Annotated in this window: 314 protein-coding genes, 4 tRNA genes and 5 pseudogenes (1 of these 323 running past the window's edge); 140 read left to right on the forward strand and 183 right to left on the reverse strand. The window is 70.1% G+C overall.

All coding sequences use genetic code 11. The features are described 5' to 3' along the window. From ACPEH0_RS06955 to xylA, 28 genes and pseudogenes are all read right to left on the reverse strand, one after another. Positions 1 to 751, reverse strand: a pseudogene (locus ACPEH0_RS06955) (peptidoglycan DD-metalloendopeptidase family protein); it reaches 680 nt to the left of the window's first position. Next, on the reverse strand, positions 748 to 1,689 hold the full coding sequence (locus ACPEH0_RS06960) for a cytochrome c oxidase assembly protein (protein ID WP_423719433.1): 942 nt from the start codon (positions 1,687 to 1,689) through the stop codon (positions 748 to 750). The pseudogene ACPEH0_RS06955 and the gene ACPEH0_RS06960 overlap by 4 nt, the downstream one beginning before the upstream one ends. A gap of 106 nt (positions 1,690 to 1,795) precedes the next feature. Further along, the gene (locus ACPEH0_RS06965) at positions 1,796 to 2,131 is read right to left on the reverse strand and encodes a DUF6804 family protein (RefSeq protein WP_217529591.1); all 336 of its coding nucleotides are present in this window, start codon (positions 2,129 to 2,131) and stop codon (positions 1,796 to 1,798) included. Next, positions 2,128 to 2,661, reverse strand: a complete 534-nt coding sequence (locus tag ACPEH0_RS06970) for a signal peptidase II (protein ID WP_217529593.1) — start codon at positions 2,659 to 2,661, stop codon at positions 2,128 to 2,130. The genes ACPEH0_RS06965 and ACPEH0_RS06970 overlap by 4 nt, the downstream gene beginning before the upstream one ends. 338 nt (positions 2,662 to 2,999) lie before the next feature. Beyond that, on the reverse strand, positions 3,000 to 3,911 hold the full coding sequence (locus tag ACPEH0_RS06975; RefSeq protein ID WP_217529597.1) for a cation diffusion facilitator family transporter: 912 nt from the start codon (positions 3,909 to 3,911) through the stop codon (positions 3,000 to 3,002). 206 nt (positions 3,912 to 4,117) lie between these two features. Continuing rightward, positions 4,118 to 4,537: a hypothetical protein gene (locus ACPEH0_RS06980; RefSeq protein ID WP_366213680.1), complete on the reverse strand. Its 420-nt coding sequence runs from the start codon at positions 4,535 to 4,537 to the stop codon at positions 4,118 to 4,120. 10 nt (positions 4,538 to 4,547) lie between these two features. Continuing rightward, positions 4,548 to 6,554, reverse strand: a complete 2,007-nt coding sequence (locus ACPEH0_RS06985; RefSeq protein WP_423719445.1) for a heavy metal translocating P-type ATPase — start codon at positions 6,552 to 6,554, stop codon at positions 4,548 to 4,550. Positions 6,555 to 6,640: 86 nt separating this feature from the next. Further along, positions 6,641 to 7,003 carry a Cd(II)/Pb(II)-sensing metalloregulatory transcriptional regulator CmtR gene (gene cmtR / locus ACPEH0_RS06990; protein ID WP_217529602.1) on the reverse strand — a complete coding sequence of 121 codons (363 nt, stop codon included), beginning with the start codon at positions 7,001 to 7,003 and terminating at the stop codon, positions 6,641 to 6,643. A gap of 135 nt (positions 7,004 to 7,138) precedes the next feature. Then, positions 7,139 to 8,140 (reverse strand): apolipoprotein N-acyltransferase, encoded by a 1,002-nt coding sequence (gene lnt, locus ACPEH0_RS06995; protein ID WP_366213678.1) that lies wholly within the window; start codon positions 8,138 to 8,140, stop codon positions 7,139 to 7,141. A 71-nt stretch (positions 8,141 to 8,211) separates the two neighbouring features. Further along, positions 8,212 to 8,736 (reverse strand): annotated as a pseudogene (locus ACPEH0_RS07000) (apolipoprotein N-acyltransferase); the annotation flags it as partial. Continuing rightward, positions 8,733 to 8,978, reverse strand: a complete 246-nt coding sequence (locus ACPEH0_RS07005) for a hypothetical protein (protein WP_217529604.1) — start codon at positions 8,976 to 8,978, stop codon at positions 8,733 to 8,735. The pseudogene ACPEH0_RS07000 and the gene ACPEH0_RS07005, both read right to left, overlap by 4 nt. 63 nt (positions 8,979 to 9,041) lie before the next feature. After that, positions 9,042 to 10,070: an NAD(P)-binding domain-containing protein gene (locus ACPEH0_RS07010; protein WP_217529606.1), complete on the reverse strand. Its 1,029-nt coding sequence runs from the start codon at positions 10,068 to 10,070 to the stop codon at positions 9,042 to 9,044. Between the two features lie 277 nt (positions 10,071 to 10,347). Beyond that, positions 10,348 to 10,731 (reverse strand): hypothetical protein, encoded by a 384-nt coding sequence (locus tag ACPEH0_RS07015; protein ID WP_366213677.1) that lies wholly within the window; start codon positions 10,729 to 10,731, stop codon positions 10,348 to 10,350. Between the two features lie 532 nt (positions 10,732 to 11,263). Further along, positions 11,264 to 12,697 (reverse strand): peptidoglycan DD-metalloendopeptidase family protein, encoded by a 1,434-nt coding sequence (locus tag ACPEH0_RS07020; protein WP_217529610.1) that lies wholly within the window; start codon positions 12,695 to 12,697, stop codon positions 11,264 to 11,266. Then, complete coding sequence (locus tag ACPEH0_RS07025; RefSeq protein WP_359920896.1) at positions 12,694 to 13,425, reverse strand: WD40/YVTN/BNR-like repeat-containing protein; 732 nt, start codon at positions 13,423 to 13,425, stop codon at positions 12,694 to 12,696. The genes ACPEH0_RS07020 and ACPEH0_RS07025 overlap by 4 nt, the downstream gene beginning before the upstream one ends. Positions 13,426 to 13,656: 231 nt before the next feature. Further along, positions 13,657 to 14,259, reverse strand: coding sequence for a DUF305 domain-containing protein (locus ACPEH0_RS07030; protein WP_217529612.1), 603 nt, complete (start codon positions 14,257 to 14,259; stop codon positions 13,657 to 13,659). Between the two features lie 91 nt (positions 14,260 to 14,350). After that, on the reverse strand, positions 14,351 to 14,794 hold the full coding sequence (locus ACPEH0_RS07035) for a DUF6153 family protein (protein ID WP_359920899.1): 444 nt from the start codon (positions 14,792 to 14,794) through the stop codon (positions 14,351 to 14,353). A 43-nt stretch (positions 14,795 to 14,837) separates the two neighbouring features. Then, complete coding sequence (locus ACPEH0_RS07040) at positions 14,838 to 17,024, reverse strand: heavy metal translocating P-type ATPase (protein WP_423719434.1); 2,187 nt, start codon at positions 17,022 to 17,024, stop codon at positions 14,838 to 14,840. Positions 17,025 to 17,064: 40 nt separating this feature from the next. Beyond that, entirely contained in the window at positions 17,065 to 19,338 is a 2,274-nt protein-coding gene (locus ACPEH0_RS07045; RefSeq protein WP_366213676.1) for a heavy metal translocating P-type ATPase, read from the reverse strand. Next, positions 19,335 to 19,664, reverse strand: a complete 330-nt coding sequence (locus tag ACPEH0_RS07050) for a heavy-metal-associated domain-containing protein (RefSeq protein ID WP_366213675.1) — start codon at positions 19,662 to 19,664, stop codon at positions 19,335 to 19,337. Before ACPEH0_RS07050 ends, ACPEH0_RS07045 begins: the two co-directional genes overlap by 4 nt. A gap of 29 nt (positions 19,665 to 19,693) precedes the next feature. Further along, positions 19,694 to 19,975: a metal-sensitive transcriptional regulator gene (locus tag ACPEH0_RS07055; protein ID WP_366213674.1), complete on the reverse strand. Its 282-nt coding sequence runs from the start codon at positions 19,973 to 19,975 to the stop codon at positions 19,694 to 19,696. Between the two features lie 237 nt (positions 19,976 to 20,212). Next, positions 20,213 to 21,964 (reverse strand): ABC transporter substrate-binding protein, encoded by a 1,752-nt coding sequence (locus tag ACPEH0_RS07060; RefSeq protein WP_366213673.1) that lies wholly within the window; start codon positions 21,962 to 21,964, stop codon positions 20,213 to 20,215. A 37-nt stretch (positions 21,965 to 22,001) separates the two neighbouring features. Then, entirely contained in the window at positions 22,002 to 22,934 is a 933-nt protein-coding gene (locus tag ACPEH0_RS07065; RefSeq protein WP_217529630.1) for a carbohydrate ABC transporter permease, read from the reverse strand. A gap of 17 nt (positions 22,935 to 22,951) precedes the next feature. Beyond that, complete coding sequence (locus tag ACPEH0_RS07070; RefSeq protein WP_217529632.1) at positions 22,952 to 23,935, reverse strand: ABC transporter permease; 984 nt, start codon at positions 23,933 to 23,935, stop codon at positions 22,952 to 22,954. A 225-nt stretch (positions 23,936 to 24,160) separates the two neighbouring features. Further along, positions 24,161 to 25,255, reverse strand: coding sequence for a Gfo/Idh/MocA family protein (locus ACPEH0_RS07075; RefSeq protein WP_217529634.1), 1,095 nt, complete (start codon positions 25,253 to 25,255; stop codon positions 24,161 to 24,163). Continuing rightward, complete coding sequence (locus tag ACPEH0_RS07080) at positions 25,234 to 25,935, reverse strand: ThuA domain-containing protein (RefSeq protein ID WP_366213672.1); 702 nt, start codon at positions 25,933 to 25,935, stop codon at positions 25,234 to 25,236. Before ACPEH0_RS07080 ends, ACPEH0_RS07075 begins: the two co-directional genes overlap by 22 nt. Further along, entirely contained in the window at positions 25,932 to 27,332 is a 1,401-nt protein-coding gene (gene xylB / locus ACPEH0_RS07085) for a xylulokinase (protein WP_366213671.1), read from the reverse strand. The genes ACPEH0_RS07080 and xylB overlap by 4 nt, the downstream gene beginning before the upstream one ends. Before the next feature lies 1 nt (position 27,333). After that, on the reverse strand, positions 27,334 to 28,521 hold the full coding sequence (gene xylA, locus ACPEH0_RS07090; RefSeq protein ID WP_366213670.1) for a xylose isomerase: 1,188 nt from the start codon (positions 28,519 to 28,521) through the stop codon (positions 27,334 to 27,336). Between the two features lie 93 nt (positions 28,522 to 28,614). Between xylA and ACPEH0_RS07095 the strand changes: the two genes are divergently transcribed. Next, positions 28,615 to 29,784: an ROK family transcriptional regulator gene (locus ACPEH0_RS07095; protein ID WP_366213669.1), complete on the forward strand. Its 1,170-nt coding sequence runs from the start codon at positions 28,615 to 28,617 to the stop codon at positions 29,782 to 29,784. Between the two features lie 203 nt (positions 29,785 to 29,987). Here the strand turns inward: ACPEH0_RS07095 and ACPEH0_RS07100 are convergent, their stop codons facing one another. The 8 genes from ACPEH0_RS07100 to ACPEH0_RS07135 all read right to left on the reverse strand — a co-directional run bounded on the left by ACPEH0_RS07100 (position 29,988) and on the right by ACPEH0_RS07135 (position 36,978). Next, positions 29,988 to 30,296 (reverse strand): hypothetical protein, encoded by a 309-nt coding sequence (locus ACPEH0_RS07100; RefSeq protein WP_366213668.1) that lies wholly within the window; start codon positions 30,294 to 30,296, stop codon positions 29,988 to 29,990. 2 nt (positions 30,297 to 30,298) lie between these two features. After that, on the reverse strand, positions 30,299 to 30,994 hold the full coding sequence (locus ACPEH0_RS07105) for an SDR family oxidoreductase (protein ID WP_217529642.1): 696 nt from the start codon (positions 30,992 to 30,994) through the stop codon (positions 30,299 to 30,301). A gap of 130 nt (positions 30,995 to 31,124) precedes the next feature. Then, positions 31,125 to 31,700, reverse strand: coding sequence for a TetR/AcrR family transcriptional regulator (locus tag ACPEH0_RS07110; RefSeq protein WP_311860458.1), 576 nt, complete (start codon positions 31,698 to 31,700; stop codon positions 31,125 to 31,127). Then, the gene (locus tag ACPEH0_RS07115; RefSeq protein WP_366213667.1) at positions 31,697 to 32,488 is read right to left on the reverse strand and encodes an HpcH/HpaI aldolase/citrate lyase family protein; all 792 of its coding nucleotides are present in this window, start codon (positions 32,486 to 32,488) and stop codon (positions 31,697 to 31,699) included. Before ACPEH0_RS07115 ends, ACPEH0_RS07110 begins: the two co-directional genes overlap by 4 nt. Further along, positions 32,485 to 32,976 (reverse strand): MaoC family dehydratase, encoded by a 492-nt coding sequence (locus ACPEH0_RS07120; RefSeq protein ID WP_366213666.1) that lies wholly within the window; start codon positions 32,974 to 32,976, stop codon positions 32,485 to 32,487. The genes ACPEH0_RS07115 and ACPEH0_RS07120 overlap by 4 nt, the downstream gene beginning before the upstream one ends. Then, positions 32,973 to 34,937, reverse strand: a complete 1,965-nt coding sequence (locus ACPEH0_RS07125) for an acetyl-CoA carboxylase biotin carboxylase subunit (RefSeq protein WP_366213665.1) — start codon at positions 34,935 to 34,937, stop codon at positions 32,973 to 32,975. Before ACPEH0_RS07125 ends, ACPEH0_RS07120 begins: the two co-directional genes overlap by 4 nt. Further along, positions 34,937 to 36,496, reverse strand: coding sequence for a carboxyl transferase domain-containing protein (locus ACPEH0_RS07130; protein WP_366213664.1), 1,560 nt, complete (start codon positions 36,494 to 36,496; stop codon positions 34,937 to 34,939). The genes ACPEH0_RS07125 and ACPEH0_RS07130 overlap by 1 nt, the downstream gene beginning before the upstream one ends. Before the next feature lie 86 nt (positions 36,497 to 36,582). Continuing rightward, entirely contained in the window at positions 36,583 to 36,978 is a 396-nt protein-coding gene (locus ACPEH0_RS07135) for an SRPBCC family protein (RefSeq protein ID WP_366213663.1), read from the reverse strand. 57 nt (positions 36,979 to 37,035) lie between these two features. Between ACPEH0_RS07135 and ACPEH0_RS07140 the strand changes: the two genes are divergently transcribed. Next, entirely contained in the window at positions 37,036 to 37,611 is a 576-nt protein-coding gene (locus tag ACPEH0_RS07140; protein WP_366213662.1) for a nitroreductase family protein, read from the forward strand. A 9-nt stretch (positions 37,612 to 37,620) separates the two neighbouring features. Here the strand turns inward: ACPEH0_RS07140 and ACPEH0_RS07145 are convergent, their stop codons facing one another. From ACPEH0_RS07145 to ACPEH0_RS07160, 4 genes are all read right to left on the reverse strand, one after another. Next, entirely contained in the window at positions 37,621 to 38,727 is a 1,107-nt protein-coding gene (locus tag ACPEH0_RS07145; protein ID WP_366213959.1) for a fatty acid desaturase family protein, read from the reverse strand. A gap of 158 nt (positions 38,728 to 38,885) precedes the next feature. Continuing rightward, positions 38,886 to 39,866 carry a cation transporter gene (locus ACPEH0_RS07150; RefSeq protein WP_366213661.1) on the reverse strand — a complete coding sequence of 327 codons (981 nt, stop codon included), beginning with the start codon at positions 39,864 to 39,866 and terminating at the stop codon, positions 38,886 to 38,888. Continuing rightward, complete coding sequence (locus tag ACPEH0_RS07155; protein ID WP_366213660.1) at positions 39,863 to 40,342, reverse strand: transporter substrate-binding domain-containing protein; 480 nt, start codon at positions 40,340 to 40,342, stop codon at positions 39,863 to 39,865. Before ACPEH0_RS07155 ends, ACPEH0_RS07150 begins: the two co-directional genes overlap by 4 nt. Before the next feature lie 90 nt (positions 40,343 to 40,432). Further along, on the reverse strand, positions 40,433 to 40,972 hold the full coding sequence (locus tag ACPEH0_RS07160; protein ID WP_359920938.1) for a YaeQ family protein: 540 nt from the start codon (positions 40,970 to 40,972) through the stop codon (positions 40,433 to 40,435). 91 nt (positions 40,973 to 41,063) lie between these two features. Here ACPEH0_RS07160 and ACPEH0_RS07165 point away from each other — a divergent pair, with 91 nt between their 5' ends. Both ACPEH0_RS07165 and ACPEH0_RS07170 read left to right on the forward strand, forming a co-directional pair. Further along, positions 41,064 to 41,435 carry a hypothetical protein gene (locus ACPEH0_RS07165; RefSeq protein WP_064003690.1) on the forward strand — a complete coding sequence of 124 codons (372 nt, stop codon included), beginning with the start codon at positions 41,064 to 41,066 and terminating at the stop codon, positions 41,433 to 41,435. Beyond that, positions 41,435 to 42,244 (forward strand): hypothetical protein, encoded by an 810-nt coding sequence (locus tag ACPEH0_RS07170; RefSeq protein ID WP_366213659.1) that lies wholly within the window; start codon positions 41,435 to 41,437, stop codon positions 42,242 to 42,244. The genes ACPEH0_RS07165 and ACPEH0_RS07170 overlap by 1 nt, the downstream gene beginning before the upstream one ends. A gap of 22 nt (positions 42,245 to 42,266) precedes the next feature. Here the strand turns inward: ACPEH0_RS07170 and ACPEH0_RS07175 are convergent, their stop codons facing one another. After that, positions 42,267 to 42,569 carry a DUF1540 domain-containing protein gene (locus ACPEH0_RS07175; RefSeq protein ID WP_366213658.1) on the reverse strand — a complete coding sequence of 101 codons (303 nt, stop codon included), beginning with the start codon at positions 42,567 to 42,569 and terminating at the stop codon, positions 42,267 to 42,269. A gap of 341 nt (positions 42,570 to 42,910) precedes the next feature. Between ACPEH0_RS07175 and ACPEH0_RS07180 the strand changes: the two genes are divergently transcribed. After that, positions 42,911 to 45,370, forward strand: a complete 2,460-nt coding sequence (locus ACPEH0_RS07180; RefSeq protein ID WP_366213657.1) for a helix-turn-helix transcriptional regulator — start codon at positions 42,911 to 42,913, stop codon at positions 45,368 to 45,370. A gap of 232 nt (positions 45,371 to 45,602) precedes the next feature. On the opposite strand, the gene ACPEH0_RS07185 is transcribed toward ACPEH0_RS07180, so the two are convergent. Both ACPEH0_RS07185 and ACPEH0_RS07190 read right to left on the reverse strand, forming a co-directional pair. Continuing rightward, positions 45,603 to 47,351 (reverse strand): DUF4012 domain-containing protein, encoded by a 1,749-nt coding sequence (locus tag ACPEH0_RS07185; RefSeq protein ID WP_366213656.1) that lies wholly within the window; start codon positions 47,349 to 47,351, stop codon positions 45,603 to 45,605. Continuing rightward, on the reverse strand, positions 47,348 to 48,001 hold the full coding sequence (locus ACPEH0_RS07190; RefSeq protein ID WP_366213654.1) for an LPXTG cell wall anchor domain-containing protein: 654 nt from the start codon (positions 47,999 to 48,001) through the stop codon (positions 47,348 to 47,350). The genes ACPEH0_RS07185 and ACPEH0_RS07190 overlap by 4 nt, the downstream gene beginning before the upstream one ends. Positions 48,002 to 48,716: 715 nt before the next feature. Here ACPEH0_RS07190 and ACPEH0_RS07195 point away from each other — a divergent pair. Next, a complete protein-coding gene (locus ACPEH0_RS07195; RefSeq protein WP_366213652.1) occupies positions 48,717 to 49,331 on the forward strand; it encodes a WecB/TagA/CpsF family glycosyltransferase in 615 nt (204 codons plus the stop codon). A gap of 228 nt (positions 49,332 to 49,559) precedes the next feature. Here the strand turns inward: ACPEH0_RS07195 and ACPEH0_RS07200 are convergent, their stop codons facing one another. The 4 genes from ACPEH0_RS07200 to ACPEH0_RS07215 all read right to left on the reverse strand — a co-directional run bounded on the left by ACPEH0_RS07200 (position 49,560) and on the right by ACPEH0_RS07215 (position 54,655). Beyond that, positions 49,560 to 50,741, reverse strand: a complete 1,182-nt coding sequence (locus tag ACPEH0_RS07200) for a DegT/DnrJ/EryC1/StrS family aminotransferase (RefSeq protein WP_366213650.1) — start codon at positions 50,739 to 50,741, stop codon at positions 49,560 to 49,562. A 30-nt stretch (positions 50,742 to 50,771) separates the two neighbouring features. After that, complete coding sequence (locus tag ACPEH0_RS07205) at positions 50,772 to 51,839, reverse strand: Gfo/Idh/MocA family protein (protein ID WP_217529683.1); 1,068 nt, start codon at positions 51,837 to 51,839, stop codon at positions 50,772 to 50,774. Between the two features lie 534 nt (positions 51,840 to 52,373). Beyond that, positions 52,374 to 53,621: a glycosyltransferase family 2 protein gene (locus ACPEH0_RS07210; RefSeq protein WP_366213647.1), complete on the reverse strand. Its 1,248-nt coding sequence runs from the start codon at positions 53,619 to 53,621 to the stop codon at positions 52,374 to 52,376. Continuing rightward, on the reverse strand, positions 53,621 to 54,655 hold the full coding sequence (locus tag ACPEH0_RS07215; RefSeq protein ID WP_366213646.1) for a hypothetical protein: 1,035 nt from the start codon (positions 54,653 to 54,655) through the stop codon (positions 53,621 to 53,623). The genes ACPEH0_RS07210 and ACPEH0_RS07215 overlap by 1 nt, the downstream gene beginning before the upstream one ends. 126 nt (positions 54,656 to 54,781) lie before the next feature. On the opposite strand from ACPEH0_RS07215, the gene ACPEH0_RS07220 reads away from it, so the two are divergent. From ACPEH0_RS07220 to ACPEH0_RS07235, 4 genes are read left to right on the forward strand one after another with little or no spacing between them, the layout of a single operon-like run. Then, a complete protein-coding gene (locus tag ACPEH0_RS07220; protein WP_217529688.1) occupies positions 54,782 to 55,903 on the forward strand; it encodes a hypothetical protein in 1,122 nt (373 codons plus the stop codon). Next, positions 55,900 to 57,006, forward strand: a complete 1,107-nt coding sequence (locus ACPEH0_RS07225) for a glycosyltransferase (protein WP_366213644.1) — start codon at positions 55,900 to 55,902, stop codon at positions 57,004 to 57,006. Before ACPEH0_RS07220 ends, ACPEH0_RS07225 begins: the two co-directional genes overlap by 4 nt. Beyond that, the gene (locus ACPEH0_RS07230) at positions 57,003 to 57,992 is read left to right on the forward strand and encodes a hypothetical protein (protein ID WP_359920968.1); all 990 of its coding nucleotides are present in this window, start codon (positions 57,003 to 57,005) and stop codon (positions 57,990 to 57,992) included. Before ACPEH0_RS07225 ends, ACPEH0_RS07230 begins: the two co-directional genes overlap by 4 nt. Further along, the gene (locus ACPEH0_RS07235) at positions 57,989 to 58,786 is read left to right on the forward strand and encodes a glycosyltransferase family 2 protein (RefSeq protein WP_366213643.1); all 798 of its coding nucleotides are present in this window, start codon (positions 57,989 to 57,991) and stop codon (positions 58,784 to 58,786) included. The genes ACPEH0_RS07230 and ACPEH0_RS07235 overlap by 4 nt, the downstream gene beginning before the upstream one ends. Positions 58,787 to 58,805: 19 nt before the next feature. Here the strand turns inward: ACPEH0_RS07235 and ACPEH0_RS07240 are convergent, their stop codons facing one another. From ACPEH0_RS07240 to ACPEH0_RS07255, 4 genes are all read right to left on the reverse strand, one after another. Next, complete coding sequence (locus ACPEH0_RS07240) at positions 58,806 to 61,040, reverse strand: beta-galactosidase (RefSeq protein WP_366213641.1); 2,235 nt, start codon at positions 61,038 to 61,040, stop codon at positions 58,806 to 58,808. A gap of 216 nt (positions 61,041 to 61,256) precedes the next feature. Continuing rightward, positions 61,257 to 62,456: a glycosyltransferase family 4 protein gene (locus tag ACPEH0_RS07245; protein ID WP_366213640.1), complete on the reverse strand. Its 1,200-nt coding sequence runs from the start codon at positions 62,454 to 62,456 to the stop codon at positions 61,257 to 61,259. Then, positions 62,453 to 63,286 carry an ATP-grasp fold amidoligase family protein gene (locus ACPEH0_RS07250; protein WP_366213639.1) on the reverse strand — a complete coding sequence of 278 codons (834 nt, stop codon included), beginning with the start codon at positions 63,284 to 63,286 and terminating at the stop codon, positions 62,453 to 62,455. The genes ACPEH0_RS07245 and ACPEH0_RS07250 overlap by 4 nt, the downstream gene beginning before the upstream one ends. 47 nt (positions 63,287 to 63,333) lie before the next feature. After that, on the reverse strand, positions 63,334 to 63,669 hold the full coding sequence (locus ACPEH0_RS07255; protein WP_253034544.1) for a hypothetical protein: 336 nt from the start codon (positions 63,667 to 63,669) through the stop codon (positions 63,334 to 63,336). 157 nt (positions 63,670 to 63,826) lie between these two features. On the opposite strand from ACPEH0_RS07255, the gene ACPEH0_RS07260 reads away from it, so the two are divergent. Then, positions 63,827 to 64,030, forward strand: a complete 204-nt coding sequence (locus ACPEH0_RS07260) for a hypothetical protein (protein WP_366213638.1) — start codon at positions 63,827 to 63,829, stop codon at positions 64,028 to 64,030. 59 nt (positions 64,031 to 64,089) lie between these two features. Here ACPEH0_RS07260 and ACPEH0_RS07265 read toward each other — a convergent pair whose 3' ends face one another. Both ACPEH0_RS07265 and ACPEH0_RS07270 read right to left on the reverse strand, forming a co-directional pair. Next, entirely contained in the window at positions 64,090 to 65,154 is a 1,065-nt protein-coding gene (locus ACPEH0_RS07265; protein WP_366213637.1) for a YihY/virulence factor BrkB family protein, read from the reverse strand. Positions 65,155 to 65,241: 87 nt separating this feature from the next. Continuing rightward, complete coding sequence (locus tag ACPEH0_RS07270; protein ID WP_366213635.1) at positions 65,242 to 66,624, reverse strand: cytochrome P450; 1,383 nt, start codon at positions 66,622 to 66,624, stop codon at positions 65,242 to 65,244. Positions 66,625 to 66,851: 227 nt separating this feature from the next. Here ACPEH0_RS07270 and ACPEH0_RS07275 point away from each other — a divergent pair, with 227 nt between their 5' ends. The 8 genes from ACPEH0_RS07275 (at position 66,852) to ACPEH0_RS07310 (ending at position 75,721) form a co-directional block, all read left to right on the forward strand. Further along, on the forward strand, positions 66,852 to 67,802 hold the full coding sequence (locus ACPEH0_RS07275) for a phosphodiester glycosidase family protein (RefSeq protein ID WP_366213633.1): 951 nt from the start codon (positions 66,852 to 66,854) through the stop codon (positions 67,800 to 67,802). A gap of 3 nt (positions 67,803 to 67,805) precedes the next feature. Beyond that, on the forward strand, positions 67,806 to 68,945 hold the full coding sequence (locus ACPEH0_RS07280; RefSeq protein WP_366213632.1) for a GtrA family protein: 1,140 nt from the start codon (positions 67,806 to 67,808) through the stop codon (positions 68,943 to 68,945). Next, on the forward strand, positions 68,942 to 69,562 hold the full coding sequence (locus ACPEH0_RS07285) for a DUF4956 domain-containing protein (protein ID WP_359920990.1): 621 nt from the start codon (positions 68,942 to 68,944) through the stop codon (positions 69,560 to 69,562). The genes ACPEH0_RS07280 and ACPEH0_RS07285 overlap by 4 nt, the downstream gene beginning before the upstream one ends. Continuing rightward, on the forward strand, positions 69,559 to 70,362 hold the full coding sequence (locus ACPEH0_RS07290; protein ID WP_366213630.1) for a polyphosphate polymerase domain-containing protein: 804 nt from the start codon (positions 69,559 to 69,561) through the stop codon (positions 70,360 to 70,362). The genes ACPEH0_RS07285 and ACPEH0_RS07290 overlap by 4 nt, the downstream gene beginning before the upstream one ends. Next, on the forward strand, positions 70,347 to 72,134 hold the full coding sequence (locus ACPEH0_RS07295; RefSeq protein WP_366213629.1) for a carbohydrate-binding domain-containing protein: 1,788 nt from the start codon (positions 70,347 to 70,349) through the stop codon (positions 72,132 to 72,134). Before ACPEH0_RS07290 ends, ACPEH0_RS07295 begins: the two co-directional genes overlap by 16 nt. Positions 72,135 to 72,212: 78 nt before the next feature. Beyond that, positions 72,213 to 72,941, forward strand: coding sequence for a response regulator transcription factor (locus ACPEH0_RS07300; RefSeq protein ID WP_366213628.1), 729 nt, complete (start codon positions 72,213 to 72,215; stop codon positions 72,939 to 72,941). Continuing rightward, the gene (locus ACPEH0_RS07305) at positions 72,938 to 74,404 is read left to right on the forward strand and encodes a sensor histidine kinase (protein WP_366213627.1); all 1,467 of its coding nucleotides are present in this window, start codon (positions 72,938 to 72,940) and stop codon (positions 74,402 to 74,404) included. The genes ACPEH0_RS07300 and ACPEH0_RS07305 overlap by 4 nt, the downstream gene beginning before the upstream one ends. A gap of 75 nt (positions 74,405 to 74,479) precedes the next feature. Beyond that, the gene (locus ACPEH0_RS07310; protein WP_366213626.1) at positions 74,480 to 75,721 is read left to right on the forward strand and encodes a maltokinase N-terminal cap-like domain-containing protein; all 1,242 of its coding nucleotides are present in this window, start codon (positions 74,480 to 74,482) and stop codon (positions 75,719 to 75,721) included. A gap of 24 nt (positions 75,722 to 75,745) precedes the next feature. Here ACPEH0_RS07310 and ACPEH0_RS07315 read toward each other — a convergent pair whose 3' ends face one another. The 4 genes from ACPEH0_RS07315 to ACPEH0_RS07330 form a co-directional block, all read right to left on the reverse strand. Next, positions 75,746 to 76,045 carry a DUF3072 domain-containing protein gene (locus tag ACPEH0_RS07315; RefSeq protein ID WP_423719435.1) on the reverse strand — a complete coding sequence of 100 codons (300 nt, stop codon included), beginning with the start codon at positions 76,043 to 76,045 and terminating at the stop codon, positions 75,746 to 75,748. A 62-nt stretch (positions 76,046 to 76,107) separates the two neighbouring features. Further along, the gene (treS, locus tag ACPEH0_RS07320; protein ID WP_366213625.1) at positions 76,108 to 78,393 is read right to left on the reverse strand and encodes a maltose alpha-D-glucosyltransferase; all 2,286 of its coding nucleotides are present in this window, start codon (positions 78,391 to 78,393) and stop codon (positions 76,108 to 76,110) included. Positions 78,394 to 78,783: 390 nt separating this feature from the next. Next, positions 78,784 to 80,658, reverse strand: coding sequence for an FAD-dependent monooxygenase (locus ACPEH0_RS07325; protein ID WP_366213957.1), 1,875 nt, complete (start codon positions 80,656 to 80,658; stop codon positions 78,784 to 78,786). Between the two features lie 44 nt (positions 80,659 to 80,702). Continuing rightward, positions 80,703 to 82,085: an MFS transporter gene (locus ACPEH0_RS07330; RefSeq protein WP_366213624.1), complete on the reverse strand. Its 1,383-nt coding sequence runs from the start codon at positions 82,083 to 82,085 to the stop codon at positions 80,703 to 80,705. Positions 82,086 to 82,198: 113 nt separating this feature from the next. Between ACPEH0_RS07330 and ACPEH0_RS07335 the strand changes: the two genes are divergently transcribed. Genes ACPEH0_RS07335 through ACPEH0_RS07360 form a run of 6 tightly spaced genes read left to right on the forward strand, consistent with a single transcriptional unit; the run spans position 82,199 to position 88,666 of the window. Next, positions 82,199 to 83,689 (forward strand): fumarylacetoacetate hydrolase family protein, encoded by a 1,491-nt coding sequence (locus tag ACPEH0_RS07335; RefSeq protein WP_366213623.1) that lies wholly within the window; start codon positions 82,199 to 82,201, stop codon positions 83,687 to 83,689. Next, complete coding sequence (locus ACPEH0_RS07340; protein WP_366213622.1) at positions 83,671 to 84,369, forward strand: GntR family transcriptional regulator; 699 nt, start codon at positions 83,671 to 83,673, stop codon at positions 84,367 to 84,369. Before ACPEH0_RS07335 ends, ACPEH0_RS07340 begins: the two co-directional genes overlap by 19 nt. A 22-nt stretch (positions 84,370 to 84,391) precedes the next feature. Beyond that, positions 84,392 to 85,903: a 5-carboxymethyl-2-hydroxymuconate semialdehyde dehydrogenase gene (gene hpaE / locus ACPEH0_RS07345; RefSeq protein WP_311285156.1), complete on the forward strand. Its 1,512-nt coding sequence runs from the start codon at positions 84,392 to 84,394 to the stop codon at positions 85,901 to 85,903. 28 nt (positions 85,904 to 85,931) lie between these two features. Next, positions 85,932 to 87,083, forward strand: coding sequence for a 3,4-dihydroxyphenylacetate 2,3-dioxygenase (gene hpaD, locus ACPEH0_RS07350; RefSeq protein WP_366213620.1), 1,152 nt, complete (start codon positions 85,932 to 85,934; stop codon positions 87,081 to 87,083). A 12-nt stretch (positions 87,084 to 87,095) separates the two neighbouring features. Then, positions 87,096 to 87,881, forward strand: coding sequence for a 2-keto-4-pentenoate hydratase (locus ACPEH0_RS07355; RefSeq protein ID WP_366213619.1), 786 nt, complete (start codon positions 87,096 to 87,098; stop codon positions 87,879 to 87,881). Beyond that, a complete protein-coding gene (locus ACPEH0_RS07360; RefSeq protein WP_366213618.1) occupies positions 87,866 to 88,666 on the forward strand; it encodes an HpcH/HpaI aldolase family protein in 801 nt (266 codons plus the stop codon). Before ACPEH0_RS07355 ends, ACPEH0_RS07360 begins: the two co-directional genes overlap by 16 nt. A 227-nt stretch (positions 88,667 to 88,893) precedes the next feature. Here the strand turns inward: ACPEH0_RS07360 and ACPEH0_RS07365 are convergent, their stop codons facing one another. Next, positions 88,894 to 89,499, reverse strand: a complete 606-nt coding sequence (locus ACPEH0_RS07365) for a GIY-YIG nuclease family protein (RefSeq protein WP_366213616.1) — start codon at positions 89,497 to 89,499, stop codon at positions 88,894 to 88,896. A 72-nt stretch (positions 89,500 to 89,571) separates the two neighbouring features. On the opposite strand from ACPEH0_RS07365, the gene ACPEH0_RS07370 reads away from it, so the two are divergent. Then, complete coding sequence (locus ACPEH0_RS07370; protein ID WP_366213614.1) at positions 89,572 to 91,290, forward strand: hypothetical protein; 1,719 nt, start codon at positions 89,572 to 89,574, stop codon at positions 91,288 to 91,290. 66 nt (positions 91,291 to 91,356) lie between these two features. On the opposite strand, the gene ACPEH0_RS07375 is transcribed toward ACPEH0_RS07370, so the two are convergent. Beyond that, a complete protein-coding gene (locus ACPEH0_RS07375) occupies positions 91,357 to 92,196 on the reverse strand; it encodes a hypothetical protein (RefSeq protein WP_366213612.1) in 840 nt (279 codons plus the stop codon). A 97-nt stretch (positions 92,197 to 92,293) separates the two neighbouring features. On the opposite strand from ACPEH0_RS07375, the gene ACPEH0_RS07380 reads away from it, so the two are divergent. Further along, positions 92,294 to 94,114, forward strand: a complete 1,821-nt coding sequence (locus ACPEH0_RS07380) for a DUF262 domain-containing protein (protein ID WP_366213611.1) — start codon at positions 92,294 to 92,296, stop codon at positions 94,112 to 94,114. 117 nt (positions 94,115 to 94,231) lie between these two features. Here ACPEH0_RS07380 and ACPEH0_RS07385 read toward each other — a convergent pair whose 3' ends face one another. Together ACPEH0_RS07385 and ACPEH0_RS07390 are read right to left on the reverse strand one after the other, a co-directional pair. Beyond that, the gene (locus ACPEH0_RS07385; RefSeq protein WP_366213610.1) at positions 94,232 to 94,549 is read right to left on the reverse strand and encodes a hypothetical protein; all 318 of its coding nucleotides are present in this window, start codon (positions 94,547 to 94,549) and stop codon (positions 94,232 to 94,234) included. 136 nt (positions 94,550 to 94,685) lie between these two features. Beyond that, positions 94,686 to 95,168: a tyrosine-type recombinase/integrase gene (locus ACPEH0_RS07390; RefSeq protein ID WP_366213609.1), complete on the reverse strand. Its 483-nt coding sequence runs from the start codon at positions 95,166 to 95,168 to the stop codon at positions 94,686 to 94,688. Between ACPEH0_RS07390 and ACPEH0_RS07395 the strand changes: the two genes are divergently transcribed. From ACPEH0_RS07395 to ACPEH0_RS07415, 5 genes are all read left to right on the forward strand, one after another. Next, positions 95,157 to 95,876, forward strand: coding sequence for a hypothetical protein (locus ACPEH0_RS07395; RefSeq protein ID WP_366213607.1), 720 nt, complete (start codon positions 95,157 to 95,159; stop codon positions 95,874 to 95,876). The genes ACPEH0_RS07390 and ACPEH0_RS07395 overlap by 12 nt on opposite strands. Before the next feature lie 83 nt (positions 95,877 to 95,959). Further along, positions 95,960 to 98,737, forward strand: a complete 2,778-nt coding sequence (locus ACPEH0_RS07400) for a DEAD/DEAH box helicase family protein (RefSeq protein WP_366213606.1) — start codon at positions 95,960 to 95,962, stop codon at positions 98,735 to 98,737. Positions 98,738 to 98,853: 116 nt separating this feature from the next. Beyond that, positions 98,854 to 100,014 carry a restriction endonuclease subunit S gene (locus tag ACPEH0_RS07405; RefSeq protein WP_366213605.1) on the forward strand — a complete coding sequence of 387 codons (1,161 nt, stop codon included), beginning with the start codon at positions 98,854 to 98,856 and terminating at the stop codon, positions 100,012 to 100,014. After that, positions 100,007 to 101,503, forward strand: coding sequence for a class I SAM-dependent DNA methyltransferase (locus ACPEH0_RS07410; RefSeq protein ID WP_366213604.1), 1,497 nt, complete (start codon positions 100,007 to 100,009; stop codon positions 101,501 to 101,503). The genes ACPEH0_RS07405 and ACPEH0_RS07410 overlap by 8 nt, the downstream gene beginning before the upstream one ends. A 394-nt stretch (positions 101,504 to 101,897) precedes the next feature. Further along, positions 101,898 to 102,515 (forward strand): hypothetical protein, encoded by a 618-nt coding sequence (locus ACPEH0_RS07415; RefSeq protein WP_366213603.1) that lies wholly within the window; start codon positions 101,898 to 101,900, stop codon positions 102,513 to 102,515. Positions 102,516 to 103,074: 559 nt separating this feature from the next. On the opposite strand, the gene ACPEH0_RS07420 is transcribed toward ACPEH0_RS07415, so the two are convergent. Then, positions 103,075 to 103,165 (reverse strand) — tRNA-Ser (locus tag ACPEH0_RS07420). A 145-nt stretch (positions 103,166 to 103,310) separates the two neighbouring features. On the opposite strand from ACPEH0_RS07420, the gene ACPEH0_RS07425 reads away from it, so the two are divergent. Genes ACPEH0_RS07425 through radA form a run of 4 tightly spaced genes read left to right on the forward strand, consistent with a single transcriptional unit; the run spans position 103,311 to position 107,521 of the window. Further along, the gene (locus ACPEH0_RS07425) at positions 103,311 to 103,679 is read left to right on the forward strand and encodes a hypothetical protein (protein ID WP_366213602.1); all 369 of its coding nucleotides are present in this window, start codon (positions 103,311 to 103,313) and stop codon (positions 103,677 to 103,679) included. A gap of 49 nt (positions 103,680 to 103,728) precedes the next feature. Then, the gene (locus tag ACPEH0_RS07430; protein ID WP_366213601.1) at positions 103,729 to 105,105 is read left to right on the forward strand and encodes an MFS transporter; all 1,377 of its coding nucleotides are present in this window, start codon (positions 103,729 to 103,731) and stop codon (positions 105,103 to 105,105) included. Positions 105,106 to 105,158: 53 nt separating this feature from the next. Continuing rightward, positions 105,159 to 106,112 carry an L-lactate dehydrogenase gene (locus tag ACPEH0_RS07435; RefSeq protein ID WP_366213600.1) on the forward strand — a complete coding sequence of 318 codons (954 nt, stop codon included), beginning with the start codon at positions 105,159 to 105,161 and terminating at the stop codon, positions 106,110 to 106,112. A gap of 50 nt (positions 106,113 to 106,162) precedes the next feature. After that, entirely contained in the window at positions 106,163 to 107,521 is a 1,359-nt protein-coding gene (radA, locus tag ACPEH0_RS07440) for a DNA repair protein RadA (protein WP_366213599.1), read from the forward strand. A 26-nt stretch (positions 107,522 to 107,547) separates the two neighbouring features. Here radA and ACPEH0_RS07445 read toward each other — a convergent pair whose 3' ends face one another. The 3 genes from ACPEH0_RS07445 to ACPEH0_RS07455 form a co-directional block, all read right to left on the reverse strand. Continuing rightward, a complete protein-coding gene (locus ACPEH0_RS07445; protein ID WP_366213598.1) occupies positions 107,548 to 107,949 on the reverse strand; it encodes a dehydrogenase in 402 nt (133 codons plus the stop codon). Positions 107,950 to 108,241: 292 nt separating this feature from the next. Continuing rightward, the gene (locus ACPEH0_RS07450; RefSeq protein WP_366213597.1) at positions 108,242 to 108,961 is read right to left on the reverse strand and encodes a hypothetical protein; all 720 of its coding nucleotides are present in this window, start codon (positions 108,959 to 108,961) and stop codon (positions 108,242 to 108,244) included. Between the two features lie 45 nt (positions 108,962 to 109,006). Next, positions 109,007 to 109,519, reverse strand: coding sequence for an amino-acid N-acetyltransferase (locus ACPEH0_RS07455; RefSeq protein WP_311285146.1), 513 nt, complete (start codon positions 109,517 to 109,519; stop codon positions 109,007 to 109,009). Between the two features lie 88 nt (positions 109,520 to 109,607). On the opposite strand from ACPEH0_RS07455, the gene ACPEH0_RS07460 reads away from it, so the two are divergent. Both ACPEH0_RS07460 and ACPEH0_RS07465 read left to right on the forward strand, forming a co-directional pair. Then, on the forward strand, positions 109,608 to 112,118 hold the full coding sequence (locus ACPEH0_RS07460) for a circularly permuted type 2 ATP-grasp protein (protein WP_366213596.1): 2,511 nt from the start codon (positions 109,608 to 109,610) through the stop codon (positions 112,116 to 112,118). After that, positions 112,115 to 112,996 (forward strand): transglutaminase family protein, encoded by an 882-nt coding sequence (locus tag ACPEH0_RS07465; protein ID WP_366213595.1) that lies wholly within the window; start codon positions 112,115 to 112,117, stop codon positions 112,994 to 112,996. Before ACPEH0_RS07460 ends, ACPEH0_RS07465 begins: the two co-directional genes overlap by 4 nt. A 125-nt stretch (positions 112,997 to 113,121) precedes the next feature. On the opposite strand, the gene ACPEH0_RS07470 is transcribed toward ACPEH0_RS07465, so the two are convergent. From ACPEH0_RS07470 to ACPEH0_RS07490, 5 genes are read right to left on the reverse strand one after another with little or no spacing between them, the layout of a single operon-like run. Continuing rightward, complete coding sequence (locus tag ACPEH0_RS07470) at positions 113,122 to 113,835, reverse strand: FadR/GntR family transcriptional regulator (RefSeq protein WP_366213594.1); 714 nt, start codon at positions 113,833 to 113,835, stop codon at positions 113,122 to 113,124. Continuing rightward, complete coding sequence (locus ACPEH0_RS07475; protein WP_253034516.1) at positions 113,832 to 114,605, reverse strand: 3-oxoacyl-ACP reductase; 774 nt, start codon at positions 114,603 to 114,605, stop codon at positions 113,832 to 113,834. Before ACPEH0_RS07475 ends, ACPEH0_RS07470 begins: the two co-directional genes overlap by 4 nt. 19 nt (positions 114,606 to 114,624) lie before the next feature. Continuing rightward, positions 114,625 to 115,980 (reverse strand): aldehyde dehydrogenase family protein, encoded by a 1,356-nt coding sequence (locus ACPEH0_RS07480; protein ID WP_366213593.1) that lies wholly within the window; start codon positions 115,978 to 115,980, stop codon positions 114,625 to 114,627. Next, positions 115,977 to 116,747 (reverse strand): gamma-glutamyl-gamma-aminobutyrate hydrolase family protein, encoded by a 771-nt coding sequence (locus tag ACPEH0_RS07485; RefSeq protein ID WP_366213592.1) that lies wholly within the window; start codon positions 116,745 to 116,747, stop codon positions 115,977 to 115,979. Before ACPEH0_RS07485 ends, ACPEH0_RS07480 begins: the two co-directional genes overlap by 4 nt. Beyond that, a complete protein-coding gene (locus ACPEH0_RS07490) occupies positions 116,728 to 118,083 on the reverse strand; it encodes a glutamine synthetase family protein (RefSeq protein WP_366213590.1) in 1,356 nt (451 codons plus the stop codon). Before ACPEH0_RS07490 ends, ACPEH0_RS07485 begins: the two co-directional genes overlap by 20 nt. 159 nt (positions 118,084 to 118,242) lie before the next feature. Between ACPEH0_RS07490 and ACPEH0_RS07495 the strand changes: the two genes are divergently transcribed. The 7 genes from ACPEH0_RS07495 to ACPEH0_RS07525 all read left to right on the forward strand — a co-directional run bounded on the left by ACPEH0_RS07495 (position 118,243) and on the right by ACPEH0_RS07525 (position 124,941). Beyond that, positions 118,243 to 119,787: an amino acid permease gene (locus ACPEH0_RS07495; protein WP_366213589.1), complete on the forward strand. Its 1,545-nt coding sequence runs from the start codon at positions 118,243 to 118,245 to the stop codon at positions 119,785 to 119,787. Between the two features lie 211 nt (positions 119,788 to 119,998). Further along, entirely contained in the window at positions 119,999 to 121,588 is a 1,590-nt protein-coding gene (locus ACPEH0_RS07500; protein WP_366213588.1) for a radical SAM protein, read from the forward strand. Then, a complete protein-coding gene (locus tag ACPEH0_RS07505) occupies positions 121,585 to 121,902 on the forward strand; it encodes a hypothetical protein (RefSeq protein ID WP_253034510.1) in 318 nt (105 codons plus the stop codon). Before ACPEH0_RS07500 ends, ACPEH0_RS07505 begins: the two co-directional genes overlap by 4 nt. 3 nt (positions 121,903 to 121,905) lie before the next feature. Then, complete coding sequence (locus ACPEH0_RS07510) at positions 121,906 to 122,724, forward strand: prolipoprotein diacylglyceryl transferase (protein ID WP_359920629.1); 819 nt, start codon at positions 121,906 to 121,908, stop codon at positions 122,722 to 122,724. Beyond that, positions 122,708 to 123,205, forward strand: a complete 498-nt coding sequence (locus ACPEH0_RS07515) for a hypothetical protein (protein ID WP_366213587.1) — start codon at positions 122,708 to 122,710, stop codon at positions 123,203 to 123,205. The genes ACPEH0_RS07510 and ACPEH0_RS07515 overlap by 17 nt, the downstream gene beginning before the upstream one ends. Positions 123,206 to 123,270: 65 nt before the next feature. After that, positions 123,271 to 124,047 carry a hypothetical protein gene (locus ACPEH0_RS07520; protein ID WP_366213586.1) on the forward strand — a complete coding sequence of 259 codons (777 nt, stop codon included), beginning with the start codon at positions 123,271 to 123,273 and terminating at the stop codon, positions 124,045 to 124,047. Positions 124,048 to 124,572: 525 nt separating this feature from the next. Further along, on the forward strand, positions 124,573 to 124,941 hold the full coding sequence (locus tag ACPEH0_RS07525) for a hypothetical protein (RefSeq protein ID WP_366213585.1): 369 nt from the start codon (positions 124,573 to 124,575) through the stop codon (positions 124,939 to 124,941). Positions 124,942 to 125,347: 406 nt separating this feature from the next. Here ACPEH0_RS07525 and ACPEH0_RS07530 read toward each other — a convergent pair whose 3' ends face one another. Together ACPEH0_RS07530 and ACPEH0_RS07535 are read right to left on the reverse strand one after the other, a co-directional pair. Beyond that, positions 125,348 to 125,587, reverse strand: a complete 240-nt coding sequence (locus ACPEH0_RS07530; RefSeq protein ID WP_366213584.1) for a hypothetical protein — start codon at positions 125,585 to 125,587, stop codon at positions 125,348 to 125,350. After that, on the reverse strand, positions 125,584 to 126,114 hold the full coding sequence (locus tag ACPEH0_RS07535; protein ID WP_366213582.1) for a GNAT family N-acetyltransferase: 531 nt from the start codon (positions 126,112 to 126,114) through the stop codon (positions 125,584 to 125,586). Before ACPEH0_RS07535 ends, ACPEH0_RS07530 begins: the two co-directional genes overlap by 4 nt. Positions 126,115 to 126,155: 41 nt before the next feature. On the opposite strand from ACPEH0_RS07535, the gene ACPEH0_RS07540 reads away from it, so the two are divergent. After that, positions 126,156 to 126,584 carry a GNAT family N-acetyltransferase gene (locus tag ACPEH0_RS07540; RefSeq protein ID WP_366213581.1) on the forward strand — a complete coding sequence of 143 codons (429 nt, stop codon included), beginning with the start codon at positions 126,156 to 126,158 and terminating at the stop codon, positions 126,582 to 126,584. Between the two features lie 53 nt (positions 126,585 to 126,637). Here ACPEH0_RS07540 and ACPEH0_RS07545 read toward each other — a convergent pair whose 3' ends face one another. Next, positions 126,638 to 129,163 carry an ATP-dependent Clp protease ATP-binding subunit gene (locus ACPEH0_RS07545; protein WP_217529799.1) on the reverse strand — a complete coding sequence of 842 codons (2,526 nt, stop codon included), beginning with the start codon at positions 129,161 to 129,163 and terminating at the stop codon, positions 126,638 to 126,640. A 166-nt stretch (positions 129,164 to 129,329) separates the two neighbouring features. Here ACPEH0_RS07545 and ACPEH0_RS07550 point away from each other — a divergent pair, with 166 nt between their 5' ends. Genes ACPEH0_RS07550 through ACPEH0_RS07565 form a run of 4 tightly spaced genes read left to right on the forward strand, consistent with a single transcriptional unit; the run spans position 129,330 to position 131,643 of the window. Then, positions 129,330 to 130,070 carry a hypothetical protein gene (locus tag ACPEH0_RS07550; RefSeq protein ID WP_254631862.1) on the forward strand — a complete coding sequence of 247 codons (741 nt, stop codon included), beginning with the start codon at positions 129,330 to 129,332 and terminating at the stop codon, positions 130,068 to 130,070. 12 nt (positions 130,071 to 130,082) lie between these two features. Beyond that, entirely contained in the window at positions 130,083 to 130,832 is a 750-nt protein-coding gene (locus ACPEH0_RS07555; RefSeq protein ID WP_366213580.1) for a hypothetical protein, read from the forward strand. Continuing rightward, a complete protein-coding gene (locus ACPEH0_RS07560; protein WP_366213579.1) occupies positions 130,832 to 131,416 on the forward strand; it encodes a hypothetical protein in 585 nt (194 codons plus the stop codon). Before ACPEH0_RS07555 ends, ACPEH0_RS07560 begins: the two co-directional genes overlap by 1 nt. Next, positions 131,413 to 131,643, forward strand: a complete 231-nt coding sequence (locus tag ACPEH0_RS07565) for a helix-turn-helix domain-containing protein (protein ID WP_217529804.1) — start codon at positions 131,413 to 131,415, stop codon at positions 131,641 to 131,643. The genes ACPEH0_RS07560 and ACPEH0_RS07565 overlap by 4 nt, the downstream gene beginning before the upstream one ends. 7 nt (positions 131,644 to 131,650) lie before the next feature. Here ACPEH0_RS07565 and ACPEH0_RS07570 read toward each other — a convergent pair whose 3' ends face one another. The 3 genes from ACPEH0_RS07570 to ACPEH0_RS07580 are packed head-to-tail and all read right to left on the reverse strand — an operon-like array spanning position 131,651 to position 134,098. Next, positions 131,651 to 132,343 carry a hypothetical protein gene (locus tag ACPEH0_RS07570; protein ID WP_366213578.1) on the reverse strand — a complete coding sequence of 231 codons (693 nt, stop codon included), beginning with the start codon at positions 132,341 to 132,343 and terminating at the stop codon, positions 131,651 to 131,653. Between the two features lie 57 nt (positions 132,344 to 132,400). After that, positions 132,401 to 133,870, reverse strand: a complete 1,470-nt coding sequence (gene cls, locus ACPEH0_RS07575) for a cardiolipin synthase (protein WP_217529808.1) — start codon at positions 133,868 to 133,870, stop codon at positions 132,401 to 132,403. 42 nt (positions 133,871 to 133,912) lie between these two features. After that, positions 133,913 to 134,098 (reverse strand): hypothetical protein, encoded by a 186-nt coding sequence (locus ACPEH0_RS07580; protein ID WP_064003630.1) that lies wholly within the window; start codon positions 134,096 to 134,098, stop codon positions 133,913 to 133,915. A 129-nt stretch (positions 134,099 to 134,227) separates the two neighbouring features. Here ACPEH0_RS07580 and ACPEH0_RS07585 point away from each other — a divergent pair, with 129 nt between their 5' ends. Then, complete coding sequence (locus tag ACPEH0_RS07585; protein WP_366213577.1) at positions 134,228 to 135,316, forward strand: DUF4192 family protein; 1,089 nt, start codon at positions 134,228 to 134,230, stop codon at positions 135,314 to 135,316. Between the two features lie 7 nt (positions 135,317 to 135,323). Here the strand turns inward: ACPEH0_RS07585 and ACPEH0_RS07590 are convergent, their stop codons facing one another. The 7 genes from ACPEH0_RS07590 to ACPEH0_RS07620 form a co-directional block, all read right to left on the reverse strand. Next, positions 135,324 to 137,324 carry a hypothetical protein gene (locus ACPEH0_RS07590; protein ID WP_366213576.1) on the reverse strand — a complete coding sequence of 667 codons (2,001 nt, stop codon included), beginning with the start codon at positions 137,322 to 137,324 and terminating at the stop codon, positions 135,324 to 135,326. A gap of 102 nt (positions 137,325 to 137,426) precedes the next feature. Next, entirely contained in the window at positions 137,427 to 138,494 is a 1,068-nt protein-coding gene (locus ACPEH0_RS07595) for a glycoside hydrolase family 130 protein (RefSeq protein ID WP_366213575.1), read from the reverse strand. A gap of 2 nt (positions 138,495 to 138,496) precedes the next feature. Next, positions 138,497 to 139,336, reverse strand: coding sequence for a carbohydrate ABC transporter permease (locus ACPEH0_RS07600; protein ID WP_366213574.1), 840 nt, complete (start codon positions 139,334 to 139,336; stop codon positions 138,497 to 138,499). Further along, a complete protein-coding gene (locus ACPEH0_RS07605) occupies positions 139,333 to 140,283 on the reverse strand; it encodes a carbohydrate ABC transporter permease (protein ID WP_366213573.1) in 951 nt (316 codons plus the stop codon). The genes ACPEH0_RS07600 and ACPEH0_RS07605 overlap by 4 nt, the downstream gene beginning before the upstream one ends. 1 nt (position 140,284) lies before the next feature. After that, positions 140,285 to 141,574, reverse strand: coding sequence for an extracellular solute-binding protein (locus ACPEH0_RS07610; RefSeq protein ID WP_366213572.1), 1,290 nt, complete (start codon positions 141,572 to 141,574; stop codon positions 140,285 to 140,287). A gap of 59 nt (positions 141,575 to 141,633) precedes the next feature. Continuing rightward, entirely contained in the window at positions 141,634 to 142,659 is a 1,026-nt protein-coding gene (locus tag ACPEH0_RS07615; RefSeq protein WP_366213571.1) for a LacI family DNA-binding transcriptional regulator, read from the reverse strand. Between the two features lie 97 nt (positions 142,660 to 142,756). Then, positions 142,757 to 143,920 carry a sensor histidine kinase gene (locus ACPEH0_RS07620; RefSeq protein WP_366213570.1) on the reverse strand — a complete coding sequence of 388 codons (1,164 nt, stop codon included), beginning with the start codon at positions 143,918 to 143,920 and terminating at the stop codon, positions 142,757 to 142,759. 236 nt (positions 143,921 to 144,156) lie between these two features. Between ACPEH0_RS07620 and ACPEH0_RS07625 the strand changes: the two genes are divergently transcribed. Next, positions 144,157 to 144,816 carry a response regulator gene (locus ACPEH0_RS07625; protein WP_064003621.1) on the forward strand — a complete coding sequence of 220 codons (660 nt, stop codon included), beginning with the start codon at positions 144,157 to 144,159 and terminating at the stop codon, positions 144,814 to 144,816. 15 nt (positions 144,817 to 144,831) lie between these two features. Here ACPEH0_RS07625 and ACPEH0_RS07630 read toward each other — a convergent pair whose 3' ends face one another. Further along, positions 144,832 to 145,032: a hypothetical protein gene (locus tag ACPEH0_RS07630; RefSeq protein WP_018185746.1), complete on the reverse strand. Its 201-nt coding sequence runs from the start codon at positions 145,030 to 145,032 to the stop codon at positions 144,832 to 144,834. Positions 145,033 to 145,344: 312 nt separating this feature from the next. Here ACPEH0_RS07630 and ACPEH0_RS07635 point away from each other — a divergent pair, with 312 nt between their 5' ends. The 5 genes from ACPEH0_RS07635 to ACPEH0_RS07655 all read left to right on the forward strand — a co-directional run bounded on the left by ACPEH0_RS07635 (position 145,345) and on the right by ACPEH0_RS07655 (position 149,479). Next, the gene (locus ACPEH0_RS07635; RefSeq protein WP_018185747.1) at positions 145,345 to 145,539 is read left to right on the forward strand and encodes an aureocin A53 family class IId bacteriocin; all 195 of its coding nucleotides are present in this window, start codon (positions 145,345 to 145,347) and stop codon (positions 145,537 to 145,539) included. Between the two features lie 84 nt (positions 145,540 to 145,623). After that, on the forward strand, positions 145,624 to 146,556 hold the full coding sequence (locus ACPEH0_RS07640; RefSeq protein ID WP_366213569.1) for an ATP-binding cassette domain-containing protein: 933 nt from the start codon (positions 145,624 to 145,626) through the stop codon (positions 146,554 to 146,556). Further along, positions 146,534 to 147,298: an ABC transporter permease gene (locus ACPEH0_RS07645; RefSeq protein ID WP_366213568.1), complete on the forward strand. Its 765-nt coding sequence runs from the start codon at positions 146,534 to 146,536 to the stop codon at positions 147,296 to 147,298. Before ACPEH0_RS07640 ends, ACPEH0_RS07645 begins: the two co-directional genes overlap by 23 nt. Before the next feature lie 178 nt (positions 147,299 to 147,476). Further along, positions 147,477 to 147,995 (forward strand): PH domain-containing protein, encoded by a 519-nt coding sequence (locus tag ACPEH0_RS07650; protein ID WP_366213567.1) that lies wholly within the window; start codon positions 147,477 to 147,479, stop codon positions 147,993 to 147,995. Further along, entirely contained in the window at positions 147,992 to 149,479 is a 1,488-nt protein-coding gene (locus ACPEH0_RS07655; RefSeq protein WP_366213566.1) for a hypothetical protein, read from the forward strand. Before ACPEH0_RS07650 ends, ACPEH0_RS07655 begins: the two co-directional genes overlap by 4 nt. On the opposite strand, the gene lysS is transcribed toward ACPEH0_RS07655, so the two are convergent. The 13 genes from lysS to tilS all read right to left on the reverse strand — a co-directional run bounded on the left by lysS (position 149,472) and on the right by tilS (position 161,148). Then, positions 149,472 to 150,995 (reverse strand): lysine--tRNA ligase, encoded by a 1,524-nt coding sequence (gene lysS / locus ACPEH0_RS07660; protein ID WP_359920660.1) that lies wholly within the window; start codon positions 150,993 to 150,995, stop codon positions 149,472 to 149,474. The two genes, ACPEH0_RS07655 and lysS, sit on opposite strands and share 8 nt — an antisense overlap. A gap of 120 nt (positions 150,996 to 151,115) precedes the next feature. After that, positions 151,116 to 151,859: a formylglycine-generating enzyme family protein gene (locus ACPEH0_RS07665; protein WP_366213564.1), complete on the reverse strand. Its 744-nt coding sequence runs from the start codon at positions 151,857 to 151,859 to the stop codon at positions 151,116 to 151,118. Then, on the reverse strand, positions 151,856 to 152,563 hold the full coding sequence (locus ACPEH0_RS07670; protein ID WP_253035026.1) for a DUF2520 domain-containing protein: 708 nt from the start codon (positions 152,561 to 152,563) through the stop codon (positions 151,856 to 151,858). The genes ACPEH0_RS07665 and ACPEH0_RS07670 overlap by 4 nt, the downstream gene beginning before the upstream one ends. Continuing rightward, complete coding sequence (locus ACPEH0_RS07675) at positions 152,560 to 154,179, reverse strand: PH domain-containing protein (RefSeq protein WP_366213563.1); 1,620 nt, start codon at positions 154,177 to 154,179, stop codon at positions 152,560 to 152,562. The genes ACPEH0_RS07670 and ACPEH0_RS07675 overlap by 4 nt, the downstream gene beginning before the upstream one ends. Beyond that, positions 154,176 to 154,751: a PH domain-containing protein gene (locus tag ACPEH0_RS07680; protein WP_217529832.1), complete on the reverse strand. Its 576-nt coding sequence runs from the start codon at positions 154,749 to 154,751 to the stop codon at positions 154,176 to 154,178. The genes ACPEH0_RS07675 and ACPEH0_RS07680 overlap by 4 nt, the downstream gene beginning before the upstream one ends. After that, positions 154,696 to 155,187 carry a DUF3180 domain-containing protein gene (locus ACPEH0_RS07685; protein ID WP_363380825.1) on the reverse strand — a complete coding sequence of 164 codons (492 nt, stop codon included), beginning with the start codon at positions 155,185 to 155,187 and terminating at the stop codon, positions 154,696 to 154,698. Before ACPEH0_RS07685 ends, ACPEH0_RS07680 begins: the two co-directional genes overlap by 56 nt. Further along, a complete protein-coding gene (gene folK / locus ACPEH0_RS07690; protein WP_217529836.1) occupies positions 155,184 to 155,720 on the reverse strand; it encodes a 2-amino-4-hydroxy-6-hydroxymethyldihydropteridine diphosphokinase in 537 nt (178 codons plus the stop codon). Before folK ends, ACPEH0_RS07685 begins: the two co-directional genes overlap by 4 nt. Further along, positions 155,717 to 156,082 (reverse strand): dihydroneopterin aldolase, encoded by a 366-nt coding sequence (gene folB, locus ACPEH0_RS07695; RefSeq protein WP_217529838.1) that lies wholly within the window; start codon positions 156,080 to 156,082, stop codon positions 155,717 to 155,719. The genes folK and folB overlap by 4 nt, the downstream gene beginning before the upstream one ends. After that, complete coding sequence (gene folP, locus ACPEH0_RS07700) at positions 156,079 to 156,888, reverse strand: dihydropteroate synthase (RefSeq protein ID WP_366213562.1); 810 nt, start codon at positions 156,886 to 156,888, stop codon at positions 156,079 to 156,081. Before folP ends, folB begins: the two co-directional genes overlap by 4 nt. Beyond that, positions 156,885 to 157,475: a GTP cyclohydrolase I gene (gene folE, locus ACPEH0_RS07705; protein ID WP_253035019.1), complete on the reverse strand. Its 591-nt coding sequence runs from the start codon at positions 157,473 to 157,475 to the stop codon at positions 156,885 to 156,887. Before folE ends, folP begins: the two co-directional genes overlap by 4 nt. 10 nt (positions 157,476 to 157,485) lie before the next feature. Then, entirely contained in the window at positions 157,486 to 159,489 is a 2,004-nt protein-coding gene (gene ftsH, locus ACPEH0_RS07710; RefSeq protein WP_217529844.1) for an ATP-dependent zinc metalloprotease FtsH, read from the reverse strand. Between the two features lie 69 nt (positions 159,490 to 159,558). Further along, positions 159,559 to 160,110: a hypoxanthine phosphoribosyltransferase gene (gene hpt, locus ACPEH0_RS07715; protein ID WP_366213561.1), complete on the reverse strand. Its 552-nt coding sequence runs from the start codon at positions 160,108 to 160,110 to the stop codon at positions 159,559 to 159,561. A gap of 9 nt (positions 160,111 to 160,119) precedes the next feature. Then, positions 160,120 to 161,148 carry a tRNA lysidine(34) synthetase TilS gene (tilS, locus tag ACPEH0_RS07720; RefSeq protein ID WP_366213560.1) on the reverse strand — a complete coding sequence of 343 codons (1,029 nt, stop codon included), beginning with the start codon at positions 161,146 to 161,148 and terminating at the stop codon, positions 160,120 to 160,122. A 265-nt stretch (positions 161,149 to 161,413) separates the two neighbouring features. On the opposite strand from tilS, the gene ACPEH0_RS07725 reads away from it, so the two are divergent. Further along, positions 161,414 to 161,947 carry an inorganic diphosphatase gene (locus ACPEH0_RS07725; RefSeq protein ID WP_217529849.1) on the forward strand — a complete coding sequence of 178 codons (534 nt, stop codon included), beginning with the start codon at positions 161,414 to 161,416 and terminating at the stop codon, positions 161,945 to 161,947. A 63-nt stretch (positions 161,948 to 162,010) separates the two neighbouring features. On the opposite strand, the gene ACPEH0_RS07730 is transcribed toward ACPEH0_RS07725, so the two are convergent. Further along, positions 162,011 to 163,474 carry a M23 family metallopeptidase gene (locus tag ACPEH0_RS07730; protein WP_366213559.1) on the reverse strand — a complete coding sequence of 488 codons (1,464 nt, stop codon included), beginning with the start codon at positions 163,472 to 163,474 and terminating at the stop codon, positions 162,011 to 162,013. Positions 163,475 to 163,684: 210 nt separating this feature from the next. On the opposite strand from ACPEH0_RS07730, the gene ACPEH0_RS07735 reads away from it, so the two are divergent. The 3 genes from ACPEH0_RS07735 to ACPEH0_RS07745 all read left to right on the forward strand — a co-directional run bounded on the left by ACPEH0_RS07735 (position 163,685) and on the right by ACPEH0_RS07745 (position 163,993). Next, a tRNA-Glu gene (locus ACPEH0_RS07735) sits at positions 163,685 to 163,757 on the forward strand. Positions 163,758 to 163,778: 21 nt separating this feature from the next. Further along, positions 163,779 to 163,852 (forward strand) — tRNA-Asp (locus ACPEH0_RS07740). A gap of 68 nt (positions 163,853 to 163,920) precedes the next feature. Further along, positions 163,921 to 163,993, forward strand: a tRNA-Phe gene (locus ACPEH0_RS07745). Between the two features lie 86 nt (positions 163,994 to 164,079). Here ACPEH0_RS07745 and ACPEH0_RS07750 read toward each other — a convergent pair. The 3 genes from ACPEH0_RS07750 to ACPEH0_RS07760 all read right to left on the reverse strand — a co-directional run bounded on the left by ACPEH0_RS07750 (position 164,080) and on the right by ACPEH0_RS07760 (position 165,928). Continuing rightward, the gene (locus ACPEH0_RS07750) at positions 164,080 to 164,727 is read right to left on the reverse strand and encodes a hypothetical protein (RefSeq protein ID WP_311860585.1); all 648 of its coding nucleotides are present in this window, start codon (positions 164,725 to 164,727) and stop codon (positions 164,080 to 164,082) included. Then, on the reverse strand, positions 164,727 to 165,404 hold the full coding sequence (locus tag ACPEH0_RS07755; protein WP_359920689.1) for a hypothetical protein: 678 nt from the start codon (positions 165,402 to 165,404) through the stop codon (positions 164,727 to 164,729). Before ACPEH0_RS07755 ends, ACPEH0_RS07750 begins: the two co-directional genes overlap by 1 nt. Before the next feature lie 389 nt (positions 165,405 to 165,793). After that, positions 165,794 to 165,928: a hypothetical protein gene (locus ACPEH0_RS07760; RefSeq protein ID WP_311860590.1), complete on the reverse strand. Its 135-nt coding sequence runs from the start codon at positions 165,926 to 165,928 to the stop codon at positions 165,794 to 165,796. Between the two features lie 51 nt (positions 165,929 to 165,979). Between ACPEH0_RS07760 and ACPEH0_RS07765 the strand changes: the two genes are divergently transcribed. From ACPEH0_RS07765 to ACPEH0_RS07790, 6 genes are all read left to right on the forward strand, one after another. Beyond that, entirely contained in the window at positions 165,980 to 166,732 is a 753-nt protein-coding gene (locus ACPEH0_RS07765; RefSeq protein ID WP_359920692.1) for a DeoR/GlpR family DNA-binding transcription regulator, read from the forward strand. 61 nt (positions 166,733 to 166,793) lie between these two features. Beyond that, complete coding sequence (locus ACPEH0_RS07770) at positions 166,794 to 168,836, forward strand: bifunctional aldolase/short-chain dehydrogenase (protein WP_366213558.1); 2,043 nt, start codon at positions 166,794 to 166,796, stop codon at positions 168,834 to 168,836. A gap of 42 nt (positions 168,837 to 168,878) precedes the next feature. Further along, positions 168,879 to 170,123, forward strand: coding sequence for an alpha-hydroxy acid oxidase (locus tag ACPEH0_RS07775; protein ID WP_366213557.1), 1,245 nt, complete (start codon positions 168,879 to 168,881; stop codon positions 170,121 to 170,123). Positions 170,124 to 170,145: 22 nt separating this feature from the next. Continuing rightward, positions 170,146 to 170,553: an NAD(+)--rifampin ADP-ribosyltransferase gene (gene arr / locus ACPEH0_RS07780; RefSeq protein WP_366213555.1), complete on the forward strand. Its 408-nt coding sequence runs from the start codon at positions 170,146 to 170,148 to the stop codon at positions 170,551 to 170,553. Beyond that, positions 170,553 to 170,882 carry a hypothetical protein gene (locus tag ACPEH0_RS07785; protein ID WP_366213553.1) on the forward strand — a complete coding sequence of 110 codons (330 nt, stop codon included), beginning with the start codon at positions 170,553 to 170,555 and terminating at the stop codon, positions 170,880 to 170,882. The genes arr and ACPEH0_RS07785 overlap by 1 nt, the downstream gene beginning before the upstream one ends. Before the next feature lie 37 nt (positions 170,883 to 170,919). Next, positions 170,920 to 171,768, forward strand: a complete 849-nt coding sequence (locus ACPEH0_RS07790; RefSeq protein ID WP_366213552.1) for an NAD-dependent epimerase/dehydratase family protein — start codon at positions 170,920 to 170,922, stop codon at positions 171,766 to 171,768. A gap of 4 nt (positions 171,769 to 171,772) precedes the next feature. Here ACPEH0_RS07790 and ACPEH0_RS07795 read toward each other — a convergent pair whose 3' ends face one another. Together ACPEH0_RS07795 and ACPEH0_RS07800 are read right to left on the reverse strand one after the other, a co-directional pair. Further along, on the reverse strand, positions 171,773 to 172,624 hold the full coding sequence (locus ACPEH0_RS07795) for a hypothetical protein (protein WP_366213551.1): 852 nt from the start codon (positions 172,622 to 172,624) through the stop codon (positions 171,773 to 171,775). 21 nt (positions 172,625 to 172,645) lie between these two features. Beyond that, positions 172,646 to 173,197, reverse strand: a complete 552-nt coding sequence (locus tag ACPEH0_RS07800; protein WP_366213550.1) for an HdeD family acid-resistance protein — start codon at positions 173,195 to 173,197, stop codon at positions 172,646 to 172,648. Between the two features lie 169 nt (positions 173,198 to 173,366). Between ACPEH0_RS07800 and ACPEH0_RS07805 the strand changes: the two genes are divergently transcribed. From ACPEH0_RS07805 to ACPEH0_RS07855, 11 genes are all read left to right on the forward strand, one after another. After that, complete coding sequence (locus ACPEH0_RS07805) at positions 173,367 to 174,500, forward strand: glycosyltransferase (protein ID WP_359920706.1); 1,134 nt, start codon at positions 173,367 to 173,369, stop codon at positions 174,498 to 174,500. Then, entirely contained in the window at positions 174,500 to 174,760 is a 261-nt protein-coding gene (locus ACPEH0_RS07810) for a glutaredoxin family protein (RefSeq protein WP_366213548.1), read from the forward strand. Before ACPEH0_RS07805 ends, ACPEH0_RS07810 begins: the two co-directional genes overlap by 1 nt. 19 nt (positions 174,761 to 174,779) lie before the next feature. Beyond that, positions 174,780 to 176,474, forward strand: a complete 1,695-nt coding sequence (locus ACPEH0_RS07815) for an aldehyde dehydrogenase family protein (protein WP_366213547.1) — start codon at positions 174,780 to 174,782, stop codon at positions 176,472 to 176,474. Positions 176,475 to 176,744: 270 nt separating this feature from the next. Beyond that, the gene (locus tag ACPEH0_RS07820; protein ID WP_366213546.1) at positions 176,745 to 178,271 is read left to right on the forward strand and encodes a sugar transferase; all 1,527 of its coding nucleotides are present in this window, start codon (positions 176,745 to 176,747) and stop codon (positions 178,269 to 178,271) included. Next, positions 178,271 to 179,506 (forward strand): DUF1972 domain-containing protein, encoded by a 1,236-nt coding sequence (locus ACPEH0_RS07825; RefSeq protein ID WP_366213545.1) that lies wholly within the window; start codon positions 178,271 to 178,273, stop codon positions 179,504 to 179,506. Before ACPEH0_RS07820 ends, ACPEH0_RS07825 begins: the two co-directional genes overlap by 1 nt. 10 nt (positions 179,507 to 179,516) lie before the next feature. Further along, entirely contained in the window at positions 179,517 to 180,596 is a 1,080-nt protein-coding gene (locus ACPEH0_RS07830; RefSeq protein WP_366213544.1) for an acyltransferase, read from the forward strand. Continuing rightward, entirely contained in the window at positions 180,593 to 182,032 is a 1,440-nt protein-coding gene (locus tag ACPEH0_RS07835; RefSeq protein ID WP_366213542.1) for a lipopolysaccharide biosynthesis protein, read from the forward strand. The genes ACPEH0_RS07830 and ACPEH0_RS07835 overlap by 4 nt, the downstream gene beginning before the upstream one ends. A gap of 100 nt (positions 182,033 to 182,132) precedes the next feature. Further along, positions 182,133 to 183,182, forward strand: a complete 1,050-nt coding sequence (locus ACPEH0_RS07840; RefSeq protein ID WP_366213540.1) for a hypothetical protein — start codon at positions 182,133 to 182,135, stop codon at positions 183,180 to 183,182. An 8-nt stretch (positions 183,183 to 183,190) separates the two neighbouring features. Then, complete coding sequence (locus tag ACPEH0_RS07845) at positions 183,191 to 184,327, forward strand: glycosyltransferase (protein ID WP_366213539.1); 1,137 nt, start codon at positions 183,191 to 183,193, stop codon at positions 184,325 to 184,327. A 184-nt stretch (positions 184,328 to 184,511) separates the two neighbouring features. After that, entirely contained in the window at positions 184,512 to 185,906 is a 1,395-nt protein-coding gene (locus ACPEH0_RS07850) for a polysaccharide biosynthesis tyrosine autokinase (protein WP_366213537.1), read from the forward strand. Then, positions 185,903 to 187,195: a hypothetical protein gene (locus ACPEH0_RS07855; protein WP_366213536.1), complete on the forward strand. Its 1,293-nt coding sequence runs from the start codon at positions 185,903 to 185,905 to the stop codon at positions 187,193 to 187,195. The genes ACPEH0_RS07850 and ACPEH0_RS07855 overlap by 4 nt, the downstream gene beginning before the upstream one ends. On the opposite strand, the gene ACPEH0_RS07860 is transcribed toward ACPEH0_RS07855, so the two are convergent. Next, positions 187,122 to 188,201: an acyltransferase family protein gene (locus ACPEH0_RS07860; RefSeq protein WP_366213535.1), complete on the reverse strand. Its 1,080-nt coding sequence runs from the start codon at positions 188,199 to 188,201 to the stop codon at positions 187,122 to 187,124. The genes ACPEH0_RS07855 and ACPEH0_RS07860 overlap by 74 nt on opposite strands. Positions 188,202 to 188,344: 143 nt before the next feature. Between ACPEH0_RS07860 and ACPEH0_RS07865 the strand changes: the two genes are divergently transcribed. Both ACPEH0_RS07865 and ACPEH0_RS07870 read left to right on the forward strand, forming a co-directional pair. Continuing rightward, the gene (locus tag ACPEH0_RS07865; RefSeq protein WP_366213534.1) at positions 188,345 to 190,789 is read left to right on the forward strand and encodes a right-handed parallel beta-helix repeat-containing protein; all 2,445 of its coding nucleotides are present in this window, start codon (positions 188,345 to 188,347) and stop codon (positions 190,787 to 190,789) included. A 76-nt stretch (positions 190,790 to 190,865) separates the two neighbouring features. Beyond that, the gene (locus ACPEH0_RS07870) at positions 190,866 to 191,867 is read left to right on the forward strand and encodes a glycosyltransferase family 4 protein (protein ID WP_423719436.1); all 1,002 of its coding nucleotides are present in this window, start codon (positions 190,866 to 190,868) and stop codon (positions 191,865 to 191,867) included. Here the strand turns inward: ACPEH0_RS07870 and ACPEH0_RS07875 are convergent. The 7 genes from ACPEH0_RS07875 to ACPEH0_RS07905 all read right to left on the reverse strand — a co-directional run bounded on the left by ACPEH0_RS07875 (position 191,864) and on the right by ACPEH0_RS07905 (position 203,107). Continuing rightward, a complete protein-coding gene (locus ACPEH0_RS07875) occupies positions 191,864 to 192,964 on the reverse strand; it encodes a glycosyltransferase (RefSeq protein WP_366213532.1) in 1,101 nt (366 codons plus the stop codon). The two genes, ACPEH0_RS07870 and ACPEH0_RS07875, sit on opposite strands and share 4 nt — an antisense overlap. A 22-nt stretch (positions 192,965 to 192,986) precedes the next feature. Further along, positions 192,987 to 198,587, reverse strand: a complete 5,601-nt coding sequence (locus ACPEH0_RS07880) for a PKD domain-containing protein (protein ID WP_366213531.1) — start codon at positions 198,585 to 198,587, stop codon at positions 192,987 to 192,989. Positions 198,588 to 198,736: 149 nt separating this feature from the next. Then, the gene (locus tag ACPEH0_RS07885) at positions 198,737 to 199,462 is read right to left on the reverse strand and encodes a DUF4352 domain-containing protein (protein WP_366213529.1); all 726 of its coding nucleotides are present in this window, start codon (positions 199,460 to 199,462) and stop codon (positions 198,737 to 198,739) included. A gap of 67 nt (positions 199,463 to 199,529) precedes the next feature. After that, positions 199,530 to 200,480 carry a glycosyltransferase family 2 protein gene (locus ACPEH0_RS07890; protein WP_366213528.1) on the reverse strand — a complete coding sequence of 317 codons (951 nt, stop codon included), beginning with the start codon at positions 200,478 to 200,480 and terminating at the stop codon, positions 199,530 to 199,532. Further along, a complete protein-coding gene (locus ACPEH0_RS07895; RefSeq protein ID WP_366213526.1) occupies positions 200,470 to 201,207 on the reverse strand; it encodes a CDP-alcohol phosphatidyltransferase family protein in 738 nt (245 codons plus the stop codon). The genes ACPEH0_RS07890 and ACPEH0_RS07895 overlap by 11 nt, the downstream gene beginning before the upstream one ends. Further along, the gene (locus tag ACPEH0_RS07900) at positions 201,204 to 202,151 is read right to left on the reverse strand and encodes a glycosyltransferase family 2 protein (protein WP_366213525.1); all 948 of its coding nucleotides are present in this window, start codon (positions 202,149 to 202,151) and stop codon (positions 201,204 to 201,206) included. The genes ACPEH0_RS07895 and ACPEH0_RS07900 overlap by 4 nt, the downstream gene beginning before the upstream one ends. Before the next feature lie 35 nt (positions 202,152 to 202,186). Next, positions 202,187 to 203,107 (reverse strand): glycosyltransferase family 2 protein, encoded by a 921-nt coding sequence (locus tag ACPEH0_RS07905; protein ID WP_366213524.1) that lies wholly within the window; start codon positions 203,105 to 203,107, stop codon positions 202,187 to 202,189. A gap of 326 nt (positions 203,108 to 203,433) precedes the next feature. Here ACPEH0_RS07905 and ACPEH0_RS07910 point away from each other — a divergent pair, with 326 nt between their 5' ends. The 3 genes from ACPEH0_RS07910 (at position 203,434) to ACPEH0_RS07920 (ending at position 206,488) form a co-directional block, all read left to right on the forward strand. Continuing rightward, complete coding sequence (locus ACPEH0_RS07910; RefSeq protein ID WP_366213523.1) at positions 203,434 to 205,539, forward strand: glycosyltransferase family 4 protein; 2,106 nt, start codon at positions 203,434 to 203,436, stop codon at positions 205,537 to 205,539. A gap of 95 nt (positions 205,540 to 205,634) precedes the next feature. Continuing rightward, a complete protein-coding gene (locus ACPEH0_RS07915) occupies positions 205,635 to 206,087 on the forward strand; it encodes an adenylyltransferase/cytidyltransferase family protein (protein WP_311860634.1) in 453 nt (150 codons plus the stop codon). 2 nt (positions 206,088 to 206,089) lie between these two features. Beyond that, positions 206,090 to 206,488, forward strand: coding sequence for a hypothetical protein (locus tag ACPEH0_RS07920; RefSeq protein WP_366213522.1), 399 nt, complete (start codon positions 206,090 to 206,092; stop codon positions 206,486 to 206,488). A 76-nt stretch (positions 206,489 to 206,564) separates the two neighbouring features. Here the strand turns inward: ACPEH0_RS07920 and ACPEH0_RS07925 are convergent, their stop codons facing one another. Next, positions 206,565 to 208,106, reverse strand: a complete 1,542-nt coding sequence (locus ACPEH0_RS07925; RefSeq protein ID WP_366213521.1) for a DEAD/DEAH box helicase — start codon at positions 208,104 to 208,106, stop codon at positions 206,565 to 206,567. Positions 208,107 to 208,298: 192 nt separating this feature from the next. Further along, positions 208,299 to 209,168, reverse strand: a complete 870-nt coding sequence (gene ypfJ, locus ACPEH0_RS07930) for a KPN_02809 family neutral zinc metallopeptidase (RefSeq protein ID WP_366213520.1) — start codon at positions 209,166 to 209,168, stop codon at positions 208,299 to 208,301. 120 nt (positions 209,169 to 209,288) lie between these two features. On the opposite strand from ypfJ, the gene ACPEH0_RS07935 reads away from it, so the two are divergent. Next, entirely contained in the window at positions 209,289 to 209,723 is a 435-nt protein-coding gene (locus ACPEH0_RS07935) for a recombinase family protein (RefSeq protein ID WP_217529910.1), read from the forward strand. A 9-nt stretch (positions 209,724 to 209,732) separates the two neighbouring features. On the opposite strand, the gene ACPEH0_RS07940 is transcribed toward ACPEH0_RS07935, so the two are convergent. From ACPEH0_RS07940 to ACPEH0_RS07990, 11 genes and pseudogenes are all read right to left on the reverse strand, one after another. Next, entirely contained in the window at positions 209,733 to 211,409 is a 1,677-nt protein-coding gene (locus tag ACPEH0_RS07940; protein WP_366213519.1) for a serine/threonine-protein kinase, read from the reverse strand. After that, a complete protein-coding gene (locus tag ACPEH0_RS07945; RefSeq protein ID WP_366213518.1) occupies positions 211,406 to 212,908 on the reverse strand; it encodes an FHA domain-containing protein in 1,503 nt (500 codons plus the stop codon). The genes ACPEH0_RS07940 and ACPEH0_RS07945 overlap by 4 nt, the downstream gene beginning before the upstream one ends. Continuing rightward, positions 212,908 to 213,723: pseudogene (locus tag ACPEH0_RS07950) on the reverse strand (PP2C family protein-serine/threonine phosphatase). The gene ACPEH0_RS07945 and the pseudogene ACPEH0_RS07950 overlap by 1 nt, the downstream one beginning before the upstream one ends. Further along, positions 213,720 to 214,772, reverse strand: coding sequence for an RDD family protein (locus ACPEH0_RS07955; RefSeq protein ID WP_366213516.1), 1,053 nt, complete (start codon positions 214,770 to 214,772; stop codon positions 213,720 to 213,722). The pseudogene ACPEH0_RS07950 and the gene ACPEH0_RS07955 overlap by 4 nt, the downstream one beginning before the upstream one ends. Then, positions 214,769 to 217,081, reverse strand: a complete 2,313-nt coding sequence (locus tag ACPEH0_RS07960) for a transglutaminase TgpA family protein (protein ID WP_366213515.1) — start codon at positions 217,079 to 217,081, stop codon at positions 214,769 to 214,771. The genes ACPEH0_RS07955 and ACPEH0_RS07960 overlap by 4 nt, the downstream gene beginning before the upstream one ends. After that, positions 217,078 to 218,418: a DUF58 domain-containing protein gene (locus ACPEH0_RS07965; RefSeq protein WP_366213514.1), complete on the reverse strand. Its 1,341-nt coding sequence runs from the start codon at positions 218,416 to 218,418 to the stop codon at positions 217,078 to 217,080. Before ACPEH0_RS07965 ends, ACPEH0_RS07960 begins: the two co-directional genes overlap by 4 nt. Then, a complete protein-coding gene (locus tag ACPEH0_RS07970) occupies positions 218,418 to 219,389 on the reverse strand; it encodes an AAA family ATPase (protein WP_064003569.1) in 972 nt (323 codons plus the stop codon). Before ACPEH0_RS07970 ends, ACPEH0_RS07965 begins: the two co-directional genes overlap by 1 nt. Positions 219,390 to 219,422: 33 nt before the next feature. Further along, positions 219,423 to 225,536 (reverse strand): Ig-like domain-containing protein, encoded by a 6,114-nt coding sequence (locus ACPEH0_RS07975; RefSeq protein ID WP_366213513.1) that lies wholly within the window; start codon positions 225,534 to 225,536, stop codon positions 219,423 to 219,425. A gap of 169 nt (positions 225,537 to 225,705) precedes the next feature. Continuing rightward, positions 225,706 to 228,036, reverse strand: a complete 2,331-nt coding sequence (locus ACPEH0_RS07980) for an excinuclease ABC subunit UvrA (protein ID WP_366213512.1) — start codon at positions 228,034 to 228,036, stop codon at positions 225,706 to 225,708. Positions 228,037 to 228,096: 60 nt separating this feature from the next. Continuing rightward, a complete protein-coding gene (locus ACPEH0_RS07985) occupies positions 228,097 to 228,666 on the reverse strand; it encodes a DNA-3-methyladenine glycosylase I (RefSeq protein WP_217529921.1) in 570 nt (189 codons plus the stop codon). A gap of 30 nt (positions 228,667 to 228,696) precedes the next feature. Beyond that, entirely contained in the window at positions 228,697 to 230,802 is a 2,106-nt protein-coding gene (locus ACPEH0_RS07990; protein ID WP_363379324.1) for an acyl-CoA dehydrogenase, read from the reverse strand. A gap of 196 nt (positions 230,803 to 230,998) precedes the next feature. On the opposite strand from ACPEH0_RS07990, the gene ACPEH0_RS07995 reads away from it, so the two are divergent. Further along, positions 230,999 to 232,258 carry a GNAT family N-acetyltransferase gene (locus ACPEH0_RS07995; RefSeq protein ID WP_366213511.1) on the forward strand — a complete coding sequence of 420 codons (1,260 nt, stop codon included), beginning with the start codon at positions 230,999 to 231,001 and terminating at the stop codon, positions 232,256 to 232,258. 12 nt (positions 232,259 to 232,270) lie between these two features. Continuing rightward, the gene (locus ACPEH0_RS08000) at positions 232,271 to 234,409 is read left to right on the forward strand and encodes an alpha-galactosidase (protein WP_366213510.1); all 2,139 of its coding nucleotides are present in this window, start codon (positions 232,271 to 232,273) and stop codon (positions 234,407 to 234,409) included. Positions 234,410 to 234,500: 91 nt separating this feature from the next. Here ACPEH0_RS08000 and ACPEH0_RS08005 read toward each other — a convergent pair. Then, positions 234,501 to 235,232, reverse strand: a pseudogene (locus ACPEH0_RS08005) (ABC transporter substrate-binding protein); the annotation flags it as partial. A 109-nt stretch (positions 235,233 to 235,341) separates the two neighbouring features. Next, complete coding sequence (locus tag ACPEH0_RS08010; RefSeq protein WP_217529929.1) at positions 235,342 to 235,710, reverse strand: VOC family protein; 369 nt, start codon at positions 235,708 to 235,710, stop codon at positions 235,342 to 235,344. Between the two features lie 60 nt (positions 235,711 to 235,770). On the opposite strand from ACPEH0_RS08010, the gene ACPEH0_RS08015 reads away from it, so the two are divergent. Continuing rightward, positions 235,771 to 236,214, forward strand: a complete 444-nt coding sequence (locus ACPEH0_RS08015) for a MarR family winged helix-turn-helix transcriptional regulator (protein ID WP_217529932.1) — start codon at positions 235,771 to 235,773, stop codon at positions 236,212 to 236,214. A gap of 15 nt (positions 236,215 to 236,229) precedes the next feature. Here ACPEH0_RS08015 and recQ read toward each other — a convergent pair whose 3' ends face one another. After that, a complete protein-coding gene (recQ, locus tag ACPEH0_RS08020; RefSeq protein WP_366213509.1) occupies positions 236,230 to 238,287 on the reverse strand; it encodes a DNA helicase RecQ in 2,058 nt (685 codons plus the stop codon). Between the two features lie 190 nt (positions 238,288 to 238,477). On the opposite strand from recQ, the gene ACPEH0_RS08025 reads away from it, so the two are divergent. Continuing rightward, a complete protein-coding gene (locus ACPEH0_RS08025; RefSeq protein ID WP_366213508.1) occupies positions 238,478 to 238,936 on the forward strand; it encodes a GNAT family N-acetyltransferase in 459 nt (152 codons plus the stop codon). A 143-nt stretch (positions 238,937 to 239,079) separates the two neighbouring features. Beyond that, positions 239,080 to 240,321 (forward strand): HNH endonuclease signature motif containing protein, encoded by a 1,242-nt coding sequence (locus ACPEH0_RS08030; RefSeq protein WP_366213506.1) that lies wholly within the window; start codon positions 239,080 to 239,082, stop codon positions 240,319 to 240,321. Between the two features lie 7 nt (positions 240,322 to 240,328). Here ACPEH0_RS08030 and ACPEH0_RS08035 read toward each other — a convergent pair whose 3' ends face one another. Next, positions 240,329 to 240,568 carry a hypothetical protein gene (locus tag ACPEH0_RS08035; protein ID WP_366213505.1) on the reverse strand — a complete coding sequence of 80 codons (240 nt, stop codon included), beginning with the start codon at positions 240,566 to 240,568 and terminating at the stop codon, positions 240,329 to 240,331. Beyond that, the gene (locus ACPEH0_RS08040) at positions 240,565 to 241,107 is read right to left on the reverse strand and encodes a DUF1697 domain-containing protein (protein WP_366213504.1); all 543 of its coding nucleotides are present in this window, start codon (positions 241,105 to 241,107) and stop codon (positions 240,565 to 240,567) included. The genes ACPEH0_RS08035 and ACPEH0_RS08040 overlap by 4 nt, the downstream gene beginning before the upstream one ends. 56 nt (positions 241,108 to 241,163) lie before the next feature. Here ACPEH0_RS08040 and ACPEH0_RS08045 point away from each other — a divergent pair, with 56 nt between their 5' ends. After that, positions 241,164 to 241,706, forward strand: a complete 543-nt coding sequence (locus ACPEH0_RS08045; protein ID WP_366213503.1) for a pyridoxine/pyridoxamine 5'-phosphate oxidase — start codon at positions 241,164 to 241,166, stop codon at positions 241,704 to 241,706. Here ACPEH0_RS08045 and ACPEH0_RS08050 read toward each other — a convergent pair. The 8 genes from ACPEH0_RS08050 to ACPEH0_RS08085 all read right to left on the reverse strand — a co-directional run bounded on the left by ACPEH0_RS08050 (position 241,703) and on the right by ACPEH0_RS08085 (position 251,992). Beyond that, positions 241,703 to 244,201 (reverse strand): DEAD/DEAH box helicase, encoded by a 2,499-nt coding sequence (locus tag ACPEH0_RS08050; RefSeq protein ID WP_366213502.1) that lies wholly within the window; start codon positions 244,199 to 244,201, stop codon positions 241,703 to 241,705. The two genes, ACPEH0_RS08045 and ACPEH0_RS08050, sit on opposite strands and share 4 nt — an antisense overlap. Positions 244,202 to 244,318: 117 nt before the next feature. Continuing rightward, positions 244,319 to 245,497 (reverse strand): glycoside hydrolase family 3 N-terminal domain-containing protein, encoded by a 1,179-nt coding sequence (locus ACPEH0_RS08055; protein WP_366213501.1) that lies wholly within the window; start codon positions 245,495 to 245,497, stop codon positions 244,319 to 244,321. Between the two features lie 240 nt (positions 245,498 to 245,737). Then, positions 245,738 to 247,195, reverse strand: coding sequence for a cation acetate symporter (locus ACPEH0_RS08060; RefSeq protein ID WP_366213500.1), 1,458 nt, complete (start codon positions 247,193 to 247,195; stop codon positions 245,738 to 245,740). Further along, positions 247,192 to 247,557: a hypothetical protein gene (locus ACPEH0_RS08065; RefSeq protein WP_064003543.1), complete on the reverse strand. Its 366-nt coding sequence runs from the start codon at positions 247,555 to 247,557 to the stop codon at positions 247,192 to 247,194. Before ACPEH0_RS08065 ends, ACPEH0_RS08060 begins: the two co-directional genes overlap by 4 nt. After that, complete coding sequence (locus ACPEH0_RS08070; RefSeq protein WP_217529948.1) at positions 247,554 to 248,273, reverse strand: LytR/AlgR family response regulator transcription factor; 720 nt, start codon at positions 248,271 to 248,273, stop codon at positions 247,554 to 247,556. Before ACPEH0_RS08070 ends, ACPEH0_RS08065 begins: the two co-directional genes overlap by 4 nt. Then, entirely contained in the window at positions 248,270 to 249,457 is a 1,188-nt protein-coding gene (locus tag ACPEH0_RS08075) for a sensor histidine kinase (RefSeq protein ID WP_366213498.1), read from the reverse strand. The genes ACPEH0_RS08070 and ACPEH0_RS08075 overlap by 4 nt, the downstream gene beginning before the upstream one ends. 23 nt (positions 249,458 to 249,480) lie before the next feature. Further along, entirely contained in the window at positions 249,481 to 249,717 is a 237-nt protein-coding gene (locus ACPEH0_RS08080) for a YbdD/YjiX family protein (RefSeq protein WP_254631873.1), read from the reverse strand. A gap of 13 nt (positions 249,718 to 249,730) precedes the next feature. Continuing rightward, positions 249,731 to 251,992: a carbon starvation CstA family protein gene (locus ACPEH0_RS08085; RefSeq protein WP_366213497.1), complete on the reverse strand. Its 2,262-nt coding sequence runs from the start codon at positions 251,990 to 251,992 to the stop codon at positions 249,731 to 249,733. Between the two features lie 195 nt (positions 251,993 to 252,187). Here ACPEH0_RS08085 and ACPEH0_RS08090 point away from each other — a divergent pair, with 195 nt between their 5' ends. From ACPEH0_RS08090 to ACPEH0_RS08135, 10 genes are all read left to right on the forward strand, one after another. Beyond that, on the forward strand, positions 252,188 to 252,496 hold the full coding sequence (locus ACPEH0_RS08090; RefSeq protein WP_217529952.1) for a GNAT family N-acetyltransferase: 309 nt from the start codon (positions 252,188 to 252,190) through the stop codon (positions 252,494 to 252,496). A gap of 4 nt (positions 252,497 to 252,500) precedes the next feature. After that, complete coding sequence (locus ACPEH0_RS08095) at positions 252,501 to 253,472, forward strand: pirin family protein (RefSeq protein ID WP_366213495.1); 972 nt, start codon at positions 252,501 to 252,503, stop codon at positions 253,470 to 253,472. 45 nt (positions 253,473 to 253,517) lie between these two features. Further along, the gene (locus tag ACPEH0_RS08100; RefSeq protein ID WP_217529954.1) at positions 253,518 to 254,069 is read left to right on the forward strand and encodes an ECF transporter S component; all 552 of its coding nucleotides are present in this window, start codon (positions 253,518 to 253,520) and stop codon (positions 254,067 to 254,069) included. A gap of 36 nt (positions 254,070 to 254,105) precedes the next feature. After that, complete coding sequence (locus ACPEH0_RS08105; RefSeq protein WP_423719437.1) at positions 254,106 to 255,893, forward strand: ABC transporter ATP-binding protein; 1,788 nt, start codon at positions 254,106 to 254,108, stop codon at positions 255,891 to 255,893. Beyond that, entirely contained in the window at positions 255,890 to 256,693 is an 804-nt protein-coding gene (locus tag ACPEH0_RS08110; protein WP_366213493.1) for an energy-coupling factor transporter transmembrane component T family protein, read from the forward strand. Before ACPEH0_RS08105 ends, ACPEH0_RS08110 begins: the two co-directional genes overlap by 4 nt. 21 nt (positions 256,694 to 256,714) lie before the next feature. Continuing rightward, positions 256,715 to 257,551: a siderophore-interacting protein gene (locus ACPEH0_RS08115; protein ID WP_366213492.1), complete on the forward strand. Its 837-nt coding sequence runs from the start codon at positions 256,715 to 256,717 to the stop codon at positions 257,549 to 257,551. Between the two features lies 1 nt (position 257,552). Continuing rightward, positions 257,553 to 257,855, forward strand: coding sequence for an ECF transporter S component (locus ACPEH0_RS08120; protein WP_366213491.1), 303 nt, complete (start codon positions 257,553 to 257,555; stop codon positions 257,853 to 257,855). Beyond that, the gene (locus ACPEH0_RS08125; protein WP_366213490.1) at positions 257,852 to 258,103 is read left to right on the forward strand and encodes a hypothetical protein; all 252 of its coding nucleotides are present in this window, start codon (positions 257,852 to 257,854) and stop codon (positions 258,101 to 258,103) included. Before ACPEH0_RS08120 ends, ACPEH0_RS08125 begins: the two co-directional genes overlap by 4 nt. 125 nt (positions 258,104 to 258,228) lie before the next feature. After that, positions 258,229 to 259,773: an APC family permease gene (locus ACPEH0_RS08130; RefSeq protein WP_366213489.1), complete on the forward strand. Its 1,545-nt coding sequence runs from the start codon at positions 258,229 to 258,231 to the stop codon at positions 259,771 to 259,773. A 19-nt stretch (positions 259,774 to 259,792) separates the two neighbouring features. Continuing rightward, positions 259,793 to 261,037 (forward strand): saccharopine dehydrogenase family protein, encoded by a 1,245-nt coding sequence (locus ACPEH0_RS08135; protein ID WP_366213488.1) that lies wholly within the window; start codon positions 259,793 to 259,795, stop codon positions 261,035 to 261,037. An 83-nt stretch (positions 261,038 to 261,120) separates the two neighbouring features. Here the strand turns inward: ACPEH0_RS08135 and ACPEH0_RS08140 are convergent, their stop codons facing one another. The 3 genes from ACPEH0_RS08140 to ACPEH0_RS08150 form a co-directional block, all read right to left on the reverse strand. Further along, the gene (locus tag ACPEH0_RS08140) at positions 261,121 to 261,984 is read right to left on the reverse strand and encodes an ATP-binding cassette domain-containing protein (protein ID WP_366213486.1); all 864 of its coding nucleotides are present in this window, start codon (positions 261,982 to 261,984) and stop codon (positions 261,121 to 261,123) included. Beyond that, complete coding sequence (locus ACPEH0_RS08145) at positions 261,981 to 263,024, reverse strand: ABC transporter permease (protein WP_366213485.1); 1,044 nt, start codon at positions 263,022 to 263,024, stop codon at positions 261,981 to 261,983. Before ACPEH0_RS08145 ends, ACPEH0_RS08140 begins: the two co-directional genes overlap by 4 nt. Before the next feature lie 70 nt (positions 263,025 to 263,094). Beyond that, positions 263,095 to 264,063 carry a sugar ABC transporter substrate-binding protein gene (locus ACPEH0_RS08150; RefSeq protein ID WP_366213484.1) on the reverse strand — a complete coding sequence of 323 codons (969 nt, stop codon included), beginning with the start codon at positions 264,061 to 264,063 and terminating at the stop codon, positions 263,095 to 263,097. Between the two features lie 279 nt (positions 264,064 to 264,342). On the opposite strand from ACPEH0_RS08150, the gene ACPEH0_RS08155 reads away from it, so the two are divergent. Continuing rightward, complete coding sequence (locus ACPEH0_RS08155; protein WP_366213483.1) at positions 264,343 to 265,512, forward strand: Gfo/Idh/MocA family protein; 1,170 nt, start codon at positions 264,343 to 264,345, stop codon at positions 265,510 to 265,512. A gap of 70 nt (positions 265,513 to 265,582) precedes the next feature. Here the strand turns inward: ACPEH0_RS08155 and ACPEH0_RS08160 are convergent, their stop codons facing one another. The 8 genes from ACPEH0_RS08160 to iolC form a co-directional block, all read right to left on the reverse strand. After that, on the reverse strand, positions 265,583 to 266,356 hold the full coding sequence (locus ACPEH0_RS08160; protein ID WP_366213482.1) for a TIM barrel protein: 774 nt from the start codon (positions 266,354 to 266,356) through the stop codon (positions 265,583 to 265,585). 6 nt (positions 266,357 to 266,362) lie between these two features. Then, positions 266,363 to 267,373: an inositol 2-dehydrogenase gene (gene iolG / locus ACPEH0_RS08165; protein ID WP_217529129.1), complete on the reverse strand. Its 1,011-nt coding sequence runs from the start codon at positions 267,371 to 267,373 to the stop codon at positions 266,363 to 266,365. Positions 267,374 to 267,408: 35 nt separating this feature from the next. Then, positions 267,409 to 268,326: a sugar phosphate isomerase/epimerase family protein gene (locus ACPEH0_RS08170; protein WP_217529127.1), complete on the reverse strand. Its 918-nt coding sequence runs from the start codon at positions 268,324 to 268,326 to the stop codon at positions 267,409 to 267,411. Continuing rightward, positions 268,323 to 270,248, reverse strand: coding sequence for a 3D-(3,5/4)-trihydroxycyclohexane-1,2-dione acylhydrolase (decyclizing) (iolD, locus tag ACPEH0_RS08175; RefSeq protein WP_217529125.1), 1,926 nt, complete (start codon positions 270,246 to 270,248; stop codon positions 268,323 to 268,325). The genes ACPEH0_RS08170 and iolD overlap by 4 nt, the downstream gene beginning before the upstream one ends. After that, on the reverse strand, positions 270,248 to 271,159 hold the full coding sequence (gene iolB / locus ACPEH0_RS08180; RefSeq protein ID WP_217529246.1) for a 5-deoxy-glucuronate isomerase: 912 nt from the start codon (positions 271,157 to 271,159) through the stop codon (positions 270,248 to 270,250). Before iolB ends, iolD begins: the two co-directional genes overlap by 1 nt. A 69-nt stretch (positions 271,160 to 271,228) precedes the next feature. Then, positions 271,229 to 272,782: a CoA-acylating methylmalonate-semialdehyde dehydrogenase gene (locus tag ACPEH0_RS08185; RefSeq protein ID WP_217529123.1), complete on the reverse strand. Its 1,554-nt coding sequence runs from the start codon at positions 272,780 to 272,782 to the stop codon at positions 271,229 to 271,231. Further along, on the reverse strand, positions 272,779 to 273,696 hold the full coding sequence (locus tag ACPEH0_RS08190; RefSeq protein WP_366213480.1) for a class I fructose-bisphosphate aldolase: 918 nt from the start codon (positions 273,694 to 273,696) through the stop codon (positions 272,779 to 272,781). The genes ACPEH0_RS08185 and ACPEH0_RS08190 overlap by 4 nt, the downstream gene beginning before the upstream one ends. After that, positions 273,693 to 274,655, reverse strand: coding sequence for a 5-dehydro-2-deoxygluconokinase (gene iolC, locus ACPEH0_RS08195; protein WP_217529120.1), 963 nt, complete (start codon positions 274,653 to 274,655; stop codon positions 273,693 to 273,695). The genes ACPEH0_RS08190 and iolC overlap by 4 nt, the downstream gene beginning before the upstream one ends. A 171-nt stretch (positions 274,656 to 274,826) precedes the next feature. Here iolC and ACPEH0_RS08200 point away from each other — a divergent pair, with 171 nt between their 5' ends. Beyond that, complete coding sequence (locus ACPEH0_RS08200) at positions 274,827 to 275,588, forward strand: GntR family transcriptional regulator (RefSeq protein WP_217529118.1); 762 nt, start codon at positions 274,827 to 274,829, stop codon at positions 275,586 to 275,588. A gap of 6 nt (positions 275,589 to 275,594) precedes the next feature. Here the strand turns inward: ACPEH0_RS08200 and ACPEH0_RS08205 are convergent, their stop codons facing one another. From ACPEH0_RS08205 to ACPEH0_RS08220, 4 genes are all read right to left on the reverse strand, one after another. Then, a complete protein-coding gene (locus ACPEH0_RS08205; RefSeq protein WP_366213479.1) occupies positions 275,595 to 276,008 on the reverse strand; it encodes an acyl-CoA thioesterase in 414 nt (137 codons plus the stop codon). Positions 276,009 to 276,015: 7 nt separating this feature from the next. Next, positions 276,016 to 276,582: a PfkB family carbohydrate kinase gene (locus ACPEH0_RS08210; protein WP_217529115.1), complete on the reverse strand. Its 567-nt coding sequence runs from the start codon at positions 276,580 to 276,582 to the stop codon at positions 276,016 to 276,018. 144 nt (positions 276,583 to 276,726) lie between these two features. Beyond that, the gene (locus ACPEH0_RS08215; RefSeq protein WP_366213478.1) at positions 276,727 to 277,890 is read right to left on the reverse strand and encodes an acyl-CoA dehydrogenase family protein; all 1,164 of its coding nucleotides are present in this window, start codon (positions 277,888 to 277,890) and stop codon (positions 276,727 to 276,729) included. 120 nt (positions 277,891 to 278,010) lie between these two features. Beyond that, the gene (locus ACPEH0_RS08220; RefSeq protein WP_366213477.1) at positions 278,011 to 278,928 is read right to left on the reverse strand and encodes a M15 family metallopeptidase; all 918 of its coding nucleotides are present in this window, start codon (positions 278,926 to 278,928) and stop codon (positions 278,011 to 278,013) included. Between the two features lie 129 nt (positions 278,929 to 279,057). On the opposite strand from ACPEH0_RS08220, the gene ACPEH0_RS08225 reads away from it, so the two are divergent. Next, a complete protein-coding gene (locus ACPEH0_RS08225) occupies positions 279,058 to 281,154 on the forward strand; it encodes an intein-containing Rv2578c family radical SAM protein (RefSeq protein ID WP_366213476.1) in 2,097 nt (698 codons plus the stop codon). Between the two features lies 1 nt (position 281,155). On the opposite strand, the gene ACPEH0_RS08230 is transcribed toward ACPEH0_RS08225, so the two are convergent. Together ACPEH0_RS08230 and ACPEH0_RS08235 are read right to left on the reverse strand one after the other, a co-directional pair. After that, positions 281,156 to 281,581: a GNAT family acetyltransferase gene (locus ACPEH0_RS08230; RefSeq protein ID WP_253035873.1), complete on the reverse strand. Its 426-nt coding sequence runs from the start codon at positions 281,579 to 281,581 to the stop codon at positions 281,156 to 281,158. A gap of 22 nt (positions 281,582 to 281,603) precedes the next feature. Then, the gene (locus tag ACPEH0_RS08235) at positions 281,604 to 283,646 is read right to left on the reverse strand and encodes a DEAD/DEAH box helicase (RefSeq protein WP_366213475.1); all 2,043 of its coding nucleotides are present in this window, start codon (positions 283,644 to 283,646) and stop codon (positions 281,604 to 281,606) included. Positions 283,647 to 283,879: 233 nt separating this feature from the next. Here ACPEH0_RS08235 and ACPEH0_RS08240 point away from each other — a divergent pair, with 233 nt between their 5' ends. Further along, the gene (locus ACPEH0_RS08240; RefSeq protein WP_359918960.1) at positions 283,880 to 284,782 is read left to right on the forward strand and encodes an aldose 1-epimerase family protein; all 903 of its coding nucleotides are present in this window, start codon (positions 283,880 to 283,882) and stop codon (positions 284,780 to 284,782) included. A 3-nt stretch (positions 284,783 to 284,785) separates the two neighbouring features. Here ACPEH0_RS08240 and ACPEH0_RS08245 read toward each other — a convergent pair whose 3' ends face one another. The 3 genes from ACPEH0_RS08245 to ACPEH0_RS08255 all read right to left on the reverse strand — a co-directional run bounded on the left by ACPEH0_RS08245 (position 284,786) and on the right by ACPEH0_RS08255 (position 289,399). Beyond that, positions 284,786 to 288,079, reverse strand: a complete 3,294-nt coding sequence (locus tag ACPEH0_RS08245; RefSeq protein ID WP_366213473.1) for an efflux RND transporter permease subunit — start codon at positions 288,077 to 288,079, stop codon at positions 284,786 to 284,788. An 86-nt stretch (positions 288,080 to 288,165) separates the two neighbouring features. Further along, positions 288,166 to 289,128 carry a DNA topoisomerase IB gene (locus ACPEH0_RS08250; protein ID WP_217529103.1) on the reverse strand — a complete coding sequence of 321 codons (963 nt, stop codon included), beginning with the start codon at positions 289,126 to 289,128 and terminating at the stop codon, positions 288,166 to 288,168. Between the two features lies 1 nt (position 289,129). Then, positions 289,130 to 289,399, reverse strand: a complete 270-nt coding sequence (locus ACPEH0_RS08255) for a DUF7218 family protein (protein WP_366213472.1) — start codon at positions 289,397 to 289,399, stop codon at positions 289,130 to 289,132. A 185-nt stretch (positions 289,400 to 289,584) separates the two neighbouring features. On the opposite strand from ACPEH0_RS08255, the gene ACPEH0_RS08260 reads away from it, so the two are divergent. Beyond that, positions 289,585 to 289,743 carry a hypothetical protein gene (locus ACPEH0_RS08260; RefSeq protein WP_164499361.1) on the forward strand — a complete coding sequence of 53 codons (159 nt, stop codon included), beginning with the start codon at positions 289,585 to 289,587 and terminating at the stop codon, positions 289,741 to 289,743. 100 nt (positions 289,744 to 289,843) lie between these two features. Here ACPEH0_RS08260 and ACPEH0_RS08265 read toward each other — a convergent pair whose 3' ends face one another. Continuing rightward, positions 289,844 to 290,602: a MerR family transcriptional regulator gene (locus tag ACPEH0_RS08265; protein ID WP_366213471.1), complete on the reverse strand. Its 759-nt coding sequence runs from the start codon at positions 290,600 to 290,602 to the stop codon at positions 289,844 to 289,846. A gap of 136 nt (positions 290,603 to 290,738) precedes the next feature. On the opposite strand from ACPEH0_RS08265, the gene ACPEH0_RS08270 reads away from it, so the two are divergent. After that, positions 290,739 to 291,590, forward strand: coding sequence for a DUF4097 family beta strand repeat-containing protein (locus ACPEH0_RS08270; protein ID WP_366213470.1), 852 nt, complete (start codon positions 290,739 to 290,741; stop codon positions 291,588 to 291,590). A 1-nt stretch (position 291,591) separates the two neighbouring features. After that, positions 291,592 to 292,194 carry a PadR family transcriptional regulator gene (locus tag ACPEH0_RS08275; RefSeq protein ID WP_366213469.1) on the forward strand — a complete coding sequence of 201 codons (603 nt, stop codon included), beginning with the start codon at positions 291,592 to 291,594 and terminating at the stop codon, positions 292,192 to 292,194. 1 nt (position 292,195) lies between these two features. Here ACPEH0_RS08275 and ACPEH0_RS08280 read toward each other — a convergent pair whose 3' ends face one another. Beyond that, a complete protein-coding gene (locus ACPEH0_RS08280) occupies positions 292,196 to 292,756 on the reverse strand; it encodes a universal stress protein (protein ID WP_217529093.1) in 561 nt (186 codons plus the stop codon). A 146-nt stretch (positions 292,757 to 292,902) separates the two neighbouring features. On the opposite strand from ACPEH0_RS08280, the gene ACPEH0_RS08285 reads away from it, so the two are divergent. Next, positions 292,903 to 293,112 carry a DUF3073 family protein gene (locus ACPEH0_RS08285; RefSeq protein ID WP_064003512.1) on the forward strand — a complete coding sequence of 70 codons (210 nt, stop codon included), beginning with the start codon at positions 292,903 to 292,905 and terminating at the stop codon, positions 293,110 to 293,112. A gap of 16 nt (positions 293,113 to 293,128) precedes the next feature. Here the strand turns inward: ACPEH0_RS08285 and ACPEH0_RS08290 are convergent, their stop codons facing one another. The 3 genes from ACPEH0_RS08290 to purM are packed head-to-tail and all read right to left on the reverse strand — an operon-like array spanning position 293,129 to position 296,971. After that, the gene (locus ACPEH0_RS08290; RefSeq protein ID WP_366213467.1) at positions 293,129 to 294,361 is read right to left on the reverse strand and encodes an MFS transporter; all 1,233 of its coding nucleotides are present in this window, start codon (positions 294,359 to 294,361) and stop codon (positions 293,129 to 293,131) included. 18 nt (positions 294,362 to 294,379) lie between these two features. Next, entirely contained in the window at positions 294,380 to 295,843 is a 1,464-nt protein-coding gene (purF, locus tag ACPEH0_RS08295) for an amidophosphoribosyltransferase (protein WP_253034849.1), read from the reverse strand. 9 nt (positions 295,844 to 295,852) lie between these two features. Then, positions 295,853 to 296,971: a phosphoribosylformylglycinamidine cyclo-ligase gene (purM, locus tag ACPEH0_RS08300; protein ID WP_308210392.1), complete on the reverse strand. Its 1,119-nt coding sequence runs from the start codon at positions 296,969 to 296,971 to the stop codon at positions 295,853 to 295,855. Positions 296,972 to 297,059: 88 nt separating this feature from the next. On the opposite strand from purM, the gene ACPEH0_RS08305 reads away from it, so the two are divergent. Next, the gene (locus ACPEH0_RS08305; RefSeq protein ID WP_366213465.1) at positions 297,060 to 297,671 is read left to right on the forward strand and encodes a zinc-binding alcohol dehydrogenase; all 612 of its coding nucleotides are present in this window, start codon (positions 297,060 to 297,062) and stop codon (positions 297,669 to 297,671) included. A 7-nt stretch (positions 297,672 to 297,678) separates the two neighbouring features. On the opposite strand, the gene ACPEH0_RS08310 is transcribed toward ACPEH0_RS08305, so the two are convergent. The 3 genes from ACPEH0_RS08310 to ACPEH0_RS08320 are packed head-to-tail and all read right to left on the reverse strand — an operon-like array spanning position 297,679 to position 299,164. After that, positions 297,679 to 297,999, reverse strand: coding sequence for a hypothetical protein (locus ACPEH0_RS08310; RefSeq protein WP_064003507.1), 321 nt, complete (start codon positions 297,997 to 297,999; stop codon positions 297,679 to 297,681). A 22-nt stretch (positions 298,000 to 298,021) separates the two neighbouring features. Continuing rightward, a complete protein-coding gene (locus ACPEH0_RS08315) occupies positions 298,022 to 298,774 on the reverse strand; it encodes an HtaA domain-containing protein (protein WP_366213464.1) in 753 nt (250 codons plus the stop codon). Between the two features lie 36 nt (positions 298,775 to 298,810). Next, positions 298,811 to 299,164, reverse strand: coding sequence for a sterol carrier family protein (locus ACPEH0_RS08320; RefSeq protein ID WP_366213462.1), 354 nt, complete (start codon positions 299,162 to 299,164; stop codon positions 298,811 to 298,813). A gap of 44 nt (positions 299,165 to 299,208) precedes the next feature. On the opposite strand from ACPEH0_RS08320, the gene purD reads away from it, so the two are divergent. Continuing rightward, entirely contained in the window at positions 299,209 to 300,480 is a 1,272-nt protein-coding gene (purD, locus tag ACPEH0_RS08325) for a phosphoribosylamine--glycine ligase (protein WP_366213460.1), read from the forward strand. Positions 300,481 to 300,508: 28 nt separating this feature from the next. Here the strand turns inward: purD and ACPEH0_RS08330 are convergent, their stop codons facing one another. From ACPEH0_RS08330 to ACPEH0_RS08340, 3 genes are read right to left on the reverse strand one after another with little or no spacing between them, the layout of a single operon-like run. Beyond that, positions 300,509 to 301,999 (reverse strand): DHA2 family efflux MFS transporter permease subunit, encoded by a 1,491-nt coding sequence (locus ACPEH0_RS08330; RefSeq protein ID WP_217529065.1) that lies wholly within the window; start codon positions 301,997 to 301,999, stop codon positions 300,509 to 300,511. Further along, positions 301,996 to 302,619 carry a PadR family transcriptional regulator gene (locus ACPEH0_RS08335; protein ID WP_366213458.1) on the reverse strand — a complete coding sequence of 208 codons (624 nt, stop codon included), beginning with the start codon at positions 302,617 to 302,619 and terminating at the stop codon, positions 301,996 to 301,998. Before ACPEH0_RS08335 ends, ACPEH0_RS08330 begins: the two co-directional genes overlap by 4 nt. Before the next feature lie 57 nt (positions 302,620 to 302,676). After that, positions 302,677 to 303,219 (reverse strand): hypothetical protein, encoded by a 543-nt coding sequence (locus tag ACPEH0_RS08340; RefSeq protein ID WP_366213457.1) that lies wholly within the window; start codon positions 303,217 to 303,219, stop codon positions 302,677 to 302,679. A 42-nt stretch (positions 303,220 to 303,261) separates the two neighbouring features. On the opposite strand from ACPEH0_RS08340, the gene ACPEH0_RS08345 reads away from it, so the two are divergent. From ACPEH0_RS08345 to ACPEH0_RS08355, 3 genes are all read left to right on the forward strand, one after another. Then, positions 303,262 to 304,212, forward strand: coding sequence for a phosphoribosylaminoimidazolesuccinocarboxamide synthase (locus ACPEH0_RS08345; protein ID WP_366213455.1), 951 nt, complete (start codon positions 303,262 to 303,264; stop codon positions 304,210 to 304,212). Between the two features lie 79 nt (positions 304,213 to 304,291). Continuing rightward, a complete protein-coding gene (locus ACPEH0_RS08350) occupies positions 304,292 to 305,650 on the forward strand; it encodes a uracil-xanthine permease family protein (protein ID WP_217529057.1) in 1,359 nt (452 codons plus the stop codon). Positions 305,651 to 305,747: 97 nt separating this feature from the next. Continuing rightward, positions 305,748 to 306,581 carry a VOC family protein gene (locus tag ACPEH0_RS08355; protein WP_366213955.1) on the forward strand — a complete coding sequence of 278 codons (834 nt, stop codon included), beginning with the start codon at positions 305,748 to 305,750 and terminating at the stop codon, positions 306,579 to 306,581. 6 nt (positions 306,582 to 306,587) lie between these two features. Here the strand turns inward: ACPEH0_RS08355 and ACPEH0_RS08360 are convergent, their stop codons facing one another. The 5 genes from ACPEH0_RS08360 to ACPEH0_RS08380 all read right to left on the reverse strand — a co-directional run bounded on the left by ACPEH0_RS08360 (position 306,588) and on the right by ACPEH0_RS08380 (position 312,469). Then, positions 306,588 to 307,622 (reverse strand): LacI family DNA-binding transcriptional regulator, encoded by a 1,035-nt coding sequence (locus ACPEH0_RS08360; RefSeq protein ID WP_366213453.1) that lies wholly within the window; start codon positions 307,620 to 307,622, stop codon positions 306,588 to 306,590. Next, positions 307,619 to 309,064, reverse strand: coding sequence for a GH1 family beta-glucosidase (locus tag ACPEH0_RS08365; protein WP_423719438.1), 1,446 nt, complete (start codon positions 309,062 to 309,064; stop codon positions 307,619 to 307,621). Before ACPEH0_RS08365 ends, ACPEH0_RS08360 begins: the two co-directional genes overlap by 4 nt. Positions 309,065 to 309,107: 43 nt before the next feature. Further along, complete coding sequence (locus ACPEH0_RS08370; RefSeq protein ID WP_064003494.1) at positions 309,108 to 310,034, reverse strand: carbohydrate ABC transporter permease; 927 nt, start codon at positions 310,032 to 310,034, stop codon at positions 309,108 to 309,110. Beyond that, complete coding sequence (locus ACPEH0_RS08375; protein WP_217529053.1) at positions 310,031 to 311,077, reverse strand: carbohydrate ABC transporter permease; 1,047 nt, start codon at positions 311,075 to 311,077, stop codon at positions 310,031 to 310,033. Before ACPEH0_RS08375 ends, ACPEH0_RS08370 begins: the two co-directional genes overlap by 4 nt. 69 nt (positions 311,078 to 311,146) lie before the next feature. Next, positions 311,147 to 312,469, reverse strand: coding sequence for an ABC transporter substrate-binding protein (locus ACPEH0_RS08380; RefSeq protein WP_366213450.1), 1,323 nt, complete (start codon positions 312,467 to 312,469; stop codon positions 311,147 to 311,149). Between the two features lie 231 nt (positions 312,470 to 312,700). Here ACPEH0_RS08380 and purS point away from each other — a divergent pair, with 231 nt between their 5' ends. Both purS and purQ read left to right on the forward strand, forming a co-directional pair. Then, a complete protein-coding gene (purS, locus tag ACPEH0_RS08385) occupies positions 312,701 to 312,946 on the forward strand; it encodes a phosphoribosylformylglycinamidine synthase subunit PurS (RefSeq protein WP_064003491.1) in 246 nt (81 codons plus the stop codon). Then, complete coding sequence (gene purQ / locus ACPEH0_RS08390) at positions 312,943 to 313,650, forward strand: phosphoribosylformylglycinamidine synthase subunit PurQ (RefSeq protein ID WP_064003490.1); 708 nt, start codon at positions 312,943 to 312,945, stop codon at positions 313,648 to 313,650. Before purS ends, purQ begins: the two co-directional genes overlap by 4 nt. 4 nt (positions 313,651 to 313,654) lie before the next feature. On the opposite strand, the pseudogene ACPEH0_RS08395 reads toward purQ, so the two are convergent. Then, positions 313,655 to 314,085, reverse strand: a pseudogene (locus ACPEH0_RS08395) (DUF1761 domain-containing protein). Between the two features lie 112 nt (positions 314,086 to 314,197). Here ACPEH0_RS08395 and ACPEH0_RS08400 point away from each other — a divergent pair. Beyond that, positions 314,198 to 315,115, forward strand: coding sequence for a 2-hydroxyacid dehydrogenase (locus ACPEH0_RS08400; RefSeq protein ID WP_366213449.1), 918 nt, complete (start codon positions 314,198 to 314,200; stop codon positions 315,113 to 315,115). A 9-nt stretch (positions 315,116 to 315,124) separates the two neighbouring features. On the opposite strand, the gene ACPEH0_RS08405 is transcribed toward ACPEH0_RS08400, so the two are convergent. Further along, complete coding sequence (locus ACPEH0_RS08405) at positions 315,125 to 315,643, reverse strand: adenine phosphoribosyltransferase (RefSeq protein ID WP_366213447.1); 519 nt, start codon at positions 315,641 to 315,643, stop codon at positions 315,125 to 315,127. A gap of 74 nt (positions 315,644 to 315,717) precedes the next feature. Here ACPEH0_RS08405 and ACPEH0_RS08410 point away from each other — a divergent pair, with 74 nt between their 5' ends. From ACPEH0_RS08410 to sufU, 8 genes are all read left to right on the forward strand, one after another. Continuing rightward, on the forward strand, positions 315,718 to 317,391 hold the full coding sequence (locus ACPEH0_RS08410) for an alpha-amylase family glycosyl hydrolase (protein ID WP_423719439.1): 1,674 nt from the start codon (positions 315,718 to 315,720) through the stop codon (positions 317,389 to 317,391). A 1-nt stretch (position 317,392) separates the two neighbouring features. Continuing rightward, positions 317,393 to 318,418, forward strand: a complete 1,026-nt coding sequence (locus ACPEH0_RS08415) for a LacI family DNA-binding transcriptional regulator (RefSeq protein ID WP_366213445.1) — start codon at positions 317,393 to 317,395, stop codon at positions 318,416 to 318,418. A gap of 10 nt (positions 318,419 to 318,428) precedes the next feature. Beyond that, entirely contained in the window at positions 318,429 to 319,643 is a 1,215-nt protein-coding gene (locus ACPEH0_RS08420; RefSeq protein ID WP_217529042.1) for an amidohydrolase, read from the forward strand. After that, positions 319,640 to 320,455: a hypothetical protein gene (locus ACPEH0_RS08425; RefSeq protein WP_366213443.1), complete on the forward strand. Its 816-nt coding sequence runs from the start codon at positions 319,640 to 319,642 to the stop codon at positions 320,453 to 320,455. Before ACPEH0_RS08420 ends, ACPEH0_RS08425 begins: the two co-directional genes overlap by 4 nt. A gap of 106 nt (positions 320,456 to 320,561) precedes the next feature. Next, positions 320,562 to 322,616: an APC family permease gene (locus ACPEH0_RS08430; protein WP_217529039.1), complete on the forward strand. Its 2,055-nt coding sequence runs from the start codon at positions 320,562 to 320,564 to the stop codon at positions 322,614 to 322,616. A gap of 34 nt (positions 322,617 to 322,650) precedes the next feature. Continuing rightward, positions 322,651 to 323,406: a hypothetical protein gene (locus ACPEH0_RS08435; RefSeq protein ID WP_366213442.1), complete on the forward strand. Its 756-nt coding sequence runs from the start codon at positions 322,651 to 322,653 to the stop codon at positions 323,404 to 323,406. A 47-nt stretch (positions 323,407 to 323,453) separates the two neighbouring features. Beyond that, the gene (locus ACPEH0_RS08440; protein WP_366213441.1) at positions 323,454 to 324,749 is read left to right on the forward strand and encodes an aminotransferase class V-fold PLP-dependent enzyme; all 1,296 of its coding nucleotides are present in this window, start codon (positions 323,454 to 323,456) and stop codon (positions 324,747 to 324,749) included. Further along, on the forward strand, positions 324,746 to 325,207 hold the full coding sequence (sufU, locus tag ACPEH0_RS08445) for a Fe-S cluster assembly sulfur transfer protein SufU (protein ID WP_217529033.1): 462 nt from the start codon (positions 324,746 to 324,748) through the stop codon (positions 325,205 to 325,207). Before ACPEH0_RS08440 ends, sufU begins: the two co-directional genes overlap by 4 nt. A gap of 39 nt (positions 325,208 to 325,246) precedes the next feature. Here sufU and ACPEH0_RS08450 read toward each other — a convergent pair whose 3' ends face one another. Both ACPEH0_RS08450 and ACPEH0_RS08455 read right to left on the reverse strand, forming a co-directional pair. After that, the gene (locus ACPEH0_RS08450; protein WP_366213438.1) at positions 325,247 to 326,215 is read right to left on the reverse strand and encodes an SRPBCC family protein; all 969 of its coding nucleotides are present in this window, start codon (positions 326,213 to 326,215) and stop codon (positions 325,247 to 325,249) included. Positions 326,216 to 326,241: 26 nt separating this feature from the next. Next, positions 326,242 to 326,583, reverse strand: coding sequence for an ArsR/SmtB family transcription factor (locus ACPEH0_RS08455; RefSeq protein ID WP_311860790.1), 342 nt, complete (start codon positions 326,581 to 326,583; stop codon positions 326,242 to 326,244). A gap of 313 nt (positions 326,584 to 326,896) precedes the next feature. Here ACPEH0_RS08455 and ACPEH0_RS08460 point away from each other — a divergent pair, with 313 nt between their 5' ends. The 3 genes from ACPEH0_RS08460 (at position 326,897) to ACPEH0_RS08470 (ending at position 332,528) form a co-directional block, all read left to right on the forward strand. Then, positions 326,897 to 327,772, forward strand: a complete 876-nt coding sequence (locus ACPEH0_RS08460; protein ID WP_366213437.1) for a DNA methyltransferase — start codon at positions 326,897 to 326,899, stop codon at positions 327,770 to 327,772. 3 nt (positions 327,773 to 327,775) lie between these two features. Continuing rightward, entirely contained in the window at positions 327,776 to 330,340 is a 2,565-nt protein-coding gene (locus tag ACPEH0_RS08465) for a DEAD/DEAH box helicase (protein WP_366213436.1), read from the forward strand. Positions 330,341 to 330,908: 568 nt separating this feature from the next. Then, positions 330,909 to 332,528, forward strand: a complete 1,620-nt coding sequence (locus ACPEH0_RS08470) for a hypothetical protein (protein ID WP_366213435.1) — start codon at positions 330,909 to 330,911, stop codon at positions 332,526 to 332,528. 195 nt (positions 332,529 to 332,723) lie between these two features. Here the strand turns inward: ACPEH0_RS08470 and ACPEH0_RS08475 are convergent, their stop codons facing one another. Next, on the reverse strand, positions 332,724 to 334,046 hold the full coding sequence (locus tag ACPEH0_RS08475) for a phospholipase D family protein (RefSeq protein WP_366213433.1): 1,323 nt from the start codon (positions 334,044 to 334,046) through the stop codon (positions 332,724 to 332,726). Positions 334,047 to 334,161: 115 nt separating this feature from the next. On the opposite strand from ACPEH0_RS08475, the gene ACPEH0_RS08480 reads away from it, so the two are divergent. Next, a complete protein-coding gene (locus ACPEH0_RS08480; RefSeq protein WP_366213432.1) occupies positions 334,162 to 334,749 on the forward strand; it encodes a hypothetical protein in 588 nt (195 codons plus the stop codon). 287 nt (positions 334,750 to 335,036) lie between these two features. After that, positions 335,037 to 336,434: an HNH endonuclease signature motif containing protein gene (locus ACPEH0_RS08485; RefSeq protein WP_366213431.1), complete on the forward strand. Its 1,398-nt coding sequence runs from the start codon at positions 335,037 to 335,039 to the stop codon at positions 336,432 to 336,434. A 203-nt stretch (positions 336,435 to 336,637) separates the two neighbouring features. Here the strand turns inward: ACPEH0_RS08485 and ACPEH0_RS08490 are convergent, their stop codons facing one another. Next, positions 336,638 to 336,976: a TraR/DksA family transcriptional regulator gene (locus ACPEH0_RS08490; RefSeq protein WP_363379397.1), complete on the reverse strand. Its 339-nt coding sequence runs from the start codon at positions 336,974 to 336,976 to the stop codon at positions 336,638 to 336,640. Positions 336,977 to 337,073: 97 nt separating this feature from the next. Between ACPEH0_RS08490 and ACPEH0_RS08495 the strand changes: the two genes are divergently transcribed. From ACPEH0_RS08495 to ACPEH0_RS08520, 6 genes are all read left to right on the forward strand, one after another. Further along, the gene (locus tag ACPEH0_RS08495; protein WP_366213430.1) at positions 337,074 to 337,310 is read left to right on the forward strand and encodes a hypothetical protein; all 237 of its coding nucleotides are present in this window, start codon (positions 337,074 to 337,076) and stop codon (positions 337,308 to 337,310) included. Positions 337,311 to 337,475: 165 nt separating this feature from the next. Beyond that, on the forward strand, positions 337,476 to 339,797 hold the full coding sequence (purL, locus tag ACPEH0_RS08500; protein WP_366213429.1) for a phosphoribosylformylglycinamidine synthase subunit PurL: 2,322 nt from the start codon (positions 337,476 to 337,478) through the stop codon (positions 339,795 to 339,797). Next, on the forward strand, positions 339,794 to 339,928 hold the full coding sequence (locus ACPEH0_RS08505) for a hypothetical protein (protein ID WP_308210393.1): 135 nt from the start codon (positions 339,794 to 339,796) through the stop codon (positions 339,926 to 339,928). The genes purL and ACPEH0_RS08505 overlap by 4 nt, the downstream gene beginning before the upstream one ends. 8 nt (positions 339,929 to 339,936) lie before the next feature. Further along, complete coding sequence (locus ACPEH0_RS08510) at positions 339,937 to 340,668, forward strand: YqjF family protein (RefSeq protein ID WP_217529018.1); 732 nt, start codon at positions 339,937 to 339,939, stop codon at positions 340,666 to 340,668. Positions 340,669 to 340,713: 45 nt separating this feature from the next. Beyond that, positions 340,714 to 341,577, forward strand: a complete 864-nt coding sequence (locus ACPEH0_RS08515) for a hypothetical protein (protein ID WP_217529016.1) — start codon at positions 340,714 to 340,716, stop codon at positions 341,575 to 341,577. A 10-nt stretch (positions 341,578 to 341,587) separates the two neighbouring features. Further along, positions 341,588 to 342,340 carry a hypothetical protein gene (locus ACPEH0_RS08520; protein WP_366213428.1) on the forward strand — a complete coding sequence of 251 codons (753 nt, stop codon included), beginning with the start codon at positions 341,588 to 341,590 and terminating at the stop codon, positions 342,338 to 342,340. A gap of 12 nt (positions 342,341 to 342,352) precedes the next feature. Here the strand turns inward: ACPEH0_RS08520 and ACPEH0_RS08525 are convergent, their stop codons facing one another. The 3 genes from ACPEH0_RS08525 to ACPEH0_RS08535 form a co-directional block, all read right to left on the reverse strand. Next, positions 342,353 to 343,267: a glycine betaine ABC transporter substrate-binding protein gene (locus ACPEH0_RS08525; protein WP_253035073.1), complete on the reverse strand. Its 915-nt coding sequence runs from the start codon at positions 343,265 to 343,267 to the stop codon at positions 342,353 to 342,355. 88 nt (positions 343,268 to 343,355) lie between these two features. Next, positions 343,356 to 344,336, reverse strand: coding sequence for an ABC transporter permease (locus ACPEH0_RS08530; RefSeq protein WP_366213427.1), 981 nt, complete (start codon positions 344,334 to 344,336; stop codon positions 343,356 to 343,358). After that, entirely contained in the window at positions 344,336 to 345,634 is a 1,299-nt protein-coding gene (locus ACPEH0_RS08535; protein WP_366213426.1) for a quaternary amine ABC transporter ATP-binding protein, read from the reverse strand. Before ACPEH0_RS08535 ends, ACPEH0_RS08530 begins: the two co-directional genes overlap by 1 nt. Positions 345,635 to 345,998: 364 nt before the next feature. On the opposite strand from ACPEH0_RS08535, the gene ACPEH0_RS08540 reads away from it, so the two are divergent. The 5 genes from ACPEH0_RS08540 to ACPEH0_RS08560 all read left to right on the forward strand — a co-directional run bounded on the left by ACPEH0_RS08540 (position 345,999) and on the right by ACPEH0_RS08560 (position 351,206). Continuing rightward, positions 345,999 to 347,168, forward strand: coding sequence for a MalY/PatB family protein (locus tag ACPEH0_RS08540; RefSeq protein ID WP_366213425.1), 1,170 nt, complete (start codon positions 345,999 to 346,001; stop codon positions 347,166 to 347,168). Between the two features lie 85 nt (positions 347,169 to 347,253). After that, positions 347,254 to 347,637 (forward strand): GntR family transcriptional regulator, encoded by a 384-nt coding sequence (locus ACPEH0_RS08545; protein ID WP_064002872.1) that lies wholly within the window; start codon positions 347,254 to 347,256, stop codon positions 347,635 to 347,637. Beyond that, entirely contained in the window at positions 347,634 to 348,530 is an 897-nt protein-coding gene (locus ACPEH0_RS08550) for an ABC transporter ATP-binding protein (RefSeq protein WP_064002871.1), read from the forward strand. The genes ACPEH0_RS08545 and ACPEH0_RS08550 overlap by 4 nt, the downstream gene beginning before the upstream one ends. Continuing rightward, the gene (locus ACPEH0_RS08555; protein ID WP_366213424.1) at positions 348,527 to 349,222 is read left to right on the forward strand and encodes a hypothetical protein; all 696 of its coding nucleotides are present in this window, start codon (positions 348,527 to 348,529) and stop codon (positions 349,220 to 349,222) included. The genes ACPEH0_RS08550 and ACPEH0_RS08555 overlap by 4 nt, the downstream gene beginning before the upstream one ends. A 91-nt stretch (positions 349,223 to 349,313) precedes the next feature. Beyond that, a complete protein-coding gene (locus ACPEH0_RS08560; RefSeq protein ID WP_366213423.1) occupies positions 349,314 to 351,206 on the forward strand; it encodes an amylosucrase in 1,893 nt (630 codons plus the stop codon). Positions 351,207 to 351,548: 342 nt separating this feature from the next. Here the strand turns inward: ACPEH0_RS08560 and ACPEH0_RS08565 are convergent, their stop codons facing one another. Next, positions 351,549 to 351,779, reverse strand: a complete 231-nt coding sequence (locus ACPEH0_RS08565; RefSeq protein WP_366213422.1) for an integrase core domain-containing protein — start codon at positions 351,777 to 351,779, stop codon at positions 351,549 to 351,551. Positions 351,780 to 351,939: the final 160 nt, after the last annotated feature.

The raw sequence follows: 351,939 nt of genomic DNA on the forward strand, positions 1-351,939 counted from the left end.
GGTGCTCATTCTGCGCGAGGAGTGCTGCCTGCGCGGCCTGCGCGGCCTGTCGCGCCGCGTCCATGCGCTCCTCAGCTTGCAGCTTCAGACGGTCTCGCTCATCGCGCGCGACCTTGGCCTGGTCGGTGAGGCTCTGGGCGCTGTTACGTGCGCCAACGGCGTCCGCGTACACGTCACGATTCGCGTCGACGAGCTTGTCGACGGCGCCGAGACGGGCCAGTAGATCGTCGGCATCCGCCCCGGATCCCGAGAAGAACAGTTCGAGGGTAGGATCACTTTTCCCGTTGCGGTACTGCAACGCGGCGAGGTCGCCGAGCTTCGCCGCTGCTTCACGAGCACGAGCAGTCTCGGCGTCGGCCTGGTCCTGGAGGGTCTGCGCCCGGTCGACGGCATCCTCGAACGCTTCAAGAGCGAGCAGATACTCCTGCCCGAGCCGTTCCGCCTCGGCTTGTTTCGCGTCGACGTCGCGTTCGAGGCCGCGGATGAGGCCTTCGATACGGGCAATCTCAGTGCTCTTTGCGGCCTGATTGGCACGCGCTTTCTCCACGTCGTCCCACGTGGGATACTTCGCCGCGAACGCCGGTACCGCTACGCCCAGCCCCACCGATCCGACCACGACTCCTATCGCGGCCAAGCCGACGACGCCACGGCGGGAAATGGTGCGGAGCGATCGCAGCTCGTCGGCTGTGGGGGCGCACCCGCAGTCAACGTCAGGCACATGCAGGGGTCCCTCCGGGTTGCGGCGTCTCATTGGGCGTCCTTTCGGGCGAGGGCGGTGAGGTATTCGTTGTACGCGTCGAGGTCGGCGTGCCCGTACGCGTCAGCGTGCCGGTCGGCTTCGACGGCGCGTCGTGTGTCGTCGCGGAACCACCGATGCACGACGTAGATCAGCATGAGAAGCGTGGGACCTTCGCCGTAGGACCATGCGAGTGCACCTGCCAGCCACTGATCATCGAGAGGGTCGATGCCCCACGCGGCGGGCGGAGCGGCGAAGCGGTCGACCAGGAGGGTGGTGCTCATCATGAGAAACACCCCGAAGAACGCGTGGAGCGCCGCCTCGGCAAACAGATCGAGAGCCCTGCCCGGGTAGGACATCCGCGAGGGCAGCGGATCGTTGGAAAGAATCGGTACCGTGAACAGGACCCCGACCGTCAAGAATGCGACATCGAGGAGCTGATGTCCGCCGGGCACGGTGAGGATCGGGTCGGCAAGTTTGGCGAGGTACAACCCGTAGAACGCCAACAGGTGTAGGGGCACCGCGACGGCGGGGCTCAGCGCCCATCGAGCGGCTCTGCTGCGCAGGCCCGCATGCGCCAGTCGAAGGAGGATGAGGCCCAGGCCGTGGTGTGGTGTCGAGCGCAGAAGCAACGTTCCGGGAGACCCCAGGATCAGCAGCGGCGGGATGGTGAACATCAAGGTCAGCTGCTGGAACATCGAAACGGAGAACAGTGCGTAGCTGTAGTTCTCGACACCCAGACCGGTGATGACGAACAGGATCACACACCCCAACAGGAACGACCCCGCCCGCATCATCGACCAGCGTCTCCGCTGGCGCCGCAATCGGACCACTCCCGCCACATACGCGGCCGCCAGCACGATCGCCATCACCGGAAGTACCGGAAACGGCTGCGGGTTGGGGGTGAGGAACGCGAGGAACGAAGGCGGCGCGTCGGGAATCCAGCCACTCACCGGATAGCTCCCCACCCCGGCAGCCACAGCTCCGCAATCGTCCTCACTGGGGCGAGCGGCGGCGGTGTTCGGGGGCGCTGTGCCGTGCCTCTGCGTGTGCGTGATCTCACGGTCGACGCACCTTGATGAGTGAACCGGCAATGAGGAACGCAACCGCGGCGACCGGTTGCGCCGCCGACCACACGGGCCCTGAGAAGGGGAACGGGAGGATGGGATTCCAGAGCACGACGATCGTCGCGAGCACTGGGATCCACCACCACTGTCGGGCTTGGAACGCGAACCATGCGGCGATCGCCGCGAGAATGGCAACCACGAACCGCACGATCGCAAACCAATCGCTGTCCTGCAGCGTCGGGGCCAGGAAGAGCACCGCCGCTGCGATGAGTGCCGGCGCCAGAGCGTTGCGCTGGTAGGTGGAGGGGGTGCGCTGCTTCTTGGTCATAGCGCACGCTCATCCGGCACCCGTGCGTGGGAGTCGTGTTTTGCCGTCGCCCGGCGGTGCCGACGTTGCCGCCAAAGGGTGAGAAGCAAGACGCCTCCACCGACACCGAGTGCGACATCAGCAAGATTTCCGATGAAGAGGTTCCCGTACGCCAAGAAGTCGATGACGTAGCCGCGACCGAACGCGGGGTAGAAGAAGAGCCTGTCAATGAGGTTCCCGATCGCACCGCCAAGGACGAGCCCCATTCCGACGGCCCACCCCGGCGTTCGCGAGCGCCACGCGGCAATACCGAGAAGCGCGGTCGCGACCACGCCGAGCGTCGTCAGCACCCAGGTCATGTTCGAACCCAAGGAGAGGAATGCTCCCGGGTTGAAAGCCAGCTGCAAGCCGAGGAGATCCCCGAGGAGGGGGATGCGCTCGCTTGGGCTCAACCCGCTCAGTGCGTTGGCTTTGGTGCCCTGGTCGACGAGGACGGTAAGTCCGGCAGTGATACCTGCGAGAGCGACGAGGCGCAGCCTGTTAGCGCTCATCTGATCCCTTCCCACGGCCCAGTTCGGCGAGATCGCGACGGCGCCGTTCCCGGCCCATCATGACCACGACGATCAAACAGCCGCCGATGAGTGCGATCCCACCGACAAGTCCCACCACCGGCAGGGCTTGGCTGGTTGAACTGGGTTCGTTGTGTACATCTTCAGCGGGCGCGGACGGGAGTGACGGGCTGGGTGTTGGCTCCGGGGTGCTCGTCGAGGTGGGGCCCGAGGGGACTGTGGTGAGCTCGCGGGAGTCGGCTACGGCAGCTGGTGCGAGGATCGCCGATCCGGCGACGATCATGGCGAGCATCGTGGCGGTGAACCACTGGCAGTGTGCATTACGCATGGGCGCGGTGCTCCCCGAAGTGGGATTGGGGTTCGATCTGGAAGGTGGAGTGCTCGATGCTGATCGGGAAGTGGTCACTTACACACACCTGCAGTGACCGCAGCAACTGCGCGGATTCCTCCCCGTTGAGCCCGTCATCCACCACCACATGCGCGGTCAGGGTCGGCAAGTCTGTCGACACCTGCGACGCATGAAGGTCGTGGACGGCGATGACATGGGGTAGCTCGAGCAGGTGCCGACGCACGTCCTGGAGGTCCAGGCCCGGCGGGGTGGACTCAAGCAGCACGCTCCCCGCAGTGCGGAGCAAGAGCAACGTGCGAGGAATGATGAGCAACGCGATCAGAATTCCTGCGACCGCGTCAGCCTGATACCACCCGAATGCCGTGATCGCGATCGCGCTGGCGATCACGCCGACTGACCCCAACGCGTCATTGAGAACCTCCAAGAACGCGGCGCGCATGTTGAGGTTCTGCTTGCGGCCACTCAGCAGCACGAGCAATGAAGCGATATTCGCGACCAGGCCGACGACGCCGAAGAAGAGGAGCGCGCCGGAGGAGATCTCAGGAGGTTCAAACAGGCGCCGAATCCCCTCGACGAGAGCGAACAACCCAACCCCCAACAGCAAGGCTGCCTGAGTCAGAGCGCCCAGTACCTCGGCGCGACGGAGCCCCCACGTGTGGCGGTCAGTCGGAGCACGATTCATCAGGTGGGCGGCGGTGACCGCGAGGCCCAACCCGATCACATCGGTGAGCATGTGTGCTGCGTCGATGAGCAGGGCCAAGCTGCCAGTAATCACTGAGCCCACGACCTCAACCACAAAGACCGAGGTCGTGATTGCGAAAGCGATCAGCAGGCGCTTTCTCGGGGTTCCCTCGCCCGTTCCGTGGCTGTGAGCTGATCCCATGCGTTCGTTCCTCTCACGGGGATGAATGATTGGTGGCCGTGCGTCACTCACCGCCCTCGGCGGCGTCAGCGAGCACGGTGAGTGGTTGCACACGGCAAGCTGCGGTGACTTCGCGGGCAGCATCAGAAGCTGTGGCGACTAGGCAGGTACCGGCTGATCGGGTTATGGAGGCTGAGCGCCGGCCGATCAGGTGATGGAGACTGGGCTCAAACCCGGGCGATGCAGAGGAGGACGGTCGTCGGCCTTGGAACGCGTGTGCGGCGTGGCCTGAGCGCCCCCCGTACACGTCTGGTCACAGCAATGAGTCGACGCCGTCCAAGCAGTACGAAAGCTCGACGCAGCCACGCGAACGCGATCAGGGAGCAAACCACGCCGAAAACGCAAACCCCCACCGCCGCGGCGACGATGTCGTCGGACGTGGTTGTGGAAGATGCGGTCGCTTCCAAAGAGGGCAAAGCGGCACTGCTCGCCACGGTCACCGGCGCGACCGCGACATCATCCATATGGGACACCGTCAGAATGCCGGCCACCAGCAGAAGGGCCGCAATTCCGATCGAAATGAGTTTCGTTATCGGTCGGGCGGTGCTGGTAACTGATGTCGCGTGCGTCAGCGGCATCTCAACCATGGCGGGAAAACTATACCAACCGGGAAATATCATCAGCTGTCACCCGAGGCGGTGTCGGTGCACTCGCCAGCCGGGGACTTGCCCTGCGGGCGGCGCGGACACCGTTTAGGATGATGACGACCTCCGCGATCTCGTGCACTAGGACGACGCCGGCCAGCCCGAGCAGGCCGGATAGGGCGAGCGGGAACAGCACGATGATGACCGCGAGTGCGAGGCCAATGTTGGTGGTCATGATGCGATGGCCGCGCCGGGCATGGGCCAGAGCGCCGGGAATCAGGCGGAGGTCGTGGCCGGAGAAGGCGATGTCGGCGGATTCCACGGCCGCCGCCGATCCCTTCACTCCCATCGCGATGCCCACTGTGGCAGTTGCAAGGCCCGGTGCATCGTTAATGCCATCGCCTACCATCGCGGTCGGCCGGGAGGCGATCAGTTCGCTGATCGCGGCAGCCTTATCGGCTGGGAGTTGCTCTGCCCGAATGTCGGTAATTCCGGCGTCGCGGGCGAGAGCAGCAGCGGTACGGGCGTTGTCCCCCGTGAGCATGACCGTGGAAATGCCTTGCTCATGGAGAAGTCGAATAGTTTCTGCCGACTCGGGGCGCAGCTCGTCGCGAACCCCGATGAGACCTGCAACAACGCCGTCGGTTTCTACAACAACGACCGTCATGCCCTGCGCGGCCATGTCATCGGCACAGAGCACCCAGTCGCCGAGGTTGAGCCACCGGACGTTGCCAACGCGAACACGCCGCCCACCGACGAGGCCGGTGATCCCTAGCCCGGCGTACTCGACGACGTCGGTAGCCGGCGCGGCGGCCGATGACGCGGACGAGATGGCCGCGGCGAGGGGGTGGGTGCTAGAGCTCTCGACCGCGGCCGCCCAGGCCAGGACGTCCTCGCGCGAGTACCCGGGTGCAGGGTGCACGTCGACAACGGTGGGTTCGTTCCGGGTGAGGGTGCCTGTCTTATCGAAGGCGATGGTACGGATTGTGCCGAGCTGCTCGAACGCCTCCCCGGACTTGATCACGACACCGAACTTCGATGCCGATCCGATCGCGCTGATTATCGTTACCGGGACTGCAATCGCGAGCGCGCACGGTGACGCTGCGACGAGGACGACCAATGCCCGCTCTACCCATGTCCACGGGTCACCAATGAGCAGCCCGAACAAGGCCACCAACGTCGCGGCGAGCAGAACCGCGGGGACAAGAGGCCGAGCAATCCGATCGGCGAGGCGAGCCCGCTCTCCCTTCCGGGTATGAGCCTGCTCCACTAAGCCAACGATTTGAGTGAGCGAGTTGTCATGACCGTCCGCAGTGGCCTCGATCCGGAGAGTGGCTGCCCCATTGATCGACCCAGCCGTGACAACGGCGCCTGGACCAACTTCTACCGGAATCGACTCCCCGGTGACCGCGGACGTGTCCAGGCTCGATCTGCCCTCGATGACCACACCATCGGTCCCAACACGTTCACCCGCGCGGACGATGAGCACATCGAGTTGGCGCACGTCTGAGGCTGAGATGGTCTCGACGCCGGACAAGCGCGATACCCGCACGGTGTCGGGGATCAAAGACAACAGGGCCCGCAGTCCCTCCTTCGCCCGATCCATCGCCCGGTCCTCGAGCGCCTCGGCCAAAGAGAACAAGAACGCCAGCGTCGCAGCTTCGCCGACATGTCCAAGGGCGACAGCGCCAACAGCAGCGATCGTCATCAGCAGCCCCACGCCCAGACGACCGTGCATCAGCCGACGCGCCGCGCCAGGAACGAACGTTGATGCCCCCACAAGAAGCGATGCCCACAGCAGCACCACTGCCGGAAGTTCTGCCCCTGACCACTCTGAGACGTACCCCGCAAGCAAGAGCACACCCGCCACGACCGAAGGAAGCAACCCGGCATCCCGCCACCACACCGGACGGCCCCCAGGCTCCTCCCCCACGACGGCCCGCTCATCGGCGCCGCAGCACGCGTCTGCGTCGGCGTGAGGTTCAGGCCTTAGGGCTGCTTGCGCTGGAGCGCAGCACAAGTCGTCCACGCTCTCCCTCTGCGGGTTTGCCAGCGTAATCCGGCGGATCTGCTTCGGCCGCTCCGCCTGCCCGCAGCACTCCTCGCTCACCGTCCTACCTCCAGCGTCGTACTGGTGGAGCAGCACTCACATCCGTCGTCCACACACGCGACACCTTCATCCACCGCAACGACGGCTTTCAGTAGCTGTCGCAGCCCGAATGCCAGATGCGGGTCGGCGACCTCGTACCGCGTCCGCCTCCCCTCAGGAGACGCAACCACCAGCCCGCACCCACGCAGACACGCAAGATGATTCGACACGTTCGTCCGAGACAGACCCAATTCGCGGGCCAGCTCAGCCGGATAACCGGGACCTTCCAAGAGGGACAACAAGATGCGGGAACGAGTTGGGTCCGCCATTGCGCGGCCGAGTCGGTTCATTACGTCCACCCGCGAGGCACGAGTCAGCATGCGGTGACTATACACCGGATGATGACCTGTTTACGAACCTGAGCAGGTGGTGGGGTGCCGGGCCGACATAAGAGCGATTATCGGTCTGCTCGCAGGTTGCTGTGGTGACGGTCGCCGCCATTAGGTCTTACCCCGCTAGGCGGGCGACATCTCGCCTCGTAGCCGAGCTCTTCGATGGGCGATCCAGCCAGCAATCATCAGGACCGCGAGTCCGCCCCATGCTGCCCCTATCGACACGGAAGTGCCCACGATGATTCCAGGTGTCGCCCCGGTCCGCAGTTCGACCTGTTCAACGAGTACGCCAGCTTCACCGGCGTTCAGTGAGGCTTGTGTAGAACCGTCTGGCCGAATGATTTGACTGGTGCCGACTGTAGATACATTCACAACGGCCCGCCCGGTCTCGATTGCTCGCATGCGCGCGAAGGCGAGCTGCTGCAGGTTCTCATCTGTTCCGCGGAAGTCGGCGTTGTTTGTCTGGAACACGAGCACTTCTGCGCCGCTGGTGATGCTTTCTGCGATGACGTTGTCGTAGATCACGTCGAAGCAGATCGCGAGACCGACGGTAATCCCGGCGACTGACACGACGGGGCTGTCGGTACCGGGGGAATACTCGCGCTGGATGAGCCCGACGAGGTCCGGCGCGAGCATGGCGTAGAACGCGCGATCGGGCACGTACTCACCGAACGGCACGGGATTGCGTTTCGCATGGGTCTGCACCTGTTCCCGGGTAGGGGCAGGGCTGATGCTCGGGTCCCACAGGAACGAAGTATTGAACAGCTTGTTGCCTGAGCTGGTGGCAGCATTAGCTAGCACGGGGGCGCCCAGTTGCGTGCTGATTTGCGTCAGGTTTGAGGCGAGATAGCCGTCTTGGAAGGGGTCCGCGTCCAATCCCTCTGGCCACACAACGAGGTCGAGATCGGCTCCGCGGAGCGCAGCGGAAGCTCTGCTCTGAGCGGATGCGATCGCCCCGGGCGCGCGCTCATCGAAATAGCCCGACGGCCGTTCCCTTGCACAGCACCGAGACGCATGGTGCCAGCCGGTGTCGTGGAGAAGGCGGGAGTGAGAACGAGTACGCCGACCGTGAGGAGCGGAGCAACGTAACGCGCGGGAAAGCGCCACGCGCGCGTCCGGACCCATTCGATGAAGACTGCAACAGCAAACACCATCGCAAAGCTCAGTCCGCTCACACCTACCCAGGAGGCGAGGGAGGCGGCTGGTGCTTCCGACTGCGTCATACCCAGCCGCGCCCACGGGAACCCACCGTACGGCCAGGCACCCAGCATCACCTCCCGGCCCGTCCACAGCGATGCAACGACGACGGGCAGCAGGATCAGCCGGGCCCCGTCAGAGCGGATCAGCTGGGATAGCCATCGATACGCCAACGTCAGCGGTATCAACCACACGGCCGTTAGCACGCCCTCCACGATCGTGAGCACGGCCCATGGGAGGGGGCCGAGGTAACGAGACGTCCAGGACACGACCAGGGAGAAGAACACGATCCCGAAGACCAACCCGACGGCGAGCGAGCCCATCACACTGCGCCCGACCGCTGCTATCAGCAGGACACCGGTGGCAACGAAGGCTGCCGGCCACCAACCCACATCCGGGTACGCCACATCCATCAGGATGCCGGCGACGGCTGCCGCCGGCAGCGCCGCCCACAGCGGCAGCAACGGGGGGCGTATCCTTTGCTGAGGTTCGCGCGGGCCGGCCGCCAATGGACGCAGGGTCATGCCGGTTTGTGTCCTGCAGCGATCGCTCCCGCCAAGAGCAGCAGCGCACCCATCGGGTACCCGGCGACGAGATCCACCCAGCCCTCCGGTTGGCCTGGACCAAACGCTTCAAGATGCGTCAGCCAGTGCACGACCAGGACGATGACACCAGCGAGCATGGTGATCTGCCCGAGCCGCAGCCAGCGTTGACGGTGCCGGTATCGACGCACAGGGTCGTCCTGTCGTCGCGGTTTATCAGTCATCTGTTTCTCCTTTTCACGCGACTGCCGCTACATCGCTGCGGTCGCGGGACGCATGCGGTGTGGTCAAGGCCGATCGACGATCTGCCGGGCGATCGTGGCGGCGTCGCGCCACACCCCGGCGAGCGTGTCGGCCCGACGCCAGCTGTAAGCCGGTACACCTGCAACGAACAGGCCCGGCATTGAGGTGCGCGTACGGCGGGTCGTGTCGGAACGCGTTGCTTCCGGTAGCCATTGATCCGCCGGCTCATAACCGGTCGCGAGAATCAACGATTCGATTCCTCGCAGCCGCTCCCCCGTTGTCAGCTGAACGGAAGTGCGGTCGGCCACGTCCGCGACGGCAGCAGTCACCTTGACCCGCGAGCCGCCACGTTCGGAAAGGGTCTCTGCAGAGTCCGGCTCCGGTCCTTTGGACCAGGGAACCCACGCAGTAGGGGCACCTGCGGCGGTCCGTTGGCGGCTGATCCAACGAAGTCGTCGAGGCGAGCGAGTCGACAGGGTCACCGTGTGGGATCCCGCGAGCTCGCGGGCGATCTGCACGCCGCTGTGACCCCCGCCCACGACCAGTACCGGGCCGGGAGGGATCTGCCGGGGGTAGTGATAGTCGCTGCTGTGGAGGAGGGCCCCTGGCAACTGCAACCGGGCCGCCCATCCGGGAACCAAGGGACGCGCGGCTGCGCCGGTCGCGCACACGACGTTGCGTGTCTGGACCTCACCAGCCGTGGTGGTGAGGGTGAGCGCCGTACCTTCCCCGCGGCGCTCCAATTTCAACGCTCGAACCCCCCAAACTGGGGCGACGCCGAGCTCTCCCTCCACGGTGTGCAGGTAGTCAGCGATCTCGTCAGCTCGCGGGTGGCGGTCGGGATCGCCCGGTAGTGGCCGGACAGCGAGTCCGCTGTGGCGAGCGGAGCTGAGCAGCTCCATCGAGTGCCACCGCGTCCTCCAACTACGGTGACCTGGCGGAGCAGAGTCGATCATCACGAAATCCTGCTGAGGGCGGAAACCTCGACTGATCAGTTCAGCGGCGACGGCGAGACCCGTCTGCCCGGCCCCGACGATGATGGCTCGTCGATGGGACAGCCCGACCGAGGTCACCAGCCCCTCCCGCGCTTCCGGGCAGCATGAGGGCCCGTTCCCAGGGGGCGGGAGGCCCGCAGATTCAGCGTCGCAGGGTGTGAGCGGTCTGTTCCCTGGGGCCCCGGGGTCTCGGGCCGGGAACGAAGGCGCCGGTGGTATTGGCCGCGTGGCGCGGCGGCGATCGGCGGGATTGCCGCCAAGAGAACAGACATAGGGACTCTCCAGAACAAGAAACGGCAGGTCACGGTTCTCCGCCGGGACAGCGGGGAACCCCTGAGAAGGACAGGGACCCGGTTCAGGTTCGGGAGATGGACGGCTGATGAAGCGATAGCGGCATCGGTGGCACGAGGACGCGTGCAAGCGATGCCTGCGTCGAGCGGGGAGCCATCGCTGCCGATCTGGCGGTACCGCGGTGCAGCAGATACTCGCGAAGAAGAGCCACGAGCAGCAAAGTGCACAGCACACCGATGAGGCATGCCGCTGCACCAGTGACTCCGTGAGAGGTGTCGATCGCTGCGTCAACAGACGTGAAACCTTCGGTCACGCTTGGGACGCCGGTGGAAGCGGATTCGACCATAGAGGAGGTGGTTGCGGTGTCAGAGTTCTCCGCGTGCGTTGTGGAAAACACCCCGGCGCACACCAGTAGCGCGAGCACGAGTCCGGCGAGGATGCGCACCATCGACCACCGGTTTCCGCCTGGGCGGTGACCTGAAGAGCGCAGTCCTGACAACATGGTGACGAAAACGTAGCAACCGCTGTTATGAGCTCGCCGTGCTCCCTTCGTAGCGACTTCCGGTGCGGTTCTCTGCCTCAGGAGGGCGCGGTGGCGTGTGCGTCGATGGGGCCTTGGAGCGGTATCCAGAGCTCGATGCGAGCCCACCAGCGGCATGCCCCGGGACGGATCACGCATGGACTGATCTGCTCTTCTCGAATCTTCGCGCGAACGGACTAGAAAAGGGCGAGCAATCTGGTGCATGTGTGCTGACATCGCCGACAGGACCGCTGAGCGTCCTCCAGCGCAACACGCATGATCATGCTGTCCAAACTCACTTCCCGGCCGAGGAGGACCGCGATGCGTGCACACGCTACGTCGTCAGTGCTCTTCTTCGTCGCCGCGCAGGCGAGGAACGATTCGACGTAAGACGCTCGCTCCGCGACGGTGAGTCGCCCATCGAGGGGGCGCATCCGAATCAGCTGTTGAATACGGGGGGTCATACGGCGATCCCGCGGGCACGGAGGAACGGGACGGGGTCGACGCGGACGCCGCTGAGGTAGACCTCGAAATGGAGGTGGCATCCGGTTGAGGCGCCGGTGCTACCGATGAAGGCGATGACTTGGCCTGCGCGGACGGTTTGGCCGTAACGGACGTTGTAGCCACCGTCGATGATGTGGGCGTACCCGGTGACGGTGCCGTCGCGGTGCTGCACCTTGATGTAGTTGCCCCAAGCGCCGCTGTAGCCGGCGAAGATGACGGTGCCGGCCGCGGCGGCGTAGATGGGGGATCCGCAACTGCTCGCAAAGTCTGTCCCGCGGTGCCCGCGATTCGTGCAGTACCCGTTGCGGCAGATCGACCCTCGGGTCCCGAATCCTGAGCTGATCCAGCCGTGAGCTGGTCGCACCCATCCCGACGATTGGACCTGGCCACCGCTTCCGCCCGTGTTGCCGCTCGCGCCGGAGGCCCCGCTGGGTTTACCGCCTGTTACTCGTCGCCGCCGTTCCTCCTCGCGACGTCGTTGTTCTTCCTCTCTGGCCTGCCGCGCGGCTGCTTCCCGTGCTTTACGACGGGCTTCTTCTCGGCGTTTGCGTTCGGCTTCAACACCTGCCTGGTAGCCGGCGAGTGTCGATGCTGTCGTATCGCGGAGTGCGTCGAGTTGGGCTTCCAGGGTGAGCCGGTGCTCGGTTTGCGCGTCGAGCGCCGCTTGCGCGGCTTGCGCGGCTGCTTGCGCGGTTCGCATCTTCTGTTCCGCTTCGCCCTTGCGGCGATCGCGCTCATCGCGAGCGACGACGGCCTGATTGCTCAGGTTCCGGGCGTTGTCGCGGGCACCGGCAGCGTCCGCGTATCGGGCTCGGTTGGCGTCAGCGATCTTGTCGATCGCCCCCAAGCGGCCCAGAAGCTCGTCCGCGTCGGCTGCGGTGTCGGAGAAGAACAGTTCCAAGGTCGGGTCGCTTCGCCCGGTGCGGTACTGCTCCGCGGCCAGCGCCCCCAGCTTCGCCGCTGCTTCTGCTGCGCGCGCAGTTTCGGCATCGGCCTCAGCCTGCACAGCGTCGGCGCGTTCGACTGCGTCTTCATATGCCTCTTGAGCGAGCACGTACTCCTGCCCGAGGCGGTCGGCTTCGGCCTGTTTGGTGTCGACGTCGTTCGTGAGAGAGCGGATCAGTGTTTCGATGCGGCCGATCTCCGCATTCTTGCTGGCTTGGTTGCGGCGCGCTTTCTCGACGTCGTCCCACGTGGGGTATTTCGCCGCGAACGCGGGTGCCGCTAGTCCCAGACCCGTCGCGCTGAGAACTATTCCCAGTGCAGCAGCACCCACCAGGCTGCGCCGGCTGACACTGGACCCCAGCCGGCGTGCCTCAGCCGGGGTCGGGCCGCAGCCGCAATCGACGTCATCGATGCGGGCGGGTGGGGTCTGGTCGGGGCTGTTCATTGCTCGGAGCCTGTCGACGCCGGTGGGGCGGGAGGAGATATCCCCGTCTGGTCGACGGTCAGCACGTCTCCCGCGTTGGTGATCGCGACTGCCTGCACGCTCAGGCTGGTAGTGCCGGCTTCGACCCATTCCGACTCGCCGGCGCCAGTGACCCAGACGGTGCCGGCTGTGTCGACACCAACGATGCGCTGGTGGTCGGGTGAGGTGTTCAGCAGCGCGATGGTGGGAGCGTCCGTCCAACCGGTGAAGGTGGCTCCCGCGTCGGTGCTCACTTGCAGCCCGTCTGGGGTGGACGCGATGAGCCGTTCGGTGGCGTCCACGACGAGGTTGCGTGCGGGGACCTCCGCTCCGGTGGGTTGCCAGGTGACTCCCCCGTCGGTGCTGGTGAGCAGTTCAGGGTTGTCGGTGGCGATGCCATAGACCACGTTCCAGGTGGTGCCGGCGAGCACGTGGAAGTCCTTCTCGCCTGAGAAGACCACGGGAGACCAGGTCATGGCCCGGTCAGTGCTTCGGATGATGCCCAGGTGAGGGGTGCCAAGTTCCGCGGGGGTGTCGGGGCCAGGGTGCCCGGAGGCGAGAAGAGCGTCCCCGGCGGCGGTAAGCCCCATCGCATCAAACCCTGGACCGATCCGGGCACCGGTGTCGCCGTCTGCGGTGGTGGGGTAGATGCCCGCGTGTGTGCCGATAAGGAAACCCTCACCGGCGGGGTCGGCGACGATCCCGTGCACATGTGTGAGAGGTGTCTCCGCCCCAGAGGATTGCCCTGGGTTCGCTGCGCAGCCGGTGACTACTAGGACTGCGGCGGCGAAGACGCCGAGCGCGGGAAGTGCGCGGCGGGTGGCGAATGAGCGGGGGGTGCGTGGGCGCATGGGTGCGCCGAGGAAGAAGCGGTGTTGCATGTCGGACCTGCAGGCCACTGACCGCGGTGTGGGGCGCGACCGCGCCCCACACCGTGTGGGTCAGAGTGCCGCGAGGATGTTCTCCATCTCCGCGATCTCCGCCGTCTGGGTGTCGACGATGTTCTGCGCCATCTCGATCGCATCGGGGTTTTGACCGTTGTCGATCTCGTCCTGCGCCATGTCGATCGCGCCCTCATGGTGGACAGTCATCTGTTCCAGGAACAGTCGGGACGCGTCGTCTCCGCTGGCGCTCTCGAGCGCTTGCATGTCGTCCTCGGTCATCATCCCGCCACCCTGGTCCATGTCGCCCATGCCGTCCATGGACGAGTCCGCGCCCCACTGATCCAGCCACTGTTCAAGCTGATCGATCTCGGGCTGCTGGGCGGCTTTGATCTCTTCGGCCAACGCGGTGACACGCTCATCGACACCGTCCTTCCCGAGGAGCATGTCCGACATCTCCACAGCCTGCGTGTGGTGCGGGATCATCATCTGCGCGAACATCACGTCCGCGTCGTTGAAGTTCGCAGCCTCGGCGGGAGCTGACGAAGAGCTTCCGCCGTCCATCCCGGGCATAGACGTCGAGTTACCACCGCCCGCGCAACCGGCGAGGGTGAGAGCGGTGGCGAGGGTGAGCGCGACCGTGGCCGCTGTACGAATTTTCATCTGGGGTCTCCAAGCATCGATACGTGAAGCCAGCGGCGAGCTGGCGAAAAGGCGGAGGCGAGCAGGTACCGGGTACCCACTCCCCCGCCGTTCACGTACGGCTAACGCAGAGGACAGATAACGACGGGGCCGCGAGAGTAGGTCGACGACCCGGCGCCAAGGGGGCGACGGTCGGTGCTCGGTCACGGACGAAGCGCAGCAGCGCCGCGCTGCGAGGGGCCAGCAGCATCACCAGAGCGAGAATCGCCAGTACGCAGGCCATGATCAGCAACTCCGCATGCCCTCCGCCACAGTCCACACACTCCGTCGACGCTGTGGCGCCGTCGCTCGTGCTGGCCGCTGCCGCGTGGGTCTCGCCCATCGAGGCAGCATGAGACATGGGCGCGGCGTCGTGGCCCTGTCCGGAGCCGAGCGAGTGCATCGCCAATAGACCGACGATCACGGCGGTCGTGACGGCGAGGAGGGTGACCAGTGTGCGGGTGCGGGCGCGCGCATGAGAACGGTCCACGCTGTTAGCGATGTTCATCAGCGACATGTTCCACCTCCCGCGGTCCTAGAGTACGACGTGAATCTACGGATCAGCCGCGCCCGGCGACCGCGTCGGGTGACAGATCCAGTCGGCGGAGCAGTTGCGCGTTGAGGGCCACCACGATTGTTGACAAGGACATCAGGATCGCCCCGACCGACATTGGTAGCACGAACCCGACCGGGGCGAGGATGCCGGCCGCGAGGGGGACGGACAGGAGGTTGTAGCCGGCCGCCCACCACAGGTTCTGCTTCATCTTCCGGTAGCTCGCGCGAGACAGTTCGTTCACTGACAGCACGGAACGAGGGTCGTCGCTGGCGAGGATCACCCCGGCGGAGGCAATCGCGACATCCGTGCCGGCACCGATCGCGATACCAACGTCCGCTTGCGCGAGAGCGGGCGCGTCGTTGACTCCGTCACCGACCATCGCGACCTTGCGGCCCTCGCCCTGCAGCCCCTTCACCTTCGAGGCTTTGTCTTCGGGTCGGACGCCCGCGAAGTACCGGTCGATGCCGAGCTCGGTCGCGACCGAGGCTGCGACCGCTTCCGCGTCACCGGTGATCATGACCACCTGCACGTTCCGCTCATGCAGCGCGGCCACGGCCGCGCGGGACTCGGGCCGGATCTCATCAGCCAACCGGAGCGCTCCGGCTACCTGCCCGTCGATGAGGACGTGGAGAATGATCGCGCCTTCCTCTCGCCACTGATCCGCGACGGGCAGCTCGCTGCCGCCTTCTTGCTCGAGCAGGTACGGGCCACCAACCTTCACTTGCGTCCCGTCGACCCGTGCGCTGACTCCTACCGCTGGGGACGAGGTGAAATCCGCTGCCGCGGGCACGGTGAGCTGCTGGGCTTTCGCGGCGTTCACGATCGCGCGGGCCAGTGGATGCTCCGAGTCCGTCTCGGCCGCGGCGGCCAGGGCGAGCAGCGTGTCGGGGGCGATGCTACCGGCAGGTTCGACTGCGGTGACGGCGGGGGTGCCCTTGGTGAGGGTGCCTGTCTTGTCGAACAGCACGGTGTCGACGGTGCGCATGCTCTCCAGGGCCAGACGATCTTTGATCAGCACCCCGCCGCGGGCGGCGCGCTCTGTGGCGATGGACACCACCAGTGGGATTGCCAGGCCCAGAGCGTGCGGGCAGGCGATCACCAGCACCGTGATGGTGCGGATCACCGCATCATCAGGCAACCCGACGATGGTCCACACAACGGCGGTGATTACCGCGGCGACCAACGCGAACCAGAACAGCCACCCGGCGGCACGGTCGGCGAGGCGCTGCGCCTTCGAGGAGGAATTCTGGGCCTCGGTGACCAGGCGTTGGATGCCGGCGAGAGCAGTGTCCTCTCCGACGGCGCTGATCTCAACACGGATGCCGGAGTCGGTGGCGACGGTTCCGGCCACGACCGCGTCCCCGTCGCCGCGGCGTACAGGCTTGGATTCGCCGGTGATCATCGACTCGTCCATGCTCGCCGAGCCCTGCACCACCCGACCGTCAGCCGGAACCCGTCCGCCAGGGCGAACCACGACAACGTCGCCGACCTGCAGGTCAGCGGGCGCGACGGTGACCGTGGTGTCCCCGTCCACCTTCTCCGCCTCGTCCGGGAGGAGCGCGACAAGGGAGTCCAGTGCGGAGGTGGTCTGTGCGAGCGACCGCATTTCGATCCAGTGCCCGAGGAGCATGATGACGATCAGCAGCGCCAGCTCCCACCAGAAGTCCAGTTCGTGATCCAGCAGCCCGAGACTCGCCCCCCACGACGCGATGAACGCGACGGTGATCGCCAGCCCGATCAGCAGCATCATGCCGGGTTTACGGGCACGCAGTTCGCTGACCGCGCCGGTCAGGAACGGGGAACCACCCCACACGTACATGACGGTGCCGAGAACCGGGGAGATCCAACCCACCCAGGCTGTGTCGGGCAGCGGGTAGCCGAGCAACATCGAGAACATGCCCGAGAAGGCCACCACCGGAACAGCGAGGATCAGGTTGATCCAGAACAATCGACGGAACCGTGCGACATGGTCTGCGCCGTGCCCGGCGTGACCACCATGGCCACCGTGCTGCATCCCCGCGTGCCCGCCAGCATGCCCCTCATGAGGACTGTTCCGCGCGGTGTGGTGGGCGTGCGGGTCATCGACCGCGTCAGGCTCAACAGCGGTTTCGCGCAGTCCCTGCGCGGTGTCATCCCCGCCCTCGCCGCTCGCCGTGGGGTGGTGATGTGCGTGGTGGTCGTGCTGGCTCATGTTGAGCGTCCTTCCACTGTTCGCATCGGACAGATGCAGGTCAGGCCCGAACGGAAACGCGGGCCGGTTCGGAGGTAGCGGGCCTCGAGCTTGCCGGGAGGGTGCGGAACCCGCGCAGGCGCAGACTGTTGGTGACAACGAACACCGAAGACAATGCCATCGCGGCCGCGGCGACTAGCGGGTTAAGCAACCCGGCCATCGCGACCGGGATCGCGGCGACGTTGTACGCGAACGCCCAAAACAGGTTGCCTTTGATGGTGCCCAGGGTGCGGCGTGCCAGCCGGATCGCGTCAGCGACCACCAACAGGTCACCGGAGACAACAGTGATGTCGCTCGCAGCGATCGCGGCATCCGTGCCGCCACCCATCGCGAGGCCGAGGTCGGCGGCAGCGAGAGCGGCGGCGTCGTTGACACCGTCACCAACCATCGCCACCACACGCCCGTCGCTTTGTAGCTGGCGGACCACGTCGAGCTTCCCAGCGGGGGTGACGCCGGCGTGCACCTGTTCGATGCCGACCTGTCGAGCAATCTCCCGAGCAGCACCATCGTTGTCGCCGGTGAGCAGCACCGGTGTCATACCCAACGCCCGGAACCGGGCGATCGCCTCCGCGCTGGTGGGTTTGACTGTGTCGGCGACCGCGACGATCCCCAGGTGTGTCCCGTCACGGCCGATGGCGACGACGGTTGCTCCCGCGGTTTGCAGCGCGTCTGCGTCGTGCTGTAGTTGCGTGGCGGGGCGGATGCCCCACTGCTCCTGCAGCCAGGACGGACGGCCGGCGACGACGAGAGAGCCTGCGACGATGCCCTGCACCCCAAACCCGGCGTGAGAGTCGAACGTCTCCGCCGGCGTGACAGTGACGCTTTCAGCGACGATCGCGCGGGCGACAGGATGCTCCGACCCGGACTCCACCGCCGCAGCCGCGGCCAGCAGCTCCTCCCGAGTGATCCCGGGAGCGGGGTGCACGGCGGTCACGGCCATGGTGCCGGTGGTGACGGTGCCGGTCTTATCCAGCACGATCGTGTCGACCTTGCGGGTCTGCTCCAGCACCTGCGGTCCCCGAATCAGGATCCCCATCTGAGAGCCCCGACCGGTGCCTACTAACAATGCGGTCGGTGTGGCCAGGCCGAGCGCGCACGGGCACGCGATGATGAGCGTCGCGACCGCGGCGGTGAACGCCAACTCCACGGACCCGCCGCCCAGCAGCCAGCCCGCGAACGCGGCGATAGCCAGCACGATCACGATGGGGACAAAGATCCCGGACACCCGGTCGGCGAGGCGCTGCACCCGGGCTTTGCCGGTCTGCGCCTCCTCCATCAACCGCCGCATCCGCGACAGTTCGGTGTCTGCGCCCACGCGGGTGATCTCCACCGTGAGCCGGCCACCGACGTTGACCGTCGCACCCACCACACGGGAACCCACACCGACCTCAACCGGGGCGGATTCGCCCGTGAGCATGCTCGCATCGATCGCCGAGGACCCGTCGACGACGAGCCCATCGGAGGGGATCTTCTCCCCAGGCCGGACCAGAACGACATCCCCCACAATCAGCTGGCTGACCGGGACTCGCTGTTCCACACCGTCAACGAGCTTGACGGCGTCTTTCGCTCCCAGCTCGAGCAAAGCGCGCAGCGCTTCGGACGATGACTTGCGGGCGCGAGCCTCGGCGTACCGGCCGGCCAAGATGAACACCGTCACCAACGCGGCGACCTCGAGGTAGATCTCATGCCCGCCCGCCTGCGGGGTGCCGATGAGCGTGAACGTCATCGTCATGCCCGCCATGCCGGCGCCACCGAAAAACAGGGCATACAACGACCAACCGAACGCGGCGATCACCCCGACGCTAATGAGCGTATCCATCGTGGCGGCACCGTGACGGGCGTTGACCGCCGCAGCACGGTGGAACGGCCACGCGCCCCACACCGCCACTGGGGCGGTGAGGGTGAGCGCGAGCCACTGCCAGTATTCGAACTGCAGCACCGGAATCATCGACAGCACCGCAACGGGCACCGACAGAGCAGTGCTGATCAGCAGCCGGTGCCGCAGCGACACCAGATCACGATCCACTGGCGCACCCGGTTCATCCGAGGTCTCGGCAACCGGCGGCGCCGGAATCGCAGCTTGGTAGCCGGCGGATTCGACTGCGGCGATCAGTGTGGCCGAGTCGACGTCCGCACCGCGCACGCGAGCCTTCTCGGTGGCGTAGTTGACGGTCGCTTCCACACCCGGCAGCTTGTTGAGCTTTCGCTCGATCCGGGTCGCACATGACGCGCAGGTCATCCCGGTGATGTCGAGTTCGACATCGACTGCGCTCATGACGTGCTGCCGGCCACGGCGTAGCCAGCCTCCTCCACCGCCGCCTCCACAGCAGCGGCAGGGATCGGCGTCGAGCTGCGGATCGTCACCCGCGACGTGCCGCCCGCATTCAGGTCCACCGACACACCCTCCACCCCGTCGATCGCGGACAACTCCTCCGTGACGCTCGACACGCAGTGTGAGCAGGTCATCCCCGTCACCAGCACGTCAGACGTCACCGCGGCCGTCACCGCATCCGCGCTCTCGGGAACCGATGCGGTCGCGCAGCAGGCACAGCCAGCCCCGGTGTCTTTCAAGCCCAGATCGTTGCGGTTCTCGGTGTTCATCATCGTCTCCTCAGAGGTGGGTTGGTGGGTTAGGAACGGACCAGACGGGCGATCGCCTCGTTGGCTTCGCGGACTTTTTCTTCCGCAAACGCGCCACCCTCGGCGCTGGCCTCAGCAACGCAATGCGACAGGTGGTCGGCCAACAGCGACAGAGCGACCGACTCAAGGGCCTTCGTGGCCGCGGAGACCTGCGTGAGGACGTCGATGCAGTACTTGTCCTCCTCGACCATCCGCGCGATTCCACGAACCTGACCCTCCGCGCGGCGCAGCCGCTTCAGCAGATCGTCCTTGTGTGTCGTGTACCCGTTCATAACGGGTACGGTACCCCCCTACCGTATATGGGGCAACTCGGTCACAAAATTCCCGTGGCCATGCCTGAAAGGCACTGAGCAACAGCCTCGTTCGAGTATCCGACTCAGATCTGTCGTGACATAAGGCCGAGTATCGGCGCTCAATGAGATCGTGCCCTCGGGAGAGGTCTAGATTCGCCAGACGAAAAGCCCCGCCGGATCATCCGACGGGGCCCTTCGTCACTGCGGTGGCTGAGCTCAGCCGCCGAACTCCGCCGCGACGGCCTTGCGCGCGGCATCCTGCTCTTCAGCCCGGCTCATGTCGACCTCGAGGACCTTGTCGTAACCGAGGCCCGTGGCCGTCTCCTGCAGCGAGGCGAACAGCGAGTCGAACTGCGCGTCGTTCTCGGCGAACACCATCTGCCACGAGGTCTGCACGATCGCCGCCTTGGCCTGGTTGCGCAGCGTCTCGATCTCGGACGAGTCGGCCTCCGGGGTGTAGCTCGCGCCGGGCCCGACCAACAGCTGGTCGTTCTCGCGCAGGTAGTCCATCGTCGTCGTCGCGCCCATCTTGGCCGACCAGTCGTCCGTGACCGGGTTGCTCGTCTCGGCCTGATACGTCGGCCACAGCTTGTAGCTGTACGGGAAGCCGGTGTTCGGGTCGGTGTCGATCGGCAGGACCGCGCTGATGTTCAGCTGCGACGCGCCGTCGATGTAGCTGCCGCCGCCCCACTCGGCCGGGACCTCGGCATCACCTTCGAAGAACACCTTGTGACCCAGCTCGTTGAGCTCGGGCTCACCGTCGGCGTTGATCTCCCACGTGAGGCCCTGCGGTCCCGCGGCGCCCTGCGTCTGGCTGTTGTTGGCCAGCGCACCCTCGGGCGAGAACAGCCAGTCGATGAACGCGGCGATGCGCTCGGGGTCCTCGGCCTTCGAGCCGATCGCGAACACCTGCTTGCCGCCGTACGCCTCAGCCCCGTACGAGAAGATGTTCATGTCGTCCATCGGCGCCATCATGAAGCCGCGGCCCTCGTTGACGTTGGCGTCCGTGTTGTAGGCCGCCTGACCGAGCCAGGGCCAGAACGAGTACAGGACCTGCCCGTTCTGATACTTCGTCCACAGGGTGTCGTAGTTCTGGGTCGTCGAGTCGGGGTCGAGGATGCCGAGCTGGTTCGCCTCGTAGAAGAAGCGCAGCGCACGGACGTACTGGCCGTCGTCGTCGAGGATGCCCTGGTACTCCGAGCCGTCGCCCTTCGCGAGGGCGAAGCCGACCTCGTCGAAGCCGTAGTAGGTGGTGGGCTGCTTCGCGTTGTTCAGCATGTTGCCGTCCCAGTCCTTGAACAGCGAGACCGCGTAGGTCTTCTGTCCGTTCGGAGCGGTGGGCTCGGCATCCTGCATCTTCTTGAGCACCGGCAGGAGGTCCTCGAGCGTGCCGATCTCGGGGTAGCCGACCTCTTTGTAAAGGTCCCAGCGCAGGTAGGGGCCGAAGGTCGGGTCGAGCCCCTCGGAGGGCTCGGTCGGCTTGAGCGAGGACACCTGCGAGGGGAAGGCGTACGTGGCACCCAGGTCCTCGTTGATGCGGTCGACGGCGGCGTCGAAGCGGCCGACGTTCTTCATCGCCGGGTAGAAGCTCTCGGAGTCCAGCAGCAGACCGCCTTCGGCGAGCTCCTCGAGGCGCTGGCCCTTGTCGGTGATGATCAGGTCGCCGAGGTCACCCGCCGTCACACGCGTGTTGAAGAGCGTGTCACCGCCGCCCGCGACGTTCGGGGCGATGATGTTGAGCTTCATGTTGAACTTGTCCTCGACGAGCTTGCCGAACCAGCCCTCCTGCATGCCCATGTAGTTGGCGAGCCCGTCGAACACGTCGATCGTGATCGGCTTGTCCCATTTGTCGGGGAACTCGGAGATGGCCTCGCGCTCCTGATTCGCGGCGGGGCCGGTGCAGGCGCTCAGCAGCCCGACCGTCGCCAGAGCGGCGACGGGGCCGATGGCCTTGCGTGATAGCTTCATTGCTTTCCTCTCGGTGGTGTGACCGGGATCGGTCGATTCAGCCCTTGACCGCGCCGAGCATGATGCCCTTGACGAAGAAGCGCTGGAACAGCGGGTAGACGAAGATGATCGGCAGGATGACGATCACCGAGATCGTCATCCGGATCGACGTCGGGGTCTGGCTCGTGGCCGCGTCGACGATCGAGGTGAGGTTGCCGCCGTTCTGCATGGCGAGGGCCAGGCTGTTCGCCTGGTTGATGAACATGTAGAGCAGGTACTGCAGGGTGTAGAGACTCTGGTCGGTGATGTAGATGAGGGTGTCCTGGAAGCTGTTCCACTGCGCCACCGCCGAGAAGATCGCCACGGTCGCGAGGATCGGCGTCATGTTGGGCAGGTAGACCCGGAAGAAGATCTGCAGGATGTTCGCTCCGTCCATCTCGGCCGCCTCCTGCAGTTCGCTCGGCATCGCCTCGACGTAGGTCTTCACGAGGATGATGAAGAACGGCTGCACGACGAACGGCAGGACGTAGACCCAGAAGTTGTTCGTCAGTCCGAGGTTGCGGACGATGATGAACACCGGGATGAGGCCGGCGCTGAAGTACATCGTGATGATGACGAAGCGGTACCAGAACTTGCGACCCCACATGCGGGTCTGCGTGAACATGAAGCCGAGGAACGCCGAGGCGAGCACCGCCGCGACGGTGCCGATGACGGTTCGACCGACCGAGACGATCGCGGCCTGCGTGAGCCCGCCGAGCTGGAACACCTGCTCGTAGTTGGAAAAGTGGATGCCGCTGGGCAGCCACCGGATCTGTCCGAGAGCGGCGAGGTCGTTCGAGCTGATCGAGTTGATGATCAGGTAGTAGAACGGGTATGCGCAGACGAAGGCGAGCGCGAGGAAGACGCCGTAGTTGACGATCGCGAAGACGAAGCGGCCCGACATGTCGGTGCCCCGTCGGATCTCGCGGCGGGTGGGAGTCGTGGTGACCATGACGGTGCGCTCCTGACTCAGACGATGGATTCGCCGCGCACGCGCTTGGCGATCCCGTTGACGGTGAACAGGAGGATGACGGAGATGAGGCTCTTCAACATGCCGATCGCCGTCGCCATCGACAGGTTGTTGCCCGTCATGCCGATGTTGTAGACGTACAGGTCGAGCACCTGGATGTAGTCCTTGTTGAAGGCGTTCTGGAACACGAAGTACTGCTCCATCCCGTTGTTGAGCAGGTTCGCGATCGACAGCAGCAGGAGCACGAGGTAGGTCGGCATGAGCTGCGGGACGGTGATGTACCACATCTTCTGGAAGCGCCCCGCGCCGTCGATCTCGGCCGACTCGTACAGCGACTGGTCGATGCCGGCGATCGCGGCGAGGTAGATGATCGCGCCCCAGCCGAGCCCCTTCCAGATCGACCAGAGCGTCATCGTGATCCACACGTTCTGGTCGGTGTCGAGGAACTTCACCGGCGTCGTGATGAGGCCCGCGTCCGAGAGGATGCCGTTCACGAGGCCCGAGCTCGAGAAGAGCGAGAAGGCGATCATGTAGACGAGCACCCACGAGATGAAGTTGGGGAGCGTCGTCAGCGTCTGCACCGAGTTGCGGAACCACGGCGCCTTGATCTCGTTGAGGAAGATCGCGAAGGCCAGCGGCAGGATCGACGTCGCGATCCCGAGGAAGCTGATCGCCAGCGTGTTGATGACGACCTGCCCGACCTGGGCGACCTGGGTCGGGGATCCCACGAGCAGCTGGAACCACTGCAGGCCGACGAAGTCGCTGCCCGCGAGCCCGAGGGCCGGTCGGTAGTCGTACAGCGAGTAGATCCACCCGTAGAGGGGGAAGTAGGAGAACAGGAAGACGAGGACGAGAAACGGGACGATGCACAGGAACATCCGGAACGATCGCCGGTTCTTCGAGACCCGCTGCTCGGGCCGGTGCGGTGCCTTCTCCTCGATCGTCGCGGCCGCAGCCTCGGTGACGATCGCCTGTTGCGTCATCGGTCGCGCCGAATCGCACGCTCGGACATGTGGCGGAACATCTCACTCCTTCGTGATCGAAGCGCTTCCCTCGTTCGCCGTCGAAGACCCGTCGAACCGCTTCGATATGAAGATAACGCCCGATCGGGGCAGCGTCAAACATCACGTTTCGGTCACGCGAAAACGCCGCCCCGTCCGGTCGGCGGGGCGGCGTTCAGTTCACGCGGAAAGTGCAGGTTGGCGCGGCTATCGCGACCACTGTGCGGCGGGTGTCAACGGCACGAGCGGCGGCCTCTCGACGGCCGTGTCGAGGGTCACTCGACGTCCCTCGGCCGACGACCGCAGCAGGCTCTCCATCGCATCGAGCACGTGCAGGGCCAGCGCTCCGCTCGCGCGGCCGGGCCCGCCCGCCGCGACGGCGTCGATGAGCCCGATACCGCGGCCCGAGCCCTCGTACCCGGCCGAGGCGGGGACCGCACGCCACCCGTCGTCGCCCAGCTCGTTCAGCCGGACCTCGCCGTCGAACATGTTCGGGTCGGGCACGACGAGCGATCCCCGGTCGCCGTGCACCTCGATCGGCGGGGATGTCGTCGCGACCGCGTCGAAGCTCGTCACGATCGTCGACACCGCGCCGCCAGCATGCTCGAGGAGCCCGCTCACGTGCGTGTCGACCTCGACCTCGATCCGCTCACCGGCCCGAGGACCCGTCGCGATGGTGCGTTCCGCGCGTGCGCGCCGCGCGGCACCCGTGACGGCCACGATCGGTCCGAGCAGGTGCACGAGGCTCGTGAGGTAGTACGGTCCCATGTCGAAGAGGGGTCCTCCCCCGGGCGCGTAGTAGAACCCGGGCGCGGGGTGCCACAGCTCGTGACCCGGCGATACCCACGTCGCACTGGCCGCCATGGGCCGACCGATGACACCGTCGTCGACGAGCCGACGCGCCGTCTGGATGCCGGTGCCGAGCACCGTGTCGGGGGCCGAGGTGACCCGCACGCCGGCGGCGGACGCGGCATCCAGGATCGCCCGTCCATCGGCGACATGCAGGGCCAACGGCTTCTCGCCGTGCACGGACTTGCCGGCCGCGATCGCCGCGTGGGCGATGTCGGCGTGTGCGGCGGGCACCGTCAGGTTCAGCACCGTCTCGACCTCGGGATCGGCCATGAGCTCATCGACGCTGAGCGCCCGGGCACCGGGGACGGCAGCCGCCACCTGGGCCGCGCGCTCGCTGTCGAGATCCGCCACCGCGGCGACCCGCGCCGACGAGCTCGCCGCGAACAGGTCGAGGTATTGACGGGAGATGACGCCGAGACCGACGATCCCTACGGAGTGCGGGCCGCCCACAGCAGTCCCCTTTCGACGATGGTCCGCACGTGCGGATCGGCCAGCACCTCGGGGGTGTGGCCCGGGGTGGCGACGAAGACGCGACCGGCGCCCCAGAGGCGGGTCCAGACCGCCGGGCTCACGATCGGGCGATGCCACGGGTGGTAGTCCTGCGTCGGATGCGTCGTCGTGGCGAGGACGTCGATGAGGTCGTCGTGCAGCACCCAGTACTGCTCTGAGTGCAACACGAAGTCGTCGACGCCGGCGGTGATCTCGTGACGTCGGCCGAGGTCGGTGATCTCGATGGTGTGGTCGAGGTAGTTGTCGCGCTCGTCGCCCGGCCGTTCGTCGGGATGCCGGCCCGGGTGGGTCGCGAACTGGCCGCCGACGAGCTGCAGGTAGTCCGAGCTGCCGCGGTACGAGTCGGCGATCCCGCCGTGCCAGCCGGCGAGACCGGTGCCGGCCTCGACGGCGGCGCGGAGCCCTTTCACCGCGGCATCCGAGATCGACGACATCGTGACCGCCTGGACGATGAGATCGGTCTCGGCCATCACGGCGGCGTCGGCGTAGACCTCGTTCGACTCCTCGACGCGTACCTCGAAGCCGTTCTCGGTGAGGAACGGGCGGAACATGTCCGTCGCCGCGACGGGATGGTGCCCGTCCCAGCCGCCGCGGACGATGAGCGCGCGCCGGCCCGTCACCGCAGCTCCGCCGCTCGTCGCGCGGCGACGCGGTCGTAGCGCTCCCGCACTTCGGGACGGGGGTCGGATGCCGCATCCCGGTCCATCTCGACCGGCCACTCCGGCCACGACCCGGCGAGCACGGCCGCCGCCTGGCGGGCCGCGCCCTGGGCCACGTACTCCCCCGGCGACGGCACGGCCACGGGCACGTCGAACACCTGCGCCGCGACGGCGGCGACCCCGGGGTTGCGCGCCGCGCCGCCCACGAGCAGCACCCGCTCGGTGGCGACACCGAGGCTCCGGATCGCCTCGAGCCCCGTCGCGAGGCCTGCGAGCATGCCCTCGACGGCGGCGCGGGCGAGGTTCTCCCGCGTCGTGTTCTCGAGCGACAGACCGTCGAGCGACGCGCGCGCCGTGGGCAGGTTGGGCGTGCGCTCCCCCTCGAACCAGGGCACGAGCACGACACCGCCCGCTCCGGGCTCGGCGGCGGCCGCCAGCTCGGTGAGACCGTCGTGGTCGACGCCGAGCAGGCGAGCGATCGCGTCGAGAACCCGGGCCGCGTTGAGCGTCGCGACGAGCGGCAGGAACCGCCCCGTCGCATCGGCGAAGCCCGCGGCCGTCCCGGTCGGGTCGATCGTCCGGGTGTCGCTGACGGCGAAGACCGTGCCCGACGTACCGATCGACACGACGACGTCGCCCGCCGTCGCACCGACGCCGAGGGCGGCGCCGGCGTTGTCGCCCGCACCCGGCCCGACGCGGCGGCCGGCGGCATCCGTCACCCACTCGAGCGGGCCGAGCACGCGGGGCAGCACCGCGTCGTGACCGAGCGCCGCCGCGAGCAGGTCGCGGTCGTAGCCGTCCGACGCGGGGTCCCAGTAACCGGTGCCCGAGGCATCCGAGCGATCGGTGACGAGCTCGTCGAGCTGCGGATTCCCGGGACCGAACCCGCGCAGGCGCCACGTCAGCCAGTCGTGCGGCAGGGCGACCGCGGCCACCCGCGCCGCATTCTCGGGCTCGGCGTCGCGCAGCCAGCGGAGCTTCGTGATCGTGAACGAGGCGACCGGCACCAGACCCGTGCGCTGCGCGAGCGTCTCGGCGCCGAACTCGGCCGTGAGATCGGATGCCGCCTGCCCCGAGCGCGTGTCGTTCCACAGCAGCGCGTCGCGCACCACCGTGCCCGCCGCGTCGAGCGCGACCATGCCGTGCTGCTGGCCCCCGATCGACCACGCCTCGACGTCGTCGATGCCTCCGGCATCCGCGATCGCGCTCTGCAGCGCGGTCCACCAGGCCTCGGGATCGACCGACGTGCCCTCGGGGTGCGACGCGCGACCGGAGCGGACGACCGCCCCGGTCGCGGCGTCGACGATGACGACCTTGCAGGACTGCGTCGACGAGTCGACGCCCATGACGAGCGTCACGTCAGCGTGCGCCCAGCAGGTGCTCGGTCGCCAGCTGCTGCAGCCGCACGAAGCCGCCGCCCTTGCCGCCGAGGTAGACGCTCGGGTCGAAGTCCTCATACGCGGAGCGGTCCGCGAGGAAGTCCTCGTACGTCTCGCCCGGGTTCAGGGTCGGCGTCGCGAGCTCGTCGACCTTGGCGGCCGCGAGGGCCTCCTGCACCTCGGGGTCGGCGCGGAACGCCTGCGCCCGCTCCTTGAGAAGCAGGTAGGTGCGCATGTTGGCGGCCGCGGACTCCCACACGCCGGTCTCGTCCTCGGTGCGGCTCGGCTTGTAGTCGAAGTGACGCGGGCCCTCGTAGGCGGGGACGCCGCCGGGGCCGCCGTTCTCGAGCAGGTCGACGAGCGCGAACGCGTTGTGCAGGTCGCCGTGGCCGAACACGAGGTCCTGGTCGTACTTGATGCCGCGCTGCCCGTTGAGGTCGATGTGGAAGAGCTTGCGGTGGTAGAGCGCCTGGGCGATGCCGGCGGCGAAGTTCAGACCCGCCATCTGCTCGTGACCGACCTCGGGGTTGAGGCCGACGAGCTCGGGCCGCTCGAGCGAGTCGATGAAGGCGATCGCGTGACCGAGCGTCGGCAGCAGGATGTCGCCGCGCGGCTCGTTCGGCTTCGGCTCGATCGCGAAGCGGATGTCGTAGCCCTTGTCGGTGACGTAGTCGCCGAGCAGGTTGACGGCCTCGCGGTACCGCTCGAGCGCCTGGCGGATGTCCTTCGCGGAGTCGTACTCGGCGCCCTCGCGGCCGCCCCACATGACGAAGGTCTTGGCGCCGAGCTCGGCCCCGAGGTCGAGCTGACGGAACACCTTGCGGAGGGCGAAGCGGCGGACGTCGCGGTCGTTGGCGGTGAAGCCGCCGTCCTTGAAGACGGGCGCGCTGAAGAGGTTGGTCGTGACCATCGGGACGATCATCCCGGTCGCGTCGAGTGCGCCCTTGAGGCGGTCGATCTCGCGCTGGCGCTCGGCGTCGCTCGACCCGAAGGCGAACAGGTCGTCGTCGTGGAAGGTGAGGCCGTAGGCGCCGAGCTCGGCGAGCTTCTCGACGGCGTGGACGGTGTCGAGCGGGGGTCGCGTCGGTCCGCCGAAGGGGTCGGTGCCGTTGTAGCCGACGGTCCACAGGCCGAAGCTGAACTTGTCTGCGGGGGTGGGGGTGACCATGTCGCTCCTTCGCGAACCATTAATTGTTGTTAGCAGCAACGTATACCAGGCGCGCCGCCGCCACAAACCCCACGTGATGGCTATGGTGGGTCCGTGACCGAGCAAGGGCGAACCGTCGAATCCGTCCGGCGCGCCAACCTTGGCAGCATCCTGGGGATCGTCCACCGCGAGGGCCCGCAGTCCCGCGCCGCGCTCACCGAGTCGACCGGGCTCAACCGGTCGACCGTCGCCGACCTCGTCGCGACCCTCGTCTCGTTCGGCCTCGTCGTCGAGCGCGCACCCGACCCCTCGCACCGCGTCGGCCGCCCCTCCCCCGTCGTCTGCGTCGACCCCGCCGTCGTCGCCATCGCCGTCAACCCCGAGGTCGACGCGCTCGAGATCGCCGCCGTCGGCCTCGACCGCGGCATCCGCGCCGTCGTCGACCTGCCGCAGGAGCACCTCCTCACCCCCGAGGCGACCGCCGACCTCGTCGCCGCGCAGATCGCGACCTGGCGCCGGGCCGAGCTGGCGGACGCCCGCATCCTCGGCGTCGGACTCGCCGTGCCCGGGCTCGTCCGGGTCGAGGACGGTCTCGTCCGGGACGCGCCGCACCTCGGCTGGGTCGACGTGCCCCTGCGCGACGTCGTCGCGGCGGCCACCGGCATCCCCGTCGTCGTCGGCAACGACGCCACCCTCGGCACCGTCGCCGAGCACCTCTTCGGCGCCGCGAGCGGCATCGACAACGCGGTCTACCTCAACGGCGGCGCGAGCGGCATCGGCGGCGGCATCATCGTGAACGGGATGCCGGTGGTCGGCGCCGGCGGCTATGCCGGGGAGTTCGGGCAGAACCGCCCCGGCATCGCCACCCTCGCCGACCGGCGGGCCCGCGACGGCGTCCTGGAGGACGAGGTCAGCCGCGCCCGACTGCTGTCGGTCGTGGGACTGGGCCGCGGCGACGACCGCGAGCTCGGCGACGCGCTCGCGGCGCAGATCGACACCCCGTCGGTCGCGGGAGAGGTCGAGCGGCAGCGCCGCATCCTGGCCACCGCACTCGCGAACGCCGTGAACGTGCTGAACCCCTCCGCCGTCGTGCTCGGCGGCTTCCTCGCGGTGCTCGCGGGACTCGACGTCGCAGCCCTCGAGCAGGCCGTGCGCGCGCAGGCGATGCCCGCCTGCGGCGAGGACCTGCGGATCCTGCCCGCCGGCCTGGCGGATCACCGCCTGCTCATCGGCGCCGCCGAAGCCGTCTTCGAACGCGTGCTGGCGAACCCGCAGCCCGTCTGAGCGGCGCGCGGCCCTCGCCGCGTGTGCCGGATGCAGGGTGAGATGCCGCCGGGGCGCGTCGACACCCCCGTATGCAGCGCTGAACCTGCGCTCGGCACACCAACGGCGAACCGTTCTCCGGAGGGATGCGAGGAACGTGCCCCGCAATGCCTCCCTCGAGGCGATCCATCCGGAGAACGGCCCGGGATCCGCCGCCGACGGCGTCAGTCGCCGAGACGCCAGGTGACGAACGGGATGCCGGCGACGCCGTCGCGCGTGCGGTCCGTCGCCCGCCGACCGCGCGCGCGTTCGGCCGGACGATCGCCGCGTATCTCGTCGAACCGCTCGTGGAGGGCCGACCCGATCCCCCGATCGAAAAGGTCGGGCAGGACGTACAGGCTCAGCAGCTCGACGGTCTCCCCCAGCCGCACGTGCAGGAACCCCGTCGGTCTCTCGTCCTCGGTGACGAGCCGCCGCCACATCGGCTCGCGGTCGCGCGCCGCGGCATCCTCGACGGTCGCCGTCCGGAGCATCGTCAGCGGGGGCCGGGTCTGACCGACAGGTCGGTGATGGCGGCGTCGCGCGGCAGGTCGAGGGCGGTGAGCACGGCGGTGACGACGGATGCCGGCTGGATCCACGCATCCGCGTCGTAGTCCTTCCCCTCCTGCGCGTGGACCTGGGCCTGCATCGGCGTCGCAGTGCGACCCGGGTAGACCGTCGTGACGCGGACGCCGTGGGCGGCCTCTTCGCCGCGCAGCGCATCGGCGAGCGCCTTGAGCCCGTGCTTCGACGCGGCGTACGCGGCCCACTGCGGGTGGGCGGTGAGGCCGGCACCGGAGTTCACGAACAGCACCTGTCCCCGCGCGGCGCGCACGCGCGGCAGCAGCAGGCGCGTGAGTTCGGCGGGCGAGACGAGGTTGACCGCGAGCTGGTCCTGCCACGAGTCGACCGTGAGGTCCTCGACGTGCCCGAGGTCGACGATCCCCGCCGCGTGCACGACCGCGTCGATCCCATCGGGAAGATCGGATGCCGCAACGGCCGCGGCGAGCGATGCGGGCTGCGCGAGGTCGGCGACGATCATCGCGGCCCCGGGGTGCTCGGCCGCGAGGTCCTCCGCCCGGTCGGCGTCGCGCGCCACGAGGACGAGGCGGTCGCCCCGCTCGGTCAGGCGCTCGGCGAGGAGCTGCCCGATGCCCGATCCGGCACCGGTGAGGACGATGGTGTGCGGCATCCCCTCATCCTGTCATCGGACGTTCCCGAGGAGATGCGGCTTCCCGAGGACCGATCGGGCCGAAAACCTCCTCGACAACCGTCATCTCCTCGCGAACCGACACGGCGAACCGACGAACCGGCGCGCCGCCTCAGTCGCCCAGCAGCGCGCGCCGGGCCATGCCGGCCAGGATGCCGCCCGCCCGGTCTGCGCTCGGCGCGGCCGAGTGCGGGGTCGAGTTCAGCAGGCCGAAGGCGGCGAGCAGCCGCGTCTCGCGCTCGGCGTCGGCGAGGTCGGGGCGGAGCGCCGCGAACGGCCTGTCCCACTCCCGCACGTACTCGCGCTGCAGCCGCCGCACCTGCTGGTTGACGTCCGCCGGCAGGTTGGCGAGCTCCCGGTCCTGCACCCGGATGACGTCCGCGTCGCTCGTGGCGAACTCGAGGTGGAACGCGATGAGCGCCTCGAACACCTGCCGCGGGTCCCCGCCCGAGGCCGTCAGCGCGCGCCCACCCTCGAGCAGCCGCTCGCTCGCGTCGAGCAGCAGGTCGCAGAGCAGCGCCTCCTTGCTCGCGAAGTGCCGATACAGCGCCGGACCGCTCATGCCGACGGCGTCGCCGAGGTCGGCGGTCGAGACGGCGGCGAAGCCGCGCTCGGCGAACAGCCGCGCGGCCGACGCCATCAGCTCGGCCCGCCGGTTCGCCTTCTGCGTCGCCCGCCAGGTCGTCATCGCGACAGGGTCCGCCGCGCCTGTCTCAGCACGGGCTCGTCGATCATCCGTCCGCGGAACCGGAACACCCCGGGCTGCCGCGTCGCCTCGTCGAGCACCGCCTCGGCCCACTCGACCTCGTCGGGGGTCGCCGCGTAGGCACGGCGGATGACCTCGACCTGGGAGGGATGGATGCAGGCGGTCGCCGCGAACCCCGAGGCCGCGGCATCCCGCGCCTCGTCCTCGAGCCCGGCGGTGTCGGCGATGTCGAGGTGCACGGCGTCGATCGCGTCGATCCCCGCCGCCGCGGCGGCGATCAGCACCCGCGAGCGCGCGTGCCGAGCGACGTCGCGGTAGCGCCCATCGTCGAATCGGCTCGAGCGTCCCCCGATGCCGGCGACCAGGTCCTCGGCGCCCCACATGAGTGCGTCGACGAGCGGATGCCGCGCCAGCGCGCCCGCGTTCTCGACGCCGCGCGGCGTCTCGCACAGCGCGATGACCCGGTACCCCTCGAGCGCGTCGACCTCGGGTGTTTCCTCGGCCTTCGCGAGCATCAGCCGACGGAACGGCGTGCCCTGCAGAGCCGCGAGATCGTGCGCGAGTTCGGGAGTGGATGCCGGGTTCACCCGCACGATCACGCGTGAGGCGTCGACGTCCGCCGCCGCGAGCGCCGTCCGCGCGCCCGCTTTGCCCTCCGGCGCGACGGCGTCCTCGAGGTCGAGGATCACGGTGTCGGCGGCGGCGAGCGCCTTCGCGTACCGCTCGGGACGGTCGGCGGGACAGAACAGGAGCGCGGGGCCGAGGCTCATGCCGCGGCCTCCGGCGACATCCGCATGAGCGTCGACCGACGTGCGGTCGCGACGACCTGGTCGTGCTGGTTGCGCATCGTGTGCACGAACTCGACGATCCCCTGCCCGGGGCGCGACGTCGACGCGCGCTTCGACGCGACGACGGTCTCAGCGTAGAGCGTGTCGCCGTGCCGCACGGCGGCGGGGAAGGTGACCTCCGAGAAGCCGAGGTTCGCGACGATCGTCCCCTGCGTGAGCTGCGCGACCGACAGGCCGACGAGCGTCGACAGGGTGAACATGCTGTTGACCAGCCGCTCGCCGAACTCGGTCTGCTCGGCCCACGCGGCATCCAGGTGCAACGACTGCGTGTTCATCGTCAGCGTGGTGAACAGCACGTTGTCGGCCTCGGTCACGGTGCGGCCCGGGCTGTGCACGTAGACGGCGCCCTCCTCCAGCTCGTCGAAGTACAGCCCGCGCTGCACGATGCGCCGGGGCACGTCCTCACTCATGCGTCCTCCTCCTGCGTCGGGATCACGACGGCGAGCGTCTGCCCGCGGCCCACGCTGTCGCCCGTCGCGACCCGCAGCGCCACCGTACCGGCGACCTCGGCCCGGACGACATGCTCCATCTTCATCGCCTCGACGACGACCACGGCGTCACCGGCCGACACCACCGCGCCGTCGGCGACCGACGTCATCACGACGACGCCCGGCATGGGCGAGACGAGCTCGGGCACGGCCGACGCATGCGCGTCGCGGCGGTGGTCGAGGCTCACCCGGCGCACCTCGCGCGCGCGGCCGCCGCGCGAGAGCCACACGCGGTCGCCGTGGACGGCCGCGACGACCGTGGCGCTGCGATCGCCGACCCGCACCGCGAACCGGTCGCCGAGGTCCCGGACGGATGCCGCGACCTCCGTCCCGCCGACGATCACCCGGTCGCCGACGAGCTCGACCGCGCGCTCCTCGCCGCCGGCCGCCAGCCGGTACCGCCGCGGCGCGGGTGGACCCAGACGCCACCCGTCCGCCCGGTGCCACGGATCGTCCCCGCGGGGGACGGCGGCGTCGAGCAGCAGCGCCGCCTCGACGAACACGTCGTCCGGATCGCCCGTCGCGACGAGCCCGTCGAGCTCGCGGGCGATGAGCCCCGTGTCGAGCTCGCCCGCCGCCACCGCCGGCAGCTCGAGCAGCGCGCGCAGGAACGAGAGGTTCGTCTCGAACCCGAGCACCGCGGTGTCGCCGAGGGCGGCGACGAGCCGGCGTCGCGCCTCGTCGCGGGTCCGGCCCGTGGCGATGACCTTCGCGAGCATGGGGTCGTAGTCGACCGACACGTCGAGCCCGTCGGCGAGGGCGCTGTCGACCCGGATGCCGGGGCCCACCGGGTGCACGACCCGCACGACGCGCCCGCCGGTCGGCAGGAAGCCCGCCGCGGGATCCTCCGCGTACACCCGCGCCTCGATGCTGTGCCCCGTGAGCACGACGTCGTCCTGCCCGAACCCGAGCGGCTCCCCCGCGGCGATCCGCAGCTGCGCCGCGACGAGGTCGATGCCGGTGACCTCCTCGGTGACGGGGTGCTCGACCTGCAGGCGGGTGTTCATCTCCATGAAGAAGAACTCGTCGGGGCGGTCCGCCGCCACGATGAACTCGACCGTCCCCGCACCTCGGTAGTCGACGCTCCGCGCGGTCTCGCACGCGGCCTGCCCGATGCGCGCGCGGGTCGCCTCGTCGAGCAGCGGCGACGGCGCCTCTTCGATGACTTTCTGGTGCCGACGCTGCAGCGAGCACTCCCGCTCGCCCAGGTGCACGACGTTGCCGTGCGCATCGGCGAGCACCTGCACCTCGATGTGCCGCGGGGTGTCGACGTAGCGCTCGAGGAACAGGGTGTCGTCGCCGAAGCTCGCGCCCGCTTCACGGCGGGCGGCGGCGAGCGCGGCCGGGAGGGCCGCGGCATCCGTCACGACGTGCATCCCCTTGCCCCCGCCGCCCGCGGACGGCTTGATGAGCAGCGGATAGCCGACCTCGGGCGCCGCGGCGATGAGTTCGTCGTCGGCCATACCGGCTCGCGCGACGCCGGGCACCGTGGGTACGCCGCGCGCTTCGACGGCGTGCTTCGCGGCGATCTTGTCGCCCATCGTGCGGATCGCGTCGGCGCTCGGCCCGATGAACACGATCCCGGCCCGCTCGCACGCCGCCGCGAAGGCGGTGTTCTCGGATAGGAACCCGTAACCGGGGTGGATCGCCTCGGCCCCCGTCGCTCGGGCCGCGGCGATCACCGCGTCGATGTCGAGGTAGCTCTGCGCGGCGGGCGCGGGCCCGAGCCGCACGGCCTCGTCGGCGAGCGCGACGTGGCGGGCCCCGGCATCCGCGTCGCTGTAGACGGCGACCGAGCGGATGCCGAGCTCCCGCAGTGTGCGGATGACGCGGCAGGCGATCTCGCCGCGGTTCGCGACCAGGACGGTGGAGAACATGCGCATCACATCCGGAAGACGCCGTAGCCCGGCGCGTCGAAGGGGGCCCGCAGGCAGACGTTCAGGGCGAGGCCGAGGGCGTCGCGCGTCTCGGCGGGGCCGAGGATGCCGTCGTCCCAGAGGCGCGCCGTCGAGTAGTACGGGCTGCCCTGCACCTCGTACTGCGCACGGATCGGCGCCTGGAACGCCGCCTCGTCGTCCGCCGACCACTCCTCACCGCGCGCTTCGATCTGCTCGCGGCGGACGGTGGAGAGGACGGATGCCGCCTGCGGACCGCCCATGACCGACACCCGCGCCCCGGGCCACAGCCACAGGAACCGCGGTGAATAGGCCCGCCCGCACATCGAGTAGGTCCCGGCGCCGAACGATCCGCCGACGACGACAGTGAGTTTGGGCACCGACGCGCAGGCGACGGCGTTGACCATCTTCGCGCCGTGCTTGGCGATGCCGGCCGACTCGTACTCGCGGCCGACCATGAAGCCCGTGATGTTCTGCAGGAAGACGAGCGGGATGCCGCGCTGGTCGCACAGCTCGATGAAATGCGCGCCCTTCAGCGCCGACTCCCCGAACAGGACACCGTTGTTCGCGAGCACGCCCACCCGGTGCCCGTGCAGGCGCGCGAACCCGGTCACGAGCGTCTCGCCGTACTCGCGTTTGAACTCGTGCCACGAGCCGCCGTCGACGATCCGGTCGACGATCTCGCGGGCGTCGTAGGGCGTCGTGAGTTCGACGGGGACGACGTCCGCGAGCGTGGCCGGATCGGCCGCGGGTGGGGTGACCGGCTCGGGCTGCTCGCGCAGGGGTGCCGGGGCGGGGAGGGTCGCGACGATGTCGCGGACGATCTGCAGCGCGTGCTCGTCATTCTCGGCGAGGTGGTCGGTGACGCCCGAGACCTTCGTGTGCAGGTCGCCGCCGCCGAGGTCCTCGGCCGAGACCACCTCGCCGGTCGCCGCCTTCACGAGCGGCGGTCCGCCGAGGAAGATCGTCCCCTGGTTGCGCACGATGACGGTCTCGTCGCTCATCGCGGGCACGTACGCGCCGCCGGCGGTCGACGAGCCGAGCACGGCGGCGATCTGAGGGATGCCGTTGCGCGACATCCGGGCCTGGTTGTAGAAGATGCGCCCGAAGTGGTCGCGGTCGGGGAAGACCTCGTCCTGCATCGGCAGGAACGCGCCGCCCGAGTCGACGAGATAGATGCACGGCAGCCGGTTCTCGGCCGCGATCTCCTGCGCGCGCAGGTGCTTCTTGACGGTGATCGGGTAGTAGGTGCCGCCCTTCACCGTCGCGTCGTTCGCGACGACCATGACGTGGCGACCGTGGACGAGCCCCACCCCCGCGACGACACCACCGGCGGGACACTCGTCGTCGTACAGGTCGAGCCCCGCGAGCGCCCCGACCTCGAGGAACGGGCTGCCCGGATCGAGCACCGTGTCGACGCGGTCGCGGGCGAGGAGTTTGCCGCGCGCCGTGTGGCGCTCCCGGGCCCGCTCGGGGCCACCGCGCGCGGCGTCCGCGCGGCGACGCTCGAGCTCGGCGATCAGGTCGGGATACGTGGGGGCTGTCATCGTCGACGGCACCTCCGAAGAGAATGCTTCAGTTAACGTTCGCTAACCGAAGGAACGATAACACCGCGATCGCCGCTTCGGAAGGGTCAGGCCTCGAGGATCGCCCGCAGCGACTCGAGGTCGGCCTCGATGGCCGCGGCATCCTCCGCGAACTCCGCGTCGGTCACCCCGTCGCGGCGGTAGAGCGTGAAGACGACCTCGCTGCCGTCGTCGTTGCGCAGGACGCGCATCGGATTGTGGACGACGGTGCCGTCCGGCAGGGTGACGTCGTGATCGAGGATGCCCGCCTCGACCGGCCCCGGGAACGCGACCCCGATGTCGCCCATCGGCGAGTCGGCGAGCCAGCGTCCGCCCTCGTGACGGATGCCGGTGCTCAGCCCCGCCGCCCAGCGCGGCAGGTTCGCGGGGTCGCCGACGAAGGCGATCACCTCGCGCGGGGAGCGCTCGATCGAGCGGGAGAGATGGAGCGCGGGCCAGGTCATGCCCGGAGGTTATCGCGCGCCAGCGACACCGGCATCGGGAGCGGCGAGGATGGACGGATGACGACATTCGACGACCCCGTGCTGCAGGCGATGGCGATGCGGCGGTCGCTCGCGAAGGTCGGGCCGGGCGCGCCCACCGACGACGACCTGCGCGACCTGCTCGCCGCCGTCACCCCCGTCGCCGACCACAAGGCGCTGCGACCCTGGCGTCTCATCACCCTCCGCGGCGACGACCGCGCACGCCTGGGCGAGGCGCTCGACGCCGCCGCCGGAGTGGAACGCGAACCGGGTGACCGCAACGGCAAGCCCTTCCGCGCCGACCTCCTCATCGCCGTCGTCGCGAGCCCGAAGCCGCACCCCGCCGTCCCCGTCTGGGAGCAGCAGGCGACCGCCGCAGGCGCAGCGCACCTGCTCGAGCTCGCGCTCTGGCGCGCGGGGTGGGGCGTCATGTGGCGGACGGGGCTGCTCGTGAACTCCCCCGAGGTCCGCGCGCTGCACGGACTCGCGGACGACGAACTGCTCATGGGGTGGCTCTACGTCGGCAGCATCGACCCCGACCTGCGCGCCCGGATCGACGAAGCGCCGAGGAAACCGCTCGATCCCGAGCCGTTCCTCGGCGCTCTGCCGCGCTGACGTGCGGCGTCAGCCGCGACGCATCGTCGCGGCTGCGGGGCAGTCGAACGGGTCGCGCGCGGCCAGACCCACCCGGTTGAGGTAATCGATGACGATCGCGTACGACCGGCCGAGGCTCGTCTCGGTGTAGGGCACACCCAGCGTCGCGCAGTGCTCGCGAACGATCTCGCGCGCCTTCGACAGAGCGGGGCGGGGCATGTTCGGGAAGAGGTGGTGCTCGACCTGGTAGTTCAGACCGCCCATGAGCCACGTCGCCCACCAGCCGCCGCGGATGTTGCGCGACGTGCGCACCTGCTTGCTGAAGAAGTCGAGCTTGGCGTCGGGGGCGATCACCGGCATCCCCTTGTGGTTCGGGGCGAAGGACGCCCCCATGTAGACGCCGAACACGGCGAGCTGGACGCCGAGGAAGGCGAACGCCATGCCGAGCGGCAGCAGCAGGAACACCGGGACGATCACGACGGCCAGGCGGAGGGCGATCATGCCGATCTCGAGCCAGCGCCCCTTGACGTCCTTCTCGGTGAACAGGTACTTCAGTCCGAGGTAGTGGAGGTTCAGCCCCTCGAGCGTGAGCAGCGGGAAGAAGAGCCACCCCTGACGCTTCGTGATCGCGCGGCGCAGACCGCGGGCCGATGCGGCATCCGTCTCGATGAACGAGATCGTGTCGATCTCGATGTCGGGGTCCTTGCCGACACGGTTCGGGTTGGCGTGGTGACGCGTGTGCTTGCCGGTCCACCAGGCGTAGCTGATGCCGACGACGCCCGCGGCGAGGATGCGGGCGAGACGGTCGTTGCCGGGGCCGGAGCTCAGGATCTGACGGTGCGCGGCCTCGTGGGCGAGGAACGCGACCTGCGTGAAGATGATGCCGAGCGCCCCCGCGATGAGCAGCTGGAACCAGCTGTCGCCGAGAAGGATGAAACCGGTGACGGCTCCGCCGAAGGCGAGAGCCAGCGCGGCGCCGACCATGAGGTAGAAGATCGGCGTGCGGCGCAGCAGCCCCGTCTCGCGGACGATGCGCGAGACGTCGGTGAACGCCTTCGCCATCGGAGGGAACTGCGCTGTTCCGGAATAGGTCTGACGGACGGGACCGAGACGTGACTCGGCGACGGATGAAGCGATGGGGGCACCTGCTCGGAATCGGGTGTCCGCTGCGGCGGAGAGGAAGCAACTGACGGATGCCGATCACTTGAGGGCCACGCTACGGGGAAGGGCATCGCGGTTGCGGCATGCATCGGCGATACCCACGCGACTGCCAGGGGGCGCCCAGGTCCAGCCGCTCAGCTCTCGCCGGAGCGGGCCGACGCCGTCTCGGGGAATCCACGCACCGGCACGATGACGACGTCGTGCATCTTCCAGTCCAGTTCACGGCACTCGGCCTGCGCCTGCTCGATCTCCGCGAGCCGCGGCATCCGCCCCTTCCGCGGCCGGACGAAGGCCTCGACGTGGAAGAACTGACCCTGATCGCGGGTGCGGGTGCGTACCTCGTCGACCCAGCGCAGCGACGACAGGTGGTCATGGATCCGGTCGATGTCGGGATGCGGCTTCGCGTCGTCGAAGGTGGTCGCCCGTGTGTCCATGAGGTCGGTGATCGCGCCCTTCGTGTTCTTCACGCCGTCCCAGAGGATGCTGCCCGAGATGAAGATCGCCGCCGCCGCATCCGCCCACCAGATCCCGAGACCGATGCCACCGACCCCGACGATCGAGCCGACCGCCGTCATCCAGTCCGCCTTGTTCATGTCGGCGTCGGCATAGAGCACCTTGTTGTGCAGCTGCCGCGCGAGCCGCATCTTGACCCGCCCGAACCAGATGGGGAGCGGGATCGTCGCCGCCATGACGGCCATCATGAACCAGCCGAGCCACACAGACTGGCCGACCACCTCGACCGAGCCGATGGGCGGGCGCTCGCCGCGGACGAGGGTCAGCGCGGAGTCGACCAGGAGGAACGATCCCATGGCGAACAACGCCACTCCGGCCACGAGGTGGGCGACCCCGACTGAGCGGAAGTAGCCGTAGGGGTAGCGCGGGTTCGCGGCGCGCGCCATCACCCGCACGGCGATGAGGAAGGCGAGGGGCGGGGCGAGCGAGAGCATGTCCTCGACCCACGCGGCGCTCATCGCCTGCGAACTGCCGGTCACGACGCCGACGACGGGGATCGCGACGGCGAGGAAGGCGATCGTCGCCCACTCCATGCGCACAGCGCTGCGCAGTGCGCGTCGACCGTCGTCGTCCAGGCCGTCCCGGAGCGCGTCGCGCCTCATCCGCGGGCCTCCTCGCGTAGGAACACCTCGAGCTCCATCAGGAACCCGTTCTCGCCCGCTCGCGTCAGCATGACATGTTTCTCGACCTCGCCCGAGGGACTCGTCGTCTCGCGATACACATCCGTGACTGCCGCGTCATCCTTCCACGGCGTCGCGTCGGTGAGTCCGCCCACGACGACATCGAGGCTCCCGGCGTGGAGCGCGTCGACGAGGACCTCTTCGGTGCCCGCGCGCCACTCGACGGCGGCGCCGTGCCGCGCCGCGAACCGCTCGAGGAGCGCGACCTCGCTTCCGGACGCCCGGCCGTCGCCGGTTGAGGTCCACGGCGGGTTCTCGGTCACCCCCGCCCGCAGCACGCCGCTCTCGGCCACACGATCCAGCGTGCCGTCGGTGTCCGCGGGTCGGACCCCGCAGCCCACGAGCCCCAGGGCGACGATGAGGGATGCGGCGACGACCGCCTGCGCTCGACGTGACATCCGAACCTCCTCTGCGTCACCCTAGGAGAGGCGCCCGAACCGCCCTCACCGGGGTTGACAGCCGCGCGGTCGGCAGCACCGGGGAGGAGGTCAGCCGACCGACTGCTCGGCGATCGCCGACGACGACGAGCGGCCGTTGACGTCGAGGTAGAGCTGCCGCTCAGTGACGGACACCGTCACGGCGTTGCGTCGCTCGAGAGCGGATGCCGCATCCTCAAAGAAGTCCTTCTCGAAGCTGTAGAGCGGGATGTCGGCGCCGCGGTGGATGGTCTTGCCCGCCCACGCCTGGGCCAGGCGATTCGGCTCGCGGTGCGTGTACACGGCCACGCGGCCGGCCGCCTTGCTGCCGGTGTGGAGTCGCGCGGCATCCGGAGCCCCCACCTCGATCCACGCCGTCAGGCGTCCCGTCGCGTCGCGGACGAGGACGGCCGGTTCATCCGTCGCGGCGATGCCCTCGCTGAACGCGATGCCCTCCTCGTATTCGAGGGAGTACGCGAGCACACGCAGGAGGACGTTCGCCGCCGTCTCGGACGGGTGCCGCGCGAGGCGGAGCGAGAGTTCCTCGTAGACGCCGCGGTCGACGTCGGCGAGCTGCACGGTGAAGGTGTGCATCGTGGATCCGATGGCCATCCGACGAGCCTAGGCCGGGATGCCCCGCGACGCGGTCACGGGACATAATGGTCGCATCCCGACCGGCGATCCAGAGCGAGGAGCCACGCGCATGCCGTTCCACAGCCAGGAGATGCTCGAGCAGTGGCTCGAGGAGTTCGCCGCGCTGGGTTACTCGATCAGCGAGCGCGTGAAGGTCATTCCCCAGGACGGCGCCGACGGCCGCGACACGGGCCTCATCGCCCTCAACCTGCTCGACTCGATGACCCTGACCTATCTCCAGCCCGAGCCGCTGGGGTCCATTCACTGGGGCATCACGTTCGAGGCGCGCGAGACCGACCTGAAGATGGATGCCGGGCGCACCCTCGAGCTGTCCGCCGAGCTCGCGATGGTGTCCATCCTCTGCACGTTCCTGCAGACGAAGTCGCTCGCAGAGGTCGAGGTCGAAGCCGGCTCGGTCGATCCCGAAGCGCTCGGTCTCTGATGGACGAGAGCCTGCAGTCCGAGCTCCGCGCGCTGCAGGCACGGGCCTACGGCCCGGGCGACGGCCTGGCCGGCGACGACGCCGCGCGCCGGCGGCTGGAAGAGCTCGAAGGCCGTGCGCGGCGGGAGCGGGATCACCCGCCCGTCGTCGACCAAGTGCCCGCATCCGTTCGTGCGACGACGCCGCACCCCGAGGTTCCCCCGCTGCCGCCGGTCTCCCCCGCGGACGCCGCGCGCGCCTTCGTGGCGCCCCCGCGCAAGCCCGAGGGCGCAGCCGACGAGCGTCGGCGTCGACGCCTGAGGGGTCTCACCTGGGTCGGGTCGCTCGCGATGGCGTCGACCCTGGCGGTCGGAGTGACGGCGGCCGTGACGAGCCGTCCGGTGTGGACGGCGGCATCCGTCCCGCCCGGGACCGACATCCGGCACGTCGCGACCCTGACGGAGGATCAGGACCGCGGATGGCCGGACGGATACCTCGGCGGCACCGCCGACGGCGTCGTGTTCGAGCCGATCGGCGAGATCACCCCCGTCGTCGGATCCATGCCGACCGGTACGGGTGTGACCCGGTGCATTCAGTTGCTCCCACCCCAGGCCTGGGAGCCCGCGGGCGAGGAGGGCAGCATCTGGGGCGGATACGGCGGATGCAGCGTCGAGCCGTTCTCCGTCACCGCCACCTTCGTCGTCGGGCCCGAGGCGCCGTCGGCGCTGCGGGAGAGGTTCGCCGAGGGGACGCGCCTGCAGTTCGTGGCCGGCGACGGTGTCATCGAGGTGTTCTCCGCGGACGCGCCGACGGCCGAGGCGACGAGCTGACCGCCTCGGCCGTCCGACGTCGTCAGGCCGCCTGGTAGGTGAGGCAGTCGGCGGACTCGGCTCCGGGTCCGACGCGGACAGCGGATGCCGTGCACTCGAGCGACGAGTTGAAGACGCACTCCGAGCCCTGACAGGCGCCGACGTGGCTGACGACCTTGTCGAGTCCGCCCTTCGTGCCGAGCGGGATGAAGGTCGCGCACTCGGCATCACCGGGGGCGCCGCCGATCGTCACCGCCGCGGCGTGGCAGTGCGAGTGGTCGTTGTAGGAGCAGCCGAGGGCGTTGCACTCGGACACGCGGGGCAGGTCGTCGAGGGTCATGCTCATGGAGGCCTCCAGGGTCGTGGTGGTTCGAGGGTATTCCGCGACCCCCGGAGGTTGGACAGCCTTAGTCGCGAGAAATCTGCCCGATCAGTCGCCCTTTCGAAGTTAGGTGAGCCTCGCCTCTCGGGGTCGTGACTCACGGTCCGCCGAGGCCTACCACAGGCTGTCGACTTCCACATCCGGCACCGCCGAGGAGCGCGGAAATGGTAGATTCCCTGCATTCCGCAGCGCGCGGAAAGCCCGGATCGGACGCGAAACCCGACGCGGGCGACGGGGAACATCGGCGCGAGGTGGTCGGCGCGAGAAAGCGGCGTGCTCGTCCCGACGGAGGGAGAAGGGTACGCATGGCTCTCGCTGCGTTGTCCGCCGACCTTCCGCCCACCCTTCCGCTGTGGCCTCAGCTCGCGCTCAGCCACGTCGAGAGGGCCCTCTCGGAGCCGGACCGACCGCTGCGCCTGGTCCTGATCGGTCCTGCGGGGTCCGACAAGTCGCCGCTGCTCGCGCAGATCGCCGATCGCCTCCCCACCCTCCCCCACACGCGGATCATCGACGACGGCCATCTCCTCGCCGACGACGAGCTGCACGCGCTGACCGCCTCGCTCGACGACCCGCGTACCGGGCTCATCCTCGCCTGTCGGCCGTCGCCGTGGCCGCCGACCCTGACGGCGCTGATCCGACGGATCGAACAGTCGCACCCCGCCCTCGCCCTCGGTCAGGTGGACACCGAGGACGTCCTCCGCGCGCTGTCCGCAGCCGGACGCACGATCGACACCGGCTGCGTCGGCGCGATCGTGCAGATGGCGGCATCCGTCACCTGGCTCGTGAAGGAGGCCCTCTCCGCGCACGGCGACGGCTTCTGCCACGACCACTCCCACGAACGGGTCGCCCGCGCCGTCGGCGAAGTCATCGCCCTGCGGCTGGACACCCTCGACCCCGAGACAGCGCGCATCGTGCGTCTGGCCAGCCTCGCAGGCGACGACCTGCCCCCCACCATCGACGGCGCGGCCACGGAGTCGCTCTCCCGCGGCCACGCCGAGGGACTGTTGCTGCGCGGCGGGCGCCCCGTGCCGATCGTCCGGACGACCGTCGCCCGGACGACCCCCGTCGCCGAGCTCATCGACCTGCTCGACACCGCCCCGCTCTCGCCCCTCGACCCCGAGATCGCCACCTCTCTCGGTGGTCATCTGGACCCGCGATTGGCTCTCGCCCTCCGCGGCCAGGCCGACGAGGCGGCCGGCTACGATCCGCTGCGCGCCACGGAGCTCTACGACGCCGCGCTCGCGGCCGGCGACGACGCGCCGCTCATCGCGATCCGCAAGGCTCGGATGGCCTGGCATCGCGGGGATGTCGACGAGGCCGCATCCCTCGTCGACTCCGTCGTCCGGGGGGCCACCGGGGACGAGGGCGACGAGGCCCTGCGGATCCTCGGCTCGGCGTGGAGCGCCCGCGGTCTGCTCCGCGCCAGCGCCGCGACCTACCGCGCCCAACCGACCACGGACTTCGTCCTGCGCGCGCAGGGGGCGCTCTCGGCCTTCGGCACCGGCGACGCGAAGCCGATGCACGACACGCTCGGCATCGTCGACAGCGGAGTGAGCGGCATCCCGACCACCCTCCACGTCGCCTACGTGAAGCTGCTGCGGGGGCTCGCGGCATCCCTCGCCGCCGCGACGGGCACCGCCTTCAACGAGCTCATCCGGGCCAGCGCGACGTACGGCGATTCGAACGAGCACGGGCCTGTGCCCGAGCTGCCCGCCGTCATCGCGGCGATCGGCGCGATCAACATCGGCGAGCTCGATACGGCCGGCAACCTCCTCGCCGATGCGCTGATGGAGGAGCACGGCGGCCCCTGGGCCCGCTCGCGACTGCTTCTGTGGGCCGCGTGGGTCGCGGTGCACCGGCAGCATCCGGAGGAATCCGCGGCGCGACTCGCCGACGTCGACGCCTCGGCCCTGCCGTTGAGCAGCCGCGAAGTGCTGGTCCGCGACTCGGTCATGCTCGCGCACGTGCGGCGCTACGGGTCGCTCGACGAACTGCGTGCGCTGTGGGAGCGGGTGCGGGACGACGTCCGCCATGTCGAACCCGACCTCTACCTGCTGCACCCGCTGCGCGAGTTCATCGAGACCGCCCCGCTGTTCGACGACTCGGAGCGTGTCCTGCCCGCGATCGAGGCGCTGACGGACATCCTGCGCGGTCTCGGCGACCCGTCGATGTGGTCGACGCCGTTCCACTGGTCGACCTACCATCGGGCGCTGCTCGCACGGGATGCGCACGGACAGGCGCACGCGGCGCGCGCGCTGTCAGCCGCGGCACGCGGCTCCCGTTTCGCCGCCACCCTGTCGGTGGCGGTCGGCGAGTGGTCGCGCAGCGGCGTCGACGACGGCGACATCGATCGCATCGAGCAGGTCGCCTCGCGCCTGGCCGAGGTGGGGCTCGCCTGGGAGGGCGCACGGTTGGCGATCTCGCTCTCCGAGCGTTCCCGCGATCGCCGCGCCGGCACGCGCCTCGCCACCTTCGCCCGCGCGCTGCACCCGAATGCCGGACCGGGGGTCTCGGGCAACGACGTGGCCCTCGGCGACAGCGGGCTGTTGAGCGCCCGGGAGCGCGAGGTCGCCGGCCTGGTGCTCAGCGGCATGACGTATGCCGAGATCGGCGAGGCGATCTTCATCTCACCTCGGACGGCCGAGCACCACATCGCGCGCATTCGCCGCCGACTGGGCGCGACCTCGCGCACCGACCTCATCGCCAAGCTGCAGGCGATCGTCGGCACCGACGACGGCGCAACCGACGCGGGCGGCAGCCGCTGACGAGGACCGCTCGAGAAGAGCGGACCCCCTCCGGCCAGTTCAGTGGGGACTGCGGCGGGAGAGGGTCCGCGAAACCATCCAGGTCGCCGGAGACGCGCAAGTTTGGGGACAGTACGCGTCGAGACCGCTTGGGGAACGGTTCGGCAACCGATGGGGGATGGCTCTCACATGCTAAAGGAAAGCGCACCGCCGGGCCAGGCATGACGCCGGATCTTGAGGTGAACGACGTGGATCAGGCGGCCGGACAACCGATCCGACCCGAGCGCACATCGACGGGAGCGAGAAGCGGCGTGTGCAGAAGCCGTGGCTCCGCGCCGTCCGTCTTCACGTCGGAACCGGCCACGAATCGGAAGGTCAGCACGTCGGATCCTCCCGGCGACAGCTCGACACGATGGGTGACCGAGAGACGACCGTCGTCCTGCGCATCGACGGATGCGACGGGCGCGCCGTCGAGCGTCACACCGCCGGCGAACCAGCCGCGCGGCGTCACCACCGTCACCGTGGGCGCGATGTTTCCCGCCTTCACGCCGTAGGCCCCGCCGCCGGTGACGCTGAGGGGCAGCGACGACGCATCCGCCGCCGCCAGGGTGTTCCCCAGGTCGACCGCCACCTCGACCTCCCGCAGGCCGTCGGCGCGACAGACACCAGAGCGGGTCTCCAGCCCGACGGTCAGGTAGGGCGTGAGCTTGCCTCCGGTGGCATCGTTGAAGTACACGGCGAACGCATCCGGACCGGCCGCGTCGAGGCGGGCGCGCGGACCGGCGAACGCCGTGCCGGCGAGAACCGCCTGCTGCTTCGCGTCGCGGCTCCAGATCGAGATGCGCCCCTCCTCGACGACGCCGGCGAGCGCGGTGACCAGCGTCAGCGGGCGTGCGCGCTCGGTCACCGCCGCGAAGACGGCCCCCGCGGCATCCGCGAAGTACCGGCTCTGCGCGTCCTGATCGAGGGTGCGGTACGGCTCGACGAGCAGCCGGTCGATCGCGTTCGACTGATCGAGCGCACCCGATCGCGTCTCGACGGGGCCGACCGCCTTCAGGATCGCTGCGAGGACGACGGGGTCCATCGACACCACGACATCCGGGGCCGACCCGCCCGACTTCTGCCACCACGCGGCGGCGAGGTTCGCCGTGACACGGAAGTCAGCGGTCATCGACGTGTTCTGCACGTACCGACCGATGCCGTCCCCGAGCGCTCGGACCTCGGCGGCAGGCACGGTGCCGAGCGGCTTGTCGGACGGCGAGAAGTCCGACGAGTCGCGCTGGGCTTCGAGCGAGAGAATGCCGTCCCTCGCCCGGAGCTCGAGGAACGTCCCGGTGATGCCGCCGCCGGTACGCAGTTCGGCGGTGTTCTGGAGGACGATGAGGATGCGACGGTCGCCGTCGGCCCCGAGCATCGCCGGGACCAGCTCGGCAGCCTGCGCGGCTCCGTCCATCGCCGTCCGGAGATCGTCGACGGCATCGGTCACGCGCTCGACGCCGTCGGCGAGCCGGGGGATCAGGGCGGTACGGTCGATGCCCGCCAGATCGCGCGCGATGTCGTCCTGCGTGGCGGCCGCCCGACTCAGCGCCGGGGCGGCCTCGCGCAGGGCTCGGACCGCGGCGGGGGCGTCGGCATCCGTCAGTCGCCGCGCCGTCTCGAACATCGTCGGGGCGACCTCCTCGCCCGTTCGGACGATCGCGGTCGCCGCGCGACGCGCCGCCGAGAGATTCGCACCCACCCCCGGGATCGCCTCGGCGGCGGACCAGACCGGATCGTCGGGGATCGCCGGCGCGATCTCGGCGACGAGTCGGGATGCCGCGCGTTCAGCTCCGTCGATGTCGCCCTCCGCGACGGCCGTCGTGGCGACGGCGGCATCCTCCGTCGCAGCCGTCAGGGCCCGCTGCAGGTCCCAGGCGGATCGCCCGACATGGACGACGGCGACCACGGTGCCGAGGAGGAGGAGAGCGCCGGCGACCCAGAGGAGTCGACGGCGCCTCGTCACGACTCGACCCGGCGGCGGCGCGCGATCAGGAAGAGCCCTCCGGCGACGGCGGCGGCGCCACCGACGGCGGCCGCGATGGGCCACTGCCCGCCCGTGAACGCCAGCGTTCCGGGAGTGCCGTTCGAGGCGACCCCCGTCGGCGTGGCGCACGTGTCGGAGTAGCCCGGGTAGGCCAGCGGCACGGCGATGCTCTCGTCGCCGACGCGCAGCTCGGCAGTCACGGCCCCCGTGGTCCACGCGGCTGCGTCGTCGCGCGGGGTCCACTGATCGCCGGAGCGCACCCAGCCGGGAAGGGCCTCGACGGTGCCGTCGCCGTCGACCTCGACGCCCGGCCAGAGCACGGTGCCGTGCCCTTCACCGGCGTCGTCCACCGTGAGCGGCACCGAGAGCTGGTGACCGTCCCCGGAGATGACGAGCTCGGCGGACGGCGCCGACGCGGTACGTGCAGCCGCCGATGCATCCACACGGACGATCGAGTAGTCGATCGCCGGTGCCTGGTGGACGCACAGCGACTGCACGACCGACCCGTTCAGTCCCGACTCGTCGGGAGTGTTCGGGACGTACGACCCGTCGGCCGCGAATGCCGGTGCCGAGCCGGCACCGACGATGACGGCGCCCACGATCGCGGCACGCCAAAGTTCCCCCCACATGTCTGCCTCCCCAAAGGCGACGAGGCGGCGCCTCGGATGGGCGCTCGCTCGTTCTTCAGTCGCCACGTTACCGCCGGTGCCGCCGGCGGACCTCCCGTGTTCTGCCCCGCAACCCCCTAATCCTCCTCCCTACTTGTCCCCCATCTGGGGGACAGGAGATTAGGTTCGTCCCCCTATTGGTGGACACCGTCGTCACCTGTAGCGTCTCCGATATCGCCGCCGCAGAGGCTTTGGGGAGTCGACACGGCACATGGCGGCCGCAGAAGGAGTGGGGGCGAGCTTGGGGGCCGTACCCATATCTGCCTGGGCTCTTCGTACGTCTTCGTTCGCGCATCGAACTCGTGCGAAGAGCCCTTACTCCGCACACCGTATGGGGCGGTGGGCGGGGTTTTCTGGGGGAAGAGAAAGAGGGTGCGCCGAGGGGTCGGTGCATCGAGCGGTGTCGCTGGGGGGCGGCGCCGCACACGGGGAATCGCGGATCGGATCCGCACATCGGGGGACGCGAGCCACACTTGCGTCGATGTTTTTCGGGGGATGGAACGTTCATGGGGACAGAACGGAACAGGGGTGCGCGTCTGCGTGACGCGCTCGTCGATCCGACGAGACCATCGGTGCGCGAGGCACTCCGGGGCCCGCGTGATCGCCGCCGGAGCCGTGGCCGCACCACGGTCTCCGGCGGCATCACCCCGACCGCGAGGGCGGTCCGCTGATGCACATGCGCCTTGTTGCGCCCACGCCGCACTCCGCAGCCGTCGCTGAGCGCCGCACCCCGTCGCCGGCATCGCCCGTCGCCCCGTACCCTGCTGAGGGTCTGCGCGAGCGCTCGACGCCCGGCGGTCTGACGCCCGGCGCCATCCTGGAGCATGCCGACGCGGCACACTGGCGCGTCGCCGTCGTCGGCGGCTCACCCGCCCAGCGCGAGGAGCTCCACCGGCGCATGGTCGCCGACCGACCCGGCGTGGCCCTCATCGGCCACTGGACGCCGGTGCACCCCGCGATCCGGTCGCGGGAGACCTCCCTCGACATCGCCGAACAGATCCGGCACGCCGAGGCCGACCTCGTGGTCGTCTGCCTGCAGACGCACCGGCAGACGGACTGGATCGGCACCTACGGCGAACTGACGGGCGCACGCGCCCTGATTGCTGTGGACGCACTCGGCGATCTTCTGACCGATCGAGTCCCGCGCATCCTCGCCGACGGCGCGCGCGGACGACTCGACAAAGTGTGGCGGCTCGCGCTCGAGCCGAAGCGATGGGCGAAGCGGTACCTCGTCGAGGGACCCCCGGCCTCCCAGGCCGTCCGCCGATCCTCGGCTCCTCATGATGCGTGAACCGTCACCCGCACGCGGGCACGGCCGGACCTCCCCCCCGTCCGTCCGTGCCCGCCTGGTGGATCAGCCGGCGCGGCCCGAGCGCCGGCTCTTCCACGACCGCTCTGCCGCCTGGGCGCGCCACGGACCGTCAGCCCGCGACGCACCGCGGCGCCCGGCGCTGAGCGGGATGCCCCAGCTCAGCGACCGCAGCGCGCAGCGCCTCGCTCAGCGACGGCAGCGCCTCGCTCAGCGACCCGAGCGCGTCACCGTCTGCGCGTTCGCGAGCGCGGGTGCGCCCGGGTCGCGCAGGATCGCCACGATCTGATCCTGTTGCGCCGCCGTGAGCGTGCGCGAGACGGGCAGGGCGAGCGTGCGATCGGCGAACCGCTCCGACCCGGGAAGCCCGTCGGGAGGTGTCAGCGCACGGTACGGCGCGTGGCGGTGGATCGCCGAGCCGCCCCGTCGCACGGCGATGCCGGCGGCGGCGAGCGCGGCGAGCAGTCCGTCGCGGTCGACCGGATACGCGTCCTCGACCTCGACCCAGAACGATCCGACGTTGCCCGTTCCCCACGCGGGGTCCGCCGCGAGATGCAGCCCCCGCACGTCCCGGAGGCCGTCGCGGTACCGGTCGGCGATCTGCCGACGGCGGCGCACGATCTCGGGTAGGCGACCGAGCTGGACGATCCCCACGGCGGCCTGCAGGTCGGTCAGGCGCGAGTCCCCACCCACCTCCCGGTACTCCTCCGCGGGCGGCACCGAGCCGGGACGCGGATCGGCGGACGGGGTGATCATGCCGTGCTCGCGCAGCCGCCGCGCCCGCGCCGCCCAGGCAGCGTGCGTCGTGGTGAGCATGCCGCCGTCACCCGTCGTCAGGATCGCGCGGCCGTCGAACGACCAGGTGGCGATCTCGGCCGCGGCACCGACGGGGCGGCCGTGACAGGTCGAGCCCACACCGCCGGCGGTGTCCTCGATGACGACGATCCCGAGCGGGTCCGTGACGTCGCGGATGCTCTGCAGGTCGACGGGAGAGCCCCCGTGGTCCGCGACGATGACCGCGGTCGTCGTCGGGGTGAGGGCACGCTCGACCGTGGCAGCGGTCGCGGTCCCGGTGACCGGATCGACGTCGGCGAACACCGGTGTCGCCCCCACCGAGCGCACGGCGTTCGCGGTGGCGATGAATGCCAACGACGGGACGACGACGTCCTCGCCGGGCCGCACCCCTGCGACGAGCAGGGCGAGATGCAGGGCGTCGGTGCCGTTGGCGGTCGCAACGGCGTAGTTCGCGTCGACGAGACCGGCGAAGTCCTGCTCGAAGCGCGCCACCCTCGGGCCCTGCCCCACCCAGCCGCTCGCGATGACCTCGGCGACCGCGTTCAGCTCGGCCTGGCCCAGCCAGGGGGCGTCGACGCCGATCTCCCACTCAGCCATGGTGGGCCCGCCCGTGGCGGCGCGACCGGCTCATGCCGCCACCACGGCAGAGGAGCGGGCGTGCGGGATCGGATGCGGCGCACCGAAGGCCGCCAGGCTGCCCGCGGCGGCGTCGAGGATCGACAGCACCCGAAGCCCGGACGCGCCACTCGTGCGCGAGGCGCGCTTCTCACGGATCGCGGCGGCGAACTCGCTCACGACGAGCGTGAGCGCCTCCCGCTCCTCGAGCGCCGGCGCGCGGGTCGCGCCCGCCCGGTACGGGATGCTGACCTCCCGTCGCTCCTTCGCGGTCGCGCGCGAGATCGATGCGACGTCCGCGCCGCGGTCGTACATGGTGAGCCGCTGCTGCGTGTTCAGGCCGTCCCACACCAGGGTGTGGCGGGTGCCCCCGATCACCATGCGGCGCGTACGGGTCGGGCTCAGCCAATTGACGTGCACGTGCGCCATCGCCCCGCCCGCGAGCGGCATCGCGAGGTGGCCGATGCACGACTTGCCGGTGTTCAACGGGTCGGATCCGTGCGCCGACACCGAGGTCGCCCGCAGGCCACCCGGCAGCACGAAGTCCATGATCGACAGGTCGTGCGGAGCGAGGTCGCGGAAGACGTCCACGTCGGGCTGGACCAGACCGAAGTTGATGCGCACGCTGTCGATGAACAGGATGTCGCCGAGCTCGCCGCTCGCGATCAGCTCACGCATCTTCATCACCGCGGGCGTGTAGCAGGACGTGTGGTCGGCCATCAGCACGAGGCCGCGTTCGGATGCCCGCCCGACCATCTCCTCGCCGCGCTGCTGGGTGTCGGCGAGCGGCTTCTCGACCAGCACGTGCTTGCCGGCCTCGAGCGCGGCCATCGCGATCTCGTGATGGGTCGATGCGGGCGTCGCGATCGCGATGGCGTCGATCTGCGGGTCGGCCAGCACGGAATCGAGCTCGGGGACGACCCGGGCACCGCCCACGGCGTCCGCGGCGCGGCGCGCTCGGTCGATGTCGATGTCGCAGATGGCGGCGAGGCTCCACTCACGGCTGGCACGCAGCGTGCGCGCCAGGGTCGGCCCCCAATATCCCGCGCCGATCACGGCGACATTCAGTCGTCTCTTCACTTCGTCCCCCGGATTCCCCCCACGGATCACGCTCCCCACGAGCGCCCCCCGACGGCTGTCGCCGCCCACCGGTGGGGGCGATCGCCGCCGCACCGGTGTCGTCTCGCGGCGACCCTCCGAGGGCCGTCCGCGATGTCATGTACCCGCACTGCGGTCGCCGAGCGAGCGCAGAGCTGCGGAAGTGTTTCGGAGCGCTCCGTCAGTCGGATGGCGACGCGCGGCGCTCGCAGGACCGGGGCGGCGTACGGCGTCCGGACGGCCGTGGCGCGGCGCGGTCGCGCGGTGGTCGCACGCGCGTCGATGCGCGTCGGACCCGTCCGGTGTACGCCGAGTGTCCCCGCAGTCCCCATGCTCTCCCCCACAACGCCCACACCCCGAGCAAGAGGTGCGGACGGTAGACCGGCGCCGTCGACGATCCCACTCGTCGCCGTTGTGCTCGCCTCCCCAGGCGGGCACGACCGGTGTCCCCGCGGCTATGAAACCAGACGGGGGCGGCGGGCACAAGGCGACCCGCTCTGTGAATCCCGTGGGTGTTCAGCCCCACCCGCCGAGGTAGGCGGCGACATCGGGCTCGCCGACCAGCGCGCGCACCGCGTCCGTGGTCTCCGTCGTGCGGGGGAACAGGTCGTCCCGCTGCCAGCGTGCCTCGCGCGCCGCGGCCCGGAGGGAACGGATGCGGAGGAGCACCGCGCCGTCCTCACCGGTGAGGCTCGCGACGCCGAGGCCCTCCTGGGCGACCCGCTCCACGACCGCGTGAAGGCCCGCGCCCGCGCGGACCGGTCGCACGATCTCGAGGTGCAGCCGCACCCGATCGAGCACGCCGCGCCCTGCGGCCAGGTCCGCGGCGTCGACGGCGGCGGATCCGGGCACCGCCGCCACGACGGAGTCGACGCTCACGAACGCGGCGGCTTCCGAGGCGCCCTCCGGCGCGGTCACGGCGATGTCGACCCGCGTGGTCGGCAGCCCGCGGGGTCGCGAGCCCGGCACCGGGATCAGCTCCGACAGCAGCATCGCCTCGGCGTTCCGGTCCGCCTGGCCCGCCCCCTCGCGCGCACCCGCATCCGGACCGTCGTGCCACGCCACCGCGGACGGCACGTGCGCGAGCACCGCTCCCCGCAGCCACGCGCGGTATGTCCACTCCCAGTCCTCCCCGCCGTAGGCCCGGAATGACTCGTCGAAGCCGCCGGCGGCCGCGAACATCGTCCGCGAGCACGCGAGCACGGCGCCGATCGTATGCCGGTAGCTGCGGTCGTCGGCGTCGAGCAGATCGCGCGACCACCGGTAGGCGTCGGCGAGCCATGCGGGCTCGGGGAGCTCCCGCCCCGCGACGACCCCGCGCACGTCGGCGACGGCGGGAGCGTTCGCGAGGTCGGCGTGGCGCCGTCGCCCGACCGCGACGACGTCCGGGGCGAGCCCCGGCATCCGCGTCAGCTCACGGATGAAGCCCGGCTCGGGGACCGTGTCGGCGTCGAGGAAGACGAGCACCTCCCCCGTCGCGTGCGCCGCGCCGAGGTTGCGCACCGCGGCGAGGCGGAATCCCTCGTCGGCCTGCCGGACGAGCCGGACGCCCGCCGGCACCCGCGGCGGCACGGCCGAGCCGTCGTCCGCGACGATCACCTCGAGGCGGTCGCGGGGGTGGTCCTGGCCGGCGAGGGCTGCGAGGCACCGCGCCAGCTGCGCGGGCTGCTCGTAGTGCGCGACGACGACCGAGACGGTGGGTGTCGCCTCCCGTCCGTCCAGCAGGTCCCAGCGGTTGCCCGGCAGGCCGATGCCCTCCGGCATCAGGCCGCCCACCAGGCGAGGTACGACGCGGCGACGTCGTCGAGCGTCGGCGCGAGCGAGGCACCGGGAGCCAGCCGCGTCGACGTCGGATCGAGCCAGGCGTCCACGACGCGGGCGGCGAGCTCGTCGGGGGCGTAGCGGGCGAGCGTGCCGGGGCGGAGCGCATCCATCTCGGCGGCGTAGCGCGAGTCGACGACCAGCGGGCGGCGGCCCGCCTCGACCCAGTCCAGCATCGACCGCGAGGCCGACACGTGCTCGTGCGCCGCGAGGGGGATGCCGGGGGCGAGCAGCTCGGCGGCGAAGGCGTCGTCGCCCAGGAATCCGGTGACCTCGAACGCGACGCCGAGCTCGGCGGCATCCGCCCGCAACCGGACGACGTCCTCCTCGTGGCCGCGCGACGGCGCGCCGATCGCGCGCACCGCGACGTCGCTGACCTCCTCGCCCCGGCGGCGGAGCTCGTCGGCGGCCCGGGCCGCCGCGACCACGGCGGGACGGTGGCCCTTTCCGGGGTAGACGAAGCCGGCGATGAGGACGCGCAGGTCGCGCGTCGCCTCGCCGGGGTGCGACGGCGGGATGCCGGTGCGCGCCCCGAGCGCGATCGCCTCGGCACGGGCGGCGCCGGGCAGGAACTCGTCCATGAGCAGTTGCTCGTGACGACTGTTGACGGCGACCCGGGCGGACGCGGCGACCATCCGCGCGTAGGCGGCGCGGCGGCGCTCGAACATCGTGCCGTCGGAGGGCTGCGGCACGTCGTGGAGCGTGAGGGTCAGCCGCACCCGCTCGGCCCAGCGTTCGACGACGTCGGCGGCGTCCTCGGGTGTCCTGCCGAAGAGGCGGTCGGTGGCGTGGAGATGCACGCGCGCACCCGCGTCGAGCACGGCGAGCGCCCGGTCGCCGGCGGCGACGTCCGCGACGCGCACCGTCCGCGCGCCGGGACGGAGGGCCCCGACGGCGCGGGCGACATCGTCGCCGTACCGCGTGACACCGTGCCCCTCCGGACCGAGGACGAGCAGGAGCGGAGGCGCGGAGATCACCCGGCATGGTTATCCGCCCGGGGGAGCGAGGTCAAGCCCTCTCGATCCGACGCCTGACGCGCCTACGGTCGGGGCGTTCCCGCGCACCCACTTCTCGGTCGGCGCGACGCCGTCAAAAGGAGAACAGTGGACACGAGCACGCCGATCGTCGCCCCCGCGGGTGCGGAGAGGACCGGAGCGATCACGATCGTCTCGGTCCCCGCCGGCCACCCGTACGTCCGGCAGACGACGGCGGATCCGCGTGTGAGCGTGCTCCCCGACCCCGTCGCCCCCGGAGCGGACCCCGCGGTGTGGTGGCCGCCCGCCGCCCTCGACCCGACCTGGATCCGTGCGCACGCCGATGCCGCATCGCTCCTCCACATCCACTTCGGCACCGAGTCGTTCCCGCCCGGACACCTGACCGCGTGCCTCGAGGCCGCCCACGCCGTCGGCTGGCCCGTCGTCTACACGCTGCACGACCTCGAGCACCCGCAGCTGACCGACGACTCCGGCTACCTCGCCCAGCTCGACGAGCTCGTGACGGGCGCCGACGCGGTCACGACCCTCACGGTCGGCGCCGCCCGCGCGGTGCGCGAGCGCTGGGGTGGGCACGCGACCGTCATCCCGCATCCGTCGGTCCTGCCGCGATCCGCCGCGATCGAACCGGCGCTCGGTGCGGGCCGCGTCGTCGGCGTGCATCTGAAGGACCTCCGGCCGAGCGTCGACGGACCGGGCACGGTCCGGGCGCTGGAGGCCGCGCTCACCGCCCTGCGCGACGCGGGCCACGACGTCCGCGGCGAGGTGCGTCTGCACCGTCGGGTGCGGGATGCGGATGCCGCAGCCGAGGTGCGCGCGCTGTGCGCGGCATCCGCTGTCCTCGACCTCGTCGAGCACGAGCGTCTCGCCGACGACGAGCTGTTCGCGGCCCTCGCGAGCCTCGACGCGTGCGTGCTGCCCTACCGGCACGGCACGCACTCGGGATGGCTCGAGCTGTGCTGGGACCTGGGCGTCCCGGTCGCCGCCCCGCGAATCGGGTTCTTCGCCGAGCAGCACGCCGACGACACGGTCGCCTCGTTCGCGCCCGGCGACGCCGCGAAGCTCGCGCAGGCCCTCGCCGGCCTGTGGATCGCCCCGTCGGCGCGTCCGGCGAGCGCCGCGCGCGACGCCCTCGTCGACGAGCGCCGGGCGCTGCGCGCCGTGACGGATGCCGCGATCGCCGAGCGTCACGCGGAGCTCTACCGGCACCTGCTCGAGAGCCGCACCGCGTGAGCGCCCGTCCGCTCCGCATCGTCGTGATCGCCCCGCTGCGCTTCCCGATCCGGCGCCCGCACGCGGGCGGTCTGGAGTCCGCCGTCTGGGCCGAGGTCGACGCGCTCCGCCGCCGCGGGCACGAGGTGACCTTCATCGCCCCCGAGGGGTCGGACTTCCTGCCCGACGAGGCGGCTTTCCGGCTGCCGCCGGTGGTGTGGCCGGGCGATGCCGCACCGACCGACAAGACGTGGCCCGAGAGCTACCACCGCGAGAGCGCCCCGGCGCTCGACCGTGCCCTCAGCGGGATCGCCCGCCATCCCGGGCGGTACGACGTCGTCTCGAACCACTGCCTCGACCCCCTGCCGCTGCGCCGCGCGAACACCCTCGGCGTGCCGATGGTGACGACCCTGCACACGCCGGTCGACGCCGCAGCCGTGGCCGCCCACGTCGCCGCGGGAGGGGCGGGGTCACGGTTCCTCGCGGTGAGTTCGCACACGAAAGGGCAGTGGGATGCCGCGGGTGTGCCCTCGCAGCTGTTGCCGAACGGCGTCGACCCGGCCGCGTGGCCGCTCGGCCCCGGGGGCGACGACCTCGTGTGGTTCGGCCGGATCGTCCCCGAGAAGGCTCCCCACGTCGCCGTCGAGGTCGCGCGCCGGCTCGGTCGCCGCCTCGTGATCGCCGGCCGGATCGGCGACGAGTCGTACGCGCGCGAGGTGCTCCTGCCGAGCATCCACGCCGCGGTCGAGTACGCCGGCGAGCTCGCGCCCGGACCGCTCGCGGAGCTCGTCGGGCGGAGCGGGCTCGCCCTGGCGACCCCCGCCTGGGCCGAGCCGTTCGGGCTGGTCGGACCCGAGGCGCTCATGTGCGGCACGCCGGTGGTGGGGTTCGCGGTCGGCGGCGTTCCCGAGATCGCGGCCGCGACGATGGGGATGCAGCTCGTGGCGCCCGGCGACGTCCTCGCGATGACCGAGCGGGCCGCGGCCGTGCTGCCGAGCGGGAAGGATGCCGCGTTCCGTGCCGTCGTGCGCGAGACGGCGGAGCGCCGATTCTCGCTCGACGCGCGCATCGACGCGCTCGAGGCGACGTTCGCCCGGATGCTCGCGACGGAGACCGCCGCGTGACCGGGCGGACGCCCCGGCTCGGCTGGTACGTGCATCACCACGGCCGCGGGCACCTGACCCGGCTGCTCGCGATCGCGCCGCACTTGGATGCCGAGGTCGACGCCGTCAGCAGCCTCGCGGCGCCCGCGGGCCTGCCGTCCGGCTGGACCTGGACCGTGCTCGACCGCGACGACGACGGCGGCGCGCCGATCGACCCGACGGTGGACGGGATGCTGCACTGGGCCCCGATCGGGCACGTCGGGCACCGCACCCGACTCTCGGTCATCGCCGCCGCGGCGGCGGAACGGCACTGGGACGGGATGGTCGTCGACACCTCGGTCGAGGTGACCCTGCTCGCGCGCCTGCTGGGGCTGCGGACCGTCGTCGTCACGCAGCCGGGGCATCGCATCGACCGGCCGCACCTGCTGGGATTCGCCGCCGCCGACACCGTGATCGCACCGTGGGCCCGCGGCATCCTCTCGCCCCCGCACCTCGAGGCGCTCGGCGACAAGGTCGTGCACACGGGCGGGATCAGCCGTTTCGCCGCGCGCGTCGCGAACGGGCCGCGCTCGGACGAGGTGGTGCTGCTCGCGAGCGGGGGGACCGTCAGACCGGCCGCGATCCGGGATGCCGAGAAGGCCACCGGCCGGCCGTGGCGGGCGCTCGGGGGCGGCGCGTGGGCCGACGATCCGTGGCCGGTGCTGGCGACCGCGGGCGTCGTCGTGTCGTGGGCCGGCCAGAACGCGGTCGCCGATCTGGCGGCGGCCCGGGCGTCGGCGATCGTGATCCCGCAGGACAGGCCGTTCGACGAGCAGCGCGAGACGGGGCGCGCGCTCCGGCGGGCGAACCTCGCGCAGGTCGAGGACTCGTGGCCGACCGCGGCGCAGTGGCCCGACCTGATCGAGCGGGCGGCGACCGCGCGGCCGGAGTGGGAGCGCTGGGAGGTCGCGGGGGCGCCGCAGCGCGCCGCCGCCGCGATCACCGACACGATGCGCGGTCGGCGATGAGCGTCGCCGTCGTGAGCCTGTGCTCGAGCCCCCGGCTCGCGCACCTGCGGGTGCAGTTGCGGGCCCTCGCCGGGGCACCCGACGTGCGTCGTGTCGTGGTGTGGATCGGGGACGAGGATCCGCCCGTCCTGGACGCCGAGACCGTGCTCCGGGTCCCGCCCGGCGCGGACGGACTGCGCCTCGCCGCCGCCCGGAACGCGGGAGCGGCCGCCGCCGACGGCGCCGACCTGCTCGTCTTCCTCGACGCGGACTGCGTGCCCGGCCCGGATCTCGTGCGGCGCTATCGGGAGGCCGCCGTCCGCCACCCGGACGCCGTGCTGTGCGGGCCGGTGACGTACCTCGCCGAGGGGGTGTCGGCATCCGACTCGACGCAGCTCGCCGCGCTCACCTCCCCCCACCCGGCGCGGCCGATGCCGCCGGACGAGACGGAACGGACCGCGACAGCCGGCGAGTACCCGCTGTTCTGGTCGCTGTCGTTCGCGCTCTCCCCCGCGACGTGGCGACGGATCGGGGGCTTCGACGAGGCGTACGAGGGGTACGGCGGCGAGGACACCGACTTCGCGTTCCGGATGCGCGAGCACGAGGTGCCCCTCGTGTGGACGGGTGGCGCCCACGCGTACCACCAGTACCACCCGACGACCTCGCCGCCCTGGCAGCACCTCGACGACATCCTCCGCAACGGGGCGCTGTTCGCCGCGCGCTGGGGCGAGTGGCCCATGACCGGCTGGCTCGACGCGTTCGAGCGGGGCGGCGCGGTGACGCGGGATGCCGCGGGCTGGCGCCGCGTGCCCTAGAAGCTCCCGATCGGCGCCGTCACCGGCGGAATCGACGTCGCTGGTCGGCCGGCTGCGCCGTCACCGACCGGACGCCCTGCGCACCGCCGGCGGCGAGGCGATCGCGCGCGGCGGGGCGCAGCCACACGGGCGCGTCGGGGTGCATCCCGAGAACGTGGAAGGTCAGGCGGGCCGTGCCGGCGGGGATGCGGAGGATCCACGGCGTCCCGTCCCAGAACCGGTCGCTCAGGATCGCCCCGTCGGCCCGGACCACCGCCACGTCGCCGATCCAGTCGACGGTCGCCTCGAGCGGATGCACCCGGAGGTCCGCCGGGATGTCGACGGTCCACGTGTCGCCGTCGCGCACGACGCGTGCCGCGCCCGGGGCCGCCGCACGGCCGTTCCGCTCGCCGTAGCCGGCGGCGGGTCCCGCGCCCGTCGCTCCCGGCGTGACCTGCAGCGCGCGAGCCGGGACGACGTCGGGGCCCTCGGGCGGCAGGGTGCGCAACTCCAGGGCGACCGGATCGAGCCACTGCACGGCAGCGCCGGTGCGCGCCCAGGCCGACACCCCGGTGTCGTCGACGTCGATCTCGTCGTCGCTCACGTACACCTCGTCGCCCATCACCCACACGTCGGCCGCGTGCGCAGCGCTCAGCACGACGACGGCGTCGTCGCCGACGGCCCAGGACCACACGTCGCCCTCCGCCTGGCGGACCTCGCCCGCGACCTGCACCCGCGGGGCGATGCCCTCCGACGCGAGGAGGACGAGGACGGTGCCGCCCCCGGGCCGGGTGAGCCGCGAGAGCGGACTCGAGGTGGCCCAGTCGACGGTGAGTCCGCCCGCGGCGACACCGAAGGGGAAGCGCGCGACGGTGCCTCGCGGGATGGCGATCGGCTCATCCGGGAAGACGAGGGTGCGATCCGGCAGCGAGAGGTGGAAGCGCGCGGCGGGCAAGTCTTCCAGGGCGTCGTGCGGCTGCTGCCAGGTGACGAAGACGACGCCGGAGCGGCCGTCCGAGCGCACGGCCCACCGCGGCGTCGACACGTCGTGGACGCCCCACGGGACGACGTCGGGAAGGGTGGAGGGCATGTCCGCGAGCTGCTCTCCGAAGAAGCGGAGGAACGCGTGCTGCGTGCGCAGCAGCGCGTGGGTGCGGGTGGGGACACCGGCGGCGCCGATGGGCGCGTGGAAGTCGTAGTCGAACTCCGGCAGGTCGTTGGGGTACCCCGTGGCCTGCGACTCCTGCAGGTCGGGCGCGGGGTTGAGGCCCCCGGCGTACATGTAGTACCCCTGCCAGGCCGAGCCGTTGCCGATCTTGACATTCGCCACCGCGGCGATGTCCTCGGCGTCGAGGACCGGCCGGCGGTGGTACGCCGTCGCCATGCCCCCGCCCAACTCGCAGGTCACGGCCGGGAACCCGTCCGGGAGCGAGCCCCGCGAGGCTGCGGCCTCGTCGCCCTGCGCTTCGCGGACGTCGGCACCGATGCCCGGGTCGTCCCACACGTGGCGGAAGAAGAAGTGCTCGCGGAACGTGTCGTCCCAGGGCGCGTCGGCATCCACCCAGAAACCGTCGGCGTACCCGCCGAACATCGGCAGCACCTCGTCCGCGGGCAACTGCGCCCCGCCCCACGCGGTCGCCATGTACAGCGGCGCGGCGAGACCGGCCTCGATCGCCATCGTCTTCAGCGTCGCGATGTGGTCGGGCTGGTCGTAGATCTCGTTCTCGATCTGGACGCCGATCACCCGGCTCGTGCCCCCGAGACGACCCTCGAGCTGAGCGCCCAGGGCCTCGAACCACGGGCGGACGAGCGCGAGGTAGGCGGGGTCGTCCGTCCGGTGGGCGACGTCCGCGTCCTGCACCCAATCCGGGAAGCCGCCGTTCCTGACCTCGCCGTGGCACCACGGGCCGATCCGCAGGATCACGTCGAGGTCGGCGCGCACGCAGGCGTCGACGAAGGCGGCGACATCGCGCCCGTCGTCGAAGGCGGGCAGCGCGTCCGGCCGGGGCTGGTGATGGTTCCAGAAGACGTACGCCGCGACGGCGGTGAGTCCGCCGGCGCGCATGAGTCGCAGACGTCGATCCCACTGGGAGCGGGGCACGCGCGTGAAGTGGAACTCGCCGGACACCGGGATATGCGGCCGGCCGTGCCGCAGCAGGTGCCGATCGGTGAGGACGAGGGGGCCCTGCGGGTCCGGGGTCATCGGATGCACGCGCCGCGGCGCGTCCCACCCCCGGATCTCGGCGGTGAGCATCGTCGCGTCGGTCGTCTTCACGGGCACCCTCTCGTGCGGCGGCAGGCCGGGCGTTCCAGCCTAGGGCGGGTCCGCGCCGCCGCCGCGCGTCACCGCCGTGGCACGTAGGTCTCCGCCACCACTCCGGACGCGAACGTGTACTCGTCGATCAGTCCCCACCCGGCGAGCGTCGTCGCGAGGGTGACCCCGGCGGTGTACAGCCCCTTTGGAGTACCGGAGGGGGCGCACAGCGCGACCCTACGCCGGGATGGCCGCGCGCGACAGCATCCGATCGACGGCCGCCCGGAGGTCGGCCGCCACCGGCGCGGGGGCGAAGCGGTCGACTCCTGCGGCAGCGCGCGTCGCCCGTCGGCGGGCGGCGCCCGGGTCGTCGAGCACGGTGGCGAGCGCGGCCGCGAGGGCCTCCGGATCGGCGGGCGGCACCATGAGGCAGTCGGCGCCATCGGTGCAGAAGTCGTCGAATCCGCTGCCGGAGGTGACGACCAGCGGCGCCCCGGCGGCCATCACCTCGACGGCCACGTTTCCGAAGCCCTCCCACCGAGAGGGACACATCACCACGTCGGCGGCCGCGATCGCGCCGTACAGCTCGTCGCCCGACACATGGCCGAGGAACGTCACCCGATCGCGCGCCGCGGACGGCACCCGGTCGAGGAGGGCCGCCCGCGACGGTTCGAAGCGGTCGTCTCCCCAGGCACCGGCCAGCACGAGGCGGGCGGTGGGATGCCGCTGCGCGACCCGCGCGAAGGCGTCGACGCCGTCGACCACGCCCTTCCGCCGCTCGGCGCGGCCGAGGAAGAAGACCATCGGGCCGTCCGGACCCGGCCAGCCCGCCGGCGGCCTGCGCGTCGCCGCCGCGTGCCGCACCGCCGCGACGTCGATGCAGTTGCGGACGACCTCGACTCGCGGCATCCGTCCCCAGATGCGCTCCGCCCGGTCGGCCATCGCGTGCGAGATCGCGACGATCCCGGCCGAGCGGCGCACCTGCCGCGCCTCGAGGCGGCTCTGCACCACGACAGCCGGGCGACTCGGCGCCGGGAGGTCGGCGAGCCGCAGGCCCGAGATCTCGTGCGCGAGGTCCACGCCTGTTGCGAGGTTCGTCACGAGCGGGGCGTCGCGCGGCAGCAGCGCACCGAGCCCCATCCACTCCGGCACGAAGACGCGGGCGTAGGTGTCGGCCAGGTACGCCCGCCGCAGGGCACGGGGGCGATCCAGGAGCGCTGCGAGCCGCGGCATCCCCCCGGTCCGGTGGACGACGAGCCGACGGATGCCGGGGGCACCCGCTGCTTCTTCGGGACCGTCCGTGAACACCACGAGGTCGATCTCGGCCCCCTGCGCGGCGAGGGCCGGCAGCAGGGCGGCGTAGTGCCTGCCGATGCCGCCGGTGTACGACGTCACGCCGGCGTACTCGGTCGTGGCGACGAGCCAGCGCTCGGTCATCGGTATCGCCTCGACACCGTCCAGTGTCGACCGAACTCCGTGTTGAAGGACTCCGGGTGGAACGGGCTGTCGCCACGGGCGGGGAAGCTCGTCAGTTCGCCCAACACGATGCGGCCGTCGACGTCGTACAGGTCGACGCGCACGAAGTCGGTGTCCGCGCCGAGCGCCTCGGCGACGCGGATCATCTCGTCGAGGCCCGCCGGCCGCGGCGGTGTCGGATCGGCCCACGGCGGACCGCCGCTCAGCGGCAGATGGGTCCAGTCGCGGTCGAAGAAGTCCTGCGTGCGACCGGCGAAGCGCCCGGCATCCACTTGCACGTACTGCACCCGGCCGTGGAACACGAAGAGCTTGAGGTCGTCGGGGATGCGGTCCGTCACGCCGCCGAGCATCTCCTCGACGATGATCCGCCGCGGCACCCGGCCGTACACCCACTCCCGGTTCGGCCCCTGCCCGTAGAGCTGCGACAGCCAGTCCGTCGCGAGGCGCACGAGATGCTCCGGCGGGGCGTGCTCGGGCCGGACGTGACGATAGACCCAGCTGCCGTCCTCGGGCAGACGCGCGTCCACCGGCGCGGACGGCGAGACGATGATCGCCGCCCCGCTGCCATGCGTCGGTTTCAGGACGAACGCGTCGGGCAGCTCCGCCGTCAGCAGCTCGGTCGGCGAATCGAACACGGCGGCATCGGGCAGATACCGCACGCCGACACGGTCGGCCACGTGATCGCGCACCGCCGCCTTGTCCGCGAAGGTGACGACGAGGGGCCGATGGTCGCGGAGCATCTTGTAGCGGACCTTGTCGCGGAAGGTGACCGGATGCCGCGTCCGCCACAATCGCCAGGCGCGGACGAGGCGGCTGCGCTCCCGCAGGCGTGCGCGTCTCAGAACGACTCCTCGTACCAGGGGTCGTCCTCCTCGTACGGGTACTCGCCGACCGTCTCGGGCGGGTGCACGAGACGGTCGTTGCGACTGAGGAGGTCCATGACGGCGGCTTCGTCGTCGAGGTCCGCCGCAGCACCGGAGTGCGGCGTCGTGTAGAGCTGGCTCGCGGGACCGATGAGCATCGACGAGACAGCGGGGCCCTCCGGAGTCGCGATGGGCACCGTGATGAGGTCGGAGGCCTTCTGCTCGGCGAGGGTCTTGGCGTAACGCAGCACCGCGTCGGCGATCGCGCCCGTCGTGACGACGTAGCCGTCGGAATAGTGCAGCTCGAGCATTGCTCGATGGTGCCCGCCGTCGGTCGAGATTCGAGGGGGGTCGCGCCCCCGGCATCCGTCTCTTACACTGCGGCGTCGCGAGGTGATTCGTCCATCACAGTCGCCGGCCGCTCGCAACCCCCTGCCGCGGCCGTCCTTCGCGGCGGAGCGTGTGGGCATGAGCGAATCCGACGACATCCGACAGCCACTCGACCACCTGCCGAAGAAGGAGGACCGCGACCGCGCGGTCGAGATCGAGGAGCCGTCCTACCCGGGAACGGACTCCTCCCACGGTGGTTCCGCCGCGTCGCCCGCGACGGCCGCCGAACCGGACGAGCCGAATCGGCACGGCGTGGCGAAGCTCCCGCCCACCGGCCGTTGACGCCGGCCTCAGCGGACCGGTGATGCCCCGCTTCAGGCGGGTGGGGGTCTCGGCGCCGGTCATCGGTTCTCGTCCTCACCGTGGGCGAGGCGGATGCGGCGACCCTCGTCGATGTCCTTCTGCTCCTTCGCGGCCTGCTTGTCGGACTTCCGCGTGTCGCGGGCCGGCAGCTGGATGTCCTCCTCGGCGGCGATGCCGCCCTGCAGTTGGCGGCCCCGTTCGAGCTCGGCGTCGAACTCCGCGCCGAACAGCAGCACGTTGTTCGCGATCCACAGCCACAGCAGGAACACGATGACGCCGGCGAGTGAGCCGTAGGTCCGGTCGTAGTTCGAGAAGTTCACGACGTAGAAGGCGAACCCGGCGGTGGCGATGATCATCACGACGATCGCGATGAGCGCGCCGATGCTGATCCAGCGGAACTTCGGCTGCTTCGCGTTGGGTGTCGCGTAGTACAGGACCGCGACGAGGAACACGACGACGAAGAGCATGACGGGCCACTTCGCGATGTTCCACGCGAGCAGCACGCCGTCGCCGAGGCCCACCGTCTCCCCGATCGCTCGGGCGACGTCGCCCGAGAGGACGAGGCCGAGCGCGACGAGGGCGAGCGAGACCACCGCGACGAGCGTCACGAGCAGCTGCATCGGGCGCAGCTTCCAGAACGGGCGCCCCTCCTCGATCTCGTAGATCCGGTTCATCGCCCGGGAGAAGGCCCCGACGTACCCCGAAGCCGACCACAGCGCCACGACGATGCCGAGCACGAGGGCGAGTCCCGCACCGGGCGACGACGCGATCTGCTGGATCGGACCCTCAAGCGCGCTCGCCGTGTCGGAGGGCGCGACGTCGCGCACGATGCCGAGCACCGCGTCGGCGGCCGCCTGCCCCTGTCCCACGACGCCGAGCAGCGAGAAGATCGCGATGAGGGCCGGGAAGAGCGCGAGCACCCCGTAGTAGGTGAGGCCCGCTGCGGCATCCGTGCACTGGTCCGCGCTGAACTCGCGGATCGTCTTGCCCAGGACGTACTTCCACGACCGCTTCTTCACGTCGCCGACGGAGTCGGGCTTGCGCGACGCCTCGGGGTCGGGCGCGTCGGTGCGTGTCGTCTGCGTGGTGTTCTGCTCGGCCATGGTGGTCCTCCCGGTCGGAGGTCACCCTGCGGCCGACACGGTCCGGTTCAGAGGGGGTTGCACGCGGCCCCGGTTCGTGGCATCGCGTCAGCGGTGGAACGGGCAGCGCGCGCCGCCCGTCGATCCCGCGGTCCGGACGCGGCCGCCCGAGCGGGGTTTCGTCGGCATCCGTCGCTCGTTCACCTCGAGTCCTGCGGGCAGGATCGCCAGGCGGGGGTCGCTCAGAGCGCTGATGGATGCCGCGAGCCCCGCGATCGCGAGCTTCTCGCCCGGGCAGCGGTGCCCTGTCGCGACGTCCGCACCCCCGTGCGGCACGAACGCGGTGATCGCCTCGTAGTCGTCGACACCGACGAAGCGCTCGGGATCGAAGACGTCGGCGCGCTCCCACGACCCCTCGTCGGTGTCGGTGCCGAGGATGTCGAGCACGATGCGCCCGCCGGCGCGGACCGTACGACCGTCGACCTCGATGTCCTGCGTCGCGAAGGCCGGCAGCATCGGGACGAACGGCGACGTGCGCCGGATCTCCTGTGCGAACGCGGTCGCGAGCGGGCCGTCGACGAGCGATCCCCGCGCGGCGACCTCCGCGGCGATGCGCTCGCGCCATTCCGGGTGCTCCTGCAGCCGCTTCGCGGCGAAGGCGGTGAACCGGGCGACGGCGATCATCGGGCGGAAGCTGTTCTGCAGTTCCACCCCCGCGAGGCGAGCGGGCAGCAGCTCACCGGCGCTGTCGCGGTGCCCTGCCCAGGCGGCCAGCGCGGTTCCCGGGTGCGCGTCGAGGCGGCCTGCGCGCACGGCGCGGATGAGACGCTCGGCGTGGCGGTCGGACCACCGCCGGTTCAGAGCGGCGAGCAGGTACTCCGGGGAGTACGGCACACCGAATCCGTCGACGATCTGCGCCTGCCGGCGGGCCCATCGCGTCTTCGCCTCGCCGGTGCCGGGGAGCCCCGCCCACCGCATGATCGCGCGGCCCAGCGCATCGACGGCGGCGTCGTACGCCGACCGCGTTCCGCCGGCGATCCACGCGTCGACCTCGTGCCGCCACTCCCGCTCGAGGTGCGGGCGCAGCCGGGCGACCTGCTCGTCCTCGTACAGCGCGGAGACGAACGTCGCCTTGCGGTGCCGGTGCTCGTCGCCGTCGAGGCTGTGCACCGAGTCGTGCCCGAAGAGGGTCTCCTGGATGAACGGCGGCATGGCGCCGTGCCGTGAGACCCGGGCGTCGTCGTAGAACGCTGCGACCCCCTCCGTTCCGCGCACCAGCAGGGCGTCCGAGAACAGCAGCCGCATCGGCGCCGAGCGCGCGCCGCGCGGCACGCGCCGCCAGATACCCTCGCCGAAGCGGTAGCCGCGGGTCAGGAGGGAAGCGGAGTCGTCGCGCCATGCGGGCCGCGACACGACCCCGAGCGTGGGATCCGCTGCCTGCCCAGCGCGGGTCTGCGGGGCGTCGGTCGTGGACTCAGGAGTGGTCGGCATGCTCCGACGCTCGCAGCGCGCAGCCGTGCCGGCCAGGGGCGTGCGCCCGCGGGACCCATGTGATACCCCGCGTCACTCGCAGTCGCTGCGAGGGCCGTCGTCGTACCAGACGTCGAAATCCTCCGGGGAAGCGACCGCCTGACCGTGCCCTATCGGGAGGGCGTCGTTAATCCCGTTCTCAGGATCGGTCAACATCCGCCCGACCTCGCGTCCGTACTCCTGGAGGCATGCCTCACACCACGAAACCGCACCACCTTCGGGCCGCCCTCATCGCCGGCGGCCTCACCGTCGCCCTCGCCGTCGGAGGGGCCACGGCGTGGGCCGCAGACCGCTTCCTCATCGAGCACGTCGAGATCTCCGACGTCTCGGCGTACGAGGCCGAGAATTCGGCCATCGAGCCGACGACGTCGGCGACGAACCCGGCGGGTGTCGTCGAGGGCGACACCTATTCGGACGGCGAGACCACCGTCACCGTGTCGCAGGTCGTCACCGGTTCGGGCGACGACACCCTCACGTACTACGTCGCCGATGTGGTCCTCTCGGATGCGACCCGGTTGCGCTCCGCGTTCGCGAAGGATCAGTTCGGCGAGAACATCACCGAGACCACGAGCGGGATCGCCGAGGACAACGGCGCCGTGTTCGCGATCAACGGCGACTACTACGGATTCCGCGACACCGGCATCGTCATCCGCAACGGGGTCGTCTACCGCGATTCCCCCGCCCGCGCCGGGCTGGCCTTCTACACCGACGGAACGGTGCAGGTCTACGACGAGACGGCCGCGAGCGCCGACCAGCTGCTCGCCGACGGGGTCTGGAACACCCTCAGCTTCGGCCCCGCACTCGTCGATGACGGCGCTGTCGTGGCCGGGATCGAGGACGTCGAGGTCGACACCAACGTCGGCAACCATTCGATCCAGGGCGAGCAGCCCCGCACCGCCGTCGGCGTGATCGACGACAACCATCTCGTCTTCGTCGTCGTCGACGGCCGCAGCGAGGGCTACAGCCGCGGAGCGACCCTCACCGAGCTCGCCCAGATCATGATCGACCTCGGCGCCGAGACCGCGTACAACCTCGACGGCGGCGGGTCGTCGACGATGTTCTTCGACGGCGAGGTCGTGAACCAGCCCTCCAACGGCGGCGAGCGCGGCACGAGCGACATCCTCTACATCGCGGAGTGAGCCGTGATCATCCTCATCCCGGCCTACGAACCCGACGTCGCCCTGACCGACCTGGTCGGCGCGCTGACGATCTCCGCCCCCGGCATCCCGATCGTCGTCGTCGACGACGGCAGCGGACCCCGCCATGCCGCCGTCTTCGACGACGTCGCGTCGCTCGGGGCGACGGTCCTCGGACACGTGCGGAACCAGGGGAAGGGCGCAGCGCTGCGCACAGGGTTCCGGCACGCGATGAGCGCCTTCCCCGGACATTCCGTGGTCACGGCCGATGCCGACGGCCAGCACACGGTCGCCGACATCCTGAACGTCGGCGCCGCCACCGTCGCCGCGGTCGACTCCGGCGCGCCGGTGATGGTGCTCGGATGCCGCGACACCGGCCGACGCGGCAATCCGATGCGCAGCAGGCTCGGCAACGCGGCGGCGCGGGCGACGTTCCGTCTCGCGGCGGGATGGACCCTCTCCGACACCCAGACCGGGCTGCGCGGCATCCCGCCCGTCATGCTGCCCTGGCTGCTCGCGCAGCGCGGCGACCGCTTCGAGTACGAGCAGAACGTGCTCCTGCGCTGTCACCGCGACGGGTGGGAGACGTGCGAGGTCCCGATCGAGACCGTCTACGTGGCGGGGAACGCGTCGAGCCACTTCCGCCCCCTGGTCGACACCCTGCGCGTAGGGGTGCCGCTGCTGCTGTTCGCGGCCTCGTCGCTGTTCGCGTTCGCCGTCGACACCCTGCTGCTCCTCGTCCTGACCGCGGTGACGGGAGCCTTGATCCCGTCCATCGTCGTCGCCCGGGTCGTCAGCGCGACCGTGAACTTCGTCGTCAATCGGCACGTCGTCTTCCGTCGCGACGGTACCGGTGCGCTGCGCCGCCAGGCGACACGGTACGCGCTCCTCGCCGGCGCACTGCTGGCCTCGAACGTCGCCTGGATGACGATGCTCACCGCGGCCGGGATGCCGCTGCTCGCCGCCAAGCTCGTCACCGAGGCGGCGCTGTTCGCGCTCGGCTACCTCATCCAGCGGAGCGTGGTGTTCGGCCGGAAGCCGCGCGTTTCCCGCCTCGAATCGGCGGTCAATGCGCCTCTTAGGAACGGTGAAGGTGCCGCCACTCGAATGGAGATCGTCACCACATCCCCACGGAGGAACCCATGACCATCGTCTCGATCTCGCTCATCGCGATCGACCTCGCCGCCGCCCTCATCCTCAGCCTGGGGCTCTACTACCGACGCCACCGCCGCCGCGACCTGGTCGTCGCCTTCCTCGGGGTCAACGTCGGGGTGATGGCCGTCGCGACCGTCCTCGGCACCGCCGAGGTCGCGCTCGGACTCGGCCTCGGGCTGTTCGGTGTGCTCTCGATCATCCGGCTCCGGTCGTCGGAGATCTCGCAGCGCGAGGTGGCCTACTACTTCGCCGCACTGGCCACAGGCCTCATGGCCGGCCTCCCGACCACCGACATCCTGCCCGTCACCGGACTCATCGCGCTGATCCTCGTCGTGATGTGGGCGGCCGACCACCCGCGTCTGCTTTCCCGCAGCCGCCACCAAGTGGTGCGCCTCGACCGTGCCGAGGCCGACGAGACCGCGCTCCGCGCCCTCGTCGGGCAGCGGCTCGGCGGAGAGGTCACCTCGCTGACCGTGCAGGAGCTGGACCTCGTGAACGACACGACCACCGTCGACGTGCGCTACCGCATCGCGGACAACGATCGTCCCGCGCCCGACTCGGCGGGGTCGCAGGTGGACGGCCGCCTCGCAGCCGGAGCGGTCCGATGAGCCCCGACGCCCTCGCCCGCTTCGACGGGGTGAGCCTCGAGGACATGGTGGCCGAGGCGGCACTCCTGGCCCGCGTCGACCGCAAGTACGTCGTGCCCCAGTCCGCACTGGGCGGCCTGCTCTCGCGGGTCGACGAGCGCACCCGCGTCCTCGACATCGGCGGCGCCCGCCGATTCGCCTACGAGTCCGTCTACTTCGACACCCCCGACCTGCTGAGCTTCCATATGGCCGCGCAGCCGCGCCGTCGTCGGTTCAAGCTCCGTACCCGCACCTACGTCGACACCCACGCCGCCTACCTCGAGATCAAGACGCGCGGCGCTCGTGGGACGACGGTCAAGGAACGGTCGGAGTACGACGTCGCCCAGCGCGCCATCCTCACCCCCGAAGCCCAAGAAGAGGTCGCCGCCGCCTTCGCCACGATCGGCGTCGACAGCGGTCGCGTCGACGAGCTGGATGCCACGCTCGTCACCCGGTACGCGCGTGCCACACTCCTCGCCCCCGACCAGTCGTCGCGGGCGACCATCGACACCGACCTGCGCTGGGACCGCCCCGACGGCTCCGGCTTCGCCCTCCCCGATCTGGCGATCGTCGAGACGAAGTCGCCGTCGTCGGCATCCGCCCTCGACCGACTGCTGTGGCGTGCCGGGCACCGTCCCGTCTCGGTCAGCAAATACGCGACCGGACTCGCCGCGATGAGCCCCGAACTCCCCCGCAACCGCTGGGGACGCCTCCTGCGCGGCCCCTTCTCCCCCGCATCCACCACCATCCACACCGAGGAGCTGCCATGCGCCGCCGCCTGATCCTTCCTGCCGTCCCCCTCGCCCTCGCGGGGCTCGTCCTCGCGGGGTGCGCCGTCACCGGCGTCGCCTCGACCGGCACGAGCGGAACCACATCCACGACGGACGACTCCGCCACCGTCGCGGTCGCCGACATCGACTCCGACCTCGACCCCGCGGCCGTGCTCGCCGCCAACGAGGACGCCACGGTCGTGGACGACGACGAGTGGTCGGCGGGCGACGCGATCGACGTCACTCTCGAGGGATCGACCGCGACGACGTCCGGCGACGGCGTGAGCGTCGACGGCGGCACGGTCACCATCTCGGCCGCCGGCGTCTACCGGCTCAGCGGCGACCTCGCCGGATCTGTCGTCGTCGCCGCACCCGACGACGCGCCGGTCGTCCTCATCCTCGACGGCGTCGACATCACGAACGACGACGGCGCCGCCATCTCGGTCACGACGGCCGACGACGTCGCCATCTCCCTCGCCGACGGCAGCGAGAACTCGGTCTCGGACGCCACGAGCTACGACGACAGCGCCGCAGCGAACGCGGCGATCTATGCCGATGCCGACCTGACCATCGGTGGAACCGGTTCGCTCGTCATCTCGGGGAACGGCAACGACGGCATCGCCAGCACGGACGACCTCGCGATCATCGGCGGGACGATCACGGTGGATGCCGCCGACGACGCCCTCCGCGGCAAGGACGCCCTCGTCATCTCGGGCGGAACGCTCGACGTCACTGCCGGCGGCGATGCACTCAAGAGCGACGACGACGAAGACGCCACCCGTGGGTACGTCTGGATCTCCGGCGGTGACATCACCGCCACCAGTGGCGACGACGGCATCGCCGCAACCACCGATGCCGTGATCACGGGCGGGACGGTGTCGATCAGCGCCGAGGGGGCGGCGGACGCCGGCTCGAAGGGCATCAGCGCGGGGGTCGTCGTCGCGATCGGCGACGGCTCGGTCGACGTGTCCGCCACGGACGATGGCCTGCACTCCGACGGCTCGATCGGGATCCTCGGCGGAGCGGTCACGATCAGCGCGGGAGACGACGGTGCGCACGCCGAGGCGGCGCTCGAGATCGGTGGCGGCACGGTGACCGTCGGACAGTCGAACGAGGGACTCGAGGCGACCGACATCACCATCAGCGGTGGTGACGTCGCGGTCACCTCCTCCGACGACGGGCTGAACGGCAGCGGCGACGCCGGCTCGGAGACCGCCTCCGGAGACTCCGCCCAGGGCGGCATGGGCGGCGGCATGGCCGACACCGGTGAGACCATCACGATCTCGGGAGGCACCCTGACGGTGGATGCCGGCGGCGACGGCATCGACTCGAACGGCTCCGTGACCGTGACCGGCGGCGACATCGTCGTCTGGGGCCCGACCTCGGCGGGCAACGGCGCGCTCGACAGCAACGGCGGCTTCGACGTCTCCGGCGGCACCCTCCTCGCCGTGGGAAGCTCCGGCATGGCCGAGTCGCCCGACAGCGGCAGCGCGCAGGCATGGATCGCCGCGACGGTCAGCGGATCCGCCGGCGATGAGATCGAGATCACGGATGCCGACGGCACGGTCGTCTCCTCCACCACGGCGGAGAAGGAGTTCCAGACCGTGGTGTTCTCCTCGTCCGACATCGACGCCGACGGGACCTACACGGTGTCGGCGGGCGCGACGTCGGTCACGGTGACGGCGGGAGAAGCCGTCACCGGCGGGATGGGGGGCGGAATGGGCGGCGGCCCCCGCGGCGGCACCGCCCCCGACGGTGCCGCCGGCGCCGGCGAACGCTCCTGATCCCGCGCGACCGTGCGGCGTGCCTTTCCGGGCCGTCGCACGGTCGCATTCCCCCTTCGAACACGGAAAGCTGATGCCATGAACGCCACCCGCCCGACCCCGATGACCCACATCGACGGCTCCCCGATCCGCGTGCTGGTCGTCGACGACGAGGCGAACCTCAGCGATCTGCTCCGCATGGCGCTGCAGAACGAGGGGTGGGACGCCCGCACCGCCGCGAACGGCCAGGAGGCCCTCACCCTGGTGCGCGAATTCGGCCCCGACATCCTCGTGCTCGACATCATGATGCCGGGCATCGATGGCATGGAGGTGCTGCGCCGCCTGCGCTCCGCCGGCAACGATGTTCCCGTCCTCTTCCTGACGGCGAAGGATGCGGTCGAGGATCGCATCGCCGGCATCAGCGCCGGCGGCGACGATTACCTGACGAAGCCCTTCAACCTCGAGGAGGTCGTCGTCCGACTGCGCGCGATGGCGCGTCGTCACGTGGCCGCGGCCGCCGCGGCCGAGACCCGTCTCCGGGTCGGAGACCTGACGCTCGACGAGGAGACGTACGAGGTGGAGCGCGGCGGCATCCCGATCAAGCTGACGGCGAAGGAGTTCGAGCTGCTCCGCTACCTCATGCAGAACCCCCGACGGGTGCTCTCCCGTGCGCAGATCCTCGACCAGGTGTGGAGCTACGACTTCGGCGGCACGTCGAGCGTCGTCGAGATCTACATCTCCTACCTCCGGAAGAAGATCGACACCCTCGGCGAACCGCTGATCCACACGGTGCGGGGCGTCGGGTACACGATCAAGTCCGCCTCATGAGGGGAACGGGTCGGAGCGGACGGAGACGCTGGACACTCCGGCGCACCCTCGTCGTCGGCACCGGTGCGCTCGTCGCGATCGCCCTGCTCGTCACGGGCCTGGCGACCTCGCTTGCTCTGCGGACCTTCGTCTACGACCGGCTCGACGGCCAGGTGCTGGAAACCCTGCAGATCGTCCGCGTCGGCGGAGGGATGCCGGGGGGCTCGTTCCCGTCCGGCGGCGCCTCCGGTGACCGCGAAGGTCCCGCACCGCGCATCGGGTCGCTGCACGCCGTGTTCGCCTCGGACGGTTCGGTGGTGTCGTCGAGCTACACGGGCGACGACGGCCAGGAGACGACGCTCGACGAGAGTCAGCTCGAGGCGATCACGCGCGCGGAGCTCCCCTCGCGCACACCCGAGACGGTCGACCTCGGCGGGAGCCTCGGCGAGTTCCGCCTCGCGGCTCAGGAGGAGAACGGGATGCGGGTGGTCGCCGGCATCTCGCTCGACGAGGTGACCGCGACTACATCCGCCCTCACCGTCATCCAGGTCGCCGTGGCCGGCACGGCACTGCTGCTCGTGCTCATCGGGCTGTCGCTCGTCGTGCGCCGGACGCTGCGCCCTCTCGACCGTGTCGCCGCGGTGGCCGACCGCGTCGCGGCGCGCCCGCTCGCCATCGGCGAGGTCGAGATCCCCGAACGCGTGCCCGACCGCGACACCGATCCCGCGACCGAGGTCGGTCGGGTGGGTCATTCCCTGAACGTCCTGCTGGCCCACATCGAGTCGGCGCTGACCTCGCGCCAGCACAGCGAGGATCAGCTCCGGCGCTTCATCGCCGATGCCAGTCACGAGCTGCGCACGCCTCTCGCGTCGATCCGCGGGTACGCGCAACTCTCCCTCGGCGAGAACGCGCCGATGACACCCACCCAGCAACGCGCCTTCGACCGGATCGCCTCGGAGTCCACCCGCATGGCCGACCTCGTCGAGGACCTGCTGCTGCTCGCGCGGCTCGACGCCGGTCAGCGGCTGCGCCGCGAGAGCATGGACCTCACGATGCTCGCGATCGACGCGGTCAGCGACGCCCATGCCGCCGACCCCACGCGGACGTGGCTGCTCGACCTCGGCGACGACGACACGATCGAGGTGACCGGCGACGAGAATCGGCTCCGGCAGGTGGTGGCGAACCTCCTGCGCAACGCGCGCACCCACACCCCACCCGGTACCCGCGTGGTCCTCGCCCTCCGGCTGGACGGCGAGGATGCGGTGCTCGAGGTGACCGACGACGGACCCGGGATCGCGCCCGACATCCGCGACAGGTTGTTCGAACGGTTCGCGCGGGGCGACGTTTCGCGCAACCGGGATGCCGGGAGTACCGGGCTCGGCCTGTCGATCGCCGAAGCGATCGTGGCCGCCCACGACGGCTCGATCGGGGTCGAGAGCACCCCTGGACACACCGCGTTCACCCTCCGCCTGCCGCTGGCGTGACCGCCGTCCCATAACGTCTCGACGATTCCTCGTCCACCCCTTCCCCGGGGCGGCTGCTCAGGCCAGGCTAGACGTGTGGGATTCGACGACGACCTCGGTGCCTGGGTGGCGCGGCAGCGCTGGTATGCGGGCAAGAGCCACGATCCGCAGTTCCGCATGCTCGACACGCAGTCCATGACGGGGGCGACCCGGTACCTCCTCATGGACGACGCCGGCGCGGTGCCCACGCTCTACAACGTGCCGCTCGCCGAGGTGAGCGACCCCGGCGACCTGGAGGTCGTCACCACGACCGCGGGAGGGCGTGCGATGGTGGATGCCACCCGGCATCCCGCCTTCACCGTCGGCCTCCTCGCGGACATGGGTGTCGACACGAGCCGCGTGACGGGCTCGCGTGTGCTCACCGGCGAGCAGTCGAACACCTCGATCGTCTACGACGTCGACGGCGCACCCGCCATCATCCTCAAACTCTTCCGGACGCTGCACCACGGCGAGAACCCCGACGTCACGGTGCAGCGCGTGCTGAGCGAAGCCGGCTCGCCGTACGTGCCGCGCTTCTACGGCAGCGCGGATGCCGAATGGCCCGACGTCGGCCGCGACTCCGGCGCGGCACGCGGGACCCTCGGGTTCGCGCAGGAGTTCCTGCCCGGCGTGCGCGACGGGTGGGCGATCGCACTCGACGCCGCCCGCGAGGGCCGCGACTTCACCGACGCCGCCCACGACCTCGGGGTCGCCGTCGCCGGGGTGCACGGCGCGCTCAGCGACGCCCTCGAATCGATGGATGCCTCGCCCGACCAGCTCGCCGCGGTGGGCCGCGCCTGGCGTCGACGCCTGGCGATCGCCTCCGCCGAAGTCCCCGCCGTCGCCGACCGGCTCGCGGCGATCGACGCCGTGTACGCCGCCGCGCTCGACCGCCCCTGGCCGCGACTGCAGCGCATCCACGGCGACCTGCACCTCGGACAGGTGCTCGCCGTGCCGCACGGCGGCTGGCGGATCGTCGACTTCGAGGGCGAACCCCTGCGCCCCATGGCCGAGCGGGCGATCCCCGACCTCCCGCCGCGCGACGTGGCCGGAATGCTGCGTTCCTTCGACTACGCCGGCGCCGTCGGCGCGGGACCGGATGCCGCGGCCTGGGCGGCCGCATGCCGGGAGGCGTTCCTCACCGCCTACGCCGACGCGCCGGGAGCGATCGCCCTCGACCCGGTGCTGCTGCGTGCGCTCGTGCTCGACAAGGCGGTGTACGAGTCGATCTACGAGGCGCGCAACCGGCCCGACTGGCTGGCCGTGCCGCTCGCCGGCATCGACGTCGCGCTCGCCTGAGAGGCGGGCGCGACGCCGTCACGGTCAGTCCGAAGCGCCGCGCCCGGTCGCCTGCTGCAGACGGTCGATGTGCTCGGAGGCCTGCGCCTTCGTGAGGTCGGCGGGGATCTGCTCGCCCGCCTCCCGCGCCAGGGTGTCGAGGTAGCTGCGCTGCGCGCCGGTCATCGGCTCGTCACCGGTGACCCCCTCCTCGGGGTCCTTGACGGCGGTGTCGCCGCTCGGGCCGCCGAGCATTTCGCCCGACTGCCCGGTCTCGGGCGGAAGCGCGTGACCCTCGGCGGGGTCGGTGGTGTCGTTCTCGATGGGGGTGGTCTCGTCGCTCATGGGACGACGCTACGCAGGGCGCCGGACATCGCCGGGGGGCTTGCGCCCCGGCATCCGCTCCGTCAGTCCTCCTCGGCCTGCGGCTCGAGCAGCAGGAACCGGGCGCCGTAGGCGGGCAGCGACACCGAGAAGCTCTGCAGGTCGTCGACGCGACCGATGACCTCGTCGGCGGCCGCGTCACGGACATCGCTCTGCGGCGTCAGGTGCTCCGACCGCACGGTGCCCTCGATGGGCTCGGCCGAGAAGTTCAGGACCGTCACCTGTATGGGAGCGTCGGCCTCCGGCATCCCCTCGTCCAGGCGGTGGACCAGGACGAGCATGCCGGCGTGCGCGACCTCGGGGATGTCGACCTGCGTCGCCGTCGCCACCCCGTGCGCGCGGCGCAGGTCGATGATCGCCGACAGGCGCGACGCGAACGAGTCGGGGTCCTCGAGCTGCGCGGGCAGCGGACCGTAGAGCGCCCGGCCGCGCGGCATGCCCGAGGTCGAACGGGTCGCGCCCGGGTCGACGTCGAGCAGGTCGTGCGCACCGCGCTCGATCCACCGGGTGTCGCCAGCGCCGATCAGGTCGGCCACCTCGTCGGCGGGCAGCGTCAGCATGCCGACGAGGTCCCAGCCCGAGAGCCCGAACACGCCCGGCTGCCACGCGTTGTACGCGCACAGCAGGAGGTGCGCGTCGCGGATCGCGGGGACGTCGTCGTCGGTGATGTCGTCGAGGGACGGGATGCCGCGGGTCGCCGCGATGAGCGACGTCGTCGTGCAGGCGATGCCGTTCTGCGTGAACACGCGGTTGTAATCACCGGCATCCACCAGGTTCTCGGTCAGCTCCGCGCGGACGACCTCGGCGAGCTCTCCGCCCGTGATCGTCTCGCCGCGGAAGCCGTACTCCTCGTCGGCGTGACGGGTCGCCCAGTGGACCAGCTCGTAGGTGAGCTCGTCGTGGTTCTGCAACCCGTGCACGAGCTGTACCGGCGCGACGCCGAGCGCGAGCGATGAGGTGAGCGCGAGTCGCAGGAACTCGGTCTGCCCGGTGGCGAGGGCGTGGTGGTAGCCCGGACGTCCGATGAAGTCGTACGACAGGTCGGCGCCGACGGCGCCCGTGTCGCGGATGTCCTCCATCGTGAGATTCAGCTCCTGGAACGTGAAGCCGCCGACCTTGCGCACCATGCCCGCGATGATGTGGTTCGCGGCGTGCGAGAGCGGATGCCCCTCCGACCACGCGGGCAGACCCTCGGCGCTCTTCTCCACCCCGAGGAAGCCGTTCGCGTCGAGGCGCAGCGCGCTCGTGCCGAGCTCGCCAAGCGAATGCAGGGCGTCGCCGATCACGAGGCGCATGCCGGCGAAGGTCGGGTCGAGCCAGTTGATCGAGGGCTGTCCCTGCTTGAAGTAGTGCAGGTACACCCAGCGGCGCGTGACCCCGTCGGGACCGATGGCGGGAGCGGTCGCGCTCCAGTTCGTCTCCTTCACCCCGGGCGTGTAGAAGATGACGCGCTGCAGGGCGCCGATGATGTACCCGTGCTCGGCGAGGGTGTGCTCGGTCGCCGGATCGAGGTTGACGCTGTCGTAGCCCTCGGGGACGTCGGGCAGCAGGTGCCAGTCCTCCGGCGGGATCGCGACCATGTGGTAGATCCCGGGGTAGTCCTTGAACCCCATCTCGGCGAGGCGGAAGTCCGCCCCCTTGCCGGTGTGGCCGGGGACGATGTCGTCGATGATGCTGCCGCCGTGCGAGTCGGCCACGTCGCACAGCGTGCGGAACTCGTCCTCCGTGCCGAACGCGGGGTCGATCGCCGTGCTGATGCGGTCGAAGTGCCCGTCGACGCTGGGGGTTTCACCCCACCCCTCGATGCCGCCGGCGCGCTTGACGGGCCCCGTGTGGATGGCGGTGATGCCGATCCGCTCGAACACCGACCAGAGCTCGTCGTCACCGAGGGCCGACAGGAACGACTGGCCCGGGCGCGTGATGAGCGAGATCGGGTACGCGGTGAACCACACGTCGCTCGTCGCGATCGCCCGGCGGGCGTCGGGGCGCGCATAGGCGTTGCGCCACATCGTGGGTTGCCCCGACAGCTGGCGCGCCAGGACGTCGGCATCCTTCAGCATCGACTGACGCACCAGCCACTCGACGTACGACGGGTTCGTCCCGTTCGCCGTACGCGGGTCGGTGCGGATCCGGCGCACGCTGCTGCCGCGCAGGTTGTCGCGCGGGCGGAGCCGGCGCGGGCGCGCGGGGTACCGCTGCTCGTCGTAGCTGATCTCGGGCATCTCGAGATCGCCGTCCTCCGCGGCGAGCGCCGACAGGTCGATGGGTCCGGTGTAGAGGTCCTCGGGTCGGTCGTCGTCACGCGCCATGGCTCCACGCTACGAACTCCGCCCCGTCGCCCGGAAGGGGTGGTGCCGAGTTTCTCGCCGCGATATGGATGCCGCGCTCGGCCCGCCCGAACGCCGAGGCGTCGCAGCTGGTCGCTTCCCGGCATCCTGCCCGACCATCTGCGACGTCTCGACGCCGCGAGCCGACGGGAAGTACGGCTTCGGGGCCGGAATGGGCGCACGTCGCGTCGGGTCGGCGGGGAAGCCCGGGCGTGGCGCGAGCGCGACGAGACGTCGCGGATGGTCGCTTCCCGGCATCCTGCCCGACCATCTGCGACCCCTCGCGGCCGCGACCCGACGCGAAGTGCGGTCTCGCACGCGGGATGGGCGCCGATCGGGTCGGGTCGACGCCCACCCGCCCGTGGCGTGAGGTCAGCCCGCGAACGCGCGCGACAGGAAGGCGTCGAGCTCAGCGGTGGCCTCGAGCGGCAGGACGGCGGCGACGTACTGGTCGGGGCGCACCACCACGACGGCGCCGCGGGGGTCGATGCCGCGCTCCGCGAAGATGTCCACGGAGTTCCAGGCACCGGGCCCGGCCGCGTAGACCTTCTCCCAGTCCATGAGGCCGAGCGGTCCCGTCCGCGGGCGGAAGACCTCCGGCACCGCGAGCAGATCCACCTCGTCGTACGACTGCGGGTACACGACCTTCACGTCGAACACCGCGTCGTCGTCGGCGCCGGCGGGCGTGAACCGCACCAGCGGTGAATCGGCGGATGCCGCCCACTCCGCCCACGTGCCCAGGGCCGCGGCATCCGGGTCGGCGAAGGCGTAGACCCGCCACCGTCCGTCGGCGCGGGCATGGTGGCCGAGGTGCACGACGTTGCCGTCGCCCACCCGGGTCACCGGGGCCGACGCGAAACGCTTGCCGACGGGGTAGCCCTCCGCGAGCGCCTGGTGCCGGTCGTCCGCGACGATCGCCGACGGCTCGTAGCGCGTCATGAACCCCGAGGGGAACTCGGCGGTCGCGAGGTAGTAGTTCGCGAGGTCGTCGGGGTCCGAGATCTCGTGGGGCTTGCGGGCCATGAGCGAGGACCACTCGCGGTCGAAGTCGATGAGCTGCTGCGCGACCGGCTGACGCTCGCCCGAGTAGGTCGACAGGAGGGATGCCGGTGCCAGCCCGGTGAGGACGTGGCCGAGCTTCCAGCCGAGGTTGAACCCGTCCTGCATCGACACGTTCATGCCCTGCCCCGCCTTCGCGCTGTGCGTGTGGCAGGCGTCGCCGGTGAGGAACACCCGGGGCGTGCGACCGTCGCCGTCCTCGACGTCGTCGAACCGGTCGGTGACGCGGTGCCCGACCTCGTACACGCTGTGCCAGGCGACCTGCTTCACGTCGATCGAGTACGGGTGCAGGATCTCATTCGCGCGGCGGATGATCTCCTCGATGGGGGTGCTGCGCACCGCCCGGTTGTCGGTGTCGGGCACCTCGCCGAGGTCGATGTACATGCGCGAGAGGTACCCGCCCTCGCGCGGGATGTGCAGGATGTTGCCCGCCTCGGAGGTGATCGCGCACTTGATCCGCCAGTCGGGGAAGTCCGTGTTCACGAGCACATCCATGACGCCCCACGCGTGCGCCGCGAACCGCCCGACGTGCCGTCGGCCGATCGCCTCGCGCACGCCGCTGCGCGCCCCGTCGCACCCGACGACGAACTTCGCGCGGATCGTGCGCTCCTCGCCGGCCCGCGCACCTTCGACGTGGCGCACCCGCACCGCGAGCGGGTACTCGTCCGCGTCGTCCCGGGTGAGTCCGACGAACTCGACGCCGTAGTCGGGGCGGATGCGGCCGGGGCCGAGCGCCGCCGCCTCGGCGAAGTAGTCGAGCACGCGCGCCTGGTTGACGATCAGGTGCGGGAACTCGCTGATCTTCAGCCCGTAGTCCTCCGTGCGGCTGGTGCGGCGGATGCGCGACGGGTCCTCCGTGTCCGGGCCCCAGAAGTTCATGTACCCGATGTTGTAGGCCTCGGCGGTGATCCGCTCGGCGAACCCGAACGCCTGGAACGTCTCGACGCTGCGCGGCTGGATGCCGTCGGCCTGCCCGAGGGGCAGCCGCCCGCCGCGCCGCTCGATGATGCGCGTCGAGACCGCCGGGAACTGCGACATCTGGGCGGCCAGCAGCATCCCGGCCGGTCCCGACCCGACGATCAGGACGTCGGTCTCATCGGGAAGCTCCTCGGGTCGGTCGATCCCCGTGCCGGCGGCGTTCTCGACGCGAGGGTCCCCGGAGACGTAGCCGTGGTGGTGGAACTGCATGGTGCTCGCTTTCGGGAGGACGGTCGGATGCGGCATCCGGGATCTCAGGCCCGGGACACCCCGTAGATCGGGCTCTTCGCCTGCTCCTCCTCGTGATCGGGCCCGAGGGGGATGCCGGTGCGATCACGCAGCAGCAGCGTCGCCAGCAGGCCGAGCACCGTCATCCCGGCGAGGTAGAACGCGACCGACCAGGTCGACCCCGTCGCCTGGACGAGCGCGGTCGCGATGGTGGGGGCGAACGCGCCGCCGAGGATCGCGCCGATCGCGTACGAGATCGAGACGCCCGAGAACCGGATCGAGGCGGGGAAGAGCTCGGCGTAGTACGCGGACTGCTGCCCGTAGGTGAAGCCGAGGCCGATCGCGAGGATCGCGAGGGCCGTGAACAGGAGGCCGAGGTCCCCGGTGTTCACGAGCGGGAAGAGGGTGAACACGCCGATCAGCTGCAGGATCCAGCCGCCGATGTAGGTGGAGCGCCGGCCGATGCGGTCGCTGATCCAGCCGGCGGTCCAGGTCGAGGCGAGCCAGAACAGCGCCGAGCCGGTGACGGCCAGGAGCACACCGCTGCGGTCCATCGCGAGCGGCCCCTCGGGGTTTGTGGCGTAGTTCTGGATGTAGCCGCCGGTGGTCATGTAGCCGGCGGCGTTGTTGCCGGCGAAGACGAGCGCCGCGATGACAACGAGAAGGGCGTGCTTGCGGAACAGCTGCACGATCGGGGTGCGCGTGCGCTCCTTGCGCTCGGCGAGCTCGAGGAACACGGGGCTCTCCTCGACGCGACGGCGGATGTAGTACCCGACGAGGATCAGCACGATCGAGAAGAGGAACGGCACGCGCCAGCCCCACGCGAGGAACGCGTCGCCCGGGGCGAGCACCGACATGAGTGCCATCATCCCCGAGGCCAGCAGCAGACCGATCGGCACACCGATCTGCGGCGAGGCGCCGAACAGTCCGCGCTTCTGCTTGGGGGCGTGCTCCACGGCCATGAGCACCGCGCCGCCCCACTCGCCGCCGGCCGAGATGCCCTGCAGGATGCGCAGGAAGATCAGCAGGATCGGGGCGGCGAGGCCGATGACGGTCCAGGTCGGCAGCAGGCCGACGAGCGTCGTCGCGACACCCATGAGGATGAGCGTCACCACCAGCACCACGCGGCGGCCGTACTTGTCGCCGAAGTGTCCGGCCAGGAACGCTCCGAGCGGGCGGAACAGGAAGCTGATGCCGACGGTGAGGAACGACAGGATCGTCGCCGTGCTCTCGCCGAGCGGCGCGAAGAACAGCTGCGCGAAGACGAGCCCCGCCGCCTGGGCGTAGATGAAGAAGTCGTACCACTCGACGGTGGTGCCGACGACGGTTGCGAACACGACGCGGCGACGGTCGGTGGGGCTGCTGATCGTTCCGGTGGGGGTGAACCCCGTGCGCGAGGATTCGCTCATCTTCATTGACTCCTGGTGACGACGTTGTCGGGGCCGCGGCTCCCGGTGGGGTGTTGCCTGCGGTCGGTTAGATAATATACGATTTGGGATATGCCGCAAGAGCGAGGGAGCTCATGACCCACGACATCGAACCGACGACCCCCATCGATCCGCGTTTCGCCGCCCTTCCTCAGCGCCCGGGCAAGATCGTCGCGGTCCACCTCAGCTACGCCTCGCGCGCCGACCAGCGCGGACGCCGCCCCGCCGCGCCTTCTTATTTCCTGAAGCCGTCGAGCTCGCTCGCCGCGTCGGGAGACGAGATCGAGCGCCCCGCCGGGACCGAACTCCTCGCCTTCGAGGCCGAGGTCGCACTCATCATCGGCACCGATGCGCGCCACGTGGGCGCGGCGGAGGCGTGGGCGCACGTCGGGTGGGTCACGGCATCCGACGACTTCGGTCTCTACGACCTGCGCGCGAACGACCGCGGCTCGAACGTCCGCTCCAAGGGCCGCGACGGGTACACCCCGATCGGGCCCCACCTCATCGACGCCCGCCAAGTCGACCCCGGGGCGCTGCGCGTGCGCGCCTGGGTGAACGGCGAGCTCGCGCAGGACGACACGACCGCCGACCTGATCTTCCCCCTCGCGCAGATCGTCGCCGACCTCTCGCAGCACATGACCCTCGAGCGCGGCGACGTCATCCTCACCGGCACCCCCGCCGGCTCGTCGGTGATCGTCCCCGGCGACGTCGTCGAGGTGGAGGTGGATGCCCCGGATGCCGCCGGTGCCCCCTCGTCCGGCCGCTTGCGCACGACGGTGGTGCAGGGCGAGCGGGCGTTCGACCCCGCCCTGGGTTCCCTCCCCGCCGCCGACGACCTGCAGCGCGCCGAGGCGTGGGGCTCGCGCGAGGCCGCGGGCCTGCCCGCGCCGGGGCTCGACCCGGAGCTCCGCGCGAAGCTCGAGCGGGCACCCGTCGCCGGGCTGTCGCAGCAGCTGCGCAAGCGCGGTCTGAACAACGTCACGATCGACGGCGTCCGACCCCTCCACCCGGGCGCGAAGCTCGTCGGGCTCGCCCGCACCCTGCGTTTCGTCCCGAACCGCGAGGACCTCTTCGACTCCCACGGCGGCGGCTACAACGCGCAGAAGCGCGCGTTCGACGCCGTCGGCGAGGGCGAGGTCATCGTGATCGAGGCCCGCGGCGAGTCCGGCTCGGGCACGCTCGGCGACATCCTCGCGATCCGCGCGCACGCGCGCGGGGCTGCGGGCATCGTCACCGACGGCGGTGTCCGCGACGTCGACGCCGTCTCGGCCGTCGGTATCCCGGTGTACACCGCCGGTGCGCACCCGGCGGTCCTCGGCCGCCGTCACGTGCCGTGGGATGCCGACGTGACGATCGCGTGCGGCGGCACGACGGTGCAGCCCGGCGACATCCTCGTCGGCGACGTGGACGGTGTCATCGTGATCCCGCCCGGGCTCGCCGCCGAGGTCGTCGACGCGGCCCTGGAGCAGGAGATCGAGGACGGCTGGATCGCCGACCGCGTCGCCGAGGGCCACGCGGTCGACGGACTGTTCCCGCTCGCGGGCGAGTGGAAGGACCGGTACCGCGCATGGCGGGCGACGAACTGACGGCGCCGGCGGACCTCAGCAAGTCGCAGCGCGCCTATCACTGGGTGAAGGAGCGCATCGCCTCGCAGGAGTTCACGCCGGGCTACCGCCTCGTGCTCGGCGCGATCGCGGGCGAGCTCGGCATGAGCGTCGTACCCGTCCGCGAGGCGATCCGCCAACTCGAGGCCGAGGGGCTCGTCACGTTCGAACGCAACGTCGGCGCCCGCGTCTCGATGGTCGACGACACGCAGTACCGCTTCAGCATGCAGGCACTGTCGATCCTCGAGGGCACCGCGACCGCCCTCGCCGCGCGCCGCCTCACCGCCGACGACCTCCGGCTCGCCCGCGAGACCAACGAGCGGATGATCCAGTCGCTGAGCGACTTCGACCCGCACTCGTTCACGCGGCTCAACCAGGTGTTCCACGCGACGCTCTACGCCAAGTGCGCGAACCCGCGGATGCTGGAGCTCGTCGAGTCCGAGTGGGCGCGTCTCGGGCACCTTCGCGACTCGACGTTCAGCTTCGTGCCGGGCCGCGCGCAGGAGTCGGTGCGCGAGCACGAGCAGATCGTTGCGCTCATCGAGCGCGGCGCGCCGCTCGGCGAGGTCGAGCAGGCGGCCCGGCGACACCGCTCCGCGACGCTCGACGCCTACATGATCCACGAACACCCGGGCGAAGCGCTCGGCCTCCCCAACTTCTGACCCTCGAGCAAGGACGCACGACATGACGGATCCCACCCTCGCGGCCCCGCACACGCCCGCGGACCTCCCCACCCGCATCCAGCACTACATCGACGGCGCCTTCGTCGACTCGCAGGACGGCGACACCTTCGACGTGCTCGACCCCGTCACGAACCGGGTGTACCTGCAGGCCGCGGCGGGCAAGAAGGCCGATGTGGATGCCGCCGTCGCCGCCGCGCGTCGCGCGTTCACCGACGGCCCGTGGCCGCGGATGCTGCCGCGCGAGCGCTCGCGCGTGCTGCACCGGATCGCCGACCTCGTCGAGGCGCGCGACGAGCGCCTCGCGGAGTTGGAGTCCTTCGACTCGGGCCTGCCGATCACGCAGGCGCTCGGGCAGGCCCGCCGAGCGGCCGAGAACTTCCGCTTCTTCGCCGACCTGATCGTCGCCCAGTCCGACGACACGTTCAAGGTGCCGGGCCGGCAGATCAACTACGTCAACCGCAAGCCGATCGGCGTCGCAGGGCTCATCACCCCCTGGAACACGCCGTTCATGCTCGAGTCGTGGAAGCTCGGCCCCGCGCTCGCCACGGGCAACACCGTCGTGCTGAAGCCCGCGGAGTTCACGCCGTTGTCGGCATCCCTCTGGGCGGGCATCTTCGAAGAGGCGGGACTGCCGCAGGGCGTCTTCAACCTCGTCAACGGTCTCGGCGAAGAGGCCGGCGACGCGCTCGTGAAGCACCCCGACGTGCCGCTCATCTCGTTCACGGGCGAGAGCTCGACGGGACAGCTGATCTTCGCGAACGCCGCGCCCTGGCTGAAGGGCCTGTCGATGGAGCTGGGCGGCAAGAGCCCTGCGGTCGTCTTCGCCGACGCGGACCTGGAGGCCGCGATCGACGCGACGATCTTCGGGGTGTTCTCGCTCAACGGCGAGCGCTGCACGGCGGGCAGCCGCATCCTGGTGCAGCGCGAGGTGTACGACGAGTTCGTCGAGCGCTACGCGGCGCAGGCCGCGCGGGTGAAGGTCGGATTCCCGCACGATCCGGCCACCGAGGTCGGCGCGCTCGTGCACCCCGAGCACTACGCCAAGGTGATGTCGTACGTCGAGCTCGGCAAGACCGAGGGTCGGCTCGTCGCCGGCGGCGGCCGGCCCGACGGCTTCGACGACGGCAACTTCGTCGCGCCGACCGTGTTCGCCGACGTGCCGCCGACGGCGCGGATCTTCCAGGAGGAGATCTTCGGCCCCGTCGTGGCGATCACGCCGTTCGACACCGACGACGAGGCCCTCGCACTCGCGAACGACACGAAGTACGGCCTCGCCGCCTACATCTGGACCAACGACCTCAAGCGGGCGCACAACTTCTCGCAGGCCGTCGAGGCCGGCATGGTCTGGCTGAACTCCAACAACGTGCGCGACCTCCGCACCCCGTTCGGCGGCGTCAAGGCCTCGGGCCTCGGGCACGAGGGCGGGTACCGCTCGATCGACTTCTACACCGATCAGCAGGCCGTGCACATCACCCTCGGCAAGGTGCACAACCCGACCTTCGGCAAGAACTGACCTCCCTCACTCACGCAAGGACGCTGACATGAGCCACCGCGACGACATGACCCTCACCTCCTCCGGCTTCTGGGTGAGCCAGGAGTCCCCCATCCGCTCCGACAACCCGATCCCGACCCCCTCCTCGCCCGCCCCCGACGTGCTGCGCTGCGCGTACATGGAACTGGTCGTCACCGACCTCGCGGCATCCCGCGTCTTCTACGTCGACGTCCTGGGGCTCCACGTCACCGAGGAGGACGACGAGGCGATCTACCTGCGCTCGACCGAGGAGTTCATCCACCACAACCTCGTCCTGCGGCAGGGTCCGATCGCGGCCGTCGCGGCGTTCTCGTACCGGGTGCGCTCCGCCGAGGACCTCGACAGGGCGGTCGCGTTCTACTCCGAGCTGGGGTGCGACGTGCGGCGCGAGCCGAACGGGTTCACGAAGGGCATCGGCGACTCGGTTCGCGTGGTCGACCCGCTCGGCTTTCCGTACGAGTTCTTCTTCGCGACCGAGCACGTCGAGCGGCTGTCGTGGCGGTACGACCTCTACAGCCCCGGCGAGCTCGTCCGGCTGGATCACTTCAACCAGGTGACGCCCGACGTGCCGCGCGCCGTCAACTTCATGCAGTCCCTCGGCTTCCGCGTGACGGAGGACATCCAGGACGAGGAGGGCACGGTGTACGCGGCGTGGATGCGGCGCAAGCCCACCGTGCACGACACAGCGATGACCGGCGGCGACGGTCCCCGCATGCACCACGTCTGCTTCGCGACGCACGAGAAGCACAACATCCTCGCGATCTGCGACAAGCTCGGCGCGCTGCGGCGATCGGACGCGATCGAGCGCGGCCCCGGCCGTCACGGCGTCTCGAACGCGTTCTACCTGTACCTGCGCGACCCCGACGGGCACCGCGTCGAGGTCTACACGCAGGACTACTACACCGGCGACCCCGACAACCCCGTCGTCACGTGGGACGTGCACGACAACCAGCGCCGCGACTGGTGGGGCAACCCCGTCGTGCCGAGCTGGTACACGGATGCCTCGCTCGTGCTCGACCTCGACGGCAACCCGCAGCCCGTCGTCGCCCGCACGGACTCGTCCGAGATGGCGGTGACGATCGGGGCCGACGGCTTCTCGTACACGCGCGCCCCGGAATCGGCGGGCGACGGCGGCGAGTTCAAGCTCGGCAACCAGCTCTGAGGAGGAGATCGGATGCTGCCCCCCGAGACCATCGCCGCCATCGCCGCCGAGCTGGCCGAGGCCGAGCGCACGCGCGGGGTGATCCCCCGCATCACGGCCCGGTACCCCGACGCGACCGTCGAGGACTCGTACGCGATCCAGGGCGTCTGGCGCGACCGCAACATCGCCGCCGGGCGCCGGCTCGTGGGGCGCAAGATCGGCCTCACGAGCAAAGCGATGCAGCAGGCGACCGGCATCACCGAGCCCGACTACGGCGTCATGTTCGACGACACGGTGTACCGCTCGGGCGACGAGATCGAGGCGGCCCGGTTCTCGAACGTGCGGATCGAGGTCGAGCTCGCGTTCGTCCTGCGCGCGCCGCTCGAGGGCCCCGACTGCACGCTCGAGGACGCCCTCGCCGCGATCGACTACGCCGTCCCGGCGCTCGAGGTGCTGAACTCGCACATCGAGCTCGAGGGCCGCACGATCGTCGACACGATCTCCGACAACGCGGCGTACGGCGCGATGGTGCTGGGCGACGTGCACAAGCGTCCCGACGAGATCGACCTGCGCTGGGTGCCCGGTGTGCTCTCGCGCAACGGCGAGATCGAGGAGACCGGCGTCGCCGCGGGCGTCCTCGGCCACCCCGCCACCGGCGTCGCCTGGCTCGCCAACAAGTTCGCCCAGCACGGCGCGCGGCTGGAGGCCGGCGAGATCATCCTCGCCGGCTCGTTCACCCGGCCGATGTGGGTGTCGGCGGGCGACGAGGTACGGTGCGAGTACGGCCCGATGGGGGAGATCACATGCCGCTTCGTCTGACCCCGACCTTCCGCGCCGCGCTGGCGCAGGCTGACCGTCCGCTGGCCGGCATGTGGGTGTGCTCGGGTTCGCCTCTCGTGGCCGAGATCTGCGCGGGCGCCGGCCTCGACTGGGTGCTCATCGACATGGAGCACGCCCCGAACGGGCTCGAATCCGTCCTCGCCCAGTTGCAGGCCGTCGCCGCCTACCCGGTCACCCCGGTCGTGCGGGTGCCCTCCGACGATGCGGTCGTGATCAAGCAGGTCCTCGATCTCGGCGCGCAGAACCTGCTCGTGCCGATGGTGTCGTCCGCCCCGCAGGCCGAGGCGGTCGTCGAGGCGGTGCGATATCCCCCGCGCGGTCGGCGCGGCGTCGGGTCGGCGCTCGGGCGGTCGGCCCGGTGGAACCGGGTCGAGGGATACCTCGCCGACGCCGACGAGCACGTATCGCTGTTCGTCCAGGTAGAGACGGCCGAGGGCGTCGAGGCCGCCGGAGCGATCGCCGCGGTGGACGGCGTGGACGGTGTCTTCGTGGGACCGAGCGACCTCGCGGCATCCCTCGGTCTGCTCGGCCAGCAGACGCATCCCGACGTGACCGCCGCAGTGCTCCGCGCCTTCGCCGCGGTGACGGATGCCGGCGTTCCCGTCGGCGTCAACGCGTTCGACCCCGAGGTCGCACAGTCCTACGTCGACGCCGGTGCCGACTTCGTGCTCGTGGGGGCCGACGTCGCCATGCTCGCCCGAGGGTCCGAGGCGCTGGCGGCGCGCTGGTCGCAGGCCGGCGACGAGGAGCGCGCGGGCTACTGAAACCGTCTCCGGAAAGGGAAAAACCCCCGACTCGCGGGGGTTTTTCTGGCGGTGACGGTGGGATTTGAACCCTGATCGGGGGCGTCGCGGTCGGTCATCAGGGTCGGAAACGGCGTGTTTCCGCGGAAGTTGCGAACATCCCGGGACAGCTCCAAACAGGTACGCACAGGTGTTCTGTTACCAGGATGTTCCCACAATGCCCGCAGTCGCGGAGCCGCCATCGGGCGTCAGGCCGGTCGCCAGCGCGAAGCTTCGGCTGCCATCTCGGCGCGTGCACGGCTGAGGCGTGCCAGCCGCCCAGGGTTCTTGTCGATGTTGAGCGGCGGTGTGAAGTGCTCGATCACCAGGGTCTCGACATCCTTCAACCGGATCGGCGTTTCGGCGGGTGCCGGCCAAACGGCCAGGGTCAATCTCGAGTGCATCCAGGCGTTCAACCGCTCGTCGCCGCCGGGCGCGAGCGCGTAGTTCGCGAACCGCTCCGGATTGGCGAGATTGCGAGGGACGGCCTCCAGCTGAAGGGATTCGCGGAGTAGTGCCGCGAACGAGCGCCGCACGGTGGAGCTTCCGGTTCGCGGCTTCGACCGCGGATTCGTCGCGAAGTGGCTGTTCAGGTCTCGAGACACGAGGCTGTCTTCTGCCTTGCCGACGTAGAGAGGCTGCGTGGGAGACGGCTCGAGCAGCAACTCAGTCCACGCCGGTTCATCACCGTAGATCGCATACAGGCCAGGGCGCGCCGGCACATGCTCGACGGCGTCGGTGATCGCCCAGCGATCTCCGCTGAGCGCTTCGATCGCGGCTCCGACAAGGTGGCCCGGCGATACCAATGTGGTCATGCTCGTGACTGTACAAGCGCGGGTCGGCCAATGTCTCACCCGGATGTCGGCGGCACCCACCATAGTGATCCTGTGCGACACATCGACTCTCCTGGGGCTGCCCGCGAGCTCGGTGCAGAGATTCTGAGCCCGAGGCGCCGTCCCCTCATCCTGATCAGCTCGGACGAGTCCGGGGCATTCCTGTACGACCCGGAGCACGTCGAGCGCGAGATCGGTACTGACGTCGACGTCGTCACGATTTCCACCGGAGATACGACGTACGCCCTGCAGTCCGTGCTCCCTGAGAAGGCGAACGTGTACGGCGGCGCCGCGCGCTCTTACCCGCCGGACTTCCACAGCGCTCCCGACTGGTGGCGATCCGCCCTACGTTTCCCCAAGCACCACAGCGTCGAGGAACTGATCGAGGATGCACTCGCACAGGTGGTGACTACGATCGCTGCGCCCGTCGAACGCGCCCGATGGGCACGGGCGACAGTGGAGCGAGTCTCCGGCGCCACGGGTAACGTCGCCCGCCTCGATGACGGCGAGCGGGTGATGATCGTCGCGGACCGCCTTACCTCGCAGGCCGCCCTCGCCGAAGGACTCGAGGTCGGCAGCAGCGTTGAAGGCTGGCTCCTCGGCAAGGACCTCTCTCCCGAAGCAGAGCGGTTCAATCCCGACCGGCTCGTTGACGGATCCGTGACTCTCGCACGCGTGGTCAAGGTCACCGATCGCCGCGTGAACCTCATGCTGCATCCGCTTTCGCCGGAATATCCGCTGCGCCGGCGGGATGTGATCCCTGGGGTCGATGACGGTGAGAACGAGGACGTGTCGTGTGCCGACGTCGTCCGCGAGGGTGAGACTGTGCGGACCCGCGTGACGCGGAGTGCGCAAGGGCTCGCCCTCTCGTTGGTCAACGTCGACCCTGAGGCGGTGATCGTCGAGCCGCAGTCGTTACTGAAGGGCGGCCCTGCGTGGCTACAAGAGGGTCTTCACCAGGAGCCGAAGGCGCTTTCTGCCCCGGCCGCCGTGCAGGCGCCTTCCGAGCCGGTCGTGACAGTCACCTCGCCGTCGGACAATCCTGCGGGCCCACCGCTCTCGGGTCTGCCTTTCGTAGGCGCCGTGAGCGCGCGCGACCTGCAAGAGGTACGTGACGAGCTCGCCGGCCTTCGCGGCACGATCGGGCGCCTGGGGCATGAGCTGCGCGAGGGTACGGACCTCGAGACGCTCGACCGTTTGCGTGATGAGATCACCACCCTCTCAGCGCAGCTGCGCGAGGAGCGGGAGAAGAGCGCCGAGAGATCGCTCATGATCGTCCGGCTGACTCGCGAGGTTCGCGACGCGAGGAGTGTCAAGACACAGGTGACACACGACAGCGATACTCCTCGAGCGCGGCAGTCGCTCTGGCCGGATCGGGAGTCTTGGATCCGCGAAGAAATCCGGCGTGCGTGGGTTCAGCGGGTCTTGGCCGGCGAGAAGCACCGGTATCCCCTGCAGGAGGGCTTTCTCGTCGGTCCGAGCTTCGTCAGCTCCCTCGAGATCCTGGACGATGGCCAACTGGACAAGATGCTCCGCGCCGCGGTGTACGTGTTGATCAGGCGAGCGCACGAGGTGCCGAGCCTCGACCTCCACGAGCTCCGTAGCGGCATGGGCGGCGAGGATGCCCCCGTCGTCCGCGCAGACGGAGCCAAGAGCTGGCGAGTGGCGATCGAGCAGAAGACGGCATCGGCCAGGCGTCTGCACTATTGGGTGCTGCCGGGCGGGAAGATCGAGCTCAGCCGCGTCGGGATCCACGACGACTACACGCCGTGAGACGAAATCGCTCATCTCGCAATGAATCCATACTCCGTCCCGGATTCGTGCATCGAGCGGTGACTCCTACTCAGCGGCTGGGGTCGCGGAGTAGGAGTTACCTGCGACTTCGGGCAGGAGCAGTGCTTCGGCGATGCGCTCGCGGGTGACAGGCACATAGACACCGTCGATGGGGGCTCCTCCCCCGAGAAGAGCGATGAGTGCCTGCCGCTTGGACTCATCCAACTCGAACTCGCCAGGCTCGAGGGCACGGTTGGCGAGTGCGGCGACCTCCTCGGTAGTGAGTTGCGACATTGCCGCTTCGAGCCCCGCCCGATCCTCATCATCAACGATCCTGTGACTCTGCAGCGTGCGCAGCTCGTCGGCGACGACGGCAGCGGCAAGGAGCATAGTGATGAACCGGCCGCGCGCCTCCTCGCTGCTCATCGTGGCGCGCATGTCTCCGACCGCCTCCGCGATTTCGGTGGAGAACGACTCGACGGTGATCGCCGTCACAGGGACCTGCTCCACTTCAGGCGCCGCGTCATCGTGGCGCCTGCTCGAGAGGCGCAACCTTGTCGCGACGGTCGGGATGACGCGGTCCATCCACCAGGCCTTGAGCGTTGAGCGCTTGTTGTACACGACGACAGCGGTGGCGGCGACAGCAATACCGATGACTACACCGAGGGTGATCCCGAGCGCGAGCTTGGAATCGACCCCGTCAGTCTTGCCAACCTCGATGCGGTCCGCGACGTCCTCGACGAGTTTCTCGGGATCAATCTTCCGCAAGATCGCTGCGCCATCGACGACATTGGTGGCGTCGTTGAGGAGCACCGCAGCCTTGTCGCCGACCGAGATCGCGGAGTCTGCGAGATGTGTACCGTCTTTGATCAACACCTCGAAAACGCCGGCACTGTTGTAGGTCACGGTTGCCGCCTTTCGTTTCCCGCAGTCTAGAGATCGCAGCCGACATCGGTGACCCTGACTCCGTCGGCGTCTGAGCCACCCTGTACGGTCAGGTGCCATGGGTCACTTGCCTCCGAAGACGATCGCCGAAACGCTACGCGGGATTCAAGCGAACGAGCTGGTCCTCCCCGCGATCCAACGCGAGTACGTGTGGAAGCCGTCGCAGGTCCTCAGGCTCTTCGACTCGATCCTGCGGGGATATCCGATCGGCAGCTTCCTCGCCTGGCGAATCGATCCGGAGACGGTCGAGCGGTTCAAGTTCTACGGGTTCCTGAAGGACTACTCGCAGTTCGACAAGCGGCACAATCCTGACCTCGACCTGATCAGCCGGCAGGTGATCGCCGTGTTGGACGGCCAGCAGCGGCTGACCTCGCTGAACATCGGTCTCCGAGGCTCGTACGCCGTGCGTGAGAAGTACGCGCGCTACAACTCTGCGCGCGGCTACCCGACGCGGCGCCTGTACCTGAACGTCCTGAGCGAGGCCGCCCCGAATGACGCGGGCCTCCGGTACGACTTCCGCCTGCTCACCGACGAACAGGTACGCGACTCCGCCGAGGATCGCGCGTACCACTGGTTCCCGGTGACCAAAGTCTTCGAGGCGCCGAGCGCAATCCAGCTCATGCGCGACCTCGCGCAGGCAGAGCTGGGCAACAACGACTTCGCGATCGACGTGCTGGGGCAGCTGCACCACGAGGTGCACTCGAACCAGAGTCTGCACATGTACGAGGAGAGCGATCAGGACGTGGAACGCGTTCTCGACATCTTCATCCGAGTGAACTCCGGTGGGACGGTCCTCTCCTACAGTGACCTGCTGCTGTCGATCGCGACAGCGCAGTGGAAGGAGCGCGACGCGCGTGACGCGATCCACGGTCTCGTCGATGCTCTCAACCAGACCGGAGCCGGGTTCAGCTTCAGCCAGGACGTCGTCCTCAAGGCCGGGCTCATGCTGGCCGGTATCAACGACATCGCGTTCAAGGTGAAGAACTTCAACTCCGAGAACATGGCCACGCTCGATCGGGAGTGGGACAGCATCGGAGACTCCCTGAAGCTCGCCGTCGCCCTGCTGAGCGACTTCGGATTGTCCGACGCGACCCTTTCCGCGAAGAGTGTGATCATCCCGGTCGCCTACTACCTCCACTCCCGCGGGGTGGATGACTCGTACCGCACCGCGGTCGTCCACGCCCCGGATCGTGCGTTGCTGCGATCGTGGGTGTTGCGTTCGCTGATCGTCCGCGGCGTCTGGGGATCGGGGTTGGACACCCTTCTGCGCGACCTTCGCACGGTGATCGACACGCACGGCGGCACGGCGTTCCCCATGGTCGAGCTCGAGCGGACCATGGCGCTGCGTGGAAAGTCGCTGGCGGTGACGGACGAGCTCATCGACGACGTCCTGGAGTTGTCGTACGGCGGCGCACGCACCTTCGCCGTTCTGGCGATGCTCTTCGACCACGTCGACACGCGGAATCAGTTCCACGTCGATCACGTATTCCCCCAGGCCCTCCTCGACCCGAAGCGGCTCCGGACACAGGGATTCACGCGAGACGACATCGACGAGCTCGCGCGCCTACGGGATCGCCTGGCGAACTTGCAACTCCTTCCAGGTCCCGAGAACATCGACAAGTCAGCGACCGCGCCGCACGAGTGGGCCGCGAAGGCGTATGCGACCTCGGACGCGATGCGCAGCTACCTCACGCTCAACGAACTGACCGCCCTCCCGCGCGATGCCCACGATTTCGCCGATTTCTTCGAAGCGCGTCGGGCGGCGCTCGCCGATCGGATCCGTCGCATGCTGTCCTCGACGATCGGCGAGACGCAGCCAATCAAGGCGGAAGAAGACGAGTATGACGGCACGGAGCTCGACGCCGCTCTCGAGGACTGAGCCCATCCGCCACGCATCTCCCCCCTTCACCATCGGCGCCGTCGGCCATGTAGACCGACGGCGCCGAGTTTCACGAGGAGCGGGTTCCCACTCGTCGTGGATCTGATCTCTCGCCGCTCAGCGTGTTCTTCTGAGCGGGGTGATGTTGGGGATCCTGCGTTCGGCGGCCTTGCGCTGCTGGTGGTCCCGCTTCGCCTGGTAGATCTCCTCGAGAATCGCATCGTCACAGATGTGAGCCTCGCGCATGCGCTCGATGTGAGCGAGAACGCCTTCGTTGAGCCCTTCCGACGCCGCGAGGTCGGCGAGAGCCTCCGCAGGTGTTGAGCCTGATCCGAATCGACTGCAGGCGACCGACTGGGCGACCCATGTGTCACCGTCGGGGACGAGGCGGATGGGGATGTTGGGATTGAAGGGTTCGATTCCTGGTGGGCGCATTGCTTTCCTTCCGGTGGTTACACAATCTGACTTTGGGTGAAAGCGCTGTGCGGCATTCGCGCCGACGCAGCGCGGCGGTGCTCGGTGGAGGCCATAGAACTGCTCAATGCGAGCCTCGCCGGAGCGCGAACCGGCCTCAGGACCAATCACTTCTTCCCAGGGCGGCCGCCCGCGTCCTGTCGAGCGCCTCGGCAACCTCGTGGAGGTCGTCCTCGAACAGGTCCGTGTAGACGTCGAGGGTCATGCTCGCCGAGGCGTGGCCGAGCATGCGCTGCACGACCTTCACGTTGGCGCCGGCACTGACCGCGAGCGACGCGGCGGTATGCCGGAGGTCGTGCGGGGTGACGCGCGGCATCACCGACGAGGTCTCTTCGCCGCGCTCCTCAGCGGCCGCGTTGGCCTCGATCTCCTCACGCCGCACCCGCTTGACGGCGCTGGCGAACCAGCCCGACACCGCGTTGCCCTGAGAGAGATAGCCACCGAGCTCGGCCGGCCACAGCAGACCGTCCGTTGTCTTGCCTTTGCATGCACGAGCGAGCGCGGCGTCCAGGAAGGCGGGGTACGGAACGGAGCGGTTCTCGTGGGGCTTCGGGCTGCCAACCTGGACGTGGCCGTTCACCTTGACGGCGTTCTCCTCGATCCACAGTCGGCGCCGCTTGCGATCACCTTCCTCGCGTACCGCGACCAGCTCAGCACCCAACTCGCGCAAGCCGAGACGGCAGCCGCGCATCAAGCTCAGGGAGTCCGGCTCTGGGAGCGCGTGGCGCAGGCAGATAACGAGAGCGCGCTGCGCGTGGGCCAGCTAGCCCAGCTCCGGAAGGAACGGAAGGAACAGGCCAACCGTCCCGACCGGGACAGCGTCGTTCGCGCCATCTCGGATCGGTTCGTCAGGGTTCTCCGCGACTTCGATTACCCAAAGCTCAGCGATGCCTGGCTCGACGCCAAGCTGATACCGACCGTGCGCGGCAGCAGCTATACGAAGGCCAGCAGCGGAGGTCTGACGCTGATCACCCTCGCTTGGGTGTTCGCTCTATGGGAGGTCGCGTACGAGCTGGGCGCGCTTACTTCCGGCCTGCTCATCATCGACAGCCCTCAGAAGAACCTCGGCCACGCTGCTCGCCCCGGCGATAGCGAGTTCGCGGACGCGCGGCTCGTGAACAACATCTATGAACATGTCGAGCAGTGGCTTACTGCGTCCGGAGCCGGAGCGCAAATCACCTTCGTAGACAACAGCCCCCCTGTCACCGTGGACGAGCACGTAGTTATCCGATTCTCTGGGCGCGCGGAACAACCGCCATTCGGCCTGATCGACGATGCGACCACATAGTCAAGGGTTGGAACACGCGGCGCTGCCGGTGACCGCTGTCCCGTTGAACTCTGCTGTCCCCCGCCGCAGATAGGATTCGGGCGATGTCACCGAACGAACACGAGCGCCTGGCGGCGGAGCAGCGGGCACGCGTGCTGATCGACCGCCAGCTCGAAGCCGCGGGCTGGAAGGTGCAGGACCGAAAAGCGCTCAACCTGTTCGCCGCTGCCGGGGTCGCGGTTCGCGAGGTCATCATGAAGCCCGGACACGGCCGGGTCGACTACCTCCTGTACGTCGACAAAGCGGTCGTCGGCGTCATCGAAGCAAAGCCGGTTGGCACGCCTCTCTCGGGCGTCGAGTGGCAGTCCGCGATGTACGCGGTCGGACTTCCCGACGATGTACGCAAGCGGGCTCTCGACCCGGAAGGACGGCTGCCGTTCGTCTTCGAGGCGTCCGGCACCGAGACGCACTTTACCAACGGCTTCGACCCGGCCCCGCGCGCGCGGCGTATCTTCCACTTCCCGAAGCCTGAGACTCTCAGTCGCACGATCCGCGCGGCCAGCGAACACCCCGACGAAGCACCCACCTGGCGCGGCCGGGTGAACAGTCTGCCGGCACTCGACGAGACACACCTGCGCCCCGCGCAGATCGACGCCGTCAAGGGGGTCGAGCGCAGCCTGCGCGAGCAGCGCTTCGGTCGTTCGCTCGTGCAGATGGCGACCGGCGCCGGCAAGACGTACACGGCGGTCACCGAGGCATACCGGCTGCTGAAGTGGGGCGGGTTCAGCCGAGTGCTGTTCCTCGTCGACCGCAACAACCTCGCGGATCAGACCCTCGGCGAGTTCCAGAACTACCGCACGCCTGACGACGGTCGCCGATTCACCGAGCTCTACAACGTGGCCAAGCTCACACGCGGCGGGATGCCCGACTCGACGAAGGTCGCGATTTCGACGATTCAGCGGGTCTTCAAGGCGATCAAGAACGAGGACGTTCCAGAGGGCGATGATCCGGGCCTCGACGACTTCACTCCAGAGACACCGGTCGAGGTCGCGTACAACCCCGACCTCCCGCCGGAGGCCTTCGATCTCGTGATCGTTGATGAGGCGCATCGGAGCATCTACGGCGTGTGGCGGGGCGTGCTCGAGTACTTCGACGCCCACGTCGTCGGTCTCACCGCGACGCCCGGCAAGCAGACGTTCGGGTTCTTCCAGCAGAACCTTGTCTCGGAGTACACGTACGCCGAGTCGGTGGCCGATGGTGTGAACGTCGACTTCGACATCTACCGGATCAAGACCGAGATCACCGAGAACGGCTCGACGATCGAGGCGGGCACGTTCGTGCCGAAGGTCAATCGCGATACGCGTGAGGTGAAGATCGAGAAGCTCGACGCCGACCTCGACTACACGAAGAGCCAACTCGACCGTGCGGTGACGGCGAAGCACCAGATCCGCCTCGTGCTCGAGACCTTCCGTGATCGGCTGTTCACGGAGATCTTCCCCAGCCGTCGCACCGTGCCGAAGACCCTGATCTTCGCGAAGGACGACAACCACGCCGAAGAGATCGTGCAGACGGTGCGCGAGGTCTTCGGCAAGGGCAACGACTTCGCCGCGAAGATCACCTACAGCGCGAAGGATCCGAAGGGGCACCTGAAGGCGTTCCGCACCAGCCCCAGCCTGCGCATCGCTGTCACCGTCGACATGATCGCCACCGGCACCGACGTGAAGCCGCTCGAGTGCGTGCTGTTCATGCGAGACGTGCGGTCGGCCCAGTACTTCGAGCAGATGAAGGGTCGCGGCGCGCGCACGATCGATCCGGCGACGTTCCGAGCCGTCACCGACGACGCCGAGGCGAAGACCCGCTTTGTATTGGTGGATGCGATTGGTGTCACCGAGCATGACTTCGTCGAGCCGCCGCTCAACCGCGACCGCTCCATCAGCCTCAAGAAGTTGCTCGACAAGGCCGCGACGCTCAACCTCACTGAGGACGAGACTGCCACGCTGGCGAACCGTCTCGCGGCACTCGAGCAGCAGGTGACTCCGGCCGAACGCGCCGAACTGGATGCCGTCGCCGGACAGTCGCTCCGCGCCGTTGTCCGGGCCCTCGTTGACGCGGTGAACCCCGACACGCAGGCCGCGGCGATCGCCGCCGAGCCGACACGAGAGCCGGCCGACGTGATCCAAGATCTGCTCGATGCGGCGATCGAGCCGCTCGCCGCGAACCCCGAGCTGCGCACGCGCATCATCGAGTTGCGCCGCGCACACGATCAGGTGATCGACGAGGTCAGCCGCGACTCGCTCGTCGACGCGTACGGTGTCGTCGACCCGGGTGCGGCACGAGAGACCATCGAGTCGTGGAAGGCCTACCTCGCCGAACACCGCGACGAGATCAGCGCGATCCAGTTGATGTTCGACGCCAAGGGACGCGGCATCGCGTTCGGGGATGTGAAGGAACTCGCCGAACGGATCAAGCGCCCACCGCACAACTGGACAGTCGACTACATCTGGAGCGCATACCTCTCGCTGGGCGTCGAGTATCGCGGCCGTGCCGAGACGCGCGACCGGCACACCGCGACCGACCTGATCTCGCTGCTGCGCTATGAGACCGGCATCGACGACGCCTTGGTCCCTTACGCCGACCTTGTCGAGTCGCGCTACGCGAACTGGCTCGCCCGGCAGGAACAGTCAGGAGCCTCATTCAGTGAGCGTCAGCGCTGGTGGCTGGACAAGATGATGCAGATCATCGCGGCGTCGGCGGGCATCACCGCCGACGACCTCGACAACGCACCGTTCGACGAACGAGGCGGCGTTGACGGCGCGCTCCGCGACCTCGGCGACGCCGCGGGCGACCTGCTGGAAGAGCTGAACCGGGAGCTGACCGCGTGAGCTGGGAGCGACACCCTATCGGAGACCTCCTGCAGCGCCAGTCGAACAAGCGCGTCATCCAGCAAGGCTGGAGCCCTAAGTGCCATGCGCATCCGGCAGCGCCTGGGGAGTGGGGCGTGTTGAAGACCACCGCCATCCAGGCGGGAAGGTTCGAGCCTGAGCACAACAAGGCGCTGCCGGACACGCTTGGTCCGAGATCGAACATCGAGGTGAAAGCCGGCGATCTGCTCATCACCTGCGCCGGCCCACGCTCGCGCTGCGGAATTCCGGCGCTCGTTCGGCACACACCCGAGCGCCTGATGATGTCCGGGAAGATGTATCGCCTCCGTCCCGAGGAGCGCATCGACGCCCGCTTTCTCGAGATGTATCTGTTGAGCCCGGACGCGCAGAAGCGTATCGACGAGATGAAAACCGGAATCTCCGATAGCGGCCTCAATCTGACTCATGACCGTTTCGTGCAGCTCCCGGTCCCGGTCCCGCCACTCGAGGAGCAGCTCAGCATTGTCGCCATCCTCGAGGACCACCTGTCCAGGCTCGACGCCGCAGACGCCTATCTCGGCGCCGCTGAGCGCCGGGTCGCGGCGTGGCAGTCTGCTGCCAGCGCGGATGAACTCTGGCATGGTGACCCGCCGATGGTGGCCGTCGGACGTCTGCTCCGCGAGCCGATGCGAAACGGGCGCTCGGACCGGGCAGCTAAAGGCGCCGCGGGCGGCACTCGAACATTGACCCTAACCGCGGTCACGCGGAACAGCTTCACGGACCAGTTCACCAAGGAGACGGTCACGCCTGCATCGGTCGCTCAGGGGCTATGGCTCGAGCCCGGCGACATATTCGTGCAGCGGGCGAATACGCCCGAACTCGTTGGGACGGCGGCGCGCTTTGACGGCCCTCGGAACTGGGCGATCTTCCCGGACCTGCTGATCAGAGTGCGCCCAGACGAATCGCTCGTCGACGGACGCTATCTGGTTGCCGCCCTTCGTGCTGAGCGAGTACACCGCGCGCTTCGCACGCGCGCAAAGGGGCTGGCGGGCTCGATGCCCAAGATCGATCAGCGCGCTGTCGCCGAAACGATGGTGCCCGTCCCGGATGCCGCCCGCCAGCGCGAGGCTGTCGGTCGTCTCGTCGAGATCGATGCGGCAGCTGCCGCCGCGATTGATCAGCTCCGCATCCAGCGACGCCGATCGGCTGCGCTCCGTAACTCGCTTCTGAACGCTGCGTTCGCGGGCGAGCTCACTGGTTCGACGACCCGTCCTGGTCGAGGAGGCCTCAATGACTGACGCACGCCGTCTCGTCGACAAGCTCGATTCGTTCCGCAACCTTCTCCGTGATGACGGCGTCGGAGTGCTCGACTACATCGAGCAACTCACATACCTGCTGTTCTTGAAAATGGCGCATGAGCGGGCCATGCGGAAGCTCCGTCCTCAGCAGATCGTGCCCGACGAGTATTCGTGGCAGCAGCTGCTCGACGCCGAAGGCGCTCAGCTCGAGTTCGAGTACACACGGATCCTCGTCGGCCTCGCGCAGCAGCCCGGCACACTCGGCGTGATCTTCCGGAAGGCACAGAACCGCATCCAGGACCCCGCGAAGCTCAAACGACTCATCGTCGACCTGATCGACCGCGAGCAGTGGTCCGCGTCGGGCACTGACCTCAAAGGCGACGCCTACGAGCAGCTGCTGGCCAAGGGTGCGTCCGACAAGGGATCCGGCGCCGGCCAGTACTTCACGCCGCGCGACCTGATCCAGGCGATCGTCGACGTGATCCAGCCCTCGCCGGATGACACCGTGCTCGACCCGGCCTGCGGTACCGCAGGATTCCTGCTAGTCGCTCACGACTACGCCTCGCGCGCGGCCGAGCACCTCACGCCGACCCAGCGCGATCATCTGCGCGACGGGTTCGCGCACGGGACGGAACTCGTAGACGGGACAGCGCGCCTCGCCGCGATGAACCTGCTGCTGCACGGCATCGGCACGCCACAGGGCGATTCGCTGATCGACGTGCGCGATGCGCTGATCGCCGACACGGGCGAGCGGTACTCGGTCGTGCTCTCCAACCCGCCTTTCGGCAGGAAGTCGTCGCTGACCATGGTCGGCGCGGACGGGCGCGAAGCGCGCGAGGACACGGAGATCGAGCGCGCCGACTTCGTTGCGACGACGTCGAACAAGCAACTCAACTTCGTGCAGCACATCATGACCGTTCTCGACATCAACGGCCGCGCGGCCGTCGTGCTGCCCGACAACGTGCTGTTCGAGGGTGGCGCAGGCGAGGTGCTGCGCCGCAAGCTGCTCGACGACTTCGACCTGCACACGATGCTCCGACTGCCCACCGGCATCTTCTACGCCCAGGGCGTGAAGGCCAACGTGCTGTTCTTCGACAAAAAGCCCGCCAGCGAGACACCGTGGACGCGCAAGCTCTGGGTCTACGACCTGCGCACAAACATGCACTTCACGCTCAAGCAGAACCCGCTCCGCCGTGCGCACCTCGAGGAGTTCGTCGCAACGTTCCGCCCCGGCGCACCCCGGAGCGAGCGCGTCGAGGCGGCCGAGGGTGGCCGCTGGAAGTCGTTCACGTACGAGGAATTGATCGCACGCGACAAGGTGAACCTCGACATCACCTGGTTGCGCGACGACTCGCTTGATGACCTCGACAGCCTGCCGGCGCCCGAGGTTATCGCCCGCGAGATCGTGGAGGATCTCGCCGCAGCTCTCGCGGAGTTCGAAGCCGTCGCGATGGCGCTCGAAGGGACAGCTGCGGGCAACGAGGCCTGAACTCGCGGTACGCCGCGTTCGGGCTAGCTATCCCGCCAGGAGCACCGGCGCGGGACCCCACTCGTAGGAGGTCCGGTTATGCCAACGCTCCACGTTGTGGATAGCTTGTGGGCGAGTCTGTGGATAACTACACCCATGTAATTCAGCTTCACTGCACAAGTTGCCCAATACCGGCTCTAAACGGCCACAGGAGGCGCACAGGCGCGCGTTTCGGCGCCGAAATAGGTCCGAACACCCGGATGGGACTCTGATTCCTGTATGCCCGTTTGTCGGGCTCCAGCGATAGACTGCCCAGAGACCAGAGAGCCCCGATCGGCAGCCAGTCGAGTCGGAACTCTCAGTCAGCAGATCGGGGCCGTGTGTCTTGGTAGGACAACTCGACTCTAGAGGCTACGTGGCCTCTCACCAAGATTGGCTGAACGCCAATCTTGGGCGGATCTGCTTCATCCTGCATCGGAATGGAGCGCATCATGGCGAAGTCGTCGTCACGGTCGTCCACGCCCTCGAAGGCAGCCCTCAGCAAGGCGGGACGCGTCCTCGCGTCCTCGTCTTCGAGCAAGGTCGCCAAGTCGAAGGCTGGCTCGACGCTCGGCAAGGGCTGAGTAGCACGAGGGTCGCCGGCGATTCGTCGGCGACCCTCGTTGCCAGTACTTCGCGTGAAGACGGCGAGCCCTTGGGCGCGTTTCGTCCGCTGCATGATCGCTCCACGTGGGCGAGAAAGCAGTTTCCCACCATGGCAAGTTCGTTCAAGTTCAATGAGCACGAGTTCAAGCGCCTCATCGAGACGCAGGTTCAAGCCGGCATCGACAAGATCGCTCAGGACTACACCCGGGCGTTCGATCGTCTCCGGCAGACGCACGCCGGCCGCCCCATCGCTGAGATCAAGCTCGAGCTGCAGCGCATCGTGCGCGGCAACGATGGCAGCATCGCCGATCCTGAGCTGACCGAGTGGGCTCAGGCCATCGCGGACGGCACGAAGATCACCTTCAAGACGGACAAGATCCGCCTGTAGGCCGACCGCACTGACGGGCGGTTCCCGCGGGGAACCGCTGGCGGATGAGGTCCTGCCGTGCGTAGCGGTCAGCGTGTTGCGCCGCAAACAGGTGTGTCGCGTCAGAGCTTCCACTCACGGGATGATTCGCCCGACACCCGCTCGGAAGCTGGACGGCTTACCTCGACGCGCGTATGTGGCGATCTCCCGCGCGCGAATCGCACTGTCACGCTTCTCACGCCACCGCGGATCCGCTCCTGCCGGCGCCGTCAGCGCCGGAGTCGTTACCGGTGACTCTTCGTGCTTGCCCATGAGAAACCTCCCAGTCCTGTCACGCAAATTACAGCCTGTACCACCGACACGGAACCCGATCGTGCACGAGCGGCCCGCAAGCCCGGGAATCAACACCGCCCGCGCGATGCCGAGCACCGAGCACCGAGCACCGAGCACCGAGCACCGAGCACCGAGCACCGAGCACCGAGCACGAAGTGTTACCAGGATGTTCCCACCACCCCGTCGCGCAGACATGACGAAACCCCCGCGATCCCTGTGTTTCCAAGGGTTCTGCGGGGGTTTCGGATGGCGGTGACGGTGGGATTTGAACCCACGGTAGGGGGTTACCCTACACAACTTTTCGAGAGTTGCACCTTCGGCCGCTCGGACACGTCACCGTCGTCCAGTTTACGACACGAGAGCGGATGCCGCGAACCGGCGCCTCCTCGCGCTTCGCCGAGGCGTCGCAGATGGTCGCTTCCCGTCCGCGATGGCGACCATCTGGGACGTCTCGGCGCTCCGGCGGACGGGTAGCGTCGGCGTGTGATCACCACGGGAGTCGACCTCGCGGCGCAGCCCGCGCGCACCGCCGTCGCGGTCGTCACCTGGCGCGTCGACGTGACCGGGTACAAGACGGATGCCGCGGCCCGCCTCACCGCGACGGCGAACCTCCTCGACGCGGCGCCGTGGCTCACCCTCTCCCCCGCGCAGCGCGCGCTGATGGAGGCCTCCGACGACGCGTTCGACGCCGTGGTCGCTGCGCTCATCTCCCGCGCACACGCGCTGCGCGCGACGCATCCCGTCCCACCCGCCCACACCGCCCAGGCCCGCCGCGAAGGCTGGATCGCCCTACCCGCGACCCCCCTCACCGACCTCGACCCGACGCGAACCGTCGCTTCGACCCCCGGGTGACGACCGTTCGCGTCGGCTCGGCAGCGGCGCGCGGGTCTACGGTGAGCCTGTGAGCGCATCGACGACCCCGCGGTTCGGCCTCATCGTCGCGATCGCCGCGCTCGCGTCCGCCGTCGCCTTCCTCGACGGCACGATCGTGAACGTCGCCCTGCCCGCGATCGGCGAGGAGCTCGGCGGCGGCCTGTCGACGCAGCAGTGGACGGTGGATGCCTACCTCCTCACCCTGAGCTCGCTCATCCTGTTCGCCGGTTCGGTGAGCGATGCGTTCGGCCGCGTGCTCGTCCTGCGCATCGGACTCATCGGGTTCGGCATCGCTTCGATCGGCGTCGGGCTCGCCCCCGACCCGATCGTCCTGATCATCGCGCGGGCGCTGCAGGGCGCGGCGGGGGCGTTCCTCGTGCCGAGTTCGCTCGCACTCATCACCTCCCTCTTGAACGGTCCCGCGCAGGCGCGGGCGATCGGTCAGTGGACGGCGTGGACGACCGCCGCGAACCTCGGGGGCCCCCTTCTGGGCGGACTCTTCGTCGACCTGCTGTCGTGGCGGTTCGCGTTCCTCGTGCAGATCATCCCGATCGCGATCACCTTCGTCCTGCTCGCCCGCCTCGGCCACATCGACCACCGCCGCGACGACGCACACCTCGACCTCGTGAGCGCGACCCTCTGCACCCTCGGACTCGGCGGGGTGGTCTTCGCCCTCATCGAACAGCCGAACCTCGGGTGGGGTCATCCGGCGATCTGGATGCCGCTGGTCGCCGGCATCGTCATGTTCGCCGCGTTCCTGCTGCGGCAGCGGACGGTGCGCTCGCCGATCCTCCCGCTCGACATCTTCCGCGTGCGGAACTTCTGGACCGGCAACCTGGCCACCCTCTTCATCTACGCCGCGCTCACGCTCAACGGGTTCGTCGTCGGCGTCTACCTGCAGCAGGGCGCGGGGCTCAGCGCCACCCTCGTCGGGCTCGCCAGCCTCCCCGTGACCGTCGCGCTCATCGCGCTGAGCTCGGTCGTCGGCGGCTGGACCAACCGTTTCGGGTCACGCCTGTTCATGGCCGTCGGCCCGCTCGTGATGGCGGTCGGCTCGCTGATGCTGCTCGCCGTCCGCGAGGACTTCGACTACGGGACGCAGGTGCTCCCCGGGCTCGTCGTGTTCGGCCTAGGGCTCGGCGTCACGGTGTCGCCGCTGACCTCGACGATCCTCGGCGCGATCGGGGGCGAGCGCTCGGGCATCGCCTCGGCGACGAACAACGCCGTCTCCCGCATCGCGGGACTCGTCGTCATCGCGATCCTCGCCGTGATCATCGGCGGATCGCTCGACCTCGACGGGTTCCACCGGGCGGCGTGGGTCACCGCGGTCCTCATGGCCGCGGGTGCGGCGGTCTCGTTCCTCGGCATCCGCCGGCCTGCGGCGACCGAGGCGCAGCCCGCCTGATTTCTCCGGCCCGATCCGAGACGCCGGCATCCGCCGGCTGCCACACTGGCGGTATGAGCGTCATCGAGAACTCGAAACTCACCGTCGTCGGCGCGGGAGCCGTGGGGTCGAGCGTCGCCTACGCGGCCCTCATCCGCGGGTCGGCCCGCCACGTCGCCCTGTACGACATCGCCGCCGAGAAGGTCGAGGCCGAGGTGCTCGACCTCGCCCACGGCGCGCAGTTCACCGGCTCGAGCGACATCTCCGGCGGGGCCGACATCTCGGTCGCCGCGGGTTCCCACGTCGTCGTCATCACCGCCGGCGCCAAGCAGAACCCCGGGCAGACCCGCATTGAGCTCGCCGGTGTCAACGCCGGCATCCTGCGACGGATGCTGCCGCAGCTGCTGGAGGTCGCGCCGAACGCCGTCTACGTCATCGTCACCAACCCGTGCGACGTGCTCACCGTCATCGGTCAGGAGGTCACGGGCCTTCCGCCCGAGCGGATCTTCGCCTCGGGCACCGTCCTCGACACGTCGCGCCTGCGGTGGAAGCTCGCGCAGCGCGCGGGGGTGTCGACCTCCAGCGTGCACGCCTACATCGTCGGTGAGCACGGCGACACCGAGTTCCCGCACTGGTCGCGGGCGACGATCGGCACCGTCCCGATCCTCGACTGGCAGCCGCCCGACGGCCAGCCCGCGTTCACGACCGAGGAGCTGGACGCCATCGCGGTCGACGTGCGCGACGCCGCCTACAAGGTCATCCAGGGCAAGGGAGCGACCAACTACGCGATCGGTCTGTCGAGCGCGCGGATCGTGGAGGCCATCCTCGGCGACCAGCACGTGGTGATGCCGGTCTCGACGGTGCTGAGCGACTTCCAGGGGGTCGACGGCGTCGCGCTCTCGGTGCCATCGGTCGTCAGCAGCGCGGGCGCCCGGCCCATCCTCGAGACCTCGTTCTCGGCCGATGAGCTGGCGCTGTTCCACCGCTCGGCGGAGGCGCTGCGGACCGTCGCGACGTCGCTGCGCTGAGCGGGGTCACGCCTGCCGGCGATGTCGGATGCCGCGGCTAGCCTGTCGTCATGGCTTCACGACGTCCCGCCCCGACCGCCGCCTTCCGGTGCACGGAGTGCGGATGGACCACCGCGAAGTGGGTCGGCCGGTGCGGCGAGTGCCAGCAGTGGGGCACGGTCGTCGAGGCCGCCACGCAGACCGGGATCACGGCATCCGTCACCCCCGTGATGCCCACGCGCAGCGCGCGGCCGATCACGCAGATCGACACGCGGGAGACCCCCCGCCGCACCAGCGGCGTCGGCGAGTTCGACCGGGTGCTCGGCGGCGGCATCGTCCCCGGCGCCGCGATCCTGCTCTCGGGCGAGCCGGGTGTCGGCAAGTCGACCCTGCTGCTCGAGGTCGCCGCCCAGAGCGCCCGCGCCGGCCGTCGCGTCCTCTACGTCAGCGCCGAGGAGTCGCTCAGCCAGGTGCGCCTGCGCGCCGAGCGCACCGGAGCGCTGCACGACGAGCTGTACCTCGCGAGCGAGACCGACCTCGCCACGACGCTCGGGCACGTCGACGACGTCCGTCCCGACCTGCTCATCGTCGACTCCGTGCAGACGGTGTCGTCGGGCCTCATCGACGGCGCCGCCGGGCAGCCGAGCCAGGTGCGCGAAGTGGCATCCACCCTCATCCGCGTCGCGAAGGAGCGCGACCTGCCCGTCGTGCTGGTCGGCCACGTGACCAAGGACGGTCAGGTCGCGGGACCCCGCATCCTCGAGCACCTCGTCGACGTCGTCTGCCACTTCGAGGGTGACCGGCAGACGTCGCTGCGGTTCGTGCGGGCGCTCAAGAACCGCTTCGGCGCCACCGACGAGGTGGGCTGTTTCGACATGGCGGGCGACGGCATCGCCGAGGTGCCCGATCCCAGCGCACTCTTCCTCAGCAACCGCCCCAGCGAACCCGGCACATGCGTGACCGTCGCCCTCGAAGGGCGCCGCGCGCTGCCGGTCGAGGTGCAGGCGCTCACGCTCCACACGTCGGCACCCAACCCGCGCCGCATCGTGAGCGGCGTCGACGGCGCGCGGGTCGCGATGGTGCTCGCCGTCCTCGAGAAGCGGGCCGGCATCAAGCTGTCCGACCAGGACGTCTACGTCTCGACCGTGGGCGGGGTGCGGTTGACCGAGCCCGCCGCCGATCTCGCCATCGCGCTCGCGATCGCGAGCGCCGCCACCGAGCGCCCGAACCCCGAGAAGTTCGCGGCGATCGGCGAGCTCAGCCTGTCGGGCGAGATCCGCCGCGTCACGCAGCACGACCAGCGCCGGTCCGAGGCCACCCGCCTCGGGTACCGGGCGGTCATCGACGCCGGCGCGGGCACGCTGCGCGACGCCCTGGCTCAGCGGGCGCGCCACCACCGCCCACGATCGGACGACCGCCCCGACTTCTGACGTCGGTCAGGCCTCGAGCGCGGCGGTCAGGCCTCGAGCGCGGCGATCACGTCCGCGGGAGCGGCCTGCATGGGGTGCGGCCCGGCGATGTCGAAGAACACCGTCGTGATCTGCTCGCCGTGGGTGCCGAGGAACGCGCGCAGCCACGCCGGGGACTGCAGCCCGACCTCCGGCGGCAGGGATGCCGGCTTGTTCGCCGCGTCACTGAACAGCAGCAGCGCGACGTCGCCCGTGGCGGGGTCGCGGTAGGTCCAGACCTCCCCCGCGTCGCGGGGATCGTCGCGCGCACCGGGGCGCAGGAGCGGCACGACCGTCGGTCCGTGCCGCAGTGCGAACGCCAGCGCCGCCATGTCCTGCGTCTGGAGCGCATCGGCGAGCTGCGTGTTGCGGAACTCGAGCGGCTTCTTCTCGCGCTTCTTCCCGGCCATCCCCCCAGCCTACGGCGGCGCGGGCCGGCCCGGCGAGACGTCAAAGGGCCCCCTCGAACTCCCCATTGGGGACTGGAGAAGTCGAGAGGGCCCAGCACTCACCGGCGGCGGGGGGGGATCCGATCGCCACACCCCTGGGGGGTCGGTGTGGCTCCGTTGCTGGGGACAACGGGGAAAGCCGCCGGGAGCTGCCCCCAGGGTACGCGGCGAGCGCGAGGCGGCGACAGGGTCCCACCCCGCGAGATCATGAGAATCCTCTCAGAATCTCCTCCGCGCGCGGGGCCGGAGCGGGTCAGCGGATCGTGAACGAGGCGGGTTCGACAGAGCCGATCCCGCCGATCGAGACCGCGAGGTTGTACCACCCGGGCAGCGCCTTCTGCCGGTCGCCGTCGCAGGTGTCGACGGACGAACGGGTGCGGTCCCACACGATCGGCGCCGCGCTCGTGACGGTCTGACCGGCATCCAAGGTGACGACCTGGTCGCTCGGCTCGGTCTGGCAGTCCGTCGACCGCCACCAGGTGTCGCTGCCGCTCGTGATCTCGAACGTCTGCGCCGCGGTCCCCACGTTGATCAGGCACGGCAGGGCGGTGTCGTTGACGAGGCGGATCGACAGCTGCGGCAGCTCCCCCGTCCCGTAGGAGCTCTTGTCGACGACGGCGCTGACCGTGACGTCGCCGGTCGTGCACGGGGCGGCCGCGGGTTCGCCGTCGGGCTTCGCCCCGGTGTCACCGTCCGCCGACGAGGTGACGCGCGGCGTCGGCGTCCCTGACGCGGCGGCGGAACCGCTCGGCGTCGGCGGGGAGCCGGCGACCGGAGAAGTGGAGGTCGGGGAAGCGGATGCCGGGGCCCCGGCCGTCGGCTGCGGCGCGGCATCCGCCCACGCCCGCCAGGGCTGCCACGCGACCACCGCGACGATGCCGCCCACGATCACGAGGGCCAGCAGCACGACGGCGAGCCGACGACGCCGGTACACGGCGGGTGTCGGCTTGCGGCGGCGGGTCGGGCTGGTCACGGATCCAGGGTACGCACGGGTCCCCGGCCCGCCCGCCCGGCGCGCCTACAACTGCTTGAGCATGCGGGTGTTGCCCAGGGTGTTGGGCTTGACGTGCGCGAGGTCGAGGAACTCGGCGACACCCTCGTCGGGGCTGCGCAGCAGCTGCGAATAGACGTCGGGGTCGACCACCTGTTCACCGATCTCGGCGAAGCCGCGCCGCGAGAAGAACGGCACCTCGAAGGTGAGGCAGAACAGCCGGCTGAGTCCCAGCGCGCGGGCGTTGTCTTCGAGCAGGTCGACGACCGCACCGCCGACGCCCCGATGCAGCCAGTCGTCGGCGACGATCAGCGTGCGGATCTCGCCGAGGTCCTCCCACATGACGTGCAGGGCGCCGCAGCCGACGAGCCGGTCGCCGGCCTCGGCGACGACGAACTCCTGCACGGTCTCGTACAGCGTGACCCGCTCTTTGCCCAGCAGGATGCGGCGCTGCACCCACGGCTCGAGCAGTTCCTGGATGCGGGGGACGTCCGACGTCCGCGCGGGTCGCACGGTGAAGGTGGCGTCCGATCCCGTCATGCCTTCCACTGTATTCGCCCGGCACCGGCGGGAACGCGCGGATCGACCGCGCCGCGTGCCCCTACGCTGGACCCGGAAGGGGACCTGCGTGAGTGTGCTCCGTGATTACGCCGCGGCCGTGTCGCAGCCGACGCTGCCGTTCGCCTCGGCAGCGCCGCGGTTCGACGAGGTCGTCGACGCCGACGGCACGCTGCGCCCCGCCTGGCAGGGTCTCGCCACCCTCGCCCTCGGTCTGACCCGCGAAGAGCTCGACCGCGTCGACGGCGAGATCGCCCGCTTCCTCGCCGACGACGGCGTCTCGTACGCGCGTGCCGGCGCCGAGCTGCAGCCGTGGCAGCTCGACCCGATGCCGTTCGTCATGGATGCCGCCGGCTGGGCGCGCCTGGACGTCGGACTCGCGCAGCGCGCCGAGCTGTTGAACGCGCTGCTCGCGGACCTGTACGGGCCGCAGGTCGTGCTGCGCGAGCGGATCGTGCCGGCCGCGGTCATCCTCGGCCACGCCGGTTTCGTACGGGCCATGGCCCGCGCCGGCGACGACGCCCCGCCGCCGGATCTGCTGCTGTCGGCGACCGACCTCGGGCGGGATGCGGCGGGCGACTGGCATGTGCTCGCCGATCGTGTGCAGGCTCCGTCGGGGCTCGGCTACGCGGCCGAGAACCGGCGCGTGATCTCGCAGGTGCTGCCCGGCCTGCTCGACGAGGGCGCGCTGCACCGGATGGACCCGTACTTCGCGGCCCTGCGCGCGGCGCTCATCGCCGCTGCGCCCGAGGGCGTCAGCGCGCCGCGGATCGTCGTCCTCTCCCCCGGCCCGCTGTCCGAGACGGCGTTCGACCAGGCGTTCCTCGCGAACGCGCTCGGTTTTCCGCTCGTGCAGGGCAGCGACCTCGTCGTGCGGGACGGCGCGGTCTGGATGAAGCCCGCCCAGTGGCCGTCGCGGACGCCGCGCGAACGCGTCGACGTCATCCTGCGACGCGTCGATGCGGAGTGGTGCGATCCGCTCGAACTCCGCGCCGGGTCGCGGCTCGGTGTCGCGGGCCTCGCCGAAGCGGTGCGCCGCGGACGGGTGCGCGTCGTCAACGGGCTGGGCGCCGGCGTGCTCGAGAACCCGGCACTCCTCCCCTATCTGCCGGCAGTGTGCGAGCGGCTGCTCGGCGAGCAGCTGCGGCTCCCGTCGGTGCCGGCGTGGTGGCTCGGCGACGACGACGCGCGCGCCGAGGCGCTGCCCCGGCTGGATGCCGCCGACCCGGCGCTCGAGGTGTTCGACATCGACGACCCCCGCCGGCCCCTCGCCGCGACCGACCCCGCCGTCCGCGGCCGGATCGACCGCGGGCCGCACCGCTTCGCGGCCGTCGAGCGGCTGCACCTGTCGCAGGTTCCGGTGTGGGATGCCGGGGGCGCGGCATCCGCTCGACCCGTCACCCTGCGGGGTTTCGCGATCCGCTTCGGCTCGACCTACCGGCCGCTGGTCGGCGGGCTCGCGACGGTGCGCACCGCACCCGAGGCGGCGCCGCGCACGAAGGACGTGTGGGTCCTGAAGTCGGACGAGGCCGATCCCGACCAGGGGATCGCGGAGGTGGCGTCCCTCCCGACGACGCGCAGCGACCCGACCCTCGCGCCGCGCGCACTGTCGGACCTGTTCTGGACCGGGCGGTACGCCGAGCGCGCCGAGGATCTGCTGCGCCTCATCATCGCGACGCAGGCGGCGCTCGACCAGCCCGGCGCGCACACGGCCGCGCGGGCGGCCGAGAGCGTCCGCGTGCTGCTCGCCGCGCTCGACCGCCTCGCCGGGACGCGCTGGACCGACCCCGAGGCGGAGTTCCGGTCGCTGCTGCTCGACGCCTCCCGCCCCGGCTCGGCGGCGCACTCGATCGCGCGACTGCGCGATGCGATGGAGGGGGTCCGCGATCAGCTCTCGGGCGACACGTGGCGGGTCTTCTCGAACATCGACCGCGCCGTGCGGGCGCTGCGGAGCGCCCCGCATCCGCACCGCACCGCGGAGTCCGCCGGACGCATGCTCGCGTCGATGCTGTCGCTGTACGGCGTGACGGCGAACATGATCCGCGACCCCGGCTGGCACATGATGGAGGCCGGTCGCTACCTCGAGCGCGGGCTGCAGCTGACGACTCTGCTGTCGTCGGCGCTGTCGGCCAGCCGCGGTCCGCGCACCGACCGCGAGGTGCTCGAGTCGCTGCTGCTGTCGGCCGAGAGCGTCGTGACGCACCGTCGCCGCTATCGCGGGGCGATGCGGGCGGCCGACGTCGCCGAGCTACTGCTGCTCGACCGCGGCAATCCGCGCTCGCTCGCGTTCTCGCTGCAGACGCTGCGGGAGCACCTCGCCGCCCTGCCGGCGTCGACCGGGTCGTCGCGCGCCGAGCGCCTGCTCGATCAGCTCGAGACGGGTCTCGCCGAGGTGGAGGTGCTCGAGATGACCGCCGTCGTCGGCGGGCGCCGGGAGCGCCTCGTCGAGGGACTCGAGAGCATCCGCGCGCAGCTCGAGCAGCTGTCGGATGCGATCGCCGACCTGCACTTCGAGGCGGGTCCCCCGGCCGTGTCGATGACCGAGCTGTCGCTCGTCGAACTGATGGGCCCGCGCGCATGACCCGCTACCGCGTGTGGCACCGGACGGCGTACACCTACAGCGATGCCGTGCAGGACAGCATCGGCCAGTTCCATCTGCGCCCGCGCGAGCTGCCCTGGCAGAGCGTGGCGCAGGCCGAGGTCATCGTTGAGCCGGTGCCCGGCGACGTGTCGCCGCGCACGGACTGGTTCGGCAACTCGTCGACCTACTTCCACGTGACCGATCCGCACGAGGCGCTGACGATCGAGGCGGCGAGCGAGGTGACGATCGCCGTGCCCGAGTACGACGCCGAGGCGCTCGCGCAGCCGTGGGAGCTCGCGCGGCCGCTGCGGCATCCGGACCTCCCCGGTGCGGTCGAGGCCACCGAGTACGCGCTCGAGTCGGCGCGGGTCGCGCACGATTCCGCGGCGCACGCGTACGGGGCGGAGTCGCTGATGCCGGGACGTCCGATCGGCGAGGCGGCGACGGACCTGATGCAGCGGATCTTCCGCGACTTCGACTACGACAAGACCGCGACCACCGTGACGAGCACGGTCGCCGACGCGATGACGAAGCGGGCGGGCGTCTGCCAGGACTTCGCGCACGTCGCGCTCGCGTGCCTGCGCAGTCACGGCGTGGCCGCACGGTACGTGTCGGGATACCTCGCGACGCAGCCGCCGCCCGGCAAGGAGCGCGTGTTCGGTGCGGACGCCTCGCACGCCTGGCTCGCCGTCTGGCTGCCCGGCACCGACCAGTGGCTCGCAATCGACCCGACGAACAACCAGTGGGCGAACGACCGCTACGTCACCGTCGCCTGGGGACGCGACTACGGCGACGTCTCGCCCGTGACCGGCATCATCTTCACCGAGGCCAAGACCTCGACCCTGCGCGTGCAGGTCGACGTCGCCCCGCTCGACTGAGGGTCGTTGCCGTTCACGGATGCGACAGATCCGACCCGACACGCCGTCGCGGGACCGGCGGATGCCGCGTGTCGGCCGGCATCCATTGCATCCGTGAACGCTAACCGAGCCCCGGCACGCGCACCTCAGCCCAAGAACCCCCGCAGCAGCGCCTCGGATCCGGCGAGGTGATCGAGCACGGCCGCCTCGGCGGCATCGGGCTTGCCGGCGAGGATCGAGGCCACGATCCTCTCGTGCTGCGCGTCGGAGTGCTCGATGTTGCGCGGCAGCAGGGGGAACGTGTCGAGCCACGCGTTCACGCGCGCCCGGTTCTCGACGATCAGAGGGAGCAGTGACGGGATGCCGCTGGCCTCCGCGATCGCGAGGTGCAGCAGCGAGTCGAGCCGGCGGTACTCCCCCTCGTCGGCTCCCACGGTCGCGTGATGCCGCTGCTCGAGCGCGGTGCGCGCGGCATCCGTCAGCTCCCGCGAGGCCGCCGCCCGCGCGGCCCCCGCTTCGAGCACACGCCGCAGGCCCAGGACGTCGTCGAGCTCGCCGGTGTCGACGGGTCCGGTCGGCACGGGGAGCGGGTCGGCGACGAACGTGCCGCCGTATCGGCCGCGCCGGCGCACGACGTACCCGGCGTCGGCGAGCTCGCCGATCGCCTGACGCACGGTGTCGCGGCTCACGCCGTACCGGTCGGCGAGGTCGCGTTCGGAGGGCAGCGACTCCCCCGGCGCGACCACGCCGAGCCGCACGGTCTGCACGAGCCGGGCGACGGTGTCTTCGAGCGCGTTGCCGCCGCGCACCGGTCGGTAGACGGTGCGGCCGAGATCCGGCGACGACGCGGCGGGGGTCACAGCGGTGTCACGTAGGCGTTGGTGATGCCGCCGTCGACGACGAAGGCGTTGGCGGTGATGAACGAGGCGTCGTCCGAGGCGAGGAACGCGACGGCGGCCGCCATCTCCTCGGGTTCGGCGAAGCGGCCCATCGGCACGTGCACGAGGCGGCGCTGCGCGCGCTCGGGGTCCTTCGCGAACAGTTCGCGCAGCAGCGGCGTGTTCACCGGCCCCGGGCAGAGCGCGTTCACGCGGATGCCCTGCCGCGCGAACTGCACCCCCAGCTCGCGGGTCATCGCGAGCACGCCGCCCTTCGAGGCGGTGTACGAGATCTGCGACGTGGCCGAACCGAGCAGCGCGACGAATGACGCCGTGTTGATGATCGAGCCTTTGCCGGCCGGCACCATGTGCCGCAGCGCCGCGCGCGAGCAGAGGTAGACGCTCTTGAGGTTGACGTCCTGCACCTTGTCCCACGCGGGCAGTTCGGTCGTCTCGATCGAGTCGTCGTCGGCGGGCGAGATGCCGGCGTTGTTGAAGGCGATGTCGACCGAGCCGAGGTCGGCGGCGACGCCGTCGAAGAGCGCGTCGACGGATGCCTGGTCGGCGACGTTCACCTGGCGGAAGACACCGCCCACCTCGTCGGCGGCCTTCTGCCCGGTCTCGGGGTCGAGGTCGGCGATGACGACGCGGGCGCCCTCGGCGGCGAACCGGCGAGCGGTCGCGAGGCCGATGCCGCTGGCACCGCCGGTGATGATGGCGACGCGGTCGTGCAGGCGCTGGGTGAGGTCCATTCGGGGAGGTCCTTCCGGGTCAGGAGGTGGCGTAGAAGACGTTCTTGGTCTGGGTGAAGTGCTCGGCCGCGTCGGGTCCGAGCTCGCGCCCGAGGCCCGAGGCCTTCATGCCGCCGAACGGGGTCGCGTAACGGACCGAGGAGTGCGAGTTGACCGACAGCACGCCGCTGCGCACGCCCCGGGAGACTCGGATGCCGCGCCCCAGGTCGCGCGTCCAGATCGAGCCCGCGAGCCCGTAGACGGTGTCGTTGGCGAGGGCGATCGCGTCGGCTTCGTCGTCGAAGGGCAGCACGGCGACGACGGGTCCGAAGACCTCTTCCTTCGCGATGCGGTCGCCCCGCCCGGCGAGCACGACGGTCGGCGCGAACCAGAATCCGTCGCCCTCCGGCGCGGTCCCGCGGAAGGCGACATCGGCCCCGTCGACGTACCCGGCGACCCGGTCGCGCTGCGCGGCGGAGATGAGCGGTCCCATCTCGGTCGACTCGTCGTTCGGATCGCCCACGCGCCAGGCGGCGACGGCGGGTTCGACGAGCTCGAGGAACCGGTCGTACACCGACCGCTCGACGAGCAGCCGGCTGCGGGCGCAGCAGTCCTGCCCCGCGTTGTCGAACACCGAGCCGGGGACGGCTGCGGCAGCGGCCTCGAGGTCGGCGTCGGCGAAGACGATGTTCGCGCTCTTGCCGCCGAGCTCGAGCGTCACGGGCTTCAGCTCGCGCGCGCAGCCCGCGGCGACCTGGGTGCCCACCCGCGTCGAACCGGTGAAGACGACCTTGTGGACATCGGGATGCGTCACGAACCGTTCGCCGACGACGGGACCCGCACCGGGGATGACGGTGAACACCCCCTCGGGCAGGCCCGCCTCGACCGCGAGGTCGCCGAGGCGCATCGCGGTGAGCGGGGTGAGCTCGGCGGGCTTCAGGACGACCGCGTTGCCGGCGGCGAGCGCGGGCGCGAACCCCCACGACGCGATCGTCATCGGGAAGTTCCACGGCACGATGATCCCCACCACGCCGTACGGCTCGTGGTAGGTCACGTCGAGCCCGCCGGCGACGGGGATCTGGCTGCCGATCAGGCGTTCCGGTGCTCCCGCGTAGTAGTTCAGGACCTGCGCGACGTGGGACGCCTCCCACCGTGCGGACGAGATCGGATGCCCCGCCTCGAGCACCTCGAGCTGCGCGAGCTCCTCGACGTGGGCCTCGACGACGCGCGCGAAGTTCCGCAGCACGTCGGCACGGGCGACGGGCGCGAGCTCGGCCCACGCGCGCTGCGCACGGACGGCGCGGGCGACCGCGGCATCCGTCTCCTCCACCGAGGCGAGGTCGACGTCGCGCACCGCGGCGCCGGTGGCGGGGTTCAGGACGGTGAAGGCGCTCACGCGGCAACCCCCCGGTGCGCGGCGGCGTAGGCGTCGGCCGCGGCGACGAGACCGAGGAACAGGCGCCGATCGGCGGAGTTCTCCTCGGGGTGCCACTGCACCGCGACGAGGTAGTCGTCGCCAGGCGCCTCGAAGGCCTGCACGAGTCCGTCGTCCGTCCGGGCGGTGGCGACGAGTCCGTCGCCGAGACGGTCGATGCCCTGGTGGTGGTAGCTGTGCACCGTGTACGGACCGGCGCCGATGAGGCCGGCGAGTGTCGTCTCGGCATCCACCTCGACGGTGTTCTCGGCGAAGACGCCGCCGCCGATCTTGTACCGCTCGGTGCCGAGGGCTTCGGGCAGGTGCTGGTGCAGCGTGCCGCCGTAGGCGACATTGATCAGCTGCAGTCCTCGGCAGATGCCGAACACGGGCATGCCGCGCTCACGCGCGCCGGCGAGCAGGGCGAGCTCCCACTCGTCGCGGTCGGCGCGGGCAGGATCGGTGAGCGGATGCCGCTCCGCGCCGTACAGCTCGGGTTGCACATCGAGCCCGCCGGTGAGGATCAGCCCGTCGAGGCCGTCGAGCACGACGTCGGCGGCCGCCTTCGCGGACGGCTGCGGCGGCAGCAGCACCGCGACGCCGCCCGACGCGGTCACGGCGTCGAAGTACTGCTGCGGCAGGAAGCTGGCGCGGACGTCCCACACCCCCTGCACCGCGCGCTCGAGGTAGGTGGTGAGTCCGATGACGGGGCGGCGGCCGCCCGCGGGATCAGAGACGTTCGAAGCCACGGATGCGCTCCCAGTCGGTCACGGCGGCGTCGTAGGCGAGGACCTCGACACGCGCCTGGTGCAGGTAGTGGGCGACGACGTCCTCGCCGAACGCCGCGCGCGCGATCTCGGACTTCTCGAAGAGGTCCGCCGCTTCGCGGAGCGTCGTCGGCAGGTGCTCGACGTCGGAGTCGTAGGCGTTGCCGGTGAGCGGCGCCGGCAGCGGAAGCTCGTTCTCGATGCCGTGGAGGCCGCCGGCGATGATCGCCGAGATGGCGAGGTACGGGTTCACGTCGCCGCCGGGCACGCGGTTCTCGACGCGCAGCGACGAGCCCTTTCCCACGACGCGCAGCGCGCAGGTGCGGTTGTCGACGCCCCAGGCGATGCCCGTCGGCGCGAACGAGCCTTTCGCGAACCGCTTGTACGAGTTGATCGTGGGTGCGTAGAGCAGCGTGAACTCGCGGAGGGTCGCGAGAATGCCGGCGATCCAGTGCTCCATGAGCGGGCTGAACCCGTGCTCGCCGTCGCCGGCCATGACGGCCGCGCCGTCCTCGCCACGCACGGAGAGGTGGATGTGGCAACTGTTGCCCTCGCGCTGGTCGAACTTCGCCATGAACGTCAGCGACTTGCCGTGGGCGTCGGCTATCTCCTTCGCCCCGTTCTTGTAGATCGTGTGCTGGTCGGCGGTCTCGAGCACCTCGGCGAAGCGGAACGCGATCTCCTGCTGCCCGTCGTGGCACTCGCCCTTGACGCCCTCGCAGTAGAGACCCGCGCCCTCCATGCCGCGGCGGATGTCGCGCAGCAACGGCTCGAGGCGGGTCGTGGCGAGCAGGTTGTAGTCGACGTTGTAGTCGGTGGATGCCTGCAGTCCCGCGTAGCGCTTCGCCCAGGCATCCCGGAACGAGTCGTCGAAGACGATGAACTCGAGTTCCGTACCCGAGTAGGCGACGAGGCCGCGGTCGGCGAGGCGCTCACGCTGCGCGTTGAGGATGCCCCGGGGCGACTGGATCACCGCGCCGCCGCGCACGTACTCGAGGTCCGCCATGACGAGCGCTGTGGCGGCCTGCCACGGGATGCGGCGGAGGGTGGACATGTCGGGGCGGAGCACGAGATCGCCGTACCCCTTGTCCCAGCTCGACATCGCATAGCCGTCGATCGTGTTGAGGTCGACGTCGACCGAGAGTAGGTAGTCGCAGACCTCGGCCCCGTGCCCGGCGACCTCGTCGAGCCAGAACCGGCCCGCGACGCGCTTGCCGACGAGGCGCCCCTGGGCGTCAGGGAAGGCGACGATCACCGTGTCGATCTCGTCCTTCGCGATCGCGTCGGCGAGCTCGTCCGCCGTCAGATTTCCGGGCATCCGTCATCCTTCCGTCGTGCGCTGGTCGGGTCTGTAACGAGAACGCTACATGCCAAAGGTAGACACGGCATACCAATAGACGCCACACTCATCCGCAAGGCGCGAGCCAGCGCGCCGACCCGACGGCGCGCTGCGCGCCGACCGCAGCCAGGAGGTCTCATGACGAATCCGAGCACCACTCCGACCACGACGGGCGGCGTCCGTTACGCCCGAGCCGAGGACGGCTACTTCGAGAAACGCACGCTGAAGCGCTCCGCGGGAGTCTGGGGACTTTGGGGTCTCGCGGTCGCCGCCGTCATCTCGGGCGACTTCTCGGGCTGGAACTTCGGCATCGGTTTCGCCGGGTTCGGCGGCATGCTCATCGCCTTCGCGATCCTCGTGCTCATGTACTACGGCTTGACCTTCTCGATCGGCGAGATGGCCGCGGCGATGCCGCACACCGGCGGTGCGTACTCGTTCTCCCGCTCGGCCATGGGGCCCTGGGGAGGGCTCGCGACAGGCCTCGCCGAGACCATCGAGTACGTCGCGACGACGGCGGTGGTCGTCTACTTCTCGGGCTCGTACGCGAATCAGGCGCTCGAGCTGCTGACCGGGATCAGCCTGCCGGCGTGGCTGTGGTGGGTCGTCCTCTACGTCCTGTTCATCGGCCTGAACGCCGCGGGCGCGGCGGTCTCGTTCCGATTCGCGATCATCGTGTCGATCATCTCGATCGGCATCATCGTCGTCTTCGGCGTCATGGCCCTCGTCTCGGGCGCCTTCTCCTGGGCGTCGCTGTGGGACATGGCCCCGAACCCCGAGGCGTTCGGCGCCTCGACGTTCCTACCCGAGGGCATCGGGGCGATCCTGTTCGCGCTGCCGTTCGCCATGTGGTTCTTCCTCGGCATCGAGGAGCTGCCCCTGGCTGCGGAGGAGTCGCACCACCCGGCCCGCGACATCCCGCGCGCCGGCCTGTGGGCGCGCGGCACCCTCATCGTCACCGGCCTGATCGTGCTGTTCCTCAACACCGGAGTCCTCGGCGCGGAGGCGACCGGCACGTCGGTCGAGCCGCTCCTCGACGGCTTCAAGGCGTTCCTGCCGCCGCAGGCCGCCGCGATCCTCTCGCTGCTCGCGCTCATCGGTCTGCTCGCCTCGCTCATGGGCATCATGTTCGCCTACGGGCGCAACATGTACTCGCTGTCGCGGGCGGGCTACTACCCCCGGTGGCTCTCGCTCACGGGCAAGCGCCAGACGCCGTGGGTGGCGCTCACCTTCGGTGCCGTGCTCGGCTTCATCGCGCTCGTCATCCTCCAGGCGGCGGGCGGCGATACGAGCCCGGCAGGCGCGATCGTGCTGAACATCGCCGTGTGGGGCGCGGTGCTCGCGTACTTCCTGCAGATGGTGTCGTTCATCATCCTGCGTCGGAAGTTCCCGAACGCCGAACGTCCGTACAAGAGCCCGTGGGGACTGTTCGGGGCCTATTCGGCCGCGATCATCGCGGCGATCGTGTTCGTCGGTCTGCTGTTCAACCCGACGTTCCTCCTCGCGATCGTCGCGATCATCGTCGTCTACGTCGTGATCTTCATCGGCTTCGCCGTCTATGGCCGCAAGCGCCTCATCCTCTCGCCCGAGGAGGAGTACGCGCTCTCCGGCGGCCTGCACCGCGACCCGCAGCGCGAGGGCTACGACGCCATGGAGAAGGACGTCTTCGGAGACCGCCGCTCCTGAAAGACCGGACGGGCCGGGTGCTGCTGAGGGCGCACCCGGTCCGTTCGCACGTCCGGCCGCGTCCACGGATGCAACAGATCCGACGCGACGCGCCGACGATGGGCCCACGGATGCCGGGTGTCGCCCGGCATCCGTTGCATCCGCTGACGCGGGTCGCCGTTGTACGCGGGCCACCGCTGGACCCGGTCGACCCCGGGGCTAGGGTGTGGGCATGAGCCACGCCGGAGCGGGGATGCCCCTGCGCGACTATCGGGTCCACCGCTACGTCAACGCGTTCTGCCCGACGTGCCACGAGGAGGACCCGGACCGTCCGCTGAGCGAGGTGCGCCGGCTGTCGGGGTGGCTCGCCGACCGAGACGGCACGGTCTGGCTGGAACGCGGATGCCCCGACCACGGCCTCGTGCGTACGCTCTACGACGAGTCGGCCGAGATCCTCACCTATCTCGAGCAGTGGACCGCGCCGACGAAGGTGCACGGTCCCGACACGACCGGCAACTTCAAGCCGGTGCCCTCGGCCTACGAGGACGGTCTGCCGCAGATGCAGACCCAGCACACCTGCATCCTCCTCGAGGATCTACTCGACCACTGCAACCTCAAGTGCCCCACCTGCTTCGCGGAATCGAGCCCCGCGGCCTCTGCCGTTGCGCCGCTGGCCGAGGTGCTCGCGTCGGTCGACGCGCGGCTCGCGAAGGAGAACAATCGCATCGACGTGCTGATGCTGTCGGGCGGTGAGCCGACCCTCTATCCGTGGCTCGAACAGCTCCTCGAGCATCTCGTCGCCCGGCCGATCGTCCGCATCCTACTGAACTCGAACGGTCTCCGCATCGCGCAGGACGACGCTTTCGTCGAGGTGCTCAAGAAGCACCGTGAGCGGGTCGAGGTCTACCTGCAGTACGACGGCGAGTCGGCCGCGGCATCCGCCTTCCACCGCGGCGCCGACATCCGCCGGTTCAAGGAACGCGCGATCGAACGGCTGTCGGATGCCGGGGTGTTCACCACCCTCACGATGACGGCGACCCTCGGGGTCAACGACGGCGAGATCGGCGCGGTGATCCGCCGCGCGATGGCGACGCCGTTCGTCGGCGGCGTGACGATCCAGCCGGTGTTCGGCTCGGGGCGCTCGTCGGGCATCGACCCGAACGACCGTCTCACGCACACGGGTGTGCTGAACCGGCTCGGCCCGCAGACGGACGGCGAGGTCACGTGGCGCGACCTCACGGCGCTGCCGTGCAGCCACCCGCACTGCTGCTCGGTCGGCTACCTCCTCAAGGACGATGCTGGCGACTGGAAGTCGCTCGTCGGGCTCATCGGGCACGAGCGGTTGAAGGACTTCCTCGACCTGCAGCCCGACATGATCGCCAACCGCATCGCCGACAGCAACGTCAACAAGGCGATCCGCAAGGTGGTGAAGGGGTCGCTTCTCGACCTGCTGAGCGAGCAGTCGTCGCTGTCGCATCCGTCCATGAGCTCGATCTGGCGCGACATCTGCCAGAACTGCGACCTCGGGATCGGCACCCTCGCCACCCTCGCCGCATCGAAGCTGCCGGGGCAGCACGCGCGTCTGCGAAAGATGATGGGCGAGCGGGTGCTGCGGATCACCGTGAAGCCGTTCATGGACATCAACACGATGATCGAGGAACGTCTCACGCAGTGCTGCGTGCACGTGGCGACCGTCAACGAGTCGACCGATGCGCACCAGTGCGCTCCGTTCTGCGCTGTGCAGGCGTGGGCGCCCCTGGGCCGCGCTCGCCTGTCGACCGCGATGGGCGGTCGACAGCAGATCCCGGTGAGCGTCTCGTGAGCGCGGCGGGGTTCGGGCACCTCAACCAGCGCGACGAGAGCGTCGCCGATCCGGTCGCGCCGTTCGACCCCCTGAGGCTGTGCGTCTTCGCGACGATCGCCGTGATCGCTGCCGTCACGGGGCCTCTCGCGGTCGCTTTCTTCGCCGGTGTCGCGATTGCCGGGTACATGCGCGCCCGGCGCGCAGGGCTGCTCCGCTCGCGCTGCAAGCTCGGCGACACCCGGCTCGTCCTGGCCTACCTGTGCGTGCTCGAGGTGCTCGCCCTGGCGGCGATCCCGCTGTGGGTCATGCTCTGGATGCGGCTGCTGGGCTGACCCGTGTTCCCACTGCTGAGCGACCTCGCACCCTGGCTGCCGCCGATCGACACGCACGCCGTGTTCGTGGGCCTCGGGCTGCTCGCCGCGGGGGTCGTCTTCCTCATCGAGAAGCGCCGACGCGGCGTCAGCGACCCGCGGATCGCCTATCTCGTGCTCGGCGCGCTCGTCGGCGCCGCCGTGCTCTCGCGGCTCGGAACATGGGCGCAGCACCTCGATCCATCGAAGAACCTGTCCCTCATCGATCAGCTCGCCTACGGCAACGCGTCGATGCTGTCGGCGCTCGTCGGCGCGTGGCTCGGTGTGCACGTCGCCAAGCGGATCGCGCGCTACGCCGACCGGTCCGGCGACCTCTTCGCCCCCGCCGTGGCGCTGGCCATGGCGATCGGACGCATCGGATGCCTCCTCACCGAGCAACCCGGGACCCCGACCGGCGCCGGGTGGGGCATCGTCCTCGACCCGGCCGCGGCCGCGCGCGTCGGGGCGCCCGCGGGCGTGCCGCTGCACCCGAGCTTCGTGTACGAGATCGTCTTCCATGCGGCCGCCTTCGCGGTGCTCTGGTTCTGGCTGCGGCACCGCCCCATCGCGCCGGGCGAGACCCTGACGCTGTACATCGCGGCGTACGCCCTGTTCCGTTTCGCCGTCGAGTTCGTCCGCGGCAATGAGGTCGCGTGGCTCGGGCTCACGAGGCCGCAGCTGTTCCTCGCCGTGACGATCCCCCTGCTGTTCGCCCGCCTCGCCTGGATGGTCGCGCGCGGACGACTCACCCTGCACGACACCCCACCGATCGGAAGGATGGCCGCCGATGTCCCCCGAACCTGATCGTCCCGACGACGCCGACCCGACGCCGCCTACCGACCCGCCAGCGGGTCCGCCCGCGGGCGCGCCGCAGGGTCCGCCGGCCGGCGAGCCCACCGCCGGCCCGCCCTCCCCGACGCCACCGCAGGGGCCGCCCTATCCGACCCCGCCCTACCCCGGCGCACCGGGCATCTCGCCGGAACCACCGGGCTATGCGCAGGCCGCGGGACCACGACCCCGGAGCTTCGGCGCCGGTGTGGGGATCGGCACGGGCATCGGATGCGGCGCCTACGTCCTCGGCGGCCTGCTCGCGATCGCGCTGATCTCGACGGGACTGGTCGGTTTCCTCATCCCGTTCGTGATCATCGCCATCGTGGGCGCGGCGCTGATGTTCTCCGCGCGCACCCGCCCGATCGGCACCGGAATCCTCATCGTCACCGCCGCCGCGTGGATCCTCGTCCTCGGCCCGTGCATCGCGCTGATCGCACCCGGCGGCTTCACCTGACCCCGCCCGCTCGCGGATGCAACAGATCCGCCGCGACACCCCGGCCATCGGACCGCGGATGCCGGGTGTCGCCCGGCATCCGTTGCATCCGCGGACGGCCGCTCAGAGCGGACGGCGTAAGCACACGAGTCGCTCGCGCGACTCCTGATCGCTCGGGCGCGAGCGGGAGCATCGGTGGCATTGCCACCGCGACGAACGAAGACGCGGCCGCACTCAACGCGCTCATCCAGCAGGCCCACGCCCAAGCGGGCCACACGACGGCGCCGGCCACGGAGATCTCGGGCAGTGACCTCCTGAGCATCCGCAACGGTGACCGGCTCATGACGCGCAAGAACGACCGCGAGTTGGGCGTGGCCAACCGCGACGTGTGGACCGTTGATCATGTGACCTCGGACCGGCCCGTCGTCGTCAGCGACGGTAAACGCACCGTGCAGATGCCCGCGGAGTACGTGAACGAGCACACGCACCTCGCCTACGCCGCAACAGAGTTCGGCGTGCAGGGAGCGACGGTGCAAGCCGGCCACGGCATCGTCACCGACACCTCGAACGCTTCCGCGCTCTACGTGTCTGCAACCCGCGGCCTCGAAGCGAACACCCTGCACATGCTTGCAGAGACCCCCTTGCAGGCGCGCGAGCTATTCGTGAACGCGATGACACGAGAGTCCGGCGACCGGGGCGTCGAGGTCCAGCGGGAGGCCGCACGGCGGGATTTCGACGGCACCGTGGGAACACGGACGCTCACAGAGACCCAGAGGGAGCAGGCGGCATGGTGGGGGGCGACATCGACCGGCCCGCCGAGCGTGCGCCGGCCGATGCAACGACCAGCCCGGATAGCGCCGTGATGCGAGAGACCGGGGCCGTGCGCAGCCCCGAGGCCGCAGCGCGAACCGCGAACGACACCGAAGCAACCCGCATCACTAGGGACTCGGCCGCGGCGCAGCAGAGGATCGCTGCGTCTGGGCAGGAGCGGTGACGCAGCCCACTGTTAGCGCTCCTGGCCTCAAGACCACGCGCGGGCGCGCAAGCACTCACCACTGGTGAGAGCGCCTATTGACGGCATTAGTCAGCGCCTGTAGTTTCCGACCAAATCGTAGAGGCTGGGGCCCGATGAAGATTCATTCTCGATGGCTAGGACGAGTGGGGCTGGCAGCTGCCATGTTGATGACCTGCCAGGCCCGATTCGTGCGGGTCGCGGCGGACCAAGCAGGCGGAGACAGCGGTGGGCCATGGCTTTGGACGAATGGGACCGGAACCAATCGGGCCTACGGCATACATAAGGGCGGCGCGTCTACGTGGAGCGTGTTCTCCAAGCTCTCGTCCGCACCCGCCAGCACCCGGCTGCGCTACAACTACTAGGGGAGCCGACAGTGAAGCACACCACATCGGTGATCCTTCCCGGATTGATCACCCTGCTCCTGACGGGATGCACCAGCGTGGATGAACTGACGGTAGCGACCTACACACCCACAGGGGAAGGTGGGTTCGGCGCCCAGCTTGTTGGCTCTCTCACGCAAAGCGACGCTGGCTGTCTCACAGTTACCTCAGATGATTCTGCCGCGGTGCCCGTCTTTCCCGAGGACGCGATCGCCGTCGATGGTGAGAGCATCGTCTACAACGGTCAGACGTTCAAACTTGGAGACACGATCAGTCTCACCGGCGGGATAGCAACCAATCAGGACCTGCCCGAGGAGTGCTCAAGCGGAGGCGACATCTTCCTCGTCTCAGCCGACGCCTGAATCGCAAGAAAGGCCGGAGCCTCGGGGCTCCGGCCTTTCTGTTCGGTCTTACGCGGCGCTCGTGGTGCGGCTTCGCCGCTGCGGGCGTCCATCCGGCCGTCATCCGCGCCATGGAAGAGTCCACCGCGAAACTCGATCAGCCGGCTCGGCGCGCAGCGCGCTAGCCGAGCACGTACCGAGCGACAGCCTCATCGATTGCATCGAACTCGGGGCATCCGTCACTCGGGGTGGTCGACTGGCTCGCTATGCGGTGCACGAACGTCCGAGACAGGCCGAGGATCTTCTCGGCCTGGCCCATCGTGTACCCCGCCTCGAGAAGGTCTCTCAGCGCGGCCGCGTGCAGCCGCGAGAGCGGTGCGGAAGAGGGACCGGAACCTATGGCTCCGGTTCCTCTTCCGTGGGTAGGTCAGACGGCGGCCACGCGTTTGCGGCGTCCAACGATGAGGGCAAACACTGTGCCAATCACGCCGACGATCATCAGCGCGGGTGCAAGGTAAGCCGCCACCAAGACGAACGGCGCTCGCGGCCCGTCTCCGTTGAGCCCCGCTGCCTCCTGCGCCTGATAATCGGCTACCGCCCACAGACCGCCCACCACCTCGAGGACAACCCCGAGCGTCAGAGCTGCCAGCGAGACGATCAAGATCACGACGGGACCTCGACGAAACCCTGCCGCGCGTGAAGGGCGAGCGCGTCGGCACGCCAGTCCCACACGGACAGCCGCAAGGCGGTCGCGCCGGCGAGATGGGCGCGATGCGCGGTATCCGCCATCAGTGCAGACCCCGCGCCGGGTCGACGCCCTGCGGGCGCGACCCAGAGTTGCTTGAGCTCGACATCGGCGCCCGCGCGGTGCAGTACCCCCATGCCGATCACGTCGCCGTCACGATCCGCGACGATGACTTCTGCGCCGGCGAAGCACGATGCGGGCTCGCGCACCTCAACCGCGTACCGCTCGGGCAGCTCGCCGGGCTCGGTGACCCCGTGCGCGACCTTCTCGCCCTCGGTCTGCAGGTGATAGTCCGCCAGCATCCTCGAGATCGCCCCGCGATCGTCACCGTCGAGGTGGGCGGAGCGGATGGAGACGGTCACCCGACCATCCTTGCCTGTTCGCGGACGCGATGGATCGCGCCCGACACGCCGACGATCGGACCACGGATGCCGCGTGTCGCCCGGCATCCGTTGCATCCGACGTCGCGCGCCCGCGGTTGAATGGACGGATGCGCTGGACCCTCCGCCCCTCGACGCCCGACGACGCGACGTGGATCGCCGAGCTCCGAGCCGTGGTCATGCGCCCGGACCTCGACCGCCTGGGCCGGTACGACGAGCATCGCGTGCGGCAGCGGTTCCTTGACGCCTTCGATCCGACCCTCACTCGCGTGATCGTCGTCGACGGAGCGGATGCCGGGTCGGTCGCCGTCCGCCCGGCCCCTGACGGCACCTGGCTCGAGCACTTCTACCTCGCCGCGCACCTCCAGGGCGCCGGGATCGGCACGGAGGTCCTGCACGCAACGCTCGCCGAGACCCACCCGCTCCCCTGGCGCCTGAATGTGCTGCAGGGCAGCCCCGCCCGCCGCCTGTACGAGCGGCACGGCTTCGTGCTCGACACCGAGGACGAGGTCGACGTCTTCCTGGTGCGCCAAGACTGAACGACGAAGGGGTCGGATCCCTCTCGGCATCCGACCCCTGTCAGTCGTGTCGCTTACGACCCGGCGATGATGTCCGGGCTCGCAGTGATCTCGCCCGCGGCACCCACGCCGACCGCTTCGCGGCCTTCCTGGCGGGTCGTCGCGAAGACGAAGCGGCCGTTCTCGGTGTCGACCTTCACGTGGTCGCCGGCGTTGAGCTCGCCGCGCAGGATCCGCTCGGAGAGCTGGTCCTCGACCTCGCGCTGCATGGCGCGGCGCAGCGGCCGGGCACCCAGCGTCGGGTCGAACCCGATCTCGATGAGGCGGTCCTTCGCGTCGTCGGTCAGCTCCACCGTCATGTCACGGTCGAGCAGACGCTCGCTGAGGCGCTTGGTGAACAGCGTCACGATCTGGCGCAGCTCGGCCTTGTTGAGCTGCGGGAAGACGATGACGTCGTCGACGCGGTTGAGGAACTCGGGCTTGAAGTGGCGCTTCAGCTCCTCGTCGACCTTGCCCTTCATCCGCTCGTAGGTCGTCTGCGAGTTGCCCTCGACCTGGAAGCCGACGGGACCACCGGCGATCGCCGACGAACCGAGGTTCGTCGTCATGATGATCACGGTGTTCTTGAAGTCGACCACGCGGCCCTGACCGTCGGTCAGGCGACCCTCTTCGAGGATCTGCAGCAGCGAGTTGAAGATGTCCGGGTGGGCCTTCTCGATCTCGTCGAAGAGGACCACGGAGAACGGCTTGCGGCGCACCTTCTCGGTGAGCTGGCCGCCCTCTTCGAAGCCGACGAATCCGGGAGGGGCACCGAACAGTCGCGAGACCGTGTGCTTCTCGCCGAACTCCGACATGTCGAGGGAGATCAGCGCGCCCTCGTCGTCGAAGAGGAACTCGGCGAGCGCCTTGGCGAGCTCGGTCTTACCGACACCCGTGGGGCCGGCGAAGATGAATGAGCCCGACGGACGGTTCGGGTCCTTGAGGCCGGCGCGCTGGCGGCGGATCGTGCGGGAGAGAGCCGCGATGGCCTCCTCCTGACCGATGACGCGCTGGTGCAGGGCCTTCTCCATGAAGACGAGACGGCTCGTCTCCTCCTCGGTGAGCTTGAAGACCGGGATGCCGGTGGCCTGAGCGAGGACCTCGGCGATCAGACCCTCGTCGACGACCGCGTGCGACGCGACGTCACCCGAGCGCCACTGCTTCTCGAGGCGCAGACGCTCGGCCAGGAGCGACTTCTCCTCGTCGCGCAGGGCGGCGGCCTTCTCGAAGTCCTGCTCCTCGCTGGCGGCTTCCTTGTCCTCGCGGACCTTGGCGATCTTCTCGTCGAACTCGCGCAGCTCGGGCGGGCTGGACAGGATCGACAGGCGCAGGCGGGCGCCGGCCTCGTCGATCAGGTCGATGGCCTTGTCGGGCAGGAAGCGGTCGGAGACGTACCGGTCGGAGAGGTTCGCCGCAGCGACGATGGCGCCGTCGGTGATCTGCACCTTGTGGTGCGCCTCGTAGCGGTCGCGCAGCCCCTTCAGGATGTTGATCGCGTGGGGCAGGCTCGGCTCGGCCACCTGGATCGGCTGGAAGCGGCGCTCGAGCGCGGCATCCTTCTCGAAGTGCTTGCGGTACTCGTCGAGCGTCGTCGCACCGATCGTCTGCAGCTCACCACGGGCGAGCAGCGGCTTGAGGATGCTGGCGGCGTCGATCGCACCCTCGGCGGCACCCGCACCCACGAGGGTGTGGATCTCGTCGATGAAGACGATGATGTCGCCGCGCGTGCGGATCTCCTTGGTGACCTTCTTCAGGCGCTCTTCGAAGTCGCCGCGGTAGCGGGAACCGGCGATGAGCGAGCCGAGGTCGAGCGAGTAGACCTGCTTGTCCTTGAGCGTCTCGGGCACCTCGCCCTTGACGATGGCCTGGGCGAGACCCTCGACGACGGCGGTCTTGCCGACGCCGGGCTCACCGATGAGGACGGGGTTGTTCTTCGAGCGGCGCGACAGGATCTGCATCACGCGCTCGATCTCCTTCTCGCGCCCGATGACGGGGTCGAGCTTGTTGTCGCGCGCGGCCTGCGTCAGGTTGCGGCCGAACTGGTCGAGCACGGCCGAGCCGCCCTGAGCGGTGGCCTGGGCCTGCTCGCCGGCGCCGGTCGCGACGCCCGCGGGCTCCTTGCCCTGGTAGCCGCTGAGCAGCTGGATGACCTGCTGGCGCACCTTGTTCAGGTCGGCGCCGAGCTTCACGAGAACCTGCGCGGCGACACCCTCACCCTCGCGGATGAGCCCGAGCAGGATGTGCTCGGTGCCGATGTAGTTGTGGCCCAGCTGCAGCGCTTCGCGCAGCGACAGCTCGAGCACCTTCTTGGCGCGCGGCGTGAACGGGATGTGACCCGTCGGCTGCTGCTGCCCCTGTCCGATGATGTCCTGGACCTGCTCGCGCACGGCGTCGAGCGAGATGCCGAGGCTCTCGAGGGCCTTGGCGGCGACGCCTTCGCCCTCGTGGATCAGGCCGAGGAGGATGTGCTCCGTGCCGATGTAGTTGTGGTTCAGCATCTTCGCCTCTTCCTGGGCGAGCACCACCACACGACGTGCACGGTCTGTGAATCTCTCGAACATCGTCCACCTCCACTCGACGCACTGGCGGCGTCTTACGTAGAGGCTAACGACGGCGGGATGCCGGTATGCCCGTGTTCGCCGTGGGCATACCGAAGCCGGGGCTTGCGGCCGCGGCATCCGCGGGCATAACGTTTCTCGATAACAACGAATCTCGTTATGGGGGGAAATGGTCTCTGGAACCGATCTGCCAGCGGTGCTGCTGTCGACGGGCATCGGGGTCGCGATCATCGGCGCGCTCGTCGGGCTCCTCGTCTGGGACGCACGCCGCCGGAAGTCGCCGTCTGTTCTCCTGGACGTGATTGCGGCGATGGCTCGGATCTGGGTGGCGATCGTGCTCGTCGGAGCCGTGTTCCTGATCGTCCGCGGCGTGTCGAGCGCCACGTACGACATCGCTGCGATGCCCATCGAGACGGTGTGGCCGACGAACCTGCCCTGCCAGACGGGTGACTACGAGCCCACCGGCGCAACCGAGCTGTACTGCGCGGGAACGGACTCCGCGCGCGCCACCGTCGGTGGGCTCGATGGCGGGCTGCGCGCACTCCTCAGCGCCGGCGACGTCCTCTCGCTGCTCGTGATCGGAGTTCCGGGGCTCGTGATCGCCGTGCTCAGCCAGCGCGCCATCGACGGGCCCGCGTTCGCCGCGCGGACGTCTCGGTGGCTGCTCATCAGCGCGATCATCGTGCTCGTCGCTGGGACGCTCGGCGCACTGTTCACCGACGTCGGTTCCACCCTTGTCGCACAGCAGGTGCTCCCCGCACCGGGGACGGATGCGGCGGTGGCCGCGGGACGAACTTTCAGCATCGTCCCGCCCGCCTGGCCACTGGGGGTCGCGCTCGGGATGGGCGCACTGAGCGTGATCTTCCGACAGGGCGCAAGGTTGCAGCGCGAGACCGAAGGGTTGGTGTGACATGGCGCGATCATGATCGTCATCGCGGCGGTACTCGTCGTCGTACTCCTCATCGGGACCATCGTGGCGTTCGCCGTCGCAACTGCTCGCCGCGCACGGGCGGGCGACGACGCCGGGTCGCTCGTGCGGGTCACCCGGGTGATCGGACTCCTGTGGGTGGTTTTCGCCGCCGTCGGTGCGATCGCGAACCTGCTGATCCCGCTGCTGACGCCGGCAGTCTCGATCACGATGCCGATTCAGGAGTTCTGGCCGCAGCTCCCGAGCACGGTCGACTTGCAAACCGAGGCCACCCGGGTCACCGGCGGGTTCACGAGCGTCACGCTGGCCGTAGACGGACTGAGCCCAGTCGCGCGTGTCCTCTGGGGAATCAGCCAGATGATCGTCTGGACGATCCCCGGGGTCATCGCCCTCTTCGTGGTCATCGCATGCTCGCGCCTGTTGGAGGGCGCCGCGTTCGCGCCCGTCGTGGCGAAGATGGCGACCACGACCGGAGCCGTCGTCGCTTTCGGCGGAGTCGCTGCACAGGTGATGGGCGACATCGCGGGGAGTATCGCCTCGACGCAGCTGTTCGGGACGAAGGGCGGCGGTTGGGAGGGCGACTTCCCCGGGATCGACAACGTCTTCGACGCGTGGGTTCCGGCATCCACCGTCCAGATCTCCTTCCCGTTCTGGCCGATCGCGGTCGGCCTCGCATTCGCGGTCCTGGGAGCGATCCTGCGCTCCGGCTCTCGGCTGCAGAACGACGTGAAGGGGCTGGTGTGATGGCGGCGCCATCCCGGACCGCCGGCGCACTCGACCTCATCGTCTACGGCGTCGCCGCCTCCCTCACGGCACTGGCCGTCGCGGTCTATCGGATCACCGAGATCGTGAGCCCGGCGGGCCCCGCTGTGACGGTCGGGGCGGATGAGGCATCCGCTGTCCTCCGACTCCCGGCCGGCGCAGCGGTCGATGCCGTCGTCGTGCGCGCGCCGGAACTCGGTGCGGGCGGTCGGGCCTGGATGATCGCCGCGGTGCTGATCGCCGCCGTCGCCGCGATCATCGTGGCCGCAGCGCTCATGCGCGTCGCCTTCGCCGTGCGCCGGGGTCGTGTCTTCGCGGGCGGCGCGACACGTGCGCTCACGGTGATCGCCGCGACCCTGACGGTCGCGGTGTTCGCCTGGCCGATCGTCGACGGGATGGGTCGACAGCACGCCGTGCAATCTCTCGGCATCCAATTCGAGACACTGTCGATGCTCGATCTGCTGCCCCTGCTGCCGATCCTGCTCGCCGCCGTCGCCGCGGCGGTGCTGGCCGGCGCCTTCACTCAGGGCGAGCGTCTGCAGCGCGACACCGAGGGACTCGTGTGACACCCGCCGAAGAGGACGAGCTCACCGGCATTCACTGTCGACTCGACGAGCTGCTCGCGGAGCGGAACATGACGCTGACACGGCTGTCCGAGATCGTCGGGGTCTCGGTGGTGAACCTGTCGATTCTCAAGAACGACCGCGCCCGCGCGATCAGGTACTCGACCCTGTCGGCGATCTGCCGCGCCCTCGACTGCGAGGTCGGCGAACTGCTCGTGCGCGCGGACTGAAGCCGCGTCAGCGGATCGGCACCGTCTCGGCCGCGTCGAGCACACCGAAGCTCAGCGTCGCATCGCGGTCGACCACCGCGTCGGGATCGAGCTGCACGAGCGTGAGCTGTGGCGCCATGTCCATCGTGCAGACCTGATCAGCGGGCGGGGTCTCGAAGCGAACGACGACGGATGCCGGTGACGCGACCCGCGTGTCCTCGACGACGGGCAGGCACGACGACGACCCCCACGTCCGGAGCGCGATCACGCGGTCGCCGATCCACGAGGCGGACGGCGCGTACGCCTCGACGGGGCCGCCGGCGTACGCGGGCAGGTCGATGTCGGTGCGGACGTCCTCGAGTTCGACGCGGACCCGCTGGTCGGTACTCGCATCGACACCCTCGGGCACGGGCACCTCGAGGGCGCGCGCCACCAGGTCGTCCGTGCACGCATCCGCAGCGGGCTCACGCAGGGCGACGACGATCACCCCGTTTTCCTCCGTCACCTGCGAGACCTCGGGCCGGCAGGACGAATTGCCGTACGTCACGACCCCGATGGTCGCTCCCCCATCGAGCCACCCGGCGTCCACGCGGGGCGCCGGCGCCACCGCATCCGCTCCTCCTCCGGGGGCCGCATCACCCGCCGCGGGTGTGGCGCACGCGGCGAGCGCGGCGGTGACGGTGAGTGCTCCGACCAAAGCGACCATCGAACGGATGCGCATCTGGGTATCCTCCTCCGTTGTGGACACCCGAGAAGTGTCCACAGCCGACGGAACGTCTCACTGCAGCGCGGAGGTCAACCGCGCCAGGTTGTCGAGGATCACCGAGCGGATGGGGCGCTTCTCCCACTCCTCGATCGTCAGTTCGCGGGACATGCCGCGGTATAGGTCCTCGACCGTGCGCAACTGCTGGACGAACTCGGCACCGCGCACGAGCATCGTCACCTCGAGGTTGAGGCCGAACGAACGCATGTCCATGTTGCTCGACCCGACGACGGCAACCTCGTCGTCGATCGACATCGACTTGGAGTGCAGGATGTAGGGCTTCTTGTACATCCAGATCTTCACGCCGGTCGCCAGCAGCTGCTCGTAATAGCTGCGCTGCGCGTGATAGACCATGGCCTGGTCGCCCTCTTCCGAGACGAACAGTTCGACCTCGACGCCGCGGTGGCACGCCGTCTGGATCGCGAGCAGCAGTCCCTCGTCGGGGACGAAGTACGGGCTGACCATGACGATCTTGCGGGTGGCGCCGAAGATCAGGCTCAGGAACAGCTTCAGGTTGTTCTCGTACTCGAAGCCGGGCCCGCTCGGGACGATCTGGCAGTCGAGGTCGCCGGTCCCGGCATCCGTGGAGAAGTCGGATTCGACCGCGAACACCTCACCGGTCTCGCCGTACCAGTCCGACACGAAGACCGCGGAGAGGGATGCCACGACCGGGCCGTCGACGCGGACCATCATGTCCACCCACTGCAGGCCGCGACGCAGGTTCGTCTTCAGGTTGTAACTGCGATCGGTGACGTTCTGCGACCCGATGAAGCCGACGACACCGTCGATCACGACGAGCTTGCGGTGGTTGCGCAGGTCGGGGCGCTGGTACTTGCCCTTCAACGGCTGCACCGGCAGCATGAGCCGCCACTGCGCGCCCATCCGCTCGAGGCGCGAGATCGTCGCCTTGTAGTTCGGCTTCCAGCGGTTCGCCCAGTGATCGAGCAGCACGCGAACCGTGACCCCGCGAGCGGTCGCCCGCTCGAGAGCCGAGAAGAACTCGTCGGTCGCCCCGTCGGACTGCAGGATGTAGAACTCGACGTGCACGTATCGGCTCGCACGATCGATCTCCGCCGCCATCGTGTCGAGGCTGCCCTGATAGTCCGAGATGATCTGCGCGCCGTTGTCGCCCGCCATCGGCAAGGCGCCGAGCTTGCGGTTGAGGCCCACGAGCTGCTCGAACCAGACCGGCGCGTCGGGACGCAGCGTGCCGAAGTCGAGGTCCTCGCTCGCTTCGCGGAAAGCCCGGTTGATCGCCTCCTGCTCCTTGCGGCGCTTGCGCGGCAGGCGCGGGTTGCCGATGAGCAGGAACAGCAGGATGCCGATGACCGGGATGAAGTAGATCGCCAGCAGCCACGCCATCGCCGCTGTGGGGCGCCGGTTCCTCGGGATGATGAAGACCGCGAGGATGCGCACGGAGATGTCGAACGCGAGGACGAGGACGATCCACCACGTCCACGTCCAGTCGACGCTGATGCTGATCACGCGGCCCCCCGGAACTGTGGGCTCAGCCTATCGTTCGGCCCGTCAACCGGCGTTTTCGTCGGGTCGCGGCAGGCCGCGACGGCGGCGCTCCTCGGCCTCGACCTTGGCATAGACCTTGCGCTCGGTGCGATCCATCCGAAGGATGCTGCGCAGCACGAAGACGAGCAGGCCCGCGACGACGATCGTGGGGATCAGACCCCAGACCACCGCACCCCAGTACTCGTCCACCCCTCCATCGTAATGCCGCGGGCGGGGGCAGGGCGCACGGCCTTCTCCCCAGGCGGCCGGATCCGCGGTCCGTCCCGAATCCGCGCGGGCGGCGGCCACCGGCATCCGCTCGGGTCCGACGCTGGGCCCATGTCCACGATCGTCGCCGCGGCCGATGCCGCACACCTGCTCCGCCTCGTTCCGCGCCTGCTCGACTACACGCCCACGCAGAGCCTCGTCGTGATCCCCCTGCACTCCGGGCGCAGTCTCGGCGTGATGCGCGTCGACCTTCCCCCGGACGACGCGGACCTCGATGCGGTCGCCTCGACCGTCGTCGGGCTCGCCTGCCGCGTCGCCGGCGTGGAGGGCTTCGTCGCCGTCGTCTACACGGATGAGTCCGCCGACCCCGCGCTGCCCGGCGCGGATCTCATCGGAGCGCTGCGGCGGACCGCCCGCGCCTGCGGCCTCGACGTCGTCGATGCGCTCACCGTCGCCGCCGACGGCTGGGGGTCGCACCTCGAACCGACGCTGCCGCGCGGCGGTCATCCGCTCGCGCTGATCGAGCACCGGGCGCTCGCGTCCGACCAGTCGTCGGGTGCCGACCTGCCGCTCGTCGACGCGTCCGAAGTCGCCGGTACGGCGGCCGCGCTGGCATCGCTCGAGTCGGCGCTCACGGTGCTGTGCGGCATCCCGTCGACCCTCGGTGCCGAGACGCGGGTCGATCCGGCCGCTCTGCAGGCCGCCTGCGCGCTCGACGATCTGCCCGCGCTCTACGAGGAGATGCTCGAGTGGGATGCCGCGGCCCTCGACCCGATGCGCGTCGCCGTCCTGGGGTGGTGCCTGTCGCGGCCGTCGCTGCGCGACGTCGCCATCGTGCAATGGTCGGGCGATCAGGACCGCGGCGACGACGCCCTCGACGCGCAACGGCGGTGGGAGGACGGCGACGAGTACCCCGTCGACCTCGCGGAGGTCCTGTGGGGCGAGGGTCCGCGCCCCGACCCGGAGCGCCTGTTGCGAGCGCTCGAGCTCGTGCGCCAGGTCGCCGCGCGGCTTCCGGCCGACGAGCGCGCGGGCGCCTGCGCGACGGCCGGGTGGCTCGCGTGGGCACTCGGCCGCTCGACGCACGCGGGCAGGTACGCGGCTGCAGCTCTCGAGGTGGATCCCCGATTGGGGCTCGCCGAGATCCTCATGAGCTTCGTGCAGTCCTCGCACCTGCCCGACTGGGCGTTCCGCCGCTGAGCGGTCGTCAGCGTTCCACGATCGCGAACCCTCCGGCCGGAAGCGTGACGGTGCCGCCGCCCGGGCGCACCCGCACCTCGCGGCCCCGCGCGTCGTAGACCGACACGTCGCCCGTGCCGACCGAGACCCGCTGCGGCGTACGCGCGGCGGAGTGTACGAGCAGCATGCCCTCGCCGTCGCCGCCGAGTTCGAGGCGCGAGACGATCGGGCGCACGAGCAGCCCGTCGAGCTGCAGGTCGCCCCGCGACACGTCGACGCGCAGCCGGTCCTCGCCCTTCGGGAGCGCGCGGGTGAGCGTGTGCGGGTGCATCGCGCCCGCCGTCGGCGAGATGCCCTGCGCCGGTCCGGTGAGCTGCAGCGAGCCGAGCGGCAGCCGCCCGGCGCGCCACGTCGACGCGGTGCGCTCGCGCACCTCCGACCACACGACCGGTTCGACCCACCGGTTGCCGCCGGTCCCGGCGAGGTCGAAGACCGCCGAGTCACCTCGCGACAGCGTCAGCCGATCGCCCGACCAGCTGGACTCGCCGCTCCACGACTCCGGGGTGTCGATCTCGCCCGTGGTCGAGACCGCATCCTCGGCCTCGACGAACGACAGACCCTCGCGGTCGGTCACCTCGGTGAGGGCGACGGCGCGCTCGCGCACGTCGGGATGGGCGTCGAGCGCGATCGCCGTCAGCAGACCGTGGATCGTCGACTCCGCGCCGCTGTTGCGGTTGACCGTCCCGTCGGGCTGCAGCCCGTCGTAGGTGACCCCCGTCGCGGGGTCGTACATGCGCTGCCCGGCGTGATTGGCGCCGAAGAACCACGCCGCCTGCATCGCGGCGAGCTGCGTGAAACCGTCCGATCCGGTCGCCTCGGCGACGGCGAGCAGCGACTGCACACGCGAGTCCGCGCCGTACGCGATCTGCACCGGGTCGACGGGGCTCGGGTTCCAGCCGTTGTCGGGACCGCCCGCCGTCAGCAGCGTAGGCGTGAAGGTCGCCGCGTCGGCGACGGCGGGACGCACGAGCGACCGATCGCGCAGGACGACGGATGCCTCGGCCAGCGCCGCGGGCATCTGCGATCCCCACGCGTGCCAGATCGCCGGCGACTCCACCCACGGCAGCACGGCACTGTACGGCCACTCCCGCACCCCGCCGTCGGCCATCGCGGCGATGCCCTTGGCGAGCTGGCGCAGCGCCGTCGCGGACTTACCGTCGGGGCCGGCCTCGACGCGGGCGGCGAGTCCGAGCGCCGCCTCCGCCGAGGCATCCGCCCCGTTCGCGATGAGCCAGGCGGGCACCCGCTTGCCGTCCGACATCGTCCACCGGCCGTAGTTCGAGAGCACCTGACGGTTCAGGGCGTCGAGCGAGAGGTCGAGCCGCTCGTCGAGGAAGTCGGCGAACTCGGGATCCTCGTCCTCGAACGCCGCATACCCCTCGCCGAGCGCCCACAGGGTGCGCGCGAGCCAGTAGCTGGGGCCGCTGTCGGACGGATCGGGCAGTTCGACGGGTTCCGCCGACGGGTTCAGGGTGCCGTCGGGCTGCATCCAGAGGACGACGTTGCCGGCATCCGATCCCTCCGTCGTCTGGAAGTAGGCGACCGACCGGAGCAGCTCGTAGGCCTTCTCGCGGCTGTCGTCGTCGCCGGTGAGCTCCCAGTGACGCGTGTAGACAACGGCGGCGCGGGTCACGTCGTCGGCGTTGTAGGCGCCTTGGCCCCAGTAGCCGGTCTCGGGGTCGACCGGACCGCCGCCGACCCGCTCGAACGTGCCGCCGTCCCGGGCGTCGGCATAGGTCCACGGCAGGACGAGGGTCGGCTCCTCGTCCTGGCGGTAGGTGCTGTGACCCTCGACGTCCGCGGGCGGGGTGGCCTCGTCGAGCAGGAAGTCGAGGTGGTCGAGGTTCGTCACGGCGGCGGATGCCGGGGCCGCGACGGCGGAGGTGGCACCGAGCGGGACGATCAGCGCGGCGGCGGCCAGCGCGATGAGTCCGAGGGTGCGCGCACGTCGTTGTGCGGAGGTGTTCACGGGGGGTGTTCCTTTCGGGTGCGGTGCCGAGTGCAGGTCAGGAGCCGTGCGGGCCGCCGTCACGACGACCGATGAGCAGCTGAACCTGCACTCGGCACACGATCAGTCGGTGCGTTCGAGCAGGGCGACGCCGATCTTCGAATCGGCCATGCCGTAGAACACGAACAGGCGACCGTCGACCTCTTCGATCGCGGTCGGGAAGACGACGTTCGGCACGATCCCGCTGCGCTCGTCGTCGGTCTCCGGGGCCAACAGGGGCTCCGGAGTGCGGGCGACGACCCTCGACGGGTCGTTCGCGTCGAGGATGATGGCGCCTGCGGCGTAGTTGACCTTCTGCTGCTGCGAGAAGGCGCTGTCGATCGTCCCGGTGACCCCGTGGTGCAGGACGAGCCATCCTTCGGGGATGCGGCGGGGCGGCGGTCCCCCGCCGATCTTCAGCGCCTCGAACGGGAACTCCGGCCCCGCGACGAAGCGGTGCTGCTCCCAGAGGGTGAGCGCTGAGAGGTCCTCGCGGACGGCGTCGAGGGGGATGTAGCTGATCCAGATCGACTGCCGCTCGTCCTCGACCCCGGCCGGGACGCGCACGCCCTGACCGGGCTTGGTCTCGCCGAGGTCCCACATCGGCCGGTGCAGCACGGCGAGAGCCTCGCGTCCGTCCGGCGCCGTGACCGGCTCGGGGAAGAACACCGTGTCCTTGTTGTGGAACAGGTTGAGGTCCATGTCGAGGTCGTCCTGGTAGCGGAACAGCGCCGGCCCCAGCCGCCGCCACTCCCGCAGGTCGCTCGACACCGCGACGGCGGTGCGCGGACCGAGCGGCCCGTAGGCGACGTAGGTCATGACGTGCAGTCCGAGCGTCTCGACCCAGGTGACACGGGGGTCCTCGACGCCGGCGTTGCCGACCCCGCGCTCCCAGCCGCGGTCGGGTTCGAGCACGACGCCCTGTCGCTCGACCGCGACGGGCACGCCGTCCTCGATCACGACACGGGCGAGGCCCACCCGCGAGACGTTGCCGTCGGCGACCAGCCGGGGCAGGAGGTAGAGCTCGCCGTCGGGGCCCCTGCCCGAGGCGGGGTTGAGCACCCCCTCGACCTCGTTCGGATCGCCGTCTGCGGGGGTCATGACGACCCCCATTCGGGTGAGGCGGTAGGGGACGTGGGTCTGGGCGGGCATGGTCATCCTTTCACTCCGGATCCGAGGTCGTTGGAGGTGAAGTAGCGCTGGAACACGAGGAACAGCGCCACTGCGGGGGCGGCCAGCACGACGGCGCCGGCCATCATCGCCCCGAACGGGTTGGCGGTGGATGCCGCGATGTTCGAGATGAAGTTCGCCAGCGAGACCGCGAGCGGCTGCATCGCGGCATCCTTCGTGATGAGGAACGGCCACAGGAACTCGTTCCACGGTCCGATGAACGTCAGCAGCACGACCGTCAGCAGCGCCGGGCGGACGAGGGGCAGCGCCACGCTCCACAGCAGACGGAACTCGCCCGCACCGTCGATGCGCGCCGCGTCGAAGAGCTCCTTCGGCAGCTGCAGGAAGTACTGCCGGAAGATGATCACCGCCGTCGAGTTGATGAAGAACGGGAGGATCATGCCGAGGTAGCTGTCGGCGAGACCGTAGTCGCGCGCGATCATGACGTACAGCGGGATCATCAGCAGCTGGAACGGCACGACCTGCACGAGCAGAGCGAGCGCGAACGTCGCCCCGCGCCCCCTCCAGCGCAGCACCGCGAGCGCGTAGCCGGCGAGGACACCGAACACGATCGTGCCGAGGATGACGCCGCCGGTGAAGATGCCCGAGTTCGCGAGCCCCTGCAGCAGATCGATGCGCCCGTTGATGGCGGCGTAGTTGTCGAGGGTGAGGTTCGCCGGATTCGGGAACGCGCCCGCCGGCGTCGGGTCGACGTTCGTCTGCAGCGACCCGACGATCATGTAGAAGAAGGGGAACAGGAACGCGAGCGCGCCGAGCGACAGCGCGACGTACATCGCGATCTTCGAGCCGAGCGCCCGCTTCATCGCTCCTCACCTCCCACGAACCTGCGCTGCAGCGCCGCGATGGCCAGCACGAACACGATGAGGACGACGCCGATCGCGGCGGCGACATCGGGGTTCTGCTGCTCGATGCCGCGCTGGTACATGAGCAGCACGGGTGACGTCGAGGCGCCGTTCGGCCCACCGCCGCCGGTCAGCAGATAGGGCTCGGTGAAGAGGTTCGCACCGGTGATGGTGGCGAGGAGCACGACGAGCAGGGTCGCCGGCCGCACGCTCGGCACGGTCACCGAGAAGAACTGGCGGAGCTTTCCGCCGCCGTCCATCGACACCGACTCGTAGAGCTCGCGCGGCACGTTCTGCAGCGCCGCGAGGTAGAGCAGGATGTAGAACCCGAGGCCCTTCCACGTGACGAAGAACGCGATCGTCGGCATCGCGAGCGCAGAGTTCACGAGCCACGACGGGTCGGGCGCGAGCGGTCCGAGCACGTTGTTGACGAGTCCGCCGCGGGCGAAGAGGAAGAGCCAGACCGCGACGACGGCGACGGATGCCGTGACGTAGGGCACGTAGTAGCTCACCCGGAAGAAGGTCCGCGCCTTCGTGACGCGGTCGAGCGCCGTCGCCAGCAGGATCGACAGGATCACCGTCAGCGGCACGTTGATGATCAGGAAGATCCCGACGTTGCCGAACGACCGCCAGACCTCGGGGTCGGTGAGGGCCGTGACGTAGTTGTCGAACCCCACGAACGGACGGTCGACCTCCGCGCCGGGAGCCGCGAAGAAGTAGTCCTGGAACGACATCCACACCGCGAAGACCACCGGGTACGCGAAGACGACCAGGACGAAGGCGATGTACGGCGCAGAGAAGAGCAGACCGTGCGGTTGCGCGCCGAAGATCCGGAGCAGGATGCCGCGGCGGCCCGCGGCATCCTGCCCGTCCTTCTGTGGCGGAGCACCGCGGGTCGCGGCGGTCATCTCAGCCCGCCGCCAGCTCGTCGACCTCGGCGGCCGTGTCGGAGAGGAACTGGTCGACCGGGGTCTCACCGAAGATGACCGACTTCGAGTACCCGTCGCGGAACGCCTGCCAGATCTCGACGGAGCCGACGACGTTCGGGACCTCGACCGTGCGGGCCGCCTGGTCGCCGAACTGCTGGTACGCGGGGTTGTCGGCGAAGTAGTCCGGGTAGGTGCCCGTCAGGTCCTGACGCAGCGGCATCTGTCCGGTGGCCTCGAGCCAGGCGCCGTCCTGCTCCTCGCTCGTGGCGAACTTCAGGACGTCCCATGCGGTGCCCTTGTTGTCGCACGCCGTGAACATGCCGACGTTCTTGGCGTCGCTGAAGGTCCAGGTGTCCTCGGGAGCGGTTCCGTCCTGCGTGGGGACGGGGACGGAGCCCCAGTTGATCGCGTCGCCGTAGACGCTGATGGCCCACGGGCCGACGATCGCCATCGCGGCGTACCCGTCGGCGAACGCGTCGCCCTGGTACTGCTCGTTGCCGGCCAGCTGCTCCTCGTAGAGCGTGCGCCAGAAATCGGCGACGGCCTTGCCGTTCTCGTCGTCGAACGTGGCCTTGCCGTCTTCGAGCAGTTGGGTGCCGCCGGTCTGTGCGGCGTACAGCGGGTAGAAGTCGAACCACGACTGGAAGAACTCGCTCGTGGGAGCCGGGTTGATCGCGTACTCCGAGACGCCCTTCTCCTTGAGGGTGCGGGCCGTGTCGAGGAACTCGTCGTAGGTCGACAGCTTCGGGTTCTCGGGGTCGAGGCCCGCCTTCTCGAAGAGGTCCTTGTTGTAGAAGATCATGACCGGGTTCGACTTCCACGGCATCTGGTAGAAGTCGCCGTCGTCGGAGCGGTACTGCTCGGCGAGGTCGCCGCTTCGCGCGGTGATGTAGTCGTCGCCGTCCTCGAACTCGGAGAGGTTGACGAGTCCGCCCTGCCGCTGGAACCCGGGGACCGCCGCGGGCGAGGTGTTGAACACGAGGCACGGGGCGTTGCCCGCCGTGATGGCGGCGCCGATGACCTCTTCGCTCGAGGCGCCGGCGGGGATCTCCTGGGCCTTGATCTGCTCGTCGGGGTGGTCGGCGTTCCAGGCCTCGACCATCGCCTTGCCCCAGCCGATCTCGGCCTCGTTGTTCGAGTACCAGATGGTGATGTCGCCTCGGGATTCGAGGTCGTCACCACCGCCCCCGCCGCCTCCGCCGCTGCAGGCGCTGAGGGCGAGCACACCGGATGCGGCTGCTGCTGCCGTGATGAGGATGCGTCGTCGCATGTCTCTCTCCTTCGTGTCGTGTCTGTCTGTCGTGCTCTCTTGCTGTCGTGCGACGCCGATCAGGCGCCGGCGGGAGGTGCCGTCGAACCCCTGACGGCGAGGGTGGGATCGGGCAGGTCGATGTGTGCGGGCGGGTCGCCGGCGATCGCGGCGAGGAGGGTGCGGGCGGCGGTCACGCCCCAGCCGCGGGCGTCGGTCGCCACGCTCGTGAGGGCCGGGTGCACCCAACGGCCGATCTCGGTGTCGTCGAATCCGGTGATCGAGAGGTCGTCGGGCACGCTCAGCCCGCGCTGGTGGGCGATCCCCATGCCGGCGACCGCCATGCTGTCGTTCGCGTAGATGATGGCTGTCGGCGGGGTCGCCTCCTCGAGGAGGGATGCCGTGGCGCGCGCGCCGTCGGCGGCGCTGAAGTCGGTCTCCACGACGGCGACGTCGAGGCCGGCGGCATCCGCGGCATCGAGGAAGGCATCGCGGCGGCGGTGGGCGTGGAGCATGCCGGAGGGTCCTGCGACGTGCCCGACGCGGCGGTGGCCGAGGCCGGCGAGGTGCTCGACGGCGAGACGGATGCCGGCGCCGTCGTCCGTCGAGACCGAGGCGAACGGCGAGGCGACGTCGGGGACGCCGAGGGTGACGGCGGGGATCCCGACCTCGGCGAGGAGCGCGATGCGCGGGTCCGCGACGCGGATGTCGGTGAGGATGACGCCGTCCACGCGCCGGTCCGAGGCGAGCGCCCGGTAGGTGGCCTCCTCCTGACGGCCCGGGTTCGCGACGGCGAGGACGAGCGCCTGGCCGGTGACGGAGAATTCGTCCTCGAGCCCGGCGATGAACGAGGGGAAGAAGGGGTCGGCCGCGATGACGTCGGGGCTCCGCCCGATCACCAGTCCGCACGCGAAGGCACGCCCGACGCTGAGCGACCGGGCGCTCAGGCTCGGCGTCCAGCCGAGTTCGGCGGCGGTGTCCATGATGCGCTGCCGCGTCTCGGCGGCGACGCCGGGACGACCGTTCAGTGCGAAGGAGACGAGGCCCTTGCTGACGCCCGCCGCGCGCGCGACATCCGCGATCGTGGGACGGGTCTCGGGGGGCATCGGTCACTCCTTCGTGGCGGACCTGATCTACTAAACCGGTTCAGGCGACGAAAAAGCAAGACCTTGACACGCGCATCGGCGTGGGCGCAAACGCTGGTCAGCGCGTGGGCAGCTCGACGCGGACGCGCCATCGACCCTCGTCAGGTCCGGCGGCGAACGTGCCGCTCAGCACCTCGACGCGCTCGCGGAGACGCGCCAGTCCGAACGCGGGGCCGGGGCGCTGACTCGACACGGGGCGATGCGGATCGTTGATCACCGACAGCACGACGGTGTGCGGTGTCACCACGAGCGACAGCTCGATCGTCATGGCCGGCGCGCCGTGCTTCACGATGTTCGTGACCGCCTCCCGCGCGGCGCGGGTGAGGGTCGTCTCGATGATGCCTGCGAGCGCCGCGTCACCGGTCACCTCCGTCCGCACCGTGTGCCCGAGGTCGCGGAGCTTCTGGGCGAGGGAGTCGATCTCTCGGCGGATGCCGGGGGCACCGGCATCCGTCACGCCGTCCGTCCCCGTCCTGCCGTGGATGAGCTGCAGCACGCGACGCGTGTCGGTCAGCGCCTGAGCGGATGCCGCGACGATCGCGCGCTGCGAGCTGGAGCGGATCTCGGGGTCGTCCGTGCGCTCCAGAACGCGGGCGTGCATGACCGTGATGGAGATCTCGTGCGCGATGACGTCGTGGAGCTCGTCGGCGATGCGGGTGCGCTCCGCCAGCAGCGCCGCGTCGAGCTGCGCCTCGTGCGCGTCGACCTGTGAGGCGAGGACGACGTTCCGGCGGACGACGCGACGCAGGCCCCGTCCGACCGTCGCCGACAGGAGCCCGACGACGAAGACGGCCACCACTCCGCCGACGTTGAGACCCGGCGGCACCGTGGCGATCGCCGCCACCCAGGCGACGGCCGCGACCCCGTACGCGGTCGAGAACACGGCGCTGCAGCAGTAGAAGACGACCCCGATGCTCATGGCGACCGCGGTCAGATACTCACCGCTCTGGCCCGCGACGACGGCGACGAATCCGGCGAGCACGAGGACGATGGCTCCCCACGTGGGCCGCCAGGCCATCGCGATGATCGAGCCGTTGGTGAGCACGGAGGCGGCGATCGTCGGCCACGAGATCGACGGCCCCGATGTCAGCTGCGCCCACGCGACGTCGACCGCCGCGAGCAGGGGCAGCAGAGCCAGGATGGCGCGGGCGACCTTCGGGGGGAGGACGTAGTCGCGCAGCTCGCGCTGCACGGCACGGGCTGCTCCGCCCGCGCCGTGCATGCCGCGGGTTAGTTGCAGATGCGCAGCACCCGGCACAGGTGCGTCCACAGATTTGTCGGCTGACTCGCGAACGGGATCCATCGGAACATTCTTTCTCTCCCCATCTCGACTTCGTGCCGGAAGGAGCTCCCGGCACGCCCTGCGCCCATCCTGACCCGAGGAGCGCCGGCGGACGCTCCTGCTCAAGACGCAATCCCGTCACCGCAAGACGCAAAACCGGCACCTATGCTGATCGCATGGACCCCATCCGAGTTCTCATCGCCGACGATGAGGCTCTCGTCCGACGGGCTCTCCAGGTGTTCTTGAACGCAGAACCGGGGATGACGGTCGTAGGAGAGGCGAGCGACGGACCGAGCGCTGTCCGCCTGAGCCTCGAGCTGAAGCCCGATGTGATCCTGATGGACATCCGGATGCCGGGAGGCGACGGCATCCGCGCGATCGAGCAGTTGTCGGTCGACCTGCCGTCCGCACGGACCATCGCGATCACGACCTACGGATCCGACGAGACGGTGGCCGGCGCCCTCCGGGTCGGCGCCGTCGGCTTCCTCGTGAAGGATTCCGAACCCGAGCACATCACGGCGGCCGTCCGCAGCGCGCACCACGGCGGCTTCGTCCTGTCGTCGGTCGCCGGCCGAGATCTCGTCCGGCGGATCGGCGCGCCGGCGGGTCAGCCGACCGTCACACTGAGTCCCGCAGAACAGGTCTCCCGTCGTGAGCTCGACGTCCTCGAACTGCTCGCCAAGGGGATGTCGAACGCCGAGATCGGGCGGGACCTCTTCCTGTCCGAGGCGACGGTCAAGTCGCACCTGCGCCGGATCATGACGAAGTGGGGCGTGCGCGATCGGGTGCAGGTCCTCCTCTACGCCGCGACCACCGGCGTCATCCGACTCCCCTGAGCGGGGCGGCTTCCCTCAGCTGCGCGAACGGCTCCTGCGCGACACGATCGCGTAGGCCGTCGCCGCGGCGGCGATGCCAGCCACGGCGGTGATCCCCCAGCGCAGGATCACCTCGACGTCGGTGAAGACGGCCAGGCAGATGTTGACCGTCAGCGCGACGATGAAGAGTGCGGCGAATGCCGCGCCGTCCGCGGCGGTCCGCTTCTTGTCAGCCATGGGATTCCTTACGTCGCGGACGAACGGGCACCGTGTGTCTGCCGCGCGTCGATGTGGGTGGGAACGCCTCGGAGCCTAGCCGCGGCCTGCGCGCCTCGATACGGCGCGAGAGCGCATTCCATCCGGGGGCGGCACCCCGGGCGGTCCCGTTGCGTCTAAAGGCGGATGCGGATTGCGTCCCCTGCACGAACGCTGGGGCCTTTCGACTCAAGAGCGGCGACCCGAGCCGTCGGTAGCGTCACTTCCGGCGCTGCGATCGCGGTCACGAACGCAGCGTCACTGACAAACACCAACGGATCGAGAGGAAACATCATGGGGGCAGTTCTGAGGTTCATCGCGTGGGTCATCGCGAACATCGGCCGCTGGGGCCGTGCCGTCGCCGGCCAGGTCGGACGCATCACCGCGTGGGCACGCAACAACTGGCGTCGCGTGCTCGAGTGGATCAACGCGGGCATCTCGTTCGCGACGATCGTCGACTACATCCTGCGGATCCTCGGCATCGGCTGAGATCTGTCCCGATGGGACGGCACCACGTGCGTGCCGTCCCATCGGGACACCACGACCACGTGAGAAGAGAAGGAGAGCCGACCCATGCCGCAGACACCGGACACCGGCATCCGCGTGAGGGGCGTCTCGAAGACGTACGGCGTCAAGCGCGTCCTCGACGACGTCTCCTTCGACATCCCCGCGGGCACCGTCACGGGCCTGCTGGGTCCCAACGGCTCCGGCAAGTCGACCGCGATGCGCACGATGCTCGGGTTGACGATCGCCGACGCCGGATCGACCACGTTCGACGGCGCCCTCTTCCGCGATCTCGCGCAGCCGGGCCGTACCGTCGGAGCCCTTCTCGACCCGGGCGCCCACCACCCCGGGCGCAGCGTCGAAGACACCCTCGCGACGGCCGCCATCCTGACCGACTCACCGCGTGAGCGGGTCGGCGAACTCATCGCCACGCTCGGCCTGGCCTCTGCCGCACGTCGCCGCTTCGGCGCGCTCTCCCTCGGGATGAAGCAGCGGGTCGCCCTCGCCGTCGCTCTCGTCGGTCGGCCTCGACACCTCATCCTCGACGAGCCCATGAACGGTCTCGACATCGAGACCGGCGACTGGCTGCGATCGACTCTGGTCCATCACGCGCACACGACGGGCGGCTGCGTCCTCGTCTCGACGCATCTCCTGCAGGAACTCCAGACCTTCGCCGACCGCATCGTCGTCCTCAGCGAGGGCGCCATCCGCTACTCCGGCGAGGTCGGCGACCTCACCGCCGACAAGAACGCGACGGCGATCGCTGTGGACACCGACCTGCTGCGACGCGCGCTCACGACCCGAGGCATCCCGTTCAGCGTGCGTCCCGAGGAAGGGCGGTTCTCGGTCGGCATCGACCCCCGCTCCCTCAGCGAGATCTGCATCGCCGACCGCATCGTGCTCGACGAGCTCGCCGAGGACCGCGAGTCGATCAGCGACCTCTACCGTCGCCTGACGCGCGGCCAGTACCGAGTGGAAGGTGACGTCTTTGATTCTCGCTGACAGCCCCCCGCAGACGGCCGGCCGCTTCGGCCGCAGCCTGCGGGCCGAACTGCGGAACGTCCGCACGACACGGGGGACGCGGTGGGCGCTGGGCCTCACCGCCGCGCTCTGGGTCGTCGTCGGCGCCGGTGTCGCCGCGATCGCGCTGCTCGTCGACGCGGAATCGGTGAGCATCTCCGGCGCGCTCCTCGGCATGGGAGCGGCCGTCACCGTGTTCGTCCCCATCCTGGCGATCTTCATCACGGCCGCCGACTGGCAGTCGCGAGACGTGCTGACGACGTTCGCCCTCGAACCGCGCCGGCACATCGTCTTCCTCGCCAAGGCGCTGACGGCGGTCATCGTGTGCACCGTCCTCGTCGCCGTCGCCGCCGTCCTGGCCGTCGTGTTCACCGCCGGCCTCGGCCTCGCCGCCGGTGCGACCATCGTGTGGAACGCGGATGCCGAGAGCATCGCGGTCCTGCTCTGGAGCGCCGGCGTCGGCACCGTGTCGGGTATCGCCTACGGCGCGGCGACGCAGCGCGTCGCGATCGCCATCGTGTTCTCGCTCGTGCAGGGATTCGTGATCGACCCGCTGCTCATGCTCGTCCCGCACGGCATCGGCTCGTGGTTCCGACTGACCGCCATCACGGAGGCCGGCAGCGGCACCGGCGAGCTCGGCCCGGCGCTGACGGCCGGACTGCTGTGGCTGGTCGTCCCGCTCGCCATCGGATTCGCCCGCAATCAGCGGGCCGACATGCAATGACCGGCGCCCCCTCCGGAAAGGGGTCTGGCTGGCGTCTCGGTCAAGACGCCAGCCAGGGGTGCTTCGAATCGGATCGAGATGAAGCGGGATCAGTTTACGCGCACCGAGGTTTCGATCTCCCGAGAATCCACGTCGGACGGATGCCCGCCGACGCCGCGGGTGCGGGAGTATCGGGATCATGACCGTCCCCGCGAGCACCCCGTCCTCGGGATACCCGCCTGCGCACGGCACCCGCGGTGACGCGGTGCTGGCACCCCGCGCGCTGACCTACCTCAACGTCCGCGAGGGCGCGACCACGGTCCTCGTCACCACGGCGCTCGCCGTCGCCATCGCCTTCCTCCCCGATCCCGGGTGGCGCACGGCCCTCTGGGTGATCGTCAGCATCCTCGCCGTCGTCTCCCTGCTGATCGAACTGCCCTGGCTCAACCGCAAGCAGGTCGAGAACACGAGCTACACCGCGACGGCGGACTACGTCTACATCACGCGCGGCTGGCTCTGGCGGCGGACCACCGTCATCGCGACGGCCCAGATCCTGAACGTCGAAGTCGTGCAGGGGCCGCTGCTGCGCGCGTTCGACGCCGTGAGCGTGCGATTCACGTGCATCTCCGAGGTCGAGGGCCTCGGCCCGCTCGAGCCGCGCGCGGCGGAGCGCATCCGTGCGACCGTGCTCCACGCGCAGGCGGAGCCGGCGCGGTGACCGTCCCCGCCGACGCGGCCCCTCGGCGTCTTCCGCTGCGCTACCTTCCGGCGTCGTACCTGGAGTCCTCTCCCAAACTCGTCGGCAGTGTCATCGCCGGCGCCGTCTATCTCTTCGGACCGGCCGTGTGGCCGGGCGCCTGGGCGTGGCTGGCGCTCGGCCCCCTGATCGCCGTTCTCCTGTGCGAACCGATCTGGCGGTGGACCTTCACCCGGGTGGCGCTCACCCCGGAGCACCTGGTGGTGACGACCGGTGCGTTCACGCGCCGCCAGCAGTCCCTCGCCTGGGCCGACATCGGAACGGTCGACAGCAGGCAGTCCTGGGCTTTCGCCCGGTGGGACCTGCGGGTCCTCACGCTGTCCCAGGCCGGCGACGAGCGGACCAAGGTCCACCTGTGGGCGGTCGACGAGGACCTCCATCGCGAGGTGACGGCGCGCGCCGGGCACGCGATCGGGACGGCTGAGGCTGTTTCGGCCGCCGAGCAGCCTGCCGAGCAGGCGCGGCCGGCGCCCGGCATCCTGCTCTACCGGGTGCGGCTGACGCACCTGCTGCTCGCGAGCGTCGTCTACGGCCAGTTCGCCCTCATCGGCGGTGGCGCGGCGTTGGGGGTGTCCGAGACGCTGGGCATGTTCGGCGCCGACACGGCGCTCACCCGGTGGCTGCCGCTGCCCCCGGTCGTCTGGGCGGTGGCGATCGCCGTCGGCATCGTCGCGCTCGGCCTCGTGCTGACGGTGGTGCGCTACGCCTCGTTCGAGGTGCGACGGATGCCGGGCGACCGGATCGTGATCTCCTACGGCCTGTTCTCCACCCACACCCGGAGCGTCTCGCGGGCGACGACGATCGGCGTCGTGCTGCAGCGCAACCTCGTCGAGACGCTGCTCGGACGCGTCCGGCTGTCGCTTCTGACGACGGACTCGGCCGCGCAGCTCGGCACGAACCTCCTGCTCCCGTCGCTCCCCCGCCGGGTCGTGGAACGCCTGCTGCACGAGGCGTTCGACGAGGACCCGTCGACGCGCCTGCTCACCGGCGATCGGGGTGCCCGAGCCACCGGTACGGGTGTCGTCCTCCTCGCCGGGCTGATCGCTGCCGCCGTCCTCGCCGGCTGGGTCGCCGCGGGGCTGGGGTGGCCGGCGCTGCTCGTCCTCGCGACCGGTGCGGTCGTCTTCGCGATCGCCTGGCCCCTCACGGTCGTCCTCTGTTCACGACTGCGGGTCGACACAGGTTCCGACCGGGTCGTCCTCCTCGTCAGTCACGTCGTGCAACGGCAGACGGTGTTGTCCGCCGCGGCCGTGCACATCGTGGGCACGAGCCGGCTCGCGGGGCATCCGCTCGTCGCCGACGTGTGCTTCTACGCAGGGATGCCGCGCACCTTCCGGGCACTCCGGTTCCGCCCCGCGGAGGTCGACGCGCTGTCGGCTCGGATCGCCGAGACGGTTCCGCTGGCGAGGACGCATCGTCGTGCGCCCGCGCCAGCGCTCACTTGACGAGCGGGAAGAGGATCGTCTCGCGGATGCCGAGGCCGGTGATCGCCATCAGCAGGCGGTCGATGCCCATGCCCATTCCTCCGGTCGGCGGCATGCCGTGCTCGAGCGCCCGCAGGAACTCCTCGTCGACGCGCATCGCCTCGTCGTCGCCGCGCGCGGCGAGCTTCGCCTGCTCGACGAAGCGCTCACGCTGGATGACGGGGTCGACGAGCTCGGAGTAGCCCGTTGCGAGCTCGAAGCCGCGGACGTAGAGGTCCCACTTCTCGACGACACCGGGGATGCTGCGGTGCTCGCGCACGAGCGGAGACGTGTCGAGCGGGAAGTCCATGACGAACGTCGGACGCTCGAGGCCGCCCTTCACGAAGTGCTCCCACAGCTCCTCGACGAGCTTGCCGTGGGTCGCGATCTTTTCGGGCACCTCGACACCCGCCTCGGACGCGAGGGCCTGCAGCTCCTCGAACGACGTCTCGGGAGTGACGCGGCGACCGGCGGCATCCGACAGCGACTCGTACATCGAGATGCGGTCCCACTGACCGCCGAGGTCGTACTCGGTGCCGTCGGCCCAGGTCACCGTCGTCGATCCGGCCACGGCGATCGCCGCGTTCTGGATGAGCTCCTGCGTCAGGTCGGCGATGCCGTTGTAGTCGCTGTACGACTGGTACGCCTCGAGCATGGCGAACTCGGGGCTGTGGGTGGAATCGGCGCCCTCGTTGCGGAAGTTGCGGTTGATCTCGAAGACGCGGTCGATGCCACCGACGACGGCGCGCTTGAGGAAGAGCTCCGGCGCGATGCGCAGGTACAGCTCGGTGTCGAACGCGTTGGAGTGCGTGACGAACGGACGGGCCGCAGCGCCGCCGTGCTGCACCTGCAGCATGGGAGTCTCGACCTCGAGGAATCCGTGCGCCTCGAAGGTGCGACGAAGCGACGCGTTGACCTTCGCTCGGGCGACGACCGTCTCGCGCGCAGTGTCGCGAACGATGAGGTCGAGGAAGCGCGAGCGCACCCGACTCTCCTCGCTCAGCTCGGAGTGCAGGTTCGGCAGCGGCAGCAGCGCCTTGGCCGCGATCGCCCACTCGGTGACCATGATCGACAGTTCGCCGCGCCGGCTCGAGATGACCTGGCCGGTCACCGAGACGTGATCGCCGAGGTCGACGAGCTCCTTCCACGCCTGCAGCGACTCCTCGCCCACCTCCGCGAGGGAGACCATCGCCTGGATGCGGCTGCCGTCGCCCGACTGCAGCGCCGCGAAGCAGAGCTTGCCGGTGTTGCGGCTGAAGACGATGCGGCCGGCGACCGAGGCGGTCTCGCCGGTCTCCTCTCCCGCCTCGAGCGATGCGAAGCGGTCCCGCAGCGCGGGGATCGTCGTACTGACGGGGACCGCGACGGGGTAGGCGCCACCGGCGGCATCCGTCCGCTCCGCCAACAGGCGCTCGCGCTTGGCGAGGCGGACCGCCTTCTGCTCGAAGATGTCCTCGTCGGTCGTCTCGGCGGGCGTGGGCGCGGACGCGTCGGTCATGGCAGAAGGCTCCTCGGGGATTCGACCCTTCAGTCTATCGGCGAGGCCCTGTGCGGTTTCCGCGGCGAGAGCGGATGCCGGTGGCCGCCGTCCGTGAACAGCCGAGCGGGTCGACCGGGCTCAGCGGCGAGGGGTCCAGCCGGGCGGGCGCGGGTCGCCGCCCGCGGCGCGCTCGGCGTCGGCCGCGGCCGACCACCCCTGCGCGGCGTCGACGGCGTCGAAACCGCCCCGCGCGACGCGGAACCCGACGTCGTCGTGCGTCATCCGCGGTCCCCCGCCGCGGCGGGTGCCGGCCCGCACGCTCCACGCGTCGTCGGCGAACCCGCCGCCGCGGAACACGCGGTAGTCGTCGTAGCGCTCCGTGTCGAGGAAGTCCCAGCACCACTCCCAGACGTTGCCGAGCGTGTCGAACAGCCCGTTGAGGTTCGGCAGCTTGCCGCCGACCGGCTGCGGCGCGCTCACCCCGTCGGCCGCCGTCCACGCGATCTCGGCCAGCGGGCCGTAGTGCGGCCCCGTCGACCCGGCGCGGCAGGCGTACTCCCACTCGGCCTCGGTCGGCAGCCGCAACCCGTCGCTGTCGACGTGCCACCGCACCTCTTCGCCGTCGACGGCGTACGCGGGGTCGAGGCCCTCCCACTCCGACAGCGCGTTGCAGAACCGCACGGCGCGCAGCCAGCTGACCTCGACGGCGGGACGCCGCGGATGGGATGCCGCGATCCCCAGCACCTCGGAGAGCTGCTCCTCCGTGACGGGGTAGACCCCGATCTCGAACGGTTCGAGCTCGACGGTCCAGCGTGTGCGACGGCGCGCGTCGTGGAGCTCCACCCGCCCGGCGGGGATGCGGGCGAGCTCGACGTCGCTCACGGCAGCGCCGTCGGACCGTCGCCGATCGAGGGGGCGGTCTCGGTGAGCGCGCGGTCGATCGTCGTGTGGACGAGGGCGGAGAGGTAGCGCGACGGATCCTCGACACCCGCGGCGCGGAGCAGGTCGGCGGACTGCCGCACGATCGACGAGGAGAACGTCGTGGCGGTGGCGATCGCCTCGCCGTAGGCGGCGCGCTCGGCGTCCGTGACCACGACGGGCTCGCAACCCATCTCGACGGCGAGCGCCTGCGCGATCGGCATCACGGCGGCCGGTGCGGTCACCGCCGCGTAGGCGTCCTTCAGAGCGCGGAGGTCCGTCGACGTGCCGGTGAAGGCGATGGCGGGGTGGATGGCGACGGGGATCGCGCCGCGCGACGCGGCGGGACCGAGCACCTGTATGCCGTGAGCGGCATCGGTGTGCATCACGATCTGCCCGACCTGCCAGGCCCCGACCTCGGCAAGGCCCGCGACGAGGGCGGGCAGCTCGTCGTGCGGGACGGCGAGGACGACGAGTTCGCTGCGGCGGACGACCTCCTCCGCGCTCAGCCGGGGGAGGTCGGGGAGGATCGCGTCGACGCGATCGTCGTCCGAACCCGACGTGATGCCGGTGAGGGCATGCCCGGCGCCCGCGAGGGCGGCACCGACCACGGGACCGACGCGTCCCGCGCCGATCACCCCCACGCCGAGGCGGCCGTCCCGTGTCACGGTTGCTCGTCCTCCGGTCGGGCGGGTGCGACGACGGGCGCGGCGGTGTCGGGCGCGGACACGGGCGATTCCGCGGATGCCGCAGCCACGGCCGCCGCGGTGATGTGGTTCCAGAGCGCGTACGCCTCTTCGTGGTCGAGCGAGGCGACGGTGCCCGACACCGGGCCGAGCACGGTGTGGCCAGTGAGCCCGGCGAGGCCCAGCCGGCGGTCGAGGGGACCCTGCGAGATGCGCACGGACTGCAGGCGCGCGAGCGGCAGGATGGTGAGCTTCGGCCAGAGGCGCCCGGTGCGCACGAGCACGGCCTGCGGCAGGACGAGGATGCCGTTGCGTCGCCACGTGAGCGGGTCGATCACGCGCGCGCGAGCCGGCGACGTCGTGTACCCGTCGCCCGCGGCAGGGCCGTGGAGGCCTGCATCGAGCAGCGCCGCATCGATCGGGACCGACGGGAGCAGCAGGCGCAGGACGCGCTCGACGTCCGCCTGCGTCCCGATGGGCAGAACGTCGCCCATCTGCGCCGCCGACGTGTCGCTCGCCGAGCGTCCCGAGATCTGGTTGATGCGGATGCGGTACCACCCGCCCCAACGCCACAGCAGCGGCTGACGGACGTCGACGGCGTGGATGCGGCCGGGCGGCAGCGTCTCGGTCACCGTCGTGAGCAGCCCGAAGGTCACCCGGACGCCCGAGGCCGACGGGGCGATCGAGTAACGGACCGTCCGGACGAAGCGACGCACGGCGTACGCGCCGAAGGCGATGGCGGTGGGGATCGAGGCGCCGAGCGCCGGGACGATCCACACCGGCTGCAGCACAAGCCCGACGATGACGGCGACCACCACGAGGACGAAGCTGATCGTCGATCCCGACAGCAGCCCCGCCAGGATGAGGCGCGACATCGGCACGCGGACGATGGATTCCGGTTCGGTGCCGTCGTCCTCGACGCCGTCGATGATCTCGGAGATCCCGGCCGTCACCCGCGAGGTGAGTGGGCCGCCGGCCGCGGTGCGGGCCGCGGCATCCTTCGTCCGGTGTCCGGAGGCGAGGCGCAGGATGTCACCGCGCACCGTCTCGGCGTTCGCCGTCGACAGGTACTCGAGCTTGACGTTCGCGTCGAGACCCGCGCCGACGACCTCGAGCTTGGCCAGTCCGACGAGCCGGGCGAGGGCGGGCCGCGTGAGGTTCACGCCCTGGACCCGGTCGAGGGGCGCGCGCCGGTGCGTGCGGAACAGCACACCGCTGCGCACCTCGACCTCGTCGCCCGTGATGCGGAAGGTGTGGAAGCGCCACGCCATCCAGAACAGGGCGACCAGCACGATCAGCCCGACGACCACGGCGACGATCGCCTGGACGGCGATACCGTTCTGCAGCACGAAGTCGACCGGGTCCTCCTCGTCCCATCGGACGCCCTCGGGGAGGAAGAACGAGATGAGCCGGTCGCGCAGGTTCGCGATCAGGATGCCGATGATGACGAGGAGCGTCAGTCCGCCGCGCAGCAGCGGCGAGAGCGGATGCAGCCGGTGCCATTCGCCGTCGCTCATCTCGGACCGCACCGCGGCCGGCGGCGGCGCGGGCACGCCGACGTCCGCCGGAGCGGCCGGCTGCGGGTCGAGGTCGCTCACAGGCCGGTCCGCCGGGTCTCGGCCACCTCGATGAGGGTGTCGCGCAGCGCCTCAGCGTCCTTCTGCGGCAGCCCGGGGATCGTCACACCGGTGGATGCCGCGGCGGTGACGAGCTTCAGCTGGGCGATGCCCAGCATCCGGTCCAGCGGGCCGTGCGTGATGTCGACGAGCTGCAGCCGACCGTAGGGCACCGACACCATGCGCTGCCACAGGATGCCGCGGCGGAAGACGAGGTCGTCCTCGCGCAACTGGTACCCGATCGAGCGCGCCTGACGCGGCGTGACGATCAACGTCACGAGGACGATGACGAAGAGGATCGAGCCGGGAATGAGAGGCCAGGTCGCCTGGAACATGAGCCAGAGGGTGAGGACCGCCGCGGCGATCAGCACCAGCAGCACCAGGTTGCCGATGACCTGCCCGAGGACGTACTTGCGCGACAGTTGCCGCCACGTGCCGTCGCCGAGCGGCAGGCGGTTCGCACCGCGCGGCTCGAGGATCCGCGAGAAGGTCGCGTCGTCAGTCGGAGTGGGAGAGTCCGTAATCGGGTTCGTCGGGTCCGGGCTGGTCGTCATCATCGTCCTTCCGGATGGTGCACAGGTGTTCGGCGACGAGGGCGCCGGCGACGAGGAGCAACCCGCCCCCCAGTGCGGCGATCACCGCACCCGTCGAGCCTAACGAGGGTGACACCGGTCGTGTGAGGACGAAGACGAGGAGGCCGCCCGCGAATCCCGCGACGAGGGCGCCGACGATGCTCGACGCCTTCGCCATCATCGCGATCCGCAGCGCCCGGAACGGATCGACCGGTGCCGCCGCCCCGACGGTCGCACGGCGCACCGGGATCGCCGCGGCGACGACCGCCACCGCGAGCGCGATGAGGAGGATCGGCAGCAGGGGCGACGGGGTGAAACTGGGATGCCCCATCCCCGTCAGCACCTGGTCGACGAAGAAACCGGCGACACCCGACACGACGGCGATGGCCGCGAGCAGGAGGGGGTTCGTGCGCGTCACGACGCACCTCCGGGGAGGGCGGCGCGCAGGTCGGCCACCCGGCCGACACCGGGGAGCACCGCGTCGGGATCGATGCGGAGCCAGGGGTCGAGGACGAAGTCCCGCTCCGCCGCCCGCGGGTGCGGCAGGACGAGCGCAGGGTCGTCGGAGCGCACGTCGCCGTACGTGATGAGGTCGAGGTCGAGGGTGCGGCTCCCCCACCGCTCCCGCCGTTCGCGTCCGTGCCGCCCCTCGATGGCGTGCAGATAGCCGAGGAGCATCGTCGGCGCGAGACGGGTGTCGACGATCGCCACCGTGTTGAGGTAGCGGGGAGCGTCGGCATCCGGTCCGCCCAGCGTGATGGCGACGGACTCGATCGGCTCGGCCGCGGCGACCAGTTCGGTCAGCGGCAGTCGGCCGAGGTCGGCGATGGCCTCGGCGATCGTGGCGGCGCGCTCCCCCAGGTTCGCGCCGAGGGCGATGACCGCGCGATGGGCGGGGCCGGCGGCACGCGGCTCGCGCGGCGGTGTCCCCTCGGCCAACCGACGGCTCATGCGCGCGACCGCCGGACGGTCACGGCGACGTCGCCGAACGGGACGGGGATGGGAGCTGCCGGCTTGTGCACGGTGACGGCGACAGTCTGGACGAGCGGCCAGCCGGCGAGCACGGCGGTCGCGATGCGCTCGGCGAGCGTCTCGATGAGGTTGACCGGGTCGCCTGCGAGCAGCGCCGCCACTCGTTCGGCGACCTCGCCGTAGTGCACGGTGTCGACGACGTCGTCGCTGGCCGCGGCCGGCGCGAGCGACAGAGACAGCACGAGGTCGGCGACGAACTCCTGACCGTCGCGGCGTTCGTGGTCGTAGACACCGTGATACCCCGTGGCACGGATGCCGGTGATTGCGATCTCGTCGGTCATCGCTCCCCCTCCCATGCCTCTCGCACCGTGAACGCGAGACGCGTGGCGGCGACGTCGTGCACGCGCACCGCCCACACCCCCGCCTGCGCGGCGAGGACGCTCGTGACGGCGGTCGCGAGGTCCAAGTCGTCCTCGCCCGCGAGCTCGATGCCCGCGCCCGAGGCGGCGACCGCCAGCATCCGCTTGCGACTCGTCCCGACGAGCACCCGGTGACCCTCGCCGATCAGGCTGGCGAGGCCGCGCACGACCAGCCAGTTCTGCTCGGGCGTCTTGCCGAACCCGAAGCCCGGGTCGACGACGATCCGCTGATCCGGGATGCCGGCCGCCCGGGCGGCGGCGACGCGCTCACCGAGTTCGCCGACCACCTCGGCGACGATGTCGTCGTACACGGCGGTGCGGTACATGTCGGCCGAGTGCCCGCGCCAGTGCTGCAGGACCACGTCGGCCTCGGTGGCTGCGACGGCGGGGAGCATGTCGGGATCGGCGAGGCCGCCCGAGACGTCGTTGACGATCCGCGCGCCCGCGGCCACCGCGGCGATCGCGGTGCTCGCGTTCATCGTGTCGACGCTGATCGTCGCACCGCCTTCGGCGAGGGCCTCGACGACGGGCAGGATGCGGCCCTGCTCGTCCGCGGGCGCGACGCGTTCGGCGCCCGGCCGCGTCGACTCCCCGCCGACGTCGAGCAGGTCGGCGCCGTCGAGACGCAGCGCGCGACCGTGCACGATCGCCGCGTCGTGCGAAGCGTAGCGTCCGCCGTCGCTGAACGAGTCCGGCGTGACGTTCACGACCCCCATGACGAGGGTCATGTGCGGCCACCCGTGAGCAGGGCGATCGCCTCGGCCCGCGCCGCGGCCTCGGTGAACGCGCCGCGGGCCGCCACGGTGACGGTGGATGCCGCCGTCTGACGCCCGCCCCGCATCGTCACGCACTCGTGCACCGCGTCGAGCACGACGAGCACCCCGCGGGTGTCGATCGAGCCGGCGATCGCGTCGGCGATCTGCTCGCCCAGGCGCTCCTGCACCTGCGGCCGAGCGGCGAGGATGTCGATCACTCGGGGCAGCGCCCCGAGGCCGACCACCTGCTCGCCCGGCAGGTACGCGACGTGCGCGCGTCCCGCGAACGGCAGCAGATGGTGCTCGCACATCGACTGGAAGCGGATGTCGCGCAGCATGACCGCGCCCGAGGGCAGCGTGTCGGGGGCCGGCCCCCGCGTCACCGAGATCGTGTGCGCGAGGGGGGCCGCGGCATCCTCCCCCACTCCGGAGAAGAACTCCGCGTACGCGTCGGCGACGCGCTGCGGGGTGAGCTTCAGGCCCGGGCGCTCCGGATCCTCACCGATGGCCACGAGCAGTTCTCGGACCAGCTCGGCGACGCGCTCGCGGTCGACCGCCATGCGGGCCGCCTCAGGCCGTCGCGGGTCGAGCCTGCCCCGTCGCGTGGCGCGCGGGAGAGGTCTCGGCGGCCGGCTGCGCGGCCTCGGTGTTCGCCGCGACCGGCGCCTCGGCGCGGCGCGGGACCTCGACGGGAGGCAGCGTCGAGACGGGACGCTCGCTGCTCGAGAGCCACTGCGGGCGCGGCGGGAGCTTCTTGACGTCCTTGAAGATCTCGGCGAGCTCGAGGTGGTCGAGGGTCTCCTTCTCGAGGAGCGCGAGCGCGAGCCGGTCGAGGATCTCGCGGTTGTCGTTGATGACCTGGTAGGCCTCGTTGTGCGCCTGCTCGATGAGTCCGCGCACCTGGGCGTCGACGCGCTCGGCGATCCGCTCGCTGAAGTCGCGGCCGTGGCCCATGTCGCGGCCCATGAAGACCTCACCCGACGACGAGCCGAGCTTGACCGGTCCGACGTCGGTGGTCATGCCGTACTCGGTGACCATCTTCCGGGCGATGCCGGTGGCCTTCTCGATGTCGTTCGAGGCACCGGTGGTCGGGTCGTGGAAGACGATCTCCTCGGCGACACGTCCGCCCATCGCGTAGGTGAGCTGGTCCTGCAGCTCGTTGCGGGTCACGGAGTACTTGTCGTCGAGCGGCAGCACCATCGTGTAGCCGAGCGCCTTGCCGCGGGGCAGGATCGTGACCTTCGTGACAGGGTCGGTGTTGTTCATCGCGGCGGCAGCGAGGGCGTGGCCGCCCTCGTGGTACGCCGTGATGAGCTTCTCCTTGTCCTTCATGACGCGGGTGCGGCGCTGCGGACCGGCGATCACGCGGTCGATGGCCTCGTCGAGGGCACGCATGTCGATGAGCTGCGCGTTCGAGCGGGCCGTCAGCAGGGCTGCCTCGTTGAGGACGTTGGCGAGGTCGGCACCCGTGAAGCCGGGGGTCTTGCGCGCCACGACCGACAGGTCGACCGAGGGCGACAGCGGCTTGCCGCGACCGTGCACCTCGAGGATCTTCTGGCGCCCCTTCAGATCGGGGGCGTCGACACCGATCTGGCGGTCGAAACGGCCCGGACGCAGCAGAGCCGGGTCGAGGATGTCGGGTCGGTTCGTCGCGGCGATGACGAGCACCGACACCTTCGGGTCGAAGCCATCCATCTCGACGAGCATCTGGTTGAGCGTCTGCTCGCGCTCGTCGTGACCGCCGCCCATGCCGGCGCCGCGGTGGCGGCCGACGGCGTCGATCTCGTCGATGAAGATGATGGCGGGCGCGTTCTCCTTCGCCTCCTTGAAGAGGTCGCGGACGCGGCTCGCACCGACACCCACGAACATCTCGACGAAGTCCGAACCCGAGATGGAGTAGAACGGCACCCCGGCCTCGCCGGCGACGGCGCGCGCGAGGAGGGTCTTACCCGTTCCGGGAGGGCCGTACAGCAGGACGCCCTTGGGGATGCGGGCACCGACGGCCTGGAACTTGGCCGGGTCCTTCAGGAAGTCCTTGATCTCCTGCATCTCCTCGATCGCCTCGTCGGACCCGGCGACGTCGGCGAAGGTGACCGTCGGGGTCTCCTTCGTCACGAGCTTGGCGCGCGACTTGCCGAACTGCATGACCTTGCTGCCGCCGCCCTGGGCGCTCGAGAGCAGCCACCAGAAGAGTAGACCGAGGATGAGGATGGGGAGGAGGATCGAGATGAGGCTGCCGAACCAGCTCGTCTGCGGCACGACGTCGTTGTAGCCGTCCTTCGGAGCAGCCGAGTCCACCGCCTGCACGACCGCGTCGGCGCGCTCGGCCACGTAGTAGAACTGCACGTTCGTCGCGCCCTCGAACGGCTCGCTGAGGGTGAGGTCGACCCGCTGGTCACCGTCGGTCAGGGTCGCCTGCGTCACGGTGTCGCCGCCGAGGAGCTTCAGGCCCTCCTGCGTCGTGACGCTGCGGGCACCCGTCAGGTTGGTGATGAGGGTCATACCGACGATCAAGAGCACGCCGATGAGCACCACGTAGACGAACGGGTTGCGGGAGAGCTTCTTGACGTTCATGGTGCGTTCAGGCTACCCCTGCCGCGCTATGCGAGGTCTGTGCGTTCGTTTTGGGCGTACCGCGCGGAATCACGCGTAGACGTGGGGCGCGAGGACCGCCACATCGCGCAGGTTCCGGTACTTCTCCGCGAAGTCCAGACCGTAGCCGACGACGAACTCGACCGGGATGTCGAAACCGACGTAGCGGCAGTCGATCTCGACCTTCGCCGCCTCGGGTTTGCGGAGCAGTGCGAGCACCTCGATGGACGCCGCGCCGCGCGACGTGAAGTTCTCCAGCAGCCAGCTGAGCGTCAGCCCCGAGTCGATGATGTCCTCGACGATGAGCACGTGCTTGCCCGAGATGTCGGTGTCGAGGTCCTTCCGGATCTGCACGACACCGCTGGACTTCGTGCTGGCGCCGTACGACGAGACCGCCATCCAGTCCATCTCGATCGGGCGCTTGAGCGAGCGCGCGAAGTCGGCCATGACCATGACCGCGCCCTTCAGCACGCCCACGAGCAGCAGATCCTTGCCCTCGTAGTCGGCCTCCACCTGCCGCGCGAGCTGTTCGAGTTTGGCCTGGATCTCCTCCTCGGTGACGAGGACATCGGTGAGCTGGTCGGCGATCTCGGCTGCGCGCATTGCAGAAGTCTAAAGTTCGCGATCGGATGCCGGGAATCGGGCGCCCGTCCCGGCCTCGGCTCCCGTGAACTCGATCATCGCGCCGATGCGGCGGGCGCGGCATCCGGGCAGGTCGATCGGACCCTGCCCCGCCCAGTCCGTCACCAGCCGCGCCACCTCGAGGGTCTGCGTGCGCGTCAGCGAGGCGTGGAACTCGCTCGCGACGACGTGCCGGATGATTCGGTGGCGCAACGCCGGCGGGTTGGCGGCGAGCGCGGCGACCGAGACGGCGATGCCGGCCTCGGCGTGCTCGACGATGTCCTCGATGGTCTCGTCGATCATCTCGTCGAAGGCCTCGGCGTCCTCCCGCAGCTGCGCGGCCGTCCGGGCGAGCGCCTCCGCGATACCCGGGCCGAGCTCGGCCTCGAGCACGGGCAGCACCCGCTCGCGGACGCGCACACGGGTGTAGAGGGGGTCGATGTTGTGCGGGTCGTCCCACGGTTCGAGACCCTGCGCGGTGCACGCGGCGCGCGTCGTGCTGCGGCGGACGTCCAGCAGCGGGCGGAGCAGCGGGACGCCGTCGAGATCGGATGCCGCCGCCATCCCCTGCAGGCTGCCCGCCCCCGATCCGCGCGCCAGCCCCAGGAGGACGGTCTCGGCCTGGTCGTCGAGGGTGTGCGCCACGAGCACCGCGGCGGCGCGGGCGTCGCGCGCGGCATCCCGGAGCACGCGGTACCGCGCATCGCGTGCGGCGGCCTCGGGTCCGCCGTCGGCACCGACCTCGACGCGCACGACGAGCGGGTCGAGGTCGAGGCGTGCGGCCGCGCGCGCGGCGCGGGCGGCGACCTCGGCCGAGTCGGCCTGCAGACCGTGGTCGACGGTGACCGAGGCGGCCCGCAGTCCGAGCTTGGGTGCCTCGAACGCGACGGCCGCGGCCAGAGCCAGCGAATCGGCGCCGCCCGACAGCCCGACGATGACGACGGCGCCCTCCGGAAGCCCGGTCAGGGCAGCGCGGACGGCGCGACGGACCTCGGCGACGGCGGGGTTCAGGGACGGCACGGCTCCACGCTATCCGGCCGGTGTCCCGTATTCAGTCTGCGGCGCCGAGGCCTGTCGGGGCTCGCGCGTGATTCCGCAGCCGCTGGTCCCCCGCCATGACCGCGGGGACCGAAGACGGTGCGCGGCGGCGTACCGAATGCAGGCGAAACGGCGGCAACAGGGGCCGAAGACGGCTGTTCGCGGCGTTTCTTCCGGAGTTCGGCACACGCAGCGGCGCCAGTAGGCTGGTCGGCGCATCCCACCGGACATTCAAAGGAGCACAGGCATGGGCGCGTACGACGCCGTCATCGAGATCCCGCGCGGCAGCCGCGTGAAGTACGAGGTCGACCACGGCACGGGCCGCGTCTTCCTCGACCGCGTTCTGTTCACCCCGATGGGGTACCCCGCGAACTACGGCTTCTTCGAGAACACGCTCGGCGAGGACGGCGACCCGCTCGACGTGCTGGTCCTGCTCGACCGTGAGATCTACCCGGGCGTGCTGGCCAAGGTCCGCCCCGTCGCCGTCCTGAAGATGAGCGACGAGGCCGGCGGCGACGACAAGGTCGTCGCGGTCCTGGCGAAGGACCCGCGCTGGGCGCACATCCAGGACGTCGACGACATCGACGAGTGGACCAAGGGTGAGATCGGCCACTTCTTCGAGCGCTACAAGGACCTCGAGCCGGGCAAGTGGGTCAAGGTCGACGAGTGGGCGAACGCCGCTGAGGCCGAGCGCCTGGTCGGCGAGGCGTTCGAGCGCTTCGAGCAGCACGAGGGCGAGACCCGCACGCAGGGTGAGGGCGAGTCACCGAACACGCTCTGACGTGAAACGAAGAGGGTCGGATGCCGCGCGGCATCCGACCCTCTGTCGTCTCGGCGGCGGGCGTCAGACGCTGATGCCGCGGGCGCGCAGGAAGGGCGCCGGATCGATGCGGACGCCGCCGCGGTAAACCTCGAAGTGCACGTGGCAGCCGGTGGAGGCGCCGGTGCTGCCGATGTAGGCGATGGTCTGACCGGCGCGGACGCGGTCGCCGTAGCCGACGTTGTATCCGCCGTTGATGATGTGCGCGTACCCGGTGACGGTGCCGTCGCTGTGGCGGACCTGGATGTAGTTGCCCCAGGCTCCGCTGTAGCCGGCGAAGACCACGGTGCCGGATGCCGCGGCGTAGATCGGCGAGCCGCAGGAGCTGGCGAAGTCGATGCCGCGGTGGCCGCTGGCCGTGCAGCCGCCGGAACCGCAGATGCTGCCGCGCGTGCCGAACCAGGAGCTGATCCAGCCGTGGGCGGGACGCACCCACCCGGAGGACTGGACGACTCCGCCACTGCCGCCGCTGCTGCTTCCGCCGCCGGACGAGCCGCCGCCGGAGGATCCACCCGTGCTCGGCTTGGGCTTGTTGGCCGCGGCGGCCGCTGCTTCTTCCCGGCGACGCTTCTCCTCGGCGATGCGCCGCGCTTCTTCTTCGCGAGCCTTGCGGGCGGCCTCTTCACGCGCCTTGCGGGCTGCCTCTTCGCGCGCCTTGCGGGCGGCTTCGACGCCGGCCTTGTACCCGGCGACGGTCTTGGCCGTCGTGTCACGGAGGGCGTCGAGCTGCGCTTCGAGGACTTCGCGGTGTTCGTTCTGGGCGGCGAGGGCGGCCTGCGCGGCTTGCGCGGCATCCTGCGCAGCCTGCATCTTCTGCTCGGCCTCGACCTTGCGCTTGTCACGCTCGTCGCGGGCGACCTGGGCCTGGGCGGCGAGGCTCTTCGCGCTGTCGCGGGCGCCGACGGCCTCGGCGTAGACGTCGCGGTTGGCGTCGACGAGGCGACCCATGGTGCCGAGGCGTCCGAGCAGGTCGTCGGCGCTGGCGGACGAGTCGGAGAAGAAGAGCTCGAGGGTTGCGTCGCCCTTGCCGGAGCGGTACTGCTGCGCGGCGAGGACGCCGAGCTTCGCGGCGGACTCCTTGGCGCGGGCCTCCTCGGCGTCGGCCTTGGCCTGCAGCGCGTCGGCGCGGGCGGCGGCGTCCTCGAACGCGATGAGGGCGTCCTGATACTCGACGCCGAGGCGCTCGGCTTCGGCCTGCTTGGCGGCGACGTCGTTCTCGAGCGACGAGATGAGGTTCTGGATGCGGGTGATCTCAGAGCCCTTGGCGGCTTCGTTGTTGCGGGCCTTCTCGACGTCGTCCCAGCTCGGGTACGAGGTGGCGGCGAAGGCGGGAAGGGCGAAGCCCAGACCGGTGGATGCCGCGGCCACACCGAGGATGCCGAGTCCCAGGGCGTTGCGTCGGCTGATGCGCGACGAGAACGATCGCATCTCGTCGGCGGTGGGCGCGCAGCCGCAATCGACGTCCGGCGCCTCGGAAAGATCGGTCACTGCACACACCCTCCCCTCGGCCAGATGGCGTGCTGATCCGCCCATCACAGTAGCAACACTGTTCACATTCGTCACAGGAAAAGTGCGGACGGACACCGCCATCGTGCCTCGGTCTGAGACCTGGGAGAGGTCGGCGCGCCCTCGATTCGCACATTCGTCGGGGATCGCATATGCTTGACCCTCGGTAAGCGTGAGCCCCCGGGTTCGCTCGGCCCCATCGTTTAGCGGCCTAGGACGCCGCCCTTTCACGGCGGTAGCACGGGTTCGAATCCCGTTGGGGTCACTCCCACAATTTAATAAGCATGGCCCTGTAGCGCAGTTGGTTAGCGTGCCGCCCTGTCACGGCGGAGGTCGCGGGTTCAAGTCCCGTCAGGGTCGCTCCGAGCGACGAGCCCTTTGTTTTCAGAGGGCTCTTCGTCTAGGACATGGCTCTTCTGCAGCCATGAGGCTCTGTAGCTCAGTTGGTAGAGCGCACGACTGAAAATCGTGAGGTCACGGGATCGACGCCCGTCGGAGCCACACGGACCGTCGTTACAACGGTCCCAGAAACCCTCGCCTAGCTTCTACATGGCGGGGGTTTTGCTTTGCCCTGGCGTCGGTCCGCGTCATCCGGCCAGTTCGTCGAGCCAGTTCGACCTCAGCCGCAGTGCCCGTTCGGTGCTTGCCGCTGCCAGAACGAGCGTCACGGCGATGTTCGCCTCCGCGGAGAGCCGGATGGGCGACGTGAAGGTGCCGAGGTGCTGCGCGAACAGTTCGATGTGCGAGATCGTCTCGACCAACTGGGGCACGGCGATGCCGACTCCGGCGACGACGAGGACCGATGCGACGACGCCGATCACATGGCTGAGGAACGGATGCCGCCGGTGCAGCGCCGCGCGCCGTCCTTCTGCGGACCGCGGGTGCGGCGTCAACTGTCGTTCCTCCCCTTCCGTCGAGACGAAATGGCATCGTCGGAGCCCGAAGGAGTTCGCGGCGACCTCGATGTGGCCGCCGGGGACGGCGAATCGTGCCGGCAGCCGGGAGACGGCATCCAGCGCGCCGTCTCGGTAGAGCCGCGCCCGCACCTCGCCGTCATCCCGGTCCCCCCACTGGCGAACGTCGACCGTGAAGACGGACGTGGATCCGTTCGCACCGGGGAGCGTGATGGCGAACGTCGACCTGCCGAGCGCCTGCCACCACCGGTAGGGATCGAGGGGACGGCCGTCCCCCGCGCGGACCCGCCGTTCGGCGATGCGCTGCCGCCAGGTCGCCATCAGGCAGCACCACCGAGCAGCCACTGGCTGAGCGGATGGACCAGGTACAGCAGGGAGTACGCCTCCCAGATCGCTCCGACGACCAGGAGGATCAGCGCCGGCACTGCCAAGAGGCCGATGCTCTCGAGTCCCCGGACATACCCGTCCCGGTGCCGCTGCACCCCGACACTTCGCGGACGCAGCCAGCTGCGGCCCAGGATCCACGCGCCGAGCAGGAAGAGGACGTAGGCCTGCAGTTCGATCAGGACGGTGAGCGCGTGAGGGATGAGCGCGACCCAGCCGACGGCCGTGGTCTGCACGAGCGTGACCCCCGTCTCCACCGCCCACCACCCGAACAGCGCGAGACCCGCGAAGGGCACCAGCAGCGATGGCAGCACGATGGTGGCGAGGCTGAGGCGGAACAGGTTCACCGCGAAGATCAGCAGGGCGAAGAGGGGAGCCGAGGAGACCACCGACCTCACCAGGTCGGCCGTGCCGTCGGATTCGAGCGCGTCCGCGCGGGCGGTGTTCAGCTCGGGGAAAAGCAGCCCGAGCGCGAAACCGACGAGGACGAGGCCGTATGCGGCGACGTTGAGGAGCACGTAGGCGCGCGCGTTCGTCCGGATGAGGTGGCCCGGCCGGCGCCAGAACGGCAGGGCGGACGAGGCTACGGGGACCATGGATGTGCGAAAAGGCATGCATCCATCCCACGCCGCCGGCGACTTTCGCGGCAGTGCCGACGCATCACCGATGAGCGTGACATTTGTCAGTCGGAGCCGGGAGATCCACCGCCCGCAAGGAGCGTGCGCACGAACGCCGGACGGAGACGACTATTCTCGGCCATCTGATCGGCCGCGAGTCCGGACACGGCGAGTTCGCGGACGATCGCCGACGCCCTGATCTCCAGCTCGGACGCCTCGAGCGGTCCCCTCGGGAGTTTGCCAGCTCGCGCACGAGTCGATCCAGAAGTGCCTGTTGCCTCTCGGTGAAGCGCCGCCCCTCGGAGCCGGGAATGCGGATCGTCCAGTCGGGCTCGTCGTTGCTCATGCCCGCGCATCCTGACACGTCGGTGTCACTGCGCTGACCCTCACCGCGGCTCCGTCACCCGCACCAGCCCGCAGTTCAGGCACGACCACGCGACCGTGAACCGCTCGTCGTCGAGGATCTCGAAGCGCAGCGGATCGCCGCAGGTGGGGCACCTGACCGCCGGACGCTCGCTCACGGATCGAGCCTAAGCGCGGGGCGACAAGACCAGCCCGGCTACCCTGATCGCATGCCGCCCCTCCTCAGTGCTCAACGGCGGTCGCGCCTGGTCGAGATGCTGGCCGAGTCCGGCAGCATCCGCCTCGAACCCGCCGCCGACGCGCTCGGGGTCTCGGTCATGACGGTGCGCCGCGACCTCGACGACCTCGTGCGCGACGGCCTCGCGAGGCGCGTGCGCGGCGGCGCCGTCGCCGCCATCGTGCCGCAGGGCTTCGGCGAGCGCATCGCCACCCGCGGCGGCGCGAAGGCCGAGATCGCCCGCAAGGCGCACGACCTGCTCCCCCGCGGCGGTGCCGCCGCGATGGATGCCTCCTCCACCGTCGGCGCGCTCCTGGCGAACCTCGACGAGAGCCACGAGCTGCTCGTCGTCACCAACTCGTACGACAACCTCCGCACCGCCCAGGTCCGGCCCGGCATCGACGCGATCCTCCTCGGCGGGCGCCTCGAACCGCGCACCGGCAGCTTCGTCGGCGCACAGGCGTGCGAGAGCGCCGCCCGCTTCCACTACGACCGCTTCTTCACGAGCGCCGCCGCCCTCGACCCGTCCTTCGGCACCAGCGAGACGACCCTCGAGGAAGCCGAGGTCAAGCGCGTCCTCTCGGCGAACGCCGACGAGACCGTCGTGCTCGCCGACTCGTCCAAGCTCGAACGCCTCGCCGTCGCGCGCGCCCTCGAATGGAGCGACGTCGACCTGCTCGTCACCGAGCTGGACCCTGCCGACGACCGGCTGTCGCCGTTCCGGGATCTGGTCGACATCCGCTGACTCTGTTAGATTGTGAAAGGTTTCACAACATCTTTCACGTCTGAGCCTCGCAGGAGAGTCGATGTCTTCCACGCCCACGGCCGCCGCCGGACTCATCGCGCGCAGCAACCGCCTCGGATCCGACCCCAAAGTCACCAACTACGCCGGCGGCAACACCTCCGCCAAGAGCACCGACACCGACCCCGTCACCGGCGAGCCCGTCGAGCTCCTCTGGGTCAAAGGCTCCGGCGGCGACCTCGGCACCCTGAAGCCCGAGGGACTCGCCGTCCTCCGTCTCGACCGGATGCGCGCGCTCGTCGACGTCTACCCGGGCGTCGAGCGCGAAGACGAGATGGTCGCCGCCTTCGATTACTGCCTGCACGGCAAGGGCGGCGCCGCCCCCTCGATCGACACCGCCATGCACGGACTAGTGGATGCCGCCCACGTCGACCACCTGCATCCCGACGCCGGCATCGCCATCGCGACCGCCGCCGACGGCGAGAAGCTCACCCGCGAGATCTTCGGCGAGAAGGTCGCGTGGGTCCCGTGGCGCCGCCCCGGCTTCCAGCTCGGCCTCGACATCGCCGCGATCAAGGCGGAGAACCCCGACGCGATCGGCTGCATCCTCGGCGGCCACGGCATCACCGCCTGGGGCGACACCTCCGAGGAGTCCGAGCGCAACAGCCTCTGGATCATCGAGACCGCGCAGGCCTACATCGACGCCCACGGCGCACCGCAGCCCTTCGGCGGCATCCGCTCCGGCTTCGAGGCCCTGGCGGACGCCGAGCGCCGCGCGAAGGCCGCCGCCCTCGCGCCCACGATCCGCGGGCTCGCCTCGACCGACAAGCCCATGGTCGGCCACTTCACCGACAGCGACGTCGTGCTCGACTTCCTCGCCTCCGAGAAGGCTCCGGCTCTCGCGGAGCTCGGCACGAGCTGCCCCGACCACTTCCTGCGCACGAAGGTCAAGCCGCTCATCCTCGACCTGCCGGCATCCGCGTCCGTCGAGGACGCGATCGCGCGCCTTCGCGAACTGCACGAGGCGTACCGCGCCGACTACCAGGCGTACTACGACGCCCACGCGACCGCGGACTCTCCCGCGATCCGCGGAGCCGACCCGCTCATCGTGCTCGTCCCGGGCGTCGGCATGTTCAGCTACGGCGCGAACAAGCAGACCGCCCGCGTCGCCGGCGAGTTCTACGTCAACGCGATCAACGTCATGCGCGGCGCCGAGGCGCTCTCGACCTACTCCCCGATCTCGGACGCCGAGAAGTTCCGCATCGAGTACTGGGCCCTCGAAGAGGCGAAGCTGCAGCGGATGCCGAGGCCCAAGACGCATCAGGGGCGCATCGCGTTCGTCACGGGCGCGGCATCAGGCATCGGCAAGGCGATCGCCACGCGGCTCGCCGCTGAGGGCGCGTGCGTCGTCGTCGCCGACCTCGACCTCGAGAAGGCGCAGGCCGCCGCTGCCGAGCTCGGCGGCACGGACGTCGCGATCGGCGTCGCCGCGAACGTGGCGGATGCCGCGGGCGTGCAGGCCGCGATCGACGCGACCGTCCTCGCCTTCGGCGGCATCGACCTCGTCGTCAACAACGCCGGACTGTCGCTGTCGAAGCCGCTGCTCGAGACCACCGAGAAGGACTGGGACCTGCAGCACGACGTCATGGCCAAGGGGTCGTTCCTCGTCGCGAAGGCGGCGGCGAAGGCGCTCATCGAGCAGAAGATGGGCGGCGATGTCATCTACATCTCGTCGAAGAACTCGGTCTTCGCCGGCCCGAACAACATCGCGTACTCGGCGACGAAGGCCGACCAGGCCCACCAGGTGCGCCTGCTGGCCGTCGAGCTCGGCGAGCACGGCGTGCGCGTGAACGGCATCAACCCCGACGGCGTCGTCCGCGGATCGGGCATCTTCGCCGCCGGTTGGGGCGCCAACCGCGCCGCGACCTACGGGGTGAAGGAGGAGGACCTCGGTCAGTTCTACGCGAACCGCACGATCCTCAAGCGCGAGGTCGTGCCCGAGAACGTCGCCGACGCGGTGTACGTCCTCACCGGCCCCGAACTCTCGCGCACGACCGGTCTGCACATCCCGGTGGACTCCGGCGTCGCCGCCGCGTTCCTGCGTTAAACACGGCCCGCGGTCGAATCACTCCAGAGGAAGATGGTCTCCATGGTGCAGCGTCAATTCCCGAAGCCCGTCGAGCTGCTCGAGCTGATGCAGTTCAAGAAGCCGGAGCTCAACGGCACGAAGCGCCGACTGGATGCCGCGTACACGATCGCCGACCTGCGGAAGATCGCGAAGCGCCGCACCCCGAAGGCCGCGTTCGACTACACCGACGGCGCCGCCGAGGGCGAGACCTCGCTCGCTCGGGCGCGGCAGGCGTTCGAGGACGTCGAGTTCCACCCCGACGTGCTGCGGCCGGCGGAGAACGTCGACACCTCCGTCGAGATCCTCGGCGGACCGTCCGCGCTGCCGTTCGGCATCGCCCCGACCGGTTTCACCCGCCTCATGCAGACCGAGGGCGAGGTCGCGGGCGCGGGAGCGGCGGGGGCCGCCGGCATCCCGTTCACCCTCTCGACCCTCGGGACCACCTCGATCGAGGGCGTGAAGGCCGCCAACCCGAACGGGCGCAACTGGTTCCAGCTGTACGTCATGCGCGATCGCGAGATCTCGTACGGGCTCGCGAAGCGCGCCGCCGAGGCCGGGTTCGACACGCTGCAGTTCACCGTCGACACCCCCGTCGCCGGCGCGCGCCTGCGCGACAAGCGCAACGGCTTCTCGATCCCGCCGCAGCTCACCCTCGGCACGATCGTCAACGCGATCCCGCGGCCGTGGTGGTGGATCGACTTCCTCACGACCCCCAAGCTCGAGTTCGCCTCGCTGTCGGCGACCGGCGGCACGGTCGGCGACCTGCTCAACGCCGCGATGGACCCGACGATCAGCTACGAGGACCTGAAGGTCATCCGCGAGATCTGGCCCGGCAAGATCGTCATCAAGGGCGTGCAGAACGTCGAGGACTCGAAGCGTCTCATCGATCACGGCGTCGACGGCATCATCCTCTCGAACCACGGCGGGCGCCAGCTCGATCGGGCTCCAATCCCCTTCCACCTGCTGCCCACCGTGGTGCGCGAGGTCGGCAAGGACGCGACGATCATGGTCGACACCGGCATCATGAACGGCGCCGACATCGTCGCCGCGATGGCGCTCGGCGCGAAGTTCACGCTCATCGGCCGCGCGTACCTCTACGGCCTCATGGCCGGCGGGCGTCCGGGCGTCGACAAGACGATCGAGATCCTCCGCAGCGAGATCGAGCGCACGATGAAGCTGCTCGGCGTCGCCTCGATCGCCGAGCTCGAGCCGCGGCATGTCACGCAGCTCACGCGCCTCGCGCCGATGCCCCGTACCGACGTCTGAGCCCGCGCGCTAGCCTGGCGCGGTGAGCGCAGCGGACGAGACGGGACCCTTCTTCCACGGCACGAAGGCCGATCTGCGGATCGGTGATCTGCTGGTCGCGGGGCGACGCTCGAACTACCGGCCGTCGATCGTGATGAACCACATCTACTTCACGGCGCAGCGCGACGGCGCGGGCCTCGCGGCCGAGCTCGCCGCCGGCGACGGCGAGCCGCGCGTCTACATCGTCGAGCCGACCGGGCCGTTCGAGGACGACCCGAACGTCACCGACAAGAAGTTCCCCGGCAACCCGACCCGCTCGTATCGCAGCACCGATCCGCTGCGCATCGTCGGTGAGGTCACCGACTTCCCGCGCCTGACGCCCGACGCCCTCGCGGACTGGAAGCGCCGGATCGCCGCGATCGAGGAGTCCGGCGGCGAGATCATCAACTGATGGCCGGCGTCATCCGCTTCTGCCGCAGCCGCAACGCCGGGCGTCGGTGCACGCGGCCGCTCGACCACCCCGGCCTGCACCGGCACCGCACGATCATGTGGACGGATGCCGCGGCCGACCCCGCCGGATGCCCCGGCTCCGGCGAACCCGGCGAGCCCGCCGCAGCGCTCGCGGACGGCTGGCCCTCCGGGCGCGCCCTCTGCCCCGTGTGCCACCGCTTCGTCCCCCTCGAAGACGGCAGGCTCACCGCGCACGAGACGTCGGATCCGCACGAGACGGATGCCGAGACCGCCCACCGCCGGGAGTGGCTCAACACCCACGGCTGGTGACGGCCCCCGTGTCCCGGCTGCGTGACATGCTGGCGGGATGCGCATCGCCGTCACAGGGTCCTCCGGCAAGCTCGGCACGGTCGTCGTCCGCGAACTCCGGGCCGCCGGTCACGAGGTCATCGGCTTCGACGTCCACGGCCGGCGCGGACCCGGCTTCGTCCAGGTCGACCTGATCGACTACGGCCAGGTCATCGACGCGCTGACCGGGGTCGGCGACCAGCACGACGGCGTCGACGCGCTCGTGCACCTCGCGGCGATCCCGGCCCCCGGCATCCGCTCGGACGTCGCGACCTTCCACAACAACATCGCGAGCACGTTCAACGTGTTCTGGGCGGCGCTGCGGATCGGCATCACGAAGATCGTCTACGCCTCGAGCGAGACCGTGCAGGGGCTGCCGTTCGACGTCCCGCCGCCCTACATCCCCGTCGACGAGGACTACCCCGCGCGCCCCGAGTCGGTGTACTCGCTCGTGAAGCACCTCGAGGAGCAGATGGCGATCCAGCTGACGCGCTGGTACCCGGCGGCATCCATCACCGCCCTGCGGTTCTCGAACGTGATGGTGCCGGAGGACTACGCGGAATTCCCCTCCTTCGACGCCGACGCCCGCGGCCGCAAGTGGAACCTATGGAGCTACATCGACGCGCGCGACGGTGCGCAGGCGGTCGCGCAGGCCCTCGAGGTCGCGCCCGCCGGGTTCGACCACTTCCTCATCGCCGCCGCCGACACCGTCATGAGCCGCCCGAACGACGAGCTGGTCGCCGAGGTGTTCCCGGATGCCGAGACGCGCGGCGACCTCGGCACGCACGACTCGCTGTTCTCGACCGCGAAGGCGCAGCGCCTGCTCGGCTACCGGCCGCAGCACTCCTGGCGCGACCACGTGAGCTGAGAGGTCAGCCGCCGAACTCGGCGTAGACCGCGATCTCGGTGTGGTTCCACGCGCAGGTCTCGGCGATCGGCCGGTGCACCTCCCAGAACTCCTGCACCTCCGTCATCCCGCCCGGGATCGGCGAGCGCTCCGCGAGCACGTCGCGCATGGCGGCGAGGCCGTCGGCGAGCGACGTGTCCGACGCGTCGGCGAGCGCGGCCGCCGCCCGTGCCGCGGCATCCATCCGCGTGTTCCATTCGTCGGCCCCGAACGCCGCATAGAAGCCGTAGCCGTCGTCGGCGTTCGAGACCTGGCTGTACACCTGCGAGTACGCCTCGCACTCCTCGACCAGGTCGGCATCCTGCACGAACGGCTCGGACGAGTAGGTGACGGCGAGGGTCCACCCGACCTCCGGCCCGATCGACAGCCACAGCATCCCCGACGATCCGTACGTCCAGGGCCAGGCCAGGGTGCGGGAACCGTCGCACTCGCCCGACAGCTGCGCCTGGCCGAGCATCATCGCGTCGCCCAGCTCGGCGATGAAGTGCGACGGGGCGTCGCAGGAGAGGTCGACGAGTACGGACCGCGCGGCCGCGGGCACGGCCAGCGGCACCCGCTCCTCGGTCCGAGGGCCGACGCCCGACACGATCTGCTCGCCGACGATGATCGGCCCGTCGCCGGGGATCACCACGGGGGTCGCCACCGGGGTCGGGTCGGGGCTCGCCTCGGGGGTCGGCTCGATCGCCGCCTCCGCGACGCTCCGGGCCTCCGTCGCGGTCGCGACGCACCCCGTCGTCAGGACCAGCGCCGCGACGGTGAGGACGAGACCGCTCCGCACCCGGCGCGCTCGGGTGTCACCGGCATCCCCCCAGATCATCCCCCCTGTCTAGCAGAGGGGTCAGATCGTGCGCAGCCGCGAGGCCCGGACGATCTGGATGACGCCGAGCAGGATGAGCGAGACGCCCATCCACAGCCAGAGCACGAGCGCGCCCCAGACGGGCGCGAAGAGGATGGCCACCCCCGCGACGAGGCTGAGAACCGCGAACGCGATCGTCCAGCCGCGCGACCGGGCGCCGCGGAGGGTCGTCAACGCGACGACACCCTCGACGATCCACAAAATGCCGACCAACGCACCCAGGAACGTCGCGAGCGTCTCGGCCGCGAGCCCGAGGTTCGAGAAGGCGACGACACCGCCGATCACGAAGATCAGGCCCAGGGCGATGTGGCCCACGCGCGCCCAGGAACCCACCGTGCGCGACAGCAGCCCGATGGCGACGTTCACGATGCCGGCGACGACCGCCCACGCCGCGATGATCCCGGCGACGACCATCGCGGTCTTGCCCGGCCAGACGAGGATCAGGATCCCGACGACGACCGCCAGCACACCCCCGATCAGGAGGGCACCGCGAATGCCGCTCACCACCGCCCGTGCCGATCCCTGCGTGCTCATCGCGCGCTCCCCTCGCCGGATGCGGCCAGGCTATCGGCCGCACCCGTCAGTCGGAAGACGCCCGCCCCCAGCCCTCACAGGAGGTTCGCCGGGGACATCCTCAGTCCCGCCCGGGCAGGCGCCATTAGGCTGAGACGTCCCGTGCCCGCCGAGCATCGCGAGCCCCGCCATGGATCTGTCGATCATCGTTCCGACCTTCAACGAGGGTCCGAACGTCGTCGAGCTGCTGCGGCGCATCGGTGACACGCTCGACGGCCGCGTCTTCGAGGTCGTCTTCGTCGACGACTCGACCGACGACACGGCCGACATCATCGCGGCAGCGGCCCGCACGTCGCGCTTCCCCGTCCGCCTCCTCCACCGCGAGCAGCCGGTCGCCGGCCTCGGCGGCGCCGTCGTCGCCGGGTTCCAGGCGGCGAGCTCCCGCTGGTGCCTCGTCATGGACGGCGACCTGCAGCATCCCCCCGAGGACATCCCCCGCCTCATCGAGCGCGCCGAACGCGGCGACGTGGACGTCGTCGTCGCTTCGCGGTACGCGTCGGGCGGCACCTCGAAGGGACTCGCCGACGCGACCCGCACCGCCGTCTCGCGCGCCTCGACCGCGCTGACAAAGGCGATGTTCCCGCGCAAGCTCGCGAACTGCACCGACCCGATGACGGGGTTCTTCCTGCTCGACACGCACGCCGTCGACGTCGACGCGCTGCGCCCGCGCGGCTTCAAGATCCTGCTCGAGGTGCTCGCCCGTCGTCAGCTGCGCGTCGACGAGGTGCCCTTCGACTTCGCGCAGCGCCACGCCGGCACCTCGAAGGCGACGTTCACGCAGGGCGTCCGCTTCCTCACTCAGCTCGCGATGCTGCGCTTCGGCCGGATGTCGGCGTTCGCGCTCGTCGGCGGGTTCGGGGCCATCGCGAACCTCGTGATCATGTGGGGCCTCATCCGCCTCGGGATGGACTACGTCCCCGCCGCCGTCGTGGCGAGCGTCGTGACGATCATCACGAACTTCCTGCTGCTCGAGTACCTCGTCTTCGCCGACATGCGCTCCGAATCCGGGCGCATGCTCACCCGGTTCCTGAAGTCGTTCAGCTTCAACGGGCTCGAGGCGATCGTCCGCATCCCGGTGCTCTCGATCCTCGTCGAGGGAGCGCACATCCCGGCGGTCCTCGCCGCGGCCCTCACCCTCGTCGCCGCCTTCGTGCTGCGCTTCGTCTTCCACGCCCTCGTCGTCTACGCCCCCCGCAGATCCGGGCGCCGCGCGGCGCAACCCGACGCCGCGCCCACGGCGGTGGGCGGGCGTACGCTGGAGTGATGACCGACACGTCCGCACAGATCACGATGTTCGGCGCCGACTGGTGCCGCGACTGCCGCCGCACGAAGGCGCAGCTCGACGGCCTCGGAGTCGACTACCGCTACATCGACCTCGAGGCCGAGCCCGACGCCGCCGATCTCGCCCGCGAGATCTCCGGTCGCACCAACATCCCCGTCGTGGTCTACCCCGACGCGACGCACCACGTCGAGCCGAGCAACGACGACGTCGCCGCGAAGCTCCGCGAACTCTCGCTCATCTGAGCCCACCCGCGCCGCGACGATGACGACGACGTCACCGGCCGCGCCCCGGGACCGCTCCCTCGACGCCGACACCCGCGCCGCCCTCGACGCGGCGCTCGCGCGCCTGCGCACCGGCTCCGCGGACTGGCGCGCGCTCCCCGCCGCCGCCCGGCGCGACCTGCTCCGCGAGGTGCGCGCGGCCGTCGGCGCGGTCGCGGAGGAGTGGGCGCGCGTCGCCGCTGAGAGCAAGGGACTCGACCCACGGCATCCGCTCGCCGGTGAGGAGTGGCTCGCCGGTCCCTACGCGGCGCTCGTCGCGCTCGACGCGTACGCCGCTAGCCTCGACGCCCTCGCGCGCGGTCGCAGCCCGCTCGCCGGCGTCCGCCTCGGCACCGGCCCCGGCGGACGCACCGTCGTGCACTCCTCGCCCTTGAACGCCTCGGACCGCCTGCTGCTGTCGGGGTACACCACCGAGGTGTGGCTGCAGCCCGGCGTCACCCCGCACGAGGCGAGGGATGCCGCGGGCCTCGCGTCGCGGCATCCGCACCGCGCCGGCGGCGTCGGCCTCGTCCTCGGGGCCGGCAACGTCACCTCGATCCCGTTCCTCGACGTGCTGTACGAACTGCTGGCCGAAGGGCGCGTCGCACTCCTGAAGGTGAACCCCACGCAGGACGCGCTGGTGCCCGTGTTCGAGCGGGCGTTCGCACCGCTGATCCGCGCGGGCCTCGTCGCCGTGGCGAGCGGCGGCGGCGACGTCGGGGCGTACCTCACGCGGCATCCCGGGATCGACCACGTCCACATCACGGGATCCGAGACCACCTTCCGCGCCATCGTCGGAACGGGCGAGGACCGGCTGCGGGTGCCGATCACCGCCGAGCTCGGCGGGGTGTCGCCGATCATCGTCGTGCCGGGGCGCTGGTCGAAGGCCGATTTGCGGTTCCAGGCGGAGCACGTCGCGACGATGCGGCTGCACAACAGCGGCCACAACTGCATCGCCGGGCAGGTCGTGCTGCTCAGCCGCGACTGGGACCAGCGCGAGGAGTTCGTGCGCGAGCTGCACCGGGCGTTCGGGCGGACGCCGCAGCGTCCCGTCTGGTACCCGAACGCCGCCGACCGACTGCAGCGCGTGAGGGACGTGTACCCGGATGCCGCGTGGTTCGCCGGCGACACCCGCGCCATCGCGGCGGGCGGCGGCGAGATCGAGACGACGGAGTACTTCGCGCCCGTGCTCGGCGTCATCGACCTCCCGGGCACCGGGGCCGCGTTCCTCGACGCGGCGGTCGCCCACGCGAACGACCGGCTCACCGGCACCCTCGGCGCCAATGTCCTCATCGACCCGGCGACCCTGCGGGATCTCGGCGCCGGCTTCGAGGACGCCCTCGCGCGCCTGCGCTACGGCACCGTGGCCGTGAACGCGTGGACCGCCTTCGGATTCCTCACCCCCACCGCCACCTGGGGCGCGTACCCGGGCGGCACGATCGACGACGCGCCCAGCGGGATCGGCGTCGTGCACAACGCGCTGCTGCTGGACGGGGTCGAGCGGACGGTCGTCCGCGGACCGTTCCGGCCCTTCCCGCGCTCGCTCGGACGCGGCCGGTTCTCGGTCCTGCCGACACCGCCGTGGTTCGTCACCTCACGCACCGGACGGGCCGTGTCGGAGGGGTTCGCGCGCTTCCGCATGGACGGCCGGGTCGGGCCGCTGCTCCTCACCCTCGTGCGGGCGTTCGGCGCCTGACCCCCGCCGCGTGACCGGCCGCGGCGGGCGGCGACGGCGGGGCGGATGAACATCGGCTGACGCCGAGTTTACGAATCGCACTCGCACGGTCGCCCGGTGCGCGCTACAGTTGCCTCCGAGTGGATCGCGCGGCCGGGGGGTCGCGCGGAGGTCTTTGGGGGACCGCGAAGCTCGCTTGGGGAACATGCAGCCGCCTTGGGGGCGGATGCAGTGACGCACATTGCTTGGGGGCATGATGCGGCAGCTGACCGATGTGTATGGGGACGCTCGGTGACCGCGGTCGACGGCATCGCGCCGGGTCTCACGCTGCCCGGGCTCGGCCCGAAGACGGCGCCGCGCACCTCGACCGCTGAGGCGCCCCGCGCCTCGGCGGCGCTCGTCGGCCGCCTGCAGTGGGAGCGCCGGTTCCGCACGCGGCTCCGCGTGAACGACGCCGTCGTCGTGGCGGTGTCCTGCACCTTCGCGACCATCGTCTCGCTCACCGCCGCTGCGCCCTCCGACATCGCCGTCCGGAACCGGGTCATCATCGCGGTCGCGACCGCGATGATCTGGCTCATCTCGCTCGGCCTCTTCAACACCCGGTCGACGACGGTCGTCGGGACCGGGCCCACGGAGTACGCGCGCGTCGCCCACGCGACCGGGCTCGCGTTCGGCCTGCTCGCGATCGTCTTCGTGGTGTTCGAGTGGCACGGCATCCGTGCGCAGCTGTTCACCGCGCTGCCGCTCGGCACCCTGGCGCTCCTCGCCTCGCGGTGGGCATGGCGACGATGGCTCATCGCCCAGCGCGCCGAGGGCCGGTACGCCTCGCGCACCGTCGTCGTCGGCTCGCGGGACGACGTGGAGTACGCGATCCGGTCGCTCGGACCGGCCGGCCAGCTGGGATACCTCATCGTCGGTGTGGCCCTGCTCGACGACGACCGGGACTCGCTCACCGTCGACGACGTCGTGTACCCGGTCACGCGCGGCGACGACGCCGTCCTGCGTGCCGCTGCGATCCACGAGAGCGACACGATCGTGGTCGCGAGCCAGCCCGCCGGCGACCCGGCGTACGTGAAGCGGCTCGCGTGGGCGCTGGAGGGCACCGCCGCTGAGCTCGTGATCTCGAGCCGCCTCACCGACGTCGCCGGGCCGCGCATGTCGCTGCGGCCCGTCGAGGGGATGCCGCTCATCCACGTCAAGATCCCGAGCTTCGAGGGAGCCGCCTACTACGTGAAGCGGGCGCTCGACATCCTCGTGTCGCTCGCCGCCCTCGTCCTGTTCGCACCGATCGCGCTCGTGATCGCGATCACGATCACGGCCGACGACGGCGGTCCCGTCTTCTTCCGCCAGGCGCGCGTCGGGCGCGACGGACGCGAGTTCGCGATGCTGAAGTTCCGCACGATGCGGGTGGATGCCGAGGCCGAGCTCGCGGCGCTCCTCGCCCACAACGAGGGCTCGGGGCCCCTCTTCAAGCTCCGGCGCGACCCACGGGTGACGCGGGTCGGCCGGATCCTGCGGTCGTTCTCGCTCGACGAGGTGCCGCAGTTCTGGAACGTGCTGCGCGGCGACATGAGCGTCGTCGGTCCGCGGCCGCCGCTGCCGTCCGAGGTCATCGCCTACGACGGCACCGTGTCGCGCCGCCTCTACATCAAGCCGGGCATCACCGGCCCCTGGCAGGTTGGCGGACGCAGCGACCTCTCCTGGGAGGAGAGCGTCCGGCTCGATCTCCGCTACGTCGAGAACTGGACCGTCATGACGGACCTGGTCCTGATGTGGCGGACAGCCAAGGTCATGGTCACCACCGAGGGAGCGTACTGATGGTCATCGAAATCCCGCGGCGGCTCGACAGCGAGCCGGTCCGCCTCACCCAGGACGAGCGGCCCCGCGCCACGCGGACGCTCGAGATCGCGATGATCGGCACCCGCGGGGTCCCGGCCTCGTACGGCGGCTTCGAGACCGCGGTCGAGGAGATCGGTCGTCGGCTCGTCGAGCGCGGACACGGCGTCACCGTGTACACGCGGGGCTCCGAGAGCCGCGCCCGCGAGTACCTCGGCATGAAGGTCGTCCACCTGCCCGCCCTCCGGGTGAAGCAGCTCGAGACGCTGAGCCACACCGGGCTCTCGGCCGTGCACGCCGTGTTGGGCCGCCGACCGGATGCCGCCTTCGTCTTCAACGCGGCGAACTCGCCGTTCCTGCCGGCGCTCCGCGCCCGCGGCATCCCGACCGCCCTGCACATGGACGGCCTGGAATGGAAACGGTCGAAGTGGGGCCGGCGCGGCAAGGCGTACTACCGCTGGGCGGAGGAGTTCGGCGTCCGCACCGCCGACGCGCTCATCGCCGACGCCCCCGGCATCCGCGACTACTACGACCGCGAGTTCGGCGTACCGACCGAGCTCATCCGCTACGGCGCCCCGATCCTCGAGGACGCCCCGGCCGACGGCATCCGGTCCCGCGGCCTGACACCGGGCGGATACCACCTCGTGGTCGCCCGGTTCGAACCCGAGAACCACGTGCTCGAGATCGTCGAGGGCTACCGCAGGAGCTCCGCGACCCGGCCCCTCGTCGTCGTCGGCTCCGCGCCCTACGCCGCCGAGTACACGCAGCAGATACGTGCCGCCGCGGGCGGCGATCCCCGCATCCACTTTCTCGGCGGGGTCTTCGACCAGGACCTGCTGGACGCGCTCTACTTCCACGCTCTCACCTACGTGCACGGGCACTCCGTGGGCGGGACCAACCCGTCGCTCCTGCGGGCGATGGGGGCCGGCACGGCCGTCCTCGCGTACGACGTCGGCTTCAACCACGAGACGCTGGCCGAGCAGGGCCTGTTCTTCGCGGATGCCGCCGAAGCCGGCCGGCACTTCGCGACCCTCGAGGGCGACCCCGCCGGCGCGACCGTGATGGGGCGGATCGTCCGCGAGCGCGCCCGCGAGGCGTTCCGTTGGGACGACATCGCGACCGACTACGAGGACCTCGCCGTCCGACTCGCCCGCGGCGAGTCGATGCACCTGCTCGGGCGACGGGCTCGGCGGCGACCGGACTCCACCCACTCGTGAGGGGCCAACGATGATGGCTCGCGACGATCGGTTCACGGGCCTAGGCGGGAATGCATTCGCGGCGGGGGTGGAGCAGCAGTCGCGTGCTCCCGAGGCGACCCGCATCACCTGGATGGACACGCTTCGTGGGGCAGCCATTTGCCTGTTGATCCTCTGGCGCGCCAGATCCATTCCGAGGCGGTTCGGATTCGAGATGCCGATGTGGCTCTTCCTTTTGAATGAGACCTTTCTCCCCTGGCGGATGCCCACCCTGATGTTCCTCTCAGGGCTGTTGCTCGCCGGCTCCCTGCGGAAGTCCCGCTCCGTCTATTACGTCGGCAAGATCCGGAACCTGCTGTGGCCCTACCTTCTCTGGGCTGCTCTGTACCTCGCCCTCTACCCCGGTGCGGGTGAGTCGATCAGCAGTCCCGCCGCCTGGTTCGGAGCCGGTTACCTGTGGTTCATCCTCTACCTCTTCCTCTATTACGTCGTGGTGCGCGCGCCGTGGTGGGTCGTACTCCCTTTCTTCACCATCGCCGCTATGTTCATTCCCCATCCCTCTCCGCAGAAGATCTGCTACTTCGCGGTGTTCCTCTTCGCCGGGCACTACGGCCGTACAGCGCTCCCGAGACTCCTCGGTGCATCGCGAACCTCCCTCGCCGTCCTCTGCGTCATCGCGGTCGGCTTCACCGCGACCTCGCTGGCGTTGTCCGCAACGGCGGGTCGGCACGCTTTCGAGTTCGCGCCCTTGTCCATTCCGTTCGTGCTGGCGTTGATCGCGGTCAGCATCCGCCTCACCCACGCCGTGCAAGTGCGAGCTTCGGACACCCCACCCATGCGATGGCTCTCCTGGGTCGGTCGCAACTCGGTGGTCTTCTATCTCAGTCACGTCCCCGTGATGCTCGTGGTCTGTGCAGCCTCCGAGCGCGCCTCGAGCGATCTCGGCATCTGGGTCGTCGTGCTGTGCGGTGTCGCCGCGCTGCTCGGCGGCATTCCTCTGGCGCTCACACAGCGTCACGCCGTCGTCTCGTGGTTGTTCCGCGCGCCGCACCTGCCACGGCTTGAGACGCGTCGCTCCCGCGTGCGGGCCGTGGCCGGGGGATCCTCATGACCGCGACGGAGACGGCGCGGACGGAGGACGCCCGCGCGGCCGAGCGTCAGCTGCTTGAAGACGAGGTCGATGTCGGGGTCGCACGGCGACTCGGCACCCGTCGGGGCATGCTCGCCTCAGTCGGCGGCAGCGCCATCGCGCGGCTGGCGGTGATGCCGGTCAGCGCACTTCTGGGGATCGTCGTCACGAGGCTCATCCTCGACAACTACGGCGAGGCGACGTTCGCGCAGTACAGCCTCTTGGTCGGTATCGCCGCCATGCTCCCCTTCGCCGATCTCGGGATATCGGCGGCCATCCTCAATGCCGCATCCGCGGCACGCAACCCCCGCACCGACGTCAAGCTGCGTGGCGTGCTCGTGTCCTGCATGCGGCTCCTCGTGTGCTGTGCTCTCGTGCTCCTGGGCGTCGCCGTCGCGATCTATGCATTGGGTTACTGGGATGTCCTCCTCGGCGACGGATTGACCCTGGACTCAGGGGCGCTCGCCGCCACCCTCTGCCTCGCGATCCTCGCTCTGAACCTGCTCGTGTCGTTCAGTCAGCGGATCCTGATCGCGCTGGGACTGAACACTCTGGTGGTCCTGTTGGGCGCCCTGCAGACACCCATCGTGCTTCTCGTCCTCTGGCTGACGATCTCTGCGGGCGCGGGCGGCGGCTACATCGCCGTCGCGTCGTACGCCGGCACATTTCTCATGAGCGTCATCGCCTTCGTCATCGCCGTCCGCAGGATCTCGCCGACCATCGGTGTCGCGTTGCGGCAGAGCCTCAACCCGCGTGTCCGCGGTGAGCGAGTCTTCGATGTCGCATGGCCGCTTCTTGTGCAGATGATCGCTCTACCCCTCGCAATGTCGTCGGACCGCTTGATACTCAGCCACCTCGGTTCCCTCGATGATCTGACCGAGTACAGCCTCACCATGCAGATGTTCGGCCCAGCGCTCGGCGTCCTCACGACAGCGGGGATGTCCTTGTGGCCCGTGTTCGCGCGGGCGCGCGCCTCGGGTGAGGCCACGCCGTTCTCGCCCCACGCGATGGCAGGCACCTTCGCAGGGCTCGCCCTCATCGGTGGTGCTCTCATCTTCGCGCTCTCGGGGTGGCTGGCCGATCTCGCTTCGGGTGGCCGGATCGAACTGGGATGGCCCATGCTCACCGCGGCTGCCGTCTTCATCATCGTGCAGGCCGTGAAGCAGCCCTACGGCATGGCCCTCACTGATGCCCGAGGGCTCGTGTTCCAGGCGGTCTGCGCAATCGTTCTCCTGCCCGTCAATCTCGGCCTGACCGTCGCATTGACGCCGACCCTGGGGGCTCCCGGACCTCTCGTGGGCTCGATCGTCGCCGTCATCCTTTGCCAGCTCGTCCCCAACGTCCTTCTCGTTCGCCGCCGTCTGCGCAATCAGATGCCCGTCAGCGGCGGCCCGGGGTCGGGAGACGACCATCAGTGAGCCGCTCACGCAGACACCCCTGCGGTCCGTGTCACCGGTGAAGCTGGCGCACGTAGGGGACCACTCGGCGTCCGCTTGGGGCGACCAGCTGTACCCGGGCGTGATCGCTCGTCTGGTGCAACGCATCGGGTTGCCCGCGGACATCACGCACTTCGCACCCATCACCGGCACCACGGTCGCCGGCGAGCCGATCCGCCCCCTCCGTGCGCTCAGGCACTCGAACGCCGACGCTGTGCTCGTCGGCGGTGGCGACCTCCTACGACTCGACACGACGACCGTCGCCCTCGATCACATGGCGGTTCCCGAGGCGGAGCGTCACGGCTTCTGGGTCCGCCTGCGAGTCGAGGCATTCCGGCGCCGGCACTACCTTCGTGGTCCGGGCGTGTGGCTGCCGCAGGACGACTGGATCACCGGGGTACCCACAGCCCTCGTCTCGGTCGGGGCTCGTCGGCTCGCACCGGACACGCGCGTGCAAGCCGCGGTCAGTCGGCTCAAGGGCGTATGGGCGCGCACCCCATACGCCGCCCATCAGATCGGGGCCTTGGGGCTGGATGTCGACCGCATCGTCGTCGCCCCCGACATGATCTTCGCCCATCCTGCCCTGTCCGCTCAGCGAGCCGCGGCGAAACGCGGTCGACAGATCGTGCGAGATCTCCTCGATGTGGAGGAGCCGCTCGTCGTCTTCCAGGCGGCGAGAGCTCACGGCTGGCCGGAGGCGCGTGTGGAGGCGGTACTCAATTCACTACACGGCCTCCCCGTCGCCGTACTCTCGCTCGGTGCCCGACCCGACGAGGAGCGCGCCCTCACTGCCGCAGCTCAGCGCACGGGGGCTGATACCCTCTTCGGTCTAAACGCTGATGAGATCGTGTGCGTCCTCGCGGCCGCTGGGATCGTCTTCACGACCAACGCCCACGCCGCTCTCGTCGCAGGCTCGTTCGGCACCCCGGTGCTCGTGCCGAGCGCCGCGAAGACCTCTGTGACCTTCGCCACCTGCCCGCACCCGCCGCATATCGAAGGGGTCAACGATGCAGACCTCGCAGCCACGGTGCGCGCCCGACACGATGATCGGCGACTGCACGATCCGGCCCCGAATGCCTCAGCAGCCGAGGCTGCGATGAGCGCCATCCTCGACCTGGCCGGTGTGGTGTGACAGCGCGGATGACCATCGTGGTCGCGCACCCCGGCGCAGAGCTGTTCGGATCCGACCGGATGCTGCTCGAGTCGGTCGCGGGGTTCCGCGAGGGCGGCGCGCGAGTCGTGGTCGTCATTCCCACCAGCGGCCCACTCGTCAGTGGACTCCGCTCCCTCGGAGCGACCGTCGTGATCGCGCCGGGTCTGGTGCTGCGCAAAGCGTTGCTCCGCCCCTCGGCCTGGGGGCGCCTGATCGGAGAGACGTCTCGCGGACTGGTTTCCGCCTGGCGCATCCTCCGACGCGTCCGTCCTGACGCCGTGTACGTGAGCACCATCACCCTCCCCCTGTGGCCGTTGGTCGCGCGCCTTCGACGCATCCCCGTCATCAGTCACGTGCACGAAGCGGAGGCGTCGGGGAGCACTCTGATGAACAGGGTCCTCTACGCCCCACACCTCTTGGCACGCGAAGTCCTCGTCAACAGCCGATTCAGCAGGGCGACGATCCGACGTGCGCTTCCCGGACTCGCCGCCCGGTCGCACATCGTCCTGAACGGTGTGAACAGCCCTGCCGAACCGCTGCCACCCCGTCCTGCACCGGAGGGATCGCTCCGAGTGCTGTACATGGGGCGCTTATCGCCCCGCAAGGGGCCCGATGTGGCGATGACAGCGGCGTCACTGCACGCCGAGACCGGTGCACGGGTCGAGCTCACCCTCCTCGGGGACGTCTTCCCCGGATACGAGTGGTTCGGCGAGGAACTGCGCGCCCGGGCCGCGGCCGCACCCGACCTCCTGTCGGTCCATTTCGCGGGCTTCCACTCCGATGTCTGGAGTTTCGTCGCCGCCTCGGACGTCGTCGTCGTCCCTTCGCGGATCGACGAGCCCTTCGGCAACACCGCCGTCGAAGCCGTGCTGGGTCTCCGGCCCGTCATCGTCTCCGACACGAGTGGCCTCCGAGAGGCGGCAGACGGATACACGACGGCGCGTATGGTGCCGGTCGACGATCCTGCGGCGATCTCCGCACGACTGCGGGAGATCACTGATTCGTGGCCGGCCGTGACGTCCGATGTCGAGGCCAGCCGCGCCGAGGCGTTGCGCCGCCACGCTCCCGCAGCGTACCGGGCCGCCGTGCGCGGTCATGTCGAACGAGCGATCCGGTCGCAGTGACGCGATCAGTGCGTCCGGCGCCACGGCAGCGGGCGGTCGGCGATGCGGGCCACCCCGTACAATGCGGGCAAGGGAAGTCTCCGCCGCGGCCGTCGGAGCGGACGGGAATCTTGGGGGTACCTATCGTGGTGGATGACATCGACCCTCCGAAGCGATCAGGCTCACCGGGGGCGGAGGTCGATCGATGAGCCTGAATGACTACTTCCTCGCGCTGCGGAAGCAGTGGTTCGTCATCGTCGTACTTGTACTCCTCGGCTCCGGCATCGGTTACGGCTACGCCGAGACGCAACCCAATGTCTACCGCGCCCAGGCGTCTGTGGTCGTCCTCCCCGCCCGGGGTGACAGCACCGCCGAACTCGTGCAGGGCTCGAACTACGTGCAGAGTCTCGTTCAGACGTACGCCCTGGTCGCCACCTCCCCCGTCGTTCTGCAGCCTGTGATCGATCGACTGGACCTCGCGATCACACCGCGGGCGCTGTCGCGTCAAGTCGTCGTCGATACACCGTTGGATTCCGCGGTGCTCGATATCTCCGTGACCGGCGGCACCCCGTCCGGCCCGGTCGCCATCGCCAACGCGATCGCCTTTGAGCTGGCCGACGCCGTCGAGAGCCTCTCGCCCCAGACGAGTGACTCCGCGTCCGCGGTTCGGATCGAGACGATCAGCCCCGCCACCGAGTCCCGTATTCCCATCGCGCCCAACTCTCGACTGCTCATCCTGACCGGAGCCCTCGCGGGTCTCGCCCTCGGCATGGTGTACGCGTGGCTGCGCCGACTGCTCGCGACGCGACTGCAGTCCCGCGAGGACGTCGCCTCGGTGACCGAGACGCCGGTGCTGGGCGAGGTGACCGGCGTGACCCACGGGTCCACACTGCCCGACGCGGTACGGAGGTCCGAGACGGGCTTGGCGGCCGAGTCGATTCGCGGTGTGGCCGCCGGCCTCCGATTCGCCAACGTCGACGGCGACACCAGCGTGATCCTGATCACCTCCGCGACATCCAGCGAAGGGAAGTCCTCGGTCGCCCTGTCGACTGCCCTCATCCTCGCCGAGCAGGGGCAGCGAGTACTTCTCATCGACGCCGACCTGAGACGTGGCTCCATCGCGAAGATGACCGGTCTCGAAGGAGGGGTCGGGGTGACGACGATCCTGGTGGGCGACATCGAGTTCGCCGATGCGGTCCAGCACTGGGCCACGAGCAATCTGAGCGTGCTCGCCAGCGGCGCGATCCCGCCGAACCCCGGCCAGTTGCTCACGTCGGATCACCTCAGACAGCTTGTCGACGACGCTCGAGTGCGGTTCGACGTGGTGGTGATCGACAGCCCGCCGGTTCTCGCGGTGAGCGATCCGCTCTGGCTCGCCCCGGTGGTGGACGGCATCCTGGTCGTCGCGCGCTACCGCTACACGAAGCGACAAGCGCTGCGACGGACGCTCGACGAGCTGGAATCGACGCGGACGCGTATCCTCGGCGTCGTTCTCAACGGCGTCCGGCGAGTCGACTCCAGCCCCTACTACGACAACGAACACTCGAGCTCGCAGCCGTGGCGCTGGCGGAGGGGTGAGAAATCGAAACCGCGGGCGTGACTCGGGCCGCCGAGGCATCGACGCGGGTCCGGTTCCTCGACAGGCAATGGACCGCGGAACCGGTGATCGCCGTCGGGTTGTGCCTCATCGTCGGACTGCGGCTCACACTCCCCTACAACGCCCCGATCGGGGGGGTGCTGGGCCTGATGCTTCTGCCTCTCTGGTTGCCCCTCCTGCGTCAGGCCCGCCTGTTCGTCACTTTGGCCGTCCTCCTCGTGGCTGCGGCGGGAGCGGGGTTGCTGCTGACGTGGTGGATGGCGGCGGAGCGGGTGGTCTCACCGTCCGCCATGGTCGAACGAAGCGCACTGGCGCTGTGCCTCCTCGGCGCCGTCGGCGGGTTGCTGTGGGCCCGTAGCGTCGTCGGCTCGTCGACCGTTTCGATCGCCTTCGGCTTCGGGATGACGCTGGGCATAGCCGCCGACCTGGGTGGTCCTGTCAGCTGGAGGTTCACATTCTCCATACCGCTGACCATCCTCCTGATGGCTCTCGCAGCACGACACGGCCGCATCATGCCGCAGCTCGTCGTCGTCTTCGGCCTCGCAGTCGTCGGTGCGCTGAACGACTCCCGGTCGAACACTGCGATGCTCTTCCTCGCGGCCGTGGTCCTGGTCTGGCAGAGGATCGGAACGGCGACGGGTGCCACGCGGCGGCGTGTGGGGAACATCGTCGGCGTGGCTCTCTTCGGCGTCGCTGTCTTCCAGATCGCGCAGGCCGCCATCCTCGATGGATTCTTCGGCGAGGCGACGAAAGACCGGACTCAGGCCCAGATCGACGAATCGGGATCCCTCCTGCTCGGTGGCAGACCCGAGATCGCGGCGTCGGATGCGCTGATCCGCCTCCACCCGCTCGGGATGGGTTCGGGCACCATCGCCTCCCCTGCCGACATCACCGCCGCGAAATCCTCGATGGCCGCCATCGGTTACGACCCGCACAACAACTATGTCGACAGATTCATGTTCGGCGGCGGCATCGAGGTCCATTCCATGCTGGGCGACTTCTGGCTCTGGTTCGGCCTCGGGGGGCTAGCGGTGTGCGCGCTGATGGCGATCATCGCGGGGGTGGGATTGGAGCGCGCGCTGCGAGACGGCACCTGCACGGCGTTGGGCATCTACCTGGCAGTCAGGCTCGGGTGGGACCTGGCGTTCAGCCCTGCCATCTCGGCGATGAAGACGCTGCCGTTAGCCCTCGTCGTCCTCGCCGTCCCCGTCGCTGCCGTCATCGCGGAGCGGTCGTCGGACCGGCGCGACCCGAGACGAGCAGTCGCGGCGGCGGCGCGAAGAGATACCTGAAAGGCGCCCGCACCGACAGCCGGTGAAGCCCGAGCGACAAAACGATCGCGACGATGGCTGCGGCCGGCGGCAACAACGGAGCCGCAGTGCGGACGAGGGGGTTCTGCGCCACGAGCGCGAGCGGAGCGATCACCAGGATGACGATCGGCGTGTGCGCGAGGTAGACGGGCAGTGTGCGCGAGCCGAGCCGGACAAGAGCCGTGGATCGCTGCAGAACCTGACTGAGCGCGATCCCGGCGAGCACCCCCACGCATGCGAGGGCGGGGTACACGCCCGGGATACTGCCGAGGTCGAAGACGGTGATGGTGAGCGCGAGTGCCAGCCACGACGCGACGATGAGCGTGCGCAGGGCCCAGCCACTGCGAGCCGCATAGGCGAACAGCATCCGCCTGCCGAACATGCCGACGAGGAAGAACACGTAGTACTTGCAAACGCCCGTCCAACTCGGGGAGGGGAGGGGGAGCACGTCGGTGAAGGCCACGATCGAGAGGATCGCAGCGCCGCACACCGAGAACGCGGCGGGGACTGCGCGCAGCGCCCTGTTCAGGAGGAAGAACAGCGCGAGCGCCCAGATGAACCACAACTCGAAGCGGGGGACGATCGGCGAGATCGCCGTGTCGAACAGTTCACGGCGCAGGTTGATGTCCACCCCGTGCACGGCCTGTCCCAGCAGATACGGAGCGAGCCCGAGCACCTCCCAGATCAGGAACACCCACACGAACAATCGCAGCTTGACGTCCCAGAGCTGAGCAAGCGGCGCCGTCGCCCACTTGGCTGCGAACAGACCGGCCAGCGTGAAGAACAGCGGCATCCGCATCGTCGCGAGCACGTCGTTGACCCAGATCCACCCGGAGACGTCTCCCACGACACCGGCGAGCCATCGCGCCGAGTGGAACAGGACGACAAGGGCGATCGCGAGACCTTTGCCCGCATCGACCCAGTCGACGCGTCCCTGACCCAGCGGCAGCGGCGGCCGCCAAAAAAATCCGGAAACGATGACCCCCAACGTCGATGCGGCTCTATCAGTCCGCCCGCTCCCCTGCCACCCCTCGACAGATGAAAAGTGTCTCATATCCTCAGTCCATCTGGCCTCCCCATGTTCAGATGAGCACTCCCCACTCACACCCCTCCCCCCAAGGGTTATCGACGATGACACGCTCCTCTGCGCCCCGCCGCGGTCGACTCCGGCTCCTCGCCACGTTCGCCGCGTTCCTTCTGATCTCGATCGGCTCCTCCACCGCGGCCACCGCCGCCGCCCCGATACGGGTCAGCGACGCCTTCACGCGGACCGTCGCCTCCGGATGGGGTGACTCGTGGGCCGTCTCTTCACCCCGCTCCACGAGTGTGAAGGACGGCGCGGCTGTCATCGCCCTCACGCCCGGAAGAGGCACCGCTCAGTCCTTGCGCAAGATCTCCACGAGGGACGCAGTATTCAGCGCCACGATCTGGCCGCAGAAGGCGACGTCGAAGGGCAATGGCTCGACGACCTCGCTGACGCTTCGTTCCGACGGCAAGTCCTCCTACCAGGCGCGCGTCCGGTTCGGCGTGACCGGCGTCAGCCTGTGGGTGAGCCGTTATGACGGCAGCACCGGCCGGGAAGTCGTGCTGCGATCGTCGAAGACGGTCAGAGGCCTTCCCGCGAACACCCGCATCCGAGCGGAGTTCGCCCTCTCGGGCTCTTCGCCCGTCACGCTCCGCGCCCGGATGTGGGCGGAAGGTGCGAAGAAGCCCGATTGGCAGATCAGAGTCGACGACACCGGCAAGAATCGGATCACACGCGCAGGTCACCCGGCCATCGCGTCCTACCTCTCTGCGAGTTCTTCCGCGAACACGGTTCGGATCGACGACGTCAGCCTGACGGATGCGGTTCCTCCGGTGGCACCGCCGAAGCCGACCGAGCCCACGACACCGACCAAGCCGACGACACCCACGAAGCCGCCGACGCCGGGCACCGACTCGACCGTCGGCAGTATGCCGGTCGGCACCGCAACGTACCCCGTGCCCGCGCGGGCGATCTACGTCGAACCAAAGGGCACACCGACGGGATCGGGCACCAAGGAGGATCCGTACGGCAGCGCCGCCTATGCGGCATCGAAGGCACCGACGGGGTCCACGATCGTCCTGCGCGGTGGGACCTATCGCGAGTACGTCTATGTGGGGTTCAAGAAGGCGCTGACCATCCAGGCCTACCCGGGCGAGGCCGTCTGGTTCGACGGAAGCTCGCGGGTCACCGGGTGGAAGAAGTCCGGCAAGACCTGGGTCACGTCGGGATGGAACCACATATTCGACCACCGAGTGTCCTTCAATCGGGATCAGGACGACACTCGCCGCTTCGTCGACGACACCAACCCGCTTGCGGGGCATCCGGACCAGGTATGGGTGAACGACAAGCCGCTCCGCCAGGTCGGGTCCGCGGGCGCCGTCACAACAGGCACGTTCTACGTCGACGAAGTCGGCAAGCGACTCGTGATCGGGTCGGACCCGACCGGCAAGGATGTCGAGGCGAGCACGATCGCGCGCGCCTTCAAGATTCAGGGCATGAACACGACGCTCCGTGGTTTCGGCATCCAGCGGTACGCCACCACCGTTTCGATGATGGGTACCGTCACGGCCGAAGTGGACGACATCACCCTCGAGAACCTGGTCGTCCGCGACAACGCCACCATCGGTGTCTACGGCTGGAACGACGACAAGCACTTCCGGCGGGTAACGCTGACGGGCAACGGCCTCATGGGGCTGGGGCTCGACAAATCGACGAACGTCACCCTCGTCGATTCGATCGTGTCGGGCAACAACACCCAGCAGTTCAAGCCGGCACCGGCGTCCGGGGGCGTGAAGATCACGAATGCGAACGGGGTCCGCATCGAGCGGAACATCGTCGCCGACAACTCCAGCGCGGGGGTGTGGTTCGACGTGAACTCCCGGGACATCCGTGTCACGGGCAACACGGTCACCGGGAACACGACAACCGGTGTGCAGATCGAACTCAGCGAGAAGGCGGTCATCGCGGACAACCACCTCGCGGGCAACCGCATCGGAATCAACGTGATCAACAGCGGCGACGTCGAGGTGTGGAACAACACCATCTCTTCGTCCTGGCGCGCCGTCTCCTTCAGTCAGGACGCACGCCGGCAGCCGTCCGCAGCCCTCGCCTCGACAGTGCCGTGGGTTCTCGACGATGTCGCCTTCCGCAACAACGTCGTGTCGTTCGGGGCGGAGTCGAGCGGATGCCCCATCCTGGCGCAGGACGAGGAACGCAAGCTCCGCGGCGCGGCCGTCGGGATCTCGATGGACAACAACGTCTACCACCGCCCCGCCGACACGACTCCGGCCAACTTCGCCTGTTGGGCGAACGGGGCGTCGGGGACGGAGGGCTTGAACGACCTGACCGAGCTTCGAGTCTTCACGGGCAACGACAAGCAGTCGGCGCTATGGGTCGGACAACCCATCGTCACGTCGACGCTGACCGTGCGAAGCGACGTGGTCAGCGCGCCTCGCGCGACGCTCGCCGGCCTGCCGGGGAGCATTGCGTCCTCCATTGGCGTCGCTGCGGGCACGAAGCATCCCGGTGCGCTCTCGATACCGTTGAACTGACGGGCCCCCATCACCGGGCACGGCCCTCGGAGCTTACGATGTGATCGTGAGTTCTGAGGGCGGTGAGAGCACGGTCGTGTTCTACCCTGCCGCCCGTGATCTCGGGGCGTGGGCTGATCGTCACGCCAGTGGCACCGCGCCGGATCGCTGGCCCTACGGCCTCGACAGATTGGACGCACACCTCCCGCGGGTTATCGCACGCAACTTCGCACCGGCAACGACCCTCACCCGGGCCGCGCGTCGGATCATCCTCGCGATGCCGCCTTCGCGTCGGCCCTCGCGACCGGTAGGAGTGACGTGGGATGAGAACGCCGGCGCGCTGCTGTCGGCCTCGGTGGGCCTCAGCGCGCGGTACTCCGGCGTCGTCTGGCTCACCGACAGCGTTGCGCGCCGCGGCGAGGCGGCGTTCCGTGGCATGCGTCGTGCACTGCGCCGTATGGACGGGCTGTGGGTGCTGTCTCAGGCGCAGATGGCCCCGCTCGTCGAATTCCTCGGACCGGATGGTCCCCCCGTGCATTACGTCCGATTCGGTGTCGACCACGAGTTCTTCAGACGAGCGCCCTACCCTGAGCGTCCGCTGGTCGTCAGCGTCGGCGGGGACCGCGACCGGGACCCGGAGACCCTGCTGCGAGCGATGGCGATACTCCGCCGACACCGCCCCGATGTGGAGATCGTGGTGCAGAGCAGGACCACACTCTCACCGCCCGAGGGCGTCACCGTCATCCCCTACCTCACGCATGTCGAATTGCGCGACCTCTACGCGCGGGCTTCCGTTGTCTCCCTCGCGACGCGACCCAACCTGCACGTCTCAGGCATGACCGTCGGACTCGAGGCGATGGCAACCGGGCGCCCCCTGGTCATCACGCGGACACCGGGCATGGACGATTACTTCGGCGGGACCTCAGCGGCCCGCATGGTGGAGGTGGGTGATGCGGACGCCGTTGCTCGCGAAACGCTCGCGGCGCTGGACGATCCCGCATCCGCCTCGGTGGTGGCCAGCGCCCGAGCCCACGTCGAGGGCGGCTTCACGACCGCACATCTGGCGGAACGGATCGCGAGGATCGTCACGGAGAGCTAGGCATCGGGTGGCCTGTGCAGCCACCGTTGCGCTGCCTCCCTGCCATCGACGAGGGGCAGCGCGGCCTGGACGTCACCGGCAGAGCGAGAGCTCGTCACCGCGGCGACCAGCGCCTCGACGAGTCGCCCGCCGACGGCAGGCTCGGGCAGGACCCAGTGCTCGTGCTGCTGAAGCCAAGCCGCGATGCCCGTTTCCGTGGTGGTCACGACCAGGCAACCGTTCGCCAGCCCCTCCGCGATCGGCAGTCCGACCTGCTCTCGCCAGAGCGGACGCCGGCGGGACGGGAGGACGAGCACTTTCGCCGAACGCAGTCGGCGGGCTATCTCAGCCCGCGGGGGATCGATCAGGGCCGTGACCCTGTAATCCGCGCCGGCGAGAGCCAGAGCCCTTTCGACCCCCTCCCCGCGCCCGATCACCAGCAGGCGCGCGTCGGGAACCGCGCGGCGCACCTCGGGCCACGCCGCCAGCACCTCAGGGAACCCCTTCCGTTCGGACAGGTCTCCGAGAAAGACGATCTCCCGCTCGCGCGGCGCGTCGACGCCGTCGATCGCCGCCGGGAGGGCTTCGATCAACCTGCTCAGCGGCCGATGCGCCGACCGCGCGAACGCCGTCGCGTAGACGCTCTGGGCGCCCGCGGTGCCGTAGACGATACGGTCCAGCCACCGCCAGAGGAGCGGCGTGGTGAGGTGACGCAGCCGGTGCCGCCATCGGGCCTTGACGGGAAGGTTCCGAATCAGTGTCGCCGGCTCGAGATTCTCGATCGCGTACGAGACGACGAGCGGACGCGTCCGGCCCCGTGCAGCCGCCCGCAGTCGCGCCCCGGCGGCGAAGGCGACGCTCGGCAGCGACGAATCCCCCGCCAGCGGCTCATTCACCTCGATCACGTCGATGTCCGTCGTCAGCGCGAAGACAACCATCCCCCACAGGCTGCGTCGTTGCGCGTCGACGGCATGGGCGAGAGCGGGGTCGAAGTCATACCGGGTGCGACGGTAAAGGATGACGGGCCGCGGCATCATCGCCGCGGCCCGCTCCAGATGCGCAGTCCGCACTACCTCGTAGAGCTGGACGACGCGCATCGTCTCGGCGGTCGGGGTCATTCTCCTCGCACACACCCCGTGGTCACGGTGCCGTCACGATCTTGACGTCGTCGAACGACAGCGCGACCGGGACGTTCGCCGCGGCGTTGGGAAGGTACCCGAAGACGCCCAATGAACCGGCACTCTGGAGACCAGCCGTCGAATCGCTGCGTTCGATCTGCCACGCGGAGGGTTCCGCGTCGGAGGCCTTCCAGATCTTGGCGGAGATGGCCGTCGCGGTCGTGGTCTTCGTATCGACCACGAACCGATAGGTCTGCCCTGCAGCGATCGTCAGGCCCGCGGGCGCGACCGCGGCACCCACCGAGACGCTCTCGCCGCGGAGGACGTTCAGCTTGACGGTGCCGTTGGCGGCGATCCGGGCTCGGACCATCCACTGCGTCGTTCCGACCCGTCGAGCGACGAATCCGACGTACATTCCTTCGTTCACTTTGTCGATCGTGAACGATCCGCTCAGCCTCGTGGAGGTGCTGTCGATGACCGGCGTGTCTGCGTACAGCGATGTGCCCGCACCCACGGACATCGCGCCCACCCCCTGGGCGACGGAGAATCGGCTCGCCGTACCTCGTGTCGTCCACGCCCCACCACTATCGGACGTCCCCCAGGCAGCATTCGCGGTCCGTTCGAAGGAGTCGGCGAACAGGGCGTCTCCGGCCGTCGGTGCTGTCACCGTGACGTCGTGGGTCTTCGTCGCAGTGTCACCGTCGTCATCGGTGACGGTGAGGGTGATCGTGTAGGTCCCGGCTGACGCGTAGGTGTAAGACGCCGTTGCGCCGGTCGCCGTCCCACCGGCCTGGTCGCCGAATTTCCAGGAGTACGAACTGATCGTGCCGTCCGAGTCGGTGGAGGCCCTGCCGTCGACGGCGACCGCCAGACCTGTCGGCGTCGAGCTGAACTCCGCCTTGGGCGCCGCGTTGGCCGCAGGCGCCGCCACGGTCACATCGTGGGTGACGGTGGCGCTCGCGCCGTCATCGTCGGTCACCGTCAGACGGACGGTGTAGGTCCCCGGTGAGGAATACGTGTGCGAAGCGGTGGCCCCCGTGCCGGTGCTGGCGGCCGGGTCACCGAACTGCCACGCGTACGACACGATCCGACCGTCCCCATCCGTCGAGCCCGAGCCGTCCACGTCGACCTTGAGTCCGGCCTCGGTGTGCACGAACTTGGCCGTCGGTGCGACGTTGTCCGTTGTCGGGATGGCTGCATCCGGGTCCATGGCGACGATGCGGTCGAAAGACACCATCACGGGATCGTTCGTCACCGCGGACGGAAGGAATCCGAAGACGCCGATCCGACCCGATGCCTGAAGCGCTGCCGTTCCGTCGGTCACCTCGCGCTGCCACGCCGGTTCCGATCCGCTCGCGGCCCAGACCTTTGCCTTGAGCGCAGTGGGCGATGTCCCGGCGACCACGAACGAGACGTTGTACTTCTGCCCCGCCTGCACCGTGAACGGCAGCAACAACGACGAACCGATGGCCACCGAGTTGTTGCGGAGCACGTACATGCGCGCCGACCCGTCAGCGCCGATCCGCACACGGAGGACGTAGGAGTCCGCCCCGATCTGGCGTCCGACGACACCGACGTAGGTGCCCTCGGCGAGCTTGTCGACCGAGAACGTCGCGTCCACCCTCACCCGATCGATGCTGACCGACGTGGCGTCGGCATAGAGAGTCGTGGCCTTCGGCACGATCAGGTTGCCGCTGCCGCCCGCCACCGAGTAGCGGCTCGCCGTCGAGCGGAGCGACCACGGCCCTCCGATGTCCGGGGTGCCCCAACCCGTGGCCGCGGTTCGCGAGAACTCGTCGCGGAACAAAGGCGTCGCGGTCGCGGGTGCGGTCACGGTCACGCTGGCCGTCTTCGTATCGGTCGCCCCGTCGTCGTCTGTGACCTTCAGGGTGATCGTGTAATCGCCCGACTGCTCGTAGGCGTGAGAGGCGGTGACACCCGTGGCCGTGCCCCCGTCACCGAAGGACCACTCATACGAGGCGATCGTGCCGTCGCTGTCGGCGGATGCTGCGCCGGTCACCGAGACGGATAGACCATCGACGGTGGGCGTGAACGCCGCGGTGGGAGGGACGTTCGCCGGCTCGGCAACGACGACGTCGAGCGAAACCGTATCGGTCGCGCCGTCGTCGTCGGTCACCGTCAGGACGACCGTGTAGGAGCCCGCCTGGGCGTACGTGTGGCTCGGCGACGGAGTCGTGTCGGTCTTGCCATCGCCGAAGTCCCAGTTGAACCCGGCGATGGAACCGTCGGAGTCTCCCGAACCCGACGACGAGAACGTCGCGTCCAGCCCGGTCGCGCTCCACGCAGCCTGCGCAGTCGGCGGGACATTGGCGACGACCGTGATCGGCATCTGCGTCGTGTTCGTGGCGCCGTCGTCATCCGTCACCGTCAACTTCACCGTGTAGTCGCCACCGGATGCGTACGTGTGGGTAGGGTCGGCTGACGTCGACGTCTTGCCGTCGCCGAAGTCCCACGCGTAGGACGCGATCGTCCCGTCCGCGTCCGAGGACGTGGAGCCCTGGAACGACGCCTTCAGGTGGTCGAGCGAGTAGGTGAACTGGGCGGTCGGCGCGATGTTCGGCGTCTGACCTGTCGAGCCGGCGCTGTAGTGCTGCGCCGCATCCGATGCCGTCAGCGCTCGGCTGTACACCGCTGTCTCGTCGTAGCTGCCGGCGAGGAACGGGGAGGACGAGCCCCACGTCGTGTCACCGCCGACCCGCCAGTATCCGTTGTAGGCCTGAGCGGAGGTCTGCGGGTTGGTGCCCACCAGGACACCGTCCACGTACATGGCCATGCCGCCTGCCCCCTGGGTGGCCATGAGGTGGTGCCATTGGCCGTTGTTGTAGGAGCGCTCCGACGTGATCGTATTCGCCTGCCCCGTCCACGTGCCGAACACGAGCCGCCCGTTGTCCTCCATGTAAACGTGACGGTCGTAGTTCGACGATGTCCCGGACTGCGTGTCACCGAAGCCGATGACCTTGCCTCCCTGGGTGGACGTCGTCTTGAACCACGTCTCGAGCGAGAACGCACCTGGGGTGCCGAACTGGGTCATTGAGTAGACGTTCGACCATCCGGACAGCGTGATGGCGGGATCCGTCGTCCCGGCAATGGCGCCTGGGACGTTGCGGGTCACGGTGCCGGCGATCGCGCCCGGCTGGCTCTGGATGCCACTGTCGGCGACATTCATCCCCGAGGTCTCGCCGTAACGCCAATAGAGGTCCGGATCTGCGTTGTAGACGAGTGCGCCGTACGCATCCGTCGGCGCCTCCGGCACGTCGAGCGTGCGACCCGATGCACGGTAGTGCGACTGGACCTCACGGAGCGTGAGGGCGTCACCGTACACCGCGACGTCGTCGATCGTGCCGTTCAGGCGGCTCGAGGACGGCTGGTTCGGCCAACCGCCAATGTTGTCGCCGCCGACCTTCCAGTACCCGGAGTAGCCCTGGCCCGTGGTTGTGTCCGCACGCTGGGCGACACGCTTGCCGTCGATGTAGAGCTTCATCCCCTCGGAGCTCATGCTCGCCACGATCTGGTGCCACTGCCCGTCGTTGTATCCGGCGCTGGAGTTCAGGGTGCGCACGCCTCCGGGGTAGACACCGAACCAGATGCGACCGTCGTTGTCCATGTAGACATGGCGGTCGTAGCTGCCCGAATCACCGGTCGCGTTGCTGCCGAAACCGACAATCTTGCCGCCTGACCTCGACGAGGTCTTCACCCAGCTCTCGATCGTGAACGTGTCGGGACCCGTGACGGGGGTCGCCGTCGCCGCGAAAGTGTTCCCGTCGAATGTCTTGGCAGTGTCGGCATCCGGCAGGATCGCGCCGGCGGATGCAGTCACGGCGCCGTTGACGGTCAGATCGGACGTGCCCGCCCAGTCGGCCGCAGTCGCGGTGTCACTGTCGGAGAATCGCCAGAAGTGTGCCGCGTCGTCCGTGAGCACCTCGCTCGCGTAGTCGCTGAGCGCAGCGTCCGACACAGTCACCGTGATCCAGCTGGACCTCGCCACGTTGCCGTTCGGGTCGGAGGCGACCACGCGATACCTGTGCGAGCTGCCCGGTTCGAGGCCCTTATCGGTGAAGGTCTCGGACAGCGGCTTCCAGAACACCGTCGAGATGGTCTTCTCAGCGATGGGCGTCGAGGATTCGGAGTCGCGGTAGACGCGGTACGTCAGCGAGGTGTCATCGCGATCCCAGTTGGTCTGGTACTTCACACGGACTTCGCCGGAACTGAAGGACTTCGCCGAGAAGTTCCACGCGCTGCCCGAGAGGCGAGGTCCCTGCTGGTTCGGCGCGATGGTACGAACGGCGTAGCGGACGATGCCCTGCTGACGGGCTCCGTTGACGCTGGGGAATTCACCGCCGTAGATGACGTACTTCGAGTTACCCGTCACGGTCCAGACCGCCTGGCTCGTTCCGGTGAACGTGCCGGGAGTGGTCTGCGGGAACCAGTTCAGCAGCTCGGGACGCGGGGTTCCCGGGTGGTCGGGGTATCCGTAGATGTCGCCGGTGTTGGTGCCACGGGCATCCGTTGTCCACGCCGTCGAGTGGTAGAAGGTCCACGGGTCGGTCTGCGGGAATCCGCCGCTGTTGCCGCAGTAGTGTTTGTGGCTCGCGGAGTAGGCGATGTCGCCGACGATCGCGATGTCGTAGGTGTCGCCGTGGCAGTCCTCGATCCAGACGATCGAGCCGTCCGCCCAGCTGACGGCGAAGGTGCCTTCGACGTTGCCGGTGCCGCCGTAGTGCCAGCCGGAACCGTAGAACTTCGTCCCGTCGCTCGCGAGGCTCATGAATCCCGCCGCGTCTCCGCCGTTGCGTACCTGGGTGTTGGCCGGAAGCGGCAAGCCCGCGCCGGTCGTCGCGTCCGCCAGGTAGAGACCGAAGCCCGGGTTGTCGCTGCCACCCACCGAGGTGAAGTTGCCGGAGATCGCCACACGGTCACCCGCGGTGACGACGCTCTGAACCTGCCCGTTGTCGACGGGGACCTCGAACGGCTGCACGGTGGTGCCGGCGGCGTTCAGCTTGACGATGCGTTGCTTCGCCTTGCCCGCGACCGACGTGAAGTACCCGCCGACGAAAACCCCGTCCGCCGTGGCGGCGAGGGACTTGCCGATGCTGTTCAGCCCCGCCGTGCCGCTGACGAGCGTGCCGGTCGGGATGTTGAGAACCGCGAAACGGGCCCGGCTTTGACCGTTCACCTGAGTGAAGGAGCCGGTGACGTAGAGCTTCGTGCCGTCGGGCGATGCAGCGATCTCATTGATGCGGTTGTTGAAGCTCGGCGCGAAGGACGTGATGAGTGCCCCGGTGGTCAGGCTGTACGCGAGGATGTTCCCGCGCGGCGTGAGGCTGTTTCCCGGCGCAGCACCGGCGGGCCGAGCGTTCGAGAACTGACCTGCGGCATAGACGGTGTCCCCCACGATGACCTGAGACCAGACGACGCCGCTGTCGATCTGCACCGTCGGCAGCGAGTCTGCGGACACCGTCTCGGGCAACGTGTCCGCCGCCGCGGCAGCCGGCGGGTCAGCCGCTGCGGCGGCCGTCGGCGCGAGCCCCAAGGCCAGCCCGACCGTGACCACGATCGCGATCATCATCGACAGGGCCGTCCGGCCCACAGAAATCGTCCCCACGATTTGCATCCCCTAATGTGCGTCCGTGCATACGCGCGCCGCGCGTCGTACGGACGGATCCCCAGAAATCCCCCCAAAGGATTTCAGGCACAACATACGCTATGACGGTCGCCTAGCGCGAACTTTATTTCGCAACCGGCCCCGAAGGGTCAGCGGATGTCGCCCTCGAAGGCGATCAGCGGGTCCGAAACGGAGAGATCAACCTCGACCCGCACGTCGGACCGCTGATCCATCGGGAGCTCGAAGACGAACGCCCCCTCCGCGCTCTTCCCGGGCGCCACTTCGTCCGGGAACGCCTTGCCCGCCGGCTTCGAGACCGGATTCGCCTGAAGGCCCGAGTCGCCCTCGTAAAGGGTCACCACAGCGGTGGTCAGGTCGATGGGATCGTCGGAATCGTTCTCGATCTCGACCGTGATGCGAACCGCCGGCCCGCTCACCTCGCCGGGCACGACTGCCTCACCGTCGACGTCGTCGATGGAACTCACGGATACCTCCGGGCCGCCCTGCACCGCCACGGCGTCGTCGAGCTCAGCCGGCGGCAGAGTCTCGCGATCACCGGGATCCGCCTCCTGCTCACCACCGGCGTCCGGGCTCGGTGTCGTCGCAGACTCATCCACGGTCGCAGATGGGCTCGGTACTGGACTGGGCGGCCGACCGGTCGGACTGGGCGAGACGGTGGTCGCCGCGGCTCCGCCCGGGGCCGCATCGGTCTCGGTGCGGCCAGCGCCGATGGCGACGGCGACTCCGATGGCGGCGACGATCGCCGCTGCAGCGACGATCGCGATGATGACACGACCGGGCCCGCGTCGAGGCTCCTCGTTGAGCACCCGCTCCAGGTCCTCGCGGTCCCGCGCGAACGCTTCGTCATCTTTCATTCTGGTCACTCCCCCCACAGAACGTGCCGTCCTCCCCAGTGGACGCGTCGCACGAATCGGACCGAGCCTAGTGGCTCCCAGCTGAGGTCACATCACGGTTCTGCCGCAGGGCCGCATCAGCGATCCTGCGCGCATCTCGCACACCCCTCACGTAGGCGCGCCACGGCGCCGGAGACCGCAGGAGTTGAGCGCGTCCTCCACGCAGTATGACCTCCCAAGCGGATGCCCCCACCGCGGAACGCCAGCGCTCGATCCCCTCCCTCGGGAGGAACCGCGTGCCGAAGAGCATCCGATTGCGGATGTTGAAGTAGTAATAGGTCTCCGACTTGCTGCGCTCACTCTGACCGGCTTCACGATGGGTCGCACCCTCGTCATGCACCGCCACCGCGTTCTCGGCAACGACCAACGACCCGCCGGCGAGCACGACTCGGCGAGAGAGGTCCACGTCCTCCCAGTAGAGGAAGTAGTCCTCGTCGAAGCCCCCCGTCTGACGCCACAGCGCGGCGGTCATCCACAGGCACGCCCCGGTCAGCCACTCCCAGACATCGTCATCCGGATACTGGGATCGTTTCGTCCGCGCGCGCGTGCGACCGTCACTGAGGGCGACGTCGGCGCCGGCGAACCAGGTCATCCCGGCGGGGGTGATGACCCGCGGGGCGCACAGGGCGAGCGGGTCGCGGTCCGTCTCGGCGCGCAGCATCCGCACGGATGCGGCGTCGATGCGTGCATCGGGATTGAGCAGCAGCAGTCCCGTCGCGCCGTGTTCGAGGGCGGCGGCCACGCCCATGTTGATGCCCCCGCCGAATCCGGTGTTGGCGGCAGGCTCGACGAGCATCCAGCCTTCGCGCGCCGAAAGCGCGCGCACCCGGTCGCGCTCCTCGGCGGTGGTGGGGTTGTCCACGAGGACGACGATGTCCGGCCGGGCATCCGCCACCGTGGCGACCAGATTCGTCTCGAGGAGCGCGCTGGAGCCGTAGTTGACGACGATGACGGCCCACGCCTGCGCCTCAGCCGACACGGCGCATCTCGCTGAACCATTTGACGGCCGCGGCGACGAGGAACAACGCGTTCACGACGAACAGCACCCCGTACACGAACAGGAAGAGCGGCGGCACACCCCACAGCAGGAACGCCAGGCACAGGACACCGAAGTCCGTCGGGAGCAGCAGCATGGACCTTCCGAAGGTGCCACCGGCGCGCACATGGGTGGACGCGACCCCGCGTGCCCCCTTGAGGAGGTCGTTCAAGATCATCCCGAAGAAGGTCGCGGTGGCGACGACGGAGAAGCCGATCGGCACCAGCATCACGCGGTCGTCGAAGCCACCGAAGCGATAGAGCCCGATCAGCACCGCGAGGTGCAGGCTGGCGATCTTGAACGCGTCGACGAAATGATCCAGCCATTCCCCCGCGATCGATCCACCGCCCCGCAATCGCGCGACCTGCCCGTCGGCCGAGTCCCACGCGTAGCCGAGGACGAGCAGGACCCCGATCAGGATGCCGGACCACCAGGTCGGCGGCAGCGTGGCGATCAGGGCGATCCCCACGAACGTGTGAGCCGCACTGACCAGGGTGACCTGATTGGGCGTGAGGCCGATGCGGTAGGCGACGGCCGCCAGAAGCCGTCCAATCCTTCGGTTGACGTAAACGGAGTAGGCCGGAGCACCCCGCGCGTGCCCCTTCTGAGCCCCGCGGAGCCGGCTCATCGTCTCCGCCAGGGAGGCCGGCGCCAGAGGGGTGGTCGTCATGTCGTCGCTCCTTGAGCCCGTTCGCCGTAGTGAGTGAGGATGCGGCCGGCGGCGCCCTCGAGGGCGCCGACTCCCCTCATGAGGTCTCGGCGGCCGACGGCGTCGAGCCGCTGGGAGCGCACGACGGCGCCCGTAGCGCACTTCGCGACACCAGCGCCGATGCGGGCACCGCCCGCGAGCACCGCGCGCACCCGGACCGCGGCACGACGGCTCCGCGTTGGAGCGAGCACGAGCCCCACCCGTATCCCGGCAGCGGCCATGCCGCGCATCCGTCGGAGCGCGTGCGCCCTGCTGCGACGCGCCTCGGGCAGATGGTCGTACACGAGCGCCTCCGCGCACCACACCATGCGCGCGCCGGCGCGGTGGAGTTGGCTGGTGAACAGCGAGTCCTCGCCACCGGAGCGCCCGAATCGATCGTCGAACCGGACTCCGCTGCCGCGCACGAAATCGAGGTCCAGGAGGAGGTTGTTGGTGGCCGCCCGTTCGACGGCGGCTCCGGTCGACAGGTGTGCGCGGTGCCCTCTCGCGAAGAAGCCACCCGCTTCGACCCACGGATCGAGGCCACCGTCGACCACGGTGGACACGGGACCGGCGACGGCGTCGGCGCTCAGAGCTCTGGCCGTCTCGAGCAAGCGCGTCAGCCAGTCCTCCGCAGCCGGTGACTCGTCATCGTCGATGAACACCAGGACGTCGTGGGCGCGACTCTCGTCGAGGGCTCGGTTCCGCGCGGCGGCGACGCCGGGGATGGCCTCGTGGACCGCCCTGACGCCGGAACGTCCGTCGACGACGGCCGCCGCCGATCCGTCGGGGTCGTTGTCGACCACGAGCACGTCCACCCGGGCGGCGGCACCGCTCGCCGTCGCGTGGGTCGACACCGCCTCGAGGGCGCCCAAGAGGCGCCGCAGGTCATCGGGGCGACGGAAGGTGGGCACTGCGACCACCACGGAAGGTGCCGACGGGACATCGAAGGGTGCCTCGCTCATCGGCCGCGCGCCACCCGGAGCTTCATGAGCACCCACCGCGGATGCAGCACGGAGGCTGCGACCATGTTGCCCACGAAAGCCAGTGGCCGCCGATTGAGCCACGCGAGCCCGGCCTGGCGGTATCGCAGCGCGCCCGTGTCCTTTCGGTACCAGCGCCATCGGGTGCGCCGATCGGGCTGGTTCGCCCGCTGCCAGTCGCCGAACGAGATGACGTCCTCGCCGTCGAGCTGCGCTCGGTTCCGATAGACGATGTACCGGGTCATCATGCGCTGCGCGGAGATGTGGGAGAACGACATCGACGAGTCGTGGATCCGATACAGCACGTGCGGCTGCGTGAGTATGCGCACCTGCCACCCGGCGGCGTAGACCAGTCGATTCACGATCTCCAGATCCTGGGCGGCGTCGAAATCGGCGTCGTACAGCCCGGCATCCGTGACGGCGTCCCGCCGATACATGATCGCCGGATGCGGAATGAGGATCTCGCGACCCGCTTCGCGCATCTCATGGAACTCCTCGAGCGATCGCGGTCCCACGGACACACGTCCGGCGATGCGCCCCGTCGGACCGAGGTAGCGACCTTCACCCGAGACGGCGCCCAGCGAGTTCTCAGCCCGCAACGTGTCCAGTTGGGCGGCGAAACGACCGGGCAGGACGAGGTCGTCGTGTTCGGCGACCGCGACGAACTCGGGGCACTCGCCGAAGGTGATCCCCCGGTTCAGTGCCCGCGACACCCCGGTGGGCTCGGCGTTGCGCAGCACCGTGACCCGGTCGTCGCGGGCGGCGACCGCGTCGACCAATGCGCCGCTGCCGTCCGTGGACCCGTCGTCGACGACGACGACCTCGCCGTCGACCGGCAAATCGTCCAAGACGCTCTCCAGCGCCGCGGCGACGTACCTCGCCGCATTGTGCACAGGCATGACGACCCTCACGGCCTTCGTCGCCGACTGCGCAGAACTCGTTTCCCCCACGAGCGAAGTCATTCGTGCCACCCCCAAGTAGCCGGATGTTCGCGGACGCCCCAAGCGCCCTTCCCCAGGGACAGTATGACCTGAAAAACCTGCGGTGTCGCTAGTCTGTCCTTCATCGCACCTCGCTGGGGAGAAGAGATGCGGGGTTCATCCACGGTGACGGGGGGCTTGTGGAACAGTCGACAGGGCGCGCGCGCGGCGGAAGAGCCCGCATTCTGATCAGTGCCTATGCCTGCGGTCCGGTTCCGGAGCCGGAGGCCAGCGCGGGCTGGCAGATGGCGACCGCCGCTGCCCGCACGCATGACGTCTGGGTGATCACCCGGCCGCGGTTCCGTCAGGCCATCGAGGGCGCATTGTCGACGGATGCGGCACTGCGGAGCCATCTCCATGTCGCCTACCTCGACCTGCCCCCCGGCATCGTGAGGCTGAAACGTCGCGGAGTCGACCTCTACTGGTACTACGCCCTCTGGCAGCAGGCGCTCGGGCGTCGCGCTCGCGCGTTGCACGCCAACGTCGGCTTCGACGTCGCGCACCACGTCACCTTCGCCAACGACTGGATGCCGTGCGGGCTGACCGCGCTGCGCGACGTGCCTCTCGTCTGGGGACCCGTCGGAGGTTCCAGCACGCTCCCGATCCGTCGCCTCCGCCCGTGGCTCGGCGCGCGCGGGACGCTCACGGAACTCGTCAGAGCGCTCTCGACCGGCCTGTTCCGGCGCCTCTGGGGCGCGCCCGCAGCGCGCCGCGCGGCGCTGGTCGTCGCGCAGAACCCGGACGTCGCCGGCGTGTTCCGGCGCACGTCCAGCGCGGTCGTCGTCGAACCCAATGCCTGCCTCGACGACCTGCCCACCCGCGCAGCCGCGGAGGTCCGCCCCCGCCACGCCGTCTTCGCGGGGCGACTGCTCGCCTGGAAGGGCGCGGCGCTGGCGATCGAGGCACTGGCGCGACCGGAGGCGGCCGACTGGACGCTCACGATCTTCGGCGACGGCTACGAGCGTGCGCGACTCGAGGGGCTGACTCGGCGACTCGGCCTGGGCGCGCGGGTGGAGTTCGCGGGTCACCGGCCACGGCCGGAAGTCCTCGAGGCGATCGCCCGCGCAGAGGTCTTCCTCTTCCCTTCGATGCACGACCAGGCCGGCTGGGTGGTGGCCGAGGCGAGCACCATGGGATGCCCCGTGGTGTGCCTGCCCCTGGGAGGCCCTCCGACCCTCGCCGAGCGCAACGCCCATGTCGCATCCCTGGACGGCGACATCCCCGCATCCCTCGCCCGTCGGCTCGTCGAGGCCGCCGCCCGGGGAGGCGAGCCTCACGACCGATGGTCGGCCCGGCGCCTCCCCGACCTCGTTGCGGGGTGGTACCACGACGCCCTGCGCCCCGGGCGGGGAAGGGCGCCGATCCGCGTGCTGGAGACCTTCGGGGTGCCGAAGCCCACCACCAACCCGTACATCAGCCAGCTCCACACCAGTCTGCGTGCGACGGACGACCTCGAGGTCCTGACCTTCGACTACCGGACTGCGCTGCTCGGCCGGTACGACGTCGTCCACGCGCACTGGCCCGAACTGATGGTCGACGGGCACCGAGCCATCGGACGGTGGAGCCGACGCGCACTCGCGGCGCTGACGGTCCTCAGATGGCGGATCACCCGCACGCCTGTGGTCCGAACCGTCCACAACCTCGAGCGGCCGCAGGGGATCTCGCGATTCGACCACGCCGTCCTCTCGGGGATCGACGCGGCGACCACGCTCGACATCGCGCTCAACGACCGCACTCCGCTGCGCGAGGGCGTGCCGCAGACCGTCATCCCGCACGGCCACTACCGCGACTGGTTCGCGGCACACCCCGACCCGGCGGCGGTGCCGGGTCGGGTCGCCTACGTGGGCCTGATCAGACGCTACAAGGGCGTCGAAGACCTGATAGACGCCTTCACTCAGTGGGACGAGCCGTCGGTGAGCCTGCACATCGCCGGACGCCCGACGTCGCCCGACCTGGCAGCCGCGCTGCAGACCGCGGCGGCATCCGATGGTCGGATCTCGATCGATCCTCGGTTCCTCGACGACGCGGACTTCGTGTCGTCGATCCGCTCCGCGGAGCTGATCGTGCTGCCGTACCGCCACATGCACAACAGCGGGACGGCACTCGCCGCCCTCTCGCTGGACCGCCCCGTGCTCGTCCCCGACAACGCTGTCAATCGTGCGCTCGCGAAGGAATGCGGTCCGCGATGGGTCCACCTGTTCCAGGACTCGATCACCGCTGCCGACATCGAACGAGCATGGAAGGAGTCCCGGAGCGTCAGCGGAGCACCGGATCTCTCCCGGCGGGAATGGGCGGCGGCCGGCGTGCATCACCTCGAAGCGTTCCGACGAGTGGTTCCTGGGCGGTCGTGACGCCCCACCCCGCCGTGGTGTAGTCTCCCCCCATCGGGCTTTGGGGGCCCGGTTCGAGTTGGGGCTCGATCTGTCTGCTTGCTGGGGAGCTTGCGATGACTGTGCGTATCGGTTACGCCGCGGGGGCGTTCGACCTGTTCCACGTGGGACATCTGAACATCCTTCGGCATGCCAGGGACAACTGCGATCTGCTCATCGCCGGGGTGGTCAGCGACGAGATGCTGCACCAGGTGAAGGGTGTCGATCCATTCATCCCGACGTCGGAGCGCGCCGACATCGTGCGCGGCATCCGCTTCGTCGACCACGTCCACATCGAGACGGTACCGAACAAGCTCGACGTGTGGCGGGAGGTCGGGTTCACTCACTTCTTCAAGGGTGACGACTGGCGCGGCACCGAGAAGGGCGACCGTCTCGAGCGCGAGTTCGCGAAGGTCGGCGTCGAGGTCGTCTACTTCCCGTACACCGTCCACACCTCGAGCACGCAGCTGCGTCGCGCGCTCGAGGTCGCCTCTTCCGATCGCGAGCTCGTCCGTTCCGAGTCGGCGTGAGCGTGGCAGCGTCTGACGACGCTGCATCCTCGACGGGTCCCGACGACATGATCGAGCTCTTCGTCGGACAGGTGATCGCTCTGTTCCCGCTCCGGATGAAGAGCGGGCAGATCCCGGGTCGGCCGCAGCCGACCGTGCGGCGGATCTTCCCGCGCTCCCCCGAGCCCGGCACCCCCGTGGACGGCGGTCCGCCGATGCGGGCGCGCACGTACTCGCTGTTCGTCGATGCGCCCGGTCACGGCATCCTGACCGTCGCCGACCATCGCGTCGAGGTCGTCATCCTGCCGCTCGACGTCTCGACGCCGCGCCAGGCGACGGTGTTCCGCATCTCCGCGATCGCCGGTCGGACGATCGACGTCACCGGCGTCGTGATCCAGCCGCCGACGGATGCCGCGGGCTGAGGGACGCCGACCCGAACGGACGACGAGAGCCGCACCCCGGTGGACGGGATGCGGCTCTCGGCCTAAATCCTGCGTGTCAGCGACCGCCGCGGCGGCCGGCGCCGTTCTGACGGACGACCGAGCCGACGGTGAGCGACCCGCCCCCGATGGCGCGACGGCCGGTGCGGCGCGCGCCGCCGGTCGGAGCGGCCTTCGGGGCGCCGTGCGAAGCGGCCTGGCCGTGACCGGCCGCGCGAGCGGGCTGAGCATCGCGACGCGGCGCGTCGGAGGTGCGACGCGACGCCTCCGCGCTGCGACCCTGACCGCGCCCGCGCCCCCCGCCCTGGCCCTGGCGACCGCGGTCGCCCTGGCCCTCGCGGGCGGCGCGCTTGCGCTGCGCGTTGGCGCCCTGGCTCTGCCCACCACCACGGACCTGCGGCTGCTCGGGGGCCGGCGTGACGTGCGGGGCGACCTCGCCGACGAGCTCGACGACCGACGCGGATGCCGCGGTCACGGTCTCGGGCGTGACTGAGATCGACGCCTTGCGCAGCAGCTGGTCGACGTCGCGACGCTGCTCGGGGAGGACGATCGTGACGACGGCGCCCTCGGCGCCGGCGCGCGCGGTGCGACCCGAACGGTGCAGGTACGCCTTGTGCTCCATGGGCGGGTCGACGTGGACGACGAGCTCGACGTTGTCGACGTGCACACCACGCGCGGCGACGTCGGTCGCGACGAGCACGCGGGCGGTGCCGGCCGAGAAGGCGGCGAGGTTGCGGTCGCGCTGCGGCTGCGAGAGGTTGCCGTGCAGGTCGACCGAGGGGATCCCCTGCGACGTCAGCTGCTTGGCGAGCTTCTTCGCGGCGTGCTTGGTGCGCAGGAACAGGATGCGGCGGCCCGTGCCCGAGGCGAGGAAGCGCACGAGCTCCTTCTTCTCGTCGGAGCCGGGCACGTGGAAGACGTGGTGGGTCATCGCGGCGACGGGCGAGTGCGCCTCGTCGACGGAGTGCAGCACCTCGTTCTGCAGGAAGCGGTTCACGAGCTTGTCGACGCCGTTGTCCAGCGTGGCGCTGAACAGCATGCGCTGCGCACCCTGCGGAGTCGCGTTCAGGATGCGGGTGACGCCCGGCAGGAAGCCGAGGTCGGCCATGTGGTCGGCCTCGTCGATGACGGTGATCTCGACGGCGTCCAGGCTCACGAGCTTCTGCTGCATGAGGTCCTCGAGGCGGCCGGGGCAGGCCACGACGATGTCAGCGCCGGCGCGGATGGCCTCGACCTGGCGGTTCTGGTTCACGCCACCGAAGACCGTGGCGGTCTTCATGCCGTAGGCCGCGGCGAGCGGCGCGAGGGTGCGGTCGATCTGGGTCGCGAGCTCGCGCGTCGGAGCGAGGACGAGACCGAGGATGCGGCCGCGGCGGCGGGTGCCGCCGGCGAGACCCTGGCCGAGGCGCGCGACCATCGGGATCGAGAACGCGAGCGTCTTGCCCGAGCCGGTGCGGCCGCGGCCGAGCACGTCGCGCCCGGCGAGCGTGTCGGGCAGGGTGTCGACCTGGATCGGGAAGGGGCTGGTCTTGCCCTCCGCGGCGAGCGCGGCGATGAGGGGAGCGGGCACGCCGAGCGTGCCGAACGTGGGTTCAGTCATGAGAGAGCTAACTCGGGCGTGATCGCCCGGATCGGTGTCCCGGGTGCGAGTGCGCAGACGGGTTCGCCGTGAGAAGGAGTCGCCGGCGACGATCGATGGATCGGCAGCGGATGATGCGTTCTACGACGCGAGGGGCACCAGGGAAGGATGCCGCAACCCACCCAGTCTAGCAGTCGGGGCCTCCGGCGGCCCTCAGAGCTCCCCCGCCGGCACCGCGAACGTGTCGCACGCGGTGCTGCCGCCCTCGTACCCGGCCATGAACCATCGCTGCCGCTGCGCGCTCGATCCGTGCGTCCAGCTCTCGGGATTCACCTGACCGGACTGCTGCTGGATGTGGTCGTCGCCGACGGCGGCGGCCGCGTTCAGCGCATCGTCGATCTGCGCCTGCGTGGGTTCGAGGAGGAACGGCCGACCCTCGGCATCCTTCTGGTCGGGAGCGGCGGCGGTCCAGGCGCCCGCGAAGCAGTCGGCCTGGAGCTCGGTGCGGACGGCGTTGCTGTCCTCGCCGGTGCCGTCGCGCGGGTACTCCTCGAAGACGCCGAGGAGGTTCTGCACGTGGTGCCCGTACTCGTGGGCGAGCACGTACAGCTGGGCGAGGTCGCCGCCCTCGGCGCCGAGCTGTCCGCGCAGGATGCTCCAGAACGTGGGATCGATGTAGACGGTGCGATCGGTCGGGCAGTAGAACGGACCGGTCTGATTGGATGCCGTGCCGCACGGCGTCTGCGCCTGCTGCTCCACGAGCACGAGCTGCGGCTTCTCGTAGCCGTCGAGCTCGCTCTGCCAGTACGTGTTGATGACCTCTTCGCCGGCGTCGAGGCGGCAGTCGTCGTTCGCGTTGGCGTCCGCCCCGCTGTCGCAGTTCTCCACGACGCCCTGGTCGGGGGACGTGCCACCCCCGCCGCCTCCGCCGAGGAAGCCGCTGAAGTCCTGCCCCGTGAACATGAACAGCAGCAGCACGACGACGGCTCCCGCGCCGCCGGCACCGCCGGCGATCACGGCGCCCCGGCCGCCGCGGCGGGTCGCGCGCGAGCCCCGTACGTCCGCATCCGGGTTGAAGGTCATGCCGGAACGGTACGCCCGCCGATCCCGCGCGCGGAACGGGTTGCGGCGACGGCCTCGACCGTGCTCGGATTCGCGGCACCGCCGTCATCGGACACAATGGGAGCGAGCGAGGAGATCACCGTGGACGCACACGCCGACCAGCCGACACCCGGCGACTACGCCGAGTCGCGCACCATCGCGATCCCCGACGACCCGATGACGGATGCCCCGGGGTTCGCCGCAGTCGATCCGAGCCCCGAGTGGTGGCTCGCCCTGCCCGCCGGATCCCGGCTCGTCGGTCTCGTCGTCTCGCGCCCCGACATGCCGAGCATCGTCGCGCAGCGCGAGGCGCTCGCGAAGTTCGGGGTGCCGATCGCCGGGTTCCGGCATCCCGCCCCCGAGACCGGCGAGACGTGGGAGGACCGGCTCACGCGACTGTTCGGCCGCCTCGGCGCCGGGGACGTCCTCGTCGTCACGGACGTGAAGGCGCTCGGGCGCGACGCGCACGAGGAGACCCGGACGATCGCGGAGCTGCGCCGCCGGTCGGTGATCGTGAAGGTCCTCGACCGGGGCTGATCCGCCCCCTCAGGACGAGGCGCAGAGGCGCGTCGCGTCGCTCGTCGCGCCGTTCTCGCGCCGTACGCTGACGTCGATGCAGACCTGCGTGTCGCCGTCGAGCGGGACGACGACGCTCGTCTCCGCGACGTTCTCGGCGGCCGCCTCGCCGCCGTCGAGCCGCACCCGCTGCCAGACGTAGGTGTCGCCCTCCTGCGGATCGGGGTTGACCCAGCGGAAGATCACCTCGCCGCCTCGGATCGTGTGGTCGCTCTTCTCCGGCGCGGCGATGAAGTCCGCCACCGGGTCCTGCGGCTCGGGGGCGGTCGTCGCCGTCTCCTGCGGGCCCGCCACCTCGGCGGACGGCGCCAGTGCCGAGGCGACGAGGACCGCACCTACCACGACGACCGCGACGACGGCCGCCGCGATGAGGCCGATCCACAGCCCCTTGCGCGAGCGCGCCGGCGGCGCGGTCGTGGCAGTGGCGGGCGCAGGTCCCGTCGCCGCGGGGGTCGCCGCGGGGGTGGCCGCTGTGCGCTGGGGGGCACGCAGCATCGTGCCCTCGTCGACCTCGCTCGTCACCGGCGCGGCCGGCGGGATGGCAGTCGGCGGGCGCAGCACGGTGGCGTCCGCTCCCGTGTCGGCGGGCGCGCCACCGGGCGCCCAACCCGAGGTGTCGCGCTGGACCGTCGCGTCGGGGCCCGTCCCGAAACCGGCGGCGAGAGCCGAACGCTCCCACGTGGGCCCTGCGGCGGGTGCGGTGTGCGGATCGATGCTGACGATGCCCCGCACGCGCGTGAGCTCGCCGTCCTCCTCCTGCTCCTCGACGGGCGGCGCATCGTCGAGGATGTCGATCGGGGTGACCGAGTGCGCGAGCTCGATCTGCACCTTCTGCAGCGCGCGGGCGAAGGCGACGGCCGACTCGAACCGGTCCACCGGGCGCTTGGCCATCGCCCGCTCGAGCACCTGGAAGAGGGATGCGGGAGCGTCGGGTCGCTCCGGACGCGCGAGCGGCTCGGAGTCGATGCGGCGGATCAGGTCGGCGCCGCCGTTGCGACCGCCGGGCACCTCGAAGGGCGAGCGGCCGGCGAGCAGGTTGTAGACCGTTGCGCCCAGCGCCCACACGTCGGACTGCACCGTGAACTCGGGGTTGTCGGCGAAGGATTCCGGAGGCGACCACGGGATCGACATCCCCGCGGAAGGATCGCGGCCATCGGCGGTCGTCGCGATGCCGAAGTCGGTCAGCGCGGGACGGTTGTACTCGGTGACCAGGATGTTCGCGGGCTTGATGTCGCGGTGCAGGATGCCGGCGCGGTGGGCCGTCTCGACCGCGGCGGCGACCTGGATGCCGACACGGAGCGCCTCGGCGACCGAGATGGGCGCCGAGCGGGCGCGCACCTGCAGGTTCGGCTTGGAGCAGTACTCCATGACGAGGTACGACCGGCCGTCCTCGGCCACCCCGGCCTGGTAGATCGTGACGATGGCGGGATGCGTCGAGAGCATCGCCATGACGTTCGCCTCGGCCTGGAACTGCTCGACGGCGCCGCTGGTCATCTTCTCGGCGAGGAGCACCTTCACCGCCACGCGGCGGCGCGGCAGGGCCTGCTCGTACAGGTACACGTCGGCGAAGCCGCCGGAGCCGAGGACCTGGACGTACGAGAAACCGGGGAGCTGCGGCGGCGCGGCGGGAGCGCGCTTCGCACTCACGGCAGGTCCTCGAAGGTCAGCGTGACACCGTCGCCCAGGTCGAGCACGTCCGCGTCGATGACCATGGTCGGCTCGTTGGGGTGCAACCGCACGGGGTCGTGTCCGCCGCGCAGCAGGACGGTGCCGTTGGTGCTCGCCAGGTCGACGGCGAGCACGTGCTCACCCTCGGCGCGGATCTCGACGTGGTTGCGCGAGATGTCGTGCTGCGGTCCGTCGACCGCGACGAGCGTGGGCAGCTCGTTCTCGGCGGGGCGGGTCGAGCGCGGGCGTCGACCGACGATGACCGTGCGCTCGAGCTCGATGACCCGCCCGTCGGCGAGGCGGATGCGCCCGCGCGACGGACTGCGCGGCGGGACGTCCTCGATCGAGTCGAAGGCGGATGCCGCGCGCATCGCGCGGGCTTCGGCGACCGACACCGTCGCGCCGTCGTGATCGCCGAGCTCGGCGGTGCCGGGCAGCGGCGGGGCGGGCAGGTGGGGCGGCACGAACGGCGGCAGCGCGGGCACCGGCGCGGTCCCCTGCGCGGCGGTGCGCGGGCTCGCGATGGTCGCCCCGAGCACGGGGTCCTCGTCGATCCCGGCGATGGTCTCGCCCCCGTCGGGCGCGCGGGTCGCCTCGGGGATGCCGGGGGTCGACACCGGCGATTCGCCGAGCGTGTGCACGGGAGGCACCCCGATCACCAGCCCGGGGACTGCCGGCGGCGCGGGCGGGGAGTCCTTCGCGAGCGTGCGCGAGGAGGCGATCGTCTCGCCGATGTCCTCCGCCACGGCGTCGTGGTCCGGCTCCGCGGGGCCCGGCTTCGCGGGCTCCGGCGCTGCGGCGTGCGGTTCGGGCGCGGCCGATTCTGTGGGCTCCGATTCGGCGGCGGTCGGGTCGGGCTCCGGCTCCTGCTCGGCCGAATCCGACTCCGGCGCTGCGGCCTCCGGCTCCGCGGCATCCGACTCCGCGACATCGTTCTCGGGCACATCTGCCGACGGCGCCTTCTCCGCAGAATCGGCCACGGGTGACGCGGGGGCCTCGACAGGCGCGGCTGCCCGTGCGGCGTCGCGCGCGACGAGGTCGAAGACGATCTGGGCCGCGGGCACGACCCCCGACTCGATGGGCAGCAGATCGGCATCCGATCCCGCACCGATGTCGACGCTCACCCGGACGGCGCGCGGCAGGAATCGCTCGGTCCAGGTCGCGACACCCGCTCCCGACACCTCCTCGACGCCGTCCGCCGTCTCGACGACGAGCGAGACGGGGCCGCGCACCGCGACGCGGACGCCGTCACCCTCGGCGACCGCGAGGCCGAACGGCGGGATCGCGGCGAGCGAGGTGCCGAACGCGCCGGTGAGCGAGTCGAGCACGGCGCCGATGCCGCCGCCCTCGAGACGGCGCCACACGCCCTCGACGGCGTGCGGCGTGACCGCGGGGGGCAGCACGGCCAGCGCCGACCCGGTCACCGCCGCACGCCACGCCTCGGCATTGCCGTCGGGCCGATACCGCACTGCGCGCATCAGGCGTCTCCTCCTGCCGCTGCACGCGGCCGTGTGTCCTCATCGGCGTCCGACGACCCGAGGCCGGGCGTCGTGTCCCCCTCATCCTGCCCCGCGACGCGCACGGCATCGACCACGACGGCCGTGATGTTGTCGCGTCCGCCGTGCAGCATCGCCTCGTGGACGAGGCGGGTCGCGGCACCCTGCGGATCGACGACGTCGCGCAGGATGCCGGTGATGCGCTCCTCGGGCACCTCGCCCGAGAGCCCGTCCGAGCAGACCAGGATGCGATCCCCCGCCTCGGCCGCGAGCAGCCAGAAGTCCGCCTCGCCGCCGCTGCCGCCGCCGATCGCGCGCGTGATCTCGTTGCGGCGGGAATCACGACCGGCGGCGTCGCCGGTCAGTTCGCCCGCGTCGATGAGCTCCTGCACGACGGAGTGGTCCACGCTGATCTGCTCGAGCTCGCCGTCCGCGAAGCGGTACGTGCGCGAATCGCCCACGTTGACCGCGAGTCAGTAGCCGTGCCCGCCGACCTCGGTGACCGCGACGCCGCTGAGGGTCGTGCCCGCCGCGCGCCCCGCATACCCGATGCGCTCGACGGCGACGCGGGCACGCGACAGGGCGGCCCGCATCCCCTCGATGCCGACGGAGTCCCGCCCGACGAGGGCGCGAAACGCGGCGACGACCGCCCCGCTCGCGGCGGCGCCGGCGTCGTGGCCGCCCATGCCGTCGGCGACGAGGAACAGGGGGTACTCCGCGAGGTACGAGTCCTCGTTGACGCGGCGACGCAGCCCCGGGTGGGTCGCCGCTCCGACGCGGACGTCGATCGCCGTCACCGGGCGCTCTCCACCGTGAGCCGCCGGTCGCCGAGTTCGAGGACGTCGCCCGACCACACGCGCGCCCGTCGCCCGGGCAGGAGGCGCTGCGGCTGGCCGGCCCGCACGATGACAACCCCGTTGAGGGAATGCCGGTCGACGACCCACGTGCCCTCGTCGTCGGCGCCGATCTCGAAATGCGTCTTCGACAGCGAGAGCGTCTCGTCGCGCACCGCGGTGCTGCGCCGTCCCGGCTGCTGACCGGGGCCGCGACCGAACAGGGTGGGCTCGTAGACGGTGTGCCGGGTGCCGTCATCCCACCCGAGGATCGCGATCACCGGGGGCGCGACCCGCGCGGCCGTCGCGGGCAGGCCGTCTCGGTGCGGCGCGCCGGGAACCGTGGAGATCACGTCGACGGGGAGGGTGCGCGGGATGCGACGGTTCGCGGGGACGGATGCCGGGGCCCACGAGGGCGGGGGCAGAGGGCCCGATGCCGGCGCGCCGACGGGCCGGACGGCGCCCGAGGGGGCGGGCGGCACCGTGGCCGCGAGCACCGCCGGAGCGGGAGCGGGAGCGGGATCGGGCGCCGGGAGCGGCGCGAGCTGCACGTCCGCCGGGGACTGCTCGACGGGGGCCGATGGGCGCGGGGCGGGTGCCACGTCGACGACCGCGCCCGAGGCGAGGTCGTGCCACCCTCGCCGCCAGCGCGAGGAGTCGAACAGCGGCGAGAAGAACCCGACGACGACGCTCGCCGTGAGGCCCCAGAGGAGGTTGCGACCGAGCGCGCGCCCGAATCCGAGTTCGGCGTCGTCGGAGGCGTGGGCCAACCGTACCCCCATGAAGCGCATGCCGAGAGAGCCGCGACCGCCCTGCATCGCGGTGTAAACGAGGAACCAGGCCGTGCTGACGACGGCGAGCACGGGCAGCAGCCAGAGGATCGGGACCGCGGTCACCATCGACAGGGCGACCACGATGCCGACGGCGACCCCGTTCACGGCGGCCGCGATCGCGGAGTCGATGACGACGGCGAGGATACGGTGGCGCATCGTCGCGGGCACGCGGGCGGTCATGGCCGTCGCACCGTTCGCCGGATCCCACCCCGTCGCAGCGACCGCAGACTCAGGCGGGCGCGCAGCCGCTGCCAGAACGTGGCACCGCCCGCCATGCCCGCGACGATCTCGTCGACCTCGCGCCAGAACGCGTCGACGTCCTCCGGCGTGGGGTCGCCGGGGCCGTACACCTCGGCGTCGGCGCGCTGGGCGAGGGTCGCGACGCGGGGACCGTCGAAGGTCTCCCCCACGGCGCGGGCGCTCTCGGCGCGCGTGGACCCCGGCGGCACCGCGACGCGGTAGTCCACGGCGCGGTCGACGAGCTCATCCCACCCGCCCGACACCCGGTCGGCGGTGCGCTCGGCGCGCAGGCGGCGGGTGCGGCGGGCGGCCTTCACCCCGCCGATCACGAGGAACGGCGAGAGGAGGAGCAGGAGGGTGCCGAGACCGATCCCGGTCCACAGAAGCACCGGTCCGAGCCAGTCGAGCCCCGGAGGCTCCTCCTCGTCCTGGTCGCGCTCCTCGGCGAGCGCCGGCGGCAACTCCGCCGGCTCCTGCGCGGGCGGCGGCGGCTGCAGGACCTGCGGCTTCGGGTTGGCGCGCGGCTTCGTGTTCTGCTGGCTCGGCTCGTTGTCCTCGTCGGGGGTCGGATCGAAGGTCACCCATCCGGCATCCTCGAACGCGATCTCGACCCAGGCGTGCATGTTGTCGCCGGTGGCGGTGAAGACCCCGCTCCCGTCCTGCTCGCCCTCGTCGGGGTACCAGCCCATGACCACCCGCGCGGGCATCCCGAGCTGCAGGGCCATGAGCGCCATCGTGACCGCGTACTGCTCGTCGTCGCCGACCATCTGCTCGTTCGAGACGAGCATCGTGATCCGTGCGGCGCCGTGACCGGAGGGCGAGTAGACGTCGTCGGCCAGACCGTGGCTGAAGTAGCCCTCGCTCTGCAGATAGCTCTCGAGCGCGCGCGCCCGCTCGATCGGGGTCTCGGCTTCTTCCGTGGCGTCCGAGGCGAGTTCACTGAGGGACCGGGGGATGCCGGTCTGCCGCGGCATCTTCAGCGGGGCGAACTGCTGGTCGGCGAGTTGCTCGTCCGTCGGCTCCACAGGCACGGTCGTGTCGATCGTGTACTGGTCGCCGGAGCGGACCCCGGAGGTGACGACGGCGGTGCCGGTGCCGTCGTTGAAGTGCGCGCCGCGGCGCAGGTCGTTCGCCCGATCACCGGCGAAGGTGATCTCGTGGGCGGAACCGACCGACGGCAGCCAGACGCCGTCGAGGTTCTCGATGTCGACGCGCACGGTCGATTCGTCGCCCTTCGCCTGCGGCGACATGTTGGACCGGACGGGGGTGAAGGCGCTCGACGAGCCCGCGCCGTCCTCGGCGACGTTGTAGACGATGCCGTCGTAGGCGTCCATCGTCGCAAGCCGAACCCGAGCGTCCTCAGGCAGGCCGCTCACCGTGAACAGGGGTTCGCTCTCGAAGTCGCGGACGTAGCCGCGCCAGGACTGCAGGGGGCTCGCGTAGTCGTGGATGTCGAAGGGCGGCACGACGAAGTCGCGCAGGATGTAGCGCTGCGTAGGCGGGGCGGCGGTCGCCGCGACGGCCGCCCCCGCTCCGGTCGCGAGGGCGACGACGACCCCGCCCGAGACGAGGCGGCGCAGGCGTGCGGCACGCGAGGCATCCGCCCCGGGGGTCGCGGCCTCGACCGCGGTGCGCTCCGGGCTCCACAGGGTGCGCAGCGCCAACCAGATGACGGCGACGATGACGAACAGGGCACCCTGCACGATCGGGGCGACGGTCTGCGCCGTGCCGAGCAGGATCTCGCCGGCGATGAAGGCGGATGCCGGGATCAGCGCCCACGCGGGCCGACGCAGCCGCAGCGCGAGCGATGCGGTCAGCACCGACGCCACGAGCGTCATGAGGAACGGGACGATCAGGTGGCCGTCGTCGGACGCGACGGGGGGCACCGTGGTCAGCAGATCCTTCCACGCCGTCACGATGCCGAAGGCGAGCTGACGCCACGTCTCGAGGGTCGGGATGGCGCCGAGGAACGTCGTGGCGGGCAGGGCCAGCGCGCCGCCGAGCAGGAAGTACACGGCGACGGTCGCACCCGCGAGGGTCAGCACCCCCCAGCGCCACCTCGCGCCGACCCACGCGAGGGCGATGCCGACGACGAGGGCGCCGACGGCGGCGACGAGGTAGGTCGCGCCCTCGAACGTCGCCGCGAAGCCGACGATGCCGACGGCGAGGAGGAGGACGACTGCGCCGACGTCGGCGACGAGGCGACGCCACGTCGACCCGGGGAGCAGGAGGAAGCGCAGCCGGTTCACGACAGGACCTTGCGGATCGCGTTCGGGAGCTGGTCGAGCTCGCCCAGGGCCACGACGTCCGCGTCGCCCACGCGGCGCAGGGCCGGGGCGTCGAGGCGGCTGTCCGCGATGATCGCGAGCGTGCGCACACCGAACGGCACGCGCGAGCAGGCGAGCCGGAGCTGCCCCGCGTCGACCGTGGACCCGCAGATGAGGACGGCCACGGCGGCATCCGGGGAATGCGCGGCCAGGATGCCGGCGAGCGCGACGATCCCGCCCTCGCGGGGCTTGCTGGGCTCGATGGCCGCGAGGGAGTCGAGGTAGCGGCGTCCGGTCTCGGCGCGGATCTTGCCCGCCGAGGTGCGGACGTCGAGGGTGCGGGAGTCGCGCAGCGCGCGCAGGCCGATCGAGCCGGCGACCGAGATCGCGGTCTCGAACTCCTCCGGGTCGCGGTACTCGCCGGGGTGGGTGGAGAGGGCGACGACGAAGTGGGAGCGCCGGGTCTGCTCGTACTCGCGGACCATCAGCGTGCCGGTGCGCGCCGTCGACTTCCAGTGCACGTGGCGCAGGTCGTCGCCAGGCTGGTAGTCGCGCAGCGCGTGGAACGACACGTCGTCGCGCGCGAGGTGCTGGTCGGGCAGGCCCTCGAGGTCGCGCATCTGGCCGAGCGACAGGCCGTCGAGCGGCAGCGTGCGGGGGTGGACGAACAGGTCGACGGCCTGCCGGCGATCGTGGGTTCGTTCGAACAGGCCCAACGGGTCGCCGCGGAGCACGCTGACGGGGCCGACCGCGAGCACGCCGCGGGCGGTCGTCGGGATGGCGAAGAGCTCCTCGTGCTCTGCTCCCGCGGCCAGGCGCGGGACCTGGAACAGACCGCGGCCGGCGCCGACGGGCAGGACGACCTCCGAGGGGAGCAGCGACCGCGAGGTGCGGTTCGCGAGGGTCAGCGCGCCGACCGCACGCTCCCCCACGACGACGCGGGTGCGGGTCAGGTCGAGGTCGACGTCGTAGGCGGTGCGGCCGAAGAGGAAGACAGCGCAGAGCAGCGCGAGGATCGTGGCCACCACCGCGGCGACGAACGCTTCCTGCCATCCGAGGGCGAACGCGGTGATCCACAGGACGATCGCGGCCGCGATGACCACCCAGCCGGTGACCTGGATCACATCCGCGATGACCGCGAAGCGTGCCCCGGCGCGGCGCGCCCACACCCCGGCATCCTCCCGGACCTTCTCCCCCCGCGTCGCCTGACGCGGGGCGAGCTGAGGCGCGTCGGTGGTCTCGTCCGGGGCGTCTGCGGGCACGCCGGAGGGGCCGGGCGCGTCGGGCGCCGCGGCCACCGTCGCCGGCGTCATCGTCATCAGGCCGACGCCCTCGCGAGGGGTGCCTCGACCTGGCCCAGCGCGCGCTCGATGACCGACTCCGAGGTCGTGCCGGCGAACTCGGCCTCGGGGTCGAGGACGAGACGGTGGGTCCAGACCGGTGCGGCGAGCGCCTTCACGTCGTCGGGGATGACGTAGTGACGTCCCTGGGATGCCGCGACGACGCGCGCGATCCGCATCATCGAGATCGCGCCGCGCACCGAGACGCCGAGCTTCGTGGCATCCGACTCGCGGGTCGCCTCGACGAGCTGGGCGGCGTACCGCGCGACGGCGGGGTCGACGTGGACGGATGCGGCCAGGTCGGCCATGTCGGCGACGGCCTTGGTCGTGATGACGGGACTCAGCTTGCCGGACGGGTTGCGGTCGACCTCGCCGGCGAGGATACGCTCGGCGACGGCGAGCGACGGGTAGCCGATCGAGGTCTTGATCATGAAGCGGTCGAGCTGCGCCTCGGGCAGCTTGTAGGTGCCCGCCTGCTCGATGGGGTTCTGCGTCGCGATGACGAGGAACGGACGGCCCACCTCGTGCGGCACACCGTCGACCGTGACCCGCGACTCCTCCATCACCTCGAGGAGCGCCGACTGCGTCTTCGGCGAGGCGCGGTTGATCTCGTCCGCAAGCACGATCGATGCGAAGACGGGTCCCTTGTGGAACTCGAACTTGTGGTTCTGCTGGTCGTAGATCGTGACACCCGTCACGTCGGAGGGCAGCAGGTCGGGCGTGAACTGGATGCGGGTCGACGTGCCCTGCACGCTGGCGGCGAGCGCCTTCGCGAGGCTGGTCTTGCCGGTACCGGGCGCGTCCTCGAGGAGCACGTGTCCCTCGGCGAGCATCGCCGCGAGGACGAGGCCGACGACCTCACGCTTGCCCATCAGCGCCTGGTCGACGTTGTCGACGAGACGCGTGAACGTGTCGCGGAACCAGGCCGCCTGTTCGGGGGTCATGCTCATTCGTAGTCCTTGCTCTCGAAATTCTTCAACGACTCATCCACGCGGCCACCACTGCTTTTCCGTGTCAACGGCACCACCCCAGCCCTGGATGTCCACCCAGACGTCGTAGCCGTCGGCGCCGAGCCAGCACTCGATCTGCTTCGAGCCGTTGGCGGGGAGGTCGTAGGCGAAGGCATTAGGGCTGACGTTGCCGCTGCCGCCGCTGTACTTGCACGCGACGTTGTATCGGCCCGCCGGGAAGTCCCGGGTGTTGACGACAAACTTGTAGCAACCGTTGTTGCAGCTCTGTGGAGCGCGGTCTCCTCGCGTGACCCATACGCGAGGCTGAGGTGGCGGCGGGGCATCCACGCTGCGCGCACTCGCCTGGGCCGTCGTGGTCTTGCTTCCGTCCGCACTGGTACGGACCTCGATGGTGCGCGTGGTGCTGTAGTCCACGCGGTAGTCCTCGGAGCCGGAAGCGGCGACCTTGCGCCACCCGTTGCCGTCGCCGGTGCGGATCTCCGTCGTGACGGGCCGACCGTTCGCGGCAGGCGAGGACCAGCTCATCCTGATGGTCCTGCCGTCATCGATGGTCGACGCGCTCGCGGTCGGTTTGCCGATCTGGCCGTACGGCCGCACCTGGTTGGATGCCGCCGAGGCAGGCCCCTCGTACGTCGTGCCGTCGGCGGTGGCCACCGCACGGATCCGGATCGTGTAGGCACCGTTGTTGTTGACCGCCCCGTTGCCGATCGTCCCCGACGTCCCCGAGCCGCCGCCGGCGACCCAGTCAGCCCGCCAGCCGTTGCCGTTCACGCTGTACTGGTACTGGATCTCGTTCGTGTTCGCGCCGTTGGACGCGCCGGGCTCCCACTGCACGACGACCTGGTTGTCACCCTCGCGCGCCGCGACGTTCGACGGCGCGCCGGGCGGCGTGAAGGCGCGGCGCGGCGCCGACTGCGGGCTTCGATCGCCCCATCCCGCCTTGTTCTGCGCACGGACGTCGTAGGTGTAGTCGGACTGCGACGTGTCGACGACGACCGCCTGGCTGGTCTGTCCGGCGGGTACGGCGATCGTGTCGACGACGTTGCCGCCGCGGATCACGCGGAGCTCGTACCCGCCGATCGCGTCGCCGTTCTCAGCGGGCCGGTTCCAGGACACGCGCATCTGCGCGCGGTTCCCCACCGGCTCGAGGCGAGCCACTGTGGGAGCGCCCGAGGCCGACGGAGGGGCGGCCGGGATCTCACCGGCGGACCACTGAGAGAAGTCCGATGGCTCCGGAGCACGGTTGTGAGCGCGCACCCGCACCTGGTACTCGGTGCCGTTCTGCAGCCCCTCCCAGCGGTGCGTGGTGCCCGTGAGGCCCGTCTTCTGGGCGACGCCGGACGGCGGCGCCGGCGAGATCTCGAGGGTGTAGCTCTCCACCGGAGAACCCTCGGTGCGCGGCGTCTTCCACGCGACGTCGAGGCTACGGTCGCCGAAGGTCAGTGTCGGCGGGGCCGGCTGGTCGGGCCGCACGTCCGGGCGAGCAGTCTCCGACGGGACCGACGGATCGGACTCACCGACACTGTTCGTCGCGGTCACGACGAAGTTGTACTCGACGTTGTTCGTCAGGCCGTCCAGCGTGCAGGTCGTGGACGGGCACTCGCGGGTGTAACCGCCCGCCGTCGACGTGACGGTGTAGCCCTCGATGCGGCGACCGTTGTCGACCGGCGGCGTCCAGCTGAGGACGACCGTACGGCTCTCCACGGCGGTCACCGTCGGCCTGCCGGGCGCATCGGGACGGCCCTGTACCGTGATGCGGATCCGGCCGTCGACCCGGCGGTCGGCATCCTGCGTCGCGTCCTGCACCGTGTAGCGGACGACGACGTTGCCGACGAATTCACTGCCCGTCGTCACTCGGACCGTGCCACCCGAGACATCGACGCTGGTCACCTCACCCGTCTCGATCTGCGTGTTCACGATCTCGAGCGGTGCGTCAGGGAAGGGATTGACATCGTTCTCGAGGACGTTGAGGGACACGGTCTCGCCCTGGTCGGCCTGCAGGACGACATCGTCGTTCACCGAGGGCAGCTCGCGCGTCGACGCGGTCACCGTCACCTGGATGTTGGCCTCCACGGGCTCGGTCTCGTTGTCGGTCACGCGGACGGTGAGCGAGAAGCGCGTGCCCTTCGCGACGTCGGGCTGGGCGGACACCTGCAACGACTGACCGTCGACCGAGGCGCTCACACCAGCCGGCGGGTCGGAGGCGAGCGCGAACGTGAGGTTGTCCATGTCGCCCGGATCGGGGTCAGTGACGAGCTCCCGCAGACCGAGCGTGGCCGGGTCCTCGCCCGGCGCAACCGAGACGGACGCACCGATCATGGTCGGGGGCTCGTTGTCGGGTGGGGTCACCGTGATCGGGATGGTGAGCGTGGCCTTGCGGCCGTCCGCGTCATCGGGTCCATTGCCGTCGGTGACTTCGAAGGTCAACGCGTCCGCGCCGAAGTAGCGGTCCGCCGAGGTGTAGATGAGCGTCGACTCATCTTTGACGAGTCCCGCACCGTTGCTGTGTGCGGCAGTCACCTTCTCGGTCTCCGTGATGACCACGTCGCGCCCCCCGGACGCACGGACGTAGTCCGACAGCGGAAGCTCGATCGTCTCGCCGCTCTTGACGGTGACGCCCTCCGCCGAGATCAGCGTCGGCGGAAGATCGGCGAGTGCCGGGACGTGGATGAAGGCTGCGGCGACCTGGTCGTCCTCGTCCGTCACGAGGTAGGTGATGAGCTGACGCTCGTCACCTACGGAGAGACTCACCCGACCGCCTGAGAGGACACGCGCGTTCTCTCCGCCCTCGCCGAGCGCGACCTCCAGCGCCGAACGGGTGCCGTCGGGGTCGTCGTCGTTCTCGAGCACGTCGACGACGACGGTACCGTCCTCGGCCACGTCCTCCGCCCGCACCCGATCGTCGCGAGCGATCGGCCGGGCCAACGGCACGTCCGGGTCGACGGTGATCTGCACCGAGGTCGTCGCGCGGAGTCCGCGTTCGTCGGCGATCGTGTACAGCACGCTGGTCTGCATCGGCTCGTCGGGCGCCGTGATGAGGAGCTGTTGTCCTGACACCTCCGCGCTCAGTCCCGGGACGTCCGCGACCTTCACCGCATTCTCCGCGAATCCGAACTTGTCACCGTCAGGGTCGGAGTCGTTCTGGAGCGCGTCGACGGCGACGGTGCGGCCGGGCCGCATCGTGATGGTGTCGCGCACGGCGTACGGCGCCTGATTGGTCGACTCGGCCGGCGCGATGCCGACCTCGATGATCGCCGTCGCCTCCTTACCGAGGTTGTCACGGACGCGGTACTGGAAGCGGTCGACACCGACCGAGTCCTCGAATGCGGTGTAGGTGAACGAGTCGGCGTCGATGGCCGACACACGGCCCTTCTTCGGAGAAGATGCGAGACCGACGAGCTCCACCGAGTCGCCATCGGCGTCGATCCCGTTGAGATCGATCGCCACTTGCACACCCGAGCCGCTGAGGGTGCGGACCGTCACGTCGCGGGGGCGCGGCGCGGCGTTCGCGTCGTCGTCACGCGGGAGGATGCGGATGGTGACGTAACCGGCATCCCGCTGGCCCGTCGAATCCTCGACCTCGTAGGTCGCGTTGACCGTCTTGGGCTCGGGACCCGCGCGGAAGCGGAGAGTGTCCTCGGAGACGAAGAGGTCGCCGTCGGCCTCATCGATGAGCGGCGGCACGAGCTCGGGCGAGATGTGGATCTCGTCGCCGTTCGGGTGGAAGTCGTTCTCCATCACGGGGATGGTCACGACATCGCCGACGCGGACGACGACCTCGTCGTCGACGGCGATCGGCGGGCGTAGTTTCTCGGGGGCGGGCACCGGGATCACGATGACCTCGCCCGTGGCGGACTGCGATCCGTTGGAGATGGTGTAGGTCAGCCGCACCTGCTTGTCCAGGGACGCCTGGTCGCTGACGCGGATCGTCTCGTGTCCCAGCACCGCCGCGGCGATTCCGCTGTCCTCGTCGACGGTGACCGACTGGACCACGAGGATGCCGCCGGCCGGGTCCGTGTCGTTGCCCAGCACGTTGACGAGCACATCGCCGCCTGCGGGGAGGAGTGCGACATCACGCACCGCAATCGGCGCGACGTCGGCATCCTCGTCCGGAAGGACGTCGATGCGCACGATGCCGGGAGCGGAGTTCGCGCCCGCAGAGGCGAGGTACGTGGCGTAGTAGGTGCCGGTGTTCGGAGCCTCGAACGTGAACGACTTGTCGGGATAATCACGGGTCACCGTTCCGCCGTCGACGTCGTCCACGCGCGTCAGCCGGAGCTGCTCGCTTCCGGTACTGGTGTCGTTGGTCAGCGGTCGCACCGTGACGGGACGGTCGGGTCGCGTCACGACGTGGTCCGCGTTGGTCACGGGGATCGTTGTTCCGAGGGGTCGGATGTCGATCCTCGCCACCCCCGTGGTGGTGTCACTGCCGTCGGACACGACCACGGGCACGTCCTTGCGCCCTTGCATGCCCCCGATCGCCCGGTAGGTGATCTGCCCGTCGGAGGTGAACTCGGCCTCATCCCCGCCGTCCGGGGTGACATCGAGCAGGAAGATGTCGTCGCCGTCGGGGTCGATCCAGTCGCTGAGGACGTTGAAGGACACGACACCGCTCTGCTCGACGGTGATCGCGGTCTTGCGCTTCTGCGTGGGCGCCGAGTTCTCGCTCAGCGGCCGGACCTCGAGGTCGACACGCGCCGTGTCCTTGCCGCCGCGACCGTCCGACACCTCGTACCGGAACGAGGTCGTGCCCGCGGCATCCTCGGGCAGCGCGATCTGAAGAGCCGTGCCATTGTAGATGGGCGTGATCTCGCCGATCGACGGGTCGCCCGTGACCTTCGCGACGAGCACGTCGCCGTCCGCGTCGAGGTCGTTCTCCAGCACGGGGAGCACCGTGGTGCGGCCCGGACGTACCCCGTAGCGGTCGTTCTCCGCGACCGGCGGGGTGTTCTTCTCGGCGCGTTCGGGGAGCGTCGACTGGACCGTCTCCTCGGTCGTCTCCTCCTCTTCCTCACCCTCGCCCTCGGGCGGCGTGAGGTCCTCCCAGTTGTCGACCTGCTGGAGCGCGTCGCTGGCCATCCAGGCGGAACCGCCGAAGATGTCGTTGAGGACCACGACGTCGCGGTTCACGCGGAAGCGGAGTTGGCTCGAGCGGTCGATCCCCTCGACCGTCTTGGTCAGGTCGTCCTCGTCGCCGACGCAGTCGCGGACGAAGGAGCCGGAGCCCGACCAGGCCCCGTACGCGCACCCCGCGACGTAGACCGGCTGCGCGGGAGCGCCGCCGTCACCGGCATCCGTCGTGACCGGATCGCCGCCCGCGAGCGGGACGCGCACCAGCTGGGTGGGAGTCGCGAGCGTGACGGTGTCGGTCACGTTCGAGGGCTGCTGCAGGATCGCCTCGTCGGGAACCTGGGTCACGAGCCCGTCGCTCGTGTAGAGCGTCGAGGACGTGCGGTCGAGGACGACGCTCACGCCGCCGATGGACGTGATCGCCAGCTCGTCGTTCTTCTCGATGCCCTCGAGCTCGCGCTCGGCGGTCTGGACGAACACGCCCTGCGCGTCGGGCGCATAGGCGTACAGCACACCCTTCTCGGCGGAGACGGCGTAGACGAGGCCGGCCGTGCTGACCGTGACCGCGGCGCCCCGGCCGAGCTCGGCGATCGGATCGCCGGCTTCCTTGCCGACGGCGGCGAGCGAGGTGAACGGCGCGGCACGCAGCGCTCCACCCTCGTCCATCGTCGCGACGGTCGGGCCGCCCAACACGACCTGGGCGTTCGACGGCAGGTCGGCCTTGTCGGAGAGCACGACACGAGCCGGGTCGATCGCCGTGGCGGTGTTCTCGGTCTGGTCCGTGACCAGGACGCGGTTGCCCGCCTGCTGGATGTCGTACTCCTGCGACAGCGTGCGGAGGCCGCCGTCGAGGAGGCGCGACTCGTTGTTGAAGTGCCCGACCAGCAGGCTCGTCTGCTTCGTCAGCCAGACGCCGCCGTCGTTCAGTTCGACCTCGGTCGTCGGCTCGCCGTCGTAGGTGAGCGCGAGCACGCCGATGGCGACCACGGCGGCGGTCACGGCGCCGATCGATGCCATCGTGCGGGGCCGCGAACGGAGCCAGGCGAAGGGCTTCATGAGCGTTCTGACTCCCCCCGGGCAGACGAGTTCGCAGGACCGTGCGCGCCCGATGGATGGACCGGACGACACGGCGTGTGGACGCGGTAAAGCCTAAGCGAGGGACCAATTTCGGGCGAGCGCGTGACGTGGGGAGTTCTCCCCACTTATGCTCTTCGGTTCGGTCGACTCAGACCGCGCCGACGTAGCGGGCCAGGTGCTCGCCCGTCAGCGTGCTGCGGTCGGCAACGAGCGCCGCCGGTGTCCCCTCGAACACGATGCGACCGCCGTCGCGACCGGCGCCGGGACCCAGGTCGATGATGTGGTCGGCGTGCGTCATGACGGCCTGGTGGTGCTCGATGACGATGACGGAGTTGCCGGCATCCACCAATCGGTCGAGCAGGGCGAGCAGGTTGTCGACGTCCGCGAGGTGAAGCCCCGTCGTCGGCTCGTCGAGGACGTAGACCGCCCCCTTCTTCGCCATGGCGATCGCGAGCTTCAACCGCTGCCGCTCACCGCCCGAGAGCGTGTTGAGCGCTTGACCGAGGGTGATGTAGCCGAGACCGACGTCGATCATGCGACCGAGCGTCGTCTTGGCCGGTCCGGTCGTGAACCCGTGCGCCTCCTCGGCGGACATCGCGAGCACCTCGGCGATGTTCCTGCCGTCGAGCGTGTACTCGAGCACCGCTTCGCTGAAGCCGGACCCTTCGCAGACCTCGCATCGCGTCTCGACGCTCTGCGTGTAGCCGAGGTTCGTGATGATGACCCCGAGCCCCTTGCAGGCCGGGCACGCGCCCTCGGAGTTCGCGCTGAACAGCGAGGCCTTCACCCCGTTCGCCTTCGCGAACGCCGTGCGGATCGCATCGAGCACGCCCGTGTACGTCGCCGGGCTGGAGCGGCGCGACCCCTTGATCGGCGACTGGTCGACGACGACGACGTCGTCGAACGACGGGACGTTGCCGTGGATGAGGGAGGACTTGCCCGACCCGGCCACGCCGGTCACGACCGTCAAGACCTCAAGCGGGATGTCGACGTCCACCCCTATGAGGTTGTGCTGGGTGGCGCCGCGGATCTGCAGCGCACCGGTCGCCGGGCGAGTCGAGGTCTTCAGCGCTGCCCGGTGATCGAGGTGCCGTCCCGTGAGGGTGTCGGATGCCCGGAGCCCGGCGACGTCCCCCTCATACATGATCCGCCCGCCGCGCGATCCCGCATGCGGGCCGAGGTCGACGACGTGGTCGGCGATCGCGATGACCTCGGGCTTGTGCTCGACGACGAGGACGGTGTTGCCCTTGTCGCGCAGCAGCAGGAGCAGGTCGTTCATGCGCTGGATGTCGTGGGGATGGAGTCCTGCGGTGGGCTCGTCGAACACGTAGGTGACATCGGTCAGCGCGGAGCCGAGGTGACGGATCATCTTCGTCCGCTGCGCCTCGCCGCCGGACAGGGTCCCCGACGAGCGGTCGAGCGACAGGTACCCGAGGCCGATGTCGACGAACGACGCGATGACCTTGCGCAGCCCCGACAGGAGCGGCCCGACGGTCGTCGCATCGATCGTGTCGAGCCACGCGGCGAGGTCGGTGATCTGCATCGCGGCGGCGTCGGCGATGTTCACGCCGTCGATGCGGCAGGCACGGGCGCCTTCGTTCAGTCGGCTGCCGCCGCACTCGGGGCAGGGGAGGAACTTGACGGCGCGATCCACGAACGCACGGATGTGGGGTTGCAGCGCCTCCCGATCCTTCTGCAGGAACGACTTCGTGATCTTCGGGACCAGACCCTCGTAGGTCATGTTCATGTTCTGGAGCTTGACCTTGGTCGGCTCCTTGTACAGGAAGTCGGCGCGCTCCTGCTCGGTGTACTGCGCGATGGGCTTGGCCGCGTCGAGGAACCCCGACTCGGTGAAGATCCGCACCATCCAGCCGTCCACGTTGTAGCCGGGGACGGTGATCGCGCCCTCGGCGAGCGCCTTCGAGCTGTCGAAGAGCTCGTCGAGGTCGACGTCGCTGACCTCGCCGAGCCCCTCGCACCGGGGGCACATGCCGCCGGTGACGATGTCGGACCCGGGCACGGTCGGGATGTTGAACGAGAACGCCTGCGGCGACCCCACCCGCGGCTCGCCGAGGCGGCTGAAGAGCAGCCGGAGCATCGAGTACGCGTCGGTCGCGGTGCCGACGGTCGAGCGCGCGTTGGCCCCCATCCGCTCCTGGTCGACGATGATCGCGGGGCTGATGTTCTCGAGGCCGTCGACCTCGGGACGGGACAGCTGCGCCATGAACTGCTGGACGAACGTCGGGTACGTCTCGTTGATGAGGCGCTGCGACTCGGTCGCGATGGTGCCGAACACGAGCGAGGACTTGCCCGATCCGCTCACCCCCGTGAAGACGGTGAGGCGGCGCTTGGGGATCTCGACGTCGACGCCCTTGAGGTTGTTCTCCCGCGCCCCGATGACGCGGATGACGTCGTGAGCGTCGGCGATGGGAGGATCGGATGCCGGCCCGTCGACGTCGGTGATCTCGTGCTCCGCCATGTCCGCCTCTCCGCCCGCCGTCCCCACATGATCCTCGCGCACACCCCCGGGGGCAAGCGGTCAGCCGCCGGCCCGGTGACACCCGCTCACGTGGTCGTCGACCATGCCCGTCGACTGCATGAGGGCGTACATCGTCGTCGACCCCACGAAGCGGAACCCCCGCTTCCGCAGCGCCTTCGACATCGCGTCGGACTCCGCCGTCGTGGCGGGGACCTCGGCGAAGGTCTCCGGTCGCCGATGGGATGCCGGGGCAAACGACCACATGAACGCGTCGAGTTCGCCCGGGGCCATCTCTGTGACGAGCCGCGCGTTGCCGATCGTTGCGAGGATCTTCGCGCGATTGCGGATGATGCCCGCGTCGGCCATGAGCCGGTCGACGTCGGCCTCGTCGAACGCGGCGACGGTCACCGGGTCGAACTCCGCGAACACCTCGCGGAACCTCGGGCGCTTGCGGAGGATCGTGATCCACGAGAGCCCCGCCTGGAACCCCTCGAGGCTCATCTTCTCGAAGAGGGCCCGGTCGCCATGGAGTGGCCGCCCCCACTCCTCGTCGTGGTAGCGGCGGTACTCGGCGTCGTCGCCGACCCAGCCGCAACGAAGGAGGCCGTCGGGCCCGACACGCAGTTCCACGCGTGCCAGGCTACCGACGGCCTCCGACGCTCACTTCTTCTTGAGCGACTTCTCCGGCACGGGCGCCTCACCGCGAGCCGCGAGGTCGGCGTAGTGCGCCCGCGCCTCGTCCTGCCGCTGCCGCTCGATGCCGGAGGCGATCGGTGCGCGCACGTGCTCGGGGGCGAATCCGAACGCGTCGACGAGGTCCTGCGCGTGCGGACGCAGCCGCGCGCAGAGGCGGTCGATGTACTTCGACACCGCGGCGGCGCGCTGCGTCGACAGACGTCCGTTGATGAGGTGCCAGGCCAGGTGCTTCTCGATGAGGTGCAGACCGAAGAGGTCGCGCAACCAGGTGAGGACCTGCCGCGTGCCGTCATCCTCGGTGGCCTTCACCGCATCCGAGAACGCCTCCCACTGCAGCAGCTCGCCGTGCGCCCGCGCGGCTTCGATGAGCTCCGCCTGGTGCGTGTTGAACAGCGCCGCCGCCTCGGCCGCGGGGAGCTTGGATGCCGGGCGCAGCGCGCCGGCGATGTCGGCGACCATCTGCTCGACGCGTCCCGCGAGCAGTTCGTGCTGTTGCTCGGCCCGGAGCCCCAGCTCGACCGAGCGTGCAGTCGAGCCGAAGTCGGCGACCGTCTGCCCGAGGCTGCGGAGCCCTGCGCCGTGGAAGACCTTGCCCGCCGTCTGGCCGACGGCGAACTTCGCGAGGGTCGCGGCATCCGCCCCCTTGAACTGCTTCGCGAAGTCCGCGAGCAGGCGCTTGCCGACCAGCTGGAGCAGCACGTTGTTGTCACCCTCGAAGGTCACGTAGACGTCGAGGTCGGAGCGCAGCCCCACGAGACGGTTCTCGGCCATGAAGCCCGACCCGCCGCAGGCCTCGCGCGCCTCCTGGATGGTCTGCAGCGCGTTCCAGGTGCTGAGCGGCTTGAGCGCGGCCGCCAGGGTCTCGAGGTTCTCGCGCTCGGCGGGGGTGTCGGACGTGCCGCCGAAGACGCCGTCGAAGGTGCGCAGCAGTTCGTCGTGCGCGAAGTACTGGGCGACGTTCTGCGCGAGGAGCGGGAGGAGGCGGCGCTGGTGCTTGCCGTAGTCGAGGAGGACGACCTCGTCGGTGCCGGCGCCGGAGTCGAACTGCCGGCGCTGGTTGCCGTAGGTGACGGCGATGTAGAGCGCGAGCGACGAGGCGATCGTGGCGGCGCCGTCGAGGGAGACGCGGCCTTGGACGAGGGCGCCGAGCATCGTGAAGAAGCGGCGGCCCGTGCTCTCGATGGGGCTCGAGTAGGTGCCGTCGGGAGCGACGTCGCCGTAGCGGTTGAGGAGGTTCGTCCGCGGCACGCGGACGTGGTCGAACGCGAGCCGGCCGTTGTCGATGCCGTTGAGCCCGCCCTTGACCCCGTCGTCCTCGCTCTGGACGCCCGGGAGCAGTTCGCCGTCGGGCGTGCGGATCGGCACGAAGAAGCAGTGCACGCCGTGGTTCACGCCCTTCGTGATGAGCTGTGCGAAGACGGTCGCCGCCTGTCCGTGCTTCGCGGCGTTGCCCAGGTAGTCCTTCCACGCCGCGCGGAACGGCGTGTGGATGACGAACTCCTCGGTCTCGGGGTCGTAGGTCGCCGTCGTTCCGATCGCGGCGACATCCGATCCGTGGCCGATCTCGGTCATGGCGAAGGCGCCGGGGAGCTCCGCGTCGCGGATCGCCGGAATCCAGGTGTCGTGGTGCTCCTTCGTGCCGAGCTGCAGCACGGCCGAACCGAACAGCCCCCACTGCACGCCGGACTTGATCTGCATGCTCGGGTCCGCGAGCACCAGTTCCTCGAACCCGGCCAGGTTGGCACCGTTGTCCTCCTCGCCGCCGTACTCCTTCGGCAGGGCGCGGGTCGAGCCGCCGTTCTTCGCCAGCAGTCGCACCTGATCCATGACCCGCTCGCGGTGCTCGGCGACGCTCTGGCCGTCGATGCGCCAGTAGGCCGGGTCCTTGATGAGCTCGCGCACCGTGAGGCGTGTGTCTCCCCAGGTGCCGCGGAGCATCGCGCCCACGGCGTCGATGTCGATGCGGGGCTCGTGCGCTTCGTCGGCGGTGTGGGGCGCGGTGGGAGCGCCGCCAGCGGGGGTGCGCTTGTCGGCGGCGGGGGTGGAGGAGCGGACGACGGTGTCGGTCATCACTGGCCTTTCTGAGGACGCCGGATCGGCGACGGGACAGGGAAGTTCGACGACAACGGTAGGAGTCCTCTAACAGCGAACCAAAGGCGTTGTCCGGTTGAGACAAGATGCAGGAGGGACGTCGTCGGCCTGACTTGTGCTTCGCCTACACCGGTCGATGTCGGGGCGCCCTGGCAGACTCGCCCCGGAGGCTTCGATGATCGCACTCGCCCGATGGGATGCCGCCGACCGCGGCCTGCTGACGCTCTTGAACACACCCGCCATGACGTCATATCTGGGCGGCCCCGAGACCGAGGAGCAGCTTGACGACCGGCACGACCGGTACGTGCGCACGTGGTCCGATCGATCGGGAGCGATGTACCGCATCGACGTCGACGGCGAGCCCGCCGGTGCGATCGGATTCTGGCCCGTCGACGAGGAGGGCACGCCCGCCTTCGAGACCGGGTGGAGCGTCCTCCCCGGCTTCCAGGGGCGCGGCGTTGCCACCGCGGCGCTGCGCCTGCTGATCGCCGAGGTGCGTCGTGACGGCACCCGAACGCTCCTCACCGCGTATCCCGGCGTCGACAACGCCCCCTCGAACGCGCTGTGCGCCCGAGCCGGCTTCGAGGAATGCGGCATCGGATCGGAGCCGTGGCGCGGCGGCATCCTCACCTTCCGGAGGTGGGTGCTCGACATGTCGCCGCTGGATCTGACCGGACGTACCCCCGATGTCGACGAGCGCTTCACAGGTGACGCTCTCGACGCGGAGCGGTGGTGGCCGCATTACCTGCCGCATTGGTCGTCGCGCTCGCGGACGGCGGCCCGGTACCGGGTCGACGGCGGCCTCGAGCTGCGCATCGACGCGGACACCGAACCGTGGGCGCCGGAGTGGGACGGTGACGTCCGCGTCTCGCACCTGCAGACCGGGCAGGCCACCGCCGAGGTCGGATCGGATGCCGGTCAGCACCGCTTCCGCGACGGGCTCGTCGTCCGCGAGTCCCAGGTGGAGCGGCGCCTGTGGCTACCCCGCTTCGGGGTGATCGCGGCACGCCTCGCCGCGGTGCGGCATCCGGACGCGATGGTCGCGTTCTGGCCGATCGGGTTCGAGGACTCGCCCCAGGAATCCGGGGAGATCTGCATCGCCGAGATCTTCGGATCGGAGGTGGACGACACCGGCGGATGGGTCGGGGTCGGCGTCAAGGCCCACCATGACCCGCGGCTGCGCGACGACGTCGAGAGGATCCGCATCGACGGCGACCTCACCACGCTGCACGAGTACGCCGTCGACTGGTCTCCCGATCGGCTGCGGTTCTTCGTCGACGGTCAGTGGGTGAAGACGGTCGCCCAGCGGATCGACTACCCGGTGCAGCTCATGCTCGACCTCTACGAGCTGCCGCGACGGGACGGACCGCGCGATGGCGGAGCTCTTCCGCACGTGATGCGCATCGAACGTGTGTGCACGTTCCCAGAGTCCTGACACACTGGGAGCATGCGCGTCCTTTCCGTTGACGAGACCGTCGTCCACCTCCGCTCCGGCGGCACCAGCGTCGTCGTCGACCTGCAGCCCGGAGCGGTCCCCGCGATCGTCCACTGGGGCGATGACCTGGGCGATGCGCCGCGCGAGACGCTCGTCTCGCTGGCCACCGCATCCCGCCTGCAGCGCATCTCGGGCGGGCTCGACCACACGGTGCGGCTCGGTGTCGTCGCGACCGCGGCGTCGGGGTGGGCGGGCACGCCCGCTCTCGAAGGCCACCGCGACGGCGCGGGCGTCAGCGCGCTGTTCACCGTCGTCGAGACGCGCACCTCGGGCGACGCGCTCGAGGTGGAACTCGCCGACAGCGAGGCCGTCCTGTCGGCGCGCTACGAACTGCGTGTGACGCCCTCGGGCCTCGTGCGCGCCCGGACGACCCTGCGGAACGACGGCGACGGCCACTACACGGTGCAGGCCCTGCACGTGACGCTCCCGCTGCCGTGGGAGGCGACGGAGATCCTCGACACGACGGGTCGTCACCTGCGCGAGCGGTCCGCCCAACGTCACGAGCTGACCTTCGGGACGCACCTGCGCGAGTCCCGGCGCGGCCGCCCCGGTGCCGACGCCACCCTGCTGCTCGCGGCCGGTGTCGCCGGGTTCGGTTTCGAACGCGGACGCGCCCACGGGGTGCATCTGGCGTGGAGCGGGAACTCCCGCATGTTCGCCGAGCGGACGCCCACGGGAGAGTCGTTCCTCGGTGCCGGTGAGCTGTATCTGCCGGGTGAGATCCGTCTCGCGCCGGGTGAGGAGATCTCCTCGCCCGAACTGCTCGGGTCGTGGGGCGACGGCCTCGACGAGCTCGCCGCGCGGTTCCACGACGAGTGGCGTGCCCGGCCGCAGCATCCGACCCGCCCCCGTCCCATCACGCTCAACACGTGGGAGGCGGTGTACTTCGACCACCGGCTGCCGAAGCTGATCGCCCTCGCCGACGCGGCGGCGGAGCTGGGTGTGGAGCGGTACGTGCTCGACGACGGCTGGTTCCGGCACCGCCGCGACGACACGGCGGGGCTCGGCGACTGGTACGTGGACGAGACGGTGTGGCCCGACGGGCTGCACCCGATCGCCGATCACGTGGTCGCGAAGGGGATGGAGTTCGGGCTGTGGTTCGAACCCGAGATGGTCAACCCCGACAGCGACCTCGCCCGCTCCCACCCCGACTGGATCCTCCGCGGCCGCACCGACCTGCCCCCGTCGGCGCGGCAGCAGCAGGTGCTGAACCTGGCCCACCCCGACGCGTACGCGTACATGTTCCGGGTGATCAGCGACATCCTCACCGCGTACCCGATCGCGTACGTGAAGTGGGATCACAACCGCGACCTCGTCGACGCGGCCGCCGGGCCCGGCGGAGCCGCGAAGGTGCATGCACAGACCCTCGCCGTGTACCGCCTCATCGACGAACTCAAAGCCGCCCACCCGGGCCTGGAGATCGAGAGCTGCGCCTCCGGCGGCGCCCGCGTCGACCTCGGCATCCTCGACCGCACCGACCGGATCTGGACCAGCGACTGCCTCGACCCGATCGAACGCCTCGAGAACCAGCGGTACACGGCCCTCGTCGTCCCGCCCGAGATGATGGGAATGCACCTGACCACCCCGCACGTGCACTCCACCGGCCGCACCGTCTCCCTCACCCTCAGCGGAGCAGTCGCCCTGTTCGGCCACTTCGGCATCGAATGGGACGTCACGACCCTCACCGAAACGGATGCCGCGGCCGTCGGCGCGTGGGTGACGCTCGCCAAACGGGTCCGCCCCCTCGTCGCGACCGGCCGCCTCGTCAACGCGGACGTCGCCGACCCCGGACTCGACGTCCGCGGCGTCGTCGCCGACGACCAGGCATCCGCCTTCTTCACCATCACCCAGACCCAGACGCTCATCTCCTCGCCGGCGGGGCGCGTGCGGTTCCCGGGACTCGACCCCGACCGCACCTACCGGATCGAGATCGTCACCCCCGGCGGGATCGTGCAGACCCCCGCGCAGTCCCCGCTCGAATGGGCGCACCACGACACCGTGCTGACCGGGCGTCAGCTCGCCGTCGTCGGTCTGCGACCGCCGGTGCAGAACCCGCAGCAGGCCGTCGTCGTCGAGGTCACCGCGGTCTGAGGTCCGTCAGATCCGTTCGAGCTGGTCGAGGAACTCGGCCGCCCTCGTCGCCGTCATGATCGTCGTCTGCATCGGCACGTTCGACTGGCAGAGCGTGCGCCCGGCGACGCTGCGACGGGGGTGCCCAGTCGTAGTCGTCGCGCGCCGTCAGGCTGATCTTCGTGCCGATCTCCTCGGACGCGACGACGAAGGGGCCGCTGCCGATGATCTCGGTCGCGTTGCCCGGGCCGAACTCCTCGCTCGTGCGGTCGAGCGTCTCGTCGGAGAGGAGGCCCGCGTTGATCGCCGAGGTCGCCTGCGCGAAGCCGGGTGCGGGGGCGCTGAAGTGGAAGCGCACCGTGTGCTCGTCGAGGACCTCGCTGCTCTCGTAGTTGGTCACCTGCTCCGAGACGGTGAACTTCCGGTCTGGGTCGCCGAGGCCGAGCAGGTCGAAGTTCTTCGCGACGTTCTCGGCATCGAGCGGCGTGCCGTCGGAGTAGGTGACGTCATCGCGGAGCGTGAACGTGTACTCGGTGGCATCCGCGTTCACCTCGGGCAGCTCGGCGGCGATCCACGGCTCGAGCTCGAGGGTCTCGGGGTCCTGGTAGAGCAGGCGGTCGGTGATGTTGTTGATGACACCGCCGTTCGGGTAGAAACCGCCCGACCCCGGGTACAGGGTGTTCCAGGTCTGCGGTTCGAGGTAGGTCAGGGTGCCACCGGTCTACGGTTCGCCCGCTCCGGCGTTCGAGGTGGGTGCGGTGGCGGCGCCGGCGCAGCCGGCGAGCGCCGCGACGAGCGCGGCGCCGACTGCGGCGGCGAGGGCGGCGCGGAGGGGACGGGTCATGAGGACTCCAGGACGGATGAGGACGGGTGCAGGCCTCATCCGAGCACGCGCGCTCCGCGGCCGCACGCCGCGTGGTCACGGGAGGTAAGAGTGTTACGTCACATGGGGATCATGCCTTGTCGTGGAGGGTGATCCGGTAGCCGTCCGGGTCGGCGAAGGTGAACGTGCGGCCGAACGGGCCCTCGATCGGCGCGGCGACGATCGTCTGGCCGTCGGCGACGAGGGTGTCGTGGATCGCCTGCACGTCGGTGGCTCGCATCCAGATGGCAGCTCCGACTCCGGGATGCTCGGCCGCCGCAAGGTCGGTTCCGGGCACGAGGTCGCGGAGAGCGAAGGCGATCGGGGCGGTGTCGAACACCACTGCGTGCGGGGGTCCGGCGGGTGAGCGCACGAGTCCGAGGTACTGCTCGTAGAACCGCTGGGAGGCGTCGAGGTCGGTGACTTGCAGGGAGACGAAATCGGGTCCGATGGTGGGCATGAGGCATCCCTTCTTTGTGTCAGTTTTCTGACACCGACCACTGTATGTCAGACTTCTGACATGGTCCAGTCGGAAGAGATCGACCTCCCCACATCGCTCGGCTATCTGCTCAAGGAGGCCTCGAGCGCGCTGCGGATCGCGATGGAGGAGGTGCTCCGGCCGCTCGGGATGACCGTCACGTCGTACTCCTGCCTGGAGCTGCTGGCGCAGCGACCCGGTCTCTCGAACTCCGAGCTCGCGCGGGGAGCCTTCGTCACGCGGCAGAGCATGAACGTGCTGCTGCAGTCCCTCGAGCGCGAAGGCTGGGTGACCCGCGCGACGACCGCGTCCGAGGGGCGGGCGCTGCCGGTGACGTTGACGGATGCCGGGCGGCGGCAGCGCGCGCAGGCGAGTGCCGCGGTCAAGACGGTCGAGGACCGGATGCTCGCCGAGCTGTCCGCGCCGGAGCGTCGCCAGGCGTTCGAGCTGCTGACCCGGATGACGCGCGCCCTCCGCGACGGCTGATCAGGCGTTCGCGGCTCAGGCGTTCGCGGCGATGACGGCGACGACGGCCTCGCCGTAGGCCTCGCGCTTCTTGGCGCCGATGCCGGTGATGCCGTCGAGGTCGCCGACCGAGCGCGGGCGCTGCTCGGCGAGGGCGCGGAGCGTCGCGTCGCCGAACACGATGTACGCGGAGACGCCCTGCTCGCGGGCCTGCTCGGCGCGCCAGGCCCGGAGCGCCTCGAACAGGTCGCGGTCGCCCTCAGGCAACGAGTCGGCCGTCGACGACTTCTTCGCGCGGGTCGCTCCCCCACCGGTGCGGCCGAGGACGTCGCGCCGCAACGGCACCGGCTCCTCACCGCGCAGCACGGCGGCCCCGGTCTCGCCGACCGTCAGCACCCCGTACTCACCCTGCGCGACGAGGATGCCGCGGGCCAGCAGCTGGCGGACGACCGAACGCCAGTCCTGCTCGGACAGATCGTTCCCGATCCCGTACGTCGAGAGCTTGTCGTGGCCCTGCTGGCGGATGCGCTCGGTCGAGGCGCCGCGGAGGATGTCGATGAGGTGCCCGGCGCCGAACGCCTGGTTGCGCTCCCGCTGCAGGCGGACGATCGTCGACAGGAGCTTCTGCGACGCGATGAGGCCGTCCCACGTATCGGGCTGGGTGAGGCAGGTGTCGCAGTTGCCACAGGCATCCGAGGACTGGCCGAAGTAGTTCAGCAGGTTCTGGCGCCGGCAGGAGACGGTCTCGCAGAGGGCGAGCATCGCGTCGAGGTGCTGCCCCATGCGCATCTTGTAGGTGCGGTCGCCGGGCGACTGGTCGATGAGGCGCCGCTGCTGCACGACGTCGCCGAGACCGTACGCCATCCACGCGACCGCGGGCTCGCCGTCGCGGCCGGCGCGGCCGGTCTCCTGGTAGTAGCCCTCGACGGACTTCGGCAGGTCGATGTGGGCGACGAAACGGACGTCGGGCTTGTCGATGCCCATGCCGAACGCGATCGTGGCGACCATGACGACACCGTCTTCGCGGAGGAACCTCGACTGGTGCCGGGCGCGGATCGCGGCATCCAATCCCGCGTGGTACGCCAGGGCGTCGACGCCCTGTGTGCGCAGGTACTCGGCCGTCTGCTCGACCGATTTGCGGCTGAGCGCGTAGACGATGCCGGCGGCGCCCTCGGGCTGCGAGCGGACGAACTGCGCGAGCTGGCGACGCATGTCGACCTTGGGCTCGATGCGGTACTGGATGTTCGGGCGGTCGAAGCTCGCGACGAAATGCCGTGCGCCCTGCAGGTGCAGGCGCTCGGTGAGCTCGGTGTGCGTCGCACGGGTCGCGGTCGCGGTGAGCGCCATGCGCGGAACGCCGGGGAATCGCTCGGCCAGGTCGCCGAGCGCGAGGTAGTCGGGGCGGAAGTCGTGGCCCCACTGCGACACGCAGTGGGCTTCGTCGATCGCGATGACGCTGAGCTGCGCGCGCTGCAGGAGCGCGGTCGTCGCGGGGACCGACAGCCGCTCGGGTGCGACGTAGATGAGGTCGAGTTCGCCGTCGAGGAGCGCCTGCTCGACGCCCGCGCGCTCGGCCGGGGTCTGCGTCGAGTTCAGGAACGCCGCACGCACACCGTTGGCGATGAGCGCGTCGACCTGGTCGTGCATGAGCGCGATGAGGGGGCTGACGACGAGGCCCGTGCCGGGGCGGACGAGCGCGGGCACCTGGTACGTGATCGACTTGCCGCCGCCGGTCGGCATGAGGACGACCGCGTCGCCGCCGGCGATGACGTGCGAGACGATGTCGCCCTGGTCGCCGCGGAAGGCCGTGTAGCCGAAGACCTCGGTCAGGACCTTGACCGGGTCATCGCCGACGTGGTCGCGCCGCTCGAGACGCAGGACGGATGCCGGGGGTGCGGCGGGGCGTGCGGGCTGGGTTCGCGCGGGCTGGGGGCGTGCCGGTTCGGCGCGCGTCGCGCGGGCGACGGACGCGGCGTAGTCGTCGAACCGCGGATCAGGCGGAGGCGGCGAGTCGAAGTCGTCCGGTGGCGGAACGTCGTCGGGATCCCACACGAGATCGGCGTAGGGGTCGTTCTGCCATCCGCCGTCACTCACCCGGTCAACCCTAGCCGCGGCATCCGACACGGTCTTCGGGTGTGGAGGGTCTCGGCACGCTTGCGAGGATGGGGAGACCGATTCGCGAGACTGCACCCGGGCGACGAGGATGCGGCGCGCGAACGCAGTCTCGACGCGCTCCTGCAGTCTCGGCGCAGGGGGCGCGGCGCGGGAACGGGGAGGAGCGGGGATGGAACTGAGCAGGTGCACGGCGGCGGATGCCGGTGAGGTCGAGGTGTTCCTGCGCGAGGTCGACCTGACGGTGACCGGGCTGGACGAGCCGTCGGTGCGGCTGTGGGTCGAGCGCGACGACTCGGGGCGGATCGTCGGGAGCACCGGGTACGAGCTGAGCGGCGACGGCACGCACGCGCTTGTCCGGAGCGTCGCGGTCGCGGCGGCGTCGCGCACCCGCGGGCGCGGAAGGGAATTGGCCGGTTTCGCGCTCGACCGCGCCGCGGACGAGGGCGCGGCGACGGCGTGGTTGTTCAGCCGCCGGTCGGGCGCGTTCTGGCAATCGCTGGGCTTCGTCGGTGCGGACCTGTCGGAGCTCGCGCGCGTCCTGGCCGACACGCATCAGGTGCGGGCATTCGTCGCGACCGGGCAGATCACGCGCGAGGTCGCGTGGACGCGGGTGCTCGGCGGGGCGTGAGTCGGTCGGGTGCTGCGCCGAGGCGTCTCAGATGGTCGGTCGGCGGCGCCGAAGGCGACCATCTGCGACGTCTCGACGAGCGGCGGGGCGGATGCCGGGCGGCAGCCGAAAGCGGTGTCGGAACCCCCTCCTAGTCTGGGACTATGTCCAGTTCAGCCGATCGTCGCGATGAGGTCCCGGAGGGGATCCCGACGACCCTGGACTGGGTGGTGCTGAGCGCGGATATGGCGACCATCCACGCCGCGCAGCGGTACGCGTGCATCGTCGAGTTGTGGGATGACGCGATCGCCGACGCGCGCCGTCGGGAGGAACCGGTCGCGTTCGTGGAACGGTCGGTGCGGCTCGAGGTCGCCGCCGCGTTGCGGATCACCGAGCACGCCGCGGGCAGGTTGATGGGTGTGGGGCACTCGCTGATGCGTCGGTACCCGCAGGTGTGGGAGGCGATGAGCCGTGCGGACATCACCGACACCCACGCGACGATCATCGTCGACGGTTTGGATCAGCTCGACGACGTCACCGCGGGGCTGGTTGCGGAGGTTCTGTCGCTCGCGGAAGAGCTCCCGACGGGTCCGTTCCGGCGTGCAATGAAACGGATCGTCGACCGGGAGCAGGAAGCGACCCTCGCCGAACAGCACGCCGCGGCCGTCGCGCACCGGCACGTGCGTGTCGATGCGGGCGTGGATGGGATGGCGTGGCTGACCGCGCACCTGCCCGCAGTCGAAGCACACGCGATCGCCGGCAGGCTCACCGCCATCGCGAAGACCCTCGACTCCGCCGACGACGAGCGCACCCTGGATCAGAAACGCGCGGACGTGTTCGGGGACCTCCTCCTCGACGGCGAAACCGACGCGCTCCCCGAGACCGCGCGCGGGATCCGGCCGACGGTGGCGGTCACCGTCCCCGCCCTGACGCTCCTCACCGGCGACGGCCCGGCCGCCCAGGTCGACGGTGTCGGTCCGATCCCCCTCGATAAGGCGCGGGAGCTGTGCGGAGCGGCAACCGGGTGGATGCGGGTGCTCACCCACCCCGAAACCGGTGTCGTCCTCTCCATCGGGCGCGACACCTACCGGCCACCCGCCGACCTCCGACGGCTCGTCACCTGGCGGGCCGCCCGGTGCATGGCACCCGGCTGCGGGATCCCCGCCGACCGGTGCGACCTCGACCACACCGTCGACTGGCACCACGGCGGGACCACCGCCGCCGACAACCTCGCACCGCTGTGCCGCGGCCACCACACCCTCAAACACCACTCCGACTGGCAGGTTGAAGCCAAACCCGGCGGCGCACTCGAATGGACCTCACCCGCAGGCCGGGTCTACCTCGTGAGGCCCGAACGCCGCATCCCGCAATTCACCGTCGACCCACCCGGACCACCACCGTTCTAGCGATGCCTCACCGCACCATCCGCGCCTCGACGATGCCCGGTGTGCCGGGATCCGTCTGCTCCGCACCGTCGAAGGCGAAACCGCTCCGGCGATAGAACGCGATCGCGCGGGGATTCTCCTTCGCGACCCACAGGACCGCCGGCCCCGCGGGGATGACGGCGTCGAACAGGCTCTGCCACGTCGCGACGTGCAGCGCAGCGATCGCCTCGGCATCCGCCGCGACCGGCTCGCGGATCACGGTGCTCACGCACCGCACCACTTCTCGGCGAGCGTCCCGATGACGTTCGCGTTGCGGTTCGTCGCGACCCCCAGCAACGACGCGGCGCCCAGCGGATCGACCGCACCGTCCTGGTACCCGGGCTGCAGCAGCGCGTGCGCCGCGCGCCCCCGCACCACCATCCGACCGCGCTCGTCCGCACGACCCTCGATGGCCGCGATCTGGGCCTCCGTGAACTCGTCCTTCAGCAGATAGACGTAGTGGCGCGCGAGCCCGGGGTTCGCATCATCCAGCTCACGCGTCTGTCGAGCGACCTCGCGGAACTCCGCGGTCGAGAACACGACGGTCGGCACCTTGAACCCGCGATTCGCGGCGAAGGCCGCCTCCAATGTCCGCTCGATCCGCTGGCGCGACCGCATTCGCGACTCGAAGCGCACGTTCCCCGTGTTGATGTGTGTCGCGACATCCTCGAACCCGACACTCTCGACGACGCGCCGGATGTCGTCCTTCGGGAACACCCGCTTCGCCCCCAGGTTGATCGCGCGCAGGAATGCCAGGTAGATCGCCACGAGGTCAGTCTGCCCGCCCGCGCCGACATCACGACAGCCGGGAGCAGGATGGGAGCATGAACGAGCTCACGCGGTGGCTCCGCGCCCAACCTTCCCTCATCGGATCGCCCCCACCTCTCGAGCTCTCCGACCTGCCGTCAGACCCCGTCACCCTGTTCGAGACGTGGATCCGCCACGCCGCCGACGCCGGTGTCGCCGAACCGCGCGCGATGACCCTCGCCACAGCGGATGCCGGTGGTCGCCCCGACGCGCGCACCCTCATCCTCAAAGGGGTCGATGCGGACGGCTGGCAGTTCGCCGGTCCGCGCTCGTCGGCCAAAGGCGCGCAGCTCGCCGAGAACCCCGCCGCCGCGCTGAACCTCTGGTGGCAGCCCGTCATGCGCGCCGTGCGCGTCCGCGGCGCCGTGCGCGAGGCCGCACCCGACGAGAGCGCGGCCGACATCGCCGGCAGTCCGGCCGGTGCGCTCCTCGCACCCGGCGACTGGGTGCTCTGGCGCCTCATCCCCGAGCGCATCGAGTTCTGGCAGGGCTCCCCCGACCGACGTCACACCCGCATCGTCTTCACACGCGACGGCGAGGATTGGATCCGCGAGCTCTAGAGCCGCACGACCTCGGTCACCCGCACGACCGCAGCGCCCTCTTCGACGGATGCCTCGAGGTCGACCTCCGCGCGGATCCGCCAATCGTGGTCGCCCGCCGGGTCGTCGATGATCTGCTCCACCCGCCACACCCCTTCGGACGCCGACGACTCGTCGATGACGCACAACGCCGGGCTGCGGGCCGCCCCGCCCGTGAGGATCTCGTCGTGATCGTCGAAGTACCGGTCGAGGACGTCGGGCCAGGCGGCATCCGGATCCAACTCGACCAGCGCATCATCGTCCTGCAGCGCGGCCAACTGCACCCGGCGGAACATCTCGTTGCGCACCAGCACCACGAACGCTCGACGGTTCGTCAGCACCGACGGGGGTGCAGGCGGCACGACGGGAGCCTCGGGGTCGTCCGCCGGGTTCACGAGCGCGTTCCACTCGTCGACGAGGCTCGAATCGACCTGCCGCACCAGCTCGCCGAGCCACTCGATCAGGTCGAGCAGGTCGTCGGTGCGCGCCTCCGCCGGCACCGTCTGTCGGATCGCCCGATAGGCATCGGACAGGTACCGCAGCACCAGCCCCTCGCTGCGCCCCAACTGGTAGAACGAGACGAACTCGCCGAACGACATGGCCCGCTCGAACATGTCGCGCACGACCGACTTCGGCGACAACTCGAAGTCGCGCACCCACGGCTGACTCGACGCGAACGTCTCGTACGCCTGCGCCAGCAGCTCCGCGAGGGGCTTCGGCCACGTCACCGCCTCGAGCAGCTCCATGCGCTCGTCGTACTCGATGCCGTCGCGCTTCATCGCCGCGACCGCCTCGCCGCGCGCCTTGTACTCCTGCTGCGACAGGATCGCGCGCGGATCGTCGAGCGTCGCCTCGATCACGCTCACCACGTCGAGCGCGTAATGCCCCGTCCCTGTCTCGCCGTCCTCCGGCGACAGCAGGTCGATCGCGGCAAGGGCGAACGGCGAGAGCGGCTGGTTGAGCGCGAAGTTCGGCTGCAGATCGACGGTGAGACGGATGCCGTCGCCATCCGCCACGACGACGTCCGCCGCCACGAGGGTCCGGAACAACGCAATCGCCCGGCGGGCCAGCTCGTACTTCCGCGCGCGCGGCTCGTGGTTGTCGAAAACGAGTGACCGCACGTTCGCGAACACGTCGCCGCCGCGACCGATCACGTTGATGAGCATCGCCGAGGTCAGCTTCAACTGCGGCGACAGCGGCTCGGGTTCGGCCGCCACCAGACGCTCGAACGACCCCTCGCCCCAGTTGACGACCCCCGTCGGCGCCTTCTTGCGCACGATCTTCTTGCGTTTCGCCGCATCGTCGCCCGCCTTCGCGAGCGCGACGGCGTTCTCGATCTCCCACTCGGGCGCCATCACGACGACGCTGCCGTGGGTGTCGAACCCGGCCCGACCCGCGCGGCCCGCGATCTGGTGGAACTCGCGCGCCGACAGCTGCCGCATCTTCGTGCCGTCGTACTTCGACAGCGCCGTGATCATCACCGTCCGGATCGGCACGTTGATGCCGACGCCGAGCGTGTCGGTGCCGCAGATGACGCGGAGCAGCCCGCGCTGCGCGAGCGTCTCGACGAGCCGCCGGTAGCGCGGCAGCATCCCGGCGTGATGCACCCCGATGCCCGCGCGGACGAGCCGCGACAGCGTCTTGCCGAACCCGGTTGTGAAGCGGAAGCCGCCGATCGTCTCGGCGATCGCGTCGCGCTGCTCGCGCGTCGTGATCTTCACGCTCGACAGCGCCTGCGCGCGCTCGAGGGCGGCGGCCTGCGAGAAGTGCACGATGTAGACCGGGGCCTCGCCGTTCTCGAGCAGCCCCTCGAGGACTTCGTGCACGGGGCGACGCGCGTACGAGAAGTCGAGCGGCACCGGGCGCTCCGCGCCGGCGATGTGCGCGACCGGTCGACCCGTGCGCCGCTCGAGGTCGGCCGAGATCGCCGACACGTCGCCGAGCGTCGCCGACATCAGCAGGAACTGCGCGTTCGGCAGGAGCAGCAGCGGCACCTGCCACGCCCACCCGCGGTCGGGATCGCCGTAGTAATGGAACTCGTCCATCACCACCTGGTCGATCTCGGCCTCGGGACCCAGGCGAAGCGCGACGTTCGCCAGGATCTCGGCCGTGCAGCAGATGATCGGCGCGTCGGGGTTCACCGACGAATCGCCCGTGACCATGCCCACGGCATCCGGTCCGAAGATGTCGACGAGGGCGAAGAACTTCTCGCTGACGAGGGCCTTGATCGGAGCCGTGTAGAACGTGCGGCCGCCGCGGGCGAGGGATGCCGCGTGTGCCGCGACCGCGACGAGCGACTTGCCCGTACCGGTCGGCGTCGCGAGGATCACGTGCGACCCGGACGCGAGTTCGAGGACCGCCTCGTCCTGAGCGGGGTACAGCTCGATGCCGCGCTCGATCGTCCATTCGAGGAAACCCTCGTACACCGCGTCGGGGGTCGACCCGACGGGGATGCGGTCCCGGAGCGTCGAGGTCATCCCTCGAGTCTGCCTCACGGGCGCCGGGACGGTGTGCCCGGTGCAGGTCGGATCGACTCCGACGGCCGCCGATCGGGCGCGACCGGGCGTTTCACCCTGCATCCGGCACGCGACGGGTCAGGGCATGTCGGCCTTCGCGGCGAGCACCCGCGCGGCCGCGGCATCCACCTGCGCCGCGAATTGCGGGTCGCTCTGCGCCTTCACCAGCACGGCGTCGTACATGGCGGGGAAGACCGACGGTTTCGCCGACACGAGCACCACGTCGACACCCGCCGAGATCGCTTCGACGGCGCGCTCGGCCGGCGACCACGCCGACACCGCCACGGCAGCCGACAGGTCGTCCGAGAACAGCACGCCGTCGAACCCGACCTCGTCGCGCAGGACGCTCACCACCGTGGGCGAGAAGACCGCCGGCGCCGATCCGTCGATGCGGTCGTAGATCGCCGACGAGACCATGACGGCGCTCGGCCCCGCCTCGGTCAGCGGCCGGTACACGTCGACGTCGGGACCGTCCGGGGTCACCGTCGTGTCGACGACATCCGCCGCGGTGTCGGTGTTCGCCGTGACGTGGCCGAGGCCCGGGAAGTGCTTGAAGGTGGGCAGGATGCCGGCATCCCGCATCCCCTCGGCGAACGCACCCGCCTTCGCCGCCACCGTTTCAGCGTCGTAACCGTACTGCCGGCCGTACCCGCCGATGGGCGGGTTGTCGAAGCGGGTCGCCTCGCTCGTGACGATGTCGGCGACGGGGGCGAGATCGAGGTTGACGCCCGCGGCGGCGAGCTCGCGGCCCCATTCCTCGGCGGATGCGCGCAGCTGCGCGTCGCTGAGGTCGGCCTGACGGATGCCGTAGGGCATCGCGTCGAACCCGGGACCCTGCAGCACCTGCACCTCGCCGCCCTCCTGATCCGTCGCGACCCACAGCGGCGCGCCGTCGGGGTGGCCGAGCGCGGTGAACCTCGCGACGACGTCCGCGGTGGCGGCGACTCCGGCGCGCGACCGGCCGCTGAGGAAGATCCCGCCCGCATGGCGGTCGGCGACGGCGGCGAGGGTCGCCGGCGATGCCGTCGTCGCGTTCGTGCCGACCATGAAGAGCTGGCCGACGCGCTGTTCGAGCGTGAGGGCGGCGACCGGGTCGGGGGACGGGGTTGCGGACGGGGTCGGCGTGGGGCTCGCGGACGCGGACGGCGTGGCGGCCGCGGACGGCGACGACGACGGAGACGGTGACGCGGCGCACCCGCTGAGCAGAGACACGACCACGGCCGCACCGAGGAGGGACCACCTCAGAGACCGACGCATGCGCACATTCTGCTCTCCCCCAACCGGGACGTGGCCGGTCGGAGCGATCGCATGGTTGTTCCGTGAGCAGCCCGCAGGGGCGGCGTCAGCCCGCACGACCCCGGTTCCGGCGGATCTGCGGGGCCGGGGGCCGACGCGGAGACGGAAACCGCGGCGAGCCGTTCTCCGGAGAAAATGGGGCATCCAGCGCGTCGGCAGCCCTGACCCCGCAGAATCTCCGGAGAACGGCCCGCGGCCCGCTCAGCCGCGGCCGGGGGTGTGCAGCCGGGCGAGGTAGGTGCCCGCCCGCACGGGCGCGCCGGCGCGGTCGGTGAGCGACACGACGATCGTGACGGCCGTCGCGAGCGGGATGGTCCAGGCCGCCGGTTGCGCGAGCAGCGGCGCCGCGAGCCCGATCCCGCCGACGGCGGCGTGCACGGCGAACGCGACGGCGCACGCGACGCCGCCGGTCACCATGCCCGCCACGGCGCCGCGCGCCGTCAGCCGCGACCACCAGATCGACAGCAGCAGCACGGGAGACAGAGCGGATGCCGCGAACACGAACACGACTCCGACCGAGGCGACCAGCCCGGCCGGCGCCGTGAGCAGGGCGATCGCGAGCGGCACGACGGCGACGACGACGGCCGACAGACGGAACGAGCGAACCGAGCCCGAGAACACGTCCTGGCTGATGACCCCCGCGAGCGAGACGGTGAGCCCGGCCGAGGTCGCGAGGAACGCGGCGAACGCGCCGGCGACCACGAGCGCCGTCAGCAGCTCCCCCACCACGCCCGGGAACACCCGCGCGGGCAGCACGAGCGCGACCGTGTCGGCCACACCCGGCTGCGCGAGCTCGGGCGCGACCACCCGCGCGAGCAGCCCGATGACGCTCGAGACGGCGTAGAAGACGCTGACCATGACGATGACGAGCACGGTCGTCCGCCGCGCCGACCCACCCGTCGGGCTCGTGTAGAACCGCACCAGCACGTGCGGCAGGCCCATCGTGCCGAGCAGGAGCGCGAGCAGCAGCGACCCGGCGGCATACGCGTCGATCCCCGCGGGTCCCGCCTCGGCGGGAAAGACCACGAGGGGGTCGATCTCGCGCGCCCCGCCGTTCACGGCGAAGACGATGAGCACGGCCGGCACGAGCAGCGCGGTCAGCTTCAGCCAGTACTGGAACGCCTGCACGTAGGTGATCGCCCGCATCCCCCCGGCCGCCGCCGCGGCGGCGACGAGCACCGCGACGAGCACGGCGCCGACCCACGGCGGGATGTCGGCGACGACCTGCAGCGTGATCCCCGCCCCGTGCAGCTGCGGCACGATGTACAGCCACCCGATGAGCAGGCAGGCGGCGCTCGTCACCCGCCGTGCGAGGCGCGAGTCCAGCCGCGCCTCGATGAAGTCGGGGATCGTGTACGCGCCGCTCCGCCGCAGCGGGGCCGCCACGAACAGCAGCACGAGCAGGTACCCCGCCGCGTACCCGATCGGGAACCAGAACCCCTCCGCCCCGCTCAGCAGCACGAGCCCCGAGAGCCCGAGGAACGTCCCCGCCGAGAGGTACTCGCCGCTGATCGCCGACGCGTTCCACACGGGCCGGACGGTGCGGGATGCCACGAAGAAGTCGCTCGTCGTGCGCGAGACCCGCAGCCCGTAGGCCCCGATCAGGACGGTCGCGCTCACGACGGCCGCGACGGCGAGCAGGTCGAGCGCCGCGTTCATGCGCCCTCGTCGCGGAGCGCGCGCCAGCGGCGCTCGTTGCGGTTCGCCCCGCGCAGGTAGAGGACTGCGAAACCCGCGATCACGGGGTAGAACCCGAAGGCGTGCAGCAGCCACGACAGCGGCACCCCCAGCACGACGATCTCGTCCAGTTCGGGGATGAGGGTGATGGCCAGCAGCAGCGCGACGGTCACCGTCACGAACCCGAGCAGCGTCCCGAGCGCGAGCCGCAGCTGCGAGCGCCGCAGGGCGCGTGCGTACGCCGCCTCGGCGTCGTCGACGGGCGCGCCCGGCAGCGCGATGCCGCGCGTGGGCGCTCCGGGCCGCCCCGACCCCGCGGTGACGCGCACCCGCTCGCGGGTCACGACCCCGTCCGCCCGACGAGCGCCTCGCGGACGGCGGGCAGCAGCCGCCGGCTCACCGGCAGCGCGGTCCCGTCGACCCAGACCGTCGGTTCGGCACCCGCGAGCCGGACCTCGGTGACGGATGCCGCCCGCACGAGGAACGAGCGATGGATGCGGACGAAACCGGCATCCGCCCACCTCGTCTCGAGCTCGGAGATCGGGATGCGGACGAGATGCCCGGAGGCGGCGTCGGTGTGGAGGCGCGTGTAGTCGCCCTCGGCCCGCACCCAGCGGACGTCGCGGCGGTGCACGAACCGCACCGCCGAGCCGACGGTCACGGGCAGCACCTCGTCGCTCTCAGCGGGGAGATCGCTCTCGGTGATGCGGTCGACGGCGCGACGCAGCCGCTCGACCCGGACGGGCTTGAGCAGATAGTCGAGCGCCTGCAGTTCGAACGCGTCGACGGCGTGCGCGTCGTCGGCGGTGACGAACACGACCGCCGGCGGGGACGCGAGCCCGCGGAGGGCCGTCGCGAGCTCGAGTCCCGACAGCCCCGGCATGTGGATGTCGAGGAACGCGGCGGCGACCGGCCGCTCGGTGAGCAGTCGCAGCGCCTCGGCGCCCGACGACGCCGTCAGCACCTCGCCGATCCGGTCGTCGGCGCGCAGCAGGAAGGCCAGTTCGTCGAGCGCCGGCTTCTCGTCGTCCGCGACGAGGACGTCGATCACGGCGCTCATGCCTCTTCCCGGGTGAGGTGGTGCGGCTGCGACTTCGGGATCCGCATGCGCACGAGGGTACCGGCGCCCGGCGCCGTCTCGACGACGAGTCCGCCCTCGGCGCCGTACAGCTGGCGCAGCCGCGTGTCGACGTTGCGCAGGCCGACGTTGCGACCGTCGGCGGCGCTCGTGAGCAGCGCGTGCAGCTCGTCGGGATCCATGCCCGCACCGTCGTCCTCGACGGTGATCTCGGTGTGGGTCGCGGCATCCTCCGACGCGATCAGGATCGTGCCGCCGCCCTCGCCCGGCTCGAGCCCGTGTCGGACGGCGTTCTCGACGAGGGGCTGCACCGACAGGAACGGGATGACGGTGGCGAGCGTCTCGGGCGAGATCCGCAGCGTCACCGACAGCCGTCCGCCGAAGCGCGCGTGCTCGAGTTCGAGGTAGGAGTGGATGCTGCGCAGCTCCTCGGCGAGCGTCGTGAACTCCCCCTGGCGCCGGAACGAGTACCGCGTGAAGTCGGCGAACTCGAGCACCAGTTCGCGGGCGCGCGGCGGGTCGGTGGAGATGAACGAGGCGATCGCGGTCAGCGCGTTGTAGATGAAGTGCGGCGAGATCTGGGCGCGGAGCGAGCGCAGCTCGGCCTCGGCGAGCGCCGCCCGCGAGGCGTCGAGCTCACCGAGCGTGGCCTGCGCCGCGCACCAGTCCGCCACCTCCCCCGCCGCGCGCACGAGCGCCGCCCGGACGGGCGCGGCGAAGGCGACGAGCACGCCCGAGACCCGCCCGTCCACGCGGATCGGCGCTCCGACCGCCTCGAGCCCGTCGCCGCCGTCGGCGCGGGGGAAGATGCGGCGCTTGCCCGTCTCGGTCACCTGCGCCGCGATGCGGCGGGCCGCGGCATCCAATCCCTCGGTCTGACCGTCGCGCGCGACGATCACGTCGCCGACGACGAGCACGACGGCGCGGCTGCCGAGTACGGCCCGCAGGTGCTTCGCCGCGCGGGCGACGTCGGGGGTGTCGAGCCCGCCGCGCAGGTGGGGCGCGGCGAGGCTCGCCTGGTGCAGTGCGCGGTAGGTGGCCTCCTCCGCCTCGCTGCCGAGCCCGCCCGCGCCGCGCGCGTAGCGTCGCGCGAGCAGCAGTACGGCCGACAGCACGATGCCGCCGACCACGCCGAGCAGGGCGGCGAGGACGACGGCATCGGTCATGCGACGAGCCTAGATCGCGGGCGTCAGCAGCAGCGGGCGCCCGGGTTGCGGTCCTGGTCGTCCATCTTCTGACGCCAGAACTGCCGCTCGGTCATCGGTTCCTCCCCGGGGTGCACGCGCCGGTGGTGCGCGACGTAGGTCGCGTAGGCCGTGTCGCCCATGAGGGTGGTCGTGTACCAGCGGATGCCGCGGCCCGCCCGCACGATCAGGTCGAGCATCGCTCGCATCGGCGAGACCGCGGCATCCGTCCGAGTACTCATTTCCGGGGCCCTCTCAGTGCCGGTTCGCCGCGCGCTCGTCGGCGAGGATCGGCTCCCACTGCTTGTCGAGCTCGCGCTCGGACGGAGTGGCGATGAAGCCGGCCGGGGCGAAGCGGCGCGAGGGCACCGGCTCGTCCTCGTGGTTCTCGCCGCCGCCGCGGCGGATCGCGGTGATCGTGACCGCCACCGCGGCGATGATCACGATGATCGCGAGGGTCACGAACACGATCGACAGGGTGCCCTGCACGAAGGTGTTGCGGATGACGGCGCCCATGACCTCGGGGGTGCCGAGGGTCGTGTCGCCGGCGGCGAGCGCGTCGCGGTAGCGGAAGTGGTTCGACCAGTATCCGATCGCCGGGTTGGGCGAGAAGATCTTGTAGGCCGACGCGGTGATGGTCACGACCGCGGCGAACGCGAGCGGCAGGGCGACGATCCACAGCCACTTCACGAACGACGGGCCGCGCTTGGCGATGATCGCGAGCACCACGGCGAGCGCGATCGCGGCGAGCAGCTGGTTGGCGATGCCGAACAGCGGGAAGAACGTGTTGATGCCGCCGAGCGGGTCGGTGACGCCGAGGATGAGGATCGCTCCCCAGCCGGCGACCATGATCGCCGTCGTGATCCACACGCCCGGACGCCACGAGACGTCGCGGAACTTGGGGACCCAGTGGCCGATCGAGTCCTGCAGCATGAAGCGCGCGACGCGGGTACCGGCATCCACCGCCGTGAGGATGAACAGCGCCTCGAACATGATCGCGAAGTGGTACCAGAACGCCATCATCGCGGGGCCGCCGAGGGCCTGCTGCATGATGTGCGCGAGGCCGAGCGCGAGGGTCGGCGCACCACCGGTGCGGGAGACGATCGACTCCTCGCCCACCGCGGCCGCCGTGCTCGTGAGCATCTCGGGCGTGAGGTTCACCCCGGTGATGCCGAGCGAGTTCACGAACGCGACCGCACCCTCCACGGTGCCCTGCGTGGCCGCAGCCGACGCGTTCATCGCATAGTAGATGCCCTGGTCGATCGAGATCGCGGCGACGAGGGCCATGATCGCGACGAAGGACTCCATGATCATGCCGCCGTAGCCGATGAAGCGCGTCTGGCGCTCCTTCTCGACGAGCTTCGGCGTCGTCCCCGACGAGATGAGCGCGTGGAAGCCCGAGAGGGCACCGCACGCGATCGTCACGAAGAGGAAGGGGAAGAGGGGTCCGGCGAACACCGGCCCGGTGCCCTCGAGCGCGAAGTCGGTGACCGCCGGCACGGTGATCTCGGGGCGCACGAGCACGATGGCGCCGGCGAGCATCACGATGACGCCGATCTTCATGAAGGTCGACAGGTAGTCGCGCGGGGCGAGCAGCAGCCAGACCGGGAGGACCGCGGCGATGAAGCCGTAGATGATGATGCCCCACGCGATGACGGTGCGGTCGAGCTGCAGGAACTCCTGTCCCCACGCCGTCTCGGCGACCCAGCCACCGGCGACGATCGCGGCGATCAGGAGGACGAAGCCGATGATCGAGACCTCGGTGACCTTGCCGGGGCGGAGGTACCGCAGGTACAGCCCCATGAACAGGGCGATCGGGATCGTCATCGAGACCGAGAAGACACCCCACGGGCTCTCGCCGAGCGCGTTGACGACGACGAGGGCGAGGATCGCGACGATGATCAGCATGATCAGCAGCGACGCGATGATCGCTGCGGTGCCGCCGATGCGGCCGAGCTCCTGACGGGCCATCTGGCCGATGGTGCGACCGCCGCGGCGCATCGAGAAGAAGAGCACGGTGTAGTCCTGCACGGCGCCGGCGAGGACGACACCCACGATGATCCAGATCGTGCCGGGGAGGAAGCCCATCTGCGCCGCGAGGACGGGACCGACGAGCGGGCCCGCGCCGGCGATGGCGGCGAAGTGGTGGCCGTAGAGCACACGGCGGTCGGTCGGGACGTAGTCCTTGCCGTCCTGCTTGACCTCGGCGGGCGTGGCGCGACGGTCGTCGGGCCGCAGCAGGTGCTTCTCGATGACCTTCGAGTAGAAGCGGTAGCCGATGAGATAGGTGGCGACGGCCGCGAACACGAACCAGATCGCGTTGACGGTCTCACCGCGGACGATGGCGAGCATCGTCCAGCCGAGACCGCCGGCGAGGGCGATGAGCGCCCAGACGACGATCTTCAGCGGCGTCCAGCGGCCGTCCTTGGTCTTCTGCTCCTCGGTGAGGGCGACGGGGGGAAGGGAGGGATCGGGTTCGAGCGTGGCGGCCTTGCCACGGCGCGACGGTGCAGACATGGGCGACTCCTTCAGGGCGCGTCTTTGCGTACACGACAGGGTAAGAAGAGGGATGCCGCGCCTCCCCGCTCGGACGGGTGCCGCTGCGACGAGCGGCGCGACCGGCGCGACGAACGGCACGGGCGGAGGCGTGGGGTCCTGGCGGGAAGACGCACGGGCCGCATACGGTTGACCCACACGACAGAGGGGGTCCCCGTGGCACACGACGCCGCACCGACGGTCACGCGCAACGACGAGAAGAACCGCTACGAGATCCACGTCGACGGCGCGGTCGCCGGGTACACGCTCATCACGACCGACGACGCCGGTCGCACGGTCATGCCCCACACCAAGGTCGACCCCGCCTACAAGGGCCAGGGTCTCGGCAAGATCCTCGTCTCCGAGGCGCTCGCCGACCTCGCGCGACGCGACGCCGAGGTCGTCCCGACGTGCCCGTTCGTCGCCGGGTACCTCGAGAGCAACGACGTTCCCGGCCTCACCGTCGTCTCACCCGACGCGGAGTGACCGGATGACCCGCCTCGACGCCGATCCCACCGAAACCGTCGACGCCCCGGCATCCTGCGACGGCCCGCGTTCCGTCCTGCTGACCTCGCGCGAGGTGCCCCTCGGCGGGGTGCGGGGCATGCAGGTGCACCGCGCGCTGCCGCAGCGCGAGCTGCCGATGGTGGGCGCTTGGTGCTTCCTCGACCGGTTCGGGCCGCAGGTCACGACGATGCGGGTCGAACCGCACCCGCACATCGGGCTGCAGACGGTGACGTGGCCCTTCGCGGGCGAGACGCGGCACCGCGACACGATCGGCTCCGACGTCGTCATCAAGCGCGGACAGCTGAACATCATGACGAGCGGCGCCGGCATCGCGCACTCCGAGTACTCGATGGGCGACGAGCCGTCCGTCACCGACGCGCTCCAGCTCTGGGTGGCCCTGCCCGAGTCGCGCCGGCACGGCGGGCCGGACTTCGAGCGGCACACCGATCTGCCGATCGTCGAACTCGGCGAGGGCGCGGCGGCCGTCGTCGTGGTCGGCGAGCTCGCCGGCATCCGCTCCCCCGCCACCATGTACACGCCCATCGTCGGCGCGGAGGTCTTCATCCCGGCCGGTGCTCGCATCCGGATCCCGCTGAACCCCGCGTGGGAGCACGCGATCGTCGGGGTCGACGGTGCGCCGCTCGTGCACTCCGCCGACGAGCCCGTCGCCCTCGGCGACAACGACCTGCTCTACCTCGGCGTCGGGCGCGAGCGGATCGAGATCGGCGCGCCCACCGACGTCACGGTGTTCCTGCTCGGCGGCAAACCGTTCGAGAGCGACATCGTCATGTGGTGGAACTTCGTCGGGCGCAGCCACGAGGAGATCGTCGCCGCGCGTGAGGAGTGGGAGGCGGACACGCCCCGCTTCGGGCACGTCGTCACCCACGGCGACGAGCGCATCCCGGCCCCGCCGCTGCCCACCGTCCGACTGACGAAGCGGCGTCGTCGCGCCTGATTTTGCACGGCCGGGGCCCTCTCGGGCGCGGATAGCCTTGAATCCGTGACCCGCACACTCCTCTCGACGCGCGTGCTGCTCGTCTGCGCCGCGCTTGGAGTGGCGACGGGCCTGCTCGGCGGCGTCGCCGGAGCCATCACCCCGGTCGTCATCGCCGCAGCCCCCTGGGCCTACGGCCTCGTGCTCGGGTCGCACGTGCTGCCGGGGATCATCGCGCAGCAGGTGTTCCGTCTGCCGCTGGTCGCCCTGACGACGCACGTGCTCGCGGCGCTCGTCGCGAGCGCCGTCAACCCGGCGTGGATCGGTCGGTTCCTCGGCACGGCGCTGCTGTTCGGCGCGATCCAGGAGGGCGTCGCCGCCCTCACGCGGTACCGCTCGTGGGGGGCGTGGCGCTTCTTCGCCGCCGCTCTCGTCATCGGGGTCCTCGTCGCCGTCGTCGTGTTCTTCGCGGCGAACCTCGGAAAGCTCCCGGCGTGGGCGCAGATCGCCTACCTCGTCATCGCGCTCGCCGGTCCGGTCGTGTGGACGGCGGCCGGCCTCGGCGTGGGCGAGAGCCTGCGCCGCGCGGGCGTGGCGCGAGGAGTTAGGTCAGGCTAAGCTAAGGCCGACCCGCCCTCCTCGTTTGGACCGTCCGTGAGCCCTGCCGCCTCCGATCCCACCACGGCGCAGGCGCCCCGCGACGACCGGCCGCCCACGCCGCTGCTGCGCGTGCGTGCAGTCGCGATCACCCACGAGGGAGCGGATGCCGCGATCCCGGCATCCGTCACGTTCGACATCGCCCCCGGCGAGGTCGTCCTGCTGCTGGGACCCAGCGGTTCGGGCAAGTCCACCCTCGCCCTCGCGACCAACGGCCTGATCCCGCAGGCGGTGCCGGCGACCCTCACCGGCGAGGTCGCCGTGCGGGGGCGCGCCGCGGCCACGACGCCCGTCGCACAGCTCGCGGCGCACGTCGGCATGGTGTTCCAGGACCCCGACGCGCAGCTGATCACCGGCACGGTCTTCGACGACGTCGCCTTCGGTCCCGAGAACCTGCGGATGCCGGTGGCCGACGTCCTCGCGCGCACCGAAGCCGCACTGCGCCAGGTCGGACTGTGGGAGCGCCGCGGCGAGAACCCGGACCGGCTGTCCGGCGGCGGCAAGCAGCGCTTGGCGATCGCGTGCGCGCTGGCGATGGGGTCGGAGCTGCTGGTCCTCGACGAACCCACCGCGAACCTCGACCCGGCCGGGATCGAGGACGTCTACGACGCGCTGCGCGCGGTCGCCGCCGAGGGTCGCTCGATCCTGCTGGTCGAGCACAACCTCGACGCCGCCGTCGGCCTCACCGACCGCGTCGTCGTGCTCGACGCGGAGGGCCGCACGGTCGCCGACGGCCCCGTCGACGCGGTGCTGCGGGGCCGCGCCGAGGAGCTCGAGGCGATCGGCGTCTGGCTGCCGGTCTCGACGATGGCCGCCCTCGCCCTGCGGCGGGACGGGTGGGACCTCCCCCGCACGCCGCTGACCCCTGCGGAGCTGACGGAGGCGCTCGAGGCGGCGGAGGCGCCGGTTCCGAGTGCAGGTGATTCGGCACCCGGGAGGGTCGAACGACGCCCTCGACCGCGTCCTGACCTGCATTCGGCACACCCGGCGGTCGAGGTGCGCGGGCTCACCCTCCGGCGCGGGCGGCGCACCGTGCTGCACGGCGTCGATCTGACGGTGCGGGCGGGCGAGTTCGTCGCCGTCGTGGGAGCGAACGGCGCGGGCAAGACCACGCTCGTGCAGGCGATGGCGGGGGTCATCCCGCCGCCGCGCGGCACGGTGCGCGTCGACGGGGTCGACGCGTCGCGCACCGGCCTGCGCGAGTTGTCGCGCCGGATCGGCTTCGTCTTCCAGAACCCCGAGCACCAGTTCATCGCGCACACGGTCTTCGACGAGCTCGCTCACGGCCTGCGCGGACGCGGGCTCGACGACGCCGAGATCCGCGCGCGCACCACCGCGATGCTCGAGCGCTTCGGCCTCGAGGGCAAGGCCGACGTGCACCCGTTCCTGCTGTCGGGCGGCCAGAAGCGGCGCCTCTCGGTCGGGACGGCGCTCATCGCGGGAGCCCCGATCCTCGCCCTCGACGAGCCGACGTTCGGGCAGGACCGCGCCCGCGCCGACGAGCTGCTGCGGCTGCTGCGCGACCTCAACGAGACGGGTACGACGATCGTCGTCGTCACGCACGACATGCAGCTGGTCGCCGAGTACGCGCATCGCACGGTCGTCGTCCGCGACGGCCGGATCCGAGCGGATGCCGCCACCGCCGACGTGTTCGCCGACGAGACGCTGCTGCGCGAGAGCGGTCTGCGCCGCCCGGCGCTGCAGGAGGCGCTGCGGGGCGTGACGCGGCATCCCGGACTCGCCGGCGTGACGTCGCTGCGCGCCCTGAGCGGAGGCGCGTCGTGACCGCCGTCGCCGATCCGTACACCGGCGCCCCCGCCCGGGGTCTGCTCGGCCGCATCGGCCCGCTCGCCAAGCTCGCGGCTCCCCTGCCGGCGATGGTGGCCCTCGTCTTCTCACGCGATCTGGTCACCCCGCTCGTCTTTCTCACCCTCGCGTACCTCGTGATCCTCACCGGCACTCGCGTGTCGGTGCGGGTCGCGGCGCTGCTGCTTCTCGGCATCCCGATCGGAGCGTCCGTGATCGGTCTGTCGCTGGGACTGTGGGTCGACCGGGATCTCGTCGACGGCACCGCGCCGATCCTCTCGGTCGGATCCTGGACCCTCTACTCCGGCGCCGTCGAGGTCGGGCTCGCGACGGGGGCGCGCCTCGCGGCGATCCTCGCGCTCGGGCTCATCGCGGGGCTCACGACCACGGGCCCCGACCTCGTCCGCGCGACCGTGCAGCAGCTGCGTGTGCCGTACCGCATCGGCTACGCCGCGCTCGCGGCGATCCGGTTCGTGCCGCGGTTCGGGTACGAGCTCGAGGTGATCCGGCAGGCGCACCGGGTGCGCGGCGCACACGGCGGGCGCGGACCGTTCGCCGCGATCGCCCGCTGGGCAGGCTACGTCGTGCCGCTGCTGGCCGGCGCGATCCGGCACGCCGAGCGGGTGGCGCTCGCGATGGACGCCCGCGCGTTCGGCGCCCACCGCGACCGCACCGAGCGGTACCTGCTGCCGTGGCGGGCGCGCGACACGGTGTTCGCGCTCGTCTTCTGGGTCGCGTCCGCCGCGATCCTGACCGCGCTGTTCCCCTGGGGCATGTGACCCCGCGATGGAAGGATGCCGATGGCCCGCGCCAGTGCTCTCGTGAAGCCCGCACACCAAGAGCTGCTGCACCTGCGCGTGCTGCGCACCGAGCGGCTCGCACCGCACTGGATGCGCGTCACGCTCGGCGGCGGCGACGTCGACCGGTTCACCGCGCGCGGCTTCGACCAGTGGTTCCGCCTCTTCCTGCCCATCGGCGGCGAGGCGGGCCTCGAGCGCATCCCCGCGAAGGCGAACACCCTCCTCGGCTATCTGCGCCATCTCCGGATCCCTGAGGGCGAACGGCCCGTCATGCGCAACTACACCGTGCGCGCCTACCGGGCCGCGACGGCGGATGCCGGTGCCGAGATCGACGTCGACTTCGTGCTGCACGGGCACGGCGACGACGCGGGCCCCGCCTCGGGCTGGGCGGAGCGGGCGCAGCCCGGCGAGAGCGTCGTCATCCTCGACGAAGGGCTCGGGTTCGACCCCGAGCGCGGTGTCGACCAGGTGGTGCTCGTGGCCGACGAGACCGGCGTGCCCGCCGTCGCGGGGGTCCTCGCGTCGCTGCCCTCGACCGCGACGGGCGTCGCGATCCTCGAGGCCCCGACCGCCGACGACGTCCTCCCCCTGGACGCACCGGCGGGCGTCGAGGTGTCCTGGCTCGTGCGCGACGCCGACGCGGCACCCGGCACGGCCGCCCTCGCAGAGCTCGTGCGGCGGCCGGCGGCATCCGGCGCACATCACTTCATCGTGGGCGAGCAGAGCCTGCCGACGTCCGCGCGGCGCCACCTCGTCGCGCTGGGGGTCGACAAGTCCGCGATCAGTTTCATCGGCTACTGGCGCAGGACGCCGGCGAAGGAGAAGGTGGGACGCTGACATGGGCAAGGTGTCGACCGCGTACCTGATGACATGCGCGGCGATCGGGGTGGCCGGCGGTGTGATGCTGGCGTTCGCCTGGCGGCTCTCGACGGCGCTGTTCGCGACCGTGCCGTTCGCGTCGGTCGCGATCGCCGGGCTGTGGATGATGCCGGCGGTCATCGCGCTCCGCCTCATCCGCCGGCCGTTCGCGGGTCTGCTCGTGGGGCTGGTGTCGGGGCTCGTGCTCACGCCGTTCTCACCGCCGGCGCGATCGCGACGACGCTGTTCTGGGCCTTCTTCCCGGAGCTGCCCTTCTTCGTGACGATCTACCGCCGCTGGTCGCGGTGGCTGCACTACGCCGGCGCCGGCGTCGCGGGTGTCGCCTACCCGATCCTCGCGGCGCAGTCGTTCGACCTGTGGGCCATGGCGTTCCCGGTGCTGGTCGCCTTCTTCGTCCTGTGCACGGTGAGCTGCCTCGTCGCCACGTGGGGCGGGATCGTCATCGCCGACCGGCTGGCGGCCGCCGGTGTCGCCCGTCTGGCCCGGCGCGCGGCGCCGCACGCGGCCTGACACCGGGTCTCGTGCGGCGTGGAACGCCGGTGCTAGGGTGAGGCCACTTCCCGCTCAGGACGGCGACGGTGCCGCCCGGGTACCCGGCCGCGGGAAGGCGGATCGCTTTCCCTGAGGAGGTCGGCGTGACCACGACGCCTGTGCATCTGACCCGTCCGGACGGCAAGGGCCTCGCGCGCGGCACCCTGGGCCTGTGGGGCTCGACCGTCATCGGCCTCGCCTCGACCGCGCCGGTGTACTCGCTCGTCGCGACGCTCGGCTACGTCGTCCTCGCCGTCGGGGGTCAGGCGCCGATCGCGTTCGTGATCGCCTTCATCCCGATGCTGCTCATCGCCTTCGCCTACCGCGAGCTCAACAACGACGTGCCCGACTGCGGCACGACGTTCACGTGGGGGACGAAGGCGTTCGGCCCATGGGTGGGCTGGATGGGCGGCTGGGGCGTCGCGATCGCGGGCATGATCGTGCTGGCGAACCTCGCGCAGGTCGCCTCGATCTACTTCTGGGCCCTCCTCGGCCAGGAGTTCGAGGAACCGAACGACTGGCGGATCGTCCTCGTCGCGGTCGCCTTCATCGCCGCGATGACGTACGTGTCGTGGCGCGGCGTCGAGATCGGCGAGCGCATCCAGAACGTGCTGCTCGGCATCCAGTACCTCGCCCTCATCGTCTTCGTGATCGCGGCGCTCACCCAGTTCTTCTCTGGCTCGGCCCCGAACCCGACCCCGTTCGACTGGCAGTGGCTGAACCCGTTCGCCTTCGGGGAGTGGGGCGGGTTCGTCGAGGCGATCCTGCTCGCGATCTTCATCTACTGGGGGTGGGACACCTGCCTCGCCCTCAACGAGGAGACGAAGGACCCCAAGCGCATCCCGGGCCTCGCCGCCCTCCTCACCTGCGTGCTGCTGCTGGTCACCTACGTCTCGGTCACGATCGCGGCGATGATGTACGCCGGCATCGGCGAGGACGGCACGGGCCTCGGCAACGTCGACAACGCCGACGACTTCTTCCTCGCGATCAAGGACGGGCTGCTCGGCCCGTGGGGCTGGCTGCTCGTGGTCGCCGTCCTCATCTCGGCGGTCTCGTCGACGCAGACGACGATCCTCCCGACGGCGCGCGGCACGCTCGCGATGGGCGTGTACCGCGCCCTCCCGGCGAAGTTCAAGGACGTCCACCCCCGCTACAAGACGCCCTCGTTCTCGACCCTCGTCATGGGCACCGTGGCGAGCGTCTACTACGTCGTCATGACCTCGCTCAGCGACGCGATCCTGCAGGACACGATCCTCTCGCTCGGCCTCGCGATCGCGTTCTACTACGCCATCACCGGGTACGCCTGCGTCTGGTACTTCCGCAAGGACCTGTTCCGTTCCGCGCGCGACACCTGGTTCAAGGGCGTGTTCCCCCTCGTCGGCGCGCTCCTGCTGACCTACGCCTTCCTCCAGTCGGCGATCGACATGCTGAACCCCGATTACGGCTACTCGGGCACGCTGCTCGGCGTCGGATCGACCTTCGTCGTCGGCATCGGCGCGCTCGGCCTCGGCGTCGTGCTCATGCTCGTGTGGTTCCTCTTCCCGCGCTCGAAGCGGTTCTTCCGCGGCGAGAGCCTCAACCGCGAGACCCCCGTGCTCGTCCCCGACGACACGAGCACCCTCCCCCGCTCCATCGACGGCGGCATCTGACCGCCCGGAAGGACCCCGCATGCGCATCCTCATCATCGGCGCCGGCGGCGTCGGCAGTGCCGCCGCCCGCATCCTCCGCCGCCGCGACTTCTTCGAGGCCGTCGTCATCGCCGACTACGACCCGGCCCGCCCCGAAGCGCTCGTGGCGGAACTCGGCGACGAGCGGTTCGCCGCGGCGCAGGTGGATGCCTCGAGCGCCGAGTCCGTGGCATCCCTGATCCGCGAGCACTCCGCCACCCATGTGCTGAACGCGGTCGACCCGCGGTTCGTCATGCCGATCTTCGACGGCGCCTTCGCGGCCGGCGCGACGTACCTCGACATGGCGATGAGCCTGTCGCAGCGGCATCCGGAACGCCCCTATGAGGAAGTGGGCGTCAAGCTCGGCGACGCGCAGTTCGCCAAGGAGCAGGAGTGGAAGGATGCCGGGCGCCTGGCGCTCGTCGGGATCGGCGTCGAGCCGGGCCTGTCGGACGTGTTCGCCCGCTACGCGGAGGACGAGCTGTTCGACGAGATCGACGAGCTGGGCGTGCGCGACGGGGCGAACCTCGTCGTCGCCGGGTACGACTTCGCGCCGTCGTTCTCGATCTGGACGACGATCGAGGAGTGCCTGAACCCGCCGGTCGTCTACGAGGAGGGCAAGGGCTGGTACGTCACCGAGCCGTTCAGCGAGCCCGAGGTGTTCGACTTCCCCGACGGCATCGGTCCGGTCGAGTGCGTCAACGTCGAGCACGAGGAAGTGCTCCTCATGCCGCGGTGGACCAAAGCAAAGCGCGTCACGTTCAAGTACGGCCTCGGTGACGAGTTCATCGAGGTGCTGCGGGTGCTGAACAAGCTCGGCCTCGACAAGACCGAGCCGCTGTCGGTGAAGGGTGTGCAGGTCTCACCGCGCGACGTCGTCGCGGCGGCCCTGCCCGACCCCGCCACGATCGGCGACAAGATGAGCGGCAAGACCTGCGCGGGCGTGTGGGTGACCGGCACCGGCAAGGACGGGAAGCCCCGCTCGACGTACCTGTACCACGTGGCCGACAACGAGCAGACGATGCGCGAGGACAACTCGCAGGCCGTCGTCTGGCAGACGGCGATCAACCCCGTCATCGCGCTCGAACTGCTCGCCCGCGGTACCTGGTCGGGCACGGGCGTGCTCGGTCCCGAGGCGTTCGACGCCAAGCCGTTCCTCGAGCTGCTCGCCGCTCCGAAGCCCGAGGGCTACGGCTCGCCGTGGGGCATGCGGGAGCAGCCGCATCCGGTCGCGCCCGAGGCCTGAGCCGCGGGTCACACGTCGAGGTCCCGATCCGGCCGGGAAACGTCGCATGGTTTCCGGCCCGATCGGGACCTCGGGGCGTGCGGTCAGGGCTTCTTCGCGGCCACGTCGACGGGGGCGGATGCCGCTTCCCGACCGATCTCCTTCGCCAACGGCGCATCGGCGCCCAGTTCGCGCTCGAGCTCGTGCGCGAGGGACTCCAACTCGGCGCCCCCCGCCATGAGGCTCGTGAGCTCGCCCAGGGTGATCTCGCTCTTCTCGAAGTTGCCGAGGCTCCCCCCGCGGTTCAGCAGGAGGAACCGGTCACCCACCGGATACGCGTGGTGCGGGTTGTGGGTGATGAACACGACGCCCAGTCCACGGTCGCGCGCCCGTGCGATGTAGCGCAGGACGACCCCCGACTGCTTGACGCCGAGGGCGGCGGTCGGCTCGTCGAGGATCAGCACACGCGCGCCGAAGTAGACGGCGCGCGCGATCGCGACGCACTGCCGCTCGCCGCCCGACAGGGTGCCGATCGGCTGGTCCACATCGCGGAGGTCGATGCCCATGTTGGCGAGCTCGGTGTAGGTGACGCGCTTCATCTCGGCGACGTCCAGCCGCCGGACCGGGCCGAAGCCCTTCGTCAGCTCGGAGCCGAGGAAGAAGTTGCGCCAGACCGGCATGAGCGGGACCACCGCGAGGTCCTGGTACACGGTGGCGATGCCGGCATCCAGCGCGGCCCGCGGAGACGAGAACGTGACGGGTTCGCCGTCGAGCAGGATGCGTCCCTCGCTCGGCGTGTGCGCTCCCGCGAGCATCTTGATGAATGTCGACTTGCCGGCGCCGTTGTCGCCGAGGACGCACGTGACCTGCCCGGCCGCGACGACCGTGGAGACGCCGTGGAGCGCGTTGACCGCCCCGTAGCGCTTGCCGACGCCGTCGACCTCGATGATGGTCTTCTGGCTGGTCATCGCCCACCTCCTGCTCGCAGACGGACGATGTGATTGAGGAGGACCGCCAGCAGCAGCATCACACCGAGGAAGGTCCGGAGCCAGTTCGTGTCCCACTGGGCGAAGGTGATGCCCTGGAAGACCATGCCGTAGATGAGGGCGCCGAGCGCGGCCCCAATGGCCGAGCCGAATCCGCCGGTGAGCAGGCACCCGCCGACGACGGCGCAGATGATGTAGATGAACTCCTGTCCGACGCCGGTGTTCGCCTGCACCGTCGAGGTGCGGAACAGCGAGATCATGCCGACCAGCCAGCCGGCACCGGCGGTCGTCATGAACAGACCGACCTTGGTGCGGAAGACCGGGACGCCGACCTGACGGGCCGAATTCGAGGCGCCGCCGACGGCGAAGATCCAGTTGCCGGCGCGCGTGCGCAGCAGCACCCAGGTCGCGACGGCGGTGGCGACGAACCACCAGAGGACCGAGACGTAGAAGGTGCCGCCGGCGATCTGGACCGAGGACCCGAAGACGGGCTGGATGGTGTCGTAGAAGGGGACGCTCGTCATCCCCTGGATGGCCACCTGACCCGTGATCAGCTTCGTCACGGCGAGGTCGATGCCCGCGAGGACGAAGAAGGTGCCGAGGGTGACGATGAAGCTCGGCAGGCCGGTCCGCATGACGAGGATGCCGTTGAGGGCGCCGACGGCGAGGGCCGCGGCGAGCGACACGAGGACGGCCACCCAGATGTTGAGGCCGTAGGACGTGGTGAGCACCCCGACGATGAGGGCGGTGAATCCGGTCATGACACCGGCCGAGAGGTCGAACTCGCCGCCGATCATGAGCAGTGCAACGGCGACGGCCATGATGCCGAAGGTCGAGGCGGACTCGAGCCAGACGCCCGCCCCGGAGAAGGACATGAAGCGCGGCGTGTAGAGGGTGAAGAAGATCATGACCGCGAGGGCGGCCACAAGGGCGCCGACCTCGGGGCGGGCGAGCAGTCGGCGGATCGGCTGTCGCTCGAGACGCGGACGTGTCGCCACGGTGACGATGTCTGTGGTGGTCACGTGGGGTTCTTTCTGTCAGGGTCTGCGGAGGCGCGCGAGGCGCCTCCGCAGACCGAGGGGCTGACGGGGATCAGCGGGTCCCGTTGGCGGCGAACTCCGCGACCTGCGCGGCGTTCTCCTTGGTTACGAAGGCCGGGCCCGAGTAGACGGGCTGACCACCGCCGATGATGTTGCCGTTCGTGCTGTCGAGGTAGAGGGCGGTCACTCCGAGGAAGCCCTGGACGTACGGCTGCTGGTCGACCGCGAAGAGGACCTTGTCGTCTTCCACGGCCTTCACGACGTCCTCCGAGAGGTCGAACGTGCCGATCTTGGCAGCGCTGCCGGCCTCTTCGACGGCGCCGACGGCATCGATCGCGTACTGCCCACCCAGAGTCAGGATGCCGTCGATGGACGGGTCGGCCTGCAGCTTCGACTTGATGGTCGCCTTGACCTCGGCGTCGTTCGTGCCGTCGACCTGCAGGTTCTCCATCGACCCGGAGAACGTGGATGCCGCCGAGGAGCACCGCTCCTCCAGGCCGACGTTGCCCGCCTCCTGGATGACGCAGAGGGCCTTGGTGAGGCCGGCCTCGCTGAGACGGTCACCGACGGCTTCGCCGGCGACCGTCTCCGACTGGCCGATGTGCGTGATGGCACCGAATTCCGCCGACCGCTCGATGCCCGAGTTGATGGTGACGACGGGGATGCCGGCGGACACGGCGGCCTCGACGCTGGACTTCACGCCGTCGGGGTTGGCCATCGACACCACGATGCCGTCGACCTCTTGCGCCACCGCGTTGTCGATGAGCTGCGACTGCTTCGCCGGGTCGGGGTCGGAGTTGTACGTCACCGTGACGCCGTAGTCCGAACCCGCCTTCTCGGCACCCGACTTCACGCGGTCCCAGAACGCGTCGCCGGGACCTGCGTGCGTGACGACCGCATACGTCAGATCGGACGATGCCTCCGCGGCTCCGCTCGGCTGCTCCTGGCCCGTGCCCGAGCATGCCGTGAGGAGCAGCCCGGCAGCGGCGATGAGGCCGAGCCCGGAAAAGATGCGCTTCATTGTGTATCCCTCTCTTGCCCGCTTCCGACCCAGCGCCGGAGCTTCTGCTGCACTGACGTCGCACGGACCATCGAGGATTTCCGACTCCCACGTGCGAGGACCCGAACCGCGTTCCCGGACGATCTGCGTTGACTCGGGCGGGGCACGACTTCGGTGTCGACTGCATTGTGAAACGGCGACGAGGCCAGTGTCAAGGGTTTGTCCTCACATACTGTCAATTTCGTATTACGATTGGGATGCGGTGATGCGGCCGCCGAGAACGGAAGTGAAGGACAGCACGTGAACGCACGCGACATCGGTGTCGGAGTCATCTCCCTGGGCTGGATGGGCAGGCTGCATTCCCGCTCGTATCTCGCGGCGGTCCACCACTACCCGGACCTGCCCGTGCGTCCTCGCCTCGTGAGCGCCGCGGACCCCGACGAGGCCGGGCGCGCACACGCGACCGACGCCCTCGGGTTCGCCCGGTCGGTGAGCGACTACCGCGAGGTGCTCGCCGACCCCGAGATCGACGTTGTCTCGATCTGCTCGCCCAATCACCTGCACCGCGAGATCGCGGTCGCCGCCGCAGCGGCGGGCAAGCCCTTCTGGATCGAGAAGCCGATGGGGCGCAGCGCGGAGGAATCCCGCGAGATCGCCGAGGCGGCATCCCAGGCCGGCGTCGTCACCGGCGTGGGCTTCAACTACCGGCACGCCCCCGCGGTCGCGAAGGCGAGGGAGCTTATCGCGGGCGGCGCGATCGGGCGGGTCACGAACGTCCGCGTGAGCCTCTACGCGGACTACTCCTCCGACCCCGCCGGGGCGCTCACGTGGCGGTTCGCGAAAGCGAAGGCGGGGTCCGGCGTCCTGGGCGACCTGCTCTCGCACGGCGCCGATCTCGCCCAGCACCTCGTGGGTCCCGTCCGCGAGGTCACCGCCATGACCGGCATCTTCATCGCCGAGCGTCCGCTGCCCGCCTCCGGGGCCGCCAGTCACTTCAGCCGCGGTTCGGCAGACGCGCCGAAGGGCGCCGTCGAGAACGAGGACTACGCCGCCGTGCTGGCGCGCTTCGCGTCGGGCGCGGTCGGCGTTTTCGAGTCCAGCCGCGTGGCAGTGGGGCCGCGCGCGGAGTACGACCTCGAGGTGTACGGCACCTCCGGATCGCTGCGGTGGAGCTTCGCGCGTCTGAATGAGTTGCAGCTCGCCGACGACGCATCCGGTTACCGGACCATCATGGCCGGACCGGACTTCGGCGACTTCCCGCATTTCCAGCCGGGCGCCGGCACGTCGATGGGCTTCGATGACCTGAAGACGATCGAGGCGCAGCTGTTCCTCCGATCGGTCGCGTCGGGCGAGCAGCTCGCACCGTCCGCAGCCGACGGCTGGTCGGCGGCGGAGATCGTCGACGCCTCGCTCCGCAGTGCCGAGTCGGGTCGCTGGGAGGCGGTGCCGGAGGTCCGCTCCGGCCGCTGAGTCCGAGCACGAGAGAGGGGGAGGTACGAACGGGCCTCCCCCTCTCTCGTGACCTCGCTGCGGCGCTGCGTCAGGCGAACGCTGCCCGGAAGGCGTCGAGCGCCTGTTCCGGATCGGACGAGGCCCAGGCCTCCAGCCCCACGATGCCGGTGTAGTCGAGCTCCTGCAGCGTCGCGGCGATCGCCTCGTAGCGGATCTCGCCCGTTCCGGGCTCGTATCTGCCGGGGACGTCAGCGACCTGGATCTCGCCGATCCAGGGCAGTGCCGTCCGAACGAGCTCGATGAGGTTCCCCTCGCCGATCTGGGCGTGATAGAGGTCGAGATTCAACCGGATGCCGGGGCTGTCCACGGCCTGCACGAGGGTCAGGGTGTCGGCTGCCCGCGCGAACGGGACGCCGGGGTGGTCGACCGCCAGATTGAGGTTCTCCAGCGTGAACACGCGGTCCGCGCGCCGGCCGAGCTCAGCGACGCGCGCGAGCGTGTCGGCCGCGGTGATCCAGTCCGCGCCCGACACCTCGGTCCGCGGCACGACGGGGAGACCCTGCGGGTCGAGTCCCGTGCCGTGGAGGTTCAGGCGCGGTGCGTCGATCACCTCGGCCGCGCGAAGCGACTCCTCTGCCGTGCGCAGCAGCTCCGAGATGCCCTCGGGAGTGGTGAGATCGCCGCGGAGGTACCCGGTCATCGACGAGAACGTCGCTCCGGTCCGCGCGAGCGCGGTGAGGTCCTTCGTGCTCCAGTCCCAGATCTCGACCTCGAAACCCCGATCGCGGATGCGTTCGACGCGCTCCACGAACGGCCGGTCGATGAAGAGCATCTCGGCCGACGCGGCCAGACGATACGCCATCGCCGATCAGTCCAGATCGACGCGGACGGTGACGCCCTCGGTCGCCGAGCGCTGCGCGGCATCCGCCAACAGCAGCGCGGCGCGGCCGTCGTCGAATGTCGGGCTCGCGGACACGCCCCCGCGGAGGAGGGAGATGAACTCCGCGAGCTCGGCCCGATACGCGGGCTCGTACCGCGCGAACATGGACGACTCGAACGGGGCGCCCTGCTCGACGCCGTCGGCGTTGGAGAGTCGCACGAGACTCGTCCCCTGGTTCGCGACCTCGAGCACGCCCTCACTCCCGAACGCCTCGATGCGCTGGTCGTACCCGACCGAGCTGTGGCGCGAGTTGACGATCGTGACCAGCGCGCCGGATGCGGCCCTGAGGATGGCGGTCGTCGTGTCGAAGTCGCCGTGCTGGCGCGCACCGTCGTCGAACGTCGTGCTGCCGAAGGCCGTCACCTCGACGATGTCGGGCAGGAAGAAGCGCGCCATGTCGAAGTCGTGGATCGTCATGTCGCGGAAGATGCCGCCCGAGACGGCGATGTACTCCGCCGGCGGCGCCGCAGGGTCGCGACTGATGATCGTCAGCTGCTCGAGCCGGCCGATCTCACCGGCGACGACGCGCGTGCGGGCGGCGTGGAATCCGGGGTCGAACCGACGGTTGAAGCCCAGGGCGACCGGGACGTCGGACGCGGCGACCACCGGCCGCAGCGCCTCGACGCGCGCGATGTCGAGGTCGATGGGCTTCTCGCACAGGACGGGCACCCCCGCCTCGACCGCCGCGCGGATCAGGTCGACGTGCGTCGGCGTCGGCGAGGCGACGAGCACCGCGTCGACCTCGCCCGAGGCGAACACCTCGGCGGGGTCGGTCGTGATCCTGCCGCCGTAGTGGGCGGACAGGCGCTCCGCCCCGGCGATGAAGGGGTCGGCGATCCACGACAGTACGGCGTCAGGCGACGCGGCGATGCTCGCGGCGTGCACCTGGCCGATGCGGCCGGTGCCGAAGAGTCCGAAGCGGACGGGGGTGGCGGTCATGTGTTTCCTGTTCATCGTCGAAGAAGGGCTCGAGGTCACGCCCAGGGGCGGAGGGCGTCGCGGTTGATCGCCTGATCGGCGGACCGCGAGGAGAGGAAGGAGTCCAGCGGGACATCGGGCCCGTTGAGCACGTCCTGCTCGACGACGACCCAGCCCTCGTAGCCGCGCGCATCGAGGGCGGTCATCACGGCCGCGAGATCGATGTCGCCGCGCCCGAAGGCGACGAACGACTCGGACGACCAGACCTCGGGCATCCCGCCGCCGGCGGCGAGGACGCGGCGGAGTGCGGCGAGGTCGACGTCCTTCAGGTGCAGATGGTTGATCCGGTCGCCCCAGCGGTGCACGGCGCCGAGCGGATCGCCGCCTGCGATGAAGAGGTGCCCGGTGTCGAGCGTGAGGTCCATCTCCACGTCCGACAGGAAGCGGTCGATCTCGTCCGGAGACTCCACGAAGGTCCCGGCGTGGTGGTGGAAGGTGGGCTCGAACCCCGCCTTCCTGACGATGGCCGCAGCCCGGTTGACGTTCTCGGTGAGGCGGCCCCAGGCATCCGCGCCGAGGGGGTCCACCTCGGCGCCCCGTCCCGGCGCGGCACGGCGCCGGGCCGATCCGTCGTCGGCGAGCGTGGGGAGCGGCAGCGGACCCGCGCCGCCCTCGGCCCCGGCGGCGAACTGACGGAGCCCCCGGTCGAGCTCGGGGAGGGATGCCGCGAACGCCTCGTCGTCGGAGAACGGCAGTTGCACCCAGCCGCCCGCCAGCGACAGTCCGAAGCGCTCCAGGCGGGACCGCAGCGCGGCGTCCTCGCCGAGGAAGCCCAGCGGGCCGAGGTCGACGCCGGCGTAGTCGGCGTCGACGAGCGCCTCGAGCATCGTGTCGGCCGAGACCGTCTCGGCTCCCTCAGGTGTGAGTTCGAAGACCCCGAAGCTCACGGGGGCCCCGGCCACCACGGCCTTCATCGGCCGACCCCGCCGAGCAGCGGGCGCTGCGCGGTGCGTTCGGTCTCGTAGGCCAGGCGGGCCTGCTGCGTCGAATCGATGGTGGACACCTCCGGGACGGGCACGTCCCACCACCCTCCGTTGTCGGGGGCGTAGACGAGCGGATCGCTGTTGATGTGGATGACGGTCGAGCGCTCCGACGCCTTGGCGGCGGCGACGGCGGCGGCGAGGTCCGCGGCGGCATCCGGGCCCTCGGCGATCTCGACCACGTCGAGCCCGTAGCTGCGGGCGTTCATCGCGAGGTCGACGGGCAGCAGACCGCCGTCCTGGAAGTTGCGCGCGTCGGGATCGTACGAGCGGTACTTCGTCCCGAAGCGCTCGGACCCGACGGTCTCGGACAGGTGCCCGATCGAGGCGTAGCCGTGGTTCTGGACGAGGACGACGATGATCTTGAGCCCCTCGGCGACGGCCGTGACAAGTTCGGAGTTGAGCATGAGGTACGACCCGTCGCCCACCATGACCACGACGTCCCGATCGTCGCCCGCGGCGAGCAGCCCCCGCTTCGCCCCGAGACCGCCGGCGATCTCGTACCCCATGCACGAGAAGGCGTACTCGACGTGGTAGCCGAGGGGGTCGCGCACCCTCCAGAGCTTGTGGAGGTCTCCCGGGAGGGAGCCGGCCGCCTGCACGATGACGTCCCGCTCCCCCACGGCGCTGTGCACCGCGTGGATGATCTCGGGCTGGCCGGGACGGTCTGCGCCCGTGCGGGCGAACGACGCGTCGACGACGGCGTCCCACGCCGCCTTCTCGCGCGCGATGCGCTCGGCGTAGGCCGGCGCGACACGGAAGCCCGCGAGGTTGCGCTCAAGGGCGACGAGCGCCTCACGGGCGTCGGCGATCACCGGGAGTTCGCTGCCGTGCTTGTAGGCATCGAAGGCGGCGACGTTGATGTTGACGAAGGTCACGTCGGGATGCTGGAACGCGGTCCGCGACGCCGTCGTGAAGTCGCTGTAGCGGGTGCCGATGCCGATGACGACGTCGGCTGCGGCGGCGAGCCGGTTGGCCGCAGCCGACCCGGTCGCGCCGACGCCGCCGAGGTACTGCGGGTGATCCCAGCTCAGCGCTCCGCCGCCTGCCTGGGTCGTTCCGACGGGGATGCCGGTGGCCTCGACGAATGCGCGCAGCCGGCGCTCGGCATCGGAGTAGAGGACGCCGCCGCCGGCCACGATGAAGGGCGCCTTGGCGGAGCGGATGGCGGCGACGGCGCGCGCGAGCGGACCCCGCTCGGGGAGGGGGCGGCGGATGTGCCACTCGCGGTCCTGCAGGAACTCGATCGGCACGTCCAGGGCTTCCGCCTGGACGTCCTCGGGGAGCGCGATCGTGACGGCGCCGGTCTCGGCGGGGTCGGTGAGCACGCGCATCGCGGACAGCGCGATCGAGAAGAGCTGCTCGGGCCGCTGCACACGGTCGAAGAACTTCGACAGCGGGCGGAAGGCGTCGTTGACGGTGAGTCCGCTGTCCCAGGGCTGCTCGAGCTGCTGCAGGACGGGATCCGCCACGCGCGTGGCGAAGGTGTCGCTCGGCAGCAGCAGCGCCGGCAGGCGGTTGGTCGTCGCGAGCGCCGCACCCGTGAGCATGTTCGTCGCGCCGGGACCGACCGACGCGGCCGAGGCGTAGGTGCCTCGACGGCGGTGCATGCGGGCGTAGCCGACGGCCTGGTGCACCATGGCCTGCTCGTTGCGGGCCTGGTGGTACGGCATCAGCTCGGGCTCGTGGACGTTCAACTGCCGCAGCGCCTGCCCGACGCCGGCGACGTTGCCGTGACCGAAGATGCCGAAGACCCCCGGGATGGTCCGCTCCCGGATGTCGCCGTCGACCGTCCACTGGTGGGCCAGGAACTCGATGAGGGCCTGGCTGACCGTCATCCGCTTCGTCGATGCCATCAATGTCGGCCTTCCTTCGCCTCGGGGAACGGGAGTCGCGGGTCGATGTCCTCATCGGCCCAGGTGTCGCGGACCCACGCATGGGCCGGGTCGTCGCTGATGAGCCAGACCCGTTCGGGGTCGGGACCCGCCATGACGTTCAGGTAGTAGAGGTCGTACCCGGGGGCGGCGACGGCGGGCCCGTGGTAGCCGAAGGGGACGAGAGCGATGTCGCCCGAACGGACGGTCGCGTCGATCTCGATCGTCCCCGCGGGCGAGGACGAGGTGCGGAACATCCCGAACGCGGCCGACGAGTCGGCGGGGGAACCGGCGATCGGCGCGGCCTCGAAGTAGTAGATCTCCTCGAGCCTGGACTCGTGACCGGGACGGTGCTCGTCGTGCTTGTGCGCCGGGTAGGACGACCAGTTCCCGGCCGGCGTGATGACCTCGCAGACGATCAGGCGTGCGGCATCCAACGCCTCCGGCGTACCGAAGTTGTGCACCTGCCTGCTCGACGAGCCGGCTCCCCGCAGCTCGACCGGCGTCTGCTCGACGGGGATGTACGCCCACGAGTGTCTCTCGGTGGCCGGCGCCTCGGCGACCGCGACCCGCCCTTCGCCCGAAATCGTCGCCGACACCCCGACCGGCAGGTAGAGGACGTCCGTCGGCCCGTCGAACACCGAACGCCTGCCGTGCAGGCGGGTGCTCCAGTGCCCCGGGTGGTGGCGGTGGTCGACGTGGAAGGAGCCCGCGAGCGGGACGACGACCCGCTCGACGTCTGTCGAAGTGAGCTCGAGCGAGTCGTGCTCGGCGAGGTCGGCGATGCGGATGCCGGTGTGCTGCCAGCCGGGGATGTTCGCGTCCACGACGCTCTCCCAGCCGTCCCGGGCCAGGGTGCCGCGGCGGTGGAACCAGGTGTTCTCGATGCTCATCTTCGCGCTCTCGGGATGCCGTCGGAGGAGTGCCGCCCGACCGCACGCGGGGGGGCGGCATCCGTCGCCTTAGTCGTTCTGGGGGAAGCCGAGGTTGATGCCGCCGTGCGTCGCGGGGTCGAGCCACCGGCTCGTGATGGCCTTCTCGCGGGTGAAGAAGTCGAATCCATGCACGCCGTAGGCCTTCGCGTCGCCGAAGAGCGACTTCTTCCAGCCGCCGAACGAGTGGTAGGCCACGGGGACGGGGATCGGGACATTGATCCCGATCATCCCGACCTGCACCTCGTTCTGGAAACGCCGCGCAGCGCCGCCGTCGTTCGTGAAGATCGCGGTGCCGTTGCCGAACTCACCCGAATTGATGAGCTCCAGCCCCTCGTCGTAGCTGTCGACGCGGACGACCGACAGCACCGGACCGAAGATCTCCTCCGTGTAGGCGCGCGAGGTGGTCGGGACCTTGTCGAGCAGGGTGGGGCCGAAGAAGAACCCGTCCTCGTGACCGTCGACCGAGAAGCCGCGACCGTCGACGACCACGTCTGCGCCGTCCGCCTCGGCGATGTCGACGTACGACGCCACCTTGTCGCGGTGGACGTCCGTGATGAGCGGCCCCATGTCCGGTTCGACGCCGTCCTGCCCCGCACCGTTGCCGATCCTGAGCTTCGCGATCCGCTCCTGGATCTTCTCGATCAGCCCGTCGGCCACCGGCTCGACGGCGAGGACGACGCTGATCGCCATGCACCGCTCGCCCGCCGCACCGTAACCGGCGTTGACCGCCTGGTCCGCAACGAGGTCCAGGTCGGCATCGGGCAGCACCAGCATGTGGTTCTTCGCCCCGCCGAGCGCCTGCACCCGCTTGCCGTTCCGCGAGGCGGTCTCGTAGATGTACTGCGCGATCGGCGTCGAGCCCACGAACGAGATCGACTGCACGACCGGCGAGTGCAGCAGGCCGTCGACGGCGAGCTTGTCACCCTGCAACACCGTGAACACGCCGTCGGGGAGGCCCGCCTCCTGCCACAGCTGCGCGAGCCAGAGCGCGGCCGAGGGGTCCTTCTCGCTCGGCTTCAGGACCACGGCGTTGCCCGCCGCGATCGCGATCGGAGCGAACCACAGCGGGACCATCACCGGGAAGTTGAACGGCGAGATCACCCCGACCACACCGAGCGGCTGCTTCAACGAATAGACGTCGATCCCCGTCGACGCGTTCTCGGAGAACGCCCCCTTGATCAGGTGCGGGAAGCCCGTCGCCAGCTCCACCACCTCCTGGCCGCGCAGGATCTCTCCCATGGCGTCGGAGAGCACCTTGCCGTGCTCGCTCGTGATGATCTCGGCGAGCTCGCCCCGCCGCGCGTTCAGCAGCTCGCGGAAGGCGAACAGCACCGTCTGGCGCTTGGCGATCGAGAAACGGGACCACACCCGGAAGCCTGCGTCCGCCGAGGCGATCGCGGCGTCGATCTCGCCCTGGTCCGCGAGCGCGACCCGCGCCTGCACGACACCCGTCGCCGGGTTGAACACGGGAGCAGTCCGGTCGCTCGAGGAGGGGTGCGGCCGACCGTCGATCCAGTGACCGATGACGCGGGTCTGCTCGGCGGCCGACGATGCCGTGGAGTCGGTGTGCGTGATGCTCATGATCGTTCTTTCGTGAGGAGGGATGCGTGGACGAGACCGGCGGCGATGTCGACCGCTGCCGCGGTGTCGCCGTCGGGCGGGTAGAGGAGGGTGCGGCCGACGGTGAGGCCCCGCACCCCCGGCAGCGAAAGCGCGTCCTGCCAGGAGGCGAAGGTCTCGTCGGGATCGGCGCCGGAGTCGCCGCCGAGGAGCAGGGTCGGCATCGTGGTGGCCGCCATGACGCGCCCCATGTCGGGCACGACCGGCAGCTTCATCCACGTGTACGCGCTCGAGCTCCCGAGGCCGGCGGCGATCGCGACGGACAGGATGACGGCATCCGTCGACAGGTCGTTGACGATGCGTCCGTCGCTCCACGTGCTCATAAACGGCTCGAGCATGATCGGGATGCCAGCGGCCGCGGCCTCCGACACGGCGCGGGCCGTCGCCTCGAGCGTCGGGGCGGTGGCTGCGTCGGAGAGGTTGATGCGGATGAGGGTCTTCGCGAAGTCGATGTTCGCGGCCACCATCGCGGGGACGTCGTAGGCGCCGTACCGGTCGTCCATCTCGAACGACGCGCCGCGGAGCCCGCCGCGGTTCATGGAGCCGACGACGATCTTCCCTTCGAGCAGGCCGAGCGCGCCGAGGTCGTCGATGATGTCGGGGGTCCCGAGGACGCCGTCGACGCCGGGCCGGCTGAGGGCGATCGCGAGGCGCTCGAGCAGTTCGTAGCGGTCGGCCATCGCACCCGCATCGGAGCCGACGGCGAGCGCGCCGCGCGCCGGGTGGTCGGCGGCGACGATGAACAGGCGCCCGTCGCCCGCGTCGAGGTCGCGCCGCGCTCGGGACGCGACGGCACTGCGGACCCGTTCCGGATCGAAGGCGCGGAGTCGACGCAGGCGATCGAAGTCGTCGTCGCCGACGCGGCGGCCGCTCATGCCCGGCTCCCAGCCGTCAGGACCTCGTCGACCTCCGCCGACGTCGGCATAGCGGTCGAGCACTCGAGGCGGGATGCCACGATGGCCCCCGCGGCATTGGCGAACCGCAGCATCCGGTCGAGCTCCCAGCCTTCGAGCAGACCGTGGCAGATCGCACCGCCGAAGGCGTCACCGGCTCCGAGGCCGTTGACCACGCTGACGGGATGCGGCGGCGCCACGACGGTCTCATCACGGGTCTTCGCCAGGACGCCGTCGGGTCCCTGCTTGACGATCGCGAGTTCGACGCCGCGTTCGAGGAGCGCATCGGCCGCCCGGTGCGGATCGGTCTCACCGACCGCGACCTCGCATTCCTCGCGGTTGCCGATGGCGATGGTGACGTGATCGAGCGCTGCACCGACCTGCGCGCCGGCCTCCGCGGGGTCGGGCCAGAACATGGGGCGGTAATCGAGGTCGAGAATCGTGTGCCGGCGACGTCCGCGACGGCGCAGTGCGTCGAGGTGCGTCGAGCGGCTGGGCTCCTGGCTGAGGCCTGTGACGGTGAGCCAGAAGATCGACGCCTGCTCGAGCGCGTCGTCCGGCAGCTGGTCGGGGCTGACCTCGAGGTCGGGCGCCTTGGGCTCCCGATAGAAGTAGAGCGGGAAGTCGTCGGGCGGGAAGATCTCGCACAGGGTGAGCGGCGTCTTGTAGGTGCCGTCGACGGCGACGAGCGCCGGGTCGACGGAGAGCCGCCGGAGCTCGGCCTGCAGATAGCGACCGAGAGGGTCGTCGCCGACGCGGGAGACGAGGGCGACATCATGGCCGTAGCGCGCGGCCGCGACCGCGACGTTGGCGGCACTGCCGCCGAGGAACTTCCCGAAGGTCGAGACCTCTTCGAGGCCGACCCCGCTCTGCAGCGGATAGATGTCGACGCCGAGACGACCGATCGAGAGGACGTCGGGTGCCGGGAGAGGAGAGGTCATACGCCTGTGTACAACTTTCCGTGAGTCGCGGTGATGTTCGCAGCTGCGGACATGTCCTAACAATATCACATAGGTCTTTTCCGAGGGAAGGTCGAGTCACCCGATAGCCTGGGACGTGATGTTGTCGGTACATATGCTGGCGCGCGGGGGCGGACGAGGAGAGTGGCCACGATGGTCGACGTCGACACCTATTGGCCCGCCGACCTCTTCGCGGATCTCGACCGCACCGGGCCGGTGCCGCTGTACTTCCAGGTGTCCAGCCGCCTCGAAGCGGCGATCCATGCCGGCACGATCCCTCCCGGCGGGCGACTCGAGAACGAGATCGCCATCGGACAGCGTCTGGGACTGTCGCGCCCGACGATCCGGCGCGCGATCCAGGAGCTCGTCGACAAGGGCCTGCTCGTCCGGCGCCGAGGGATCGGGACGCAGGTCGTGCAGGGACAGGTCACCCGCGCGGTCGAGCTGACGAGCCTGTACGAGGACCTCAAGAACTCGTCGCACGAGCCCGCGACGCGCGTGCTCGCGCACGAGATCATCGCCGCACCGGAGGTCGTCGCCGGTAGCCTCGGCCTGCCGGTCGGCGCCGAGGTGCTCTTCGTCCGACGACAGCGCAGCACCGACGGCGTGCCGGTCGCCGTACTGGAGAACTACCTTCCGCCGGAGTTCGCCGATATCCAGCCCCAGCAGCTCGAGTCGCAGGGGCTCTACGAGATCCTGCGGGCGCGGGGTGTCACGATCCGCGTGGCGAAGCAGAAGATCGGCGCGCGCAGCGCGCGGGATGACGAGAGCGAGCTCCTGGACATCGAGGAGCACGGCCCGGTTCTCACGATGGAACGCGTGGCGTTCGACGACTCCGGACGCGCCTTCGAGTTCGGCCATCACTGCTACCGCCCCGACCTCTACAGCTTCGAGACGACGCTCGTCGCGAAGTGATCGCCGTCACGGGGTGACTGGGAGCCGATCCCGGTGCTGCGTGATCGAGGAGTAGCCATGAGGCGTCGGCTGACCGTCGGGACCGAGGGCGACGAAGACGATGCGTTCGATCGCGCGGATCCGCGCGGCTGTCACCATGTTCCGGACTTCGGCTCGCATCGTGATGGAGGTCCGCCCGAACGCCGTGGCCTGGATGCCGAGTTCCACGAGATCGCCCTGGACCGCTGAGCTGACGAACTCGATCTCGGACATGTACTTCGTCACGGCACGGTGGTTGCCCACCTGGAGGATCGCGTAGATCGCCGCCTCCTCGTCGATCCACCGCAGCAGGCTGCCGCCGAACAGCGTCCCGTGGGCATTGAGATCCTCCGGGCGGACCCACCTGCGAGACCGGAAATCCACGCTTCCACTGTCGTCCATCTTTGTCCTAACAAATAGATGGATCGATCGTAGGGGACGTGGCGCCGCGGCGTCCAGCCGCCCCGCGGGCCGTCTCGGCGAAGGCCGCGAACGCGACGTCGTGCGCGCCGACGAGGGCCGGACGGATGTTGGGGTCGAAGGTGACGATGTTCGCCCCCGCCGAGGCGAGGATGTCACGGACGCTGCCGGCACCGGGCTCGAGGAAGGCTGCGATCGAACCCGTGTGCAGGATGCGGGCGGAGAGACCCTCGATGCTCGGGAGCCGGTCCCACACGATGTCGAAGTCGTACGTCGCCGAACCGTCCTCCGCCAGGTGCGCGACGGCGGTGGAGGTCCGCGGCAGGCTGGTCGACGCCGAGAGCAGCCGGACGCCGGACGCCTCCAGGTGCTCCGTGATGGTTCGGCCGCGCGCATCGGGCCCGATCTGCGTCAGCAGCGCGACATCGACGCCGCGCCGCGCGAGACCGAGCGCCACGTTCGCGGGGCTGCCGCCGACGCTCTCGCGCGCACCGTCCGGCGTCGCCACCACGTCCATCAGCGCTTCGCCCACGACGAGCACGTCAAGGGATTCCATCGTTCTGCCTCCTCGTGGCCGCGACGCGGCAAACGCCCTCACCATACCGCTCGGCGCGTGACGCACATCCCGCACACAGACGAGGTCCCGATCAAGCCGAGAAATGCGGTGGCGTTTCCGGCCCGATCGGGACCTCGGATGCGGTCAGCGCTTGCCGGCGATCTGGCGCGAGACGATGTCGCGCATGATCTCGTTCGTGCCGCCGTAGATGCGGTGGACGCGAGCGTCGAGGAAGGCGCGGGCGATCGGATACTCCGTGATGTAGCCGTAGCCGCCGTGGAGCTGCACGCCCGCGTCGAGCACCTCCCATTCGCGCTCGGTCGCCCAGAACTTCACCTTGGCGGCCTCCTCGGGCGACAGCCTGCCCTCACCGTAGAGCGCGATCGCGCGGTCGATGTATGCCCACATCACGTCGACGGTCGTGACGAGGTCGGCAAGCGTGAAGCGGGTGTTCTGGAAGTCGATGATCCGCTCGCCGAAGGCCTCGCGGTCCTTCGTGTAGGCGATCGTCCACTCGACGCCGGCCTGCGCGGCGGCAGCCGCGGCGACGCCGATTGACAGTCGCTCGAGCGGGAGGTTCATCATCAGCTGGATGAAGCCCTTGCCCTCTTCGCCGCCGATGAGGTTCGCGTCGGGGACGAAGACGTCGGTGAAGCTCAGCTCGGCCGTGTCGTGGCCGTGGAAGCCCATTTTGTGCAGCTTCTTGCCGTGGTCGAACCCGGCCATGCCGCTTTCGAGCAGCAGCAGCGAGAACGCGTCGGGGCGGTTGCCCTCTCCCGTCTTCACGAACACGACGAAGATGTCGGCGGTGGCGCCCGACGAGATGAAGGTCTTCGCGCCGTTGACGATGTAGCCGCCGTCGGTCTTCTTCGCGGTCGTCGAGATGCCGCGCAGGTCCGATCCCGCACCGGGCTCGGTCATCGCGAGCGCACCGATGATCTCACCGGTCGCCATGCGGGGGAGCCAGGTCTCCTTCTGCTCCTGCGTGCCCATGTGCACGAGGTAGGGCACGGCCAGGTCGTCCTGGATGCCGAAGGCGCCGGCGAGCGATCCCGCACCGGCCCGGATGACCTCTTCATTGACGATCGTGCGGAAGCGGTAGTCCTGCAGCATCCCCGCGCCGCCGAACTCCTCCGGCACGCTGAGCCCGATCACACCGGCCTCGCCGGCCGCGCGCATCGTCGCCCGGTCGATCTCGCCGGCGGCATCCCACTGTTCGCGCTTCTCGTTGGTGACGTAGCGCTTGATGAACTCCCTGACGACGTCGCGGAACGCTTCGTGGTCCTCGTCGTAGATGTTCCGCTCCATGTGCGGACCCCCTTCGTGTCGGCGCGACGCTGCGCTCGTGGGCGGCGTCGCCACCCTCCACTGTACGCGCGCCGTGGGATCGGATGCCAGGGTGAGCGCGACTGAGTTCCGCGGCGAGCCTCAGCCGTAGTCGGGGGCGGGCTCGAGCCCGAAGAACTCCTCGAGGGTGTGGAAGCCGCCGTCGGCGTAGGCGCCGGCCAACTCCCGACCGATGAACCGCAGGTGCCACGGCTCGGCGGAGTAGCCCGTCGTCGCGGTGCGTCCCTCCTCGTAGCGGACGATGAAGCCGTACCGCCAGGCGTTCTCGGCGATCCAGTCCGACTGCGGGGTGCCGCCGAAGCCGTCATGGTCGCCGCATCCGGAGTCGCATGCCACGACGTCCACGGCGAGTCCCGTCTGGTGCTCGCTGTGGCCGGGGCGTGCGCTCCGGAGGTCGGCGGCCGCCTTGCCGCGCATCGAGACGTAGCGGTTGTACGTGTCGACCTGGAAGTCGTAGGGGCGGAACCCGCTGCTCACCCCGATCGTGCCCGCCGCGGCCCGCACGTCGGCCGAGAGCTCGTCGAGCGCCGCCGCCGTCTCGTCGAGCAGCCACCCGCCCGCCACGATCCGGGTGTCCTGCGGACGCGCCTGCGGTGTGGGCCAGTGGTCGATCGGATCGAGGGGATGCCGCTTGTTCGCGACCACCCAGAGGCGCCCCGCCTCGTGCAGGTCGACGCAGGGGGCCGCGCCGTCGGCGATCGCCGCGCGGAACGGTTCGGCGCCGCCGAACGCGGCGATCACGTCGCGGTCGGAACCGTTCTCGAGCGCCGCGGTCACGGCATCCGTCTCGCACAAGGCCGGCTCGGCCTCGGGGGTCTCCGGCGTCGGCGTCGGTGTGCTCGTCGGCGCGGACGAGGGCGGAGCGGGGGTGGATGCCGGTTCGGCCACGGCGTCGTCGGGGGCGAGGGCGCGCGGGAGGACGACGACGAGGGCGATGATGAGCGTCGCGACGAGGGCGAGCAGGACGACCGCGCGGCGCTGACGTCGCCAACGGAGCACCCGCCGCCTCGCGGCGCTCCTCGACTCTGACACGTGACCATTGTCCCAGGCCGGAGAGTGCGTCCTCGATGTTCTACTCTCTAGGCCGCGGCATTGACTCGTCCCTCGCATATGTGTTCGACTGAGGAGATGCGGTGGCAGGGGCAGGACATCTCGACGGTCGATGAGGCCGCCCTGCCCGGGCTCGAGTCGATGGGCGGTCTCGTCCGCTCGGTGACGACGCCGGAGTTCGCCGGGATGACGTTCCACGAGGTGGTCGCGAAGTCCGCGCTAAACCACGTGCCGAGCGGTTCCGCGATGCCGTTCTCGTGGACCGTGAACCCCTATCGGGGGTGCTCGCATGCGTGCACGTACTGCCTGGATCCCGAGACCCTGGTCATGACGGCTGAGGGTCGACACAAGCGGCTCGGGGACGTGCGCGTCGGCGAGGACGTGATGGGGACGCGCGTGGACGGTGCCTACCGGCGCTACGTCCCCACGACGGTGCGCGCTGTCTGGCCCACCCGGAAAGCGGCCTACCGGATCACCCTTGCCGACGGGACGGAGATCATCGCGAGTGGCGATCATCGGTTCCTGACCGAGCGCGGATGGAAGCACGTGACGGGGACGACATCGGGCGCCGGCCGTCGTCCGCATCTGACCACGGGGAATCGTCTGCAGGGGTTCGGGATGGGCGCCCCGCGCGGGCAGAGCGCTTTCGTCGCCGAGCCGGACTTCGAACGGGGATACCTCAGCGGGATGATCCGCGGCGACGGAATGATCTTCCACGGCACGTACACCGACGCGAAGCGGGCCCGGGTGATCCACCGATTCCGCCTCGCGTTGGCGGATGTCGACGCGTTGGACCGGACTCGGCGCTTCCTGGAGCGGGCAGGAGTTCTCACGCGCGAGCGAGCGTTCACTCCGGCGACGGACGTGCGGCGGCCGATGACGGCGATCCACACGGCAAGACAGGCCGATGTCGAAACGATCGAGACGCTGATCGTCGAACCCACCGCACCCTCGTCCGCCTGGAGGGCGGGATTCCTGTCCGGCATCTTCGATGCGGAGGGTTCGTGCTCGCGCGGCATCCTCCGCATCGTCAACACGGACGAGCGGCTGCTCGAGACGGTGTCGACCTCGCTCGACCACTTCGGGATCAGCTTCATCCGAGAGCCCGTGCGGCCCAATGGGCTGAGGGCGATCCGCGTGACCGGCGGGCTGCCCTCGCGGGATCGGTTCTTCCGGATCACCAGCCCCGCCATCACTCGGAAACTGTCGATCGTGGGCGCGGCCGTGAAGACCGCGACCGATCTGACGGTGATCTCGATCGAGGACGTCGGTGAACGCGATCTCGTCGACATCTCCACGGACACCGAGGACTTCATCGCCGCCGGGGTGGTCAGCCACAATTGCTTCGCCCGCAACACGCACACCTACCTCGACCTCGACGCCGGGGCCGACTTCGACTCGCAGATCGTCGTGAAGGTCAATGTGGCGGAGGTGCTCGCGCGGGAGCTCGCCAAGCCGTCGTGGCGGCGCGAACCGGTCGCCCTCGGTACGAACACCGATCCGTACCAGCGGGCCGAGGGCCGCTATCGGCTGATGCCGGGCATCATCGACGCCCTCGCCTCGAGCGGCACGCCGTTCTCGATCCTCACGAAGGGCACGCTGCTGCGCCGCGACCTGCCGCAGCTGACGGATGCCGCGACCCGCGTCCCGATCCACATCGCCATGTCGATCGCGATCCCCCACGAACCGTTGCGCCAACTCCTCGAGCCGGGCGCGCCGTCGTTCCAGGCACGGCTCGACACCGTGAAGGCCGCGACGGATGCCGGCTTCTCGGTGACCGTGTTCCTCATGCCGATCGTGCCGCACCTGACCGACGGGATCGACGTGCTCGACGACGCGATCGCGCGGATCGCGGCATCCGGTGCGCGCCGGGTCGTCTTCGGCGCCCTGCACCTGCGACCGGGCGCGAAGGAGTGGTTCTGGCAGTGGCTGGAACGCGAGTGCCCGGACCTCGTGCCGGCCTACCGCGGCCTGTACCCGGGCGTCTCGGTCTCGGCGCCGAAGGGATACCGCTCCTGGCTGTCCGCGCGGGTGCGTCCGCTGCTGCGTAAGCACGGACTGCACGGCAGGCTCGAAGAGGAGGACACTCCCCCGCGCGGGCTCGGCCCGGTGCGGACCACGGGTCCGGTCATGAAGGCGGCGACGCGCGAGCAGGCGGCAGCGATGCTCTTCTGACTCAGTCGTCGGGGATGAGGCGCTTGCCGAGGACGGAGGTCGCGTCGCGGGCGTAGCCGATGCCGTCGTAGAACTCCGCGACCGCGTCGTTGCCCTCGCGGACCATGAGCATCACCTTCGGGCAGCCGAGCGCTTCGAGCCGTCGCTCCGCCTCGGCCACCAGCATCCGCCCGATCCCCTCGCCGCGCCGGTCGGAAGCCGATGCGAGGTAGTACAACCAGCCGCGGTGCCCGTCGTACCCGGCCATGACCGAGCCGACGACACGGTCGCCGTCCGCCGCGACCAGAAGGAGGTCGGGCCAGACGGCGCGGGCACGCGCGATGTCGCGGTGCGGGTCGTTCCAGGGGCGGGTCAGGCCGGCGTCGTGCCACAGGGACACGACCGCGTCGACGTCGGGATCACCGAGCGGGCGGATGACGAGCGGCATCCGCCCACCCTAGTGACACCGCTCAGGCGTCGACGTTCGCGGCCTGACGACCCGTGATCTCCTCGAGCACGTCGTCGCCGATGCGCGCCTCGTCGAAGGGCGCATCGATCTCTGCGCGCTCGAGCATCTCGGTCATGCGCCGACGACGCTGACGCGTGATCAGCGTGACGACCGTGCCCGCGCGGCCCGCGCGACCGGTGCGGCCCGAGCGGTGCGTGTACGTCTTGTACTCGTCGGGAGCGTCAGCCTGGACGACCAGGTCGATGTCGTCGACGTGGATGCCGCGCGCCGCGACGTCGGTCGCGACGAGCACGTTCACCTTGCCGTCGGTCAGACGCTGCAGGTTGCGGGTGCGCTTGGCCTGGTTGAGGTCGCCGTGGAGGGCGACGGCGGCGATCCCGGCATCCTCGAACTGCTCGACGAGCATCTCGGAGTACGCACGGGTCCGCGTGAAGACGAGCGTCTTGCCGTCGCGGTCGACAAGCGAGGTGAGGATCTCGGCCTTGTCGCGGTGGTCGATCACGAGGACGCGGTGGTCGATGGTGCTGGTCTCCTGCGTCTCGCCGGCGACCTCGTAGACGGCCGGGTCCACGAGGAACTCGTCGACCAGAGCAGCGACCTCGCGGTCGAGCGTGGCGGAGAAGAGCAGCTTCTGCGCGTCGTCCTGCACGAGGCGGAGGATCCGCTGCATCGGCTCGAGGAAGCCCAGCTCGCTCATGTGGTCGGCCTCGTCGAGGACGACGATCCCGACCTCGGACAGGTCGAGCTTGCCCTGCTTCTCGAGGTCCTCGATGCGGCCCGGGGTGCCGATGACGATGTCGACGCCCTTCTTGAGCGCGCCGACCTGGCGGCCCTGCGGGACGCCGCCGTAGACCTGTGTCGTGAAGAGGCCGACGCTCTGCGCGAGCTCCTGCACGGTGCGGTCGATCTGCAGCGCGAGCTCGCGCGTCGGCGCGAGGATCAGCGCCTGCGGCGAACGGCCCCACGCGCGGCGCTTGCCGGCCTGGCCGCGCAGCACACGCTCGACGAGCGGAGCGCCGAAGGCGATCGTCTTGCCCGAGCCGGTGCGGCCACGGGCGAGGACGTCACGGCCCTCGAGGATCGGACGGACGGTGGCCGCCTGGATCGGGAACGGGCTCGTGGCGCCGAGACCTTCGAGGGTGCGCACGATGTTCTGGCCGAGCCCGAGGTCGGCGAACGACGCCTGCTCGACGGATGCGGCATCCACCGCTTCGGCCTGGAGACGCTCGTGGACGACGTCGACGTGCTCCTGGTGTGCCTTCGACTTCTCGGCGGCGTTCTCCCCACGGCCACTCCCCGCGCCGCTGCCGCGCCGCGCGGAGCCTCCGGCCGCGTGGGCCCAGTCCGACCGGTTCGCGCGTTCGTCGCGGCGGGGCCGGTCGTCGCGACGCGGCCGGTCATCGAACGAGCGCGCGGTGCGGTCGGCGCGGTCGAAGCGCGGGCGCTCGGGACGGCCAGTACCGCGGAAATCGCGTGCGTCACGGCCGTTTCCGGCGTCACGAGGGGCGCGGCGGTCGAAATCTCCGCGGTCGTTGCCACGGTCGGCGCGGTCGAAGCGGGGGCGCTCGGTCCGGTCGAACCGCGCACGATCGTCGCGCTCGGGGCGGCCGTAACCGCGGACATCCTGCCCATCCCGACGCGAATCGGCCCCACGGGGGCCCCGACGATCGAAATCTCCGCGGTCGTTGCCTCGCTCGCGGTCGAAGCGCGGGCGCTCGCCACCGGCGCGGTCGAAACGCGGGCGCTCGCCACCGGCGCGGTCGAAGCGCGGGCGCTCGCCACCGGCGGCGCGGTCGCCGCGGGCGTGCGAGCGGATGCCGCGGGCCTCGGCCCGGCCGGCGCGGTCCTGCTCGGTCCAGCGGCCTTTCGCGGGTGCCGACTCCTCGGCGGCGCGGAAGCCGCGGTGCTTGGGGCTCTTACTGCCGGCGGTTCCGGCGGAGGCCTGGCCGGGGCGGCGCTTGGCGTCCTGGTAGGAGGTCTTCTTGCCGTAGCGGGGCTCGAAGTTCTGCGCGCGGCCGCCGGCCGGCTTCTTGTTCTTGGGCATGCGTGTGCTTTCTGGGTTCTCGCACGAAACAGCGCCGTGCGCGCACGCACGGTGAGACCCGGACTTCCGTCGGCCGGGGGCCATTCCAGTTACTGGTTCCGACACCACGGAGCGGGTGTCGAGATCGGCCCCGAGGACTACACAGGATGCCCGCGCACAGCGCGGTGTCCTCCGCCGACGGGTCCACGATACCCGGCCCACCTGGGAACCCGCCGCGCCGATACGCTGGCCGCATGGCCGCCGATCCCACCGGAACCCGCTTCGCCCTCCGCGCCGCCGACGTCTCGGCCGAGATCACCGAGGTCGGTGCCGCGCTGCGGGCGCTGCGCGTCGGCGGCGTCGACCTCGTCCCGGACTACCCCGACGACGCGCCGACACCCGCGGCATCCGGCATCGTCCTGGTCCCCTGGCCCAACCGCGTCCGCGACGGCCGCTGGGAGGACGACGGCGAACTCCGCCAGCTCGCGATCACTGAGCCGAAGCTCGGCAACGCGTCGCACGGGCTGCTGCGGTTCGCGTCGTACCGGGTGGAGGAGCAGACGGATGCTGCGCTCACCCTGCGGGCCGACGTCGTGCCGCAGACGGGGTACCCGTACCACCTCGCCACTCGCGTGACCTATCGCCTCGGCGAGCGCGGCATCCGGGTGACCCACGAGATCACGAACATCGGCGACGGCGACGCCCCGGTCGCCCTCGGGACGCACCCGTACTTCCGGATCTCCGACGTCGACACCGCCGACCTGTCGCTGCAGGTCGAGGCGCGGACCTGGTTCCGCCTGGACGATCAGAGCATCCCGGTCGCCGAGGAGCCGCTCGACGACGAGCACGACCTCCGCACGCCCCGACGCGTCGGCGACCTGTCGCTCGACGTCGCCTTCGCGGGACTCCCCCGCCGCGACGGACGGATCCATGCGCACCTGATCGCCCCGGACGGGCGCCGCCTCACGGTGTGGGCGGGCGAGGGATTCGAGTACGTCCAGGTCTTCACGACCGACCGCTTCCCGGGGCACGACCTGGCCGTCGCGATCGAGCCGATGACGTCTCCGGCCGACGCATTCAACTCCGGCCGGAGCCTGCGACGTCTCGCCCCCGGCGAGAGCTGGACGCTCGAGTGGGGCGCCGACCTCGTCGGCTGACCCTCACTCCTCGCGCCGCGGCTCCTCGTCGGACACCGCCGGCTCCTCGACCGCCGGCGCCTCGACCGCCGGGATCTCGATGTCCGGGGCCTCCTCGATCACGAGCGCCGTGTCGACGGCGGCCGCGCCGGTGACGACTCCTGCCGAAGCCGCGGCATCCCGACGCGCGCGTCGCGTGAGCGGCGCCTCGGTCGCGGTCGCGGCGGGCACGACGTCACCGCGCTTGGCGGCGCGACGCTCCTTGGCCCCCTCGACGAGGTTGTAGAGCGCGGGCAGCACGAGCAGGGTCAGCACGGTCGACGACACGAGTCCGCCGATGACGACGATCGCGAGCGGCTGCGAGATGAACCCGCCGTGCCCCGTGATCCCGAGCGCCATCGGCGTGAGCGCGAAGATCGTCGCGAGGGCCGTCATGAGGATCGGCCGCAGTCGGCGCGCACCGCCGGCGAGCACCGCCTCGGGCGTGGACAGACCCTTCTCGCGGTACTGGTTGACGAGGTCGATGAGGACGATCGCGTTCGTGACGACGATGCCGACGAGCATCAGGACGCCGATGAGCGACGCGACGCCCAGCGGCACACCCGAGACGATCTGCAGCAGGATGGCGCCGGTCGCCGCGAACGGCACCGAGACGAGCAGCAGCACCGGCTGCCGCAGCGACTTGAAGGTCGCGACCATGACGATGTAGACGATGAGGATCGCCGCGAGGATCGCGAGTCCCAGCTGCGCGAAGGCGTCCTGCTGCTGCGTCACGACCCCGCCGATCTCGGCGTCGGCGCCCTGCGGCAGGTCGACGTCGGCGAGGGCGGTGGTGACGGCCGCGTTCGAGGCGTTCAGGTCGTCGGTGGCGGGGGTGACGGTGACGGATGCGGTGCGCTGACCGCGCTCGCTGGTGATCGACGACGGTCCCTCGGACTGCTCGACGGTCGCCACCTCGTCGAGGCGTACGAGGCCCGACGCGCTCGCGATCTCGAGCGAACGGAGTTCGTCGATCGTCTGCGGGATGTCGGCGGCCTTCAGGTACACGGTGAGCGACGCGTCGTCGATCTCGACGGTGCCGATCTGTCGCGGCTGCATCGTGTTCGACACGAGCCCGCCGACGGCGACCTCCGACAGGCCCAGCTCGGCCGCCTTGTCGCGGTCGACGGCGACCGAGACGAACGGGAGGGATGCCGAGAGGTTCGAGTCGACCTGCTCGATGCCCTTCGCGTCCCGCAGCGCGGCGACCACCGCGTCGGTCGCGTCGCGCAGCACGCCGGCGTCCGGCGCGGTGACGTCGACCTCGATGTCGGTCGAGCCGAAGCCGCCCTGCGCCGCCGAGACGACGACCTCACCGGCATCCGGCAGGTCGGCGACGGCCTGCTGCACGTCGGTGCGGATCTGCTCCTGGTCGGCGTCGGGGTCGGTCGTGATCGAGTAGGTGATGCCGGTGCCGCCGCCCGAGAACGCATCGCGGAGTGCGGACCCGCTCGAGCCGATCGAGGTCTGCACCGTCTCGATGCCGTCGACGTCGAGCAGGACCTCCTCGACGCGCTTCGCGGCGGCGTCCTGGGTCTCGAGGCTCGCGGTGTCGCCGACGTTCTGCGTCACGGTGAAGGTGTTCTGTCCCGAATCGCCGAGGAAGTTGACCTTCATGAGCGGGGCGGCCAGGACGGTGCCGCCGAGCACGAGGACGGCGAGCAGCAGCGTCACCACCGAGTGCTTCAGCGTCCAGCGCAGCACCGGCAGGTACGACGTCTGCAGGCGGCTCGGCGGCGCGGCCGGGTCTTCGGGGTCGATCGCCCGACCCGCGGCATCCGTCACCGGCTTGCCCGGTCGCAGGAACCAGTACGCGAGCACGGGCACGATGGTCAGCGCGACGAAGAGCGACGCGAGCATCGCGATGGTGACCGTCAGCGCGAAGGGGCGGAAGAGCTCGCCGGTCAGGTCGCCGACGAAGGCGATCGGCAGGAAGACGGCGACGGTCGTGAGGGTGGAGGCCGTGATGGCGGCCGCGACCTCGCGGACGGCGAGGAGGATCGCCTGCAGCTTGTCGGCGCCGCCGACGTAGTGCCGCTTGATGTTCTCGATGACGACGATGGAGTCGTCGACCACACGGCCGATCGCGATCGTGAGGGCGCCGAGGGTCAGGATGTTGAGCGAGTAGCCGAAGGCCTGGATGCCGATGAACGTGATGAGCACGCTCGTCGGGATCGAGATGGCGGTGACGAGGGTCGAGCGCACCGACAGCAGGAAGATCAGGATGACGACGACCGCGAACGCGAGCCCGAGGAGCCCCTCCTGCGCCAGCGCCTCGATCGACTGCTCGATGTAGGGCGCCTGGTCGAAGACGACCGTGATCGTCGCGCCGCTGCCGATGTCGTCCTGCAGCGCGCCGATCGCGTCGCGGACGAGGTGCGAGACGTCGACCGTGTTGGCCGCGGGGAGCTTCGTGATCGACACCGTGAGCGCGGGCTTGCCGTCGACGCGCGAGATCGAGGTCACCGGGTCGGTGTCGAGGACGACGTCGGCGACGTCCCCGACGGTGACCTTGCCGGCGGCGAACTGGTCGGCGTCCGTGGGGACGAGCGGGAGCGCGGCGATCTCGTCGATGGAGTCGAGCTTCGTGCCGGTCTGCACGGTGAGGGTCTGGTCGCCCTCGTCGATCGTGCCGCCGGGGAACAGGACGCCGTTCTGGTCGAGCGCGTCGGTGATCGCGGTCTGCGTGTACCCGTCGGCGGCGAGCGCGGCCTGGTCGGGGGTGATCGTCACCCGCGAGGTCTGCCCGCCGACGATCTGCGCGGCGGCGACGCCGTCGAGGTCCTCGATGTCGGGGACGACGGCGTTCTCGAGCCGTGTCTGCACCTCGGTCGCGTTGTCGTATCCCGTGACGGCGAGCGCGATGACGGGGAGGTCGTCGGTCGAGAAGGCGAGGACGCTCGTGTCGAGACCGTCGGGCAGCGTGTCGTCGATGCGGTTGATGGCCTGCAGGATCTTCTGCTCGGCGGTCGCGAGGTCGGTGCCGTAGGCGAAGGATGCCCGGATGATCGACGCGTTCGTCGTGCTCGTCGACGACGTGGACTCGAGGTCGGGGACGGCCTGGATCGCCTGCTCGATCGGCGTCGAGACGTCGTTGTTGACGACGTCGGGGGATGCGCCGGGGTACGTGGTCAGGATCGACAGCTGCGGCAGCTGGATCGGCGGGATCAGCTCCTGCTTGAGGCTCGTGAGGGCCAGTCCGCCGAAGATCGCCGCGACGATCGTGATGAGGGCGATGAGCGCGCGGTTCTTGAGGCTCAGGACAGCGAGGTTCGACAACGGAGGCCCATTTCCACGGTGCAGGTGAGGGATGCGGGGGTGCGCGTCAGTATTTCACGGCACCCCACCCGCGGGGCTGGGAGGGGTCAGGTGAGGATGAGCGTCCGGATGGCGGATTCGGGCGACACGGTGGTGTCGAGCAGGATGCCGCGACGGTAGCGGTCGAACACGCGCGGGTCGATGTACGAGCTGCGCGCGACCGACGGGGTGTTGCCGAGCGTCTCGGCGGTCACCTTGACCGCGAGGACCTCGGCACGTTTGAGGTCGGACTTCTTCGTCGAAGGCCCGATGCGGGCGAGGGCGTCGGCGGCGGTGATCGTGCCCCGCAGGGTGCGGAAGTCCTTCGCCGTGAACGTCCCCCCGGTCATCGACCGGACGTAGAGGTTGACGTCCCGGGGCGTGAGGGCGACGCGGCGACGCCCGCGGAGGTAGGCGAGCAGCGGCGAGCTCGGCCTGCCCGCGACGAGCAGCTCCACGGCCGCGGCGAGGTCAGGGTCGTCGACCTCCATCTCCTGGCGCTGGCCGCTCTTGCCCGGGAAGCGCAGCGCGACGACGGTGCCGTCGACGACGGCGTCCCGGCGCAGCAGCGTGGTGAGGCCGCGGCTGCCGTGCTTGACGAGGTAGCGCTCGGCTCCCACGCGCGGCGCGGCGAGGTCGAGCAGCCGGAAGGCGGCGGCGAGCACGCGTTCCTGGTCGATGTCCTCGCGACGGATCGACGTCGTGACGCGTCCGCGCGCCCGCGGCAGCGCCTCGGCAAGCTGCAGCGCCCGGGCGTACTTGCCCTTGTCGCGTCCCGCCGTCCACTGCGGGTGGTAGCGGTACTGCACCCGCCCCGCCTCGTCGACGCCGGTCGCCTGGATGTGCCCGTTCGGGTCCGAGCAGATCCACACGTCCTGCCACGCGGGCGGCAGGACGAGGGCGCGCACGCGGTCGGCCTCCGCCTTCGGGAGGGGGTCGCCGTCGGCATCCACGTACCGGAAGCCGGTCCCGGAGCGCAGCCGGCGATAGCCGACGTCGGTGCCGGGCCGCACCCGCTTGAGCCGTGGCACGTCAGTGCGATCGGAGCATGTCGATGAGGTCGGCCTTGCGGGCGTGGGAGTACCCGCGGATGCCGAGCTCCTTCGCGCGGCCGCGGAGGTCGGCCACGGTCCAGTCCTCGTAGTCTCCGGACGTGCCGCCCCGGCGGCCCACGGCGCTGCGGCCGTCGCGCGCGGCGGCGTTGGAGATGCGGGCCGCCTTCTCCTTCGAGGCGCCGTCCTTTCGGAGCTCTTCGTAGAGGTCGGGGTCCTTCAGGCTGTTCGAGCCGCGTCCTGCCGGCATGGTGCATCCGCCTCACGTGATCGATGCGGACAGGGATCGCCCGCGTCCGGCCACGTTATGTCACCGCCCGCAGCGCCTGTCAAGGGCCTGATCCGCCTGGGAGAACGCTGATAGCAATGTCTACGACGCACACCCGCGTCACCCCCGCTCCGGCGGACAACGGAGACAAACAGAGGGAGCCTCCAATGAACCTTGCACTCATCATCATCATCGTGATCGCCATCGTGCTGGCGATCGTGGGTGGCATCACGGAAGGTCTCCAGTTCCTGCTCTGGGTGGCCATCATCGTGGGTGTCATCGCGCTGATCGCCTTCTTGCTGCGGGTCCTCCGCAAGAACACCTGATCGTCTGACGCGCACCCCCAGGCGCGTCAGCGGCGCTCGCCCCCACGAGCGCATCGAGGCCCCCTCCCGATCTCGGTCGAGGGGGCCTCGTCACGTCAGCTCACGACCGGTCGAGGTGGTGGCGCAGCGCGTCCCGGACGAACGTCGCGCCCGCCGTCCCGCCGTAATTCGCACCGAAGCGGTCGTCGGCCACGTACATGTCGGCGAGGCCGAGCACGTATCCGCGGAGGTCGCCGCCGTCGGCGGCGGGCGTTCCGGGGATGCTCTCGAGCCACGCGATGTGCCGCGCGGCGAGCTCCTGCGCCTCGTCGGAATCGGGACGGATGCCGCGGCCCGCCGCGTCGCTCCAGTCGGAAGTCAGCTGCGCGCTGCGCTCCATCCAGCCCTTCTTCTCGTCGGCCGACATCCCGCGCCACCAGGCGTCGGAGCGCGCGTACGCGTCGGCGCCCCAGCGTTCGGTGACCTCCTCGCGGTGCACGGTGTGGTCGAAGCCGTCGAACATGTTCTCGGCCATGGGTTCCTCTCCTCTTCTCCTCGCGTCGAGGGTCGATGCGACGGCGGCGATCTGCCGGTCGATGCGCGCGCGTTCGGTCTCGAGCCAGCCCAGGTGGGTGGCCAGCGCCGCGGTTTCGTCGACGTCCTCGGCGAGGACCTCGGCGATGCGGGGCAGACCCAGTCCGAGCTCGCGCAGCAGCAGGATGTGCTGCAGGCGGCGCAGGGCGGCGGCGTCGTAGAACCGGTAGCCCCCGGTGCCCGTCCGCGTCGGCGACAGGAGTCCGACCTGGCCGTAGTGGCGCAGGGTGCGGCTCGTCGTCCCCGCCAGGCGGGCGAGTTCCTGGATCGACCATTCACGCGTCATGACGACCACGCTAGAAGTTGACGCAGCGTCAAGGTCAAGCGCTCGTTGCACATCGGTCTCGACAATTCGAGATATATCGTGTTACGGTGCCTGCAACGCGATATATCTTGATTCGCGATCGACCGCAGGAGACAACATGACTCTCGAGAAGTGGCTGGTCCAGCCCGGGGAGACCCGCGTCATCGACCTCGACGGCATCCGTCGACTCAAGGTGGGACTCGTCGGCGGACAGATCGACGTCGTCGCCCACGACGAGCCCGGCGTCCGCATCGAAGTGCACTCCGTTACGCAGAAGGAACTGCGCATCGAAGCCCGTGACGGTGCAGTGGAGATCGACCACGCGCAGCTGCGCTGGGACAACTTCCTGTCGTCGTTCCGCAACTTCGGCAGCGGCGGACCGCAGGCGGAGGTGAGCATCGCGGTTCCGCGCGAGATCGCCCTCACCCTCGGCGTCGTCAGCGCGAGCGCGCTCGTAGCGGGGCTCGTCACCGACGCGAAGCTCAACACCGTGTCGGGTGACATCATCGTCGACGGCCTCACCGGCGACGTGACGGTGAACTCGGTCTCGGGCGACGTGCAGATGCGCGACCTCACCGGCACGCTCAACGCCAACGCGGTCTCGGGCGCGATCACCGCGGCCGGCGCGATCCGCACCGCGTACGCCGACACCGTCAGCGGCGCCGTCCTCATCGACTCGGTCGGACCGACCCAGAACGTCTCGTTCAACACGGTCAGCGGCGCCGCGACCCTGCGCCTCGACGAGGCCGTGGCGGCGAAGTACACCCTGCGCACGGTCAGCGGGAAGCTGAGCGTCGACGGGATCGACCGGTCCCAGAGCGGGATCGGCTCGACCTACTCCGGATCGGTGGGCGAGCTCAGCGGCTCGTTCGCGGAGGTCCGCGCCAACACCGTCTCGGGCGACGTCTCCGTCATCCGACGCGTCGCCTCGGCGATCACCGACCCGACCCCCGCGGCAGAGGAGTACTGAGATGCCCCCCGTCTTCTCCCACGGCGACCTGCGCCTCTATCTGCTGAGCCTGCTCGACGAGGCGCCGCGCCACGGGTACGACCTCATGCAGGCGCTGTCCGACCGCACCGGTGGCACGTACACCCCCAGCGCCGGCACGATCTACCCCCGCCTCTCGAAGCTCGAGGAGGAGGGTCTCGTCACCAAGACCGTCGACGGCCGCAAGACCGTCTACGAGATCACGGATGCCGGTCGCGCCGAAGTGGCGTCGCGCTCGGGCGACCTCGCGGGCATCGAGGCCGGCCTCGCGGACAGCGTCCGTCTCATCGCAGACGAGGTGCGCGCGGGCGTGCGGGAGGCCATGCGCAGCCTGCAGGCCGACCTGGCCGCGGCATCCGCTGCGCCAAGCCGACCCGCGGCACCCTCATCTGCCGACCCACGCGCGGCGGCACGCGAGCAGGTGCGACGGGCCGACGAGCTGCTCGCCGAGTTCCGTGCCGGTCTGCGAGCCGACCTGCGCGGTCACGTCGCCCGCGGCGGCGACCTCGCGGCATCCGTCGTCGACGACCTGAAGACCGCGCTCGACGAGACGGCCGAGGCCGTCCGGCGCGCGATGCGCAGCTGACTCAGCTGCCGGGCCAGAGCTCCTCGGGCCAGTCCTGCCGGTCGCGCCACGGGTCCTCGTCGTCCTTCACGGGCTCCCCCAGGGGGACGACGAGGACGGGGCGCGGCTGCCGGTGCGCGAGGCGTGCCGCGACCGACCCCGTGAAGAACTCCCGGATCGAGTCGCCGATGCCGCGCTTGCGCGTGCCGACGACGATGAGACGCGCCTCGGTGCGCTCTGCGAGGTCCTTCATCGCCAGCGCCGGGTCGCCCGCCAGCATCTCGAGCGACCACGCGACGTCGATGCCCGACAGCGCCGCGGTGGCCTGGTCACGCAGTTGGGCCTCGAGCGCTTCGCTCGGGATCGCGTCGAGGTTGATCGGCGCCGTGTGGACGTAGCCGTCGGGATCCTCGTACGAGACGAACCGGGTGATGTCGACGTGGGCGATCAGCAGGGCGGCGCCGTGGAGCCGGGCATACTGCGCGGCTTCGCGGAGCACGCGGGCCGGCTGCCCGGGCACGATCCCCGCGATCACGGGGCGATGCGGACGGCGGGTCTGCGGCTGCGATACGGCATCGGACATGTCGGATCACCCTTCCTGGATCCCCGCCGCGAGGGCGGTGGGAACGCTCCGTGGTACCCTGAATGCTACTCTTCCCGGCCATTGCCGGACTGTGACTCGTCGGGCTGCCGGACCAAGCCCGCACTCGTGAAATGAGGGGGTTACGCATGGGGCGTGGCCGTCAAAAGGCGAAGAACACCAAGATCGCCCGTGAGCTGAAGTACGACACGTACAGCTTGAACATCAACGCGCTCGAGCGTGAGCTCGGCGCGCCCGGTGACGAGCAGTACGAGGACAAGTGGGCCGACCAGTACGCCGACGAGGACGACGAAGAAGACCCGTCGGCCGCGGCCCCGGCATCCTTCGAGAAGGCCTGACCCCTCGCTCGTCCGCTCACCACGAACCGTGGCGCTGTTCCCACTCCTGTTCGACCGTCTTCCGTCGCGCGATCACGACGCCCGCCGGCACGGCGAGCAGTGAGATCGCGAGGAGCATGACCAGCGGCACCGTCCACGATCCCGTCGCATCGTGGATGAGGCCGACCCCGATCGGCATCAGCATCGTCACGCCGTAACCCAGGCTCTGCGCGAACGAGCTCAGCGCGACCGTCGCGTCGTGCGTGCGCGTGCGCAGCCCGACGGACGTCAGGACGAGCGGGAACAGCAGCGGCAGGATGCCGAGCAGCGTGACCCAGAGCCAGGGGGCGGATGCCGGGGCCACCAGCAGCCCGCCGGCGCCCAGCACCCCCGAGGCCGAGGCGACGATGAACAGCGGCAGCACGACGCCCCGCCGGGCGACGAGCACCGGCACGACGAGCGACGCGGGCAGCCCGATCAGCGCGAAGAGCGACAGCAGCGTGCCGGCGACCTGCGGCGTCACGCCCGCCGTGTCGACGAGGATCTTCGGCAGCCACGCGAACGACGTGTAGGCGACGGCGCTCGAGACGAAGAAGGTGACGGCGAGGGCCCAGGCGGTGGGCAACCGCCACATCCGCCCGAACACCCGTGTGCTCACGGGTTCGAGGTCCACCTCGGCGAGGGCGGCGCGGCGGGCGCGCAACGCGAGCACGATCCAGGGGGCGAGCCCGGCCAGGGCGAAGACCGCCCAGAGCCCCAGCGACGTGCGCCACCCCGCGGCATCCGCCACGGGCACCGCGACCAGCGGAGGCACGAAGGTCGAGATCGCCATCATCGTCGAGTAGACCGTGGTCATCAGGCCGATGCGGTCGGGGAAGTACTTCTTGACCAGCGCGGGCAGGAGCACGTTGCCGACCCCGACCCCGGCGAACACGAGCGCCGAGCCGAGCAGCAGCCCGTACGCGTCGATGGCGGCCGCGCGCGCCACCAAGCCGAGAGCGACGGCGCCGAGTGCGACGAGCGTGGTCCGCTCGAGCCCGAAGCGACGCTCGAACCCCGGGGCGAGGAGGCCGAACACCGCGAAGCACAGCGGCGGCACGGTGCCGATCAGGCCGAGCACCGCGGCGGGAAGGACGAAGTCCTCGCCGATCGCATCGAACAGCGGCGAGAGCGACGCCACCGCCGAGCGCAGCGAGAACGCGAGCAGGACGATGCCGACGACGGCGAGGATCCGACCACGACGCACGGCGAGGGGATCGGGGGACGTCACCGATTCAGCCTAGGCGGCTCAGGACTCCTGGGTGCCCTCGACCCAGGCGAGGTACTCGTCGCTCACCGTGCCGGTGACGTACCGACCGTCGAAGCAGCTCATGTCGAGGTCCTCGACGTCGGGCGCACCCTCGAGGATCGCGGCCTTCAGGTCGTCGATCTCCTGGTAGACGAGGTAGTCGCAGCCGAGCTCCTCGGCGATCTCGGGGATCGTCCGGTTGTATGCGACGAGCTCGTGACGCGACGGCATGTTGATGCCGTACACGTGGGGGAAGCGGATGGGCGGGGCGGCCGAGGCGAAGGTCACCGAGGTGGCCCCGGCATCCCGTGCCATCTGGATGATCTCGCGCGAGGTGGTGCCCCGCACGATGGAGTCGTCGATGAGGAGGACGTTCTTGCCCCTGAACTCGGTCGACATCGCGTTGAGCTTCTGGCGCACGCTCTTCTTGCGGATCGCCTGGCCCGGCATGATGAACGTCCGGCCGATGTAGCGGTTCTTGTAGAAGCCCTCGCGGTACTCGATGCCGAGCTTGCGCGCGACCTGCATCGCGGCGGGACGCGAGGAGTCCGGGATCGGCATGACGACGTCGATCGAGCCCTCGGGGGTGTACTTCGCGATCGTGTCGGCGAGGCGCTCGCCCATGCGGAGGCGGGCCTCGTAGACCGAGATGCCGTTCATGACCGAGTCGGGACGGGCGAGGTAGACGTACTCGAACGAGCAGGGCACGAGCTTGGGGTTCGGCGCGCACTGCTTCGTGAAGAGGTTGCCGTCGAGATCGATGAAGACCGCCTCGCCGGGCTCGACGTCGCGGACGACCTCGAAGCCGCCGTTCTCGAGGACGAGCGACTCGGAGGCCACGGTCCACTCGTACCGGCCGTTCTCGGCCCGGCGGGTGCCGAGGATCAGCGGACGGATGCCGAAGGGGTCACGGAAGGCGAGCAGACCGTACCCGGCGATCAGGGCGATGGCGGCGTACGAGCCCTCCACGCGCTGGTGCACGCGCGTGACGGCCTCGAAGATCTGCTCGTGGTCGAGCTCGAGCCCCGAGATGACGGCCTGCAGCTCGTTCGCGAGGACGTTGACGAGCAGCTCGGTGTCGGAGCTCGTGTTGAGGTGCCGGCGGTCGGTGCGGAAGAGCTCCTCGGTGAGCTCGCGCGTGTTCGTGAGGTTGCCGTTGTGGACGAGGACGATGCCGTACGGGGCGTTCACGTAAAACGGCTGCGCCTCCTCCTCGTTCGAGGCGGTCCCCTTCGTCGCGTACCGCACGTGACCGAGGCCGATCGTGCCGAGGAGCGAGCGCATGTCACGGGTGCGGAACGCCTCGCGCACCATCCCGCGGTTCTTCGCGATGTGGAAGATGCCACTCGACTCCGCTGTCGCGATGCCGGTCGAGTCCTGCCCGCGGTGCTGCAGCAGCAGCAGTGCGTCGTAGACCTCCTGGTTGGCGGGTCCCTGTCCGACGACGCCGACGATTCCGCACATGGGTGTAGCTCAGTCCGTTTCTGCGTAGGAGCCGACGAGACGGACCGCGCCGCCGTCGACGCCCTTCGCGCCCTGCTCGTAGTCGCCGGCCGGCAGCGCCGCATCCGACACCGTCCCGACCTGCCAGGTGTGGATGCCCTCCGCGGAGAGGGTGGACGCGGCGGCGTCGGCGGCCTCGGCCGACACGACGGCGAGGAAGCCGATGCCGAGGTTCCAGGTGCCCTCGGTCTGCTCGAGCGACAACCCGCCGATGTCGGCGAGGACGCGGAACACGGGCGGGGGCGACCACGTGGCGCGGTCGACGTCGACCCAGGTGCCGACGGGCAACACGCGGGCGAGGTTGGCCGCGATGCCGCCGCCGGTGACGTGGCTGAGGGAGTGGACGGCGCCCGGGTGCGCGTCGATCGCGCGCAGCAGCGGCGACGTGTAGAGGCGCGTCGGCTCGAGGAGCTCCTCGCCCCACGTGCGACCGAAGTCGGCGGCGTTGTCGCCGTACCCGATGCCGGCGTTGGCGATGATGTGGCGGATCAGCGAGTAGCCGTTGGAGTGGGGACCGCTCGAGGCGAGCGCCAGCACGACATCGCCCGAACGCACCCGGTCGGCGCCGAGGACGGCATCCGCTTCGACCACTCCCGTGGCCGCTCCCGCGACGTCGTAGTCGTTGACGCCGAGCAGGCCCGGGTGCTCGGCCGTCTCGCCGCCGACGAGCGCCGTGCCGGTCGCGGCGCAGCCGTCGGCGATACCGCGGACGATGTCGGCGATGCGCTCGGGGAAGACCTTGCCCGTCGCGATGTAGTCCGTCATGAAGAGCGGCTTCGCGCCGACCACGACGATGTCGTCGACGACCATGCCGACGAGGTCCTGGCCGATCGTGTCGTGCTTGTCGAGGGCCTGCGCGATGGCGACCTTCGTGCCGACGCCGTCCGTCGAGGTCGCGAGCAGGGGCTTCGTGTACCCGAGGAGGGCCGAGGCGTCGAAGAGGCCGGCGAAACCGCCGACGCCGCCGAGCACTTCGGGGCCCTGGGTGCGACGGACGGCCGATTTCATCAACTCGACGGCGAGGTCCCCCGCCGCGGTGTCGACGCCGGCAGCGGAGTAGGGATCGGTGGGAGTCGAGGCCACCCGCACAGCCTACCGGCCCCCGGACGCCGCCTGCTTCCGCCGCGGAGGCGACGCGGAGCGGACGGGGACCACAGGCGAGCCATAGGATGGCGCCATGAGCGGGGCTGAGCGGCCCGAATGGGTGGTGCGGGAGGACGCGAGTACGACGGTGCTCGTCGCCTTGTTCGTGCGCCAGGCACTCGGCATCCGTGCTCCCGAAGAGCTGCCCCACCTGCGGGGAGCCCCCGCGGCACCGCCCGCCGGCGATGACGACGACGCCCGCCTGCTGCAGCGGCAGTGGCTCGCGTACTGGGCGACGGCGGTCGAACCGCAGGCGCACCCCTCCCCCGTGCCTCTCGATCTCGTCGACGGTTACGAGACGCTCGCCGTGCTCCCCGTCGACGGTTTCGACGAGCTGCGCGCCGCCATGGCGCCGCTCGCCGACGATGCCGTCGCCTTCGCGCGGTGGGCCGCCGATCGCTACACGATGCAGGCGCGGGCCGGATCGGCGAGCAGCTACCGGGCCTACGCGAGCGCGATCGCCGAGCACGAGCGCCGCGTCGGCCGCCGGGCGCACTCGTTCGAGCTGAACGTGCAGGTGCTGCCGCTCACGCAGCGCGGCGTCTGGTGGATCGGCTCACTGACGATCGCCGTCACCGACGGCCTGCGTGGCGACGTCGCGGCGTTCGATCCGGCGATCCAGCCGATCATCGCCGAGCTCGCCTGAGGCGGGCTCAGTCCTCGGAGCCCTCGACGCGCTCGCGCTCGATGCGCACGGTGCGGTGCTTCTTGCCGAGCACCCGGTCGAAGACGAGCGCGACGACCGCGCCGACCGCGATCCCGGCGGGCACGCACCACAGCAGCAGGAAGCCGAACACCTGGCTCTGCGAGTAGCGCGCTCCCGTGCTCTCGCTTATCGCTCCGTCGCCGAACGCGAACGTCAGGATGAGGGCGACGAGGATGCCGAGGGCCGCCCCGACGGCGAAGAAGGCCGCGAACCGCGGGGTGCGCCGCAGCTCGGCGGACTCGACGTGCGTTTCGGAGTGCTCGGCCATGCTTCCATTGTCCACCCCCGTCTCAGGGGAGCGGGTCGCCGACGGTCTCCGGCTGGGCGGCGCGGGCACTGTTGCGCTTGCGCCGCTGGACCGATCCGACGGCGAGGACGACCGTCACGGCCGTGGCGATCCCGACGACGATGAGCGGGACGAGGATGCCGGGGGCCGCGGCATCCTGCTCCTCCTCCTCGACGACCGCGGTGTCGGCGATCGTGGTGCAGTCCGCGGTCACGGTGAGATCGAGGTCCTCGAGGGTGCCCGCCCAGAGCAGGTCGGAACCGTCGGCGGTCGCGTCGGTCTGCGCGTCGACGCCGTCGAGGTTCATGGTGTCGCCCGATTCCGAGACGGCGACGGCGCGGAGGTCGACCTCGGCGAGCGCCGCTTGGGGGATCAGTTCCGTCCCCTCGGGCTGCACGTCGAACAAGAGGGTGCCCGAGCCGCCGTCGATCACGAGGGTCGGGGCGGACAGCGTCGTCTCGACGCCCGCGGCGCTCGTGTAGGCGACGGTCCCGTCGAAGCTGAGGCTGCCGGAGGGGCGGACCGGCTCGAGCACGCCGGCGCCGCCGTCGAACGTGAGGATGCCGCCCTCCGCCGAGATGGCGCCGTCGGTCCGCAGCTCATCGGCGCCGGAATCCCAGACGGCCGTCGCCTCGGAGACGACGCACGTCGGCGTCGCCGCGTTCGCGGGCGCCACGGGCGCGAGGAGGACCGCAGCCGCACCGATCAACCCGGCGACGAGGGGACGTGTGACGCTCCGGGGGTGCCGTGCCTGCATGGGGATCCTCTCCGCAGGCGATGGTACCGGGGCAGGTCAGGGCCGGAGCGGCAGCAGCCCGTCGAGGTTCGCCCGGACGCCCGACGCCCGGACGGTGCCGGCGGTGACGGCGTCGGCCCAGGCGACCCGTCCGGTTGCGAGAGCGATCCAGGTCGCGGCATCCGTCTCGATCACGTTCGGCGGGGTGCCGCGCGTGTGACGCGGTCCCTCGACGACCTGCACCGCGCCGAACGGCGGCACACGCACCTCGACGGAGTTGCCCGGCGCCTTCTCGACCAGCAGCTGCAGCAGGTAGCGGACCGCCGTCGCCGTCTCGGGACGCGTCGGGGTGCCGGCGGCGACGGCCGCGAGGGCGTCGCGTCCGTCGCCGGTGCTGATCGTGCGGGCCATGGCAGCCACCGTAACGCGCGCAGGCCGGTCGGTAGGCTGGCGGGGTGAAGATCCTGGTCCTCGGCTCGGGCGCGCGCGAGCACGCCATCATCCTCGCCCTCGCCGCCGAAGGCGCCGGGCACGAGATCTTCGCGGCCCCCGGCAACGCCGGCATCGCCGCCGACGCGAGGATCGTCCCCGGGCTCGATCAGAACGACCCCGCGGCCGTCACCGGCTACGCGAACGAGGCGGCGATCGACCTCGTCGTCATCGGCCCCGAAGCCCCCCTCGTCGCCGGCGTCGCCGACGCGCTGCGCGAGCGCGGCATCCCCGTCTTCGGTCCCGGCAAGGCCGCCGCGCAGCTCGAGGGCTCGAAGGCGTTCGCGAAGCGGATCATGGATGCCGCGGGCGTCCCGACCGGTCGCGCGGCGCGCGCGCACACCCGCGACGAGGTCGCCGCGGCGATCGACGAGTTCGGCGCCCCCTACGTCGTCAAGGCCGACGGTCTCGCCGCCGGCAAGGGCGTCATCGTCACGTCCGACCGCGACGCGGCGCTCGCGCACGCCGACACCTACTTGCCGAGCGGTCCCGTCCTGGTGGAGGAGTTCCTCGCCGGCCCCGAGGTCTCGCTCTTCTTCGTCTCCGACGGCGACAGCGTGCGGGCGCTCAGCCCTGCGCAGGACTTCAAGCGCGCGTACGACGGCGACGAGGGCCCGAACACAGGCGGGATGGGCGCCTACTCGCCGCTCCCCTGGCTCGGCGAGCGCTTCGGCGGCGAAGACGCGTTCGTCGCGCAGGTGACCGCCGAGGTGGCCGAGCCCGTCATCCGGCAGCTGGATGCCGAGGGCACCCCGTTCATCGGGCTGCTCTACGCGGGCCTCATCCTCACCGAGTCCGGCGTCAAGGTGATCGAGTTCAACGCCCGCTTCGGCGACCCCGAGACGCAGGTCGTCCTGGCGCGTCTGCGCAGCCCGCTGTCACGCCTGCTGCTGGCGGCGGCCAGCGGCACGCTCGAGTCCGAGCCGGCCCCCGAGTTCTCCCCCGAGGCCGCCGTCACCGTCGTCCTCGCGAGTGAGGGCTACCCGGAGGCGCCGCAGACCGGCCGCGCCATCGAGGGGACGGATGCCGCGGCATCCGTCGACGGCGTGCACCTGGCCCATGCCGCGACCGCCACCGCCGACGGTGCGCTCGTCGCCACCGGCGGCCGCGTGCTCAACGTCGTCGCGGTGGGCGGCGACCTCGCCGACGCGCGCGAGCGGGCGTACACCGCCCTCGAGCGCATCACCCTCGAGGGCGGGCACTACCGCCGCGACATCGCCGCCCGCGCCGCGGGTTGAACCCCGCGCGCGCCACCTCGCGCTGCGCTCAGCGCTGCGCGAGGTGCGCGGGGCGGCGCAGGAACAGCACGAGCACGACGCCGAGCGCGATCACGGCAGCGGGCAGGAGCATCGCCTGAGCCATCGCGGCGGAGAACCCCCCGGCGACGACGGGAGGCATCCCGCCACCGCCGCCGAAGTCCCCGCCCGTCGCGTCGCCGGCACCCGGCAGGTTCGCCTCGAGGCGCGACTGCATGACGGAGGCGATGGCCGCGGAACCGATGACCGACCCGATCGTCCGGGTCGTGTTGTAGATGCCGGACCCGGCACCCGCCTGCTGCGGCGGCAGGTTGCGCGTCGCGGTCGTCGCGAGCGGTCCCCACATACCCGCGTTGGCGACACCGATGACCGCCGACGGGATCAGCAGCAGGAGGATCGGCGCCTCGGTGTTCATGAGCAGGGAGTACCCGACGAGCCCCGCAGCCATCAGCGTCAGTCCGGGGACCAGCAGCACGCGGGGGTCGACGCGGTCGAGGATGCGGCCCGCGAAGGGGGCGAGCACACCCGAGAGCACCGCCATCGGGATGAGGAGCAGTGCCGACTCGGTCGGCGTCAGCCCGCGCGCGAGCTGGGTGAAGAACGCCATCGGCAGCGCCATGCTCGTCACGGTGAAGCCGACGGCGGCGATCGCGAGGTTGGAGATCGCGAAATCGCGGTCGCGGAAGAGCTGGAGCGGCACGAGCGGCTCGCTCTTCGTGCGGCCCTGCGTCCAGATGAAGACCGCAAGGACGACGACGCCGGCGGCGATCATCGCCCACACCCACGCGGCCCAGTCGTAGTGCTCGCCCTCCTGCAGGCCGAAGACGATGAGGAAGAGGGCGACCGCACTCAGCACGACGCCGAGGACGTCGAACCGGTGCGGGTGCGTCTCGAGCTGCGGCACGAGCCGCCACGCGAGCACGAAGGCGACGACGCCCACGGGGATGTTCACGAAGAAGATCCACTCCCACCCGAAGCCGTCGACGAGCAGGCCGCCCGCAAGCGGACCGACGAGGGTGGCGACACCGGCGGTCGCGCCCCACAGGCCCATCGCGGCGCCGCGGCGCTCGGCGGGGAAGGTCCGGGTGATGACCGCCATCGTCTGCGGCGTCATCAACGCGGCGCCGAGGCCCTGCGCGGCGCGCGCGATGATCAGGGCCATGAGCGAGCCCGACAGTCCGCACGCGAGCGACGCGAGAGTGAAGATCGCGAGGCCGATCAGGTACATGTTCTTGGGGCCGAACCGGTCGCCGAGACGGCCGGTGACCAGCAGCGGCACGGCGTAGGTCAGCAGGTAGGCGGACGTGACCCACACGACGTTGTCGAGGTTGCTCGTGGTCGGGTCGAGGGCCGCCTTGATGGCGGGGTTCGCGACCGAGACGATCGTCGTGTCGACGAGGATCATGAAGAACCCGATGACGAGCGCCCAGAGGGCAGGCCAGGGGTTCGTGGGGGCGGCGGGTGCGCCCGGGGCGCGGACGGTGGACGTGCTCTCGCTCATGCGCGTGCGGCTTCTCTCTGTGCCAGATAGCGGTCGGTGGCGGGGATGTCGACGACACCCCACACGGTGTCGGGACGACGGATGAACTCGACCGCTTCGTCGAGCCAGGCGATGTCGGCGTCGAGGAGCGCCGCCTGGCGGTGCACCTCGATGAGGAACTGGGGGTGCGATCCGTGCGCGATCGCGCGATCGCGGGCGGTCCGATGGGCGTCCAGGGATGCCGCGAGCAGCTCCCGACGCTGGGCGAGGAGCGCGAGCACCTCGTCGCGGGGGAGGTTGTGCGCTTCGGTCAGGGCGATGCGGAAGCGGCCCGGGTCGTCGACCGACACGAGCTCGCGGCGGATCCATGCGAGGAGGTCGGCGGCACCGGCATCCGTCAACGCGTACGTCGTGCGCTCGGGACGGTTGCCGTCGCGGTCGCTGCGGACCTCGACGATGCGACCCTGCCGTTCGAGGCGGGCCACCGTGTGGTAGATCGTGCCGTGGGTGAGGGCGATCAGCCGGTCGGCGCGGCGCTCGCGCAGCAGGCGCACCATCTCGTACGCGTGCATGTCGTCCTCGTGCAGCAGCGCGAGGAGCATGACGGCGGTCGGCGTGAGCATCGCCGTGCCGTGCGCCATGGAGCCTCCCGGTGAATTAGTCCATGTGGACTATATGCCGGTCCGACGACACCGGGATCACTGGTCGGGACGCAGCACCGCCCACGCGCGCGACACCTCGTCGCCCGTCATCGAGATCTGCACGCCGACCATCCGGTCGACACGGATCCCGGTCGTCCGACCCGGCCCGCTGCACCCCTGCGTGAGGGCGATGGGCCCGGAGAAGTTCACGGGAGGGTCGTCCTCGCCCACGGCCGGCGACAGGGACAGCGTGATGGTGGCGTCCCGCGGGACGCAGTCGAAGTCGAGCACGTAGTCCTGGTCCCTCACCGCACTGCTCGACACGCTCACGACCGTCACGGGGTCGACGCCGACGGCATCGCTCTCGAACACCAGGCGCGAGGCCTCGAGCGGGTCCTGCTCGGGGACGGCGTACGAGGGGTCCACCGATTCTTCGGATTCGGGCGTCGAAGTGGGGGTCGGGGTCGGCGCGGCCTCGGCCGACCTGGTCGGGGACGACGACGGCGTCGGCGCGGCGTCATCGACCGCGGCCGTCGAGACGCAGCCGCTCAGTCCGAGCGACACCGCGAGGGCGGTCAGGGCGAGCAGGGGGCGACGCATCCCGTCACGGTACGCGCTCCGCGCGCCCGACATAATGGGCTGGTGACGGATGCCGCGACCCCCCTGCCCGGATGGACCCACGTGTACTCGGGCAAGGTCCGCGACCTCTACCGGCCCTCCGACGGCGCCGATGACGGCCGACTGCTCGTGGTCGCCAGCGACCGTGTCAGCGCGTTCGACCACGTGCTCGAGCCGGCGATCCCCGGCAAGGGCGCCCTCCTCACCGCGCTGTCGCTGTGGTGGTTCGAGCAGCTCGCCGGTGCCGACGGCGGCCGCGCGATCGCCAACCACCTCCTCCCCGGCCAGACGCCGCCGGCCGCGACCGACGGGCGGGGCATGGTCGTCCGTTCGCTCGACATGCTGCCGGTCGAGTGCGTCGTCCGCGGCTACCTGACCGGCTCGGGATGGGTCGAGTACCAGGCCGACGGCACGGTCTGCGGCATCCCCCTCCCCACCGGCCTCGGCAACGGCGACCGCCTGCCGGAACCGATCTTCACCCCCGCCTACAAGGCGCCGCTCGGCGAGCACGACGAGAACATCTCGTTCGAGCGCACCGTCGAGCTCGTCGGCGTCGAGCGCGCGGGGGAGCTGCGCGATGCGTCGCTCGAGATCTACCGGCGCGCCGCCGCCCTCGCCGAGGCGAAGGGGCTGATCCTCGCCGACACGAAGTTCGAGTTCGGACTCGACGCCGACGGCGTCCTCACCCTCGCCGACGAGGTGCTCACGAGCGATTCGTCGCGGTACTGGGATGCCGAGACCTGGCGCACCGCCGAGACCCCCGCCGCGCGCATGGCGAGCTTCGACAAGCAGATCGTGCGCGACTGGCTGGCGGCGCATTGGGCCCACGCGCCCGGAGGCTCGGCGCAGCGCAATAGCGATGCGTCGAGTGGGCGTGGGGAGGACAAGCAGGGCACGCCGCCCGTCGTCCCCGACGAGATCGTCGCCCAGACGGCGGCGAAGTACCGCGAGCTCCTCGAGCGCCTCACGTCCTGACGGCGTCGCTCCCACGCACTCAGCCGACTCCCAGGTAGCCTGACGCCAGGCATCCCCCCATCACCCGAGGAGTACGCGCATGCCCATCTGGACCCTCCACGGCGACGGCCGTCGCGTCGCCCCCGGTGCCGTCGTCACCCCCCGCGAGCGCCTCGGCTGGGGCACCACGATCGCCATCGGCGCCCAGCACGTCGTCGCGATGTTCGGCGCCACCTTCCTCGTGCCCCTGCTCACCGGGTTCCCCGTCAGCACGACGCTGCTCTTCTCGGGCCTCGGCACCCTCCTCTTCCTGCTCCTCACCCGGAACCGCCTCCCCAGCTACCTCGGGTCGTCGTTCGCGTTCATCGCGCCGATCACCGCCTTCGGGCCGGGCGAGGGCAAGCCGCTCGACAGCCCCGAGCAGATCGGGCAGGCGCTCGTCGGTGTGTTCGTCGCCGGCCTCCTGCTCGCCGGCATCGGCTTCCTCGTGCAGGCGACGGGGACGCGCTGGCTCGAGAAGCTCATGCCGCCGGTCGTGTCGGGAGCGATCGTCGCTCTCATCGGCCTGAACCTGGCACCCGCCGCCTGGAACAACTTCACGACCGACGCCGTGCTCGCGACGATCACGCTCGTCGCGAGCGTCCTGTTCGCGGTGCTGTTCCGCGGCATCCTCGGGCGCGTCTCGATCTTCCTCGGTGTCGTCGTCGGCTACATCGCGGCGCTGATCATGGGCCGCGTCGACTTCACCGGTGTGGCGAAGCTCATCGAGGACCGCGCGTGGTTCGGGTTGCCCGCCTTCCACCTGCCGTCCTTCGGCGACCCGATCGCGTGGGGCCTGCTCCCGATGTTCCTGCCGGTGGTGCTGGTGCTCGTGGCCGAGAACGTCGGACACGTCCGCGGCGTCGCGACCATGACCGGCGACCCCACCGTCAACACGCGGACCGGTCGCGCCCTCGTCGCCGACGGACTCGCGACGACCCTCGCCGGCGCGTTCGGCGGCTCGGGCACGACGACCTACGGCGAGAACATCGGCGTCATGGCGGCCACCCGCATCTACTCCACGGCCGCGTACTGGGTGGCGGGCATCATCGCGGTGCTGCTGTCGTTCTCACCCGTCGTGGGCGCCGTGCTCTTCACGATCCCGAGCGGCGTGATCGGCGGCGTGACGACCGCCCTCTACGGCCTCATCGGCGTCATCGGCATCAAGATCTGGGTCGACAACCAGGTCGACTTCTCCCGCCCGGTCAACCAGTACACGGTCGCGGTCGCCTTCGTCATCGCGATCGCGAACTTCACGATGGACCTCGGCCAGCTGCAGTTCGGCGGCATCGTCCTCGGCACCCTCGCCGCGCTCGCGATCTACCACGGCGGCAACGCCATCGCCCGGGCGCGCAAGACGGGGGCGGATGACGGGGGCCCGATCGTCCCGATCGGTCAGCTGGGCGGCGACCCGGACTGAGTTCCGGCGCCGCGCGCGTGGGAACAAACGGGAAGCGGCGGCGTTACCGATTCATGTGAATACGCCTACGCCGGACCGTCTCGCGCCCGCGACCTCGATGGGCGCGGTGACGCTCCTGGTCGGAGACCTCGACGGGATGACCCGGTTCTACCGCGACGTCATCACACTGCAGGTGCTCGATGCGGAGGGCGACACGGTGACGCTCGGTCGCGCGAACCGCCCGATCGTCGTGCTCCGAGCCGAACCGTCGCTGCGCCACGCCCCCGCAGGTTCCGCGGGACTGTTCCACACCGCGATCCTCTTCGAATCGCAGACGGCGCTCGCGGCGGCCCTGTACTCCCTCGCACGCCATGCGCCCCAGACCTTCACGGGCAGCGCCGACCACCTCGTGAGCCAGGCCTTCTACGCCACCGACCCCGAGGGCAACGGCATCGAGCTCTACTGGGACCGCGACCGGAGCGCCTGGTCGTGGACGCACGGACGGGTGGAGATGGCGACGCTCTTCCTCGACCCGAACGCCTTCATCCGCGAGCACCTGACCGACGCCGCCGCAGCGGGCGCGACCGCCGACGACGCGGCATCCGTCGGTCACGTCCACCTGTCGGTGGGGGATGTCGGGACCGCCCGCTCCTTCTACGTCGACACCCTCGGGTTCGACGTCACGGCGGAGCTCAGCGGTTCCGCCCTGTTCGTGAGTGCGGGCGGCTACCACCACCACATGGCGATGAACGTCTGGAACTCGCGCGGCGCGGGGCCGCGCATGCCGGCGCTCGGTCTCGGCCGCGTCGACCTCGCCCTGCCCGACCGCGACGGTCTCGGCGAACTGAGCGAACGCCTGCGGCACCACGGCGTGCAGGCGGCCGACGACGGTCGGACGGTGACCTTCACCGACCCGTGGCGCAACACGCTGCACGCGACCGCCGTCGCGTGAGCCGCGTCAGGCGGACTCGCGGACGATCAGCTGGGTGTCGAGCAGGGTCTCGCGCGGCGGGTATCCGCCCGACAAGAGGGTGAGGAGGATGTCCGCCATCACCTCGCCCTGCTCGAGCGACGGCTGACGCACCGTCGTCAACGCGGGCGAGACCGACGTGGCGACGGGGGAATCGTCGTAGCCGACGATCGCGACGTCCTCGGGGACGCCGATGCCGGCGCGCGTCAGCTCGGTCAGGACGGCCCCCGCCATCAGGTCGCTCGCGACGAACAGTCCGTCGAACTCGGCACCCGACCGGAGGATCCGCGTGACCGCGGCAGCACCGCCCGCGGCGGTGAAGTCCCCGTCCTCGACCGCGACGGGCGACAGGCCCGCGGCGTCCAGCGCCTCGTGGAATCCTGTCAGCCGGTCGATGCCGCCCGGCATCGTCGTCGGACCTGTGACCATGGCGAGCCTGCGCCGACCCCGGTCGAGAAGATGCTGCGTCGCGACACGGCCGCCCTCGACGTTGTCCACGTCGACGTAGAAGTCGCGTTCGCGCCGGCGCACGGGTCGCCCGCCGAACACGACGGGCATGGCCGCCGCGATGCGGTCGATGAAAGCGTCGCTCGTGTGGTGGGACACGATGATCGCGCCGTCGACCGCACCGCTGCGGAGGTACTCGGTCGCTTTGTCGTTCGGATCGTCGCTGGCGATGATCAGGTTCAGGACGTAGTCGGACTTCGAGATCCGCTTGTTGATGCCGCTGACGATCGCCGCGAAGAAGGGGTCGCCGAAGAACCGCGTCGTGTCCTCCGGGACGACGAGCGCGATGGCCATCGTCGCGCGGCTGGCGAGGGACCGCGCGGCGCGGTTGGGAACGTAGTTGAGCTCATCGATCGCGCGGCGGACGGCGGCGAGCGCGGCGGGGCTGACGGCGGTCGAACCGTTCACGACGCGCGAGACCGTGGAGCGGGACACCCCCGCCGCCGAGGCGACCTCTTCGATCGTCACCGGGGGGTGGAGGACATCGGACACGGTCACCTCGCGGAGTGCAGTCATTCCATCGCTCGGGCAGCGATGACCCGACGATACTCCAGCGCGCTGTCTTTGAACGCCCGCTCCTGAGTGGCGTAATCGACCCGGATGAGACCGAACCGCTTGTCGTACCCCCACGCCCACTCGAAGTTGTCCATGAGCGACCAGTAGAAGTAGCCGCGGACGTCGACGCCGGCGTCGGCAGCATCCAGGATCGCCGCGAGGTGACCGCGCAGGAACCCGACCCGGTCCGCGTCGTGCACCCGCACGGTGCCGTCGTCCACGACCGCCTCGTCGTCGTAGGCCGCGCCGTTCTCGGTCACGAACAGCGCCGTCCCGGCATCCTTCGCGTACTCGTCCCAGACCCGCTCGAGCAGCACCGTCAACGCCTCGGGTTGCACCTCCCAGTGCATCGCCGTCCGGGGCAGACCGCGCTCGTACCAGTGGATGCCGTCGCCCGCCGGCCACGGCGACCCCACCGCGCGGTCGGTCGGGGCATCGCCGGGCAGCGGAGGGTCTGCGGGGGCCGTGCCGCCGACGAACTCGCCGTGGTAGTAGTTGACGCCCAGCACGTCGAGCCGCCGGGAGATGGTGTCGAGGTCGCCGGGCAGCACCGCCGCCTCGAAGCGCGCGACCGCGTCCGCGTCGACGGCGCGGATGTCGGCGACGATGTCCTCCGGGTAGCCGCCGCGGAAGATCGGGTCGAGGAACCAGCGGTTGAACTGCCCGTCGATCCGGCGCGCGGCATCCACGTCTTCGGGTCTGGCGGGGTCCGCCGCCTCGGCGACCGTCAGGTTCAGGGTGATGCCGAGGTTCAGCGCGGGGTCGCGACGGCGCAGCTCCTCGACGACGAGACCGTGTCCGCGCAGCAGGTGGTGGGATGCCAGCATCCCGTCGGCGATGCTGAACCGGCCGGGCGCGTGGATGCCGCCGGTGTAGCTGAGGAACGACGAGCACCAGGGCTCGTTGAGCGTCGTCCAGTCCGTCACGCGGTCGCCGAGTGCGTCGTGGACCGACAGGGCGTATTCGGCGAACCGCTCGCTGGTCTCGCGCGCCGTCCACCCGCCCCGCTCCTCGAGCGCCTGCGGCAGGTCCCAGTGGTACAGCGTGAGCCAGGGACGGATGCCGGCACCCAGCAGCTCGTCGACGAGACGCTCGTAGAAGTCGATACCCTTCGGGTTCACCGCGCCGCCGTCGGGGCGCACGCGCGACCACGACGTGGAGAACCGGTAGGTGTCGAGGCCCAGCTCCTCCATGAGCGCGACGTCGCCGCGGTAGCGGTGGTAGTGGTCGCACGCGACGTCGCCGTTGTCGGCGTTGATGACGGCCCCCGGCACCCGGCTGAAGGCGTCCCAGATCGACGCGGTGCGACCGTCCTCGAAGGCGGCGCCCTCGATCTGGTAGGCGGCGGTCGCCGCACCGAAGAGGAAGCCGGTCGGGAAGGGGCGGATGCGGGGGGCGGGCACGGGGGCAGAGTACTCCTGCGCGAGGACGTTCACCGGATGACCGTCAGCCCTTGACCGCGCCGGCCATGATGCCGCTGATGAGCTGCTTGCCCGCGACCACGAAGAGCACCAGGAGCGGGAGCGTCGCCAGGATCGCGCCCGTCAGGACGATCGAGTAGTCGACGTAGTAGCCCGACTGCAGCTGGCTGAGCGCCGTCTGCAGCGTCGGGCTCTGCGGCTTGAGCACCAGCAGGGGCCACAGGAAGTCGGTCCATGCCGTCATGAACGTGAACAGGCCGAGGATCGCCATGGCCGGTCGCGCCGCCGGCACACCCACCGTGAGGAAGGTGCGGAACTGCCCCGCGCCGTCGACGCGGGCGGCCTCGATGAGCTCGTCGGGGATGACGTCCACGAGGTACTGCCGCATGAAGAAGACACCGAACGCCGTGACGAGGGTCGGGATGATGACGGCCCCGATGCTGCCGGTCCAGCCCAGCTCGCGCATCAGCATGAACAGCGGGATGATGCCGAGCTGCGTGGGGATCGCCATCGTCGCGACGACGAAGACCATGAGGCCGTCGCGGCCCTTGAACCGCAGCTTCGCGAACGCGTAGCCCGCGAGGGTGGAGAACGACACGACCGAGACCGTGATGATCGACGAGATGAGGACCGAGTTACCCAGGGCGACCCAGAACGGGATGGCGTCGAGGACCTTCATGGCGTTCGCCAGGAAGTTGCCGCCCGGGATGAGCGGAAGCGTCTCCGCCCGCGTGGCGTTGGTGCCGCTGCCGACGACGAACGACCACCACATCGGGTAGACGCTGCCGATGACGAACGCGGTCAGCAGTCCGTAGGTCAGGAAGCCGGGGCGGCTGCCGATGCCGGCCGGCCCGCTCTCGCGGGGACGTCGACGGCCGCCACGGCGCGGACGCTCGGGCTCGACGACGTCGACCTGCTGGACGGGCAGCGGTGCCGGGATCGCGGTGGTCATCGGGTACCTTTCGTGGAGTCGGAACGACGCGCGCGGCGCGCCTTGCGGTCGGCACGCTCCGCGCCGCCGGCGATGCCGCGCGAGACCAGGAAGTTGATGAGGCCGATCCCGACGATGAGGACGAACAGGAGGATGGCGACGGCCGAGCCTTCGCCGAGATCGCGGCGGAAGAACGCCAGCTCCCAGAGGTAGAGGACCGTCGTCTGGAACTGCCGGTCGCTCCCGCCGGTGCCGCCGGCGGTCGACACGTCGAACAGCCGGGGCTCCGCGAAGATCTGCAGACCGCCGATCGTCGCGGTGATGATGACGAAGATGAGCGTTGGTCGGATCGAGGGGATCGTGATCGAGAAGAACCGACGCGCGGGCCCTGCACCGTCGATGGCGGCGGACTCGTACAGGTCGCGCGGCACCGCCTGCATCGCCGCGAGGAGGATGAGGGCGTTGTATCCCGTCCACCGGAAGTTGACCATCGTGGCGATCGCGATATGGCTGAGGAACGTGTCGTGCTTCCACTCCTGGTCGGGGATGCCGACGAGGTTCAGCACGTTGTTGACGAGGCCGTCGGCCTCGTTGAAGGCGCTGGAGAAGATGAGCGCCGTGGCGACGGGGGTGACCACGAAGGGGATGAGCACGCTCATCCGCCAGAAGGTCGGCGCACGCAAGCCGCGGTCGAGGAGGTAGGCCACCAGGAGCGCCACGGAGAGCTGCGGGATCGCCGAGAGCAGGAAGATGCTCAGGGTGTTGCCGATGGACTTCCAGAAGGAGTCGTCCTGGAGGACGCTCACGAAGTTGCCCGCACCGACGAACTCGTCCTGACCGCTCAGCAGATCCCAGTCGAACAACGAGACGTTGACCGTGTACAGCAGCGGGAAAAGACCCACGAGTCCGAAGAGCAGGAAGAAGGGGGCGATGTAGGCGTACGGCGAACCGCGGTACGCGAACCGCGACAGGCGCTGACGTGCGGTGAGGCGCGGCGGTCGAGCCGCGACGTCGGCCTGGGCCTCCGGGCGCACGCGAGGCGGCGGCGAAGCGGTGGTGGTCATGGTGTCCTCTCGTGTGCGCCGGGATGGTGCACGGGTCACCGGCGATGCCGGTGACCCGTGCGGGAGGTCCTAGTCGGACTCGACCTGCTTGGCCAGCTCCGCGAGGGCTTTGTCCCACGCGCCGGCGGTGTCGACCTCGCCCCGGTCCAGCGCGCTCAGCGCGGGCCCGAAGACGTTCTCCTGGATGACCGAGTCGTCCGGTCCCTTGTACTGGGCGACGACACCCTTCGCACGCTCGGCGAGGATCGCGCCGGTCGGGGCGTCGTTGAAGAACTCGTTGGGCGTCGCGTCGCTCGCGAGGCTCTCCTGCGCCTCGATGGTCGACGGGAAGTTGCCCGCAGCCGCCGACTGCTTGACCTGCTGCTCGGGCTGCGTCAGCCAGTCGGCGAGCTTCGCCGCGGCTTCCTTGTGCTCCGAGGTCTCGGAGACTGACAGCCACGCGCCGCCCCAGTTGGCTGCGCCGCCGGGGAAGACATCCGCGAAGTCCCACCCGGTGGAGGCGTCCCCGCCCGCGCCCTCGACGCGCTCCTGAACGACACCCAGCATCCATCCCGGGCAGACGAAGGTCGCGAACGTCCCGTCGACGAACGACTTGTTGCCGTTCCAGTCCCACGCCGCCTGCGCGGCGGACTGGCCACCCTCGGTGGCGGCGCCGAGGAGCTCGAAGCGCCGCTTGAGCTCGGCGTTGCCTTCGACGTTCAACGTCCCGTCGGCGGTGTAGTAGCCCTCGTCGAGCTGGTTGACCATGGCGTTCCAGACGAAGCCGGAGTGGTCGTACCACCCCTTGCCGGTGTCGTCGGTGTACTTCTGGCCGATCTCGAAGTAGTTCTCCCAGTCGCCGTCGAGCAGCTCGGCGACGCTCTCGCGGTCGGTCGGCAGGCCAGCCGCCTCGAACGCCGGGGCGTTGTAGCAGATGCCGCTCGGGCCGATGTCGGTGCCGTAGCCGATGACACGACCGTCGGGTGCCGTGGCCGTCTCGTACTTCCAATCGACCCAGTCGGCCTTGCGGTCCTCGATGCCGTAGTCGCGCAGGTCGGCGAAGTTCTCGACGACGCCCTCCTCCATGATCGCGCCGAGCCAGCCCTCCTCGATCGCCACGATGTCGGAGAGCCCGCCGGCGCCGATCTTGGTGAAGAGGTCGGTGCGCGCGTTGCCGCCGGTGTCGATGTTGGTGGCTTCGATCTTCACGCCCGGGTTGGCCTCTTCGTACTCCTTGTAGAGGTCCTCGTAGCCGAAGGTGCCGAAGGTCGTGATGGTGAGGGTGACGTCGTCGCCGCCACCGCCGCTGCCGGTGCCGCCGGTACCGCCGGCCGAGCAGCCGGCCAGGACGAGAGCGGACGATGCGGCCGCGCCGGCGATGATTCCGACGCGTCGCAGAACGCGTGAGTTCACAGGACACTCCTTTGTGGTGTGGACGAGAGCCAGGTGCCGTACTCCGTCTTTGGGAGCGCTCTCATCGGGTTGTGGGAGACGTTATGGGATCGCTCCCACAGCTGTCAAGGGAGCGCTCCCACGGCGGGAGTCACGGTTTGGTCACGGACGGCCGCGGTGGAGCGCAACGGCGGCGCGGCGCGGGCTCTAGACTGGTCGCGCACCCTGCCCGCGACATCCCGGAGCTTTCTGATGCCCACCATCGTCGTCGACGTCATGCCCAAGGCCGAGCTCCTGGACCCGCAGGGGAAGGCCGTCGCCGGCGCCCTGCAGCGCCTCGGTCACGCCGGATTCGGCGACGTCCGCATCGGCAAGCGGTTCGAGCTCACGGTCGACAGCGCCGACGAGCAGACCCTCGCCGCCGTCAAGACCATCGCCGACGAGATCCTGTCGAACTCGGTCATCGAGGACGTCGTGGGCATCGAGGTCGTCGAGTGACCGTCCGCGTCGGGGTCATCACCTTCCCCGGCTCGCTCGACGACGGCGACGCGCGCCGCGCCGTGCGTCTCGCCGGCGCCGAGCCCGTCGCCCTCTGGCACGGCTCGCACGATCTCGACGGCGTCGACGCCCTCGTCCTGCCGGGCGGGTTCAGCTACGGCGACTACCTGCGCGCCGGCGCGATCGCCGCGCTCGCGCCGATCATGTCCGAGGTGAAGGATGCCGCGGCGAAGGGCATGCCCGTCCTCGGCATCTGCAACGGCTTCCAGATGCTCGTGGAGGCGCACCTGCTGCCGGGCGGACTGATCCGCAACGCCCACCAGCAGTTCATCCGCCGCGACCAGCGGCTCGTCGTCGAGAACGCCGACACCGCGTGGACGAACGAGTTCCGCCGCGGGCAGGAGATCGTCATCCCGCTCAAGAACGCCGACGGCGGCTACATCGCCTCCGACGAGACGCTCAAGCGGATCCAGGGCGAGAACCTCGTCGCGTTCCGCTACGCCGGCGTCAACCCGAACGGGTCGATCGACGACATCGCGGGCCTGACGAACGAGCGCGGCAACGTCGTGGGTCTCATGCCCCACCCCGAGCACGCGATCGAGCCGGGCTTCGGTCCCGACACCCCCGCCGCGATGCGATCGGGCGTCGACGGTCTGCGCTTCTTCACCGCGGCGGTCTCCGCGGTCGTGCACTCCGCCGCCTGAGCCGTCAGACGGTCCCCACCGGGGGCCAGACGCCGATGATCACGGCCATGACGAGGACCGTGACGAGCTCGTGCCCGAGGTTCATCACCGTGAGCGAGGACGGCCGCCCCTCGAAGGCGTCACGCGTGATGAACGGGATGCCGTGAACCCCGCCCACAGCAGGATGCCGGTCACGATCGCCGACCACAGGTACGACCCCTCGTAGAAGTGCCAGGCGATGCTCGTCGCCCCCGCGAGGACCCACGCCGACGCGAAACTGACGAACACCGTCACGACGATGGCGACGGTGGCCGTGGCGGCCGGGCGGTCCATGTCGACACCGGTCAGACGGGCCCATCGCGTGCCGAAGACCTTGGGGGCGTACCAGATCGATTCGACGATCATCGTCGAGACGGTCGCGAGGATGACGCTCCAGTAGTTGATCTCAGGAATCACGACGATCTCCGGGTCGGAACGAGGACGGGCGGGCTGTTGGGGCGACAGTAGCGCCACCCCGCCGGAATGCGGTGGAGAGCCGCCGCCGCGCGCCCGGCGGTAGCCTCGGCACATGGCTTCGATCAGCGTCAGCGTGCCCACCGAACGCCTCGCCGAGGATCTCGCCGACATCGACGGCGCGGACGTGTTCGTCTGGAAGATGAATGCCGCCGCCCCCCGCCCGCGCATCGACATCGTGGTCCCGCCCTACATGGCCTCCGGCAGCCCCCTCCCCTGGCTCGAGGGTGTCGAGGTCGGACTCGTCCAGGGTCAGTCGATCGGCTACGAGGGCATCGCGGAGCGTCTGCCCGCCGGCGTGGTGTTCGCCAACGCGACGACGGTGCACGAGGCATCCACGGCGGAGCTCGCCGTCGCGCTGACCCTCACGGCGCAGCGCGGCATCGACCGCTTCGTCCGTGCACAGGACGCCCGCGAGTGGCGCCCGTTCCAGGCGACGGGCCTCGCCGACCGCCGCGTGATGGTGCTCGGCTACGGCGGGGTCGGCAAAGCCGTCGCCGCCCGACTCGCCCCGTTCGAGGTGGACCTCGTCGCGGTCGCCTCGACCGCGCGCGACGAGGACGGCGTGCACGTCCACGCCGTCGACGAGCTGCCCGGGCTGCTGCCCGGCGTGGACATCGTCGTCGTCACGCTCCCCGGCGGCGAGGAGACCCGGCACATCGTCGGCGACGCGTTCCTGTCGGCGCTGCCCGAGGGTGCACTGGTGGTGAACGTCGGCCGCGGGTCGCTCATCGACACGGATGCTCTCGTCGCCCACGCGCGCACTCGCGGCATCCGTGCGGCCCTCGACGTCACCGAGCCCGAACCGCTCCCCGCCGACCACCCACTCTGGACGCTCGACGGCGTCGTCATCGCCCCGCACGTCGGGGGCGCGACCGACGCGATGCACCCGCGGGTGGTGCGTCTGCTGCGCCGGCAGATCAGCCACCTGCTGGCGGGCGAGGAGCCCGAGAACGTGGTGATCCGGACCTGAGCGCTCCGCTCAGACGGTGAAGACGCTGTGCACGTCGCCGCAGACGGTGCGGCCCTGCAGGGCGGTGAGCTCCATCAGCACCGAGGTGCCCGCGAGCGTGTAGCCGAACTGCTCGAGCAGCTGCTGCCCGGCGCGCAGCGTCCCCCCGGTGGCGAGCACGTCGTCGACGAGCAGGACGCGGGCGCCGGCGGTGAGGTCGTCGGTCATCTCGATCGTCGCGCTGCCGTACTCGAGGTCGTAGCTGACCGATCCCGCCGGACGCGGCAGCTTGCCCGCCTTGCGGATCGGTGCGAGGCCGGTGCCCGACGCGACCGCGATCGCCCCGGCGAGCAGGAACCCGCGCGCCTCGACGCCGGCGACGACGTCGAACGAGCCGACGTACGGCTCGGCCATGGCCATCGCGATCGTGCGGAGGGCCGCGGCATCCGCCAACAGCGGCGAGATGTCACGGAAGAGGATGCCGGGTTCGGGGAAGTCGGGGATCGTCGCGATGAGCGATTCGGCTCGGGCGAGGGCGTCGGGATTCACTGGGTCGAGGTTACTCGCCTCGCCTGACGACAACGGATACCGGGTGCGCAAGCGCTTGCGCTAGGCTGGCGCGCATGACTTCGACCCCCGTCTCGACCGTCACCTCGACGCTGGCCCCGATCGGCGAGAGCCGCCCCGGCGCCGAGTGGTGGCGCACCGCCGTGATCTACCAGATCTACCCCCGCTCCTTCGCGGACGCCTCGGGCGACGGCATCGGCGATCTGCCCGGCATCACCGCGCACCTCGACGACCTCGCGTCGCTCGGCGTCGACGCCGTCTGGCTGAGCCCGTTCTTCACCTCTCCGCAGAAGGACGCCGGCTACGACGTCGCCGACTACCGCGACGTCGACCCGCTCTTCGGCACCCTCGACGACTTCGACGACATGCTCGAGGCGGCTCACGCCCGCGGCATCCGCGTCATCATCGACCTCGTCCCCAACCACTCGTCCGACGCGCACGTCTGGTTCCAGCAGGCCCTCGCCGCTGCGCCCGGCAGCCGCGAGCGCGCGCGCTACATGTTCCGCGACGGCACCGGCGAGAACGGCGAACTGCCCCCCAACAACTGGGAGTCCGTCTTCGGCGGGCCGGCCTGGACCCGGGTCCCCGACGGCCAGTGGTACCTGCACCTGTTCGACAGCTCGCAGCCCGACTTCGACTGGGACAACCCCGAGGTGCGCGCCGAGTTCGAGACGACGCTGCGCTTCTGGCTCGACCGCGGCGTCGACGGCTTCCGCGTCGACGTGGCGCACGGTCTGATCAAGGCCGACGGCCTGCCCGACTACACGCCCCCGGCCGAGGCCGACTCGATGGGCGGCGCCGAGCCGGTTCCCTACTGGGGTCAGGACGGCGTGCACGAGGTGTGGCGCGAATGGCACCGCGTCCTCGACGAGTACGAGGGCGACCGCGCGCTGTGCGCCGAGGCGTGGCTGCCGACGGTCGACGAAACGGCGAAGTGGGTGCGCCCGGACGAGATGCACCAGGCGTTCAACTTCCCCTACGCGATGAGCGAGTGGGATGCCGCGCAGCTGCGCGTCGTCATCAGCGAGTCGCTGCGGGCCTTCCCCGCCGTGGGCGCGCCGGCCACCTGGGTCCTCTCGAACCACGACGTCATCCGCCACGCGACCCGCCTCGCGATGGCGGGTCACCCGCAGGGGCACGGCGTGGGGCCGGCGACCCCCGGCAAGCCCGACCCCGCGGCGGGCCTCCGTCGTGCCCGCGCGGCGACCGCGCTGATGCTCGCCCTGCCGGGCTCGGCCTACCTGTACCAGGGCGAGGAGCTCGGCCTCCCCGAGGCGATGGAGCTGCCCGACGACGCCCGTCAGGACCCGACCTGGTTCCGCACCGACGGCGAGCGCTACGGCCGTGACGGATGCCGCGTCCCGCTGCCCTGGACCGCGGATGACGGCGCCTTCGGGTTCAGCCCGACCGGCGAGAGCTGGCTGCCGCAGCCGGCCGAGTGGAAGGCGCTCGCCCGCGACGTGCAGGAGGACCAGCCCGAGTCGACGCTGTGGCTGTACCGCACGCTGCTCGCCACCCGTCGCGCGCACGACCTCGGCTCGGGCGCGCTCGAGTGGCTCGACGGCTACGGCGACGACGTCATCGCGTTCCGCAACGGCGACGTCACCGTCATCGCGAACGTCGGGTCGACGCCGGTCGCCCTGCCGAAGGGCACCCTGCTCATCGAGAGCGACGCGTTCCTCGGTCGCGAACTGCCCGCCGACACCACCGTGTGGATCGCCGCGGAGTGACGTGACCGGGATCGACGACGTCGCCCGCGCAGCCGGCGTGTCGGCGGCGACCGTCTCCCGCGCACTCAGCGGGCGCGGGCGCATCTCGGATGCGACCCGCGCCCGCGTGCGCGCCGCCGCCGCCGACCTCGGCTACGTCGTCTCGGCCGCGGCATCCGCTCTCGCGACGGGCCGCGCGGCGAACATCGGCGTCGTGGTGCCGCTGCTGGACCGCTGGTTCTTCGCGAACGTGCTCGACGGGATCGCCAGCCGGCTCACCCCGCGCGGGTACGACATGACGCTGTACAGCATGAGCACGGACCGCGCGCAGCGCGACGGGGTGCTGGACGTGTCGTTGCGCCGCGGGCGCGTGGACGGACTGATCGTGCTGTCGCTCACGCTCGCCGACGACGAGGTCGACCGGCTGCTGGCCCTGGACCTGCCGGTCGTGGGGCTCGGCTCCACCAACCGGCGACTGCCCGCGTTGCGGATCGACGACGTCGCCGTCGCGCGCCTCGCGACCGAACACCTCCTGGCGCTCGGGCACCGCCGGATCGCGCACCTCGGCGCCGGGTACCCGGGAGACCCGGGCCTGGACATCCCGTCCCTGCGCCGCCACGGGTTCGATGCGGCGATGGCGGATGCCGGCATCCGCGACGCGCGCTTCGTCGCCACCGACTTCACGATCGACGGCGGCTACCGCGCCGCTCGCGCCCTGCTGCAGGAGGCGGAGCCGCCGACGGCGATCTTCGCGGCATCCGACGAACTGGCGTTCGGTGCGCTCTTCGCGGCGCGGGACGAGGGCCGGGACGTCCCGTGGGACCTCTCGGTGATCGGCGTCGACGGTCACGAGATGAGCGACTTCTTCGGCCTCACGACGATCGCCCAGTTCCCGCACGAGCAGGGCGAACGGGCGGCGGACGCGGTCCTGGCGGCCGTGGACGGACGCACCGAACTGGGGGAGCTCTCGTTCCGGCTCGTCGAACGCACCTCGACGAGCGCCCCGCATGGAGGACTCGCTGAGGTATCGGGGTCTCCCGCGCCGTAGGCTCGAAGGTATGCCCCTCGATCTCGAAGCGATCTACACCGATCTGCACCGGCATCCGGAACTCTCGTTCCAGGAGACCCGGACGGCCGGCGTCATCACGCGCGAGCTCGCGGCGCTCGGCCTCGAGTACGAGGAGGGCGTCGGCCGCACGGGTGTCGTCACGGCCGTCCGCAGCGGCGACGGCCCCGTTGTCTGGCTGCGCGCCGACATGGACGGCCTCCCCGTCGCCGAGCAGACCGGACTCCCCTACGCCAGCACCGCCCGCGGCGTCGACCCGGCGGGGCAGGACGTACCCGTCATGCACGCGTGCGGACACGACATGCACGTGACCGCGCTGCTGGGGGCACTCGAGAAGCTGCAGGCGACCCGCGGCGAATGGTCGGGCACCGTCGTCGCCGTCTTCCAGCCCGCCGAGGAGTACGGCGCCGGCGCGCAGGCGATGATCGCCGACGGCGTCTTCGACCGGTACCCGAAGCCCGACATCGTCCTCGGTCAGCACCTGACCCCGCTGCCGGCGGGGACGATCGGTGTGCGTCCGGGCACGCAGATGGCGGCATCCGACGGCATCACCGTCACCCTGCACGGCCGCGGCGGACACGGCTCGCGCCCGCACGCCACGATCGACCCCGTCGTCATGGCGGCGGCCACCGTCATGCGCCTGCAGACGGTCGTCTCGCGCGAGGTCGACCCGCGCGAGATGGCGGTCGTGACCGTCGGCTCGATCCACGCGGGCCTGAAGAACAACATCATCCCCGCTGAGGCGACCCTCGAGCTCAGCCTGCGCTACCCCAACGACGAGGCGCGCGCCGACATCCTCGCGCGCGTCGAACGCGTCGTCCGCGCCGAGGCGGCGGCTTCCGGTGCCGAACAGGAACCCACGATCTCAACCCTCCATTCCCTCCCGCCGACGATCAACGACGCCGACGCGACCGCGCGTCTGACCGCCGCGCTCGACCGCGCGTTCGGCGAGGGCACGGTCGTTGACCCCGGCATGTTCACCGGCAGCGAGGACGTCTCGTGGTTCGCCCGCGAGTCCGGCGCCCCGCTCGTCTACTGGTTCTGGGGCGGTGTCGACCCGCAGCAGTACGCGGATGCCGCCGCTGCCGGCACGATCTCGCGCGACATCCCGACGAACCACTCCCCCTTCTTCGCCCCCGTGCTGCACCCGACCATCGAGCGCGGCGTCGACGCCCTGACCGTCGCCGCGCGGGAGTTCCTCTCGTGAGCAACGACGACTGGCTGCCTTTCGCCCCCCTCGACCCGCAGGAGCACCGCGAGCCGGAGCGCCCCGAGAACCCGAACCGGGTCCCGATGATCCTCGGCGCCATCGCCGGTGTGCTGCTCGTGGCGGTGATCGTCGTGGTCAGCGCCTACCTGCTGCGCGCGACCGAGCCGACGACGGCGGCACCGCCCGCAGCGAGTTCACCGGCCGCGCCGCAGCCCGCGCCCTCGACGCCGCAGGAGCAGCCGCAGCCGTCCGAGACGCCCACGCCCGAGCCGCCGGCGGCGGCTTCGACGATCGCGCTGACCGGATCGGGCTTCACGATCACGTCCGAGGACGGCGAGTTCACGCACCGATGGGCGGATGACGCGGCCCCCGCGATCGCTGCGCTCACCGAAGCGTTCGGCACGGCGCCGGAGGAGGACTTCGTCAACGGCGACGCCGAGAACTGGGCCTACGACATCTACGTGTGGCCCGGCTTCCGCCTCTACGACGTCTTCCTCGGTGACGGCGGACGCTCGCGCAGCGAGGTGCCGGCGCCGACCTGGGTCACCGTCGGTGCCGGTCTGCCGGCCGACGTGCAGGTCACGAACGAGTTCGGCGTCGCGGTGGGCGACACCATCGACCAGGCCCGCAGCAAGGGGCCGTTCGACGAGTTCGCCCTCACGAACGGGCGCCTCCGCCTGACCTACGGCGAGGGCCGCGGCACGTTCTACAACAACGGCGAGCGCGTGTTCAGCGCCTTCGTCGAGTCGGACGAGTCCGCGCAGAAGGTCGCGACGATCACGTACACGTTCCGCGCCCGCGGTCAGTGACCGTCGCCGCGCGCGGAGTCTGACCGCGAGAGCTGTCCGGTCATGCCTGGAGCCCAGGGACGGCGCGGCATCCGCTTCGCGTTGCACCGCGTTCGCGGGAGGCGTAATGTCGCCCGCCGTGACCAGTGACAGCCGCGATCCGAACGCGGCCCCCTCCCCCGCCGTGAAGCGCATGCTGATCGGCGAACCCCTCGACACCGAGAAGCTCGACGGGCAGCTCCTGCCCAAGAAGCGGGCGCTGCCGATCTTCGCCTCCGACGCGCTCTCGTCGGTGGCCTATGCACCGCAGGAACTGCTCATGATCCTGCTGCTCGGCGGCACGGCGTTCATGGCCTTCGCGCCGCCGGTGGCGGCGGCCGTCGTGGTGCTGCTGGTCGTCGTGGTCCTCAGCTACCGCCAGCTCATCAAGGCCTACCCCTCCGGCGGCGGCGACTACGAGGTGGCCCGCACGAACCTCGGCGAGAAGGCCGGTGTCGTCGTGGCATCCGCTCTGCTCGTCGACTACGTGCTGACCGTCGCCGTGTCGGTCTCCTCCGGCGTGGACAACATCATCTCGGCGCTGCCCGTGCTCGATCCGTGGCGCGTCGAGCTCGCGGTGGGCTTCGTCATCCTGCTGGTCATTGTCAACCTGCGCGGTGTGCGCGAGGCATCCCAGGCGTTCGCGATCCCCACGTATGTCTTCATCGGGTCGGTCGCCCTCATGATCGTGACCGGTCTGTTCCGGTGGGCGATGGGGGACGCCCCCGTCGCCTCGAGCGCCGACTTCACCGTCGAGGCCGAGAGCCTGTCGCAGGTCGCCTTCATCCTGCTCCTGCTGCGCGCCTTCTCGAGCGGATGCTCCGCCCTCACCGGTGTCGAGGCGGTCAGCAACGGCGTCCCCGCCTTCCGCACGCCGAAGATCAAGAACGCACAGACGACCCTCGTCCTCATGGGTGGCATCGCCATCGCACTGTTCGCCGGGCTCACCGCCCTCGCCCTCATCGCGGGCGTGCACTACGCCGAGAACCCCTGCAAGCTGATCGGGTTCGACTGCGAGGCGGGACCCCAGCCGAGCCTCATGGCCCAGGTGGCCGCGGCGACGTTCGGCGGCGACTCGATCTTCTTCTTCGTCATCCAGGCGGCGACCGCGTGCGTCCTGCTGCTGGCGGCGAACACCGCCTTCAACGGGTTCCCGCTGCTCGGATCGGTGCTCGCGCGCGACAGCTACGCGCCGAAGGCGCTGAACTCCCGCGGCGACCGCCTCGTCTTCTCGAACGGGATGCTGATCCTCGGCGGCGCGGCGATCGCGATCCTCGTGGTCTTCCAGGCCAACCTGACCACCCTCATCCAGCTCTACATCATCGGTGTGTTCGTGTCGTTCTCGCTCGGACAGATCGGCATGGTGCGCCACTGGCGGCGCGAGCTGCGGCTGCTCAAGACCCGGCCCGCCGCGGCGCGACGCGAGGCGACGGCGGGACTCGTGATCAACTCGATCGGGGCGGCGTTCACCGTGGCCGTGCTCGCGATCGTGACGATCACGAAGTTCACCCACGGCGCGTGGCTCGTCTTCCTGGCGATGCCGGTGCTCGCGTTCCTCATGATCGGCGTCAACCGCTACTACCGCGACGTCGAGCACGAGATCGAGATGGACGACTCCGTGAAGTTCGGCTCGTCGGGGGACCTCGCCATCATCCTCGTGGGCAAGCTGCAGAAGCCCGTCGCCAAGGCGATCGACTACGCCCTCGCCGCCAAGCACGAGAAGACGCTCGCCGTCCACGTGGCCGTCACGACCGACGACATCGCCGAGCTGAAAGCCGATTGGGAGTACCACCGGATGCCGGTGCCCCTCGTCGTCGTCGACTCGCCCTTCCGCCACTACGCCGGGCCGCTCATCGGCTTCATCGAGAAGTACCGCGAGAAGCACGGACCCTCGGTCGTGACCGTCTACCTGCCGCAGTACATCGTGGGGCATTGGTGGGAGACACCCCTCCACAACCGCCGGGCCCGCCGCATCGCGCAGCAGCTGATGATGGTGCACGGCGTCACGGTGACGCTCGTGCCGTGGCTGCTCGACTCGTCCGAAATCGTCTACGGACGGCGTTCGCGCCCCCTCCCCGGCGACGACCGCGGCGGCCGCGTCGAGCAGCGTCATTACGGTTTGGTAGAGCATTCCGAAAACTGATGGATGAAAGTCGGCGGGCTGCCATGATGTGCCCATGGCAGAGTCCCGGCGTCCCCGCAACCTCATCCCGCTCCTGACGTTCGCGGGTGTGCTCGCGATCGCGGCCGTCATCGCGATCGTGCTCCTGCTGAACCGCGCGCCGGCCCCCGCCGCCGCGCCGGGAGCAGGCTCGCCGACGCCCGAGGCATCCACTCCGTCCCCGGCGGCGCCCACGCCCGCGCCCTCGGAGACGCAGACCGAGGACCCGACGGCGAGCGCGGTCCTGCTGGGCGCGGACGGCTTCACGATCGTCGCGGATGACGGGTCGGAGCTGTACGCCTACGGGTGGCGCGACGACGCGGAAGCTGCCGTCGCGGCGCTCACGGACGCGTTCGGCTCCGAGCCGTCGGAATCGATCTACGAGGGCGACGGCTCGCACTTCCCCGATTACACGTCGTACGACTGGGAGGGGTTCATGTTCCGCGACATGATCGTCACGGAGGACGGCAAGCCGCGCGACGAGTACTTCGTCCCCTCGTACGTCTCGGTCACGGCGAACGAGGTGGGCGACGTCGCCGTCACGCCGGAGTTCGACCTCGCGATCGGTCTCACCGCCGACGACGTCCGCGCCCTCGGACCCGACGAAGAGGTCGAGATGCCCGACGGCGAACCGCGTTTCTTCTTCGCGATCGATCGCGCCGACGGACCCGAGGACGACGCCGAGCTCGACGGATACTCGCCGTGGGTCGACACCGACCCCGCCGACGAGACGGTGGTCTCCATCACGTACCGCCCGTGGTCCGAGCTCTGAGCCGGGGCGACCGGCCCCGGAACCCCGCACCGGCGTAGCCTAGAGGGGTGACTTCTCCCGCCCTGTCCGAGACCGCGACGCTCGACGCTGCCCGGCTGCGCGCGGACTTCCCGATCCTGCAGCAGGAGGTGAACGGGCACCCGCTCGTCTACCTCGACTCCGGTGCGACGAGCCAGAAGCCGCGTCAGGTGCTGCAGGCCGAGTACGACTTCCTCACCCGCAGCAACGCGGCCGTGCACCGCGGCGCCCACACCCTCGCCGCCGAGGCGACGGACCTGTTCGAGGATGCCCGGGCCACGGTCGCGCGCTTCGTCGGCGCCCGCGAGGAGCAGCTCGTGTGGACGAGCGGCGCGACGATGGGGCTGAACCTCGTGGCGTACGCGATCGGTAACGCGACGCTCGGGCGGGGGGCACCGGCATCCGCTCGGTTCGCGCTGCAGCCCGGCGACGAGATCGTCGCGACCGAGGCGGAGCACCACGCGAACCTCATCCCATGGCAGGAGCTCGCCGCGCGCACCGGCGCCGTGCTGCGCCACATCCCCGTGCACGACGACGGCCGCCTCGACCTGGATGCCGCGGCGCAGATCATCGGCGAGCGCACCCGGATCGTGGCGTTCTCGCACGTGTCGAACGTGCTCGGGATCGTGAACCCCGTCGCCGAGCTCGTCGCACTCGCGCGGGAGGTCGGCGCGCTGACGGTGCTCGACGCGTGCCAGTCTGCTCCGCACATGCGGCTCGACCTGCCCGCGCTCGGGGTGGACCTCGCGGTCTTCAGCGGGCACAAGATGCTCGGCCCGTACGGCGTCGGCGGTCTCTACGGCCGCAGCGACGTGCTTGAGGCGCTGCCCCCGTTCCTCACCGGCGGGTCGATGATCACGACCGTGACGCTGGACGAGGCGGGGTACCTGCCGCCGCCGCAGCGGTTCGAGGCGGGGACCCAGCCGATCGGCTCCGCGATCGGACTCGCCGCCGCGGTGTCGTACCTCGAGGATGCGGGCATGGCCGCCGTGCACGCGCACGAAGTGCGCCTGGCCGCGCGGATGCGCGAGGGGCTCGTCGACATCCCCGGCATCCGCCTGCTCGGAGACGCCGAGGGCGCCGAGCGCGTGGGCCTGTGGAGCTTCACGGTCGACGGCGTGCACGCGCACGATGCCGGTCAGTACCTCGACGCGCAGGGGATCGCCGTGCGCGTCGGGCACCATTGCGCCGCGCCGCTGCACAAGCGGTTCGGGGTGACGGCGTCCGTCCGGGCGTCGGCCTCGCTGTACAACACCGACGACGACGTCGATGCGCTGGTGGATGCCGTGAGCGGCATCCGTTCCTACTTCGGAGTGGACGCATGAACGGTCTCGACTCGCTGTACCAGGAGCTCATCCTGGATCACTCGAAGCACCCGCACGGGCGCGGTCTGTCGCCCGAGGAGGGGCGGACGGCGAGCTCGCACCAGCACAACCCGATGTGCGGTGACGACATCACGCTGCGCGTGCGCGTCGACGACGCGGGCGAGCGCATCACCGACCTGTCCTGGGAGGGGTCGGGCTGCTCGATCTCGCAGGCGTCCGCCTCGATGCTCGCGGCGCTGATCGAGGAGGACGGCGGCGACGACGGACTGCCGCGGGAGGATGCCGTGAAGCTGATCGACGGCTTCCGCGAGGCGCTGCGCTCACGCGGCGCGATCCCGCTCGATGAGGAGACCTTCGCGGACGCGGCGGCGCTCTCGGGGGTCTCGAAGTTCTCGGCGCGCGTGAAGTGCGCGATGCTCGCGTGGGTCGCACTCGAGGACGCCCTCGCCCGCGCCTGAGCCTGACGATGCCGCGGCCCGCCCCGCCGGAGGTCCCGGTCAGACCGCCTGCAGCACCTCGCTCTCGAGGCGGGCATAGGAGGTCTCCATGCCGTCGGCCATGCCGGTGGCGAGGATCATGTCGCGCGTCTCGCGGTCGGGGTACTCGATGAGGAGTGTCAGCAGGGTGGCGCCGTCCTCCTCGTAGAACTGCAGGTCGTTGGTCGTCGACGGGCCGTCCATGCCGATCATCTTCTCGGTGCTGACCGAGCGGCGGGGTTCGTCGTCGAGGAGGGTCTCGCCCTCGAAGCCGAAGCGGCTCTCGGGGTTTCCGCCCTCCTCCCACACGTACCGGTAGGTGTCGCCGACGACGCATTCGACCATCGACCAGCCGTCGGGGCCCAGCATCCACCTCTTCAGAAGTTCCGGATCGTGGTGGGCACGCCACACGAGATCGCGGGGTCCTTCGACGAGGCGCGTGATGCGCACGTGGGTGTCGTCGAGCAGCTCGACGTTCGTGCCCTTGCCCTGGAACCACTCGCGCAGGCCGTGGAGCACCGTGTCGAGCTGATCCATCGCCATGCGGGACCCTTCGACGGCGCCCATCGCGACGACCTGTTCGAGCGCCTCGGCGGAGGTGAAGTACGTGACGTTCGAGAGGCGCGAACCGCCGGCGGTCTCGGTGAACGAGAAGACCATCCGCATCGACGGGAACTCGGCGATCGGCTGTCCGTCCTCGTCGGCGAACGCGTCGAGCACCTCGAAGCTGCGACCCTCATCGATGGCGAGGAACTCCCACGTGCCGCGGGATTTCTCGCCCTGCGGGCTCGTCATCGCGTATCGGGCGTGACCGCCGACAGTGAAGTCGAACTCGGTGAAGGTCGCCGGCCAGCCGGGAGGGCCCCAGAACCGCTCGAGCTGACGCGGCTGGGTGAACGCGCGCCACAGCCGGTCGACGGGGGCGTCGACGTCGGCGGTGAGCGTCATCGTGAGGTTCTCGGTGTCGGTGGTGATGTCGGTGACGGGCATGTCCTTCTCCTTCGGTGGACGGTCGGTCAGTTCTCGGGTTCGGCGAGCAACGCATCGAGGCGGTCGATGCGTGCGCGCCAGAGGTCTTCGTACTGCGCGAGGAGCGCGCGGGCGCGGGCGATCATCGCGGGGTCCGCTCGGACGAGTCGCTCGCGGCCTTCCGCGCGCTTGACGACCAGCTCGGCCGCCTCGAGCACCGCGATGTGCTTCTGGACCGCCGCGAACGACATGTCGTAGTCGGCCGCGAGTGCGGAGATGGACTGCTCGCGCTCGAGAGTGCGGCGCAGGATGTCGCGCCGCGTCGCGGTCGCGAGCGCGTGGAAGACGCGGTCGATCCGATCATCGCTGAGCTCCGTTTGTGCAACCATTTGGTTGTACGTTAGGGCAGCGGATGCCGCGCGTCAAGGGTCGGCTGTCGGGAACCGCTTTGACGATCTCCTTCCGCAGCGCGCGCCTGACCTGACGCTGCGGTAGCTCTCCAGGCTCACACCAGTGGCGCCGGTACGGTGTAACTCGTGGCCCACGTCGACAACCTCATCGAGCGAATCCCCGATCCCCACCTACGGGCGCAGATCGCCGAAGAGGTGGCCAAGGCCCAACCTTCGCTACTCGATCACGGATCCTGCGACGGGCGTCGTCTACGAGCCCCCAGAGAACGGGTGGCGCTTCAAGCGCGAGTTGATGGACGAGATGATCGCCACAAACCGCGTGTTGTTCGGAGTGCGCCCTCGACTGAAAACACCGCTCCGCGATATGTCGATGCGGAGCGTGATGCCGAGCTTCTACAAAGATCGGCGCTCAGCAAGTCAGCACTTGAGCTCCGTGCTCGGCTCGAAGGAGTTCCCTTTTCCGAAGGATGTAGACGTTCTCGCGCGGTGGATCTCCATCACCACCCAGCGATCGACCGAGGCTGTGGTGCTCGACTTCTTCGCCGGCACGGGTTCGACCGTAGAAGCCGTCATGCGTCTGAATGCGCAGGATGGCGGCCGGCGGCAGGCAATTGCCGTCACGAACAATGAACTCTCCTCGAAGGCCGCCGCTGGTCTGCGAGCAGGCGGCCACCACCCCGGTGACCCCGAGTGGGAGGCGCAGGGCGTCTCGGCCAAGGTCACCCGACCTCGCATCGAGACTGTTGTGTCGGGCGTCCGAGCCGACGGCTCAGTCTTCTCAGACGGATACGACGAGAACGTCGCGTTCTTCAAGCTCACGTACGAGGACGAGAACCTCGTTGCGCTCGGGCGCCGGTTCGACGCGGTAGCACCCCTGTTGTGGCTGAAGGCTGGCGGGTTCGGACCGGTTGTGCGGCGAAGGGGAGACGCGCTCTGGGCGCTCCCGAGCGGTGCGGTCTACGGAGTGTTGTTCGCACCTGCCCACGCGCGGGCGTTCGTTGAACTGATTGCGGTGCATGATCGCGACCTGCGGCACGTGTTCGTGGTTACGGACTCGGAGAGTGAGTTTCAGGAAGCCGTGGCCTACCTGCCGCCCGATCTGCGGCTCGAGACGACGAGGCTGTATGCCGACTACTTGCGCTCCTTCGAGATCAATGGGAAGGGCTGAGGCGTGAAGTTCCAACTCCTCGACTTTCAGCGCACCGCATCAGAGGCGCTCATCACGGAGATCAAGAAGGCGCAAGCGCGCTACGACAACGACTCGGAGTTGCTCGGCGCGGTCGTGTTGGAGGCGGCAACGGGAGCCGGGAAGACTGTGATCGCCACGTCGGTCATTGAGCAGCTGATCTTCGGGTCTGACTTCACGGATCCCATCGAGGGAACCACCATCCTGTGGGTGACGAACGATCCGAGCCTCAACGCCCAGACGGCGCGCAAAATGCAGGAGGCCAGCGAGAAGATCAGCGACATTCGCCTTATCGGGCAGGGCGCCTCGTTTGACGAGGAGTACTTCGAGGCAGGCGCCCTCTACTTCCTCAACACACAGGCCGCCTCGGCGTCTGCGCGCATCACGAAACGGTCCGACAATCAGCGACACACGATCTGGGAGACCATCGCCAACACCGTGCGATTGCGCGGGAGCCGCTTCCTGGTGGTCGTCGATGAGGCGCATTACGGAGTGACGGAGAAGCCGGGCGGCTCTCCGACCGTCGTGAACAAGATCATCAACGGCGAGGTCCCGATCCCCGTGTTCGTCGGGATCTCGGCCACTGCACAGAGGCTGAACAAGGCACTTGAGCAGCAAAACCGGTTCCGGAAGAACTACATCGTCCCGATCGAGAAAGTGCGCGACTCCGGGCTCGTCAAGGACCGAATCGTGCTCGCGCCGGCAGCCGTGCAGGGAGAGGTCACCGCGGACACGACATTCGTTCGTCTGGCGGTGCAGAAAACACTCGAGTTCGAGCAACGTTGGGCATCCTACGCAGAGCAGCAGGGGGGAGCCGCGGTGAAGCCGGCGCTCGTCGTCCAGCTCCCCGATCAGCGTTCCGACGATGGCGAGTTCCTCGAACTCGTGCGAGCAGTGATCGATGCCATCACCCAGGAGTGGCCCGGGCTCGTCGCGTCGAACATCGTGCACACCTTCGCCGAACGTGCCCCAATCGACCTCGGACCGCATCGGGCGGTGCGCTACATGCCGCCGCAGGACATCCAGGATGCAACTCACGTGCGAGTCGTGCTGGCGAAGAATGCGATCACGACCGGTTGGGACTGTCCTCGCGCGGAGGTGCTCGTCTCGCTTCGCGCGTCGGTCGACTACACGCCTATCGCCCAGTTGATCGGCCGGATCGTTCGTCAGCCGCTCGCCAGGCGGATCGCGTCAGATGAGTCGCTGAACCGTGTCCAAGCGTACCTCCCGCGGTTCGACCGAAAGACGGTCATGCAGGTCGTTGGCCAGTTCGCCGGAGGGGAGGCGGGCGCGACCGCAGAGGTCGTGCGCCTGACCCTCGACTATCACGCGCCCAGCGGGATGGAGGCGGCGTTGAAGGTGCTCGCCGAGCTGCCGACCTATGTGGTTCCCTCTCAGTCATCCGCACCGGATGTGCGGCGCCTCCATGCGCTGGCGACACTTCTCGAGAACGATGGGGTCCGGCCGAATGCTGCCGCCCACGCTCGAGCATTCCTCAATGGCAAGCTCGACGATGAACGAGGGAAGCTCGACGCATCCGACGAACTGGAGCCAAAGCGAGAGGCGGTGTCAAGCGCGTCGGTGTTCGAGCTGCTGACGTCGATCGATGGGTCGGTCATCGACGGCGAGCGACTCGTGACCGGCACCCGCCTCGACGCCAAGAACATCGACGATGTCTTCAAGCGCGCGAGCCGCGCGCTCAAGGACGGCACGGCCGAGGCGTATTGGGCCTACCTCGTCGATAAGGATCCCGACGAGGACCCGATCGAAGCGAAGATCACGGTCGCAGCTCTCGCGCTCACCGAACACGTCGTGGGCAATGTCGAGACCGCGGCGGCATCGCTCGTTGCTGATTGGTTCAAGCAGCATGCGAAGGCGATCTCCCTTCTGCCTGAGGCTGATCGGTCACGTTATGCACGGATCCAGGCGGAAGCGAAGGAGCCGGCACGGCGCCCCGGCATCATCATCGATGGAACGATCGAGGATGCGATCTCGATCCGGATGGAGCCCGACTCGTCAGACACGCAACTCCGCGCCAACATCCGTGACGATGAGGTGAACCGTTGGCCGAAGCACCTCTATCAGGACGGCGACGGGCGCTACTGGAAGAAGCCCTCTGCGACCGATGGGCTCGAGCGGAAGGTGCTCACAGCCGAACTCGAGGAACCCACCCTCGTGGCTTGGTATCGCAACCCGACTGGCGGCGACCGTGCGCTCTGCATCCCCTACCGTGACAGCGGAACGGGGTCCTGGGCCCGGCTCTTCCCCGATTTCGTGACGTTCCACGAGGTCGGCGGCGGCATCCAACCGACGATCATCGATCCGCACGGCATTCACTTCGGGGACTCGGCCGACAAGCTGCGGGGTTATCTCGACTATGCCGATGACCACGCTGACGAGTACCGCGCGATCTGGCCTATCACGCAGATCGAGGGGAAGACGCTCCTGCTATCCGTTCATGACGCCGCGACGCGCAGCACCGTCCGCGCTGCCCTCGATGCCGGCGAGAGCGTTGAGGCCATCTTCCGGTCGCACGGGATCGCGTACTGAACGCAGCCCCTCAATCGTCGAGGTCACCCTCTCCAAGCTCTGCGTCGATGTCAGTCGAGCGCCGCGACTCGAACGTCGGCGCCGCGCGAACCTGCGTCTGCAGCTTGTCCTTGATTCGCGCAATGAGCAGATCGCGTCGCGCGTCGTAGAAGTCTAGGAAGCTGTCGGCGTCGTGCGGCAGTCCCTCTGGTGCAGACGGGCAGTCGGCTGGGTCTTCGAATCCTGCGGGAATCCGGAGCGAAGAATCGCGACGTTCGCCGGTGCGAGATTCCCCCGCAGCAGAGACAGAGTCGGCTCACCGAAGGCCGCGATCACGCGACTGTGTTCCGCGACGATACTGCTCACTCAGACCTCCCCCAGGCCATGCATGACGAGTCTGTCCGCAATGATGCCCGAGGCCACCGACACTGGCTCGCACGACTCCACCCACTCTCGATTCGCAGAAGCCCGTCGGCTCGGCGCGATCGATCATGACAGTCAAGACTTCAACGGCACCCGCGCCCGGACGACGCTTTGCGTCGGTCGGAGCGGGCAAGATGAGCGGTAGGCATCGAGGAAGGCATCGCCAATGCAACTGATGTACGTCGTCGAACTCTCGGTCGAGGGGGATGCTGCCTTCGAACGCATTGTCGCGCACGTCGCTGATTGGCTGAGCGGACCCCAGGGACTGCTCACGCCATCCGACTTCGCTTCCAACGGGGCGCGCGAACTCTCGCCCGCGCGGACACCTAACGGCAGCTACGCCCGACATGGCGACTGGGAGGTTCTCGAGACGGGCGGGACTCGAGCGCTCAAGTTGGTCGTGTCTCAGGCCGTTGGCACCGACTTGGAGCTCTCGACACGAGTGACCGTCACCAGCATCGATGGAATCGTCCGGTTCAGGGTAGGCATCGGGCGAGAGACCACAAATCAGCGACTCATCCCCGTCGGAGCAACCGACATCTACCAGCCCGGAATCCTCCGTTTGCTTGACCAGGATGAAGCCTTGACCCTCAGGGCCAGCGGTCAGCTCGTGAATGGCCGCTACATCCCTGTGAAGACAGCTGCGGAGGCCAGCGCGGTCGCCGACATCCTCACGGGCGAGGACCGCCTGCCGCTTGCCCTCATCCACGTTCGCTCCACTGACACATGGGATCTCGCGAGGGAGCTGTCGCGGAAGCTGTTGGGCCTCGTCCGCACCGTAACGCTCAACTTTGAGACCTCACGCGTCATCGCGGAAGCACACCCCGAGGTGCGAGTGCCATTCGGTGGACTTGCGATCGCGTGGCCAGGACTAGGGGCTCCACCACTCACTCTCTCCGCGGAAAGGCTGGGCGGTCTTGGCGTCGAGGAGATCCGCCGGGTTCTTGCCCAGCGCCTTGGCGCGCTGGCTGCCCTCGGCAACGGCGAGGACGCAGCATGGCGGCGCGTCCGGTCGCTGGCCGAGAACGCCCGCCTGGCCGAGTTGTCCGAGCAGGCGTCTCGAGCGCGCGAAGGCGGAGACAAGGACGGCGAGATCTCGGCGTTGCAGCAGCAAGTCGAGGCGCTTGAAGAAGCGAAGGCGGAGCTGGAGGCCATCGGGGAGGACGCCCTGCAACAAGCCGAAACGAGTGCCCGCCTGGCCCGTCAGCTTGAGTCGGAGCGCAACCAAGCGCGGGAGGAAGCGGAGATGTGGCAGACCTCGTATCGCGATCTCTCCGCTGGCAAATCTGTGGACGCGCCGGCGCCACAGGATGCGTGGTCTGAAATCCCGGAGCTCGTTCCGCGAGCGGACCCAGAGGCTACTTTCCTCGCGATCACGGACGCGGCTTCCGAGCACATTGTCTTCACGGACCGCGCTCGGAAGTCGTGGGCTGACATCGACTACCCCGAACCCGCAGACATGACGGAGAAGCTAGTTGCACTTGCACGGGCTGCCGTCGCTCTCTACGACGGCGAGGAGAAGAGCATCCCACTCCTCGACGACTGGCTGAAGGAACAATTCGGGCTCACCGTCGCGCTCACCGATCAGACCATCACGAAATGGAAGCGGAAGGAGATGCGCTGGCTCAACGAGTTCGAGTTCGAGGATGAGACGCTCAACGCCACGCCCCACGTGAAGGTCCGAGACGCGGTCAAATTCAACGAGTGCGGGCGGATTCACTTCGCGTTGGAGGCGAAGAAGGGACGCCTCGTGATCCAACATGTCGGCGTGAAAACCTACCACTAGATCCGCTGTTCCGGACAGCACTCGTGCTCACGACGACGGTCAGCTCAGCATTCACGCTTGGGGATGCTGAGGTGTGCGGCTCTCGCAGCGCGTTGGGCCGGGATGAGCATGTCGCCACTCTTGCGTGCTTCGCTTGCTGACGTGTTCGGTGGAGTGATCTCGGTCCCCGGCACGGCGCATTGCAGAGCCGACGCACTACTGCGGTGTCGCAATCAGTACGTGCGTGTCTCGAAAGTCGATCACCGTCGTACTGACCCAGCCGGAGGGGAAGAAAGTCGCCGCGTTGTGATCCTCAATGCCGAGGTACTTGTACTTGAACGGTCGGAACGTGAATGCGACGACGTCGCCCATCAGTTCCGGGTCGTCGAGGTCTGACGCAAGCGATTCGAGGAATCCGCGTTGGTTCGCGACGAGCGAACCCTGTGCTGACGCGCTCTCAATCAGCCAGCTAATGAGCTTGGCGTCCGTGCCGTTGAAGAGAACGTGAAGCACGAGCTTCGCATACTGCGGCCGCCCTGCGAGGCTCAAGGTGATCTCCATGTTCGATCGGGAGGGGTCAGTCTCGGGGAGGCGAACAAACATGTCATAGCGACGACCATTGATCTCGATCGGACGGTTCCACTCGATGGAGTATCTGACGTACGAGATCTGTTGGGTCGCGACCCTCGCGAAGCCCATTCGCCCAGACGAAGAAAGGATCACCGGATGCAGTCGAAGCCGCTCGAGTTCGATCCGTGCTCTTCGTCCACTCGAGCTTCGCCCGATCCATTCCGTGAACGTGCCGTCGCGCCAGGCGCTGAAAGTCCTGAACCCGTTCCAACCGCCTGAGTCCTTGAGGTGAGCCCAAACGGTGTCGCGTGCCTGTCTCTCTGTTGCGTTCCTGACTGCTGCGGCCAGCTTTGCCGGCAACGCGCGCAGTGCCTCCGCAGCCTCCACTGCGCGAAGCTCCGCCGCCCGATCGTCAAGGTAGACGCTCCACTCCTCCTGGAAGGCCTGGGCCAGCAAATGGTGCGCCTGCTCGAACTCCTCCATCGGCGACTCGAGATGGTTGAGCAGAGTCTCGATGAACTCGGGCGTAACCGGCGTCGCGGATGCAAACCATGCGTCGAGGGTCTCGACGAACACGGATTCACTCACATCCGTCCGATCTGCGATCGTGGTCTCCTTGCTGCCGCGGGCGTAGGTGGTGTAATTCTGCGAGCCGACGGTCGCGATCCTGCCGTCACACAGGAGCACCTTCGCGTGTAGTCGCGGTAGTGAGCGGATCTCGACGCCGTGCTCAAGAAGTGCGCGGGCACCAATGAGTTGCCGCCGGTAGCTCAGTGTCCCGCTGCCTGGGGAGAGATCCGTCACCACGGAAACGCGGTCGGGCGTGATCGATGCGTTGCTGAGCAAGCGGTCAAGGAGCTTGTCGAAGTACGGGGTGAAGACGCGGATCGAGTCTTCCGCTTTGCGAACCCGACGTTTCCACACGCCGTATGTGTCACGCGCGAGGAAGACCCGATCAACGGAGCTCATGACCACACGCTATCGACAGGCGATACGGAACGACGGCTGAGCCCCAACATCCTTTGACCTATTTTTGGGTCACGATCTCCGGATGCGACTCGCTCACCCGATGTACGCTCAGCCCGTGACTTCGGCGCCGGACCCTACGCCTCAGCCAGTACTGATAGTTGACCCCGCAGCCTCGTGGTGGAGCGGAGAGTGGTGGGTCGATGTCGGCGTCCCCATGCTCGGCGTCCTGGCCTCGACCTTCGTGGCGGTCGCGGCCATTTGGGTGACGCTGGCTCATGCGAAGAGCGAAGCGGATCGCCGCGAACGCGCCGATCGAAGCCTAGTCGGCGCTGCGGCGTTCAGGTTCCTCGAAGGCGCCCAGCGCGAGGTCCGAGACAGTGGTGTGTATACGGACCTCGCTCGAGCATTCGCAGAGACGGACGTCTCGGTTCAGCCTCTGATGAGGTGGCTCGGTGAAGCGGGGGGCATGCTCCACGAGGCATGGATCGCGGCGGCCTGGGAGGAGCAAGAGAGCCCCCGCGACTACGAGTATGAGGACCAGGCCGAGTATCGTGCCGCACGCGACAGTAGCCCCATCGAGCGGGCCTACCGGGCGATCACGATCGAGATTCACGGCAGACTCATCGGGTGGATTCGATCCGGCGAAATCGATCCATCACCCGTTGCGAAGATAGAAGATCGGCTGGAAGACCGAAGTCACTGACGGCCGTCCCCCGGGTTGCGTGGGAACAACGGCCTGACGTCGCGGACCAGCCTCTCGATACGAACTATCTCGCCGTCAACCGTGACGTCAGCCGGAAAGTGTCGCGACAAAGTCGCCTCGGATCGACCAAATCCATCCCCTATGCGTGACATCTAGTGTCATCTCACCGCTTTCCCGACAGCGGCGGCGGCGGAGGCGGAGGATTATCGCCATCCGGGCGAGGATCCGTCCTGCCGGGAGTGGTTCCGTCAGGAATCGATGTCGGTGGTCCGTGGCAGAGTGCAGGTATGACGGATGCGGCGGAAACCCCCGGTGGCGAGGACTATCTCACCACCCTGGCGGGGATCGTTGCGGACGTCGACTCGGTGGCTCGGCGGCTTGCCGCCGCGCAGATCGACGAGCTCCGCGTGCTGGCCGCGGCGGGGCGTTTGGCGGAGGTGCAGACCGCGCAACGGAACGCCCGCGTGCAGGTCCACGACATGGCGTTGCGGTCGATCGCGGCCGAGGTCGGCGGGGTGATGCGCGTCACCGACCGGACCGTGCAACGCCGAATCGGCGAAGCGCGGACGTTGATCGAGGGTTTCCCCGCAACGGTCGAGGCATGGGAGCAGGGTCGGATCGTGCGCGGACACGCGATCGCGATCCTTGAGACCGGGACGAGCCTGCCCGCGGAGATGTGGCCGGAGTTCGAACAGGTGGCGATCAGCCGGTGCGAACGGGACACTCCCAACCGGGTACGAGGAGAGTTGGAGATCCTCGCGCACCGGATGCACCCTCGCTCATTCGCGGAAAGGCACGAGGAAGCCGCCGCTGGCAGGTGCGTGCGGATCGTCCCGGGGCGGGATGGGATGAGCGATGTGGTCGCGACCGTGCCGACGGTGATCGCGGAGGGGATCCACGACCGGCTCACGCAGCAGGCGCGGGCGATTATCGACACCCGCGACGAACGGGCCGCCGCGTACGGCGGGGCTGGTGTCGCGTTCGGGGCCGCAGCCCCGCAGCGCGACAGCGACAGCGACGATGCCGCCGCGATCGTTGCGACCGACCAGCGGTCCACCGACCAGGTCCGCGCAGACGTGTTCGCCGACCTGCTCCTCGCCGGGACACCCGCGCTCGATGACACCCGCGACACCACCGCCGGACCCCTCGGCGCAATCCGGGCACGCGTGCAGGTCCTCGTGCCCGCAGCGACACTCACCGGCGAGGACGATGGGCCGTGCGACCTCGCCGGACGTTCCCCGATCAACCCCGCCACCGCACGGACGCTCGCCGGCGGCACCCACATCTGGGAGCGCCTGTTCCACGACCCCACCACCGGCGTCACCGTCGCGACCGACTCGTACCGCGTCCCCTCCGGCATGCGCCGTTTCCTGCAAGCCCGTGATCAGCACTGCCGATTCCCCGGATGCCGCTTCGCGGCGATCCGCTGCGAAGTGGATCACACGCACGATCACGCGCTCGGCGGACGAACCGAACTCACCAACCTGGCGCACCTGTGCCAACGGCATCACTCGATGAAGCAGTTCACCGCGTGGAGGGTGCGACAACTGAAGGGTGGCGTCCTGGAATGGACCTCACCCCTCGGCAGGACCTACAGAGAAGACGCCCCCACCCCGGCCGTCGCCTTCACCCCTGCCGCACCACCACCCCCGCCGACCACACCAGCGGAACCTGCACCCTTCTGACGCCCACGGCGCGCGTCGTGTTGCCGCGGCAGCATCCACACCGACGCATCGCGGTCAGTCCGGCGCACGCGCGACGCCCCGCGAGACGCGCATGCCCGTGCGGCGTGCGGGAAACCGGCCGCCTTCCGCCCGACGACGAAGACCGCGCCCTACCGTGCGTTCCCCGAACGCCGCGAAGCGCCGACCAACGAAGGCGGCTGCCGTCAGCCGATCGACGCGCACGCGACGCACATCGTCGCCTGCGGGCGCACCTCGAGTCGCGCCTCGGGGATCGGTCGTCCGCACCGTTCGCAGACGCCGTAGGTCCCGGCATCCACCCGCGCCAACGCCGTCGCCACCTGCGTCAACTCGTCCCGCGTCGAGGCCCGCAAGGCGTCGACACGCTGCCACTCACCCGACAGCGTCGAGCCCTCGGGGTCGTGCTCGTCATCCGCCGTCGCGTCCGACCGGTCGACCCGCAGCGCCGCATCATCCGCATCGAGCCGGGCGAGCTGCGCGCGCAACTCACGCTCACGTTCCCGCAGCCGCTCGATCGGATCCATCCGGTCAGCGTAGGCCTACCCACCGACACGAGGGCCGTCAAGACCGTCGCGACCGCGGCATCCCACCCGCACAGTAAGACCAACGGAAGGAGCCGCCATGGCCGACAACGAAGGCACCGATCAGGAAGGCACCGATCAGGAAGGCACCGAGCACGCCGACCCCGAGGAGATGCCCGACACCGACGAGCTCGAGGAGCCCAGCGTCGCCAAGGAGCCCGGCGAAGAGCCGAAGGCACCGCCGCAGCAGGACGAGGAACCCAGCCACCACGCCGTCGGCATCGGCGTCATCGACTCCGACCCGAGCGAGACGGACGAGCCCGGCGCCGAGGTCTAGGACGACTCCGCCCCGCTGCCCTCGGCGCTGCCGTGAGCAAGGAGTGCGCCGAGCTGACGGCGTCAGCGTATCGCTACGGGCCCGACCCGTACACGACGGGATGCGGGTGCCCCGCCGATAGGATGGGGGCGTCCCCCGGCATCCCGAGTCTTGGAGCCCAGCCGCGTGAGCACCCCCGTCGCAGACACTGTCCAGAACGCCGTCGCCACGCCGGAGAAGGAGCAGCCGTACGCGGCGCTCGGCCTCAAGCCTGACGAGTACGACAAGATCCGCGAGATCCTCGGCCGCCGCCCCACCTCGGGCGAGCTGGCGATGTACTCCGTCATGTGGAGCGAGCACTGCTCCTACAAGTCCTCCAAGATCTACCTGCGCCGCTTCGGTCAGAAGGTCTCGGACGAGATGAAGGAACGGCTCATGGTCGGCATGGGCCAGAACGCCGGCGTCGTGGACGTCGGCGAGGGCTGGGCCGTCACCTTCAAGGTCGAGTCCCACAACCACCCGAGCTACATCGAGCCGTTCCAGGGCGCCGCGACGGGCGTCGGCGGCATCGTCCGCGACATCATCTCGATGGGCGCGCGCCCCGTCGCCGTCATGGACCAGCTGCGCTTCGGCGACATCGACGACCCCGACACCGCCCGCGTCGTGCACGGCGTCGTCAGCGGCATCAGCTTCTACGCCAACTGCCTCGGCCTGCCCAACATCGGCGGCGAGACCGTCTTCGACAAGGTCTACCAGGGCAACCCGCTCGTCAACGCGCTCGCGGTCGGCGTCCTCCGCCACGAGGACATCAAGCTCGCCAACGCCACCGGCGCCGGCAACAAGGTCGTCCTCTTCGGCGCCCGCACGGGCGGCGACGGCATCGGCGGCGCGTCGATCCTGGCATCCGACACGTTCGCCGACGGCGGCCCCACCAAGCGTCCCGCCGTGCAGGTCGGCGACCCGTTCGCCGAGAAGGTGCTCATCGAGTGCTGCCTCGAGCTGTACCAGGGCGAGCTCGTCGAAGCCATTCAGGACCTCGGCGCCGCGGGCATCTCGTGCGCCACGAGCGAGCTCGCCGCCAACGGCGGATCGGGCATGAAGGTCGACCTCGAGAAGGTGCTGCTGCGCGACCCGTCGCTCACGCCCGAGGAGATCCTCATGAGCGAGAGCCAGGAGCGCATGATGGCGATCGTCGCTCCCGAGAAGCTCGACGCGTTCCTCGCGGTCGTGCAGAAGTGGGATGTCGAGACGAGCGTCCTCGGCGAGGTCACCGGTGACGGCCGCCTGCAGATCTTCTGGCACGGCGAGCAGATCGTCGACGTCGACCCCTCGACCGTCGCGGTCGACGGCCCCGTCTACGAGCGCCCGGTCGCCTACCCGACGTGGATCGACGCGCTGCACGACGACTCGGCCGCCGCGCTCGAGCGCAGCGACGACCCCGAGGTCCTCCGCACGCAGTTCCTGCAGCTGCTCGGCAGCCCCAACCTCGCCGACACGTCGTGGGTCACCAACCAGTACGACTACTACGTCATGGGCAACACGGCCCTCAGCTTCCCCGACGACGCCGGCATGATCCGCGTCGACGAGGAGTCCGGCCTCGGCTTCGCCATCGCCACCGACTGCAACGGCCGCTACTGCCAGCTCGACCCGTACGCGGGTGCGCAGCTCGCCCTCGCCGAGGCGTACCGCAACGTCGCCGTCACGGGCGCCCAGCCCACCGCGGTCACCGACTGCCTCAACTTCGGCAGCCCCGAGAATCCTGAGGTCATGTGGCAGTTCGGGCAGGCCGTCGACGGTCTCGCCGACGCCTGCTTCGAGCTCGGCGTCCCGGTCACGGGCGGCAACGTCAGCTTCTACAACCAGACCGGCGACCAGCCCATCTTCCCGACCCCCGTGGTCGGCGTGCTGGGCATCATCGACGACGTCGCCCGCCGCATCCCGAGCGGCTGGCAGGATGCCGGGGAGAACATCTATCTGCTCGGCACGACCTCCACCGAGCTCGACGGCTCGGCCTGGGCCGACACCGTCCACGGTCACCTCGGCGGTCGTCCGCCGAAGGTCGACCTCGCCGGCGAGAAGACGCTCTCGGGCCTGCTGCAGGCGGCGCGCGACGAGATGCTCGTCTCGAGCGCGCACGACCTCTCGGCCGGCGGCCTGGCGCAGGCCCTCGCCGAGGCGACGACCCGGTTCGGCGTCGGAGCCCGCGTCTGGCTGCGCGAGATCATGGAGCGCGACGGAGTGGATGCCGCGACCGCCCTCTTCAGCGAGTCGACCGGCCGCGTCATCGTCTCGGTCCCGCGCGAGGAGGACGTGAAGTTCCGCGGCCTGTGCGAGGGTCGCGGTTACCCTGTGCTGCGCATCGGCGTCACCGACTCGGCCCCCGAGGGCGAGCAGTCGTCGCTCGAGATCCAGGATGTCTTCTCGATCCCGGTGCCCGAGCTGCGACGCGTCGCGAAGGCGACGCTGCCCGCCGCCTTCGGCCCGATCGTCGACGAGGTCCCCGCGTGAGCGACGACCCGGAGTACGCCGATTTCGTCGGGCGCAGGCGCGCCCGCACGAAGGTGATCGCGTGGACCGTGATCATCTCGATGGTGCTCGTGGGCGGCGGCGCGACCGTGCTCACGCTCCTGTTCGGCTGACCCGGGTCATGGACGCCACCGCTCCCGCCCTTCCCGGCCGTGCGGTGCTGCAGCAGCGCTGGAGCGGGGCGTGCTTCCTGCACTGGCGCGTCGACCCGTCGCAGGTCGCGCCACTGCTGCCGCCGGGCACCGAACCCGACGTGTTCGACGGGTCGGCGTGGGTGGGCCTCATCCCGTTCGTCCTCAGCGAGTTCCGGTTCCTGCCGCTGCCCCCGGTCCCGTTCGTGGGCCGGTTCGTCGAGATCAACGTCCGGACGTACGCGCGGGATGCCGACGGTCGCCGCGGCGTCGTCTTCCAGACGCTCGAGGCCGAACACCTCCTGCCGGTCCTCGGCGCGCGCGCCGTGTTCGGGCTCCCCTACCGCTGGGCGAAGGCGGCGACGCGCACGGACGGCGACGCGATCGAGTACGCGTCGCGGCGGCATCCGGGCTTCGGGGATCGGGTGCGCACCCGCATCCGCGTCACCCCCGGGACCGAGGCCGTCGACGACGAGCTGAGCCGGTTCCTCACGGCGCGCTGGGGCTTCCACGAACGGCACCTCGGCCGGACGATCTGGGCCGCGAACGAGCACGAGCCGTGGCCGCTCGTCCGCGCGACGGTCGACCGTCTCGACGACGGTCTGCTGGCGGATGCCGGCTTCCCCGGCCTCGCGGACCGCGCACCCGACTCGGTGCTCGCGATGCCGGCCCGGCACCCCGGGGTGGTCACCCGGTTCTCGGGCGCACGCCGCGTGCGCTGAGCGCGACCTGGGAGCGCGCCCACCGGTCGCGGCTAGCATGGCGGCATGCAGCTCTGGGTCGTCGCGATCGGGGCCGCGGTGGCGGAGTTCTGGTGGGTCGCGCCCGCCGCGGTCGGCGCCGGCGCGGTCAGCGTCCTCAGCGTGCGACGCGGGCGCACCACCCGCGCGCGGCGCCTCGGCCTCACCGCCGCGCAGCGCGAACTGCAGCAGGCGCGCTCCGAGGCGGTCGGCGCCCGCGCCGCAGCGCGCGTCGCGCAGGCCGAGCTCGTCCGCGCCGAAGCCGAGCGTGCCGCCGGCCGCGCCCGCCCCGACGACGTCCGCGCCGCGCGCCGCGCGCTCGAGACCGCCCAGCGCGCGAAGGCCGCGGCGACCGCGACCATCCGCGTCGCCCGCGCCCGCGTGAGCGCCGAGCGCGCCGCCATCCCCGCCCGCGGCACCGATCCGAAGCACCTCCCCCTCGCGCGCCTCATGGCCGCCCACGACGCGATCGCCGCGCGCTGGATGGAATACGAGACGGATGCCGCCCGCCGCCTCGCCTTCCCCGCGATGAGCGACGTGCGGGTCCCCGCGACGGCCGAGTTCCTGCGCCTCGAGGGCGCCGCCCGCGAGCTGCGCCCGGCATCCCCCACCGCGAAGCTCACCCCCGAGCAGTTCACCGCCTACCGGTCCGCCGTCGACGAGGTGGGCCGTGCCTTCGCCGCCGCCGAGCAGGAGGCGTGGCGCCGCGCCGGGCACCGCCCCGACGACGCCCCGACCGACGCACCCGCCGCGCCCGTGTGGACGGTCATCGCCGGTGAGGCGATCGCCCGCTCGGTCGACGGCATCACGCGCGCGGCGGAGGGCGCGGCATCCGCTCTCGACGCCTACCGGTCGCGCCGCGGCGGTCGTGACGATCGTCCCCGCACGTAAGGTGTAGCGGGTGGACGGATTCTGGGCCTTCGCCGGCAACTACTGGTGGCTCGTGTTCCCGCTCTTCGGACTCGCCTCGGCCGCCAGCGGCTCGTGGGCGTCCGCCTCGAAGCGTCGGCACAAGCAGCGCCTCGAGATCATGAAGGCGAAAGCCGAGCTCACCGCCGCCCGTGCCGCCGTCAAGCGCGGCATCGGCTCGGCCTCCGCAGCCGAGGTCGAGGCGCCGTCGCAGTCCCTCGCCGATCAGCTCGACGACCTGCGCGCCGTGCACGACGAGGTCACGCATCGCTGGCTGGACTACGAGCTCGACGTCGCCAAGCTCATCGCGTTCCCGTCGATGAGCGACGGCCGCGACCCGCTCACCGCCGGGTTCCTGCGCGCCAAGAAGGTCGCCGACCGCGCGCGACCGGCCGACGGGTCGAAGCCGTCCGCCGACCAGGTGCGCGAGTACCGCAAGGCCGTCACCGACTTCGAGGTCGCCTTCGACCTCGCCGAGCGCGAGGCCCGTCGGGTGCGCGACTCCGGATTGACCGACGCCGAGCGCAAGCGCCTCGCGACGGCATCCCGCATGCTCGCCGTCGCGACCGACGAAGCCGCCACCCCCGCCGAGCGCCACCTCGCCTACCAGCGCGTGCGCGAGGAGATCGACGGGCTCATCGCCCTGTCGGACGAGGCGGTCGAGGTGCTGGAGAAGAAGGTCGCCCAGCCGCTGACGCAGCGTCCGCACGACGAAGGGGACCCGGCCGCAGCCGGATCCCCCTGACGTCGCCGACGGTCAGTCGGTGACGATCGTGCCGTAGGCGTCGGGGTTCTCCTCGAGCCACGCGTCGATCGCCTCGGCCTCCTTGCCCTCGCCGTACTCGTTCACGACCATGTCCTCGAGCGAGGCGTACTGCTCGTCGTCGAGGGTGATCCCCTTGATGAGCTCCGCCGCCTCGGGGTACTCCTCGGCGAAGCCGTCCGTGCCGAGGAAGTGCAGCGCCTCGGCCTCTCCCATTGCACCCTTCGGGTCTTCGAGGTCCTTCAGGCCGTACCGATCGTTGGCCCAGAACGGCCGCCACGAGGTCACGACGATGTCGCGCTCGGCAGCGATCGCGCTGTCGAGCTCGGTCAGCATCGCCGCGGTGGACGAGGTCACGAGCTGGTAGCTGTCGTCGAGACCGTACGCGGGGATCATCGACTCCTGCGTCTGCTTCGTCAGACCCGCACCGGGCTCGATGCCGTAGATCTTGCCACCGAAGCGGTCGGCGTTCGCCTCGAGGTCCTCGATCGAGTCGATGTCGACGTACTCGGGCACAGCGATGGTGAGCTTGGCACCGTCGTAGTACGAGCCGAGGTCCTCGATCTGGTCGCCGTACTCGTCCATGTAGGACTTGTGGGTCAGCTCGGGCCAGGCCGACGGGTAGATGTCGACGTCGCCCTGCGCGAGGCCGGCGTACAGCGGGCCCGCCTCGGTGAGCTCCTGCATCTCGACCGTGTAGCCGATCTTCTCGAGCTGATCCTCGAGCAGGTACGCGGTGCTGAGGCCGTCGGTCCACGACGGGAGGTAGCCGAGCGTGATCGTGCCGAGGCTCTCGTCACCTCCCTCGTTCGAACCGCCCTCGGCCTGGTTGCCGCTGGCGCAGCCGGCCAGCGCGAGGGATGCCGTGGCGCCGATCGCGAGGATGCCGGTCAGGTGTCGCTTGTTCATGAAGTGCCTTCCGTATGTGATTGCTGGTTCCGTATCGTGCAGGTCCGGGTGCAACCGGACGGTGCGGCCGGGGCCGCACGTTGGGTGGTCAGAGGCCGCCGGTGGCGATGGCCGCGCGTCGCGGCGACGCCGTCTCGCGCTCCGCCTCGGCTGCCGCGTCCTCGGCGTCGCCGCGAGGAGCACCGTCGCCGCCCGATCCGCGGCGGCGCCGCGCCATCGCTCCGAGCAGCGACCCGCGCTGGTTCTTCAGATCGCCGAGCGCGCCGGTCAGGCGGTCGAGGTACACCGCGAGGATCACGACGCTGAGGCCGGCCTCGACGCCCTTCGCGATGTTGACTGTCGACATCGCCTGGACGATCTCCTTGCCGAGACCGTCGGCGCCGGCGATGCCGGCGATGACCGCCATCGACAGGGCGAGCATGATGAGCTGGTTGACGCCCGCCATGATGCTGGGCATCGCTAGCGGCAGCTGTACGCCGCGCAGGATCTGGCCGGGCGTCGCACCGAAGGCGTGGCCGGCCTCGACGGTCTCGTTGTCCACTCCGCGGATGCCGAGCTCGGTGAGTCGCACGCCCGGGGGCAGCGCGAAGATCACGGTCGCGATCACGCCGGGTACCACGCCGATGCTGAAGAAGACGATCGCCGGGATCAGGTAGACGAACGCCGGCATGCTCTGCATGAGATCGAGCACCGGGCGGATGGCGGCGCTGAACGCGTCGCTGCGCGCCGCCGCGATGCCGACGGGCACCGCGATGGCGACGGCGATGAGCGCCGCGATGAGCACGAGAGCGAGGGTCTGCATCGCGGTCACCCACTGACCGACGCCCAGGATCAGCACGAAGCCGATCACGGTGCCGATCGCGAAACGCCACGAGCGCAGCAGCCAGGCGAGTGCGGCGAACAGCACGATCGCGACGACGATGGGCAGCGCGAGCAGCCCGTCGGCGAGCGTGTCGACCAGCCAGCCGACCACCGTCGAGATGAACGAGAGCAGCCATCCGAGCGTGTCGCGGATCCAGTCGACGGCGGCGTCGGCCCATTCGCCGACGGGGATGCGGAAACCATCCATCAGCGCACCACCTCCGCGTCGGATGCGGGGCCTTCGCCGGCGGCACCTGCGAGGGCTGCGTCGATCTCGGCGCCCGGGACCGGGTCGAGGATGACGGGGATCTCGGTGGTCTCGGTCGTCGAGGGGCCGAGCGCGGTGAGCAGCGTGATGCGCGGGATGACGCCGACGAGGCGACCCTCGGCATCCGTCACCGCCAGCGGCAGCGGCGACTCGGCGGCGGGGACGAACAGGTCCATGAGGACGTCGTCGCGGCCGACGGCCTGCGGCACGGCGCGCAGCAGCGACGAGATGGTCGTCTCGCCGCGGCGGACGAGCTTGAGCGCGTCGCGGTCGGTGATCATGCCGAGGAGCTTGCGGCTGCGGTCGGTCACGTAGACGGCGGCCATGCGCGCGTCGCGCATGGTGCGCAGCGCCGTGCGGGGACCGGCGGCCACGGTCACCGAGACCGAGCCGGGACGCTCCATGACGTTCGCCGCCGTGAGCACGCGCGCACGGTCGACGTCCTGCACGAACTGCTCGACGTAGTCGTTGGCGGGGTCGGTGAGGATGTCCTCGGGGGTGCCGATCTGCACGATGCGCCCGTCGCGCATGACCGCGATCCGGTCACCGAGGAACATCGCTTCGTTCAGGTCGTGCGTGATGAAGATGATCGTCTTCTGCAGGGTCTGCTGCAGTTCGAGCAGCTGCTCCTGCATCTCGCGGCGGATGAGCGGGTCGAGCGCGCTGAACGCCTCATCCATCAGCAGGATGTCGGTGTCGGCGGCGAGCGCGCGGGCGATGCCGACGCGCTGCTGCATGCCGCCCGACAGCGCCGAGGGCAGCTTGTCGCCCCAGCCCTCGAGGCCGACGAGCGCGAGGATCTCCTCGGCCTTCGCGAGGCGCTCGGCTTTGGGGGCGCCCTGCAGTTCGAGCGGGTAGGCCACGTTGGCGGCGACGGTGCGGTGCGGCAGCAGGGCGAAGTGCTGGAACACCATCGCGATGCGCTCACGACGGATGCCGCGCAGCTTCGCGGCCGGGATGCCGGTGATCGGCTCGCCGTGGACCAGCACCTCCCCGCCGGTCGCGTCGTGCAGGCCGTTGAGCATGCGGATGATGGTGGACTTACCCGACCCCGACAGGCCCATGATCACGAAGATCTCGCCCTTCTCGACGCGGAAGCTCGCGTCGATCACGGCGGCGGTACCCGCATCGCGGACGGCGTCCCGGCGTTCTCCCGCCTGCAGGCGCTTGACGGCCTGGGCGGGATTGCGTCCGAAGACTTTGAACAGATTCTTCGCTTCGACAGCGGCAGTTGTCACGTGCTTCCCTCGGCGGGCGCGCACGCGTCCGCATAGGTAGCGCCCGGGTGGCGGTCACCGGCATCCGCACGAGCGAAAACGTCACTCGAGTGCAGCGCTCCGACGACGAACATCGGGCTCGTCATCCAGACCGCCGACCATACGCCCGCTCGTCGTCGACACCTCAGGATGTCGGTTCGAAGGGGCGCGGACTGGTCGTCGAGGGCGCGAGGCCCTTCTTCGACGGTAACGAAGATCGTTGACCGGGATCAAATCGATCCATCGGGTTGCATGAGTCGCCGACGGTCGGTATCACGCGCGCGCCGGGGCGACGACACGGCGTCGGGATCCGCCAGAATCAGGAGAGCCCGAGAAGAGGAGCGCCATGAGCGAGTTCGCACGACGGATCGACGGCACGACGATCGAGCAGTTGCGCTCGACGGGGGCCACCAAGTGGTCGGCGGATGACGGGACGCTCGGCGCGTTCGTCGCCGAGATGGACTTCGGGATCGACCCGACGATCACGGCCGCCCTGCACCGCGCGGTGGATGCCGGGTCGTTCGGCTACATGCCGCGGGGGATCTCGGCGGATCTCTCGGCGGCGACCGCCGAATTCGTCGCGCGTCGGTACGGGTGGCAGGTGGCGGCATCCGACGTGCAGCCGATCCCCGACGTCATCATGGGTCTCGAGCTCGCGATGGAGCACTGCTCCGCCGCCGGATCGAAGATCATCGTGCCGACGCCGTCGTACATGCCGTTCCTCTTCGTGCCGCCGATGCGCGGGCGGGAGGTCATCGAGGTGCCGCTCGCCGTCCGCGACGGTCGGTACGAGTTCGACCTCGACGCGCTGCAGCGCGCCTTCGACGACGGCGGTGGCCTCCTTCTACTCTGCAACCCCTACAACCCGGTGGGGCGCGCGTTCTCGCGGGACGAGCTCGTCGCGATCTCAGAGGTCGTCGAACGCAACGGCGGTCGCGTGTTCTCGGACGAGATCTGGGCGCCCCTCGTCTACGGCGGCGCCACCCATACCCCCTATGCGACGGTCTCCCCCGCCGCGGCGCAGCACACGATCACGGCGATGAGCGCGTCGAAGGCGTGGAACCTGCCGGGGCTCAAGTGCGCGCAGCTCGTGCTCACGAGCGACGCCGACCGCGAGACATGGGAGAAGCTCGGCCCCTTCGCCGGTCACGGCACCAGCAACCTCGGCGCCATCGCGAACGCGACGGCCTACCGCGAGGGCGACCCGTGGCTCGCCGACCTCGTGCCCTACCTCGAACAGAACCGCGACACCCTCCTCGACCTGCTCGCCGAGGAGATCCCCGGCGCCTGGATGCCCAAACCCGAGGGGACGTACGTCGGCTGGATCGACTTCCGCGCCGTCGGGCTCGGCGACCGCCCCGCGGACTTCTTCACCCGCGAGGCCGGCGTCACCCTCACCGAGGGGTCGATGTGCGGCGTGGCCGGCACGGGCTTCACCCGCCTGATCTTCGCGACGCCGAGGCCGATCCTCGAGCAGATCGTCCGCCGCCTCGGGCAGGCGGTCCGCTCCGTCTGATTCCGGCCGCACGGCCCTCTTGACACTCCTCCGGTTCAATGGTTACCTACTCATGTAACTAACCAACGAACAACGCGGAGTCGGAATGGTCGATGAAGGACGCCCGCTCTTCCTGCAGATCGCGGAGAGCATCGAGGACTCGATCATCGACGGCAGCCTGTCCGAACAGGACCAGGCGCCGTCGACGAACGAGCTCGCCGCCTTCCATCGCATCAACCCGGCCACCGCGGCGAAGGGGATCACGATGCTCACGGACAAGGGTGTGCTGGTCAAGCGACGCGGCATCGGCATGTTCGTCGCCGACGGTGCGCGCGAACTCCTGCTCACCGAGCGGCGCTCGGCCTTCGCCGACCGCTACCTCGACCCGCTGATCGCCGAAGCCCGCAAGCTCGGCCTCGGCCCCGACGACCTCGCGCGCCTGCTGGCGGAGCGCGCCACCGCATCCGGAACGAAAGGAACCGCACGATGACCGCCGTCATCGAGGTGAAGAACCTCACCAAGCGCTACCGCGACACCACCGCCGTGGACGACATCTCGTTCACCATCGAGCGCGACTCGATCTACGGGCTGCTCGGCCGCAACGGCGCCGGCAAGACCACCGTCATGTCGATCCTCACGGCGCAGAACTTCCCGACCGCGGGCGAGGTCCGCGTGTTCGGCGAGTCGCCCTACGAGAACGCCGCCGTGCTCAGCCGCATGTGCTTCGTGCGGGAGAGCCAGAAGTACCCCGACGACGCGACGCCGCTGCACGCGTTCCGCATCGCGCGGCTGTTCTACCCGCACTGGGACCAGGCGCTCGCGGACAAGCTCATCCGCGAGTTCCGGCTGCCCGTGAAGACGCGCATCAAGAAGCTGTCCCGCGGTCAGCTCTCGGCCGTCGGCGTCATCATCGGCATCGCGGCCCGCGCCGAGGTCACCTTCTTCGACGAGCCGTACCTGGGGTTGGATGCCGTCGCCCGCCAGATCTTCTACGACCGGCTGCTCGAGGACTACGCCGAGCACCCGCGCACCATCATCCTGTCGAGCCACCTGATCGACGAGGTCTCGAACCTGCTCGAGAAGGTCATCGTGATCGACGGCGGCCGGATCGTGATGGACGAGGACACCGAGTCCGTGCGCGGCCGGGCCGCCACGGTCGTCGGCGATTCGGCGGCCGTCGAGGCGTTCGTCGCCGGCCGCGAGGTGATCCACCGCGAGACCCTCGGCCGCGTCACGAGCGCCACGGTGATCGGCGAGCTGACCGCTGCGGACCGCGCCGAACTGGCGGCATCCGGCCTCGACGTCACCCCCGTCTCACTGCAGCAGCTCATCGTGCGGCAGACCCAGAACGCCGCCACCACCGACGAAGGAGCACTCCGATGAACCGCACCCTCAACGTCGTGCGCATGCAGCTCGTCAACCGCGCCACCTACATCTGGGTGCCGTTGATCATCCTCGGCGGCACGCTCCTCATCAGTCTCGCGATCTTCGGGCTCATCTCGAGCAGCGGCGCCGACGCGCAGATGTTCGGCGGCGGCGCGCAGGCACCGCTGTGGTACTTCGGCGTCGTCGGCGTGCAGGCCCTCACCCTGACGTTCCCGTTCTCGCAGGCCATGAGCGTCACCCGGCGCGAGTTCTCCCTCGGCACCCTGCTGACCGCCGCCCTGACGTCGTTCGTGCTCGCCGCCCTCTTCATCGTGGGCGGGCTCATCGAGCAGGCGACGGACGGCTGGGGCCTCGGCGGCTACATGTTCTACCTGCCGTGGGTCTGGTCGCAGGGCCCCGTCGTCGCGGGACTGTTCTTCTTCGGGCTCGCGATGCTGTTCTTCGTCGTCGGGTTCTGCGCGGCCACCGTCTACAAGCGGTGGGGCAACCTCGTCCTCACGGTCGTGCTCGTCTCGCTGGGCTTCGTGCTCATCGGCGCGATGTGGCTCGTGGGGCAGCTGCGGGCGTGGGGTGATCTGTTCGCCTTCTTCGGCTCGCTGACGCCCATCGCGGTGACCGGTGGGATGGTGCTGGTCGGCGCCCTGCTGGCCGCCCTCTCGTACGGGATGCTGCGACGCGCCATCGCGTGACGGAGCCCTCGTGACCGGCGCGGCCGGGGATCGCACTCGCGGTCCCCGGCCGCGCTACGATGCGGAACACCGACCCGACGCTGGGAGCACCATGGCACGTCTGAGCCCCGATCCGACGACCGACTTCGAGGCCGCGAGGGCTGCGGTCAGGGCCGAACTCGGCGGACCGGATGCGGCGTTCGACGCCCGCCTGCAGGAGTCCCTGCCCGTGCTGCACGACCTGTTCCGGCAGCTCTACGGCGAGCGCGAGGACGGCCGCGAGGCGCTGGCCGCCGTCGTCGCGTCGGCCGCCGCGAGCTGGCGCGACCGGCCCGACGACCTGAAGGCGCTCGACCGTCGGCGCACGGCCGACCCGGGGTGGTACCTGTCGGAGCGGATGCTGGGCGGCGTCTGCTACGTCGACCGGTACGCGGGGTCGCTCCGCGGCATCCGGGATCGCATCCCCTACTTCCGCGAACTCGGGCTCACCTATCTGCACCTCATGCCGCTGTTCGCCTCGCCCGAAGGCAACAACGACGGCGGGTACGCGGTGTCGAGCTACCGCGCCGTCGACGAGAAGCTCGGCACGATGGACGACCTCGCCGAGCTCGCCGCCGACCTGCGCGAGGCCGGGATCTCGCTCGTCGTCGACTTCATCTTCAATCACACGAGCAACGAGCACGAGTGGGCGCAGAAGGCGGTCGCGGGTGAGCCGGGGTACGAGGACTTCTACCTGATCTTCCCCGACCGGACGATGCCCGACCGGTACGAGGAGACCGTCCGCGAGATCTTCCCCGACGACCACCCGGGCGCGTTCGTGCAGCTGGATGACGGCCGCTGGATCTGGGCGACGTTCTACCACTTCCAGTGGGACCTCAACTATGCGAACCCGGCGGTGTTCCGCGCGATGGCCGGCGAGATGCTGTTCCTCGCGAACCAGGGCGTCGAGGTGCTGCGGATGGATGCCGTCGCCTTCATCTGGAAGCGGCTCGGCACGACGTGCGAGTCGCTGCCCGAGGCGCACCTGCTGCTGCGCGCCTTCAACCAGGTGCTGTCGCTGGGCGCTCCGTCGGTGCTCTTCAAGTCCGAGGCGATCGTGCACCCCGACGAGGTCATCACCTACATCTCGACCGACGAGTGCCAGCTCTCGTACAACCCACTGCAGATGGCGCTCGGGTGGGAGGCTCTTGCGACCCGCGACGGACGCCTCCTGCAGAAGGCGCTCGACGAGCGTCACGCCCTGCCCGCCGGCACTGCGTGGGTGAACTACGTCCGCAGTCACGACGACATCGGCTGGACCTTCGCCGACGAGGATGCCGCGACCCTCGGCATCGACGGCTACTCCCACCGCCGGTTCCTCAACGACTTCTACGTGGGCCGCTTCCCCAGCACGTTTTCGCGCGGGGTGCCCTTCCAGGAGAACCCGAAGACCGGCGACGCCCGGGTGACGGGGACGACGGCGTCGCTCGCCGGCGTCGAGGCGGGCGACCCCGGCGGCGAGGACCGCGTCATCCTCGCGCATGCGCTCGCGCTGTCGACCGGCGGCATCCCCCTGCTCTACCTCGGTGACGAGCTGGGTCAGCTCAACGACTACACCTACCGCGACGACCCGGCCCACGCGGGCGACAGCCGCTGGGTGCACCGACCGGCGGCCGACCCGGCCGCGTTCGCCGCGCGGCGCGACCCGTCGACAGTGGCGGGCCGCATCCACGCCCGGCTGACGGCGCTGATCGAGGCGCGGCGGCGGACGCCGGAGTTCGCGGACATCCCGCTGACGCCGTTCCACACGCCGCATCCGTCGGTCGTCGGCTTCCAGCGCATCGGCGGGGGCGTCGTGCTCGTGCTCGCGAACGTCGGCGATGACGCGGTCGTCGTCGACGCCGAGACGCTCTCGGGGTTCCGAACCGACGCGACCGACGTCGTCACCGGCGAGGGCGTCGACCTGTCGGGCGGGCTCGAGCTGCCGGCGCACGGGTTCCGCTGGCTGCGGGTGCGGCCGGTCTGACGCCTGCTGTCACGGGATGCCACGGATGCCGCGCGGCGCGCCGCGGCATCCATTCATCCACCGGCGTGTCGCCTCGGACCCATTGCATCCGTGAACGCCGGCGGCGCAGCCGCGGGTTCAGCTATCGGGCGTCCGGGAAGTCGCGATAGTTGCTCCTTGCGAATGATGGCCTCCGTGGCGTTCAATCGCACGCCCTGCGCCACGAAAGTTGCGCAAGTGTAGAGCGAACGCCGACCTCCAGAAGATCACAGGTAGACGCGCAGGGAGACTCGCGTTTCGACCGCGCCCAACCTTCTTCCGGGGGATCCTGACCCCGTTTCCCGGACGGTTCTTGTGTGTTGATCATGCCGCGATTTCGGTGGTGGTGTGAAGGGCTTCGTAATCGGCGGGGCTGAGGTCTCCGAGGCTGGTGTGCCGGCGGTGCGGGTTGTAAAAGCCCTCGATCCACTCGAACATCGCCGACGCGAGCTGGGTCTTGGAGTCCCAGGTCGTGCGGTCCAGAAGCTCGCGCTGCATTGTGGACCAAAAGCTCTCGATGAGCGCGTTGTCCACGGACGACGCGACTCTGCCCATCGATCCGAGCAGCCGGCTTGCCGGAGCCGGTGGCCGAACAGCCAGCTGGTGTATTGGGCTCCGCGGATGCTCTCCTAAGAGTCAAGCGGCGATTCTCCTCGGTTTCGTGTTCGGGGTGATGTGTTCGATGCCGGGGTTGAGGAGGAAGTAGACCTCGCGG

The organism is Microbacterium sp. NPDC079356 (genome assembly GCF_049545465.1).
GTDB lineage: Bacteria > Actinomycetota > Actinomycetes > Actinomycetales > Microbacteriaceae > Microbacterium > Microbacterium gawkjiense.

Excerpts from the sequence above, each read along its gene's own strand:
- ACPEH0_RS06965 (WP_217529591.1), bottom strand. The coding sequence starts at position 2,131 with ATGACCAAGAAGCAGCGCACCCCCTCCACCTACCAGCGCAACGCTCTG.
- ACPEH0_RS06970 (WP_217529593.1), bottom strand. The coding sequence starts at position 2,661 with ATGAGCGCTAACAGGCTGCGCCTCGTCGCTCTCGCAGGTATCACTGCC.
- ACPEH0_RS06975 (WP_217529597.1), bottom strand. The coding sequence starts at position 3,911 with ATGGGATCAGCTCACAGCCACGGAACGGGCGAGGGAACCCCGAGAAAG.
- ACPEH0_RS06980 (WP_366213680.1), bottom strand. The coding sequence starts at position 4,537 with ATGGTTGAGATGCCGCTGACGCACGCGACATCAGTTACCAGCACCGCC.
- cmtR (WP_217529602.1), bottom strand. The coding sequence starts at position 7,003 with ATGCTGACTCGTGCCTCGCGGGTGGACGTAATGAACCGACTCGGCCGC.
- lnt (WP_366213678.1), bottom strand. The coding sequence starts at position 8,140 with ATGGGTCCGGACGCGCGCGTGGCGCTTTCCCGCGCGTTACGTTGCTCC.
- ACPEH0_RS07005 (WP_217529604.1), bottom strand. The coding sequence starts at position 8,978 with ATGACTGATAAACCGCGACGACAGGACGACCCTGTGCGTCGATACCGG.
- ACPEH0_RS07015 (WP_366213677.1), bottom strand. The coding sequence starts at position 10,731 with ATGGTGCGCATCCTCGCCGGACTCGTGCTCGCGCTACTGGTGTGCGCC.
- ACPEH0_RS07020 (WP_217529610.1), bottom strand. The coding sequence starts at position 12,697 with ATGAACAGCCCCGACCAGACCCCACCCGCCCGCATCGATGACGTCGAT.
- ACPEH0_RS07030 (WP_217529612.1), bottom strand. The coding sequence starts at position 14,259 with ATGAAAATTCGTACAGCGGCCACGGTCGCGCTCACCCTCGCCACCGCT.
- ACPEH0_RS07035 (WP_359920899.1), bottom strand. The coding sequence starts at position 14,794 with ATGTCGCTGATGAACATCGCTAACAGCGTGGACCGTTCTCATGCGCGC.
- ACPEH0_RS07040 (WP_423719434.1), bottom strand. The coding sequence starts at position 17,024 with ATGAGCCAGCACGACCACCACGCACATCACCACCCCACGGCGAGCGGC.
- ACPEH0_RS07045 (WP_366213676.1), bottom strand. The coding sequence starts at position 19,338 with ATGAGCGCAGTCGATGTCGAACTCGACATCACCGGGATGACCTGCGCG.
- ACPEH0_RS07050 (WP_366213675.1), bottom strand. The coding sequence starts at position 19,664 with ATGAACACCGAGAACCGCAACGATCTGGGCTTGAAAGACACCGGGGCT.
- ACPEH0_RS07055 (WP_366213674.1), bottom strand. The coding sequence starts at position 19,975 with ATGAACGGGTACACGACACACAAGGACGATCTGCTGAAGCGGCTGCGC.
- ACPEH0_RS07060 (WP_366213673.1), bottom strand. The coding sequence starts at position 21,964 with ATGAAGCTATCACGCAAGGCCATCGGCCCCGTCGCCGCTCTGGCGACG.
- ACPEH0_RS07065 (WP_217529630.1), bottom strand. The coding sequence starts at position 22,934 with ATGGTCACCACGACTCCCACCCGCCGCGAGATCCGACGGGGCACCGAC.
- ACPEH0_RS07070 (WP_217529632.1), bottom strand. The coding sequence starts at position 23,935 with ATGACGCAACAGGCGATCGTCACCGAGGCTGCGGCCGCGACGATCGAG.
- xylA (WP_366213670.1), bottom strand. The coding sequence starts at position 28,521 with ATGGTCACCCCCACCCCCGCAGACAAGTTCAGCTTCGGCCTGTGGACC.
- ACPEH0_RS07100 (WP_366213668.1), bottom strand. The coding sequence starts at position 30,296 with ATGCTCCGGACGGCGACCGTCGAGGATGCCGCGGCGCGCGACCGCGAG.
- ACPEH0_RS07105 (WP_217529642.1), bottom strand. The coding sequence starts at position 30,994 with ATGCCGCACACCATCGTCCTCACCGGTGCCGGATCGGGCATCGGGCAG.
- ACPEH0_RS07110 (WP_311860458.1), bottom strand. The coding sequence starts at position 31,700 with ATGACGACCTGGCGGGCGACGCAGAAGGCGAACCGGCGGGCCGAGCTG.
- ACPEH0_RS07115 (WP_366213667.1), bottom strand. The coding sequence starts at position 32,488 with ATGAGCCTCGGCCCCGCGCTCCTGTTCTGTCCCGCCGACCGTCCCGAG.
- ACPEH0_RS07120 (WP_366213666.1), bottom strand. The coding sequence starts at position 32,976 with ATGAGTGAGGACGTGCCCCGGCGCATCGTGCAGCGCGGGCTGTACTTC.
- ACPEH0_RS07125 (WP_366213665.1), bottom strand. The coding sequence starts at position 34,937 with ATGCGCATGTTCTCCACCGTCCTGGTCGCGAACCGCGGCGAGATCGCC.
- ACPEH0_RS07130 (WP_366213664.1), bottom strand. The coding sequence starts at position 36,496 with ATGACAGCCCCCACGTATCCCGACCTGATCGCCGAGCTCGAGCGTCGC.
- ACPEH0_RS07135 (WP_366213663.1), bottom strand. The coding sequence starts at position 36,978 with ATGACCTGGCCCGCGCTCCATCTCTCCCGCTCGATCGAGCGCTCCCCG.
- ACPEH0_RS07140 (WP_366213662.1), top strand. The coding sequence starts at position 37,036 with ATGACGACATTCGACGACCCCGTGCTGCAGGCGATGGCGATGCGGCGG.
- ACPEH0_RS07150 (WP_366213661.1), bottom strand. The coding sequence starts at position 39,866 with ATGAGGCGCGACGCGCTCCGGGACGGCCTGGACGACGACGGTCGACGC.
- ACPEH0_RS07155 (WP_366213660.1), bottom strand. The coding sequence starts at position 40,342 with ATGTCACGTCGAGCGCAGGCGGTCGTCGCCGCATCCCTCATCGTCGCC.
- ACPEH0_RS07160 (WP_359920938.1), bottom strand. The coding sequence starts at position 40,972 with ATGGCCATCGGATCCACGATGCACACCTTCACCGTGCAGCTCGCCGAC.
- ACPEH0_RS07165 (WP_064003690.1), top strand. The coding sequence starts at position 41,064 with ATGCCGTTCCACAGCCAGGAGATGCTCGAGCAGTGGCTCGAGGAGTTC.
- ACPEH0_RS07170 (WP_366213659.1), top strand. The coding sequence starts at position 41,435 with ATGGACGAGAGCCTGCAGTCCGAGCTCCGCGCGCTGCAGGCACGGGCC.
- ACPEH0_RS07175 (WP_366213658.1), bottom strand. The coding sequence starts at position 42,569 with ATGAGCATGACCCTCGACGACCTGCCCCGCGTGTCCGAGTGCAACGCC.
- ACPEH0_RS07180 (WP_366213657.1), top strand. The coding sequence starts at position 42,911 with ATGGCTCTCGCTGCGTTGTCCGCCGACCTTCCGCCCACCCTTCCGCTG.
- ACPEH0_RS07190 (WP_366213654.1), bottom strand. The coding sequence starts at position 48,001 with ATGTGGGGGGAACTTTGGCGTGCCGCGATCGTGGGCGCCGTCATCGTC.
- ACPEH0_RS07195 (WP_366213652.1), top strand. The coding sequence starts at position 48,717 with ATGCGCCTTGTTGCGCCCACGCCGCACTCCGCAGCCGTCGCTGAGCGC.
- ACPEH0_RS07200 (WP_366213650.1), bottom strand. The coding sequence starts at position 50,741 with ATGGCTGAGTGGGAGATCGGCGTCGACGCCCCCTGGCTGGGCCAGGCC.
- ACPEH0_RS07210 (WP_366213647.1), bottom strand. The coding sequence starts at position 53,621 with ATGCCGGAGGGCATCGGCCTGCCGGGCAACCGCTGGGACCTGCTGGAC.
- ACPEH0_RS07235 (WP_366213643.1), top strand. The coding sequence starts at position 57,989 with ATGAGCGTCGCCGTCGTGAGCCTGTGCTCGAGCCCCCGGCTCGCGCAC.
- ACPEH0_RS07245 (WP_366213640.1), bottom strand. The coding sequence starts at position 62,456 with ATGACCGAGCGCTGGCTCGTCGCCACGACCGAGTACGCCGGCGTGACG.
- ACPEH0_RS07255 (WP_253034544.1), bottom strand. The coding sequence starts at position 63,669 with ATGCTCGAGCTGCACTATTCCGACGGCTACGTCGTCACGACGGGCGCG.
- ACPEH0_RS07260 (WP_366213638.1), top strand. The coding sequence starts at position 63,827 with ATGAGCGAATCCGACGACATCCGACAGCCACTCGACCACCTGCCGAAG.
- ACPEH0_RS07265 (WP_366213637.1), bottom strand. The coding sequence starts at position 65,154 with ATGGCCGAGCAGAACACCACGCAGACGACACGCACCGACGCGCCCGAC.
- ACPEH0_RS07270 (WP_366213635.1), bottom strand. The coding sequence starts at position 66,624 with ATGCCGACCACTCCTGAGTCCACGACCGACGCCCCGCAGACCCGCGCT.
- ACPEH0_RS07275 (WP_366213633.1), top strand. The coding sequence starts at position 66,852 with ATGCCTCACACCACGAAACCGCACCACCTTCGGGCCGCCCTCATCGCC.
- ACPEH0_RS07285 (WP_359920990.1), top strand. The coding sequence starts at position 68,942 with ATGACCATCGTCTCGATCTCGCTCATCGCGATCGACCTCGCCGCCGCC.
- ACPEH0_RS07290 (WP_366213630.1), top strand. The coding sequence starts at position 69,559 with ATGAGCCCCGACGCCCTCGCCCGCTTCGACGGGGTGAGCCTCGAGGAC.
- ACPEH0_RS07295 (WP_366213629.1), top strand. The coding sequence starts at position 70,347 with ATGCGCCGCCGCCTGATCCTTCCTGCCGTCCCCCTCGCCCTCGCGGGG.
- ACPEH0_RS07300 (WP_366213628.1), top strand. The coding sequence starts at position 72,213 with ATGAACGCCACCCGCCCGACCCCGATGACCCACATCGACGGCTCCCCG.
- ACPEH0_RS07305 (WP_366213627.1), top strand. The coding sequence starts at position 72,938 with ATGAGGGGAACGGGTCGGAGCGGACGGAGACGCTGGACACTCCGGCGC.
- ACPEH0_RS07315 (WP_423719435.1), bottom strand. The coding sequence starts at position 76,045 with ATGAGCGACGAGACCACCCCCATCGAGAACGACACCACCGACCCCGCC.
- treS (WP_366213625.1), bottom strand. The coding sequence starts at position 78,393 with ATGGCGCGTGACGACGACCGACCCGAGGACCTCTACACCGGACCCATC.
- ACPEH0_RS07325 (WP_366213957.1), bottom strand. The coding sequence starts at position 80,658 with ATGCAGTTCCACCACCACGGCTACGTCTCCGGGGACCCTCGCGTCGAG.
- ACPEH0_RS07330 (WP_366213624.1), bottom strand. The coding sequence starts at position 82,085 with ATGAGCGAATCCTCGCGCACGGGGTTCACCCCCACCGGAACGATCAGC.
- ACPEH0_RS07335 (WP_366213623.1), top strand. The coding sequence starts at position 82,199 with ATGACCCACGACATCGAACCGACGACCCCCATCGATCCGCGTTTCGCC.
- ACPEH0_RS07340 (WP_366213622.1), top strand. The coding sequence starts at position 83,671 with ATGGCGGGCGACGAACTGACGGCGCCGGCGGACCTCAGCAAGTCGCAG.
- hpaE (WP_311285156.1), top strand. The coding sequence starts at position 84,392 with ATGACGGATCCCACCCTCGCGGCCCCGCACACGCCCGCGGACCTCCCC.
- hpaD (WP_366213620.1), top strand. The coding sequence starts at position 85,932 with ATGAGCCACCGCGACGACATGACCCTCACCTCCTCCGGCTTCTGGGTG.
- ACPEH0_RS07355 (WP_366213619.1), top strand. The coding sequence starts at position 87,096 with ATGCTGCCCCCCGAGACCATCGCCGCCATCGCCGCCGAGCTGGCCGAG.
- ACPEH0_RS07360 (WP_366213618.1), top strand. The coding sequence starts at position 87,866 with ATGCCGCTTCGTCTGACCCCGACCTTCCGCGCCGCGCTGGCGCAGGCT.
- ACPEH0_RS07365 (WP_366213616.1), bottom strand. The coding sequence starts at position 89,499 with ATGACCACATTGGTATCGCCGGGCCACCTTGTCGGAGCCGCGATCGAA.
- ACPEH0_RS07380 (WP_366213611.1), top strand. The coding sequence starts at position 92,294 with ATGGGTCACTTGCCTCCGAAGACGATCGCCGAAACGCTACGCGGGATT.
- ACPEH0_RS07385 (WP_366213610.1), bottom strand. The coding sequence starts at position 94,549 with ATGCGCCCACCAGGAATCGAACCCTTCAATCCCAACATCCCCATCCGC.
- ACPEH0_RS07400 (WP_366213606.1), top strand. The coding sequence starts at position 95,960 with ATGTCACCGAACGAACACGAGCGCCTGGCGGCGGAGCAGCGGGCACGC.
- ACPEH0_RS07410 (WP_366213604.1), top strand. The coding sequence starts at position 100,007 with ATGACTGACGCACGCCGTCTCGTCGACAAGCTCGATTCGTTCCGCAAC.
- ACPEH0_RS07435 (WP_366213600.1), top strand. The coding sequence starts at position 105,159 with ATGAGCGTCATCGAGAACTCGAAACTCACCGTCGTCGGCGCGGGAGCC.
- radA (WP_366213599.1), top strand. The coding sequence starts at position 106,163 with ATGGCTTCACGACGTCCCGCCCCGACCGCCGCCTTCCGGTGCACGGAG.
- ACPEH0_RS07445 (WP_366213598.1), bottom strand. The coding sequence starts at position 107,949 with ATGGCCGGGAAGAAGCGCGAGAAGAAGCCGCTCGAGTTCCGCAACACG.
- ACPEH0_RS07455 (WP_311285146.1), bottom strand. The coding sequence starts at position 109,519 with ATGACGGGATCGGACGCCACCTTCACCGTGCGACCCGCGCGGACGTCG.
- ACPEH0_RS07465 (WP_366213595.1), top strand. The coding sequence starts at position 112,115 with ATGACCCGCTACCGCGTGTGGCACCGGACGGCGTACACCTACAGCGAT.
- ACPEH0_RS07475 (WP_253034516.1), bottom strand. The coding sequence starts at position 114,605 with ATGGACCTCACCCAGCGCCTGCACGACCGCGTCGCCATCATCACCGGC.
- ACPEH0_RS07490 (WP_366213590.1), bottom strand. The coding sequence starts at position 118,083 with ATGCCCGGAAATCTGACGGCGGACGAGCTCGCCGACGCGATCGCGAAG.
- ACPEH0_RS07495 (WP_366213589.1), top strand. The coding sequence starts at position 118,243 with ATGACGAATCCGAGCACCACTCCGACCACGACGGGCGGCGTCCGTTAC.
- ACPEH0_RS07500 (WP_366213588.1), top strand. The coding sequence starts at position 119,999 with ATGAGCCACGCCGGAGCGGGGATGCCCCTGCGCGACTATCGGGTCCAC.
- ACPEH0_RS07515 (WP_366213587.1), top strand. The coding sequence starts at position 122,708 with ATGTCCCCCGAACCTGATCGTCCCGACGACGCCGACCCGACGCCGCCT.
- ACPEH0_RS07535 (WP_366213582.1), bottom strand. The coding sequence starts at position 126,114 with ATGCCGGGCGACACGCGGCATCCGTGGTCCGATCGTCGGCGTGTCGGG.
- ACPEH0_RS07540 (WP_366213581.1), top strand. The coding sequence starts at position 126,156 with ATGCGCTGGACCCTCCGCCCCTCGACGCCCGACGACGCGACGTGGATC.
- ACPEH0_RS07545 (WP_217529799.1), bottom strand. The coding sequence starts at position 129,163 with ATGTTCGAGAGATTCACAGACCGTGCACGTCGTGTGGTGGTGCTCGCC.
- ACPEH0_RS07550 (WP_254631862.1), top strand. The coding sequence starts at position 129,330 with ATGGTCTCTGGAACCGATCTGCCAGCGGTGCTGCTGTCGACGGGCATC.
- ACPEH0_RS07555 (WP_366213580.1), top strand. The coding sequence starts at position 130,083 with ATGATCGTCATCGCGGCGGTACTCGTCGTCGTACTCCTCATCGGGACC.
- ACPEH0_RS07560 (WP_366213579.1), top strand. The coding sequence starts at position 130,832 with ATGGCGGCGCCATCCCGGACCGCCGGCGCACTCGACCTCATCGTCTAC.
- ACPEH0_RS07570 (WP_366213578.1), bottom strand. The coding sequence starts at position 132,343 with ATGCGCATCCGTTCGATGGTCGCTTTGGTCGGAGCACTCACCGTCACC.
- ACPEH0_RS07585 (WP_366213577.1), top strand. The coding sequence starts at position 134,228 with ATGTCCACGATCGTCGCCGCGGCCGATGCCGCACACCTGCTCCGCCTC.
- ACPEH0_RS07595 (WP_366213575.1), bottom strand. The coding sequence starts at position 138,494 with ATGCCCGCCCAGACCCACGTCCCCTACCGCCTCACCCGAATGGGGGTC.
- ACPEH0_RS07600 (WP_366213574.1), bottom strand. The coding sequence starts at position 139,336 with ATGAAGCGGGCGCTCGGCTCGAAGATCGCGATGTACGTCGCGCTGTCG.
- ACPEH0_RS07605 (WP_366213573.1), bottom strand. The coding sequence starts at position 140,283 with ATGACCGCCGCGACCCGCGGTGCTCCGCCACAGAAGGACGGGCAGGAT.
- ACPEH0_RS07610 (WP_366213572.1), bottom strand. The coding sequence starts at position 141,574 with ATGCGACGACGCATCCTCATCACGGCAGCAGCAGCCGCATCCGGTGTG.
- ACPEH0_RS07615 (WP_366213571.1), bottom strand. The coding sequence starts at position 142,659 with ATGCCCCCCGAGACCCGTCCCACGATCGCGGATGTCGCGCGCGCGGCG.
- ACPEH0_RS07620 (WP_366213570.1), bottom strand. The coding sequence starts at position 143,920 with ATGCACGGCGCGGGCGGAGCAGCCCGTGCCGTGCAGCGCGAGCTGCGC.
- ACPEH0_RS07625 (WP_064003621.1), top strand. The coding sequence starts at position 144,157 with ATGGACCCCATCCGAGTTCTCATCGCCGACGATGAGGCTCTCGTCCGA.
- ACPEH0_RS07630 (WP_018185746.1), bottom strand. The coding sequence starts at position 145,032 with ATGGCTGACAAGAAGCGGACCGCCGCGGACGGCGCGGCATTCGCCGCA.
- ACPEH0_RS07635 (WP_018185747.1), top strand. The coding sequence starts at position 145,345 with ATGGGGGCAGTTCTGAGGTTCATCGCGTGGGTCATCGCGAACATCGGC.
- ACPEH0_RS07640 (WP_366213569.1), top strand. The coding sequence starts at position 145,624 with ATGCCGCAGACACCGGACACCGGCATCCGCGTGAGGGGCGTCTCGAAG.
- ACPEH0_RS07650 (WP_366213567.1), top strand. The coding sequence starts at position 147,477 with ATGACCGTCCCCGCGAGCACCCCGTCCTCGGGATACCCGCCTGCGCAC.
- lysS (WP_359920660.1), bottom strand. The coding sequence starts at position 150,995 with ATGACCGACGCGTCCGCGCCCACGCCCGCCGAGACGACCGACGAGGAC.
- ACPEH0_RS07680 (WP_217529832.1), bottom strand. The coding sequence starts at position 154,751 with ATGACGACCAGCCCGGACCCGACGAACCCGATTACGGACTCTCCCACT.
- folK (WP_217529836.1), bottom strand. The coding sequence starts at position 155,720 with ATGAGCCGTCGGTTGGCCGAGGGGACACCGCCGCGCGAGCCGCGTGCC.
- folB (WP_217529838.1), bottom strand. The coding sequence starts at position 156,082 with ATGACCGACGAGATCGCAATCACCGGCATCCGTGCCACGGGGTATCAC.
- folP (WP_366213562.1), bottom strand. The coding sequence starts at position 156,888 with ATGACCCTCGTCATGGGGGTCGTGAACGTCACGCCGGACTCGTTCAGC.
- folE (WP_253035019.1), bottom strand. The coding sequence starts at position 157,475 with ATGGCGGTCGACCGCGAGCGCGTCGCCGAGCTGGTCCGAGAACTGCTC.
- ftsH (WP_217529844.1), bottom strand. The coding sequence starts at position 159,489 with ATGAACGTCAAGAAGCTCTCCCGCAACCCGTTCGTCTACGTGGTGCTC.
- hpt (WP_366213561.1), bottom strand. The coding sequence starts at position 160,110 with ATGCGCGCAGCCGAGATCGCCGACCAGCTCACCGATGTCCTCGTCACC.
- ACPEH0_RS07725 (WP_217529849.1), top strand. The coding sequence starts at position 161,414 with ATGGGCGCGTACGACGCCGTCATCGAGATCCCGCGCGGCAGCCGCGTG.
- ACPEH0_RS07750 (WP_311860585.1), bottom strand. The coding sequence starts at position 164,727 with ATGGCGACCTGGCGGCAGCGCATCGCCGAACGGCGGGTCCGCGCGGGG.
- ACPEH0_RS07755 (WP_359920689.1), bottom strand. The coding sequence starts at position 165,404 with ATGCCTTTTCGCACATCCATGGTCCCCGTAGCCTCGTCCGCCCTGCCG.
- ACPEH0_RS07765 (WP_359920692.1), top strand. The coding sequence starts at position 165,980 with ATGCCGCCCCTCCTCAGTGCTCAACGGCGGTCGCGCCTGGTCGAGATG.
- ACPEH0_RS07770 (WP_366213558.1), top strand. The coding sequence starts at position 166,794 with ATGTCTTCCACGCCCACGGCCGCCGCCGGACTCATCGCGCGCAGCAAC.
- ACPEH0_RS07775 (WP_366213557.1), top strand. The coding sequence starts at position 168,879 with ATGGTGCAGCGTCAATTCCCGAAGCCCGTCGAGCTGCTCGAGCTGATG.
- ACPEH0_RS07785 (WP_366213553.1), top strand. The coding sequence starts at position 170,553 with ATGGCCGGCGTCATCCGCTTCTGCCGCAGCCGCAACGCCGGGCGTCGG.
- ACPEH0_RS07790 (WP_366213552.1), top strand. The coding sequence starts at position 170,920 with ATGCGCATCGCCGTCACAGGGTCCTCCGGCAAGCTCGGCACGGTCGTC.
- ACPEH0_RS07795 (WP_366213551.1), bottom strand. The coding sequence starts at position 172,624 with ATGATCTGGGGGGATGCCGGTGACACCCGAGCGCGCCGGGTGCGGAGC.
- ACPEH0_RS07800 (WP_366213550.1), bottom strand. The coding sequence starts at position 173,197 with ATGAGCACGCAGGGATCGGCACGGGCGGTGGTGAGCGGCATTCGCGGT.
- ACPEH0_RS07805 (WP_359920706.1), top strand. The coding sequence starts at position 173,367 with ATGGATCTGTCGATCATCGTTCCGACCTTCAACGAGGGTCCGAACGTC.
- ACPEH0_RS07810 (WP_366213548.1), top strand. The coding sequence starts at position 174,500 with ATGACCGACACGTCCGCACAGATCACGATGTTCGGCGCCGACTGGTGC.
- ACPEH0_RS07815 (WP_366213547.1), top strand. The coding sequence starts at position 174,780 with ATGACGACGACGTCACCGGCCGCGCCCCGGGACCGCTCCCTCGACGCC.
- ACPEH0_RS07825 (WP_366213545.1), top strand. The coding sequence starts at position 178,271 with ATGGTCATCGAAATCCCGCGGCGGCTCGACAGCGAGCCGGTCCGCCTC.
- ACPEH0_RS07830 (WP_366213544.1), top strand. The coding sequence starts at position 179,517 with ATGATGGCTCGCGACGATCGGTTCACGGGCCTAGGCGGGAATGCATTC.
- ACPEH0_RS07835 (WP_366213542.1), top strand. The coding sequence starts at position 180,593 with ATGACCGCGACGGAGACGGCGCGGACGGAGGACGCCCGCGCGGCCGAG.
- ACPEH0_RS07845 (WP_366213539.1), top strand. The coding sequence starts at position 183,191 with ATGACCATCGTGGTCGCGCACCCCGGCGCAGAGCTGTTCGGATCCGAC.
- ACPEH0_RS07850 (WP_366213537.1), top strand. The coding sequence starts at position 184,512 with ATGAGCCTGAATGACTACTTCCTCGCGCTGCGGAAGCAGTGGTTCGTC.
- ACPEH0_RS07865 (WP_366213534.1), top strand. The coding sequence starts at position 188,345 with ATGACACGCTCCTCTGCGCCCCGCCGCGGTCGACTCCGGCTCCTCGCC.
- ACPEH0_RS07875 (WP_366213532.1), bottom strand. The coding sequence starts at position 192,964 with ATGACCCCGACCGCCGAGACGATGCGCGTCGTCCAGCTCTACGAGGTA.
- ACPEH0_RS07885 (WP_366213529.1), bottom strand. The coding sequence starts at position 199,462 with ATGAAAGATGACGAAGCGTTCGCGCGGGACCGCGAGGACCTGGAGCGG.
- ACPEH0_RS07895 (WP_366213526.1), bottom strand. The coding sequence starts at position 201,207 with ATGACGACCACCCCTCTGGCGCCGGCCTCCCTGGCGGAGACGATGAGC.
- ACPEH0_RS07905 (WP_366213524.1), bottom strand. The coding sequence starts at position 203,107 with ATGCCTGTGCACAATGCGGCGAGGTACGTCGCCGCGGCGCTGGAGAGC.
- ACPEH0_RS07910 (WP_366213523.1), top strand. The coding sequence starts at position 203,434 with ATGGCGACCGCCGCTGCCCGCACGCATGACGTCTGGGTGATCACCCGG.
- ACPEH0_RS07915 (WP_311860634.1), top strand. The coding sequence starts at position 205,635 with ATGACTGTGCGTATCGGTTACGCCGCGGGGGCGTTCGACCTGTTCCAC.
- ACPEH0_RS07925 (WP_366213521.1), bottom strand. The coding sequence starts at position 208,106 with ATGACTGAACCCACGTTCGGCACGCTCGGCGTGCCCGCTCCCCTCATC.
- ypfJ (WP_366213520.1), bottom strand. The coding sequence starts at position 209,168 with ATGACCTTCAACCCGGATGCGGACGTACGGGGCTCGCGCGCGACCCGC.
- ACPEH0_RS07945 (WP_366213518.1), bottom strand. The coding sequence starts at position 212,908 with ATGCGCGCAGTGCGGTATCGGCCCGACGGCAATGCCGAGGCGTGGCGT.
- ACPEH0_RS07955 (WP_366213516.1), bottom strand. The coding sequence starts at position 214,772 with ATGACCGCCCGCGTGCCCGCGACGATGCGCCACCGTATCCTCGCCGTC.
- ACPEH0_RS07965 (WP_366213514.1), bottom strand. The coding sequence starts at position 218,418 with ATGACGATGACGCCGGCGACGGTGGCCGCGGCGCCCGACGCGCCCGGC.
- ACPEH0_RS07970 (WP_064003569.1), bottom strand. The coding sequence starts at position 219,389 with ATGAGCATGACCCCCGAACAGGCGGCCTGGTTCCGCGACACGTTCACG.
- ACPEH0_RS07975 (WP_366213513.1), bottom strand. The coding sequence starts at position 225,536 with ATGAAGCCCTTCGCCTGGCTCCGTTCGCGGCCCCGCACGATGGCATCG.
- ACPEH0_RS07980 (WP_366213512.1), bottom strand. The coding sequence starts at position 228,036 with ATGGCGGAGCACGAGATCACCGACGTCGACGGGCCGGCATCCGATCCT.
- ACPEH0_RS07990 (WP_363379324.1), bottom strand. The coding sequence starts at position 230,802 with ATGACCGACACCGTCGTCCGCTCCTCCACCCCCGCCGCCGACAAGCGC.
- ACPEH0_RS07995 (WP_366213511.1), top strand. The coding sequence starts at position 230,999 with ATGATCGCACTCGCCCGATGGGATGCCGCCGACCGCGGCCTGCTGACG.
- ACPEH0_RS08000 (WP_366213510.1), top strand. The coding sequence starts at position 232,271 with ATGCGCGTCCTTTCCGTTGACGAGACCGTCGTCCACCTCCGCTCCGGC.
- ACPEH0_RS08010 (WP_217529929.1), bottom strand. The coding sequence starts at position 235,710 with ATGCCCACCATCGGACCCGATTTCGTCTCCCTGCAAGTCACCGACCTC.
- ACPEH0_RS08015 (WP_217529932.1), top strand. The coding sequence starts at position 235,771 with ATGGTCCAGTCGGAAGAGATCGACCTCCCCACATCGCTCGGCTATCTG.
- ACPEH0_RS08025 (WP_366213508.1), top strand. The coding sequence starts at position 238,478 with ATGGAACTGAGCAGGTGCACGGCGGCGGATGCCGGTGAGGTCGAGGTG.
- ACPEH0_RS08030 (WP_366213506.1), top strand. The coding sequence starts at position 239,080 with ATGTCCAGTTCAGCCGATCGTCGCGATGAGGTCCCGGAGGGGATCCCG.
- ACPEH0_RS08045 (WP_366213503.1), top strand. The coding sequence starts at position 241,164 with ATGAACGAGCTCACGCGGTGGCTCCGCGCCCAACCTTCCCTCATCGGA.
- ACPEH0_RS08050 (WP_366213502.1), bottom strand. The coding sequence starts at position 244,201 with ATGACCTCGACGCTCCGGGACCGCATCCCCGTCGGGTCGACCCCCGAC.
- ACPEH0_RS08055 (WP_366213501.1), bottom strand. The coding sequence starts at position 245,497 with ATGCGTCGGTCTCTGAGGTGGTCCCTCCTCGGTGCGGCCGTGGTCGTG.
- ACPEH0_RS08060 (WP_366213500.1), bottom strand. The coding sequence starts at position 247,195 with ATGAACGCGGCGCTCGACCTGCTCGCCGTCGCGGCCGTCGTGAGCGCG.
- ACPEH0_RS08070 (WP_217529948.1), bottom strand. The coding sequence starts at position 248,273 with ATGAGCGCCGTGATCGACGTCCTCGTCGCGGACGACGAGAAGCCGGCG.
- ACPEH0_RS08075 (WP_366213498.1), bottom strand. The coding sequence starts at position 249,457 with ATGACCGATGCCGTCGTCCTCGCCGCCCTGCTCGGCGTGGTCGGCGGC.
- ACPEH0_RS08080 (WP_254631873.1), bottom strand. The coding sequence starts at position 249,717 with ATGAGTACTCGGACGGATGCCGCGGTCTCGCCGATGCGAGCGATGCTC.
- ACPEH0_RS08085 (WP_366213497.1), bottom strand. The coding sequence starts at position 251,992 with ATGTCTGCACCGTCGCGCCGTGGCAAGGCCGCCACGCTCGAACCCGAT.
- ACPEH0_RS08095 (WP_366213495.1), top strand. The coding sequence starts at position 252,501 with ATGACCCGCCTCGACGCCGATCCCACCGAAACCGTCGACGCCCCGGCA.
- ACPEH0_RS08115 (WP_366213492.1), top strand. The coding sequence starts at position 256,715 with ATGGCCCGCGCCAGTGCTCTCGTGAAGCCCGCACACCAAGAGCTGCTG.
- ACPEH0_RS08120 (WP_366213491.1), top strand. The coding sequence starts at position 257,553 with ATGGGCAAGGTGTCGACCGCGTACCTGATGACATGCGCGGCGATCGGG.
- ACPEH0_RS08135 (WP_366213488.1), top strand. The coding sequence starts at position 259,793 with ATGCGCATCCTCATCATCGGCGCCGGCGGCGTCGGCAGTGCCGCCGCC.
- ACPEH0_RS08140 (WP_366213486.1), bottom strand. The coding sequence starts at position 261,984 with ATGACCAGCCAGAAGACCATCATCGAGGTCGACGGCGTCGGCAAGCGC.
- ACPEH0_RS08150 (WP_366213484.1), bottom strand. The coding sequence starts at position 264,063 with ATGAAGCGCATCTTTTCCGGGCTCGGCCTCATCGCCGCTGCCGGGCTG.
- ACPEH0_RS08160 (WP_366213482.1), bottom strand. The coding sequence starts at position 266,356 with ATGGCGTATCGTCTGGCCGCGTCGGCCGAGATGCTCTTCATCGACCGG.
- iolG (WP_217529129.1), bottom strand. The coding sequence starts at position 267,373 with ATGACCGCCACCCCCGTCCGCTTCGGACTCTTCGGCACCGGCCGCATC.
- ACPEH0_RS08170 (WP_217529127.1), bottom strand. The coding sequence starts at position 268,326 with ATGAAGGCCGTGGTGGCCGGGGCCCCCGTGAGCTTCGGGGTCTTCGAA.
- iolD (WP_217529125.1), bottom strand. The coding sequence starts at position 270,248 with ATGGCATCGACGAAGCGGATGACGGTCAGCCAGGCCCTCATCGAGTTC.
- iolB (WP_217529246.1), bottom strand. The coding sequence starts at position 271,159 with ATGAGCATCGAGAACACCTGGTTCCACCGCCGCGGCACCCTGGCCCGG.
- ACPEH0_RS08185 (WP_217529123.1), bottom strand. The coding sequence starts at position 272,782 with ATGAGCATCACGCACACCGACTCCACGGCATCGTCGGCCGCCGAGCAG.
- ACPEH0_RS08190 (WP_366213480.1), bottom strand. The coding sequence starts at position 273,696 with ATGAGCGGCCGCCGCGTCGGCGACGACGACTTCGATCGCCTGCGTCGA.
- iolC (WP_217529120.1), bottom strand. The coding sequence starts at position 274,655 with ATGACCTCTCCTCTCCCGGCACCCGACGTCCTCTCGATCGGTCGTCTC.
- ACPEH0_RS08200 (WP_217529118.1), top strand. The coding sequence starts at position 274,827 with ATGGTCGACGTCGACACCTATTGGCCCGCCGACCTCTTCGCGGATCTC.
- ACPEH0_RS08205 (WP_366213479.1), bottom strand. The coding sequence starts at position 276,008 with ATGGACGACAGTGGAAGCGTGGATTTCCGGTCTCGCAGGTGGGTCCGC.
- ACPEH0_RS08210 (WP_217529115.1), bottom strand. The coding sequence starts at position 276,582 with ATGGAATCCCTTGACGTGCTCGTCGTGGGCGAAGCGCTGATGGACGTG.
- ACPEH0_RS08215 (WP_366213478.1), bottom strand. The coding sequence starts at position 277,890 with ATGGAGCGGAACATCTACGACGAGGACCACGAAGCGTTCCGCGACGTC.
- ACPEH0_RS08225 (WP_366213476.1), top strand. The coding sequence starts at position 279,058 with ATGCGGTGGCAGGGGCAGGACATCTCGACGGTCGATGAGGCCGCCCTG.
- ACPEH0_RS08230 (WP_253035873.1), bottom strand. The coding sequence starts at position 281,581 with ATGCCGCTCGTCATCCGCCCGCTCGGTGATCCCGACGTCGACGCGGTC.
- ACPEH0_RS08235 (WP_366213475.1), bottom strand. The coding sequence starts at position 283,646 with ATGCCCAAGAACAAGAAGCCGGCCGGCGGCCGCGCGCAGAACTTCGAG.
- ACPEH0_RS08240 (WP_359918960.1), top strand. The coding sequence starts at position 283,880 with ATGGCCGCCGATCCCACCGGAACCCGCTTCGCCCTCCGCGCCGCCGAC.
- ACPEH0_RS08255 (WP_366213472.1), bottom strand. The coding sequence starts at position 289,399 with ATGCCGGCAGGACGCGGCTCGAACAGCCTGAAGGACCCCGACCTCTAC.
- ACPEH0_RS08260 (WP_164499361.1), top strand. The coding sequence starts at position 289,585 with ATGAACCTTGCACTCATCATCATCATCGTGATCGCCATCGTGCTGGCG.
- ACPEH0_RS08265 (WP_366213471.1), bottom strand. The coding sequence starts at position 290,602 with ATGACGCGTGAATGGTCGATCCAGGAACTCGCCCGCCTGGCGGGGACG.
- ACPEH0_RS08270 (WP_366213470.1), top strand. The coding sequence starts at position 290,739 with ATGACTCTCGAGAAGTGGCTGGTCCAGCCCGGGGAGACCCGCGTCATC.
- ACPEH0_RS08275 (WP_366213469.1), top strand. The coding sequence starts at position 291,592 with ATGCCCCCCGTCTTCTCCCACGGCGACCTGCGCCTCTATCTGCTGAGC.
- ACPEH0_RS08280 (WP_217529093.1), bottom strand. The coding sequence starts at position 292,756 with ATGTCCGATGCCGTATCGCAGCCGCAGACCCGCCGTCCGCATCGCCCC.
- ACPEH0_RS08285 (WP_064003512.1), top strand. The coding sequence starts at position 292,903 with ATGGGGCGTGGCCGTCAAAAGGCGAAGAACACCAAGATCGCCCGTGAG.
- purF (WP_253034849.1), bottom strand. The coding sequence starts at position 295,843 with ATGTGCGGAATCGTCGGCGTCGTCGGACAGGGACCCGCCAACCAGGAG.
- ACPEH0_RS08305 (WP_366213465.1), top strand. The coding sequence starts at position 297,060 with ATGAGCGGGGCTGAGCGGCCCGAATGGGTGGTGCGGGAGGACGCGAGT.
- ACPEH0_RS08310 (WP_064003507.1), bottom strand. The coding sequence starts at position 297,999 with ATGGCCGAGCACTCCGAAACGCACGTCGAGTCCGCCGAGCTGCGGCGC.
- ACPEH0_RS08315 (WP_366213464.1), bottom strand. The coding sequence starts at position 298,774 with ATGCAGGCACGGCACCCCCGGAGCGTCACACGTCCCCTCGTCGCCGGG.
- ACPEH0_RS08320 (WP_366213462.1), bottom strand. The coding sequence starts at position 299,164 with ATGGCCCGCACGATCAGCACCGGCGACGGACGCGACGCCCTCGCGGCC.
- ACPEH0_RS08330 (WP_217529065.1), bottom strand. The coding sequence starts at position 301,999 with ATGAGCGAGAGCACGTCCACCGTCCGCGCCCCGGGCGCACCCGCCGCC.
- ACPEH0_RS08335 (WP_366213458.1), bottom strand. The coding sequence starts at position 302,619 with ATGGCGCACGGCACGGCGATGCTCACGCCGACCGCCGTCATGCTCCTC.
- ACPEH0_RS08340 (WP_366213457.1), bottom strand. The coding sequence starts at position 303,219 with ATGCGTCGCCCCCTGCTCGCCCTGACCGCCCTCGCGGTGTCGCTCGGA.
- ACPEH0_RS08350 (WP_217529057.1), top strand. The coding sequence starts at position 304,292 with ATGCCCATCTGGACCCTCCACGGCGACGGCCGTCGCGTCGCCCCCGGT.
- ACPEH0_RS08355 (WP_366213955.1), top strand. The coding sequence starts at position 305,748 with ATGGGCGCGGTGACGCTCCTGGTCGGAGACCTCGACGGGATGACCCGG.
- ACPEH0_RS08360 (WP_366213453.1), bottom strand. The coding sequence starts at position 307,622 with ATGACTGCACTCCGCGAGGTGACCGTGTCCGATGTCCTCCACCCCCCG.
- ACPEH0_RS08370 (WP_064003494.1), bottom strand. The coding sequence starts at position 310,034 with ATGACCACCGCGATCCCGGCACCGCTGCCCGTCCAGCAGGTCGACGTC.
- ACPEH0_RS08375 (WP_217529053.1), bottom strand. The coding sequence starts at position 311,077 with ATGACCACCACCGCTTCGCCGCCGCCTCGCGTGCGCCCGGAGGCCCAG.
- purS (WP_064003491.1), top strand. The coding sequence starts at position 312,701 with ATGCCCACCATCGTCGTCGACGTCATGCCCAAGGCCGAGCTCCTGGAC.
- ACPEH0_RS08400 (WP_366213449.1), top strand. The coding sequence starts at position 314,198 with ATGGCTTCGATCAGCGTCAGCGTGCCCACCGAACGCCTCGCCGAGGAT.
- ACPEH0_RS08410 (WP_423719439.1), top strand. The coding sequence starts at position 315,718 with ATGACTTCGACCCCCGTCTCGACCGTCACCTCGACGCTGGCCCCGATC.
- ACPEH0_RS08420 (WP_217529042.1), top strand. The coding sequence starts at position 318,429 with ATGCCCCTCGATCTCGAAGCGATCTACACCGATCTGCACCGGCATCCG.
- ACPEH0_RS08430 (WP_217529039.1), top strand. The coding sequence starts at position 320,562 with ATGTCGCCCGCCGTGACCAGTGACAGCCGCGATCCGAACGCGGCCCCC.
- ACPEH0_RS08435 (WP_366213442.1), top strand. The coding sequence starts at position 322,651 with ATGGCAGAGTCCCGGCGTCCCCGCAACCTCATCCCGCTCCTGACGTTC.
- sufU (WP_217529033.1), top strand. The coding sequence starts at position 324,746 with ATGAACGGTCTCGACTCGCTGTACCAGGAGCTCATCCTGGATCACTCG.
- ACPEH0_RS08450 (WP_366213438.1), bottom strand. The coding sequence starts at position 326,215 with ATGCCCGTCACCGACATCACCACCGACACCGAGAACCTCACGATGACG.
- ACPEH0_RS08455 (WP_311860790.1), bottom strand. The coding sequence starts at position 326,583 with ATGGTTGCACAAACGGAGCTCAGCGATGATCGGATCGACCGCGTCTTC.
- ACPEH0_RS08460 (WP_366213437.1), top strand. The coding sequence starts at position 326,897 with ATGGACGAGATGATCGCCACAAACCGCGTGTTGTTCGGAGTGCGCCCT.
- ACPEH0_RS08470 (WP_366213435.1), top strand. The coding sequence starts at position 330,909 with ATGCAACTGATGTACGTCGTCGAACTCTCGGTCGAGGGGGATGCTGCC.
- ACPEH0_RS08475 (WP_366213433.1), bottom strand. The coding sequence starts at position 334,046 with ATGAGCTCCGTTGATCGGGTCTTCCTCGCGCGTGACACATACGGCGTG.
- ACPEH0_RS08485 (WP_366213431.1), top strand. The coding sequence starts at position 335,037 with ATGACGGATGCGGCGGAAACCCCCGGTGGCGAGGACTATCTCACCACC.
- ACPEH0_RS08490 (WP_363379397.1), bottom strand. The coding sequence starts at position 336,976 with ATGGATCCGATCGAGCGGCTGCGGGAACGTGAGCGTGAGTTGCGCGCG.
- ACPEH0_RS08495 (WP_366213430.1), top strand. The coding sequence starts at position 337,074 with ATGGCCGACAACGAAGGCACCGATCAGGAAGGCACCGATCAGGAAGGC.
- ACPEH0_RS08510 (WP_217529018.1), top strand. The coding sequence starts at position 339,937 with ATGGACGCCACCGCTCCCGCCCTTCCCGGCCGTGCGGTGCTGCAGCAG.
- ACPEH0_RS08515 (WP_217529016.1), top strand. The coding sequence starts at position 340,714 with ATGCAGCTCTGGGTCGTCGCGATCGGGGCCGCGGTGGCGGAGTTCTGG.
- ACPEH0_RS08525 (WP_253035073.1), bottom strand. The coding sequence starts at position 343,267 with ATGAACAAGCGACACCTGACCGGCATCCTCGCGATCGGCGCCACGGCA.
- ACPEH0_RS08530 (WP_366213427.1), bottom strand. The coding sequence starts at position 344,336 with ATGGATGGTTTCCGCATCCCCGTCGGCGAATGGGCCGACGCCGCCGTC.
- ACPEH0_RS08540 (WP_366213425.1), top strand. The coding sequence starts at position 345,999 with ATGAGCGAGTTCGCACGACGGATCGACGGCACGACGATCGAGCAGTTG.
- ACPEH0_RS08545 (WP_064002872.1), top strand. The coding sequence starts at position 347,254 with ATGGTCGATGAAGGACGCCCGCTCTTCCTGCAGATCGCGGAGAGCATC.
- ACPEH0_RS08550 (WP_064002871.1), top strand. The coding sequence starts at position 347,634 with ATGACCGCCGTCATCGAGGTGAAGAACCTCACCAAGCGCTACCGCGAC.
- ACPEH0_RS08555 (WP_366213424.1), top strand. The coding sequence starts at position 348,527 with ATGAACCGCACCCTCAACGTCGTGCGCATGCAGCTCGTCAACCGCGCC.
- ACPEH0_RS08560 (WP_366213423.1), top strand. The coding sequence starts at position 349,314 with ATGGCACGTCTGAGCCCCGATCCGACGACCGACTTCGAGGCCGCGAGG.
- ACPEH0_RS08565 (WP_366213422.1), bottom strand. The coding sequence starts at position 351,779 with ATGGGCAGAGTCGCGTCGTCCGTGGACAACGCGCTCATCGAGAGCTTT.